At 66.4% G+C, this 451,118-nt stretch carries 414 protein-coding genes, 1 tRNA gene, 6 rRNA genes, 1 pseudogene and 3 riboswitches (2 of these 425 running past the window's edge); of the genes and pseudogenes, 198 read left to right on the top strand and 224 right to left on the bottom strand.

Going from position 1 to position 451,118, the window contains the following annotated elements; all coding sequences use genetic code 11:
• Positions 1 to 800: the 3' portion of an MFS transporter gene (locus AC6JAC_RS03130; protein ID WP_497963408.1), read on the top strand. Its footprint begins 565 nt before the window's first position; the window shows 800 of its 1,365 coding nt (coding positions 566-1,365); its start codon lies beyond the left edge, outside the window; it ends in the stop codon at positions 798 to 800.
• A 261-nt stretch (positions 801 to 1,061) separates the two neighbouring features.
• Here the strand turns inward: AC6JAC_RS03130 and AC6JAC_RS03125 are convergent, their stop codons facing one another.
• Positions 1,062 to 1,436, bottom strand: a complete 375-nt coding sequence (locus tag AC6JAC_RS03125) for a hypothetical protein (RefSeq protein ID WP_497963407.1) — start codon at positions 1,434 to 1,436, stop codon at positions 1,062 to 1,064.
• Here AC6JAC_RS03125 and AC6JAC_RS03120 point away from each other — a divergent pair.
• Complete coding sequence (locus AC6JAC_RS03120) at positions 1,411 to 2,172, top strand: NmrA family NAD(P)-binding protein (RefSeq protein WP_497963406.1); 762 nt, start codon at positions 1,411 to 1,413, stop codon at positions 2,170 to 2,172. The two genes, AC6JAC_RS03125 and AC6JAC_RS03120, sit on opposite strands and share 26 nt — an antisense overlap.
• A gap of 298 nt (positions 2,173 to 2,470) precedes the next feature.
• Here the strand turns inward: AC6JAC_RS03120 and AC6JAC_RS03115 are convergent, their stop codons facing one another.
• A complete protein-coding gene (locus tag AC6JAC_RS03115) occupies positions 2,471 to 3,850 on the bottom strand; it encodes an MFS transporter (protein ID WP_497963405.1) in 1,380 nt (459 codons plus the stop codon).
• 203 nt (positions 3,851 to 4,053) lie between these two features.
• On the opposite strand from AC6JAC_RS03115, the gene AC6JAC_RS03110 reads away from it, so the two are divergent.
• Positions 4,054 to 4,530: a hypothetical protein gene (locus tag AC6JAC_RS03110; RefSeq protein ID WP_497963404.1), complete on the top strand. Its 477-nt coding sequence runs from the start codon at positions 4,054 to 4,056 to the stop codon at positions 4,528 to 4,530.
• On the opposite strand, the gene AC6JAC_RS03105 is transcribed toward AC6JAC_RS03110, so the two are convergent.
• The 4 genes from AC6JAC_RS03105 to AC6JAC_RS03090 all read right to left on the bottom strand — a co-directional run bounded on the left by AC6JAC_RS03105 (position 4,520) and on the right by AC6JAC_RS03090 (position 9,861).
• Positions 4,520 to 4,672, bottom strand: coding sequence for an LPXTG cell wall anchor domain-containing protein (locus AC6JAC_RS03105; RefSeq protein ID WP_028269736.1), 153 nt, complete (start codon positions 4,670 to 4,672; stop codon positions 4,520 to 4,522). The genes AC6JAC_RS03110 and AC6JAC_RS03105 overlap by 11 nt on opposite strands.
• 43 nt (positions 4,673 to 4,715) lie before the next feature.
• Positions 4,716 to 8,366, bottom strand: coding sequence for a methionine synthase (metH, locus tag AC6JAC_RS03100; protein ID WP_497963403.1), 3,651 nt, complete (start codon positions 8,364 to 8,366; stop codon positions 4,716 to 4,718).
• A gap of 194 nt (positions 8,367 to 8,560) precedes the next feature.
• Positions 8,561 to 8,854 (bottom strand): GIY-YIG nuclease family protein, encoded by a 294-nt coding sequence (locus tag AC6JAC_RS03095; protein WP_497963402.1) that lies wholly within the window; start codon positions 8,852 to 8,854, stop codon positions 8,561 to 8,563.
• Positions 8,855 to 8,907: 53 nt separating this feature from the next.
• Positions 8,908 to 9,861 (bottom strand): SNIPE associated domain-containing protein, encoded by a 954-nt coding sequence (locus tag AC6JAC_RS03090; RefSeq protein ID WP_497963401.1) that lies wholly within the window; start codon positions 9,859 to 9,861, stop codon positions 8,908 to 8,910.
• Between the two features lie 886 nt (positions 9,862 to 10,747).
• Between AC6JAC_RS03090 and AC6JAC_RS03085 the strand changes: the two genes are divergently transcribed.
• Together AC6JAC_RS03085 and AC6JAC_RS03080 are read left to right on the top strand one after the other, a co-directional pair.
• Positions 10,748 to 11,911 carry a hypothetical protein gene (locus AC6JAC_RS03085; RefSeq protein ID WP_497963400.1) on the top strand — a complete coding sequence of 388 codons (1,164 nt, stop codon included), beginning with the start codon at positions 10,748 to 10,750 and terminating at the stop codon, positions 11,909 to 11,911.
• A 400-nt stretch (positions 11,912 to 12,311) separates the two neighbouring features.
• Positions 12,312 to 13,874, top strand: coding sequence for an ATP-dependent nuclease (locus AC6JAC_RS03080; RefSeq protein WP_497963399.1), 1,563 nt, complete (start codon positions 12,312 to 12,314; stop codon positions 13,872 to 13,874).
• Positions 13,875 to 14,273: 399 nt separating this feature from the next.
• On the opposite strand, the gene AC6JAC_RS03075 is transcribed toward AC6JAC_RS03080, so the two are convergent.
• The 6 genes from AC6JAC_RS03075 to AC6JAC_RS03050 form a co-directional block, all read right to left on the bottom strand.
• Positions 14,274 to 14,807, bottom strand: a complete 534-nt coding sequence (locus AC6JAC_RS03075; RefSeq protein WP_497963398.1) for a GntR family transcriptional regulator — start codon at positions 14,805 to 14,807, stop codon at positions 14,274 to 14,276.
• A 79-nt stretch (positions 14,808 to 14,886) separates the two neighbouring features.
• Positions 14,887 to 15,894 (bottom strand): ABC transporter permease, encoded by a 1,008-nt coding sequence (locus tag AC6JAC_RS03070; RefSeq protein ID WP_081818812.1) that lies wholly within the window; start codon positions 15,892 to 15,894, stop codon positions 14,887 to 14,889.
• Positions 15,891 to 17,420: a sugar ABC transporter ATP-binding protein gene (locus tag AC6JAC_RS03065; RefSeq protein ID WP_497963397.1), complete on the bottom strand. Its 1,530-nt coding sequence runs from the start codon at positions 17,418 to 17,420 to the stop codon at positions 15,891 to 15,893. Before AC6JAC_RS03065 ends, AC6JAC_RS03070 begins: the two co-directional genes overlap by 4 nt.
• Before the next feature lie 5 nt (positions 17,421 to 17,425).
• On the bottom strand, positions 17,426 to 18,424 hold the full coding sequence (locus tag AC6JAC_RS03060; protein WP_028269731.1) for a sugar ABC transporter substrate-binding protein: 999 nt from the start codon (positions 18,422 to 18,424) through the stop codon (positions 17,426 to 17,428).
• A 369-nt stretch (positions 18,425 to 18,793) separates the two neighbouring features.
• Positions 18,794 to 19,099: a hypothetical protein gene (locus AC6JAC_RS03055; protein WP_497963396.1), complete on the bottom strand. Its 306-nt coding sequence runs from the start codon at positions 19,097 to 19,099 to the stop codon at positions 18,794 to 18,796.
• 103 nt (positions 19,100 to 19,202) lie between these two features.
• Positions 19,203 to 19,616: a MarR family transcriptional regulator gene (locus AC6JAC_RS03050; RefSeq protein ID WP_051628725.1), complete on the bottom strand. Its 414-nt coding sequence runs from the start codon at positions 19,614 to 19,616 to the stop codon at positions 19,203 to 19,205.
• Between the two features lie 345 nt (positions 19,617 to 19,961).
• Here AC6JAC_RS03050 and AC6JAC_RS03045 point away from each other — a divergent pair, with 345 nt between their 5' ends.
• A complete protein-coding gene (locus AC6JAC_RS03045) occupies positions 19,962 to 21,221 on the top strand; it encodes a prolyl oligopeptidase family serine peptidase (RefSeq protein WP_497963395.1) in 1,260 nt (419 codons plus the stop codon).
• A gap of 89 nt (positions 21,222 to 21,310) precedes the next feature.
• On the opposite strand, the gene AC6JAC_RS03040 is transcribed toward AC6JAC_RS03045, so the two are convergent.
• The gene (locus tag AC6JAC_RS03040) at positions 21,311 to 22,090 is read right to left on the bottom strand and encodes an SDR family NAD(P)-dependent oxidoreductase (protein WP_497966754.1); all 780 of its coding nucleotides are present in this window, start codon (positions 22,088 to 22,090) and stop codon (positions 21,311 to 21,313) included.
• 83 nt (positions 22,091 to 22,173) lie between these two features.
• Between AC6JAC_RS03040 and AC6JAC_RS03035 the strand changes: the two genes are divergently transcribed.
• The gene (locus AC6JAC_RS03035; RefSeq protein ID WP_497963394.1) at positions 22,174 to 22,791 is read left to right on the top strand and encodes a TetR/AcrR family transcriptional regulator; all 618 of its coding nucleotides are present in this window, start codon (positions 22,174 to 22,176) and stop codon (positions 22,789 to 22,791) included.
• Between the two features lie 63 nt (positions 22,792 to 22,854).
• Here the strand turns inward: AC6JAC_RS03035 and AC6JAC_RS03030 are convergent, their stop codons facing one another.
• Positions 22,855 to 24,438, bottom strand: coding sequence for an amino acid permease (locus tag AC6JAC_RS03030; RefSeq protein WP_028269725.1), 1,584 nt, complete (start codon positions 24,436 to 24,438; stop codon positions 22,855 to 22,857).
• Between the two features lie 497 nt (positions 24,439 to 24,935).
• Between AC6JAC_RS03030 and AC6JAC_RS03025 the strand changes: the two genes are divergently transcribed.
• Together AC6JAC_RS03025 and AC6JAC_RS03020 are read left to right on the top strand one after the other, a co-directional pair.
• Positions 24,936 to 26,339: a DUF6421 family protein gene (locus AC6JAC_RS03025; RefSeq protein ID WP_028269724.1), complete on the top strand. Its 1,404-nt coding sequence runs from the start codon at positions 24,936 to 24,938 to the stop codon at positions 26,337 to 26,339.
• Positions 26,336 to 27,109, top strand: coding sequence for an SDR family NAD(P)-dependent oxidoreductase (locus AC6JAC_RS03020; protein ID WP_497963393.1), 774 nt, complete (start codon positions 26,336 to 26,338; stop codon positions 27,107 to 27,109). The genes AC6JAC_RS03025 and AC6JAC_RS03020 overlap by 4 nt, the downstream gene beginning before the upstream one ends.
• Positions 27,110 to 27,160: 51 nt before the next feature.
• Here the strand turns inward: AC6JAC_RS03020 and AC6JAC_RS03015 are convergent, their stop codons facing one another.
• The 5 genes from AC6JAC_RS03015 to AC6JAC_RS02995 form a co-directional block, all read right to left on the bottom strand.
• On the bottom strand, positions 27,161 to 28,030 hold the full coding sequence (locus AC6JAC_RS03015) for a serine/threonine-protein kinase (protein WP_497963392.1): 870 nt from the start codon (positions 28,028 to 28,030) through the stop codon (positions 27,161 to 27,163).
• Positions 28,027 to 28,329, bottom strand: coding sequence for a hypothetical protein (locus AC6JAC_RS03010; RefSeq protein WP_051628742.1), 303 nt, complete (start codon positions 28,327 to 28,329; stop codon positions 28,027 to 28,029). Before AC6JAC_RS03010 ends, AC6JAC_RS03015 begins: the two co-directional genes overlap by 4 nt.
• Before the next feature lie 211 nt (positions 28,330 to 28,540).
• Complete coding sequence (locus AC6JAC_RS03005) at positions 28,541 to 29,080, bottom strand: MarR family winged helix-turn-helix transcriptional regulator (RefSeq protein ID WP_051628724.1); 540 nt, start codon at positions 29,078 to 29,080, stop codon at positions 28,541 to 28,543.
• 96 nt (positions 29,081 to 29,176) lie between these two features.
• Positions 29,177 to 31,183 (bottom strand): ABC transporter ATP-binding protein, encoded by a 2,007-nt coding sequence (locus AC6JAC_RS03000; protein WP_497963391.1) that lies wholly within the window; start codon positions 31,181 to 31,183, stop codon positions 29,177 to 29,179.
• Positions 31,180 to 32,928 carry an ABC transporter ATP-binding protein gene (locus AC6JAC_RS02995; RefSeq protein ID WP_497963390.1) on the bottom strand — a complete coding sequence of 583 codons (1,749 nt, stop codon included), beginning with the start codon at positions 32,926 to 32,928 and terminating at the stop codon, positions 31,180 to 31,182. Before AC6JAC_RS02995 ends, AC6JAC_RS03000 begins: the two co-directional genes overlap by 4 nt.
• 187 nt (positions 32,929 to 33,115) lie before the next feature.
• Between AC6JAC_RS02995 and AC6JAC_RS02990 the strand changes: the two genes are divergently transcribed.
• Positions 33,116 to 33,571, top strand: a complete 456-nt coding sequence (locus AC6JAC_RS02990; protein ID WP_497963389.1) for a group II truncated hemoglobin — start codon at positions 33,116 to 33,118, stop codon at positions 33,569 to 33,571.
• A gap of 73 nt (positions 33,572 to 33,644) precedes the next feature.
• Entirely contained in the window at positions 33,645 to 34,493 is an 849-nt protein-coding gene (locus AC6JAC_RS02985) for a PhzF family phenazine biosynthesis protein (RefSeq protein WP_497966752.1), read from the top strand.
• Positions 34,494 to 34,570: 77 nt separating this feature from the next.
• Here the strand turns inward: AC6JAC_RS02985 and AC6JAC_RS02980 are convergent, their stop codons facing one another.
• The 5 genes from AC6JAC_RS02980 to AC6JAC_RS02960 form a co-directional block, all read right to left on the bottom strand.
• Positions 34,571 to 34,894 (bottom strand): YegP family protein, encoded by a 324-nt coding sequence (locus tag AC6JAC_RS02980; RefSeq protein ID WP_497963388.1) that lies wholly within the window; start codon positions 34,892 to 34,894, stop codon positions 34,571 to 34,573.
• A gap of 106 nt (positions 34,895 to 35,000) precedes the next feature.
• Positions 35,001 to 35,408: a hypothetical protein gene (locus AC6JAC_RS02975; RefSeq protein WP_497963387.1), complete on the bottom strand. Its 408-nt coding sequence runs from the start codon at positions 35,406 to 35,408 to the stop codon at positions 35,001 to 35,003.
• 10 nt (positions 35,409 to 35,418) lie between these two features.
• Entirely contained in the window at positions 35,419 to 36,138 is a 720-nt protein-coding gene (locus AC6JAC_RS02970; protein ID WP_497963386.1) for a GAF and ANTAR domain-containing protein, read from the bottom strand.
• Between the two features lie 197 nt (positions 36,139 to 36,335).
• On the bottom strand, positions 36,336 to 36,821 hold the full coding sequence (locus AC6JAC_RS02965; RefSeq protein ID WP_081818809.1) for an Hsp20/alpha crystallin family protein: 486 nt from the start codon (positions 36,819 to 36,821) through the stop codon (positions 36,336 to 36,338).
• A gap of 113 nt (positions 36,822 to 36,934) precedes the next feature.
• Complete coding sequence (locus tag AC6JAC_RS02960; protein WP_497963385.1) at positions 36,935 to 37,765, bottom strand: response regulator transcription factor; 831 nt, start codon at positions 37,763 to 37,765, stop codon at positions 36,935 to 36,937.
• Positions 37,766 to 38,062: 297 nt separating this feature from the next.
• Between AC6JAC_RS02960 and AC6JAC_RS02955 the strand changes: the two genes are divergently transcribed.
• Positions 38,063 to 39,067, top strand: coding sequence for a LamG domain-containing protein (locus AC6JAC_RS02955; RefSeq protein ID WP_497963384.1), 1,005 nt, complete (start codon positions 38,063 to 38,065; stop codon positions 39,065 to 39,067).
• Positions 39,068 to 39,137: 70 nt separating this feature from the next.
• Here the strand turns inward: AC6JAC_RS02955 and AC6JAC_RS02950 are convergent, their stop codons facing one another.
• The 4 genes from AC6JAC_RS02950 to AC6JAC_RS02935 all read right to left on the bottom strand — a co-directional run bounded on the left by AC6JAC_RS02950 (position 39,138) and on the right by AC6JAC_RS02935 (position 42,587).
• Positions 39,138 to 39,296 carry a hypothetical protein gene (locus AC6JAC_RS02950; protein WP_197024897.1) on the bottom strand — a complete coding sequence of 53 codons (159 nt, stop codon included), beginning with the start codon at positions 39,294 to 39,296 and terminating at the stop codon, positions 39,138 to 39,140.
• A 4-nt stretch (positions 39,297 to 39,300) separates the two neighbouring features.
• A complete protein-coding gene (locus tag AC6JAC_RS02945) occupies positions 39,301 to 40,350 on the bottom strand; it encodes a glycosyltransferase family 2 protein (protein WP_497963383.1) in 1,050 nt (349 codons plus the stop codon).
• A gap of 298 nt (positions 40,351 to 40,648) precedes the next feature.
• Positions 40,649 to 41,608: a hypothetical protein gene (locus tag AC6JAC_RS02940; RefSeq protein WP_497963382.1), complete on the bottom strand. Its 960-nt coding sequence runs from the start codon at positions 41,606 to 41,608 to the stop codon at positions 40,649 to 40,651.
• A 91-nt stretch (positions 41,609 to 41,699) separates the two neighbouring features.
• Positions 41,700 to 42,587, bottom strand: a complete 888-nt coding sequence (locus AC6JAC_RS02935; protein WP_497963381.1) for a hypothetical protein — start codon at positions 42,585 to 42,587, stop codon at positions 41,700 to 41,702.
• A 254-nt stretch (positions 42,588 to 42,841) separates the two neighbouring features.
• On the opposite strand from AC6JAC_RS02935, the gene AC6JAC_RS02930 reads away from it, so the two are divergent.
• The 5 genes from AC6JAC_RS02930 to AC6JAC_RS02910 are packed head-to-tail and all read left to right on the top strand — an operon-like array spanning position 42,842 to position 47,710.
• A complete protein-coding gene (locus AC6JAC_RS02930) occupies positions 42,842 to 44,200 on the top strand; it encodes a hemolysin family protein (RefSeq protein ID WP_497963380.1) in 1,359 nt (452 codons plus the stop codon).
• Positions 44,197 to 45,237, top strand: coding sequence for a hemolysin family protein (locus AC6JAC_RS02925; protein WP_497963379.1), 1,041 nt, complete (start codon positions 44,197 to 44,199; stop codon positions 45,235 to 45,237). Before AC6JAC_RS02930 ends, AC6JAC_RS02925 begins: the two co-directional genes overlap by 4 nt.
• 51 nt (positions 45,238 to 45,288) lie before the next feature.
• Positions 45,289 to 46,086, top strand: a complete 798-nt coding sequence (locus AC6JAC_RS02920; protein ID WP_497963378.1) for an SRPBCC family protein — start codon at positions 45,289 to 45,291, stop codon at positions 46,084 to 46,086.
• 2 nt (positions 46,087 to 46,088) lie between these two features.
• Positions 46,089 to 46,769, top strand: coding sequence for a DUF4166 domain-containing protein (locus tag AC6JAC_RS02915; protein ID WP_497963377.1), 681 nt, complete (start codon positions 46,089 to 46,091; stop codon positions 46,767 to 46,769).
• The gene (locus AC6JAC_RS02910) at positions 46,769 to 47,710 is read left to right on the top strand and encodes a tetratricopeptide repeat protein (protein WP_497963376.1); all 942 of its coding nucleotides are present in this window, start codon (positions 46,769 to 46,771) and stop codon (positions 47,708 to 47,710) included. Before AC6JAC_RS02915 ends, AC6JAC_RS02910 begins: the two co-directional genes overlap by 1 nt.
• On the opposite strand, the gene AC6JAC_RS02905 is transcribed toward AC6JAC_RS02910, so the two are convergent.
• The 3 genes from AC6JAC_RS02905 to AC6JAC_RS02895 are packed head-to-tail and all read right to left on the bottom strand — an operon-like array spanning position 47,688 to position 49,451.
• Positions 47,688 to 47,990, bottom strand: a complete 303-nt coding sequence (locus AC6JAC_RS02905; protein ID WP_497963375.1) for a DEAD/DEAH box helicase family protein — start codon at positions 47,988 to 47,990, stop codon at positions 47,688 to 47,690. The two genes, AC6JAC_RS02910 and AC6JAC_RS02905, sit on opposite strands and share 23 nt — an antisense overlap.
• A gap of 20 nt (positions 47,991 to 48,010) precedes the next feature.
• Positions 48,011 to 48,931: a 2-hydroxyacid dehydrogenase gene (locus tag AC6JAC_RS02900; RefSeq protein ID WP_497963374.1), complete on the bottom strand. Its 921-nt coding sequence runs from the start codon at positions 48,929 to 48,931 to the stop codon at positions 48,011 to 48,013.
• Between the two features lie 31 nt (positions 48,932 to 48,962).
• Positions 48,963 to 49,451, bottom strand: coding sequence for an SRPBCC family protein (locus tag AC6JAC_RS02895; RefSeq protein WP_497963373.1), 489 nt, complete (start codon positions 49,449 to 49,451; stop codon positions 48,963 to 48,965).
• Positions 49,452 to 49,647: 196 nt separating this feature from the next.
• Between AC6JAC_RS02895 and AC6JAC_RS02890 the strand changes: the two genes are divergently transcribed.
• Positions 49,648 to 50,019 carry a VOC family protein gene (locus AC6JAC_RS02890; RefSeq protein WP_497963372.1) on the top strand — a complete coding sequence of 124 codons (372 nt, stop codon included), beginning with the start codon at positions 49,648 to 49,650 and terminating at the stop codon, positions 50,017 to 50,019.
• Between the two features lie 23 nt (positions 50,020 to 50,042).
• Here AC6JAC_RS02890 and AC6JAC_RS02885 read toward each other — a convergent pair whose 3' ends face one another.
• Together AC6JAC_RS02885 and AC6JAC_RS02880 are read right to left on the bottom strand one after the other, a co-directional pair.
• Positions 50,043 to 50,363 (bottom strand): hypothetical protein, encoded by a 321-nt coding sequence (locus tag AC6JAC_RS02885; RefSeq protein ID WP_497963371.1) that lies wholly within the window; start codon positions 50,361 to 50,363, stop codon positions 50,043 to 50,045.
• Positions 50,363 to 51,241, bottom strand: a complete 879-nt coding sequence (locus tag AC6JAC_RS02880) for a helix-turn-helix transcriptional regulator (protein ID WP_497963370.1) — start codon at positions 51,239 to 51,241, stop codon at positions 50,363 to 50,365. The genes AC6JAC_RS02885 and AC6JAC_RS02880 overlap by 1 nt, the downstream gene beginning before the upstream one ends.
• A 102-nt stretch (positions 51,242 to 51,343) precedes the next feature.
• Here AC6JAC_RS02880 and AC6JAC_RS02875 point away from each other — a divergent pair, with 102 nt between their 5' ends.
• The 3 genes from AC6JAC_RS02875 to AC6JAC_RS02865 all read left to right on the top strand — a co-directional run bounded on the left by AC6JAC_RS02875 (position 51,344) and on the right by AC6JAC_RS02865 (position 56,707).
• Positions 51,344 to 52,795 carry an MFS transporter gene (locus AC6JAC_RS02875; protein WP_028269705.1) on the top strand — a complete coding sequence of 484 codons (1,452 nt, stop codon included), beginning with the start codon at positions 51,344 to 51,346 and terminating at the stop codon, positions 52,793 to 52,795.
• A gap of 92 nt (positions 52,796 to 52,887) precedes the next feature.
• Positions 52,888 to 53,907, top strand: coding sequence for an aldo/keto reductase (locus tag AC6JAC_RS02870; protein ID WP_028269704.1), 1,020 nt, complete (start codon positions 52,888 to 52,890; stop codon positions 53,905 to 53,907).
• A 148-nt stretch (positions 53,908 to 54,055) separates the two neighbouring features.
• Complete coding sequence (locus tag AC6JAC_RS02865) at positions 54,056 to 56,707, top strand: exo-rhamnogalacturonan lyase family protein (protein ID WP_028269703.1); 2,652 nt, start codon at positions 54,056 to 54,058, stop codon at positions 56,705 to 56,707.
• A 9-nt stretch (positions 56,708 to 56,716) separates the two neighbouring features.
• Here the strand turns inward: AC6JAC_RS02865 and AC6JAC_RS02860 are convergent, their stop codons facing one another.
• Positions 56,717 to 57,931, bottom strand: a complete 1,215-nt coding sequence (locus tag AC6JAC_RS02860) for an MFS transporter (protein WP_051628722.1) — start codon at positions 57,929 to 57,931, stop codon at positions 56,717 to 56,719.
• The gene (locus tag AC6JAC_RS02855) at positions 57,928 to 58,767 is read right to left on the bottom strand and encodes a MurR/RpiR family transcriptional regulator (protein ID WP_197024895.1); all 840 of its coding nucleotides are present in this window, start codon (positions 58,765 to 58,767) and stop codon (positions 57,928 to 57,930) included. The genes AC6JAC_RS02860 and AC6JAC_RS02855 overlap by 4 nt, the downstream gene beginning before the upstream one ends.
• A gap of 152 nt (positions 58,768 to 58,919) precedes the next feature.
• On the opposite strand from AC6JAC_RS02855, the gene AC6JAC_RS02850 reads away from it, so the two are divergent.
• From AC6JAC_RS02850 to AC6JAC_RS02835, 4 genes are read left to right on the top strand one after another with little or no spacing between them, the layout of a single operon-like run.
• Positions 58,920 to 59,516 (top strand): tripartite tricarboxylate transporter TctB family protein, encoded by a 597-nt coding sequence (locus AC6JAC_RS02850; protein ID WP_497963369.1) that lies wholly within the window; start codon positions 58,920 to 58,922, stop codon positions 59,514 to 59,516.
• A 3-nt stretch (positions 59,517 to 59,519) separates the two neighbouring features.
• Positions 59,520 to 61,043 carry a tripartite tricarboxylate transporter permease gene (locus AC6JAC_RS02845; protein ID WP_028269700.1) on the top strand — a complete coding sequence of 508 codons (1,524 nt, stop codon included), beginning with the start codon at positions 59,520 to 59,522 and terminating at the stop codon, positions 61,041 to 61,043.
• A complete protein-coding gene (locus AC6JAC_RS02840; protein ID WP_028269699.1) occupies positions 61,040 to 62,050 on the top strand; it encodes a Bug family tripartite tricarboxylate transporter substrate binding protein in 1,011 nt (336 codons plus the stop codon). Before AC6JAC_RS02845 ends, AC6JAC_RS02840 begins: the two co-directional genes overlap by 4 nt.
• Positions 62,051 to 62,052: 2 nt before the next feature.
• A complete protein-coding gene (locus tag AC6JAC_RS02835; protein WP_331280039.1) occupies positions 62,053 to 62,709 on the top strand; it encodes an RraA family protein in 657 nt (218 codons plus the stop codon).
• Between the two features lie 112 nt (positions 62,710 to 62,821).
• On the opposite strand, the gene AC6JAC_RS02830 is transcribed toward AC6JAC_RS02835, so the two are convergent.
• Positions 62,822 to 63,124, bottom strand: coding sequence for a helix-turn-helix transcriptional regulator (locus AC6JAC_RS02830; protein WP_028269697.1), 303 nt, complete (start codon positions 63,122 to 63,124; stop codon positions 62,822 to 62,824).
• A gap of 66 nt (positions 63,125 to 63,190) precedes the next feature.
• On the opposite strand from AC6JAC_RS02830, the gene map reads away from it, so the two are divergent.
• Entirely contained in the window at positions 63,191 to 63,973 is a 783-nt protein-coding gene (map, locus tag AC6JAC_RS02825) for a type I methionyl aminopeptidase (protein ID WP_028269696.1), read from the top strand.
• Here the strand turns inward: map and AC6JAC_RS02820 are convergent.
• Positions 63,945 to 65,324 carry a cation:dicarboxylate symporter family transporter gene (locus AC6JAC_RS02820; protein WP_051628721.1) on the bottom strand — a complete coding sequence of 460 codons (1,380 nt, stop codon included), beginning with the start codon at positions 65,322 to 65,324 and terminating at the stop codon, positions 63,945 to 63,947. The two genes, map and AC6JAC_RS02820, sit on opposite strands and share 29 nt — an antisense overlap.
• Before the next feature lie 437 nt (positions 65,325 to 65,761).
• On the opposite strand from AC6JAC_RS02820, the gene AC6JAC_RS02815 reads away from it, so the two are divergent.
• The 4 genes from AC6JAC_RS02815 (at position 65,762) to AC6JAC_RS02800 (ending at position 69,196) form a co-directional block, all read left to right on the top strand.
• Positions 65,762 to 66,244: a hypothetical protein gene (locus AC6JAC_RS02815; RefSeq protein ID WP_028269695.1), complete on the top strand. Its 483-nt coding sequence runs from the start codon at positions 65,762 to 65,764 to the stop codon at positions 66,242 to 66,244.
• Between the two features lie 473 nt (positions 66,245 to 66,717).
• Positions 66,718 to 67,389 carry a response regulator transcription factor gene (locus AC6JAC_RS02810; protein ID WP_028269694.1) on the top strand — a complete coding sequence of 224 codons (672 nt, stop codon included), beginning with the start codon at positions 66,718 to 66,720 and terminating at the stop codon, positions 67,387 to 67,389.
• Positions 67,358 to 68,929: a sensor histidine kinase gene (locus AC6JAC_RS02805; protein ID WP_197024894.1), complete on the top strand. Its 1,572-nt coding sequence runs from the start codon at positions 67,358 to 67,360 to the stop codon at positions 68,927 to 68,929. Before AC6JAC_RS02810 ends, AC6JAC_RS02805 begins: the two co-directional genes overlap by 32 nt.
• 90 nt (positions 68,930 to 69,019) lie before the next feature.
• Positions 69,020 to 69,196: a CsbD family protein gene (locus tag AC6JAC_RS02800; RefSeq protein ID WP_043437655.1), complete on the top strand. Its 177-nt coding sequence runs from the start codon at positions 69,020 to 69,022 to the stop codon at positions 69,194 to 69,196.
• Between the two features lie 143 nt (positions 69,197 to 69,339).
• Here AC6JAC_RS02800 and AC6JAC_RS02795 read toward each other — a convergent pair whose 3' ends face one another.
• Complete coding sequence (locus tag AC6JAC_RS02795; RefSeq protein WP_028269693.1) at positions 69,340 to 70,074, bottom strand: NUDIX hydrolase; 735 nt, start codon at positions 70,072 to 70,074, stop codon at positions 69,340 to 69,342.
• 104 nt (positions 70,075 to 70,178) lie between these two features.
• Between AC6JAC_RS02795 and AC6JAC_RS02790 the strand changes: the two genes are divergently transcribed.
• The 9 genes from AC6JAC_RS02790 to bcp all read left to right on the top strand — a co-directional run bounded on the left by AC6JAC_RS02790 (position 70,179) and on the right by bcp (position 79,850).
• The gene (locus AC6JAC_RS02790; RefSeq protein WP_028269692.1) at positions 70,179 to 71,222 is read left to right on the top strand and encodes an SPFH domain-containing protein; all 1,044 of its coding nucleotides are present in this window, start codon (positions 70,179 to 70,181) and stop codon (positions 71,220 to 71,222) included.
• A 9-nt stretch (positions 71,223 to 71,231) separates the two neighbouring features.
• Positions 71,232 to 72,131 (top strand): diacylglycerol kinase catalytic domain-containing protein, encoded by a 900-nt coding sequence (locus AC6JAC_RS02785; RefSeq protein ID WP_497963368.1) that lies wholly within the window; start codon positions 71,232 to 71,234, stop codon positions 72,129 to 72,131.
• 156 nt (positions 72,132 to 72,287) lie between these two features.
• Entirely contained in the window at positions 72,288 to 73,088 is an 801-nt protein-coding gene (locus AC6JAC_RS02780) for a hydroxypyruvate isomerase family protein (protein WP_497963367.1), read from the top strand.
• 125 nt (positions 73,089 to 73,213) lie between these two features.
• Entirely contained in the window at positions 73,214 to 74,092 is an 879-nt protein-coding gene (locus tag AC6JAC_RS02775) for a 2-hydroxy-3-oxopropionate reductase (protein ID WP_497963366.1), read from the top strand.
• A 126-nt stretch (positions 74,093 to 74,218) separates the two neighbouring features.
• The gene (gene gcl, locus AC6JAC_RS02770) at positions 74,219 to 76,009 is read left to right on the top strand and encodes a glyoxylate carboligase (RefSeq protein WP_497963365.1); all 1,791 of its coding nucleotides are present in this window, start codon (positions 74,219 to 74,221) and stop codon (positions 76,007 to 76,009) included.
• Between the two features lie 2 nt (positions 76,010 to 76,011).
• On the top strand, positions 76,012 to 77,217 hold the full coding sequence (locus AC6JAC_RS02765; protein ID WP_497963364.1) for a glycerate kinase: 1,206 nt from the start codon (positions 76,012 to 76,014) through the stop codon (positions 77,215 to 77,217).
• Positions 77,210 to 78,553 (top strand): allantoinase AllB, encoded by a 1,344-nt coding sequence (allB, locus tag AC6JAC_RS02760; RefSeq protein ID WP_028269686.1) that lies wholly within the window; start codon positions 77,210 to 77,212, stop codon positions 78,551 to 78,553. The genes AC6JAC_RS02765 and allB overlap by 8 nt, the downstream gene beginning before the upstream one ends.
• 11 nt (positions 78,554 to 78,564) lie before the next feature.
• Positions 78,565 to 79,284, top strand: a complete 720-nt coding sequence (locus AC6JAC_RS02755; RefSeq protein WP_028269685.1) for a winged helix-turn-helix domain-containing protein — start codon at positions 78,565 to 78,567, stop codon at positions 79,282 to 79,284.
• Positions 79,285 to 79,370: 86 nt separating this feature from the next.
• Entirely contained in the window at positions 79,371 to 79,850 is a 480-nt protein-coding gene (gene bcp, locus AC6JAC_RS02750; RefSeq protein ID WP_028269684.1) for a thioredoxin-dependent thiol peroxidase, read from the top strand.
• Positions 79,851 to 79,988: 138 nt separating this feature from the next.
• On the opposite strand, the gene AC6JAC_RS02745 is transcribed toward bcp, so the two are convergent.
• The gene (locus AC6JAC_RS02745) at positions 79,989 to 80,954 is read right to left on the bottom strand and encodes a polysaccharide deacetylase family protein (RefSeq protein WP_028269683.1); all 966 of its coding nucleotides are present in this window, start codon (positions 80,952 to 80,954) and stop codon (positions 79,989 to 79,991) included.
• Positions 80,955 to 80,968: 14 nt separating this feature from the next.
• Positions 80,969 to 82,501, bottom strand: coding sequence for a purine-cytosine permease family protein (locus tag AC6JAC_RS02740; RefSeq protein WP_043437651.1), 1,533 nt, complete (start codon positions 82,499 to 82,501; stop codon positions 80,969 to 80,971).
• Between the two features lie 107 nt (positions 82,502 to 82,608).
• Between AC6JAC_RS02740 and AC6JAC_RS02735 the strand changes: the two genes are divergently transcribed.
• The gene (locus AC6JAC_RS02735; protein ID WP_028269681.1) at positions 82,609 to 84,204 is read left to right on the top strand and encodes a PucR family transcriptional regulator; all 1,596 of its coding nucleotides are present in this window, start codon (positions 82,609 to 82,611) and stop codon (positions 84,202 to 84,204) included.
• Between the two features lie 152 nt (positions 84,205 to 84,356).
• On the opposite strand, the gene purU is transcribed toward AC6JAC_RS02735, so the two are convergent.
• Genes purU through glyA form a run of 7 tightly spaced genes read right to left on the bottom strand, consistent with a single transcriptional unit; the run spans position 84,357 to position 93,203 of the window.
• The gene (gene purU, locus AC6JAC_RS02730; RefSeq protein ID WP_028269680.1) at positions 84,357 to 85,262 is read right to left on the bottom strand and encodes a formyltetrahydrofolate deformylase; all 906 of its coding nucleotides are present in this window, start codon (positions 85,260 to 85,262) and stop codon (positions 84,357 to 84,359) included.
• A 2-nt stretch (positions 85,263 to 85,264) separates the two neighbouring features.
• Positions 85,265 to 86,638 carry an L-serine ammonia-lyase gene (locus AC6JAC_RS02725; RefSeq protein ID WP_497963363.1) on the bottom strand — a complete coding sequence of 458 codons (1,374 nt, stop codon included), beginning with the start codon at positions 86,636 to 86,638 and terminating at the stop codon, positions 85,265 to 85,267.
• On the bottom strand, positions 86,639 to 87,274 hold the full coding sequence (locus AC6JAC_RS02720) for a sarcosine oxidase subunit gamma (RefSeq protein WP_497963362.1): 636 nt from the start codon (positions 87,272 to 87,274) through the stop codon (positions 86,639 to 86,641).
• Entirely contained in the window at positions 87,267 to 90,212 is a 2,946-nt protein-coding gene (locus AC6JAC_RS02715; protein ID WP_497963361.1) for a sarcosine oxidase subunit alpha family protein, read from the bottom strand. Before AC6JAC_RS02715 ends, AC6JAC_RS02720 begins: the two co-directional genes overlap by 8 nt.
• Positions 90,209 to 90,625, bottom strand: a complete 417-nt coding sequence (locus AC6JAC_RS02710) for a sarcosine oxidase subunit delta (RefSeq protein WP_454698460.1) — start codon at positions 90,623 to 90,625, stop codon at positions 90,209 to 90,211. Before AC6JAC_RS02710 ends, AC6JAC_RS02715 begins: the two co-directional genes overlap by 4 nt.
• A 20-nt stretch (positions 90,626 to 90,645) precedes the next feature.
• Positions 90,646 to 91,866, bottom strand: coding sequence for a sarcosine oxidase subunit beta family protein (locus tag AC6JAC_RS02705; protein ID WP_028272642.1), 1,221 nt, complete (start codon positions 91,864 to 91,866; stop codon positions 90,646 to 90,648).
• Positions 91,863 to 93,203 (bottom strand): serine hydroxymethyltransferase, encoded by a 1,341-nt coding sequence (glyA, locus tag AC6JAC_RS02700; RefSeq protein ID WP_497963360.1) that lies wholly within the window; start codon positions 93,201 to 93,203, stop codon positions 91,863 to 91,865. Before glyA ends, AC6JAC_RS02705 begins: the two co-directional genes overlap by 4 nt.
• Before the next feature lie 185 nt (positions 93,204 to 93,388).
• Between glyA and AC6JAC_RS02695 the strand changes: the two genes are divergently transcribed.
• Entirely contained in the window at positions 93,389 to 94,060 is a 672-nt protein-coding gene (locus AC6JAC_RS02695; protein ID WP_043439575.1) for a GntR family transcriptional regulator, read from the top strand.
• 120 nt (positions 94,061 to 94,180) lie between these two features.
• On the opposite strand, the gene AC6JAC_RS02690 is transcribed toward AC6JAC_RS02695, so the two are convergent.
• The 4 genes from AC6JAC_RS02690 to hxlB form a co-directional block, all read right to left on the bottom strand.
• Entirely contained in the window at positions 94,181 to 94,768 is a 588-nt protein-coding gene (locus AC6JAC_RS02690) for a hypothetical protein (RefSeq protein WP_497963359.1), read from the bottom strand.
• 177 nt (positions 94,769 to 94,945) lie between these two features.
• Entirely contained in the window at positions 94,946 to 95,092 is a 147-nt protein-coding gene (locus AC6JAC_RS02685) for a hypothetical protein (protein ID WP_497963358.1), read from the bottom strand.
• Between the two features lie 157 nt (positions 95,093 to 95,249).
• On the bottom strand, positions 95,250 to 95,873 hold the full coding sequence (gene hxlA, locus AC6JAC_RS02680) for a 3-hexulose-6-phosphate synthase (RefSeq protein ID WP_497963357.1): 624 nt from the start codon (positions 95,871 to 95,873) through the stop codon (positions 95,250 to 95,252).
• Between the two features lie 50 nt (positions 95,874 to 95,923).
• On the bottom strand, positions 95,924 to 96,541 hold the full coding sequence (gene hxlB, locus AC6JAC_RS02675) for a 6-phospho-3-hexuloisomerase (RefSeq protein ID WP_051629076.1): 618 nt from the start codon (positions 96,539 to 96,541) through the stop codon (positions 95,924 to 95,926).
• Positions 96,542 to 96,734: 193 nt separating this feature from the next.
• Between hxlB and AC6JAC_RS02670 the strand changes: the two genes are divergently transcribed.
• From AC6JAC_RS02670 to AC6JAC_RS02640, 7 genes are all read left to right on the top strand, one after another.
• Positions 96,735 to 98,006, top strand: a complete 1,272-nt coding sequence (locus tag AC6JAC_RS02670) for a helix-turn-helix transcriptional regulator (RefSeq protein WP_497966750.1) — start codon at positions 96,735 to 96,737, stop codon at positions 98,004 to 98,006.
• A complete protein-coding gene (locus AC6JAC_RS02665; protein WP_497963356.1) occupies positions 98,007 to 98,579 on the top strand; it encodes a GNAT family N-acetyltransferase in 573 nt (190 codons plus the stop codon).
• A 404-nt stretch (positions 98,580 to 98,983) separates the two neighbouring features.
• Positions 98,984 to 100,507, top strand: coding sequence for an MFS transporter (locus AC6JAC_RS02660; RefSeq protein ID WP_454699604.1), 1,524 nt, complete (start codon positions 98,984 to 98,986; stop codon positions 100,505 to 100,507).
• Between the two features lie 336 nt (positions 100,508 to 100,843).
• Entirely contained in the window at positions 100,844 to 101,836 is a 993-nt protein-coding gene (locus tag AC6JAC_RS02655; protein ID WP_497963355.1) for a bifunctional 5,10-methylenetetrahydrofolate dehydrogenase/5,10-methenyltetrahydrofolate cyclohydrolase, read from the top strand.
• Entirely contained in the window at positions 101,833 to 102,084 is a 252-nt protein-coding gene (locus AC6JAC_RS02650) for a hypothetical protein (protein WP_043439554.1), read from the top strand. The genes AC6JAC_RS02655 and AC6JAC_RS02650 overlap by 4 nt, the downstream gene beginning before the upstream one ends.
• Before the next feature lie 64 nt (positions 102,085 to 102,148).
• Positions 102,149 to 103,255 carry a molybdopterin-binding protein gene (locus AC6JAC_RS02645; RefSeq protein WP_497963354.1) on the top strand — a complete coding sequence of 369 codons (1,107 nt, stop codon included), beginning with the start codon at positions 102,149 to 102,151 and terminating at the stop codon, positions 103,253 to 103,255.
• 198 nt (positions 103,256 to 103,453) lie between these two features.
• A complete protein-coding gene (locus tag AC6JAC_RS02640) occupies positions 103,454 to 104,260 on the top strand; it encodes an IclR family transcriptional regulator (RefSeq protein ID WP_028272632.1) in 807 nt (268 codons plus the stop codon).
• A 182-nt stretch (positions 104,261 to 104,442) separates the two neighbouring features.
• On the opposite strand, the gene AC6JAC_RS02635 is transcribed toward AC6JAC_RS02640, so the two are convergent.
• The gene (locus tag AC6JAC_RS02635) at positions 104,443 to 104,730 is read right to left on the bottom strand and encodes a hypothetical protein (RefSeq protein ID WP_156037209.1); all 288 of its coding nucleotides are present in this window, start codon (positions 104,728 to 104,730) and stop codon (positions 104,443 to 104,445) included.
• 164 nt (positions 104,731 to 104,894) lie between these two features.
• Here AC6JAC_RS02635 and AC6JAC_RS02630 point away from each other — a divergent pair, with 164 nt between their 5' ends.
• Positions 104,895 to 106,274 (top strand): alpha-amylase family glycosyl hydrolase, encoded by a 1,380-nt coding sequence (locus AC6JAC_RS02630; RefSeq protein ID WP_497963353.1) that lies wholly within the window; start codon positions 104,895 to 104,897, stop codon positions 106,272 to 106,274.
• A 4-nt stretch (positions 106,275 to 106,278) separates the two neighbouring features.
• Here the strand turns inward: AC6JAC_RS02630 and AC6JAC_RS02625 are convergent, their stop codons facing one another.
• The 4 genes from AC6JAC_RS02625 to AC6JAC_RS02610 form a co-directional block, all read right to left on the bottom strand.
• The gene (locus tag AC6JAC_RS02625; protein ID WP_497963352.1) at positions 106,279 to 108,660 is read right to left on the bottom strand and encodes an FdhF/YdeP family oxidoreductase; all 2,382 of its coding nucleotides are present in this window, start codon (positions 108,658 to 108,660) and stop codon (positions 106,279 to 106,281) included.
• On the bottom strand, positions 108,657 to 109,277 hold the full coding sequence (locus AC6JAC_RS02620; protein ID WP_454699610.1) for an MBL fold metallo-hydrolase: 621 nt from the start codon (positions 109,275 to 109,277) through the stop codon (positions 108,657 to 108,659). The genes AC6JAC_RS02625 and AC6JAC_RS02620 overlap by 4 nt, the downstream gene beginning before the upstream one ends.
• On the bottom strand, positions 109,274 to 110,416 hold the full coding sequence (locus AC6JAC_RS02615) for an S-(hydroxymethyl)mycothiol dehydrogenase (RefSeq protein ID WP_043439550.1): 1,143 nt from the start codon (positions 110,414 to 110,416) through the stop codon (positions 109,274 to 109,276). Before AC6JAC_RS02615 ends, AC6JAC_RS02620 begins: the two co-directional genes overlap by 4 nt.
• Before the next feature lie 108 nt (positions 110,417 to 110,524).
• Complete coding sequence (locus AC6JAC_RS02610) at positions 110,525 to 110,740, bottom strand: hypothetical protein (RefSeq protein ID WP_028272628.1); 216 nt, start codon at positions 110,738 to 110,740, stop codon at positions 110,525 to 110,527.
• A gap of 412 nt (positions 110,741 to 111,152) precedes the next feature.
• Between AC6JAC_RS02610 and AC6JAC_RS02605 the strand changes: the two genes are divergently transcribed.
• The 3 genes from AC6JAC_RS02605 (at position 111,153) to AC6JAC_RS02595 (ending at position 114,760) form a co-directional block, all read left to right on the top strand.
• The gene (locus AC6JAC_RS02605; RefSeq protein WP_454699612.1) at positions 111,153 to 112,556 is read left to right on the top strand and encodes an MFS transporter; all 1,404 of its coding nucleotides are present in this window, start codon (positions 111,153 to 111,155) and stop codon (positions 112,554 to 112,556) included.
• A gap of 51 nt (positions 112,557 to 112,607) precedes the next feature.
• Complete coding sequence (locus AC6JAC_RS02600; RefSeq protein ID WP_028272626.1) at positions 112,608 to 113,864, top strand: aminopeptidase P family protein; 1,257 nt, start codon at positions 112,608 to 112,610, stop codon at positions 113,862 to 113,864.
• 77 nt (positions 113,865 to 113,941) lie between these two features.
• The gene (locus AC6JAC_RS02595) at positions 113,942 to 114,760 is read left to right on the top strand and encodes an IclR family transcriptional regulator (protein WP_043439548.1); all 819 of its coding nucleotides are present in this window, start codon (positions 113,942 to 113,944) and stop codon (positions 114,758 to 114,760) included.
• A 25-nt stretch (positions 114,761 to 114,785) separates the two neighbouring features.
• On the opposite strand, the gene opgC is transcribed toward AC6JAC_RS02595, so the two are convergent.
• Positions 114,786 to 117,383: an OpgC domain-containing protein gene (gene opgC / locus AC6JAC_RS02590; protein WP_497963351.1), complete on the bottom strand. Its 2,598-nt coding sequence runs from the start codon at positions 117,381 to 117,383 to the stop codon at positions 114,786 to 114,788.
• Complete coding sequence (locus tag AC6JAC_RS02585; RefSeq protein ID WP_497963350.1) at positions 117,370 to 118,647, bottom strand: GAF domain-containing sensor histidine kinase; 1,278 nt, start codon at positions 118,645 to 118,647, stop codon at positions 117,370 to 117,372. Before AC6JAC_RS02585 ends, opgC begins: the two co-directional genes overlap by 14 nt.
• A gap of 282 nt (positions 118,648 to 118,929) precedes the next feature.
• Here AC6JAC_RS02585 and uraD point away from each other — a divergent pair, with 282 nt between their 5' ends.
• Genes uraD through purM form a run of 5 tightly spaced genes read left to right on the top strand, consistent with a single transcriptional unit; the run spans position 118,930 to position 123,019 of the window.
• Complete coding sequence (gene uraD / locus AC6JAC_RS02580; RefSeq protein ID WP_028272622.1) at positions 118,930 to 119,427, top strand: 2-oxo-4-hydroxy-4-carboxy-5-ureidoimidazoline decarboxylase; 498 nt, start codon at positions 118,930 to 118,932, stop codon at positions 119,425 to 119,427.
• Positions 119,424 to 119,765 carry a hydroxyisourate hydrolase gene (uraH, locus tag AC6JAC_RS02575; protein ID WP_497963349.1) on the top strand — a complete coding sequence of 114 codons (342 nt, stop codon included), beginning with the start codon at positions 119,424 to 119,426 and terminating at the stop codon, positions 119,763 to 119,765. The genes uraD and uraH overlap by 4 nt, the downstream gene beginning before the upstream one ends.
• 52 nt (positions 119,766 to 119,817) lie before the next feature.
• Positions 119,818 to 120,168, top strand: a complete 351-nt coding sequence (locus AC6JAC_RS02570; protein ID WP_028272620.1) for a hypothetical protein — start codon at positions 119,818 to 119,820, stop codon at positions 120,166 to 120,168.
• A gap of 47 nt (positions 120,169 to 120,215) precedes the next feature.
• The gene (gene purF / locus AC6JAC_RS02565) at positions 120,216 to 121,868 is read left to right on the top strand and encodes an amidophosphoribosyltransferase (RefSeq protein ID WP_454699617.1); all 1,653 of its coding nucleotides are present in this window, start codon (positions 120,216 to 120,218) and stop codon (positions 121,866 to 121,868) included.
• On the top strand, positions 121,865 to 123,019 hold the full coding sequence (gene purM / locus AC6JAC_RS02560) for a phosphoribosylformylglycinamidine cyclo-ligase (protein WP_497963348.1): 1,155 nt from the start codon (positions 121,865 to 121,867) through the stop codon (positions 123,017 to 123,019). Before purF ends, purM begins: the two co-directional genes overlap by 4 nt.
• 79 nt (positions 123,020 to 123,098) lie before the next feature.
• Here the strand turns inward: purM and AC6JAC_RS02555 are convergent, their stop codons facing one another.
• Positions 123,099 to 123,962 carry a VOC family protein gene (locus AC6JAC_RS02555; RefSeq protein WP_497963347.1) on the bottom strand — a complete coding sequence of 288 codons (864 nt, stop codon included), beginning with the start codon at positions 123,960 to 123,962 and terminating at the stop codon, positions 123,099 to 123,101.
• Positions 123,963 to 124,139: 177 nt separating this feature from the next.
• Between AC6JAC_RS02555 and AC6JAC_RS02550 the strand changes: the two genes are divergently transcribed.
• Positions 124,140 to 124,922: an alpha/beta fold hydrolase gene (locus AC6JAC_RS02550; RefSeq protein WP_497963346.1), complete on the top strand. Its 783-nt coding sequence runs from the start codon at positions 124,140 to 124,142 to the stop codon at positions 124,920 to 124,922.
• A gap of 178 nt (positions 124,923 to 125,100) precedes the next feature.
• Here the strand turns inward: AC6JAC_RS02550 and AC6JAC_RS02545 are convergent, their stop codons facing one another.
• Entirely contained in the window at positions 125,101 to 125,334 is a 234-nt protein-coding gene (locus AC6JAC_RS02545) for a DUF3073 domain-containing protein (protein ID WP_028272615.1), read from the bottom strand.
• Between the two features lie 348 nt (positions 125,335 to 125,682).
• On the opposite strand from AC6JAC_RS02545, the gene AC6JAC_RS02540 reads away from it, so the two are divergent.
• Positions 125,683 to 126,381, top strand: coding sequence for a septum formation family protein (locus AC6JAC_RS02540; protein WP_497963345.1), 699 nt, complete (start codon positions 125,683 to 125,685; stop codon positions 126,379 to 126,381).
• On the opposite strand, the gene clpB is transcribed toward AC6JAC_RS02540, so the two are convergent.
• Entirely contained in the window at positions 126,378 to 129,044 is a 2,667-nt protein-coding gene (gene clpB / locus AC6JAC_RS02535; protein ID WP_497963344.1) for an ATP-dependent chaperone ClpB, read from the bottom strand. The two genes, AC6JAC_RS02540 and clpB, sit on opposite strands and share 4 nt — an antisense overlap.
• Positions 129,045 to 129,231: 187 nt before the next feature.
• Complete coding sequence (locus AC6JAC_RS02530; RefSeq protein WP_497963343.1) at positions 129,232 to 130,017, bottom strand: S1 family peptidase; 786 nt, start codon at positions 130,015 to 130,017, stop codon at positions 129,232 to 129,234.
• 269 nt (positions 130,018 to 130,286) lie between these two features.
• Here AC6JAC_RS02530 and AC6JAC_RS02525 point away from each other — a divergent pair, with 269 nt between their 5' ends.
• Entirely contained in the window at positions 130,287 to 130,799 is a 513-nt protein-coding gene (locus AC6JAC_RS02525; protein WP_347895958.1) for a carboxymuconolactone decarboxylase family protein, read from the top strand.
• 43 nt (positions 130,800 to 130,842) lie between these two features.
• Here AC6JAC_RS02525 and AC6JAC_RS02520 read toward each other — a convergent pair whose 3' ends face one another.
• The 4 genes from AC6JAC_RS02520 to AC6JAC_RS02505 are packed head-to-tail and all read right to left on the bottom strand — an operon-like array spanning position 130,843 to position 133,997.
• On the bottom strand, positions 130,843 to 131,919 hold the full coding sequence (locus AC6JAC_RS02520) for a sulfate/molybdate ABC transporter ATP-binding protein (RefSeq protein ID WP_497963342.1): 1,077 nt from the start codon (positions 131,917 to 131,919) through the stop codon (positions 130,843 to 130,845).
• Positions 131,916 to 132,770, bottom strand: a complete 855-nt coding sequence (locus AC6JAC_RS02515) for an ABC transporter permease (RefSeq protein ID WP_497963341.1) — start codon at positions 132,768 to 132,770, stop codon at positions 131,916 to 131,918. The genes AC6JAC_RS02520 and AC6JAC_RS02515 overlap by 4 nt, the downstream gene beginning before the upstream one ends.
• 7 nt (positions 132,771 to 132,777) lie before the next feature.
• A complete protein-coding gene (gene modA / locus AC6JAC_RS02510; RefSeq protein ID WP_497963340.1) occupies positions 132,778 to 133,590 on the bottom strand; it encodes a molybdate ABC transporter substrate-binding protein in 813 nt (270 codons plus the stop codon).
• A complete protein-coding gene (locus AC6JAC_RS02505; RefSeq protein ID WP_028272609.1) occupies positions 133,587 to 133,997 on the bottom strand; it encodes a TOBE domain-containing protein in 411 nt (136 codons plus the stop codon). Before AC6JAC_RS02505 ends, modA begins: the two co-directional genes overlap by 4 nt.
• 190 nt (positions 133,998 to 134,187) lie before the next feature.
• Between AC6JAC_RS02505 and AC6JAC_RS02500 the strand changes: the two genes are divergently transcribed.
• Positions 134,188 to 135,522, top strand: a complete 1,335-nt coding sequence (locus tag AC6JAC_RS02500; protein WP_497963339.1) for an FAD-binding oxidoreductase — start codon at positions 134,188 to 134,190, stop codon at positions 135,520 to 135,522.
• A gap of 90 nt (positions 135,523 to 135,612) precedes the next feature.
• Here the strand turns inward: AC6JAC_RS02500 and AC6JAC_RS02495 are convergent, their stop codons facing one another.
• The gene (locus AC6JAC_RS02495; protein ID WP_497963338.1) at positions 135,613 to 137,346 is read right to left on the bottom strand and encodes an HNH endonuclease signature motif containing protein; all 1,734 of its coding nucleotides are present in this window, start codon (positions 137,344 to 137,346) and stop codon (positions 135,613 to 135,615) included.
• An 83-nt stretch (positions 137,347 to 137,429) separates the two neighbouring features.
• Positions 137,430 to 138,344 (bottom strand): LysR substrate-binding domain-containing protein, encoded by a 915-nt coding sequence (locus AC6JAC_RS02490; RefSeq protein ID WP_028272807.1) that lies wholly within the window; start codon positions 138,342 to 138,344, stop codon positions 137,430 to 137,432.
• Between the two features lie 72 nt (positions 138,345 to 138,416).
• On the opposite strand from AC6JAC_RS02490, the gene AC6JAC_RS02485 reads away from it, so the two are divergent.
• The 3 genes from AC6JAC_RS02485 to AC6JAC_RS02475 are packed head-to-tail and all read left to right on the top strand — an operon-like array spanning position 138,417 to position 141,040.
• Positions 138,417 to 139,373, top strand: a complete 957-nt coding sequence (locus AC6JAC_RS02485; protein ID WP_497963337.1) for a DMT family transporter — start codon at positions 138,417 to 138,419, stop codon at positions 139,371 to 139,373.
• Positions 139,374 to 139,403: 30 nt separating this feature from the next.
• Complete coding sequence (locus AC6JAC_RS02480; protein WP_497963336.1) at positions 139,404 to 140,291, top strand: DUF4031 domain-containing protein; 888 nt, start codon at positions 139,404 to 139,406, stop codon at positions 140,289 to 140,291.
• Positions 140,288 to 141,040 (top strand): 2-phosphosulfolactate phosphatase, encoded by a 753-nt coding sequence (locus tag AC6JAC_RS02475; protein ID WP_497963335.1) that lies wholly within the window; start codon positions 140,288 to 140,290, stop codon positions 141,038 to 141,040. Before AC6JAC_RS02480 ends, AC6JAC_RS02475 begins: the two co-directional genes overlap by 4 nt.
• Before the next feature lie 27 nt (positions 141,041 to 141,067).
• Here the strand turns inward: AC6JAC_RS02475 and AC6JAC_RS02470 are convergent, their stop codons facing one another.
• Together AC6JAC_RS02470 and AC6JAC_RS02465 are read right to left on the bottom strand one after the other, a co-directional pair.
• Positions 141,068 to 141,469, bottom strand: a complete 402-nt coding sequence (locus tag AC6JAC_RS02470) for a YccF domain-containing protein (protein ID WP_028272804.1) — start codon at positions 141,467 to 141,469, stop codon at positions 141,068 to 141,070.
• 79 nt (positions 141,470 to 141,548) lie between these two features.
• A complete protein-coding gene (locus AC6JAC_RS02465; RefSeq protein WP_497963334.1) occupies positions 141,549 to 142,943 on the bottom strand; it encodes a TrkH family potassium uptake protein in 1,395 nt (464 codons plus the stop codon).
• Positions 142,944 to 143,192: 249 nt separating this feature from the next.
• Between AC6JAC_RS02465 and AC6JAC_RS02460 the strand changes: the two genes are divergently transcribed.
• The gene (locus AC6JAC_RS02460; RefSeq protein WP_028272802.1) at positions 143,193 to 144,209 is read left to right on the top strand and encodes a magnesium and cobalt transport protein CorA; all 1,017 of its coding nucleotides are present in this window, start codon (positions 143,193 to 143,195) and stop codon (positions 144,207 to 144,209) included.
• Positions 144,200 to 145,366 (top strand): serine hydrolase domain-containing protein, encoded by a 1,167-nt coding sequence (locus tag AC6JAC_RS02455; RefSeq protein WP_497963333.1) that lies wholly within the window; start codon positions 144,200 to 144,202, stop codon positions 145,364 to 145,366. The genes AC6JAC_RS02460 and AC6JAC_RS02455 overlap by 10 nt, the downstream gene beginning before the upstream one ends.
• Before the next feature lie 9 nt (positions 145,367 to 145,375).
• Here AC6JAC_RS02455 and AC6JAC_RS02450 read toward each other — a convergent pair whose 3' ends face one another.
• The 3 genes from AC6JAC_RS02450 to AC6JAC_RS02440 all read right to left on the bottom strand — a co-directional run bounded on the left by AC6JAC_RS02450 (position 145,376) and on the right by AC6JAC_RS02440 (position 147,784).
• Positions 145,376 to 145,921, bottom strand: coding sequence for a YceI family protein (locus tag AC6JAC_RS02450; protein WP_028272800.1), 546 nt, complete (start codon positions 145,919 to 145,921; stop codon positions 145,376 to 145,378).
• An 82-nt stretch (positions 145,922 to 146,003) separates the two neighbouring features.
• Positions 146,004 to 147,107: an LLM class flavin-dependent oxidoreductase gene (locus AC6JAC_RS02445; RefSeq protein ID WP_497963332.1), complete on the bottom strand. Its 1,104-nt coding sequence runs from the start codon at positions 147,105 to 147,107 to the stop codon at positions 146,004 to 146,006.
• A 71-nt stretch (positions 147,108 to 147,178) separates the two neighbouring features.
• Complete coding sequence (locus tag AC6JAC_RS02440) at positions 147,179 to 147,784, bottom strand: phosphoribosylanthranilate isomerase (RefSeq protein ID WP_454699635.1); 606 nt, start codon at positions 147,782 to 147,784, stop codon at positions 147,179 to 147,181.
• A 102-nt stretch (positions 147,785 to 147,886) separates the two neighbouring features.
• Between AC6JAC_RS02440 and AC6JAC_RS02435 the strand changes: the two genes are divergently transcribed.
• Positions 147,887 to 148,576, top strand: a complete 690-nt coding sequence (locus AC6JAC_RS02435; RefSeq protein ID WP_497963331.1) for a HutD/Ves family protein — start codon at positions 147,887 to 147,889, stop codon at positions 148,574 to 148,576.
• A 42-nt stretch (positions 148,577 to 148,618) separates the two neighbouring features.
• Here AC6JAC_RS02435 and AC6JAC_RS02430 read toward each other — a convergent pair whose 3' ends face one another.
• On the bottom strand, positions 148,619 to 150,583 hold the full coding sequence (locus AC6JAC_RS02430; RefSeq protein ID WP_497963330.1) for a glycogen debranching N-terminal domain-containing protein: 1,965 nt from the start codon (positions 150,581 to 150,583) through the stop codon (positions 148,619 to 148,621).
• Positions 150,584 to 150,807: 224 nt separating this feature from the next.
• Here AC6JAC_RS02430 and AC6JAC_RS02425 point away from each other — a divergent pair, with 224 nt between their 5' ends.
• The 4 genes from AC6JAC_RS02425 (at position 150,808) to AC6JAC_RS02410 (ending at position 153,485) form a co-directional block, all read left to right on the top strand.
• Positions 150,808 to 151,881: a LacI family DNA-binding transcriptional regulator gene (locus AC6JAC_RS02425; protein WP_043439731.1), complete on the top strand. Its 1,074-nt coding sequence runs from the start codon at positions 150,808 to 150,810 to the stop codon at positions 151,879 to 151,881.
• A 72-nt stretch (positions 151,882 to 151,953) separates the two neighbouring features.
• Positions 151,954 to 152,694, top strand: a complete 741-nt coding sequence (locus tag AC6JAC_RS02420) for a hypothetical protein (RefSeq protein WP_497963329.1) — start codon at positions 151,954 to 151,956, stop codon at positions 152,692 to 152,694.
• A gap of 49 nt (positions 152,695 to 152,743) precedes the next feature.
• Positions 152,744 to 152,808, top strand: a riboswitch (guanidine-III (ykkC-III) riboswitch).
• A 9-nt stretch (positions 152,809 to 152,817) separates the two neighbouring features.
• Positions 152,818 to 153,141, top strand: a complete 324-nt coding sequence (locus tag AC6JAC_RS02415; RefSeq protein WP_497963328.1) for a DMT family transporter — start codon at positions 152,818 to 152,820, stop codon at positions 153,139 to 153,141.
• Positions 153,141 to 153,485 (top strand): DMT family transporter, encoded by a 345-nt coding sequence (locus tag AC6JAC_RS02410; RefSeq protein ID WP_497963327.1) that lies wholly within the window; start codon positions 153,141 to 153,143, stop codon positions 153,483 to 153,485. Before AC6JAC_RS02415 ends, AC6JAC_RS02410 begins: the two co-directional genes overlap by 1 nt.
• Here AC6JAC_RS02410 and AC6JAC_RS02405 read toward each other — a convergent pair.
• Positions 153,421 to 154,512 (bottom strand): LacI family DNA-binding transcriptional regulator, encoded by a 1,092-nt coding sequence (locus AC6JAC_RS02405; protein ID WP_497963326.1) that lies wholly within the window; start codon positions 154,510 to 154,512, stop codon positions 153,421 to 153,423. The two genes, AC6JAC_RS02410 and AC6JAC_RS02405, sit on opposite strands and share 65 nt — an antisense overlap.
• A gap of 195 nt (positions 154,513 to 154,707) precedes the next feature.
• Between AC6JAC_RS02405 and pulA the strand changes: the two genes are divergently transcribed.
• From pulA to AC6JAC_RS02380, 5 genes are all read left to right on the top strand, one after another.
• Positions 154,708 to 157,785, top strand: a complete 3,078-nt coding sequence (pulA, locus tag AC6JAC_RS02400; protein WP_497963325.1) for a pullulanase-type alpha-1,6-glucosidase — start codon at positions 154,708 to 154,710, stop codon at positions 157,783 to 157,785.
• Positions 157,786 to 157,806: 21 nt separating this feature from the next.
• Entirely contained in the window at positions 157,807 to 158,457 is a 651-nt protein-coding gene (locus AC6JAC_RS02395; RefSeq protein WP_497963324.1) for a nucleoside/nucleotide kinase family protein, read from the top strand.
• 177 nt (positions 158,458 to 158,634) lie between these two features.
• On the top strand, positions 158,635 to 160,878 hold the full coding sequence (locus AC6JAC_RS02390) for a putative bifunctional diguanylate cyclase/phosphodiesterase (protein WP_497963323.1): 2,244 nt from the start codon (positions 158,635 to 158,637) through the stop codon (positions 160,876 to 160,878).
• Between the two features lie 80 nt (positions 160,879 to 160,958).
• A complete protein-coding gene (locus AC6JAC_RS02385; RefSeq protein WP_497963322.1) occupies positions 160,959 to 161,978 on the top strand; it encodes an aldo/keto reductase in 1,020 nt (339 codons plus the stop codon).
• Between the two features lie 20 nt (positions 161,979 to 161,998).
• The gene (locus tag AC6JAC_RS02380; protein ID WP_028272791.1) at positions 161,999 to 162,649 is read left to right on the top strand and encodes an MBL fold metallo-hydrolase; all 651 of its coding nucleotides are present in this window, start codon (positions 161,999 to 162,001) and stop codon (positions 162,647 to 162,649) included.
• Positions 162,650 to 162,745: 96 nt separating this feature from the next.
• Here the strand turns inward: AC6JAC_RS02380 and AC6JAC_RS02375 are convergent, their stop codons facing one another.
• Positions 162,746 to 164,656, bottom strand: a complete 1,911-nt coding sequence (locus AC6JAC_RS02375; RefSeq protein ID WP_497963321.1) for a DEAD/DEAH box helicase — start codon at positions 164,654 to 164,656, stop codon at positions 162,746 to 162,748.
• Here AC6JAC_RS02375 and AC6JAC_RS02370 point away from each other — a divergent pair, their 5' ends adjacent.
• From AC6JAC_RS02370 to cycA, 11 genes are all read left to right on the top strand, one after another.
• Positions 164,657 to 164,878: a hypothetical protein gene (locus tag AC6JAC_RS02370; RefSeq protein WP_497963320.1), complete on the top strand. Its 222-nt coding sequence runs from the start codon at positions 164,657 to 164,659 to the stop codon at positions 164,876 to 164,878.
• 243 nt (positions 164,879 to 165,121) lie between these two features.
• Positions 165,122 to 165,619: an Asp23/Gls24 family envelope stress response protein gene (locus tag AC6JAC_RS02365; protein ID WP_497963319.1), complete on the top strand. Its 498-nt coding sequence runs from the start codon at positions 165,122 to 165,124 to the stop codon at positions 165,617 to 165,619.
• On the top strand, positions 165,616 to 165,807 hold the full coding sequence (locus tag AC6JAC_RS02360; protein ID WP_497963318.1) for a hypothetical protein: 192 nt from the start codon (positions 165,616 to 165,618) through the stop codon (positions 165,805 to 165,807). Before AC6JAC_RS02365 ends, AC6JAC_RS02360 begins: the two co-directional genes overlap by 4 nt.
• Positions 165,804 to 166,232, top strand: coding sequence for a hypothetical protein (locus AC6JAC_RS02355; protein WP_497963317.1), 429 nt, complete (start codon positions 165,804 to 165,806; stop codon positions 166,230 to 166,232). Before AC6JAC_RS02360 ends, AC6JAC_RS02355 begins: the two co-directional genes overlap by 4 nt.
• A gap of 11 nt (positions 166,233 to 166,243) precedes the next feature.
• On the top strand, positions 166,244 to 166,825 hold the full coding sequence (locus tag AC6JAC_RS02350; protein ID WP_497963316.1) for a hypothetical protein: 582 nt from the start codon (positions 166,244 to 166,246) through the stop codon (positions 166,823 to 166,825).
• Positions 166,822 to 167,439 carry a hypothetical protein gene (locus AC6JAC_RS02345; RefSeq protein ID WP_497963315.1) on the top strand — a complete coding sequence of 206 codons (618 nt, stop codon included), beginning with the start codon at positions 166,822 to 166,824 and terminating at the stop codon, positions 167,437 to 167,439. Before AC6JAC_RS02350 ends, AC6JAC_RS02345 begins: the two co-directional genes overlap by 4 nt.
• A gap of 62 nt (positions 167,440 to 167,501) precedes the next feature.
• On the top strand, positions 167,502 to 167,678 hold the full coding sequence (locus AC6JAC_RS02340) for a CsbD family protein (RefSeq protein ID WP_497963314.1): 177 nt from the start codon (positions 167,502 to 167,504) through the stop codon (positions 167,676 to 167,678).
• 67 nt (positions 167,679 to 167,745) lie between these two features.
• Positions 167,746 to 168,324: an RNA polymerase sigma factor gene (locus tag AC6JAC_RS02335; protein WP_497963313.1), complete on the top strand. Its 579-nt coding sequence runs from the start codon at positions 167,746 to 167,748 to the stop codon at positions 168,322 to 168,324.
• Positions 168,321 to 168,926: an anti-sigma factor gene (locus AC6JAC_RS02330; protein WP_497963312.1), complete on the top strand. Its 606-nt coding sequence runs from the start codon at positions 168,321 to 168,323 to the stop codon at positions 168,924 to 168,926. Before AC6JAC_RS02335 ends, AC6JAC_RS02330 begins: the two co-directional genes overlap by 4 nt.
• A complete protein-coding gene (locus tag AC6JAC_RS02325) occupies positions 168,923 to 169,255 on the top strand; it encodes a hypothetical protein (protein ID WP_497963311.1) in 333 nt (110 codons plus the stop codon). Before AC6JAC_RS02330 ends, AC6JAC_RS02325 begins: the two co-directional genes overlap by 4 nt.
• Positions 169,256 to 169,683: 428 nt before the next feature.
• Positions 169,684 to 171,174 (top strand): D-serine/D-alanine/glycine transporter, encoded by a 1,491-nt coding sequence (gene cycA / locus AC6JAC_RS02320; RefSeq protein WP_028272827.1) that lies wholly within the window; start codon positions 169,684 to 169,686, stop codon positions 171,172 to 171,174.
• Here the strand turns inward: cycA and AC6JAC_RS02315 are convergent.
• From AC6JAC_RS02315 to AC6JAC_RS02280, 8 genes are all read right to left on the bottom strand, one after another.
• Positions 171,171 to 172,586, bottom strand: coding sequence for an MFS transporter (locus AC6JAC_RS02315; protein WP_497963310.1), 1,416 nt, complete (start codon positions 172,584 to 172,586; stop codon positions 171,171 to 171,173). The genes cycA and AC6JAC_RS02315 overlap by 4 nt on opposite strands.
• A gap of 130 nt (positions 172,587 to 172,716) precedes the next feature.
• Positions 172,717 to 174,099 (bottom strand): MFS transporter, encoded by a 1,383-nt coding sequence (locus AC6JAC_RS02310; RefSeq protein WP_497963309.1) that lies wholly within the window; start codon positions 174,097 to 174,099, stop codon positions 172,717 to 172,719.
• Positions 174,096 to 175,838: a CocE/NonD family hydrolase gene (locus tag AC6JAC_RS02305; protein ID WP_028272825.1), complete on the bottom strand. Its 1,743-nt coding sequence runs from the start codon at positions 175,836 to 175,838 to the stop codon at positions 174,096 to 174,098. The genes AC6JAC_RS02310 and AC6JAC_RS02305 overlap by 4 nt, the downstream gene beginning before the upstream one ends.
• Positions 175,831 to 176,799, bottom strand: coding sequence for an MBL fold metallo-hydrolase (locus tag AC6JAC_RS02300; protein WP_497963308.1), 969 nt, complete (start codon positions 176,797 to 176,799; stop codon positions 175,831 to 175,833). The genes AC6JAC_RS02305 and AC6JAC_RS02300 overlap by 8 nt, the downstream gene beginning before the upstream one ends.
• Positions 176,796 to 177,764 (bottom strand): alpha/beta hydrolase, encoded by a 969-nt coding sequence (locus tag AC6JAC_RS02295; RefSeq protein ID WP_497963307.1) that lies wholly within the window; start codon positions 177,762 to 177,764, stop codon positions 176,796 to 176,798. Before AC6JAC_RS02295 ends, AC6JAC_RS02300 begins: the two co-directional genes overlap by 4 nt.
• Before the next feature lie 5 nt (positions 177,765 to 177,769).
• A complete protein-coding gene (locus AC6JAC_RS02290) occupies positions 177,770 to 178,924 on the bottom strand; it encodes an FAD-dependent monooxygenase (protein WP_497963306.1) in 1,155 nt (384 codons plus the stop codon).
• A gap of 49 nt (positions 178,925 to 178,973) precedes the next feature.
• A complete protein-coding gene (locus AC6JAC_RS02285; RefSeq protein WP_028272823.1) occupies positions 178,974 to 179,927 on the bottom strand; it encodes a phosphotriesterase family protein in 954 nt (317 codons plus the stop codon).
• Between the two features lie 48 nt (positions 179,928 to 179,975).
• Positions 179,976 to 180,986 (bottom strand): phosphotriesterase family protein, encoded by a 1,011-nt coding sequence (locus AC6JAC_RS02280; protein WP_497963305.1) that lies wholly within the window; start codon positions 180,984 to 180,986, stop codon positions 179,976 to 179,978.
• A gap of 254 nt (positions 180,987 to 181,240) precedes the next feature.
• Here AC6JAC_RS02280 and AC6JAC_RS02275 point away from each other — a divergent pair, with 254 nt between their 5' ends.
• Genes AC6JAC_RS02275 through AC6JAC_RS02255 form a run of 5 tightly spaced genes read left to right on the top strand, consistent with a single transcriptional unit; the run spans position 181,241 to position 186,270 of the window.
• Positions 181,241 to 182,989 (top strand): MFS transporter, encoded by a 1,749-nt coding sequence (locus AC6JAC_RS02275; RefSeq protein ID WP_497963304.1) that lies wholly within the window; start codon positions 181,241 to 181,243, stop codon positions 182,987 to 182,989.
• A gap of 46 nt (positions 182,990 to 183,035) precedes the next feature.
• Positions 183,036 to 184,208, top strand: a complete 1,173-nt coding sequence (locus AC6JAC_RS02270) for a cytochrome P450 (RefSeq protein WP_497963303.1) — start codon at positions 183,036 to 183,038, stop codon at positions 184,206 to 184,208.
• The gene (locus AC6JAC_RS02265) at positions 184,205 to 184,399 is read left to right on the top strand and encodes a ferredoxin (protein ID WP_497963302.1); all 195 of its coding nucleotides are present in this window, start codon (positions 184,205 to 184,207) and stop codon (positions 184,397 to 184,399) included. Before AC6JAC_RS02270 ends, AC6JAC_RS02265 begins: the two co-directional genes overlap by 4 nt.
• Positions 184,396 to 185,607 carry an NAD(P)/FAD-dependent oxidoreductase gene (locus AC6JAC_RS02260; RefSeq protein ID WP_497963301.1) on the top strand — a complete coding sequence of 404 codons (1,212 nt, stop codon included), beginning with the start codon at positions 184,396 to 184,398 and terminating at the stop codon, positions 185,605 to 185,607. The genes AC6JAC_RS02265 and AC6JAC_RS02260 overlap by 4 nt, the downstream gene beginning before the upstream one ends.
• 48 nt (positions 185,608 to 185,655) lie before the next feature.
• A complete protein-coding gene (locus tag AC6JAC_RS02255; RefSeq protein ID WP_497963300.1) occupies positions 185,656 to 186,270 on the top strand; it encodes a TetR/AcrR family transcriptional regulator in 615 nt (204 codons plus the stop codon).
• A 38-nt stretch (positions 186,271 to 186,308) separates the two neighbouring features.
• Here the strand turns inward: AC6JAC_RS02255 and AC6JAC_RS02250 are convergent, their stop codons facing one another.
• On the bottom strand, positions 186,309 to 187,340 hold the full coding sequence (locus AC6JAC_RS02250; RefSeq protein ID WP_028272816.1) for an Lrp/AsnC family transcriptional regulator: 1,032 nt from the start codon (positions 187,338 to 187,340) through the stop codon (positions 186,309 to 186,311).
• 145 nt (positions 187,341 to 187,485) lie between these two features.
• Here AC6JAC_RS02250 and AC6JAC_RS02245 point away from each other — a divergent pair, with 145 nt between their 5' ends.
• The 3 genes from AC6JAC_RS02245 (at position 187,486) to AC6JAC_RS02235 (ending at position 190,550) form a co-directional block, all read left to right on the top strand.
• Positions 187,486 to 188,709 carry a M20 metallopeptidase family protein gene (locus AC6JAC_RS02245; RefSeq protein ID WP_497963299.1) on the top strand — a complete coding sequence of 408 codons (1,224 nt, stop codon included), beginning with the start codon at positions 187,486 to 187,488 and terminating at the stop codon, positions 188,707 to 188,709.
• 26 nt (positions 188,710 to 188,735) lie between these two features.
• Complete coding sequence (locus AC6JAC_RS02240; RefSeq protein ID WP_497963298.1) at positions 188,736 to 190,028, top strand: MFS transporter; 1,293 nt, start codon at positions 188,736 to 188,738, stop codon at positions 190,026 to 190,028.
• Between the two features lie 180 nt (positions 190,029 to 190,208).
• A complete protein-coding gene (locus AC6JAC_RS02235) occupies positions 190,209 to 190,550 on the top strand; it encodes a hypothetical protein (RefSeq protein WP_028272813.1) in 342 nt (113 codons plus the stop codon).
• A gap of 26 nt (positions 190,551 to 190,576) precedes the next feature.
• Here the strand turns inward: AC6JAC_RS02235 and AC6JAC_RS02230 are convergent, their stop codons facing one another.
• Positions 190,577 to 192,040, bottom strand: coding sequence for an MFS transporter (locus AC6JAC_RS02230; RefSeq protein WP_497963297.1), 1,464 nt, complete (start codon positions 192,038 to 192,040; stop codon positions 190,577 to 190,579).
• A gap of 84 nt (positions 192,041 to 192,124) precedes the next feature.
• Positions 192,125 to 192,598 carry a MarR family winged helix-turn-helix transcriptional regulator gene (locus AC6JAC_RS02225; protein ID WP_497963296.1) on the bottom strand — a complete coding sequence of 158 codons (474 nt, stop codon included), beginning with the start codon at positions 192,596 to 192,598 and terminating at the stop codon, positions 192,125 to 192,127.
• A 161-nt stretch (positions 192,599 to 192,759) separates the two neighbouring features.
• On the opposite strand from AC6JAC_RS02225, the gene AC6JAC_RS02220 reads away from it, so the two are divergent.
• Complete coding sequence (locus AC6JAC_RS02220) at positions 192,760 to 193,401, top strand: NADPH-dependent F420 reductase (RefSeq protein WP_028272810.1); 642 nt, start codon at positions 192,760 to 192,762, stop codon at positions 193,399 to 193,401.
• Between the two features lie 126 nt (positions 193,402 to 193,527).
• On the opposite strand, the gene AC6JAC_RS02215 is transcribed toward AC6JAC_RS02220, so the two are convergent.
• On the bottom strand, positions 193,528 to 194,562 hold the full coding sequence (locus AC6JAC_RS02215) for an LLM class flavin-dependent oxidoreductase (RefSeq protein WP_497963295.1): 1,035 nt from the start codon (positions 194,560 to 194,562) through the stop codon (positions 193,528 to 193,530).
• Between the two features lie 365 nt (positions 194,563 to 194,927).
• Here AC6JAC_RS02215 and AC6JAC_RS02210 point away from each other — a divergent pair, with 365 nt between their 5' ends.
• On the top strand, positions 194,928 to 196,118 hold the full coding sequence (locus AC6JAC_RS02210; protein ID WP_497963294.1) for an ABC transporter substrate-binding protein: 1,191 nt from the start codon (positions 194,928 to 194,930) through the stop codon (positions 196,116 to 196,118).
• Positions 196,119 to 196,123: 5 nt separating this feature from the next.
• Here the strand turns inward: AC6JAC_RS02210 and AC6JAC_RS02205 are convergent, their stop codons facing one another.
• Entirely contained in the window at positions 196,124 to 197,119 is a 996-nt protein-coding gene (locus AC6JAC_RS02205; protein WP_497963293.1) for a Gfo/Idh/MocA family oxidoreductase, read from the bottom strand.
• Position 197,120: 1 nt separating this feature from the next.
• The gene (locus AC6JAC_RS02200) at positions 197,121 to 198,320 is read right to left on the bottom strand and encodes a Gfo/Idh/MocA family protein (RefSeq protein WP_497963292.1); all 1,200 of its coding nucleotides are present in this window, start codon (positions 198,318 to 198,320) and stop codon (positions 197,121 to 197,123) included.
• Positions 198,321 to 198,426: 106 nt separating this feature from the next.
• Here AC6JAC_RS02200 and AC6JAC_RS02195 point away from each other — a divergent pair, with 106 nt between their 5' ends.
• Positions 198,427 to 199,452, top strand: coding sequence for a LacI family DNA-binding transcriptional regulator (locus AC6JAC_RS02195; protein ID WP_454699658.1), 1,026 nt, complete (start codon positions 198,427 to 198,429; stop codon positions 199,450 to 199,452).
• 42 nt (positions 199,453 to 199,494) lie between these two features.
• On the opposite strand, the gene AC6JAC_RS02190 is transcribed toward AC6JAC_RS02195, so the two are convergent.
• A complete protein-coding gene (locus AC6JAC_RS02190; RefSeq protein WP_497963291.1) occupies positions 199,495 to 200,889 on the bottom strand; it encodes an MFS transporter in 1,395 nt (464 codons plus the stop codon).
• 58 nt (positions 200,890 to 200,947) lie between these two features.
• Positions 200,948 to 201,541: a class I SAM-dependent methyltransferase gene (locus tag AC6JAC_RS02185; RefSeq protein ID WP_497963290.1), complete on the bottom strand. Its 594-nt coding sequence runs from the start codon at positions 201,539 to 201,541 to the stop codon at positions 200,948 to 200,950.
• 141 nt (positions 201,542 to 201,682) lie between these two features.
• Between AC6JAC_RS02185 and trmB the strand changes: the two genes are divergently transcribed.
• Together trmB and AC6JAC_RS02175 are read left to right on the top strand one after the other, a co-directional pair.
• Positions 201,683 to 202,654, top strand: a complete 972-nt coding sequence (gene trmB, locus AC6JAC_RS02180) for a tRNA (guanosine(46)-N7)-methyltransferase TrmB (protein WP_028270865.1) — start codon at positions 201,683 to 201,685, stop codon at positions 202,652 to 202,654.
• A 6-nt stretch (positions 202,655 to 202,660) separates the two neighbouring features.
• Positions 202,661 to 203,068 carry a hypothetical protein gene (locus tag AC6JAC_RS02175; RefSeq protein WP_051628855.1) on the top strand — a complete coding sequence of 136 codons (408 nt, stop codon included), beginning with the start codon at positions 202,661 to 202,663 and terminating at the stop codon, positions 203,066 to 203,068.
• Between the two features lie 77 nt (positions 203,069 to 203,145).
• Here the strand turns inward: AC6JAC_RS02175 and AC6JAC_RS02170 are convergent, their stop codons facing one another.
• Together AC6JAC_RS02170 and AC6JAC_RS02165 are read right to left on the bottom strand one after the other, a co-directional pair.
• Positions 203,146 to 203,592: a hypothetical protein gene (locus AC6JAC_RS02170; RefSeq protein ID WP_497963289.1), complete on the bottom strand. Its 447-nt coding sequence runs from the start codon at positions 203,590 to 203,592 to the stop codon at positions 203,146 to 203,148.
• Between the two features lie 73 nt (positions 203,593 to 203,665).
• Positions 203,666 to 205,303 (bottom strand): hypothetical protein, encoded by a 1,638-nt coding sequence (locus AC6JAC_RS02165; protein ID WP_497963288.1) that lies wholly within the window; start codon positions 205,301 to 205,303, stop codon positions 203,666 to 203,668.
• A gap of 234 nt (positions 205,304 to 205,537) precedes the next feature.
• Between AC6JAC_RS02165 and AC6JAC_RS02160 the strand changes: the two genes are divergently transcribed.
• Positions 205,538 to 206,287, top strand: coding sequence for a DUF1206 domain-containing protein (locus AC6JAC_RS02160; RefSeq protein ID WP_497963287.1), 750 nt, complete (start codon positions 205,538 to 205,540; stop codon positions 206,285 to 206,287).
• A gap of 31 nt (positions 206,288 to 206,318) precedes the next feature.
• On the top strand, positions 206,319 to 206,798 hold the full coding sequence (locus AC6JAC_RS02155) for an SRPBCC family protein (protein WP_497963286.1): 480 nt from the start codon (positions 206,319 to 206,321) through the stop codon (positions 206,796 to 206,798).
• On the opposite strand, the gene AC6JAC_RS02150 is transcribed toward AC6JAC_RS02155, so the two are convergent.
• The 3 genes from AC6JAC_RS02150 to AC6JAC_RS02140 are packed head-to-tail and all read right to left on the bottom strand — an operon-like array spanning position 206,795 to position 209,206.
• Positions 206,795 to 207,967 (bottom strand): pyridoxal phosphate-dependent aminotransferase, encoded by a 1,173-nt coding sequence (locus AC6JAC_RS02150; RefSeq protein WP_454699664.1) that lies wholly within the window; start codon positions 207,965 to 207,967, stop codon positions 206,795 to 206,797. The genes AC6JAC_RS02155 and AC6JAC_RS02150 overlap by 4 nt on opposite strands.
• A 31-nt stretch (positions 207,968 to 207,998) precedes the next feature.
• Positions 207,999 to 208,709 carry an anti-sigma factor family protein gene (locus AC6JAC_RS02145; protein ID WP_028270871.1) on the bottom strand — a complete coding sequence of 237 codons (711 nt, stop codon included), beginning with the start codon at positions 208,707 to 208,709 and terminating at the stop codon, positions 207,999 to 208,001.
• Positions 208,706 to 209,206, bottom strand: coding sequence for a sigma-70 family RNA polymerase sigma factor (locus tag AC6JAC_RS02140; protein WP_028270872.1), 501 nt, complete (start codon positions 209,204 to 209,206; stop codon positions 208,706 to 208,708). The genes AC6JAC_RS02145 and AC6JAC_RS02140 overlap by 4 nt, the downstream gene beginning before the upstream one ends.
• Before the next feature lie 270 nt (positions 209,207 to 209,476).
• Here AC6JAC_RS02140 and AC6JAC_RS02135 point away from each other — a divergent pair, with 270 nt between their 5' ends.
• Complete coding sequence (locus AC6JAC_RS02135) at positions 209,477 to 210,034, top strand: COG4315 family predicted lipoprotein (protein ID WP_454699665.1); 558 nt, start codon at positions 209,477 to 209,479, stop codon at positions 210,032 to 210,034.
• Here AC6JAC_RS02135 and AC6JAC_RS02130 read toward each other — a convergent pair.
• The 3 genes from AC6JAC_RS02130 to AC6JAC_RS02120 all read right to left on the bottom strand — a co-directional run bounded on the left by AC6JAC_RS02130 (position 210,031) and on the right by AC6JAC_RS02120 (position 212,163).
• A complete protein-coding gene (locus AC6JAC_RS02130; protein WP_497963285.1) occupies positions 210,031 to 210,825 on the bottom strand; it encodes a hypothetical protein in 795 nt (264 codons plus the stop codon). The genes AC6JAC_RS02135 and AC6JAC_RS02130 overlap by 4 nt on opposite strands.
• On the bottom strand, positions 210,818 to 211,375 hold the full coding sequence (locus AC6JAC_RS02125) for an RNA polymerase sigma factor (RefSeq protein WP_028270875.1): 558 nt from the start codon (positions 211,373 to 211,375) through the stop codon (positions 210,818 to 210,820). The genes AC6JAC_RS02130 and AC6JAC_RS02125 overlap by 8 nt, the downstream gene beginning before the upstream one ends.
• Before the next feature lie 131 nt (positions 211,376 to 211,506).
• Positions 211,507 to 212,163, bottom strand: a complete 657-nt coding sequence (locus AC6JAC_RS02120; RefSeq protein ID WP_497963284.1) for a protein tyrosine phosphatase — start codon at positions 212,161 to 212,163, stop codon at positions 211,507 to 211,509.
• 187 nt (positions 212,164 to 212,350) lie between these two features.
• On the opposite strand from AC6JAC_RS02120, the gene AC6JAC_RS02115 reads away from it, so the two are divergent.
• A complete protein-coding gene (locus tag AC6JAC_RS02115; protein WP_497963283.1) occupies positions 212,351 to 212,944 on the top strand; it encodes a DUF5655 domain-containing protein in 594 nt (197 codons plus the stop codon).
• Positions 212,945 to 212,951: 7 nt separating this feature from the next.
• Here the strand turns inward: AC6JAC_RS02115 and AC6JAC_RS02110 are convergent, their stop codons facing one another.
• Complete coding sequence (locus tag AC6JAC_RS02110) at positions 212,952 to 214,682, bottom strand: sensor histidine kinase (protein WP_497963282.1); 1,731 nt, start codon at positions 214,680 to 214,682, stop codon at positions 212,952 to 212,954.
• Between the two features lie 155 nt (positions 214,683 to 214,837).
• Here AC6JAC_RS02110 and AC6JAC_RS02105 point away from each other — a divergent pair, with 155 nt between their 5' ends.
• A complete protein-coding gene (locus AC6JAC_RS02105) occupies positions 214,838 to 216,070 on the top strand; it encodes a pyridoxal phosphate-dependent aminotransferase (protein ID WP_028270879.1) in 1,233 nt (410 codons plus the stop codon).
• Positions 216,071 to 216,101: 31 nt separating this feature from the next.
• Here the strand turns inward: AC6JAC_RS02105 and AC6JAC_RS02100 are convergent, their stop codons facing one another.
• The gene (locus AC6JAC_RS02100; RefSeq protein ID WP_497963281.1) at positions 216,102 to 218,069 is read right to left on the bottom strand and encodes a glycoside hydrolase family 32 protein; all 1,968 of its coding nucleotides are present in this window, start codon (positions 218,067 to 218,069) and stop codon (positions 216,102 to 216,104) included.
• A gap of 178 nt (positions 218,070 to 218,247) precedes the next feature.
• The gene (locus AC6JAC_RS02095) at positions 218,248 to 219,114 is read right to left on the bottom strand and encodes a DMP19 family protein (RefSeq protein ID WP_497963280.1); all 867 of its coding nucleotides are present in this window, start codon (positions 219,112 to 219,114) and stop codon (positions 218,248 to 218,250) included.
• A gap of 177 nt (positions 219,115 to 219,291) precedes the next feature.
• Between AC6JAC_RS02095 and AC6JAC_RS02090 the strand changes: the two genes are divergently transcribed.
• Complete coding sequence (locus tag AC6JAC_RS02090) at positions 219,292 to 222,759, top strand: DEAD/DEAH box helicase (RefSeq protein WP_497963279.1); 3,468 nt, start codon at positions 219,292 to 219,294, stop codon at positions 222,757 to 222,759.
• A 51-nt stretch (positions 222,760 to 222,810) separates the two neighbouring features.
• Here AC6JAC_RS02090 and AC6JAC_RS02085 read toward each other — a convergent pair whose 3' ends face one another.
• The 3 genes from AC6JAC_RS02085 to AC6JAC_RS02075 all read right to left on the bottom strand — a co-directional run bounded on the left by AC6JAC_RS02085 (position 222,811) and on the right by AC6JAC_RS02075 (position 224,821).
• On the bottom strand, positions 222,811 to 223,197 hold the full coding sequence (locus AC6JAC_RS02085) for a hypothetical protein (protein WP_497963277.1): 387 nt from the start codon (positions 223,195 to 223,197) through the stop codon (positions 222,811 to 222,813).
• Positions 223,198 to 223,413: 216 nt separating this feature from the next.
• Positions 223,414 to 224,127: a GAF and ANTAR domain-containing protein gene (locus AC6JAC_RS02080; RefSeq protein WP_028270884.1), complete on the bottom strand. Its 714-nt coding sequence runs from the start codon at positions 224,125 to 224,127 to the stop codon at positions 223,414 to 223,416.
• Positions 224,128 to 224,146: 19 nt separating this feature from the next.
• On the bottom strand, positions 224,147 to 224,821 hold the full coding sequence (locus tag AC6JAC_RS02075; protein ID WP_454699680.1) for a GAF and ANTAR domain-containing protein: 675 nt from the start codon (positions 224,819 to 224,821) through the stop codon (positions 224,147 to 224,149).
• Positions 224,822 to 225,129: 308 nt separating this feature from the next.
• On the opposite strand from AC6JAC_RS02075, the gene AC6JAC_RS02070 reads away from it, so the two are divergent.
• Positions 225,130 to 225,660, top strand: coding sequence for a hypothetical protein (locus AC6JAC_RS02070; protein WP_497963275.1), 531 nt, complete (start codon positions 225,130 to 225,132; stop codon positions 225,658 to 225,660).
• Positions 225,657 to 225,920, top strand: coding sequence for a hypothetical protein (locus AC6JAC_RS02065; protein ID WP_051628857.1), 264 nt, complete (start codon positions 225,657 to 225,659; stop codon positions 225,918 to 225,920). Before AC6JAC_RS02070 ends, AC6JAC_RS02065 begins: the two co-directional genes overlap by 4 nt.
• A 64-nt stretch (positions 225,921 to 225,984) precedes the next feature.
• Here AC6JAC_RS02065 and urtE read toward each other — a convergent pair whose 3' ends face one another.
• Genes urtE through urtA form a run of 5 tightly spaced genes read right to left on the bottom strand, consistent with a single transcriptional unit; the run spans position 225,985 to position 230,842 of the window.
• Positions 225,985 to 226,677: an urea ABC transporter ATP-binding subunit UrtE gene (gene urtE, locus AC6JAC_RS02060; RefSeq protein ID WP_347896074.1), complete on the bottom strand. Its 693-nt coding sequence runs from the start codon at positions 226,675 to 226,677 to the stop codon at positions 225,985 to 225,987.
• Positions 226,677 to 227,480, bottom strand: coding sequence for an urea ABC transporter ATP-binding protein UrtD (urtD, locus tag AC6JAC_RS02055; protein WP_028270888.1), 804 nt, complete (start codon positions 227,478 to 227,480; stop codon positions 226,677 to 226,679). Before urtD ends, urtE begins: the two co-directional genes overlap by 1 nt.
• Entirely contained in the window at positions 227,477 to 228,649 is a 1,173-nt protein-coding gene (gene urtC, locus AC6JAC_RS02050; RefSeq protein ID WP_497963272.1) for an urea ABC transporter permease subunit UrtC, read from the bottom strand. Before urtC ends, urtD begins: the two co-directional genes overlap by 4 nt.
• The gene (urtB, locus tag AC6JAC_RS02045; protein ID WP_497963270.1) at positions 228,646 to 229,530 is read right to left on the bottom strand and encodes an urea ABC transporter permease subunit UrtB; all 885 of its coding nucleotides are present in this window, start codon (positions 229,528 to 229,530) and stop codon (positions 228,646 to 228,648) included. The genes urtC and urtB overlap by 4 nt, the downstream gene beginning before the upstream one ends.
• Positions 229,531 to 229,576: 46 nt before the next feature.
• Positions 229,577 to 230,842, bottom strand: a complete 1,266-nt coding sequence (gene urtA, locus AC6JAC_RS02040) for an urea ABC transporter substrate-binding protein (RefSeq protein ID WP_454699685.1) — start codon at positions 230,840 to 230,842, stop codon at positions 229,577 to 229,579.
• Between the two features lie 279 nt (positions 230,843 to 231,121).
• On the opposite strand from urtA, the gene AC6JAC_RS02035 reads away from it, so the two are divergent.
• The gene (locus tag AC6JAC_RS02035) at positions 231,122 to 232,057 is read left to right on the top strand and encodes a ketopantoate reductase family protein (RefSeq protein WP_497963268.1); all 936 of its coding nucleotides are present in this window, start codon (positions 231,122 to 231,124) and stop codon (positions 232,055 to 232,057) included.
• Between the two features lie 19 nt (positions 232,058 to 232,076).
• On the opposite strand, the gene AC6JAC_RS02030 is transcribed toward AC6JAC_RS02035, so the two are convergent.
• The 11 genes from AC6JAC_RS02030 to AC6JAC_RS01980 all read right to left on the bottom strand — a co-directional run bounded on the left by AC6JAC_RS02030 (position 232,077) and on the right by AC6JAC_RS01980 (position 243,911).
• Entirely contained in the window at positions 232,077 to 232,910 is an 834-nt protein-coding gene (locus tag AC6JAC_RS02030) for an alpha/beta fold hydrolase (protein WP_028270892.1), read from the bottom strand.
• A 123-nt stretch (positions 232,911 to 233,033) separates the two neighbouring features.
• On the bottom strand, positions 233,034 to 233,456 hold the full coding sequence (locus AC6JAC_RS02025) for a heat shock protein transcriptional repressor HspR (RefSeq protein ID WP_028270893.1): 423 nt from the start codon (positions 233,454 to 233,456) through the stop codon (positions 233,034 to 233,036).
• A gap of 43 nt (positions 233,457 to 233,499) precedes the next feature.
• Positions 233,500 to 234,483, bottom strand: a complete 984-nt coding sequence (locus AC6JAC_RS02020; protein WP_028270894.1) for a DnaJ C-terminal domain-containing protein — start codon at positions 234,481 to 234,483, stop codon at positions 233,500 to 233,502.
• A gap of 159 nt (positions 234,484 to 234,642) precedes the next feature.
• Positions 234,643 to 235,335, bottom strand: a complete 693-nt coding sequence (locus AC6JAC_RS02015) for a nucleotide exchange factor GrpE (RefSeq protein WP_028270895.1) — start codon at positions 235,333 to 235,335, stop codon at positions 234,643 to 234,645.
• Between the two features lie 2 nt (positions 235,336 to 235,337).
• A complete protein-coding gene (gene dnaK / locus AC6JAC_RS02010; protein WP_454699688.1) occupies positions 235,338 to 237,209 on the bottom strand; it encodes a molecular chaperone DnaK in 1,872 nt (623 codons plus the stop codon).
• A 276-nt stretch (positions 237,210 to 237,485) separates the two neighbouring features.
• Positions 237,486 to 237,890: a hypothetical protein gene (locus AC6JAC_RS02005; protein ID WP_454699689.1), complete on the bottom strand. Its 405-nt coding sequence runs from the start codon at positions 237,888 to 237,890 to the stop codon at positions 237,486 to 237,488.
• A gap of 195 nt (positions 237,891 to 238,085) precedes the next feature.
• Complete coding sequence (gene arfA, locus AC6JAC_RS02000; protein ID WP_497963264.1) at positions 238,086 to 239,621, bottom strand: arabinosylfuranosidase ArfA; 1,536 nt, start codon at positions 239,619 to 239,621, stop codon at positions 238,086 to 238,088.
• 77 nt (positions 239,622 to 239,698) lie between these two features.
• Complete coding sequence (locus tag AC6JAC_RS01995; protein WP_028270899.1) at positions 239,699 to 240,598, bottom strand: carbohydrate ABC transporter permease; 900 nt, start codon at positions 240,596 to 240,598, stop codon at positions 239,699 to 239,701.
• Between the two features lie 2 nt (positions 240,599 to 240,600).
• Positions 240,601 to 241,545: a carbohydrate ABC transporter permease gene (locus AC6JAC_RS01990; RefSeq protein WP_028270900.1), complete on the bottom strand. Its 945-nt coding sequence runs from the start codon at positions 241,543 to 241,545 to the stop codon at positions 240,601 to 240,603.
• A gap of 91 nt (positions 241,546 to 241,636) precedes the next feature.
• Entirely contained in the window at positions 241,637 to 242,968 is a 1,332-nt protein-coding gene (locus tag AC6JAC_RS01985) for an extracellular solute-binding protein (protein ID WP_028270901.1), read from the bottom strand.
• A gap of 190 nt (positions 242,969 to 243,158) precedes the next feature.
• Complete coding sequence (locus AC6JAC_RS01980) at positions 243,159 to 243,911, bottom strand: TetR/AcrR family transcriptional regulator (RefSeq protein WP_497963261.1); 753 nt, start codon at positions 243,909 to 243,911, stop codon at positions 243,159 to 243,161.
• Between the two features lie 146 nt (positions 243,912 to 244,057).
• Here AC6JAC_RS01980 and AC6JAC_RS01975 point away from each other — a divergent pair, with 146 nt between their 5' ends.
• Entirely contained in the window at positions 244,058 to 244,987 is a 930-nt protein-coding gene (locus tag AC6JAC_RS01975; RefSeq protein ID WP_497963259.1) for an NAD-dependent epimerase/dehydratase family protein, read from the top strand.
• Between the two features lie 120 nt (positions 244,988 to 245,107).
• Here the strand turns inward: AC6JAC_RS01975 and AC6JAC_RS01970 are convergent, their stop codons facing one another.
• On the bottom strand, positions 245,108 to 247,324 hold the full coding sequence (locus tag AC6JAC_RS01970; RefSeq protein WP_347899516.1) for an MMPL family transporter: 2,217 nt from the start codon (positions 247,322 to 247,324) through the stop codon (positions 245,108 to 245,110).
• Positions 247,325 to 247,487: 163 nt separating this feature from the next.
• Between AC6JAC_RS01970 and AC6JAC_RS01965 the strand changes: the two genes are divergently transcribed.
• Positions 247,488 to 248,051 carry a MarR family winged helix-turn-helix transcriptional regulator gene (locus AC6JAC_RS01965; protein ID WP_454699695.1) on the top strand — a complete coding sequence of 188 codons (564 nt, stop codon included), beginning with the start codon at positions 247,488 to 247,490 and terminating at the stop codon, positions 248,049 to 248,051.
• Here the strand turns inward: AC6JAC_RS01965 and AC6JAC_RS01960 are convergent.
• Complete coding sequence (locus AC6JAC_RS01960) at positions 247,945 to 249,228, bottom strand: APC family permease (RefSeq protein ID WP_028270904.1); 1,284 nt, start codon at positions 249,226 to 249,228, stop codon at positions 247,945 to 247,947. The genes AC6JAC_RS01965 and AC6JAC_RS01960 overlap by 107 nt on opposite strands.
• A gap of 126 nt (positions 249,229 to 249,354) precedes the next feature.
• On the opposite strand from AC6JAC_RS01960, the gene AC6JAC_RS01955 reads away from it, so the two are divergent.
• The 5 genes from AC6JAC_RS01955 (at position 249,355) to AC6JAC_RS01935 (ending at position 252,329) form a co-directional block, all read left to right on the top strand.
• Positions 249,355 to 250,170, top strand: a complete 816-nt coding sequence (locus AC6JAC_RS01955; protein ID WP_028270905.1) for a methyltransferase domain-containing protein — start codon at positions 249,355 to 249,357, stop codon at positions 250,168 to 250,170.
• A 76-nt stretch (positions 250,171 to 250,246) separates the two neighbouring features.
• Positions 250,247 to 250,714 (top strand): hypothetical protein, encoded by a 468-nt coding sequence (locus AC6JAC_RS01950; RefSeq protein WP_028270906.1) that lies wholly within the window; start codon positions 250,247 to 250,249, stop codon positions 250,712 to 250,714.
• A gap of 85 nt (positions 250,715 to 250,799) precedes the next feature.
• Positions 250,800 to 251,354: a dihydrofolate reductase family protein gene (locus tag AC6JAC_RS01945; RefSeq protein WP_497963256.1), complete on the top strand. Its 555-nt coding sequence runs from the start codon at positions 250,800 to 250,802 to the stop codon at positions 251,352 to 251,354.
• Between the two features lie 162 nt (positions 251,355 to 251,516).
• Complete coding sequence (locus AC6JAC_RS01940; RefSeq protein ID WP_156037114.1) at positions 251,517 to 251,654, top strand: hypothetical protein; 138 nt, start codon at positions 251,517 to 251,519, stop codon at positions 251,652 to 251,654.
• Between the two features lie 51 nt (positions 251,655 to 251,705).
• A complete protein-coding gene (locus AC6JAC_RS01935; RefSeq protein ID WP_028270908.1) occupies positions 251,706 to 252,329 on the top strand; it encodes a LysE family transporter in 624 nt (207 codons plus the stop codon).
• A gap of 74 nt (positions 252,330 to 252,403) precedes the next feature.
• Here AC6JAC_RS01935 and AC6JAC_RS01930 read toward each other — a convergent pair whose 3' ends face one another.
• Complete coding sequence (locus AC6JAC_RS01930) at positions 252,404 to 253,333, bottom strand: PaaX family transcriptional regulator (protein ID WP_497963253.1); 930 nt, start codon at positions 253,331 to 253,333, stop codon at positions 252,404 to 252,406.
• Positions 253,334 to 253,511: 178 nt separating this feature from the next.
• Between AC6JAC_RS01930 and AC6JAC_RS01925 the strand changes: the two genes are divergently transcribed.
• The 3 genes from AC6JAC_RS01925 to AC6JAC_RS01915 all read left to right on the top strand — a co-directional run bounded on the left by AC6JAC_RS01925 (position 253,512) and on the right by AC6JAC_RS01915 (position 257,264).
• Complete coding sequence (locus tag AC6JAC_RS01925; protein ID WP_497963251.1) at positions 253,512 to 254,900, top strand: MFS transporter; 1,389 nt, start codon at positions 253,512 to 253,514, stop codon at positions 254,898 to 254,900.
• A gap of 124 nt (positions 254,901 to 255,024) precedes the next feature.
• A complete protein-coding gene (locus tag AC6JAC_RS01920; RefSeq protein WP_497963249.1) occupies positions 255,025 to 256,782 on the top strand; it encodes a CocE/NonD family hydrolase in 1,758 nt (585 codons plus the stop codon).
• On the top strand, positions 256,779 to 257,264 hold the full coding sequence (locus AC6JAC_RS01915; protein WP_497963248.1) for a DUF3237 domain-containing protein: 486 nt from the start codon (positions 256,779 to 256,781) through the stop codon (positions 257,262 to 257,264). Before AC6JAC_RS01920 ends, AC6JAC_RS01915 begins: the two co-directional genes overlap by 4 nt.
• Before the next feature lie 129 nt (positions 257,265 to 257,393).
• Here AC6JAC_RS01915 and AC6JAC_RS01910 read toward each other — a convergent pair whose 3' ends face one another.
• The 6 genes from AC6JAC_RS01910 to AC6JAC_RS01885 all read right to left on the bottom strand — a co-directional run bounded on the left by AC6JAC_RS01910 (position 257,394) and on the right by AC6JAC_RS01885 (position 263,995).
• Positions 257,394 to 258,959 (bottom strand): acyl-CoA synthetase, encoded by a 1,566-nt coding sequence (locus AC6JAC_RS01910; protein WP_497963246.1) that lies wholly within the window; start codon positions 258,957 to 258,959, stop codon positions 257,394 to 257,396.
• A 10-nt stretch (positions 258,960 to 258,969) separates the two neighbouring features.
• Positions 258,970 to 260,295, bottom strand: coding sequence for an MFS transporter (locus AC6JAC_RS01905; protein ID WP_454699705.1), 1,326 nt, complete (start codon positions 260,293 to 260,295; stop codon positions 258,970 to 258,972).
• A 55-nt stretch (positions 260,296 to 260,350) separates the two neighbouring features.
• On the bottom strand, positions 260,351 to 260,806 hold the full coding sequence (locus tag AC6JAC_RS01900; RefSeq protein WP_028270914.1) for a MaoC family dehydratase: 456 nt from the start codon (positions 260,804 to 260,806) through the stop codon (positions 260,351 to 260,353).
• Between the two features lie 87 nt (positions 260,807 to 260,893).
• Positions 260,894 to 262,144, bottom strand: coding sequence for an acyl-CoA dehydrogenase family protein (locus AC6JAC_RS01895; RefSeq protein WP_497963244.1), 1,251 nt, complete (start codon positions 262,142 to 262,144; stop codon positions 260,894 to 260,896).
• Between the two features lies 1 nt (position 262,145).
• A complete protein-coding gene (locus AC6JAC_RS01890; protein ID WP_497963243.1) occupies positions 262,146 to 263,039 on the bottom strand; it encodes an amidohydrolase family protein in 894 nt (297 codons plus the stop codon).
• A 2-nt stretch (positions 263,040 to 263,041) separates the two neighbouring features.
• Positions 263,042 to 263,995, bottom strand: a complete 954-nt coding sequence (locus tag AC6JAC_RS01885) for an SDR family NAD(P)-dependent oxidoreductase (RefSeq protein ID WP_497963241.1) — start codon at positions 263,993 to 263,995, stop codon at positions 263,042 to 263,044.
• 126 nt (positions 263,996 to 264,121) lie between these two features.
• Between AC6JAC_RS01885 and AC6JAC_RS01880 the strand changes: the two genes are divergently transcribed.
• Positions 264,122 to 264,604: a MarR family winged helix-turn-helix transcriptional regulator gene (locus tag AC6JAC_RS01880; protein ID WP_497963239.1), complete on the top strand. Its 483-nt coding sequence runs from the start codon at positions 264,122 to 264,124 to the stop codon at positions 264,602 to 264,604.
• Here the strand turns inward: AC6JAC_RS01880 and AC6JAC_RS01875 are convergent.
• The 7 genes from AC6JAC_RS01875 to AC6JAC_RS01845 all read right to left on the bottom strand — a co-directional run bounded on the left by AC6JAC_RS01875 (position 264,601) and on the right by AC6JAC_RS01845 (position 269,489).
• A complete protein-coding gene (locus AC6JAC_RS01875) occupies positions 264,601 to 264,843 on the bottom strand; it encodes a hypothetical protein (protein ID WP_347899507.1) in 243 nt (80 codons plus the stop codon). The two genes, AC6JAC_RS01880 and AC6JAC_RS01875, sit on opposite strands and share 4 nt — an antisense overlap.
• Before the next feature lie 219 nt (positions 264,844 to 265,062).
• The gene (locus AC6JAC_RS01870; RefSeq protein WP_028270919.1) at positions 265,063 to 265,440 is read right to left on the bottom strand and encodes an ArsR/SmtB family transcription factor; all 378 of its coding nucleotides are present in this window, start codon (positions 265,438 to 265,440) and stop codon (positions 265,063 to 265,065) included.
• The gene (locus AC6JAC_RS01865) at positions 265,400 to 266,686 is read right to left on the bottom strand and encodes an MFS transporter (protein ID WP_497963237.1); all 1,287 of its coding nucleotides are present in this window, start codon (positions 266,684 to 266,686) and stop codon (positions 265,400 to 265,402) included. Before AC6JAC_RS01865 ends, AC6JAC_RS01870 begins: the two co-directional genes overlap by 41 nt.
• Before the next feature lie 88 nt (positions 266,687 to 266,774).
• The gene (locus AC6JAC_RS01860; RefSeq protein WP_347899505.1) at positions 266,775 to 268,064 is read right to left on the bottom strand and encodes an MFS transporter; all 1,290 of its coding nucleotides are present in this window, start codon (positions 268,062 to 268,064) and stop codon (positions 266,775 to 266,777) included.
• Between the two features lie 249 nt (positions 268,065 to 268,313).
• Positions 268,314 to 268,583: a hypothetical protein gene (locus AC6JAC_RS01855; RefSeq protein ID WP_231511214.1), complete on the bottom strand. Its 270-nt coding sequence runs from the start codon at positions 268,581 to 268,583 to the stop codon at positions 268,314 to 268,316.
• Between the two features lie 167 nt (positions 268,584 to 268,750).
• The gene (locus AC6JAC_RS01850; protein ID WP_497963235.1) at positions 268,751 to 269,170 is read right to left on the bottom strand and encodes a DUF302 domain-containing protein; all 420 of its coding nucleotides are present in this window, start codon (positions 269,168 to 269,170) and stop codon (positions 268,751 to 268,753) included.
• A gap of 61 nt (positions 269,171 to 269,231) precedes the next feature.
• Positions 269,232 to 269,489: a metal-sensitive transcriptional regulator gene (locus AC6JAC_RS01845; protein ID WP_347899503.1), complete on the bottom strand. Its 258-nt coding sequence runs from the start codon at positions 269,487 to 269,489 to the stop codon at positions 269,232 to 269,234.
• Between the two features lie 130 nt (positions 269,490 to 269,619).
• Here AC6JAC_RS01845 and AC6JAC_RS01840 point away from each other — a divergent pair, with 130 nt between their 5' ends.
• The 14 genes from AC6JAC_RS01840 (at position 269,620) to AC6JAC_RS01775 (ending at position 280,035) form a co-directional block, all read left to right on the top strand.
• Positions 269,620 to 270,264: a rhodanese-like domain-containing protein gene (locus AC6JAC_RS01840; protein WP_497963233.1), complete on the top strand. Its 645-nt coding sequence runs from the start codon at positions 269,620 to 269,622 to the stop codon at positions 270,262 to 270,264.
• Positions 270,261 to 271,019 (top strand): sulfite exporter TauE/SafE family protein, encoded by a 759-nt coding sequence (locus tag AC6JAC_RS01835; protein WP_497963231.1) that lies wholly within the window; start codon positions 270,261 to 270,263, stop codon positions 271,017 to 271,019. The genes AC6JAC_RS01840 and AC6JAC_RS01835 overlap by 4 nt, the downstream gene beginning before the upstream one ends.
• A 47-nt stretch (positions 271,020 to 271,066) precedes the next feature.
• Positions 271,067 to 271,408: a rhodanese-like domain-containing protein gene (locus tag AC6JAC_RS01830; protein ID WP_497963229.1), complete on the top strand. Its 342-nt coding sequence runs from the start codon at positions 271,067 to 271,069 to the stop codon at positions 271,406 to 271,408.
• 34 nt (positions 271,409 to 271,442) lie between these two features.
• A complete protein-coding gene (locus AC6JAC_RS01825) occupies positions 271,443 to 271,754 on the top strand; it encodes a rhodanese-like domain-containing protein (protein WP_028270928.1) in 312 nt (103 codons plus the stop codon).
• A gap of 11 nt (positions 271,755 to 271,765) precedes the next feature.
• Entirely contained in the window at positions 271,766 to 272,128 is a 363-nt protein-coding gene (locus AC6JAC_RS01820) for a thioredoxin family protein (protein ID WP_347899500.1), read from the top strand.
• 171 nt (positions 272,129 to 272,299) lie between these two features.
• A complete protein-coding gene (locus tag AC6JAC_RS01815; RefSeq protein WP_497963225.1) occupies positions 272,300 to 273,709 on the top strand; it encodes an MBL fold metallo-hydrolase in 1,410 nt (469 codons plus the stop codon).
• 113 nt (positions 273,710 to 273,822) lie between these two features.
• Positions 273,823 to 274,419, top strand: coding sequence for a dihydrofolate reductase family protein (locus AC6JAC_RS01810; RefSeq protein ID WP_454699715.1), 597 nt, complete (start codon positions 273,823 to 273,825; stop codon positions 274,417 to 274,419).
• A 68-nt stretch (positions 274,420 to 274,487) separates the two neighbouring features.
• Positions 274,488 to 275,006 carry a GNAT family N-acetyltransferase gene (locus AC6JAC_RS01805; RefSeq protein ID WP_497963223.1) on the top strand — a complete coding sequence of 173 codons (519 nt, stop codon included), beginning with the start codon at positions 274,488 to 274,490 and terminating at the stop codon, positions 275,004 to 275,006.
• A 171-nt stretch (positions 275,007 to 275,177) separates the two neighbouring features.
• Entirely contained in the window at positions 275,178 to 275,609 is a 432-nt protein-coding gene (locus tag AC6JAC_RS01800) for a LexA family protein (RefSeq protein WP_028270933.1), read from the top strand.
• Between the two features lie 10 nt (positions 275,610 to 275,619).
• A complete protein-coding gene (locus AC6JAC_RS01795; protein ID WP_497963222.1) occupies positions 275,620 to 276,909 on the top strand; it encodes a Y-family DNA polymerase in 1,290 nt (429 codons plus the stop codon).
• 23 nt (positions 276,910 to 276,932) lie between these two features.
• On the top strand, positions 276,933 to 277,691 hold the full coding sequence (locus AC6JAC_RS01790; protein WP_497963220.1) for a prolipoprotein diacylglyceryl transferase: 759 nt from the start codon (positions 276,933 to 276,935) through the stop codon (positions 277,689 to 277,691).
• 104 nt (positions 277,692 to 277,795) lie between these two features.
• Complete coding sequence (locus tag AC6JAC_RS01785; RefSeq protein ID WP_231511215.1) at positions 277,796 to 278,071, top strand: hypothetical protein; 276 nt, start codon at positions 277,796 to 277,798, stop codon at positions 278,069 to 278,071.
• Positions 278,068 to 279,672, top strand: coding sequence for a radical SAM protein (locus AC6JAC_RS01780; protein WP_051628860.1), 1,605 nt, complete (start codon positions 278,068 to 278,070; stop codon positions 279,670 to 279,672). The genes AC6JAC_RS01785 and AC6JAC_RS01780 overlap by 4 nt, the downstream gene beginning before the upstream one ends.
• A 21-nt stretch (positions 279,673 to 279,693) precedes the next feature.
• The gene (locus tag AC6JAC_RS01775; protein WP_028270938.1) at positions 279,694 to 280,035 is read left to right on the top strand and encodes a hypothetical protein; all 342 of its coding nucleotides are present in this window, start codon (positions 279,694 to 279,696) and stop codon (positions 280,033 to 280,035) included.
• A 13-nt stretch (positions 280,036 to 280,048) separates the two neighbouring features.
• Here AC6JAC_RS01775 and AC6JAC_RS01770 read toward each other — a convergent pair whose 3' ends face one another.
• Positions 280,049 to 280,399, bottom strand: a complete 351-nt coding sequence (locus AC6JAC_RS01770) for a DUF3846 domain-containing protein (RefSeq protein WP_028270939.1) — start codon at positions 280,397 to 280,399, stop codon at positions 280,049 to 280,051.
• A 160-nt stretch (positions 280,400 to 280,559) separates the two neighbouring features.
• On the opposite strand from AC6JAC_RS01770, the gene AC6JAC_RS01765 reads away from it, so the two are divergent.
• A complete protein-coding gene (locus tag AC6JAC_RS01765) occupies positions 280,560 to 281,108 on the top strand; it encodes a low molecular weight protein-tyrosine-phosphatase (protein ID WP_028270940.1) in 549 nt (182 codons plus the stop codon).
• Complete coding sequence (locus AC6JAC_RS01760; protein WP_497963216.1) at positions 281,105 to 283,207, top strand: chorismate-binding protein; 2,103 nt, start codon at positions 281,105 to 281,107, stop codon at positions 283,205 to 283,207. The genes AC6JAC_RS01765 and AC6JAC_RS01760 overlap by 4 nt, the downstream gene beginning before the upstream one ends.
• 17 nt (positions 283,208 to 283,224) lie before the next feature.
• Here the strand turns inward: AC6JAC_RS01760 and cls are convergent, their stop codons facing one another.
• On the bottom strand, positions 283,225 to 284,700 hold the full coding sequence (cls, locus tag AC6JAC_RS01755) for a cardiolipin synthase (protein WP_028270942.1): 1,476 nt from the start codon (positions 284,698 to 284,700) through the stop codon (positions 283,225 to 283,227).
• 103 nt (positions 284,701 to 284,803) lie between these two features.
• On the opposite strand from cls, the gene AC6JAC_RS01750 reads away from it, so the two are divergent.
• Positions 284,804 to 285,748 (top strand): aminodeoxychorismate lyase, encoded by a 945-nt coding sequence (locus AC6JAC_RS01750; protein ID WP_497963214.1) that lies wholly within the window; start codon positions 284,804 to 284,806, stop codon positions 285,746 to 285,748.
• 61 nt (positions 285,749 to 285,809) lie between these two features.
• Here AC6JAC_RS01750 and AC6JAC_RS01745 read toward each other — a convergent pair whose 3' ends face one another.
• The 5 genes from AC6JAC_RS01745 to AC6JAC_RS01725 all read right to left on the bottom strand — a co-directional run bounded on the left by AC6JAC_RS01745 (position 285,810) and on the right by AC6JAC_RS01725 (position 291,788).
• On the bottom strand, positions 285,810 to 286,424 hold the full coding sequence (locus tag AC6JAC_RS01745) for a DinB family protein (RefSeq protein ID WP_497963212.1): 615 nt from the start codon (positions 286,422 to 286,424) through the stop codon (positions 285,810 to 285,812).
• A gap of 117 nt (positions 286,425 to 286,541) precedes the next feature.
• Positions 286,542 to 287,663 carry an EAL domain-containing protein gene (locus AC6JAC_RS01740; protein WP_497963210.1) on the bottom strand — a complete coding sequence of 374 codons (1,122 nt, stop codon included), beginning with the start codon at positions 287,661 to 287,663 and terminating at the stop codon, positions 286,542 to 286,544.
• Between the two features lie 172 nt (positions 287,664 to 287,835).
• Positions 287,836 to 288,795 carry a PLP-dependent cysteine synthase family protein gene (locus AC6JAC_RS01735; protein ID WP_497963208.1) on the bottom strand — a complete coding sequence of 320 codons (960 nt, stop codon included), beginning with the start codon at positions 288,793 to 288,795 and terminating at the stop codon, positions 287,836 to 287,838.
• Positions 288,796 to 288,862: 67 nt separating this feature from the next.
• Entirely contained in the window at positions 288,863 to 290,488 is a 1,626-nt protein-coding gene (locus AC6JAC_RS01730) for an aromatic amino acid ammonia-lyase (protein WP_497963207.1), read from the bottom strand.
• Between the two features lie 4 nt (positions 290,489 to 290,492).
• Entirely contained in the window at positions 290,493 to 291,788 is a 1,296-nt protein-coding gene (locus tag AC6JAC_RS01725; RefSeq protein WP_497963205.1) for an NtaA/DmoA family FMN-dependent monooxygenase, read from the bottom strand.
• Positions 291,789 to 292,020: 232 nt separating this feature from the next.
• A riboswitch (SAM riboswitch) is annotated at positions 292,021 to 292,135 on the top strand.
• 34 nt (positions 292,136 to 292,169) lie between these two features.
• Between AC6JAC_RS01725 and AC6JAC_RS01720 the strand changes: the two genes are divergently transcribed.
• Genes AC6JAC_RS01720 through AC6JAC_RS01710 form a run of 3 tightly spaced genes read left to right on the top strand, consistent with a single transcriptional unit; the run spans position 292,170 to position 294,097 of the window.
• Positions 292,170 to 292,481 carry a DUF1737 domain-containing protein gene (locus tag AC6JAC_RS01720; RefSeq protein WP_051628866.1) on the top strand — a complete coding sequence of 104 codons (312 nt, stop codon included), beginning with the start codon at positions 292,170 to 292,172 and terminating at the stop codon, positions 292,479 to 292,481.
• On the top strand, positions 292,478 to 292,888 hold the full coding sequence (locus AC6JAC_RS01715; RefSeq protein ID WP_028270950.1) for a rhodanese-like domain-containing protein: 411 nt from the start codon (positions 292,478 to 292,480) through the stop codon (positions 292,886 to 292,888). Before AC6JAC_RS01720 ends, AC6JAC_RS01715 begins: the two co-directional genes overlap by 4 nt.
• Positions 292,889 to 294,097, top strand: a complete 1,209-nt coding sequence (locus tag AC6JAC_RS01710; protein ID WP_028270951.1) for an O-succinylhomoserine sulfhydrylase — start codon at positions 292,889 to 292,891, stop codon at positions 294,095 to 294,097. It begins immediately after the preceding gene.
• Positions 294,098 to 294,220: 123 nt separating this feature from the next.
• On the opposite strand, the gene AC6JAC_RS01705 is transcribed toward AC6JAC_RS01710, so the two are convergent.
• Positions 294,221 to 294,937: a hypothetical protein gene (locus AC6JAC_RS01705; RefSeq protein WP_028270952.1), complete on the bottom strand. Its 717-nt coding sequence runs from the start codon at positions 294,935 to 294,937 to the stop codon at positions 294,221 to 294,223.
• A gap of 335 nt (positions 294,938 to 295,272) precedes the next feature.
• On the opposite strand from AC6JAC_RS01705, the gene AC6JAC_RS01700 reads away from it, so the two are divergent.
• Entirely contained in the window at positions 295,273 to 295,788 is a 516-nt protein-coding gene (locus AC6JAC_RS01700; protein ID WP_497963202.1) for a hypothetical protein, read from the top strand.
• 78 nt (positions 295,789 to 295,866) lie between these two features.
• On the opposite strand, the gene AC6JAC_RS01695 is transcribed toward AC6JAC_RS01700, so the two are convergent.
• The 7 genes from AC6JAC_RS01695 to AC6JAC_RS01665 all read right to left on the bottom strand — a co-directional run bounded on the left by AC6JAC_RS01695 (position 295,867) and on the right by AC6JAC_RS01665 (position 302,728).
• Positions 295,867 to 296,259 (bottom strand): nuclear transport factor 2 family protein, encoded by a 393-nt coding sequence (locus AC6JAC_RS01695; RefSeq protein ID WP_028270954.1) that lies wholly within the window; start codon positions 296,257 to 296,259, stop codon positions 295,867 to 295,869.
• A gap of 81 nt (positions 296,260 to 296,340) precedes the next feature.
• Complete coding sequence (locus AC6JAC_RS01690) at positions 296,341 to 296,664, bottom strand: hypothetical protein (RefSeq protein WP_028270955.1); 324 nt, start codon at positions 296,662 to 296,664, stop codon at positions 296,341 to 296,343.
• A gap of 28 nt (positions 296,665 to 296,692) precedes the next feature.
• Positions 296,693 to 297,919: a glutamate--cysteine ligase 2 gene (locus AC6JAC_RS01685; protein WP_497963200.1), complete on the bottom strand. Its 1,227-nt coding sequence runs from the start codon at positions 297,917 to 297,919 to the stop codon at positions 296,693 to 296,695.
• A gap of 72 nt (positions 297,920 to 297,991) precedes the next feature.
• Complete coding sequence (locus AC6JAC_RS01680) at positions 297,992 to 299,515, bottom strand: UDP-N-acetylglucosamine 1-carboxyvinyltransferase (protein WP_028270957.1); 1,524 nt, start codon at positions 299,513 to 299,515, stop codon at positions 297,992 to 297,994.
• Positions 299,516 to 299,620: 105 nt separating this feature from the next.
• Entirely contained in the window at positions 299,621 to 300,424 is an 804-nt protein-coding gene (locus AC6JAC_RS01675; protein WP_028270958.1) for an energy-coupling factor transporter transmembrane component T family protein, read from the bottom strand.
• Positions 300,421 to 302,079 carry an ABC transporter ATP-binding protein gene (locus tag AC6JAC_RS01670; RefSeq protein WP_497963197.1) on the bottom strand — a complete coding sequence of 553 codons (1,659 nt, stop codon included), beginning with the start codon at positions 302,077 to 302,079 and terminating at the stop codon, positions 300,421 to 300,423. The genes AC6JAC_RS01675 and AC6JAC_RS01670 overlap by 4 nt, the downstream gene beginning before the upstream one ends.
• A gap of 16 nt (positions 302,080 to 302,095) precedes the next feature.
• Complete coding sequence (locus tag AC6JAC_RS01665; RefSeq protein ID WP_028270960.1) at positions 302,096 to 302,728, bottom strand: ECF transporter S component; 633 nt, start codon at positions 302,726 to 302,728, stop codon at positions 302,096 to 302,098.
• 73 nt (positions 302,729 to 302,801) lie between these two features.
• A riboswitch (TPP riboswitch) is annotated at positions 302,802 to 302,944 on the bottom strand.
• Between the two features lie 150 nt (positions 302,945 to 303,094).
• Between AC6JAC_RS01665 and AC6JAC_RS01660 the strand changes: the two genes are divergently transcribed.
• Positions 303,095 to 303,358: a DUF4235 domain-containing protein gene (locus tag AC6JAC_RS01660; RefSeq protein ID WP_028270961.1), complete on the top strand. Its 264-nt coding sequence runs from the start codon at positions 303,095 to 303,097 to the stop codon at positions 303,356 to 303,358.
• A 24-nt stretch (positions 303,359 to 303,382) separates the two neighbouring features.
• Here AC6JAC_RS01660 and mnhG read toward each other — a convergent pair whose 3' ends face one another.
• From mnhG to AC6JAC_RS01630, 6 genes are read right to left on the bottom strand one after another with little or no spacing between them, the layout of a single operon-like run.
• Positions 303,383 to 303,841: a monovalent cation/H(+) antiporter subunit G gene (gene mnhG, locus AC6JAC_RS01655; protein ID WP_497963195.1), complete on the bottom strand. Its 459-nt coding sequence runs from the start codon at positions 303,839 to 303,841 to the stop codon at positions 303,383 to 303,385.
• Positions 303,831 to 304,109: an MrpF/PhaF family protein gene (locus AC6JAC_RS01650; protein ID WP_028270962.1), complete on the bottom strand. Its 279-nt coding sequence runs from the start codon at positions 304,107 to 304,109 to the stop codon at positions 303,831 to 303,833. The genes mnhG and AC6JAC_RS01650 overlap by 11 nt, the downstream gene beginning before the upstream one ends.
• Positions 304,106 to 304,651 carry a Na+/H+ antiporter subunit E gene (locus AC6JAC_RS01645; RefSeq protein WP_347898564.1) on the bottom strand — a complete coding sequence of 182 codons (546 nt, stop codon included), beginning with the start codon at positions 304,649 to 304,651 and terminating at the stop codon, positions 304,106 to 304,108. Before AC6JAC_RS01645 ends, AC6JAC_RS01650 begins: the two co-directional genes overlap by 4 nt.
• Positions 304,648 to 306,303 carry a Na+/H+ antiporter subunit D gene (locus AC6JAC_RS01640; RefSeq protein WP_028270964.1) on the bottom strand — a complete coding sequence of 552 codons (1,656 nt, stop codon included), beginning with the start codon at positions 306,301 to 306,303 and terminating at the stop codon, positions 304,648 to 304,650. The genes AC6JAC_RS01645 and AC6JAC_RS01640 overlap by 4 nt, the downstream gene beginning before the upstream one ends.
• Positions 306,300 to 306,887, bottom strand: coding sequence for a Na(+)/H(+) antiporter subunit C (locus AC6JAC_RS01635; protein ID WP_028270965.1), 588 nt, complete (start codon positions 306,885 to 306,887; stop codon positions 306,300 to 306,302). The genes AC6JAC_RS01640 and AC6JAC_RS01635 overlap by 4 nt, the downstream gene beginning before the upstream one ends.
• Positions 306,884 to 309,928 carry a Na+/H+ antiporter subunit A gene (locus AC6JAC_RS01630; RefSeq protein WP_454699737.1) on the bottom strand — a complete coding sequence of 1,015 codons (3,045 nt, stop codon included), beginning with the start codon at positions 309,926 to 309,928 and terminating at the stop codon, positions 306,884 to 306,886. The genes AC6JAC_RS01635 and AC6JAC_RS01630 overlap by 4 nt, the downstream gene beginning before the upstream one ends.
• A gap of 204 nt (positions 309,929 to 310,132) precedes the next feature.
• Between AC6JAC_RS01630 and AC6JAC_RS01625 the strand changes: the two genes are divergently transcribed.
• From AC6JAC_RS01625 to AC6JAC_RS01615, 3 genes are all read left to right on the top strand, one after another.
• The gene (locus AC6JAC_RS01625) at positions 310,133 to 311,536 is read left to right on the top strand and encodes an MFS transporter (RefSeq protein ID WP_497963192.1); all 1,404 of its coding nucleotides are present in this window, start codon (positions 310,133 to 310,135) and stop codon (positions 311,534 to 311,536) included.
• Between the two features lie 64 nt (positions 311,537 to 311,600).
• Positions 311,601 to 312,083 (top strand): cation:proton antiporter regulatory subunit, encoded by a 483-nt coding sequence (locus AC6JAC_RS01620; protein WP_028270968.1) that lies wholly within the window; start codon positions 311,601 to 311,603, stop codon positions 312,081 to 312,083.
• A 5-nt stretch (positions 312,084 to 312,088) separates the two neighbouring features.
• Positions 312,089 to 313,279 (top strand): cation:proton antiporter, encoded by a 1,191-nt coding sequence (locus tag AC6JAC_RS01615; protein WP_055807042.1) that lies wholly within the window; start codon positions 312,089 to 312,091, stop codon positions 313,277 to 313,279.
• A 39-nt stretch (positions 313,280 to 313,318) separates the two neighbouring features.
• Here the strand turns inward: AC6JAC_RS01615 and dcd are convergent, their stop codons facing one another.
• The gene (gene dcd / locus AC6JAC_RS01610; RefSeq protein WP_028270970.1) at positions 313,319 to 313,894 is read right to left on the bottom strand and encodes a dCTP deaminase; all 576 of its coding nucleotides are present in this window, start codon (positions 313,892 to 313,894) and stop codon (positions 313,319 to 313,321) included.
• Between the two features lie 155 nt (positions 313,895 to 314,049).
• On the opposite strand from dcd, the gene AC6JAC_RS01605 reads away from it, so the two are divergent.
• Positions 314,050 to 315,843, top strand: coding sequence for a CAP domain-containing protein (locus tag AC6JAC_RS01605; protein WP_497963189.1), 1,794 nt, complete (start codon positions 314,050 to 314,052; stop codon positions 315,841 to 315,843).
• Positions 315,844 to 315,891: 48 nt separating this feature from the next.
• Here the strand turns inward: AC6JAC_RS01605 and AC6JAC_RS01600 are convergent, their stop codons facing one another.
• Positions 315,892 to 316,338 carry an SRPBCC family protein gene (locus AC6JAC_RS01600; protein ID WP_028270972.1) on the bottom strand — a complete coding sequence of 149 codons (447 nt, stop codon included), beginning with the start codon at positions 316,336 to 316,338 and terminating at the stop codon, positions 315,892 to 315,894.
• 267 nt (positions 316,339 to 316,605) lie between these two features.
• On the opposite strand from AC6JAC_RS01600, the gene AC6JAC_RS01595 reads away from it, so the two are divergent.
• The 3 genes from AC6JAC_RS01595 to AC6JAC_RS01585 all read left to right on the top strand — a co-directional run bounded on the left by AC6JAC_RS01595 (position 316,606) and on the right by AC6JAC_RS01585 (position 318,091).
• A tRNA-Gly gene (locus AC6JAC_RS01595) sits at positions 316,606 to 316,679 on the top strand.
• 105 nt (positions 316,680 to 316,784) lie between these two features.
• The gene (locus tag AC6JAC_RS01590) at positions 316,785 to 316,934 is read left to right on the top strand and encodes a hypothetical protein (RefSeq protein WP_197024936.1); all 150 of its coding nucleotides are present in this window, start codon (positions 316,785 to 316,787) and stop codon (positions 316,932 to 316,934) included.
• Positions 316,935 to 316,942: 8 nt separating this feature from the next.
• Positions 316,943 to 318,091, top strand: a complete 1,149-nt coding sequence (locus AC6JAC_RS01585; RefSeq protein WP_497963186.1) for a N(5)-(carboxyethyl)ornithine synthase — start codon at positions 316,943 to 316,945, stop codon at positions 318,089 to 318,091.
• Here AC6JAC_RS01585 and AC6JAC_RS01580 read toward each other — a convergent pair.
• Positions 318,024 to 319,520 (bottom strand): MFS transporter, encoded by a 1,497-nt coding sequence (locus AC6JAC_RS01580; protein WP_497963184.1) that lies wholly within the window; start codon positions 319,518 to 319,520, stop codon positions 318,024 to 318,026. The two genes, AC6JAC_RS01585 and AC6JAC_RS01580, sit on opposite strands and share 68 nt — an antisense overlap.
• A gap of 135 nt (positions 319,521 to 319,655) precedes the next feature.
• Here AC6JAC_RS01580 and AC6JAC_RS01575 point away from each other — a divergent pair, with 135 nt between their 5' ends.
• Both AC6JAC_RS01575 and AC6JAC_RS01570 read left to right on the top strand, forming a co-directional pair.
• Positions 319,656 to 320,510: a LysR substrate-binding domain-containing protein gene (locus tag AC6JAC_RS01575; protein WP_028270975.1), complete on the top strand. Its 855-nt coding sequence runs from the start codon at positions 319,656 to 319,658 to the stop codon at positions 320,508 to 320,510.
• A gap of 307 nt (positions 320,511 to 320,817) precedes the next feature.
• Positions 320,818 to 321,126 carry a hypothetical protein gene (locus AC6JAC_RS01570; protein WP_231511221.1) on the top strand — a complete coding sequence of 103 codons (309 nt, stop codon included), beginning with the start codon at positions 320,818 to 320,820 and terminating at the stop codon, positions 321,124 to 321,126.
• A gap of 153 nt (positions 321,127 to 321,279) precedes the next feature.
• On the opposite strand, the gene AC6JAC_RS01565 is transcribed toward AC6JAC_RS01570, so the two are convergent.
• Together AC6JAC_RS01565 and AC6JAC_RS01560 are read right to left on the bottom strand one after the other, a co-directional pair.
• On the bottom strand, positions 321,280 to 324,831 hold the full coding sequence (locus AC6JAC_RS01565) for a bifunctional proline dehydrogenase/L-glutamate gamma-semialdehyde dehydrogenase (RefSeq protein WP_497963181.1): 3,552 nt from the start codon (positions 324,829 to 324,831) through the stop codon (positions 321,280 to 321,282).
• Between the two features lie 344 nt (positions 324,832 to 325,175).
• Entirely contained in the window at positions 325,176 to 326,639 is a 1,464-nt protein-coding gene (locus AC6JAC_RS01560) for an amino acid permease (protein ID WP_497963179.1), read from the bottom strand.
• A 141-nt stretch (positions 326,640 to 326,780) separates the two neighbouring features.
• Between AC6JAC_RS01560 and AC6JAC_RS01555 the strand changes: the two genes are divergently transcribed.
• The 3 genes from AC6JAC_RS01555 (at position 326,781) to AC6JAC_RS01545 (ending at position 329,370) form a co-directional block, all read left to right on the top strand.
• A complete protein-coding gene (locus AC6JAC_RS01555) occupies positions 326,781 to 327,716 on the top strand; it encodes a LysR substrate-binding domain-containing protein (protein WP_497963178.1) in 936 nt (311 codons plus the stop codon).
• A gap of 90 nt (positions 327,717 to 327,806) precedes the next feature.
• Complete coding sequence (panD, locus tag AC6JAC_RS01550) at positions 327,807 to 328,235, top strand: aspartate 1-decarboxylase (RefSeq protein ID WP_497963176.1); 429 nt, start codon at positions 327,807 to 327,809, stop codon at positions 328,233 to 328,235.
• Positions 328,236 to 328,446: 211 nt separating this feature from the next.
• Positions 328,447 to 329,370: an AEC family transporter gene (locus tag AC6JAC_RS01545; protein ID WP_497963174.1), complete on the top strand. Its 924-nt coding sequence runs from the start codon at positions 328,447 to 328,449 to the stop codon at positions 329,368 to 329,370.
• Here the strand turns inward: AC6JAC_RS01545 and AC6JAC_RS01540 are convergent.
• The 11 genes from AC6JAC_RS01540 to AC6JAC_RS01490 all read right to left on the bottom strand — a co-directional run bounded on the left by AC6JAC_RS01540 (position 329,367) and on the right by AC6JAC_RS01490 (position 345,890).
• A complete protein-coding gene (locus AC6JAC_RS01540) occupies positions 329,367 to 331,994 on the bottom strand; it encodes a trehalase-like domain-containing protein (RefSeq protein WP_028270982.1) in 2,628 nt (875 codons plus the stop codon). The two genes, AC6JAC_RS01545 and AC6JAC_RS01540, sit on opposite strands and share 4 nt — an antisense overlap.
• A gap of 180 nt (positions 331,995 to 332,174) precedes the next feature.
• Positions 332,175 to 333,278, bottom strand: a complete 1,104-nt coding sequence (locus AC6JAC_RS01535) for a PP2C family protein-serine/threonine phosphatase (protein WP_497963173.1) — start codon at positions 333,276 to 333,278, stop codon at positions 332,175 to 332,177.
• 120 nt (positions 333,279 to 333,398) lie between these two features.
• Positions 333,399 to 335,507, bottom strand: a complete 2,109-nt coding sequence (locus AC6JAC_RS01530; protein WP_497963171.1) for a hypothetical protein — start codon at positions 335,505 to 335,507, stop codon at positions 333,399 to 333,401.
• A 63-nt stretch (positions 335,508 to 335,570) separates the two neighbouring features.
• Positions 335,571 to 336,662 carry a glycoside hydrolase family 130 protein gene (locus tag AC6JAC_RS01525; protein ID WP_028270985.1) on the bottom strand — a complete coding sequence of 364 codons (1,092 nt, stop codon included), beginning with the start codon at positions 336,660 to 336,662 and terminating at the stop codon, positions 335,571 to 335,573.
• 3 nt (positions 336,663 to 336,665) lie between these two features.
• Positions 336,666 to 337,622 carry a carbohydrate ABC transporter permease gene (locus AC6JAC_RS01520; protein WP_497963169.1) on the bottom strand — a complete coding sequence of 319 codons (957 nt, stop codon included), beginning with the start codon at positions 337,620 to 337,622 and terminating at the stop codon, positions 336,666 to 336,668.
• Between the two features lies 1 nt (position 337,623).
• Positions 337,624 to 338,634 (bottom strand): carbohydrate ABC transporter permease, encoded by a 1,011-nt coding sequence (locus AC6JAC_RS01515; protein ID WP_497963167.1) that lies wholly within the window; start codon positions 338,632 to 338,634, stop codon positions 337,624 to 337,626.
• A 13-nt stretch (positions 338,635 to 338,647) separates the two neighbouring features.
• Complete coding sequence (locus AC6JAC_RS01510) at positions 338,648 to 339,949, bottom strand: extracellular solute-binding protein (protein ID WP_028270988.1); 1,302 nt, start codon at positions 339,947 to 339,949, stop codon at positions 338,648 to 338,650.
• 104 nt (positions 339,950 to 340,053) lie between these two features.
• Positions 340,054 to 341,073 (bottom strand): LacI family DNA-binding transcriptional regulator, encoded by a 1,020-nt coding sequence (locus tag AC6JAC_RS01505; protein WP_347898597.1) that lies wholly within the window; start codon positions 341,071 to 341,073, stop codon positions 340,054 to 340,056.
• Between the two features lie 252 nt (positions 341,074 to 341,325).
• Positions 341,326 to 342,315, bottom strand: coding sequence for an LLM class flavin-dependent oxidoreductase (locus AC6JAC_RS01500; RefSeq protein WP_028270989.1), 990 nt, complete (start codon positions 342,313 to 342,315; stop codon positions 341,326 to 341,328).
• Positions 342,316 to 342,555: 240 nt separating this feature from the next.
• On the bottom strand, positions 342,556 to 344,769 hold the full coding sequence (locus AC6JAC_RS01495; protein ID WP_028270990.1) for a PxKF domain-containing protein: 2,214 nt from the start codon (positions 344,767 to 344,769) through the stop codon (positions 342,556 to 342,558).
• 314 nt (positions 344,770 to 345,083) lie between these two features.
• Positions 345,084 to 345,890, bottom strand: a complete 807-nt coding sequence (locus tag AC6JAC_RS01490; protein WP_028270991.1) for a glycoside hydrolase family 25 domain-containing protein — start codon at positions 345,888 to 345,890, stop codon at positions 345,084 to 345,086.
• A gap of 108 nt (positions 345,891 to 345,998) precedes the next feature.
• Between AC6JAC_RS01490 and AC6JAC_RS01485 the strand changes: the two genes are divergently transcribed.
• The 4 genes from AC6JAC_RS01485 to AC6JAC_RS01470 all read left to right on the top strand — a co-directional run bounded on the left by AC6JAC_RS01485 (position 345,999) and on the right by AC6JAC_RS01470 (position 348,853).
• Positions 345,999 to 346,700, top strand: a complete 702-nt coding sequence (locus AC6JAC_RS01485; RefSeq protein WP_028270992.1) for a type 1 glutamine amidotransferase domain-containing protein — start codon at positions 345,999 to 346,001, stop codon at positions 346,698 to 346,700.
• A gap of 181 nt (positions 346,701 to 346,881) precedes the next feature.
• On the top strand, positions 346,882 to 347,862 hold the full coding sequence (locus AC6JAC_RS01480) for an ABC transporter substrate-binding protein (protein WP_028270993.1): 981 nt from the start codon (positions 346,882 to 346,884) through the stop codon (positions 347,860 to 347,862).
• 91 nt (positions 347,863 to 347,953) lie between these two features.
• Positions 347,954 to 348,433 carry a helix-turn-helix transcriptional regulator gene (locus tag AC6JAC_RS01475; RefSeq protein WP_028270994.1) on the top strand — a complete coding sequence of 160 codons (480 nt, stop codon included), beginning with the start codon at positions 347,954 to 347,956 and terminating at the stop codon, positions 348,431 to 348,433.
• Between the two features lie 9 nt (positions 348,434 to 348,442).
• Positions 348,443 to 348,853 carry a VOC family protein gene (locus tag AC6JAC_RS01470; RefSeq protein ID WP_028270995.1) on the top strand — a complete coding sequence of 137 codons (411 nt, stop codon included), beginning with the start codon at positions 348,443 to 348,445 and terminating at the stop codon, positions 348,851 to 348,853.
• Between the two features lie 191 nt (positions 348,854 to 349,044).
• Here the strand turns inward: AC6JAC_RS01470 and AC6JAC_RS01465 are convergent, their stop codons facing one another.
• The 7 genes from AC6JAC_RS01465 to AC6JAC_RS01435 are packed head-to-tail and all read right to left on the bottom strand — an operon-like array spanning position 349,045 to position 356,478.
• Entirely contained in the window at positions 349,045 to 350,424 is a 1,380-nt protein-coding gene (locus AC6JAC_RS01465; RefSeq protein ID WP_028270996.1) for an NtaA/DmoA family FMN-dependent monooxygenase, read from the bottom strand.
• A gap of 9 nt (positions 350,425 to 350,433) precedes the next feature.
• Entirely contained in the window at positions 350,434 to 351,540 is a 1,107-nt protein-coding gene (locus AC6JAC_RS01460) for an LLM class flavin-dependent oxidoreductase (RefSeq protein ID WP_497963162.1), read from the bottom strand.
• Positions 351,540 to 352,373: a DUF1684 domain-containing protein gene (locus AC6JAC_RS01455; protein WP_497963160.1), complete on the bottom strand. Its 834-nt coding sequence runs from the start codon at positions 352,371 to 352,373 to the stop codon at positions 351,540 to 351,542. Before AC6JAC_RS01455 ends, AC6JAC_RS01460 begins: the two co-directional genes overlap by 1 nt.
• Positions 352,351 to 353,517: an LLM class flavin-dependent oxidoreductase gene (locus AC6JAC_RS01450; protein ID WP_497963158.1), complete on the bottom strand. Its 1,167-nt coding sequence runs from the start codon at positions 353,515 to 353,517 to the stop codon at positions 352,351 to 352,353. The genes AC6JAC_RS01455 and AC6JAC_RS01450 overlap by 23 nt, the downstream gene beginning before the upstream one ends.
• The gene (locus AC6JAC_RS01445; RefSeq protein ID WP_497963156.1) at positions 353,514 to 354,563 is read right to left on the bottom strand and encodes a transporter substrate-binding domain-containing protein; all 1,050 of its coding nucleotides are present in this window, start codon (positions 354,561 to 354,563) and stop codon (positions 353,514 to 353,516) included. The genes AC6JAC_RS01450 and AC6JAC_RS01445 overlap by 4 nt, the downstream gene beginning before the upstream one ends.
• A gap of 11 nt (positions 354,564 to 354,574) precedes the next feature.
• Positions 354,575 to 355,417: an amino acid ABC transporter ATP-binding protein gene (locus AC6JAC_RS01440; RefSeq protein WP_347899713.1), complete on the bottom strand. Its 843-nt coding sequence runs from the start codon at positions 355,415 to 355,417 to the stop codon at positions 354,575 to 354,577.
• The gene (locus AC6JAC_RS01435) at positions 355,414 to 356,478 is read right to left on the bottom strand and encodes an amino acid ABC transporter permease (RefSeq protein ID WP_028271002.1); all 1,065 of its coding nucleotides are present in this window, start codon (positions 356,476 to 356,478) and stop codon (positions 355,414 to 355,416) included. Before AC6JAC_RS01435 ends, AC6JAC_RS01440 begins: the two co-directional genes overlap by 4 nt.
• A 268-nt stretch (positions 356,479 to 356,746) precedes the next feature.
• Between AC6JAC_RS01435 and AC6JAC_RS01430 the strand changes: the two genes are divergently transcribed.
• The 4 genes from AC6JAC_RS01430 to AC6JAC_RS01415 all read left to right on the top strand — a co-directional run bounded on the left by AC6JAC_RS01430 (position 356,747) and on the right by AC6JAC_RS01415 (position 362,135).
• Positions 356,747 to 358,699: an FAD/NAD(P)-binding protein gene (locus AC6JAC_RS01430; protein ID WP_497963154.1), complete on the top strand. Its 1,953-nt coding sequence runs from the start codon at positions 356,747 to 356,749 to the stop codon at positions 358,697 to 358,699.
• A 107-nt stretch (positions 358,700 to 358,806) separates the two neighbouring features.
• Positions 358,807 to 359,271, top strand: coding sequence for a GNAT family N-acetyltransferase (locus tag AC6JAC_RS01425; protein ID WP_231511226.1), 465 nt, complete (start codon positions 358,807 to 358,809; stop codon positions 359,269 to 359,271).
• 9 nt (positions 359,272 to 359,280) lie between these two features.
• Positions 359,281 to 360,999 carry a helicase HerA-like domain-containing protein gene (locus AC6JAC_RS01420; protein ID WP_497963152.1) on the top strand — a complete coding sequence of 573 codons (1,719 nt, stop codon included), beginning with the start codon at positions 359,281 to 359,283 and terminating at the stop codon, positions 360,997 to 360,999.
• 143 nt (positions 361,000 to 361,142) lie between these two features.
• Positions 361,143 to 362,135 (top strand): hypothetical protein, encoded by a 993-nt coding sequence (locus AC6JAC_RS01415; protein ID WP_028271006.1) that lies wholly within the window; start codon positions 361,143 to 361,145, stop codon positions 362,133 to 362,135.
• A 159-nt stretch (positions 362,136 to 362,294) separates the two neighbouring features.
• On the opposite strand, the gene AC6JAC_RS01410 is transcribed toward AC6JAC_RS01415, so the two are convergent.
• From AC6JAC_RS01410 to AC6JAC_RS01350, 13 genes are all read right to left on the bottom strand, one after another.
• Positions 362,295 to 362,960 carry an endonuclease domain-containing protein gene (locus tag AC6JAC_RS01410; protein WP_497963150.1) on the bottom strand — a complete coding sequence of 222 codons (666 nt, stop codon included), beginning with the start codon at positions 362,958 to 362,960 and terminating at the stop codon, positions 362,295 to 362,297.
• A gap of 388 nt (positions 362,961 to 363,348) precedes the next feature.
• Positions 363,349 to 365,382 (bottom strand): NHL domain-containing thioredoxin family protein, encoded by a 2,034-nt coding sequence (locus tag AC6JAC_RS01405; protein WP_028271008.1) that lies wholly within the window; start codon positions 365,380 to 365,382, stop codon positions 363,349 to 363,351.
• Positions 365,382 to 367,571: a bifunctional copper resistance protein CopD/cytochrome c oxidase assembly protein gene (locus AC6JAC_RS01400; RefSeq protein ID WP_497963148.1), complete on the bottom strand. Its 2,190-nt coding sequence runs from the start codon at positions 367,569 to 367,571 to the stop codon at positions 365,382 to 365,384. The genes AC6JAC_RS01405 and AC6JAC_RS01400 overlap by 1 nt, the downstream gene beginning before the upstream one ends.
• Before the next feature lie 122 nt (positions 367,572 to 367,693).
• Positions 367,694 to 367,978, bottom strand: a complete 285-nt coding sequence (locus tag AC6JAC_RS01395; RefSeq protein ID WP_028271010.1) for an HU family DNA-binding protein — start codon at positions 367,976 to 367,978, stop codon at positions 367,694 to 367,696.
• Between the two features lie 523 nt (positions 367,979 to 368,501).
• Positions 368,502 to 368,618 (bottom strand): 5S ribosomal RNA (rrf, locus tag AC6JAC_RS01390).
• A 230-nt stretch (positions 368,619 to 368,848) separates the two neighbouring features.
• Positions 368,849 to 371,974 (bottom strand): 23S ribosomal RNA (locus tag AC6JAC_RS01385).
• Positions 371,975 to 372,501: 527 nt separating this feature from the next.
• Positions 372,502 to 374,027, bottom strand: a 16S ribosomal RNA gene (locus AC6JAC_RS01380).
• The 16S, 23S and 5S rRNA genes sit together here, the layout of an rRNA operon.
• A gap of 551 nt (positions 374,028 to 374,578) precedes the next feature.
• Positions 374,579 to 377,719: a glycoside hydrolase family 2 TIM barrel-domain containing protein gene (locus AC6JAC_RS01375; protein ID WP_497963146.1), complete on the bottom strand. Its 3,141-nt coding sequence runs from the start codon at positions 377,717 to 377,719 to the stop codon at positions 374,579 to 374,581.
• Positions 377,720 to 377,919: 200 nt separating this feature from the next.
• Complete coding sequence (locus AC6JAC_RS01370) at positions 377,920 to 378,678, bottom strand: glucose 1-dehydrogenase (RefSeq protein ID WP_454699765.1); 759 nt, start codon at positions 378,676 to 378,678, stop codon at positions 377,920 to 377,922.
• A gap of 177 nt (positions 378,679 to 378,855) precedes the next feature.
• The gene (locus AC6JAC_RS01365; RefSeq protein WP_497963144.1) at positions 378,856 to 379,881 is read right to left on the bottom strand and encodes a LacI family DNA-binding transcriptional regulator; all 1,026 of its coding nucleotides are present in this window, start codon (positions 379,879 to 379,881) and stop codon (positions 378,856 to 378,858) included.
• 168 nt (positions 379,882 to 380,049) lie between these two features.
• Positions 380,050 to 380,166 (bottom strand): 5S ribosomal RNA (rrf, locus tag AC6JAC_RS01360).
• A gap of 229 nt (positions 380,167 to 380,395) precedes the next feature.
• Positions 380,396 to 383,521: ribosomal RNA gene (locus AC6JAC_RS01355) — 23S ribosomal RNA — on the bottom strand.
• A gap of 540 nt (positions 383,522 to 384,061) precedes the next feature.
• A 16S ribosomal RNA gene (locus AC6JAC_RS01350) occupies positions 384,062 to 385,587 on the bottom strand.
• Positions 385,588 to 385,686: 99 nt separating this feature from the next.
• On the opposite strand from AC6JAC_RS01350, the gene AC6JAC_RS01345 reads away from it, so the two are divergent.
• Complete coding sequence (locus tag AC6JAC_RS01345) at positions 385,687 to 385,935, top strand: hypothetical protein (protein WP_497963142.1); 249 nt, start codon at positions 385,687 to 385,689, stop codon at positions 385,933 to 385,935.
• A gap of 341 nt (positions 385,936 to 386,276) precedes the next feature.
• On the opposite strand, the gene rpsN is transcribed toward AC6JAC_RS01345, so the two are convergent.
• From rpsN to rpmB, 3 genes are read right to left on the bottom strand one after another with little or no spacing between them, the layout of a single operon-like run.
• Positions 386,277 to 386,582, bottom strand: coding sequence for a 30S ribosomal protein S14 (gene rpsN, locus AC6JAC_RS01340; protein WP_011693742.1), 306 nt, complete (start codon positions 386,580 to 386,582; stop codon positions 386,277 to 386,279).
• A 5-nt stretch (positions 386,583 to 386,587) separates the two neighbouring features.
• Entirely contained in the window at positions 386,588 to 386,755 is a 168-nt protein-coding gene (rpmG, locus tag AC6JAC_RS01335) for a 50S ribosomal protein L33 (protein WP_011693743.1), read from the bottom strand.
• On the bottom strand, positions 386,755 to 386,991 hold the full coding sequence (gene rpmB / locus AC6JAC_RS01330) for a 50S ribosomal protein L28 (protein ID WP_011693744.1): 237 nt from the start codon (positions 386,989 to 386,991) through the stop codon (positions 386,755 to 386,757). Before rpmB ends, rpmG begins: the two co-directional genes overlap by 1 nt.
• 474 nt (positions 386,992 to 387,465) lie before the next feature.
• Between rpmB and AC6JAC_RS01325 the strand changes: the two genes are divergently transcribed.
• The 3 genes from AC6JAC_RS01325 (at position 387,466) to AC6JAC_RS01315 (ending at position 390,351) form a co-directional block, all read left to right on the top strand.
• Positions 387,466 to 388,908: a ferredoxin reductase family protein gene (locus tag AC6JAC_RS01325; RefSeq protein WP_497963139.1), complete on the top strand. Its 1,443-nt coding sequence runs from the start codon at positions 387,466 to 387,468 to the stop codon at positions 388,906 to 388,908.
• Entirely contained in the window at positions 388,905 to 389,492 is a 588-nt protein-coding gene (locus AC6JAC_RS01320; RefSeq protein WP_497963137.1) for an FMN-binding protein, read from the top strand. Before AC6JAC_RS01325 ends, AC6JAC_RS01320 begins: the two co-directional genes overlap by 4 nt.
• A gap of 64 nt (positions 389,493 to 389,556) precedes the next feature.
• Entirely contained in the window at positions 389,557 to 390,351 is a 795-nt protein-coding gene (locus tag AC6JAC_RS01315; RefSeq protein WP_497966747.1) for an FAD:protein FMN transferase, read from the top strand.
• 40 nt (positions 390,352 to 390,391) lie between these two features.
• On the opposite strand, the gene AC6JAC_RS01310 is transcribed toward AC6JAC_RS01315, so the two are convergent.
• From AC6JAC_RS01310 to AC6JAC_RS01300, 3 genes are read right to left on the bottom strand one after another with little or no spacing between them, the layout of a single operon-like run.
• Positions 390,392 to 391,153 carry an SGNH/GDSL hydrolase family protein gene (locus tag AC6JAC_RS01310; RefSeq protein WP_347900012.1) on the bottom strand — a complete coding sequence of 254 codons (762 nt, stop codon included), beginning with the start codon at positions 391,151 to 391,153 and terminating at the stop codon, positions 390,392 to 390,394.
• A 43-nt stretch (positions 391,154 to 391,196) separates the two neighbouring features.
• A complete protein-coding gene (gene glsA / locus AC6JAC_RS01305; RefSeq protein ID WP_497963135.1) occupies positions 391,197 to 393,023 on the bottom strand; it encodes a glutaminase A in 1,827 nt (608 codons plus the stop codon).
• A gap of 58 nt (positions 393,024 to 393,081) precedes the next feature.
• The gene (locus AC6JAC_RS01300; protein WP_028272376.1) at positions 393,082 to 393,561 is read right to left on the bottom strand and encodes a MarR family winged helix-turn-helix transcriptional regulator; all 480 of its coding nucleotides are present in this window, start codon (positions 393,559 to 393,561) and stop codon (positions 393,082 to 393,084) included.
• Positions 393,562 to 393,639: 78 nt separating this feature from the next.
• On the opposite strand from AC6JAC_RS01300, the gene AC6JAC_RS01295 reads away from it, so the two are divergent.
• Positions 393,640 to 394,272, top strand: a complete 633-nt coding sequence (locus AC6JAC_RS01295; RefSeq protein ID WP_497963133.1) for an NADPH-dependent F420 reductase — start codon at positions 393,640 to 393,642, stop codon at positions 394,270 to 394,272.
• A gap of 63 nt (positions 394,273 to 394,335) precedes the next feature.
• The gene (locus AC6JAC_RS01290) at positions 394,336 to 394,623 is read left to right on the top strand and encodes a YciI family protein (RefSeq protein WP_347899021.1); all 288 of its coding nucleotides are present in this window, start codon (positions 394,336 to 394,338) and stop codon (positions 394,621 to 394,623) included.
• Here the strand turns inward: AC6JAC_RS01290 and AC6JAC_RS01285 are convergent.
• The 6 genes from AC6JAC_RS01285 to AC6JAC_RS01260 all read right to left on the bottom strand — a co-directional run bounded on the left by AC6JAC_RS01285 (position 394,620) and on the right by AC6JAC_RS01260 (position 400,971).
• On the bottom strand, positions 394,620 to 395,471 hold the full coding sequence (locus tag AC6JAC_RS01285) for an SGNH/GDSL hydrolase family protein (protein WP_454699772.1): 852 nt from the start codon (positions 395,469 to 395,471) through the stop codon (positions 394,620 to 394,622). The genes AC6JAC_RS01290 and AC6JAC_RS01285 overlap by 4 nt on opposite strands.
• 211 nt (positions 395,472 to 395,682) lie before the next feature.
• Entirely contained in the window at positions 395,683 to 396,723 is a 1,041-nt protein-coding gene (locus AC6JAC_RS01280) for a siderophore-interacting protein (protein WP_497963131.1), read from the bottom strand.
• Positions 396,720 to 397,535, bottom strand: a complete 816-nt coding sequence (locus AC6JAC_RS01275; protein WP_497963130.1) for an ABC transporter ATP-binding protein — start codon at positions 397,533 to 397,535, stop codon at positions 396,720 to 396,722. Before AC6JAC_RS01275 ends, AC6JAC_RS01280 begins: the two co-directional genes overlap by 4 nt.
• Before the next feature lies 1 nt (position 397,536).
• On the bottom strand, positions 397,537 to 398,577 hold the full coding sequence (locus tag AC6JAC_RS01270; RefSeq protein WP_497966745.1) for a FecCD family ABC transporter permease: 1,041 nt from the start codon (positions 398,575 to 398,577) through the stop codon (positions 397,537 to 397,539).
• 125 nt (positions 398,578 to 398,702) lie between these two features.
• Positions 398,703 to 399,839: a FecCD family ABC transporter permease gene (locus AC6JAC_RS01265; protein WP_497963128.1), complete on the bottom strand. Its 1,137-nt coding sequence runs from the start codon at positions 399,837 to 399,839 to the stop codon at positions 398,703 to 398,705.
• Positions 399,840 to 399,849: 10 nt separating this feature from the next.
• Positions 399,850 to 400,971, bottom strand: coding sequence for an iron-siderophore ABC transporter substrate-binding protein (locus AC6JAC_RS01260; protein WP_497963127.1), 1,122 nt, complete (start codon positions 400,969 to 400,971; stop codon positions 399,850 to 399,852).
• Positions 400,972 to 401,223: 252 nt separating this feature from the next.
• Between AC6JAC_RS01260 and AC6JAC_RS01255 the strand changes: the two genes are divergently transcribed.
• Positions 401,224 to 403,176 carry an MFS transporter gene (locus tag AC6JAC_RS01255; RefSeq protein WP_497963125.1) on the top strand — a complete coding sequence of 651 codons (1,953 nt, stop codon included), beginning with the start codon at positions 401,224 to 401,226 and terminating at the stop codon, positions 403,174 to 403,176.
• Complete coding sequence (locus tag AC6JAC_RS01250; protein WP_347899031.1) at positions 403,173 to 403,730, top strand: TetR/AcrR family transcriptional regulator; 558 nt, start codon at positions 403,173 to 403,175, stop codon at positions 403,728 to 403,730. Before AC6JAC_RS01255 ends, AC6JAC_RS01250 begins: the two co-directional genes overlap by 4 nt.
• A 153-nt stretch (positions 403,731 to 403,883) precedes the next feature.
• Here AC6JAC_RS01250 and AC6JAC_RS01245 read toward each other — a convergent pair whose 3' ends face one another.
• Genes AC6JAC_RS01245 through AC6JAC_RS01235 form a run of 3 tightly spaced genes read right to left on the bottom strand, consistent with a single transcriptional unit; the run spans position 403,884 to position 409,632 of the window.
• Positions 403,884 to 407,339, bottom strand: a complete 3,456-nt coding sequence (locus AC6JAC_RS01245) for an ATP-binding protein (protein WP_497963123.1) — start codon at positions 407,337 to 407,339, stop codon at positions 403,884 to 403,886.
• A complete protein-coding gene (locus AC6JAC_RS01240) occupies positions 407,336 to 408,181 on the bottom strand; it encodes a DUF4194 domain-containing protein (RefSeq protein ID WP_497963121.1) in 846 nt (281 codons plus the stop codon). The genes AC6JAC_RS01245 and AC6JAC_RS01240 overlap by 4 nt, the downstream gene beginning before the upstream one ends.
• A 2-nt stretch (positions 408,182 to 408,183) precedes the next feature.
• The gene (locus AC6JAC_RS01235) at positions 408,184 to 409,632 is read right to left on the bottom strand and encodes a DUF3375 family protein (RefSeq protein WP_436059070.1); all 1,449 of its coding nucleotides are present in this window, start codon (positions 409,630 to 409,632) and stop codon (positions 408,184 to 408,186) included.
• A 360-nt stretch (positions 409,633 to 409,992) separates the two neighbouring features.
• Here AC6JAC_RS01235 and AC6JAC_RS01230 point away from each other — a divergent pair, with 360 nt between their 5' ends.
• The 3 genes from AC6JAC_RS01230 (at position 409,993) to AC6JAC_RS01220 (ending at position 413,339) form a co-directional block, all read left to right on the top strand.
• Entirely contained in the window at positions 409,993 to 410,295 is a 303-nt protein-coding gene (locus AC6JAC_RS01230) for a hypothetical protein (RefSeq protein ID WP_028272389.1), read from the top strand.
• 64 nt (positions 410,296 to 410,359) lie between these two features.
• Positions 410,360 to 412,345, top strand: a complete 1,986-nt coding sequence (locus AC6JAC_RS01225; RefSeq protein ID WP_497963119.1) for an acyl-CoA dehydrogenase family protein — start codon at positions 410,360 to 410,362, stop codon at positions 412,343 to 412,345.
• Between the two features lie 157 nt (positions 412,346 to 412,502).
• Positions 412,503 to 413,339: a TIGR04086 family membrane protein gene (locus tag AC6JAC_RS01220; protein ID WP_497963117.1), complete on the top strand. Its 837-nt coding sequence runs from the start codon at positions 412,503 to 412,505 to the stop codon at positions 413,337 to 413,339.
• Here AC6JAC_RS01220 and AC6JAC_RS01215 read toward each other — a convergent pair.
• Positions 413,336 to 413,752, bottom strand: coding sequence for a YchJ family protein (locus AC6JAC_RS01215; protein WP_497963115.1), 417 nt, complete (start codon positions 413,750 to 413,752; stop codon positions 413,336 to 413,338). The two genes, AC6JAC_RS01220 and AC6JAC_RS01215, sit on opposite strands and share 4 nt — an antisense overlap.
• 228 nt (positions 413,753 to 413,980) lie before the next feature.
• Here AC6JAC_RS01215 and AC6JAC_RS01210 point away from each other — a divergent pair, with 228 nt between their 5' ends.
• The 5 genes from AC6JAC_RS01210 to AC6JAC_RS01190 all read left to right on the top strand — a co-directional run bounded on the left by AC6JAC_RS01210 (position 413,981) and on the right by AC6JAC_RS01190 (position 419,051).
• Complete coding sequence (locus AC6JAC_RS01210; RefSeq protein WP_497963113.1) at positions 413,981 to 414,631, top strand: hypothetical protein; 651 nt, start codon at positions 413,981 to 413,983, stop codon at positions 414,629 to 414,631.
• Positions 414,632 to 414,782: 151 nt separating this feature from the next.
• The gene (locus tag AC6JAC_RS01205) at positions 414,783 to 415,856 is read left to right on the top strand and encodes an aldo/keto reductase (protein WP_494735026.1); all 1,074 of its coding nucleotides are present in this window, start codon (positions 414,783 to 414,785) and stop codon (positions 415,854 to 415,856) included.
• Positions 415,857 to 415,917: 61 nt separating this feature from the next.
• On the top strand, positions 415,918 to 416,922 hold the full coding sequence (locus tag AC6JAC_RS01200) for an aldo/keto reductase family protein (protein ID WP_497963111.1): 1,005 nt from the start codon (positions 415,918 to 415,920) through the stop codon (positions 416,920 to 416,922).
• Between the two features lie 2 nt (positions 416,923 to 416,924).
• Positions 416,925 to 417,827 carry an SDR family oxidoreductase gene (locus AC6JAC_RS01195; protein ID WP_497963109.1) on the top strand — a complete coding sequence of 301 codons (903 nt, stop codon included), beginning with the start codon at positions 416,925 to 416,927 and terminating at the stop codon, positions 417,825 to 417,827.
• Positions 417,828 to 417,941: 114 nt separating this feature from the next.
• Complete coding sequence (locus tag AC6JAC_RS01190) at positions 417,942 to 419,051, top strand: sulfite oxidase (RefSeq protein ID WP_497966743.1); 1,110 nt, start codon at positions 417,942 to 417,944, stop codon at positions 419,049 to 419,051.
• Positions 419,052 to 419,131: 80 nt separating this feature from the next.
• Here AC6JAC_RS01190 and AC6JAC_RS01185 read toward each other — a convergent pair whose 3' ends face one another.
• The 4 genes from AC6JAC_RS01185 to AC6JAC_RS01170 form a co-directional block, all read right to left on the bottom strand.
• Positions 419,132 to 419,602, bottom strand: a complete 471-nt coding sequence (locus tag AC6JAC_RS01185; RefSeq protein ID WP_043439383.1) for a ribose-5-phosphate isomerase — start codon at positions 419,600 to 419,602, stop codon at positions 419,132 to 419,134.
• Positions 419,603 to 419,634: 32 nt separating this feature from the next.
• Positions 419,635 to 421,482: a dihydroxyacetone kinase family protein gene (locus AC6JAC_RS01180; protein ID WP_497963107.1), complete on the bottom strand. Its 1,848-nt coding sequence runs from the start codon at positions 421,480 to 421,482 to the stop codon at positions 419,635 to 419,637.
• A gap of 32 nt (positions 421,483 to 421,514) precedes the next feature.
• Complete coding sequence (locus tag AC6JAC_RS01175; protein WP_347899057.1) at positions 421,515 to 422,291, bottom strand: SDR family NAD(P)-dependent oxidoreductase; 777 nt, start codon at positions 422,289 to 422,291, stop codon at positions 421,515 to 421,517.
• 100 nt (positions 422,292 to 422,391) lie between these two features.
• Complete coding sequence (locus AC6JAC_RS01170) at positions 422,392 to 423,216, bottom strand: sugar phosphate isomerase/epimerase family protein (RefSeq protein ID WP_028272399.1); 825 nt, start codon at positions 423,214 to 423,216, stop codon at positions 422,392 to 422,394.
• A 186-nt stretch (positions 423,217 to 423,402) separates the two neighbouring features.
• Here AC6JAC_RS01170 and AC6JAC_RS01165 point away from each other — a divergent pair, with 186 nt between their 5' ends.
• The 4 genes from AC6JAC_RS01165 (at position 423,403) to AC6JAC_RS01150 (ending at position 427,472) form a co-directional block, all read left to right on the top strand.
• Positions 423,403 to 424,740, top strand: a complete 1,338-nt coding sequence (locus tag AC6JAC_RS01165) for an MFS transporter (protein WP_028272400.1) — start codon at positions 423,403 to 423,405, stop codon at positions 424,738 to 424,740.
• 23 nt (positions 424,741 to 424,763) lie between these two features.
• A complete protein-coding gene (locus tag AC6JAC_RS01160) occupies positions 424,764 to 425,645 on the top strand; it encodes a transketolase (RefSeq protein ID WP_497966741.1) in 882 nt (293 codons plus the stop codon).
• Positions 425,642 to 426,664 (top strand): transketolase family protein, encoded by a 1,023-nt coding sequence (locus AC6JAC_RS01155; protein ID WP_028272402.1) that lies wholly within the window; start codon positions 425,642 to 425,644, stop codon positions 426,662 to 426,664. The genes AC6JAC_RS01160 and AC6JAC_RS01155 overlap by 4 nt, the downstream gene beginning before the upstream one ends.
• Before the next feature lie 148 nt (positions 426,665 to 426,812).
• Entirely contained in the window at positions 426,813 to 427,472 is a 660-nt protein-coding gene (locus tag AC6JAC_RS01150) for a GntR family transcriptional regulator (protein ID WP_028272403.1), read from the top strand.
• Positions 427,473 to 427,518: 46 nt separating this feature from the next.
• On the opposite strand, the gene AC6JAC_RS01145 is transcribed toward AC6JAC_RS01150, so the two are convergent.
• Positions 427,519 to 428,301 carry an SDR family NAD(P)-dependent oxidoreductase gene (locus tag AC6JAC_RS01145; RefSeq protein ID WP_028272404.1) on the bottom strand — a complete coding sequence of 261 codons (783 nt, stop codon included), beginning with the start codon at positions 428,299 to 428,301 and terminating at the stop codon, positions 427,519 to 427,521.
• Positions 428,302 to 428,423: 122 nt separating this feature from the next.
• Here AC6JAC_RS01145 and AC6JAC_RS01140 point away from each other — a divergent pair, with 122 nt between their 5' ends.
• Positions 428,424 to 428,789, top strand: a complete 366-nt coding sequence (locus AC6JAC_RS01140) for a VOC family protein (protein WP_347899066.1) — start codon at positions 428,424 to 428,426, stop codon at positions 428,787 to 428,789.
• A 13-nt stretch (positions 428,790 to 428,802) separates the two neighbouring features.
• On the opposite strand, the gene AC6JAC_RS01135 is transcribed toward AC6JAC_RS01140, so the two are convergent.
• From AC6JAC_RS01135 to AC6JAC_RS01120, 4 genes are read right to left on the bottom strand one after another with little or no spacing between them, the layout of a single operon-like run.
• A complete protein-coding gene (locus AC6JAC_RS01135; protein ID WP_497963103.1) occupies positions 428,803 to 430,566 on the bottom strand; it encodes a DUF4389 domain-containing protein in 1,764 nt (587 codons plus the stop codon).
• 41 nt (positions 430,567 to 430,607) lie between these two features.
• A complete protein-coding gene (locus AC6JAC_RS01130) occupies positions 430,608 to 431,051 on the bottom strand; it encodes a flavodoxin family protein (RefSeq protein WP_028272407.1) in 444 nt (147 codons plus the stop codon).
• Positions 431,048 to 432,103 carry a zinc-dependent alcohol dehydrogenase family protein gene (locus tag AC6JAC_RS01125; RefSeq protein WP_497963101.1) on the bottom strand — a complete coding sequence of 352 codons (1,056 nt, stop codon included), beginning with the start codon at positions 432,101 to 432,103 and terminating at the stop codon, positions 431,048 to 431,050. The genes AC6JAC_RS01130 and AC6JAC_RS01125 overlap by 4 nt, the downstream gene beginning before the upstream one ends.
• Entirely contained in the window at positions 432,100 to 432,501 is a 402-nt protein-coding gene (locus AC6JAC_RS01120) for a hypothetical protein (protein ID WP_156037192.1), read from the bottom strand. Before AC6JAC_RS01120 ends, AC6JAC_RS01125 begins: the two co-directional genes overlap by 4 nt.
• Positions 432,502 to 432,782: 281 nt before the next feature.
• Between AC6JAC_RS01120 and AC6JAC_RS01115 the strand changes: the two genes are divergently transcribed.
• Positions 432,783 to 433,079 (top strand): hypothetical protein, encoded by a 297-nt coding sequence (locus AC6JAC_RS01115; protein WP_028272410.1) that lies wholly within the window; start codon positions 432,783 to 432,785, stop codon positions 433,077 to 433,079.
• Positions 433,080 to 433,157: 78 nt separating this feature from the next.
• Positions 433,158 to 434,750: an amidohydrolase gene (locus tag AC6JAC_RS01110; RefSeq protein ID WP_497963099.1), complete on the top strand. Its 1,593-nt coding sequence runs from the start codon at positions 433,158 to 433,160 to the stop codon at positions 434,748 to 434,750.
• A gap of 97 nt (positions 434,751 to 434,847) precedes the next feature.
• On the opposite strand, the gene AC6JAC_RS01105 is transcribed toward AC6JAC_RS01110, so the two are convergent.
• A complete protein-coding gene (locus tag AC6JAC_RS01105; RefSeq protein ID WP_497963097.1) occupies positions 434,848 to 435,354 on the bottom strand; it encodes a hypothetical protein in 507 nt (168 codons plus the stop codon).
• 143 nt (positions 435,355 to 435,497) lie between these two features.
• On the opposite strand from AC6JAC_RS01105, the pseudogene AC6JAC_RS01100 reads away from it, so the two are divergent.
• Both AC6JAC_RS01100 and AC6JAC_RS01095 read left to right on the top strand, forming a co-directional pair.
• Positions 435,498 to 435,680, top strand: a pseudogene (locus AC6JAC_RS01100) (HNH endonuclease); the annotation flags it as partial.
• Positions 435,681 to 435,981: 301 nt separating this feature from the next.
• Complete coding sequence (locus AC6JAC_RS01095) at positions 435,982 to 436,599, top strand: uracil-DNA glycosylase family protein (RefSeq protein ID WP_028272415.1); 618 nt, start codon at positions 435,982 to 435,984, stop codon at positions 436,597 to 436,599.
• Positions 436,600 to 436,611: 12 nt separating this feature from the next.
• On the opposite strand, the gene AC6JAC_RS01090 is transcribed toward AC6JAC_RS01095, so the two are convergent.
• Positions 436,612 to 437,841 carry a type II toxin-antitoxin system HipA family toxin gene (locus AC6JAC_RS01090; RefSeq protein ID WP_497963095.1) on the bottom strand — a complete coding sequence of 410 codons (1,230 nt, stop codon included), beginning with the start codon at positions 437,839 to 437,841 and terminating at the stop codon, positions 436,612 to 436,614.
• Entirely contained in the window at positions 437,838 to 438,098 is a 261-nt protein-coding gene (locus AC6JAC_RS01085) for a type II toxin-antitoxin system Y4mF family antitoxin (RefSeq protein WP_497963093.1), read from the bottom strand. The genes AC6JAC_RS01090 and AC6JAC_RS01085 overlap by 4 nt, the downstream gene beginning before the upstream one ends.
• A gap of 168 nt (positions 438,099 to 438,266) precedes the next feature.
• Here AC6JAC_RS01085 and AC6JAC_RS01080 point away from each other — a divergent pair, with 168 nt between their 5' ends.
• From AC6JAC_RS01080 to AC6JAC_RS01030, 11 genes are all read left to right on the top strand, one after another.
• The gene (locus tag AC6JAC_RS01080; RefSeq protein ID WP_497963091.1) at positions 438,267 to 438,974 is read left to right on the top strand and encodes a FadR/GntR family transcriptional regulator; all 708 of its coding nucleotides are present in this window, start codon (positions 438,267 to 438,269) and stop codon (positions 438,972 to 438,974) included.
• Between the two features lie 69 nt (positions 438,975 to 439,043).
• Positions 439,044 to 440,087: an asparaginase gene (locus tag AC6JAC_RS01075; RefSeq protein WP_497963089.1), complete on the top strand. Its 1,044-nt coding sequence runs from the start codon at positions 439,044 to 439,046 to the stop codon at positions 440,085 to 440,087.
• A gap of 46 nt (positions 440,088 to 440,133) precedes the next feature.
• Entirely contained in the window at positions 440,134 to 441,549 is a 1,416-nt protein-coding gene (locus AC6JAC_RS01070; protein ID WP_497963088.1) for an aspartate ammonia-lyase, read from the top strand.
• Positions 441,550 to 441,570: 21 nt separating this feature from the next.
• Positions 441,571 to 443,184, top strand: coding sequence for an amino acid permease (locus tag AC6JAC_RS01065; RefSeq protein ID WP_497963086.1), 1,614 nt, complete (start codon positions 441,571 to 441,573; stop codon positions 443,182 to 443,184).
• 191 nt (positions 443,185 to 443,375) lie between these two features.
• Positions 443,376 to 444,323, top strand: a complete 948-nt coding sequence (locus AC6JAC_RS01060; RefSeq protein ID WP_028271506.1) for an L-lactate dehydrogenase — start codon at positions 443,376 to 443,378, stop codon at positions 444,321 to 444,323.
• Positions 444,324 to 444,333: 10 nt separating this feature from the next.
• Positions 444,334 to 444,852, top strand: coding sequence for a hypothetical protein (locus AC6JAC_RS01055; protein ID WP_497963084.1), 519 nt, complete (start codon positions 444,334 to 444,336; stop codon positions 444,850 to 444,852).
• A gap of 138 nt (positions 444,853 to 444,990) precedes the next feature.
• Entirely contained in the window at positions 444,991 to 445,614 is a 624-nt protein-coding gene (locus tag AC6JAC_RS01050; protein WP_497963082.1) for a DUF305 domain-containing protein, read from the top strand.
• 171 nt (positions 445,615 to 445,785) lie between these two features.
• Positions 445,786 to 447,102 (top strand): ATP-binding protein, encoded by a 1,317-nt coding sequence (locus AC6JAC_RS01045; protein ID WP_028271503.1) that lies wholly within the window; start codon positions 445,786 to 445,788, stop codon positions 447,100 to 447,102.
• A gap of 8 nt (positions 447,103 to 447,110) precedes the next feature.
• The gene (locus AC6JAC_RS01040) at positions 447,111 to 447,755 is read left to right on the top strand and encodes a transmembrane-type terpene cyclase (RefSeq protein ID WP_497963080.1); all 645 of its coding nucleotides are present in this window, start codon (positions 447,111 to 447,113) and stop codon (positions 447,753 to 447,755) included.
• Positions 447,756 to 447,758: 3 nt separating this feature from the next.
• Positions 447,759 to 449,024, top strand: coding sequence for a low temperature requirement protein A (locus AC6JAC_RS01035; protein WP_497963079.1), 1,266 nt, complete (start codon positions 447,759 to 447,761; stop codon positions 449,022 to 449,024).
• Between the two features lie 82 nt (positions 449,025 to 449,106).
• Complete coding sequence (locus AC6JAC_RS01030) at positions 449,107 to 450,612, top strand: carboxylesterase/lipase family protein (RefSeq protein ID WP_497963077.1); 1,506 nt, start codon at positions 449,107 to 449,109, stop codon at positions 450,610 to 450,612.
• Here AC6JAC_RS01030 and AC6JAC_RS01025 read toward each other — a convergent pair.
• Positions 450,609 to 451,118: the 3' portion of an HD domain-containing protein gene (locus AC6JAC_RS01025; protein WP_028271499.1), read on the bottom strand. It continues 96 nt past the right edge of the window; the window shows 510 of its 606 coding nt (coding positions 97-606); the start codon falls outside the window, past its right edge; its stop codon occupies positions 450,609 to 450,611. The genes AC6JAC_RS01030 and AC6JAC_RS01025 overlap by 4 nt on opposite strands.

Genomic DNA, 451,118 nt, shown 5'->3' with positions numbered 1-451,118 from the left:
GGGCGCTCTGCTTCGCCGTGGCCGCCCTGCCCGCCGTCTTCATCGTCTTCGCCGGACGCTGGCTCAAAGAAAGCCCCCAGTTTGCCCACCGTCACCAGATCGACAAGATGATCAAGGACGGCCGGACGGAAGAGGCACAGCAGCTCGGGGAGAAATACGGGATTGATGTCTCGGAGAAGGCCAGCCCACTGGTCTCGGTCTTCCGCGGAGAATCGCTGCGGTCCACGCTGACGATCGGCGGTGCCTTCCTCCTGAACTGGCTGGGCGTGCTTGCATTCGCGATCCTCGGCACGTCGCTGCTCACGGCGCCGGACGGCAAGAACCTCGAGTTCGATAACGCGCTGCTGATTCTCATCATCTCCAATGCCACCGCCTTCGCCGGATACCTGTTCCACGGCTGGCTCGGTGACCGGATCGGGCGCCGCAACGCGATCGGGATCGGCTGGATCCTGTGCGCCGTCTCCTTCTTCACCATGCTCCAGGCCCCGAACGGGAACTTCCCGCTCATCATCGGGCTGTACAGCGCCGGGCTGTTCTTCCTCATCGGCCCCTTCTCCGCCCTGCTGTTCTTCACCGGCGAAAGCTTCCCCGTCCACACCCGGGCAACGGGCAGTTCCATCATCAACGCCTCCGGCCAGGTCGGGGCAATCATCGGCGGCCTGCTCATTACCGCCGCCCTCGCATCCGGAGCCGGCTGGATCAACGCCACCCTCTGGTGGGGCGTCCTCCCCATTCTGGCGTCCGGCTTGCTGATCTTCGCCGCCCGGAACGTCGACCCCAGCAAGGTCCGCGCGGACTGACAGGTCCCCGAAACCCCGCACCACAATCACCATCCGCCCGGCGATAACTCCTGTCCCCACAGAGTTCCCGCCGGGCGGATGACGTTAAATCTGTCGTTTCAGAAGTCGACTGCACCAACAGCAGGAACTCCTACTTTGGTGTCTCGGTCGAGCTTGTTGCCGCGACTCGTCAGTGGAGGCGGACAAGGAACCGGAGCGCTAAATGGCGGCTTGTCCGTAGCGCTATCTGTCATCCTCAGGTCAAGGGGCTTGAGGCGAAGCCTAGCGCGGGTAGCCTCGGCTCGCCCACAGCGGGAGCAGTACCTCGTCGACGATGCGCTCGAAGTCGGCGCGTTCCAAAGGGCGGGCGGTGATGCGGGGAAGGCTCGTCAAGAGTCCGATGATCGCAGCCAGGTCGATCGATGCGTGAGGCCACCGCGGGTTGGTCACCATACCGGCGTCGAGGGGGTCGCCTGGATGCGCATCGTGAGCGCTCTGCTCGGTCCGCTCGGACGGGTCGCTCTGCTCGTCTCGTGGGGTCTGGACGGCTGCCGCGATGGCATTGATGAAGCGCACGCGCAGTGCCTCGCCCAGCTCAGATTGGTCATCCCCGGTGTTGAGGAGCGCGCTGATGATGCGTTGGCGGCGGCTGTCCATGCAGGCTGAGGCGGCGATGATGCCCCGCGTGGCCCTCGCGACCGGGAACCTGGAGGCCCTCGCGCCTCTTGAGGCTGCCAGCGTCGGACACGACGTGGTCTTCTCCGTGCAGTTGGCAGGCGTCGACCCAACAGATCCCGGCGCTGAGCAGCGGCAGGCCCGCAACATCGCCACCGCGGCCAAGCGCGCCGGCGTCACGCATATCGTCCACACTTCCGTGTCGGCGACGGGATGGCGTAGCGAGCATCCGGACTACGAGCAATCCGACCTGTGGAAGGCGTACTGGGATGAGAAGGAAGCCGCGGAAGAGGTGGTCCGGCAATCGGGCCTGGACCGCTGGACCATCTTCAAGCCCGCCTTCTACATGAACAACTTCCTTCCAGCCAAGCGTGACCCCATGTTTCCCGACCTTCCTTACGGCAAGATCGTCACCGCTACGAGCCCGCAGACCGTGATGGCGCTCATTAATGCGGACGACTTCGGAGCGGCTGTCGCCGCCGCCGTCACCGTGCCCGACAAGTTCCACGAAGCCGAGATCGAGCTCGCAGGCGACGCTCTGACCCACGCCGAGATTGCAAGACCCTCTCCAGGGCCGCCAACCGCGAGATCACTGCCGTCTCCGTCTCCTGGAAGGAGCAAGAACAGCTCGTTGGCGCCCCCTCAGCGGATAGCCAGATCTGGAACGACCGGGTCGGCTACCCCGCACGCCCACACCACGCCGCGCAATACGGCCTGACCACGACAACAGTGGGCAGCGCGACAGGAATGGACCATCCCGGCCACCTAAATCCACTGCCCGCGGCTGCAGCTTCTCCCACACGCCAGGGTCAAGGACCGGCGAACGCCGAAGCCAGTCAACTGTCCCGAACCGATCGTTCGCGAGAGACCATTGGGGAGTTCGGCGCGCCGCGGAAGTCCGCCGTCAGATAGCCGTGGCGCAACCGGCCCCGATGAGCATTCCAATATCGACTGGCGTGCTGTCCGGACCCACGCGGGTCCGGACAGCGGCCCGGCCATTGTTCTTGCCAGGGACCTCAGGCCCCGGACACCGATTGTGAGGCCAGGGCGCGTGCGGGCACCGTGGGAACGGGATCGTCGTGGTAGCGGCGCAGAGGCTGTCCTGCAGTCTCGGGCATGAGGAGGGTGGCGACGAGGAACGATGCGACGGCGATGGCTGCGACGTAGATTGCGGGGGAGAGCGAATAGCCGGTTCCGGCGACAAGCCACGTTGCCAGGAAGGGTGCAGTGCCGCCGAACACGGCGTACGTGATGTTGTAACAGGTGCCCGACGCTGCGAAGCGCACGTCGGTCGAGAACATTTCCGACATCAGGACCGAAGTCACGACATTAGCGGTCACCGCGCCGAGGCCTATGAGCAGTTGGCTGGCAACGGCGGTTGCGAACGTCCCCTGCTCGGCGATCATGTACGCCGGAATAGTGAGGATGGCCAGGAGGCCGGCGGCGATCTGCATGGTGCGGCGGCGCCCGATGCGATCCGAAACCCGGCCCATGACGGGAGCGAGCGCCGTTGCGAGGGTCAGCGAGATCAAACTCGAGAACAGCGCGAGGTGTTGGGGCAGGCCGACCACCTTGATCAGGAAGGTCGACATGTACGTGGAGTAAATGTAGAAGGAGAGTGCCGTGAGCATGACGAACCCGCCCAGGCGCAGCATCGCGGACCACTGGGTGCGGAAGACGGCTCCCAAGGAAGGTACGGGCCGGGAGGCGGAATCGTCGATCATCGCTTGGAACTCGGGTGACTCGTGGAGCTTGGCGCGAATGTAGAAGGCGATCAGGCCCATCGGCACGGACAGCAGGAAGAGGATGCGCCAGCCCCAATCACCCATGGCCTCGGCCGGCAGGATGAAGCTGAGCAGCGCGCCGAGTCCAGCGGCGAGGGCGAACGAGGAGAACGTCGCCGCTGACATGGCGGACGAGTACCGGGCCCGGTGCCTGTCGGGGCTGTGCTCGACAACATAGATGGTGGCGCCGGCGTATTCGCCGCCGGCGGAAAAGCCCTGCAAACACCGGGCCAACACCAACAGGACGGCGGCCCATATACCGATCGTTTCGTGGCTGGGGATAAGCCCGATTGCGGCCGTGGATCCGGACATAAGCAGGACGGTCAGCACCAGGATCTTTTTGCGTCCGAGGCGGTCGCCCAGGCGTCCGAAAAAGATCCCGCCCAAGGGCCGCAGCGCGAACGCCACAGCGAACACGGCAAACGTCTCGAGCAGACCCGTGACCGGATCCTTGGATGAGAAGAACGTAGCGGCAATGTGGGTTGCCATGTAGCCGTAAATGGCAAAATCGAACCACTCCACCACGGTCCCGGCAAAAGAGGCCCGTACCACTTTACGCAGGCGCTCCGGGCTCACCTTCTCCAGCGAATTGTCCGCAAGGTCGCGTTCCATGTTGTCTCCATTCAGTGGGATGGCGCCCAGACCGCGTGGTGCTTCACTTTCAGCCCAGAACACTGCGGGGCAGCGCTTGGCACATGTGGTCTAGATCGTTGTTGATCAGACAACAACTTATTTACTTTAGTAGCAACAGTCAAGGATTTTGTCTTTATTACTGCTGTGATAAAGAGAGGCCTTCGGGGACTCTGCAACACCAGTTGGCCGGTGATGTCAGGGACGCGCGACGGCAGCCCCTTCTGGTCCGCGACGCTCAGTTCCGCTTCGGTGACGCGCAGATCAACGTAGACGCCGTTCCAGGTTTTCGCCTGCACCGGGGTAGGGGCAAGGCGGAACTGTGGTTGCTGTGCGGCTACGGGGTTGTGGCGTCCTACCTGTTCGGCCTGCTGACCAACGCGTGGTTCTGGCCCTTCGCCGTGGGCGCCGGCACCGGCATCTCCTACATACCGGGCGCCCCGCTAGGCACCAACCTCAGCAGCTTCCTGCTCTACTCGCTGGTGACGTCGACGGCGGGCTGGGACACCCTGCGTGCCGTCACCACCATCATCGGAATCGCCGTGGTGGGGCGGGCCATCCTCGCAGCACTGCGGCGGGTGAAGCCGGTGTACAACAACGGCGGGCAGGCCACCAAGGACCCACCCGCCGTCGTATCTGATCTGGAAGAGATCAGGCGTTAGTTTTCCGCTTGAACCAGCCCCACACGGCCGTGGCCACGAACAGGATCAGGCCGATGAATGCCAGCCACAGCAGGCCCTTCACCACGAAGCCGAGGATCGACAGGACAAGCCAGATGATAAGCAGTGTGATGATAATTCCCATAGGGGAAGCTTAGGCCTTTGTTCCTGCTGAAACCGGCTCCAACTCACACCTTGAAGTACTTCGCCTCCGGGTGGTGGAACACGAACGCGTCGGTGGACTGCTCGGGGTGCAGCATCAGCTCATCGCTGAGGATGACGCCCATCCGTTCGGGTTTCAGGAGCTCGGTGACCTTGCGGCGGTCCTCCATGTCCGGGCACGCGGGGTAGCCGAGCGAGAACCGGGCACCGCGGTAGTCGAGCTTGAACAGGCCGGCTTTGTCCTTCGGCTCCTCGGACGCGAAGCCCAGCTCGGAGCGGATGCGCGCATGCCAGAACTCCGCGAGCGCCTCGGTGAGCTGCATGACCAGGCCGTTGAGCTCGTAGTAGTCGCGGTAGTGGTTTCCCTTGAACAGCTCCCCGGTCACCTCGTCGATCTTCGAGCCGGCGGTGACCAGCTGCACCGGCAACACGTCGATCTGCCCCGATTCGCGCGAGCGCACAAAGTCGGCCAGGCACAGGTGCCGGTCGCGGCGCTGGCGCGGGAAGTCGAAGCGGAGCCGCTCGGTGCCGATCGGGCCGTCAGAACCGCCGTCGGGCGCGAGCAGGCCAGCGGTGCCGAGAACGCCGTCGGAATCCGTACCGTGGTGGAGCACCACCACCTGTTCCCCCTCGGAGACCACCGGGAAGTAGCCGTACGCGACGGACGCGTCGAGCATTCCCTCGCCGAGGATGCGGTCCAGCCAGTACCGCAGGCGCGGCCGGCCCTCGCGTTCCACGAGTTCCTCGTAGGAGGCGCCGTCCTCGCCGCGGCCGGGCTTGAGTCCCCACTGCCCCATGAAGGTGGCGCGTTCGTCGAGGAAGGTGGCGTAGTCGTGGAGGGCGACACCGCGAACGATGCGCGTGCCCCAGAACGGCGGCGACGGCACGTGGTTGTCGGAAACGACGTCGGACCGGCCCGGCATCGCTTCCGGCTCAGTCACCGTGAACTTCGGGCCGCCCTTATGGATCCGCTTCTTCAGCGGCGGGAGGCCGACGGCGTCGGGGTCGGCGCCGCGGGCCACCTGCACTAGCGGTTCCATGAGTGAGAGGCCCTCGAACGCGTCCTTGGCGTACCGGACGGTTCCTTCGAACTGCTCCGCCAGGTCCTGCTCCACGTAGGCGCGGGTCAGGGCTGCGCCGCCGAGGATGATGGGCCACTTCTTCGCGAGGCCCCGGGACTGGAGTTCGGCGAGGTTCTCCTTCATCACCACCGTGGACTTCACCAGCAGGCCGGACATGCCGATCACGTCGGCGTTGTGTTCCTCGGCTGCCGCCATGATCTCGGCGATCCCCTGCTTGATGCCGATGTTGACCACTTTGTAGCCGTTGTTGGTGAGGATGATGTCCACCAGGTTCTTGCCGATGTCGTGCACGTCGCCGCGGACAGTGGCGATCACCATGGTGCCCTTGCCGGACGAATCCGACTTCTCCATGTGCGGCTCGAGCAGGGCCACCGCGTTCTTCATCACCTCGGCGGACTGCAGCACGAACGGCAGCTGCATCTCGCCGGCGCCGAAGCGCTCACCGACGACCTTCATGCCTTCGAGCAGCTGGTCGTTGATGATGCCGAGCGGGGTCATGCCCTCGCTGCGGGCGAGGTCGAGGTCCTCTTCGAGGCCCTTGCCTTCGCCGTCGATGATGCGCCGTTGCAGGCGTTCGCCGGTGGGCAGCGCGGCGAGTTCCGCGGCGCGCTGGTCCTTCAGCGCAGCAGTGTCGACGCCGGCGAACATGTCCAGCATGATGTTGAGGGGGTCGTAGGTGACGTTGCCGTCGGCGTCGTATTCGCGGCGGTCCCAAACGAGGTCCAGGGCCACCTTGCGCTGCTCCTCCGGCAGGGAAGCGAGCGGCACGATCTTGGCGGCATCGATGATGCCGCTGGTCAGGCCGGCCTGCACGGCCTCGTGCAGGAACACCGAGTTCAGTGCCATGCGCGCTGCCGGGTTCAGGCCGAAGGAGACGTTGGAGACGCCGAGGGTGGTGTTGATGCCGGGGTACTTGGCGGTGATCTGGCGGATGGCCTCGATGGTTTCGATGCCGTCCCGGCGGGTTTCTTCCTGGCCGGTGGCGATGGGGAAGGTCAGTGCGTCCACGATGATGTCCTCGACGCGCATCCCCCATTCGCCCACCAGGGCGTCGACGAGGCGGGAGGCGATGGCCACTTTGCCCTCGGTGGTGCGTGCCTGGCCCTGCTCGTCGATGGTCAGGGCGATCACGGCGGTGCCGTGTTCCTTCACAAGCGGCATGATGCGCGCGAAGCGGCTGTCCGGGCCGTCGCCGTCCTCGTAGTTGACGGAGTTGACCACGGGGCGTCCGCCGATGAGTTCGAGCCCGGCCCGGAGGACGGGCGGTTCGGTGGAGTCGATGACGAGAGGGAGCGTGGAGGCTGACGCGAAACGTGAGACGACCTCCTTAATATCGGCCACGCCGTCGCGCCCCACGTAGTCAATGCAGACGTCGAGCAGGTGCGCACCGACGCGGACCTGCTCGCGGGCGATGTCCACGCAGTCGTCCCAGCGCTCCTCCAGCATTGCCTGGCGGAACGCCTTCGAACCGTTCGCGTTGGTGCGCTCGCCGATGGCAAGGTACGCGGACTCCTGGTCGAAGTTCACGTGGTGGTAGAGGGACGCGATGCCGGCTTCACGCTCGGTGGGAAGGCGTTCGCCGTCGGCGCCCCTTCCGCCGCTGGTGACCGCGGCACTCTCGCGCAACGGCGCAAGGCGCTCGACGACGGCGGCCATGTGCTCCGGCGTCGTACCGCAGCAGCCGCCCACCAGGCCCAGGCCGAATTCGCGGACGAACTGCTCGTGTGCGGTGGCGAGTTCGGTGGGCGAAAGCGGGTAGTGCGCGCCGTTGGGGCCAAGGACCGGGAGGCCGGCGTTGGGCATGCAGGCGATGGCGACGGAGGACTGCTTGGAGAGGTGGCGGAGGTGCTCGCTCATCTCATCCGGCCCGGTGGCGCAGTTCAGGCCGATGGCGTCGACGCCGAGCGGCTCGAGCGCGGTAAGTGCCGCGCCGATTTCGGAGCCCATCAGCATGGTTCCGGTGGTCTCGACGGTCACCTCAACGAAGATGGGGAGCCGGACGCCGCGGGTGACGATGGCCTGCTTGCAGCCGTTGACCGCCGCTTTGGTCTGCAGGAGGTCCTGGCTGGTTTCGATGAGGAAGGCATCCGCTCCCCCGTCGATGAGGCCCTCGGCCTGCAGGGCGAAGGTCTGCTTCAGGTAGTCGTAGCTGGTGTGCCCGAGGCTGGGGAGCTTGGTGCCCGGCCCCATCGAGCCCAGGACCCAGCGCACGCGTCCGTCTGTCTTTTCTGCCGCTTCGGCGCGCTCCCGGGCGATCTCCGCACCCTTCCGGGCGAGCTCTTCGATCCGGTCGTCGATGCCGTAGTCGGAGAGGTTGGACCAGTTCGCACCGAAAGTGTTGGTTTCCACCGCATCGATGCCGGTGGCGAAGTAGGCGTCGTGAATGTCCGCTAGGACATCGGGACGCGTGGCGTTGAGGATCTCGTTGCAGCCCTCCAGCCCCAGGAAATCGTCCTCCAGCGACAGCTCCCGCCCCTGCAGCATGGTGCCCATGGCACCATCGGCAATGACGACCCGGTGGTTGACTGCATCCAACAAAGCCTGGGCGCGGGCAGGGCGGGGGACGGACTCAATATCAAGCGCAAAACGAGGCATCTAAACAGACTACGGCGGGGGCCTAGCCAGTGCACTGTGTGTCCATGTACTACGGCGGTGGGTGGTGGGTAGTTCTGGCCATGACCACAGAGCGATAGCTGCCCAAGCGCAACAGCTGAGTGGACGACGGCGGGACCTCCCGCCGTCGTCCACTCCAGTCAGTGCCCACATATGACGCTAAACGGCGGCCGGTACTAACGCTGCCTGGCGCAAGTCCTTGGATGCGGCGAACTCCTCGGCCGGTGCATTTTCCTGGTACTCGACCAGTTCAACGTGATGCTCCACAGAGCATGTTTCACGTCCGAAGGGGACGCGTAGAAGTACTCCCGCCGCAGATTCACTAGATTCACGCGCTGGACGGCAAAGTGCTGGTGCAGCATCGTCTCGATTCCAACCGCATCCTTGGAGAAGCACAGTGCGTGGACGTCGAAAAGAAATGCGTCACCGAGTTCACGCACGCGTTCCATTGGATTCAGGCGACGGGTCATGCCGATCTTTACAACGCCCTCACCGAACGCCCCGAGGTTGGAGATAACGTAACCTAGCCCGCGCGGATGTTTAGAGCGTTGTCTTCGGCATCGGCGAGCATTGCTTCTGCGGCCTCAAGCTGCTCCTGGACCCGCTGGACACCTTCAAGGTCTCCGGCAGCCTGCAGTTGGACGAGCACCGTGGCGTAGTGGTCCACTTCCTTCTGCTGTTTAGCCTTCAGCGCCTCCCACTCGCCCTGCGCTTTGGCCGCCTCGCGGGCTTCGGCCCGGGCCTCGGCCTCCATTTGCTTTTGAATGGCGACGGCCTCCAAGTGCCGGGCAGCCAGTTCGAGTTCTTTCTCCCGTAACGAGTGGAATGCGTTGGTGATTTGGAGCCCAATCATGGTGCCCCGCTTGGCGATCTGATCTCGAGCCTTCTCAAGTCGTGCGGCCGCGGTGTGAAGATTTCCGGCTTTCACCGTTTTCACGCAATTCTCGGCCTCGGCGTTGTAGGCGCGGAGCAGCAGCGCGGAAAGGTCGCGGACGAACTTGGCGCCCTCCTTCGTTGAGCCGTTGAACGTGAAACCGGAGACCGTGGTCACTGCAGTCTTCTCGCGCAGCTTGTCTTTGATGCGTGTACGCACGGCGCCCAGTTCGTCGGCCAGCTTTATCGATGTCTCGGCCGGATGCTCGTAGTCGTAGAATCCAACGTTGTGGCGTTCTGCAACCTGCCGGACGTCCAGCACCTCCCCGCTGACGGCTGAAAGCTCGGCGTTGATCACCGCCAACTCCCGCTGCGCTGTAGCGATGCTGGCCATTAGATCGGCGTCGTGGCAATCCTTGGCCATCGTGTCCAATGCGCCAAGCCTCCGTAGGTCGGCAAGCATTTGAGCGTTCGCCTTGTAGACCTCATCTGCAACTTCTTTGGTTTCTCCGGTTCCGGCGCAGGCCCGGATGACACGTCTGACATGATTCCCCCAATAGTCGAGTAACGATGCTCGAACCGTATCAGCACGAAACGACAGCATTGTCTGTGCGTGCTGGAGGGGACTCGGTAGCTGCGCCGCCGTTGCCCAACAGGCATTTGATGAAGGCCACAAACTGACCCGGCATGGTGGGATTCGGGACGGCGGGTGCATCAGCGGGCCGAGACGTTCGGCCGCTAGCTGGGGTTCCTGTTGACCATGGTGCCAGAAGCCTGGGTCCAGAGGCCACGGCGTCGAACCCCCAGGCGTTTGGGCCCGTACACCAACGCCAAGTTATTAGTCGGACAGACTAGGAAGTACTTGGATGCCCTACCGGCATGCGCGCCTCGGAGGCGGCGTTGACTAGGGAGCCGGTGCGGCCTCGAGCGCGAAAAGCCTGAGGGCGCTACGTTGATCCGGAAGACGTGGTCGCAGAGGTCAACGCCCGCCCCATGGATGGGCGCGAAGTGGTCCATGATGCTCGCGACGTTCGTCAGGGCGTCCATGGTCTCTCCTGTGAAGTTTGTCGCTCGGCCCGGGGCCGGGTCTAGTGGCCATTCTCCGCCGCCAATCCTCCAGGGGATGGAACGATCCTCAGTAACCTCGCAGGGCTATGCATCGGGAATAACACATGTGTAATACACTATATTGTGGTGAAGTTCTTCTTCTTCCACCACATGTAGTATCGATCCGGTGCCTTGGGGGCAAGAATGGAAGCGTCAAGGATAGAGATGCATCGTACGCCTAGGCTTTGGGAGCTTCCCCAGTGAGCGATCGGGGGTCACCTTTGTGGGATCGCGTAGAAGCAGCCTTAGCAACGCCGGTCGCGAACACGGCTAGTGAACAGACTGGTTCTCCTCGCTCTGTTGGTAAGGGTCCCAAGGTCTACTGGAAGACGCTGGACGTCTTCGCCACGCTCCTATGGTCCGTCTTCCTTGTCAAACTCTTCGTGGCCGACGTTGACCGGTGGCTGGTGTCTGCTATCTCTCCCGCATATGTCTGGCTGCTGGACTTTCGCTTTCTTGCAACCCTGGCACTTGTCAGCATCCTGCTCATAGCCACTCGGAAGAAAAGGCGTTGGCTTGCTGTTTACCTGATCTTGTTTCCACTGATCGCCGTGTTCTGGAAAATCCCCAAATTTTTGTACAAAAGGCGAAGCTGGAGCCTAGCTATTGGTGTTGTTCACGTCACGATGGGGACGTTCAAGCGACTCCCGCGCTTCCTAATAGTCGCCACGCTGGTCCTCTCGGCGGCCACAATAATCTTGCTGCGGGCAGGCGAGCCCATGGTGATAGCGGCCATTGTAGTTTTGATTCTCATGTGGGCCATCAACCTCGGCCTAGCTGCTTTTGGGGCTTTTCGCCTCGATAGCTTTGTTGGTGGACAGAATAAGACCATCTCCAAGATTTTGCACAGTAAGGCCTTCTGGAACATGGTGCGCGTTGACGATGTTTACCGGAACGAGGAGGTAGTTGAGTACACCCGGGAACAGGCTACCCAACTGGTTACGAAAGCGGCCATGGGCGTAGTGGCTGCGCGTGCCACAGAGCTCTGGGCAACAAAACTGGACGGCTACCGGCGTAGCCCAGCCTTCGTGCTCTTTGGTTCACTCACAGTAGTCGGCCTCTTTATCCACGTCGTTTTCACTTCTGCCCTTATTAATTACGGACTGCACCAAGTCGATCCCAAGCAATTTTCATCAGAATTCGAGCCTTCGCTATCCACATTTTTTTACTATGCCTTCTCAGCGGCACTGGCGGGCGAGATTAATGGGTTTGTTCCTCGCGGCATGTGGGCTATATCTGTACACATTGGCACCGGGTTTTCCGCCGCTGTTCTTCTGCTTGTCTTGGTTGTGTCACTCATCTTTGGTGTGAAGCAATCGCGAACTGATGAGTCAGCCATGGCAGCCATCGGCGAGCTTCGACGCGTTTCCGAGGAGTTTGAGAGCCGAATTGCGAAGGACTATGGGATGGAACCTGATGGATTAAGGAGCCGTCTCATAGAACTCGAAGGAATATTTGGGAGGTTTCTCGCCTATCTCGCTAGGCAGATGGGGGTCGCCGCCCAGGGTCGCACGGAATATTCCAGCAAAACTCACCCGCACGCCTGACCGCCCGGCCAAGAAGGGGCCGAAGGACAAGGGGCCCCTTCCTACGGCTAGCAACTTTCATAAGATGGGCTGTTGGGCCATAGCAGGCGGATCGGGAAAGATCTTTCGTCCTCACCTCCGCCACAAAGCGAACGCATTTCAACCTCGGAAGTCTTAATGACGACGGTCTGCCGAGTTTGTTCGAGAATAAGGTGCGTAAAGTCACCATCCCCTGCGATGACATAGCCGCGTAGCGGTTTCTCAGGTAGATCATGACGAAATCGGTAACCTCACACCTCGAACCCAGATCGAGTAAGCGCTGCCGACCGGCCCTGCCGATCTGCCTTTGGCCAAAGTCATTCTTTGTGATGCCACAGCCCCGGAAGGAAATGATTGAAGTAGATTGTGGTTAGACTCCGGTATGACATTGGGGCAAACTATCCACAGCGAAATCCGTGACAGTGAAATTACAGCTTTGAGCGAAAGAGTCTCTAAGCGCAAATATCAGAGCTATCTGCTTGGGATGAGGCTTGCAAAACTACGAGCTTACAAAGATGCGTCGATTAGATTTGACTTTCCGGTAACCGCATTGGTCGGCCCAAACGGTGGCGGAAAGACAACTGTGCTCGGAGCGGCAGCACTGATTTTCAAGGAAATTGCACCAAGGCGGTTTTTTGCGAAAAGCGGCAAATACGATGCGAGCATGAAGAACTGGAAAGTCGAGTACGAACTCTGGGAGCGGGATCCAAAAAAGAACGCCAGCGCCCCTACAACCCGCACTGCCAGCTACGTGAGCTCCAAGTGGAGTCGAGATGCACTGTCTCGGAAGATCCTGCTCTTCGGGGTGACGCGAACGATTCCAGCCAGCGAGCGGAAGGACCTCACTTCTTTCATGGGCGGCAGTTTCAAGAGCCCCAATGAAACGCAGTTATCCACCAGCACCGTCGATGCAGTCGAGAAGATCCTGGGCAAGGAGGCTCGGAATTATCTCTTGGTTGCCCTCCGAAAAGGAGGCGTAAAAAACCTCTATGCGGCAGTAAGCCCGAGTGGTGACGCATACTCCGAGTTTCATTTTGGAGCGGGGGAAGCGAGCGTCATCCGCATTGTCGCCGATATCGAACAGAGCCCTGATGAGTCACTGATTCTAATTGAGGAAATCGAGAACGGGCTGCACCCGGTAGCCACTAAGCGACTTGTCGAGTATTTGATCAAGGTGGCCAAGCGTAAGTCGTGTCAGATCATTTTCACCACTCACTCTAACGATGCGCTTGCGCCACTTCCCGATCGGGCCGTGTGGTCCTGCGCTGAGGGCGAACTCACGCAGGGCAAGCTTGACGTTAATTCGCTGCGCGCACTTACAGGCAAGGTAGAGGCGTCCCTGGCCATCTTTGTTGAGGACGCCTTCGGCGAACAGATGGCACTGGCCGGGCTCCGTGAGTACCGTCGGCGCAAAGGGATATCCTTGCTGGGCTTAGCTATTCATGCCGTCGGAGGTCACGGGAACGCTGCCAAGTTTGCAAGAATACAGAACCAAAATCCGGCCGTTAATTTCAAAGCGATGGCTATCCTTGATGGCGACATGAGGGGCCATGAGAATCACGAGGAATTAGTGGTGTCTTTCCCGGGAGATTCGGCCCCTGAAGATCACGTTGCAAGGGCTGTTGAAAGTAAGCTCGACATAGTCGCAGCACGCTTAGCTCTCAATCTCAACATGCCCACATCTGATCAGGTGCGAGTAGCGGAATCCGTCCGAGCACGGCTTCGCACGAACCAAGATCCCCACGTCCTTTTTGAGCAGGTGGGAAACGATCTCGACTTCATCGGCGCTGCAGCTGTACAACGAGCTTTTCTCACCCAATGGGCTGAACAATTCCCGGATGAGGTGGACGCGATCTTCGATCCCGTGGCGGATTACTTGCCGAAGGAAGGATCGTTCGTTCCTCAGGAGGAGGGTTCCAAAGCCCCACTGCCTGTCGCCGATTGACTGGACCGACCTTTGAGGGCCGGTACCAACCTGTATCGGCCCTCAGGGTCCTTGAAGGAGTTCCTTCACAAGTACCTCACGAAGCAAGGCGCCTCACGATGGTCGCGCGCCCGCCGTTGCTGGCCGAAACTTGGAGTGGGACATCAGACGCGAGAAGCGTGGCCACTTTGTGCCGTTCTAATTCCGTCTGACTGCGACGGTCGAAAAGTGAGCCATTGTGACGGCCCACAAAATGGCTCACTTTTCGATCAGCGCTGATATCCGTCGTGATCTGGGAGCCAACTCATGTGTGAGCAGTAATTTCTTGATGCCCGGTCGCCGAACTCCAGTGCACTCTTTGATGGTCCGTTTTTCGGTTGCACAAGTATCAGGGGCCTGCGGCGACAAATATGTGTGAGTCTAGCGGCGACCGACGCCCCTAAACCTCCGCCACACCTCGAGGAGTGCCGGGGTGATGCCCGGGATGGTGCCGGCGATCCAGTTCTCGATCAGGGAAAGCGGCTCCCCGCCAACGGAGCGGAGCCTGATGACGTGGTAGACGGAGGACCGGGGCGGAAGCTGGAGGGTGTCCTGGATCTGTGGTGCGGCCGGCCCGTGCGAGAAGGAGATGACTTCCGTCTCCGGTGTGCGCCCGCTGCCCGTGAGGTCGTCAAAAAGGCCGGTGAGATCGATGGCGCGGCGGATGGGACCGGCAACCACCTGCGTTCCTACGCCGCGTTTGCGGACCAGCAGTCCCTGGCGGACAAGCTCGTCCATGGCCTGGCGCATGGTGGGCCGGGAAAGCCGCAGCGTTGCGGCGAGAGCGAGTTCGCTCTCCAGCCGCTGGCCCCGGGCCAGGCGCCCGTCGTGGATGGCGGCTTCTATACTGGATGCCACCTGCCGATAGAGCGGGACGGGCGAATTGCGGTCGACACGCAGGTCCAGGGACGGCATGGGGTGGCTCCTTGGTCCAGCGTTCCGGTGGGTTGGAGTTGAGGTGCCGGCGACTGTGCGGCCGCCGGCACCAGCGTGTTTAGTTCCGTTTGTTGAAGATGACGTCGACGGCGACCGCGAGGATGATGACTGCGCCCTTGACCATGCCCTGCCAGTAGGCGGCAACGCCCAGGAGCACCAGGCCGCTGGACAGTGACGCGAGGATCAGGACTCCGACGATGGTCCTCGGGACCGATCCGAAGCCTCCGCTGAGGCGGGTGCCGCCGATGATGACCGCGGCGATTGCATCCAGTTCAGCCCCGGGGAGGGCCACCGGGGAGGCAGTCTGGAGCCGGGCGGTCAGGAGGATGCCGGCGATGCCGGCGCACAGGGCGCAGACAATGTAGGCGATGGTCAGGACCTTGTTGACCTTGATGCCCGCCAGTCGGCTGGCCTCGAAGTTTCCGCCCACTGCGTAGATGTGGCGTCCGAAGCGCGTGTGGGCGAGGACGATGTGGGCCGCGATGGCGATGCCGATGAACCAGAACACGATGCTGGAAACGCCCATGATCTTCAGCGACGTCAGGCCGGTGAGCCAGCCCGGAAGCTTGCTGACGGAGCCGCCGTCGTTGATCAGCAGTGCCACGGACGTCAGGATCGTGTACATGCCCAGGGTGACGACAAACGGGTTGACCTTGGCCCTGGAGATCAGGGTGCCGCTGACCAGTCCAACAATGATGGAGGACAGTACGGCGAGGGCGATGGCCGGGAACATCCCGAGGGGACTCACCAGACCAACCACCATTCCGGCGACGACGGCGGTGCGGGCGACGGCGAGGTCGAACCCGCCGGTGAGCATCACCACGGTCTGGCCGATGGCCAGGATGCCGATCACGGATGCGCTGAGGAGGATGTTGCGGATGTTGCCCTCGGACAGGAACTCCGGACGGACCGCCGCAAAGACCAGCAGCAGGACGCCGAAGAAAATGATGAGGCCGTTGCGGCGGAGAACGGGACGAATCTGCTTGGTCCAGTTCGGCCGGGAGGACGACTTCGGCAGTTGCGCCCCGGTTGGTGTGGCAGCGGGTGCCGTGGATTGGATGGTCATTGGTTTGCTCCCTGCTTGAGGTGTTCTTCGGCCGCCATGCGGGCCCGGAGAACGGCTTCTTCCGTGGCGTCCTTGCCACTCATTTCCGCCACGACTCGGCCTTCGTCAAAGACGAGGACCCGGTGGCTCATGCCCTGCAGCTCGGCCTGATCCGCCGAGACGATGATGACGGCCATGCCCGTTGCGGTCAGCTCCACGATCTGGTCGTAGATTTCCCGGCGTGCACCGACGTCGACGCCGAGCGTGGGCTCGTCCAGGATCAGCAGCTTCGGGGAGATGGCGGCCCAGCGTGCCAGGAGGGCCTTTTGCTGGTTGCCGCCGCTGAGGGTGACGATCTCCTGGTTGGGGCTGGCCGACCGTACGTCGAATTTGCGGATCAGGTCCAAGCCGATCCTCTTCTCCGCCCGGGGGTTGATGATCCCCAGACGGCCCAGGCCGTGGGCCTTGACCAGCGTGGCGTTCCGCCAGACAGACAGGGACGGGATCAGTCCGTCCGTTTTGCGGTCTCCGGACACGTACCCGATCCCGGCCGCCGTCGCGAGGTCGGGCCGCCCGTGCGGGAGCGCCTTGCCCTTCAGCGTCATGGTTCCGCGGCCGTTGTCCGCACCGAAGATGATGCGTGCAATGTTCCGCTGGCCCGCGCCGATGGCGCCGGTAATGCCGAGGATTTCACCGGCGTGGACGGTGAAGCTGACATCGCGGGCCCGCTTCCCGGACACACCCCTAACTTCCAGGACCGGCTCGGGACGGACTTCCGGCAGCTCGGGGAACAGGTCAGTGATCTGGCGGCCCACCAGCAGCGGGATGATTTCATCCGGCACGGAGTGTTCCTTGTCCAGTTCACCGGCGTAGGACCCGTCACGCAGCACCACCACGCGGTCACAGATCCGGGGGATTTCATCAAGCCGGTGGCTCACATAAAGCACGGGGATCCCCTGGGCTTTGAGCTTGCGGATGACGTCGAACAGTTCGTCCACTTCGTCCGGGTTCAGGGCCGCCGTGGGCTCATCCAGGATGATCAACGTTCCCGCCTCACTGGAGGCCTTGAGGATCTCGACCCTCTGGCGCTGGGCAACGGTCAGGTCGCCGGCCAAGGTTTTGAGGGGCAGTTCGATACCGGAGCGGTCCACCAGTTCCTGGGCCCGCCGCAGGGTCTCGCGCTTGCGGATCCAGAAGTTCGCGCCCTTGGTGCCGGGTTCCTTGCCCAGCACCAGGTTCTCGGCGACAGTGAGGTTGTCCGCCAGCATGGAGTGCTGGTGAACGGTGGCGATGCCGGCGGCGAGGGCCTCGGAGGGTTCCTTAAAGTGGGTGTCCGTGCCGTTGATGACGATAGCGCCGCCGTCGGGACGGTAGACGCCGGAGAGAACCTTGATGAGCGTCGACTTGCCTGCGCCGTTTTCGCCGAGCAGGCCGACTACTTCACCGGCGTACAGGTCAAGATCGATTCCCTTGAGGGCCGGCACGCCGGCGAAGAGCTTGCGGATGCCCTTCGCCGACACACGGGGTGTTTCTGTTGTGGCAGGCACTGGTGTCACCACTCGCCCGGGTACTGGCCGACGTTTTCCTTCGTCACCTTGACGGCGGAAACCTCAACGGTGGGGCGGTCGCCAAGGGTCGCCGTCGTGACCTGTTCCTTGCGGAGGATCTTCACCAGCGTTTCGACTGCGGCAGTGGCGTCCTGCTTCGCGGAAACCCAGACGGTTCCGTACAGTTCACCGGACTGCACTGCCGCGGTGCCTTCGATGCTTCCGCCGATGCCGATCACCTTGATGCCGTCCTGGCGACCCTGTTCCTTGATGACGCGGGCGGCGGCGACGGCCTCCGGGTCAGTCTGGGCCAGCATGATGTCCACCTTGGGGTGCTTCTGCAGGAGGGTCTGGGTGACCTCGACCGCTTTGGTGGGGTCGAAGTCGTTGGACTGCTTGTCGATGATCTTGACGTTGGCTGCCCCCTTGATGCCTTCCATGAGGCCCGCCGACCGTTCGATCTGCGGGGTGGACCCCAGGGTTCCTTCCTGCAGCACTACCTGGCAGGGGTTGATGTCCTTGCAGGCCTGGACCACCAGTTCGCCCTGCATCTTGCCGATGGCGACGTCGTTGAAGCCGACGTGGACGCGGGGGTTGGCGCCCTCCAGCCCGCCGTACGGAACTTCCAGGGTGCGGTTGCCGGTGATCAGGACGGCGTCTGCGTCGGAGGCCGCCTGGGCCACCGAGGCGTTGGCCTTGGGGTCCACGGAAGCGATGATGATGCCCTTCGCGCCGCCGACGAGCAGGCTGTTGACCTGGTCGTTCTGGGTGTTGGCGTCACCCTTCGCGTCGGAGAAGGAGGCTTCCACCCCGAGCTTCGCGGCGGCGTCGCGGGCTGCGTTCTGCCATCCCGTCCAGAAGGTCTGGTTGCCGGCCGGGAGGGCAATGCCGATCTTTTCCTTGCCCGCGCTGCCCGATTCCGTGCCGGCCCCTGCTGCCGAGCAACCGGCGAGTGCGAGGGCGGCCACGGCGCTGATGGCGGCGGTCTTGGCGAGTTTGTTCATGTGCTTCTCCTGAAAGTTCTTCGTTGGACTGATGCAGGTGGAGTGACCAGAAATCCCTCATGTTCTGACGTACATATGTCAATACAAACTAGGGCTGAGGAAAACTGTAGCGCTCCAATGACGCAGGTCACAAGCGTTTTGGACAAAAAATTGTTGCGCTACAATTTTGGGCGCGCTGATGTCGTCGCGGTCGTTGGAACCGACCCGGGCCACGTGGATGGGCCCGTCAAGGGCCCGGGCGGCGGCGGGCAGCAAGCCCCCCCCCCCCCCCGGGAGGGGTGGCCGCATCTCAGCAGAAAGTCCCCGGCAGCGGCGCTGGAAGCTGAACGGATTTGAGAAGCTGCCCCCGAAGCTGAGGCTACGGTTCGCTCAGTTCTTCGGTCCGGCGTTTCTACCGATTCTGTATCCGGCCCAGAACGCCAGGACGAGCAGTCCGGTGACTGCGACCGCCAAGCCGATCTGCGTCCCTTGACTGACGAACGCGATGCCGTTCCCGGTGAAGACCTCGTTGCTCAGCGGAGCGTAGGCGAACCAGCCGAAAGTGGCATTGGCGTTGTTCCATGCCACGAAGCAACCCACCAGCACCGCAATAAGCCCCACCACGGGCAGGATGGCAGCAGAGATTCGGGCCGGCTTCGGTATTCCATGGTCCCCGGATGCGTTGTTTTCCCCCATGCAGGCGAGTCTAGCGGGGCTTCTTCCTGCCGCCTGGGCCTGGAGGGACGACGGCGGGACCTCCCGCCGTCGTCGGCTTGCGTTTAGTGGTGCATGCTGCGATTCAGAGGTTCGCCTCGTTCTCGAGCGGCTGCAGCTCCCGGGCTTTTTCGAGCATGCGCCGCAGTAAGAGATTGAGTTGCTCGACCTCGCCGCTGGAGAGATCGGCCAGAATGATCTCTTGTCCGCGCATTGAGATGGGAAGCATGGCGTCGTGCATCTCCGCGCCCGCTTGAGTCAGGTACATGGGCCGTGAGCCGCGCGGCCCGTCGATCAGCAGCAACAGCTGACGTTCGAGCAAGGTGTTGACGCTCTTAGAAACGACGGCCTTGTTGAGTCCGAGAAATTCAGTAACCTCTGTTGCTGATGCGCCGGGGCGACTGGCCAGGGCCGAGATGACTCGCCAATCATTTGTACCCAGCTGGAATTGTCGCCGGAGCTCCTGCGACTCTCGCCAAACAAGAGCGTTGGACAGCAACGCCAGAAGTCTTGGCGTGAAGTTCTCCGGGTCTATGGACCCGGTTAGCGGTTCCCTGACAGCCCCAGGTGGAGTGAGCGGACTCGGCCGGTCGTGCTTGTCGATGGTTTTCCCCTCTTGCTGATAGCGGAGTTCAGGTCTCGCTGATTCCTATGCGAAGGAGTTTCCATTGTCACCCGGCTTGCCCCGTTACGGGCACGCAACCGAGAAGTTTATGAGCAAACTTGTTTACAGCTAAACAACCCGGTGTTAGTCTCGTCACCTCGAGGCCGTGGGGCGGCCTTGCCCCACGATTCTCGAATCCACCAGATCTACCCATGCCGCATCCGAACAAAGGAGTTCCCATTGATCACCCCTATGTCCCGCCGCACGTTTCTGGCCGCTGGCACCGCCGTCGCGGTCGCCGGCCTCGCTCCGACCGCTGCCTTCGCCGCCGGTGAAGCCAACAGCCCGTCCGCTGGCACCGCGCCCTTCACCCTTCACGCGGACGTGCTCGACAGCGGGGAGCAGGTCACCTCGGTGACCATCGACGCCTCCCGACAGGGCGGCGTGAAGGAGGGCGATCTGCCCACCACCGCATTCATCGTCCACGCTCGCGGCACCAACCCCCTGACTGGAACCTTGGCGTACGACATGGACCGGACCGTGACCGCGGCGCGGGCTGACAACCGTGGTCGCATTGTCCTCGAACTCAAGCACGGCGAGGGCGTCCTGGGCGGCGCCACCCTGGGTTACATAGGGAGCGCCGGCCGCAACGTCATGCTTGACCTCGAATACACCGTCACGCAGGTCGAGCCACTCCCCCAGCACGGAAAGGCCGCGCCTCAGATCAAGTCCTTCACGCAGGGCGCCCTCATCGACCCCGAAGTGGATGCCTTCTCCCACCACGTGGCGACTTCCGGCCTCAACTATCGCCTGTTCACTCCCCCGGAGCGGGGCCGCTCCCAGAAGCGTCCACTCATTGTGTGGTTGCACGGCGGCGGCGAAGGCGGACTGCTGACCGGCGGATACAACTACTACGACAACCAAACCCCGCTCCGGGCCAATCGCGGCGCGCTCGGATTCACGACCGACGAAGCACAGGATCTCTTCGGCGGCGCCTACGTGGTCGCCCCGCAGTGCCCCGCCTACTGGCTGGCGGATGGACCCCGCTACGCACCTCTTATCTCGGCGGTGATCGAGGAAGTATGCGCGACCCACTCGGTGGACCGCGACCGCATCCACGTGGTGGGTTGCAGCAACGGCGGCTACATGACACTGAAGATGGTGGTCGAGAACCCGAGCGCCTTCGCCTCCGCGGTGCCAATCTGTTCCGTTGTCGGCCCGTTCAACTCCAACGGCCCCCTGGTGCCCGACGCGCAGCTTGCCGCGATCGATACCCCTACTTGGCTGATCACCTCCGCCGACGACACAACCGTCGACCCGCAGGCCAATACCGTGCATGCCCATGAGCTGATCCCCGGGTCGATCATGAGCCTGTACCAGAACGTCACTTGGGACGGGTACAACTTCCCCGGGCACTGGTCGTGGATCTACCCCGCCCGCAACGACCCGTCGCACCAAGGTGTCAGCCTGTGGAAGTGGATGGCCGAACAGCAGCGCTGAGAACCCTCAGCACGAATTCAGGGCCAGAAGATGAGCGGACGACGGCGGGACTTCCCGCCGTCGTCGGCTTGCGCCTTTGGCGAGGTGCTTTACAGCGCCGACCAGCCGCCGTCGGACGCGAGGATGGCGCCGTTCACGTTGGTGCCGTCGTCACTGAGGAGGAAAGTGATGGAGGCGGCGAGCTGCGCCGCGGTGGCGGGCGTGGGGACGGTGGCCTGCATCAGCGGGCCGAGGCGTTCGGCCGCGAGCTGGGATCCCCAGTTCGCCACGATGTTGGTGATGGTGGGGCCGGGGGCCAGGGCGTTGAAGCGCAGGCCCTTGGGCCCGTACATCACGGCCGAGTTCTTGGTCAGGCCAACGACGGCGTGCTTGGACGCGGTGTACGCGGCGCCGGCAGCGGACCCGCGCAAGCCTGCCTCGGAGGCGACGTTGACTACCGAGCCGGTGCCGGCGTCGAGCATCAACGGCACCACGGCGCGGGTCAGGCGCATGAGGGCGGTGACGTTGATCCGGAAGACGCGGTCCCAGAGGTCGTCTTCCACCTCGTGGATCGGGGCGAAGTTGTCCATGATGCCGGCGACGTTCGCCAGGGCGTCGACGCGTCGGCCGGCGGCAGCGACGACGGCGGCCACCGTCTCTTCGGTGGAGATGTCGCCGGCGACGGGGACAAGGTCCAGGCCGGCGTTCTCGGCCACCAGATCGTCCAGGCGTTCCTTGCTGATGTCGGCGGCGATGACGCGGCCGCCTTCCTTGGCGACGCGCAGGGCGGTGGCCTGGCCGATGCCGGAGGCTGCGCCGGTGACAATAACGGTTTTGCCTGCGAACCGGCCGCCGGTGGTGGCTTCCTGCCATGTAGCTTCGTTGCCCATGATGTCCTTCCAGACGTTGCTTGTTGAGGTGGAATCCACCTTATGACACTCCGTGTCATTATGTAAGGGTGAATACTGGTGGAATGCCTTCGGATGATGTGAAGACCGCCGTTCGGCGCTCCACCGGTCGCCCCGTAACGATTGATCCCGACGCCGTCGCCGCGATCGCGCTGCGGTTGTTCGCCGAGCGCGGCTACGAGCAGACCTCCATGGAGGACATCGCCCGCGAGGCAGGGATCGGGCGCAAGAGCCTGTATCGCTACTTCTCCAGCAAGGCCGAGCTCATCTGGGGCGGCATGGAGCCGGTGGTCGAGGTGTCGGGGCGGGTTCTGGATTCAGCCCGCACTGGGGGCGCGTCCGCGGGCGCCACCGGCGGCGACGTCCTGGCCGGGCTGCGCGAGGCGGCTGTCGCCGGGGTTGCCGTACTGCCAGACCTGGCGGTCACCCGCGGCCGGCTGCGGCTGATCGCTGAACATCCCGAACTGGCGAGCCGGAGCTACGAGTCCCTGGCGCCGCAGCGCGAGCGGGCTCGGGCATATCTGGTTTCGGCCGGTCTTGGCGAGGACGTTGCCGGGTATCTGTGCGCCGCGTTCATGGGCACCACGTTCGAGGCCTGGATGCAGTGGGCCGCGGGGACGGATCCGGATCCCGTGCCGTATTTGGTGGCCGCGGTTGGGGTGCTGCGGGTGCCGGGCTCATAATCCTTCCCGGCGAAGACGGGAGCCGGGTGCTGCTCTCACCCGGCTCCCCTCATTCTGGCCTCGTTAGTGGGTGGCGACCCTGGGTTCGTCCTCGACGTCCTTAGGCGCCGTGAGATCCATCTCGAGCAGCGGCACTACTTTGGACTTGGTGATGTAGCGGTGACCCAGCCACAGAACGATGAAGACCGGCAACCCGATGTAGGAAGAAAGCACCTCCACGGACCGTCCGGCAAGCACAGCCTCGTAGTTCTGTCCCGCGATGACCAGTATGAGCAGGGCGAAGGCCAGCAGCGGGCCAATGGGGAACAGGGATGCCTTGTACGGCAGGTCACTGACTTTGTTTCCCTGGGCCAGGAAGCCGCGCCTGAAACGGTAGTGGGAGACCGCGATTCCCGCCCAGACGATGAAGCCGCATAGGCCCGACATGTTCAGCAGCCAGGAGTAGGCTGCACCCTGCCCGACGATCGCGGAGAGGAATCCGAAGAGTCCCACGGCCGCCGTCGCGAGCAACGCCGCGATCGGCACGCCACGCGTATTGGTTCGGCCGAAGATCTTCGGGGCCATGCCGTCATGGGCCATGGCGTAAAGCATCCGGGTGGAGGCATATAGTCCGGAGTTGCCCGCGGACAGGATTGCGGTCAGGATCACGGCGTTCATCAAGGCCGCCGCGAAGGCAATTCCGGCACGAGAGAAGACCAGGGTAAAGGGCGATGATGCAATATCGGACTCACCGGAGGCCAGCAGGCTCGGATCGGTGAACGGGATGAGGCAGCCGATGATAAAGATGGCGCCAATGTAGAAAAGCATGATGCGCCAGAAGACAGTGCGGATAGCTTTCGGCACCTCGCGGCGCGGGTCCTTCGCTTCGCCTGCGGCGACTCCTACGAGCTCGGTGCCCTGGAAGGAGAACCCGGCAACCATGAAGACCGAGATGATCGAGACCCAGCCCCCGTGGAACACGTCGTCGCGGTTTTCCCAGTTGCTCAGTCCCGGAGAGTTATCCCCGAGGATGCCGAAAATCATCAGCACGCCGGCGATCAGGAAGAGCACCACTGCGCTGACCTTGATCAGTGAGAGCCAGAACTCCGACTCACCAAAGGCCTTGGCCGAGAGGGCATTGAGCCCGGTCAGCACCAGCAGGAAGAACCCTGCCCACACCCACCCTGGAACCCCCGGGAACCAGAAGTCCATGATGATTCCGGCCGCGACCAGCTCTGCGGCCACCGTGATGGCCCAGTTGAACCAATAGTTCCAGCCGATCGCGAACCCAAAGGACGGGGAGACGAAACGGGTGGCAAAGGACTGGAACGAACCGGCAACCGGAATTTTGGCGGACATCTCGCCCAGTGACTGCATCAACAGGAATACCATCAGCCCGACCAGCGCGTAGCCGGCCAACGCCCCGCCGGGACCCGCTTGGGAAATGGTGCTGCCCGAGGCCACAAACAGCCCGGTACCGATCGCACCGCCGATGGCGATCATCTGCAGGTGGCGGTGGTTTAGCCCGCGCTTGAGTTCGTTGGTGGATTCGCCGGAACCGTGATCTGCCGCTATCGCAAGGGAAGACCCCTCTGTTCCATCGGGCTTGATTTCTTCTTCGAAATCAATAGCCCGATCACTTAATTGCGTTTGGGAGCCAAGTCCCATGGTGCCTCCGAAAAGGGTAGCTGCGGTGAATTTTGGGCCTTCCGAAGCCCTCGGGCCGGAAGGATGGTGATCAAGCTAACACAGGCAAAGGAGGCGCCATTTGGCGTCGCGAATGTTGCACGTCCGACGGGTCAAGTCCTTACGCATGGGCGGTGGCAACCCAATCTGAGCACAAGAGTTGCTGATTTGGCATCGCTCAGTGACTAAGCAGCCCTGATGATCTGGTATGGCGCGTCGATAAGCCGAGGACAGCCAATGCCACTGCTGGAACAAGTGGCCGGAGCGAACCTCCGCTCGCCCCTATATCGCTACCTCGCCATCGTGATGCGCGGTTTCTGGGATGCCGTAAAACAGCCCGAGCCAAAGGTTGGGCGGAGGCATAGCACTGAAGAACAATCGACAAGCAAAAGTATTTCTTATTCATACGGGAAGAATCCTTCACGGATGCTTACGCACTGCTAGCTTCTTCAGGAATCCCCTCAACGGAAGGAACGAGCATGTCTGTATTAGCAAACCCTGAAGTGACAACCATCCAGGCAGAAGACCTCAAGGCGCTCCCCGCATGGCAGGCCCTGAAGGCAGCCGTCGTCGGGCTGCAGCAAATTCAAGTGCAGGACGGTTCCGTTCCGGAATCCGCTGACCATGACCACGCCCGCCGGAATGTCTGCATCATCACGGACTCAATCAACGATCTGCGCCGCCACCTCCCCCACGATGCGGACTACCTTGAACTGCTCGTGCAGGACTTCCAGCGGTGGGCCTCCGAGGGCTTCGCCGTACCGGATTTCCTCGACTCATTGGTAGCCTTCCACCCCGAGCAGTGGCGAATCGACGGGCTGCCGCACCTGGTTCTGTTTCCCATGTACACGCAGAACGGCAGCACCAACCGCTACTTCGAGGCCGTCCTCATCGAGGTCATTTGGCCTTCATTCGTGGCTGACCTGGAGGCAACAAACTACTCCAACAAGCTGTTCGTCCCCATCAGCTTCATTGATTTCACGCCCGGCTACGACACGAACTCCGCAGTACTCTTCCCCGAGAGCGTAGCGGTCCGGAGCACCCCTTCCTTCACGTGGGGAGGTATCTTCGCGGACCGCGAAGCTGCCCGGTTCCGTCGCGTCCTCAAAGCGGCTGCCCACATCACTTCCCTGGACCTGCCGGCTGACGCCGCTGAACTGCTGGAGGACCAGCACCTCACGGAGAAGGCCTTCGTGATGTGGGATCTGATCCATGACCGGACCCACATGCGCGGAGACCTGCCCTTTGACCCGTTCATGATCAAACAGCGAATGCCCTATTTCCTGTACTCCCTGGAGGAGCTCCGCTGCGACCTGACCGCCTTCCGCGAATCAGTCCTCATCGAGCGGGACGAAACGGCATCCGAGGACGCCCGCAAGCACGCCAAGCTGGTCCAGTACGCCGTGATCTTCGACCGGGTTTTCCGCTTCGCGATTACCGGGAACCGGGTCCGTAACTACGACGCCGTGGGCGGCCAATTGCTGTTCGCATGGATGCACCAGCACCGGGTCCTGCACTGGACTGATGGAAAGTTGAGCATCGACTGGAAGGACGTCGCCGGCGTGGTCGTCGAGCTGGGTCTCCGCATCGAGGAACTCTACTGGCGTTCAATCGACCGGCCGAAGACCGCACACTGGCTGGCTGCCTACGAGCTCGTCGCCGAAACACTCACCCCCCACCCCGCCTCCGTGTGGGCCAAGGGACCGGAGGCCCTTAGGCTCGACGGCCCGCCCCGGGATCTGACGAACCAGATCCTTGATGACGAATTCCCCCTGTCGATGTTCTACGAAGCACTGGAGAAGAAGATGCGCCCTGTTATTGACTCAACTGCAGGAATCACGGGTAAGAGCCCTGTCAAGACTGAGGGCGAGGCGGGCGCATGAGCCAGGACCTCTCGGGGCGTACGGTCGTCGTCGCCGGTTCGACAAGCGCAGCCGGTGTCGCAGTAGTCCGCACCCTCTCGCAAGCCGGGGCACGCGTGGCCGCCGTAGACATTCTTGAGGACCGGGTGCAGGAGCTCGCGGGAGCGTACGACAACGTCACGGGCTATGTCTGCAACCTCGCGGACCTGCAAGCTGTTGAGGACCTGGCGGCGTCCGTCCGGACCGATCTGGGTCCCGTGGACGGCCTTATCCATCTTGTCGGAGGGTGGCGAGGCGGTACCGAAATTACAGACCAGACGGATGACGACTGGGAGTTCCTGCACACCAGCGTCCTTACCACGCTGAGGAACACCAGCCGCGCCTTTTACGACGATTTGGCTGCCTCCCCTGTAGGTCGCCTGGCCGTCGTTTCCTCACAGTCCGCCTCCTCGCCGACAGCGGGCGGCGCCGCCTATGCCGCCGTCAAGTCCGCCGCCGAGGCATGGACCCTGGCCGTGGCCGACGGATTCCGTCGGGTGCAGGGAGGAAACGAAAGCCCCCACTCCGCCCAGCACTCAGCCGCCTTGGTTTTCGTCGTCAAGGCTCTGGTCGATGACCGGGTGCGCGCAGCCCAGCCGGAACGGAAATTTCCGGGCTACACCGATGTCAGTGTCCTTGCCGACGCTGTCCAGCGGATCTTCGGCCTGGAGGCAGAACAGATCAACGGGCAGCGCTTGCCCCTCACAGCCGGCCACCTCACGGCCGGCCACCTCGCGGGTGCACCGGCATAACGCCAACCGGCTTAGGACTACGGCTACCGGCTACCGGCTACCGGCTACCGGCTACCGGCTGATCTTGTGGAGCGTCCGGTGCACCTCAGCGGCGCTGGGTCGCCGGGCAGGGTCCGCGTCTGTCATGGCGAGCAGGAGCCGGGACCAGCGCCGCTGGACGGTGGCGGGAAGCCGCGGTGAGCGCAGGGTTCGGGCGACCATCGATTCCAGGGCGGGCCCGGGAAAAGCCTTGATGCCGGTGAGGCTTTCGAAGATCACCAGGCCAAGGGCATAGATGTCGCTGGCGCTGGTGGTGTGCCGTCCGTGGACTGCCTCGGGGCTCAGGTAGTGCGGGGTGCCCGATACGTCCGTGTTCGGGCGGTGCCAGGAACTGGTGGCAATTCCGAAGTCGATGAGTTTGGCTTCGGAATTGGAGGAGACGCCATCAGTCCGGCTCACCATGATGTTGGCGGGTTTGACGTCGTTGTGCACGATGCCTTTGCGGTGGATGTAGGACAGGGCCGAAGCGACTCCGCCCATCCACGCCGTCACGTCGGCGGGGTCCAACGGCCCGTCGTGGATCGCCTTTCGGAGATCGGTCCCTGGGGCGAGTTCAGCCGCGACGTAGTTCCGGCCCGAGCCTGTGCCGCCGTCGGCCGGCATGCGGCCATACCTTTTGATCCGCACGATGTTGTTGTGGTGCAGGCGTGCGTGGAGCTCAATCTCGCGGTTGAACGGCGAGTCGGGATGGGCGGTCCCGGCCCGGAAGATCTTGAGAGCCGCAGATCCGCCGCTCAGCCGGTCCGTCGCCTCATAGACGTCAGCTTCCGCGCCGCGCCCCAGCAGTGCTCCAACCCGGTATCTCCGCTCCAGCGCGCGGCGCCCGCCTCCGGCAGCGCCCATCCGGGCAGCTGCCGCCGGCCGGATCAGGGTTGCCGTCACTGGAGCAGTTCGAGAAGCTCGGCATGCGTGAGTCCGGCTTCGGCGGCGATGGCAGTGGACTCGGCCCCGGCAGCCATGGCGCTTTTCACTGCGGAGGCAAATGCGGCCTCCGCAGCATCCATTTCCCATTGGAGGGTCTCAAGGCGTGCCCCCGCTGCGTGAACCGCGGCCAAGGGGTCGACTGCCAACTCGAGTCCAAAGCTGTCCTGCCGGAAGCCGCAGGCGCAGACCCATTCCCCCATGTCCGTGTGGGTCTGCGCCCAGGGCACCGAGGGAGACGGAGCCAGCGATGGCGTCATTCTGGTGCCACAGTGCAACGGCGCCCCGTGTGCTGTCTCGTGGCTTGCTGACGCTTCCGGGCCGGCTGGGAGCTGATCGCCGAACTCCCCCGTGAAGCTGACGGCCCGCCCGGGAAGGGCGCGGGGTTGAAGGGGAAAGCTGGAGGTTGTCCGTTCTGCCACAGCGGTCATGTGATCCATCCCTAAATAGCTAGCCAAGTACCTAGCTAGACTACCTAGTTTTATTTGGATGTCCAGCAGGGGGTTGGCCCGACTCGCTGTCGAGCGTGTCCACCGCGTCCCGCATCGCCAGAAGGAAGTGCGTGACAGCGGCAGCCTGCTCGGGCGTGAGGGATTCGGCAACCTCGATCATGCGCTGGTGCATCTTGCCAAGGGTCTGGCGGACTTCCGCGTCCGCGCCCGGGGTGGGGCGGAGAAGGATGGCCCGACGGTCCGACGGGTGCGTTTCGCGGGTGACATATCCCCCGGTCACCATTCGATCAATCAGGGATGTCATGGATGCCGAGGTCATGCCCAGGCGGGCCGCAAGTTCTTTGGGTTGAATGCCGACGCCAGCCTTGTCGGCCTCCAGCAGGTAGCGCAGGGCGAGAAGGTCCGACTCCCCCATTTCCATGGAGGAACGCGTCCGGCGCCTCATGGCGGTTTCAGAGGCCCTGTACTCACGAAGGGCGTTCAGGACTGCAACCGCAGCGGCTCTATGCTCCTGCTCCGAGGGATACCAATAGCCGTCGCCTGCACCATATGCATTCATCAGGATTTCCTTCGACCGCCTAGTTACACGCTGAACTAACCAATAGATGGTAGCCCAACCGACTCATCCCGGCGGCATGCGAGGGCGGGGGTATCCCTAAACCTCCGCTACCGGAGCCGCGAACTGCGCCTCGTAGAGCCGTGCGTAGGCCCCACCCGCCGCCAACAGTGAAGCGTGCGTCCCCTGCTCCACGATCTGCCCGGCCTCCATCACCAGGATGAGGTCGGCGTCGCGGATGGTGGACAACCGGTGCGCAATCACAAAAGAAGTCCGGTCGCTCCTCAAAGCACTCATCGCCTTCTGCACCAGCACCTCGGTCCGGGTGTCCACGGAAGAAGTCGCTTCGTCCAAAATCAAAACAGACGGCCGCGCCAGGAACGCCCGGGCAATGGTCAGCAGCTGTTTCTCACCCGCAGAGACATTCCCGCCTTCGTCCTCCAGCACCGTGTCGTAACCCTCCGGCAGGGAGTGCACGAACCGGTCCACGTACGTCGCCTTCGCCGCCTCCAGGATTTCGGCTTCGGTCGCATCAGGCCGCCCGTACGCGATGTTGTCCCGGATGGTCCCGCCGAACAGCCACGTATCCTGCAGCACCATGCCCATCCGCGAGCGCAGCTCGCGCCGGGAAACCGAGGTGACATCCACGCCGTCGAGCGTTATCCGCCCCGCATCAATCTCGTAGAACCGCATCATCAGGTTCACCAACGTCGTCTTCCCGGCCCCGGTGGGGCCGACAATCGCCACCGTCTGCCCCGGCTCCGCGACCAACGAAAGGTCTGAGATGAGCGGCTTGTCCGGCGAGTAGGAGAACGAGACGTTCTCGAACACCAGCCGCCCCCGCCCGCCGGCAGGAACGGAGCCTGCGGCTTCCGGCGACTCCTCCGGCTCATCCAGCAACGCGAACACCCGCTCGGCGGACGCCACCCCGGACTGCAGCAGGTTGGCCATGGACCCCAGCTGGGCCAGCGGCTGGGTGAACTGCCGCGAGTACTGGATGAACGCCTGCACATCGCCCAGCTGCATCGCCCCGGACGCCACCTGCAGGCCGCCCACCACGGCGATCCCCACGTACACCAGGTTCCCGATGAACGTCATGGCAGGCATGATCAGGCCGGAGATGAACTGCGCGCCGAAGCTCGCCTCATACAGCTCCGTGTTCTTCTGCCGGAACCGCTCCCCCACCTCCTGCTGCCGGCCGAACACCTTCACCAGCGCATGCCCGGTGTAGGTCTCCTCGATCTGGCCGTTCAGCTCGCCGGTGTGCTTCCACTGCGCCACGAACAGCTTCTGCGAGCGCTTGGCGATCATCGCCGTCGTCACCAGCGTCAGCGGAACGGTCACCAGCGCGATCAGCGCCAGCGTGGGCGAGAGCAGGAACATCATCAGCAGCACACCCAGTACGGTCAGCAGCGACATCACCGCCTGGCTGATGGACTGCTGCAGGCTCTGCGAAATGTTGTCCACGTCGTTCGTCACCCGGCTGAGCAGCTCGCCGCGCTGGATCGAATCGAAATACCGCAGCGGCAGCCGGTTGATCTTCGCTTCAATCCGCTCGCGCAGCCGGAACACCGTCCGCTGCACCACGCCGTTCAGAATGTACGCCTGCACCCACATGAACGCGGACGCCAGCACATACAGCACCAGCGCCCACAGCAGCACACTGGCCAGCGCCGTGAAGTCGATCCCCGTCCCCGGCGTCAGCGCCATGGCACTGAGCATGTCCGCCTTCTGGTTCTCCCCCGCCGCCCGCAGCTGCGCGATCAGCTGCGCTTTGGTCATCCCCGCCGGAAGCTGCTTGGACACGACGCCGGCGAAGATGATGTTGGTGCCCTCGCCCAGCAGCCGCGGCCCGATCACGGACAACGTCACCCCGGCGACGCTCAGCGCGATCACCAGCACCAGCCAGAGACGCTCCGGCTGCAGCGTGCCCAGCAGCCGCCTGGCCGACGGCCAGAAGTTCATCGCCTTCTCCGCCGGGATGTTCATCCCCGCGAACGGTCCTCCGCGGCCTGGCCCCATCGGCGGACGCGGCGGACGTCCGACGGCGGTGGTCCCGGTTTCGGGGGCCGGTTCCGTCCGGCTCGGGGTGCTTCGCCCGCTCATACCGCCTCCTCCGCTGCCAGCTGCGAGGACACGATCTCGCGGTACGTTTCCGAAGTCCCCAGCAGCTCATCGTGCGTTCCGTGCCCCACGATCCTGCCGTCGTCGAGCACCAGGATCTGGTCCGCGTCGGCGATGCTGGACACCCGCTGGGCGATGATCACCAGGGTGGCGCCGGAGGTGTCGTGCTTGAGCGCCTGCCGCAGCCGGGCGTCCGTGGCGGTGTCCAGCGAGGAGAACGAATCGTCAAAGATGTAGAGCTCGGGCCGTTTCACCAGCGCCCGGGCGATCGCGATCCGCTGCCGCTGCCCGCCGGACACGTTGGTGCCGCCCTGCGAAATGGGCGCATCCAGGCCGCCCTCCATCTCGCGGACAAAGTCCTGCGCCTGCGCGGTGGTGAGCGCCCGCCACAGCTCATCCTCGGTGGCGTCCGGCTTGCCGTAGAGCAGGTTGCTCCGCACCGTGCCGGAGAACAGGTACGGCTTCTGCGGCACCAGGCCGATGTGCCCCCACAGCTGGTCCGGGTGCAGCTCGCGGACGTCCACGCCGTCGAACTGCACCGAACCGCTGGTGGCGTCGAAAAGCCGCGGCAGCAGGTTCACCAGGGTGGTCTTCCCGGACCCGGTGCTGCCGATGATCGCCGTCGTCTGCCCCGACCGGGCAGTGAAACTGATGCCGGACAGAACCGGCTGCTCGGCACCCGGGTAGGCAAACCCGACGTCGCGCATTTCCATCTCGCCGCTGCCCGCACCGCCCCGGCCGGCGGCGGCGGTGACCGTATGCTCCGGCGGCCGCACGCTCGACTCCGTGGTCAGCACCTCGCCGATCCGGTCCGCCGAGACCGCGGCGCGAGGGATCATCACGGCCATGAACGTGGCCATCATGACGGACATCAGGATCTGCAGCAGGTAGCTGAGGAAGGCGATCAGCGTGCCCACCTGCATGGAGCCGTCCTCGATCCGGAACGAGCCGAACCAGATCACCGCCACGCTGGAGACGTTCAGCACCAGCATCACCACGGGGAAGGCGAGCGCCATCAGCCGGCCGGCCCGGAGGGCGGTGTCCGTGACGTCCTCGTTCGCGCGGCCGAAGCGGGCGGTCTCAATGTCCTCGCGCACGAACGCCCGCACCACCCGGATACCGGTGAGCTGCTCGCGGAGCACCCGGTTCACGGTGTCGATCCGCACCTGCATCTTCCGGAACAGCGGCACCATCCGGGTGATGATCAGCGCGACGGCCACCAGCAGCACCGGGACGCTGACGGCGATCAGCCAGGACAGCTGCGCATCCTGCCGGACCGCCATGATCACCCCGCCGGTGCTGAGCATGGGCGCTGCCACCATCATCGTGGCGGACATCAGGACCAGCTGCTGCACCTGCTGGACGTCGTTGGTGGAGCGGGTGATGAGGCTCGGCGCCCCGAAGCGGGTGACCTCCTGCTCGGAGAACTCCCCCACCCGGCTGAAGATGGCCCCGCGCAGGTCCCGGCCCAGGGCCATGGCCGCCTTCGCGCCGAAATACACGGCCACCACCGCGCAGGCGATCTGCAGCAGGGTGATGAACAGCATGAGGCTGCCCACCCGGAGGATATACCCGGTATCCCCCTTGGCCACGCCCTCATCGATGATGTCCGCGTTCAGCGTCGGCAGGTACAGGGACGCGATGGACTGCGCCAGCTGGAAAATCACGACGGCGATCAGCAGCCGCCGTTGCGGCCGCAGGTATTCAACGAGCAGTTTCCAGAGCATCCGGACTCCACTTCACGCCGCGAGGGCTCCTCCGGAGCCCGCGCAATCAGATTCGAAGGCCAGTTTACGACCGGAAGCTGCGAGCGAACCGGGTTCCTCTCAGGGCGAAGCGTGTCATGCCTGCGGTTCATGGCCGGTGGCCGGGAAGCCCCTTCCGTGCACTGCCGGGCCGTGCCATCGTTGCAGCATGCAAACGGTCTATGAGGCTGCGGGCGGCGCCGGCTTTTTCCTGACGCTGGCCAACGCCTGGCATGCCCGGGTCATGGCCGACGACGTGGTCAGCCATGCGTTCAGCCACGGGTTCCATCCCGAGCACAGCCAGCGGCTCGCCGCGTATTGGGCGGAGGCTTTGGGCGGGCCGCCGAGCTATTCGGTCTCGTACGGCGACGAGACATCGGTGGTGCGGATCCACAGCGGCAACGGTCCTCACGAGGAGATGGACCGCAGGGCCATCGCCTGCTTCGACCAGGCACTGACCGACGTCGGGCTCACCGGCGGCAACACCCTCCGCAAGGTGCTGCACGACTACTTCGCGTGGGCGACGACCACCACGATGTCCCGGTACGAGCGGTCCGCGGACGACGTGCCCGACGGGCTCCGCATCCCGCAATGGTCCTGGGACGGGCTGGTGGGCCAGGACTGAACAAGGCCACTTTCCGGAATTGGCTATGGTGCCGCTGCACGGCGGCCACCTACGGTTGGTTGCTATGACCAGCATGACCACCGCAGTGAACGAATATCCCTTCTCCCAGGTTGACGTCTTTGCCCCGGGGCCCAAGGCAGGCAACCCGGTCGCCGTCGTCCATGACGCCCACGGCCTGTCCACCGAACAGATGCAGAGCTTCGCGAACTGGACCAATCTCTCGGAGACCACATTCCTTCTGGAGCCCTCGCACCCGGAGGCCGACTACCGGTTGCGTATTTTCACGCCCGCGGCCGAACTGCCGTTTGCCGGGCACCCCACCCTGGGCTCGGCGCACGCGTGGCTCGAGAATGGCGGGCAGCCCCGCCGTGACGGGGAGCTGGTGCAGGAATGCGAGGCAGGGCTGGTGAAAATCCGCCGCACGGGCACCGATCTCGCCTTCGCGGCGCCGCCGCTTGCCCGCTCCGGCCCGGTTGAACCGGCGGTGCTGGAACAGGCCCTCGCCAGCCTGGGCATCGATGCGAGCCAGGTCCTGGGCAGCAACTGGGTGGACAACGGCCCGGGCTGGCTGGGAATCCGGCTGGAATCAGCCGAGGCCGTGCTCCGGCTGCAGCCCGACTTCGCCCTGATGGACCAGCTCTGCGTAGGCGTCATCGGCAGCTACCCGGAGGGAGGACCTGCGGACTTTGAGGTCAGGGCGTTCGTTCCCGGTCTGAGCGTTCCCGAGGACCCCGTAACCGGCAGCCTCAACGCCGGCCTGGCGCAATGGCTCCTGGGCGAGGGAGTGGTGGACGGCAACTACACCGTCCAGCAAGGCACAGCGCTGGGACGCGGCGGCCTGCTGACCGTCACGGCGGACGACGACGGCATTTGGGTCGGCGGGGTCAGCCGCTCAGTGGTGAGCGGCCGGGTCTCGCTGTAGGCGCCGACGTGGCTCGCGGCGCGGCCGCGGCGCGGCCTGCGAGACCGTCGAGGCCCGCGAGACCGGCGTGGCTCGCGTCAGCGGCTGGCGCTGCTCAGCTGTGCCCGCTCCCGCTGAGAGTGCAGGCTGTGGGCTCCCCGGGCCTGGAAGGCATGGGTTCCGCTGTGGACCTGTGCCGGCTGGGAGGGCCTGATCCGGTGGGATGGTTCGCTCCGGCGTGTGGTGCTCAGGTCATGGATCAGGCCGGTCCCGGCGATCTCGCGAACGCGGTAGATCCCCGCCGCGGCGGCCTTCTTCGTCGGAAACTTTACTGAGATCGCCACAAGTTCCCCGGCCTTGTCCAGCAGCTTAAACCTGTACCCGCCGTCGGGCGCGCTGATCAATTCGAAGTGTCCGGACATCGTCGTCAGCCTCCACTCGTCTGGTTCATCGCTTAGGCTTCCAGCTTACTTTCGGCCCCGCGCGAATGTCAGCCCGCAGCTGGGCAACGGCCGTCCGGCGGGACTGCTATTCGTCTCCGGGCGGGTCGGCCTGTTCATCCGGCCCCGGCCTGCCGTGGGTGTCGTGATCACCGGCGGCGTCGGCGTCGGCGGCGGCGTCGGCATCCTGGCCCGATCCAGGCGCCAATTCCCTGCCGGGCTCCGGACGGCGTTCTGCGAGGTCGGGGTCATCGGAGTACGGCGCATAGAGGCGGGGGATGGCCTCGATGAGTTCGTTGGCGGCCATTGCCAGCAGGTCCCGCTGGATCGGCGGCAGGGAGAGCAGCCCCTGCAGGTACGCTTCGACTTCGTATTCGCCCACGCCGCCGCCAATGCTGAAATAGTTCAGCCAGAGTTCCCCCGGCGTGAGGTCAGAGGCCTTCAGGGCAGCCCGGAGCTTCCGCCGTTGTTCGGGTTCGTTCAGATCGAAGCCCATAGTGGCGCCTCTAGTTCCTGCCGGCCTGTAGCGCGGCGATGATTTCGGCACCGGCCCCGGCGAGGGTCGTCCTGCGTTGCCGGGCGTGGTGCATGAGGTCCTGCAAAGCACGCTCGTACGTGACCCCGTGCCGCTGCATCAGGATCCCGCAGGCCCGGTTCACCACGTCCCTGCTCTCCAGGGCTGCATGAAGCTCCTCACTGATCTGCTGCGGCAATTCGTTGGCTTGCACGTGTGAAAGCAGCGTCGCGGCCGGGGCGGCGAACAGCTCCAGGAGCCGCGCAGTCGCCGGGGTGTAGGCGCATGGAAGCGCGGCGTAAACCTTGATAGCACCGATGCATTCCTTGTTCGCTCCAAGGGCTGCGCTCACCACCGAGCGGACGGGTAGCCCCCTGACAGCTTCACTCCAGCGCGGCCAGCGGCTGTCCGTGCGGATATCGTCCACGAGTATGGTTTCCTCGGCGGCCCACGCCGTCAGGCACGGCCCTTCCCCGAGCTCATACTGCAGCGCATCCGCCTCCGTAACCACCCTGTCCGTGGATCCGTGACTGGTCCTGCGGCCCTGCAAGTCCAGGACGGACACCCCCGCCCCGATGGTGCCCGGCACGGAGTCCCTGATGGCCCTCGCCAAAAGTTCGACGGCGGTGCTTACCTTCTCCTCGGTCAGAAGCAGCCGGCGGATCCTGCCGATGGCACCGGAGAGCTCATCCAGTGGAAGTTTCTTAGCCATGGATCGTCCTCCGGCCAGTCACCGGACAATCGAAGAGGAGGGACCGTCCGGAGAAATCGTGCGCGCGCAACGCCTCCTACCCCAGACATTACGCCTGCCCGAAGCCGCGGAACATGCCCCGCTGCGCGAGGCACAGTAACGGCTAGCCGGGCCGCTCGGCAGTTCGGCGGCGAGTTCGGCGGCGAGTTCGGCGGCGGCTATTCGCGCGTGATGGGAAGTTTCTTCCCCGTGGACTCGGACAACTCTTTTTCCGGAACCGGTGTGCGTACTTCGAGGACGCCGTCCTTGTAGGAGGCCTTGATGTCCTCCTCTTTTACGTCCGGCGGCAGCGGGAGGGATCGGAAGAAGGAGCCGTAGCGGAACTCCGACCGGTAGCTGTCCTTTTCCTTCTCTTCCTTCTCCTCCCGGCGTTCGGCGCGGATCTGGAGGGAACCGTTAACAACGGAGACGTCGATGTCTTTGTCCGGATCCAGCCCCGGCGCTTCGGCCCGGACCACGAGGGTGTTGCCGTCGAGGTACTCCTCGACGCGGATCGGCATTGGCTGGCTGCCCTGCTGGAAGACCCTGTCCATGGCGTCCATCATTTCGGACGGGGATCGGCGCAGCAGATCGAACGGGCCACTTCGGAACGTATCCAGCCAGCGGTTGGTGTGGAACGGTGACCACCTGAACAGATCAGACATGACGGTACCTCCCGTGCGTTGCGGTGTAGTGCCCAAAGCGGGCTGACACTTCAAGTACACGCCTGCACACATGGCCCGGGCAGGGGCAAAAGACCCGCCTCGCGGGGACGGAGCTACTGCGGGGTCAGCCGGTATCCCACTCCCCGGACGGTCTGCACCCACCGCGGCGACCGCGGGCTGTCACCCAGCCGCTTACGCAGGTTGCCCATGTGCACTTCCAGCACGCGTTCGTCCCGGGCTGTCACGGGGCTCCCGGGAACAGGGGCTTCGTGCCGCAGATGACGGGCAAGGTCCCCCTTGGTCAGCACCGCCCCCTTGCTTTGGAGCAGTGCGCGCAGCAGTTCGAACTGGGTGCGGGTGAGATCAATGGCTCGTCCGTCTGCCGATACTGCGCGGGTGCTGTCCATCAGGGCGAGGCCGCGGTGTTCAAAATCCCATCCGGACCCGGCCGCGCGTTCCTCGGCTGCGGCAACGTCGCGGGGAGCGGCGGCAGCCGGATCGGGCAGTTCGGAACCTGCGGGCCTGGCGACGAAATGTCCTGCCTCGCACTGCGCAGCGTCCACCAGCGCGTGGCGCCTCGGCCGGCGCAGCAAGGCAGCAACCCTTGCCCGGAGCTCGCGCGGACGGAACGGCTTGGCCAGATAGTCGTCAGCGCCGGCTTCGAGTCCCAGCAGCGCATCGGCTTCGCTCGCCAGGGCGCCCACCAGGATCACGTAGGCATGGCTGAAGGTCCGGATCCGGCGGGAGGCTTCGATGCCGTCAAAGTCGGGAAGCCCCAGCTCCACGGTGACCAGGACCGGATCATGCCGCCGCACGGCAGCCACCCCCTCGCCACCGGACGCTGCGGCCACCACTTCAAATCCCGACTGGACCAGCAACTCCGCCAGGGATTCCCTACTACGACCGTCGCCGTTAACCACCACAGCCAAGCCGCGCGTAACCATCAATCCCCCAAGAAATTCTCGTTCGTTTCCAGATGTAGAAATATCACTAATTCCTCAACTCGGAATTGCGTAAAAATTGTGTATTTATTGAGCGTCATCGAAAATAAATATCGGCATTCATCTATTGCCAACCAAACCGGCCTGAATGATGATCATCTTGTGCTCACTGGGGGCGCGGCGCTGCATTGGTCAGCGCAAATGTAGGGGGCGTTAATGGTTTCCTCGAGGTCTCGCATCGCAAAAGCAGTTTGGCTCAACCGGCCGCTTGCAATGCTGGCAGCTGCCAGCCTGGTCATGTTGTCCGCAACAACTCCGGCCCACGCCGCCGACACCACCCCCATGGACCCGAACCCGGGGCCCGTGGGCAGCTTTGCCTGGAAGGGGTTCAACTGGGAAAAGCGGTTCTGGGGCGGCGCGCCACAGTTCAACAAGGCTTTCGCCGCGGCCAACGTCAGCAATCCCGACGGCGACGGATACGTCACGCTCTCCCTCACCAATCCAACCGGCAGCGCACCCGTCGGGGCTGAATTCCAGTCCACCCGGCAGGGATTCGGCTACGGCACCTACAGCACCACAGTGGCGAAAAACGTCAACAGCCTCCAGAAGGAAGTGGTGTGGGGATGCCTATTCACGTATGACCCGTTGGCCTCCCCGGGCTACAACGAAATAGACCTGTGCGAGGCATCCGCCTGGGGCGGCGGCGCAAGCTACGGCGAATCCTGGCCCGTCACGCAGGCGCACGGCTATTGGTTTGATGCGTCCAAGCCGCCGGGCCAGGGCAACAACACCGTGGTGTTCGATACGACGAATGACCCGGTCCTCACCCACAGAATGGTCTGGGAGCCGGGCAAGATCACGTTCGAGACCTTCGCCGGAGAGGGGTACGGCGGCACGCTGCTCAAGCGAACGGTCCTTCAGGGAAGCACCGTTCCCCTGCCGGCCAAAGAAGCCATCCACTTCAACCTGTGGGTCACAGGCGGGGGTGGCGGAGATCCCGAGCATGTAAAACCCGAGTCCGTGGTGATCCGCGACTTCTCGTTCACGCCGGCCGTTGGCACGCCGCCTGTCGTGGCGTCGCCCATCAAGCTGTCTGCAGCCACCACCAAGGCCAAGGGCGTCAATTCCACCACCCTGACCTGGACCGGGGCCACGGGGACCAGCGTCACACTCTGGATCAACGGCACCCAGAAAACCGTCCCCAACACGGGAAGCTACGTGAACAAATTCAAGGGCGGAGCCACCACAAGCTACAAGGTCTGCGATGCGGCAGCCTGTTCCAATGCGGTCAGCGTGGTCACCTGAGGCGAACGCGGACGGGTGGCCGGGGATCTTGGTGAATCCCGGCCACCCGCCCGGTCAGCTCATGCCGGAGTTACTTCGCCCTGACCGGCACGATGCGCTTGATGGCGAGCCCGAGCGCCACGAGGGCAAAGGCTGCCAGGGCAAACCAGAAGAGGTCACCGGCTCCGGTTGCCGCGAGCGTTCCGGCTCCGACACCAGCGGCTGCAGGAGCAGCAGGATTGTTGTACATAGGGTTACCAAGCTTTCTTTTTGTTGAAGACTGCATCCACGTAGGCCTTCGCGTGGACTACCTGAAGGAACAGGTCGATCAGAAGTTCGTACATCGTTGCGGCGGCCAGCATGTACTTCCAGCCACGCAGCCGCACAGTCACTACCCGTTCGATCACGAAGACACCGGTCACGGCCAGCCAGAACGGCTGAATGTGCAGCCCTTCTCCCGTGCCCAGTGCAAAAGCCACCGTTCCGACGTAGGCCAAAGACACCAGAATTCCCGTCACGGAGAGGGCCTGCCGCCCCCAATACGGCCAGGTGACCCTGGTCCAGCCGTACTGGACGCAGTTCTCCACCGCGCCGCGTTTCCACCTCAGCCGCTGCGCCCAGAGTTCACGCCAGGAGGGCATGATCTCCGTGACAAGCGTGCAGTCGGCCGGTGATTTAATGCGGTACTTGAGGGTCAGCAGCGCGAAGGACAGCTCGTTGTCCTCGGTCAGCACGGAAGTGTCGTAGACGCCTCCCCTGCCGTTGCCGGGAGGCAATGTGCCGTCGAGTCGCGCAGCAATCACGTCCCTCAAAGTCCGGACACGGAAGAGCGCCGCCGTTCCCGTCACCACCAGGCATTTGCCGTGGAGCCGCTTCACATCCCGCGCGTAACGCGCATACTCGTTCCGCTGCAGGTGACCCACGAAGCCGCCGCCCTTCGCACCGCGGAAGACTCCTCCCACGGCGCCAAGCCGCCGGTCGGCCGCCAGATGGCCGGTTGCCCGCTCGATGAAGTCGTGGCTTAACTGCGAATCTGCGTCCTGGACCAGGACCATGTCTTCCGGCTCTGCTCCGGCCAGGAGCCCCTCCAGAGCGAAATTCAGGGCACCCGCCTTCTTGTCCGTGTTTCCCACGGTGCGGATCACCTCGGCCCCGAGTGCCAGGGCAATCGCCTCGGTGGCATCGGTGCAGTTGTCAGCGACAACCACCACCCTGTCCGGCGGGAGAGTCTGGGATTTGAGGGATTCAAGCGTGTCAGAAATACCTGCGGCTTCGTTATGCGCAGGGATGAGGACCGTAATCACAGAAGACCGGCACCCGCAGTTCCGGGCACGGAATTCGAACTGTCACACACTGGCTTGTTGCTCCAACCCGAATTAGTCAATTTGTTTGTTGACTCGAGTTTTTCAACCGGAACGCAAGCAGCCGGAAAATATTCGAAAAGGAATACGCAATCTTCCGTCAGGAAAATTGGTTCTCAACGGAACCTCAATTTCTCACCGTACTGAGGCCGCTTAAAAGCGAAAGTCGGGGTGCTGTCCTGGGACAGCACCCCGACTCCGTTAGTCAGCCAAGTTCATGGCCGGAGACTGACTTGCATGGTTATAGGAGGCTGCTGTGACCCTCGTTCACAACAGAACCCTCAGTCACCGCGGAAGCCGCAGCATCCAAGCTCGCATCAGCGTCCAGGTTCAGGCCCGCGTTCAGGTCCGACACAACACTGCCCTCGGCGGAACCTTCGCTCCAAGAGGAGGACCCGCCGTCGTTCACAACAGAACCTTCAGACACCGCGGTGGCCGCAGCATCCACGTTCACATCAGCATCCAGGTTCAGGCCCGCGTTCAGGTCCGACACAACACCGCCCTCGGCGGAACCTTCGCTCCAAGAGGAGGACCCGCCGTCGTTCACAACAGACCCGTCGTTCGCAACAGAACCCTCAGACACCGCCGAAGCCGCAGCATCCAGGCTCGCATCAGCGTCCAGGTTCAGGCCCGCGTTCAGATCCGACACAACACTGCCCTCGGCGGAACCTTCGCTCCAAGAGGAGGACCCGCCGTCGTTCACAACAGAACTCTCAGACACCGCGGTGGCCGCAGCATCCAGGCTCGCATCGGCGTCCAGGTTCAGGCCCGCGTTCAGATCCGACACAACACTGCCCTCGGCGGAACCTTCGCTCCAGGAGGAGGACCCGCCGTCGTTCACTACAGACCCGTCGTTAACAACAGACCCGTCCGTCACCGTGTAGGTGGCCGTGTGCAGGTTCGCGTCGGCGTCCAGGTTCAGGCCCAGGCCTGCGCTCAGATCCGACACGACGCTGCCGTCGGTGGTGCCGTGCCCCGAGGTGGAGGAACCGCTGTCGTTCACTACCGAGCCCTCAGACGCTGCGGAAGCCGCGGCATCCAGGCTGGCGCCTAGGTTCAGGCCAATGTGGGTTCCCGAGCCGAGGCCAAGGTCCGACGTCGTGGTGGTGGAATCGGAGGCGGAGGCTGCGCCTGCGCCGAGGATGAGCACTCCGCCGGCGAACACGGCGCTGCACAGGGTGGTGCGTACGAAAGATTTCATGAGAATTGATTTCCTTACTAGTGAGATGAGCCAGGCACAGTGAGTGCGCAGCTGATTGCCGTCCGCGCGAAAGGGCGCGGTGCCGGCCCCACTAGTCGGGGGAAAAGCCGTGTTCCAGGCTGACCGAGCCGGGCAGCTCGTCGGAGGAGTTGCGGACATCCTTGAGCGAGATCTGCGTCAAGGAAAACTGGAGGGCCGGAACATCGGCTGCGACGCCGGATCCGCCGTCGCCGCCCGTCCTGAGCAACGAGCCGGAACCCGTCGGGACTGTCGCCGGCGGGGCGGGAGCCGGCGTTGCGGGACGCTCGGGAGCGGGAGTCGGCGCTGCCACGACAACGGTGCTGCCGCCGTCGGACATTGCCAGCCGGAAGGGTGCACGGTCCTGCATAACAGTCAGCAGGACGCCGAACGCTGTACCCGCTGACAGTGCGGGGTTCTGCGGTTCGGACCCCGGAGCGGGCGGCGGCGCGGAAACTCCGACAACGGCGGGGTCCGCGGCAACGTCACCGGCAGCCGACCCGACCGGAACCAGCACTGGCGCCGTGATATCAGCCGCCAGGCCTGTGACCGGGGCCGTGATTTCGGCGACCGTTTGCGTTACGGGGGCCACGGCGACGGAAGCGAGCGCCGTGACCGGAGCCACCGCGCTGGTGACCTGCTCGACGACGGCGGTCACCGGTGCCGCGGCCGGAGCCAGCGCGGCATCCACGGGAGCCAGAACCGGTTCGGTGACGGCCTGGACCTGGGGCGCCAGCGGCGCTGCCACGACGGCAACGGGCTCTGCGAGCGCAGCCAGCGGACCTTGCTCAACCGCGGCGGTGTCAGAGACGGCATCAGACCTGACGGTGTCCGTGACAGGCGGCAACAGGCTGGAAGCCTGCGCCGAGACGGCTCCGAAGATGACCCAGGCCACCGCGAGCAGCACACCCAGGAGAAGTGACCGCAGGGCGGAGGAAAGCCGGGATGCACCATCGCGCATTGCTCCACCTCCCCATCATGGCCGGACGTCATCGATTACCGCAGGACTTACCAGCCATTCGCTGCCGCCGGGGTGGCGGATGGGTGCGCGGACCGAAAATGGAGCGCTTAGTTTTCGCCTACGGCGCACACGCCCAGTCCGTGAACCGGCGCCCCGTAGACTGAACGGCATTATGGATGACCCTCCTTCACATATGCCCAAGCCCCTCCACCTTCTGACCGGTTCGCCGGCCACCACGGGAGAGGGGCGCCCGAATGTATGAATGGATCATGCTCGGTATCGGCCTTGTCCTAACGGTCGGCACCGGATTTTTCGTTGCCTCCGAGTTCGCGCTGGTCAACCTGGACCGCAACGACCTTGAGAACCGCCAGGCCCGCGGCGAGAAGCGCCTTGCGCCCACCATCAAGGCCCTCAAGATCACCTCGACACATCTCTCCGGGGCACAGCTCGGCATTACGCTGACCACGCTCCTCACCGGCTACACCTTTGAACCGGCCATCAGCAGCATGCTCAGCGGACCTTTGCTGGCAGCCGGCCTGCCTGCGGCAGTGATGCCGGGGATCGGCGCCGTCGCGGGCATCTTCCTGGCCACGATCTTCTCCATGGTGATCGGCGAACTGGTCCCGAAGAACTTCGCCTTGGCCCTCCCCCTGGCCACCGCCAAAGTGGTGGTTCCGTTCCAGGCCCTGTTCACCGCCGTCTTCAAGCCCGTGATCCTGCTGTTCAACAACACGGCCAACGGCATCATCCGGTCCTTCGGCATCGAGCCGAAGGAAGAGCTGTCCGGCGCCCGCAGCGCCGAGGAACTCAGCTCGCTGGTCCGGCGCTCGGCGCTGGAAGGCGTGCTCGACGTCGACCATGCAGTGCTGCTGCACCGCACCCTGCGTTTCTCCGAGCACTCCGCGGCGGACGTCATGACGCCCCGCGTCCGCATGACGGCGGTCAGCGCCGATGACACGGCGGAGCAGATCGTCACGCTGGCCAGCTCCACGGGGTACTCGCGTTTTCCGGTGATCGGCAGGGACCGCGACGACGTCCTGGGCGTTCTGCACGTCAAGCAGGCCTTCGCCGTGGCCCTGGCCGAGCGGGCCAGCGTCAGCGCCGCGGAGCTCATGATCGAAGCGCTGCGCGTCCCCGAGTCCATGGGCGTGGACACCCTGCTGGTCCTGCTGCGGAAGCAGGGCCTCCAGGTGGCGATCGTGTCCGACGAGCACGGCGGAACGGCCGGCATCGTGACCCTCGAAGACCTTGTGGAGGAGATCGTCGGCGAGCTCGAGGACGAACACGACCGCGCCAAGGTCGGTGTGGTGCGCACGGGCCTGTCCACCACCTTTGATGCCTCGCTGCGCCCGGACGAACTGCTGGACCGGACCGGCATCACGGTTCCCGACGGGGAAGAGTACGACACCATCGCCGGCTTCGTTACCGACGAACTGGACCGCATCCCGGAACTCGGCGACGAAGTCACTATCGACGGGGGCACACTGCGCGTGGAACGCGTGGCGGGCACCCAGGTGCAGCGTCTCCGCTTCACCCCGGACGATCCGCAGGAAGCCCCCAAAAGTCCGCATGACCGCCTCGTCGACAACCTCACCCCCGGAGCTGAGCAATGAGTGAATACCTTCCCGGCATTATCTGGCTGGTGGTGCTCCTGGTGGTCAACGCCTTCTTCGTGGGCGCCGAGTTCGCGGTCATTTCCGCCCGCCGCTCGCAGATCGAGCCCAAGGCCCAGGCCGGCAGCAAGGCCGCCAAAACCACGCTGTGGGCCATGGAACATGCCACGCTCATGCTGGCCACCAGCCAGCTGGGCATCACCGTCTGCTCGCTGGTGATCCTCAACGTCTCTGAGCCGGCCATCCACCACCTGCTTGAGATACCGCTGGGCCTGACCTCCCTGTCCGGCGAAGCCATCGGCATCATCGCCTTCGTGGCGGCCCTTCTCCTGGTGACGTTCCTGCACGTGGTCCTGGGCGAAATGGTGCCCAAGAACATCTCGTTCTCGGTTCCTACCCGGGCGGCGCTCATCCTCGCCCCGCCGCTGGTGATGGTGGCTCGCGTGTTCAAGCCGGTGATCTGGACGCTCAACGGGATCGCCAACGCCATCCTGCGGCTCTTCAAGGTCCAGCCCAAGGACGAGGCCACCAGCGCCTACACCTTGGACGAGGTGGCCAACATCGTGGAGCAGTCCACCCGCGACGGCATGCTCACGGACACCACCGGAACGCTCACGGCGGCATTCGAGTTCACCGCCAAAACTGTTGCGGACGTGGAGGTGCCGATCAACGAGATGGTGCTCCTGCCGGCGTCGTCCTCTCCGGCGGACATCCAGCGCGCGGTGGCGGAACACGGCTACTCCCGTTATATCCTCACCGACGACGACGGCGTGCCCTCCGGCTACCTCCACCTCAAGGACGTCATGGACCTGACGTCCCCGGAGAAATTCGCCCGGCCCGTGCCGGCCAAGCGGATCCGCAAGCTCGCGTCCGCGTTCGGCGGCGGCGAACTCGAGGATGCCCTGGCCACCATGCGTCGGACGGGCGCCCACGTGGCCCGGGTCTTCGACGCTTACGGGAACACTACGGGCGTGCTGTTCCTGGAGGACATCATCGAGGAACTGGTGGGCGAAGTGCAGGACGCCACCAGCGCCTGACGCGGAGGCCAATTAACTCATTTGTGATTCGCCGCGTCTTAGGATGCTGGAATGGGGGAGCATCAAGGCGGGAAATTGTCGCGCACGCGCGGGCAGATCTATGTTGAAATCGGCATTCGTGCGTCCATGGAGCGGCTGTGGACGCTCAGCCAGGATCCGGACCTGCATCCGCGGTGGGACCTGCGGTTTTCCCGGATCGTCCCGAGGGACGGCGACGACGGCGGACCTGTCAGCTTTCGTTATGAGTTCCGGCTGCCGTTCCACACCATCAGCGGCACCGGGACGTCCCTGGGCCACCGGCGGCGCGCCGACGGGCAGGCGACTTCGGTACTGAAGTTCACCACCCGCGACGCGCTCTCCCCCATTGGTCCGGGCTCGGGCTACTGGCGGTACATCCCCACGGCTGAAGGCGTCCGCTTCATCACCGGCTACAACTATCAGCCGGGGATGGGCACCCTTGGAAAGCTGCTGGACGGCCGGGTGATCCGGCCCGCGCTGGGCTGGGCAACAGCCATCAGTTTTGACCGCCTGCGGTTGTGGGCGGAGCGGGACCTTGACCCCGGAGACTCCCGGAACCGGTGGATCATCGACGCCGCGGCCAGGTCTGGCGGTTTCCTGGCGTCCGCCCTGCTGCTCCGGCGGGCGTTGACCGGACCATTCGCCGGGGCGGCTGCCGCCGTAGGCGTCGCGGCGGCAATGGCCTCATGCTTCCTTCCGGCGCACCGGACGGTGCCCCGGGCCGGGCGGTGCCTGAGGCTCGCGCCGGATGAGCGGGCCGGACGTGCCCCGTCCGCGCTTGCGACGCTTCCGTCGCCGGGTGGCGGCGGCCTGCCGGCGGGTGAGGAGTAGCCGTGGCCTCCATCTTTGAGCAGGCGCTCGGGCGGGACTTCGGCCGCCTCCACCCGATGCTGCAGAAACGCTTCGGCGTCGATACCGCGGCCGGTTACGCCTGCGTTGGCCGGGGAGTCTTTTCGGAAGTGCGCCGCGGGGCGTGGTGGACGGTTCCGTTTCTGCGGCTCGGGGCGTACCGCAACATCCTCTTTCCGGACCAGTGCGAGAACGTCCCGTTCACCATCGAAAACTACCCTTACGTTGATGGTCTCGGCCGGCCTACGGTCACCTTCGTGCGCACCCTGGAGCTGCCGGGATCCCGACGCCGCTTCGATGCCACCATGGTTTACAGTCCGGAGACCGGGGGCATCATCGACTACCTCGGCACCCACCAGCACCTGGCCACCGGCCTCATCCTGGAAGTGCTGCCGGACGGGTCACTGCATCTCCGGTCGACAGGCCAGCGGTTCTACGAAGGCTTCATCGGATTCGCCTTCCCCGCAGCCTTCACGGGCACGGCGGACCTTTACGAGAGCTTCGACGACGCCCGCGGGGTTTTCACCATTCAGATGCAGGTGCGGAATCCGTTCTTGGGGTTCCTGTTTGGCTACCGGGGCGAGTTCACCTGCACCTTCCCCGCCACGCCTCCCGAGGGTGCGCCGCACCGGCTCAGACCAGTCCGCGAAGAAAGGCGGCAGTAATGGGACGCACGTGGGGATTCAGGAAGCGGCGGGGGCCGCATGACGTCTGGTCAGAGTGGAAGGCCGCGGACGAGGCGGGCGACGCTGCCCGGGCGGCTGTGCTTGCTTCCGAGCTGCTGGAGCTGACTCCGACGTCCTATTACAGCTGGTTCCAGGCAGGTCTCCTGTCCAAGGCCCGCGGTAATTGGCCGGAAAGCCGGGAGCGCAACGAACGGGCGCTGAAGCTCTTCACCCCACAGGATGCCAAGGAGTTCGACGGCGCCAATCCGGCAGCCTGGAATTTGGGCATCGCAGCAACGGCTTTGGGTGACTGGGCCACAGCCAGGCGCGCTTGGGCAGCCTACGGTTTGGAGAGGTTTGGAGACGAGTCCGGGCCCATCGATATGAACTGCGGCATGGCTCCGGTCCGGCTGAATCCCGACCAGCCGAGCCTGCCCCACCAGGTACAGCACACGGCCGGGAGTACCGAAGTGGTCTGGTGCTGGCGCCGCAGCCCGGCGCATGCGGTCGTCGCGAGCGTCCCGCTTCCCGAGTCCGGCCACAGGTTCAGGGACGTTGTGCTGCATGACGGGGAACCCAAAGGAACCCGACGGCTCGACGGCCAGGACGTGTCGGTCTTTGACCAGTTGGAACGCCTGGAAGACTCCGGCTTATCAACGTGGCAGGCGCACATTGCCGGCGCCAGTTCCGATGACATGCAGGCGTTGTCTGACCTTGGCGAGCAGCGGCCGCTCGGCCTCGATGACTGGTCCGGGATCCGGGTAATGTGCCCGGAATGCTCGCACGGCTCGTCCGCGGACGGCCACAGCCACGCACCCGCAGCGTCGGAGGTGAGGCGGCTTGGACTTGCCGGCCACGAATCGGACGTCGGCCAACTAATCGAGGCCTGGCTGGACGGCAGGCCCGGAATCGACGTCCTCAACCTCGAACTGCTCTGGTGACCATGTTCTGATCGCTGGCCCCGACGTCGATGAGGGCAGTCAGGAGCACCACAGCATCGAACCTGTCGTAACACTGTCCTTGATTTGCGACAGTTCCCGACAGGTAAAGGACATCGTCCCGGGCCCCGGCGAGGAGCGACGACATCTTCATTTCGTCCCACACATTGTCGCCGTCCACCTCGTGGCACCAGGAGCCGTAGTCAGTGTCAACGGTTTGAAAGCCTTGGCGTTCCAGCTCGCGCAGGGCGGTCGACTTGCCCGCTCCGGACATTCCCGTCACGAAGACGACTCCCGTGGAGCTCAGCCGCCCAGCACCACGTTCACCGGCGGCTCCCCCGCCAGCATCAGGTCGATCTGGCGCTGCAGCAGCCGGCCCATCCTCGGCCGCATCGCGGAACTGGCTCCGCCCACGTGCGGGGTGATGATGACGCCGGGCGTGCCCCACAGCGGGTGGTCCTGCGGCAGCGGTTCGGGATCCGTAACGTCCAGCGCGGCGCGGATCCGGCCGGATGCCGTGTGGCGGACCAATGCCTCCGTGTCCGCAACGGGGCCCCGGGCCACGTTGACCAGCAGCGCGCCGTCGGGCATTGCCGCCAGGAAATCGTCGTCGATGAGGTGACGGGTGGCGTCGCCAAGCGGAACGCCGACCACCACAATGTCGTGCTCCGGAAGCAGCTCCGGCAGCTCGTCGATTCCGTGGATAACGCCGCTCTCATCGGTGCGCTGGCGGCTGGCAACCCTCGTGACGCTCGTTTCGAACGGAAGGAGACGCTGCTCGATCGCCTTGCCCACACCGCCGTAGCCCACGATGAGGACGCGGCGGTCCGCCAGGCTGGCGGTGGGCCGGGCGTCCCAGACACCGTCCCGCTGGCTTTTCATGAGCCGTGGGAACTCGCGCTGGCTGGCCAGGATCATGGCCAGCGTCAGTTCTGCAGTGGAGGTCTCGTGCACGCCTGCTGCGTTGGCGAACACCCGGTCCGCCGGGAGCGAGTCCGCCACGCCGTCGTACCCGATCGACTGGCTCTGCACCAGGGCGGTCTCTACCGCCTCAAGATTCTTCAGGACCTTCGTGCCGCCCATGTACGGCGGGACCACAATATCGATCTGCGGCTGCGGCGGCTCGCCCGTGAAGTCCCACTCAAGCACGGTGACGTCCGGATGCGGCGTCAGGTACTCACGAAGTACGGCATCGGGCAGGCTGACAGTGATCTTCCGCGTCATGGTTGCCAGCCTAGTGGAGGGAGGCTGGGAGTCAGTTATCGGCGCGGGTCGGGGCACCGGGGTGGAGGTAGTCCCGCAGCAACGGGAACTCCGTGCGGACGTGGGCATCCAGTTCCGTGATGAACCTGGACGTAAAATACATCCGGAGCAACGGATCCAGCACCCGGCCGATCCCGGGCCATCCGGCTCTGACTGTGTGACGCACCGACACCCCGCCCGGTACCGGGGTGAGCTCCAGGGAGAGGCTGGCCGGAAGCGGCACGATCTTCCGGAAGCGCCACACGAGCCTGCATCCCGGTTCGACCGCTTCCACGACTCCGTGCAGGCGCAGCCGGCGCCGGCCGACGAACTCGTCCATGAGCATCACATCTCCTACTCCGGCGCTGGCCCGCCCCAGCACGTGGAGCTGCAGGTGGGTTCCCGGCCACCAGTTCCGGTACTGCTCATCGGTGCAGGCCATCATGAAGTCGGTGACGTCACGGCCCGTCAATCCCGCAACATCCACTCTCGATTCGGTCACCAGCACCGGTGCAACCTGTGCTGCCGCGCAGCCGGGAGTTCCGCCGGGAAAGCCGCCAGGTCCTGGCTGTCAGAATTGATTCCCATTGGGCCAACGCTACGCACGCTGCGGGCACGGTCAAGAGCCTCCTCCGGCGGCAGCGGATAGATTCCCCAGTGCGTTGCCGGGGCTCTTTGAGTCGGTGTACCTTGGCCGGATGCTGAGCATTGGCTCGATCGTGATCCGCGTTGACGACCTCCAGGCCCAGATGGCCTTCTGGCAGGCTGCCCTCGGCTTCGAACCGCGGCATGAACCCGAGGACGACTTTGTGATCCTGCAGCCACCGGGCGGCGCGGGCACCTGCATCTCGCTGGACCGTGTCCCGTCGTCGGTCCACCTGCCTCCCCGCATCCACCTGGACCTCTACACGGAGGACCAGGCCGGCGAAGTGCAGCGGCTCCTCAGCCTCGGTGCCACCCGCATCGAATGGAGCAAACAGCCCGCCGGCGCGGACTACGTGATTATGGCAGATCCCGAAGGCAACCGCTTCTGCGTCATCGACACGGCCGGCCGCAGCCAGGCGGACTAGTCACGCGGAGTAGGAGCCGCGATTCAGTGTCCGGCGTTGACGCTTCCTGCCGCGATTGTGGCGACGTCCTGGCGGAACCTTTCGGGCTCACTCTCCAAGGGGAGGTTCACCAGGTCTTCGGCTGCATCGATTGATCCAGCCAAGTCCGGGGCCAGGGAGCTGAAGACCGTGGTGAAGCTGCGCAGCTTCCACGGGGTGTAGGCGACGTCGGCATAGTCGTTGTCCCGCACGTCTCGTTCGCTGGTGGTGGATCCGTGGGTGAACACGACGGCATCGGCCACGGCGTAGCGGCCGATGCCGTCGGTGGCACCGACCATCAGGACAGTCGAGGGACGGTGGGTCATTAATTCTCCTTGACCGGGGCCTTTGTTGTTTCACGCTGGGTGGCTGCCCAACTGGCGAGGACTTTCAAAGCGTCCTCTGAGGGTGTTTCGGGATCTGCTGTGTACACGTTGATGCGCAGTCCCGGGTCTGCAGGAAGTTCCAGCGCCTCAAAGCTCAAGTCGAGGTCGCCAACGATCGGGTGGTGGAGCCGCTTCCGGCCGGCGCGGTGGTACTTCACGTCGTGCCGGGCCCACCGGGTGCGGAACTCCTCGCTGCGGGTGGAGAGTTCACCGATCAGGTCCGTGAGGTCCTTGTCATACGGGTTTTTCCCGGCCGTAGACCGCAGGACCGCGACGATGTCATCGGCCGCCCGTTCCCAATCGGCGAAGAACTCCCGCGCTTTCGGGTTCAGGAAGGTGAACCGCGCACTGTTCGGCGGGGTGGTCTGTTCGGCCATCAGGTCCTGATACAGCGCACGGCCCAGCTCATTGGCGGCGAGGACATCCCCGCGGTCGTTGCGGACCCAGGCCGGCGCCGTCGTGATCGCATCGATGACGCGCTGCACGCTCGGCCGCACCGTCTGCGGGCTGCGCTTGCGGCGCACCCGGGGAGCGGCGGTGGCGGCGCGAGCCAGGTCGAAAAGGTGGGCCGTTTCGGCGTCGTCCAGCTTCAGGGCGCGGGCGAGTGCTTCAAGGACGCTGTCCGAGGCGCCGGAGAGATTTCCGCGCTCAAGGCGGATGTAGTAATCGATGCTCATCCCGGCCAGCATGGCGACTTCCTCGCGACGCAGCCCGGCAACGCGGCGGTTGCCGCCATAGACCGGCAGGCCGGCCTCTTCGGGCGTAATCCTTGCACGGCGGGAGGTCAGGAACTTCCGCACGTCGTCGCTGTGTGTCATGGCATCCACGCTACGCGGGGTCGGTGGAACGAGGGAGGGACTGGCATTACCCGGAAGGACAGTGACTCCCGGCCTGCAGGGAATCACTGTTGCATTGAAAGCATGAAACCTGAACCCACAGCCGCTCCCCGCCGGGCAGCGATCCTGGCGATCATCCTCGTCAGCTACTTCATGATCCTGCTGGACAACTCGGTGATCTTCACTGCCCTGCCGAGCCTGCAGGAGGACCTTCAGCTGGGCACCGGTGAGCTCTCCTGGGTTCAGGATGCGTACACGCTGGTCTTCGGCGGCCTGCTGCTCCTCGGCGCCCGGGCAGGAGATCTGCTTGGACGCCGGCGGGTTTTCGTGTTCGGGCTGGTGGTGTTCTCGGTGGCGTCGCTGCTGATCGGGCTGGCGCCGGCGGGCTGGTGGGCGATCGCCGGCCGCGCCGTTCAGGGCATCGGGGCTGCGATCGTCGCGCCTGCCTCGCTGTCCCTGCTCACGGCGAGCTTCCCGGAGGGCCGTGAGCGCACCCGGGCCGTCGCCCTGTACGGTGCCACCGCAGGAATCGGCGCCAGCCTGGGGCTGGTCATCGGCGGGGCGCTGGCCCACTGGATCTCCTGGCGGGCCGGGTTCTTCGTCAACGTTCCCATCGGCGCCGCGATGATCCTTCTCGCTCCGCGGTTCATCCCGGAAACGGGCCGGTCCCGCGGCCGCTTCGACGTGTTCGGCGCGCTCAGCGCCACACTGGGTGTCGGCGCTCTCGTGTTCGGCATCATCAACACCGTCGATGCGGGATGGACGTCCCCGGCTACGTTCACAGCCGTCGGCGCCGGCGCCGTGCTCCTGGTGACGTTCGTTCTGATCGAGCGCAGGGCGGCCCAGCCGATCATGCCGCTGCGGCTGTTCGCGAGCCGCCGCCGCACCGGCGCCTACGTCGCCCGTTTCATGTACCTGGGGGCGATGATCGGGTTCTTCTTCTTTACCACCCAGTTCATGCAGGAAGTGCTGGGCTTCGACCCGCTGCAGGCCGGCCTCGGCTTCCTCCCCATGACGGCGGTCAACTTCGCCGTCGCGATGGCCATCCCGCGGCTGCTGGGGCGGATGCCGGCTTCCATTCCACTCGCGGCAGGAATCCTGGTCACTCTCGCCGGAATGTTCTGGCTCAGCAGGGTGGGAGTCGACTCCGCATACCTGACGGCGGTGGCACTGCCCATGATCCTCATCGGCGCCGGTCAAGGCCTGGCGTTCGCACCGCTGACCTCGTTCGGCATCATCGGCGCCCCAGCAGCCGACGCCGGCGCGGCATCGGGCCTGGTGAACACATTCCACCAGGTGGGCACCTGCCTCGGGCTTGGCATCGCGGTCGCGGCCGCAGCGACCGTCCCTGCCACGGGTTCTGCTGTAGCGCACCTGGCCGCAGAGGTCAGCACCGCCCTCACCACAGGCAGTGTCCTCCTGTTCCTTGCCCTGGCCGTGACGGCCGTCCTCATCCTGCCCGCCGATCTTGCCGCCCGCCGGACCACGAAACAGCCGACGGCGGGGCGTGCCCCGCAGTTCGAGGCCGCCCGGTAAGGGCGCTCGAAGGGAGGTAACGGCGTGCCCTCCCACAATCCCGAACGCCTGAATACCGTGAAAGCAACTTAAGACAGAGAGAAGGAACCACCATGGAATACCGTCCCCTCGGCCGCACAGGCGTGCAGGTCAGCCCCTTATGCCTGGGTGCGATGATGTTCGGGCCCTGGGGCAACAAGGACACCGCCGACTCCATCCGCATCATCCACCACGCCCTCGACGCGGGCATCAACTTCATCGACACCGCCGACGTCTACTCCGGCGGGGCATCAGAAGAAATCGTCGGCCAGGCACTTGAAGGCCGGCGCGACGACGTCTTCCTGGCCACCAAGTTCTTCATGCCCATGAATGAAGGCGACCCCAACCAGCGCGGTGGATCCCGCCGCTGGATCATCCGCGAAGTCGAAAACTCCCTCCGCCGCCTGAACACCGACTACATCGACCTCTACCAGGTCCACCGGCCCAGCCCCGATACGGACGTTGAGGAAACCCTCGGCGCCCTCACCGACCTGGTCCGCCAAGGTAAGGTCCGTTACATCGGCTCCTCGTCCTACTCCGGATCCCAGATCGTCGAAGCCCAGTGGGCATCCCGCGAACGCAACCTGGAGCGGTTCGTCACCGAGCAGCCGCCCTACTCGATCCTGGTCCGCGGCATCGAGGAAGACATCCTCCCCGCGGTGCAGCGCCACGGCATGGGCACCCTCACTTACAGCCCGCTCAGCGGCGGCTGGCTGTCCGGTCGCTGGCGCAAAGACTCAGCGTCCGCCCCCGCCTCTTCCGCGCGTCCGAGCGCCCGGTTCGACATGACAAGCCCGGCCAACCAGCGAAAACTCGACATCGTCGAAGAACTCGCCGGGCTCGCGGAACACGCCGGACTGACGCTCATCGAGCTGGCCATCGCGTTCGTGATCAACCACCCGGGGGTCACGTCCGCCATCGTCGGACCACGCACCATGGAGCAGTTGGAGTCCTACCTGACGGCCGCCGATGTCACACTGTCCACCGAGGTACTGGACCGCATCGACGAGCTTGTGGCGCCCGGAGTCACCCTCAACCCCGACGACAACAGCTATGGCGCCAACGAACTCACGCCGGCGGCACGACGACGGTGACAGAGCGTTGACTTGTACCGTCGATGACTGTTAGACATGATGGGAAAGCGTTTTCTGCGCACCACCCAACCCGCCCCGCCTCTTCGAGGGGTGGGCTGGGTGGCTTGATTGAAACGATACAAAAGCATGTCTAAGGAGACGGACAACGATGACCTACGCCACACTCAACTGGCTCGAGGGCGAGGCCCCCGCAGAGCTTTCCGGCGGCACCACCTGGGGCATGCCGTTCACCCGGGGTGCCCTTGCCGGCGCCGACGGGATCACGGTCTCGGACGCGGACGGGCGGCCTGTCCCCGCGCAGGCCTGGCCCCTCGCCACCTGGCCGGACGGCTCGCTGAAATGGGCCGGCGTCGCGCTGCCGGCAACCGATGCGCCCTCCGCGCAGTACCGGGTGACGTCCGACGGCGGCACCCCGCCGGTGCCCGAACCGTCACCGCTGGTTGCGGTGACGGAGTCCGACGACCTCGTCACTGTGTCCACCGGCACGTTGGAAATGGTGATCAGCCGAAGCGGTCCGTCCCTGTTCACATCCCTCTCCCGCGGCGGCACAGTCGTTGCTGAAGACGCCGGGCTGGTCAGCCTGCTTCAGGACGGCATCCCGGACGGCCCCGGCAGCGTCAGCCGGCAGGCCTTCACCGGCGAGGTGACCGCCGTCGTGCTTGAACAATACGGACCGGTCCGTGCAGTGGTCCGGCTGGAGGGCACCCATCGGCAGGACCACGCGGACGCAGACGGGCAGCGGCGCAGCTGGCTGCCGTTCGTGGTCCGGTTCTACTTCCACGCCGGCGCCCGCAGCGTGCGGATGGTCCACTCGTTCATCTGGGACGGCGACGCGGACCGCGACTTCCTTGCCGGGCTGGGCGTCCGCTTCACGGTGCCGCTGGAATCCGAGCTGCACGACCGGCACATGCGCATCGCAGGGGCCGACGGCGGCTTCCTCACCGAGGCGGTGCGCGGCCTGACCGGCCTGCGCCGCGATCCCGGCGAGGACGTCCGGCACGCCCAGCTCGCAGGACGGCCGACGCCACCCCTGGAGGAGTGGAGCGAGCTGGTGTCCGAGCGGCTGCACCTCATCCCGGCGTGGAACGACTTCACGCTCACCCAGCTCAGCGCCGACGGCTTCGAGCTCCGCAAGCGGACCGGAGAGGGCCACGGCTGGGTGGGGATCTCCGGCGGTACGCGGGCCTCCGGGTTCTGTTCCCTCAGCGATCCGCGCGGCGGTTTCGGCATCGGCATCCGTGATTTCTGGCAGTCCCACCCGGGCCAGCTGGACATCCGCGGCGCCGCCACGGCCCGGGCATCGGTGACCGCGTGGCTCTACTCCCCCGAGGCGCAGCCCATGGACCTGCGTTTCTACCACGACGGCCTGGGACAGGACACCTTCGAGGACCAGCTCGAGGGCCTGGAAATCACCTACGAGGACTACGAACCTGGCTTCGGGAACCCGCACGGCATCGCCCGCACCCACGAACTGACGCTCTTTGCCTACGACGCCACGCCGGACACCGCGTCCCTCGCCGCCGATGCCGCCGCCGCATCGACGCCTGCGATGCTGCAGGCCACGCCCGGGTACCTGCACTCGGCCGGCGTGTTCGGCGACTGGGCGCCCGCGGACCGCAGCACCCCGGAGCGGGCCGCGCTCGAGGACAAGCTGGACTTCCTCGTCGACTTCTACCAGGGCCAGGTGGAACAGCGCCGCTGGTACGGTTTCTGGAACTACGGCGACGTGATGCACACCTACGACTTCGACCGGCACGCCTGGCGGTACGACGTGGGCGGCTACGCCTGGGACAACTCGGAGCTCTCCCCCGACCTGTGGCTCTGGTACACATACCTCCGCACCGGCCGCGCCGACGTCTTCCGCCTCGCGGAGGCCATGACCCGGCACACCGGCGAAGTGGACGTCTACCACCTGGGCGAGTGGCGCGGCCTGGGCTCCCGGCACAACGTGCAGCACTGGGGCTGCAGCGCCAAGCAGCTGCGGATCAGCACCCCGGCCTACCGGCGCTTCTACTACTACCTGACGGCGGATGAACGCACCGGTGACCTTCTCACCGAGCTCGTGGACAGCGACCGGAACTTCCTGGGCCTGGATCCCACCCGGAAAGTCCGCACGGACAGCGCCACGTACCGCCCGGACCGGCGCGCCCTGGCCGTGGGGCTGGGGACGGACTGGGGATCGCTGGCCGCCACCTGGCTCACCGACTGGGAACGCACCGGAAACCCGCGGTCACGGGACAGGCTGCTGGGCACCATGGCGGACATCGGCGCGCTGAAGTACGGCTTCCTCACGGGCGAGGCGCTGTACAACCTGGACACCGGACGGTTCGACGCCGGCCGGGACATGATCCTGGTTTCGCACCTTTCCGCGGTGTTCGGGCTGGTGGAAATCTGCAGCGAGCTCATCGATCTGGTGCCGGACGCCGGCTTTGAACGCGCCTGGCTGCAGTACTGCCGGCTCTTCCTGGCCACGCCGGAAGAACAAGTTGCCGAGGTGGGCCGGCCGCTGGACGGAATCCACCTGACGCAGGCCCACAGCCGGCTCAGCGCCTATGCAGCGTCGCGGCTGGGGGACGCTGAACTGGCGCGGCGGGCCTGGACCAGCTTCGCGGAAGGCGGGGAGCACCTCAACCACGCGGAAGCATTCACGTTGCGGCGGATCGAACCTCCCTATGTCCTCACGGCCGTGGACGAGGCCCCCACAGTGTCCACCAACGACACAGCCCAGTTCGGCCTGGCGGTGATCCAGAATCTGGCGCTGATCGGGGACCAGTTGCCGGCCCTTCAGCGGGTCCGCTGAGCGGCGGTTTCAGCCGCCGTCGGCCGGGTCAACCGCCGGCGTACCGGTGCCGGTTCCGGCGTCGGACCCGGCCACCACCACGATGGCCCCGACAAGCAGCGCAGCGTTGGCCCAAAAGATCCCCAGCACGCCCAGCGGTGCGGCGGCGGCGCCCATGGCGATGGGCAGCGAGATCTGCGCAAACCGGTTCACCGTCAGCCGGAGGCCCAGGACGGCGCCGTGGTGTGACGCGTGGGTCAGCGAGGTCACCCAGGCCATGGTCAGGGGCTGGGGTATGCCCAGTCCCAGGCCTAGGCCCACCATCACGGCAATGGCACCGTAGACCCCGGTCAGCGGCAGGGCCAGCAGTGCAACTGCCGCCGCGGCGATCGAGGCGATCAGCAGCACCTTCCGCCCGAACCTGTCAATGAGGCGCATGAGCCCCAGCCTGCTCAGCACGGAGACGGCGGCCCGGAGTGCCAGCAGGAGCCCGACGGCGGTGGCGCTGATGTTTTGTTCGGTGGCCCAGACCGGGACGAACGCATACATCAGGTCTACGGTCACCAGCACCGCGCCGCTGACGGCAAGGGACCGCCACATTCCGGGGGTCTTCAGGACGCCGCCGATCTTTGCGGGTGCGGCGCTCACGTTCAGGCGTTTCCTCCGGAGCGAGCTGTCAGTGCGCCGCAGGAAGAAGAATGCCGGGGTGGCAAGCACACTGAAGCCCATGCACACGAGAAGGCCCAGGTTGGTGTCCGGCGCCGACCCGCCGGCAACCCCTAGCGACGCAACGAACGTCACGGCGGGCGGACCGATCAGCTGGCCGATCGAGGCAGCCGCGGTCAGGGTCCCGAACGCGCTGTCCGTGGAGCCCTTGACGCTGACATGGGCAACGAAGGTCTGCTGGCCCACCATCACCAACAGATGCCCCAGCCCGACGAAGGCACTGGCCACAAGAAGAAACGGCAGCCCGGGTACGGCGAACAGCATTCCCGTTCCCGCTGCCGCCGAGATCAGGCCGATAAACGCCATGCCGGTTCCGCCCCGGCGGTCCGCGATCCGGCCAGCCGTCAGCGCTGCGAGCAGGGCTGGCAGCGCAAACGTGGAGGCAAGCAACCCCAGGAACACCGGATCGGCGCCGAAGGCGAGTGCGCGGTAACCGATCATCAGGCGGATACCCACCCATGCGGCCTGCGCCAGGACGGCCTGGGTGCTCAGCGCCCGCCGCCAGGCCAGTGCGCTCACGCGCGGAGGGGGATTTCGTCCGTCCCGCCGAACAGCCGGGTCAGGTCATCGATGCTGTCCCGGGCCGCCTGGTAGCGGACCGGGTCGAGGTGGAAAATCGCCAACTGCAGGGCGTAGGCCAAGGCCACGGGAATCAGCTGGGTGCGGTACTCGGTGTCGTCACCGCGCCGGGCGGCGATGAGGTGGTCCGGGCTGGGGCGGAACCGGTAACCCGGGACGTCGGAGATCACTATGGACTTCCCTCCCCTGCGCGCGGCCTCGGCGGTCAACGTGGCAAGCTGCCGGGGCGCCTCCCGGAGCGCCAGGGAAATCAGGGTGCTGTTTTCGTCAAAACTGACGAACCGTTCCGCAAGGTCTTTGGGGGTGGGGGCGAGCATGACTGTGGTCAGCCCGAGGCGCCTGAGGCGCCGTGACAGCAGATCCAGGGTTGACCGTTCGTCATTATTGGAAAACAGGTAGACGGTCCGCGACTCGTGAAGAATGCGCGCGGCCGCCTCCAGGTCCTCCTGCGGGACAAAGTGCGGCAGGCGTTTCAGGGCACGGATTTCATCGGAAATAAACGCCGAGAGGTCGTAGCCGGATTCCCCGCGCATGATGGTCCCGCTGGTCTCTGTCGCTTCCTCGTCCCGGCGCAGGTCGCTCCGCAGCTCCGGATAGCCGCGGTAGCCGAGCTTTTTGGCCAGCCGCACCACCGTTGACTCATGCGTCTTGGCCCGGTCCGCGACCTCCGCAGCAGTGATGCCGGACATCTGGTCCCCCATCAGCACGTTCATGACGCGTTCCTCGGAAGCGCTGAGCTGGACCGCGCTGCTGGCCACTACTGCTTTGAAACTCAAGATGACTCTCCTTTGAGAACCCTGCGGGCAAACCTGTGATGCTTGACACTCTCTCACGAACATGCAATCCTGTGCAAGATTGCAAGTGAGGCTCCTGCCGAAACTTGCGACCCACATATTCTCCCTTTGCCGCAGAGAGGCGGACAACAAAGATGCAAACCCTCAACGCACCCGTTGCGCTTGAATGGACAGTCGCCTCGGCGGCCCTGGCCGGGGGCCTCGCCGTCGCCGGCGTGGGCGCCGGGTACAGACTGACCAACACCTCCGGTGTGGGTGCCGGTTTCTTTCCCACCGTGGCCGGAACGCTGATGGCGCTGGCCGGCGTCCTCTGGATCCTCCAGCTCCTCGCCGCCCGCCGAAACGAGGATCGGACCCCGGCCGCCGGCGACGTCCTGGAGTCGGTGCCGCCGCACCACGAATCGGAGTCGGCCCTCGTGTCCCTCCTCGACGACGACAACAGCGACGAACCCGACGTGGCGGACTTCCCGGACCGCCAGGGCTGGGCCAGGGTGGGCATCATCGTCGGATCCATCCTGCTCGCTGCCCTGCTCCTCCCGTTCCTCGGCTACACCGTGGTCATGACGCTGCAGCTGGGCACCATCCTCTACTTCGTCAGCAAACGGAAGCTGTGGATCTCGGTGGCGGTGGCCATCGGAGCCGCCCTCGCGTCCCGCCTGGTCTTCGAGGTATGGCTCGGCACGGCCCTTCCCACCGCCAGCATTGAATTCCTCGCCGGATTGGGGCTGTAAGCCATGGGTTTCGATCAGCTCCTGGGCGGCCTCGCCACGGTCTTCACCCCGGAACACCTGCTCTTCGCGTTGCTCGGCTGCGTGCTGGGCATGCTGGTGGGCGTCCTGCCGGGCTTCGGCCCCGCAGCGGCGGTGTCGCTGCTCATCCCGGTCACCTTCGGACTGGACGCCACCTCCGCGATCATCATGCTCGCAGCCATCCTGTACGGTGCGGCGTACGGCGGAACCACGACGGCGGTGCTGCTGCGGATTCCCGGCGAAGCCTCGTCGATTGCCACCACCCTCGACGGGTACCAGATGGCCAAGAAAGGGCGCGGCGGCCCGGCCCTGGTCATCGCCGCCCTGGCCTCCTTCGTGGGCGGACTCATCGGCGTCATCGGGTTCGTGGTGGTGGCACCCTTCAGCCGGCTGGCCCTGGAGTTCGGCGCGCCGGAACTGTTCCTGGTCTCGCTACTGGGATTCGCCCTCATCACCAGCTTCGCCGGCTCCAACCCGGCCAAAGCCCTGCTGAGCGCCGCCGCAGGGCTGGCCATCGCCACCGTGGGCGTCGATTCCGGCGTCGGCATTGCCCGCTTTACCTTCGACATGCCGGAACTGTTCGACGGCGTGGGGCTGGTGGCCGTCGTCATGGGCGTCTTCGGCCTGAGCGAAGTCCTGGGACAGGCGCAGAAGGGCCCGCTCGGCGTGCCGAGCCCGCTCAAGGTGGCCCGGCTCCTGCCCACCCGGACCGACCTGCAGCGCTCCGCGCTCCCGTCCCTGCGCGGCTCGGTGATCGGCTTCTTCATGGGCCTGCTCCCCGGCTCTCCCGGGGCCGCGACTTCCCTGGCGTCCTACGCGGCGGAGAAGAAGCTGTCCAGGCGCCGGTCCGAGTTCGGCAGGGGTGCCGTGGAAGGCATCGCCGGCCCGGAGGCAGCCAATAATGCCCTGGCCGTGTCCTCCATGATCCCGCTGTTCACGCTCGGCATCCCCACCTCGGCCACCGTGGCCATCATGGCGGGCGCGTTCACCATGAACGGCCTGATCCCCGGGCCGCTGCTGTTCCGCGACAACCCGGACGTGGCCTGGGCCATCATCGCCAGCCTGATTGTGGGCAACCTGATCCTGCTCATCCTCAACGTCCCGCTCGCCCGGGTGTGGATTGCCGTGCTGAAGGTGCCGTTCCACTACCTGATGGCCGCCATCCTGGCCTTTATGTTCCTGGGCACGTACTCCATCAACGGCAGCCCGTTCGACATCCTGATCATGCTGGGAGCAGGCGTCCTGGGCTACATCTTCCAGCTCGTCAAAGTCCCGCTGACGCCGCTGGTCCTGGGACTGATCCTCGGACCCATGCTCGAAGAGAACTTCCAGCGCTCACTGGCTCTGTCCCTCGGTGACTACGGCGTGTTCCTGGAGGGCCCCATCAGCCTCACCCTCATCGGCGTCATTGTGGTCGCCATCCTGTTCGGCGCCGTCCGCCCCCTCATTGCTTCCATGCTGAAGAAGAAGTCACACACCCCCGTCGCACCAAAGGAGCTTGCGAAATGAAGAAACTCACTGCCCTGACCACCACGGCCCTCACCGCCGCCGTCGCCCTCGCCCTCACAGGCTGCGGAGGCCAGGCCAACAGCAGCACCTCCAGCAAAGCCGCTGAGTTCCCCAAGGCGGGATCCACGATTGAGTGGATCGTGCCCTCGGCCGCCGGCGCCGGCAACGACATCCTGGCCCGCATCGTGGCACCCGTCATGCAGGAGGACCTGGGTGCCAACGTCAAGGTGGTCAACAAGGAAGGCGGCAGCCAGGTGGTGGGACTGAACTACGTGGCCAACGCCAAGGCGGACGGACTCACCTTCGGCAACACCAACATCCCGTCCATTCTGGGCCGCTACCTGGACCCGAGCAAGAAGGCGGCCTTCGACCGCAGCAGCTTCACCCCCATCGGCGCCTTTGCCACCAACTCCGTGGTAATCGGCGTCAACAAGGACAGCAAGTACAAGAGCATCAAGGAGCTCTTCGATGCAGTCAAGGCAGAACCCGGAAAGATCACCGTGGGCACCGACTCCCGCGCCGGCGACGATCACATCAACCTTCGCCTCCTGGAAAACCAGCTGGGGCTGGACTTCAACATCGTGCATTACAACAGCGGCGCGGACAAGGTAGCCGCCATTGTCTCCGGCGAGACTGACTTCGCCCTGGGCGGCGTCTCCAGCTTTTTCGGCCAGTACAAGTCCGGCGACATCAAGCTCTTGACCGTCATTGAGGACAACCCCAGTCCGTTCGCCCCTGAAGTTCCCACCATGAAGAGCGCCGGCTACGACGTCGAGCCCATGGCCAGCAACTTCGCCCTGTCCGTCCCGTCCAAGACGCCCAAGGAAGTTGTGGCACGGCTCGAAGCTGCGCTGAAGAAGGCCACCGAAACCCCGGCCGTGCAGGAAAAGCTCAAGGGTGCCGCCACGGCGCCGGCATGGAAGTCCAGCAGCGACGTCGCCAAGCTCTGGGAAGAACGCGAAAAGACCATCAAGCCCGTCATCGACGAACTCCTCCAGCAGAAGTGACCGTGAACACCAACAGAAAGGCCGGCGACGGCATGAATGCAACACCAGATTCCACGGCCCCCGGCCAGCTCCCGACCGACGAACTGGTGCGCAGGCTCGGTTTCATTCCGGCAGCCAACATCGGCGATGCCCAGGAACGGATCGGCGTGGCCTCCGGGCTCTCCCCCGTCTGGACTGGCGCCAAACTTTCCGGCCCTGCGTATACGGTGTGGACGCGTCCCGGCGACAACCTGTTCATCCACAAAGCCCTCGACGGCGCCCAGCCCGGGGACGTCATTGTGATCAACGGCGGCGGCGACGTCTCCCGCGCCCTCATCGGGGACCTCATCGGCATCCGCGCGAAAAGCATGGGAATCGCCGGCTTCGTGATTGACGGCGCCGTCCGCGACGCCGATGCCCTCGCTGACTGCGGCCTGCCGGTGTTCGCCCGGTCCATAACCCCCGCCGGGCCCTACAAGTTCGGCCCCGGCCGGCTGCAGATCCCGGTGGCGATCGCCGGCGTCGTGGTTTCCCCCGGCGACATCGTGGTGGCGGACGCGGACGGCGTGGTGGTGGTCAGGCGGGAGGACGCCGAACACGTCCTCCTCGAGGCCCAGCGGATCGAAGCCAGGGAAACCGAGAAGCGGATTTCCTACGAGGCAGCCATGGCGGGCAGCTAGGTCCGGGAACGTTAGGCAGGCACGACGGCGGACGGCCCCTCAGGCGGGCCGTCCGCCGTCGTGCTTTCAGCGCCTTGGGGACCAACTGCCGGTGCAGTTGCGGGATTGAGTCTTACGAGGCCAGCCGCTCCCGTTCACCGTGACGGGGGCGGGCGGGTTCAACGCCGCGTTCGGGCCGGTTGATCTCGGCCCAGACCGCGTCAAGGGAGAGGCCCAGGACATCGGCGATCGCCGCGATGGTCGGGAAGGCCGGAGTGGCTATGCGGCCCGTTTCGATCTTCCGGAGTGTCTCCGGCGAGACGCCTGCATGGAGCGCGGTATCGAGCATCGGGCGCTCTCCCCTGGCGAGGCGCAGCAGGGCGCCAAGACGCTGTCCGCGCTCGACTTCTCCGGGTGTGAGGGGCAACCTGACCATGGCTCCAATTCTAATACCGGGATAATATGGCCGGTATAGTTATTGGTTTCCAGAGAAAGGCGCCGCATGATCGAGATCCTGAACCCCGCCGAACTGCACCGCGCAAAGGAGTCAGGCGCCCTGGTGGCCCACATCCTGCAGACGCTCAAAAGCCGCAGCACGGTGGGCACAAACCTCCTGGACATCGACCGGTGGGCCAAGGACATGATCGCCGAAGCCGGCGCGCAGTCCTGCTACGTCGACTACGAGCCGTCCTTCGGCCGCGGGCCGTTCGGCCACTACATCTGCACGGCCGTCAACGACGCCGTGCTGCACGGACTGCCGCACCGGTACACGCTTGCCGATGGCGACCTTCTGACACTCGACCTCGCCGTCTCCAAAGACGGAGTCGCCGCAGATTCAGCCATCAGCTTCCTCGTGGGTGACTCACAACCCGCGGAGAGCGTCGCGATGATCAGCGCCACCGAACGGGCACTGAGCGCAGGGATAGCCGCCGCCCGCCCCGGCGCCCGGATCGGCGACATCTCCCATGCCATCGGCACCGTCCTCAGCGAGGCCGGCTACCCGATCAACACCGAATTCGGGGGCCATGGCATCGGATCAACGATGCACCAGGACCCGCACGTTCCGAACACCGGACGGCCCGGCCGCGGATTCCAACTGCGCCCCGGGTTGCTGCTCGCCTTGGAGCCGTGGGTCATGGCAGACACCGCCAAGCTCGTGACAGATGCCGACGGGTGGACGCTCCGGAGTGCGACGGGCTGCCGGACAGCCCACAGCGAGCACACCATCGCCATCACCGAGGACGGCGCCGAAATCCTTACCTTGCCGAAGCAGCCGCAGCCGTAAGGTCCGCCGTCGTTCTTTCAGTGCTTTCTGCTCTTTCCGTTGCTTCCGGAAGCTCACCGCGGAAGGCGCGGAGCATGGCGTCGCGGTCGAACTGGCCCTCCCACTTGGCCACCACGAACGTAGCCACGCAGTTTCCCAGCAGGTTGACGGAGACGCGCATGGAGTCCATCAGGCGGTCGGCGCCCAGGAGCAGGGCCACTCCGGCCACCGGGAAGATGCCCAGTGCGGCCGCGGTTGCCGAAAGCGCCAGGAAGGCCGAACCGGGAACGCCCGCCATGCCCTTCGACGTCAGCATCAGGATGCCCAGGGCGGCGAGCTGCTGGCCCAGGTCGAGGTTGTGCCCGAAGGCCTGGGCCAGGAACAGCAGGGAGATGGACAAATACAGTGCGGCGCCGTCCAAATTGAACGAGTAGCCGGTGGGAACCACCAGCCCCGTGGTGGCCCGCGAGCAGCCCGCGTTGGTCAGCTTGGTCATGATGCGCGGAAGCACCGACTCGGTGGACGCCGTGCCCAGCGCCAGCAGGAACTCTTCGCGGCTGTACTTGATGAACTGCCACAGCGGCACGCGCGGATACACCCAGGCCACCACAAAAAGCAGCCCGATGAAGATGATTGCCGCCCCGTAGCAGGCCGCAATCAGCAACGCGTACGTGCTCAGCGAGCCGAGGCCGTACTGGCCGATGATGAAGGCCATGGCGCCGAACGCGCCCACGGGGGCAACACGCATCACCCAGCCCATGATCTTGAAGAACAGCTCCAGCACCGTCTCCAGAAGCGTCACAACAGGCAGGCAGCGTTCCCGCCCCACCACCACGATGGCCGCTCCGAAGAACACCGAGAAGCAGAGCACCTGCAGCAGGCTGTTGGAGGCGAAGGCGCCCACCACACTGGTGGGAATGATACCCAGCAGGAACGCGCCGGCGTCCTTCGGCGGGGCCGTGCCGGTCTTGGCGTTGAGGGCATCCTGGGACAGCGTATTCGGATCGATGTTCAGGCCGGCACCGGGCTGCACGATGTTGCCCACCACCAGCCCGAACACCAGGGCGAACAGCGTGGCTCCGGTAAAGTACAGCAGCGCCTTCACGCCCACCCTCCCCACGGCCTTCACGTCACCCACGGCGGAGATGCCCGTGACAATCACCAGGAAGATCAGCGGGGCGATGATCATCTTGATCAGCTGGATAAAGCCGTCGCCCAGCGGCCGCAGGGCGGAGCCGAGATCAGGCCAGAAGTGGCCGATCCCGATGCCCAGGCACACGGCCACGAGGATCTGGAAGAACAGCGACGTGTAGAGCGGCTTCTTCACGGGCGTGCCGGTTTTGTCCGGCACCAGGGGCGAGGGGAGTTTCATCAGGGCTGCCAATCAACAGGGAAAAGGCGCTGGACGCCTTCAGGTCACGGGCAACGCTAGGGACCTCGTGTTTCCGGAATGCTAAATCCGTACTGCGGAATTGTTTAACCGCAGCATGGAAAATCCATAGCGTATAGTTCCGTGTTCATTCGTGCGGCATATCCGGACACTGGACATCTGGAATAAGCCCGACTTTTCCCCGTCAATTCGCGGAAAAAAGGTGCGCAAGGGCACTGGCGCCGCGGCAAAAGCAGGCGGACGATTGTACTACCGGGTCACGAATTCACGTGGGAAGAGCCCGGAGTCAAGCCCCCGCGGAGGCCGGGTGTGCTGTTTGAAAATGGGATGGGCAGGCTGAGGCCGCAACCAATTTTTTCTTGATCGTGGCCGGACGGCGCTGTCCGAAAATGATTCGCATCCTTCTAGGAGCAAAAGAAATGTCCATCACTCCAACAACGAAAGCCCGCACCCGGGCAATCGCCTTGGTCCCGATCGTCTCACTCGGACTACTCGGGGGTTCCGTGGCAGTGGCTGCCCCGGCACAGGCGGAAACCAGCCGGAACGGCTGTACCGTCAACCCGCTGGATCCACGCGACCTTCGCGGCAACCGGGTCGATTTCAGGATCAAAGTGGAATGCAGGGCCGACAGGACCGTCCAGATCCGCCAGCTTCGCTACGAAGACGAGCGTGGCCCGCGGCGCAGCGACGATTTCCTCGGTGGCTCGCACTTCACCGAAAAGTTCAATTGGCGCGACACCAGGACGATTCACAGCGTGGACCGCGTCCCCAACCTTGACAGGAGGGGCACCGAAGAGGTCTACCACATCGTTTCCTTCCGCGTGAAGAACAACAACGGTCACTGGTCCGACTGGACCCGTTGGGAGAAGAGTGGCGTAGTGGAGGTTCAACGCGGCCGGTGAACTGATCCGTTTCGCTATTCGAACTAAAGAGCCAGGGGCGAAGTAGCCCCTGGCTCTTCCGTCCCTGGCTCTTCCGTCCCGCGGCTGTTCCGTCAGCGGCCGCAACCGTCAGGGGATTGACGTTTGCCGGGAGCGCTGGAAGGGTGGGTCGAACTTAGCCGACTGCCGCCGTCGGCCGCTTCGCCCACGGACGGCTGTAAACCTAAGTACATCTGAGTACTCCGGCCCTGGCCACCCTCCCTAAACGAGTAATCACCACTCGTGTATTTTTTGCCGACACGTGGTGAAATACGGGGGTCCGTAACATGCTCGCAGTCTCGGTGGATCGGCCACCCCGCTCCCCGGACCCTCCAAGAATCACGCGGAGACCCCGTATTCTCGAACGTCGAATTCCCCGGAATATCGTCAGGAGCGTACACATGCGATTCCACGAGCCGGCACAGGCCCGGATGCCACGCCTCTAAAGGTAAGCCGTGATCCGCATATTGGTTGCCGAAGACGAAGAGCGCATCGCCAGGTTCATTGAAAAGGGCCTGCGCGCAGCCGGCTACGCCCCCACCGTGGTGTCGGACGGGCTCACCGCCATCGACTACGCCTCCAGCGGCCAGTACGACCTGCTGCTTCTCGACGTCGGGCTTCCCCGCCTGGACGGATTCACGGTTCTCAGCGTGCTCCGGCGTGACCACCTGAGCATTCCGGTTATCTTCCTGACCGCGCGCGACTCGGCCGCGGACACGGTTGCAGGCCTGGAGGGAGGCGCGGATGACTACATGGCCAAACCGTTCGGGTTTGATGAGCTTCTCGCCCGCATCCGGCTCCGCCTTCGCCCGTCCGATATCACCGACGCGTTGGCGGGAAACACGATGCGCTACGGATCCCTGGAGTTGAACCTCCACACCCACACACTCAGGGTGGGCGACAAGACAGTGGAACTTTCCGCCCGCGAGTTCGCCCTGGTGGAGATGTTCCTGCACCATCCCGGCCAGATCCTGAGCCGTCAACAGCTCCTCAGCCAGGTGTGGGGTTATGACTTCGACGGTACGTCCAACGTGGTGGATGTGTACGTGCGCCAGCTGCGCCAGAAGATCGGGGCCGAGAGAATTGTCACCGCCCGTGGGGCCGGGTACCGGCTGGCAACGTCATGAACGCACCAACGCCATGAAGGATCCCGGGGCCCGGGGGCCGGGAGACGGCACCCGGGAAGGCAATCCGGCGAAGCAGTGGAGCATCTCAGGCTGGAAGGCCAAGATCTCCTCCGTGAGGTTCCGAGTTGTGGCTGCCATGCTGGCCATGATGGCCGCCGGGCTGTGCGTTGCCGGCGTCATTACCTTTGCCGTCCAGTTCCAGGAGGCGGACGCCCGGGTGGACCAGGCGCTCCTGGACAAAGCCCAGGCCGTCATCAAGCTCGCAGAAACCGCCAACGCGGCGGACCCCGAATCGTTCTTGAAGGAACTGCAGGACGCCGCAGAGGACATTGAGCCCCGGGGCAACGAAGTCATGGCCACCATCACGGGCGGGAAGGTGTCATGGACACTCGATGGCGCGTCCGACGAGAAGCTGCTGCCCAAGGACATGTACCAGGGGGCCGCCGCGCTTGCTAACGCCTCCGGTGCCGCCTACGGCGACCTGAGCTTCGAGGGCCGCCGCCTCCGGACTGTCGTGCTCCCCGTGCCCGCCGCCACCGACGCCAAACAGGCCTATTTCCTGATCGGCAGGGAAACTGCCGACCAGCGCGAGCACACCATCTCTTCCGTGCACACCTATACCCTGGTGGGCGCCGGGACCCTCCTGGGCGCTGCCGCACTAGGGAGCCTGGTTGCCGGCCGGCTCCTGAACCCGCTGCGCCGCCTTCGTGAAGCCAGCCAGGTGGTCAGCCACGAGGACCTCACCCAGCGTGTTGAAGTGAAGGACGGATCCGACGACGTGACCCTGCTCGCCAAAACATTCAACACCATGCTCGAAAGGCTGGATGAAGGCGCAAAGCAGCAGGAGCAGTTCCTGGACGACGCCGGGCATGAGTTGCGCACCCCGCTGACGATTCTGCGCGGGCACCTTGAGCTCATATCCGTCCATGACCCCGAAGACGTGGCAACCACGAGGGACGTGCTGCTCGAAGAGGTGGACCGGATGCAGCGGCTGGTGGACGACCTGCTCCTGCTTGCGAACGCCAGCCATCCGGATTTCATCAGGAAAGAGTCCATCAGGATTCCGGAATTCATCCAGCAGGTGCTGGAGAAAGTCCACGTGTTGGCCGACCGCACATGGACCATCGACGAAACCGCCGACTGCACCGTGGAGGCAGACCCCCAGCGACTGACGCAGGCGTTGGCGCAACTCGCCGCAAACGCCGTCAGGTACACCGGCAGTTCGTCAACGATCGCACTCGGCAGCAGAGTTGACCTCGCCCAGGAATCCGATGAGGTAGCCGCCCCGGAATCCAACACGCTCGTGCTGTGGGTGCGGGATACCGGCAGCGGCATAGCGGTCGAGGACCAGCAGCGGATCTTTGAGCGGTTCGGCCGCGCGGCCCACGGCCGGGGCGACAAGGGGTCGGGACTGGGGCTGGCCATCGTGTCGGCCATCGCCCAGGCCCACGGCGGCGCAGCAACGGTGCACTCCACGGTCGGACAGGGGTCCTCCTTCATCATCAAGATTCCGCTGCAGACTGCCGACGCCCGGCTTTGAACATCGCGAAGATGCACCGCAGTTCCTACAATTTAAGTGGCGGGAATTGCGGCAACCAGCCGCATCGGCCGCACCACAAGGAGGACCGCAATGGGTTTGGGTGACAGGATCCACAACGCCGCGGAGCGACTTCACGGCAAGGGAAAGAAAGCCGCCGGCGAAGTCAGCGGCGACCGCCGGATGAGGGCCGAAGGCAAAGGCCGCGCCATCAGGGCCGACCTCAAGCAGGCCGGCGAAAAGTTCAGGCACGCCTTCAAACGGCACTAATCCGCTAGCTAGTCCACATGGGCGGCCCCGGCAGGGACCGCCCATTCTTTATGCCCCGCTTTAATGTCCGCCGCCGGGGCCGGGCCCGGGCACGGGCGGGCCGCCGCAGGGTGACTGCCGTCGCCCCCTGACCGGCGGGCCGATCAGTCCCGCGGCCGCATGAGCGGAGGGTTGAGGACTGCCCGGCTTGGCTGGCCGGCCACCGGGCGGGCAGCCTCCACCAGCCGGAAAAGCGCCGCCGGCCGGCCTGCATCACCGGCCGTCATCCGCCCGGTGTCCTCCAGGAATCCGGGAGTGCCGGTCGCCTTCCGGTGGAAGTTCCTGGGGTCAAGGCGGGTACCCCACACTGCCTCATACACGGCGCGGAGCTGGGCGATGGTGAACTCCTCGCCACAGAAGGCGGCCCCTAAGGGCGAATACTCCAGCTTCGATTTCGCGCGTTCGAGAGCGTCCCCGAGGATGCGGCGATGGTCGAACGCGAGCTGCAATCCGCCGTCGAGCACCTGGGTGACCGGATACCAGGCTGCCTGTTCCGCGTCGCTGCCGGCCGATAGCACCGGAAAGTCCGGCGCCAGGAGCAGGTGGGCGACCGTCAGGACATCCCCGCGAGGGTCGCGGCCCTTTGGGCCGTAGCTCGCCAACTGCTCTAGGTGCCCGGGGACACGGTCGACGCCGGTTTCCTCCGCGAGCTCACGGCTCGCCGCCGTCGCAAGGTCCTCGCCGGAGAGCACGAAGCCACCGGGCAGCGCGAGCATGCCCCGGAAGGGGTCGATCAGCCGGGTAATAAGCAGGACGTTTAGGACGTCGTTGCGCACGGTAAGGGCGACGACGTCGACAGTCACCGGAAAGAGCGCCGGGGCTGTGGGCAATTCAGGCATGACCTCATACTAGGTATTTATCGTCAGATTGACAATAAATCAGACCGGGCGCTATCTTTTGGTTATCGTCAAATTGACGATAACCATTTGTTGAAGGAGCTCCCATGGCCAGCATCAAGCGCTACCCCTGGATCAACCACTTCCTGGGCACCCCTACCGGTTACGTCGTCCACCTGCAGAAGGGGACCGTGAAGCACCAGGGTGTGGGCCAGGCGTTCTGGTACCGCCCTGCGAACTCGGTCCTGAGTGAGGTTCCAGTGGATGACCAGGAATTGCCCACGCTCTTCCACGCCATCACCCGCGACCACCAGGACGTCAGCGTGCAAGCCAACGTGACCTACCGGTTCATCGATCCGGTGGCCGTGTCCAGTCGCCTGGACTTCGGCCTCGAACCCGACCGGAAGGTGCCGGCAACGGGCCGGGAGCAGGTAGCCACCATCATCGGCCAGCTGTGCCAGAGCCACGCCATCGACCAGATCGCAACCACCACACTGTCCCAAGCCCTGGAACGGGGCGTAAGCCAGCTGCGCACCATCCTCACCGATGCACTGCGGGCGGACACCCGGCTTCTGTCCACCGGCATCGAAATCCTCGGAGTGCAGGTGCTCGCCGTCCGGCCCGAGTCCGACGTCGAACGCGCCCTGCAGACGCCGGTCCGCGAACAGCTCCAGGCCGAGGCCGACCGCGCAATGTACGAACGCCGGGCACTCGCCGTCGAGCGCGAGCGGACCATTTCCGAGAACGAGATGGCGAGCCAGATCGAGCTGGCCACCCGCCGCGAACACCTGGTGACCCAGGAAGGCACCAACGCGCGGCGCGCTGCGGAGGAGAAGGCAGCCGCGGGACTCATCCAAACGCAGGGTTCGGCCGTACAGCTCGACATCACCTCAACGGCGGAAGCCAACCGGCTCCGCCAACTTGGTGAAGCACAAGCGGCCCAGGAAGCCGCGACCATGGCTGTTTACCGGGACATGGAACAATCCACGTTGTTGGCGCTTGCGCTCCGCGAAGCGGCAGGAAAGCTGCCGAGCATCGGCAGCCTGACCATCACGCCCGACCTCCTCAGCGGAGCGTTGGCCGGCCTGCTCCGGGCGCCCGGCGACACCCTGCCCGCCAGCGCGACCGGCGCCGCCGGTGCTGGCAAGTAGGGCCCGGTCATGACCAACCCCCGCCTCGTGATTGTCCGCCGACGCACCGAGCTTCAGGAACTCCTGGATCGGCATGCGACGCGCGGCCAGGCTGAGTTCTTCCTCCGCACACGCGGCCGGACCATCGCAGAAGTACAGGAGCGGCACGACCGGCTGGAGGCAGCCCTGGCCACGGTCCGCGCCTCCGTTCCTTCCGAGTGGCGGCAGGCCGAGGTGGAGCGGGCGGACCTCAGCCGCTTCCTGCTGACCCCGGACGACGTCATTGCGGTGGTGGGACAGGACGGCCTCGTCGCCAACATGGCCAAGTACCTCAGCGGCCAGCCCGTCATCGGGATCGATCCGGAGCCCGGGGTAAACCCGGGCGTTCTGGTCCGGCACTCCCCGGAAGCCGCGGCCGCGCTCTTGCAGCGGCTTGGCGCCGCCGGGCGCCTGGAGCGACTGGCCTGCCAGGAGCTCGCCACCGTGACGGCAAGGCTCGACGACGGGCAGGAACTTTCAGGGCTCAACGAAGTGTTCATCGGTCACACATCCCACCAATCGGCCCGGTACCGGCTGGCCCTGCCCGACGGCCGGTCGGAGCGGCAGTCCTCCTCCGGCATGATCGTGTCCACCGGGACCGGAGCCACCGGCTGGTGCGCATCGATCGCCCTGGAACGCGGCGGACGGGCCCTGCCCGGGCCCACGGACCCCCGGCTGGCCTGGTTCGTCCGCGAGGCCTGGCCCTCCCCGATTACCGGCACTTCCCTGACCGAAGGGCTGCTGGAACCTGGCGAAGAGTTGCGAATCACCGTGGCATCCGACCAGCTGGTGGTGTTCGGCGACGGGATGGAGGATGACCGGCTGATTGCCTCGTGGGGCCAGGAACTCACCGTGCGGCTCGGGGACCGGCCACTGCGGCTGGTGGCTTAGCCTCTCACCTCGCCCCTTGACTCCACAGGCCTCCCTTCCCTACACTTTTCATAAAGCAGAATCTAATTTCCACAAAGCGGAATCTTGAAGCGAAATCGCGAAGAGACAAGAAGCATAGGAAGCTAGATCAAAGCCCCCTCCTCGGAAGGACCTACGATGACGTACACAGTGAACTGCTCCATCCTGCTGACAGAGCTGCCCCTGCTCGAGCGGCCCGCTGCCGCGAAGGCCGCCGGCTTTGACGCCGTCGAGTTCTGGTGGCCTTTTGACACTTCCGTCCCCACCGACGCCGAGACCACGGCTTTCGAGCGCGCCATCACCGACGCCGGCGTGCAGCTCACCGGCCTGAACTTCAACGCCGGCAACATGCCCGGCGGCGACCGCGGCCTGGTCTCCTGGAAGGGACGCTGCTCCGAGTTCAAGGACAACATCGACGTCGTCGCCGGCATCGGCGAGCGCCTCGGCTGCAAAGCGTTCAACGCCCTCTACGGCAACCGCCAGGACGAATTCACCCCGGAGGAACAGGACGAACTGGGCGCCAGCAACCTGGCCGCCGCAGCCGCAGGAGTGGCCCGCATCGGCGGCACCGTCCTCCTCGAACCGGTCAGCGGCGCCCCCAGGTACCCGCTCCTCAAAGCCCAGGACGCACTCAACGTCATTGCCCGGGTCAAGGAGGAATCCGGCGCGGAGAACATCAAGCTCCTCGCCGACTTCTACCACCTGGCCGTCAACGGAGACGACGTCGCCGCCGTCATCGAAAAGCACGCGAAGGACTTCGGCCACATCCAGATCGCCGACAACCCCGGCCGCGGGGCTCCCGGAACCGGCGGGCTTCCCCTCGGCGAATGGATCGCCCGCAGCCGCGAACTCGGCTATGAGGGCTACATCGGCCTCGAATACAAGGAACCGCAGGAAACCGCCTTCAGCTGGGCCATCCGCCAGCGCGTCTCCCAGTAGGTTCCGTTCCCACCCGCCCAACTGAGTAGCAGCAGATGTCGTTTTGAGCCCCCAAAACGACATCAACTGCGACCTAGTTGGGACCGCCGCCCTCCACCACCACAGACTTCAGAAAGAGAACCACAATGAGCAACGTTTCAGTCATCGGACTCGGAATCATGGGCCTGCCCATGGCCATCAACCTCGTCAAGGCCGGCCACACCGTCACCGGCTTCAACCGCAGCCAGGACAAGATCGACAAGCTGGTCTCCGAAGGCGGCAAGGGCGCCACGAGCATCGCGGACGCCGTCAAGGACGCCGACGTCGTCATCACCATGGTGCCGGACTCCCCCGACGTTGAGGGTGTTGTCAGCGGCCCCGACGGCGTCTTCGCCAACGCCAAGCAGGGCACCCTCTGGATCGACGCCTCCAGCATCCGCCCGGACGTCGCCAAGCGCCTCTCCGAGGACGCCACGGCAGCCGGCATCCGCCCGCTCGACGCCCCGGTCTCCGGCGGCGAACAGGGCGCCATCGACGCCGCACTCTCCATCATGGTGGGCGGCGAAGCGGCAGACTTCGAGGCAGCACAGGACGTCCTCAACGCCGTCGGCAAGACCATCGTCCACGTCGGCCCCGCAGGCTCCGGCCAGACCGTCAAGGCAGCCAACCAGCTGATCGTCGCCGTCAACATCGAGGTCCTGGCAGAAGCCATCGCCTTCCTCGAGGCCTACGGCGTGGACACCGACGCCGCCCTCAAGGTCCTCGGCGGCGGCCTCGCCGGCTCCAAGGTCCTCGACCAGAAGGGCCAGAAGATGCTCGACCGCAACTTCGACCCCGGCTTCCGCCTGGCCCTCCACCACAAGGACCTCGGCATCGTCACCTCCGCCGCCCGCGAAGCCAACGTCGCCGTCCCCCTCGGCGCCGTCGTCGCACAGCTCGTCGCCGCCACCGTCAACCAGGGCGACGGCGGCCTCGACCACTCAGGCCTCTTCAAGCAGGTCCTCCAGCTCAGCGGCCGGAAGTAACGCACCTCCGGCAGTAGCCGGCCACAAAAGCAACAACCAGGGCAACCGCCGTCGTACATCAACGACGGCGGCTCCCTCAGCACACCCAAAAACAGGCTTTTCCCACAGACTTTCAAGGAGTACACCATGACCAAGATGCGCACCGTAGACGCTGCCGTCGCGATCCTGGAAAAGGAGGGCGCCACCGAGGCGTTCGGCCTGCCAGGCGCGGCAATCAACCCCTTCTATTCGGCCATGCGGGCCCACGGCGGCATCCGCCACACGCTGGCCCGCCACGTTGAAGGCGCCAGCCACATGGCGGACGGCTACTCCCGTGCCGCGGACGGCAACATCGGCATCTGCATCGGCACCTCCGGCCCCGCCGGCACCGACATGATCACCGGGCTGTACGCGGCCTGGGCCGATTCCATCCCCATGCTCTGCATCACCGGCCAGGCCCCCGTGGCCAAGCTGCACAAGGAAGACTTCCAGGCCGTGGACATCGAATCCATCGCCAAGCCCGTGACCAAGATGGCCATGACCATCCTGGAGCCCGGCCAGGTTCCGGGCGCCTTCCAGAAGGCGTTCCAGCTGATGCGCTCCGGCCGCCCCGGCCCCGTGCTGCTGGACCTGCCGATCGACGTGCAGATGGCCGAGATCGAGTTCGACATCGACACCTACGAGCCCCTGCCCGTGGAAAAGCCGAGGGCCTCCCGGAAGCAGCTGGAAAAGGCCCTGGACATGCTGACCGCAGGCGAGCGCCCGCTGATCGTGGCCGGCGGCGGCATCATCAACGCCGGCGCCTCCGCCGAACTGGTGGAACTGGCCGAGCTGCTGGGTGTTCCCGTGATCCCCACCCTGATGGGCTGGGGCGCCATCTCGGACGACCATCCGCTGATGGCCGGCATGGTGGGCCTGCAGACCAGCCACCGCTACGGCAACGAGAACTACCTGCGCAGCGACTTCGTGATCGGCATCGGCAACCGCTGGGCCAACCGCCACACCGGCGGACTGGACACCTACACGGCCGGCCGCACGTTCGTGCACATCGACATCGAGCCCACGCAGATCGGCCGCGTGTTCTCCCCGGACTTCGGCATCGCGTCCGACGCCGGTGCGGCATTGGCCGGGCTGATTGAACTGGCCCGTGAGCGCCGGACCGCCGGATCCCTGCCGGACTATTCCGCCTGGGCCGCCGAATGCGCCGAACGCAAGGCCACCCTGCACCGCAAGACGCACTTCGAGAACATCCCGATCAAGCCGCAGCGCGTGTACGAGGAGATGAACAAGTCCTTCGGCAAGGACACCACGTACGTTTCCACCATCGGTCTGTCCCAGATCGCCGGCGCCCAGATGCTGCACGTGTTCGGCCCGCGCAAGTGGATCAACGCCGGCCAGGCCGGTCCCCTGGGCTGGACCGCTCCGGCCGCCTTGGGCGTTGTCCGCGGCAAGCCGGACGAGACGGTTGTGGCCCTGTCCGGCGACTATGACTTCCAGTTCATGATCGAGGAACTGGCCGTGGGCGCGCAGTTCAACCTGCCGTACATCCACGTGGTGGTCAACAACTCGTACCTGGGCCTGATCCGCCAGTCCCAGCGCGGCTTCAACATGGAGCAGAACGTGTCCCTGGCGTTCGAGAACATCAACAGCACCGATCTCTCGGCAACGGCGGCGGGCTACGGCGTGGACCACATCAAGGTGGCTGAGGGCCTGGGCTGCAAGGCCATCCGTGTGGAGGACCCCAGCGACCTGGGTTCCGCATTCGACAAGGCCAAGGCGCTGGCCGGCGAGTTCAAGGTTCCCGTGGTGGTGGAAGTGATCCTGGAGAAGATCACCAACATCTCCATGGGCGTGGAAATCAACGCGGTCAACGAGTTCGAGGAACTGGCAGCGACCAGCGCCGACGCCCCCACCGCCATCCTGGCGATGCAGGCCTAACCATGCGGATCGTGATCGCCCCGGACAAGTTCAAGGGCTCGCTGTCCGCCCCGGACGTGGCCCGGCACCTGGCTGCCGGGCTGCAGTCCGCCACGGGCCACAACCTTGAGGTACTCCGGATTCCGGTGGCCGACGGCGGCGAGGGCACCCTCGATGCCGCCGTCGGCTCCGGCTTCTCCCGCCGGAGCGCCACGGTCAGCGGCCCTACCGGGCAGCCGCTACGGGCGGACTTTGCCGTCCGCGGCCGCGAAGCGGTCATCGAAATGGCAGCTGCTTCCGGCCTCGCCGTCCTCCCCGGCGGCACCCTGGACGCCAAGGGAGCCACCAGCCTGGGAACCGGTGAACTGATCCGGGCGGCGCTCGACGCCGGATGCCGGCAGATCATCCTCGGCGTCGGCGGGAGCGCCAACACCGACGGCGGCGCCGGCGTACTGCAGGGACTCGGCGCGCAGCTCCTCGACGCCGGCGGCAACGAACTGCCGCCGGGCGGCGCGGCCCTCGCCAGGCTGGACCGGATCGACTTCTCGGGCTTCGATTCCCGGCTGGACGAGACGCGCTTTGTCCTGGCCAGCGACGTGGACAACCCCCTGCTCGGGGCGGAGGGCGCTCCCGCGATCTTCGGCCCGCAGAAGGGTGCCAGCCCGCAGGACGTGGAAGAGCTGGATGCCGCCCTGGCGCACTTTGTGGACGTGCTCGCCGCCGAGATCGGGCCGCGCGCGCTGAAGGGCGCGGACGCACCGGGCGCCGGAGCAGCCGGCGGCGTGGGCTACGCCGCCATCGCCGTCCTGGCGGCGACGCGCAGGCCGGGCATCGACGTCGTTCTTGAATTCACCGGGCTGGCCGACCGCCTGGCCGGCGCCGACCTGGTGATCACCGGCGAAGGCAGCCTGGACGAGCAGAGCCTGCTGGGCAAGACGCCCATGGGCGTGGCGCGGGCGGCTGAACGGGCCGGCGTTCCGGCGGTGGCCGTCTGCGGCCGGACCACCCTGACACCGGAACAGCAAAAGGATTCCGGATTCCGGCAGGTCTACCCGCTGACCGCGCTGGAGGCCAAGGTAGAAATATGTATAGCCGAAGCAGGACCCCTGCTTGAACAATTGGGAAAGCATATCGGCGCGGAACTGGCGGACCTGACCCAGGCCCCCGCCCCGGCCGGTTCCACCACGCCGGTGAACAGCACCCGCACTAAGGAGCCCCTCAATGTCTGAAGAACGCTTTGACCTCGTTATCCGGGGGCAGCGCATCCTCACCACGGCCGGCATCGCGCCCCGTGAGGTGGGCGTGCGCGGCGGCAAAATCGTGGCCATCGAGCCCCTCGGCAACGGCCTGGCCGGCGACGCCGTGATCGACCTCGCCGACGACGAAACCCTGATCCCCGGCCTGGTGGACACCCACGTCCACGTCAACGAGCCCGGCCGCACCGAGTGGGAGGGCTTCGCGTCCGCCACCCGTGCCGCCGCGGCCGGCGGTGTCACCACCATCATCGACATGCCGCTGAACTCCATCCCGCCCACCACCACCGTGGAAGGCCTCAAGCTCAAGCGCGAGGTGGCCGAGGACCAGGCGTTCGTGGACGTCGGGTTCTGGGGCGGCGCGGTTCCCGGCAACAAGGCGGACCTGCGCCCGCTGCACGACGAGGGCGTGTTCGGTTTCAAGTGCTTCCTGCTGCACTCCGGCGTGGACGAGTTCCCGCACCTGGAGGCGGACGAGATGGAAGAGGACATGGCCGAACTCAAGTCCTTCGACTCGCTCATGATCGTCCACGCGGAGGACTCGCACGCCATTGACCGCGCACCCCACCCGGGCGGCGACCACTACTCCACCTTCCTGGCCTCCCGCCCCCGCGGCGCCGAGAACAAGGCCATCGCCGAGGTGATCGAACGTGCCCGGTGGACCGGCGCCCGCGCCCACATCCTGCACCTCTCCTCCTCGGATGCGCTCCCGATGATCGCCTCCGCCAAGCGCGACGGCGTGCACCTCACCGTGGAGACCTGCCCGCACTACCTCACGCTCATGGCCGAGGAAATCCCGGACGGCGCCACCGCCTACAAGTGCTGCCCGCCGATCCGCGAGGCCTCCAACCGAGAGCTGCTCTGGAAGGGCCTGCAGGACGGCACCATCGACTGCATCGTCTCCGACCACTCCCCGTCGACGCTGGATCTGAAGGACCTGGAAAACGGCGACTTCGCCGTGGCCTGGGGCGGGGTTTCCTCGCTGCAGCTGGGCCTCTCGCTCATCTGGACCGAAGCCCGGCACCGCGGCATCCCGCTGGAGCAGGTGGTGTCCTGGATGGCCGAGAAGCCGGCCGCCCTGGCACGCCTGTCCAACAAGGGCCAGCTGGCGCTCGGTTTCGACGCGGACTTCTCGGTCTTCGCCCCGGATGAGGCCTTCGTAGTGGATGTTTCCAAGCTCAAGCACAAGAACCCCATCACTCCGTACGACGGCAAGGCGCTCTCCGGCGTGGTCCGGAAGACATTCCTGCGCGGACATGAGATCGACGGCCAGACCCCCAGCGGCAAGCTCATCCGCCGCGGCGGCGTCTGAGGAACCACGCCGTGGCAGTCCAGGTACATTCTCCGCGCGGCATATGTGCGTCCGCTCCGGCGCCCGCTGGCCCGGCGAAAGCCGGGCCGGCGACGCGGGGTCCGCAGCTCAAAGCCCATGGCCTGGCCGTCTGGGTGACCCCGGACGGCGAACAGGACATTGACGATGCCGTCATGGCGCGCGCCGCGGAACTGTTGCTGGCCCGTGCCCTGAAGATTGCTCCGGAGGCGGAAGTCCACGTCTGGCCCGCCGCCGGAGCTGCAACTTCCGCTGCCGAAGCTGCCCTGCCGGGGGGACCGCACGGGGCAGCCGGCAGCGGAACCCGGGTGCCGTCGTCGGCCCTTCCGGAGGACTCCCCGGAAGTGGACGACGACGGCGCCACTCCCCTGCCGCCGTCGGCCGGTCCCGCGAGCCTGGTGTCCGTGGACCTTGCCGCAGGCGAGGTCCTGCTGGACGGGAAGCTCGTGGCGCTGACCGGCGTCGAATTCAAGCTGCTGCGCTACCTCGTGGAAAACTGTTCGCGGGCCATCAGCCGGGAAGAGCTGCGGCTGTTCCTGGAATCGTTCGATTCCCCCGCGGCGGCCTCCCGTTCCATCGATGTGTATGTGGGCCGGGTGCGGCGGAAGCTGCGCCGCGGCCGGCATGCGATCGCCACCGTGCGCGGCGGCGGGTACCAGTTCGTCCCGGGACCGCACACCAAAGTTCGCGGCCCCGCGGAATACTGCATCTGAAACCGTGGTTGTGCCTGTAGAAGCCAGCGCAGCCAGCCCGTTCAGTACGCACGCTTTGTCAGTAATCAGACTCCCGAAGGATCATCATGAGCCCCACTCTGACCACCAAGCTCCAGCCCGGAACCCAGGCACCGGACTTCACCCTGCCGGACGCTGAGGGCAAGCCGACGTCACTGGCCGATTACCGCGGCAAGAACGTCATTGTGTACTTCTACCCGGAGGCCGCCACCCCGGGCTGCACCACCGAGGCCTGCGACTTCCGCGACAGCCTCGAGTCCCTCCAGGGCTCCGGCTACGAGGTCCTCGGCGTCTCCCCCGACGCCCCCGAGAAGCTGGCGCACTTCACCGGCGACTTCGCACTGACCTTCCCGCTCCTGGCAGACGAGGACCACGCCGTGGCACTGGCCTACGGCGCCTGGGGTGAAAAGCTCCGCGACGGGGAAGTCACTGAAGGAATCGTCCGCTCCACCGTGGTGCTCGACCCCGAAGGAAAAGTGAAGCTGGCCCAGTACCAGGTCAAGGCCCAGGGCCACGTCGCAGCGCTGAAGGAAGCCCTGGGCGTCTAGCCTCCCCGGGACCCTCTCTCACTTCCTGCGCCTTTTCGGCGGACCCTCTCTCACTTGTTGCGCCAAAAGCCGGAACCCTCTCTCACCGGTGAGAGAGGGTTCCGGCTTTTCCGGCAAATAGTGGGAGAGCGTCCGGGGTTAGGGGCGGAGCCGGTCGGAGGCCAGTGCTGACTGGCGGACCTGCGCCGGAGTGAAGCGGGCACCGGCGTCGGGGAAGCCTGGAACCTCGATCCGCGCGTGGCTGTGGACTTCGGTCACCGTGTCCCGGGTGTGCTCGGCGATCTTTGCCATCGTGGTGACCCACATGCCGTCCATATCCTTGACCCGGCTGATCAGCTGCTCGAGCGCCACCGCCTTTGAGGGCCGGCCCGAGATGAACGGGTGGTTGGTCAGTACGAAACAGCTCCCGGCCGCGTGGTGCGCCTCGGCTTCCAGCGTCCACATTTCGAGGACCTTGGCGGGGCTTTCGATGACTCCGCTGCCGGTCACGCCGGGATAGAACGCGTACTGCTCCCAGTCGTCCAAGGCCCAGTCGACCGGGATCTCAACGAGGTCCCTGGAGTCACCCTCGGCGACGCTGAAGCGGTACGGTGCGTCGCCGTCGAGCAGGCTTGAATCGTAGAGGAAGCCGCGGTCCGCAAGGAGTGCCGGCGAGTGCCAGTTGAGCTCCCACCAGGGAGCGCGGTAGCCCACGGGCCGGACGCCCGCCACTTTGGCCAGCGCTTCCAGCCCACGGTCGATGTACCGCGCCTCGGTGGCGGCGTCGATGCCCTGCATGGGTTCGTGCAGGTAGCCGTGGTGGGCGATCTCATGGCCCGCATCCACGATCCGGCGCACCACGTCGGGGTAGCTCTCAGCGGTGAAGCCCGGGATGAAGAACGTTGCCTGGATGTCCTGGCGCTGCAGGATCTGCAGCAGCCGCGGCACAGCAACCTTGGGTCCGTATGACTGGTGGGTCATGAGCGACATCCGGCGCGTGCTGCTGGGATCGTGGGCGATGGTGCAGGACTCCGCGTCCACATCGAAGGTGAACGACGCGGCCGCCCGGTAGCCTTCGGGCCAGGTGATGGGATGGGCGGAGTCCGGGAAAGCGGGGAATTCCATGGTCCGGTTCCTTTCTACAGTGAGACTGCGGTTGTTGCCGGGCGGACTGACGTTTCGGGTGCAGCTTCCTCGGGCACGGTTACCTGCTGAGCTGCGGCACTGGCCAGAAACCTGCGGTGAACCCGGGGGCCAAGAACGGCGTAGCTCGCAGCGCTGCTGAGTCCGCCGGCCAGCCAGGACAGGTCCCAGCCGCCCAGGGCCACGGCGATGGGGCCCTGCATTGCGGGGACAAGCCCGTACATGAACAGCCAGGTGGCAAAGATACCGACCAGGAGGGATACGACGCCGGCCCAGTTGACTCCGGGGAGCCGCTTGGTGCCCACGCGGTCGAACAGCCGCGAAGCGTCACTGGGCCAGCGCTTCTCGACCCAGAAGTAGTGAACCAGCATGACGCCGCCCCAGGCGGCAACCCATGCCACGAGGCCGATCAGCCAGGCGTCCAGCACGGCGGCGAAGTCTTCCTGGAAGATGAAGAACACGACGGCGGCCAGCGAGAACACGCCGACGAACAGGTTGAGCTTGCGGCGGCTGATGGTGATGTCGAGCGCCTGCGTGGCGACCGAGAAGGTGTAGATGTTCAGGATATTGGTGGCGATGGGTCCGTGCAGGACCATCAGTAGTACGGGAAGTGCGAGGACGCCGAAGTTCTGGACGATCAGTTTTCCGGGATCAATTTCGCCGCTGTTGGTGGCGAGGCTGGCGCCCAGGATTCCGAGCCAGACGACGGGGATGAACTGGCCCAGCACTGAGGCGAGGTAAACCTTGCGCTTGGGCACCTCGGTGCTGACGAAGCGGGAGTAGTCGGCGGCGTAGGTGAACCAGGTGATTCCCCAGCCGATGCCGATCGCCGTCATGACAGCGCTCATCGCGGCGATCCGCTCCGAGCCTTCAAGGATGTTGCCGGCAGGTCCGGCGTAGGTCCAGTTGATCTTCATGCCGAACCAGGCGACGGCGGACATGACCGCAAGGATGATGATAGTGGGCGGCACTGTCCACTTTTCAAACGCGGCGATGGCCTTGTAGCCGAACCAGGCGATGGCTACCTGTGCAGCCATGATGGTGGTGGCGACGCCGATCTTCCAGGCGTAGTTGTGGGCGGTGGGGTCAACCCAGCCGAGGGTCCCGAACAGCGCCATGACCAGGTCCAGGATGATCCACGTGTTCACGGCACACCAGCCGATGACCAGCAGCGCCTGGATGGCGGCGGGCAGGTAATTTCCGCGCCTGCCGAAAGCTGCCCGGGCCAGCACCATGCCGGTTGCCCCGGTCTTCTGGCCAAGCAGGACGAAGCAGCCGAAGAGGAGCATCCCGATCAGGTTCCCCAGGACCAGAACGGTGACGGTGTCCGCAAAACCAAGCCCGAGGTGGATGCCCAGGGCGCCGAGCACCCAGTTGATGGGTGCGAGGTTTGCGCCGGCCCAGATCCAGAACTGGCCGGATACCTTCCGGGTCCGCTGGGATTCGGGAATGGGCTGAAGCCAGGCTTCGACGTCTTCGCCGGCTACGGGCGCTTGGCCGGCCGGGACTGCAGTGGAGTTGTGTTGCATGGGGGCCTCCGTAGGGGGAAAAGGGTATATCCAGATTATGTGTTGCAGGCCACACCCAACAAGATACGATATGTACATCAAAACGATCTTTTGCGTTACGGAGCGTCATGCCAATCAGGCTCAGCGATATCATGAACCACGCCAGTTTCACCGCCGCGGATCCGGTGCTCCGCGCCGGCGCGGCCGCGGTGGCCGATACGCAGCTGCGGTGGGTCCACTCCAGTGAGGTTCTGGACATTGCGCCGTTACTTAGCGGCGGCGAATTGCTCCTCACCGGCGGCGACGCGCTGGTCACGGCCTCGGACGCGCGCCGCGTGGAGTACATCCGCCAGCTGGCTGAGCGCGGTGTCGGCGCGCTGGTGGTGGAAACGGGCCAGCGGCTCGCATCGCTTCCCTCCTCCATGGTCCGCGCGGCGGAGCAAGCGGGACTGCCACTGATCGAATTCCGCAAAGTGGTGCCCTTCGTGGGCATCATGCAGGCCATCAATTCAATGCTGGTCAGCGAATCGGTGGCCCACCTGCGCCGCGCGGACGAAGCCAGCCATGAGATGGCTGTTGAGCTGGCCCATGGGAGCAGTCTGGACCAGATCCTTGGCGTCCTGGCCGGAATCCTTGACGCGACGCTGGAGCTTTCGTCGGTGTCCGGCGTGACACTCGGCAGCGCCGGCCCCAACGGCACCGGCCCCCGGACGGAGGGCCCCGGCAACGCGGGCCCCGGCGACGCGGCGGACGGCCCCGGCAGTGACGAGGAGCCCGGACACCCGGGCGCTGACGGCACCGTCATCAACATCGATGTGCCGGTCCGCGGCGTGCCGTCAGCGAGGCTGATCATCACCGTCCCGGCCGACGGCGACATCAACCTCGCACGAGTCGCCGGCGGCCGCTGCGTGGACATCCTCTCGCTGGCCCTGCTGCAGCGGATGCCGCCCGGGTTGAAGGAGGTCGCAGGGACTGCGCTGCTGCGCGCCGTCAGTTCCGGCAGCCAGCCGTGGCGGCTGCAGCAGCTCTCGCCGGCCGCCGGCATTCCGCCCTCCGCAACGATGGTCGCCGTCGTCGTCCGGACATCCACCTCGCAGCAATTGCGGGTGGCCATGGACAAGATCCTGAAGAAGTCGGCCCAGCAGAGTGCCAGCTATGTGGACAATGCGGAGGTCCTGGCGCTTGCCGCCCTTCCGTTTGACGGGGCCGCGGCGGCGCGGGCCGAACTCGTTGCCGCGCTGGAGGAGCTCCCGGTGGAGGCCGGAACCATGACGGCGGTGGGCCCGCTGGCTGTCGGGATCGAGAACGCGCCGTGGTCGCTGTCGGAGGCGAAAGTCGCCCTGGATCTCGCGGTAAACGGTTCGCTGCGCGCTGCGGCTCGCCCGGCGTCGGACACCGGCGGTGTGGTGCTCGACGTCGAGAATCTCGCCGTCGAGCGGCTGGCGGCACAGCACCTGGACCAGGGAGCCCGGCAGGATTTTGTCCGCCAGCAGCTGGGTCCCGTGCTGGACCACGACGCCCGGCGGAACTCGCAGCTGCTGGAAACACTGGCGACGTGGCTCGACTCCGGCTGCAACACGGCGCAGGCTGCACGGGAACTGCACGTGGAGCGGCAGTCGATGCACCACCGGCTGCAGCGGATTTTCGAGCTGTGCGGCGGCGATCCGCGCGGAACCGGCCGGCTCGCCGCGCTGCACCTGGCCACCCGGCTGGCCGCCCCGTAGCCCGGGACACAACGCTCTCTCACTTAACGCAAGAAAAGCCGGGACGCTCTCTCACTTCCCCCAAGGAGGTGATAGAGCGTCCCGGCTAAACCGCCCGGAAGTGAGAGAGCGTCCCGACTCGCGGATTTGAGGCAGGCAGCGGCAGGGACGACCTACCGCAGCACCACGGTCCTGTTGCCCTGCAGGATCACCCGGCCCTCGCAGTGCCAGCGCACCGCGTTGGACAGCGCCTTGCATTCGGTGTCGCGGCCGGCGGCAACGAGATCTTCCGGACCGTAGGTGTGGTCCACCTCAACCACCTGCTGGGCGATGATGGGTCCCTCGTCCAGTTCGCCGTTGACGTAGTGCGCGGTGGCGCCCACGGTCTTCACCCCGCGGGCGTAGGCCTGGTGGTACGGCTTGGCGCCCTTGAAGCTGGGCAGGAACGAGTGGTGGATGTTGATCGCCTTGCCGTCCAGCTTGCGGGTGAGGCCGTCACTGAGCACCTGCATGTAGCGGGCCAGGACCACCAGTTCCACGTCGTACTCGTCCACGAGTTCCAGCAGCCGCGCCTCGGCTTCGGGCTTGGTGGCGGCGGTGACTGGCACGTGGAAGAAGGGGATGCCGTGCCATTCCACCAGCGCCTGGTGGTCGGTGTGGTTCGAGACCACGGCCACCACGTCCACCGGCAGTTCGCCGATGCGGGCGCGGAACAGCAGGTCGTTGAGGCAGTGCCCGAACTTGGACACCATGATCAGCACCTTGCGCTTGGAGCCGTGCGGCTCCAGCCGCCAGCTCATCCCGAAGCGTTCAGCCACCGGACCAAAAGCGGTCCGCAGCGTGTCCGCGGTGGAGTCATCGCCGTCGGACGCGAAGTGCACCCGCATGAAGAAGTGCCCCTCGGAACGTTCGCCGAACTGCTGGTTGTCGATGATGTCGCAGCCGTGCTCCAGCAGGAAGCCGGACACGGCGTGGACGATGCCCGGCGACTCGTTGCAGTCCAGGGTCAGGACGTGCTCCACGGTGGTGGCCGGTGAGCCGGCTGACGGCTGGGAAGTTTCAGTCTCAATGGCAGTCATGGTCAGCACTCGATGACGTTGACGGCGAGGCCTCCGCGGGAGGTTTCTTTGTATTTGGTTTTCATGTCCGCTCCTGTCTCACGCATGGTTTTGATGGCTTTGTCGAGGGATACTTTGTGGCTTCCGTCGCCGTGGAGGGAGAGTCGTGCGGCGTTGATGGCTTTCACGCTGGCGATGGCGTTCCGTTCGATGCAGGGGATTTGTACCAGTCCGCCGACGGGGTCGCAGGTCAGGCCGAGGTTGTGTTCGATGCCGACTTCGGCGGCGTTTTCGACTTGTTCGGGGGTGCCGCCGAGGACTTCGCAGAGTCCGGCGGCGGCCATGGAGCAGGCGGAGCCTACTTCGCCTTGGCAGCCCACTTCGGCGCCGGAGATGGAGGCGTTGATTTTGAAGAGGATTCCGACGGCGGCCGCGGCGAGGAGGAAGCGGATTACCCCGTCGTCGTTGGCGCCGGGTACGAACTTGGTGTAGTAGTGCAGGACGGCGGGGACGATTCCGGCGGCGCCGTTGGTGGGGGCGGTGACGATGCGCCCGCCCGCGGCGTTTTCCTCGTTCACGGCCAGGGCGTAGAGGTTCACCCATTCCATCGCCCGGAGCGGATCGGTCACGCCGGTGTCCGCTGTCAGGGTTTTGAATAGCGACGGCGCCCGCCGTTTGACGTTCAGCCCGCCGGGAAGGATTCCTTCCGCGGCGCAGCCGTTGTCCACGCATTCGCGCATGACCGCCCAAAGCTTCAGCAGCTCCTCGCGCAGTTCCGCTTCAGTCCGCCACGTCAGTTCGTTGGCGAGCATCACGTCGGAGATGGACATGCCCTCGCGCTGGCAGATTGCCAGGAGTTCGTCGGCGGTGCTGAAGGGGTAGGGCAGGACGGTGGCGTCGGCAACGACACGGTCCCCGGCGTCGGCGTCGCCATCAACGACGAAGCCGCCGCCGATGGAGTAGAAGCTCCGTTCGCTGAGGACGGCCCCGGTGTGGTCCAGGGCGCGGAACGTCATGCCGTTGGGGTGGGCGGGGAGGGACTTGCGCCGGTGCAGGACCACGTCCTCGTCCCAGTTGAAGTCCACCCGGTGGGTTCCGGCGATCATGAGTTCGGCGTCGAGGGCTGCGGCGGCGACCTGGTCGTCCGCGGTGGTGGTGTCCACGGTTTCCGGGTCCAGGCCCTTGAAGCCCAGGACCACGGCTTTGTCCGAGCCGTGGCCCCGCCCGGTGGCACCCAGCGAACCGAACAACTCTGCCTGGACGCGGGTGGTGGAGCTCAGGTGGCCGTCGCCTTTGAGTCCGTCGGCGAACAGTTTCGCCGCCCGCATCGGGCCGACCGTGTGTGAGGAGGACGGCCCGATGCCAACGGAGAACAGGTCCAGGACGCTGAGGGCCATTTAGGGGACCTCGGGGGAGGCGTACTCGCGCATTGCATCGAGGAGCCAGCGGCCCAGGAAATCCGCGAACGAGGCCCGCGGGAAGAGCCTGAAGCTTTCCTCCCCGGTCTTCTGCAGGACCACCGGGATGTTGCCCACCTCGGTGTTCAGCGCGGTTCCCGGGGTGAAGCTGCGCGGGTGCAGGTCCAGGGCGCAGCCCTTTTCCAGGACGGCCCGGGCACGCGGGCCGGAGAGTTCGAACGTGGTGCGGTTCGCGGAGAGGTCCACGACCTGGCCCGGGGCGCCGCCCAGCGCTTCGGTGAGTGCCCGGATCAGGTCACCGCCGAGGGAGTCGTGGGCCTGTTCCGGTGCGACCACGAGGAACTCGGCCGGTCCGAGCCAGAGGACGCTGACCTGCCCGGTGCCGCCGACCTCGCCGCAGCGTGCCGGCAGTCCGCCGGTCACGGCAGCGATCCGTGCCCCTTCCTCGGAGCGGGGATCCACCCGGACCCCGGCCATGGTCTGGAAGGGGCCTTCGGCGAGGATAACCTTGCCGGGGACGGAGCCGGTCTCCAGTGCCGGGGCCAGGTGCGAGGCGGGGCTGCGGCGGATGTCCCGGAGTCCATTGATGCCTGTCAGTGCTGGGGTGTTAGCCATCTTTGCGGGTCCCTTCGGGGTCAAAAAGTACGGTTTCGGCGACAACAACATCGACCAGCTGGCCACCGGCGACAGCCACCAGGGACTCGCCGATGCGGTTACGGCCGTTCTTGATCAGCGCCAGTCCGAAAGACCGGCCCAGGGCGGCGCTGTGGTAGCTGGAGGTGACAAAGCCCTGCATGGGGACGGGGCCGTAGGCGGGGCTGGTGCTGATCCCCTTTTCCACGAGCTGGGTGCCTTCCGGCAGGCGGATGGAGCCATCCACCGGCAGAACGCTGACCAGGTGCTTACGGTCCTCGCGGCTCGCGTCGGCCCGGGCGTAGGAGCGTTTGCCGATGAAGTCCTTGGCCTTGGAAACAATCCATTCCATGCCCGCGTCCTGCGGGGTGACGGTCCCGTCGGTGTCCTGCCCGACGATCGGGTAGCCCTTCTCGGCGCGGAGCACGTGCATGGTTTCGGTGCCGTACGGGGTGATGTTGAACTCGGCCCCGGCCGCGGCCACCGCTTCCCAGGTGTTCAGCCCGTACCAGGAGGGCACGTTGATTTCGTAGGCCAGTTCACCGGAGAAGGAGATCCGGCAGACCCGGGCCTGCACGCCGGAGGCGAGGGTGGTTTCGCGGAACGTCATGAACGGGAACGCATCCGCTTCCAGCCCGCCGTCGGCGGCGAGTTCCGGGGCCACCTTGGCCAGGACCGCCCGGGACTTGGGCCCGACGACGGCGATCGTGGACCACTGTTCGGTCACCGAGGTGCAGTGCACATCCAGTTCGGGCCATTCGGTCTGCAGCCATTCCTCCAGCCAGTCCAGGACCTTCGCGGCACCACCGGTGGTGGTGGTCATGAAGAACCGGTCCTCGTCCAGGCGCAGGGTCACACCGTCATCGAAAATCATGCCGTCCGGACCGCACATCACACCGTAGCGGGCCGAACCCGGGGCGAGCTTCTTGAACGCGTTGGTGTAGACCCGGTTGAGGAACTCACCGGCGTCCTTGCCCCGGATTTCGATCTTGCCCAGGGTGGTGGCGTCCATAAAGCCCACGGACTCCCGGACCGCGGCGCACTCACGCAGCACCGCAGCATCCATGTCCTCGCCGGCCTGCGGGTAGTACCAGGGCCGCTTCCACTGCCCCACGTCCTCGAACAGGGCGCCCTTGGCAACATGCCACGGGTTGATGGACGTGACGCGGGCGGGGTCGAACAGCTCGCCGCGCTGGCGACCGGCCAGGGCCGCGAACGCCACCGGGGTAAACGGTGCCCGGTACGTGGTGGTGCCGATATCCCCGATCCCGCGGGAGGCTTCGCCCGCGGTGCGGAGCGCGGCGGCGATCACACCGATCGCGTTCACCCCGGAAGTTTTGCCCTGATCGTTCGCGGTGCTGATCGAGGTGTAGCGCTTGATGTGTTCCACCGAGCGCATGCCGGCCCCGGTGGAGCGGAGGACATCGGCCACGGACTGGTCGCGCTGGAAGTCCACGAAGTGGTGGTGCCAGTCATCCGGGGTGCCGGCCTGGCCCGGGACCAGCCACAGCTGCCGGGTCGGCGCGGACGCCTTCGGCTCCCCCAGCGGGGACGGCTGCGTGGCGGATTCGAAGCCCGCGGCGATGGCGGCCGACGCGCCGGCCGAGATGCCCTCGGCCAGGACGTCCGCGAGTTCGAAGCTGCCCCGGCCCGAACCGATGGTCTGCTGGTTCGGGACCACGGTGCCCGGCACGAACGCGGCGAGCTCCTCGTCCCAGCGCAGCTTGCCCTGGCGCTGGGAGTGCAGGTGCACCAGCGGGCTCCAGCCGCCCGAAACGGCCAGCAGGTCGCAGGCGATCTCTTCAACGCCGGAGGTCAGTTCGCCGTCGTCGTTGATGCTCCGGACGGTGACGCTCTCCACGCGGCCGTCCGCCGCAGAGGAGGAGGTGTCAGCGACGGCGCTGCCGATCAGCACCCGGGTGCCGGCCTCGACGGCGGCAGCCGCCACCGGGGTCAGGGCGGGGCGGGCGTCGACGACGGCGGCGACCTTGACGCCCGCGGCGCGGAGGTCAGCGGCCAGGGCGTAGGCGCTGTCATTGGTGGTGCTGATGACCACGCGCTGCCCCGCGGCGACGGCGTAGCGGTTAAGGTAGCTGCGGGCAGCGGAGGCCAGGATGATGCCGGGCCGGTCGTTGTTCTCGAACACCAGCGGGCGTTCATGCGCGCCCGGAGCCAGCACCACCTGCTGGGCACGCACGTGCCAGATCCGCTGGCGGGAGACGCCGGGCGCGGCCGGGCTGGACAGGTGGTCGGTGCGGTTCTGCACCGCGATGACGTAGTTCGCGTCATACGCGCCGAAAGCGCTGGTGCGGTTCAGCACGGTGCATTCGGCGCCGGAAACGAGCTCGGCCTCAACATCCGCGACCCATTCCAGGGCCGGCTTTCCCTCGATGGTCTCAGCCAGCCCGGGGGCGGTGGAGCCGGACAGGAGTGAGCCGCCCAGTTCGGGCTGGTCGTCCATCAGGATCACGCGGGCGCCGGTGCGGACGGCCTCGCGGGCTGCGGCCAGGCCGGCGGGGCCGCCGCCGATCACCAGGACATCGGTGTGGACGTACTTCTTGTCGTACTCCGCACGGTCCTCGTCCGGGTCCAGCTTGCCCAGGCCGTTAAGGAGTTCAGCCTTCAACCCGTCCACCAGGGTCACGGTGGTCGCAGGCAGCATGGACTCGGCAACATCGCCCGGGAAACGCGGGGAGATCTTCACCATCGCATTGGATTCCTCCACGCCGGCGGACATGATGCCCCGGGCGCGGTCCTCGTACAACGAGTTACCGGCCAAGATCCGGCCGTTGGCAATCAGGGCCGAGGCCAGCGTGTCCCCGGGATGGCCGGTGAACTCCTCGCCGTCCACGGTGAAACGCCAGGAAATGGTGCGGTCAATGCGTCCGCCGGCGGCGAGGCGGGCGTTCTGGGAAGTCACTTGGTTGCTCCTTCCGGGGCGATAGTGCCGGTGCTGGTGGGGGCGATGCTGGTGCCCGAAATGCTGGGCGCCGCGGTGCCGGTGGTGGTGCTGTCCGCGGCCAGGCTGGCCGTGCCCGTCTCGGCGGTCGGCTTCCCGGCGCTGTCCGGCCGGGGGGCGCCCATCGGGTAGACGGCCTGGATGTCGTAGGTGACGGTGTCGCGGAGCATGTTGAACCACTGGCGGCAGCCGGTGCTGTGCAGCCAGCGCTCGGCGAACGTGCCCTTGGTGTTATCGCGGTAGAACAGGTACTCGGCCCACTCGCGGTCAGTCAGGTCATTCGGGTTTTCCGGGTAGGCCACGTGGGCCTGGCCGCCGTAGTGGAATTCGGTCTCGTCGCGCGAGCCGCAGTTGGGGCAGGAGATGAGCAGCATGTGCGTCTTCTTTCTGGGTGCTAGTGGGCGACGGCGGCTGCGCCGTGTTCATCGATCAGGGCACCGGTTTCAAAACGTTCCAGCGCAAACGGCTTATTCAGCTTGTGCGGGGCACCCGTGGCGATGTTATGCGCGAACGTCAGCCCGGCAGCCGGGGTCGCCTTGAAACCGCCCGTGCCCCAGCCGCAGTTCACAAACATGTTCTCCACCGGGGTGTTGCCCACGATCGGGGAAGCATCCAGGGTCGTGTCCACAATCCCGCCCCAGGTCCGCAGCACATGCGCCCGGGCAAAAATGGGGAACAGCTCGACCGCGGCGGCCATCTGGTGCTCAATCACATGGAAGGACCCGCGCTGGCCGTAACCGTTATAGGAATCCACGCCCGCGCCCATCACCAGTTCACCCTTATGGGCCTGCGAAACGTACACGTGCACGTGGTTGGACATCACCACGGTCGGGTGGACCGGTTCGTGCAGTTCGGAAACCAGTGCCTGCAGCGGGTGGGACTGGATGGGGAGCCGGAATCCGGCCATTTCGGCCAGGACCGAGCTGTGCCCGGCGGCTGCGAGGCCCACCTTTTCGGTGTTGATCGTGCCCTTGTTGGTCTTGACACCCACCACGCGGTTGCCGTCCTTGATGAAGCCGGTGACTTCACAGTTCTGGATGATGTCCACGCCGAGTTCGTCGCATTTGCGGGCGAAGGCCCAGGCCACGTGGTCGTGCTTGGCGATGCCGGCGCGCGGCTGGTAGGTGGCGCCCATGACGGGGTAACGGATGTTGTCGCTGATGTTCAGGATCGGGCAGAGTTCCTTGACCTGCTTCGGGTCCAGCCACTCCGCGTCCACACCGTTGAGCTGGTTCGCACCCACCCGGCGCATGCTCTCGCGGACATCGCCCAGGGTGTGGGCGAGGTTCATCACCCCGCGCTGGCTGAACAGGAAGTCGTATTCCAGTTCCTCGGGCAGGATTTCCCAGAGCTTCAGGGCGTGCTCGTAGATGGCCGCGCTCTCGTCCCAAAGGTAATTGGAACGGATGATCGTGGTGTTCCGGGCCATGTTACCGCCGGCCAGCCAACCCTTTTCCAGGACCGCAATGTTGGTCATGCCATGGTTCTTCGCCAGGAAATACGCCGTGGCCAGGCCATGCCCGCCACCGCCCACAATCACCGCGTCATAAGAGGACTTAGGCTCCGGGTTACGCCAAAGGAAATCCGGGTGCTCGGGGAGCTGGTGGGTGCTCACTGGGCTGCTCCAATCAGGTCTGCTTCGAAGGCGGCAGTGTCGGTGCCGCTGTTGAGGTGGGGGTAGAGGGGGAACTGTTCGGCGAGGGCGGTCACCCGGGCGCGGAGTTCGACGACGGTGCTGTCACCCAAGGTGCCGGTGCTCGCGGACGCAATCAGCGCCGTCGCGATGATGTCCGCTACTTCGGTGAATTCCTCGGCGCCGAAGCCGCGGGTGGCCAGGGCCGGCGTGCCGATCCGGAGGCCGGAGGACACCATCGGCGGGCGCGGGTCGAACGGCACGGCGTTGCGGTTCACGGTGATACCGATCCGGTGCAGGGCGTCTTCGGCCTGCTGGCCGTCCAGTTCAGAGTTCCGCAGGTCCACCAGGACAAGGTGGACGTCGGTGCCGCCGTTGACCACGGAGATGCCTGCCGCGGCAACGTCCGCCTGGAGGAGCCGTTCGGCCAGAAGCTTCGAACCCTGCAGGACGCGCTCCTGGCGTTCCTTGAATTCCGGGGAGCCGGCGAGCTTGAAGGCCACGGCTTTGGCGGCGATGACGTGCTCCAGGGGGCCGCCCTGCTGGCCGGGGAAGACTGCGCTGTTGATCTTCTTGGCGTACTGCTCCTTGGCGAGGATGACACCGCCGCGGGGGCCGCCGAGGGTTTTGTGGGTGGTGGTGGTGACGACGTCGGCGTACGGCACCGGGTTGGGGTGCAGCCCTGCGGCTACCAGGCCGGCGAAGTGGGCCATGTCCACCATCAGGTAGGCGCCCACGAGGTCCGCGATCCGGCGGAACTCGGCGAAATCGAGCTGGCGGGAGTAGGCAGACCAGCCGGCAACGATGAGCTTCGGGCGGTGCTCCAGTGCCAGCGCTTCGACTTCAGCCATGTCGATCCGGAGGTCGGACTCCCGCACGTTGTATGGGACCACGTTGTAGAGCTTGCCGGAGAAGTTGATCTTCATGCCGTGGGTGAGGTGGCCGCCGTGGGCCAGGCTCAGGCCCATGATGGTGTCGCCCGGGTTCAGCAGGGCGAACATGGCGGCGGCGTTGGCCTGCGCGCCGGAGTGCGGCTGTACATTGGCGAATTCAGCACCGAAGAGCGCCTTGACGCGATCGATGGCCAGCTGCTCGATGACGTCCACGTGCTCGCAGCCGCCGTAGTAGCGCTTGCCGGGGTAGCCCTCGGCGTATTTGTTTGTCAGCACTGAGCCCTGCGCCTCCATGACGGCGGACGGGGCGAAATTCTCCGACGCGATCATTTCCAAGGTGGACTGCTGGCGGCCCAGCTCATTGGCAATGGCCTGCTGGACCTCGGGATCGACTACGGAAAGTCGCTCGTTCAACTGCTCAACCACGGATGCTCCTTTGAGATACCACTCTTGCTGTAACTAATATATTAGTGTGAGGTCAATGGTATGATTGGTATCACAAAAGAGTCAATAGCGGGAAGCAAGTGGCACTGAGCTTCCGGTTAGGACCCGATCGCCCGGTAGTGAAGCTGAGCGATGAAGAACTGAGTAGCCATGAACGGAGCGGCACCTTGAATGCACTTCCTGTTTTGCCACCCGCCGAGGACGAAGTACTGTCCCAGGCGGAGGCCGCCTATCGGCAGCTGCGCGACAAGCTGATCATGCTCGAGATCCGGCCGGGCGAACCCATCAACGACGGTCAGCTGGCGGCCGAGCTCGGGTACGGCCGCACTCCGGTGCGCGAGGCAATCAAGCGGCTGGAAGTGGACCACCTGGTGGTGTCCTATCCGCGCCGGGGAACCTTTGCCACGACCGTGGACTTCACGGAACTGGCCGATGTCTCGGAGGTCCGGGAGCTGCTGGAGCCCCTGGCGGCACGCAGCGCGGCCACGAGAGCAAACGCCGCCATGCGCCGCGAGCTGCTGCACGTTGCCGACACTATTGCCGGGCTGGATCCGAATCCCAGCCAGTCCCGCGACCTCATGCGCTACGACCTGACCGTGCACCGGCTGATCTACAAGGCCGCAGCCAACCCGCACCTGGAAGACACCTTGATCCGCTACGACAACCTGGCCACCCGCATCTGGTGCCTGGTCCTGGACAAGGTGCCCTCGGTGAGCGGCCACGTCACCGAACACGTCGAGCTGCTCAAGGCAGTGGCGGCGGGCGACGCCGACAAAGCGGGCGAGCTGGCCCTGCACCACGTGACGAGCTTCGAAGAGACCATCCGCAAGGTGCTCTAAACGCTCTCTCACTTTCCGCCGTTAACAACGGAACGTTCTCTCACTTTCCTCAAGAAAGTGAGAGAACGTTCCCCCTGAAGCGGCAGGAAATGAGAGAGCGTCCGGTGGGGGCTGGCAGCCTTACCGGCCGCCTCCGCCGATCACCCCGGCTTCCACGGCCTTCGTGACGGCGTCCGCCTCGGCCTGGGTCAACTTGCCGTCGGTAACGGCGGTGTCCAGCCTGGTCTTGAGGGCGGCGGCACGTTCGGCCTGGCCTGCAGCCCGGATTTCCTCCAGGGCTGCGGTGACCTTGGATTCCTCGACGCCGAGCGACTCCGCCAGGGACTTGGCCATCGCCGCGTCCATGGCGGAGCGGTCCGGTTTGGTGCCTTCGGCAGGCGCCGTACCCTCGGCCGGCGCGGTGCCGTCTGCCGCCTCGGTGGGCCTGTTAGCGTCCCGGAAGGCCTGGATCGCTTCGGTCACCTTGGCTTCCTCAACGCCAAGCTTCGTGGCAAGGTCAGCGGCCAGCTGGCCGCGATCCCCTCCCTTGTGGCCGCCCCGCTTTCCGCTGTCAGTAGCCGCGGTGCCGTCGGTGCTTGCCGACGCCGACGCCGTGGCACTCGGCGTCGGGGTTTCGGCGGCCGACGCCATCCCGGTGACTCCCAGGCCGGCGCCGAGCGCCAAGGCCCCGGCCGTCAGGCCAAGGGTTATTCTCTTTGTGCGTGACATCTGATGTCTCCTCGATCCGCCGTGTGAACGGCTCTTTGGGAAGAACGGCCGGTGTGCACCGTCCTTCACTCAAAGATGCAGCGCCAACATAGGGCACTGCTGTTCGGATCCTGTCGGCATGCTGTGAATGCGGGCCGGGAGGTCATTCATCTGTCATGGCTGACTGAATGTGGCGGTTCAGCCGTTTCTTTTCCAGCTCTTCGGCCACCGGACGTTCAGCAGCAGCAGCCCGAGCAGGAGCGAATCAACAGTCATGATGAAGGCCATGAGGTAGGCCCAGCCGATCATCATGGCTTGGTCACCGCCAACCTGCGGCGTGGACACTTGGCGGGCATCGATGATCGCATATCAATCTCCTGACGTGGATCCCCCCAGTCAATCGATAGTCCACCAAGTGTGGCACGGCCGCGGCCCGGACGGAACGGCCCGCACTACTCGAATCCGGCCCTTGTAATACACCGAAAAGCGCGCGGAATACTCGTTAGATAATCGCCGCGCGGAGCTGCTTGGCGGCGAGCGCGGGATCGTCGGCGCTGTAGATGGAACCGCCGACGACGGCGACGTCCGCGCCTGCGCGCTGCACAGCTTCGATGGTGGAAAGGTTCACTCCGCCGGCCACGGAGAACGGCACGCGGGCTTCCTCGCCGGCGTTCAGCAGCACATCCAGGTTGTAGCCCGGCTTGGCCTGCTCATCCAGGCCCGCGTGGAACTCGATGAACTTGGCACCGAGGGCACGGGCTTCCTTGGCGCGGGTGACTTTGTCCGCGACGCCGATCAGGTCGACGACGATGCCCTTGTTGTGGGCCTTGGCTGCTTTGACCGCGCCGGAGATGGTGGAATCGTCCGCGCCGCCGAGGACGGACACCAGGTCCGCGCCCGCACTGAAGGCGATCTCTGCCTCCAGTTCGCCCGCGTCCATCGTTTTGAGGTCAGCGAAAACGATCTTGTCCGGGTGGGCGGTCTTGATGGCGGTCACGGCGGACAGGCCTGCGTTCTTCACCAGCGGAGTGCCGAGCTCGATGATGTCGACGTATTCGGCAACCTTGCCGGCGAGTTCGAGGGCTGCTTCGACGGTCAGGACGTCCATGGCGACTTGCAGTTTCATGTGTCTGTTCCTTGCTTGTTGAGGGGTTTGGTTGGCTTGGTTTGGTGCGGCTATTCGAGATTTGCGTGGCGGAGCCACAGGTCTTCCGGCGCGATGGCTTCTTCATCCCAGAGGCTTTGGAACACCGCTTCCGTGGTGGTGAACAGCACCTGTTCGAAGAGGCTGCCCGAATACTGCCGGGAGACAGCCGAACCGTGGTCCGTCTTTTGTGCGGCGGGAATTACGACGACGGCGGACGCCGCCTCCGCGAGCGGTGAACCCGGGTTGGTGGTGTACACGGCCACCCGCGCGCCCTGGGCAGCTGCGGTCTGTGCCGCTTTGACAACACTGGACGTGGTGCCGGAGCCGGAGGCGGCGAGCAGCACGTCTCCGGCCGTGATGGCAGGGGCGGTGGTCTCGCCCACCACATGAACCGCCAGCCCCAGGTGCATGAGCCTCATGGCGGCCATTTTCAGGACGAGGCCGCTGCGGCCGGCGCCGGTGACGAAGATCCGCTTCCCGTAGCGGATTTCCGCGGCAAGGGCGGCAACCTGGTTCGGATCCACCCGGGCGGCTGTCCGCTGGATCTCGTCCAGCACCAGGAGCTGGTTCCTGGTGACCGATGTTGCTTCGGCTGTGTCCGGCGTTCCAGCCAGGGCTGCAGGTTCGGCGTCCGTGATGACACTCAAGGGATTACCTCCTTCAGGGCGGTTGCTGTCCTTCAATCCTCTGACGCCGAACGGGTGGGCGCCACGGCATGATCGGACGGTTTTCCCCACCCAAAGGGATAGGCATAATCGAGGATTTCCATACAATGGATGGGTGCCAGTCACCGCAGAAGCCACCCTTTCCACCCTCACGCCTGAGCCGCCCGCGGGCCTGATGCCGCTGCTGGAGGCGATCACACGCCTGTCCGCGGCTCCGCTGACCGAGATTGCCCAGAGGCTGCACCAGGCCACTGCGCCGTACCTGCGCAGCAGCGCCCTGGTGATCTTTACCGAAGACTGCACGGGGCGTCCGCAGAAGAAGTCCGGCGACGAGTCCGTCATCAGCAGGGTCTCCATCGCCGAGCTGGACCACATCAGGACGTCGCTGAATTCGAGTGGAACCTGGCGCGGCACGGCCGCGATCGGGGGCACGGACCGCACGGCCCTGGCCCTGGGTTCACCCACAAACGCGTTGCTGGTCCTCACCGACCCGCAACCCGTGGGGCAAGCCAGCCTAGACACCGGTGCCGGCGGGGAAGCGCAGCTGCCGTGGCAGGTCGGCTACCTCTGGAACCTCGCCGCCGAGCGGATCCGGGAAAAGGTGGCGGATGCACCGCCGTCGTACCTCATTGAGTCCCGGGCGGCGTCAGCCGAACGCGTCAGGGTGACGGCGGAGCTGGTGGACCGGCACTCGACAACCCTGGAGACCCTGCTCGCCGCCCTCCGCTCCCCCGCCCTTCCGGACGAAACTGCACGAAAGTCCGCCACCGACTTCGCCGCCAAAGCGCTTGTGGAGCTGCGGACACTCAACGACCGCACCACCGAACTCGTCGAAGAACCCGTGGCCACGGCGTTCCAGCGCCTCCGCGAGGATCTCCGCCCCCTCATGCACTTCAGCGGTATCGACGTCCAGTTCATCGAGCCGCCCGTCAACGGCCGCGCCCTCCCCGGGGAAGTTGCGCATGCCGCCCGGGCGATCGTCCGCGGACTGGTGCTCGCCATGGTTGAACAGCCGGATGTTCGGCGCATCCGGACCCAGTGGGATTGCGACGGCGCGAACCTCCTCATCAATGTGCGCGACGACGGCCTGGGCAGCCTCTCCGCAGAGGCCCCCAGCATCGCCCGCCTGGCGCAGCGGGTGGAAGTCTTGAACGGCCGGATGGCGATCGACCTCATGCAAGGCTGGGGTGCCGACGTCGCCGTCACCATTCCGCTGGACCCGCCCGGGCGCACGTTGCCCGACGTCGCCGCCTGGAACCTGGGCGACCGCGAATTGGAAGTGCTGCAACTGCTTGCCGCCGGGCAGCGGAACCGCGCGATCGCCGGAAAACTGCATGTCAGCGAGAACACCGTCAAGTTCCACCTGCGCAACATCTACCGCAAACTCGGAGCCACATCCCGCACCGAGGCCATCGCCTTGGCGCACAGCAACGGGCTGCGCAACTAAATGGGAATCGAAGTTCGTCCGGCAACGGAGTTTGAGGACGTCAAGACGATGGTGGGGCCCAAGCGTCCGGACGCGACGGTGTGCTGGTGCCTGAGCTACCGCATTCCCGCCAAACAGAACGCGGCGCTGAAGAGCACTGCCCGCGGGGAACTGGTGCAGGAGCTGGTGGCGCAGGATCCGCCGCCCGGAGTTCTGGCGTATGACGGCGGGGAGGTAGTGGGCTGGGCAGGCGTCCATCCGCGCACCGATACCGGCTTCGCCCGAAACCGCCGGATCCCCCACGTGGACAATCTGCCGGTGTGGTCGGTCTGGTGCATCAGGGTGCGGCCGGGATATCGCGGCAGGGGGATCTCCCATCAGCTGCTGCAGGGCGCGGTCGAGTTTGCGCGCTCATACGGCGCCCCCGCCATTGAGGGTTACCCGGTGGATAACCAGGGCAGGAAAGTGGATCTGACGATGGCCTATGTCGGCACACGCGGGCTTTTCGAGAAGGCAGGCTTCACCAAGGCCGCGGACACCGACTCCGTCCTCAACGGTTTCCCGCGCGTGCTGATGCGCCGCGACCTGCGCTGACCGCCGGCCCCGCAGCGGTTCCGAGCCCATTCGAATGCTTCCTGCCATCCTCCCCCCAGGCCCGGACTGATGCCACTGCATGATCGGACGGTTTCGCCTACCCGAACGGGTGGGGGTATGGCGGGAGCGTTCGAACGTCCGCTGCAGGGGTCAGGTCATATTCTTGACAACGCCTGTGAGCTACCGCACTCTGTTGCATAAGCTGAACCTTGTTGATCACTGCGGAACACGAAGGCAACTACCGATCCGGTCCTCACCCGGCGTGCCAGTTCCCTTCGTAGAAAGTCATGGTCCTGGACTGCGCCTTTATGGCCCTGACCTCCGAGGACCCACCGAACCTGTCCGCGGGGCCTGCGCAGGCACCCTGCATCGAAGCCCCGCCAATACTCAGTAAGGAAACCTTTATGACAAACAAAGGTGACATAACAACCGCTCAAAGAAGCAAAGACAGACAGAACTCCCGCAGGCTCACGATGTCCGACATCAACATCGTGGACCAGCGGATGCTCAAGAAGGCCCTCGGCGGCACCATCGTGGGCAACACCATGGAGTGGTACGACGTCGGCGTGTTCGGCTATCTCATCACCACCATGGGACCCGTATTCCTGCCGGAGGCAGACAAGGGCGTCCAGACCCTGTTCCTGCTTGGCACCTTTGCCGCAACGTTTATCGCCCGCCCACTCGGCGGCATGGTCTTCGGCTGGTTGGGCGATAAGGTGGGCCGCCAAAAGGTGCTGGCAGCGACCCTCATGCTGATGGCGGCAAGCACCTTCGCCGTCGGCCTCCTGCCGGGGTACGCACAAGTTGGCATCTGGGCGGCCGCGCTGCTGGTGCTCCTGAAGCTCGTGCAAGGATTCTCCACGGGCGGCGAGTACGCCGGCGCCACAACCTTCGTGTGCGAATACGCGCCGGACAAGCGGCGCGGGTTCTTCGCCAGCTTCCTGGACATGGGCTCCTACATCGGATTTGCCCTGGGCGCTGCCACGGTGTCCATCCTGCAGGTCACCCTGGGGCAGGCGGCCATGGAGGACTGGGGCTGGCGGATCCCGTTCCTGGTGGCCGGGCCGCTGGGCCTGGTTGCAATCTACTTCCGGAACAAGATCGAGGAATCGCCCCAGTTCCAGGCAACCCTGGACGCGCAGGAGGGGGCCGCCGTCGAAGCTGCCGCGGGCGACAAGGATGTTGCCGGCGGTCCGCTGGGCGTCATGAGGACCTACTGGCGCCCGATCGTGCTGGCCATGATTCTCGCGGGCGCGGCCAATACCGTGGGCTACGCCCTGACGTCCTACATGCCGACATACCTGACCGAATCCAAGGGCTATGACCCGGTGCACGGCACGCTGCTGACCATTCCCGTGCTGGTGGTGATGTCGCTGTGCATTCCGCTCACAGGGAAGCTCTCGGACCGCATCGGGCGCCGCCCGGTGCTGTGGATCGGAGCCGGAAGCACCATCCTGTTTGCCGTCCCCGCGTTCCTCCTGATCGGGATGGGCGAGATCTGGTCGACCCTGGCCGGACTGTCCCTGGTCGCCTTCCCCGTGACGTTCTACGTAGCCAACCTGGCCTCGGCGCTGCCGGCGCTGTTCCCCACTTCGTGCCGGTATAGCAGCATGGGGATCGCCTACAACTTCTCCGTTGCCATTTTTGGCGGGACAACGCCCTTCCTGGTGCAGGGCCTGATTGAGGCCACGGGCGACGACATGGCCCCCGCGTACTATCTAATGGCGACATCGGTGATCGGCGCGATCGCCATCTATTTCCTGAAGGAATCTGCACGCCGCCCGCTGCCCGGCTCCATGCCGAGTGTGGACACCGCAGCCGAAGCGCACGCGCTCATCGCAGCCCAGGACAACGATCCCTTCATCGAATGGGACGAGACGCCGTTCGAGCAGCGCGCCGAAGCCTCGGCGGGAGCTGCCCGGGCCTAACCGGCACGCATTCTCCACCGGCTCGTGCGCGTCGCGCACCCGCACGTGTCCCCGTCGCAGTCAGCGACGGGGACACAGCCTTTTGTCTGGTCAGTGCTGGCGGCCAAAACCGGCTATTGACCGCGCCGGCTCGCCAGTATACGCTTGCCAGAATCACTGATATATCAATAAGGTTATTAGCCATATATCTATCGCTTCCATCGGGTTCCGGTAGACAGCAGGTACGCCACTGCGGCCAAGCCTCGTGACCGTGCTGGGCGGCCAACCAGCACGCAAAGCCCCTCGGGAACACACGGCACCCTTTCCGCCCAGCCCCTAGCAGCCAGGAATGGACAAATGATCGGTTCAGAAAAAACTATCGACTCCCACGGCAGGCTTGCATCGCAGCAGCCCACGCCCGGCGGTGGTGCGGCCCCGGCCGACGAGCTCATCGGCGAAGCGCTGGGGCTGGCCGACGCATCCGTGCTCTCCGGCAAGCCTCTTGCCAAGCTGATCCAGCAGAAGGCCCGGGCCGAAGCCAAGGCCCTGGCCGACGAGGGATCGGCTCCAACCCTCGCCGTCGTGGTTGCCACGGAGGACAGCTCCACACACTGGTATGTGCGCTCCATCGAGCGCGCCGCGGAAAACGCCGGCATCGGCTGCAGGATCATCGACGCGGGCCATGACGCCACCGAACAGGTGCTCATCGCCGTGCTGAAGGACCTCAGCGCGGAGCCGTCCGTCAACGGAATCATTCTGCAGACTCCCCTGCCTCCCGGCGTGAAGACCGAGGAACTGGCCAAGCACATTTCCCCGGCCAAGGACATCGACGGCGCAAGCCCGCTGAGCCTGGGGCTCCTGGCCGTGGGTGAACGCGCCTTCGCGCCAGCAACGGCACGCGCCGTCGTCGAAATGCTGGACTACTTTGAAATTCCGGTGGCCGGGCGGCACGTGGTGGTTGTGGGCCGTTCCACGGTGGTCGGCAAGCCGCTGGCCCTGCTGCTGTTGCAGAAGGACGCCACCACCACCGTCTGCCACTCCAGGTCCGGTCCGCTGCGGAGGTACACAAAAACTTCCGACGTCGTGGTTGTTGCCGCCGGCCGCACCGGCCTGATCACAGGGGACGACGTTTCCGAACATTCCGTGGTCATCGACGTGGGGACCAATGTGCTTTCCGACGGCTCACTCGCCGGCGATGTGGACGGCACCAGCGTGCGCCCGGTAGCTGCCGCGCTAACGCCGGTCCCCGGCGGTGTGGGCTCCGTTACAACAGCGCTGCTGCTGCTCCACGCCGCCGAAGCGGCGCGGGAACAGTCCCGCACCGCCCGGACGACGGTGTTTGCATCATGACCGGCGTCGCGACATCACCCCGCGCCGCGGATCCCGCCGTGGGCGGCACCAAGGTGGTGACAGACTGGACCGCGCTCATCCCGGGTGATTTCGTCACAGTGCTGGAGGGTCTCACAGTCCCATGTTCAGGCTGGATTGACGAAGTCACCGAGGATGGCGCCATCGTATGGCTCGTCTTATCGCTGGGGCGCGGCCGCCGCATGTTCTTTCGCGCGGACGGGGACATCATCACGGTCAACATGGCGTGACCAGAGCCCCGTCTTCGGGAACCAACAGGCCCGCCCAACCATCTAACCAACGAGGGAGCACCCAGTGGCAGCTCAAACCCTTGCGATCGTCGGCGGGCCGGGATCAGACGGCGGGCGGCCCGCCGTCGGCGATCACACCTGGGCGGCAGCACGCCGCCTGGCTTTCGACTGCGCCCGCCCCCTCGGACTGGAGCGCGTCCCGCTTGGCGAGGCGAACGGACGAACCCTGGCCGCCGACCTCATCACCTTGCAAGAGATGCCACACTACGCTTCGTCCGCAATGGACGGCTGGGCAGCCTGCGATGATGGTCCCCGGGTGCTTAGGGAACCGGGGATGCCGCTCGGGAGCAGCCAGGCCGGCCTGATGGTGGACGGCAGCGCACCGGCCGGCGAGGTGCTGATTGCCGCAGGGACAACCCTGAATCCCGCCCATGTCGCTTTGGCGGCCGTTGCCGGCTTCGATCGGCTGGAAGTACGAGGCAAGCCACTGGTCAAAATACTGGTCAGCGGTTCGGAGGTGGTGACTTCCCGGGTCCCTGCAGCCGAGCAGCTCAGGGATGCGTTCGGGCCCCCGCTCGGTATCGTCATCGGCATGCTCGGGGGCACTCCTGGACCGCTGGTCCGCATCGGCGATTCCTACGAGGAATGGCTTACAGGGCTGGGCGCCGCAGAAGCGCCGATGGCCCAGTGGCCCGACGTCGTTGTGACCACCGGCGGGACCGGACGCTTCGGTGCGGACCATTTCCGGAATGCCATCGCCGCCCTTGGCGGACGGCTCCTCATCGACGGCGTGGCCGTGCGGCCGGGCCACCCCGCAGCCCTGGCCAAACTTCCCAACGGGCGGTTCATCATCGGACTTCCCGGCGACCCGCTGGCAGCCCTGATGGCACTCTTCACTGTTGGAGGTCCCCTTCTGGCCGCACTCGGCCATCAGCCGCTGGCCGAGACCACCCAGGTACCCTGCGGTGCGACGATCTCCGCCCACCCTGCCTCCACCCGGCTCATGCCGTTCCGCTGGATCAGCGGCCTCGCGGTTCCGGCACCCTACGCCGGGCTCGGAATGCTGCGCGGGCTGGCTGCCGCAGACGGCTTCTTGGTAATCCCTCCGCGCGGGGCTCAACGGGGCGAGCAGGTGGCAGCATTGGGTCTCCCCTGGCGCCCGGAACTGTAGCCGCAGGCCGCCCCTCCCCGGCATTCCCGTCCTCGCAACGGCTGGCATCTCCCCTGCGAATCCGACGCCCGGGCAGCTAACACAAAGCCGCGTGATGACGTCCGCGCGCCCGCCTCAGTCTAGGATCAGAATTGGGAATCAGGTGGGACAAGGGCGAGCCTGACCTCCGGTCACGGCAACAACACGGGAGCATCTCTGATGGCTGCAAGAGACGAACTAGGGACTGACAAGGATCCGGATATCCAAGGCGGAGGTGTCCAGTCAGTGGACCGCGCCCTCCAGATCCTGCAGATCCTTGCCCGTGACGGCCATGCCGGAGTCAGCGAGATTGCCGAAGAAATGGGCGTTCACAAGTCCACCGTCTCGCGGTTGCTCGGCTCGCTGGTGACCCGGGAGATGGTGCACCAAAACAGTGATCGGGGAAAGTACCAGCTGGGGTTTGGCGTCCTCCGCCTGGCCAGTTCCATTCCGGGCAGGCTGAGCCTGGTGCGGGAGGCACGCCCGGTGCTCGAAAGCCTGGCCGAGGAATTCAAGGAAACCGTCAATCTCGCGGTGCTTCGTTCCAACTATGCGGTGAACGTGGACCAGGCCATGGGGCCGTCCACGCTGGCCACCTATGACTGGGTGGGCAGCCTTACACCCCTGCACGCCACCTCCAGCGGCAAGGTGCTCCTGGCAGCCCTGCCGGCCGATGAACGGGAGCGGATCCTGAAGAAAACGGGCCTGGCAGCCCGGACACAGCGGACCATCACCAGCCGCAAGGAACTTGAAAAGCAACTCCTCGACGTGTCCCGCGACGGCTACGCGGTGGTCCACGAGGAGTTCGAGATCGGTCTCACCGCCATAGCCGTCCCGGTCTGCAACCATGCTGGAACGGTCATCGGGGCCGTGAGCATCTCCGGCCCTTCGTTCCGCTTCGACCCGGAAAACACTCCCGGCCTGATCCAGGGCCTCCGGGACGCCGGCCTGGTCATCAGCGGAAAAATGGGTTACACCGGGCACTAGACACCAAACCGGTGATCGGGCGAGTTCCCTGTCTCGACAGGATCGGCCCACCGGCCGTCCTGACCCTGTACTACGCCAGAACGACGGCGACACACCGGCAAGTCCGGAGTGTCGCCGTCGTTCGCGGTTTAAACAGGGTCACGACGGCGGGTGGCTCGGGTGGCGGGCGGCCTGTGCGGGGGTCAGCCTGCGGCGTAGACGTCGGTTTCACGTTTCAGCCGGCGGGTGATCAGCTCCACCCTTCTGGACATGTGCGTGCCCACTTGGAGCCTGTCACCGGGCCAGCTGGAGGCCTCCCGGGAGTCTTCGAGCGCCTTGGCCAGGGCGCGGGACAGGGCATAGACCTTCCAAACGTGCTTCAGGTGGTGGACGGCCCGTTTCTTGTAGCCGGGCGCTTGCTGCATCAGGCGGACGGCGGCTCGCGCCATGGCGTCGCCCAGCAGTTTCTCCCCGCTGTGAATTCTTTCCATGTGGACCTTCACCATCCCCAGTGCGCCGACCCATGTCGTTGAGTGCTTCCTTCGAGTGTGGCGAAGGCAGCTCAGCGTCCGCTCAAGGCTCTGCAAGGATTTGCTCAAGACCCGGCCGGCGGGCTGACGGAGTATGTTGGGAAACCGACGAAAGGTGGATCTCGATGACGGAACCGGACTGGGTCCAACACGCTATCTGGTGGCACGTGTACCCGATCGGCTTCGTAGGCGCGGAGCCTTCGGCCGGCGCTGCGGACCGGCCCGCGGACCGGCCCTCGGTCCACCGGCTCGGCCAGCTGGTTCCCTGGCTCGATTACGTCGTGGAACTCGGAGCTTCCGGGCTGGCCCTGGGGCCGGTCTTTGCCTCGGAGACCCACGGCTACGACACCACGGACTACTTCCGCATCGACCCCCGGCTGGGCGACGACGCGGACTTCGACGAGCTCATTGTCCAGTGCCACGCCCGCGGGCTGAAGGTCCTGCTCGACGGCGTCTTCAACCATGTGGGCCGCAGTTTCGGGCCCTTCCAACGCGTGCTCACCGAAGGGCCCGGCGCTCCCGGCGCCTCATGGTTCCGCCTGCAGTGGCCGGAGTCCGGGTGGACGCCGGGGACCGAGCCCGGCTACGACGACTTCGAGGGCCACCACCACCTGGTGGCGCTCAACCACGACGAACCCGCGGTTGGCGCCCTGGTCACGGACGTGATGAAGCACTGGCTGGGCCGCGGTGCGGACGGATGGCGGCTGGACGCAGCGTACGCCGTGCCGGCGTCGTTCTGGGCGCCGGTGCTGGCGGAGGTGCGCCGCGACTTTCCGGAGGCCTACTTCGTGGGCGAGTACATCCACGGCGACTTCGCCGAAGAGGTGGAGCGGAGCACCCTGGATTCGGTGACCCAATACGAATTGTGGAAGGCGGTCTGGAGTTCCCTCAACGATGCCAACTTCTACGAACTCGCGTCCGCCCTGGAGCGCCACAACGGGTTCCTGGACAGCTTTGTGCCGCTCACGTTTGTGGGCAACCACGACGTCACCCGCCTGGCCAGCAAGCTGGACAACCCGGACCAGCTGGCGCTTGCACTCACTGTCCTGCTGACGGTGGGTGGGACGCCCAGTATCTACTACGGCGATGAGCAGGCCTTCCGCGGCGTCAAGGAGGACCGCGCCGGCGGCGATGACGCCGTCCGTCCGGCGTTCCCCGCCGGCCCCGCGGAACTGGCAGCGGCCGGCTGGCCCGTTTACCACCTGCACCAGGAGCTGATCAGCCTCCGGCGGCGGCACGCCTGGCTGCACCGGGCGCGCACCACCGTGCTGACGCTCAGCAACGAGCACCTCGTCTACCAAGCCAGGGACGACGGCGGTGCGGACAACGGCGAAACAGGCGACGGCGGTGCGCTGACAGTCGCGCTGAACCTTTCGGCCACGCCGGCGGACCTGCCCGTGCCGTCCGGGGCAGGCACACTGCTGGCCGGGCAGGGCCGCCAGCGTCCTGAACGGAACGTTGTCAGCCTGCCCGGCTTCGGGTGGGCGGTGCTCGGGATCGGCTAGCGGCCTAGCCGGCCGCCGGACCGGCCAGCGCCGCAGCAGGCTGCGCAGCCGCGCCCTCATGGTGCGTTACGGTCTCCGCCAGGTGCGGCACGAAGCGGACGAACATGGCCTTGAAGCCGGGGGTGTTCGACTCCCGTGCCACGTTCTCCTTGTGGACCAGGGCGTTGGCTTCGGGGAAGTACGCGGCCGCGCAGCCCTTCGCGGTCGGGTACGCGACCAGGCGGAACATGTCCGCCTGCCGGTCGTGCCCGCGGAAGGTGCTGACCACGTCCACCAGGTCCCGGTCCTGGAAGCCGAGCTCGGCCAGGTCCTCCGGGTGGACCAGGATCACGCGCCGGCCGCCCGAGATCCCGCGGTACCGGTCGTCCAGCCCGTAGAACGTCGTGTTGTACTGGTCGTGGCTGCGCATGGTCTGCAGCACCAGGTGGCCCTCCGGCGGGGTCAGGTATTCCAGCGGACTGACCGTGAAGCGGCCCCGGCCGATGTCCGTCTTGAAGGACCGGGTGTCGCGCGGCGGGTTGGGCAGCACAAAACCGTTTTTGGTCCGGACCCGGGTGTTGAAGTCCTCGAACCCCGGCAGGACGCGGGAGATGTGGTCACGGACCACGTCATAGTCCTCGGCCATGGCCTTCCAGTCCACGGAATGGCCTTCGCCGAAGGTCGCCTCGGCCATCCGGGCCACGATGACCGGCTCGGCCAGCATGTGGTCGGAGACCGGCGCCAGCCGGCCCTGGGTGGAGTGGACCACTGACATGGAGTCCTCCACGGACAGGAACTGCGCACCCCCCGGGTGCTTGTCGTCCTTGTCAGTCCGTCCCAGCGTGGGCAGGATCAGCGAGGTGCGTCCGTGCACCACGTGGGACCGGTTCGGTTTAGTGGAGATGTGCACCGTCAGGCCGATCCGCTGCATGCCCGCTTCCAGCGTCTCCGTGTCCGAGCAGGCGAGGGAGAAGTTGCCGCCCATGGAGACAAAGACGTCCACCTCGTCGCGCTCAAAAGCTTCCATCGACTCGACAGCGTCGTAGCCGTGATGGCGCGGGGACTGGATGCCGAACTCCTTGTCCAGCGCCTCGAGCAGCCACTCCTTCGGCTTTTCCCAGATGCCCATGGTCCTGTCACCCTGGACATTCGAGTGTCCGCGGACCGGGCAGGCGCCCGCGCCGGGCTTGCCGAAGTTCCCCTGCAGGAGCAGGACGTTCACCATTTCCTTGATGGTGTCCACCGAGTGCGGCTGCTGCGTTACACCGAGGGCCCAGCAGAAAATGGTGGCCTTGGAGCGGATCAGCATCCCGGCAACGGTTTCGATCTGCTCGCGGGACAGGCCGGTGGCCTTCTCAGTTTCCGCCCAGTCCAGCTCACCGCGGGCCTCGCGGTAGGCATCGAACCCGTCGGTCTGCGCGTCGATGAAGGAACGGTCGACGACGGTGCCCGGGTTGCGTTCCTCCTCCACCAGGAGCAGGTGGCCCAGCGCCTGGAACAGTGCCAGGTCACCGCCCACCTTGATCTGCAGGTACTCGTCCGCCAGCGGCGTCCCGCCGCCCACCACACCCGAGACGGTCTGCGGATCCTTGAAGTTGAACAGCCCTGCCTCCGGCAGCGGGTTGACCGCCACCACCTTGCCGCCCTTGTCCTTGCACTCCTTCAGGGCCGAGAGCATCCGGGGGTGGTTGGTGCCGGGGTTCTGCCCCACCACGAAGATGAGCTCGGAATCGTGGATGTCCTCCAGGGACACGGTCCCCTTGCCGATGCCGATGGTCGGGTTCAGCGCCGAACCCGAGGATTCGTGACACATGTTGGAACAGTCCGGGAGGTTGTTGGTGCCCAGGGCGCGGGCGAACAACTGGTACATAAACGCAGTCTCGTTCGCCGTGCGCCCGGAGGTGTAGAACACGCAGCGGTCCGGGGTGGAGGCCCGGATGTGTTCACCGATCAGGTCAAAGGCCTCCGCCCAGGAGATCGGCGAATAGTGGGACTCGCCTTCGCGGATCACCACCGGCTCGCTGAGCCTGCCCTGGTTGCCCAGCCAGTACTCCGTCTTTCCGGAAAGCTCGGCGATGGAATGCCTGGCCCAGAACTCGGCGCCGACCGTGCGGAGGGTGTTCTCCTCGGCCACCGCTTTGGCGCCGTTCTCGCAGAACTCGGCCGCTTTGCGCTTCGTGGCCGACTCCGGCCAGGCGCAGCCGGGGCAGTCGAATCCGCCCTGCTGGTTCAGCCGCAGCAGGGACTGCGCCGTGCGGGTCACGCCTGCCTGCGCGACGGCACGCTCAAGTGCCACCATGACGGCCTTGACCCCCGCGGCCTCAGTCTTCGGCTTGTGGACTTCGAGTTTGTCCTCGTTGATGTCCTCGACCGGCGCCGGCTGCGGGCCGAGCTTGAGGGGATTCACTGGTTTACCCGGGCCAGCGTCTCGCGCTCCGCACCGATGGTGGTGTTGTCGCCGTGGCCCGTGCGGACCACCGTGGCGGCAGGCAGCGTCAGCAGCCGTTGCCGGATGGAGTCGAGGATGGTGGGGTAGTCGCTGTAGGACCTGCCCGTGGCACCTGGTCCGCCGTTGAACAGCGTGTCTCCGGTGAAGACCGTCCCTTCATCCTCGAGGTGGAAGCAGGTGGATCCCGGCGAGTGTCCCGGGGTGTGCAGTGCGCGCAGGGTGGCCCCGCCCACCTGGAAGACGTCGCCGTCCGCGAGGTAGCGGTCCGGCTTGACGTCGGGATAGACCTGTTCCCACAGCACCAGGTCGTCCGGGTGGAGGTAGATCGGCGCGTCCACGGCCTCGGCCACGGCCCGGGCGGCCCCGATGTGGTCGTTGTGGGCGTGCGTGAGCAGGATGGCCAGGACCTTACGGCCGCGGACCTGGTTGATGATCGCAGCGGCATCGTGCGGGGAGTCGATGATCACGCATTCGTTCTCATTCCCCACGATCCAGACGTTGTTGTCCACGTCCCAGGTGCCGCCGTCGAGCGAAAACGTTCCCGAGGTGACCAGGTTTTCGATGGTGACGCTCATACCGACGCCGCTTCCGGGGCGGTCTCAGCGGCGGTGACGGTTTCAGCGCCCGGGTGGATTTCCACCACGGACCGCAGCACCTTGCCCTCGTGCATCCTGGCGAACGCCTCCTCCACCTGGTCGATGGTGATCCGTTCGGTGACGAAAGCGTCCAGGTCCAGGTTGCCCAGCTTGTACTGCGCCACGAGCATCGGGAAATCACGGGACGGCAGGCAGTCGCCGTACCAGGAGGACTTCAGGGAACCGCCGCGGCCGAATACATCCAGCAGGGGGAGCTCGAGCTTCATGTCCGGCGTCGGAACGCCCACCAGCACCACGCGGCCGGCGAGGTCGCGCGCGTAGAAGGCCTGCTTGTACGTTTCGGGGCGGCCCACCGCTTCAATCACGACGTCGGCGCCGTTGCCTCCGGTGAGTGCACGGATGGCCTCGATGGGATCTTCCTTGCTGGAGTCGACACCGTGCGTGGCGCCCAGGGACTTGGCCATTTCCACCTTGTTGGCGTCGATGTCCACCGCGATGATCGTGGTAGCGCCGGCCAGCTTGGCGCCTGCAATCGCGGCGATGCCCACGCCGCCGCAGCCAATGACGGCGACGGATTCGCCGCGCTTGACCTCACCGGTATTGATGGCAGCGCCGATACCTGCCATCACACCGCAGCCGAGGAGCCCGACGGCGGCGGGATCGGCGTCGTCGTCGACCTTGGTGCACTGCCCGGCGGCGACGAGTGTCTTCTCCGCAAAGGCGCCGATGCCCAGCGCGGGCGAGAGCTCCGTGCCGTCCTCAAGCGTCATCTTCTGCGTCGCGTTATGTGTGTTGAAGCAGTACTGCGGCTGGCCCTTCGCGCAGGCGCGGCATTCGCCGCACACGGCACGCCAGTTCAGGATCACGCGGTCGCCGGGGGCCACTTCGGTGACGTCCGGTCCGACGGCGCTGACCACACCGGTGGCCTCGTGGCCCAGCAGGATGGGGAAATCGTCGGTGATTCCACCCTGCTTGTAGTGCAGGTCCGTGTGGCAAACGCCGCAGGTCAGGATATCCACCAGCGCCTCGCCCGGGCCGGGATCCGGCACCAGGATGGTCTCCACGGAGACCGGAGCGTTCTTTTCCTTGGCGATGACGGCTTTTACTTTGTGAACCATGATTTGTGTGTTCCTCTCCTGAGCCCGGGGGGACTCGTTGGCAACGGCACCCGTTGCCAATCTAGCTGACTCGTTGCGGTTCCAAATCTTCGTGCAGTCGGGCCTGCACTACGGTGTGCGCTGCTTCCCGCGCGCGGACGGCTTCCTCCGTGCGGACGGCGCCGCCGCACGCCCTGCCAGGATGCCCGTCCGGTGTCTGAACTTCAGACGGTAGAGCAGTGCCCCGACAATCGCGACTGGACCGACGAAGATTACGCCGCCCCGGTGGACGGCGAGGCGGTACGTGCTGAACAGCCGGAACACGACGCCGGTGCTCTCTGTCATTCTGCAACGTCTCCTTGTGCGTCGTGAGGACCCGGCGGGGAACGCCGCCCCTTGGATCGGGAAGCCGGCCTGCACACCCTGGAGTCAGGTCCGCTGAATTGCGTATTACACAACACGATGCACAAAGCGCGTACTGGCAATATGACAGCCGCCACACGGCGTGTCAACAGATCGCCGAAGGGCGATAGGCGGCAGCGCTCCAGATTCTTATCGGCAGGCAAGGTTTCTGCAACAGCGTCGCTTTCAATGCAACATATTTCCATCAACCGGGCGCTGATTCATCCCCTTGGGCGCAATTTGGATCCCAATGTTCAAGAATCTGAAACCCGCAGGTATTGACTGTGTTACATGTCACGTCTAATCTGGTGCAACAGCGTTGCGCTGAATGCAACCCCAACAACTTGGTGGATACATGAGTAACGAAACTTCCTCTCCCGCTCTTGCGGGAGGCCTGGAGGCAGAGCCGGATGGCATGCATGAGGGCCGTCCCGCCGGCCGCAGTACGTTGAGCGGCCAGAATTTCCAACCTGCTGACGACGGTGTCAGCAGGGACACGCGCCGCAGGGTCATCGCGGCCAGCTTCATCGGCAACTTCGTTGAATGGTTCGACTACGCCGTTTACGGCTACCTGGCCGTCACGATCGCCACCGTCTTTTTCCCTGAATCAGATCCCCAGACCGGGCTGCTGCTGACGTTCGCCCTGTTCGCAATTTCATTCCTGGTGCGCCCGCTCGGCGGGTTCGTCTGGGGCCATATCGGTGACAGGGTGGGACGGCGCACGGCCCTCTCCCTGTCCATCCTGATCATGTCCGGTGCGACGTTCTGCATAGCCCTCATTCCGGGCTACGCCACAATCGGCCTCTGGGCTCCGGTCCTGCTTTTGATCATCAGGGTGGTCCAGGGCTTCTCAGCCTCAGGCGAGTACGCCGGAGCGTCGGCCTTCCTCGTCGAGTACGCCCCGGCCAACAAGCGCGGCCTCTACGCCGCGGTGGTTCCCGCGAGCACCGCAGCAGGCTTGCTGCTTGGCTCCCTGCTGGCGGGCCTGCTGACTATGCTGCTCAGTTCCGATGCGATGCAAAGCTGGGGCTGGCGGCTGCCGTTCCTGCTGGCCGCCCCGATGGGTCTGATCGGACGGTACATCCGGACCAAGCTGGAGGACACCCCCGTATTCCGCGAGATGGCTGCGGAGGACGATGCCGTCAAGGCACCTGTTTCAAGCTTGTTCCGGAACCACTGGCGGCAGCTGCTGCAGGCCGTCGGAGCCGTGCTGCTGAACGCCGTCGGCTTCTACGTGATCCTCAGCTACATGCCCACCTACCTGTCCTCGGAGCTGGGCCTCGGTGAGACCGAATCATTCCTTGCCACCACCGTCGCACTGGTGACGTACATCGGTTTCATCTTCCTGACGGGGATGCTGTCGGACCGTTACGGACGCAAGAAGGTACTCATTGCCGCGTCCGTCAGCTTCATCCTGCTGACGGTGCCCGCGTTCGCGCTTCTGGGAACCGGCAACTTCCTGGTGATTGTCCTGGTCCAGATCCTGCTGGGCGCCATGCTCACGCTCAACGACGGGACGCTTCCGAGCTTCCTGGCCGAGATGTTCCCCACCCGCGTCCGCTACAGCGGCTTCGCGGTCAGCTTCAACCTCTCCAACGCGCTCTTCGGCGGCACCGCCCCGTTCATGGCAACGCTCCTGATCGCCGCCACCGCCAGCGACCTGGCGCCGGCCTGGTACCTCGTCGCTGCGGCAGTCATCTCCCTGATCGCCGTCGCGCTCTCCAGGGAAACCTGCAAAGAGCCGCTGCGCCACGAATAAAGACTTTCCTCCCACCTCAAAGTAACTGCACCACAGAAAGGCACCACCACAATGACCACCACAGCATCCGAGAACGCAACCTCCGTCGCCGAACTGGAGCGACTCAAAGTCCTCAAGAACGGCGATAAGGTCAAACTGACATTCTCCGATACCGAGTTCGAGCGCCGCATCGCGGGCCTGCGCCGCATCATGGCGGAAAAGGATCTGGACGCCGTTGTCCTGACCAGCTACCACTCGATCAAGTACTACTCCGACTTCCTTTTCACCACCTTCGGCCGCTCCTACGCCATGGTTGTCACCAAGGACGACACCGTCACCGTCACCGCCAACATCGACGCCGGCATGCCCTGGCGCCGCAGCTTCGGCGACAACATCGTCTACACGGACTGGCGCCGGGACAACTACATCTTCGCCATCCAGGAAGTGCTGCGCACTCGCGGCATCAACCCCCGCCGCCTTGGCGTCGAGGACGATTCGCTGCCGCTGGATAACCGCAACAAGATCCAGGCCGCCTTCGCCGGCGCCACCCTGGTGGATGTGGCCCAGGCTGCGATGCGCCAGCGGATGATCAAGTCCGCAGAAGAGATCGAGGTCATCAAGCACGGTGCACGCATCGGCGACCTCGGCGGCGAGGCCATCCGCAACGCCATCACGGCCGGCATCACCGAGTACGAGGTCGCCCTGATCGGCACCGAAGCCATGGTCCACGAGATTGCCCGGACCTTCCCGGATTCCGAAATCCGCGACACCTGGGTCTGGTTCCAGTCCGGCATCAACACGGACGGCGCCCACAACTGGGCCACCACCCGCAAGATCCAGGAACACGACATCCTGTCGCTGAACTGCTTCCCGATGACCTCGGGCTACTACACGGCGCTGGAGCGCACCCTGTTCTACGGCGAACCGGATGCCCGCTCGCTGGAACTGTGGAACATCAACGTCGAGGTCCACAAGCGCGGACTCGAACTCATCAAGCCCGGCGCCGTCTGCAAGGACATCGCTGCTGAACTGAACGAGATCTACGTGGGCCACGGCCTCCTGGCCAACCGCACCTTCGGCTACGGACACTCCTTCGGCGTCCTCAGCCACTACTACGGCCGCGAGGCGGGACTGGAACTCCGCGAGGACATCGACACCGTGCTGGAACCGGGCATGGTGGTTTCCATGGAACCGATGATCACCGTCCTCGACGGCGAGCCGGGCGCCGGCGGCTACCGCGAGCACGACATCCTGGTGGTCGGGGAAGACGGCGCGGAGAACATCACCAAGTTCCCGTTCGGCCCGGAATACAACATCATCGGGGCCTAACCAGCACCGAAAATGCCAACACCCCAAAGCGGCGCCACGTCATCCGTGGCGCCGCTTTCGGGCTCTCATACGGAATGATGGTGGACACCATGACCTCTGAAGAAACTCCTGAAACCACTACGAACGGCGACACCAAAGGCACGTCGGTCATCGTCAACGCCATCGCCGTTCTGCGGAGTTTTACCGCTGACGAGCCGCTGCTCGGCGTCACCGAGATAGCCAACCGCGTAGGGCTGCACAAAAGCACCGTCTCCCGCATTCTGGCCACGTTCGAACAGGAACACCTGGTGGAACGCGATCCGGAGACCCGCAGGTTCCGTCTGGGCCTGGGCCTGATCGCCGTCGCCGGACCGCTGCTGGCCGAACTCGAAGAGCGCCGTGTGGCCTACCCCGTGCTGCGCGAACTTACGGAGCAGACCGGCGAAACGAGCGCGCTCATGGTGTGGAACGGGTCGGAGTCGATGTGCGTGGAGCAGATCGCCAGCCACCACCAGATCAAGCACACCACTCCGCTGGGCGCGCGGTACAAGGATGCCCTCAGCGCCTCGGTGCAGGTGTTCCTTGCGGCCGAGCCGGCCGAGCGCGTGCGGGTATTGCTCCGGAGCGGCGAAATTGCCCATCCCGGCCTGGACGAAACCAGCCTCGAGGCGTACCTGATCCGGCTGGGCGACGTTGCCAAGCGCGGCTGGGCCACCAATTACGGCGAGTCATCCCTGGACGAGGTGGGCCTGGCCGCCCCCGTCTTCGACCACCGCGGCGACATCGTGGCGGCGGTCCTCATCCCGGCGCCCCGCTTCCGGGTTTCCCCGGACACACTGCAGCGCCTCGGGGAGTCCTGCAAGGCGGCCGCGGACCGGGTCACAGCCCGCCTCGGCGGCGCCGCCCCCGCCCGCTGACCCCGACGCTGACCCAGAAACGCTCTCAGGTGGGGATGATGCGGAACAGGAACTTGGTCCGGACCATCACCCAGAGCAGCCCCACGATCAGGGCGTAGGCGGCGGTGTTGAGCCAGATGTTCCCCTGCTGCAGGGCCGGGATGTTCGCAACCACCGCGATGAGCACCACGTGCATGATGAAGACGTACAGCGTTGCCTGCCCCAGCGGGATCAGCAGCCAGCCCACGGCGCGTTCAATCGGCTTCCAGTAGGCCGTGAGCAGCGCGTAGGCCGTGACCAGCAGGGTGAGCACGTTCAGGAGCCGGCCGGGCTCCAGATAGGTCCGGCCGAAGAACCGGTCATAGACGGCGCGGTAATTCGCGTCCGAAGTCAGGGCGAGCCGGACGTCGAACTCGTTGGCCAGGTACGGATTGGCCCAGGATATCAGCGCAAAGGCCACCGTGACGGCCGCGCAGGCACCCACCACCCAGCGGTGGGCGGACAGCCAGGCCACGATGGTCCGGCGGTAGTAGCCGCCCACCAGTCCCAGCACAAACAGGACCTGCCACACCAGCAGCGGGAAGGAGTCCTCGAACTGCGACGGCAGGAGCCGGAAACGGAACACTGTGCCGGCGGCGTACAGGGCGGTGGTGCCCAGCAGGACCCACAGCACCTTGCCGCGGGCCAGGGTCAGCAGGATCAGCGGGCTGACCAGGAGCATGATCACATAGAGCCCCATCACGTTGAACTGCCACGGACCAAACTGCAGGAGAAGCACCGCGGGGATGACGGCACCGGACACGGGAAACTGGAGCAGGCCCTGCATGCCGGTGTAGAGGTCATAGGTCCGGCCCGCTCCCGACCTGCCGGCGCCGCCGGTCCCTTGGTCCGTGAACGTGGTCAGCACCTCGGAGTTGAAGGCCGGGATGAGGCTGAGCAGGAACACCAGGACAACTACCGCCAGCGCCGTGACGTACAGCTTGCCCGCCCGCCTGCCGGTCTTTTGCGCCACGAGGCCGATATTGTCCTGGGCCTTTGGTCCGTAGACCATGCCCAGGACAAGCCCGGAGAGCAGCACGAACAGCTCGGCACCGGACACGAAGCCGATGGTTTCCTGGGTCAGCAGCTGGAAGAACGAGGTCATCCCCACGTGGTTCACCACCACGAACAGGATGGCCACGCCGCGCATCAGGTCCACCCGGGCATCCCGCGAGGACTTGTCCGAGTAGGTCCAGTTCGTGGCCGTACGCAGGCGGACCGGCACCAGCCACAGCAGGACCGCGGCCGCAAGCAGTGTGGCCGCCATGACCGCCGCAGGAACACCCGCCAGGGCATTGCCGGATGACCCGCCCAGCCCCTGAACGGTGGCGGTGACCGGACCGGTGGTGAGCGTGGACTCCTTGACGGCTGCGCCGGCGGCCGCCGCCACGTCCGCGTTCCGGGTCAGGCGCCAGTCAATGATGGTGTTGCCGGCGTCCCCCACGTCCGTTTTCTCGTCCCAGACGACGGCGGCAATCCGGTCCAGTTTCCCCTGCCCCGCGTCGCCCAGCACCTGTTTCCACCAGCCGGACTTGATGTCGTTTTCCGAGGGCCCGCCCGCGGACGGGCTGTAGTAGGCGGCAGTCTGGAGCAGCAGCGGCTTGTCCCGCTTCACGGCGTAGGACTCGTAGAAGTTGGCATCGCCGTCGTCGGAAGCCACACCGCCGTCCGCAGCAGACGCGGCCCCCTGGGCCGTTCCATTCAACAGGGCGGCAAACTCCCCGTCCTTTGGCAACGTATTGACGGCGGCTCCCCCGCCGGTGTCGTCATGGAGTGCCGTCAGGCCGGCCCAGTCAACCACGTCGTCGCCCGGGTAGTACGGCGCGTAGGGTGCATCCGAACCGTTCCAGGCGCCGTCGGAATTCGTGTCCAGCGCGGCGAACCCGGCGGTGCCGGGTGCCGGGGCGCTGCGGTTCCGGGTGAACGGATAGTCCCGTGCCTGGAAGGGCTGCCACACCATGACCGCGTTGGATTCTGCGTCGAACGCCCGGGCCACGGCCCGGTATGCCGGCACGTAGGCCCCCGGCTGCTGGCCCCAGGAAACCCAGCTGGCGTTCATGTCCGGGGCGAAACGGATCAGCAGCTTTCCGGGGAAGCCCTGCGCCAGTTCCTCGAGCTGCCCGGCGAAGTCGTCGGCGGCGTCCGCGGTGACCTCCGTCAGGGGCACCGCGGGGTTCACGGTCAGCAGGGCGTGGGCGCCGGAGGACGCACTTTGGGCCAGGAACTCCCGCAGATACGCCTTTTCCGTGGCTTTGACGGGAAAGGAAACATCGTGCCCGAGGACCGCGGGAGTGGCCTGCAGCCGGGCGGCGAAACCGGCGGCGTCGTCCTCGCCCCATTCGAGCACTGCACCGAGGAGGGGCTTTCCGGGTGCGGCCCCGAGGTCCTCACCGGCGGCAGTGTTCGACGCCGGGACGCCGGCCGGCGCTGTTAGGCCGGCCGGCGCTGTTAGGCCGGCCGGCGCTGTTAGGCCGGCTGGCGTTGTACTGGCGGGCTGCGCCGGAAAAGCGGCTGCCCCGGCCGCCTGCGCGGCTCCGGCAGGCAGGAAGAGCAACAGGGCGAGCAACAGGAGGGAAGCACGGAGGAAGGCTCTACGCGGACTCATCCCGGCCGCCTTTCGGGAAAAGCGCCGAAACAGTTGTCCCGCCGCCAGGCGTTTCCGTGAGCGAGAGTTCGCCGCCGTGCGACTGCACGATCCGCACGCACGTCGCAAGCCCCAGGCCCGAACCCGGGGCGTCACCGGGCCGATGCAGCCGGACCAGCGGTTCAAGGACCCGTTCACGGTCGGCTGCCCCGATGCCCTTGCCGTTGTCCGCCACCCGGACGATGACACCGCGGTCATCGTCCACGGCGTCAATCCGGACCTTGAGTTTCTGCTCGGGGCGGCGGTAGTTGGATGAATTGCCCAGCAGGTTCTGCAGCAGCGTCCGTAGTTGGGCCGGATCAGCCACCACTTCTGCGTCCTCACATTCCAGCGAGGCTCCGGCGCCGAATCCGTCGCCCAGGTCGCTCACGGCCTCGGCCACTGCCCTTTGCAGGGAAACCGGCCGGGGACGCAGCATGCCGCCCACCTGGGAGTAGCTGAGGACGTCGTCCAGCATGGCGAGCATCCGCCGCCCGCTGCCGCCGATGCGCTGCAGGTATCCGGCCGCCGGGCTGTCCGGGCGGATGTCGTCGTCGTCCTCGCTCAGTTCCACGTAGCCAAGGATGGTGGTGAGCGGGATGCGGAGGTCGTGGCTGACGCGTCCGGCTAACTCCGCGAGCTTGCGGTTGCTGCGCCCGAGTTCCTCCAGGGCATGTTGGAGCTGCAGCGTGCGGTGCTGCAGTTCCAGCACTTCGACCACCTGCGCCGCGAGGACGTCCAGCATGGCGGTCTGTTCGGTGGAGATGGTGGCCGGCGCGTCGGAGAAGACGCACAGGGAGCCCAGGGCGAAGCCGGAACTGGTCCGCAGCGGTGAGGAGGCATAGAACCGGACATTCGCAATTTCGCCGGTCACAAACGGGTTGTCCGCAAATCTCGGATCATCGCTGGCATCCGGCACAACGGTGGTGTGGCCCTGCTGGAATACCTTGGCACACATCGAGTCCTCCCGGGCGCACAGCCCGGGTTCCAGGCCCGCGGCCGCAAGCTGGAGCTGCTGCTCGGGAGTGATGATGTTGACTACGCTGAACGGCACTCCGCAAAGCTTCGCGGCCAGGTCCACCAGGAAGTTCAGGGCCCGCGCGGCGCTGGCACTGGCACTGGCACTGACGCTGGCACCTTCGTCCGCGGCGGACGCCGGGTCTCTCGGCAATAGTCCGTATTCGCCCAGCACTGAGCGCCGTTCAAAGTCAGCGCTAACAAGGCTGTGCCCATCTGCTTGAGCCACTGGAGTCCCTCTCACCAATCAGGACAGCCGGCCAGGCGCCGCAGTCCCCCCAGCAGGATTCTAGCGGAGCCGGATGCCGCCAGCCGGGGTCCTGTAGTCTCTTGACACCAAGCGCAAATTTCGGGTTGACTATTACGCATGCTGAAATAACAGTTCCATGATGCGGAATGTAGTGGTGCGCTGCGGCCGGGAATGGCCCGTGCGTCCCTCTGCATCGGGGCAGCCCCTTATCCGCATAGCCGACGCCATGGATGCCAGCATTTGCACGAGGGATGTTCAAGCATGCAGCTTGCCGTATTCAACGGGGCGGACCGCGCGGAAGTCACCGCGGCACTTCGCCCCTGCATCGACGTCCGGCGCTGGGTGGACCAGATCGCCGACGCACGCCCGTTTGCCAGCAGCGAGGCCCTGCTGGACTTCGCCCGCAACGCCGCCAGCCCGTTCACTCCCGACGAGGTGGAAGCCGCCATGGCCCACCACCCGCGGATCGGGGAACGGCCCACGGCTTCCACCACCGAGGCCTCCATGTCCCGCTCGGAGCAGGCAGGCGTGGATCCTGCGGACCAGGCGATCACCACGGCACTCGCCGAAGGCAACCGTGCCTATGAGCAAAAGTTCGGCCGGGTGTTCCTGATCCGTGCGGCCGGGCGGACCGCTCCCGAAATCCTGGCAGCCCTGCACGAGCGCCTCAACCACACTGCCGAAGAAGAAGACGCCATAGTGGCCCAGCAGCTGCGCGAAATCGCCCTGCTCCGGCTCGAAGGAGTGATCAGCGAATGACCGTTTCACAGGTGACCACCCACATCCTGGACACCGGGGCCGGGCGCCCGGCTGCCGGCGTCGCCGTCGTACTTTACGCGCGCGACGGCGGCAGCTGGAACCTCGTTGCTTCGGGCACCACGGATGCGGACGGCAGGGCGAAGGACCTTGGTCCGGAACTCCTGCCGGCCGGGACCTACCGGCTGAACTTTGCCACGGGCGCCTACTACGAGGGCCTGGGCACCGCCACGTTCTTCCCGGAAGTGGACCTGGTATTCACCGTGTCCGACGCCGGCGAGCACTACCACGTGCCGCTGCTCCTCAGCCCGTTCGCCTACTCGACGTACCGCGGCAGCTAGGGGACGCCCGGGGCGGCCAACCCACTCAACCCCGGGCAGTAGGCTAGATGGCATGGCTTCTGAAGACACCCCCGCCGAACGGCGCGAAATCACCGTGCGCCGGGCACCCAAATACGTGCCGTTCCTCATACTCGGCGGAATCGTGGGCATCATCGTTGCGGCAGTCATCGCGTTTGCCCTGCCCGGGGACCCGAGCTACGAACCCAGCTCCGTCTTCGGCTTCTTTATGGTCCTTTTCGGCGCCGGCGGCGTGATTCTGGGCGCCATTGTTGCCCTCCTGCTGGACCGGCTCAGCGTCCGCCGCGCCGAGCACGCCGTCGTCGAGGCCGTCCCGGAGACCGACTCCGGCAACGACCCGGACGACGGCGGGGACAGCGGCCCCCAGGCCGGCCGTCAGTCATAATCGGGCGGCCGGGAAAGTCCTACCCCATCACGTGAGATAATCGACCAGTGGCACGCGGCGATGGAAAACTTTCTCATGATCTTCTCCCTGGCGAAAAAGGCCCTCAGGACGCTTGCGGCGTCTTCGGGGTCTGGGCACCAGGTGAAGAAGTAGCAAAACTCACCTATTACGGGCTGTATGCATTGCAGCACCGCGGTCAGGAGTCGGCTGGTATAGCAACCAGCGACGGCAAGCGGATCAACGTCTATAAGGACATGGGCCTCGTATCCCAGGTCTTCGACGAGACCACGCTGAACACCCTGACCGGGCACCTGGCCGTCGGCCACTGCCGCTATTCCACTACCGGCGCCAGCCACTGGGCCAATGCCCAGCCCACGCTTGGCGCTACCGCCACGGGAACCGTGGCACTGGCCCACAACGGCAACCTCACCAACACTGCCGAGCTCAACGCCATGATCAACGACCGCAACGGCGGCCAGCTCAGCGGCGAAATGAAGCAGGGCAACACCTCGGACACCGCCCTGGTCACGGCGCTGCTGGAGGGCGAGGAGGGCAAGTCCCTCGAACAGACAGCCATCGAGCTGCTGCCCAAGATCAAGGGCGGCTTCTGCTTCGTCTTTATGGACGAAGGCACCCTCTATGCGGCGCGCGACACCTACGGCATCCGCCCGCTGGTCCTCGGCCGGCTGGAGCGCGGCTGGGTTGTCGCCTCCGAGCAGTCGGCCCTGGCCACTGTGGGCGCAAGCTTCATCCGCGAAATCGAACCCGGCGAATTCATCGCCATCGACGAGGACGGCGTACGGTCCCAGCGCTTTGCGGAGCCGACGCCGGCGGGTTGCGTTTTCGAGTACGTGTACCTCGCCCGTCCGGACGCAGCCATCGCGGGACGCTCGGTGTACGAATCCCGCGTGGAGATGGGCCGCCAGCTGGCCCGCGAAAACACCCAGGAAGCGGACATCGTCATCCCGGTCCCGGAGTCCGGCACCCCGGCCGCCGTGGGCTACGCCGAGGAATCCGGCATTCCCTTCGCCCACGGCTTCGTGAAGAACTCCTACGTGGGCCGCACGTTCATCCAGCCCTCCCAGACGCTGCGCCAGCTGGGCATCCGGCTCAAGCTCAACGCCCTCGAGTCCGTGATCCGCGGCAAGCGTGTTGTGGTGGTGGATGACTCGATCGTCCGCGGCAACACCCAGCGCGCCATCGTCCGGATGCTCCGCGAAGCCGGTGCCGCCTCGGTGCATGTGAAGATCTCCTCCCCGCCCGTGCAGTGGCCCTGCTTCTACGGCATCGACTTCGCTTCCCGCGCAGAGCTGATCGCCAACGGCGCCACCATCGAGGAAATCTCCCAGGCCATCGGCGCCGACTCGCTGGCCTACATTTCCGAAGACGGCATGATCGACGCCACGCGTCAGCCGCGCGAGCGGCTCTGCACCGCCTGCTTCACAGGCAAGTACCCCATCGAACTGCCCGGCGCGGACAAGCTCGGCAAGAACCTGCTGGAGCGCACGGACCTCGGCGGCCTCCCTGCTGCCGGATCCGCCGCCGGCGCCCCGGCATCCGCCGCCGTAGCCGTGGACTCCGACGAGGATCCGGCCGGCAAGCCCGGCGCCACGGGCTGCGACCCGGGACCGGACGCCGAGTTCGAGAACCTGCTGACCGACGCCGACCGTCTGACCGCTGACAAGAAAGAGTCCGTATGACTTCCGCATCTTCCTCCGCCCAGAACGCCGGCATCACGTACGCCTCCGCCGGTGTTGACGTCGAAGCGGGAGACCGCGCCGTTGAACTGATGAAGGACGCCGTCAAGGCCACCCATAATTCTTCGGTGATCGGCGGAGTGGGCGGCTTTGCCGGCCTCTACGACGTTTCGAAGCTCCTCACTTACAAGCGGCCGCTGCTGGCCACGTCCACGGACGGTGTGGGCACCAAGGTGGCCATCGCCCAGGCTATGGACATCCATGACACCATCGGCTTCGACCTCGTGGGCATGGTGGTGGACGACATCGTGGTGGTGGGTGCCGAGCCGCTGTACATGACGGACTACATCGCCTGCGGCAAGGTTGTTCCCGAGCGCATCGCGGACATCGTCCGCGGCATCGCCGCAGCCTGCTCCGTGGCCGGCACCGCCCTGGTGGGCGGCGAAACCGCCGAACACCCCGGCCTGCTGGGCGAGCACGAGTACGACGTCGCCGGCGCAGCCACCGGTGTTGTTGAGGCCTCCGACCTGCTGGGCCCGGACCGCGTCCGCGCCGGCGACGTGGTGATCGGCATGGCCTCCTCCGGCCTGCACTCGAACGGCTACTCCCTGGTGCGCCGCGTCATCAACCACGCCGGCTGGGCACTGGACCGCCAGGTGTCCGAACTCGGACGCACGCTGGGCGAGGAACTGCTCGAACCCACCCGCGTCTACGCAGCTGACTGCCTGGACCTGGCCCGCACCTTCCCGGTGAACGGATCCGCGGCCGGCAAGGCAGTCCACGGTTTCAGCCACGTCACCGGCGGCGGACTCGCGGCCAACCTGGCCCGTGTCCTTCCCCAGGGCCTCATCGCCACGGTGGACCGCGCCACGTGGGAACTTCCCGCCATCTTCAAGCTGGTCTCGGAGCTGGGCAACGTCCCGCTGGCCGACCTCGAGCGCACCCTGAACCTGGGCGTGGGCATGGTGGCCATCGTCTCCCCCGAGGCGGCGGACGCCGCCGTGAACCGCCTTAACGACCGCGGCCTGCCGTCCTGGATCATGGGCACCGTAGAGGAGAACTCGGACTCCATCGTGAAGTCCGGCCCGGACTACGTCCAGGGCGCCAAGGGTGTTGACGGCGGCGCAGTCCGACTGGTGAACTCCTACGCCTAAGGCCTTTAAACCCTCATCGAGTGCTCCGCAACCGCCGTTTAGCAGGTCCATAACGGCAGTTGCGGAGCACTCGATGCGTTTAAACCTCCAGCAGGCTGAATATGCCGCCCTGCGGGTCGCTCAGCGTAGCCACCCTGCCGGCGTCCTCGTCGTCGCCGTCCCGCTCCGGTTCGACCAGGACGACGGCGCCAGCGGCCACCGCGGCGGCCACCGCCTCCGCGATGCTGCCGACGCCGAAGTAGACCTGCCAGCCAGCCTTTAGGGCCTGGTCTTCAGTGTCGGCACCCGCGCCTGCTCCCGCATCCGCGTCCGCGCCCGCGTCCGCCGCCTCGTCATCTTCCTCGTCCTCCAGCGGCAGTGGCGCGATCCCGGCCACCTCCGCGCCGTCCACCATCAGGGTGGTGTACGTTCCGCCGTCGTCCTGCGGGTATTCGGTCACCTCGTGCCCGAACAGCTGCTGGAAGAAGGCGACGGCGGCCTGCGGTTCGGGAGTCAGCAGTTCCGCCCAGGCAAGGGCGCCGGATTCGTTGTACCTTGCCGTACCGGTGTGCGTTCCCGGCTGCCACACCCCGGTGGTGCCGCCGCCGGGCGGCGCCAGGAACACCATGACGCCGGTGTCCTCCACCTCCTCGGGGCCGAACTCCACCGTGCCGCCCGCATGCGGCGTTTCGTCCACGACGGCTCCGGCATCGGCGACAGCAAAGTAGATGTTCCACTGCGCCGCCGTGCCGGAGGACTCCTGCTGAGGGTTCTGGGGCGCAATGACCGTGATGAGGTCGTCGTCCAGATAGGCCTTGGAATAGCTGCGCCCGTCCGGTGTTGGCAAGTCCTCGAAGCGCCAGCCGAACACGGCGGCGTAGAAGGCCTTTGCCGCCTGCACATCCTTGGTCTGCAGATCCGTCCAGCAGATCTCGCCTGCGTTGAAGGTGGTGCGTCCGGTCATAAAATCATTTCCCTTCGACCCTAAATTCGAACCGCCGCCGGACCGGCAGCGGGACAGCCCACGATCAACCTAGTACGGGGCTACGGCACTGACAACATCCCGCCGCAGGAGGACAATGGCGGCTAAGACGGTCCGCCGCAGCCGAGTCGCCGAAGGACCGCCGGAACGGAGTGAGCCATGGCCGGCCGGGTGGACATTAACGGGCACCCCACCTGGGTGGAGGACCGCGGAGGCAACGCGGAGCCGCTCCTGCTGCTGCACGGCGGCCTGGGCAACAGCGACGATCTGCTCAACAGCATTGGTCCGGGGCTGTCGGACGGTTTCCGCGTCCTGGCCTTCGACCGGCGCGGTCACGGCTATACCGCGGACACGGACGCGGACTTCCATTACTCGGACATGGCGGACGAGACGATCGGCGTGCTGGAGAAAGTGGTGGGCGGGCCGGCCCACCTGGTCGGGTGGAGCGACGGCGGCATCATTGCACTGATCGTGGCGCTTCGCCGCCCGGACCTGGTGCGGAAGCTTGTGGTGGTGGGCGCAAACTACCACTTCGAGGGCATTGCCCCCGTGGAGCTGGACCCGGGCTCCGCCGTGCCGCAGGAACTTGGCAAAGCCTATATCGCGCGGTCCCCGGACGGTCCCGGGCATCTGGACGTCGTGATGAACAAGAGTTTCCGGATGGTCGCTTCGGAGCCCACCCTGTCCACGGCGGACATCGCCCGGATCAGCATGCCGGTGCTCGTTGTGGCGGGCGACGACGACCTGGTGACGCTGCCGCACACAGTGTCCCTGTACGAGGCCCTGCCGAATGGCGAATTGGCGGTGATTCCGGCAGCTTCGCACGGGCTTCCCCTGGAGCAGCCGGAAGTGCTCAACCGAGTCATCCTTGCTTTCCTGGCCGCCACTGGTCCGCCACGGACGCTGATGCCGATTCGGCGGGCCAAAACGCCCCAGGAGTGACGACAGAAAGGCCCGTCAGGGCACACCGGAAGCCGGCGCGGCCTGACGGGCCCAATATCTGAGGTCAGCACCCGGGGTGCTGGAAAAGAAGAGCCGAAGAGCCGTACGGATCACTGTGGTGAATGGTACGACGGCGGCACGCCACTGAGTGCCTTACGGCACGTTCAGTGGGCGACAACTAACCGATTCGACGGGTGTCAACCTCGTCGTCGTCGTCTTCCAAATCGTCCGCGTACTTATCCACATAAGCCGAATAATCCGGTTCGACCGGCTCACTCGAGAAACGGCTCGGTGCACGACCCTCAGTGCTCTTGAGCTCACGCTGAAGCGCAGAGTAGTCGGTGTTCGGGGAATAGTACTTAATATCCCGAGCCTGCTTGGTAGCTTTTGCCTTTTGACGGCCGCGCCCCATGGCGTGACCCCCTTTTGTACTCGGACCGGAGGTGGTCACCATTGGCGTTAGTGAGGCCCCGGAATGTTTGGTCAATTTGTCGTACACCTAGATTACATGCTTTCAGCGGTAACTGCGCCCCGGATCGGGCCCCCGGGAAACACTCGCCACGTTTATGCAGGTCCGGACCGTCTCCGGTCCGCAGATTTTCTTCGGTAGAGTCGTTTGGGCGACTCCAGGCGGGCGGCCCACCGGCGGCCCTCATCCAAGGAAAAAGCCAGGATTACGACGCCGGGAAGGGTGAATCTTCACGTGAATGACCAGAACGGAACGGACACAGGGAACCAAGAGACATCCCCGCGCGCCGGAATGCCACCGGTCGTCCCCCCGCCGCCTTCCCGGCCGCCAACCAGCAGCCTCCCCGTCCTGCCGCCCGCCGTCACTGATGTCACAGACGAAACAGACGTCACAAACAAAACAGTCGAGCCGGACGTCACAGTCGACGCAGACAACAAGCCGGCCCCGAAAGCCGGCGAGCCGCCGCAGACCCTGTTCAAGATCGGCTTCGTGGTGGCCGGGCTCGTGTTCCTGAGCCTGCTCACGTGGTGGCTGGCCACCCTGATCGCGAGCGGGAATGAGCAGGCCGCCAACCAGCCCCCGGCCGCTGCCGTGTCGGAGTCAACATCGCCGTCCGCGCAGCCGACCCGCGGCGACCTTCCGCAGGACGGCGTGAGCGCGCTGGACTACCAGCGGGGCGACTGCTTCGAGAACTTCGATCCGGAAGCCACGGAGTCACGGGTGGTGGCGTGCACCACCGGCCACTCGGCCCAGCTGGTTGCCGTGTACCGGTTCCCGGAATCGGACTCCTACCCGGGCATTGCCGCACTGCGCGAGAAGGGCCGCGAGATCTGCCAGGACGCCGGACTCACCGACGCCGTGGCCAACTACGTCCTCATGCAGCGCAACGCCTACCCGAGCGACACCAGCTGGGAGCAGGGCGACCGGCGGGTTGACTGCTATGTCACCGCGGACAAGGGCAATATCATCATGGAATCCCTCATCCCCTAGTCCTTCCGCCGCACGGACAGCCCGCTGCCGGCGAGGGCACCGCCGTCGCGCTGCTGGCGCTCCAGGCTCGCGATGGTGAGTTCGTCGACGTCGGCCGCGGTATCCACCAGCACAGTGTCCCCGTCGGCGATGTCGCCGGCCAGGATGGCCTTGGCCAGCCGGTCGCCGATTTCGCGCTGCACCAGCCGGCGCAGCGGCCGGGCGCCGTAGGCGGGATCGAAGCCCGTCATGGCCAGCCAGGCGCGGGCACCTTCGGTGACTTCCAGCTCGAGGCGGCGGTCATGCAGCCGCTTGCCGAGTTCTGCCACCTGGAGTTCCACGATCCGGGCCAGCTCCTCGACGTCCAGAGCATCAAACAGCACCACTTCGTCCAGCCGGTTCAGGAATTCCGGCTTGAATGACGCGTGCACCGTGGCCATCACGGCACTGCGCTTGGCGTTGGCATCCAGCGTCTGGTCCACCAGGAACTGGCTGCCCAGGTTGGAGGTCAGCACCAGGATCACGTTGCGGAAGTCCACGGTGCGGCCCTGGCCGTCGGTGAGGCGGCCGTCGTCGAGCACCTGCAGGAGGATGTCGAACACCTCCGGGTGGGCCTTCTCCACTTCGTCCAGGAGCACCACGGAGTACGGACGACGGCGGACGGCTTCCGTCAGCTGACCGCCTTCCTCGTAGCCCACGTAGCCGGGAGGGGCACCCACCAGCCGCGCCACGGAGTGCTTCTCGCCGTACTCGGACATGTCGATCCGCACCATGGCGCGTTCGTCGTCGAACAGGAAGTCCGCAAGGGCCTTCGCCAGCTCGGTCTTGCCCACGCCGGTGGGACCCAGGAACAGGAAGGACCCGGTGGGCCGGTTGGGGTCGCTGATGCCGGCGCGCGCACGGCGAACGGCGTCCGAGACCGCGGTGACGGCCTTCTTCTGGCCGATCAGCCGCCGGCCGAGCTCCTCCTCCATGTGCAGCAGCTTCTGGCTCTCGCCCTGCAGCATGCGTCCGGCCGGGATGCCGGTCCAGGCGGAAATCACCTCGGCGATGTCACCCGCCGTGACTTCATCGGCCACCATGAGTTCCTGCTTCGCGCCGCCGCCTGCCACCCGGGCGGACTCAGCCTCGGCAGCGGCGGACAACTCGCGCTCCAGTGCGGGCAGTTCGCCGTAAAGGATGCGGGAGGCAGCAGCGAGGTCCCCTTCGCGCTGGTACTTCTCCGCAGCCGAACGCAGCTCGTCGATCCGGGCCTTGAGGTCACCCACGTGGTTGAGGCCGGCCTTCTCCGCTTCCCAGCGCGCGTTCAGCGCCGAGAGCGCTTCCTTCTTGTCCGCCATGTCCGCCCGCAGCGCGGCGAGGCGCTCCACGGACGCGGCGTCCTTCTCATTGGCCAGGGCCAGTTCCTCCATGGTCAGCCGGTCCACCTGGCGCCGCAGCTGGTCGATCTCCTCCGGCGCGGAATCAATCTCCATGCGCAGCCGGGACGCCGCCTCGTCCACGAGGTCGATCGCCTTGTCCGGCAGCTGACGGCCCGAGATGTAGCGGTTGGAGAGCGTCGCGGCAGCCACCAGGGCGGAGTCCGCGATGGACACCTTGTGGTGTGCCTCGTAGCGTTCCTTCAGGCCGCGGAGGATGCCGATGGTGTCGTCCACGCTGGGCTCGCCCACGAACACCTGCTGGAAGCGGCGCTCCAGGGCGGGGTCCTTTTCGATGTTCTCGCGGTATTCGTCCAGTGTGGTGGCGCCGATCAGGCGCAGCTCACCGCGGGCCAGCATGGGCTTGAGCATGTTGCCGGCGTCCATGGAGCTGTCCCCGGAGGCGCCTGCGCCCACCACAGTGTGGAGTTCGTCGATGAAGGTGACGATCTGCCCCTCGGAGCTCTTGATCTCCTCCAGGACGGCCTTCAGCCGTTCCTCGAACTCCCCGCGGTACTTGGCGCCGGCCACCATCGAGGCGAGATCCAGGGCGATCAGGGTCTTGCCGCGCAGGCTTTCCGGCACGTCGTTGGCGACGATCCGCTGGGCCAGGCCCTCGACGACGGCGGTCTTGCCGACGCCGGGCTCGCCGATGATCACCGGGTTGTTCTTGGTGCGGCGGCTCAGCACCTGGATGATGCGGCGGATCTCGGCGTCGCGGCCGATCACCGGGTCCAGCTTGCCGGAGCGGGCGATCGCGGTGAGGTCCGTGCCGAACTTCTCCAGGGCCTGGAAGGTGTTCTCGGGGTCGGCGTTGGTGACCTTGCGGTCCCCCCGGACACCCGGCAGGGCGGCGAGCAGGGCCTCGTGGGAGGCGCCGGCGTCGCGCATCAACTTCCCGACGGCGTCACTGCCGGCTGAGAGCCCCAGCAGCAGGTGCTCGGTGGAAACGAAGGTGTCGCCCAGTTTGTCGGCTTCGTTCTGGGCGTTCTTGATGGCCTGCAGGGCGGTGCGGGAAAGCTGGGCCTGCTGCACCGAGGTGCCGGACGACGCCGGCAGTGCTTTGATGGCGGTGCTGGCCTGGACGCTGACGGCGTCAGGATCGGCGCCGGTGGCGCGGAGGAGCGCGACGGCGACGCCCTCGCGCTGGTCCATCAGAGCCTTGAGCAGGTGGGCAGGCTCAACCTGGGGATTTCCTGCCGTGGAGGCATTCATGGCTGCTGCCGAAAGAGCCTCCTGGCTCTTGGTGGTGAACTTGGCGTCCAAAGAGAGCTCCTTTCGGGGATAGATCAACTCTTAAAGTTGAGTGTACATGACTCAACTTTGCCGGACGTGGCCTCTAGGTCCATGTTTGCCGACGGCGAAATGGCTGTCTAGGGGCGATCGACCCCCGCCCCCGGGCGGGGCATCCCTGGCGGGGCATCCCTGGCGCGGCAGGCCGGGCGGCAGGTTGCTAGTCGGCGCCGACGCCAGTGACCAATGTGATCCAGCCCAGGTGGCGGGAGACGGCAGCGTGGTCGTTGTAGAAGCCGGTGAAACTGGAGGGAGCCCCCCTCGGCAGGACGCTCGACGTCGACAACACACCCGCCAGCTTTCCTCCGACGATGAGGGGGCCGCCGGAGTCCCCCGCCAGCGGGTGCCCTGTCTGCGATTGCGTCCGCACGGACAAACCGCCAAAAGCGTCCGAGCCCCGTCCTGACACCTTTACGCCGGCAGCCTTGACCTGGGGGGACATGGCCCCGGCCCCCTCCGTCTCGTCACCCCAGCCGAACACGCGCGCGTCCGATCCTGCCGCCGGGAACGTTCGGGACAGGCCGGCATAGGTTCCGGGGTGCGGGGTGGAGAGCTTGAGCAGCAGCACGTCACCCACGGGCGACGGGTAGCGGGCAGCAATGGTCCGGACCACGCCCCCGGCACCGAGGGAGGGAGTGTCCAGGCGGACGGAGTGAAGGCTGGCAGAGTCGCAGTGCCTGGCAGTGATCACCCAGCTGGCTGAAATCTGGCTGCCCGTGCAGGCCACCCTGGTGCCGGCGGTGTCGTAGGCGATCTGCACCGCGAAGGGGGCCTCGGCGATGGAAACCGTCTCGCCGCCAGCAATGTCCGTCCCGCCGCGCGACGGTCCGGCGGCGCCCGGGTCGGGCGTACCCGAAGCCGGGAGCGCCGTCAGCGATAGGAGAAGCAGAGCGGCAGCCATGACCCGCAAAGCGCGGAGAATCCGGGCCTTCAGGCGGCAACGCATTTTCATATGGTAGGACGCCGGCCGCGGAAACGTTAGCCCTCACGCAACAAGCCCGGCCCGGACACGCAGGAGGGCGGCTCCCCCAAGGAACCGCCCTCCGGCTGGTGTGGCCGGCGCATCGCAGTGCACCTTCCCCACAGAGACTTCTCTGGTGGACCGCCGCCCGCCGCGAGGCGGGCAGACGGTCCGGTGACGACACTACAATGCATTTGCCGGCATGTCACGAAGATGACAAAAGCAGTCATACGGCCGTGGGTATTGTGGGAGCCATGGAGCACACCCAGGACGCCGGCACCCCCACCACCCAGCACATCTTCATCGACAAGGAGAGCCCGGCCGTCTGGCGGGCGCTGAACGGGCTCGGCCTGAAAGCACGCGAAGCCGCCGATGAAGCCGGCATCAGCAGGGCCCTGACCGAACTGCTCAACGTCCGCATTTCGCAGATCAACGGCTGCGCCTACTGCCTGAACATGCACGTTGCCGATGCCCTCAAAAAGGGTGAAACCACCCAGCGGCTCGCGGTGCTGGCCGCCTGGCGGGACACCGCACTGTTTACGGAGCAGGAGCGCGCGGCCCTGGCGCTGGCGGAGTCCATCACCACCCTTCCGGACGCCCACACCCGCGAACGGGAGGACGCCTACGCCCGGCAGCACCTTAACGCGGCCGAGTACTCGGCCGTGAGTTGGCTGGTGATTACGATGAACGCCTTCAACCGCGTATCCATCACCAGCCAGCACCCCGTGCGGCGCGAAGCCAAGGAACAGCCGGCCGCGCAGGGCTAACCACGCAGGGCTGACCAAGCAGGCTGACCAAGCAAGGCTGACGTTAGGCCGGGTAGACGGCCACTGCGGCCGCCTTGATCACGAAGTAGACAGTCATGCCCGGCGCAAGCCCCAGGTCCGCAGAGGCGGCCGGTGTGATGTCGGCGGACATCCCGCCGGCCCGGACCCGGATCTGGTCGCCGTGCTGTTCCAGGTCCGTGACTGTGACGGGGAATGAGTTCCGGGGGCTGCCGTGCGCTTCGCTCAGGAACACGGAGACGGCCGACGGCGGGAACGCGGCAACGCCGGGCTGCCCGCCCGTGTTTGGCGTGCCAGATCCCGCCGGAAAGAGCTCCTCGTCCTGGTGGCCGGCCACCTCGAGACCCCCTGTTGTCCGGATGCCGGCGGCGGTGATGGTTCCGGGAATGAGGTTCAGCCCCGCCAGCCCGGCGGCAAACCGGCTCCGGGGCCGCTGCAGGACCTGCCGGGTGGGCCCTTCCTCGGCAATTCTGCCCCCTTCGAGGATGACCACCCGGTCGGCAAGCATCATGGCGTCCAGGACGTCGTGGGTGATGATGATGGCGCGACGCCCGGCCAGGACCTTCTTCAGGAGCCTCCGGAGCAGCGGCGCCGCGTGGATGTCCAGTGCCGCCATGGGCTCGTCCAGCAGCAGCACTTCAGGGTTGGCCGCAAGGGCCCTGGCCACCGCCACACGCTGGGCCTGGCCGCCGGAGAGTTCCGCTGGCCGCCGGGCCGCGAGGTCCCCGGCATCCACCGCAGCCAGCCACTCACGGGCCGACTCCCGGGCCGCCCTCCTGGCCGTTCCGGCGCTGCGGGGCCCGAAGGCCACGTTTTCCAAGGCGGTGAGGTGCGGGAACAGCAGTGGCTCCTGCGCGAGGAGTGCCGTGCGGCGGTGGTGCGGCGCGGTCCAAACGCTGGCTCCGCCGTCGAGGTCGAACAGCACTTTTCCATCGATGACGGCACGGCCGGAATCGGGCCGCAGCAGTCCGGCAATGACGCTGAGGAGGGTGGATTTGCCGGCCCCGTTGGGGCCAAGGACCGCAACCGTTTCGCCCGGCGCGAGGCTCAGGCCGACGTCGAAACCGCGGGCGCCCACGGTTGCCTGCATGCGAAAGCTCACCGGGCACCGTCCAGTCGTCCGCCGGCTGCGCCGCCCGCCGGGGCACTGCGCTGGTCCGGCCGTCCCGGGCGCCGGTACGTCAGTCCCACCACCGTCACGGCCACGGCCACCAAGACCAGGGAAAGCGCGACGGCGGCGTCGGCGTCCGTTTCACGCTGCAGGTAGATTTCCAGCGGCAGGGTCCGGGTCACCCCTTGCAGGCTCCCGGCGAAAGTGAGCGTCGCGCCGAATTCGCCCAGGCTCCGCGCGAAGGACAGCACGGCCCCGGAGGCCAGGCCGGGCAGCACCAGCGGCACGGTGACGCGTCGCAGAACGGTGGTGGGCCGGGCACCGAGGGTGGCGGCCACCGCCTCGTACCGGCCGCCGGCGGTGCGCAGCGCACCCTCCAGGCTGACCACGAGGAACGGCAGTGCCACGAAGGTCTGCGCGAGCACCACCGCCGTCGTCGAAAACGCAATCTGGATCCCGGCGGCCTCAAGGCTCCGGCCCAGCAATCCTTGTCGACCGAAGGTGTACAGGAGGGCGATGCCGCCCACCACCGGCGGCAGCACCAGCGGCAGCAGCACAAAGGCACGCAACAGGCGCTGGCCCGGGAAGCTCGAACGCGCCAGGACGAGGGCCAGCGGCACGCCAAAAACAATGCACAGCGCGGTGCTCGCCGCCGAGGTCCGCAGGCTGAGACCGAGCGCCGTCAGAGACGATTCGGACGTGACCAGCGGGATGAACTGCGGCCAGTTGACGCGGGCGGCCATGGCCGCCAGCGGAAGGAGCACGAACACTGCGCCCGCCGCGGCGATGGCGTAGACCCAGCGCGGGACTCCGTGGTATCCGCTTCCCCGTCCCCGATTCATGGTCTCCTTACGGTGCTCCGAAACCGGCGTCGGCGAGGGTCTTCCTGCCTTCGGCACCGGTCACCTGGGCGATGAAGGCGGCGGCGAGTTCCTTGTTCCTGCTCGAGCCTACTGTGGCGATGGGATACGTGTTGACGGCCTTGCCGGCTTCCGCGAACGGGATTCCCTTCACCTTGTCCCCGGTGCCCTTGACGTCCGTGATGTACACCAGGCCGGCGTCGGCTTCACCGGAGGTCACTTTGCCCAGCACGTCCGTGACTGACGATTCCTCACTGACCGGCGACAGGGTGACGCCGGCGGCCTTTTCCACGGCGTCCGATGCTGCCCCGCACGGGACCTGGCTGGCGCAGACAACCACCTTGACTCCCGGCTTGGCGAGGTCGGCGAAGGACGCGATCGACGCCGGGTTGGAGGGCGGGACGGCGATCTGCAGGGTGTTCGTGGCGAAGTTCGCCGCCGCCCCTTCGAGGAGTCCGGCGTCGGCAAGCTTGCCCATGTTTTTGGTGTCCGCCGAGGCAAAGACGTCAGCGGGCGCACCTTGGGAGATCTGCGTGGCCAAGTCCGAGGAGCCGGCGAAGCTGAGCGTCACCTTGGTTCCGGGGTTCTTGGCTTCAAAGTCGCTGGCGAGCTTGGTGAACGTGGCCTTGAGCGAGGCCGCGGCGAAAACGGTAAGGGTCCCGGAGAGTTGCCCGGCCGTCTCCGAGGATCCGGCACCCGCAGTGCCGGTCGACGTTGACGCTGACGGAGCGCAGGCACCCAGCCCGAGAGTAAGCGCGGAGGCCGCCAGCAGCGCGGTGGTACGCGGAATCCAGGACTTCACACGATGCTCTTTCCCTGTGGCGTTTCAATGATCACCGTGGTGGCCTTGACGACAGCCGTGGCAATGGACCCGAGCTCCAGACCCAGCTCCCGCACGGCTTCGCTGCTCATCAGCGACACCACCCGGAACGGCCCGCACTGCAGTTCGACCTGGGCCATAACCTTGTCCGCAGTGATTCCGGTGACCAGGCCGACGAACCGGTTGCGGGCCGAACTGCCCACCCTGGTGGGATCCTCCGGAAGCTGGGCCTGGTCGCGGGCCAGGGTGGCAAGCTCGAACCCGTCAACAGCAAGGCGGCCGGTTTCGTCCTTCACGGGCGTGAGGCTTCCGTTCTCGGTCCAGCGGCGGACGGTGTCGTCACTGACACCCAGGAACCTGGCTGCTTCGGCAATTCGAATGGTTGGCATTTCTTCAGAATAACCTCATTTGCGGATCAACAGGGTCAATTTGTCCGCAAGTACTGAACCAATGCGGACTCGTTCCGGAACCGACGATCCGCACCGCGGGCATCGGCTGGCGTGAACCATAGCCCCGCCGCCAGCTGCGGCAGTACGATTTCCGGTGGGGGCGGAGCCGCCAGCGCCGAGGAGCGTTGCCATGAAATGGATCAGGCCTGACAGTCCGGACTATGACGAATCCCGGAAACTTTTCAACGCGATGATCGACCGTCGCCCGGCCGTCATTGCGCAATGCAGCACCCCCGGCGAGGTGGCCGAGGCATTGAAGCATGCCCGCGACAACGAACTGGCCGTGGCTGTCCGTGCCGGCGGGCACTCCGTGGCCGGAATGTCCATGAACGACGGCGGCCTGGTGGTGGACGTGCGTCCCATGAAATCGGTCAGTGTGGATCCGGACAACCGCACCATCACGGCAGGCGCCGGCCTCACCTGCGGGGAGTTTGACCGTGCTACCCAGGAATACGGCCTCGCCCTGACCGGAGGCCGCGTCTCCACCACAGGACTGGCCGGCTTCACGCTGGGCGGCGGCTCCGGCTGGCTGGAACGGGCCTTCGGATTCGCCTGCGACCATCTGATCTCGGTGGACCTGGTCACCGCCGCCGGCGAACTGGTGACCGCCAGCGCCAGCGAGAACCCCGAACTGTTCTGGGCCCTGCACGGCGGAGGCGGAAACTTCGGCGTGGCCACATCCTTCACCTTCGGACTGCATGAGCTGGGGCCGAAAGTTCACGCCGGCCTGATGATCTGGCCCGGGGAGGCCGCCACCGAAGTCAGCCGCGGATATCGGGAGCTTGCCCTCGCCGCCCCCAACGAGGAATGCGCTACCCTGCTCTATTTCACCGCCCCGCCCGAGCCGTTCATGCCGCAGGAGATGGTGGGAAAGATGGCCCTTGGCGTGGTGTACATCTATGCCGGCGACGCCGGTGAAGGCGCCGAGCGGGCCAAGCCGTACCGCGCGCTGAACCCTGCGGTGGATCTGGTGGAGGATACCAACTACGCCGACTTCCAGTGCTCGCTCGATGACCCTCCCGGCCTGTACAACTACTGGAGCGCCGACTACCACAACGAACTTTCCGACGACGCCCTGGACATCATCATTGATTCGGCGCGCAAGCTGCCCGGCCAGCACTCCCAGCAGCTGATCGCACACTGGGGAGGCGCAGTGGGCGGACCTGCCGCGGCAGCCACGCCCCTGCTAAACCGCAATGCGAGCTGGGTCAGCCACCCCTTCGGCCTTGGCGAGACACCGCAGGAGGGTGACGAGGCCAGGTCGTGGGTGAAGGATTTCCGCCACGATATCGCGCCCCATGCCACCGGCGGGGTGTGGTTGAACTTCATCGGCGACGAAGGCCAGGCCCGGGTCCGCGCAGCATTCGGGGATGAGAACTTCACCAGGATGTCCCGGGTCAAACGGGAATTCGATCCGGACAATGTGTTCCGCGGCAACCAGAACATCCCGCCCGCCCCGGAGTAGGTCGGATAGCCCGGAGTGCGGCATGGACAGGCACGTTCTCCGCCACGGGCGTCGACCACCTTCGACGCCCCTAGTCAGGGCATCCACCTCTCAGCATCTGAAGTATTTGTTTCGTCGTGGGACCTGTCTCGGGTCGATGTGGGGTGGCGGGATGAACCAGGGTATTCCGGTTTTGACGTGGATCTGCCACTGTTTTTTGTGGATCAGATGGTGGTGATGGCTGCACAAGAGCGTGCCGTTGTCTGCGCTGGTGGTTCCGCCGCGTGACCAGTAGGTGATGTGGTGGGCTTCGCACCAGGGTGCCGGGATGGTGCAGCCCGGGAACGCGCAGCCTTGGTCGCGGGCGGTGAGGGCTTTGCGGATGTGCGGCGGAAAGACCCGGGTGGTGCGGCCGAGGTCGAGGATGCGCCCCTGGCTGCCGAGGAGGACGGGGATGATGTCGGCGTCGCAGGCGATTTTGCGGACGGTGGCGGGCGTGACGGGGCCGGTGAACGTGAAGGAGCCCGTGCCGGGGATGCCTGTGACGGGGATGCCGGTGGTGGCGGTGCCTTGGCCGGTGCCTGAAGTCTCGGCGGGGTGTTCGGAGTTGTCCAGCCGGGCCAGGAGGTCGCGGTAGTCGATGGTGACCATGACCTGGGGCCGGAGCCCGCCCGCGGCCGGGAGTGTGCCGGTGGTCAGTCCTGCTTTAACCGCGCCGACGAGACCGTCCAGGAGCTGCTGCGGGCGGGTCCGCTGGTCCAGATCCTCCACGTCATCCCCGGCGCTGCCCTCACCAGCGCGGGTGCGGGGGTTGGTGGCGGTGTTCATCGCCGTCAGCAGGTGCTCGGATTGCTCGGTGGTGGCGAAGATTTCCATCCGCTGCAATCCCCGGCGGGGCTGGCGGATGAACACACCCTGGCGGTGCCGGAGCTCGGTTTCGGTGGGTTCGGACCCGTCCTGGTCGATCGCCTCCGTCCACTGCCGGGCGACCCGGGCGACGAAGTCGGTGTCGTGCTCCACCGCAGCGCGGGTCAGGGCATGTTCCATCCGGCCGGTAACTTCCGCATCCGCGTGGTGGCCAACCCTGTCCAGGGCGAGAGTGATGATGGTCGCGGACCGCGACGCGACGGTCCCTGCAGCGACGGCGCCGGCGAGTTCGGGCCGTTCCGGTGGTTGGGTGTGCCCGGTGATCCCGGTCCGCGGCAGCACCGCCCCGGCCAGCGCGAGCCGGCGGCGGGCTTCGCCGGCACCAATCCGGAGCCTCAAACGGAGGAACTCGGTAGTGTTCCGGCAGCCGTCATCCGCCGGGTCCGGCTCGCCGGGGACCAGAGCCTCGGTACTCACTGCCGTTTTGGCACCCTGGCTGGTGCCGGTTTGGCTGGTGTCCGCTTCGCTGGTGGCCCAGCCGATGGGACCGTGCACGGCGGTCGCTTCGCCCCACCCGGTGGTCCAACCAACCCCGGACCCCGAGCCAGCCCGCGCGGCAGCACTGGCGTCGCTCCGGGCCCGGTCCACGGCCCCGGCCGCAACGACCTGCATGTATTCCATATTCCGGGAGAACTCCTCGAGCCCGGCGGCAAAGTCAGCCGCTTCCCGGAAGCCCATCACCCCGGTGTCCTCGACCGCCGTCGAACCGGCACGCTTGAACAGCTCAAGGCTCCGGGCCAAGTCACCGATGCTGCCGACGTCGGACGCTAACGCCTCCGGGCGCCGTGGTGCGCCCGGCGCACTCCGCAGACCGCGGCCCGAAATGGGGTGAACGACGGCAGCAGAAACGGCGGCAGCAGGCAATTTGACCCACCGCAGCGCCCCTCCTGCTACTGCGAGTTCCCCCAAGACCTCCATGGGATAACTCTGCCGCGGGGGTCCGACATTATTGATCGAACCGGTTCTCGATCGTGAACTTTGTATGGGGACAGTTCAGCCCCTTACGCAGGATGGCGCCGGGACAGGCCATTGATGACCGTTTTCAGCTGCGCCAGTACAGCCTTGACGTTCGCCCTTTCGAGGGTTTCGGGACGGGCCAGGCAATCGATATGCCGGACGGGCGCGGCATGGGACAGCGGCCGGAGAACTAGTTCCGGGTATCGGCTGATGTCGGTGGTGTACCGGGGCATCAGTGCGATGCAGTCACTGGCGGCCACCACGGCTGCGGCGACGGAGAAATCGTTGATGCGGTGGCGAATATCCGCTTCTGCTCCTCCGATTGCCGCGATCTGGTGGATGGCGCTCTCGAGCGGGAAGCCCTGGTGGACGGCCACCCATGACGCTGCACGGAGGTCATCCGGGCCGATCACTTCGTGGTCCGCCAGCCTGTGGTCCTTGCGAAGAACGAGGTCCAAAGGTTCGAACAACAGGTGTTCAAAACGTACTGATGCGGGCCACGCAGGGCTTCCTGCGAGCCTGTGGGCTATCACCAGGTCGTGTTCCTGCGTGAGGCCGGCAAATTCTTCCTGGGCCACATCGAAGTCGCCCAAGATGATTCGGGGCTGGCCCGGCGAACTAAGGGTGTCCAGGAGCGGGCCAAAGAAGGCCAGCGCCGCACTGTGAAAAGCGACGACGGACACGGCTCCCTGCGGTTCACTTTGAAACGTCGCGACTGCGTGCTCTGCACGTTCAAATGCGATCTCCACGTCTACCGCCGCGGCAGCCAACGCCTGCCCTGCGTCTGTCAGGGCCGTCCGCCTCCCGTCCTTGTACGTCAACGGTGCCGGGAAGCGGCGTTGTAGGGCGCTGAGCTGCTGTGACACTGACGAAGGGGTGACGTGAAGGGCTGCTGCCGCAGCGGCGATACTGCCACGGTCCCCTAACTCCCTCAGAGCGCGAAGCTGACCCAGTTCCATTAGCCAAAACTAATGCATTACAGACAAAATCAACATCTAGTACTAACTGGTCTGGCGGGGCACGATGAACAGATGCCTCCTCTACTAATGCGCTTCCGCGTCGACTTACTGCTGCTCCTGGTAGCCATGTCCTGGGGATCGACGTATCTCGTTGCCAAGGAACTCGTGGCTGTTGAGACCGTGATCGCCCTGCTGGCCGTGCGGATGTTGCTCGCCGCCGCGCTGATGGCAGCAATTATTGGAGTGCGACGCAAGCGCATCACGTCTGCCGAGCTAGCCGTCGGCATTCCCATCGGGATCCTGCTCGGGGCAGTCTTCGCGCTCGAAACGTTCGGGATCGCCCACACTTCTGCGACCAACGCGGGGCTCATCATCAGCCTGACGATAGTTCTCACCCCGCTCGTGGAGTCCATCGTGTGCCGCCGCCGGCTGCCAGCACAGTTCTTCGTCGCAGCCGTGCTTGCCATCGCCGGCGTGATCCTGCTGGCCGGAAACGGCTCATTTGACCCGCCAGGGCCCGGGGACCTGCTCGTGCTGGGCGCTGCCGCCGTCCGCGCCATCCACGTCGTCACCATGCACAAGCTCACGAGCGGACAGGCTCTGGACTCCTTGCACCTGACAACCGTCCAGCTTGGAACGTGCGCCCTACTCTTCACTGCCGGAACCGCGGCCTACGGAGAATCCATTCCCCAGTACCTCACCCGGTTGGATCCCGGCCAAGGAACTTTATTCCTCTACCTGGTCTTGGTCTGCACTGTGTTTGCTTTCTTCGTCCAGCTTTGGGCAGTCAGGCGCACGTCCCCATCCCGGGTCAGCCTTCTCCTCGGCACCGAACCCGTCTGGGCCGCCATCATCGGCATTACCTTCGCGCACGACGCCATCGGCATCACGGGACTCGCCGGCATCGGCCTCATCCTGATCGGAACAGCCTGGGGACGCTCCATAGAACAAAGGCCCAGCCGGAACCGCCGTGTACCCGACTCGAAGGACCTAATCCTGGAAAAGGACAATCTCACCGCACTGAAGTAGGCGTCGGCCCGCGGCACTAGAATTTCCCCCATGGCCGTTTACCTGGATCCGCCGCTCTGGCCAGCCCACGGAACCCACTTTTCGCACCTGATCTCGGACACGTCCCTGGACGAGCTGCACCGTTTCGCCGAGGCCGCCGGCATTCCGGAACGCGCGTTCGACGGCGACCATTACGACGTCTCCGAGGCCCGGTACGGGGCACTCGTGGAGGCCGGCGCCATCCCCGTGGAGGCGCGGGTCCTGGTCCGCAAGCTGATCGCGTGCGGTCTCCGCATTCCCGCCCGCGAGCGCGGCAAAGCCCTCAAGCTGCCCCTCTTGAACCGCTGGAACGCCGTGCTGCCGGGCCACGACGCCCTCTTCCTCGACCTCCTGGACCGCTGGGGCGAGGAGCACCGGAAGTACCACGGCCGCACCCACCTCCTGGCGGTCCTCGAAGCCCTGGACCTGCTCACCGAGCCGGCAGACCCTCCGCGCACCGTGGTCCTCGCCGCCTGGTTCCACGACGCCGTCTACCGCGGGATCGCGGGCCAGGACGAGGAGGAATCGGCGAGGCTGGCAGAGGACAGGCTCCTGCACGCCGGGCTGTCCGAGGACGAATCCTATGAAGTAGGCCGGCTGGTCCGGCTCACTGCCGACCACCGTCCCGAGACAGGGGACGACGACGGCGCCCTCCTCTGCGACGCGGACCTGTCGGTTCTCGGCGGCGAACCAAAGGCCTACGGCCGCTACCTCAGCGCCGTCCGGGAAGACTTCGCGCACATCGGCGACGCCGACTTCGCCGCCGGACGCGCCGCCGTCGTGCGTCATTTGCTGGAGCTGGATCCGCTGTTCAACACGGACCGCGGCCGTGAGCTCTGGCTGGACTCCGCGCGGCGCAACCTTAACGGCGAGCTCAACCCCGAATCCGGTCCCGCGTGAGCGAGGTCCAGGCCGCACACCGGCAGCTGCCGTTTACGGTCCGCTTCGAGTGGGGACTCGACGGCGCCATGGCCGTGGCGCCCGGAGCCGAACTGGCCGTGGTGGTGGATGTCCTGTGTTTCACCACGTGCGTGAGCGTCGCCGTGGAGCGCGGCGCTGAAGTGTTTCCCTACCGCTGGAAGGACGGCACGGCGGCAGGCTTCGCGGCCGGACGGCAAGCGGTGCTCGCCGGCCGGCGCGGCGGCAACGGGGTAAGCCTCTCCCCTGCCAGCCTGCGCACCGCGTCAACGCTGGACCGGGTGGTGCTTCCCTCGCCCAACGGATCGGCGCTTGCCCACTCCCTGGCCGGCGCGGTGCCGCGCGTCGCCGCAGTGTGCCTCCGGAATGCCCGCGCCACCGCCGACTGGGCCGCCCGGAACCTGCCGCCGGCCGCGGTGATCGCCGTTATCGCCGCGGGTGAAAAATGGCCCGACGGCGGACTCCGCCCCGCGCTCGAGGACCAGTTGGGTGCGGGTGCTTTCCTGGCGGCACTCCCCGGGCACCGCCGCGCCGGATTCTCGCCCGAAGCCCGGTGGGCCATGGACGCGTTCACCGCTGCGGAACCCGTGCTGGGCGACGCGCTGCTGGAATGCTCCAGCGGGCGGGAGCTCGTTTTCGGCGGTTACCAGGAGGACGTGGAGATCGCTGCGGAACTCAACGGGAGCACCGCCGTCGCACTTCTCGACGACGGCGCGTTCCGCCGTGCCTGACCGCGCGCCCGTAGGCGGCCGCCGGCCTTAGCGGTAGCTGGTGACGAACGGCCGGTCGGTGGGCACAATCTGCTTGCCGAGGGGCATCAGCGAAACGGGAATGAGCTTCAGGTTCGCGATGGCCAGCGGAATCCCGATGATGGTGATGGCCATGGCAAACGCCGTCACCACATGCCCGATCGCGATCCAGATGCCGGCGACCACCAGCCAGATCACATTGCCCAGGAGCGAGAACACGCCGTTGCCGCCCGGCTTGTCCACCACCATCCGGCCGAAGGGCCACAGCGTGTAGGAGGCAATCCGGAAGGACGCGATGCCCCACGGAATGGTCACGATGAGCAGGCAGCAGATGATGCCCGCGAAGAAGTACCCCAGCGCCAGCCAGAGTCCGCCGCATACCAGCCAAATGATGTTGAGCAATGTCTTCATAGGGCCATTCTCCCCCGCGCGCGCCCGATCGGGTGTCCGGGATTGCCCTGACCCGGCCCTGAATTCCCGGCCCGCCGCATCAGCCGATGATCGGCCGCTCCTCCGGCAAATGGTAGAGCCGCGGATGCGCGGACAGGGCCAGGGCAGAAGCCACCGTGATGGTGCCGATGCGGCCCACGAACATGAGTGCCATCAGCACCCACTGCGCGCTGGCCGGCATGTGATAGGTGATGCCGGTGCTCACCCCGACCGTGGCGAAGGCGGAGATGGATTCGAAGAGCACCTTCTCGAGGCTGTAATCGGTGAACATCAGCAGCAGCAGCGTTCCCGCAATGACGGCGGCGACGCCAAGCAAGGCAACGGAGAGCGCCTGGCGCTGCGCCGAGGAGCTGATGGAGCGGTGGGCGATGGTGACCTGCTCGCGTCCGCGGACCTCGTTCCAGATGGCGAATCCCAGGATGAGGAAGGTGGTGATCTTGATGCCGCCCGCCGTCCCCGCACTGCCGCCGCCGATGAACATCAGGATGTTGGTGACCATCAGGGTCTCCGGTGTGGCCGCCCCGTAGTCGATGCTGTTGAAACCGGCGGTCCGGGGAAACACACTGCCGGCCAGCGCGCCGAGGAACTTCCCGCCGGTGGAGAGCGGCCCCAGGGTTTCGGGCCTGTTCCATTCGAAGGCCGCGAAAAACACGAAGCCTGCCGCCAGAAGCAGCAGCGTGCCGTAGACCGTCAACCGGACGTGAACTGTCCATTCCCTGATCCGGAACCCGTCCCGCATCAGGGCGATGATCACCGGAAACCCCAGCCCGCCGGCCACCACGGCTGCGCAGAGGGGAACGATGATCCAGGGATCTTCGGCCAGCCCGATGAGGTTGTCGCTGTAGAGGGAGAACCCGGCATTGTTGAAGGCCGATACAGCATGGAAGATGCCGTGCCAGAGTGCCGTGGCCGGGTTGGCGTCGTACCCGATCCAGAACCGGAGCGTCAGGACCGCTGCCGTGCAGCCCTCCAGGGTGGCCATGATCTTAGCCACCCGCACCAGTACGGAGCGCACATCACCAAAATTCAGGGTGTGGGTTTCGGACTGCGCCACAAGCTGCCCGCGGAGGCCGAGGTTCTTGCGGACCAGCAGCGCGAGCAGCGTTGCCAGCGTCATGATGCCGAAGCCGCCCACCTGGATCAGCGCGAGGATCACGGCCTGGCCGAAGGGTGTCCAGAACGTCGCGGTGTCCACGGTGATCAGGCCGGTCACGCAGACGGCCGAGACCGAAGTGAACAGGGCCGGCATCCCGACGTCGGAGTCGGTGGGGTAATGCGAGGCGGGAAGCAGGAGCAGCCCGGCCCCGACCATTATGACGGCGAGGAACGCCACCGGCACCGACCTGACCGGATGCAGGAGCAGGCGCCTGATGCGGCCGTCCCGGGGCCGGAGGTCCGCGGGCACCTTTGCCGGCCCCTTCAGCGGTACCGCCATTGGACGTCCTCTCATCGGCGGGCAGGCGAAGGGCTTACGAAGGGCGTCAGGCACCGCGACCACAACCGTGGCCGTAGTCCGACGCATCACGGAGCGTAGCACCGCGTGATTCCGGCAGAACCCGGTCTTTACGAAATCCTTACGCCGCCCTTTCCCGGCTACGCAGCGGCGCGGGCGCATACTGTTGGCAGCGTCCCGGCGAAGGGCTAACGTCACAGCCAAGGGGCGGTCCGCAGAAGGAGGCGCAGCGTGACCATTATTGATAACGCCGTCTACGTAAATGGCCGCCGGACCACCGACCCGGAGGGGCTTGAGGAGACGTATTTCCTGCTGCGGCAGCGTGAGGGGATGGCCTGGATCGGCCTCTACCGGCCGGACGCACCGGAACTGCGTTCCGTTGCCGACGAGTTCGACCTCAGCCACCTGGCGGTGGAGGACGCCCTGACCGGGCACCAGCGGGCGAAACTTGAGCACTACGGCGAGACCCTGTTCCTGGTGTTGCGCCCGGCGCGCTATCTCGACGACGTCGAAAAGGTCGAGTTCGGCGAGATCCACGTTTTTGTGGGCACGGATTTTGTGGTCACCGTCCGCCACGCGGAGTCACCGGACCTGGCCCGCGTCCGCCGGCGCATGGAAGGAGAGCCCGAATTCCTGGCGCTGGGCCCGGACGCCGTGCTGTACGCCATCCTGGACCAGGTGGTGGATGAATACGAACCGGTGGCTGCCGGCCTGGAAAACGACATCGACGAAATCGAGGACGACCTCTTCAGCGGCGACCCGGACGTCTCGCGCCGGATTTATGAGCTTTCCCGCCAGGTCATCATGTTCCAGCGCGGAACCAGCCCCCTCGCGGGAATCCTGCAGGCCCTGCTCACCGGAACGGCCGAGCATCGGCCCGGCCCCGAGTTGCAGGACCACCTCCGTGACGTCCTGGACCACGTCCTCCGCCTGGGCGAACGGACCGCCTCCTTCCGGGCCCTGCTGCAGAACGCGCTCACCGTCAACGCCGCGCTGGTGGCCCAGCGGCAGAACGACGAAATGCGTCGCCTGACCGAATCCAGCTTCGCGCAGAGCGAGCAGGTCAAACGGATCTCCTCCTGGGCCGCCATTCTGTTCGCCCCCACCCTGGTGGGCACCATCTACGGGATGAACTTCCGCACCATGCCCGAGCTCGACTGGATCTTCGGCTACCCGATGGCGCTGGGCCTGATGGCGGCCATGGGCGTGGCACTCTACGCCGCGTTCAAGCACAACAAATGGATCTGACCGCGGTCCGCGCCGCGCTGGCGGACACAGCCCGGAGGGCCCGCGTTCCGGGAATGTCACTCGCTGTGGTGTCGCGGGACGGGGCGCTCCACACAGTCGGCACAGGTTTCGCGGACCTTGACGGCCATGCCCCCGCGACTGCGGATACGGTTTATCCCTGGTTTTCCATGACGAAGCCGGTGACAGCCACCGCCGCCCTGCGGCTCTCCGACCGGGGGCTCCTGGACCTGCACGCGCCCGTCCACGAATACCTGCCCTGGCTGCGCGCCCCCGGCCCGGCCCAGCCAACCGTGTGGCAGCTGCTCAGCCATTCCGCGGGGCTGGGCAATCCGCTGCCCGTGACCTGGATCCACCCGGCGGATGCACCGGCGCCGGACCAGGAGCAGATGCTGCGGAAACTGATGGCCCGGCGCCGCGCGTTCCGCCACCCCGTTGGAGGCACCGGTCATTACTCGAACGTCGGCTACCTCCTGGCGGCCCAGATCATCAGCCAGGTTTCCGGGGAGCCGTTTCCCACCTACATCCAGCGCGAGATCCTCGCTCCGCTGGGAATGGCTTCAACCGGCTTCGCCTACCTGCCGGGGCGATCCGCGGCCACCGGCTATGTCCGCCTCCCCCGCCCGCTCACTCCGGCACTCGCGGCAATCCTTCCACCAGGGACCCTGGAGGCAAGGCACGGCGGATATTCCTCACTCAACCCGTTCCTGGTTGACGGCGCGGGATACGGCGGCCTGGTAGGAAGCGTGCTGGACGCGGCAGCCTTCGCCCGCTTGCATCTCAACGATGGGCTGGCTGGTCCGCCGGAAACAGCGCGACCCGAAGGAGCCGCCGGCGCTGCCGCCGGAACTCCCGCGAGCGGCGCTGAACCACAGGGGCACCGCATCCTCCAGGAGTCCACGGCGCGAACCATGCGCGACATCCACGTCAAAGGAAGGCAGTTCGACCACTCCGCGGGCTGGTTCCGGAAGCACTCCAAGGAGTACTCCACGGAGCCATCCGGGTCCTACGTGGAGCATTTCGGCACCGGGCTGGGGTTTTGGAACATCATGCGCCTCTACCCGGAGCAGGGCAGGGCAATCGTGCTCATGTCCAACAGCTCCACGAGCTACGACTACACCAGCCTGTTTTCCCTGGTCCTCCGCCTGCCGTGGACCTGAGGCCCGCGGCTAGGCCTGCTTGACCAGCGCTGCGTCGACGTTGATCTTGACCTTGTCGCTGACCAGCACGCCGCCGGCTTCGAGGACCGCATTCCACGTCAGCCCAAACTCCTTGCGGCTGATTTCGGCCTCTGCGCTGAAACCTGCCCGGGTGGCGCCGAACGGATCAACCGCCACCCCGGTGAACTCCACTTCGAGCTCCACGGGCTTGGTGACGCCGCGGATGGTGAGGTCGCCGGTGACGGTGTAGTCCTCGCCGTCACCTTCGATGCCCGTCGCCCGGAAAGTCATCTCCGGGAACTGCTCCACGTCGAAAAAGTCCGCCCCGCGGACGTGGGCGTCGCGGTTGGCGTCGCCCGAGTCGAAGCTCGCAGTCTTCACGGTGGCGTGCAGGCTGGACGCCGACAGGGACGCGCCCACGTGCGCCTCCGCGGAAGCGTCGGTGAAGCGGCCGCGGACTTTGCTGATGCCGGCATGGCGGACGGTGAACCCGATTTCGCTGTGGGACATATCAAGGGTCCAGATGCCGGGAGTAATACCTTGGGGCAGAGTCACGACGGGTCTCCTTCGACTCGGGTGGCGGGCCTGGCCCGCCGGTTCTTCGGGGTGGTCCCCAGCTGAATGCTAGCGAAGACCATTAGCCACGGCTAGCCTCCGCACCGGGCGCTGCAGGCACAGCCGCAGCCGCAGTCCCAGCCCCGGCCCCGGCCACGGGCAACTTCGGCTGCCACCCAATGGCAGGGGCCACGTGCCGGGCAATGGTGCCGAGCAGCTTGGCGTTGAAGTCCACGCCCAGCTGGTTCGGGACGGTGAGGAGGACGGTGTCGGCAGCCTGCACGGCGGCGTCCGCCGCAAGCTCTTCCGCGATGGCCTCGGGCTCGCCCACGTAGCTTTTGCCGAATCGCGCCACCAGCCCGTCGATGACCCCCACCTGGTCCCGCTTTTCCCGAAGGGCGCTGAGCCCGAAGTACCGGCGGTCCTCCTCGTCAACGATCGGCAGCACGCTCCTGCTGACCGATACCCGTGGCGTGTCCTCGTGGCCGGCACCGGCCCAGGCGCTGCGGAACATGCTGATCTGCTCCGCCTGAAGCTCGTCGAACGGCACGCCGGTGTCTTCGGTTAGCAGCGTGGAACTCATCAGGTTCATGCCCTGTTCCGCGGTCCAGACGGCAGTGGCGCGGGATCCGGCGCCCCACCAGATCCTGCGCGCCAGGTCCGGCGAGTTCGGCTGGACCGGCAATTTGCCGGGCCCGCCGCCGAAGCGGGGATCCCCGTCGGCCACTCCGGCGCCGGTGATGGCGTGGCGGAACACCGCGGTGTGCCGGCGTGCCATGTCCGCGGCGCTCTCGCCCTCGGCAGGAACGTGGCCGAACACTGCGGCGCCGTCCCGTGCCGGCTCGGGTGAACCGCGACTGACGCCCAGCTGCAGCCTGCCGCCGCTGATCAGGTCCGTGGCGGACGCCTCCTCCGCCATGTACAGCGGGTTTTCGTACCGCATGTCGATCACGCCGGTACCCATTTCAATACGGCTGGTGCGGGCGGCGATGGCTGCCAGCAGCGGGAACGGGGAGGCCTGCTGCCGGGCAAAGTGATGCACCCGGAAATATGCGCCGTCGATGCCCAGCTCCTCGGCGGCCACGGCCAGCTCAATGCCCTGCAGCAGGGCGTCCCGGGCGGTGCGGGTCCGGGACCCCTCGACGTTGCCCCAGTGGCCGAAGGAAAGAAATCCGATGCGCTTCATGACAGCGGCAACAAGAAGCCGGCACTCTTCATTCCGGGACTAGATCATTCCGGGACTGGATTATTCCGGGACTAGGCGGCCGGGGCCTTTGCTGCCAGCACGAACGCCCGGACCTTCGCCAGGTCTTTGACTCCCCGCGAACTTTCGACGCCGGAGGAGACGTCCACTCCCCACGCGCCGGCTTCCTTCGCGGCCCGGGCGACGTTCACGGGGTCAAGTCCCCCGGCCAGCAGCCAGTTCCGCCCGGCAAGACCCTTGGCCTGCACCGACGAGTAGTCCCAGGCCTCACCCGAGCCGGGCACGGCCGCATCGATCAGCAGCAGTTCCTCGCCCCAGCTGCCGAATGCTTCCGGGGAAGCACCCATGGTGACGGCCCTGATCACCTTCATGCCGGCGTCGTGTGCTGCTTTTACGTCCTCCGGGGTGCGGTCCCCGTGGAGCTGGATCCACCCGAGGCCCGCCTCGCGGGCGACGGCGACGGCGTCCGCCACCGGCTCGTGGCGGAACACGCCCACCGCTGGGGTGCCCGCCGGCACGTGGGCGAGGAGCTCCCGGGCCCTGGCCGGTGAGACCTCGCGCGGGCTCTTGGTCAGGACGAATCCGACGGCGTCCGCACCGGCACCCGCCGCTGCCTGGACCGACTCCGGCGTACTCAGGCCACACACCTTGACGAACATCCTGATCCTCCTGCGATTCTCTTCCTCCCCTGACGTTAGCAAGCCTGCCAAGTCTGCACCGACGTTACGCCGGGCCCACGTTCCGGCCGCTAGGCTGGGCGGATGGAGATCATCCGCTATGCAGAACTCAGGGCCGAACCGTGGCGCAACAAGGGCGGGGTCACCCGCGAACTGGCCAGCCATCCGAAGGCCGCCTCCTCACAGGACGGCGCATGGGACTGGCGGGTGAGCATCGCCGAGGTGTCCAAGGCCGGCCAGTTCTCAGCGTTTCCCGGCATGGACCGCGTACTCACCGTGGTGGACGGCGAACTCCTGCTGCTGACCGTGGACGGCAGCGAACACCCGCTGGAGAAGTACCGGCCGTTCCGCTTCCCCGGTGACGCGGACGTCACCGGGGCGCTCCCCACGGGGGACATCCGCGGCCTCAACGTGATCACCCGGAACGGGGCGTTCAAGGGTTACACGTCCATCATCGAACTCTCCAAGAAGCGCGCGCACCCCGTGTTTGAAGGGCAACTCGGGATCCTGCTGCAGGGACAGGCCACTGTCAGCCCGGGGGCTGCCGGGGCTGACGCTTCGGATGCCGGACCCGGCGGCGAGGCACCCGGCAGCGGGGCACCCGGCAGCGGGGACACGCCCGACGGCGGCGAGACACCTGAGGCAGCCCCCTCGCCGGGCGAGCCGGAGACGCTGGGACGCTATGACGCCGTCGTCGGTTCCGACTCCGGTACGCCCGAAATCCTGGGCCGGGGCTTCCTGGCCGTCGTATCGATCGACCGGGTGACGGGCTAGCGACCGGTCTCACACAGCGCGTGGCCACAAGACGGAGACCGGTCACAAGGTAGCGGCGGACGCCTGCAGTTCTTCCCGCGGCACCGGCCGGTCCGCCGGGGTGAGCGCTGCGGCGATCACCACGGAGCTCGCCGAGGCCCAGGCCTGCGGCCGGCAGCTCGCGGGGAACGGCACGGGCGTGCGCATGGTGTCCGAGCCGTGGCCGCCAAAGAGCTCCGGCAGCCGCCAGTCGTTGGCCTCGGCCACCTGCAGCAGCCCGGCAGCGAGCTGCGCCGCTTCATCCGGGAAACCGTCGGCCAGCATGCCGCTGATGATCAGGGCTGTGTCATGGCTCCAGACCGCGCCGGCATGGTAGCGGGTGGGCCAGTAGCCGCCGTTGGTGGTGGACAGCGTCCGGACGCCGTAGCCGGAGAACATGGTGGGGTCCATGACGCGACGCACCACAATCCGCTGCTCGTCCTCGTTCAGGATTCCGGTGCCGAGCAGGTGACCCATGTTGGAGGTCACGCCGTCCACCGGGCGTTTGTCCGCATCCAGGGCAAGGGCGGGGTACGGCCCCAGCTCGTCCTCGCACCAGAACTGCGCGCGGAACCGTTCGGCCATGCCGGCCGCGTAGTCGCGCCATTCCTGCGCGCCCGGACGTCCGAAGGCGTCGAGGATCTCCGCGCCCACCACTGCGGCCTCGTAGGCGTAGGCCTGGACCTCGGCCAGTGCGATGGGCCCCCGCGCCAGTGAACCGTCGTGCCAGCGGATGGCGTCGCCGGAGTCCTTCCATCCCTGGTTCACCAGGCCCTGCCCGGAGGCGTCGAGGTATTCCAGGAAGCCGTCCCCGTCCAGGTCGCCGTGGTCCCTGAGCCACTCGAGCGCGTCCTCGAGGTTGGGCAGGAGTTCCTTGACCTCGGCGTCGGGCATGCCGGCTTTCCAGGCATCGTGCAGGAGGCAGATCCACAGCGGAGTGGCGTCAATGGTGCCGTAGTACACCGGCGGCAGGCGCAGGGCGTGGCCGCTCTCCGCCATGGTCAGGACGGTCCGGCGGACTTCATGCAGGATCTTGCCCGGCTGGACTGCCGTGGTGTGGTCTGTTTCGGTGCCCTGCCGGCCGGCGAGCGCACGCAGCGTTCCGCCGGCAATTGCCGTGTTGATAGGCAGCAGCATGCGCGCCGCGATGATGGAATCGCGGCCGAACATAGTGAAGAACCAGGGCGCACCCGCCGCCAGGAACGTGTCATGCGGATGCGAGTAGTGCGCCAGCCGCAGGCTGTTGAGGTCGCTGACGGACCGTTCCAGGAGGCGGCTGAGCCGGGGATCGTTCGATGCCGGAGCGGCGATGGGTTCACCGTCAGGCGCCAGCATCGGAGAATCCGCATCCGTCAGGTCAACAGACCACTCCAGCTCCACGGGTAAACCGGGAGCCACCTCCACGGCCCAGTCGATGGTTACGGTGCTGCCGTCCACGCTGACCGTTCCGTTGGCCGCCGTCAGCGCCAGGGTGGTGTCCTGGTCGCGCCAGGACCAGGTGGTCCCCTGCGGTTCCACGGGGGCGCCGCCACGGCCGCCCTGCTTGATGTTTTCCATGGTGGTGTTGTCCGCGCCCAGGGTCAGCCTGACCGTCAGCGATACGGGTTCCCGCATGGCGGACTCCAGGCGCAGCGTCTCACCCACGCGGCCGGAGCAGCCGGTGAGGGTCTCCGTGTCCTCACCGTGGCGGATGCGGCTGGACCGGGCCGAGCGTGTGCGCACCAGCGAGAGCAGAGGGTCCGCCACTTCGGCGTCCGCACGCACGAAGTAGATGTAGTCGGTTTCCTTGGAGGACCGCAACTGCGTGGACACCCACTCGGGCTCGCGCCCGTCCACGGTGAGGACGGCAGTGTTGAGGACGCGGTCGTCGCCGCAGTAGATCCCCTGGGCGCCGGTGTGGCGGACCTGTCCATGAGCGTCGGACCACGCCTGGATGGGGGCACTGAAAACGCCGGAAAGATTGTGCAGGTATGGCTGTTCAGAGGCCACGGTAAGACAACTCCTGTGCTGCTGGGTGTGGGGGCGGAGGCTGGCGTCCGCTTTACCGGGCGAGAACCTGGGCGCACAGATTTGATCGATCAAATTTGTGCGGTTAAATCGTCTCACACGTTAGTGTGAGACGGAAAAGACGGCGATTCGGCAGCCCTGCCGGGACGCCCGCCGGCCACTGCCTGCATTCCCAACCGTCCAGTACGCGCCCTAAGGAGCCCCATTTGGCCCGGCCCACCCTCGCCAGCCTGGCCAGAGAACTCGCAGTATCCCGGCAGACCATCTCCAACGTGCTGAACGCTCCGCACAAGGTCAAGCCCGCCACCCGGGAGCGCATCCAGGCGGCCATTGAGGCAGCCGGCTACCGGCCCAGCGCCGCCGCCCGGCAGCTGCGCACCCAGCGTTCCATGAACTTCGGCATGCGGCTCCTTCCCGCGACGGACGGAATCAACGGCGCCGTGCTGGACCGCTTCCTGCACGCGCTCACGGAAGCGGCACAGGCGGCCGGCTACCGGCTGACGCTGTTCTGCGCGGACTCGGACAGCGACGAAATCCGCCAGTATGAAGAACTGCTCGACGTCGCCGGGCTGGACGGATTCATCCTCACCTCCAGCACACCGGACGACGTGCGGACCCGCTGGCTGCAGGAACGCGGCACACCGTTCGCCGTCTTTGGCCGGCCCTGGGACGCCGCCGGCGGCCTGACCGCGGCAAGCCACTCCTGGGTGGACATTGACGGTGCCGCAGGAACGGAACAGGCCGTCCGGATGCTGCTGGCGCAGGGCCACTCCAGGATCGGTTTCCTGGGCTCGTACACGGGTAATCCTGTGGGCGCAGACCGCCGCCGCGGCTGGCTGCGCGCCATGGACGCGGCGGGCTACGGCCGGGATGTGCCCGCCCTCAGCGTGGAAGCGGAAGAAACCGTTCCCGGCGGAGCATCCGGTGCGGCCCTGCTGGCCTCGAGGGGCGCCACGGCCATTGTTTGTTCCAGCGACTCACTGGCCCTCGGGGCCGCGGAGAAGCTCCGGGAGTTACGGCCCGGCACTGCGCGGCCAGCCGTCGTGGGCTTTGACAACACTCCCGTGGCGGCCGCACTCGGCCTCTCCAGCGTGGCCCAGCCTGTGGAAGAGGCCGCGCGCCACATGATCCGCGTGCTGACCCACGAGCTGGCCGGCGACGGGACCGGCGCGGCTTCGAACCCGCCCGCCGCCCCGCCGGAAAGGCAGCTCCTCCTTGCCCCGCACGTAGTGGAACGGGTCCCGCTGCCGCTCGCGGCAACCGGCAGCAGTCCGGCCTAAAACGGGGGCCTTGCCGTTTCCCCGTCAGTGCCCTAATGTCGCCAGCTACCAGCTGAATCTCTGGAGCCGATCATGAGCGACAAGGAATCCGCACCAGCCTCGCGCGGCGCCCGCCCCGCCGTCCATCCGGCCGCGCCCGGCCCCCACACCGCCGCAGGCCAGCGCACCACTGCAGACCAGCGCACCACTGCAGTCCAGCGCACAGCCGCAGTCCATCCAGCTGCTCCGCTCGTCGCGATCGGCATCATCTGCGGCATTGCCTGGGCCGCAGGATTCCGCAGCTACATGGTGGAGCTTGTGGGCCCGGCCTCCACCTTCAGCTGGTGGGGAACCTTCGGCGCCATCCTCCTGCCCGGGGCCATTGCTGGCGGTCTCCTGGGCTGGGCGGAAGCACTCCGGCGGGCAGGCGGCCGGCGCGGATGGCGCTGGCTTGCCCTCGCGCCGCTCGCGTTAGCCATCGCCCCGCTGATCATGCCCGGCGCGGTTGCCGCACTCCTCACCGAAGGCCTCGGCGGCGGCGCAATCGCAGTCTCCCTGATGGGGATCGGCGGCGGCTATGCTTTGTCCCGCCGCGGCCCCCTCTGGGCAAGGCTCGTCTGCGGCCTCGTCAGCGCCGCCCTCGCCGCGGCACTCGTCCTGGCCGGCCCCGGGATCGCCGGCGCCCGGCTCGCCTTCACTGAACCGCGCGGGGCGTGGTTTGCCGTCCTGACCGCATCGTTCATCGTTGTGCTGGCCCTCGCCTCGTCGATCCCGCACCGGACCGCCCGCTCCCGTGACCACACCACCCCTGACCGGACCGCCCAGCCCCGGTGAGCTTGGCCACCAACGGTGGCCCCCGCCGTCGGGCGTTGCTACGCTGAGACCAAGGTTCCCCTCGGGACCTCCGGACGACGGTTCAGTACCCGGCACGCGACAAGACTGGCCAAAGGATCTGTCATGTCGTGGTTAATCCTCATCCTCTCCGGTGCGCTCGAGGCCGTGTGGGCCGCAGCGCTGCACAAGACGTCCCAGGCCAAGGGCCTCCGGCGCATCCTGCCCGCAACAGTCTTCCTCGTCTCAGTCATCGCCAGCACCGGCGGGCTGGCCCTCGCGATGCAGCCCATCCCCACCGGCACCGCCTACGCGGTGTGGGTGGGCGTCGGCGTGGTGCTCACCTCCGCCTACGCGATCGTCAGCAAGGTGGAACGCGCGACGGCGGCACGGCTGCTGCTGCTCGCCGGGATCGCCGCGTCCGTGGTGGGCCTGAAGGTGGTGGCGTGATGACCAAGAACGCGACTGCCTGGCTGGTCCTGCTCGCTTCCGCCGTGCTGGAAGCGGTGTGGGCCACCGCCCTGGGGCTGTCCGACGGCTTCTCCCAGGCGCTGCCGACCGCCGTCTTTGCCGTCACCGCAACCCTGAGCATGGCGGGACTGGGGATCGCAGTGAAGTCGATCCCGCTCGGGACCGCCTACGCCGTGTGGGTGGGCATCGGCGCCGCCCTGACCGTGGGCTGGGCGATGGCCACCGGCGTCGAGCCCGCCAACCCGCTCAGGCTGCTGTTCATCGCCGGGATCGTGGGCTGCGCGGCGGGGCTGAAGCTGCTGCCACAGGAGCAGGCCCGGTAGAGCCGCGCACCACCAGGTCGGACGCCAGAACCACCGGCGAGCGCGTGGAATGTTCGCCGGCAATTTCGGCTGACAGGGCATGGACGGCGGCGTGCGCGATCGCAGCGACGGGCTGCCGGAGCGTGGTCAGCGGCGGATTCGTGAGCGCCATCAGCGGTGAATCATCGAAACCGACGATGGACACGTCTTCCGGCACGCGCAGCCCCCTGGCCTGGGCCGCCCGGATGGCGCCCAGCGCCATCACGTCGGACGCGCACACGATGGCCGTGTGGCCGGAGTCCAGCAGCTCATTCGCTGCACTCTGGCCGCCTTCCACCGTGAACATGCTGGTGGCCGTGTGCGGTTCCGGGTCCTCAATGCCCAGGTACTCGGCGAGCGCGGCGCGGAATCCGGCCAGCTTCTGCCTGCTGGGGATGAAGCGGTGCGGGCCGATGGCGAGGCCGACTTTACGGTGCCCCAGGCTGGCAAGGTGCTGCACCGCGGTGCTGATGGCCGCGGCGTCGTCATTGGACACGGAGGCGGCCGGCAGTTCCTGGCGGACGCCGTTGACCAGGACGAACGGAATGCCGCGGCCGCGCAGCCGGTGGTAGCGCTCCAGGCTGGCCTGGCCGTCGGCATGTGAGCTGCAGATAAAAATGATGCCGGAGGCCTCCTGCGCCACGAGCATCTCGATGTACTCGTCCTCGGAGCGTCCCCCGCCGGGCAAAGCACAGAGCACCGGGATGAAGTCCTCCTGGGACAGGAGCGACACGACCGTCTGCGCGATTGCCGGAAAGATCGGGTTGGTCAGGTCCGGGACGATGATCCCCACCTGGCCGCGGGTGGTGCTGCGTGCGCGGTCCGGGCGCTCGTAGCCGAGGTCGTCCATTGCTGCGAGTACGGCCTGCCGCACCTCGCGCGACACGCCCTTGCGGCCATTGACCACCCGGGACACCGTGGCGATGCTGACCCCGACCTTCCGGGCCAGGTCCTCCAGCTTCGGTCGCTCCGGGGCGGCCGGGTCTGTGCGGCCCGCTGTCGTGCTCATAAGGCTCCTTCACCGGAACGGCTGTCCGGAAGTCATGGTGTTTCCAGTGTACGTAAACGGCACGTCGCGTTGCATGAAAACAGAACGCTCTATTTTCAGTAAATGGTTGACGTGCGTCACAGGAGGTCCTTAGGCTCGTCGGTATCCCCGCTCACCGCCGATGCCGTTCTGGGGCATTGCCAAGGAAGGTCTCCCATGATTCGCCACTCCCGCCCGCCCGGGTCCCCGCCCGCCCTCAACAGGAAACTCCTGGCAGCGCTGGCCGCGGCCTGCGCTGCGCCCCTCACCCTGGGCGGCCTTGCCCTCCCCGCATTTGCGGACCACACCGCCACTCCGGTGGCTGTGGCGCTGGTGGGTTCGCTGCAGTCCGAAATCGGCTGCCCCGGAGACTGGCAGCCGGAGTGCGCCGCCAGCAGGCTGCTGCCGGTGGAGGGATCCGCAACCCTCTACCGGGCCACCTTCGATGTCCCCGCCGGCACCTACGCCATGAAGGTCGCCCTCAACAATTCATGGGACGAGAACTACGGGGCCGGTGAAGCTGCGGGTGGCGGCGACATCGTCCTGAACGCGCCGGGAGGACCCGTGACGTTCACGTACGACCACGCCAGCCACACCCTCACTGACGACGTTCCGGATGCGCTCGGAGCCGACGCCGGCGCGCACTGGCTGACGGCGGACACCATCGCCTGGAAGGCTCCGGCGGCCGAAGGTACGCAGTACCGGCTTTACAGCGCGCCCGACGGCGGCCTGGCGGTTGCGGACGGACAGGTCACCGGCGGCTCCTCCCTCCCGCTCGAGCGGGATGCCGACGGCCTGGACGCCGGCCTGGCGGCCAAATACCCGCATCTGGCGGGCCTTGCCTCCCTGCGGCTGACGGAAGCCGACGCGCTCCGGGCCAAGGAACTGCTCAAGGGCCAGCTGCTCGTGGCCGCCGTCGGGGCGGACGGCAAGGTCACGGCCGCCACCGGAGTCCAGGTCCCCGGCGTCCTGGACACCATCTACCCCGAAGCGGCGGAGCAGGAACTTGGGCTGACCTGGCAGGGCAAGCGTCCGGAGCTTTCGCTGTGGGCACCCACTGCCCGGAGTGTCACCGTCCACGCCTACGCCTCCGGATCCGGCGGCGAGCCCGTGGCCAGCAGGGCCATGAAGCCCGCCGGGGACGGCGTCTGGTCCGTCACCGGGGACAAGGACTGGAACGGCGCCTACTACCTGTACGAGGTGGAGGTCTTCGTCCCGGAAACCGGAAAGGTTGAACGCAACCTCGTCACGGACCCGTACAGCGTGGGCCTTTCCGCCAACTCGGAACGCAGCCTCTTCGTGGACCTCGAGGACAAGTCGCTGGCGCCGGCCGGCTGGGCCAAGCTGCAGAAGCCCGCGCTCAGCAAGCCGGAGGACCTCTCCCTGTACGAACTGCATGTGCGCGACTTTTCCATCACCGACGACTCCGTTCCGGCCGAGCACCGCGGCACCTACAAGGCGTTCACCGACACTGGCAGCAACGGCATGAAGCGCATGCAGGAACTGGCGGACGCCGGGATGAACGCCGTCCACCTTCTGCCCGTCAACGACATCGGCACCATTGAGGAGCGCCGCAGCGAACAGCGCGAACCGGTCTGTGACCTGGCAGCCCTTCCCGCCGATTCCGAGGAACAGCAGGCCTGTGTCGCCGAAACGGCGGCCAGGGACGGCTTCAACTGGGGCTACGATCCCCTGCACTACACAACGCCGGAAGGCTCCTACTCCACCAACCCGGAGGGGGCCACCAGGATCACGGAATTCCGTGAAATGGTGGCCGCCCTCAACACCACCGGCGCGAGGGTCATCCAGGACGTCGTCTACAACCACACGTCGAGTGCCGGCCAGTCCGGGAGCAACAACCTCGACCGGATCGTGCCGGGCTATTACCACCGCCTGAACGCCGTCACGGGATCCCTGGAGACGTCCACGTGCTGCGCCAACACGGCCACCGAGAACACCATGATGGGCAAGCTCATGGTCGATTCCCTGGTGACCCTGGCCAGGACTTACAAGCTGGACGGTTTCCGCTTCGACCTCATGGGCCACCACTCAAAGCAGAACATGCTGGACGTCAGGGCGGCCCTCGATCAGCTGACCCTGTCCAAGGACGGCGTAGACGGCAAGAACATCACCCTGTACGGCGAGGGCTGGAACTTCGGCGAGGTGGCCAACAACGCCAGGTTCGTCCAGGCCACCCAGGCAAACATGGCCGGGACCGGCATCGCCACGTTCAACGACCGGCTGCGCGACGCCGTCCGCGGCGGAGGCCCGTTCGACCCCGATCCGCGGGTCCAGGGCTTCGCTTCCGGACTGTTCACGGATCCCAACGATTCGCCGGCCAACGGCACCCCGGAACAGCAGAAAGCCGCCCTCCTCCTCGCCCAGGACCTGGTGAAGGTGGGCCTGACCGGCAACCTGAAGGACTACTCCTTCATCGACCGCACCGGCGCCACGGTCAAGGGCGCGGACGTACCGTACAACGGCGCCCCTGCCGGGTACACAAGCGACCCGCAGGAAGCCATCACCTACGTTGAGGCCCACGACAACGAGACGCTGTTCGACGCCCTCGCCCTGAAACTCCCGCAGGACACGGCCATGGCGGACCGCACACGGATGCAGACCCTCGCGCTCAGCACCACCGCCTTCGGCCAGGGCATCTCCTTCTGGCACGCCGGCGGCGAATCCCTGCGCAGCAAGTCCCTGGACCGCAACAGCTACGATTCCGGCGACTGGTTCAACGTCCTGGACCACACGGATGCCACCAACGGCTTCGGCCGCGGCCTGCCGCCCAAGGCTGACAACGAGGACAAGTACGGCTACATGCGCCCGCTGCTGGCGGATCCGGCCCAGAAGCCGGTGTCCGCGGAGATCGCGGAAGCCCGCGGACGTGCCGCGGAACTGCTGCAGATCCGCAAGAGCACACCGCTGTTCCACCTCGGCGAGGCGGCGCTGGTGCAGCAGAAGGTGTCCTTCCCGGCCGGCGGCCCGGACCAGGCCCCCGGCGTGGTGGTGATGCGCATTGACGACTCGGTCGGGACGGACGTGGACCGGAACCTGCGCGGACTCGTGGTGGTGTTCAACGCCTCGGACGAGGCCACCAGCCAGACGGTGGCCGGTACCGCAGGGGCAACCTTTACCCTGCACCCGGTGCAGGCCGGCGGCATCGATTCCGTGGTCAAGACGGCCACGCATGACACGGCGTCCGGGACGTTCACCGTCCCGGCCCGCACCGTGGCGGTGTTCCAGGCAAAATAGCCGCGGATTAGGCTGGTGCCCATGGCATCTTCCCCGCCGGACGCACTCCGGCACCCCGACGTGACGGCGGCCGTAGCGGACCTGCGCGGCCGCCTGGCGACGGGAAGCCGGATACTGCTCGGCATCACGGGCTCGCCGGGGTCCGGGAAATCGACCTTTGCGGCCGCCCTGCACACCCTCTTTGGCCCGGACGTTGCCGTGGTGGTGCCGATGGACGGCTTCCATCTGGGCAACGCGATTATTGAGGGCACGCCGCTGCGGCAGCGCAAGGGGGCCATCGACACGTTCGACGTCGGCGGTTACCTCTCGCTGCTGCGGCGGCTGGCGCGCCGGGATGAGGCAGTGGTTTACGCGCCGGATTTCCGGCGCGCGATCGACGAACCGGTGGCGGCCTCCATTGCCGTGCCGGCCTCCGTCCCGCTGGTGATCACCGAAGGGAACTACCTCCTGGCGGACCGCCCGGTCTGGCAACAGGTCCGGGCGCAGCTGGACGAGGTCTGGTTCATGGATACTTCCGCGGCTCTTCGCCTCGAGCGGCTGGTGGACCGGCACGTGCACTTCGGCATGGCCCGGCCCGCCGCGGAGGAATGGGCCGCCGGTTCCGACGAGGCGAACGCCCGGCTGATCGAAGCCACCCGCGGCGCGGCGGACCGGGTCATTCCGTGGTCCTAGGGTTTCCCGTTCGTTGAACCGCTGGCCGGCCGGAGTTTCCCCACGTCTTATTTCCGCGGCAAACCGCCCAAGGCCGCGGAGCCCTGTTAGCCTGCTCCCTAGGATCACCGGACCATCATCGGGTCTCAGCCGGTGGCTGGATCCCCCGTGGTTCCTGGACGCAGAGGACAACAGCACATGGATGCGCACGCGCCGGGCAATGCTTCAGGAACAGCCGCCACACCACCGGAGGACCCCGTAACCGGGGCTGCCGTTACCGGGGCTGCCGTTACCGGGGCTGCCGTTACCGGGGCTGCGTCGGGGCGGACCTGGAGCCTCCGGCGCGAATGGTCCAGGGCGTTCCTGCTCATGCTCGCCGCACTGCTGATCGGCGCCGTCGTCACGATCGTGGGCGTGCGCGGCCTGATGGACCAGGTGCAGGAAACATCCGGCCGGCTCCAGCTCGAGCTCGAAAAAGTCGAGGCCCTCCGGTCAGCACTCGACGGCCACGAGCAGCTGGGGCACCAGCTGCTCTCCAACGCACCCGTTGACCGCTCCGCGTTCCTGCGGCAGCAGGAGGAGGTTTCCCGCCTCTTCGAGGACGTTGGCGCGGTACTGCCGGCTGAAACGGAAGTGCGGGAAACAATCGCCGCCGCCCGGCAGTCCTGGCAGGAAGCCTTGACGGACCATGGCCTGTGGGGCAGCCAGGTGCTTTCGCTCCGGGGCAGCCATGTGGAGGAGACCCCGGCACTGGCCGCCGCCAGCGCCGGAATCCGCACCCGGCTGGCGGATATCCGGCGCTACTCCCTGGGCGAAATGGACAACGGACTCGCGCACAGCGCCGAACTCGAACGGTTCCTGGTCATCGCCCGCAGCATCCTGTTCGTGGTGGCAGTGGGCGCCACGGTGTACTTCCGCCGCAGGATGGTCAAGGACCTCATGCGCCCGGTAGGAAGCCTGCACCAGGGTGTCCGCAAGCTGCAGGCCGGCAACTATAAACACCGCATCGAGGTCTTCCGCCGCGACGAACTTGGCGAGCTGGCGGACGCGTTCAACGGCATGGCCGCCGCTGTCCACAGCAGCCATGAGGCCCTCACCCACCGGGCGACGCACGACCCCCTCACCGGCCTGGCAAACCGGGCGGCCCTGATGGAACGCCTCACCGCGTCCTTTGGGGCCGGAAGCACCCGCAGGAACCGGAACGAAGGACTGCTGTTCATCGACATCGATGACTTCAAGGAGGTCAACGATTCGCTGGGACACGAGCGGGGTGATGCGCTGCTCATCCAGCTGGCCGGCCGCCTGAAGGGCTGCGTACGCTCCGACGACGTGGTTGCCCGGCTCGGCGGGGACGAGTTCGCGATTGTGGTGATGGACGACGACGCCGGCTCCGTCACCGCCGCGATCGCCGAACGGATCCACGGGGCATTGCGCGCACCGTTCTTCGTCGGCGACGACCGCCTGACCGTCACAGCCAGCATGGGTGCGGCACAGCGCCGTCCGGAAACCACAGACGCTGCCGAGCTGCTGCGGCAGGCGGACTTCGCGATGTATATGGCCAAGCACGGCGGAAAGGCCCGCTTCCAGCTTTTTGACGCCGAGGGCTACGACCATATGACCTACCGCGCCGCCCTCAAACGGGATCTGGCCTCCGCCGTGCCCGCCGGCCAGCTCCGCCTCGAATACCAGCCCATTGCCGACCTGACCAGCGGAGCCATCCTCGGGTTGGAAGCGCTGGTGCGCTGGGAGCACCCTACGCTGGGACTGCTGGCGCCGTCGGAGTTCATTCCGCTCGCCGAGGAGACCGGCGACATCGACGCCGTCGGCTGCTGGGTGCTGGACAACGCGAGCCGTCAGGCGGCCGGCTGGCGGACCTCCCTGCCGCACTGCGAAGGGCTCTGGATTGCCATCAACCTCTCCACCATCCAGCTACCCAATCCGCGGAACCTGGCCGCCATCAAACGCATCCTTGCCGACCCCGCGGCGCAGGCGGACAAGGTGGTGCTCGAAGTCACCGAAACAGCCCTTGCCGGCAGCACGGACGGCGGGATCGCCGCGCTCAAGACCCTGAAGGAAACCGGTGTGCGGGTGGCCATCGACGACTTCGGGACCGGGTATTCCTCGCTGAGCTCCCTGGCAGTGCTGCCGGCGGACATCCTCAAGATTGACCGTTCCTTCCTTGGGCGGCAATCGTCCGAGGTGCAGTCGGCGGCGATGCTCGAAGGCATCCTCGGGCTTGCCCGCATGCTCTCCCTGGAAGTTATTGCCGAAGGGGTGGAGGAGCCCGGACAGCTGGACCTCCTCCGTGCCCTGGATTGCCGGATGGGCCAAGGCTACTTCCTGGCCCGGCCGGGTTCCGCCGAGGCGATCGAAACGCTCCTGGCTTCGGGTGCCCGCCTGCAGCCCGGCCCGGCGGCGCTCGAGCGCGCCGTCGATTCATAAGGAATACTGGCCTTCCCGCGGGAGTTCTTGGCTAGGACGGCACTTCCCTGAATACGCAAAGCAGCGAATTGGAGACCCCCATGGCACCGGTACCCGCACCATTGGTCCACCTCGGCGACGGCTTGAACGTCAGCCCGTTAGGGTTCGGCGGCATGGCCCTCACCCCGGTCTACGGCGAAGTGGACCAGGGTGAGGCGCTGCGCACCCTCCACCATGCCGTCGACGCGGGCGTCAGTTTCATCGACACCGCGGACATCTACGGTGGCGGCAGCAACGAGGAACTCATCGCGCAGCTACTGAAGGAACGCCGGGGCGAAGTGCAGCTGGCCACGAAGTTCGGGCTGGTGGGCACTCCCGCCAGCGGCTACACCGACGTCCGGGGAGATGCGGGCTACATCCGGCAGGCAGTGGAAGCCAGCCTCCGGCGCCTGGGCACCGACACCATCGACCTGTACTACATGCACCGCCGCGACCTCCGCGTTCCGATTGTGGAAACCGTGGAGGCCATGGCGGCGCTGGTGCAGCAGGGCAAGGTGCGGCACCTCGGCCTGTCAGAAGTGACGGCAGAGGAGCTGCGGGAGGCCAGCACCGTCCACCCGATCGCCGCGGTCCAGAGCGAATGGTCCATCTGGAGCCGCGATGTGGAACGCAACGTTGTTCCCGCGGCGGCCGCGCTTGGGGTGGGGTTTGTGCCCTATTCGCCGCTGGGCCGGGGATTCCTCACCGGCACAGTGGACGCTTCGAAACTCGGGAGCGGCGACTTCCGCCGCAACATCCCCCGCTTCGCCGCTGATGCGGCGGATGCCAACCAGGGCGTGGTGGCCGCAGTGCAGGCCGTCGCCGGCGAGCTCACCGTCGCCGGCAAGCCGGCGACACCGGCCCAGGTGGCTCTCGCCTGGCTGTTTGCCCAGGGCAAACGGCTCGGCCTGCCCGTGGTTCCCATCCCGGGCACGCGCAAGGCGGAACGGATCGACGAGAACCTGGGTTCGCTGGCGCTGGACTTCACCGGCGCGCAACTGGAGATGCTCGACGCCGCTGCGGACGCCGTCGTCGGCTCCCGCTCAGCGGACCCCAACTGGGTGTCCCAGGGCCGTGAGTAGGCGTCCGTAGACTGAAGCCCATGGATTCCCTCATTCACGACCTGCGTGACATCACCATCCGCCGGATTTCTGTCAGCGAGATGGACAACAACGTGTACCTGCTCACCAGCAAGGCGTCGGGCGCGCAGCTCCTGATCGATGCGGCCGATGATCTGGCCGCCATCCAGGGGCTGCTTGCCGACTCCGCCGCGGACACCTCCGCGACGCCGAAGCTGGCGTTGATTGCCACCACCCACCAGCACTGGGACCACGTCCGTGCGCTGCCGGCCCTGGTGGAGGCCACCGGGGTGAAGACCGCGGCCGGGACGGATGACGCCCCGGAGCTGCCCGTGCCGGTGGATGTGCTGCTGGATCACGGGGACGTCGGCAACTTCGACGGCTTCGACGTGACGGCTGTGCACCTGCGCGGCCACACACCAGGGTCCGTGGCGCTGGTGTACCAGGACCCGGCAGGCCCTGCGCACATCTTCTCCGGCGATTCGCTGTTTCCCGGCGGAGTGGGCAACACGCAGAAGGATCCGGAACGCTTCCATCAGCTGATCACCGATGTCAGCGAGCGGCTGTTCGATGTGTACCCGGATGACACCGTGGTGCACCCGGGCCACGGCAAGCCCACCACCCTCGGCGCGGAACGCCCGCACCTTGAGGAGTGGCGCGTCCGCGGCTGGTAAGGCCTGGGTTAACAACCGATCGAGTGCTCCGTAACGGCCGTCATGAACCTTCTAAACGGCGGTTACGGAGCACTCGATGGTCGTTAAGCGGGCTTTTTAGCGGCTGCGGCGTTCGTTCGACGCCGGAGCTGACGCACGGCGGGGGCCGCCGCTGCGTGCCGGACGGCCTTCGCCGGAACGGCCGTTGCCGCCGCCGGAGTAGGAGCCGCCCGAGGTGCCGCCGGTGTTGGAGGACCAGACTGCGGCGTTGCCGCCGGCCGAGCCGGACTTGCTGCCGGCAGCGGCGCGCTGGCCGGTTGCCGGACGTCCGCTGCGCTGGCCGCCCGTTGCTCCGCCGGTGCGGGGAGCGCCACTGCGCGGTGCGCCACCGGTGCGGGGAGCACTGGTGCGGGTTGCGCCGCCGCGGGCGTCGCCACGGGCGTCGGTTGCACGTGCGTCAGACCCGCGGCCGGCCGATGCACGGCCACCTGCTGCGGGAACGTCGTTGTGGTGCGAGTACGCAGTGGCACGGCCGCGGCCGCGGGCATTGCGGCGCTCGGCGCGCTCGGCGTCGGCGCGGTCCTGGTTCTTTTCCGCCACGCGCTCAGCGGCGTTGCGGGCAGCGGCCTGGCCTTCATAAGCCACGGCGCGTCGCTCGGAACGCGGAAGATCCGTGCGGGGAGCCTCAGCCGAAACCCGGCCGCGGCCGCCACGTCCGCCGCGACCACCGGCGGTGGGTGCTGCCTGTGTGGTGCGGCGTGCGCGCTTGCGCTCCGCGTTTGCACCGGTGGAGGTGCCGCCGCCCTGCTGCGCAGCCTTCTTGGCCAGCAGCGCAGCGCGGGTCCGCGGATCGATCTTGTCAGCCATTTCGCCCACCAGTTCGGCGACCAGCGGGGAGTTTGCGGTGACGCGCTCGAAGCTGACCTCAACGCCGGCGGCCTTCATCAGCTTCTTCACGTCGGACTGCTGCTCCGGCAGGGTCAGCGTGACCACGGTGCCGTCGGAACCGGCGCGGGCGGTACGGCCCGAGCGGTGCAGGTACGCCTTGTGCTCGGTGGGCGGGTCGACGTGGATAACCAGTTCAACGTCGTCCACGTGTACACCGCGGGCGGCGACGTCGGTGGCCACCAGGACGCGGACGTCACCGTTGGAGAATTCGGCCAGGTTGCGGTCGCGGGCGTTCTGCGAGAGGTTGCCGTGCAGGTCGACGGCGGGGATCCCGGCATCGGTGAGGGTCTTGGCCAGCTTGCGGGCGTGGTGCTTGGTCCGCATGAAGAGGACGCGGCGGCCGGCGCCGGAGGCAAGCTCAACGATCAGCTGCTTCTTGACGGTCTGGTCGTTGACCACCAGCACGTGGTGTTCCATGGTGGTCACCGCGGCCTGCGGGTCATCCACGGAGTGGGTCAGCGGGTTGGACAGGTAACGCTGGACGATCTTGTCCACGCCGTTGTCCAGGGTGGCGGAGAACAGCAGCCGCTGGCCCTGGCTCGGGGTCATGTCCATGAGCTTCTTGACCACCGGCAGGAAGCCGAGGTCCGCCATGTGGTCGGCCTCATCCAGCACGGTGACCTCAACGGCTTCGAGGGTCAGGATGCGCTGGCGGATCAGGTCCTCCAGGCGGCCCGGGCAGGCGATGACAATGTCAACGCCGGCGCGCAGCGCCTTTTCCTGGCGTGCCTGGGAGATGCCGCCGTAGATCACGGTGGTGTTCAGGCCCATGGCCTTGGCCATCGGCTCGATGGTGGCGTTGATCTGGGTGGCCAGCTCGCGGGTCGGCGCAAGGACGAGGCCCATCGGGCGGCCGGGCTTGCGGAAGTGCTTGGCTTCCCGCTCAGCGAGTCGTGCTACAAGCGGGATGGCGAAGGCAATGGTCTTGCCGGAGCCGGTGCGGCCGCGGCCCAGGACGTCGCGTCCGGCCAGGGTGTCCGGGAGGGTCTTGACCTGAATGGGGAACGGCTCAACGATTCCCTGCGCGGTCAGTGTTTCGGCGAGTGCTTTGGGCGTGCCGAGGGCAGCAAAAGTAGTCATGTGTTTCAAGGTCTTTCAGGCGGTATCCGTGCGGATATCGGCCCCGGTGCCGGTTGGCCCAGGGGTTCGCCGAAGAAAAGTCAGGTGATCAACCGGATTGCCGCCAACCTTGCGGTAGCGGCGGACGGGACCAAATGGAACGCGTTCATCGACGCAGGATGTGCCTCTCACATGAAAAAAACCCACTCCCTGCCGGACAAAGCCTTGGGGGGATCCGGTTGATGAACCGAAGCTGTTCAACCGAATGCAAAGTGGGCATCACTGCACATCAAGTTCCACCAGTCTAGCATCCGGCGGGCTTCCCGCCCGAACGGGCGCCGCTTCGGGGCGGGCCGTCACTGTAAGGGGCGGACCGGATGTGACGGGGTTCACACGGAATTGACCGTGAGGTTTGCCGTGCCGGCTGCGTCTTACTGATGTCGGCACCACCGCGGTGCCGGCACCAGACCACCAGGAGTGATTGTTGTGACGACCCAGACCCAGGCTAAGACCCCCGCAGATGTGACCACGCCCCGGACCGCCGCCGCACCGGCAGTTCCCGCTGACCAGGTTGTGCACGCCGGCAAGGACGGCCGGGGCGCCACCACTGTTGCGGACGGCGTGGTGGCGAAGATCGCCGGCATCGCCATCCAGGAGATCGAGGGCGTCTACGCCCTTGGCGGCGGCGCAGCCCGCGCCATCGGTTCCCTGCGCGAACGCGTGGGCCAGAAAGACCTGACTCAGGGCGTCAACGTGGAAGTCGGCCAGACGCAGGTGGCCGTGGACGTAACCCTTGTGGTGGAGTACCCGCACGCGTTGCAGAAGGTGGCGGATGATGCCCGGGACGCCGTCTACACCGCCATTGAGGACCTTGTGGGCATGGAGGTCACCGAGGTCAACGTGACCATCACGGACATCCACGTGCCGTCCGATGACGACGACGAGGCTGACCAGGCAGTCCGCCGGGAATCGCGGGTAGCTTGAGTCCCACGCTGGCCGGAACCGCGATCGGCGCCGTCCTTGCCTTAGCCGCCCTTGCCTTCGGGTTTTGGGGCTTCCTCCTGGCCGGCCTCCTGATGGCGGCCGGCGGGGCCGCGGGGCGGGCGGCGGAAGGCCGGCTGGACCTGCGCGGAGCCATGGATGCCCTGCGCGGAAAGCGTTCGTCCCCGTGAGCGGCGGGCCGGCGCCGCAGCGTGCGGAGAGTCGCTTCGACGGTTCGGAGCGGCGGGCGGGCCACACCCGGATCACGTCACGGGCGCTGACTCAGGCCGTGGAGGCGGTCACCGCGCAGGCCTTCGGGCTGCCGGCCGGCACTGCGACGGCGGGTTTGCGGGACGACGCCGGGCTGCTCGCCATCACGGTGGCGGTACCGCTGGCCGTGCCGCCCCTCCTGGGGCCGCCGGCGGCGGACCCGGCAGCGGACCACGTACCCGATGTCCACGTACCCGATGTCTTCGAACAGTCGGAGGTTGCCAGGGCAGCCATCATCAAGCACACGGCGGCCGTGACCGGAACGATAGTCAGCCGCGTGGACATCCGGCTGACTGGTTCCCACCGGGCTGATTTCAACGGCGCTGGCCGGGGCAGGCAGCGATGAGAGGAAAAGCAATGGCCGGGAAACTCCACATCAACCGCATAGTCCGCCGGGAATTGCATTCCTCCCGTGCTGTCGCTTCCGCAGCCACGGCCACCGCCGCAGCGGGGTTCCTGCTGTGGCTGGCACTGGAAACAGTCCTGGACGCGGCTGGGCAGCAGGCCTTCATTGCCCGGCCGCTGGACGCGGCGCGCTGGATCACCGGCGCTGCGGGTGCCGCTTCCCCGTCCCTCCTGACGGCGGCCGGTGCCTTGCTCGGAGCGGCCGGGATGATGTTCCTGGTCCTTGCAGCCGCGCCGGGACGGCGTTCCCGGCACGCACTCGGCAGCCCTCGTGCGGCCGTCGTTGCGGACAACGAAGTCATCGCGGCGGCCATTTCCCGGACCGCCCGGCGGGTGGCGGGCATTGCCCCGGCGCAGGTCTCCACCACCGTCGGCAGCCGGGCCGCGAGCGTAACGGTCCGTCCGACGTCGGGCATTCCCGTCGATGCCGACGCCGTCAAAACGGCCGTTGAGGTCGAACTCGCTACGTATGCGCTGCGCCGCAGGATGCGTTCGGGAGTCCATGTCACCACCAAGGGAGCGCTCGGCCAATGACCGGAACACACCGCGGCCTGAACCGTTTCCTCCTGGCGCTGACCGGACTGCTGCTGATCGCTGCTGGCACGCTCACCGCGAGCGCCCGGACCGTTCCCGGACTCGCAGGGCACCTGGCTGCCACCGGACGTGCCGGGTGGGACCGGATCCGGGCCGCCCTGGCCTCCGCACCGCTGCCGGACGGCAACACCAGCTGGTGGACCATTGCTGCCATTGGTGTCCTGCTGCTGGGCGCGGCCCTCCTGATCAGCTGGGCCGCCTCCCAGGGCGGAGGCCGCACCCGAGTTGTGGCGGAGAAGCCGGGCACCGGACACGGAACCACCACCGTGGAAACGGGCCTGGTATCCCGGCTGGTCACTGAAGCCCTGGCAGGCAACCGCCTGGTGCTGGCAGCCTCCGTTACCGCGTGGCAGGTCCGCGGCCGCGCAGGAGTGGTCCCCGCCCTAAAAATCAGCATCCAGGCCCGCCACTGCGCCTGTCCACGGGAGCTCGCGGACACCGCCGAACAGCTCGTCGCCGGACTCGATCGGATCCTGGGCCATCCGGTTCCCGTGCTGGTCCGAATCACTGCCGGGACCAGGACGCGCCTGGCTCGACCCGACCGCGCCCGCTAACCGTTCCACCGGCAACCACCCTTAGTCCAGCACCAGCCAGAACCACCCCGAGAGGACATCCCATGGGACTCGAAGACAAAGGCCGCAACGTAGTCATCAACCACCTTGGAGCCGCCAAGGAGCACACCGGCCGGCTGATCCGCAATGAGGAGCTCCAGCGGGAAGGCCAGATGGACCAGGCCCAGGCCAAGCTCGGCGCGGCCGCCGAAGCCGCGAAGGACGGGCTCGGCAAAAGCTGAGTGAAAGCGCCGCCGCCCAGTGCTGGCGGCCCGCCCTGATACGAGCCGGGAAGGAAAACAGAATCCAGTGGACGGCCAAACACCGCTGCCGCACGGCCTGGAACTCGTTCCGGACGCCATCCTTGCCGGGCGCGCCTCTGACGGCGACACCGCAGCTTTTGAAGCCCTGGCCCGGCGCTACGGGCCGCAGATGCGGGCATGCGCCCGGCGGATCACCGGGTCCTTCGCCGACGCCGACGACGTCGTCCAGGAGTCATTGATGCAGGCGTGGAACCAGCTGGACACGCTGCGGGACAACGGCGCGGTGAAGGGCTGGCTGCTGCGCATCACGGGCAGCCGCAGCATCGACCATCTCAGGCGCCGGAAGGTCCACCCGGAGCTGGCCACGGCCGAAAATGAAGCCGCCGCCGCGGGCGCAGCCAGCATTCCCGAATCTGCGGCCGTAAACGGCTCCCGGGTGGCCGCCCTGAGGTCTGCCCTGGCCAGGCTCCCGGAAGAGCAGCGCCGCTGCTGGGTCCTGAAGGAATTCGGCGACCAGAGTTATGAGGAGATCGCCTCGACGTTGAAGATCAGCGCCGACAGTGTCCGCGGCCGGCTGGCACGGGCGCGGATCACGCTGGCCCGCGAAATGGAGGAGTGGCGATGAGCATCCCCAACGACAACCTCGAGTGCGGGCACAGCCTCGAAGGGCTCTCCACGTACCTGGACACCGGCGGGATTCCCGATCCGCAGCATCTGGAGGAATGCCCGGAATGCCAGGCCGCCCTCGCATCCCTCCGCAACCTCAAAGCCCTGGGCAGCGAATTCCTCGGCGAGGAAATCGCGGCGGCAGGCAAGGGAACGGACGCCTGGATGCAGTCCATCCTGGACAACCTGCGGCTCGAGGTGCGTCCCGGCCGCACCATCCCGTTGCGGTCCGACCACCCCGGGGACACCCTGTCCGAAACCGAGGGCGCCATCACGGCCCTTGTCCGCGCCGTTGGTGATGCACTCGACGGTGTCGCCGTGGGCAAGTGCAGGCTCCGCGGGGATATAACGGTGCCCGGCGCTCCCGTGACCCTGGAAGTCCAACTGGCTGTTCTCTACGGCCACCGGATGATCGGCCGGGCCTCAGCCTTGCGCGAGCGTCTTGCCGGTGCGCTCGCCCGGCACACGGAACTGAACGTCGCGGCGATCGACCTTGCTGTCTCCGACGTCCTTCAGCCGCTGCAGGCCACGCCGCCCACCAGTGAGGAGAACCAGCCATGAACCTGCCCCAGGCTGATGAAGTTTACGACGTGATCATGGCCGTGGACGGCGTCACGGCCGTCTATCCGGCCCGTGCGGGGTGGCAGAACCTTGCCGGTGCAGCGCTGGGCGCGGTCACCGGCGTCCAGCCCCCGGCGGTTCTTGTCCTGCCTGCGGCCGGGGCCGACAGCACGGCGGCGGAAGTCAGGACCCGGATCGGCGTCAGTTCCGCGCACCGGGCACCGGACGTCTGCCGGGATGTGGCGTCAGCCATCCGTCACCACTGCCACCCCCTGTCCGTCACCGTGGATGTGCAGGTGGCTGCCATCTCCGACCCCCGGCCATCCTGAAGCGGAGGCTGCGGAACAGGCCGAGCGGACATTGTGACGTCCAACAACGGACTACACTTGATGCCTTGGGGCTCGACGTTTGTCGAGGACCAAGCAACCCGGACTGCGGCTGAACCGGGTTCCCGGACGACGAAAACAGGGAGGCCCCGCCATCGCGCCTGGCCCGCCACCGAGCCGGAGAATGCCCTTTCCCACTCCGGCGGCCAGTCCGGGCGCAGCGGCTCACACCGTCGTCATACGAAAGTCCCGGCCGCCGGAACCGGCTGCAGCTCCCCCGCCGGAGGGCTCAGAACCGGACCTAATCTTGATTCACCCCAACTGTTACCTACGTCACATTGTGGCGGCTCCGTGCAGACGGCGGCGCGGCACCCTGCCTGGCGGGCAGGCCGCAGCGACGCAGTCAGCCTGAGACAAGGAAAGAAGCACAGATGTCTGAACGCACCACCACGGTTGCCCGGAACACTGCAACGGAACCCACCAGCGGAGGCCACAGCCAGGAACCGCACCTTGCCCGCGCGCTGAGCAACCGGCACATCCAGCTGCTGGCCATCGGCGGCGCCATCGGCACCGGCCTGTTCATGGGATCCGGCAAGACCATCTCCCTCGCCGGCCCGTCCGTCATCTTCGTCTACATGATCATCGGCTTCATGCTGTTCTTCGTGATGCGCGCCATGGGCGAAATCCTGCTGTCCAACCTGAACTACAAATCCTTCAGCGACTTCGCGGGAGACCTCCTGGGACCCTGGGCCGGATTCTTCACCGGCTGGTCCTACTGGTTCTTCTGGGTGGTCACCGGCGTGGCGGACATCGTGGCAATTGCCGGCTACGTGGACAAGCTGGCCCCCGGAACCCCGCTGTGGATCCCCGCGCTGATCACCCCCGTAGTGCTGATCCTGCTGAACCTCCCCACGGTCAAGGCCTTCGGTGAAGCCGAATTCTGGTTCGCCATCATCAAGGTGGTGGCCATCCTGGCGCTGATCGGCACCGGCATCGTTATGATCGCCACGAACTTCACCTCCCCCAACGGCGCGGTGGCCAGCCTCGCCAACATCTGGAACGACGGCGGCATGTTCCCGCACGGCATGTTCGGCTTCATCCTCGGCTTCCAGATCGCCATCTTCGCCTTCGCCGGCATCGAACTCGTGGGCACGGCGGCAGCTGAAACCAAGGACCCGGAGAAGAACCTCCCGCGGGCCATCAACTCCATCCCCATCCGCGTGCTGCTGTTCTACGTGGGCGCCCTGGTGGTCATCATGGCGGTCAACCCGTGGCGGACCATCGACGCCGCCAGCAGCCCGTTCATCGGCATGTTCACCCTGGCCGGCCTGGGCATCGCCGCCGTGGTGATCAACCTGGTGGTCCTCACCTCAGCGGCCTCCAGCGCCAACTCCGGCATCTACTCCACCTCGCGCATGGTCTACGGCCTGGCCCAGGACGGCAACGCCCCGAAGGCCTTCGGCAAGCTGAGCATCCGCAAGGTTCCGCAGAACGCCCTGCTGTTCTCCTGCATCTTCCTGCTCGCCGGCCTGGTGCTGCTTTACTCGGGCGACTCCGTCATCGGCGCGTTCACCGTGGTCACCTCGGTGGCGTCCGTGCTCACCATGTTTGTCTGGTCCATGATCCTGATCAGCTACATCGTGTTCCGCCGCCGCCGTCCCGAGCTCCATGAAGCGTCCGCCTTCAAGATGCCCGGCGGCGCCTTCATGCCGTACGTGGTGCTGGCATTCTTCGTGTTCATGCTCGTGGCGCTCGCCCAGGCCGAGGACACCCGCCTCGCCCTGGTGGTTGCTCCCGTGTGGTTCCTGATCCTGGGCGCGGCCTGGTACGTCAACCGCAAGACGCCGCTCCAGCAGGCACGGATCGTTGAGTGGAAGGCCGAGTCTGATTCGGACAAGGCGAAAGTCAACGCCCTGAACTAGGACGATTTCCGCGCCGCAACCCGCGGCGCAACAACAACAGCGACGACGGCGATGGCGACCGTGAGGGCGAAGACTCCCGCGAAGGAGGCGCCCGAAACTCCGCCCGCCGTCGTCGTTGTTGTTCCCGCTGTTGTTCCCGCCAAAGCACTGAACACGATCCCGGTGGTGGCAAGGGCAAGCGCGCCACCGAGGGAATCGGAGATGGACATGGCCGAGCTGTTGAAGCCCTCGGTGTCCGGCGTGGACATGGCCAGCGTCATGACGCTGAGCCGCGGATACATCAGGCCCATCCCGAAGCCGGCGGACATCCAGCCGGCAATGGCGACGGCGGCCGGCCAGCCCAGCACCGTGGTCACCAGGGCAAGCACGACGGCTGCAAGCACCATCACCGACCCGGCCTTCATCGCCCGGAGGTTGCTGAGCTTCCCGCCCATCCGGCCCTGGACGGCCGAGGCGCCGGCCCACGCCAGGGCGCCGCCGGTGAGGGTCAGCCCGGCAAAAGTGGGCGAATAGGCGTACCGCTCCACCAGCAGGTACGGAAGGTAGACCTCGGCGCCGAAGAACGCCGCGGAGACGAGCCCCCGGGCCAGGATGACGCTCGGCAGGCCGCGCCGGGCAAGAAGCGTGCCGCGCGGCACCAGCGGACGCACCGCCACAAAAGCGATCACGACGGCGGCCGCCGCCAGGAAGGCTCCGGCGCCGGGAACCTGCGCGGAAAGGTTCAGGCCGAGCACGGCCAGCGCCGCGAGGGCGGCCCAGGCGAGTCGGCCGTAAGACCAGCGCCCCGGGTCCGAGCTGCCCGCCGGGGCGCCGCGGAGTCCGCGCAGCGCGGGCACGATCATCAGGAGCGCCGGAACCACCAGCCCCACCACGCCCAGGAACACCCAGTGCCAGCTGGCCGCCTGCGCCACGATTCCGGCCGCGAAGGGTCCCACCAGGGAAGGAATGACCCACGCCGCGGAAAACGCGGCGAAAATCTTCGGGTGCAGCACGGGCGGATAAACGCGCGCCACCACAACGTACAGCGCAACGGTCATGGCGCCGCCGCCCAGTCCCTGCACCAGGCGCCCTGCCACCAGGACGGCCATGCTTCCTGCCGTCCCGGCGATCAGCAGCCCCAGAACGAACAGGGCCACGGAGGCGTACAGCGGTCCCACAGGGCCGCGCCGGTCGGACCAGTTGCCGGCCGCCACCATGCCGATCACGCCGGTGGCCAACGGTCCGGCGAAGGCCAGCGCGTACAGGCCGGCGCCGTCCAGTTCGCGGCTGACCAGGGGCATGATGGTGGTTACGGCCAGTGACTCAAAGGCGGCCAGGAACACCAGGGCACACGCGCCGGACGTGACGAGCAGGTAGTGGCGGTGCAGGATACCTGCAGCCTCAGGGGCGGCGGCGGGGGCGCTACGTTGCACGATGGTGGCCTGATCAGTCGTTTCGGATGCGTGCCTGCCATTAAACACCTCAGGCCGTGATGTCCGGGGTCGTCCCGAACATCACGGCCTGTGCTGCGCGCCGGGAACCCGGCCGACGCCGCCGTTGCCTTTAGGGGGCGACCGTCACCTTATCCCCGCCGGCCGGTTCCACCTGGCTTGGGTCCTGATCCTTGTGCCCTTCCGACTGGCCACCCGACTTTGCGGTGAGCGGAACGAACAGGAAGGCAAGGGCGGCGATGACCCCCGGGACGGCAAAAAACAGGAAGTTCATCTCAACCGGAAGTTTGAGCGTCAGCAGAATTCCGCCGAACGTCGGACCGACGATGGCACCCATCCGTCCGACCCCCGATGCCAGTCCGATCGCCGTCGAGCGCATGAACGACGGATAGTACTGGGACACGAAGGAGTAGGAAATATTCTGTGCTCCCATCGTGCAAGCCCCGCTGACGGCCACAAGCAGCAGGAGGACGGCCATGTTATTGCCGAATCCCAGCAAGGTCAGCGAAACCGCGGCGATCACGAACATGGGGACGAGCACCCTCTTGACGCCCCAGGCATCCGCAAGCCGGCCCAGGACTAGGGTTCCGACGATGCCGCCAACGTTCAGGGCGATCGTGAAGGTCAGGCCCGAGTTCAGGGCATACCCCGCGTCAACCATCAGTTTGGGTAGCCAGGTGGTCAGTCCGTTGACCATGAGCAGGCACATGAAGAAGGCAACCCAGATCATCAGCGTCCCCAGTGCACGGCGGTTCTTGAACAGCGCACCGACCGGGCTGCCGGGTTCCTTCTCCTGGAGTCCGGTGAAACCTGCCGTGGCCGGGAGGGCCGCCTTGTCGTTGATCTTCGCCAAGGTGGAACGCAGCTCCTCGAGCTTTCCCTTCTGCAGGAGCATGGCCGGAGAGTCCAGGAAGTACTTCATCATGAACGGCAGGAAGAGCAGGGGAAGCACGGCAACCCAGTACACGCTTTGCCAGCCGAACGCAGGAAGCAAGAGCATGGCGACGAAGGCTGCCAGGATGCCGCCCACCGAGAAGAAGCACATCACCACAGCCACCATGGTGTTGGCACGCTTCCTCGGCGCGTAGTCAGTCAACATGGCGATGACGCTGGGAAGGATGCCGCCGATCCCCAGGCCGGCCACGGCGCGGAGGACAGAGAACTGAACCGGCCCCGGGGCAAATCCGCTGAGTGCCGTTGCGGCGCTGAAGAGGATGATGCTGGCCGTGAGGACCTTCTTCCGCCCGAACCGGTCCGCCAGGATCCCGAACAGGATGGCACCGACCATCATCCCTACCGGCCCGTAACTGCCGATGGCGCCGGCCTCGACGGGTCCCAAAGACCACTGTTTCATCAGGACGGGCAGAACCGACCCGTAGACCACCAGATCGTACATGTCGAAGGTGATGATGAAGCAGGCCCAGAACAGCATGCCGGCTTGGAAGCGATTGAAGCCCGCTTCTTCGATGAAGGCCTTCACGTTGATGGTTGTCATGTCAGTTGGCTTTCTGCCGTCTTGGCATTTGTGGTGAAAGGCAGGAGCAGGCGGGACTGGTGGGCGGCGTCGCGGTAGATCTTGTGGGTGACGGGCCGGCCCACCGGGAGGTGGAAGGCGTCCGGCGGGAGCAGCGAGTTGTGCTCGTCGGCCAGCGGCTCGGCGTTGGACAGTTCCACCGTCAGCTTGTGGCCCGGCCTGAACGTGTTCGCGAACGGGAAGAGCCGCAGTACGTATTCCTCGATCTGCCCCGGTTCCACGGGCACGGAACGGGTGTGCGGGTGGTACGGGTTGCCCTCGGTGGTGCGGTCATCGAGCTCCCGGTGCGAGGCCTTGAGGTATCCGCTCGTGATGAGCTGGCGCTTGCCGTTGGGGGCGTAGTCCCACAGGCGCAGGATGAAGTTGGTGTCCGGCTGGTCGATCTCGGCGAAGATGTGCGCAGCGCCGGTGCCGATCATTTCCGTGTCTTCTTCGAAGGGATCGGTGGACCAGCTGATGATCTGCACCTGGTCGGTCACGGTCAACGGGGCCTGGTAGAAGCCGTCCGGGGCGGCGTATTCGGCGCCCATCAGCTCGGGCTCCGGGGAGAGCTTGTGGCGCGGGCGCAGGTACAGCGATTTGTACCCGATGTCCTTCGGCGGCCACTGGTCAGCGGTGACCACCTCACGGGAGCCCTCCACGAAAACGCTCACGGCAGGCTCGTCCATCACGCCGTTGTCGATGCCCTTGATCCAGTAGTCGTACCACCGGAACATCTTGTCGTGCTCCTCGATGAAGGGACGCGACTGCATCGGCGGGTAGGGCCCGATGTCCAGCTTCTTCGGGCCCTTCAGCTCGTTGAACAGCTCGATGGTGCCGTCCAGCGTCCAGCCGCGGCCCTGGTCCAGCTGCAGCCACACCGGGATGTCGATGTTCGGGGCCAGCGTGATGGGGTTGCGTTCCTCGTACCACTCCCCGTCGAGTTCGTTCATCACGATGTCGAACCAGGCTTCGTGGTTCTTCGGGTAGTTCAGGACGTGGACCAGGTTGGGCCAGGCGGCGACGTCCGGGTCCTGTAGCCGCTTGGCGACGAGCTCCTTCAGTTCCCCGGCGGAGTACTTCTCGATCATCCGGGACTTCACGCCGTCGGTGAACGCCCAGCCGGAGTCGCCTCCGCGGCCCTCGCGGGCAGCGCGCGGCATGAACCACATGATGCCGCCGTGGTACGTGGTCTCGTAGAAGTCGTAGTGGCCGCCGGAGACGAAGATCGCCTTCAGGTGCGGCGGGCGCTCGGCGGCGGCCAGCACCTGCATGGAGCCGAAGTAGGAGATGCCCACCATGCCTACGTTGCCGTCGCACCACGGCTGCTCCGCCACCCACTCGATGAAGTCGTAGGCGTCCTGGCCCAGCGACACACCGCCGGCGTTGTAGTTGCCGATGTGCTCGCCGCCGGAATGCCCGGAGCCGCGCAGGTCGCCGATGACGTGGACGTAGTCTTCCTTGACGATGCGGGCAATGTCGCCGGCTTCGATGCAGCCGTCCCACATCGGGCTGGGGCGGCGCTGCGGCGGGGTGGTCAGGGCCAGCGCCTGCAGTTCCTTGCCGTAAGGGCTCAGCGCCACCAGCGCCGGGCGCGGCTTGTCCTCGGCGCCCTGGTAAGCGTCCGCGGCCAGCTCGACGCCGTCGCGCATCGGGACCCGCAGGTCCTTGCGCACGGCGATCTTTTCCGCGCCGGCGTTCAGTAACTGGAAGTCATCCATGAGTGCTTATCTCCTCATCCTGGGTCAAGTGGTCCATCGTGGTGCGGTAGCCGTGGAGCGTCGTGAAGAACGGGGACGGTTCCAGGCCGGGGTCGCCCTGGTAGCCGAGTTCTCCGGCCACGCTGGCGAAGGGCGAGTACGGCGAGTCCGTGTCCTGCAGTCCGGCAGCCACGCAGCCGCACGCTGCATCCCTGACGCGGGCCTCCAGCTCCAGGCTCGCCTGGAGCGCTTCCCGGGCCTGCCCGGCGTCGAGCTCCACGCCGTAAGGTGTGCCGTCCGCGCGGCGGTAGGGGTGCCCCAGGTAGAGGTGCTGCGGACGGATCTCGTTGTTGAGGTACTGCAGGCTCTTGCGGTAGCCGGCCGGGTCAACAAATCCGGGGAATCCGTTGGCCGCGCCGTGGACCTGTACGGCGTCGCCCACGAACACGTCGTTTTGTCCGTCAAGGACGTACGCGACAGATCCGGCGGTGTGTCCGGGAATCGAGTGGACTGAAACGGTGACGTCGCCGCCGAGGGAAAGAGTCTCGCCGCCGCGCACCAGGAGCGCCGGTTCCATCTCGCCTGAAATGACGGCATTGGTGGCGGCGGTCAGCTTTGCCTCGCCGTCGGGGTCCTGCAGATACTGTCCGCGTCCGGCAAGGTATTCGTCCACGTGCGCCCGGCGGGAGCGGAGCATCGGTGCGTCCGCCTCGTGGATGACCACCTGCGCCCGCCGCCCGGCGAGCTCCCACAGGGCGTACGCACCTCCGATGTGGTCGATATGGCCGTGGGTCAGGAAGATCCAGCGGACGTCTTCGATCCGGCGGCCGATCGCCTCGAGTGCCGGGACCATGCCTTCGGCGGGCGAGGAGGCGATCCCGGTGTCCACGATGGCGGGCTCCGGTGCGTCGATGAAGAAGCTGTAGAGGCCGAACCGGCCCCACGGCGAGACGATCGGATGAACGGCGACCGGCGTCGTCATGGCGCTGTTCCCTCTGTAGACGCTGTCCCCTTGTTGGACACTGTCCCCGCGTTCAGGAATTCGCCCGTCTCCTCGAATGCCCGGTAGAACTCCGGGATCCAGGCGAAGTTCTGGACGAAACCGTGGTTGGCTCCCTCGTAGCGGCTGACTGTCGCATCAACACCGGCCGCCGACAGGTGCCGGCCGTACAGTTCCCCCTCATCCCGCAGGGGGTCGTGCTCTGCAGTGATGACCAGGGCTGCCGGCAGCCCTGAGAGGTCCCCGCGCTTGATCGGTGAGACAAACGGGTCCGCCGGGTCAGCCCCGTTCTCGAGGTAGAACGAGTTGAACGGTGCGAGTCCCGCTGTCTCCAGCCCGTACCCTTCGGCGTTCTCCCGCATCGAAGGGTAACGGTCAGCGTCGAAATTCAGGTCCAGCGACGGGTAGAACAGGACCTGGTGGGTGATCCGGTTGAACCCGTCGTCGTGTGCTTTCGCGGCGACGGCGGCGACGAAGTTGCCGCCCGAGCTGTCGCCGGCGATGGCGAGGTTCTTCCCGTTCCAGCCCAGGCTGCTCCCCTGTTCGGCGGCCCAGCGGACCACGCCGTAGCAGTCCTCAAGCCCTGCCGGGAACGCAGCCTCGGGGGCCAGCCGGTAGCCCACCGAGATGACCTTGTGGCCGGTTTCCTTCGCCAGTGCCCGCGCCACGTGGTCATGGGTGTCCAGGCTGCCCAGGAAGAACGCGCCGCCGTGGAAGTAGACCAGGATCCCGTAGGCGTCCGCCTCCACGGGCGTGTAGATCCGCACCGGCACTTCACCGGCCGGCGTCACGGCCGTGGCGTCCTCCACGGAGTGGAGCGGCAGCCGGTCTTCCAGCGGCGGGACCTGGGCGGCCTCGCCGGCGCGCATGTCCTCGGGGTTCAGGGGAGACCCATCGGGCGCCGGCAGGGTTGCCAGGATTTTGGCAATTTCGGGATGGATGGTCATGGCGTTCAGGCCTTCGCCGCAGCTGGCACGGGTGCCGGCGCGCTCGCCGAGGCAGACTTCTGGGACTCTGGCTTCTGCCCCGGGAAGACGTCATTGACCTCTTCCTCGCTCCAGCCCTGGCGGGAGATGCGCTGCAGCTCGTCCGTGACCGGCTTGCGGGTTGCCTGGAACATAGCCAGGGCCTCCTTGACCGAACCGGCCCGGCCCAGCGCGTCGGCCAGTGCTCCGGCGTCCTCAATGGCGGAGTTCGCACCCTGGCCCTGGTGGTGCAGCATGGAGTGCGCCGCGTCGCCCATAAGCACCACGGAGTCGGTGTGCCACACATCAACCGGGTCGATGTCGTAGACGGCGCGGATGTTGACCGCGTCCATGTCGAGGTCCCGGGCGATGCTCACGATCCGGTCGTCGAAGCCCTCCACGGTCGCCAGGAGGTCCTCCTTCGTGATGGCGGGCGCCCACGTGCCGTCCGGGTTGAGGGCGGTGATATCGAAGGACATCTGGTTGCGGTGGCGCAGCGGCAGCAGGTAGACCTTCGTGCCCCTGCCCATGTACATGCGGAGGTTGTCGTCCGCCACCATGCCGTGGGCGTCGTCAGCGGAGATCACCACGCGGTAGGCGTGCTCGCCGGAGAACACCGGGCCCTTGTCACTGAAGAGCTGCTCACGTACCGAGGACTTGATGCCGTCGGCACCAACCACCAGGTCGGCCTCGGCGGTCTCCCCGTTGGCGAAGGTCAGGACGGAGCGGTCACCCTTGTCCTCGATGCTCTCCAACCGGTGGCCGAGCTGCACCATGCCCTCGGGAAGCACGCCCAGAAGTGCCTCGATAAAGTCGCGTCGGTGGATGAGGTAGGTCTGCTTCTCGTCGCCGAACTCCGGCCACGTGTCCTTCATGATGGGCTCACCGGTGGCGGTGAGGATTTCGAAGTAGTCGCTGGCCGAGCTCACCTTGGCGATCTCGTCGAAGATCCCCCACTGGCGGAACCGGGCCATGGTGGCGGGACGCAGGCCGATGCCGGCGCCCACCTCGCCCATCTGGGGAGCCTGCTCGTAGACCTTGACGTCCGCACCGAGCAGGCTCAGGGCCTTCGCCGCAGCGGCGCCGCCGTAGCCTGCGCCGACGATGGCGATCTTGAGGTTCTTGATGTCTTCAGCCTTCATGGTTTTATCTCTTTCGTGGCTCTTTAAGTTGTGGTGGTCTGTCCGGGGCTCAGGCGCTCAGCGACAGGAAGTCGGCAGGGTTGTCCTCGAGCAGGAGTTTGAGCGTGGCGTCGTCGATGCCGGCCGCGCGCATGTCGGGGATCATGTCCTCGAAGATGTAGTTGATGGTGTGGCCCTTCACGCCCGGCCAGCCCAGCGGGCTGCAGTTTGCGTCGGCCGAGACGAGGAGCTTGTCCGCATAGCCCTTGTTCACGAGCTTGACGAAGTGCTCCATGCGTTCGGCGCGCTTGCGGCCCCAGAACGGCGGATCCGGCAGTTCGAGGTCGTAGCCGAAGGTGTCGAAGCCGATGCGGCCGCCCTGCTCGTAGATCCAGTCGTGCGGGGTGATCGGGGCGTTCAGGCCGTCGTCGGCATGGCCGAAGAGCACGCGGTCCAGCGAAAGGCCCTCCTCGGTGAAGATGGTCACCGCCGGTTCGGGGTCGATGGCCAGGTGCGTCAGGATCGGAGCACCGGTGACGACGGCGGCGCGCGCCGCAGCGCGGTAGATGCGCTTGTCCAGGTCCGTCATCCGTCCGCCGCGGCTCACGCCGACCTTGATGACGCCGGCCTTGGCGCCCGTGTTGCCGATGCCGACCGTGATCTCGTGGATGAACACCTTCGTGAGGTAGTCCACGGTGGCACGGGAGAAGTGCGGCAGGGCGGTGTCGCCGCCCACGAAGCCGGTGCAGGCCACGATGTGCACGCCCGTCTTCTGCGACAGGGACTTGTAGTAGTCCACGTCGCGGCCGTTGCAGATGCCGGTGGCGTCCACGAAGGTCCCGCCGCCGTATTCGCGGAACTTCCGCAGCTTCGGCACGGTTTCCTCGTAGGCCTGTTCCGGCGATTTCCACCATTTGGTGTCCAGTTCGGAGCCGGGCATGCCGTAGCCGATGTGTTCGTGGACCGCCACGATTTCCAGTTCTTCGGCCGGGATGGTCCCCAGCACGGTGTTGACCTTGGTCATTCGTTCACCTCAGGGTTCGAAAGCTTGTTGTAGGTGGGCCGGGCGTGCTTAGCGCACGGTCAGCAGGTTGCGGGGGTTGTCCACGAGGATGCGCCGGGCGTCTTCTTCGCCCAGGCCGCGGGCCTTGAGGAACGGCACAAAGGTGGTCAGGACGTGGCTGTAGGGCAGGTTGTACTCCGGCAGGCCCTTCGCCACGCCGATCGAGTTGCCCGACAGGATGATCTTGTCGGCATGGCCGGCCTTGACGAGCTCGAGCACCAGCTCGGCGCGCTCGTGGTCGGTCAGGTAGTCCGCGTGGTCGTTCAGGCCTACGTGGTCGATCCCGACGAACGCTCCACGGCCGGCCACCTCGATGGCGGAGCCGGTGGCGTCCTTGCGGTCCAGGCCGCCCACGAGTACCCGGTCGGCTCCGATCTGTTCGTCCAGGACGACGTCCAGGTCATGCAGGGCATCGGCGCCGAAGCGGATGGAGACGGGGACGCCGGTGGTCCTGGCGGCGCGGGCTGAGCCGCGGAAGAGGCTTTCCTCGGTGGGCGTCATACCGGCGCGGTCGGCGACAGTGGCGACGATACCGGCAGCGGCGCGGCGCTCGACCCGGGGCACCACCATCCCCTCGGTGACCTCCTTGCCGAAGAGATCGCCGAACTTTTCGGCCGGCCACGGGGTGGGTGGGTTGGTCTGCGGTGTCAGGAAGTATCCGCCGAGTTCTTCCTCCGGGCCCAGGCCCGTGGAGGCAACGATGTGGACGCCGGTGGAACGGGAAAGCGCCTCGTAGAGCTTGAGGTCCCGGCCGTGGAACATGCCGGTGCTGTCGACGATGGTCTGACCGCCGTGTTCGCGGAAGTCCGTGAGTTTGGCGGCCAGGGCCTCGAAGATCGCCGCCCGGTCCATCGAGATGTCGGGGGCGTACTGGGCACCGGGGAGCACCGACAACAGCGCCTCATGGACCGCGACAACGCCCAGTTCAGAAGCAGGTACGGGACCCAGGACCGTGTTGACGGTATGCCCGGCGGGGGCATCAATCGCGTCGGCGGTGCCGGTGGGGGTGGGGTAACTCACGGGGCTTCTCCCTTGAAGATCGGGTGCTGAATGCTGGGGGCGCCGCGGAGTTGGACCGTGCCGTCGCCCCGTTGCGGTGTAGCCAGCATCACATAATTCTTTACATAGTGTCAAGGAAATAATCGCAGCGTACGGTAATCAGTCGATGCGACTCCATTAAGGTTCGTCACGTAAAAGCTCTTGACATGATGTAAAGCTTCCAGACAAACTGTGGGGAGCGCCACACGTAGTTCGGAAACAAAGGAGTTTCATCGATGAGTCAGACCAACACTGCCCAGGCGGGCACTGCACAGACGGGCCCCGTACCGGGCCGCGGCTCCGTACGAGCCACCTTCATCGCCGCCTATAGCGCGGTCACCCTGGCCCAGATCACCAATGCACTGCCGGGCGCCCTCAACGGCACCTTCGCCGTGGAATTCCACACCTCGGGCGCCGGCCTGACCTGGATTGCGGGCATGTTCATGATGGGCATCGTGGTGTTTGAGCTCAGCTGGGGAGTCCTGGGCGACCTCTTCGGCCGGAAGAAGCTGCTGTACGCAGGTGCCGTGGTCAGCGTCGCCGGTTCCGTCCTGGCGGCACTGGCGACCACCACGGAGATGATGATCGCGGCGCAGGCTGTCGGCGGCATCGGTGCGGGCATCCTCTTCCCCATTTCGCTGTCCATGATCGCGGCGATCACCCCGGACCACCGGGCCCGGGCGAAGGTCATCGCCACCTGGGCCGGGTTCCTGTCCCTGGGTGCGGTGATCTCCCCCATGCTGGCCGGCCTCACGGCGCAGGCCTTCACCGTTGCGGGATTCAGCGGCTGGCGGGTGGCGTACTACATTGCCGCCGCGATCGCCGTCGCCGTCCTGATCGTTGCGGTCGGGGCGAAAGACTCCGCTGCCGCCGAGGGGCGCAAACTCGACCTGCCCGGTCAGTTCACCCTGGCGCTCGGCCTGATTGCCGTTCTCTTCGCCACGGTGACGGCTGTCGACGCCGGCTTCGGCAGCGCCGAGGTGGTCGCAAGCTACGTTGCAGGCGCCGTCCTCCTGGTCGCCTTCGTCGTGATCGAAACACGCACCAAGCAGCCGCTGATCCACCTCTCGCTGTTCAAGAACAGCGCCTACTCGATCACGGGCATCGTTGCCGTGACAGGCATGTTCGCCTTCCTCGCAGTTTGCTACAGCACCAGCGTCGCCGTCGGCGGGCTCGCCCTCGCCGAAGCCTGGAAGGTCGGCGTGCTGTTCGTCTTCATCCAGGGCCCCGCATTCGCCTTCATCCCGGTGGTGGGCTGGCTCATCCACCACGTGGCACCGCGCTGGGTGCTCACCGCCGGCTTCGCCTTCATGGCAGCCTCCGCCTTCTGGCTCTCTACGGTCCCGCTGGGCACGCCGGAGGCCTTCGGCGGAACTCCGTGGACGGCGTTCATTCCGCCGCTCCTGCTCCTGGGCATCGGGTTCGCGCTCACGGTCGGCTCCATCACCGCCGTCGCCATCAACACCGTCCCGCCGCAGCACATCGGGATGGCGTCCGCCACCACCAACCTCCTGCGTGACCTCGGCTTCGCCCTGGGCCCCGTCATCGGCTCAGCCATCGCCTTCGGCGTCGGAGCCACCGCCTTCGCCGCACCCCTCGCCGGGATCCTCGGCGGTGCAGGACTCCCCGCGGACGCCGTCGCCGGGCTGTCGAACGTGCCGCCGCTGGGCTACCTCTCCGGCTGGGACGGCGTCATCGCGCAGTTCACCGGCCAGGCAACGGCCGGCGGCGCACCCGCCCAGGCGGTCGACGGCATGGTCAAGGCCCTCACCTCCGCACAGCCGCAGATCCAGGGCGTGGCGGGTACCTCCCTCGGCCAGGGCTTCCAGGCCGTCTACCTCGCTGCGGGCATCGCGGCCATCCTGTCCGCCGTCCTTACCCTCTTCATCTCCGCACGTTCCTCGGCCCCCGCGCCGGATGCGGTTGCGGAACCCACGAAGACCGCGGCAGCCAACGCCGAGGCAAGCGCCGAAGCCGCCGTCTGAGCCTGACGGCCCTACCCAACCACCGACCATCCGCAAGGAGAACACCATGACTGCACCCCTCGAATCAGACATCGACATCTGGGATGACGACATCCTTGTCGACCCCTACCCCACCTATGCCGCGCTCCGCGAGCAGGCCGCAGTGGTCCACCTCCCCAAGAACGACCTGTACGTCCTGACGCGCTACGACGTCATCCGCGACGCCCTCGGCGATCCGGAAACCTTCTCCTCCACCAGCATCGGCTTCAATCCCAGGGTGAACGAGGCGCTTCAAGGCACCTCGCTTGCCTCCGACCCGCCCACGCACACGCAGCTCCGCGCCACGCTGTCGCAGAACCTCACGCCCCGCGCACTCCGCGGACTGAAGGTCGTCATCGACGAAAAGGCGGACAAACTCGTGGCAGAGCTCGCCGCCAGCGGCAGCTTCGAGGCCGTCGATGCCCTGGCCCGGGCCTTCCCGATCGAAATCGTTGCCGACCTCATCGGCTTCAGCGGGCACGTCAAGGACAACATGCTGCGCTGGGGCCAGGCGGCGATGCAGGTCATCGGCCCGCTGAACCAGCGCACGCAGGAGAGCTTCCCGATCGCGGGCGAGCTCTACGGCTGGTGCTCGTCGGTCACCGCCGAAGACCTCACGCCCGGCTCGATCGGGCGCGGAATTTTCGACGCCGAATCGCGCGGCGACATCCCCGAAGGCTCTGCGGGGCACATCATCCACCAGTACCTGGGAGCGGGCGTCGATACGACGATCGCCTCGATCGGAAACATCATCGCGCTGTTCGGCCACCACCCGGAGCAGTTCGAGCTGGTCCGGGAGAACCCGGAACTGGTCCCCGCGGCGTTCGCGGAAGTTCTGCGCTACTGGGCACCGGTCCACATCTGGGGCCGCAAGGCAACCCGCGACGTCGACATCGACGGCGTCACTATTCCGGCAGGCGCCCAGGTGGGCATCCTCTTCGGTGCCGGCAACCGGGACCCGCGGCACTACGGGAATCCCGACACCTTTGATGTCCGGCGCAACCCGGTGGACCACCTCTCCTTCGGCTACGGACCGCACGGCTGTGCCGGCCAGGGCCTGGCGAAACTCGAAGCGCACGCGATCATCGAAGCACTCGCCCGCCGGGTGAAATCGTTGACAGTCTCCGATGAGGTCCGGGAACCGAGCAACATCACGCGGAGTTTCGAATTGCTCCAGGTCGAAAAGGTGGTGGCAGCATGAGGATCGAACTGGACCGGCCGCGCTGCGAGGGACACGGCCTGTGCGAGGAAGCCGCGCCCACGCTGATGCATCTCGACGACGACGGCGATCTGGTCATCGATGTTCCGGACGCAGAAGGGGCCGACCTGGACGCCGCAAAGGCGGCGGTCCGGGTCTGCCCGGTGGCCGCGCTGCGATTGGCCGCGGCATGACACTGCGACGGATAGTGGTGGTGGGCAACGGCATCGCCGGCCTCACGGCCTGCGACTCGCTGCGTTCGGCCGGCTTCGACGGTGAGCTCACGGTGGTGGGCGCCGAGCGTCACCACCCGTACAGCCGCCCCGCCCTGTCCAAGGCGCTGCTGCATGGCGATGACGGGAATAGTGACGGCGCCCTCCGGGCGCACGAACTCCCCCCGCCCACCCATGAAGCAACGGAGCTGCTCGGCGTCAGTGCCACAGGCCTGGACGTGGACGCCCGGCTGGTTAGCCTGGACGGGGGCGGTGAGCTGCCGTATGACGGCCTGGTCATCGCCTCCGGTTCCCGGGCGAAGCGTCTCGCCTCCTGGCAATCCGGCGGACCGCAACCGGAGGGCACCTCCCGCGAGCTCACCCTGCGCACCATCGAGGATGCGGTCGCACTTAAGGAACGGGTCTCCGATCGCCCCTCCGTCATCGTGGTCGGCGGCGGACCGCTCGGCATGGAGGTGGCGTCCGGTTGCCTGCACATGGGCTGCGACGTCACGCTCGTCTCCGACGCCACGCCCCTGTCGCGCCAACTGGGCGACCACCTGGCCGGCATCTTCACCTCCGCCGCCATCGGGCGCGGACTGCGGGTGATTGGCGGCGGGAAGGCACGCCTTGTGGATCGCGGCGACAGCGCAACGGTTGTCCTGGCCGACGGCACCGAACTTGAGGCGGACCTCGTGGTCACAGCAATCGGCGATGAGCCGAACATTGACTGGCTGGCCGGCTCGCCACTCCTCACCGACGGGTCGCTGCGAGTCGATTCGCGCGGACGGCTGCGGCCGGACATCGTGGCCGCCGGCGACGTGGCGTTCTTCCCCACCCTGCGCGGCGTACAGCGGGTTCCGCTGTGGACGAGCGCCATCGACCAGGCCAGGGTCGCCGCCGTCGGCCTGCTTCAGGGCGACGCCGCACCCGAGTTCAACTTCCAGCCCTATTTCTGGACGGAGGGCTTCGGACTGTCGCTCAAAGCTGTCGGATTCACCCCGGTGGCGGGTGCCCCCGACTACTGCGAACCTGGCGGGGAGAGCGGGTCCGCGCTCCTGCGCTGGGACAACCCGGACGGTTCCGGGACCGCCGCCGCGCTCAACTACCGGATCCCGATCCCCAGGCTGCGCCGGCTGGCCGACGCCGGTCCGGCCGCGCTGCGTCCAAACGCGCCCGCCCGGGTTTGAGCCAGCCCGCCCGGGTTTGAGCCCGCCCGCCACCGTTAGGATTGATCCATGTCGTCGTTGCGAGAAGCCCAGAAGAAGCTCACCCGCGACATGATCGTGGAGCGGGCACTTGAGCTCTTCACCGAAAAGGGTTACGCCGCGACCACCATCGACGAGATCGCCGCAGCGGCCGGCACCACCAGGGTGACCTTCTACGCGTACTACCCCTCACGTGTTGACCTGATGAAGGACTTTATGGCGCGGGTCAACGCGGTGCTGGACCGCGCCGACGGCCCGGAGAGCGGCTCCACCGCACCCGACCTTGTTGATGTGGTGCGGGCGGGCGAGCTGCCGGGCATTCTGGCCTGGCTGGAGTCCCGGGCGGCGCTCTGGCCGGTATTCCGGCCGTACCTTGACGTGCTCGACGAGGCCGCCGCCGTCGACCGTGAGGTGCGCGCCATGGTGGAGGGCTGGCATGAGGAAGTCATCTCCGACCTGGTCCGCGGAATGCAGCTGGCCGGACGCTTCTCCGAGGAGACGCACCACATCCGCGGAACCCTTGCCTTCACCTCACTCGACTACGTGGCCACGCTCTGGACCCGACGCAAGTTTGAACCAAACCGCGAACACGCGCTGGAGGTCCTGGCGGACAACTGGTACCACCTGCTCTGCGACGAGGGCTGAACGCGCAGCCACTGACGCGCAGCCCCTCCCCCGGGGAACTAGGCATCCAGCCCCAGGCCGGCTGACGGAACCACCGCTCCGGTGGCCGTCGAGTCCGGGTTGAGCATCCAGCCCACCCTCTTGGCCGCGCTCAGCACCACAACGCTTTCGGCCAGCTCGATCCCCGGGATCCGTTGCTGGAGCGCAAGCTCGGCGTTCATCACGTCCGCCAGGGAGTGCAGCCACATGACGATCACGAAGTTGGTCCTGCCGGTGGTGGAGGCGGCAAGCCGGACGTTGCGGAACCCCCGCAGCTCGGCCCCCGCGGAGTCGTGCTGGCCCGGCGGCACGTTGGCGAACCACTGGCACGTGACCGGGTAGCCGGAGTACTTCTGTGCCATTTCGCAGCGGAAGGACAGCAGCTGGCTGGCCAGCACCCGGTTCAACTGCCGCTGGACTGTGGCCGGACTGCGCCCGAGGCCGCGGGCGATCTCCGCCGCGGTGGCCCTCCCGTCCTGTGCGAGGAACGGGATCAGGTCAAGATGGCTCTGCGGCAGCGGGGCACCCGCCACGGCGGGCGGGGCCGAGCCGGATGCCTCTGGCCCGGCGAGCAGCCTGAGGGCGTTCTGCTGCGCCTTGTCCAGGACATTGAGCCGCCAGGCGTAGCCGCCCACGTGCAGCCGCGTGCAGAGCGCGGTCCGGTACTTGAGGAGGCCGGGGATGTCCTTGAACTGCGGCACCACCGTGTCGCTGAAATAGGCAAGAGTGGGCGTGATGACCGTCAGCATCAGGTCGCGGTTGCTGGCCGCTTCCTCCACCGTGACCACTTCGGGCATGGCGGCGAGCGCGGCGGTGACGCCGGCGCGCTGCCGCATCTCGCAGTCCACGTCCACCAGCGCCAGGCACATCTGTTTCGGATCGCCGATCAGGTGGGCCGTGGTCCAGGCGGCGCCGGCCTCCCTCAGCCGGTCCCAACGGGCCGCGAGCGTCGTGGCGTGCACGCCCAAAATTCCGGCGGCGTCGGACCAGCTGATCCGCGGCGCTATCTGCAGCGCGTTAATGATGCGGAGATCGTCCTCACTGACTTCCATCCGGACACATCCCCTTCCCACCGCACGAATCCTGCACAAACCATCATAGTTTTGATTTTTTCCAGCTATTTTCCTCCTTGTGAACCAGCTCACTCCAGAATGGATAGCAGATCACTTACCAATCGTTCGGGAAGTAGGAAAACATATGTCGATCACCGCCGATGCCAGGGAGCTACAGGGCGAAATCGCCCGGTTCCGCCACGAGCTGCATCGGGAGCCGGAGATCGGCCTGGATCTGCCCCGGACCCAGGAAAAAGTACTCAAGGCGCTGGAAGGCCTGCCGTACGAGATCACCCTCGGTGAGAGCACGACGTCGGTCACTGCTGTTTTGCGCGGCGGAGCGCCGCACGCTTCAGCCGTGAAGCCGGCGGTCCTGCTCCGTGCCGACATGGACGGCCTGCCCGTCCAGGAACGCACCGGCGTCGACTTCACTTCACGCATTGACGGCGCCATGCACGCCTGCGGCCACGACCTCCACACGTCCATGCTTGCCGGCGCCGCCCGCCTCCTGGCCGACCGCCGCGAGCAGCTGGCCGGCGATGTTGTCCTGATGTTCCAGCCTGGCGAGGAAGGCTTCGACGGCGCCTCCCACATGATCAGCGAAGGCGTGCTGGACGCGGCGGGCCGGCGCGTGGATGCCGCTTACGCCATGCACGTGTTCTCCGCCCTGGAACCGTACGCCCAGTTTTGCACCAAGCCCGGCGTCATCCTGAGTGCGTCCGACGGTCTCTTCGTCACCGTCCTGGGTGCCGGCGGCCACGGCTCCGCGCCGCACTCCGCGAAGGACCCCGTCACGGCGGTTGCCGAAATGGTGACAGCCCTGCAGGTGATGATCACCCGCCAGTTCAACATGTTCGATCCCGTAGTCCTCACGGTCGGCCTCCTGCAGGCCGGCACCAAACGCAACGTCATCCCTGAATCCGCGCGCTTCGAAGCCACCATCCGCACGTTCTCCGACGCCTCCCGGGAACGGATGATGACGGCCATTCCGGTCCTCCTCAAAGGAATCGCCGCAGCCCACGGCCTCGAGGTGGACGTCGACTACCGCTCCGAGTACCCGCTCAGCGTCACGGATGAAGACGAGACGCACACCGCCGAAAAGACCATCCAGAAGCTCTTTGGCGACTCCCGCCTCACCCGCTGGGCCACCCCGCTCAGCGGGTCGGAGGACTTCTCCCGGGTAATGGCGGAGGTGCCCGGCACGTTTATCGGGCTCAGCGCTGTTGCCCCCGGCGCGGACCACACCGCCACCCCGTTCAACCACTCCCCTTACGCCACATTCGACGACGGCGTTCTCTCCGACGGCGCGGCGCTCTACGCAGAGCTGGCCGTTTCCCGCATCGCAGCCCTCGCGGCTGCAGGCAACTGACCTTCCCTTCACTTTTGGAGCCCCACATGACTTCCACCGTAGGCATGCCAGCCGAGGTCCAGGTTCACAAGTCCCACCTCCGGACCCTCATCGGCACCGGCATCGGCAACGCCGTTGAATGGTACGACTGGGCCATCTACGCCACATTCTCACCGTTCATCGCCAGCGCACTGTTCAGCAAGGCGGATCCTACGTCGGCCTTCCTGGCCACCCTGGCGATCTTCGCCGTCGGCTTCGTGGCCCGTCCCTTCGGCGGCTTTGTCTTCGGCTGGATCGGTGACCGGATCGGCCGCAAGACGTCCATGACGTTCGCCGTCGGCCTGGCAGCCCTCGGCAGCCTGCTGATCGGCGTCGCCCCGACGTTCGAGGCTGTCGGTGCGTTCGCGTCCGTAATGCTGCTGGTGGCCCGCCTGATCCAGGGCCTGGCGCACGGCGGGGAGCTGCCGTCGTCGCAGACCTACCTTTCCGAAATGGCCCCCAAGGAAAAGCGCGGCTTCTGGGCAACCCTCATCTACACGTCCGGCACCGCCGGGATCCTGGCCGGAACGCTGCTCGGCGCCATCCTGTCCAATGTCCTGAGCACGGCCGACATGAACGCCTGGGGCTGGCGCATCCCCTTCCTGATCGGAGGCGCCCTGGGCGTCTACGCCCTGGTGATGCGGGCCCGGATGAAGGAAACCGAAGCCTTCGAGGCCGAGTCGCCCAAGGAAAAGCACGAGCCGATGTGGCCGCAGATCTGGCGGCACCGCAAGCAGGCCCTGCAGGTCATCGGCCTGACGGTCGGCCTCACCGTGAGCTACTACATCTGGGGCGTGGTGGCACCGAGCTACGCCGCCACCACCCTGAAGATGGACCGCGGCGAAGCCCTTTGGGCCGGCGTCATCGCCAACATCGTGTTCATCGCCGCGCTGCCGTTCTGGGGCAAGCTGTCCGACCGCATCGGCCGCAAGCCGGTCCTGATCATGGGCTCCGCCGGCGCCGCCCTGCTGCACTTCCCCATGACCTGGCTACTGAAGGACTCCCCCTGGCAGCTCGCCGTCACCATGTCCGTCATGCTGTTCTTCATCGCCGCCAGCGCCGCGATTGTCCCGGCCGTCTACGCCGAGCTCTTCCCCACCAAGATCCGCACGGTCGGAGTCGGCGTCCCCTACTCCATCTGCGTCGCGGCCTTCGGCGGCACGGCCCCGTACCTGCAGACCTGGCTGGGGACCATCGGGCAGGCCAACCTGTTCAATGTCTACGCAGTGCTCCTGCTGCTGATTGGCATCGCGTTCGTCTTCACCATCCCCGAGACCAAGGGCAAGGACCTGACGCACTAACTCCCGACGGCGGCCCGGCCGCCTGACGTGAACACCGGCGGGGGCCGGGCGGCACTGCCGCCCGGCCCCCGCCATTGGCGCGTCTGGGAGAATGGGGATGCCCGACGCATCGCGGCACCGTAGCGGGATGCACAGCCCGATCTGCTTACAATCAACCGACAGTCATCTAACAAGGGAACCATGAAGAAACTCACCACGGCCCTGCTCGCCGCCGGGCTCATCATCTCCGCTTCGGCCTGTTCGGCACCGGAAAAACTGACCACCGCGGAGACCTGCGACCGGCTCAAGATCGTTGTGACGGATTCCAGCGCCAACGCCGGCAAGACCGGGATGGTCATCCTGGGCAACCGGCTTCGCCCGATCGTGGCGGGTGCCTCGGACGAGCTGAAGCCCGCGGTGCAGGCAATCCTGGATTACGCGGACGAGTCCGCAAAGGAGAACCCGGATGCCGACAAGGTTGCCGAGCTGCAGGCCGGCTACCAGAAGGCCGGCGCCACGTTCGGGCAGCTCTGCACGTCGTAGCCGTTCTGCACGACTGACGCCGCTCCCTAGCCCAGGTGGACCGGCGGGCCGTTTACGTCGGCGCCGCTGAACCTTTTCCGGTCGATGGTGATCAGCAGGAGCGCAATCGGCATAATCAGGATCGACACGGCCGCCGCCCACAGGAACACCTCCGCATAGCCGGCGGTCAACGCCGCCATGGAGGCAGTTCCTGCGGCGGCCGTGGCCGCAGCGGCGATGGTGCTGAAGAGGGCGATGCCCAGCGAGCCGCCGATCTGCTGTGAGGCGTTCACCAGGGCACTGGCAACACCGGCATCGTCCTTGTCCACGCCGAAAAGGGCAAGGTTCTGCATGGGAACGAACACCATTCCCAGGCCCAGGCCCATCAGGACCAGCGCGGGCAGCATGTTCACTGCGTAGCTGCCCGCCGCGCTCACCCGGGTGAGCCACAGCATGGCCGCCGCCATAAAGAGCGGCCCGACGGCGGTGGGGATCTTCGCCCCCAGCGTCGGCAGGTTCTTCGCCACGACTGCGGCGGTGACGATCAGCACCACCGTCATCGGTAGGGACGCAATGCCTGCCGGGAACGGGGCGAAGCCGAGCACCATCTGGATGTAGAAGTTGATGAACAGGATGCCGCCGATCAGGACGGCGCCTGAGAGGAATGAGGCGAGGAATGCCGCCGCGCGGTTGCGCTCCGTTGCGACCCGCAGCGGCAGCAGCGGGTGTTTCACCTTCTTCTCCACTGCCACGAACAGCACCAGCAGCACCGCGCCGGCAAGAATGAACCCCCACGCCTCGGGGGCACCCCAGCCGTGTTCGGTGTTGGTGAAGCCGTACACCAGCGAACCCAGTCCGAGCGCGGCAAGCACGACGCCGGGCCAGTCGTATTTGGTGGATCCTTCGGCTTTGCTCTCGCGAACCTGGCGCCAGACGCCGACGAAGGCGATGAATGCGATGGGGATATTGACGAAAAAGCACCACCGCCAGGACGCGTAGTCCGTCAGGTAGCCGCCCAGGAGGACGCCGACGGCTGCGCCGACGCCGCTGATGGAACCGAAGATCGCGAACGCCGTTCCGCGGTCCTTGCCTCCGGGGAACGCAACGGTCAGCAGCGCCAGTGCGGCAGGCGCCAGCAGCGCTGCGAAAACACCCTGCAGGGCGCGCGCACCGATCAGCTCCCACGACTCCTGCGCGATGCCGCCGATGAACGACGCAACGGCGAAACCTGCCGCGGCAACGATGAAGGTCCGCTTACGGCCCCAGAAGTCCGCGATGCGCCCGCCCAGCAGCAGGAACGCGCCAAAGGCCAGCGCGTAGGCCGCCACCACCCACGAGCGGGTCGAGTCACTGATCCCCATTTCGGCCTGAAGCCGCGGGAGGGCGAGGTTCACGATAGTGCCGTCCAGGACCACCATGAGCTGCGCCAGGGCGAGGAAGATCAGTGCCCGCCACGCTTTCTGCGGCTTCTGCTCCTGCCGCACGTGCGCGGTTGCCGTATCCAATGCCATTCCTTCACACCTTCCAATTAGTAATACTTATAAAAGTATAACTATTTTCCGGGAGTCGACCCGGCCAGAGGAGTGCAATGGTGGCTACGCGGGCGCGTCGAGGATGGCGGCCAGGCGCTGGAGAGCCGGGAGGCTCGCCTCGATCTGCGCACGCTCGGCCGGAAGAAGCCTGGAGCTTGCCGCCGCGAGCGAATCAGCCCAAGAGCCTTCCAGCAGGGCCTTGATCCGCTGGGACTCAGCAGTGGGGTGGAGCGTGACATACCGCTTGTCGGCGGCGTCGCGCGTACGGGTTACCAGATTCCCGGTGACAAGTTCGCGCACCTGCACGCTCACGTTACTGAACTGACGGCCCAGCCTGTTGGCCACTTCGGCCACAGTGATCCCGGGGTGGTTTTCGATCACGCGAAGGATCTCGAGGAGTCCGTTGGGCAGCGGCCGCACGCCGGTGTCTTCGTGGGACCTCCGCCGGACGTCGGCAGAGATGTCGAGGATGGCCACGGCGAGGGCGCGGTGGTCAACGGCGGGCGCCAGCCCCTCGCCCGACCCAACATTTTCCATCCCACCAGCATAGGGGCGGCCGGGCCGGGCACGATCCTAAAATTACTTGACGCTTCAAGTTTCTAGGTCTATATTTAGTTGTAGCTTCAACGAGTAATCCTCCAGCAGAACAGAACCTGATGAAAACCCTCCTGGCCCGCATCTTTGGAAAGAAGACTCCCATGACTGACATCACCATCATCGGTAACGGCAACATGGCCCGTGGCATTGCCACCCGCGCCCTCGCAGCCGGCAAGGCCGTGGAGATCCTCGGACAGGACGCGGCCAAAGCCCAAACCCTGGCTGTCGAACTCGGCGCAGGTGTCACCTCAGGCACCACCGCCGACGCCCCGCAGGGCAGCATCGTGGTGCTGGCCGTCCCGTTCGACGCCGCCAAGGCAGTAGTCACCGGCTATGGTGACGCCCTCGCCGGCAAGACCATCGTGGACATCACCAACCCCGTCAACTTCGCAACCTTCGATTCCCTGGTGGTCGAACCGGGCTCGTCCGCTGCCGAGGAAATCTCCGCCCTGGTTCCGGCCAGTGCCAGCGTGGTCAAGGCCTTCAACACCACCTTCGCGGGGACCCTGGTGGCCGGCGAATCCGGCGGCCAGCCGCTGGACGTCTTCATCGCCGGTGACGCCCCGCATGGCACCGACGCCGTGAGCAGTTTTGTGGCCGCGGCCGGAATGCGCCCGCTTGTTGTCGGTCCACTCAAGCGCTCCCGTGAACTTGAGGGGTTCCAGTTCGTCCTCATGACCATGCAGGCCAACCCGGCGTTCGCCGACTTCAACTGGGACACGGGGCTCGCCATCACCAAGTAGTACCCCGGCGAAAAGCCGGAAGCGGACGACGCCGGGACCTCCCGGCGTCGTCCGCTTCTGTTTTGGTGGTCAACACGGCATTGAGTGCGGCAGCCAGGCCACAGCACCGCACCGCGTTACGGCAAGCTAGCCCGCGGTGCCGATTTCGCGGTTCACGGCCGGCATGATTTCGGTGGCCAGCAGTTCGATGGAACGTGCGGTCTCGGCGAACGGCAGGCCGCCGAGGCCGATCTGCGCCATGTACCGGCTGTTGCCGAGGGTTTCGTGTATTTCCAGGAGCTTCTCAGTGACCTGCTGTGGACTTCCGACGAGCAGCCCGCCGCCCGGTTCACTCCAGTCATCAAAGGTGGCGCGCGGGAAATGGTCCACGGCGCGTGGCATGTTCTGCTCGAAATAGGCCCGGTAGTGCGGGTAGAAAGTGTCCCGTGCCTGCTGCGAGGTGGGGGCCGCGTAGAAGTGGCCGCCCACGCCCACCGGCAGGGCGCCGGCGTCGTGGCCGGCGTCGGTGGCGCTCTGGCGGTACAGCTCCGCCAGGCGGCGGAACCGCTGCGGACCGGACAGGAGCGCAATGAACAGGGGAAGGCCCAGCCGGCCGGCCCGGACGAAACTCGCCGGCGTCCCGCCCACGCCCACCCAGACGGGGAGCTTGTCCTGGATCGGGCGGGGCGCAATGTCCATCCCGGGCACGCTTTGGGTCAGTGTTCCCCGCCAATCCAGGACGGCGTTGTCCCGCAACTCGAGGAGCATGCGCAGCTTCTCGTCGAAGAGCCCGTCGTAGTCCTCAGTGCTGTGGCCGAACAACGGATAGGACTCGATGAAGGCGCCGCGTCCGGCGATGATTTCGGCCCGCCCGTCGGAAATCAGGTCCAGCGTGGCGAACTGCTCAAAGAGCCGCACGGGGTCCTGGGTGGACAGGACCGTGACGGCGGTGCTGAGCCGGAGGTTGGTGGTTTCGCGGGCGATGGCTGCCAGCACCATCTCGGGCGCGGAAAGGGCGAAATCCCGCCGGTGGTGTTCACCCAGGCCCAGGAAGCTGAGGCCCGCCTGGTCCGCCAGCTTGGCCAGCTCAATGATCTCGTGCACCCGCTGCCGGGGTGAGAGTGCGCTGCCGGTGTCGATGTTTCGGGAAAGCTCACCGAAAGTGAAAATGCCAAAGTCCATGCTTGGTTGAACATTCAAGTTCCTGATTTCATTCCAGTTACTTTGTGTGACGCCTCGTGACCTTCTCAGCGTCCGGGGCCGCCGATGCGGGCTCCCGGATGACGCTTTGAGTCACTGCATTAACGCCGGTGAACAAGCGCGACACCGGCCATTGATACAGCCGCGGGCCGGACCGTAACCTCAATCCAAGCGCTGGAACCGGGGCACCGGACACGCTCCACAAGAGCAGCAGGCCCAGCAATTGACCACGACGGAGGGCGGCAGAAATGCCGCCGCGAGCCTCCGTCCCCTCCGCTCTCCGCACCCCCGACTCTTGTCCGGCGGCGAGGCCCTGTGCGGCCCGCCGCAATCGTGAAGGAATCCCCATGTCATCGCATCAGAACCCCGAAGGATCCACCCGCATCGTTGCGGGACAAACGCCCAAGCCCCAAAACTCCGCAGGAAAGCGCAAGCGCGCCCTCGGCATCGGCATCGCCGCAGGCCTCGTCGCGCTGATCGCCGGCGGCGCCGCAGTGGCATCGAACCTCAACCGCAGCCCCCAGGCGCAGCCGGCGGCCGCAGCTGCCGCCGGCACGCCCGCTGCTGAACTGAAGCTGGGCTATTTCGGCAACGTCACCCACGCCCCGGCGCTGGTGGGAGTCAAGCAGGGTTTCCTTGCCAGGAGCCTGGGCGAGACCAAGCTCAGCACGCAGGTGTTCAACGCCGGCCCGGCCGCGATCGAAGCCCTCAACGCCGGTGCGATCGATGCCACCTACATCGGCCCGAACCCGGCGATCAACTCGTTCGTGAAGAGCAAGGGCGAGTCCGTGAGCATCATCGCCGGTGCCGCGGCGGGCGGCGCGCAGCTGGTGGTGAAACCGGAGATTGCCGCCGCGGCGGATTTGAAGGGCAAGACCCTGTCCACGCCGCAGCTGGGCGGGACCCAGGACGTGGCGCTGCGGGCCTGGCTGGCTGCGCAGAGCTACAAGACCAACACCGACGGCAGCGGCGACGTGGCCATCAACCCCACCGAGAACGCCCAGACCCTGAAGCTGTTCCAGGACGGCAAGCTCGACGGCGCGTGGCTGCCCGAGCCCTGGGCGTCCCGGCTGGTGCTGCAGGCCGGCGCCAAGGTGCTGGTGGACGAAAAAGACCTGTGGGACGGGTCCCTGACCGGGAAGCCGGGCGAGTTCCCCACCACCATCCTGATCGTGAGCAAGAAGTTCGCCACCGACCACCCCGAGACCGTCAAAGCCCTGCTCAAGGGCCACGCCGAATCCGTGGCCTGGCTCAACTCCGCGGCCGCGGACGAGAAGTCCTCCGTCATCAACGCCGCGCTGAAGGAAGCCTCCGGCGCTGAACTGAAGGCCGACGTTATTGAGCGGTCGCTGAAGAACATCGTGTTCACCGTGGATCCGCTGGCCGGAGCCTACAAGAAGCTGCTCGAGGACGGTGTGAAGGCCGGCACCACCAAGGAAGCCGACATCAGCGGCATCTTCGATCTCACGGCACTGAACAGCGTCACCGCCGAAACCGGCGGCAGCAAGGTCAGCGCCGCCGGACTCGGCAAGGAGTAGCCGCCTTAGTACTCGATTCTTTCGGTCCGTCCGCTGTGCAGGGATCGGGTGGCCGCCTCGGCGATGGCCTGCGCCTTGAGCCCGTCCTCCAGCGAGGGCGTGGGTGCCGTGCCGTCCTCCAGCGCGGAAACGAAGTGTGCGAGTGCCGCGGCGTAGGTGGGCTTCACGAGCTCGAACCAGCCCGGATGCAGGCCGTCGTCGATGACCTGCCCCGCCCGGTACCGGGACACCGCACCCGTGCGCCGGCGCTGAGTCTCGGCCATCCCTTCGGAGCCGAACACCTCGATGCGTTCGTCGTAGCCGTAGCTGGTGCGCCGGATGCTGTCGATCTGCACCAGCGCCCCGGTGGGGAGGCGGAGCGTCACGGCGGAGGTGTCGACGTCGTCGTAGTCGGCAAGGCGCGGTTCCGCCAAAGCGGACCCGACGGCGGACACCTCCACGGGATCCAGCCCCGTCAGCCAGCGGACCAGGTCAAAGAAGTGCACGGTCTGGTCCCGCATCTGGCCCCCGGATGCGGCGATGTAGGACAACGGCGGAACGGCCGGCCCGCGGCTGGAGAGCTGGAGAAGTTCGACGGCGCCCACCTCCCCGGCGTCGATGATCCGCTTGAGTTCCACGTAGTCGCGGTCAAAGCGGCGGTTGAAGTCCACCATCACCGGGACGCCGCGGCCGGCCGCGTGGGCAGCGGTTTCGCGGGCCCGGCGCAGGTCCAGGTCGATCGGTTTCTCGCACAGGACGGCCAGGCCGGCGTCGGCCGCGCGGGCCAGGTGCTCCGCGTGGGTGTCCGTGGAGGAAGCGATGAACACGGCGTCCACCTCCCGGGGGTCGAACACCTCGTCCAGGTCGCTGACGGCCTGGGTGCCGTGGACTTCGGCCAGGGCTTTGGCCCGGTCGTGGTCGATGTCGTAGATCCGGGAAAAGTCGATGCCCCGGTGCGCGGCAAGGTTGGCGGCATGGACGGAGCCGATGAAACCGGCTCCGAGAAGGGCGAAGCGTTGCATGTCAGATTCCTGCTTCCTGGAACGACGCCGCAGGACGGCCGGCGCCGGGCGAGACCCAGGCGGAGTCCCGGTGGTGCGATGCCGCCACGGCTTCGACGAATTGGACGCCCAGGAGCCCGTCGATGCCGGTGGGGATGGTCAGTTCCCGTGACGGCGGCGGCGTGCCGTCGCGGCGGGCGCGCAGGATGTCCGCCAGGTCGCGGTAGAAGTTGGCGAACGCCTCGAGGAACCCCTCGGGGTGGCCCAGGCCAACGCGGGTGAGCCGGGTGGCGTCTTCGGACAGCGCGCCGAGGCCGTGGGTGAGGACCGTGGTGGCGCCGTCCAGGTCCTGGACGGTGAGGTGGTGCGGGTCCTCGTGCTGCCATTCGAGGCTGCCTTTGTCGCCAAACACCCTGATGCGCAGGCCGTGGTTGTGGCCGGTGGCGGCCATGCTGGCCCAAAGCCTGGCCGGCACTCCCCCGGCCAGTTCAAGTTCCACGGTGGCGTGGTCGAAGACGCGGCGGCCGGGAACCAGGGTGCTCAGCCGGCCGGACACGCGGTCCGCGTCCAGTCCGGTGATATAGCGCAGCAGGTGGTACGCGTGGGTTCCGAGGTCACCCACCACGCTGGGGAATCCGGCAATATCCGGATTGGTGCGCCAGCGCGCCTGTTTGTGGCCCTGTTCCTCGAGCGGCGTGGCCGCCCAGCCGGAGGCGTGTTCGACGTCGACGAAGGTCACCCGGCCCAGGTCGCCGTCGCGGACCATCCGCGCCGCGTGACGCACCATCGCGTACGCGGAATAGCAGTGCGGGACCGCCAGGACGGCATTGTTTTCGGCGGCGAGCCGCACCAGCTCGGCTGCGGTGCCCGAGTCCCGGGTCAGCGGCTTCTCGCACACCACGGAGATCCCGGCTTCGAGGAAGGCGCGGGCGATGTCGAAGTGGCTGTCGTTGGGCGTCGCCACGACCACGACGTCGGCGCCGTCCGGCCGCGCTGCCTCGGCGGCTGCCATTTCCGTATAGTCCCGGTACGAGCGGTCCCCGGCAATGCCCAGCTCCGCGGCCAGGGCGAGGGACACTTCGCGGTCCCTGCCGAAAACGCCCGATGTCAGCTCGAACTGGTCATCCAGCCGCATCGCATACCGATGGGTCTTGCCGATGTCCGCCCCGGCTCCGCCTCCCACCATTCCTGCGACCAGCCGGCGTGTACGCGGTTCACTCATGACGTTTCCTTCGATTTTGGACAAGTATTGGACCGGTCCATAATGGAGGGGGAACAAGCCGTTAGTCAACCCCTTATGCTGAGGTGGGACCGAGAGGAGACGCAGCATGGACAGTTCGCCCGCAGTCGGCGACCAGCCGCGCAGGCCCACCATTCGGGACGTCGCCGAGCGGGCCGGGGTCTCCAAGTCCCTGGTGTCTTTGGTGCTGGGCGGATCCGCCAGCGTGAGCCCCGGCCGCCGCCAGGCCGTGCAGGATGCCATGGCCGAACTCGACTACCGGCCCAACCAGCTTGCCCGCGGCCTCTCGAGCCCGCGCAGCGGCACCATCGGCGTGCTCCTCAATGACCTGCGCAATCCGTGGTTCGTGGAACTGCTGGAAGGGCTGAGCGCGTCGCTTCATGCGGCGGGAGTCTCGCCCGTCCTTGTCGATTCCTACACGGACCACCGGGTGGGCCGGCACTCGGTGGAAACCCTGCTCGAGCAGCGCATCGACGGCATCGTCGTTGTCGGCACCACCACGGAATCCGCCGCGCTGGAGGCGGCTGCCAGGACCGTTCCGGTAGTCCTCGCCGGCACGCGGGAACCCGAGCTGGACCGGACCGACGTCGTGGTCAACGACGACGAAGCCGGCGCGCGCCAGGCGACCGGACACCTCATCTCCCTGGGCCACCGCCGCATCGCGCACCTGCAGGGGCCGGGCCGGATCGCTGAGCTGCGGCGGGAAGGCTACGAATCCTCCATGCGCGCCGCGGGGCTTGAGCCGCTGGTGGTGGCCGGCGGCATGAGCGAGGAAAGCGGCTACGACGCCACTCAGCGGCTGCTGGCCCGCAAGGAACGGCCCACGGCGATCTTCGCATTCAATGACATCGCCTGCATCGGAGCACTGTCCGCCGCCGATGACCGGGGGCTCAGCGTCCCGGACGACCTCTCGCTGGTGGGATACGACAACACCTACCTGGCCAAGATCCGGCACCTCTCGCTGACGTCGGTGGACAACGGCAACATCGCCGTGGGCCTGCAGGCCGGCAAGTTCATCCTGGAGCGCAGGGACCACCCGGAGCTGCCACAGCGGCTGCATCTGGTACCCACCCAGCTCGTGGTGCGCGGGTCCACCGGGCACGCGCCGGCCTGACTGCGGAGCGGACTGCCCAACGGGACCACCCGCCGTCGAACCTCAACCGCCGATGTAGCGGTCCCGTCCCGCCCGGAAGCCGAACACCGCGGCGAGCGCCCCGACGACGAGGAACAGCACGCCGGCGGCCGCGAAGGAGCCGGTGGCCTGGTGCAGCTGCCCCACCATCAGCGTGCCCGTGGAGCCGAGGCCGTAGCCCACTCCCTGCATCATGCCGGACAGGTGGGCCGCCGTGTGACCGTCCCGGGTCCGCAGCATGATCATGGTCAGGGCCACGGCGGTCAGGCTGCCCTGGCCGAGTCCCAGCAGGCCGGTCCACACCCAGATGAAGTCCAGCGGCCCGAAGATGCTCAGCGCGAACCCGCCGCCGGTCATGAGCGCCACCACCGTGTTGATGGCCCGCTGGTCGCCGAACCTTGCGGCCAGCGCCGGCGCGAAGAGTGAACCGAGCATCTGCAGGACGATGGAGGCGGAGACGATCAACCCGGCCGTGCCGCCGTCCACTCCGCGTTCCCGCAGGATGGGGGCCAGCCAGGCGAACACGCTGAAGGACATCATGGCCTGCAGCACCATAAAAATGGTGACCTGCCAGGCCACCGCCGAGCGCCACACGTTCACGCCGTCGGCCACGGCCTGGTGCCGCGGGTGCCGCTGCCGGACGGCCAGCGGAAGGAACAGCACAAGGACGACGGCGGCAGGCAGCGCCCAGAACCACAGCGCCGCCGTCCACTCCCCCGACGCGGCGAATACCGGGTACGTGAACCCGGCGCCCAGGGCGGCCGAGGCGCAGATGGCAGTGGTGTAGAGGCCGCCCATGAGTCCCAGCCGCTGCGGGAAGTCGCGCTTCACAAGCCCGGGCAGCAGCACGTTGCACAGGGCGATCGCCGCCCCGCAGGCAGCTGTCCCGGCAAGGAGGGCGGGCAGGTGGCCGGCGCCCGGCAGCTCGAACGGACGCAGCAGCAGCCCGGCAGTGAGCACAGCCATGGCTCCCAGCAGTACCCGCTCGGCACCGAAACGCCGGGCGAGGACGGGCGCCAGCGGGGCGAATACCCCCAGCAGGGTCACCGGCACGGTGGTAAGGACCACCACCGACCAGCCAGGCAGGCCGGCGTCGGACCGTATTTCCGGGAGTACCGCGGCGAAACTGGAGAACACCGTCCGCAGGTTCAGCCCGATCAGCACCAGGCATACTCCGAGGTACACCAGCCCGCGGCGGCTGCTGACGCGGGTGGGCTCGGCTGCGGGAAGCTCATCAATCTCGGCGTCCACCAGCGTGCCGGAGGTGTCGCTCCTGGAGCGGCCCGGGGCTTTGGCCTGCGCGGGATCGCCCGCGGAATTGCGCGATGGTTTGCTCGATGGTTTGCGCGATGGTTTGCTCGATGGCTTGCTCGCGGCAGCGTTCTTGGCTCGGTTCGTGGCTTCGGTCACGCGCCCCATTCTCGCAGGAGTTATCCACATAGGGGCGAATCCCCGCGGCGGCATGCAGCCGCCGCTGCTAGGGCGTGCTGACGATCAAGTACCGCTCGTCGGTGATCTCCTTGCCCCACAATGCCGGGTCCCCCAGCATGGTCACGGCGGCGTTCCTCCGGTGACGGCGGACCAGCTCCAGGCAGCGTTCGGCGGATATTCCGGCACCGGTCCCCCACAGCCCTTCCACGAGGATCATGGTGCCCGCACCGCGGAGCAGCCCGGCCCAGCGGGCCAGTGCCGCGTCCGGATCCGGCAGCGCCCACAGCACATGGCGGGCAAGCACCGCATCGAAGGAGCCCGGCGCCAGGGCCGGCGCAGACGCGTCGCCCACCACGAACTCTGCGGGCACTCCCGCGCCCGCAGCCTTCGCCCGGGCGAGGTCCACCATGTTCCCTGACAGGTCCACGCCCCGCACGCGGTGCCCGGCACCGGCCAGCAGCAGCGAAAGACTGCCGGTCCCGCAACCAAGGTCCGCCACCTCACTGCCGGGTTCCGGAATCAGCGGCAAAAGCAGCGCCTCCCATGCTCCGCGGACGGCGGGGTCGGCCAGACCATGGTCCGCCTCGTCGTCGAACGTCTCCGCCTGGTTGTCCCAATAGCTGCGCACGGCATCAGTCATGCGGGACAGTCTGGCATGTCCGGCGCGGGCTCGAAAGGCAAGGCGGCACCCCAGTGCCAAGGGAGTTTTTGCCCGCCTGTCGAGGCTTGGAGCGCTCCCGCCCCGCGTTTGCCGGGCCAAAACTCAACTATTCTGGAAGGGATGAGTGAATCCCCAGAAACCCCTGAGCCTTCCGCTGCCCAGTCGCCGGACACAGCCGCTGAATCAGCCCCAGGGCAGCCGCAGGCCCCCCGCCCGGTAACGCCCGGCACGCAGGCTTCGTTCGGCACCTACGGCGGCCGGCCCGTCAGCTTTGTGCGCCGCGGAACCCGTTTGCAGGGCCGCCGGCAGGTGGCCTGGGAGGAGCACTCGGACCGCTGGGCGGTCGACGTCCCGCGGCACATCGCCAACACCTCCGTGCACCCGGACTACGTGTTCGACGCCGAGGCGGAGTTCGGCCGCAAGGCGCCCCTGATCGTGGAGATCGGCTCGGGCCTTGGCGACGCTGTCTGCCACGCCGCCGAAGAGAACCCGGACTGGGATTTCCTGGCCGTGGAGGTGTACACCCCCGGGCTCGCCAACACCATGATCAAGATCAACAGCCGCGGGCTCAAGAACGTCCGCGTGGTGGAAGCCAACGCGCCGGAGGTCCTGGCCACAATGCTGCCGGCAGGATCGGTCAGCGAGGTCTGGGTCTTCTTCCCGGACCCCTGGCACAAGTCGCGCCATCACAAGCGCCGCCTGATCCAGCCCGAGTTCGCCGAGCTCGTTGCCACCGCCCTCCAGCCGGGCGGCCTGTTCCGGGTGGCCACGGACTGGTCCAACTACGCCGTCCATGTCCGCGACGTGATGACCGGCTCCGACCGTTTCGTCAATCTGCACGACGGCGAACGCAGGGGTCCCGAAAGCCCCCTTACCCAGGTGTGGCAGTCCGGGGTCGAGTCCCTGGTGGGCGGCGCTCCGGTCAAGGAGGGGCGCGCCCCGGTAAGCACCGAACACACCGGCCCCAACGAGGGCGTGGACGAGACCGGCGGCTGGGCACCCCGGTTCGAGGGCCGGATCCGGACGAGCTTCGAAAACAAGGCCCATGAAGCCGGCCGCCTCATCTTCGATCTGTGCTACCGGCGGTTATGATGCACCATGGCCTCCGTCCAGCCCTCCGCGGCTCAACCTGCCCCGCCGCTCCGGTCCGCTGATTCACGCGGGCTGGCGGCCGGCATCACCAGCCTGGTCTGCGCCGTGCTGGCACCGGTCGCGGCAATGGTCGGCCTGTCAACGTTCATCATGGCGGCGGCCGAGCCACTCATGGCAAACGTCCCGCTGCCGGACACCAGCGGCTACTGGATCCTGCTGATGGTCCTGGTGGGCCTGATGGCGGGGCTGGTCCTGACCTCGGTGATTACCGGAATCGTAGCCATCAAAAGGTCGCGCCGGATGAACGCCGCCAGGATCACCGGCTTGCTTGGCCTCGCTTTTACGGCCTTCAACCTGGCGGGCGGCATGTGGACCTGGACCGGCCTGGCCGGGCCCTGGCCCCTCCTCGGCTAGGCCCGGGCTTCGGGCGAGGCGGCTTGGCGTTCAACGCGGCACCCGCGCCCGGCGCGGTACCGGTGCCCGGCGCGGCGTCAGCTGACCCTGATGGCGCCGACCACGTCTTTGAGCAGGCCGATCCGCGGCTCGAGCTGCGGGTCCACATACGGCCAGATCACCACAACGCCGATGAACCTGCCTTTTTCCCAGACGCCCACCGTGGCGGCCGCTTTCGCGTCTCCCCGGGCGTCGTCATAACCGACGACGACGGCGTAGGCGGCTTTGCCGGGAAGGTTCAGTTCGCCCTCGGTCAGCAGGCTGCCGCCGCGCTCGTCAAGATAGTGGGCCGACATCAGGTGGGCCCAGCCGTTGGCCTCGGCCGGACCTTCAACGGAGGTGTCGTCCTTGATAACGGTGACCAGGACGTCCCCCAGCAGCCCGTACTGCTCCGTGTTGGGGCCGGCAGTGGAATCGTCCAGGACCAGGGTGTGCTCGGGGAAGTCCGCCGTGAAACCGAGCGGGGATTCGATGTGAACTGTCATGGCTGGTGGTTGCTCCTTCAGCGAAAAGTCAGTGTGTGTGTGCAGGGCTGTGTGTGCAGGGCACGCGGCGGCATTACAGCCGGGACAGCCGGGTGTCGTTGGGGACCTTCTGGTAGGTGCTGACGTTCGTGCTGACCTGGTTTTCCGTGCTGACCTTGACCTCGCCGGCCTTGACGTCGAACCCTGCCTCGTTGGACGCCGTGACCACGCTGTTCACCTGGATGGTGGCGGATCCCGCCTCGTAGAGCCTGGCCGCATCCCGGGCGGCTGCCGCGTCGTTCCCGAGTGCCACGTTCTTCATGTAGCTGTCGATCACGGCGCTGTTTTCCGGTGTGTAGTCGATGTCGATCTTGACGGTGCCCTGCGTGCCGGCTGTCACGCTGGATTCGACGTTCCCCGCCTTTACATCCATGCCCTCCTTGACGCCCTGCGCCACGGTACCTTCCAGGGACAGGGACACCGAACTGAGGTTGTTGTCCCTGTCCATGTTCAGCTCCAGGCCGCCCTTGCCGGAGGCTTCAAACGTCCGCCCGTCCAGGTCCAGGTTGCCCTCGGCGGACACTTCCACGCTGCCCTTGGACGTCCCGTCGCTGAGGTTCTTTTCATAGGCCAGTTCCAGCTTCGCGGAGCCGGCGGCATCGGCGGATTCAGCCCCGGCCTCAAAGCTCAGCGACCCCTTGGCCTTGTCCTCGTGCCCGTTGGAACCGTTGTCCGAGGCGGCCTCGTTCAAGGTGTCCAGGATGTAGTCCGGCGGGTTGCCGGCCACGTCCTTAATGTCGCCCACGCTGTCCGGCGGGAGATCCGCATACATCTGGTTCCGGGCCGCCAAGGCCTCTTCGATGCTGTCGAAGGTGTACTCGCGGGCCACTTCGCCGGTGAGTGTGGCACCGGCCGACCCGGAGGCGTCGTTCACGCCAAGGCCCATGTTGCCGTAGACCTTCACGGTGGCAGAGCCGTCCGCGTTTTCCACCACCTCCGTGCCCACCTCTGCGCCGCCGTGGACCCACAGCACGCGCGCCTCAATGGAGGCCTTCCCTGTCTCCGTGTAGACCGGGATGTCTTCCTTGGCCAGCTCCAGCAGGTGCTCCCGGGCCAGGTCCTGGGCCGACTCCGGAATCCCGCCGTCCATGGCCATGAGCTCTTCGGCCAACGGACCGTCCGGGCCCTCGCCCTCGATCAGGTACTTCTTGTCCGCGGCCGAGAGCCCGTCCCACCACCTGGCCTGTTCCTCCGGGGTGGCCCCTGTCATCGTGCCCAGCTGGCCCTGGAGCTCCGCCCGATGTTCGGCGGCCGCACGCGCAGCCTCGAGCTTTTCCTGCACCCAGTTTTTCATCTGCTCGAACAGGCCGGACGGCCCGCCCGGCCCGGCACTGGTGCTGCCGGAGCCGGCCGCCGAGGACCGTTCCTGCTCGGCGGCGTTCTGGAGCAGGATCTTCGAGTTCTGCCGGAGGCTTGCCACCACCCGCTCGATGCTGGGGCGGTGGCTTCCGGTCCACTCCTGCCGGAAACGCTCGCCGTCGCTGCCTTTCCAGGGTGCCGCGAGGATCTGGCTCTGCAGCGAGGATGCCCGGCTGCTGAGCAATGAAGCGGCCTTATCTGCTGCCTTGGCCAAGGCGCGAAGCTGACTGACGTCAGCACCGTAAAAGGTCATGGTGTCCCCCCAGAAGAGTGATGCAGCTGCGACGGTGGCGGCTGGTCCATATCGTGCCATGTCGCACTGTGCGGTGCCATGGGCATCACTCCCCATGCCTCCCGCCCGCAGCAGTCCGTGCCGGGGCAGGGATCTGTTCGGAAGCCGGTTCCCGTGGCACGATGGGGCTCTAACACGCACGGCGGGACATCCCCGCGGCGACAAGAACTGCACGAGGATCCGGACATCAAAAAAGAACTGAGAGAGGCCGCTGACACGGCCGAGGAAGTCACCAATTCGCGGCCGCTGGAGCTTATGGCCCGTGCCGGATTCGCTGTCAGCGGCATCCTGCACTTCCTGGTGGGCTCCATTGCGATCCGCCTGGCCATGGGCGGGCAGGGCAAGGCGGACGTCAGCGGCGCCGTGCAGGAACTGGCCAGCCAGCCGGCCGGCCCCATCCTGCTGTGGAGCAGCTTCGCCGCCTGCGTGGCCCTGGCCATCTGGCAGACCAGCGACGCGATTTTCGACTACAGCCACCTGCCGAAGCGGGACAAGGTTCTGCGGAAGCTCAAAGCAGCAGGCCAGGCCGTGGTGTTTGCCGCGTTCGCCGTCACGCTTGCCTCGTTCGCGATCGGCACCGGGAAGGACAACAGCCAGTCCACGAGCGACTTCACCATCGCACTGATGAAGGCCCCCGGCGGCGTTGCACTGCTGATCGCCATTGGCGCCGGGGTTGCCATCACGGGAGTTGTGTACGGTATCCGCGGCATCCGTAAGTCGTTCGAAAAGCACCTCCGGATGCCTCCGCCCGGCACCATGCGCACCGCCGTCACCGTCCTCGGCGTGGTGGGCTACATCGCAAAGGGTTTCGCGCTGCTGCTGGTGGGACTACTGATCGTCATCGCCACCGTCCAGTCGCATCCGGAGGAATCCACCGGGCTCGACGGCGGGCTGAAGGCCCTGCGGGACCAGCCGTTCGGACTGTACCTGCTGGCCGCCGTCGGAATCGGCCTGATCTGCTACGGCGTCTTCCAGGTGGTGCGGGCCAAACTGGCCAAGATGTAGCCGCCTGCGTTCGCCCGGCTAGGGTGGACGCATGCCCCAGGTACGCGCCGAACGCTTCATCCGCCTCGATCCGGAGACCGCGTTTGCGTTCTCCCAGACCACCGGCGACTTCCGGCTGAAGTGGGATCCCTTCATTTCGGCGCAGGCGTGGCTGGACGGCGCCCGGGCCGCGGGCAAGGGCGTCCGCACCCGCACAGTCTCGAAGATGGGACTGGTGATGGTGAGCGAATACGTCTCCTACGCACCTCCCCGGAACGTGGGAATGACCATGGTGTCCGGCCCGTGGTTCTTCGGCAACTTTGGCGGCGGGTGGCGTTTCACCGCGGCCGACGGCGGCACCCGGGCGGTGTGGAAGTACACCTTTTCGTGCCGGCCGGCGTGGCTGCGGCCCGTGGCGGAGAGGATCGGCAGCTGGCTGCTGGGCCGCGAAATCGAAAAACGCATCGAAGCCTTCGCGCGGGCGTGCGAGGATCCGCAGCTCGTGCAGGAGTTCCGCGCGCTGCAGCCCTAAGGCCGCCCGCCCTCGAGGGCCGCCCGGACGCGCTCTCCGATGCCCCGCAGCCGGCCCAGGGGTTCGGTGGCATAAACCAGCCGCACGTACCGCGGCGCCACATCCTGGCCCCACGCCGTCATGGGAGTGGCCGCTATCCGGCCCGTGGCCAGGAGCCGCCGGGACAGTTCCGGCGCCCGCATGCCCAGCGCCTCCGCGTCCAGCAGCAGCGACCAGCCGCCTTCAGGCACCACAACCGGCAGCCCGGCCAGCTCCTCGAGCACCAGGTCCCGGCGCGACTGCCATTCGCGCACCGCACCGGCGATCCCGTCATCGCTGTTGGTCAGTGCCGCGAGGACGCCGGCCTGGTTGAAGCCGCTGGCCACGGCGGTGTTGTAGATCGCGGCGAGTGCCACGTCTCCCATCACCTCCAGGGGGCCGGCCACCCAGCCCACGCGCCAGCCGATCATGCGGTAGTTCTTGGAGACGCCGCCCAGCGTGATGGTGTGCGGGGCCAGTTCCGGGAATGAGGCCGGATGCCGGTAAGGCAGGCCGTCGAACAGGATCCTGTCCATGGCTGCGTCATAGATCAGCCAGCAGTCCGCGTGCAGGCAGGCGTCCCGCACGGCGCCCCATTCGGCGTCGTTGAGCACGTGCCCGGTGGGCATCGCCGGGCTCATCAGCAGGATGGCGCGGGTTCGGGCGGACACCGCAGCTGCCAGCCGTGCCGGGTCGAGGCGCCAGCGCCCGCCGGAAACCATCAGCGGGACGAACACCGGCACCGCCCCTGCCAGCCGGACCCTGTTGACCATGCCCGCATAGGTGGGATCCGTGACGATCACTTCGTCGCCGTGGTCCACCGTTGCCAGGAGCACGCTCAGCATCCCCGCGAGCGCGCCGCCGGTAATCACCACCTCGGAGCGCGGATCGTAGGCGAGCCCGGTCTGCTGCCGGAGCCGGTGGGCCACGGCCTGGCGGAGGGCCAGCGTGCCGGTGAAGGGGAGCCAGCTGTTGGCGGCTTTGTTTCCCACTGCTTCCCGGGTGGCCATGACGGCCGACGGCGGCGGCGCGATGTCCGTGTCCAGGTTCTCCATGCGGAGCACGTCAGGATCACCACCGACGGCGGCTGCCACCTTATCGATGCCGAAGGGCTGAATCCGGGCAAACCGCCCGGTCCTGCCGCGGACCATGTGCCCAGCCTCCCACCGGGCGCAGGGTGCGTCAATGGGCCCCGGACGAGCCGTCCACCATGGAAATGACGGCCACGGTCTGCTGCCCCTCGGTGCGCAGTTCCACGCTGCTGATCCGGCTGATCTGGGTGGGTGTGGCCCCGGTGATCCTGGAGCGGCCCCCGGGCGTCGCGGACCAGCTGCAGGCCCGGTCCTCGGTGCCGTCCTGGCCCTTGACCCACAGGGACAGGGTGCCCTGGGTGGGCAGGCTGGTGCCGGAAAACGACACCTCGGTCCCCCAGGCCTTCTTCATGAGGGCAAGCTGGACCTGGAGTCCGCCGGGGGCCTCCACGGAGTAGCTGGCGTCCGGCCGGGGCGGCTGGTTGAACAGCGGCGCGGCCAGCACTCCCAGTGCCAGGCACGCGGCGGCCACCGCGCCGACGAACGCCGCCCACCGCCGTCGTGATTTCCTCCGACGGGCCGCCAGTTCGTCCAGCAAGGCAGCGGGCTCCGCCGCGGAAGCCACTGCCCCCAACGCAGTGGCCTCCGGTGTTGCCGGCGCCGCGGAGGCGGGCCCGGTCAGGGCGACGGCGTCGGCAACGGGAAGGGCGTCCAACAGTGCCGGCAGGCTGGCGAGTTCGTCGAGCTCGCGGCGGCAGTCCGCGCACCCGGCCAGGTGCTGCTCGAACCGCGACACGTCGGCCGGCTCCAGGCCGCCCAGCAGGTAGGCCCCCAGCAGGTGGTGCATTTCCGCACTGCTCACCGCTGCACCCCCATTTCGTCAAGGATGGTCCGCAGCGCCCGCACCGCGTAGAAGGCGCGGGACTTCACCGTCCCGGCCGGGATGTTCAGCTCCGCGGCTGTTTCCGCGACAGTGCAGCGGCGGTAGTGCAGTGCCACCAGGACGTCCCGGTGTTCGGTGCTCAGCCGCAGCAGGGCTTCCTCCATCAGCACGCGGTTGAGCAGCTCATCAACCCGTTCGGTGGCTTCCGCCGGGTCCGCCACGTCCCGCTCCGTCGCTTCGATGGGACGGCGCTGGGCCTTGCGGTAGTTGTCGATCATGATGTTCCGGGCGGTCCGGAAAAGGTAGCTCCGCAGGCTCCCGGTGATCTCCGGAGCCTGCTGCCAGACACGGAGCACGGTCTCCTGGACCACGTCGTCGGCGAGCTGCGGATCCCGGGAGGCGCTCAGCACGAAGCGCCGCAGCGCCGGGCCGTGCTCCCGGTAGATCGCCGCTACCACGTCCTCATCGAGCGGCATCCCCGCCCCTCCTGCCGTGCTGATGGTCCCCTGCATTGTGTGTGTGCTGCCTCGTGCTGCTTCGTGTGCTGCCGCCGGGCAGGACGCCCGCCGTTCCCCCGTTACGACGCCGCCCGGACCCAAACGGTTCACCGGCCCCAATGGCACCGTCCCAAAGGGTTTGCAGCCGCCGGCGGTTCACCGGGCAGCCGTTTGAACCATTCTGCGTCGTTGGACGTCGTACCGGATAGCGCCTGGCCGCTTGGCCGGCACGAATCCAAGGAGCAGGACATGAAAAAGCAATGGGGCATCGGCCTGTCCGTGGTTGCGCTGGCCGCGGCTCTCACCGGCTGTGGCGGCGGCACCGGAACAACGCCCACCACTGCAGCGCCCACCACTGCGGCGGGGACGACGTCGGCCTCTGTCCCCGCTGAAAGCTCCGCCCCTGCGGGAACCTCGTCGTCTCCGGTCCCGGCGGGCGCGGCTGAACTGAAGACGGCGTCATCGGCCGCTGGCCAGATCGTGGTGGACGCGAAAGGCATGAGCGTCTACTTCTTCACCAAGGATGTGAAGGACTCCGGCACCAGCGCGTGCACGGGCGCGTGCATTGCCGCGTGGCCACCGGTCCTCACGGAATCGGCCGCACCCGCTGTTGAGGGCGTGACGGGCACCGTCGGAACCATCTCCACACCGGAGGGGAAGAAGCAGGTGACCATTAACGGCCTGCCGGTGTACTACTACGTCAAGGACAAAGCCGCCGGTGACATCACCGGCCAGGGCGTCGGCAACGTCTGGTATCTCGTGGACCCGGCGGGCGGGATGGTGCAGGCGGCCGCCGGAGGGTACTAACCGCCGCTGTGGCCGGGAATCGGCAGGTCCACCGGGGGCGTGGGCACCAGCCCGGACGGGTCGGGACTCACCGGGGACGTCGGCAGCGGCTTCCCCGAAGGCAGCTGGCCTGACCCCGGGAGTGAGCCCAGGTCCCGGGGATCGGGCTTGGGCAGGTTGAGTTCCGGCGCGTGCGTCTGGCTTGGCGACGGGGAGGCCGGCTCGGCCGGCGTCCCCTTACCGGGCTGTACGCCGGGCACGGAACTGCCTTCGGCAGGAGAAGGGGCCGGCGAGGCGGGTGTGGACGCGGGCGAACCCGGCACCGTTCCGGCGGGATCCGTGGCAGGCTGGCCGCCCGTTTTTCCCCCGCTTCCAGAGGTCATGGTTCCCACCACCAGCGTCACCGCGTGGCCGACGTTTCCCAGGGCGTGGCGGAAGTTCTCATCGGAAGCTGCAGCGGCGGCACCGCCGGCAGCCAGGGCCGCGGCAACCGTGAGGGCCGTGAGCGGCAGGCGGTGTTTGCGCCGCCGCCGGGCAGCGAGTTCGTCGATGACCGGTTCGTCAACCGCGGGATCCGGGGTTGCGGTTTCGTGGACAGCCGGCGCCAGGGCGGGCGTGGCGACGGGGACAGTAGCCGGTACGGCGGCCGGCGCCATGAGTGCGGCCACTGCGGCGGACGGCCGGGGGCTCTCCGCCGCCAGGGCACGAAGTTCCAGCAGTACCGGGCGGAGGTCTGCGGCATCGTCCATGCCGGCGTCGGCCAGCAGGTCGTCAATGATCTGCTGGTTCCGGGATGAGGAGGTGTCACTCATGATCTGCCTGGCTTCCTGTTGAGGCGCGTTCCCTGAGGGCGCTGAGCGCCCTGCGATGCAACTGTTTGACTGCTCCCGGGGTCCTGCCCATGATCTCGGCGGCTTGTTCCACGGACAGGTCCGCGACCACCCGGAGGGCGAGGACTTCCTGGTGGTCCGGGCTGAGCCCTTCAAGCAGGGCTCCTGCCCCGCCGCCATTCGCCTTTGCCAGCGCCAGTTCTTCGGCCGACGCCGTGCTGCGCGCGTCAAGCTCGGATTCGTAGGGGCTGAGCGTCGGGGTGCGCTCATTGCGGCGGTAGTGGTCCACCATCCGTGCGTGGGCGATGGAGAAGATGAGTGACTTGGCGCCCTGGAGCCCGCCGCGCAGGCCGTCAAGCTTCGGATAGAAGGCAAGGAACACGTCCTGGGTGACCGCTTCCGGGTCATCCACGCCGCGCGCCCTCAGGTACCCCAGGACGGCGCCGGAGAACTTTCGGTAGACAAGGGTGAACAGCACGGCGGGGTCGGCCCCGTCCGTGTGCACGTATTCATCTGCCAAAGTGTCGAGCACCCTGAGGCTCCTCCATCCTGCGGGGCACGGTCACATATTTTCCGGGTTCGGAAGGCTGCGGACCGGCCCGTGTTGCACCGCGGGACTCCTGCCAACGGAAGGAGTCCCGCGATCCACCATAGGTAACTGCGTTACGGACGGCCAGCCGAGGTGGGCAGTTCCGGGAGCTGGGTGGGGACTTCGGCGGGGATCTCCGGGGCGGCCGGAACAGCTGCCTGGGTGGGCAGTTCCGGTGCTTCCGGCACCTTCGGAGCTTCAACGTCCACAGCAGCGCCGCCGTTGCCGGAAACTTCGGCCTTGTTGCTGTCAGCCTTGGCCGTTGCGTTGGCCGCGGCCGTGACTCCAGCGCAGTAGCCGTCGATGTTGGCTTCGCCTTCAGCGGCGATGGCCAGCGACTTGAAGCCGGTGGAGGAGGCGTCCAGGCCGCCCTTGGCGAAGGCGGTGCACAGGCCGAATGCGGCCGGGCCGGTGGCGTCAGGGCCGACGGCGCTTGCGGATGCTTCGCCGCTGGCGTTCTCGCCCTCAACGGAGCCGGCGGCATCGGCGGAAGCGGACGGCGTAGCCGAAGCGGAAGCTGCAGCGTCGGCGCTGGCGTCGGACGTGGCAGTCTCGGAAACGCCGCCTACGTGCGGAGCGGGGGCGCCGAGCAGTTCGTGGGCGCTCTGCTGGACGTCAGCAGGAAGGGCTCCGGCAAATGCGGCTGCGCCGGTGCCACCGACCGCCAGCGTGCCGGCCGCCAATGCGCTCGCGGCAATCTTGCTAGAGGCAAAAACAGTGAACAAGGACATGAAACCCTCCGAAAACATATACAACAGTGTCAGTAACGGCCAGGTTGATCCGGCCACTCAAGCGGTGCGGACTCGGTCCGTACTCCCCTTACATCGCCCCGGGCTCCGGAAAAGTTACGCGGTCCCGAAAATTCTTTTGAAACCGCCCGCCCGCCGGCCGAATCGGGTCCGGCATTAGGATCAGGACATGGGCGAGCCGACCGATCTGAAGAATGCTGCGAAGACCTGGCAGACCATGGTGGACAGCAACCGTGCGCTGCTCCTGCGCAAGTCCGGCCGCGATGCCGGCTGGTGGGCTGCCCGGGGCCATGAGGCCGGGCTGCGGAATGATGCGGAACTCCGCGACTGGATGCGGGACAAGCACGGCATCACCGGTTACGCGCAGTATGCCGTGTCCTGGGAGATGTTCGGCTACCCCGAATTCATGCTGCGCGACGCCGACGAACTGATCGACGCCCAGTACGCCGGCCACCCCGGGCTGCGGCCGATCGCGGACGCTCTCCTGGCCTGGGCAGCTGAAACGGAGGGCGTGGAAATCCAGCTGAGGAAGGGCTTCGTGTCACTCCACTCGCCGCGGCGGAAGTTCGCCCAGGTCACACGGGCCAACAACACGAGCGTGGACATCACGCTCCGGCTGGACGCTCCGGCGGAGGGCCGGCTCAGCGCCGTCAAAGTGCGCGATGGTGATTCCTTCGGCCGCAAGGTGAGGCTGGCGTCCGTTGAGGACGTGGACGACGCCGTCCTGGGCTTCCTCGCGGAAGCGCTCCACCAGAACAGCTGAGCAGGTATCAGGCGTCGGCGGCGGCGGGAAGGACGAAGGACACTGTGGTGCCCTCCCCCGGGGCGCTGGTGAGGCTGATGGAGCCGCCGTGTCCTTCGATAATGGTCTTGCTGATCGGAAGGCCAAGGCCTGCGCCCGGAATGGCGGTATCGCGGGACCTGGCGGATCGGAAAAACTTGGCAAAGGCCTGTTCCTGATCCTCCTTCGTCATGCCTGTGCCCGTGTCAGTGATGGAGCAGACCAGTTCCTTGCCGTTCCTGCGGGCCCGCACGGTAATGCGTCCGCCGTCCGGCGAGTACTTCACCGCGTTCGATATCAGGTTGCCCACCACCTGCCGGATCCTGACCGGGTCCACCCGGGCAGTCAGCGGTTCTTCCGTGTCCAGCACCAGGGCCGCTCCGCAGAGGGCAGCCTTCGCGTGGTGGGCGGCCACGGCGGCGCCCAGGAGCCCTGCCATGTCCGTCTCCTGCAGGACGAGCTCCACGTTTTCAGACGCGACGGCGATCAGGTCATTCACGAGGCCCAGGAGGTGGACGGCGTTCCGCTCCACGATCCGCAGCTCAGCCTGGATGTCTTCGTGGCCCGGTTCGTCAATGACGAGTTCCATGTACCCGAGTATTGACGTCAGCGGCGTGCGGAGCTCATGCGATACCGTGGCGACGAAGTTGTCCTTGGCAGCGAGGGCATTGATCAGCGCGGTCACCTCGGCGAAGGTGACAACAGCTCCCGTGTTGGTCCCGTCCAGGGACCGGATGGCGCGGCCGCTGACGGAATAGGCCCGCTGCCCGGTAGCTTCGCCGGCCCAGTACAGCTCATTGGTGAACGCCTCACCGCGGGATGCCCGCACTGCAGGGAAACCGTCCGGCGGCACCGGAGTGGTCCTGTCGCCGTAAAAAAGCTCGGGAGATCCTGTGGCTGGCGTCAGGCGGGCCAGCGAAGGATCGGTCCGCATCGCCCTGTTGGTCAGCACATCCTGACCGCTTGCGTCCACCACCCAAACGCCCACGTCAACAGTTGAAAGCACGGCATCAAGCAGCCGCTGGCGCCGGACGCTCTCGGCGAGGGTTGCTGCCAGGTCACGGTCCTTCCGGACCAGCGTCCCGCGTTGCCGGTACAGCGCACCCGCCACCACGTGGGCCGTCACCGCGATCGCGGCCATTACCAGCGGCAGGAAGATTGTCCGGATCATTGACCCCTGCAACGGGTCCGCTCCCAAGGCGACGGCAGGGACGACCGTGCTAAGCACAGTGGCGAGAATCGCCAGGACAAGCCGGTGCCGGTGCCGGCTGACGGACAGCCATACCACCGGGAAAACCAGCAGCAGGCTCAGGACATTGAAGCTGGGGCCGCCTGCTTGCCGCGTGAATCCGATGGCCACGCAGTCAAGGACCGGTATCAGCGTGAACGCTTCAGGGTGCAGCTTCCCCCAGGGAACGGCAAGGCAGAGTCCGAGCAACGCGGCATGTGCCAGCACGGCGATCCTGAAGGTGTCGTCCGCCAGCGCTTCCGGGCTGAAGATCGCAGCAGCAACCACAACCAGGAACAAGGTAACGGACAGCGGCAACTGGCCCATCACCACGCGGCCCCGGACCCCGAGCCGGCCGAAGAACCGGTCGATCCAGTCGGCCAGCAGCGCGTCCCAGGCCGGCCGTGCGGCCTCCGCCGGCGGCCTGTCATTGCCTGGCCCTGCCGCACGCTCGTTCATGTCGATCGGGCCGCTTGCTTGGATACGTACCATCCGTCTGTCCCCCCGGCACAGAAAAGAATCCCCCCGGGCTGCTTCAAGGGCGCTGACCACAGTGTAGACCGCCCGGACGGGGGATCGGGGTTGCGGCGTTGCCCCGCACGGTTCGGAGCCTGTGCCCTAAGCCGCGGGCTGTGAAAAGATCAAGCATGCGTCCCATGCAGCACTCCAGCAAACTCCAGAACGTCCGCTACGAACTCCGCGGGCCCATCCTCCAGGCGGCCAAGGAGATGGAAGCCGAAGGGCACCGGATCCTCAAGATGAATCTTGGCGACACGGCACCGTTCGGACTGGAAACCCCCGAGTCCGTAGTGGTGGACATGATCCACCACCTGCGCGGGGCGCAGGGCTACAGCGATTCCAAAGGGATCTTCTCCGCGCGCACGGCGATCTCGCAGTACTACCAGACCCGCGGCCTGATGCAGATCGGCGTCGAGGACATCTTCATCGGCAACGGCGTGAGCGAACTTATTTCCATGTGCCTCCAGGCGTTCATGGAAGACGGCGACGAGGTCCTCATCCCGGCCCCGGACTACCCGCTGTGGACAGCCGCCGTCACCCTGACCGGCGGCAAGCCCGTCCACTACCTGTGCGACGAGGACGAGCACTGGTGGCCGGACATGGCCGACGTCGAATCGAAGATCACCAAGCGCACCAGGGCAATCGTGATCATCAACCCGAACAACCCCACGGGCGCCGTCTATCCGCGGCACATCCTGGAGCAGTTTGCGGCGCTGGCACGCAAGCACCACCTGGTGCTGTTCTCGGACGAAATCTACGAGAAGATCCTGTACGAAAAGGCCCAGCACATCCACACCGCCTCCGTGGCGGAGGACATCTGCGTCCTGACGTTCAGCGGCCTCTCCAAGGCCTACCGGATGCCCGGCTACCGCGCAGGATGGGTGGCCGTCACGGGCCCGCTCGCGGCAACCCAGGCGTACCGCGAAGGCCTGGAGCTGCTGGCTTCCCTGCGCCTGTGCCCCAACGTCCCCGCCCAGCATGCCATCCAGACCTGCCTTGGCGGCTACCAGAGCATCGAGGCCCTGGTCCGGCCCGGCGGCCGGCTGCGCGAGCAGCGGGACCGCGCCCACCAGCTGCTCACCGCGATTCCCGGCGTCACGTGTGTCCCGGCGGCCGCCGCCATGTACCTGTTTCCCCGCCTGGACCCGGAGCTCTACCCGTTCAAGAGCGACGAACAGTTCGTCCTGGACCTCCTGCGTGAACAGAAAATCCTGGTTTCGCACGGCACAGCGTTCAACTGGCCCAGGCCGGACCACTTCCGCTTCGTCATCCTTCCCTCAGTCGAGGACATCGAGGAAGCAGTACGCCGCATCGCGGCCTTCCTCGCCTCCTACCGGATCGGCGTGGAGGACGAGGCCTAAGCCAGGACCGGACCGCTCATCACCGGGAGGATCAGGACGCGGCGGCCATCGGCGTGTAGCTGAAGGACTTCAGCGTCAGTGTGCCGTCCTTGGTCAGCGCCTTCAGGCCCGTGGGCGCGCCGGACGGATAGACGAGGGACGTGAGGGTACGCTCCCCGCCGTTGACGAACACTTCCACGGTGCTGTGGTCCACGTAGACCGTCAGCTCGACCTTGCCGTCACGGGGTGCGGAGGCCGCCCGGCGGACCACGCCGTAGTCGGGCGCGAGTCCGGCGGTTTCCTTGGCGGCGCCGTCCCGGGAGACGAAGGCCGCTTCCGAGGCGAAGTCATAGCCCACGGTGGCGAAGACGCCGTTTTCGGCCAGCAGCTCCACCTTGGCTTCGCTGCCGTCGTCCCCGGCAGCCTTCTCAAGGGTCAGATCGAGCCGGTAGCCCCCGCCGTCGGGGTCAGGCAGTCCGCCGGCGCCGCCGGGGGTGAGCTTGCGGTCCGTCACGGTGGCGGTGTCGCCTTGCAGGGATTTCAGGGCGTTGGTGGGGGTGGAGACGAGCGTGGGCTTTCCGGAGACGGTCTTGAGACGGATGTCCCGCACCACGGTATCGGCGCCGCCGTGCCAGTCTTCGGTGGGCAGTTTCCGCGCATAGGCCCAGTTGTTCAGCCAGGCGACGGTGTGACGGGAAGCCATGCGCTGGGCTTCCGTGAGCCGGGGATCGTCCCAGGTCACGGCGGCGTAGAAGTCGGCGCCGTCATCCATCCACTGGTGCTTGTCGTCCGCAGGCTCGAACCGGGTCCCGTCCCAGTTCCCCGTCCAGTAGGCCACGCCGGTGGACCGTCCTTCCCCGGCGCCGTTGGCGCTGGCAGCGAGGACCCAGGTCCGTTTGGCGGGATCGCCGTCGACGTCGAGCTGGAAGAGTTCGGGGCACTCAAGGATCCCCAGGCCTTGGCGTTCAAAGCCTGACAGATAGCGCCATTCCTTCAGGTTGGCCGAGGCGTACAGCCCGATCTTCTCGCCCTCGGCCAGCGCCATCACCCACTGGTTGTTCGCCTCATCGCGGATGATCTTCGGGTCGCGCCAGTGCTGTTCCCCCGGGTTGTCCATGACGGGGTTCCCGTCGAAGGCCTTGAACGAATAGCCCTTGTCGGTGGAATAGAAGAGCGACTGCCGCTGGATGCCCTCGTCCTGCTGCGTCATGACGGCGACGACGGCGCCCTTGCCGAACCCTGCAGAGTTCTCGTAGTCCACCACGGCGCTGCCCGTTTCAATGTCGCCCAGCCCGTTCTTGTATTTTTCAATGGCCACCCCCTCGTCCTTCCAATGCACCAGGTCGGTGCTGGTGAGGTGGTACCACTCGGTGCCGTTTTCCTCCGGGTAGCCGGCGTTGTAGAGGTAGTAGTAGTGCCAGAGACCGTCCAGCAGGAACGGCCGCTGGGGATCGTTCATCCAGTTTTCGCGGGGTGTGATGTGGTAGCCGGGCCGGTACGCGGAGGCACCGTCCGGACGCGCGAATGCGGACTCCGCCGGTGCCGGCAGCTCCGGACCGGCTCCCAGGTCGGCCAGCATCGCATCCACCGCTTCCGGAGTAACGCAGTCCGGCCGGGAAATGTCCGCGGAGCCCGCGCGCCCTGCCTGCACGGCGGAGTCCTGTTCGCTGGACCGCACCATCACGTCCTGCGCGTCGCGGGCGGCGGCCACCCAGCCGTCGGCGCATTCGATGGCGCGGAGGTCGGAGACGCCGTCAGTCCGCAGCGGGCGGGCGAGGTTCTCCAGGCTGCGGTCTCCCCCGGCCAGCCAGAATGAGCCGTAATGTCCCGAGTCCTTCCTGGCTTCAGCCTGGGCGTCAGCAACGTCGGCAAGGGCCTCCGCGGCGGGACCGGCAGGGTCCGGCTGCTGCCCGGAGCCCACCACAATAGCCACGGCTACCAGCACGAGAGCCAGGGCGGCGGCCGCTGCGGCCCATAGGGCCCGTGGCGTGATTTTGCTGGGAAGGAACCTGAGCGACATGTCCACCGATCATCGGGATGCACAAACGCCGGCGCCGGTTTTTGGCCGGCGCCGGCGTTCATGTTGGTCTGATTCCGCTCAATTTTACAGGGTTTGCGCCGCCGAGGTCCCGCCGGAGTCCCGGCAGGACGCTGGCGGCGCCCCGGCACGGCCCTGGCGTCGGCTTGAGGCGGCGGCTTTAGGCGTCAGCTTCTTCGAACTCCACCGCGGCCACGATCTCCTTGGTGGAGGGGCTGATCATGTAAGCCTCGTCGTCCTCCTCCACCATGATGAAATCGCCCTGGTCCGTGGTGAAGTGCCAGGCGAGGACGGTTTCGCCGTTGTGTTCGTAGTTGGGGTCGCCCATGGTGATTTTCCGGAGTTCCTGGCCCGCCACGTCACACAGTTCGCGGATGATCAGCTCGAACTCCGGCGCGTTCTCAAGGGCTTCCTCCGCCGCCTCGGCCTGGCGCTCCGCAAGGTTGGGGATCTGGGCCACACGCTCGGCGATGTGCAGTTCCAGCTGCTCGTCGTCCAGCAGCAGCAGGCCTTCCTGGCCGCGGAGCCAGGCGGCGTTGAGCTCGAGGATGTCCTCGGTCTCAAGCAGCGACTCGAAGGCTTCGTCGAGCTCTTCGAGCTCCCTGACGGCTTCCGGGGAGCTTGTCCCGCCGTCGGACTCGCCGAAGCCTTCGGTATCCCCGTCCAGGTACGCCTCGGCGTCGTCCTCGCTGAGCGCGTCAAAGGCCGCGGCGGTGCGGTTGAACAGCGCCAGGTGGGCGGTGGCGCCCATGCCTTCCAGGCCTTCGCGCACGTAGGCGTCAATCTCGTCGCGCTCCGGCACCGTGAAGACGTACTGGGCGAAGCCGCCGGCCAGCGCCTGCGTGAGGTAGAAGTCGACGTAGTAGCTGCGGAGTGCGTTGGGCGCGATTTCCGGGGCGTCGAGGAGCTCCGCGTACATGGCGTTGACCACGGTCACGTTGGAGTCGACAACGTCTTCGTTGGCCGCTTCGGCGCTTTCGAGTGCCAGGACGACGGGGTGCTTGCTGGCGGGCTGACCGGTGCTCATGGGAAATCCTCACTGCTGAAAGCGGGTGGTGCTTGGGACCCTTTCACGCTACGCGGCGCACCGGTCCGCGGGTTGAGGCGGAGTTGAACGTTGGGCGAAGTTTCAGGGCCTCTTCCGGCTCGCTAAGATGGATCAGATAACCTGCAGATTTTTGACCTGCTGAAAGTAGCGCGCACCATGCCATCCCAACCGGACGAGAGTGCGGCACTGGCAATACAGACCCCCGCGATCAACGACCGCTCCCTCGCGGCCGGACTCGCCTACGCCATGGGCAGCCGGGTTTCGGGGATCTCCTTTGATGCCGCCACCGGCCTGATGCTCGGCAAGGTCCGCGGCGGGCAGGACGTGCCGTATTCCACCACCGCGAAGCTGGTCCGTAAGGCCGGCGGCTGGAGCTGCACCGTCGGGGTCTGCAGCTGCCCCGTGCGCAAGGACTGCAAGCACGTGGCCGCGCTGCTCTTCGCGGCGGAGGACAATCCGGCCACCCGCGTCCAGCTCCTGGCCCCGGCTGAAAGCACCCGCCTGTCGCGTGAGCCCCTGGTGCAGGAGATGCCGGACTGGGAACAGGCCCTGGGGCCGCTCATTGCCCGGCCGGGAATCACCCCGTCCACCAACGGCATCCCGCTGGCCCTGCAGTTCGATATTGAGGAACCGGCCCCGCACTTCTCCTACACCGGCCGGCGCGATCCGCTCCGCAGTGTCCGGCAGCTCAAGGCCCGCCCGGTGATCATGGGCGCCAAGGGCAAGTGGATCCGCGGCGACGTCTCCTGGAACACGCTCAGTTACCTGAACTACCGGCGCGAATGCAACGAAGCGCATGTGGAGTGGATGCAGGAATTCCTCGCGTCCCACACCGCCCTCGCCAACCGCCAGCACAATTCCACCGCGCCCTGGCTGGGGCTGAACACCTATGCCGGCAAGAACCTCTGGAGCCTGCTCGCCCAGGCCCGGAAGATCGGCGTCGCGCTGGTCCACACCGGCAGCCAGGAGCCCGTCCGGTTCGTGGAGGAGCCGGCCGCCGTCGGCCTTAACCTGACCCGCTTTGGTACTTCCGGCGGGGGAGGCGCCGCCGCCGTCGAACCCGCCGCCGTCGAACCTGCCGCCGTCGACAGCGGAAAAACGTCCGACGACGGCGGGCTGACGCTGGCCCCCACCATCACCGTTGAGGGGGAGGTGGTTGATCCGGCCTCCGTGGGGACGATCGGCCGGCCCGCCCACGGGATCTTCCTGACGTCCGGTGCGGACGCCCTTCCGGGCGTGGGCAGCGGGTCGATCATCACCCTGGCTCCCCTGGAAACCGGCCTCAGCGAAGAACTCCTGACGTTCGTCACGGCCGGCAGCACCCTGCATATTCCGGCCCGGGACGAGACCCGCTTCCTCACCGGCTTCTACCCCAAGCTCAAGCAGGCTGCCCGGGTCACGGCGTCGGATGAATCCGTGGAGCTGCCCTCTCTGGCCGTTCCCACGTTGTCCCTCCTGGCCAATTACGGCAGCGACCACAAAGTGCGGCTGCACTGGGAATGGCACTACACCTCCGGGAACCTGGTCACGGCACAGCCGCTGTGGCGGCACCCGGGCGACCACGGCTACCGGGACGATCCCGCGGAGGCCCGCATCCTCGAGGCTCTGGGCCAGCCCTGGGAAGTGGTCCCCAAACTGGGCGAATCCGCTACTGGCGGCTGGGGCACCCCGCGGCTGGCGGCCTCGGCCGAACTGAGCGGGCTGGACACCCTGGCCTTCACGGAGGAAGTCCTTCCCCGGCTCCGCAACACCCCGGACGTTGTGGTGGACACCGCGGGCGACATCGCCGACTACCGTGAGGCCGAAGAAGCGCCCGTGGTGGCCATCTCCACCAAGGCCACCGACCAGCGCGACTGGTTCGACCTCGGCATTGTGATCACGCTCGAAGGCCAGCCGGTTTCCTTCGCTGCCCTGTTCTCCGCGCTGGCGGCCGGCGAAACCCGGATGCTCCTGCCCAGCGGCGCGTACTTCTCCCTGGACCTGCCCGAGCTGCATCAGCTGCGCGCACTCATTGACGAAGCACGCTCCCTGCAGGACAACAAGGACGCGCCGCTGCAGATCAGCCGGTTCCAGGCCGGGCTCTGGGACGAGCTCGCGCACCTCGGCATCGTGGACCAGCAGGCCTCCGCCTGGCGCGAAGCCGTGGGCGGGCTGCTGGAAGGCGGCATCAAGGGACTGCCCCTTCCGGACACCCTCAACGCCGAGCTGCGCCCGTACCAGCTGGAAGGCTTCAACTGGCTCAGTTTCCTCTACAAGCACGGGCTGGGCGGGGTGCTGGCGGACGACATGGGCCTGGGCAAGACCGTTCAGGCGCTGGCCCTGGTCTGCGCTGCCAAGGAGGCCGCCGGGGCATCGGCCCCCGCAGCGGGCTCCGCGCCGGGCTCCGCACCGTTCCTGGTGGTGGCCCCCACCAGTGTGGTGGGGAACTGGGAAGCCGAAACCGCGCGCTTTGCCCCCGGGCTTACGGTCCGGGCAATCGGCGAAACGTTCGCAAAAAACGGAGCGGACCCGGCCGAGGCGATGGCCGGAGCGGACATCGTGATTACGTCCTACGCCCTCTTCCGGATCGACTACGAGGCGTACGCGTCCCGCGAGTGGGCCGCCCTGGTGCTGGACGAGGCCCAGTTCGTCAAGAACCACCAGTCCAAGGCCTACCAGTGCGCGCGCAAGCTGCCGGCCGCCTTCAAGCTGGCCATCACCGGAACGCCGCTGGAAAACAACCTGATGGAGTTCTGGGCGCTGACCTCGATTGTGGCCCCGGGCCTCTTCGCCAGCCCCAGCAGGTTTGCCGAGTACTACCAGAAGCCGGTGGAAAAGAACGGTGACAAGGGGCAGCTGGACAAGCTCCGCCGTCGGGTCCGTCCGCTCATGATGCGCCGCACCAAGGAGCAGGTCATCCACGACCTCCCGCCCAAGCAGGAGCAGATCCTGGAGGTGGTGCTGAATCCGCGGCACCAGAAGGTGTACCAGACCCACCTGCAGCGCGAGCGCCAGAAGATCCTGGGCCTCATCGAAGACGTCAACAAGAACCGCTTCACCATCTTCCAGTCGCTCACCCTGCTGCGCCAGCTCAGCCTGGATGCTTCCCTGGTGGACCCGTCCCTGTCCGGTGTCCGCTCAAGCAAGCTGGACGTGCTGTTCGAGCAGTTGGAGGACCTGGTTGCCGAGGGGCACCGGGCGTTGATCTTCAGCCAGTTCACCGGCTTCCTGGGCAAGGTCCGGGAACGGCTCGTCGAGGAGAAAATCGAATTCTGCTACCTCGACGGCGGCACCCGCAACCGTTCGGATGTGGTGAACGAGTTCAAGAACGGCTCCGCCCCCGTGTTCCTGATCAGCCTGAAGGCGGGCGGTTTCGGCCTGAACCTGACCGAGGCGGATTACGTGTTCCTGCTGGATCCGTGGTGGAACCCGGCTTCCGAGGCGCAGGCCGTGGACCGCACCCACCGGATCGGCCAGGCGCGCAACGTGATGGTCTACCGGCTGGTTGCCAAGGACACCATCGAGGAAAAGGTCATGGCCTTGAAGGCGAAGAAGTCGCAGCTGTTCGCTGACGTGATGGAAGGCGATGCGCTCTCCGGCGGTTCCCTGACGGCGGAAGACCTGGCCGGCCTGTTCAACGACTGACGGCCGGGCCGGCTGTTCACGGACCGCGGCGAACGTTCAGCTGGCGAACCGTCAGCCCATGGCCGGCGCCAGGGACCTTCCCGTGGACAGCTGTTTCCGGGCCCAGCGGGCGAGCTTCTTGCCCTTGCCCTTCCACCAGTTGTCCTCGTCCTTGTCGTGGTGCAGCCGGAAGATGATCATCACCATCACGAAGACACCCATGGCCACATCCAGCCAGGACCAGAAGACGGCATCAACCAGGACGCTGACGCCCATCACGAGGACCGACGGCAGCGCCAGCGTCCGGAAGACGGTGCTGGCCACGTAGCGTCGGTGGGACCTGGGCACGGACAGGGCACGGACCATGTCGAAGCAGAGGCACGCCACCACCATCGCCTGGCCCAGGGATAAGATCACCAGCCCTGCCAGCGAGCCGGCGAACATGGCGACGGATTCCATTCCCGCGCTCATCGGACGCCGCCCGGCGTGGCAGGGCGGGGCAGGGACACTTGGGCATTGCAGAACAGACACATAGGAAACCCCCAGAGAACAGAGACCACAGCTGTGAGACCCAGCTGGGCTCCATTCAAGCCGCTGCCGCTCCGGTACGTCACGAGTAGTGAGTACTCTATTCTGCTCGCCGGTCCCGGGGCCCGCGCCTAGGTACCCGGTCCGTCAGAGGGTGATCCTGCGGCCGATGACTTTTGCGGCGGTTTCGTAAATGGTCTGGTTGTGGGCACGGGCATAGTCGCGAAGCATCGAGAAGGCCCGGTTCATGTCCACGTTTGCCGTGTGCGAGATGACACCCTTCGCCTGTTCAATCTGGATGCGGCTGTTCAACGCGTGCTGCAGCTGTTCGTTGATGAGGGCGTTTTCCCTGGCCGCGCGCTCCTGCAGCAGGGTGATGGTGGCGACGTCGGCAAATGCCTGTGCAATCGCAGCATCATCCGCGCTGAGCGGACCCGGCTCCCGGCCGAAGAGGTTCATGGCACCGATGGTCCGGCTGCGCAGGCGCATCGGAACAGCGTGCAGGGACTTGAAGCCCTGGGCAAGGGCGGAAGCCTGGAACAGCGGCCACCGGGACCCGTCCGTGGCAATGTCGTCAATGGCCACAACAGCGCCGGTGCGGTAGCAGTCAACGCACGGACCCTCGCCGGCCTCCAGCTGGAGAACCTCCACCAACTGGCTTTCCTCGCTCGTGGAAGCCATCACCTGGAGGTCACCGCCCGGGTCAACGAGCACCAGCCCGGCCGCGGCGGCGTCGAGTATTCCCACAGATTCGTCCACCAGGGTGTGCAGGAGGTCGAAAACGTCGTAATCCCCCACCAGGGTGTCCGCTATCCTGACGAAAGCGGCACTTACGCGTCCGGCGCGGCTCATCATCGCCATATTGGGATTCTACTGCACGTCATGGGCGGCGGGTCACCCCGTCGGGAGGCGTGAAATCCAGGGTCCTGGCGACGACGTCACGGGCCACTTCGCGGACCGTGCGGCCCTGGGAGAACGCGTGCGCACGCAGTAACAGCAGCGCATCGGTGGCGGAAGCCCCTGTCTGGGCAAGGACCATTCCCGTGGCCTGATGCACCTCGCGCCGGGAAAGCGGCGAGCCGTCCTGCGGTGCATCCGTGCCGTCCGCCGGGGCCAGGGTGAGGAGCTCCCGGAGCAGCTGCCAGGTCGCGGCATCGGCGAGCTGCAGCGCCGTCGAATGGTCGGCCGCACTGAGCGGGCCGGGGTCTGAACAGTAGAGTTCCGCAACCCCGATGTCCATGGCGCCGAGCACCAGGGGGAAGACGAAAAGGGCGGACACGTCAAGGTCCCGGATGGCCTTCGCAAAGACGGGCCAGGCGGCATGCGAACCCGCGCGCACGTCGGGCAGGAGCACCGGCCTCCGTCGCTCCAGGGCAGTCCAGCGGGGCCCCTCACCCAGGTCGAACTGGAGTTCGTCAATCCGCGCCGAAACCCGGTTGCTGGCGCACACCGTGGTCTCCGGAGCCAGGCCCGAGAATACGGAGATCGAAGCGCCGGTAATGGGCAGCGACTCCAGGAACACCGTACAAAGGCCGGTGTCCAGCCCCTCAGCCATCGAACAGGAACCGTCAACCATGACGGCCCCGCGCGGCGACAGCCGGATCCGGGAAACGGAAGGACGTCGCTTGAACCATCGGAAAGGCACCTTCCATGCATCAACTGCTGTTCGTACAGTTTATGCCCGCTCCCGGATCAACCGGTTGGCAGCGCCCCGTGGGAGTTTGATCCCGGGCGGTCGGGGCCCGGACCAGCCGCTTCAGCGGTCCCTGTTCACGTCCCGAGGCGCCGGATACACTTAATTTAGTTGCCCCAGACCCTGGTAGCGCCATTTTGTCGGCGAAAAATCCAGGAGGAGTCCACCCGATGCGCGGCAACCCATCCCTCGAAGTCTCGCTCACGCATGTGGCATCCCAGGACCATAGCGAGCTGCTCAGGGCCGCCATGGCAACGAGCCAGTGGAGGCAGCCCGATTTGCGCCTGAACCGAACCCCGTCCGACGCAGGGGACCCCGGTGTGGCGCAGGAGTTTGACTCGCAGGATTCCGACCGGTGGAACGACCCGCTGTTGGCGGAGATCGAGGACCTCGTCGCCGAGCTGAAGGCGAAAGTGGCACGCTACTCGCTCCTCCGGTCCGACCCGTCGCTCACGGGTCCGGCCCTCACGGGTCCGGTCCTCACGGGCGCCTCCCATCCGGGCGCGTCCCATCCGGACAACAAGACCGCCACAGACTGGATGTACGAAGCCCTCGAAGACATCGCCGCGACCGCCCTGGGCATCGAGCTGGCATCGCAGGAGCGCATTTTCCGGGCGATCTCAGACGCCGGACGGAGTCCCAGGGTCGAAACCAACCCGATCAAAACCACCAAGGAACCAAAGTCAGGAAACGCAGCATGATCAGCACCATCGAGGCCGGACGTACCTTTTTCGTCGAAGCCACGGATCCACGCCTTATCGACGCGGAGCTAAGCACCGCAGTTGAACAAGCACGGCAGCACGCCATGCAAGAGGGCCGCTGCGGCATCCTTGTAACGCGGCTGGGGAACACCACCTTCACCGTTGCCGTCAGCGAAGACGTCCCGTTCGGGGAGACGCTCGAACGGCAGGCACCGCCCACAGCGGGCAACCCCCAGGGCGAAGCCGCTCGTTCACACTAACGGTCCGCCTCCCCTGCGCCAGCCCGGTCAGACGCCGGGCCGGGTTTCCCCTGCGCCAGCCCGGTCAGATCAGCATTGCTTCGCGCACCTTTCCTGCGGATTCGGCCCCGCCCGTGCCGCGGGAACTGACCCGTCCGGCGGCCAGCACGTAGTAGCTGTCGGCCGCGTTCAACGCAAAGCCGATGTGCTGTTCCACCAAAAGGACGCGCATGCCGCTGCGCCGGGACAGCTTGATGATGGTCTCCTGGATTTCGGCCACGACATTGGGCTGGATCCCTTCCGTGGGCTCATCCAGGATGAGCAGCGTCGGTTCGGTGATGAGTGCCCGGGCGATGGCCAGCTGTTGCCGCTGCCCGCCGGACAGGAGGCCGGCCCGGCGGCCCAGCAGCGGGTTAAGCGCCGGAAACATGTCCAGCGCTTCCGCCACGCGTTCCTTCGCGTTCCGGCGGCCGTCTGCCACGAGCTGCAGATTCTCCAGGGCGGTCAGCTGCCCGAACGACTGCTGCCCCTGCGGAACATAGGCCATGCCACGCGCCACCCGCTGGTGCGGCCGGAGGGCGGAGATGTCCTCCCCGTCCAGCGTGATGGTGCCGCGGGTGGGCTTGAGAAGCCCGACGACGGCGCGCAGCAGTGTGGTCTTTCCCGCACCGTTGTGGCCCAGGAGGGAAACCAGCGACCCGTCGGGGACGGTGATATCCACTCCGGAAATAACCTGGGTGCGCCCGTAGCCGGTCTGCAGGTCCGTGATTTCCAGCATCAGTGCCCTTCCATTCCGGCCGTGCCGAGGTAGACTTCCTGCACTTTTTTGTCGGCCTGGACCTGCGCCACGCTGCCCTCGCTCAGGACCTTCCCGGCCGCGAGGACTGTCACCGAAGTGGCGAACTCCCGGACGAAGTCCATGTCATGTTCAATCACCAGGGTGATGCGGCTGGCCGCGATCCGGCGGAGCAGCTGCCCGGTTTCGTCGCGCTCGTCCTGGCTCATTCCGGCGATGGGTTCGTCCAGGAGCAGCACGTCCGAGTTCTGGACCAGCAGCATGCCGATTTCCAGCCATTGCTTCTGACCGTGCGCCAGGGTGCCGGCCTGCTTGTCCGCGGCCCGGGTCAGCCCGATGATTTCCAGGGCTTCCTGGACGGCGGGGTCCACGCCCTTCCGTCTCCTCAGCAGCTCCCGGGCCTTCCTGCCCGGCCCGGCGGCGATATCCAGGTTCTGAAGCACCGTGAGGTTCTCGAAAACGCTCGCCGTCTGGAACGTCCGGCCCACGCCCAGCCGGGCGATCTTGTGCACTTTCCGGCCCAGGATCTCAGTGCCGGTGTGGTTCACGGATCCGGTGGCGGGAACCAGCCCGGTGATCGCATCGATGATGGTGGTCTTGCCGGCACCGTTGGGGCCGATGAGGAACCGCAGGTCGCCCTGGATGACGTCGAGGTTGACGCTGTCCACGGCGACGAAGCCGTCGAAGGCCACCGTGAGGCCGCGGACCTCGAGGTACTTCGGCCGGCCGTGGCGGAGCCCGCCGGCCCGTGGCTCGCCGTCGGGAAGCAGCGTGGGGGTGGTCATCGGCTTGCCTCTTCCGGGACGGTGGTTGGGGTGGTTGCTGCAGTTGCCGGGGCCGGCACGGCGGAAGCGGGAACCTGCGGCGCGGACGCCGGTGCAGCGCCGCCGGGCTGCTCTGTACGGCGCTGCTTCAGCCGGGAGACGAGCCGCGGCAGCGACGCGAGGCCGCCGGGCATGAACCCGATGACCAGGACGAAGAGCAGGCCTTGGAAGTAGACCCAGAACGACGGGAAGGTGGAGGCCAGGCTGGTCTGGGCGATGGCCACGCTGAGTGCTCCGAGGACGGGGCCCAGCAGGGTTGCCCTGCCCCCGATTGCCACTCCGATCAGGAAGGCGATGGACGGAATGACGCCTACGTCGGCCGGCGAGATGATCCCCACGATGGGCACGAACAAGGCGCCGGCGATCCCTGCCATGACGGCCGCGATCACATAGGTCACTGTTTTGATGGTGGCCGGGTCGTAGCCCAGGAACCGGACCCGTTCCTCCTGGTCCCGGACGGCGACGAGGAGTTCGCCGAACCGGCTGCGCATGAGCTGCCGGGCCGCCGCCAGGGCCAGGAGCAGCACCACGGCGGCGATCGAATAGAGCATCATTTTGTTGGAGGGGTCCTTCAAATCGAACCCGAAGAAGGACCGGAAGCCGCTGAGGCCGTTGGAGCCTCCGGTGGTGGCCTGCTGGCCGATCAGGAACACGGCGAAGGCGGCGGCCAGGGCCTGGCTGAGGATGGCGAAGTAGGCACCCTTGACGCGCCGTTTGAACACGGCCAGCCCCAGGACGAGGGCCACCAGTCCCGGAACGAGGACGACGGCGAGGAGGGTCACCACCGGGCTCCGGAACGGCTCCCACCAGCCGGGGACCTCGCCGCTGCCGTACAGCGACATAAAGTCCGGCACGCCGGACCCGCCGAAGAGGGAGGCGTCCGCCAGCTTGAGGTGCATGGCCATGATGTACGCGCCGAGCCCGAAGAACACCCCCTGCCCCAGGGTGAGCATGCCGCCGCGGCCCCAGGCCAGTCCGATCCCCACCGCAACGATCGCGAAGCAAATGAACTTTCCCAGCAGGGCAAGGTTGAACGCCGAGAGTGCCGCGGGAGCCGCCACGAGCAGAAGCACCGCTCCCGCGGCGAAACCGGCCAGCACCCCCCACCGGGACCGCAGGAAAGTGCTCATGCCAGGCTCCTTGTCTTGAGGCTGAAGATGCCCTGCGGCCGCAGCTGCAGGAAGACCACGATCAGCACCAGGATCAGCACCTTGCCGATGCTCGCCGTCGTCGAAAATTCAAATACGGACTGCAGCACGCCCAGTGCGAACGCCGCGATGACGGCCCCCTTGATCTGGCCGACTCCCCCGGCCACCACCACCAGGAACGCGTCCACGATGTAGTTCGTCCCCAGGTACGGGCCGGTGGACCCGATCAGCGTGACGGCGACGCCCGCCACCCCGGCCAGGCCCGATCCGATGAAGAACGTCAGCTGGTCCGTGCGCCGGGTGGAGATGCCGCTGGTTTCGGCCAGGTCCCGGTTCAGCACCACCGCCCTGATGCGGCGGCCCAGCGGCGTCCCCTTGAGGACCACTACGAGTCCTGCCAGGCAAACCAGGGACAGCAGCAGGATGAACAGCCGGGTGAGCGGGATGGGCGCTCCCAGCAGCTCGACGTTGCCTTGCAGCCAGGCCGGGGCCCGGACGTCCACGCTGGGGGCGCCGAAAATGTCCCGGGCGGCCTGCTGCAGGATCAGCGCCACCCCGAACGTGACCAGCAGGGTGTCCAGCGGACGGTGGTACATCCGCCGGAGCAGCACCGCCTCGAGCACCAGCCCCAGCAGGCCGCCCACCAGGAAGCCCACCGGAATGGAAACCAGCAGCGAGATGCCGGCGTCGGAAATGCTCCGCTGCACCACGAAGGCCGTATACGAACCAGCCATCATGAACTCGCCGTGGGCCATGTTGATGACCCCCATCTGGCCGAAAGTCAGCGACAACCCCAGCGCGGCCAGCAGCAGCACCGAGCCGAGACTGAGTCCGGCAAACATCTGTCCAATCAACAGTTCCATTCCAGCGGGCCTTTCCTCCGGGTTTCTGCAGGGGCGGTGGAAGCGGCTACTTGGCCAGGTCCTTGGCCCAGTCGTAGCTGGCCAGGAACGGATCGGGCTCCACGGCCTTCGGCGAGGACCAGACGGTCTCGATCAGGCCCTCGGAGTTGATCTTTCCGATCCGGGGCGTCTTAGTGATGTGGTTGTTCTCGCCGTCCACCGTGACAGTGCCCTCGGGCGCCTCGAACGTCACCCCGCCCGCGGCTGCCTGGACTTTGTCCACTTCGAAGGAACCGGCCTTCTCCACCATGGCCTTCCACAGGTACAGCGAGGTGTACGCCGCTTCCATGGGGTCGCTGGTGACGCGGTCGGCGCCGAACTTCGCCTTGAACGCCGCGACGAACTTCTTGTTCGCCGGCGTGTCAAGGGTCTGGTAGTAGTCCCAGGCCGTGAGCTGGCCTTCCACGTTTTCGAGCCCGACGCCGGGCACTTCCTCCTCGGCGATGGACACCGAGACCACCGGCATGGATGCGGCGGTCAGGCCAACGCTCTTGTACTGCCGGAAGAAGGCCACGTTGCTGTCGCCGTTGAGGGTGTTGAAGACGGCGTCGGCCTTCGAGTCCCGCACCTTGTTCACGATGGTGGAGAACTCCGTGGACCCCAGCGGGGCATATTCCTCGCCAAGGACCTCCATGCCGTGGGCTTTGGCGTAGGCCTGGATGATCTTGTTGGCCGTTCGCGGGAAGACGTAGTCGCTGCCCACCAGGAAGATGGATTTGGTGCCCTGCTCAGCCAGGTAGTCCAGGGCGGGGATGATCTGCTGGTTGGTGGTGGCTCCTGTGTAGAAGATGTTCTTGGACGCTTCGAGGCCTTCGTACTGCACCGGGTAGAACAGCAGGGCGTCGTTGGCTTCGAAGACCGGGAGCATGGCCTTGCGGCTGGAGGAGGTCCAGCCGCCGAACACCGCGGCCGTGCAGTCCTGCTGGATCAGCTTCCCGGCGCGTTCGGCGAACTTGGTGGGTTCACTGGCGCCGTCCTCGCTGATCACTTGCAGCTGTTTGCCCATGACTCCGCCGGCGGCGTTGATTTCCTCCGCTGCCAGGCTCAGGGAATCAAAGACGGTGTTCTCGCTGATGGCCATGGTGCCGGAGAGTGAGTTGATGAATCCGACCTTCACGCTGCTGCCAGACGTGTCCACGCAGGAACTGCCGCTGCTGGCGGTGGAATTGGCGGAGGCCGGATCCGAAATCTGGCTTCCGCAGCCGGCCAGGGCCGTTGCCATTGCCGCCGCGGCCAGGGGGATCAAAGCGCGCCTCGTTACTGAAACCCTCATGTTTACCTGCTTCTCGCTCCGCGCTGCCTCGCGGCAGCTGCTGGTCTCCAGGGTCCTGTCGGGTCCCCCTGGGGCTCAATCTAGGAGCGAATTGTTTCAACACGCATGATGGTTCGTTTCCGCACGATTTCGGACCGGGCGTCCGCATTGGATCAGAAGCCCGGAAACGGTAAGTTGGCTGACAAAATGGCGGAAAGTTCGGATGGCAAAGTTAACCTGAAGGAAACTTTCCCGCCGTCATTTTGGGTTTGGCGGCGACACAAATCCCCGAGGAGCAGCATGAGCGGCCAGCAGAACGCACAAAGAATCCTGGTTGTCGGAGCGGGGGCCACCGGCGGCTACTTCGGCGGCCGCCTGGCGCAGGGCGGCCGCGACGTGACGTTCCTGGTGCGGGAAGGACGGGCAGCCACCCTACGCCGGCGCGGCCTTCGCATCACGGGCCTGGGCCGCGACGACGTCATTGAACCGGCGCTGGTCACGGCGCCTGACCTGCACGGACCGTACGATCTGGTGCTGGTGACGGTCAAGGCCGCCGCCCTGCCGCAGGCACTGGCAGACCTCGCACCGGCGGTGGGGCCGGAAACGGTGGTCATTCCGTTCCTCAACGGCATGGCCCACATGGACGCGCTCGAGGCGGCCTTCGGCGCGGCCCGCGTGCTGGGCGGGATCGTCAAGGTGGTCACCACCCTCACCGACGACGGCGACATCCTGCAGATGAATCCGCTGGCCACACTCACGGTGGGGGAACAGTCAGGCCCGCCGGGCGACCGCGTCCTGCGGGCGGTTGAAACCCTGACCGTGCCGGGTTTCAAGGCTTCGGCCACGGCGGACGCCCTGGCATCCATGTGGCACAAGTGGGCATTCATCGTGTCCGCGGGGACCGTGACCTGCCTGATGCGCGGACCGGTGGGCGCCATCGTCGCGGTACCCGGCGGCACGGACTTCGTGCATTCGGTGCTGGCCGAAGCCGGCGCCGTCGCGGCTGCGGCCGGCTATCCGGTGCCGGACCACGAACATCAGCTGTCCGTGGACATGCTGACGCAGCCCGGGTCAACCTTCACGTCGTCGCTCTACCGCGATGTTGTTGCCGGCCGCCCCGGCGAGACCGAACACCTGCTGGGCGACTTCACCCGGCGGGCACGGCTCCTCGGGGCGGCCACGCCGCTGATCGACCTGGCCCTGATGCAGCTGAGGGTCAGCGCCGCATCCGGCTAGCCTGCGGGCAGCTCCCTGCTTACTTCTTCAGGAAGGCAAGGAGGGCCTGGTTGATTTCCTTCGCGTGGGTCCACAGCATGCCGTGCGGCGCGCCCTCGATCTCCACGTAGTCCGCGGCGGGCAGCGCGTCCTTGAAGCGCCGGCCGGTCACGTCGATGGGCAGGATGTTGTCCGCCGTTCCGTGCACGATGAGGGCAGGAACGTCGATCTTGGGGATGTCCGCGCGGAAGTCCGTCAGCCAGGTGGGCTGCGCCGCCACTGAGGCGTGGGCGGAGGACTTGCTGGCGGTGGCCCAGTTGGCGCGCAGGGCTTCTTCGCTGAGGCGGCTGCCCAGGGTGTCGTCGGTGTTGAAGAAGTTCTTGAAGAACTCCGTGAAAAACGCGTAACGGTCTTCCTTCACTGCGCTGAGCAGGCCGTCGAACACGTCCTGCGGGACGCCGTCGGGGTTGTCGTCCGTCTTCAGCAGGAACGGCTCGAGGGAACCGAGGAACACTGCCTTGGAAACCCGGTCCGAGCCGTAGGTGCCGAGGTAGCGGGCCACCTCGCCGGTGCCCATCGAGAAGCCCACCAGCACGGCGTCCGTGAGATCGAGCTCGGTGAGCAGGGTGTTGAGGTCGGCAGCAAAGGTGTCGTAGTCGTAGCCCTCCGTGGGCTGGCTGGACTTGCCGAAGCCGCGGCGGTCGTAGGTGATGACCCGGTAGCCTGCCGCCAGCAGCGCGCTGGTCTGCCGTTCCCACGATGCGCCGTCCAGCGGGTAACCGTGGATAAGGACCACCGGCTGTCCCTGTCCGTGGTCCTCATAGTAAAGCTCAACGGTGGTGCTGTTTTCTTTTCCGACAGACACAAAGGCCATGAGGGCGTTCCTTCCGGGGCAGTGAAGACGGGCAACTGGCTTGACCATTCACTCTGTTCCGGCAGGCTTCGCCTGTCAAGGAACGGCGTGTCAGGTCAGTCCGGAAGGCTCAGCCTGCAGCGCTCACTCCGTGGAACGGGGGCGCCACACCACCACGGCCTGGGACCGGGCGCGGGGCCGCTGGCCGCGGGCCAGGCTCACCACGTCGCCCGCTGCTCCGGCCGCGAAAATGCGCGAATCCAGCGGGCTCCGGCGGCTGCTGAGCTGCTCGGTCAGTTCGGACACCCGGCGCTGCAGCGCGGCCACCTGGTTCTCCAGCTGGAGGATGCGTTTGATGCCCTCCAGCGAGACCCCCTCATGCGAAAGCCGCTGCACTTCCCGGAGCACGTTGACGTCCCGCTGGGAGTACCGCCGGGATTTTCCGGGCGCGCGGCTGGGCGAGACGATGCCCAGCCGGTCGTACTGCCGCAACGTCTGCGGGTGCATGTCCGCCAGCTCAGCCGCCACCGAGATCACGAAGATCGGCTGATCGAAATCAATGTCCAAGGCCGGCTCCTCCCGCTAGTCCCAGTCCCAGTCCGCGCGTTTCCTAGAGACGTGCCTTGGCAGCCAGTCCGGCCCGCACATCGTGTCCGTCCGTGGCTGCAGCGAACGCCTTCACGGCTTCCTCCGCTTCCTTGGTCAGCTTCTGCGGAACCACGACGTCGATGGTCACCAGCAGGTCGCCGGTGGCCTTCGCATGCTTGACCCCGCGGCCCTTGACCCGCAGTGTCCGCCCGGAGGGCGTCCCCGCGGGAACACGGACCTTGACCTTTTCGCCGTCGATCGTCGGCACTTCGATGTCAGCACCCAGGGCAGCCTCCGGGAAGGTGACCGGAACATGGATGCGGAGGTTGTCGCCGTCGCGCGTGTAGAAGTCATGGCCCTTGACGTTGACGGTGACCATCAGGTCGCCGTTGCCGGCCGGTCCGTACTGGCCCTTGCCGCGGACACGGACCTTCTGGCCGTCCTTGATCCCGGCGGGAACACGGACGTCGATGACGTCCCCGTCCGGTTCGCGCAGGCCGATGGTGGTGCCGCGGATGGACCCGGCGAAGGAAATGGTGGTGGTGGCCGTACGGTCGGCGCCCTTTTGCGGGGCACGCTGGAATCCCGCTCCGGAGCCGGGGCCGCCGAACTGTCCGCCGAAGAGATCGGCGAATTCCGGCGGAATGCCGCCCGAGGTGCTGTAGCCGCCGGAGTGGCGCCCGCCGCCACCGGTGAAGAGGCCGCCGAAGAGGTCTTCGAAGCCGGCGCCGCCGCCTGCCCCGGCACCGCCGGGAGCGAACCGCGCGCCGCCGCCCATGGCACGGATGGCGTCATACTGCTGGCGTTCGTCCGGATCCGAGAGCACGGAGTATGCCTCGGAAATGTCCTTGAACTTCTTCTCCGACGCGACGTTCCCCGCGTTGGTGTCCGGGTGGTGCTGCCGCGCAAGCTTCCGGTAAGCCTTCTTGATATCGGCGTCGGAAGCGTCCTTGGCGACTCCAAGGATCTTGTAGAAGTCCTTGTCGACCCAGTCCTGGCTAGCCAATGGCGTTTCCTTTCAAGTTCTTACAAAATGCGCTGCGCAGGTGATGGGCCCCCGCCCCTTCGCGTGGTGGCCTGGTCCTTGCGGACCAGGCCACCACGCTCCGGCGGGCCCCATGCCACTCCCGGGGCCCACCAACTGCTACGCGTTTGTTTGGGCTACTTATGCAGGGACTGCAACAATAACCTGTGCTGCCCGGAGGACCCGTTCGCCTGACCTGTAGCCGGAGCGCAGGACCTGGCTGACGGTGTCGATTTCGACGTCCGGGCCGGGCTGCTGGATGAGGGCTTCGTGGATCGTGGGATCGAACTCCACGCCGGTCTCATCGATGCGCACCAGGCCGTAGGTCTTCAGCGCGTTCTCCAGCTTGGCGGCGATCGCGGCGAACGGGCCGTCGGCCAGGTCGCCGTGCTGCCGGGCGGCGTCGACGTCGTCCAGGACCGGAAGCAGGGAGTTCAGGACGCCGATGACGGCCATCTCCCCTGCCACGGCACGGTCGCGTTCCACGCGCTTGCGGTAGTTGACGTACTCGGCCTGCAGGCGGCGGAGGTCGTTGCGGAGTTCTTCCGCTTCCTCCGCGCCCACGCCCTGGGCCACTGACTCCTCGGCCGGAACCTCAACGCTGTTGAGGATGTCCTCGGCCTGGGACAGTGCGTCCCCGGAACCGTGGCCCCTTGCGGCGGCGTGCTCCTGGTCAGGGTGGCGGGCCTGGCCGGTCTTCGGATCAACCTTGCGGTTGTCGTGGATCACCGGTTTCTGCGGCTCGTTCTCCTGGTTGTCGTTGTCGCCGCTGGCGTGCGCGTGTTGCTGGCCTGCGGAAGAGTGGTGCTCTTCTTCATTACCGTGGTGCGGCATGATTACTTCTTCTCGTCTTCGTCAACGATCTCGGCGTCGACGATGTCCTCATCGGCCTTGGCGCCTTCGGACCCGGAGTGGGCACCCTCTGCGCCTGCGGCACCCGTGGCACCGTCCGGCGAACCGGCCTGTGCGTAGATGGCTTCGCCGAGCTTGCTCTGGGAAGCCTGCAGCTTCTCAAAGGCGGTCTTTACCGCGGCGTCATCCGTGCCTTCGAGCGCCTTCTTCAGGGCGTCGACGTCGGCCTTGACCTCGGTCTTGACCTCTTCAGGCAGCTTGTCGGCGTTGTCCGCGATCAGCTTGTCCACGGAGTAGGCGAGCTGCTCGGCGGTGTTGCGGGTGTCGGTTGCCTCGCGGCGGGCCTTGTCCTCGGCTGCGTGCTCCTCGGCGTCCTTGACCATGCGGTCAATGTCTTCCTTGGAGAGCGCGGTCCCGCCGGTGATGGTCATGGACTGTTCCTTGCCGGTGCCCTTGTCCTTCGCCGAGACGTGCACGATGCCGTTGGCGTCGATGTCGAAGGTGACCTCGACCTGCGGGACGCCACGGGGTGCCGGCGCGATACCGGTCAGCTCGAACGTGCCCAGCGGCTTGTTGTCCCGGGTGAACTCGCGCTCGCCCTGGAAGACCTGGATGGCCACGGACGGCTGGTTGTCGTCAGCCGTGGTGAAGGTTTCGGAGCGCTTGGTGGGGATGGCCGTGTTGCGCTCGATCAGGTGCGTCATGATGCCGCCCTTGGTTTCGATGCCCAGGGACAGCGGCGTGACGTCGATCAGGAGGACGTCCTTGCGTTCGCCCTTCAGCACACCTGCCTGCAGCGCGGCGCCGACGGCGACGACCTCGTCCGGGTTGACGCCCTTGTTGGGCTCCTTGCCGCCGGCGAGTTCCTTGACGAGTTCGTACACGGCGGGCATGCGGGTGGAGCCGCCGACGAGCACGATGTGGTCGATCTCGGAGAGCTTGATGCCGGCTTCCTTGATGACGTCCTGGAACGGCTTCTTGGTGCGGTCCAGCAGGTCCTTGGTCAGGTCCTGGAACTTGGCGCGGGTCAGCTGCTCGTCCAGGTGGACCGGGCCGTCGGGGGTGACGGACAGGTACTGGAGGGAGACGTTGGTGCTGGTGGAGGAAGAGAGTTCCTTCTTGGCCTGCTCGGAAGCCTCGCGCAGGCGCTGCAGGGCGATCTTGTCCTTGGACAGGTCGATGCCCTTGACCTTGAGCTGGTTCAGCAGGTAGTCAACGACGCGCTGGTCCCAGTCGTCGCCGCCGAGGTGGTTGTCACCGGCGGTGGCGCGCACCTGGATGGTGGAGAAGTTGTCTTCGTCCTTGCCCACTTCGAGGAGGGAGACGTCGAAGGTTCCGCCGCCGAGGTCGAAGACGAGGATGAGTTCGTCTTCCTTGCCCTTGTCCAGGCCGTAGGCCAAAGCGGCAGCGGTGGGCTCGTTGACGATGCGGAGGACGTTGAGGCCTGCGATTTCGCCGGCCTCCTTGGTGGCCTGGCGCTGGGCGTCGTTGAAGTACGCGGGAACGGTGACGACGGCGTCGGTGACCTTTTCGCCCAGGTACGACTCGGCGTCGTTCTTCAGCTTCATCAGGATGCGCGCGGAGATCTCCTGCGCGGTGTACTTCTTGTCGTCGATCGCGACGTTCCAGTCAGTGCCCATGTGGCGCTTGACGGACGCGATGGTGCGGTCGATGTTGTTGACGGCCTGGCGCTTGGCGATCTCGCCGACCAGGACTTCGCCGGACTTTGAGAACGCAACGACGGACGGCGTGGTGCGGCCACCCTCGGCGTTGGCAATAACGGTGGGCTCGCCACCTTCGAGAACGGAGACGACGGAGTTGGTGGTTCCGAGGTCGATACCTACTGCACGTGACATGTGTTGCTTCCTTCTTTCCGTGGAAACGCTGGTCTAGATTCAGGCACGCCCACTGATTGAGCGATCTACACTCAACTTTACCCACGGCCGGATTTAAGTCAATCCAAAGTTGAGTCTGATCCGCTCAACTTTGGATTTGCTGGCCAAGCAACTGTTTGCCGGGCAGCTGAAAAGGACCGTCATTCAGGGGTTTTGGGCCAGACGCAGCGGCACCAGGACAGGGTTTCGCTGTGCGTGAAACCCTGTCCTGGAGCAGGCTGGTGGCGTAATTGACTGTCAGGCGGTGTCGCCCGGCTCCTCGCCAGATTCTGCACGGCGGGCCGTCTCGCCGGTCTTCGCCGGGCCCGCGGTACCGGCCGTTCCGTAGTCGCCGTCGGGGTATTCGGCTTCCTCCAGGGTCACCAGGTTCTCCCCCGCAGTGCCGGCCTTGCCGTAATCACCGGCCTCGTACTCGCCTTCGACGGCCCCGGCAGGTTCCTCGACCTCCCCGGCGGTTCCGTAATCGCCTTCGGGATACTCGCCGTCGCCGGCGGCCACCTGGTCTTCGTGCGCAATTCCCGCCTTGCCGTAGTCGCCGTCGACATACTGGCCGCTGTCACCTTCGACTGCCGGCGCGGGTTCGGTACTGGGCTGTTCCGCTTCGTTTGCGCTGTTCTTGGAAATTTCGCTGTTCTCTGACACTGACGGTTCCCTCCTGGAAGCATCGGACGCCCGGACGGGCGCAGGGGCAGTCTATCCATCCGCCCGGCACTTCAACAGGGGGCGGAGGGCAGAGCGGCCCGACCCGCACACCGCCCGCAAACGCACGGCGGGCGGCCACGAAAACGTGCCGCCCGCCATCGTCCGTCACGGTGTCCGCCGCGCCGGCGCACCGCCTCAGTTGCGTACGACCTCCAGTTCGATGGCCGTCCAGGACAGGGCCGGCAGGGTGGCCCGGACTTCGCCGCCGGCGGCCTTGACGCCATCCAGGGGGATGAGGCCCACGGCACCGGGGTTTGCCTGCGTGTTGGTGATGAACCGGTCCGCACCGTCCGGGATGCGCAGCACGTCGGCCCGGACCACCCGGCGGGCGTCGAAGCCGCGAAGGACCACTTCGACGTCGGCGGCTTCTTCCAGTCCGCGGTTGGCCAGGAACAGCGCGATGCGGCCGGTTTCCTCGTTCCAGGTGGCACTGACGTCCACGAGGTCGGCATCGCCGAACTTGGCGTTGCCGTACTTGTCCGAGTCCACGGCGAGCCGGAGGATCTGGCCGTGCGCCAGCTCGGCCATGCGGGCGAAGGGGTGGAAGATGGTCTGCTTCCATGCCGGGCCGTTTTCCTCGCTGAGGATGGGGGCGATCACGTTGACCAGCTGCGCCTGGTTGGCGATCTTGACCCGGTCACCGTGCCGGAGCAGGGAGTTCAGGAAGGTCCCGACGACGACGGCGTCCGTCACGTTGTACTGGTCCTCGATGACGCGGGGGTGCTCGCGCCAGCCGTGCTTGCCCACTTGCTCGGGGCTGTCGGCGTCGCCGGGGCGGGTGTACCAGACGTTCCATTCGTCGAAGGACAGGTTGATGTGCTTCTTGTGCTTGCCCTTGGCCCGCACAGCGTCCGCGGTGGCGATCACGGATTCGATGAAGTAGTCCATGTCCACGGCACTGGCCAGGAAACTGCCGGCGTCGCCGTCGTGCTCCTGGTAGTAGGCGTGCAGCGAGACGTAGTCCACCTGCTCGTAGGCGTGGGTCAGGACCGTCTGCTCCCAGGCGCCGAAGGTGGGCATCCCCGAGTTGGAGCTGCCGCACGCCACGAGTTCGATGTCCGGATCAACGAAGCGCATGGCCTTGGCGGCTTCCTGCGCCAGCCGGCCGTATTCCTCGGCGGTCTTGTGCCCGATCTGCCACGGGCCGTCCATCTCGTTGCCCAGGCACCACAGCTTGATGTTGAACGGATCCTCGTGGCCGTTCTTGCGGCGAAGGTCGGACAGCCGGGTGCCGGACGGAATGTTGGCGTATTCCACCAGCTCGCGGGCTGCATCGACGCCGCGGGTGCCGAGGTTGACGGCTTCCATGACCTCCACGCCGGCTTCCCGCGACCAGTCCACGAATTCGTGCAGGCCGAAGGCGTTCGTTTCCAGGGTGTGCCAGGCGCCGTCGAGCCGGCGCGGCCGCTCCGCCACGGGACCGATGCCGTCCTCCCAGTTGTAACCGGAGACGAAGTTGCCGCCGGGATAGCGGACCACGGTGGCGCCCAGCTCTTTGACGAGGTCCATCACGTCGCGGCGGAAGCCGCGCGCGTCGGCCCGGGGATGGCCCGGTTCGTAGATGCCGGTGTAGACACAGCGGCCCATGTGCTCAACGAAGGATCCGAAGATCCGGCGGGGAACCTCGGCTACGGTGAAGTCGCGGTCAATGGTGATGCGTGCGCGGGACATTTTGCTCCTGTCCTAGGGGTGGATTGGTCGTGGGCGCCGGGTTCGTGGGCGTTGGGTTCGTGTGCGTTGGGTGCCGGCTACGTGCCGGCAAGGCCGGTGGTGGCTACGCCCCTGATGATCTGCCGCTGGAAGAAAAGGAACACCACGATCAGCGGCAGTGCGGCCAGCAGCGCGGACGCCATGTTCTGGGCGTACTGGATGCCGTAGGCGCTCTTGATGGTCTGCAGGCCCACCGGCAGGGTGAGCAGCGAGCTTTCGTTGGTGGCAATGAACGGCCAGAGGAAGTTGTTCCAGGCCCCGATGAACACGAAGATGGCGACGGCGGCCAGGATGGGCCGGGACAGGGGCAGCACGATCGTGGTGAAGATCCGCAGCCGTCCGGCGCCGTCCATCAGCGCGGCTTCCTCGAGTTCCCGCGGAATCTGGTCGAAGAATTTCTTGAGCACGAACACCATGGGCGAGTGGATCACCTGCGGCAGGATCAGCGCCCAGTAGGTGTCGATCAGGTTCAGGGACTGCATCTGCTGGAACAGCGGGATGATGAGGACCGGCGGCGGGATGATGATGGAGGCCACGATCACGCCCATCAGCATCCTCTTGCCGCGGAAGTCGATCCGCGAAATGGCGTAGGCGACGGACGCGGAAATCACCAGGGTGATGGCAGTAATGGCCGCTGACGTGAACAGCGAGTTGAGCGTCCAGGTGGGGATATTGCCGCTCTGCAGCACTTTGGCAAAGGCATCGAAGGTGAAGCCCGACGCCGGTATCCAGCTGATGGGGGTGGACGCGGCGTCGGTTTCGCTCTTCAGCGCGGTGACTGTGGCCCAGGCAAAGGGCACCAGCCACGCAACGGCGAGGACAGACACGACGACGGTGGCCAGGATGCGGGACAGCGGCGTCTTCGCACGCCGGTTGGCAACGGTTTCGGCGTACCCCTTGGGCTGGAGCGCGGGTTTGGAAAGTGTGGTGGTGGCCATGGCTAGGCGCTCCTTTTCCGTGTGATGAAGACCTGCGCCAGCGCGATGAGCAGGATCAGGCCGAAGAAGATGTAGGAAATGGCTGCGGAGTAGCCCAGCCGGTAGCCCGTGAATCCGGCCTCGAAGATGTACTGCACGATGGAACGGGTTGCTCCGCCCGGTCCGCCTTCGGTCATCTGGTAAATCTGGTCAAAGACCTTCAGGGAAGCGAGGATCTGCAGGATCACGATCATCACGGTGGTGGGGCCCAGCTGGGGAAGGCTGATGGAGAAGAACTGGCGCCAGCCCCCGGCACCGTCGAGCGAGGCCGCTTCATAGTGCTGCTGCGGAATGTTCTGCAGTGCAGCCAGGTAGAGGAGGAAGTTGAAGCCGATGGTCCACCACACCGTGGCGATCACCACGGCCCACATCGCCACCGCGGGATCGTTCAGCCACGCCACCGGCGGAATGCCGAGATTTGCGAGCATGTCATTGAACAGCCCGAGCTCGGGGTTGTACATCCAGGCGAAGAACAGTGAGACCACGGTGGAGGCGAGCAGGAACGGGGAGAAGAAGGAGAGCCGCCACAGCCACTGCGCGGGAAGGCCCATGTTGACCAGTGCTGCCAGCGCCAGGGCGATGACCACCAGCGGGACGGTGCTGATCAGCGTGAAGTACAGCGTGTTCCCCAGCGAGCGCCACATGTCCGAGTCGGCGAACGCCTCGCTGTAGTTGGCCAGGCCGATGAACCCGCTGTTGGCGCCCGTGAGGGACTTTCCGGTGAGGCTCATAACGGCCCCGGAAATCATGGGCCAGACCAGGAACATCAGGAAGAAGGCCAGGAAGGGGGCGGAGAAGGCCCAGCCGTGGAGGTTGTCGCGCCGGGAACGCAGCGATTTCGCCGCGGGCGCTGGTTTTACCGCGGGCGCTGGTTTTGCCGGGGGCGCTGTGGTGCGGGCAGTGCTCATGAGGACTCCTTTGTCACGGACTTTGTCACGGGCGGGTCAATGTTCAGGCGGGATTCTGCAGAGGATTCGGCGGCCATGCCGGATGCCGTCCTCACACCGGGTTCGGCATTGCGAGGACGGTGTTGATGCGCTTCATAAACGCGTCCCAGCCGTCGGCGGCCTTGTCCCGTCCGAGGAACACGTTCTGGACGTTCTCGGCGAAGTAGCCTTGGAAATCGGATCCCGAGCCGGTGAACCAGGCCACGGGGTCGTAGTTGATGATGTCCGCCGCCTGGGCATAGTCCGCCTGCGGCTTCAGTGCCGCGTATTCCTTGGACTTCACCACCGGCTGGTAGGCCGGGATGTGTCCGGCCTCGGCCCAGCTCAGGGAACCCTTGAGCATGGACGCCACGAACTGGTAGACGCCGCGGCGCTTGGTTTCGTCCAGCCGGGCCTGGTGCGGCAGCACGAACGAGTGCGAGTCGGCGAAGGCGGCCGGTGTTCCAAAGAGGGTGGGGATGGTGCTGGCACCGAACGGAACTCCTGCCGTTTTCATGGTGGGCAACTCCCACACACCGGTGAAGAGCAGCCCCGACCCCGAGCCGGCGAACTCCGCGATGGCTGTCCCGCCGTCGCCGCTTTTCGTGGAGATGGTGTTATCCAGCAGGGACGTGATGAACTCCAGGCAGTCGATGGCCACGTCCCGCTCCACCTGGGCGGGCCTGCCCGGCTCCAGCACGAAGTCCGCGCCGTGTTGGCGGTAGAGCGTGTAGAACAGCCGCCACATCTGCGCGCCGTCGCCCAGATACCCGTAGGAGAGCCCGTGCTTGCCGGTGACGCGCTGCAGTTCGCGGCTTACTTCCAGGAACTGCGACGGCGAGGAGATCTCCGCCAGCCGGCCGTCCTTCCCCAGGACGCCGGCCTTGTCCGCAACTTCGGTGTTGTAGAGCATCACGAACGGGTGCGAGTCCAGTGCCAGCGAAAATACCTGGCCGTTGAACTGGCTCTTCTCCCAGATTCTGGGTCCGAAGTCCTCCGGGCGCACGCCGAACTCCGCCAGCAGGTCCAGGTCCCACGCATCCAGCAGTCCGCCGGGAGCGTAGCCCGGCACCCTGGCCGCATGCATCACGGCAACCTCCGGAGGCCGCCCGCCGGCGGAGGCCATGGCCAGCTTGGTGTAATACGGCGCACCCCACGCCAGCACGGTCGGCTTGACCCTGTAGTCGGGGTGGTCCGCGTTGACCTTGTCGATCATGGCCATCATCTTGATGCCGTCTCCGCCGGAGAGCAGGTGCCAGAAGCGGATGTCGTTGCCCGCCGCCTGGGCCGCGCCGCCGCAGCCCGTAAGGCTCGCTCCGAGGGTAAGGCTGCCTGCGAGCACACCGCCTCCGAGCAGCAATTGCCTGCGGGTCATCTGCATCGGGCGTGAATCAACTTGCTTCACCGTCACTCCTTTGGACGTAGCCGTTGGTAAAAAATTCGCCGACTGTCCGGCTGCTTCGGGCCCGTGGGGGCGGGCCGGACAACTGTGGGCTGCAACACACTTTATATCGTTGTAAATGGAGTTACAAGGAAAATTTGTTAGCGCTCACAAATTGAGAGTTGCCATGCTGTTTTTTCGGGTGCGACAGCCGTTACTCGAGTCCGGCTACACCCGCCAGAACCTGCAGGTGGTGCTCGAACAGAGCGTCCTTTGCCGCAAAGGTACCCTCCCCGTATTGGCCGAAAACCTCGAAGCTGATGGCACCGAAGAGCGAAGTCCAGACCAGCGCACCGCGCGCCAGCAGCCCGTCGGGAAGCGCCAGCCCGAGCTCTTTCCGGATGGCTGCCAGGTCGACCGCCAGCTGCGCCGGCACCGCAGCCGCAGACGGCCCCGCCAGAGGCTCAGGCTCGGCGCGCAGGGCGCCGGCCCGCCAGGCGGCGTCGACAATGGCCGTCAGGCTGCGGATCACCCTGGTCCCGGGACCGGTTGTCCGTTCCGCCGGCGCCCGGTACCCGGGCACCGGACTGCCGAACAGCAGGGCGTAACGGGCGGGTTCACGGACGGCCCAGCCGCGGACGGCGCGCCCCAGGGCCCGGAACCGCCCGGCGAAATCCGCTTCGGGCACGCGGGCGACGGCGGCCTCCACCTCATCGCCCAGCTCGCCGTACGCGTCGATCAGCAGCAGGGTTAGGAGCTCGTCCCGGTTTTGCACGTACCGGTACACGGCCGAGGACACCACTCCGAGGTCCCGGGCCACTGCCCGCAGCGACAGGGCAGCCGCGCCGTGGACGGCCAGGTGTTCGCGGCCCAGCCGGACAATGTCGGCGGTGGTCTGCGCACGGGCACGCTCCCGCGGCGTGCGCGGTGCGCGGGGTGCAGGGGCGGAGTCATTGTTGGCCGGCATGCCTCCAGCATTCCACGCTTCAGAGCACTGTCAACAATTGAGAGCAGTGCTCTTGACTTTGGAGCTCCCGCCGAGCATCCTTATTTCGAGAGCGGCGCTCTCTCAGATTCCAGAGCAGACTGAAGATCCCGAGGAAAGGGAATCCAATGCCCGAACTTTTTGTGGTCACCGGCGCCGGCCCGGTGGGCTGGACCGTTGCGGAGCAGCTTGCGGCCCAGGGTAAGCGCGTGCGGGTGCTGACGCGCTCCGGCAGCGGCCCGGAGCACCCCCTCATCGAGAGGATGTCTGTGGACGTCGCCCATCCGGCACTGCTGGACGGGGCGTTCGCCGGGGCGGCCGCCGTCTTCCACTGCATCCATGGCTCCGCCTACGCTGCGGACGCATGGCAGCGGGAGCTCCCCCGGGCCGAGGAGGCCGTGCTGGCGGCGGCCGGCGAGGCGGGCGCCGTCGTCGTATTTCCTGAAAGCCTGTACTCCTACAGCCGGCCCGGCACCGTCATGGCGGAGGACAGCCCCCGCGAGGCGCAGGGCGGAAAGCGCGGAGTCCGGACGGCGCTGCTGAAGGCGCGCGCAGCCTCCCCCGCGAATACTGTCAGCGTGGTGGCGGGCGATTTCTTCGGCCCGCGCGTGCGGAACTCCCACGCCGGCGAACGCATCGTGCCGGCGGTGCTGGCCGGAAAGCGGCTGCTGGTGATCGGCAGCGCGGACCAGCCGCATTCCTTCACGTACGTGCCGGACCTTGCCGCGGCCATGATCCGTGCCGCGCAGACGCCGGCTTTGTGGAACCGGGTGTGGCACGCGCCCACGGGCCCGGCAGTCACCCAGCGCAGGCTTGCGGCGGCCTTCGCGGAAGCCGGCTGGGTGCCCGCTCCCAAAATGGGCGCAGTGCCGGGCTGGGCCCTCCGGGCCATCGGATTGTTCTCGGGCGGCACCCGCGAGCTGGCCGAGATGCTGTACCAGTTCGAGCGGCCGTTCGTCATGGATTCGCACGTCAGCGAGGCCGCCCTGGGCCTGCATCCGACCCCGCTGCCGGAAGCCGCAGCCGCCACCGTGGCCTGGTGGCGGCCGCAGGGCTGACGGCCCGGACGTCACGCACAGCAGGCTTTTGGCCAGCCACGAAGGGTGCGGCCACGTAGATTCGCGGCCGCACCCTTCGCGGAGTCCCGATAATGTGCATGGCGTGACGCGCACGCCCCGCTAACTGCGCGCGGCACCCTCCAGGTCCGTATCCAGGCTGCCCTCGGCATCACGCGGGCCAGCGGATGCCCGACCGCCGTCGTCCAGCCGCCCCAGTTTGCTGGGCCACCAGATCCGTCCGCCCAGGTCGTAGGCAAGCGCCGGGACCAGCAGCGAGCGGACCAGAACGGTGTCCAGCAGGACCCCGAAGGCCACGATGAAGGCGAGCTGGACCAGGAACATGATGGGGATGACGCCCAGCGCGGCGAAGGTGGCGGCGAGGACCACGCCTGCGGACGTAATGACGCCGCCGGTCACGCCGAGTCCCCGCAGGATCCCGGGCCTGGTGCCGTGCTTGAGGGACTCCTCCCGCACCCTGCTCATCAGGAAGATGTTGTAGTCCACGCCCAGGGCCACCAGGAACACGAAGCCGAACAGCGGCACCGTCGCATCGGCCCCCGGGAACCCGAAGAGGTTGTTGAACACCAGGGCCGAAACACCCATGGCGGCGGCGTAGGAAAGCACCACCGAGGCCACCAGCAGGACCGGGGCCAGGACGGAGCGCAGCAGCAGCATGAGGATCAGCAGGATGACGGCGAGGACCACGGGGATGATGACAATCAGGTCGCGCTGGGCCGTGGTGTTGGTGTCCAGCGCGGTGGCCGTGACGCCGCCCACCAGGGCAGAGTCGTCGATCTTCTTCAAATCCTCGCGGAGCTTCACCACGACGTTCTCAGCGTCGCTGGAATCCGCGGCATAGTTCAGGGTGGCGTTGATCAGGACTTTGCCCTCGCGGACATCAGGGTCGCGGGGAGCCCCCGGGGCCCCTGTGACCGGCACACTCCCCTCCGCCAGGAGGTAGGCATCCCCGACGCCGTCGGCCGCCTTGGTCTTCTCCAGCACCTCCTGCGCTTTCGCTTCGTCGGCGACGATCACCGCGGGGCTGCCGGAACCGGCGTCGAAATGGCGGGCCAGCGCGTCCTGGCCGTCCACCGCGTTGGAGGCGGTGAGGATAACGTCCGTCTGCGGCACGCCGTTGGCCTTCAGCTGCAGGATGCCAGCGGAGGCCACCAGGAGCAGGAGCACCGAGGCCACCCAGACGGCCCGGGGGCGGCGGGAAACGAGGGAGCCGGTGGCGCGCCACAGGCCCTTCTGGCCTTCGAGGCCGGTGACGAGTTCAGGCTCGCGCTCGGTCTCCGGGATCAGCTTGGGACGGAACGGCCAGAAGGCGGCGCGGCCCAGCAGGGCCATCAGTGCCGGGAGCAGCGTGAGGGCGGCAAAGAGCGAGCACAGGATGCCGGCGGCCGCCACCGGGCCCAGCGCCTTGTTGGAGTTGAGGTCGGAAAAGAGCAGGCACAGCAGGGCGATGATCACCGTGGCGCCGGAGGCCAGGATGGGTTCAAAGGAGGCTTTCCAGGCCGTGAGGACGGCGGACGTGCGGTTGGTGGTGTGGGTTAGCGCTTCGCGGAACCTGGCAACATACAGCAGCGCGTAGTCCGTCGCGGCACCGATCACCAGGATGGAAAGGATGCCCTGGCTTTGGCCGCTCAGCTGGATCCAGCCCAGCTTGGCCATGCCGAACACCAGCAGGATGGCTGCGCACAGGGCGAACACCGAGGTGAAAAGCACCGCGATGGGCAGGAGCAACGAGCGGTAGACAATCAGCAGGATGATGAACACGGCGGCGAGGGCCACCAGCAGCAGGATCCCGTCGATGCCCGCGAAGGCGCTCACCAGGTCAGCCGTCAGTCCCGCCGGACCGGTGACGAAAGTCTGCATTCCTTCCGGGGCTGACGCCTGAACTTCCTGGCGGAGCTCCTGGACGATTTCCTTGACCTCGCCCGACGAGGATATGGGCACCACGAACTGGACCGCTTCGCCGTCCTCCGACGGGATGGGACCGATGACCGCACTGCCTGCCTGCAGCTCCTCAAGCTTGTCCTTTAGGGCGGCAGCCTCGCCCAGTTGCGCAGGCGTGAAGGCGGAGTCGCTTTCGACGACGATGACGGCCGGGATCTCGTCGGAATCCCGGAACTTTGCCTGCCAGTCCTGGGCTTCGGTGGCCTCGGCACCGGCAGGCAGGAAGGACGCCTGGTCATTGGAGGAGACTTCGTCGAGACGGCCGAAAGTGGGTCCGCCGACGCCGGCGATGGCCAGCCATGTGATCACGAGCAGTACGGGGACCAGCCAGCGTAGCCAGAACGGGACGCGCGCGGTGCCGGGATGCCTCTTTTTCATGGGTCCTTCTTGGGGTGGCTCGGAGGAGTAGAATTTACTCCATAGTAGACTATCTCCACCATGGAGATAAGCACTTCGGCACAAATAGTTGCTTGCACCCGTCGGTGAGAGAATTTTGGCTAGGCTGGCGCAGTTGCCAAGCCATCGCAGAAGGAGGGTCGCCGTGTCAGAAGAGTCATCCGAGCGCCCCGAACCGGCCGCGCCCCAGGGCCTTGTCCGGCTGCTGCAGGAGTTCACGCTTGAAGCCAACCGGTATGTGGATTCGGCCGGCGGACGCAATGACATGCACCGGACGGACCTCAATGCCCTGGCGGTGATCATGCGGCATGCCGCCAAGGACCAGATTGTCACCCCCGGCGTACTCCGCAAGGAGCTCAACCTCAGCTCCCCCGCCACCACGGCGCTGATCGACCGGCTGCACGGTTCGGGACACGTGGTGCGCGAACGCCAGGGAGCGGACCGCCGGCAGGTCCAGCTTCGGATGACGCCCAAGGCCTACCGCGACGGCGGCGCCATGTTCCTTCCGCTGGCCCGCCACATGGGCGCCGCGATGGCGGAGTTCACCGCGGCGGAGCTGGAGGTGGCTGCCCGCTTCATGGAATCCATGATCGGGGCAACCATCAGCGCAGCACAGGAAGCGGCCGCGCAGGAACCGGCAGGAAACGCGCCCCCGACCACACCGCAGCAGCAGCCAGCAACGCCGGAACCGCCAGCGCCCAGCCGCTGAAAAGCAGGATCAGCAGCATCACCCCGGCAGCGACAATGACGCCGAACCACGCCGGCGTTCCGGACGGCAGCAGCCGGGTGCCCGCCGCGAGCCCGAAGGCCGTCACCGCGGTGAAGCAGGCCGAGGCCGCGCCGATCTGGAACTGCATGCTGGCCAGCCCGGCCACCGCCGCTCCGAAGGACAGGAAGGTCATCCCGGCCAGGACGGCCAGGCTCACGGAGGGCACCTCGCCCGGGCCGCCGCCGCGCGCCATCGCCGGCGGCAGCACGCCGTCGGCCGCCAGCCTGGAACCGAGCCGGCTGGCGCCCGCGATGAACGTGTTGAGCGGGCCGAAGGTCAGCACAGCCGCAGCAACCGCGGTCAGCGGGGCGGCCAGCGGTCCCAAGCCCATTTCGAGCAGGTCGGCCACCGGCACCGCGCTTTTAGGCAGGGCCGGGCCCAGCACGGCCACCGAGGCTGCCACCACCCCGATGTACACCACTCCGACGACGACGAGCGTCAGCCAGGTGGCTCGCCTGAGGTCCCGGCCGGGGTTGCGGAACTCGGCCGCCAGGTGCGTCACTGCCTCCCAGCCGGCGAAGCAGAAGAACAGCAGGCTGGCCACTCCGCCCACGGCCCAGTAGCCGTGCGGCGCGAAGGGTTCAAAATTCTCCGCTTTGGCAAAGGGTGCGGCCACGGCAACGGCGAGCGCCAGCGCCACGAGCAGCACCATCAGCACCAGCTGGAGGCGGCTGGACAGCCTGATTCCGACGGCGTTGCTCGCGAACCCGGCCGCCAGCAGCAGCGCCGCGGCCACGAGCGCAGTTCCGTGGCCGCCGCCCAGTGCATTGGCGATGTAGTTGCCGCCGATCACCGCCGTGGCGGGAGCGCCGAACGGGATGGCGAAGTAGAACAGGTAGCCGGCAACCACCGAGGCGCGGCGACCGAAAGCCCTGGTCACAAAGTGGGCGATCCCGCCGGCGTCGGGCTCCTGCCGGCTCATCTCAGCGAAGCTGAGGGCGACGGGTGTGCAGAACACCAGCAATGCCGCCCATGCCAGCAGCGAGGCCGGACCCGCCTCCCGGGCGGCGATGGCCGGGAGCACCAGGATGCCCGATCCGAGGATTGCGCCCACGTAGATCCCTGTTGCCCGGAACAGCCCGAGCCCCGCTGAACTGCCGGATTTCTTGTTTCCCACTCCTCCAATGTTCCGCAGAACGGCGGGCTGCAGAAGCGGGAAAACTGACGTCGAAGCACAATAAACTGCCTGTTTTGCTCCGCCCGATTGCCGCGCATTTTCCCGTCGGAGCGGTAGCGTTTCCTTATGAGTGCGCAGCAGCCTGAAGATGTGTACACGCACGGACACCACGAGTCCGTGGTCCGTGCCCATGCCTCACGGACGGCCGAGAACTCCGCCGCGTTCGTGATCCCGTACCTTGCCCCGGGCAGCTCGGTCCTTGATGTGGGCTGCGGGCCGGGCAGCATCACCTGCGACTTCGCCGGCCTCGTGTCGCCGGGGCACGTCACCGGGCTGGACCGCTCGCCGGATGTGATCACCCACGCCAGCGAGCTTGCCGCTGAACGCGGTGTGGCCAACGTCGAGTTCGTGGCCGGGAACATCTACGATCTGGATTTCGACGACGAAACGTTCGACGTCGTCCACGCCCACCAGGTGCTCCAGCACCTGACGGACCCGGTGGAGGCCCTCCGTGAAATGCGCCGGGTGGCCAAGCCCGGCGGCATCGTGGCAGTGCGCGACGCCGATTTCCACGGCATGAGCTGGTATCCCGCCATCCCGGAACTAGACGAATGGATGGAGCTGTACCAGCGCATTGCCCGCCGCAACGGCGCCGAACCGGATGCCGGACGCCGCCTGGTCTCCTGGGCCCAGGCCGCGGGATTCACGGACGTGGCGCCCACCAGCAGCAACTGGCTGTACGCCACGGGCCAGCAGCGCCGGTGGCAGGCCCGGGTGTGGGGCGAGCGGGTGCTGCATTCGGCGTTCGCGGACCAGGCGCTTGAGTACGGCTTCGCCAACGCCGCTGACCTTGCCCGGATCTCCGCAGGGTGGCACCGCTGGGGTTCCACCGACGACGGCTGGTTCCTGATTCCAAACGGCGAGGTCATCGCCCGGGCCTGAATGCGCGGTGGTGCCGATTTCCACATAGGGCACCAACCCTGTGGGCCGCGCCCACTGCCGGGAATAGCCTCAAGAAATGATCATTCAAGCAGGCTTTGACCTTCAGATCCTGGCCCGGCCGCTCATAGTTCAAGCAGGAAAGATCCTCCCCAGGCTTGTGGTGATCCGGCTTGACTCTGAGATGCAGCTGGACGGCGTAGAGGTTGTTAGTGAGGGATTTAGCGGATCGCTGGAACCCCATTTCGATGCAATTCTGGCTGCACTGGACCCTGAGTGGACCAAGTACTTTGCGATCGCCCATGCCGGAACATGGACGGAGAATTGCTTTCCATGGGACATCCCGATCCTTGAGGAGGCAGGGGAACTGGAAACGGTGGCGGCCCGTCGCGGATTCCAGACGATCGGACATTTTGGCCAGGACGAAACCGGATACATGTCTGCCCGAGCGCATTCCTACTTTGACCAATACCCGAGCTATGACGAGCTCCCCTGCACCATGACGCACTGGGTGAATTCGAAGGCCAGCACCTGTTGGTACTGCTGAGTCTGACGAATCTTTAGGCAGGCAGTTCCCTGGCCACCGGTCTGCCTTTAGGATGCGAAGGAAAACCATCGGCGAGGAGAACCCCATGCGCAAAGTGACGGCCGGCCTGTTTTACTCCGTGGACGGCGTGGTTGAGTCGCCCAACCTTTGGCAGTTCGACAGTTTCGACGAGGAACTCGGTGCTGGTATGCAGCAGATGATGGCCCGGGTGGAAACGGGGCTCCTGGGCCGGGTGGGCTACGAGCAATGGGCCAGCTACTGGCCCGGCGCGGCCGCTGACGCCGACTTCGGCGCGTTCATCAATCCGCTGCAGAAGTTCGTAGCCTCCCGGACGCTTTCGGGCGAGCTCGAGTGGCAGAATTCCCGGCTGATGGACGCCCCGCTGGAGGAGTTCGTCGCTGGCCTCAGGGAAGGCGACGGCGGCGAGATTGCCGTGTTCGCCAGCATCTCGCTGACCCGGCAGCTCCTGTTCGCCGGCTTCCTCGAATCGTTGATGCTCATGGTGCACCCGGTCATTGCCGGAAGCGGACGGAAGCTGTTCGAGGAGGGCGATCCGGTGACACGGCTGGAACTGCAGGATTCCGAACGCACCAGCAAGGGCAACATGATCCTCAGCTACGGTGTCCGGCCGGGCGCCTAGCTCGGATCCCGAGGCCCGCTGTTCTGCCGTCGGGCCGAGATTCGAACCAGCTGGTATACGCAGATGGCGGCGATGGATCCACCACCAATGACCCCCGGCACCGAGTCCGCGGCGGCGATCAGCGGGTAGGACGTGCACTCACCCGGGCGATCAACGTAGTCAATGCAGACCCCCACAGTGGTTGTCAGCAAAGGGAAGCTGAGGAACACCACCACAGCCAGGATGACAGCCCACGGCCAGCGCTTCGACCGCGGCCGTGAGTACCCGGAGTGGCTCACCGTCTCCCCTGCCATGACCTGACCATACTCCGGGACAAAACTTCGTCACAGCCACAGCCACTAAACTGTATGGGTGCAACCCTCCCTTTGGCTGGCCCTGGCCGGCGCCGGCGTCCTGATCAGCTTCACGCCCGGAGCGGGTGCCATCAACACCATGAGCAACTCGCTGAACTCGGGTTTCCGGCGATCCATCTGGGGAATCCTGGGCCAGCAGGCCGCGCTGGTGGTGCACGTACTGATCGTGGCCCTGGGCGTGGGCGTCCTGGTTGCCAGTTCACCCGTGGCGTTCAACGTGATCCGTTACGCCGGCGCCGCGTATCTGGTCTACCTCGGCATCCGCCAGTTCCTGCACAAGCCGGACCTGGATCAGGAGAAAGCGGCCGAACTGCGCAATGAGCCGGCCGCTTCCATGTTCCGCCGCGGCCTGTGGGTCAACTTGCTGAACCCCAAGGCCGTGGTCTTCTTCCTGGCGTTTATGCCCCAGTTCATCAGGCCGGAGCAGCCGTTGCTGCCCCAGTACCTGGTGCTGACTGCCACGGTGGTGGTCATCGACATCCTGGTCATGTGGTTCTTCTTTGCCGCCGCGGCCAAGTCCTTCCAGCGGTTCACGCACAACGCCCACGGGCAGAAGATCCTGAACCGGACGTTCGGGGTGCTCTTCGTGGCCGTGGGCGTCATGCTGGCGCTGATCCACTAGCGGGCGGCCGGCGAAAACCGGGGCCGCAACTGCCCGTTCGCGCTCAACTTAGGGCCGCAACTGTCCGTTCGCGCTCAGTAGCTGCCCGACCGCACCGAAAAGGCCTTGGCGGAGCCCGCAAGCTCCGGCGCTTCCCTGGCGACAGTCTCCTCCACGAAGCCCAGGGCGGCCTGCGCCAGCCCGTCATACAGGCGGACCATCAGGTCACGCGCTTCGGTCCGCGGCCAGGCCTCAGGCAAGAGTTCGGCGGGAAGGTCGGGATCGCTCCACGGGAACGCCCGCCAGGCATCCATGACCTCGGTTCTGACCCGCAAGGCGTCAGCAGGCGTCACGGTTCCGGCGTCGAGTCGTTCCAGCCATGGCCCGAACCTGTCTATGAACGGCTGGTACTGCTCCCTGAACTCCTGCTGCGACCAGGCGTCGATGAGCCGCTTGCCGCGGAGGCTGGAATCGGCTGTTCGAAAAACGACGTAGTCATCAACTCCGAAGGCGCTGCAGGTGCTTTCAAGCTCGGCGGCATGGTCCCGGGGCGAGACCCAGACGGCACCGAAAAGCGGCGCAAAACCCCGCCACCGCAGCCGCGACCGAAACAGCTCGCGCACGTCGCGGGATGTTTCCGGGATTGAAAAGGCGATGACGGTCCAGTTGCCGTCCCAGTGTCGGGACTGTTCCCCGAACGCCGAGACCTGCTCGAGGCCTCCGCGCAGGCGCTTACGCGCACCCTCCGTGATCCGGTAGCGGGAAGTCCGCCCCGCACTCGACTGCTCCAGCACTCCCCGGGTAGCCAGGCGGCTGAGTGCCGTGGCCGACGCCGACGCCGTAATGCCGAGGCCGGCGGCCAGTGCGGCAATGAACCGTGAAGGCAGCCAGACGTCGCAGTCGAACCAGTAGTCAACCAGCAAGGTCACTAGCTGGTGCTGGCTGGAGGGGCCTTTCAGCGGCCGGGGAAAATCGATGGCCATCACCGGATCCATGCCAGGTCCAGAGGCCAAGGGCTTGCTCATCACGCCTCCATCATGCCAGCACGACCCGTCAATTAAGATTTGCACTTTTCTTGACGGGCGCTGAACTAAGTGCATACTATTTACCCGGGGCGTGACGGAGGCCACAGCCGACCCCGCCGCCCAGCTCAGCATGCGAGCCCCCAGAACTTTCCTCCCCTGTCCTCTTAGGAGATCCGTAATGACCGCTGGTCCCATTGTTCCGCCGACGCCGTTGACGCCGTCCGCGGAACAGGCCCGCCCCGATTCCCACCAGGGAACAAAGCACGCCCGCCGCGCCGCCACCGCAAGCTTCATTGGCAGCACCCTGGAGTACTACGACTTCTTCATCTATGGGTCGGCCTCCGCGCTGATCTTCAACAAGATCTTCTTTCCCGGGATCGACCCCGCCCTCGGAACCATCCTGTCCATGGCCACGATCGGTATCGGCTACGTTGTCCGCCCGCTGGCCGCAAGCGTGATCGGACATTACGGCGACCGCATCGGACGCCGCCAGATGCTAGTGCTGACGCTAGTGGTGATGGGCATAGCCACCTTCCTCATCGGCTGCCTGCCGCCGACGGCCGCCATCGGTGCGGCCGCCCCCATCCTCCTGGTTGTCCTCCGGGCGCTCCAAGGAGCCTCCGCCGCGGGCGAATCGGTCGGTGCAGTGACCATGACCATGGAACACGCCCCCAGCAACAAGCGCGCCTTCTACAGCAGCTGGGTCAACACCGGCGCGGCTGCCGGCATCATGCTGGCGTCCCTGGCCTTCCTCGCCGTTTCCATGCTCCCCCAGGAGGACCTGCTCAGCTGGGGCTGGCGCCTGCCGTTCCTGGCCAGCATCCTGGTGGTCGGCGTCGGCCTTTACATCCGGGTCCGACTGCCCGAATCCGAGGTGTTCGAAGCCGCGAAGGAAGCGGAAACCGAGAAGGAACTGCCCATCAAGGTGGTCCTACGCGATCATTGGCGGACCATCATCAAGGCCATCTTCTTCGGGCTCTGGAGTGTGGTTTCGTCCGTCTTCGCCGCCTTCGGCCTCGCCTACGCGACCAGCAAGTTCGGCGTCCCGGCACCGGCAATGCTGGGGGTCACCATCCTCACGGCGGGGCTAGCACTCGTCGCCCAGCCCTCCGCCGGCATCCTCGCCGACAGGATCGGCCGCAAGCCGGTCTTCATCGCGGGCAACCTCATCTGCGCCATAGCCGCCTTCGTCTTCTTCTGGTCCATCAGCACCACGTCGGTGCCACTGATCTACGCGAGCGGCATCCTGTTCATGACTGTGGGCTACGGGATGGTCAACCCGCTCGGCCCGGCCATGACCGCGGAAATGTTCCCGACGAAGATCCGCTACTCCGGCGCAGCCACGGCGTCGCAGCTGGGCCTCGTTGTCACCGGCTTCGCGCCAGCCATCGCCGCCGCCATCGTCCAGCCCGGCCCCACCGGATGGATTCCCGTGGCCGCCTTCACCGCCGCATGCTGCGTTGCTTCTGCAGCCGTGACCGCCATCTGGGTCAAGGAAACCTACAACGTCCCCACCGAGGCGCTGGGTACCAAGACTTCCGGTACCGAGGAATCCATCAACGCATAAATCCTGATCCCGGACCGGGAGGGGAGTAGCCGGGCACCTGCCCGGCCGCTCCCCTCCGCGCTGTCCTGAACAACCCAGTCTTGAACAAACTACCGCCGCTGAACAACCCAATGAGGAAACTCCCATGACACCGCGCACCGCGCTAAAACCCCTGCTCATTGAACAAGACGTTGAAACCCGAATGCCGGACGGCATCATCCTGAGGTCCACGGTGTACCGGCCTGCGGACGGGGAACCGTGCCCGGTCCTGCTGACCAGGACGCCCTATGGACGCGACCTCTCCGTCAACTCCGCCTACTTCAACCCCGTAACGGTCGCAGCCGCGGGCTATGTGGTGATCATGCAGGACTGCCGGGGTCGCTTCGGCTCGGACGGGGCCTTCGATCCGTCCGCCAATGAAGCGTCCGACGGCGCCGCAACCGTCGAGTGGGCGGCGCGGCTGCCGTACTCCAACGGTGCCGTAGGGATGTGGGGCCGGTCCTACTTCGCGGAGACGCAGTGGCGGGCAGCGTCCCTGGCCCCTGACGGGCTCGCTGCCCTTTCGCCCGGCATCTCGGCCGGGGGCAATGCGAACAACGGCTCGCTCTACCGCGGCGGAGCCTACGAGCTCGGCAGCCGGTTCAGCTGGGGCCATGCCTCCATCTCTGCCAACGAGCTCTTGCGCGAATTTGCGGACGATCCCGAACTGCAAGGCAAGGAATTCCAGACGTGGCTGGACCTGGATCGCTCGTTTTCCGACGGCAGCGCGTTCGGCACGCTGCCCCTGCGGGAGCTGTCCGCACGCCTTGGCACGTTTATGAACCGGCACGTTCTTCCCTCGGCCGGGGAGTCGCCGGGGAACAGCTTCACCCGGCTGTGGGACGAGGCGTCCATCAAGCCGGTGTCGTTGCCCACGCTGCACATCGGCGGGTGGTTCGACATCTTCTGCCCCAGCACCCTCTCCCAGTACGCCATGCAGCTGGAGCACAGCCGCACCGGCGCTGCACCTGCGCCGCGGCTTATCGTAGGCCCCTGGGCCCACACGAACTTCTCCGGCAGCTACCCGGATGTGAGCTTCGGACTGAACGCGGCCGGAGGGATGATGAACGGCCTCGGTGACCTCTCCGGGCTCCACACCGCCTGGTTCGACGCTGTGCTCAAGGATGAACCCGGGCGGCTCCGCGACGTCCCGGCCGTGCTGCTCTATTTCATGGGGGAGAACCAGTGGCGCGGTTTTGATGAGCTCCCGTTGCCGCGCAGCCACCGCTCCTGGTTCCTCGGCGCGGGCGGATCGCTGCGGGACACTCCGGGGTCCGGCGGCTCCGTGGAATACGAATACGACCCCCTTGATCCCGTCCCCACCGCGGGCGGCGCAACCATGATCCACGGGGTGTTTCCCGCGGGGCCAGCCATGCAGCACGCTGTAGAGGCCCGCGCCGACGTCCTCACCTTTACGACTGAGGCCTTCGAGGAGCCAGTGACACTGTTCGGCGAGCTCAGCGCTACGTTCCATGCCGTCTCCACCGCCGTCGATACAGACTTCGTGGTACGGCTGTGCCGGGTCGCTCCGGACGGAACGTCCCTAGGCATTGCCGACGGCATTGTCCGTGCGTCGTGGCGGGAAAGCCACACGGGGAACGGACTGTTCCAGCCGGGCCACGCTCCCTCGCTGATCGAGCCCGGCAAGCCGTACGAATACACGGTGAGCCTTTGGCAGACCGCCTACACTTTCGCCGCCGGCGACAGGCTCCGCGTCCAGGTCACGTCAAGCTGCCACCCGCGCTGGGACCGGAACCTCAACACGGGCAAGCTGGCCTATGACTCGGCCGAAACCCTCGTGGCCCGGCAGACCATCCTTTTCGGCCCGGACTACCCCAGCCGGCTGAGGGCCGGAATTCTGTGACCGCGCCACCAGCCCCCGGAGCCCCCGAAGTTCCGGGGCTGACCTTCCTCACGGAACTCTCGGTCGCGGTCGGCGAGCCGATCGACGTCGGGCCAACACCCGAGGGCCACCGGCGCGTCATCCCCATCACCGGCGGAACGGTCACCGGTCCGGTCCTGAACGGGCGCATCATCCCCGGAGGCGCCGATTACCAGCTCCTCCGGACCGCCACGCTAACTGAACTAGATGCCCGCTACGTCCTGGAGACCCTGGACGGCCACCGCATCTACGTCCACAACTCTGCACTGCGCCACGGGAAAGTTCAGGACATCGCCCGGCTCAACCGCGGCGAACGGGTCGATGCCAACAGCATCTATTTCCGCTGCTGGCCCCGGCTCACCACGGCATCGCCGCAATGGGACTGGCTTAACAGACGCCTTGCCGTGGGAACAGGTGAAAGACTTCCGGACCGGGTGCTGATCCGGATCTTCCTCATCGACTGAGCTGGCGGCGAAGCGGAGCGGCGGGGCCGCAACTGCCCGTTCGCGCTCAGCATCGACTGACCGGGCCCGGATCCACCCTGGGATCCGGGCCCGGGCAGCTTTTGGCGGGGCCTCAGCTGTCCGTTCGCGCTACTGCAGCTGTCCGTTCGCCGGGGTGAGGTTCCGCAGGTCCGTCTTCCGGATCTTCCCGCTGGCAGTCCGGGGCATCTCGTCCACGAACACCACTGATTTGGGGATCTTGTAGCGGGCAAGCCTGCCGTCCAGATGCGCGCGAAGCTGCTCTTCACTCAGCTGGGCACCCTCTCGAAGGGTTACCACCGCCCGGGGAACCTCTCCCCATTTCTCGTCCGGGACTCCGATCACCGCAGCGCTGGCCACAGCGTCCAGTTCGGAGATGGCTGCCTCCACTTCCGCCGGATAGATGTTTTCGCCGCCGGAAATGATCATGTCCTTGATGCGGTCCGAGACAAACAGGAAGCCTTCCCCGTCCTGGAAACCCAGGTCGCCGGAGCGGAACCAGCTGGAATCCGCATAGCTTTCCGCGGTGGCATCGGGGCGGTTCCAATACTCCCTGATGACGTTGGGCCCGGAGATCTGGATCTCCCCCACTTCCCCCACCCCTGCCAATCCGCCCAGGGGATCGGCGATGCGGACGTCCGTAAAGAAGTGCGGCAGGCCCGCGGAGCCCGCCTTTTCCCTGGACCGCGCCACAGGCAGCATGGTGGCCCCGGGCGCGGTTTCGGTCATGCCGTAGCAGCTGGTGAAGCCGATGCCGCGGTCCTCGTAGGCGTCCAGCACCCGGCGTGGAATGGCCGACCCGCCGCAGGTGAGCTTGTCCAGTGAGCCGAGGTCCGCCGTCGGCCAGTCCGGATGGTCGCAGAGCATCTGGAACGTGGTGGGAACGCCGTTCAGGGTGGTGATCCTGTGCTGACTGATCAGCCCAAGCACCCGGCCGGCATCGAACCGGGTTTCGAGCACCACCGTGGCACCCTTGAGAAGCATCGGCAACAGGCCCATATCCAGTGACGCCACGTGGAACAGCGGCGAGATCATCAGCGCCACATCATTCCGGTTCAGGTCCATGTCAACCACGGTGTTGAAGCAGTTCCAGGTGATGTTGCCGTGCGTCAGCAGCGCACCTTTCGGCCTGCCGGTGGTACCCGAGGTGTAGAGGATCATGGCGGCGTCGTCCAAGGTCACGGCCTCATCCCGCGGCGTCGCGGCTGCCGCGTGAAGCACCGCTTCATAGCGTTCGACGCCGGACGGCAGCTCCGCAACGGAACCTTCAGTGCCGCCGTCGGGCACCACAACAAAGCGATGCGTCACCGCGGTGCCGGCGGCGGACGCTGCCGCCAGGGGTTCGAGCGCGCCGGCGTTGACCAGCAGCCGCGCTCCGGAGTCCTGCAGCTGGAACTGCAGCTCGGGAGCTGCCAGCCGGGTGTTCAGCGGGACGAAGACGGCGCCGAGCAGCCCGCACGCGAAGAAGGTTTCCACGAAGGACGGATCGTTCTCGCCGAGATAGGCCACCCGGTCGCCCTTGGTCACTCCCCTGCTGCCCAGGGCGTTGGCCAGCCGGTCCGTGCGCCCGGCGAGCTCCTCGTAGCTGACGGCACGGCCCGCCGAGACGAGGGCTGTCTTGGGTCCGGACTTCCGGCGGCGGCGGTGCAGCCAGGATCCAACTCCGTTGTTGTCCATGTTTGTGCTCCTAATCGACCGCAGTGAGGTCGTTGTTCTTAGACTCCCGCGTCAGCAGGATGAAGACAATGGAAACCGTTGCCATGACGGACAGGAAGATCACCACCGGGACGATGCTCTGCCCGGAATCCTTGTACAGGCCGGCAACGATGCCCGGTGTGAAGCCCGCGCCGATCAGGGTGGCCAGCTGGTAGCCCACCGCCGCGCCGGTGTAGCGGGAGGTGGTGCCGAACTGCTCCGACACAAACGCCGCCAGCGGTCCGTACAGGCTCGAATGCAGCACCAGGGCCACGGTAAAGGCCAGGAAGACCAGGCCGACGTTCCCGGAGCCCAGCATGCCGAACATCGGGAACAGGTAGACGGTGAACAGTGCCAGTCCGGCCACCATCACGGGCCGGCGTCCAAAGCGGTCGGACAGCCGTCCGCCGAGCAGGACGAAGAGGATGGAGATGGCCGAGGCTCCGGCGAACGCGTACAGCACGCCCTGCTGCGGGGCCCCCTTGGACACCGCGTAGGTGATGGAGAACGTGGGCAGCACCACCTGCAGGCCGAAGCCCGCAGCACCGGCAAACATGATCATGATCAGCGCTTTGGGACGGCGGAGCACTTCGATCAGCGGGATCTTGCGTTTGGTGCCCTGCATGCTTTCCTTGGCCACTGCCTCGGCGAAGATGGGGCTCTCGGAGACCCGCAGCCGGACGAACATGCCCACGATCAGGAGCACGAAGGACAGCAGGAACGGCACGCGCCAGCCCCAGGCCAGGAAGGCCTCCTGCGGCAAGGCGGAGAAGAGCCCCATCACCACCGTGCCGAGCACGGCTCCGGTGGGGGCGCCGGCGTTGACGAAGGACGCTGCAAAGCCGCGCCGTTTGGGATCAGAGTGTTCCAGGGCCATCAGCGCGGCACCGCCCCACTCGCCGCCAACGGCGATTCCCTGGCAGACCCGCAGGAACACGAGGATGACGGCGCCCCAGGGCCCGATCAAGCTGGCGCCGGGGATCAGGCCGATGAGCGTGGACGCAATGCCCATCACTGCCATGGAGACGATGAGCATGCCCTTGCGGCCCACGCGGTCTCCGAAGTGGCCGAAGATGATGCCGCCGAGGGGGCGGGCGACGTAGCCGGCGGCGAACGTGGCGTAGGCGGCGACGACGCCCACCCAGTCGTCCATGCCGGAGAAAAAGACCTTGGGGAAGGCCACGGCAGCGGCCGTGGCATACAGCAGGAAGTCGTAGAACTCGATGGTGCTGCCCAGATAGCTGGACATGATGACCGTGCGCGCTTCCTTGCGCTTCGCGGCCGTACCCGCTGGCGCGAGCGTGGTGTGTCCTGACATGGCTGTTCCTTGGGAAGGAGGGACGGGGGGTGGTGGTGTTGCTGGTAGTAGCGGCTTACTTGTAGAAGCGGGCCAGGAATTCGGCCACGACGGCGGGGCGTTCCTGGCCTTCGATCTCGATGGTGTTGGACACCTTGATCTGGGCGCCGCCCTTGACTTCGGTGACCTCGGCGATGGTGGCCTGCATGCGGATCCGCGAGCCCACCTTCACCGGTGAGGTGAAGCGGACCTTGTCCAGGCCGTAGTTCACCTTGGTGGTGACGCCGTCGACGTCGAACAGCTCGCCCCAGAACGGGATGATGAGCGAGAGCGTGAGGAAGCCGTGGGCGATCGGGGCGCCGAACGGGCCGTCCTTGGCGCGTTCCGGGTCCACGTGGATCCACTGGTCATCGCCGGTGGCGTCGGCGAATTTGTTGATCTGTTCCTGGGTGATTTCGCGGTATTCGGTCACGCCGAGGTCGGTTCCGGCGAGGGTGAGCAGTTTGTCGAAGTCGACGACGAGATTGGGCATGTGTGCCTCCTGGTGTGGTTTTTGGAGTTGCGGAAGTACGACGGCGGTGCGGTGCTTCCGCCGTCGGGTTTCAGTTGCTGTTGTGGTTTAGCGGGTGAAGGCGCTTTCGCCGGTAAGGGCCCGGCCCACGATGAGCGCGTTGATTTCGTGCGTTCCTTCGTAGGAGTAGACCGCTTCGGCGTCGGCATGGAACCGGGCGACGTCGGTTTCGAGCGTGATGCCGTTGCCGCCCACCACTTCGCGGGCCAGGGCCACGGTTTCGCGCATCAGCAGGGACGTCTGCATCTTGGCCAGCGCGGAGTCCTGGTCACGGTAGATGCCCCGGGACTGCTGTTCGGTCAGCCGGACCACCAGGGACAGGGACGATGTGACGTTGCCGAGCATCCTGGCCAGCTTTTCCTGGACCAGCTGGAAGGATCCCAGCTGGCGGCCGAACTGCCGGCGCTCGGTCACGTAGCGCAGGGCGGCTTCGAACGCACCGGCCTGGATGCCGGTGGCAATCCAGGCAACATCCGAACGCATGGCCCGGAGCATCGCGGCCACATCCTTGAAGGAGTCCACGTTGTGCAGCCGCATGGACTCCGGCACGCGGACACCGTGGAGGCTGATGTGGGCGTTCTGCATCATCCGCAGCGCCGTCTTGCCGTGGATCTTCTCCAGCGTCACGCCGGGCGCCTCGCGCTCCACCAGGAAGGCCTTGACCTGGCCGTCGGCCGTGTCGCGGGCGAACACTGCCAGCACGTCAGCGCTGACCGCACCCCCGATCCAGCGTTTGGCACCGTCCAGGATCCAGGAGTCCCCTTCCCGGCGGGCTGTCGTGGACAGGCCGCCGGCGATGTCCGAACCGGAGTCGGGCTCGGTGAGCGAGAAGACCCCCTTGAGCGAAAAGTCGACCACCTTCGGCATCCACTCGGCCTGCTGTTCCGGCGAGGCACCCACCCGGATCGCCGTGCGGAAGAGTCCGGCCTGGGAGGTGTACCAGGTGGCCAGCGAGGCGTCGGTGCGGGCCAGTTCGAAGATCCGGAAACCCTGGTAGATGCCGCGGGCGGGACTGCCTGTTGCGCCCGGGGCGCCCGTGAGTTCCGCGGGTTCCATCAGGTCCAGGTCGATCAGGGGCTGCGCGAGCTGGGCGGGGAACTCGCCCCGTTCCCAGTAATCGGCCAGCAGGGGCTGCGCTTCGCGGTCGAGGAAGCTGCGAAGCCTGCCCAGGACACGCCGCTCGGCCTCCGTGAGGAGGGACTCGGCGTCGTAGTAATCGCAGACGCCGTAAAGCCGGGCCTGGTCGGCAGGAGGGGCCTTTTCGGCTGCGGTGGCCTGCTCAGCGGTGGAGGCGCTCATCTCAGCCGTCCAGTCCGAGCAGGCGCACCGCGTTGTGCTTGAGGATCTTGGGTCGGACCTCGTCCTTGAGCGGGAGGTCCGCGAACGCGCCCAGCCACTTCTGCGGCGTGATGAGCGGGAAGTCGGTGCCGAACAGGACCTTGTCCTGCAGCACCGAGTTGGACATCCGCACCAGGGACTCCGGGAAGTACTTGGGCGACCAGCCGGAGAGGTCGATGAACACGTTGGCCTTGTGGGTGGCGATGGAGTTGGCCTCGTCCTGCCAGGGCACGGAGGGGTGGGCCATGATGATCTGCAGTTCCGGGAAGTCCGCGGCCACGGCGTCCAGCAGCAGCGGGTTGGAATAGACCAGCTTGATGCCGTAGCCGCCGGGAAGTCCTGCGCCCATGCCGTTCTGGCCGGTGTGGAAGATGGCCGGCAGGCCCAGTTCCTGGAGGGTGCCCCAGAGGGGATAGAACTGCTCGTTGGAGGGGTCGAAGCCCTGCAGGCTGGGATGGAACTTGAAGCCGCGGGCGCCCAGGTCGATGGCTTGGCGCTTGGCGCCCTGGATGGCCTCGGCCCCGGTGCGCGGATCCACGCTGCCGAAGGGGATCAGCACGTCGTTGTTCCTGGCCGCTCCGGCGATCAGGTCCTCGATGCTGTTCGGTTCGTGCTTGAGCTGGGTGCGGGCGTCCACGGTGAACACGACGGCGGCCATGTTCAGTTCCCGGTAGACCTCGGCTATGCGGTCCAGCGACGGCGTGCGGTCCTCGGACTTGAAGTACTTGGCCGAAGCCTCCGTCAGCTCGTGCGGGAGTGATTCGTGGCCGTGGCCGTCCACTTCGAGGTGGACGTGCATGTCGATCGCGTCGAGCTTCGTGGCGTCGATGCCGAGCTCGTAGCGGGTGGCAGCCATCGCTAGCCCACCTTCACGGGAGCTGCGGCGGGCTGTGCTTCCGGTTTCAGGTCCTCGGGCAGCGGCAGGAATTCCTCGCCCACGCTCTGCAGCTTGCCGCCGAAGAGCGGGCCGAAGTTCGCCACGAGGTCCTCGTAGCGCCAGCCGCCCTCGCGGTATTCGGTGGCCGCGGCCTCGGGGTGGGTCCAGAGCTGCAGCCGGTCGCCGCCGGCGCCGATGGCCTGGCCGGTAATGCCGGCCGCCTCATCGGAGGCGAGGAACGCGACCAGTCCGGAGACGTCGTCGGCCGTTCCAAAACCGAGTTCGTGGCGGAAGAAGGCCGGCATGGCCTCGCCGCGCTCGTCCGCCTCGACCGCCTTCTGGAAGTAGGGGACGGTCTTGGTCATGGCCGTCGCCGCCACGGGGATGACGGCGTTGGCGGTGACGCCTGCCTTCTTCATTTCCAGGGCCCAGGTGCGGACCATGCCCACGATGCCGGCCTTGGCCGCGGCGTAGTTGGTCTGGCCGAAGTTGCCGCGCTGCCCGGTGGGCGAGCCGATGGTGATGATCCGGCCGGCGATGCCGTTCTCCTTGAAGTAGGCGAACGCTTCCCGGGCGCAGGTGAAGGTACCGCGGAGGTGGACGTTGATGACGGCGTCGAAATCGTCGTCGGTCATCTTCAGCAGTGACTTGTCCCGCAGGATCCCGGCGTTGGTGACCAGGATGTCGAGCCGGCCGAAGTTTTCCACGGCTGCCTGCACCAGTTGCCGGGCCACGTCCGTGCTGCCGACGGCAGCGACGACGGCGGCGGCCTTCCCGCCGTCGGCCTCGATGAGCGCCACTGCCTCCCCGGCAACCGTTGCGTCGACGTCATTGATGACGACCGCGGCACCCTGCCGTGCGAGTTCCCGGGCGTAGGACAGACCCAGGCCGCGGCCGCTTCCGGTGACGATTGCTACTTTGCCTGACAGGCTCATGGCTGCTCCTTTGCTAGCTGACCTTGTGCATCCCGGCTCTCGACGTGGGATGCTGTTCTGGTATCCATGAAATTATGGATAGTTGAAAATGTCAACGATTTATTTTGAGGATTATTGGAGTCGGCCATGACGATCGAGACACAGGGCGGTCAGCGGACCGAACAGGCCCACAAACTTGTGGCCGCTTCCATCAGCCAGGACCTGGGATTTCTCCTGGCCAAGCTGCACGCCGTGGGGTCCGTCCTGAACAACAGGGCACTGGCCGAATTCGACCTCAAGGAGCGTTCGTACTCGGTCCTGATCCTGGCAAACAGCGGGCTGGAACCGACGCAGCGCGAAATGGCGGACTTCCTCAGCCTCGATCCCAGCCAGATTGTGGCCCTGGTGGATGAGCTGGAGAAGCGGGGCCTCGTGGCGAGGGCTCCGGGAAAGCTGGACCGCCGGGCAAAGACCGTGACGGCCACCGCCAAGGGTGGAAAGCTGCTGCAGCAGGCCGGCGACGCTGCGCGGCGGGCTGAGGCGGAAGTACTGGAAGGACTACCCGCGGAAGAGTCGGCGCAGCTCAAGGCGCTGCTGCGCAAAGCGCTGTGGGGTGCCGGATTGCCTTAGTGGCCCGGATCGTCAGGGCGGGAGTGCCTCCGGTGTTCGGCACCGTTCCGGCGCGCCAGCTCGGCCAGGACCACCGGCCACACCAGCCCGGCATGGTTCGGGCCCGGCGTGTTGTCGCCGTTCCTCAGCAGGCAGGCCAGTGCCTCGAGCTCTCCGGTGGGAACTGACGACAAGGAGGCGTAGGACTTGAAGATGCGCCGCTCGGCAATGCCGGCGAGGCGGCCGCTGTTCGCGCTCATGCGGCGCCCGCAGGGGGATCCGTGGCAGCGGGTGCGAAGACGGCGCGGAGTTTTGGGCCCATGGGAAATCCTCAGCAAAGATTCCGGAGGCTGCCTGCATAACCCGAGGCCAGAATACCGCAGTCCGGCCCCCGGGAACACGGTCCATTAGCCCCAAAATTGCCCGCTGTCGCCGCGGCCGATCGCGGGTCAGCCGTGGAGGGTTTAGTCCTGGATGGGTTAGTCGTGGAGGGGTTCGCCCGTGGTCCGGTGGTCCGCGTGGTTAATGGTCTCCCGGATCAGCCGGACGAGGTGTCCGTCGTGCAGCGAGTAGATGACATGCCGGCCGTCCTTCCGCGCGTTCACCATCCCGCTGAGCCTCAGCTTGGCCAGGTGCTGGCTGACCACCGTCCGCGGAACAGCGGCCGCATCCGTGAGTTCGGTGACGCTCCGGGGGCCTTGCGCAAGCTGCCACAGCAGATGCAGGCGCGTGGGTTCGGCCAGCATCCGCAGCGTGGCGGCGGCATTTTCCAGCAGCTCCGTGCCGGGTGTCACGGGGTGGACGAGCGAGGGCCCATCAGTGCCGGCGCTGAACGGACTGCTCGGCTGGCTGCTCAATGGCCTGCTCCTCGGTGACGGCGTCGCCCGGCCCGGAAGCGGTCTTCCGGGGCCAGGACAGGAAGGCTCCTGCACTGCCAAGTATCGCAAGGATTGTCAGCGCCGCGGCAGCCCAGCCCAACCCGGCGGCAGCGCCGATCCAGCCCGCCACCGGATAGCTGAGGAGGTAGCAGGCGTGGGAGAGCGAGAACTGGGCCGTGAAAACGTACGGGAGCGTGTTCTCCGTGGCAGCTTCCCGTAGCAAGCGGGAGGACGGGGTGGTGACGGCGGACGTGGCGGCTCCGAGCACAACCCATAGCCCCAGCAGCGGCCACCAGGCCGCGCCCTCCGATGCCAGGAACATCACCGCGGTGGCGCCGGCCAGCGCCGGCGGAATCAGGGCGGCGCCGGTCAGCATGACGGCACGATCGCCGAAGCGGTCCAGGATCCTCGGGACGGTCAGGGCGACAGCCATGGACCCGGCACCGAAGCAGGCAAGGGCGACGGCGAGATCGGATCCGGGACGGTGCAGGACGTCCCGGACGTAGACCACGGTATTGACCAGCACGAGGGCTGTCGGCGCGGCCACCGCCAGGTTCAGTGCCAGCAGGGACCTCAGCCTCCGGTGGCGCCAAAAGATCCGCGTTCCCAGGGTGGTCCGGTGCCACAAGGACGGCCGGGGTTCACCGGGCGCCCCGGGCCGGGGTACGGCCGTAACGGCAACCAGGGTCGCGGAGATCAGGAACCCGGCCACAGTGCCGATGAACAGCTCGTGGTAACTCATCACGGTCAGCAGCATCGCGGCCGCGGCCGGGCTGACCAGGGCTTCCATGTCGTAGGCGAGCCGGGACAGCGAAAGGGCGTAGGTGTAGTCCCGGGGATCCTTCAGGATGAGCGGGATCAACGACTGGAACGCCGGGGTGAATGTTGCGGACGCGGACTGAAGCAGGAAGATCACCGCATAGATCTGCCACGTTTCCGTGATGAACGGCAGGCACAGGGCCATGGCCGCCCGGACCAGGTCAGCCCCGATCAGCACCGGCTTCTTCGGCAGGCGGGCCACGATGGCGGTGATCACCGGGGCGAGGCCAACATAGGCCAGCATTTTGATGGTGAGGGCAGTTCCCAGGACGGCCCCGGCGTGGCTTCCGGCAAGATCATAGGCGAGTAGCCCCAGGGCGATGGTCAGCAGGCCCGTCCCCGCCAGGGCTACGATCTGGGCGCCGAACATCCGCGCAAAGACTCTGTTCCGAAGGACCGTCAGCATTTCACATTCCTCAAGTGCACACGTGCACCAGTGTGCACACTTGAAGTCTAGCCCTGCGGCCGCGGGAACACCCGCCTCAAGAACCGGCCTAGCGGGACACGGGCTTGTGATCGCCGCCGCGCATCCGGACAGCGACCACAATCCCGGACACCCCGGTCAGGACGGCGACGACGGCGACCGCCGCGGGAATGCCAAAGGCATCGGCGATGATGCCGGACAACAGGGCACCGACGGCGAAGCCGCCGTCGCGCCACAGCCGGTAGATCCCCACCGACCTGGCCCGCCATTCGGGGTGGGCAACGTCGCCGATTGCGGCCAGCAATGTCGGGTAGACCATGGCAGTGCCTGCGCCAAGCAACACTGCCGCGGCCAGCCAGGTTTCGAAGCCTGCACCGAAGGCCACCATGCCGAGGGCGATTGCCTGCACCAGCATGCCGCCGACGATCAGGGGCTTGCGTCCGATCCGGTCCGACAGCGCGCCAGTCACCAGCTGGCCGGCACCCCATACGGCCGGGTACACGGCCGCGAGGATGCCGATGCGTTCAATCGTCAATCCGGCGGCCGCAAAGAGGACGGGGAACAGGCCCCAGGCCAGGCCGTCATTGAGGTTGTTGACCATGCCCGCCTGGCTCACGGACGATAGCGACCTGTCGCGGAAGCTTGTCAGCGTGAACACTTCACGGTTGCCCAGCTGCGCGTGCGCCCCCTCATGGACTGCCACGTGGCCGACGGCCTCGGCCCTGGCGTGGTGATGGGTCTCCCGCACGGAGAACACGGAAAGGCCCAGGCCGACGGCGATGAACGCAGCGCCCAGCAGGAAGGGGCCCGGACGCAGCCCGTAGGTGGAGGCGATGTAGCCGGTGGCCAGTGCGGTCCCGGCGACGCCGAGGTAGCCGGCCGCCTCGTTGAGGCCCATCGCCAGGCCGCGGCGAGAGGGGCCCACGAGGTCCATCTTCATCATCACCGTGGTGGACCAGGTCAGTCCTTGGCTGATGCCGAGGACGACATTGGCCGCCACGATCCACCCCCACGACGGCCCGAAGATCAGCATCAGCGGCACGGGCAGCGCGATCAGCCAGCCTGCCACGAGGACCGGCTTGCGGCCGTAACGGTCTGACAAGGTGCCGGCGAAGTAGTTGGTGGCGGCTTTGGCCACGCCGAACGCCAGGATGTAAGTCAAGGCACTGGTGTACAGGTCCTGCTTGAAGACTTCTCCTGCAAGCAGGGGCAGCACGGTCCTCTCCTGCCCCAGCGTTCCGCCAACCAGGGCATTGACTGCCACCAGCATCATGAACTGGGCAAGGTTCTGCCGCAGGCCCAGGGTTATCGCATCACTGGTGCGGGGGCGCCGCTGCGGGAAGGGACTTCCGGATGTCATGGTTTGGTTCCTGGGGATGGGGCAGCCCACTGACTGTGCGCGCAGCGGAGGTGGGCAGCGAAGGAGAATTGGCGCCGCGCGACCGCCGGGCATCCCGCCCCACAGCGTAATCACGCCGTTCGAAAGGGCCGACGGCGACTGGGGACAGCCCGGGTCTCAGCGGGCTTTTCGCCGCCGGCCCCATAACAATTTTAGGAGATTACGCCCCGCCGCGTGCGAGTGGACGCTACCCGTTTTCCCTCGGTTCCGTCAGGCAGACTTGGTCCCGGCCACGCGGCCGGCTGCACGGGCGGAGCGGTTCCGCCACCAGCGGCGGACGAGGTCAACCATGGCCAGGAGTCCCGCGAGCGGCGACAGGACGGCGGCGGCGTAGACGAAGAGCAGCCACGTGAGTGTTGCAATGGGCGGCTGGTTCGTGCTGAGAAGTGACAGGCCGCCGAAGAAGGCGACCGTCCAGAAAAGCACTACACCAAAGAGCACCGCCGCAGCAGGGAAATACTCGTTTGTCACTACGGTCATCACAGTGTTCAATGCTCTTCCTCCTGACTCGTTTGGCGCCGGACATCACCGCGTCAATCTCAGTATGAAGGCAGCGAATGCAGGATCCCGGCAGGACGCAGAAAGCGTGACCAAAATAACCTCGGCCCACGCCCTGGCCCGCCGTTCCCGAGCCTTTTCGCCGCCGCCTACACTGCCCTTTGCGCTTCCAGGGCGGCCAGCGCGGCGCGCAGCCGGGCGTCGGCGTCGTTTGCCACGTCCCGCACCTCCGGACTGCCGCTGAGCTGCACCATGGTCTGCGGATCTATGGCCTGGATGGTGGTCACCTCAGCATCCTTGCCGCGGCGCACCACCACATTGCACGGCAGCAGCGCGCCAAGGTCCGGCTCGGCGGCAAGCGCACGGCTGGCCAGGGCAGGGTTGCAGGCACCCAGGATGACGTAGTCGCCAAGCGCGTCGGCGGCTTCGGCGCCGAGCTTGGCCTCGAAGGTCGCACGGACATTGATCTCGGACAGAATGCCGAAACCTTGTCCGGCGAGCGCTTCTCGCGTCCGTTCAACGGCGTCGCTCCAGGACAGCGGGACGGTGACAGTGTGGGTGTAGGTCATGGGGTCTCCTATTTTTTTTGACGAATGGCTTTGCATGGGCGGTTGGCGGCTTGAATGCGGGTCAGGCCAGGGACAGGAAGAGCTTTTCCAGGTCCTTGGTGTTCATGCTTGCGTCCTTGCGGACGATGCATTGCTCAAGGCCGCTGGCAATGATGGCAAATCCCGCACGGTCCAGCGCCTTCGAGACGGCAGCGAGTTGAGTGACGATGTCCTTGCAGTCGCGCCCTTCTTCCAGCATTCGGGTCACCGCGGACAGCTGCCCCTGGGCTCGCTTGAGCCGGTTGATGACCGGGATGAGGTCGGTTGAATCGAGTTCCATGATGCCTCCGATAAGGGGTTGCTTGAGTCCAAGACTATACCCCCGGGGGTGTTTTTGACTACCCCTGGGGGTATCTGTAATACTCGGTGGGGTATCCAGCTTTCGGCTGATTCGCTTTGAAAGGACATCCATGACACGCCCCTCCGCCTCCGCTTCACCAGCCGCCCCCTCAGTCACCGCCCTGGACCCGCAAACGCTGCAGAGCTGGTTTCAGGAACACAAGGACCTCGTGGTGATCGACGTACGCTCGGCCGCAGAATTCGAGTCCCTGCACATCCGCGGTTCGTACAACGTTCCGCTTCCGTTGCTTTCCGAGCACACCGACGAACTTGCCGCCCGTCTCGGAAGCCGCGTTGTTCTCGTCTGCCAGTCCGGCGCACGGGCAGAGCAGGCACGGCAGCGACTCGGCGGAGCAGGCATCGGCACCGCCTATGTCCTGACCGGCGGCGTGCCGGGCTTCGCGGCCGCCGGCGGCGATGTTGTCCGCGGCAAGGCCCGCTGGGACCTGGAGCGCCAGGTCCGCCTCGCTGCCGGGTCCCTGGTGGTGCTGGGACTGGCCGGCGGGAAATTCGTCTCGCCCAAGATCCGACTGCTCGCGGGCGCCATCGGCACGGGCCTGACCTTCTCGGCCGCGACCAATACCTGCGCCATGGGCCAGGCGATCTCGGCTATGCCCTGGAACAGGGCGGCGAAGGAGCCCACCCGCGAATCCGCCATCCTGCAGCTGCCCGCCGCGGTGGAGCAGACCGCTCAGGGCCGGACACAGGCGGCATGATTCCAGCCTTGGCACTGGGGCTGCTCGTCGGGATTGTGCTCGGGGTGGTCGGGGGCGGCGGGTCCATCATCGCCGTCCCTGCCCTGGTCTACGGAGTGGGCCTGAGCCCCGCGGAGGCCATCCCTACCTCCCTGCTGGTAGTCGGCCTCTCTTCGCTGGCGGCACTCCTGCCCCGGTTCCGCGAAGGCATCAACTGGCCCGTTGTCCTACTGGTCGGCGCCGCCGGCATTCCGGCGGCGTGGGGAGGCGCGGTCGTGGGTCGCCTCCTGGATCCGAACGTATTGATGCTCGCATTCGCGGGCATCATGGTGGTTGCCGGCATCCGCATGCTGATGCGCACCAGCGAAGTAGAGGGAACTTGCAGCACCGGACCCGCCCGGGCCTTCCGCTCCTGCGCCCCCAAGGCGGTCGGAGTCGGACTGCTGGTCGGCTTCCTCACCGGATTGTTGGGAGTCGGCGGCGGATTTCTCATCACGCCGGCCCTCACCCTCTTCCTGGGGCTGCGCATGAAGCAGGCCGTCGCATCGTCCCTGGCCATCATTGTCATCAACTCCGCGGCAGGCTTCGGGGCCCACGCCGCCGGCTTCACCATCGAGTGGTCAACGGTCCTGGCCTTCACGGTCCCCGCAATCCTGGGCTCACTCGCCGCAGCGCGTCTGGCCCGTTTCCTCAAGGACAGGCACGTCCGCGTCTCGTTTGCTGTTCTGATTTTCGCCGTCGCCGCCTGGGTTACGGCTAGCACCGTCACAGCCTGACCGGTATCCGCCGATCCGGCCCCCGTCCCGCAAAAAGGAGTACCCGAATGGGCTTCATCAACTCGCTGAAGAAGGCTTTCAGCAAACCCTATAAAACCGTCTCAGTGGCCGAAGCCAAGGAGCTCCTCGCATCCCGGGCGGTACTGATTGACGTCCGTTCCGCGCAGGAATGGCGGAGCGGACACGCACCTCAGGCCAAGCACCTGCCCCTGGACAGGCTGCAGACCGGCGCAGCCGGCTTGCAGAAGGGCCGGCCAGTCGTCGCGATGTGCCAGTCGGGAGTCCGTTCGGCGTCAGCCGCGCGGCTGCTCGCCAGCCAGGGCTACGAAGCGTATTCGCTCCGCGGCGGCATCGGGGCCTGGCGCCAGGCCGGCGAACCGGTCCGCTAAACACTCAACCCACACTCCGGAAAGGAACCCCGCCGTGGCAGAAATTACCGTCACCGAAACCGAGCTGCAGCGCGCCAGCGCCCAAATCCTCGACGTCCGCGAAGACTTCGAAGTCATCGAAGGCATGATCCCTGGAGCCCTGCACATCCCCATGGGGCAGCTGCAGGCCCGCCTGTCCGAGCTGGACCCCAATGTTCAGGTCATTGTGGTCTGCCGCAGCGGCAACCGCAGCGCCCGGGTGGCAGATGCCCTCAATGCCGCCGGATTCAGCGCGGACACGATGACCGGCGGCATGATCGCATGGAGCCGCGCAGGACTCCCCACCCGCTCCACCAGCCACAAGTAAGGAATTCAGCCATGGCAACCATCGACATCACGGAAGAATCGCTTGCCCGGACGCTTGAGGACAACGACATTGTCTTCATTGATTTCTGGGCCGCCTGGTGCGGCCCCTGCCGCATGTTCGCCCCCACCTACGATGCCGCCTCCCGGAAGCACCCGGACGTCACCTTTGCCAAGGTGGACACGGAAGCGCAGCAAGGCCTCGCGGCCGCTGCCGGCATCACGTCCATCCCCACGCTGATGGCTTTCCGGGACAGGACGCTGGTTTTCTCCCAGCCGGGCGCCCTCAACGCGGCAGGGCTGGAACAGGTGATCCAAGGCATCAAGAACCTGGACATGGCCGCAGTCCGTGCGCAGGCGGCGCAGCAGCAGTCCTGACGAATAGCCGTCAGCCGATGCGCAGTATTTCACCTACCCGCGCAACCCGCTGAGGGTCAAGGAACCACGGCGGCAGACCGTTTTGCATATACCCCCAGGGGTATTATGATTTTGAGTAGACCAACGGGGAACCAGCCAGGAACCCCTCAAACTTTCACGAAGGAGAACCCCATGCTTCTCGAGCGCATCTACGATGAAGACCTCGCCCAGGCCAGCTACCTCATCGGTTGCCAGCGGAAGGGTGAGGCAGTTGTTGTCGACGCCCGCCGCGACATCGACACCTACCGCTCCCTCGCCGCGGCCAACGGCATGACGATCGTGGCTGTCACGGAGACCCACATCCACGCCGACTACCTCTCAGGCACCCGCGAACTGGCTGCCGCAACGGGCGCCAAAATTTACGTCTCCGGCGAAGGCGGCCCGGACTGGCAGTACGGATTCGACGGCGAGCGCCTGTTCGACGGCAGCAAGATCACCATCGGCAACATCACCGTCCAGGCGCTCCACACCCCGGGGCACACGCCGGAACACCTGTCTTTCCTGATCACGGACGGCGCGTTCAGCTCCGAACCCGGCTACCTGCTTTCCGGGGACTTCGTATTCTCCGGTGACCTTGGCCGTCCCGATCTCCTGGACGAGGCCGCAGGTGGCGTGGACACCCGCTTCGAAGGCGCCAGGCAGCTGTTTACCAGCCTGCGTGACAAGTTCCTTACGCTGCCGGACTTCGTCCAGGTCTACCCGGGGCACGGCGCCGGCAGCGCCTGCGGCAAGGCCCTCGGCGCCATCCCGTCGTCGACGGTCGGCTACGAGCGGCTGTACGCGTGGTGGGGCCCTTACCTGGCCGCCAACGACGAGCAGGGCTTCATCGACGAACTGCTCGACGGACAGCCCGACGCGCACGCCTACTTCGGCCGCATGAAGCGCCAAAACCGCCAGGGCCCTGCCGTCATGGGCGAACGCGCCCCGCTCACGGAACTGGACACGGCCGCCGTCGTCCGCGACCTGGCGGCGAACAAGGCGACCTTCGTGGACACCCGCCCCAACACCGCGGTGCACCAGGGCACCGTAGCGGGCGCCCTGAACATCCCCGCCGGCAAGTCCGTTGCGAGCTTCGGAGCATGGGCCGTTGACCCTGAACGGGACAGCCGCCCGCTGGTGCTGCTGGCGTCGGGACAAGAGCAGGCGCAGGAGATGTGGGACCATCTGGTCCGCGTCGGTATCGACAACGTGGGGGGCTACGTGACCAGCATCGACGGCCTGCCCGCAGCCACACCGCGCCTGATCCAGCCCGAGGAACTCGAAGGCTTCGACGCCGCGGTTGTCCTCGACGTCCGCAACCGCACCGAACACACGGCCGGGCACATCCCCGGATCCAAACAGCTCAGCGGGGGCCGGGTCCTGTGGAACCTGGACCAGCTCCCCACCGGCGGCACCGTCGTGACCTACTGCCAGAGCGGCGTCCGCAGCTCGGTGGCGGCCAGCACGCTGCGCCACGCCGGGTACGACGTCGTGGAGCTCGACGGCAGCTACGCCGCCTGGGCTGCCCGGGAAGCGTCGCTGCAGTCGGCTTCGGCCCGCTAAACCCGCCGCCCGGCCGGAACCGCCGAAGGCCCCCGCACGGATATTTTCCGGGCGGGGGCCTTTTCCGCGGGGACACCATCGCGTCTACTGGAACCCGCCAGTAGCATGGGCGAATGAGCCAAGTCACATGCGATCTGACCATCTCCCTTGACGGCTTCCTCGCCGGACCGAACCAAAGCCTGGCGGAACCGCTCGGCGAAGGCGGAGAGGTCCTGCACAGGTGGCAGTTCGAAGAGGCCGAGTCCAACGCAGCGGCGCGCGAAGGCATCCTCGCCGCGGGCGCCTTCATCATGGGACGGAACATGTTCGCAGGCCCCGGGCCCGGGGCCTGGAGTGAGGACTGGCGCGGATGGTGGGGCGAGGAGCCGCCCTATCACGCACCGGTATTCGTACTCACGCATCATCCACGCGAGCCCCTGGAAATGCAGGGCGGCACCACGTTCAACTTCGTGACCGACGGGATCGAATCGGCCCTGGACCAGGCGCGGAAGGCCGCCGGCGGCAAGGACATCGCCATTGCCGGCGGAGCACAGACCGCCCGCCAGTACCTTTCAGCGGGACTGATCGACGAGCTGCGGCTCCACATCGCGCCGATCATCCTGGGAGCAGGCGAGCGGCTGCTGGACGGCGTCGGGAACCTCAAGCTGGAGCCGACCGAAGTGGGCGGGACCAGCCTCGTCACCCACGTGCGTTACCGGGTAAGCCACTGAAGCGCTGGCCCGCAATCGCCGGACGCCAGTTAGCGGACGTTGCGGTGCCCTTCGAATACGATCTTGTGATGCCTCTCCTTATCGCTCCGGAAGTCAGTTACCAATCGTCCTGGCTGGAAGGATCCGCAGAATTCGGCGGCGCCCGCCGGGACGGCGGCGGCGCGGAAGGCTGGCCCCTGGAAGAACTCAGGGAGGCCGGGGTGTTCCGCCGCTTTGTCGACGCGCTCGTCAAGGATGCATTGCCGGAGACTCCGCGGAGGACCGGGCACGTGCCCTGCACATACTTGTGGATCGTAGAAGGCGGCACGTTCCTCGGCTCGCTCGCCATCAGGCACGAACTGAACGATTTCCTCCTCAACGAGGGCGGGCACATCGGCTACAGCGTACGGCCCTCCGCCAGGCGTCGCGGCCACGCAGCCAGTGCGCTGGCCGACGCCCTGCCGATCGCCCGGGAATTGGGAATCCCCCGGGTTCTCCTCACCTGCGATGTCAGTAACGCAGGTTCCCGGGCGACCATCGAAAAGAACGGCGGCGCCTACGAAGACACGCGTAACGGTAAGCGCCGCTACTGGATCGACACCGCCTAACCGGACGCACCTGGAGTGAACTGGAGGGGCCTGTGATCCAAGCAGGCTTCAGCTTCAACGCGTGGAACCACGTCGGAGGAACGGCACCTGGCGCAGAGAGCGGAAATATCCAATGTCAGGGCCAGGGTCTACACTGAATCTATCGAACATATATTCGAATAAAGGTGTGTTGTGGGCATAGTTATCGGTCCCCGTGTGATAGATGCGGGCACGTCCCTGCTGTCAGTGCTGATCTCTCCAGTGCCGGTCGCAGCGGGCTATCCCTCGCCGGCGCAGGACTACTTTGACGGCAGGATCGACCTCAATGAACACCTCATCAAGGACATCACCAGCACCTATATCGTTCGGGTGTCCGGGGATTCGATGGAAGGGGCCGGGATCAGCGACGGCGACGAACTGATCGTCAACCGCGCCCTCCGCCCCAAGGACGGTTCAGTGGTCATCGCCGTCCTGGACGGCGAGCTGACCATCAAACGGCTCAGGATCACAGCCTCCGGAGTGCTGCTTCAGGCGGACAACCCCCGCTATCCGGACCTCCGCGTTCCAGCGCTGTCTGACCTGGTCATCTGGGGCGTGGCCACGCGGTGCCTGCACCATGTCTAGTGCGCGGGACATGCAGGCAACGGACGCGATCAGGCAGATCGCCTTGGTGGACGTCAACTGCTTCTACGCATCGGCGGAACGGGCATTCGACCCGTCGCTGGAAGGCCGCCCGCTGGTTGTCCTGTCCAACAACGACGGCTGCGCGGTCACCCGGTCCCCGGAAGCCAAGGCACTTGGAATCAGCGTGGGGGAACCATGGTTCAAGATCGCTCCGCGCGCCAAGGAATGGGGGCTGGTGGCAAAATCCAGCAATTATGAGCTCTACGGGGACATCAGCGCCCGGGTCATGGAGCTTCTGGGCCGCTATTCGGCCTGGCTTGAGGTCTACAGCATCGATGAAGCCTTCCTGGGCGTCAAAGGCACTCCAGACGAACTCCTGCGGCTCGGCCAGACCATCAAGGCCGTTGTCCGGCGCAACGTGGGGGTCCCGGTCTGCGTGGGGATTGCCGGCACCAAAACCCTCGCGAAGCTGGCCAACAAATGGGCCAAGAACAACCCCGGCCTCAGCGGCGTGTGCCATTGGGACGCCATGCCGGCACCTGCCCGCGAAGCGCTGATGGCCCGCCTGTCCGTCATTGAGCTCTGGGGCGTGGCCGGCCGGCTCACCAAACGCCTGAACGGCATGGGCATCCATTCCATCCTGGACCTCGCCCGCGCCGATCCCGTAAGGATCCGGGACCGCTTCTCAGTGGTGCTGATGCGCACTGTCCTGGAACTGCAGGGCACCGCGTGCATCCCCCTGGAGGAAGAGCGGATCGGACGTGACCAGCTCATCTTCAGCCGGTCGTTCTCCACGCCCCTCACCACCGCGGCGGACCTTCGGCAGGTCATGAGCGTCTATGCCCAGCAGGCCAGTGCCCGCCTGGCCAAGCACGGCCTGCAGGCCAAGGTCCTCACGGCCTTCGCCGGCACGTCGCACTACAACCCCCAGGACACGTCCTACCCCACCGTCTGCGTTACGCTGCCCATGCCCACCGCGGATCCCGTGCTGCTGACCCGTGCCTCGCACACCCTGCTGCCCCGGATCCAGGAAGGCACCAAGTACGTCCGTGCGGGCATCATGGTCACCGACCTGAGGCCCACGGGTCAGCAGTCGCCGCTGCCGGCATTTGCGAACCCCCACGAGGAACGCGGCATCGGAACGCTGCTGGAAGAGGTCAGCCGCCGGTACGGCAGGGGTTCCGTGGGGCTGGGCCACGCCGGCATCCGCGGAGGCCCGGACTGGTCCATGCAGCGCACCATGCTCTCACCCAGATATACGACTCACTGGGATGAACTTCCCGTCGTCAAAGCAGCCTGAGTACCCGCTGTTACACTCTGCTCATGATCGGGCTTCCCTTCGCGGGAGATGGGCTTGTGCACGGCGTTCTGACAGGGCTGGGAATCTTCGCAGCCCTGTTGTTTTACGCCTATGAGAAGCGCCGCCGCGGACTTACTGATCCGCGCCTCTGGCCCATCGCGGGCTTCGCCGTCGCCTTCGGAGCCATCGGCTCACGCGTCCTCACGTGGGATGTTTCCACGCAGGTTTCCCTGGCGGACTGGTGGGGCAACGGCGACCGCAGCATCCTGGCAGGCTTGGTGGGTGCATGGTTTGGCGTCCATCTGGGCAAACGGCTCACAGGCTACCGCGAGTCCACGGGTGACCTGCTCGCACCCGCCGTCGCACTGGCGATGGTCCTCGGACGGGTCGGCTGCCTCCTCACGGAGCTGCCGGGTACTCCGACCGGGGGCGCCTGGGGAATCGCACTCACCCCGGCGCAGGCTGCGCTGCTCGGCGGCCCCTCCGGGGCCGGGCTCCATCCGTCCTTTGCCTACGAAATCGTCTTCCATGCTGCCGCGTTCGCCGTCATGTGGCGCTTTCGCGATCGCCTCGCACACCCCGGTGACCTCTTCATCTGTTACGTGACCGCTTACGCGCTCGTCAGGTTCGGCGTGGAGTTTGTCCGCGGCAACGAGGTGCTCTGGCTGGGAATGAGCCGCCCGCAATGGTTCCTGCTGGCGGTCCTGCCCCTGTTGATCTGGCGCATGCGGCGGGTGTTCGGGAAACCGGTCCGTCCTGAGTTGAAAGGAAGAGTGGCATGAGCGAGGACAACCCTGACGTTCCCCCGAACCTGCCCCCGCACCAATCTCCGCCTCCGCCTCGGCCGCCTAAGCACGGGACGCCCCAGGAGCCGGCGGGAGGATCCATGGCGCTCGGCGTCGTCCTTGGCGCCTTGGTGCTCTATGTGGTCTATGTCGGATCCCTCATGGCCGTCGGACCCTACGCTTTGGGCTCTTTCGGCCTCGGAGGCCTGGGCGCGTTCATTCCGATCGTCCTCTATTTGCTGGTCGCTATCCTGCTGGCCATCCGGCGCCGCACGTCGCGTTTCGGCGCGGGGCTTCTGATTGGCCTCGGAATTTTTGTCCTGTTGGGCGGCGGGCTCTGCGTCGGCGCCCTAACCCAGATGGGAGGCCTGAGATGAATCCGTCACCTTTTGCTTCGGGACGGGCGCTGCCCGGCCCTGGCCAGCCGCTGCGCGGTGACCGCATCCACCGGTATGTCACGGCGTTCTGCCCCCGCTGCCACGAGACCAACCCGCCGCTCGCCCAGGTGCGGCGCCTGTCCGGGGTGCTGCTTGTCCGTGACGACCGCGTGTGGCTCGAACGCGGCTGCCCCGACCACGGCCTGGTGCGCACCCTGTACGACGAATCCCCCGAAATCCTCAGGTATCTGGAGAAGTGGCAGGCACCCACCAAACAGCACATCCCCGACCAGGCGGACAACTACCGGCCGGTACCGGAGGCGTACGCCTATGGCCTTCCGGCCATGCAGACACAGCACACCTGCATCCTGCTGCAGGACATCATCGAGCACTGCAATCTGCGCTGCCCCACCTGCTTCACCTCCTCCGGCCCGCAGTTGCAGGGGGTGGCTCCCCTCACCGAGGTACTCGCGAACGTCGACGCACGCCTTGCCCGGGAGAACGGCCGCCTTGACGTGCTGATGCTCTCGGGCGGCGAGCCCACGCTCTACCCCCATCTCGCCGAGCTGTTGGAGGAACTTGTCGCGCGGCCGATCGTCCGGATCATGGTGAACAGCAACGGCATGTTGATCGCGACCGACGACGAGCTGCTCGCCTTGCTGACCAAGCATCGCGACCGGGTGGAGGTGTACCTCCAGTACGACGGCCCCTCCAAGGAGGCGTCGATCCACCACCGCGGCGGTGATCTGACCCGCTACAAGGATGCGGCAATCTCGCGCCTGTCCGAGGCGGGCATCTTCACCACCCTGACCATGACGGCAACCCTCGGCGTCAACGACGGCGAGGTGGGTGACGTCGTCATGCGCGCCCTGGAAACCCCGTTCGTGGGTGGAGTCGCCCTGCAGCCCGTGTTCGGTTCCGGACGCGGCCACGGCATCGACCCCCTGGACCGGCTCACCCACACGGGCGTCCTTGCCCGGCTGGCCGGGCAAACCAACGGCGTGGTCTCGTGGCATGACCTGACGGCCCTTCCGTGCTCGCATCCGCACTGCGCGTCCGTGGGCTACATGCTGAAGGACGACTCCGGGGTCTGGCGCTCCCTGACCGCCCTCATCGGGCACGACCAGCTGCTCGCCTGGCTGGAGCTCAACCCGGACAGCATCGCCAACCGCATTGCCGACAGCGCGATCCCGCTTGAACTGCGCAACCTCATGAAATCATCTCTGCTCGACCTGCTGAGCGAACAGTCGTCGCTGTCCCACCCGCGGACAGCGGACCTCTGGAAGAATATCTGCACGCAGTGCGACCTCGGCATCGGCACGCTCACCACCTTGGCGGCCGGCAAGCTCCCGGGCCAGCAGCAGCGGCTGCGCCGGCTCCTCGCTGAACGCGTCACCCGCATCATGGTGAAGCCGTTCATGGATATTTCCACAATGATCGAGGAACGGCTCACGCAGTGCTGTGTCCACGTGGGAACCAAGAGCGACGCCGGTGGTCACCAGTGCGCCCCCTTCTGCGCAGTGCAGGCGTGGCCGGCCCTGTCCAGACAGCGGATGAGCACTGCCACGGGTCAGCAGCTGCTCCCGGTGCGCCAGCTCTAGGACGAATTAGGGAGGATGACGATGAGTTCCGATTCGGACGCCCGGCGCATCGCAGCCGGGCCGCTGCCATCGCAACTGGTGCCGCACCGGGACGGCGCCCCGCCGGATGCCGCCCCGTTCGATCCGCTCCGCCTCTGCATCTTCGCCACGATCGCGTTGCTGGGCTGGCTGACCGGCCCCGTGGCCCTGGCCGTGTTCGCGGCCATCGGGTTCGCGGGCTACTGGAAAGCACGCCGGAGGGGCCTGAAGAAGTCGAACTGCTACCTCCGCGACACCAGGCTTGTGCTCGGCTATCTGGGCCTTCTCCTGGCCGCCGGCCTGTGGGGGATCTATGCGCTGGCGGCACAGCTGTTTGGCATCTGAACAGGCGTCCGGCCTAGGCAGCCAGCGGTGACCCGAACATTTCCGCAGCGCGCCGCAGGAGGTGCTCCGGAACGTCCGCTTCGCCGCCGCGCTCCGTCCGCCCCAGGAACACGGCCGTGCCACGGGCGGCATCGGACAGGTCGAGCCCCGCCTCGCGGATGAGTTCGGCCGCCCGGATGTTCGGCGGCAGGTTCATCAGGTGGCCTTCAGCGTTGAGGTAGACGTGCCAGTCGCCGCGGCTGACGGATTCAAGGTGTCCCCCCACCAGCTGCTGAAGGGTGTCGGTCGTCGCATCAATGGTCACGGTTCTCAGTGCGTCACCCAACCGGACCGGAATGACCAGTGCAGTACATGTAGTGCTCATTTTTCTTTCCTCATACTGATAACTGAGATGCCGCTCAATCTGTTCCCACCCGCGGCTGGATCCCGACAAATATGACAGGATCCGAAACGATAATGACTTGCCCGTAATGCGGACAGCCTGTGACTAGCCAAGAGGGGGCACCATCCCCCATGCTTGCTCCATGTCCTCAATGTCGAGCCCATACCGGATCATCGCGGTCTGCACCGGAAATATCTGCAGGTCCCCGATGGCCGAGCTGATGCTGGCCGAGGCCTTCGCAGCAGCGGGGCTCGCCGGCGCCGTCGTCGTGGATTCCGCCGGAACCACAGCCTATGAGGCCGGCCGCCCCATCGATCCCCGGGCCGCCCGCAAACTGGCAGCCCATCAACTCGCCTCGGACCGCCACATTGCGCGGGAGTGGCGCCCCGAGTGGTTCCGCGACCGCCAGCTGATCCTCGCCCTTGACGTGGACCACTACGGCTGGCTGCGCGCGACGGCACCCGACGGGGAGGCGCTGGCCCGGATCCGGATGCTGCGCAGCTTCGATCCGGCAGTGGCCGGCCGCGACCTCCTGGACCAGGGCATCGAAGACCCCTGGTACGGCGGCCATGCCGACTTTGACGTCACGTGGGACCTCATCAAGGCCGCCGTCCCCGGAATCGTGGGCCATGCCCGGCAGGAACTCCAGCAACAGAACTGGTCCGGGCAGCAGGTACGCTCTATTTCATGACCCCCGCACCCGTGATCATTGCCGTCGATGGCCGGTCCGGCGCAGGAAAGACCACCCTCGCGATCGAACTTGCCGCGCGGCTGCGGGAGCACCACAAAGTCTCGCTGTTCCATCTGGAGGACGTCTATCCCGGCTGGAACGGGCTGGCGGCGGGCATCGAGCGCTATGTCACCACTGTCCTGGCGCCCCTGAGCCGCGGCGATGCTGCCGACTGGGTCAGCTGGGACTGGGAGAAGCACTACGACGGCCCGGCGCGAACCACACTGCCGGCAGAGATCGTAATAGTGGAGGGCGTAGGTGCCGCCGCGGCCTCCGCCCGTCCGATGCTGGACGCCGTGATCTGGTCGGAGTCTTCCGACGACGACCGCCGTACCCGGGCGCTGGCGCGCGACGGCAGCACATACGAACCCTTCTGGGACTTGTGGGCAGCGCAGGAGGATGAGTGGCTGGCAACGGATCCGGTGCCGGACCATGCCCAGATCCGGGTGCTCAACCGGGCCGACGGCACCGCCCCGGACGACGTCCTCCAGGCGCTGCTGCACCTGCCGGCCCTCGCTGCCGTGTTGTTGCCGGAGCTCTCGGCACGCCTCGGCCTTCAACTGCATGCCGAGCGGCTGGACTGCGTGCCTGATGCCGCGCGGCTCTTCCACACCCTCTACGGCCGCTCGCCGCACGCCGTGTGGCTGGACTCCTCGCTTCGGACGGAGGGACTGCCCGCCGAACGCAGCCGCTTCAGCATTCTGGCCGACGACGGCGGGAGGTTCGGCCAGGACGTCCGGCACCGTTCCGGCGTGACCCGGCTGACCATCGGCACCGCCACGGTGGCCACCGCCGGGCCGTTCTTCCGCTGGCTCGACGGCGTCTGGGGCCGCCGCGCGCTCCGGCCGCCGGAGGGCTACGCCTGCGAATTCACCCTCGGCTGGCTGGGCTATCTGGGCTACGAACTCAAGCGCGAAACCGGCGGCAGCGACGTTTCGTCGGAAACCCCCGACGCCGCCATGATCTTCGCCGGCCGCGCCGTGGTCCTGGACCACCGCGAAGGCAGCGTGTGGCTCCTCGCCCTGGAGGCCCCCGACGCCGCGGAGTGGCTGGCACTCGCCCGCTCGGCGGTGGCGGCGGCAGCGGCTGCCGGGCCCACCGGAGACACCGTCGGCACTGCAGGCACGGGCCCCGTCGTCGCGGGCGGCGCCATGGGCACCGGAAGCAAGCCTGCTCCCGCGTTCACGGGCCGCGACACCGAAAGCGCCTACAAGGTCAAGATCGCCGACGCGCAGCATGAAATTGCCGAGGGGAACACCTACGAGGTCTGCCTCACCACCGCCGTCAGCGCCGTCGTTCCGGCCAATCCGGCCGACCCCGCCGGACCGGACGCGCTGGACGCCTGGGCGACGTACCTGGCCCTGCGCCGGAAAAACCCGGCGCCGTTCGCCAGCTACCTGCGCTTCGGCGAGCTGACGGTCGCCAGCACCTCACCGGAGCGTTTCCTGCGGATAGCGGCCGACGGCGGCATGCGCGCCGAGCCGATCAAGGGCACCCGTCCCAGGGGCTCGGAACCGGCCCGGGACGAGGAGCTGCGGCGCCAGCTGGAGTCCTCGCCCAAGGACCGGGCCGAGAACATCATGATCGTGGACCTCCTCCGCAACGACCTGAGCCACTTCGCCATAGCCGGATCAGTCACCGTGAGCAGGCTCTGCGCCATCGAAAGCTACGCCACGGTCCACCAGATGGTCAGCACCATCGATGCGAAGCTGAAGCCGGGGCTGCCGCGTGCCGAAGCGGTGGCCGCATGCTTCCCCGCAGGGTCCATGACGGGGGCGCCGAAGATCAGCACCATGGCCATCCTGGACCGTCTGGAAGAGGTGCCGCGCGGGGTTTATTCGGGCGCCATCGGCTATTTTTCGCTGAGCGGGGCGATGGATACGGCAGTGGCCATCCGGACCCTGGTGATTAGCGCCGACGGCGCGGGCGGCGCAGAGCTGAGTCTCGGCGTCGGCGGTGCCATCACCGCGGATTCATCCCCGCAGGAGGAATATGACGAAATCCGCACCAAGGCGTACGGAGTCCTCTCTGCGCTGGGCTCGGAGTTTCCGCCAGACTGACCTGCGCCAGGCTGGCCCTATTGCAGCGTGGCCGTGAGCCGGGCGACGTTGTCCACGTATTTGACGGCCATGGGCCGCTGCATCCAGTCCTCGAGCGTCAGCTCACGGGAGATGCCCCGGTACGTGTCCTCCACGGCGCGCATCTTGGCCACGATGTCGGCGCCCAGGAGCATCACCGAAACCTCAAGGTTCAGCGAGAACGACCTCATGTCCATGTTGCTGGACCCCAGGACGGCCACTTCGTCATCGATGGTGAAGTGCTTGGCATGCAGCACAAACGGCGCCTTGTACAGGTAGATCCGCACGCCGGCTTCCAGCAGCGCCTCGTAGTACGACTGCTGGGCGTGGTGGACCAGGAACTGGTCCCCCTTTTCCGAGACGAAAAGTTCGACGTCGACGCCCCGCTGCGCCGCCGTCGTCACCGCATAAAGCAGCGAATCATCCGGGACGAAGTACGGGCTGCAGATGGAGATCTTGTGCTGGGCGGAGTAGATGAGGGTGTTGAAAAGCCGCAGGTTGTTCTCGGTGATGAAGCCGGGTCCGCTGGGCACGGCCTGCGCGGTCACGGCACCCGGCGCCAGCTCCGGCTGGTGGGCCAACTGGTCCTCCAGGGACTCGTCCGTTTCGCTGAGCCAGTCGGTCGCGAACACCACGTTGAGCGTGGTGACAATCGGTCCGCGCAGGCAGGCCATGAGCTCCACCCACTCGCGCCCCACTTTGCGGTGCCGGGGGTTGTTGTAGGAGGGCTCGATCAGGTTCTGCGAGCCCGTGAAGGCGATTTCGCCGTCGATCACCATGATCTTGCGGTGGTTGCGCAGGTCCGGACGGCGCCACTGGCCGTGCACCGGACGCAGCGGCAGCATGGGCCGCCACTGGATCTTGCTTGCCTCGAGGCGCCTGATGAGCTTCCGGTAGCCCTTGATCCGCAGGGTCCCGAGGTGGTCGAACAGCACCCGGACCTGGACGCCGCGCTCCGCAGCCTCTTCCAAGGCGGTGAAGAGGTCGTCCGTAATGTGGTCCGTGCTCATGATGTAGAACTCGGCGTTGACGAACTCCTTGGCCCCGCGGACGGCGGCGGCCATGGCCTTGATGGAGTCGGGGTACCCGGGCAGCAGCTCCACGCTGTTGCCGTCCACCATGGGCAGTGAACCGAGGGTCTTGTTCAGTTCGGCTGCCGAGGCCACCCATTCCGGGCCGTCGTAATCGCTTTCGACGGCGGCCAGCTGGGACGTCCCGGCGCGGACCCGCTTGTTCACGGCATCCTGCTGGGCCCGGCGCTTGCGGGAGAGTTTGAAGTTTCCGAACAGCAGGAACAGGATCAGGCCGAGAGCGGGCACAAAGAAGATTCCCAGCAGCCAGGCCATGGCCGTGGTGGGGCGGCGGTTGCCGGGGATGATGCCCAGCGCCAGCACCCGGATGATCAGGTCAACAATGCTCAACGCCAGCACGAGCCAGTAAGGCGCGGTGCCCACCAGCGGAAACGGCCACAACACAGACAGACTCCCACGGTTACTTCCCCCGCCGGACCGGTTCCGGAAGGCATCCAGCACAGCCTATCCCGCGGCTGGCGTCCGGGGCCGAGGATAAGCTGGAGACATGACTCCTGCTGCCCCGGCCACCGTGCTCGTATTCCTTGATCCCAGCTTCGACGACGGCCGGATTGCCGATGCTTCGCAGCCGCAGCTGATGGCCACGGACCAGGGCGCCACCCGGGGCGACGGCGTCTTTGAGTCCATGCTGGCCGTGGGCGGAAACCCGCGGAAGCTCGACGCCCACCTGCGGCGGCTGCAGGGTTCGGCCACCGCCCTGGAGATTGACATCCCGGCTGAGGACGCCTGGCGCCGGGCCATTGCGACGGCGGTCGGCGAGTACCGCTCCCAGCACCCCGCCGCCACTCCGTCAGAGGACGAGACGGTGGTGAAGCTGATCTGCACCCGCGGCGCCGAGGGCGGAACAGCCCCCACCTGCTGGGTCCAGGCTTCGCCTGTCCCTGCGGCGGGCCGGAGGCAGCGCGAAACCGGGATCGACGTCATCCTGCTGGACCGCGGCTACGACAGCGAAGTGGGCGAGCGCGCGCCATGGCTGCTGCTCGGCGCCAAGACGCTCTCCTACGCGGTGAACATGGCGGCCCTGCGGTACGCCCACCACCAGGGGGCGGACGACGTCATCTTTACGTCGGCCGACGGCCGTGTCCTCGAAGGCCCCACGTCCACGGTCCTGCTCGCTCACCTTGACACGTCCGACGACGGCGCCGGCGGCACCCGCACGGTGCGCCGCCTCATCACGCCGCAACTGGACAGCGGCATCCTGCCGGGCACGTCACAGGGCGCGCTTTTTGCCGCCGCCAAGGCCGCGGGCTGGGAGCTCGGCTACGGCCCGCTGGAACCTCGGGACCTCTTCGACGCCGACGCCGTCTGGCTGATTTCCAGCATCCGGCTGCTGGCCCCCGTGAACCACATCGACGGCAAGGAAATCGGCACGCCCGCCCTGCGGAAACAGCTGACCGACGAACTCAACGAGCTGTTCGCCACCATCGAGTAGGGCGCCACCCCCGTCCTCCCAACGCTCTCTCACTTCTCGGCGCCTTCCCCCGAACGCTCTCTCACTTCTCGGGGTCTTCCGCCGAACGCTCGCTCACGTGGTCTGCGGCTGCGCGGGCCGCCGCGTCGATGCGGGCGCAGTGCGCTGCCCATTCCTCCGGGGTACGCGTCGTCAGGTTGGGGTCCCCGGGCCGCTGGCCTGCTGAACCATCGATGAGCTCACGGAGGATGTCCGCGTGGCCCAGGTGGTGCGCCGTTTCCACGCACATGTGCACCAGGATCTGGTGGAGGGACACGCGCCTCCGCTCCTCCGGCCACCACGGCACTTCCCCTGGCGCGTCCAGCGGCAGCGCGTCGATAGTGGCGTCACTGTGCGCCGCGGAGAACTGGTGGAGCTCAATGATTTGTTCCCGGGTCTCATCCGCGGCTGCCCACAGGTCGGCGTCGGGCTCGGCATTCTCGTCAAGCCACGGGAGGTCCATAGGGGCAGGCCGCCCGAAAACCTCGCCGAAATAGCCGAGTTCCACGCTGGCCACGTGCTTGACCAGGCCGAGCAGGTTGGTACCTGTGGGCGTCAGCGGCCTCCGCGCGTCGTACTCGTCCAGGCCGTCGAGTTTGGCCAGGAGGTTCGCCCGCCGGGTGCGCAGGTAGCTGTGCAGAATTGCCTTGTCATCCATAGCGGGCACTATACCGACGCTCGCTCATTTCCTGCGGTCATCACGCACGCTCGAGCGTCCCGGCCAGCAGGAACTGCGAGAGCGTCGCGTCCCGGCCAGCAGGAAGTGCGAGAGGGTTTAGTTTGCCGGGCCGCCGGATCCCGAGGTGAAGGCTTCCTCGTCGGCGGAGGTCCGCCAGGCTGCCCAGTCCAGGGGCTGCACCGAGGGCCGGCCCAGGAGGTACCCCTGCCCGAAGGCCATCCCAAGGTCCATGACCGCGGTCAGCTCGGCCTGGGTTTCGATCCCTTCCGCAACAAGGTCCGCGCCGATCTGCCGGGAAAACTCCACCATGGCCGCACCCAGGGTTCTTTGGCCGGCGGCATGGTCGATTCCCGCGATGAGGTTGCGGTCGAGCTTGATGATGTCGGGGCTGAGGTGCTTGACCTGGCTCATCGAGCCGAAACCCGCCCCTGCGCCGTCAACAGCCACCCGGAGTCCGCGCAGCCGGAGCGGCGCAAGTGCTTTCACCACAGGCTCGTATTCGTCCTCGGCAAGCCGCTCTGTCAGCTCGACAACGATCCGGTCCACTGCCAGCTGCGAGTGCTCCACGAACGCCCGGAGCCGCGGGTCAAGGCAGGTGGCCGGTGACAGGTTGAGCGCCACGTAGACGTTCCCCGGCAGTTGCTCTGCGGCCACCAGGGCCGCCTGCAGCGCCGCAAATTCCAAGTCGGGCCCAAGGCCAACGGCCGCGGCTTCGTTGAACCAGTGGTCGGCGCTGGCGCCGTCGTCGCTCACGAAACGGGTCAGCGCTTCAACACCGATGACGTCACGCGTGGACAGTTCGTGGATGGGCTGGAACGCGGTGAGGAGCATCCTGTCACCGAGAATGGCCTCTATGCGGCGCCTGCTCCGGCGGGTGAACAGCGTTGTAGCGCCGTAGTCCTCATCGGGCACGGGCAGGTCGGGGCTGGGCAGGTTCTCCTCGGAGTCGTCCGACTCCTGGTCCGTGATGCTGCGCGTAGCCATCAGGTGTTCCAGGAGGGCGCGTTCGGGATTACCCGGGTGCGATTCCATCCGGCTGCGCAGCTGCTCGCGCGCCCACTCGCTCTGCGGAGTGGCGTCATCCAGTACAGACTCGATGATGTTCCACGCCTGGCCACGGATCGTCGGATCACTCGCGTCCGAAGGCGGGATCGACTGGGGTCCCCGGTACGCAGTCGATTCACCATCGGTCAATGCTGGAAAAGAAGTCTCATCCATTGACATGGTCTATTCCTTTATAAGTGCTGGTCCCGGCTGAGCCCGGGACCCATCCGTGAATACACCGCATGCTGATTCGAGGATGCGGGAACCGCGAACGTTTCAAAAGCGTACAACGAGACCGGTCTGTCTGTCTGTAGTTGTAGCCGAGTCGTAATGCTAAGCACGCGGCCTATTCCTCCACGAATTCCGAGGCCAGACGGATGTGGTTATCGGCCAGCCACACGGGGTTGAAAGCCTTGCTCAGGTAGTTGCTGCCGGCGTCGGGCGCAATGGCCACCACCACCGAGCCATGCGGTGCGGCACGCGCCACCCTCAGGGCCGCCGCCACGGCCAGCCCGGAGGAGGGCCCGAGGGACAAGCCCTCCTCGTTCAACAGCCGGTGCTCCGTGGTGTACACCTCGTTGTTCGGAACGCGGAGGAAGCGGTCCACGACGCCGCGATCAAAGATTTTGGGCCATTCTGCTTCCGGCCAGGAGTTCCCCACGCCGTCCACCAGGATTTCCCCGGGATGGCCTCCGCTGTACACCGAACCAACCGGATCCGCGGCGATCACCTCCACATGGCCGCCGGATTTCTCCTTCAGGTACCGGCCGTTGCCGCTGATGGTTCCGCCGGTGCCGATTCCGGCCACGAAATGCGTCACTTTCCCGGCCGTCTGCTGCCAGATCTCCGGCGCCGTTCCTTCGTAGTGGGCCAGCGGGTTGGCCGGGTTGTCGAACTGCTGCGGCCGCCAGGCGTCCGGGTTCTCGGCCGTGATCCGCGCTGCAACGGCCCGCGCGTTCTCCGGCGACTCCGACGGCGCGGTCCAGTCCGTCACCACCACCCTGGCGCCGTAACGGTGCAGCGCGGCGAGTTTCTCGGATGAGATGGTGTCCCCGGTAACCACCACCACAGGGTGCCCGGTCAGGGCACCGATCAGGGCAAGCCCGATCCCGGTGTTCCCCGAGGTGCTCTCCACGATGGTTGCACCCGGCCGGAGCTCACCGCTGCGCTCAGCCGCCCGGACCATGCTCAGCGCTGTCCGGTCCTTGATGGAGCCACCCGGATTATCCGATTCGAGCTTGACGTACACCGTGCTGCCGAGCCCTTTGGAGAGGACATCCAGCGGCACCAGCGGCGTGTTGCCCACCTGCGCCAGGACAGCCGCGGCGTCCGCCGCAACATCTGCAGCCTGAACCGCGTGCCTGTCATGGTGCTCATCGTTGCCTTTCCGTGCTGCCGGCGGGGCCGCCGTCGAATGCGGGGCCGCCGAATGCGGGGCCGTCGAATGCGGGGCCGAAGAAGCCGGCACCCAGGAAGCCGTCCAGTTCAGCGGAAGCCTGTTCCACCAGCGCCGCCGCCGGCAGGTGCCGGGCCAGGAGGCCGGACAGACGGTGAACGACGGCGGCAGTCCCCTTTCCGAGCGGCCGCACCGCACGCGCTTCCGCCCCGCCCAGCAGGTAGGCGGCGGTCAGCGCTTCGATGGCGAGCAACTTCCCGGCAGCGTCCACGGATCGCTCCAGCAACTGGAGGGCAAGCGGCGCCAGGGTGGAGTGGTCCTCGATGTCGGCGGACAGCGTGGGAGCCCCCAGCGTGGCCGGCGCTGCGAGGACTTTGAGTTCGGACAGCAGGCCGGCGGCCGAGTACCAGAGGAGCCCGGGCAGCTCTTCCGGCTCCAGCGGGGCTCCGTTCCTGGCAGCCTCGAGGTGCCGCTGGCGGATCCGGCGCTGCGGCGGGTAGAGCTTGGCGATCCGGCGTTCGCTGCTGATCCCCAGATGGGCAAGCCCCAGGCGCAGCGCCTCGAATGCCAGGGCCAGCTGCATCGGCTGGAAGTTCCCGCCGGACACCATCCGCCCGGATCCGACGTCGGCGAGCGGGTTGTCGCCCCGGCCGTTGAGCTCCACCTCCAGGGCATCTTCCAAAGCGGTGACCTGCCACCGGACAGCGCCGTGGGTCTGGGGCGCCGCCCGGAAGGACAGCGCTTCCTGCACGGAAACCTCCCGGGTGTGGTCCTCCAGCCAGCCGCCCTCAAGGAGCCGCAGCACATGGGCCGCCGTGACCGCTTGCCCGTGCACGGCTTTGGCGGCCTGGACCGCCGGCGAAAACGGGCTGAGGTTGCCGCCGCCGTCGTGCCTTGCCGTCGCCTCAAGCGACAGTGCGAGCGCCGTGTCCGCAAGGTCGGCGAGCCGCAGGATGCGGTGCAGCACCAGCGCGCCGACACCGATGGAATAGGAGTTTGAGCTGACCAGGGCCAGGGCTTCGCCTGGCGCCAGTTCCAGCGGGGCCAGCCCGGCGTCGGCCAGGGCCTGCCCGCCGGGCACCAGCTGCCCGTCCGCCCCCACGGCCTGTCCCTCCCCGATGGCGACGGCGGCCACCGCGGCCAGGTGCGTGAGGTCCGCGGAACCTACGGATCCTTCGCGCGGGATGGCGGGGACCACGCCCCGGTTGAGCATGTCAGCGTAGAAACGGGCTGTTTCCGGCCGGACTCCGGAGCCGCCCCGGCTGAAGCCCACCAGCCGCGCCAGGATGACGGCCCGGACCTCGTCAGCGGCCAGCAGGTCCCCCACTCCGCTGTTGTGGTACCGCACCACCTGCACCTGGTAGGCGAGGATCGACTGCTCCTCCACGGCGGTGTCACGCCCGGAACCCAGCAGCGTATTGAGGCCGTAGACGCGGTGGCCGGAGTCGATGGCCTGCTGCACCACCTCCCGCGAGCGCCCGACCAGCTCCAGCGCGTCCGTGCTCAGGACGAACTTCACGGCCGGGTCAGCCGCGGCCTCGGCGATGTCCCTGGCACGCAGGTGCGCCGTGCCGATCAGGAAGTTTCCGCTGCCGTTGCCCATGGGACTAGAAGTCCAGCAGGTTCCGGCGGAAGCCGCCGTCGCCATAGCTTGTCCGGAGCAGCCCGCGGCGCCGCAGCACGGGCGCCAGGCGGTCCAGCACCCCGTGGACGGTGGCCGGGTCCACGAAGCCGGAGAACAGGAACCCGTCCCCGCCCACCTGGGCCCCGGTCTCCTCGAGGTAGTCGGCAATGTCCTCGGCTGTGCCGATGATGCTGTCCCCGGCGCCGCCGCTGCGGGCCTGCAGGAGCTGGCGCAGTGTGGAGCCCGGCGGACCGGCTTTGGCGAAGTGGTCCAGGGTGCCCTGGTTGCTGTTGGTGGTCAGTTCAGGGAGCGGGGCGTCAAGGTCGAACTTTTTGAAGTCGATGACGGAGAGATACGAGATGGAGTTCAACTGGCTGTCGATGTCGCGCTGCGTGAGTTGGCGCCGCTCCTCCCGGAGCTCGTCCGCTTCTGCCCGGGAGCCGACCACGGTGGGCTTGAGGACGAACAGCACCTTGACGTCGTCGGGGTTCCGCCCTGCCGCGGCTGCCTCGGCCCGGATCGAGTCCCGGTAGGCCTTCATGCCGTCCGCACCCCTGGCCAGGGCGATGGCGACGTCCGTGTTGGCACCCGCGAACGCCTTGCCCCGCGGGGATGCCCCGGCCTGCACCAGGACCGGCTCCTCGGGCAGCGGCGCCGTGTTCAGCGGCCCCCGGACTTTGAAGAACTCGCCGTCGTGGTTGATCGGGTGGACCTTCGTGTGGTCCGCGAAGATGCCGGCCTCCGCGTCCTCCACGATCGCGTCCGGCTCCCAGCTGCGCCAGAGCTTGCGCACCACGTCCACGAATTCCTCCGCCTTCTCGTAGCGGAGATCGTGCTCAATCTGCTGGTCCAGGCCGTAGTTCTGCGCGGCAAGGTCGCTGCCGGAGGTCACCACATTCCAGCCCACCTGGCCGTTGGAGAAGTGCTGCAGGGTAGCCAGCAGCCGTGCCGCGGTGAACGGCGGGTAGAAGGACGCACTCACCGTGGGAACAATGCCCAGGTGCTCGGTGGCGGAGAGCAGGTACGGAACCAGGGCCAGCGGATCGTGTTTGGGAGCGAAGGACGCCTGGGCCAAGGACACTTCGGCGCTGCCGCCGTAGGTGTCCGGCACGGTGAGGGAGTCCTCGATGATGAACAGGTCCAGCCCGGCCCGCTCAAATTCGCGCACGGCTTGCTGGTACAGGGCGGGTTTTTTCCAGTCGTACCCGATGCCGTAGCCGGGCGTGCCCCAGCCCTGGACGCCGAAGCCGTGACCCACAAACCAACCGAAGTGCAGCATGGGACTGACTGTATTCCCGTTCGATCCATTCACGGCTGCCTGATTTCATCCGGCGTTACAGCGGTTCATCTCCCGTCATTATCCTCCCGGCAGGTTCTTTTGTAACGGCAATATGGGGTCACGTACGGGTCACCGGAAACGCGGGGGCAGTGCCGCGTTCTGCCATGTCCCGTTACGGAAGATGACGACGACGGCGGTGCGGGCCGCCGTCGTAAGTGTTACGTTTTTGGGGAGTAATGAGAACCGGTGCCAAGCCCTGACTGGCCGGTCGGCAACCCTCCTTCCACGGCGGGGTGCCTCAGGTGAATACTCGGCATATCGACCCATTCGAGCTGCAAGCGTGAGAGAAGGAGATCCGTCGTGTCTGACGCACCCGCCCCACTGGCCACCGAACCGGCCGCCGCCGGCCAGGACCAACCGGCCCAGGACCTGCCCCAGGAAAAGCTGGCCTACCGGCTGATCACCGGCCCCGACGACCGCTCGTTCTGCGAGCGCATCTCCGCGGCCCTGGCCGATGGCTATGTTTTGCACGGGAGCCCGGCAGCCACGTTCAACGGCACCAGCGTGATCGTGGCGCAGGCCGTGGTGCTGCCCGCAGCCATCGCCAGCTCGGACGCCGCTGTGGCAACGGCGGTGGACGAACTTGAGTTCGACCTCGACTTCCCCGGCGAAGGTTTCGAGGGCCACGCATGAGCTACGCCGGAGACCTGACCCCGCAGGACGCCTGGGCCAAACTGGAACAGGGCGCGGTACTGGTGGATGTCCGCACCGAAGGCGAATGGGCCCACATCGGCATCCCGGACACAAAAGCCACCGAAAACGATCCCCTCTTCATCCAGTGGACGTTCCCCGGCGGCATCCCCAACCCGGAATTCATTCAGCAGCTGAAGCAGCAGGCACCGGAGGACACCGGCGTCGAACTGGTGTTCCTCTGCCGATCAGGCGTCCGCTCGATCGCCGCCGCAATCGCCGCCACGCAGGCCGGCTTCACCGCCTACAACGTCCTCGAAGGCTTTGAAGGCGAACCGGACCGTTACGGCGAGCGCACCGTCAACGGCTGGAAAAACCGCGGACTGCCCACCAACCTCGGAAAGAACTAAGTGACTTTCAATCCCGACGCCGCCGGCTGGAGCCCCGACACCCAGGCTGTCCGCGGCGGCCTTGACCGCACCAACTTCCAGGAGACGGCCGAGCCGATCTTCCTCAACTCCGGCTTCGTGTATGAATCCGCAGCAGCCGCCGAACGCGCCTTCACCGGCGAAGACGAACGGTTCGTGTACTCGCGCTACGGCAACCCGTCCGTGGCCACGTTCCAGGAGCGGCTCCGGCTGCTCGAGGGCACCGAGGCGTGCTTTGCGACGGCGTCCGGCATGTCCGCCGTCTTCACGGCCCTCGGTGCGCTGCTGGCCGCGGGCGACCGCGTGGTGGCTGCCCGGTCGCTGTTCGGCTCCTGCTTTGTGATCCTGAACGAAATCCTGCCGCGCTGGGGCGTGGAAACGGTGTTCGTGGACGGTCCGGACCTGGAGCAGTGGCGGGCCGCCTTGGCCGAACCGACGACGGCGGTCTTCTTCGAGTCGCCGTCCAACCCCATGCAGGAGATCGTGGACATCGCCGCGGTCAGCGAACTGGCCCACGCGGCCGGGGCAACGGTCGTCGTCGACAACGTCTTTGCCACTCCCCTGCTGCAGCGCTGCGGCGAGCTCGGCGCAGACGTGATTGTGTACTCCGGCACCAAGCACATTGACGGCCAGGGACGGGTGCTGGGCGGCGCCATCCTGGGCACCAAGGAGTTCATCGACGGCCCGGTCAAACAGCTCATGCGCCACACCGGGCCTGCGCTGTCCGCCTTCAACGCCTGGGTACTGACCAAGGGCCTGGAGACCATGGCGCTGCGCGTCAACCATTCCTCCGCCTCGGCGCTCCGCCTGGCCGAATGGCTCGAGGAGCAGCCGGCTGTCAGCTGGGTCAAGTACCCGCTGCTGAAGTCGCACCCGCAGTACGAGCTCGCCGCCAAGCAGATGAAGGCCGGCGGCACCGTACTCACGCTGGAGCTCTCGCCGTCGGCGGGCCGCACGGCGAAAGAGGCAGCTTTTGCACTGCTGGACGCGCTGCGGATCATCGACATCTCCAACAACCTTGGCGATGCCAAATCGCTCATCACCCACCCGGCCACCACGACGCACCGCGCCATGGGTCCGGAAGGGCGCGCAGCCATCGGGCTGAGCGACGGCGTGGTCCGGCTGTCGGTTGGGCTCGAGGATGTCGACGACCTCATCCGCGACCTGGAGCAGGCGCTCAAGCAGATCTGACCGGCAGAGGTACAACCAGCGCGAACGGACAGATACGGCCCTGCATTGTGGGGCGTTATCTGTCCGTTCGCGCTCTGTCCGTTTGCCCTACACGGCCGTGTCCGTTGGCCCGCCGCGCCGCCGTCAGCCGTGGGCGAGGATGGTGTCGATCAGCTGGGCGAGCTCCGCCGCGGCATTCGGGGTTACATCGGGTCCCGCCTTCACCGCGGTGGCGGCCAGGTTTCCCTTGATGCCGGTCATCGTCAGGGCCGCCTGCTTTTCCCCGGTGGAGAGGCTCTGCTTGGCCAGGGCAGCGAACGACTGGTCACCCTTGGTCTCGGCGTTAACCTCCTGGACCTCGGTGGTGATCTTCTGCCCTGCCAGCTCCACGGTGAAGTTGCGGCACGCGGCCGAGGCTTTCTTGGATGCGTCCAGATGATCCCGCAGTTCCTGGGCATCCTTGAGGGCAATGACGGTGACCACGATGGCGGTCTTGTCCGCCGCCGACACACTGGTTCCGGCCGCATACGTGCTGTCTTCGGGGACCTGGGAGTTGCTGTCGGCGAAGACATTGCACTCCGGCGGCGTGAAGGTCGCACTCTTCAGCACCTCTTTGGCCTTGATGATGCCCTGGTCGATCTGCGCCGCGGGGACCACCGTGAGCGGCCGCCCCTCAGCATCCTTCAGGGTGGACACCAGGCTGCTGAGGTCCGCATCCGTGTATGTCTTGGCCGGGCTTGGCGTGGCGCTGGAGGGAGGCGGCGAGGACGTTTGCGTTCCGGTGCCGGTGTTTGTTCCGCACCCGGCGAGAGCCAGGAACGCTGTCAGGAGGAGGGCTGCTGGAGTGGTGCGCCTTTGCATGGACTGATCCCCGTTCGATGGTCCGGTCCGCCCCGGGGGTTTCGGGGCGCATTCCGGAGCCGGATCCGCCGGGCGGTCGGTCGATCGCTGCCAGGCTGATGCGGCGTGCTGCTGCGCGGCAAGTGGCGCGGGGATCGTGCCTGGCGGACGGCCGGTTCCGGCCGGTCCCGCCGGTGCTTTCGATCCCCCTCGAGCACCGCTGGCTGACGCGATAGCGCCAAGCTACGGCAGAACGCCCGCGGCTAACAGAGTGTCCACTACCTGTTTCGCCCGCTGGCTGCGTCTGCCCTTTTTGTCCACCTTGACGGCCTTGACCGCAGTGCCATGATGAAGGCATGTCGTTCCGTGGTGACAGTGCCCGTGGTGACAGTGCCGAGCCGTCCGGGGACCGAGCCCGGGTCCGGGCCCGTGCTACCACAGTGCGCCTGGTGCTGGCAGCTGCGGCCATCGCAATGCCGGGCTGCGGTTCGGCCGCAACCTCAGCTCCGGGCAGTACAAGTGCGCCCGCATCCCAAAGCACCCCCGGGACGTCGTCGGCCTCGCATCGCTCTTCGCCGATTGCCACGTACGTATCCCACGGGAGCGGAAGCGATACTGCTGCGCTGCAAGGGAAACTCGTCCTCGACGCGGGGTGCCTGTACATACAGGCCCCGGACGGGACTGACTGGATCGCCGCGTTTCCCGTCGACGAAGTCGAGTGGGAGGACGGCAGACTCCACTACCAGGGGTCCAGTTACGGTCACGGAGATGAGATCCTCCTGGGCGGCGGCACCGGCAATTCACTGCAGGGTGTGACCAAACCGGACTCATGCCGGCATGCCGAGGTCTGGCAGGTAGGCCAGACCGACTGAACCGCGCCGGTCGGTTTCAGCGCCGGTCGTCGATCAGCGCGAACGGGTCACCCTTCGTGCGTTTCGCAGCAGGTTCGGCTAAGCCCAGAATGCGTCGCCTTTCGCGGTGTCCTGGAAAAACTCCCGCGCCTCGGTAATCTTGCCGCCAGCGACCCGGAAGGCGATGACGCCGTCCTGGTCCAGGGCCCTGCCGCCGCTCTCTGCCCGGTTGTGCTGCACCGCAACGGTGTTGGTTTCCCCGCCGATGATCTCCTCGACGGTCACTGTCAGGTTGCCCCCGGACCGCGTCCCGAGTTCCCCGAAATAGGCCAGGATAGCGTCGCGTCCCTCCTTCTTTCCGGACAGCACGCCATCTCCGGCGACGTGCCAGACTGCGTCCTCCGCGAACAGTCCGCCAAGGGTTGCCATGTCGCCTGCGCTGAAGGCCTCGTATCCGCGCCGGACCAGCTCAACATTCTCCCGGGTTCCCATTTCTGGCACCTTCCCGTCTTCGTCGTCGGGTAATTCTCGGACGTTTCAAGGCTATTCCCGCGGAATTTGATTGTCGATGAGTCAGGTGTCGAGCTCCCAGTGCAGGCGGATCGCTTCGGCGATGGGACCGGCCGCCACGTCCACGGTGAAGGCCACCGGCGCGGTTCCGGTCTCTTCAATGACGGTGTCGTGGTAGACCCGGCCGCAGGCAGGGCACAGCGTGTAAAGGTCCTCGTCCCCGGGCCACGCCGCGAGTCCCTCCGGCACGGGAGTGCCCTCGCCAAGGTGGACGGGCATGCCTTCGGAATTGGCCTGGATCAGCCCCTCGTCGCTGACGGTGTTTCCGCAGACACAGGTGATGGTGGTGACATCATGGCCGGCGACTGTGGCGAATTCGGTTTCCATGGCGCGCTCCGGGGTAGTAGGAACCTGATCAGGACTGGCGGACGCGCAACAGCACCGGCGCCTGCTCGCGCACGGTGATGGCTTCAGCCTGGCGCATGCTGACGTCAACGGCATGGGCCACCACCGCGGCCAGACCGGCGGCGACGTCCGAGCTGGCCGCCAGGCCCTCCTGCATGGCACGGCGCTGCTGTTCCGAGCCGGTGCCCCGGTCCATGATCCTGCGGGCACCTTCCCGGGCCAATTCCAGCTCGCCCTGTTCGGCCAGGACCGGCGCCACGTAGTCCACCAGCGCCTCCACCACTTCCTCGGCGGGAGCGGGACGGAAGGTGCCAAAATCGAGCAAGTCTCCCCGGAGCCCGCAATTGCTGGCCTGCCACGCCGCCATCTTCAGGAGCACTGTGGGCACGGGGGCCGGGTCCACACCGGCCCGCCATTCCCTGCTGGCCGATTCCACCAGGCCGCGCACCAGGACGGCGATCAGGGCTGCGTCCTCGGCATGCAGGCAGACGTCCGCCACCCGGACTTCCACGGTGGGGTGGTTCCGGGAGAGCCTCGCGTCGAAATAGATCATGCCTTCATCCAGCAGCACGCCGCTGTCCAGCAGCCGGGTGACCACGCGGCGGTACATGGAGTGGGTCCCGAAGATCTGGGACGGGCCCGACGTCGGCCAGCGGTTCCAGGCCTGGGTGCGGTAGCTTTCGAAACCGGTCTCCACACCGTTCCAATACGGCGAATTCGCGCTGAGTGCCGTGAGAACCGCCAGCTTGTCCCGGATCCGGTCGATAACGGCGACGCCTTCCTCCGGCGATTCGACGAACGTGTGGACGTGGAAACCGCAGGTCAGCTGCTCATGGACGGTGAGTCCGAAGCGCTCCTGCATGGTGGCGTAGCGGGGATTCGGCGTGGTGTGCGTCGTGGAGGCAATCGGCGATGTTGCCAGAGCGGCCACGCGCGCATTGTGTTTCTTCGCGGCGCTGTCCGCCAGGGCACGCCCCTGGCGGATCTGCAGCAGCAGCTCCTCATAGTCCAGGCACGGGCGCGTCTGTGTCTCGATCTGCTCAAGTTTCAGCTCGGCAGTCAGCCCGGTGTCGCCGTCGTTACGGGCTGGATCGTGCGGATCCGGGATCCGCGGCTTGTCCGGAGCGTCGTCGGCAGCGAGCTTCCGCCCTGTCAGGAGGGCGTCCGCCAGCGCCAGCGGCTCCCCTGTCACGGGGTCCACAATCAGCAGCTCTTCCTCAACCCCGAAGGTTCGCATGCATACATTGTGCCCCCGTGACGCGCGGTTAGACAGGCACCGTCAGAGAGCCCTCATTGGGCATGGAACCGCTCAGTCCTGGAAGTACTCGATCTTGGCGCCGATGGTGTTGAGCCGCTCGGCCAGGTCCTCGTACCCGCGCTCAATCACGTAGATGTTTCGCAGCTCCGAAACCCCGCGGGCGGCCAGCATGGCCAGCAGGATGCACGCGGCCGGGCGCAGGGCCGGCGGGCAGCCCACTTCGGCTGCGCGCCACCGTGTGGGTCCGTTGACGTAGATCCGGTGCGGATCCAGCAGCTGGACGCGGGCTCCGAGCTTGTTCAGCTCGGTCAGGTAGATGGCGCGGTTCTCGTAGACCCAGTCGTGGATCATGGTCTGGCCTTCCGCGTTGCCGGCAATGACGGCGAAGAAGGGAAGGTTGTCGATGTTCAGGCCGGGGAACGGCATGGGGTGGATCTTGTCCGTGGGTGCATGCAGCGCGGAAGGTTTCGTGGTGACGTCCACCAGGCGGGTGCGGCCGTTGCGGGCAAAGTATTCCCCGGAGATCTCGAGTTCCTGGCCCATCTGCTCCAGGGTGGCGAGTTCGATCTCCATGAATTCGATGGGAACCCGGCGGATGGTGACCTCGGAGTTGGTCACGATGCCGGCGGTAATCAGGCTCATCGCCTCGATGGGGTCCTCGGAGGGGAAGTATTCGATGTCGACGTCGATGGACGGCTGCCCCGTGATTTTGAGGGTGGTGGTCCCAACGCCGTCGATCTCCACTCCCAGGCCCTGCAGGTAGAAGCAGAGGTCCTGGACCATGTAGTTGGGGCTGGCATTGCGGATCACCGTGGTGCCGCGGCGGTGGGCGGCCGCCATGATGGCGTTTTCGGTAACCGTGTCACCGCGTTCGCTCAGCACAAAGGTGCGGTTGTCGCCGTCGGCCGGGGGTGCCTGCACGGAATAGAAGCCGGACGTGGCTTCCACCGACAGGCCGAACTGGCGCAGGGCCTGCATGTGGGGCTCCACGGTGCGGGTGCCCAGGTCGCAGCCGCCCGCATACGGGAGCCGGTACTCGGCGGATTCGTCCAGGAGCGGCCCCAGCAGCATGATCACGCTGCGGGTGCGGCGGGCCGCCTCCACGTCCATGGAGTCGAGGTCCAAAACGGCGGGGCGGCGGATCTGCAGATCGTTGGCATTGAGCCAGGTGCATTCGACGCCGATGCTGGTGAGGACCTCCACGATCCGGTTCACTTCCTCGATCCGGGCCAGCCGGCGCAGCGTGGTGGTGCCGCGGTTGATGAGGCTCGCGCAGAGGAGGGCCACGCCGGCGTTCTTGCTGCTGTTGACGTCCACCGAACCGGACAACGTGCGGCCGCCTTCCACCCGGAGGTGCGTCATCTGCGGCCGGCCCACCTTGACGATGCTGCGTCCCACAATCGCCTCGAGCCGCTGGATCATCTTGAGGCTGAGGTTCTGCTTGCCCTGCTCCATCCGGGCGATGGCGCTCTGGCTGGTGCCCAGCTCGCCGGCAAGCTGCCCCTGGGTCCAGCCCTTCTCGGTGCGGGCATCGCGGAGCAGCAGGCCTACGTGTTCAGCAGTCTCTTGAGTCATAGGACGAAAATATCACCTATGAGCTATTAGTCGACGCGAAACGCCGGAAACTGCAGTTGAAGTCACAGATTATCCACTTCGTGCGATATATCGGTGACGTGCGGCCTATTTCTGCTCCAGGAACACCATGTTCCAGGTCCCGGCGCTGACCGCCGCCCATACAGCCGCGACCGCAATCAACAGCCCGCCGAGGACCACCCAGACGTCCAGGATGCTGTACGTGGACTCCCGCGCCCACGTCCGCTGCGCACCGCCAAAGCCCCGCGCCTCCATGGTGACTGCCAGCCGTGAAGCCCTGCGGATGGCCTGCACCAGGAGCCCGAAGCTCTGTCCGAGCGTTGCCCGGAGTCGCTGTGCAGGCGTTCCGTGCGAACCGACGCCGCGGGCACGCCGGGCCATGCCGATGGTCTGCCACTCCTCCGCCATCAGCCCCACGAGCCGCATGGCGGCCAGCGTGCCGAGGACAAAGCGGTGCGGCAGCTTCGCCTTCTGGGCCAGTGCGTCGGCCAGGTCCGTGGGATCCGTGCAGCTCATCAGCAGCACCGCAGGGAGGGCGATCGCCAGTCCCCGCAGCAGGAATCCCAGCCCCAGCTCCAGCGAGCCTTCGCTGATGGACCAGATGCCGACGTCGAGCAGGACCGTTCCGGTGTCCGGCGCCAGGATCGAGGTGCTCCAGCCGCCCAGTGCCGCCGCCAGGATCAGCGGCCAGCCACGCTGCCAGAGCAACGCGACGGTCAGTCCGGCCAGCGGAAAGAGCAGCAGTTCGAAGGCCAGGGCCACCGAGGCGGACACCCAGTCGATGGACAGCGCCAGCACGACGGTCATCAGCATCACGACCGCAAACTTGGCCAGCGGATTGGCCCGGGTGAGCAGGGCGTGGTTCGCGTTCAGGGTCAAGGCTTCCCTCATGGTGCTGCCACCTCCGGGTTGCGCAGGCCGGGTTCCTGCCCGGCGAGTTTGAGTTCGGGCGCACCAAGTTTCAGCTCGGTGCCGCCCAGGACGTCGCTGAACTCCTGGTCGTGGGTCACGGACACCACGGCGGTGCCGGCGTCGAGCAGTTCCGACAGGAAGGAGGCCAACTCCGCCCAGGTGTTTGCGTCCTGGCCGAAGGTGGGCTCGTCCAGGATCAGCACCCGGGGGTGGGCGGCCAGCACGGTGGCGACGGACAGCCGGCGCTTCTCCCCGCCCGAGAGAGTGTAGGGGTTGGCGTCCACGAGTTTAGTCAGCCGGAGGCGCTCCAGGAGCTCGTCCACGCGTTCCTCACCATGGCCAAGATGCCGCGGACCGAACATCAGCTCATCCAGCACCCGGCCGGTGACGAACTGGTGCTCCGGCTCCTGGAACACGGTGCCGATCCTCGCGATCAGCTGCTCCGCTTTCCACTTGTACGGGTCAATGCCGGCGCCTTCGCTGAGGTCCACCGTGGCGGAAACCGTGCCGGCCACCGGGCGCAGCAGCCCAGCGAGGGTCAGGGCAAACGTGGACTTGCCGGAACCGTTGGGGCCTGTGATGGTCAGCGCCTGCCCGGCCCGGACCTGCGCCGTAATGTCCGACTGCACCGGGACCGGCGGAATGGATTTGAAACGGCGCCGGCGGGGACGGTCGCGGGAAACGGCGAGGTGCTCCGCGGCCAGCAGGAGGTTCCCGTTACCGGGCCCGCCCGCACCGGGCAGCCCCGCACCGGGCAGCCCCGCGGCACCCGGCAGCGCGGCACCCGGCAGCGCGGCACCGGAGCGTGCGCGGGTGGCGGGCACATACCCGGGCACCCAGACGCCGGCGGCCACGAGCATGTCCCGGGCCTGGTCCAGGACCTGGTCCGGCGGCCCGTCCAGGAGCACGGCGGAATCCGTCGCCGATCCAGGCTGCAGCACCACGATCCGGTCCACCAGGTCTTTCCACACGCCCACGCGGTGTTCCACCACCACCAGCGTTGCCCCGGTTTTGTCCAGGCACCGGCCCACGGCGTCCCTGACCTCCAGGACGCCCAGGGGGTCAAGGTTGGCCGTGGGCTCGTCGAGGAGCAGCAGTCCCGGGCGCATGGCAAGGATGCCGGCAAGCGCAAGGCGCTGCTTCTGCCCGCCGGAGAGGGCCGACGTCGGGTGGTCCAGCGGCAGGTGGGCCAGCCCGACGTCGTCGAGCGCTTCTCCCACGCGCGTCCAGATGTCCGCGCGGGGCACGGCCAGATTCTCGGCGCCGAAGGCGACGTCGTCCCCCACGCGGGACAGGACCACCTGCGTCTCGGGGTCCTGCTGCATCAGGCCGGCGCGGCCGCGCTGTGCCCGCGGCGGGGCGCCGTCGATCAGGAGGGTGCCCGTCTCGTCCGAGTCGTCGGCGTCCGGCGTGCTTTCATGGTGGGCGCCGGCGTCGCTGTCGCCGAGTACCCCGGCCAGGGCGTGCAGCAGTGTTGATTTGCCCGCGCCGGAGGGGCCCAGCAGCAGCACGCGTTCGCCAGGCTGGATGTCCAGGTCCAGGCCGTGGACGGCGGGCTGGGACCGGCCGGCGTGCCGCCAGCCCCAGCCGCGTGCCGTGACCGCAGCCGGGCGGACGTTATCCGAAGATGTCATGAGCGGGGTGCGTTCGTCAGGAAAAGACGGGCTCCGTAGCTGCCTTGCGGGAGGCAAAGGAGCTGAGCACACCGGTCCGGGCCAGGCCGCGGGTGGCGATCCAGGACAGCGCACCGGCAATAATGGCGCCGGAAATGGCGGTGAAAATGATGTAGGCCAGCTTGTCACCGGCCGCGTAGGCGACGTTCCAGCCCCACGGAGCGAACGAGTCGTTCAGGCCGCAGAAGAGGCCTGCGCCGGCACCGGCCAGCAGCGAAACGGGCAGGTTGAACTTCTTGTACACGAACACCGCGAAGATGATTTCGGCGCCGAGCCCCTGCACGAAGCCGGAGAACAGCACGGAGGCACCGTACTGCGAGCCCATGATCAGCTCACCGGTGGCAGCCACTGTTTCGCAGAACAGTGCGGCTCCGGGCTTGCGGATGATTAGCATGCCCAGGACGGCGGGAATCATCCAGCCGCCGGCGATGAGGCCGGTCAGGGGCGGGTAAACGGCGTTCATGGCCGGGGTAACGGCGGCGGCGCCCTGGGACCAGGCCCAGAAAATGACGCCGCCGGCCACTGCGATCAACGCGGCAACCACAATGTCCACCACGCGCCAGCTGTACTTGCTGTGCGGCAACGCCTGCTTTGCAGAAATATCAGTCATGTCTTCCTCCTGAGGTACAGGAGGGGAGAGTGTTTCCCGGCAAGGGCCGCGGCTTCCGCCGCCTGCTGCCGGACACTCTGAGAACTCGACTCCCTTGCGCCGGTACTAACCGGATCAGGTTCGAGGGTCTGCGGCTGTCCGCACTCTCAGCGCCCGCCTCCGGTTCCCTGGACTGTTCCAGTGATGCCCGACGGCGACGCTCCCCTGTCGTATCAATTCGCCCTTGTGGGCGTGGACCAGTTTACACCCGCGGGCCCGCGAAATCCCGGGGCGGCTGTCACAATGCGCGGTGATGGGGGCGGCCTGATGCGGCTAGGCTAGGGGAAGCCCTGTTTCCGCCGTCTCCCACCTGTTAGGGGTACTGGAATGAGTTTTTTCATCAAGCTGCTTGGAACCGGAGTGAGCCTGCTGGCCGGATTTGCCGGCACGAAGGCCGTTGACGTCGTCTGGGAAAAGGTCACCGGACGCAAGCCCCCCAAGGGCGACAAGAACGACGTCCCCACCACCCTGCGCAGCGCCCTGACCTTTGCGCTGGTCTCGGCCGCTGTCAGCGCCATCATCCAGGTCCTGGCCAACCGCGGCACGCAGCGTGCCATCACCCGCTTCGCCAAGACCCAGGACATCGTCTAGGCCCAACCGTCCTGCGGCCCCCCGCTAGGATGACGCGCCGTCGTCGGCGGGACCGTCGTGCGCTGCGCGCTCGTCTGCTTCCTGGCCGCCGGCGGCCCGCCCGTCGGCGGTCTTCTTGTCCGCCGCCTTCTGCACCACGGCCTCCAGTTCGTCCGTCGTCAGCAGCTCCCTGTGCAGGTGCTTGGTGCGGTAGCCGGCCCGGCCCACCATGTGCGCGGATACGGGAACGGTGAGGACCTGGAAGATCCACGCCACGAACAGTGCGGGCCACACCCACCAGGTCCGCAGCTGCAGGCCCACCGAGGCCAGCAGCAGGAAAAGGCCCAGCACCTGCGGCTTGGTGGCAGCGTGCATCCTGCTCATCAGGTCGGGGAAGCGCAACAGGCCGATGGCCGCGCCAAGGGACATCACGGCGCCCACCACCATAAAAACGGCAGACACGGCGTCGATGACGGTGTCCACGGCGGATGGTTCAGGATTCATTGGGGTGCTCCCGCCGGTCGGCCACGAAGCGCGCCACAGTCACGGACCCGATGAACCCGATGATGGACAGCGCCACCAGCAGCATCAGGTTGTTCAGGTGCCGGTTCACGGCCATGTCGATGCAGAGCGTGGCCCCGATGATGGCCAGGAGCACGTCCGAGGCCAGCACCCGGTCCAGCAGCGACGGGCCGATGGCGATCCGGACAATGGCCCCGGCTGCCGCGAGCGACAGGATCACGGCCGTTACGGTCAGGACGACTTCCATCATGCGCCCACCTCCTGTTTCAGTGCGGCCAGTTCTTCACGCGTGCCCATGATCCGGATCAGTGCCGCCTCGGCATCCCGGACTTCCTTGCGCAGGTTCACGATGTCCTCCCCGCTCCGCACGTTCAGCCCGTGGATGTAGAGCGTGGACGTGGAGCGGTCCACCTCTACCACCAGTGAGCCTGGAATCAGCGAGATGACGTGGCCGGTGGCAGTGACCATCAGGTCCGAATGGCTGCGGAGCTGGACGGCGACGACGGCGTTGGTCACCTTGGGCCCGCGGGCCACCGCCAGGTACAGCACCTGGAAGCTGGCGGCCACCACTTTGCCCAGGAAAACGATGGCGAACGGGACGGCCCGCACGATGCTGAACCGGCCGCCCAGTTCCACCGGCGGCAGGTAGAACAAGCGCGCCACCACCACGGCGATGAGGGCTCCGAACAGGAGGTTCCCGGGGCTGAAGTCCTGCCAGAGCGCACCCCAGACAAACACCAGCCAGACGAGGAGGGGCAGTTCCTGCCGGATTGAGATCCGTCGGCGGTTCACTTCTGGACCTCCGGCTGCTGGCCCTCAGGCTGCGGGCTTTCCGGCTGCGGTTCCGCAGGTTCAGGCTGCGCGACCGGGGGCACCGGAGCGTTTTCGCCCAGCACCGCCTGGATGTAGGAACTCCTGTCCAGCATCTCCACGGCCGACTGGTCCGCCACCCGGAAGAGCGGCCCGGCGAAGACGGTGAGCGCCACGCCGAAGGCGACAAGCCCCAGGGTGGATCCCACCATGGTCCGCGGCAGCAGCGTGACGTTGCGCTTGCCCGCGCGGTCGCCGGTGTCGGAGTCCTCGGGGGCGGCCAGCAGCACGGGGTCGGGGTTCTCTGCGTCCTCGGGCTTGCGCCAGAACGCGCGGTTCCACACCCGGGCGATGGCCAGGAGCGTCAGCAGGCTGGTCAGGACACCGCCGATCACCAGGGCGTAGGCCAGCGGGGTGCCGAGCTGCACACCGGCCTGCAGCAGCCCGAGCTTGCCCAGGAAGCCGGAGAACGGCGGGATTCCGGCCAGGTTCATGGCGGGAATGAAGAACAGCAGGGCCAGGATCGGGGACAGCTTGGCCAGGCCGGCCACACGGTCGATCGAGGAGCTTCCGCCGCGGCGTTCGATCAGGCCCGTGACCAGGAACAGGCTGGTCTGGATGGTGATGTGGTGGGCCACGTAGAACACCGCCGCGCCAAGCCCTGCCACGGAGGACATGGCCAGCCCGAACACCATGTAGCCGATGTGGCTCACCAGGGTGAATGAGAGCAGACGTTTGATGTCGCTCTGGGCCAGGGCACCCAGGATTCCCACCACCATGGTCAGCAGGGCGGCCACCATCAGCGGGGTGTTCAGCGAGTCCCCGGGGAAGAGGAGCGTCTCGGTGCGCACCATCGCGTAGACGCCCACCTTGGTCAGCAGGCCGGCGAACACGGCGGTGACGGGGGCCGGCGCGGTGGGATACGAGTCAGGCAGCCAGAAGGACAGCGGGAAGACAGCCGCCTTGATGCCGAAGGCCACCAGCAGCATCACGTGCAGCAGCATCCGCGTCCCGGAGTCCAGGTCTGCGAGCTTGATCGCGAGGTCCGCCATGTTGATGGTTCCGGTGGCCCCGTAGATCATGGCTATGGCGATCAGGAACAGGACGGACGACACCACGGAGACCACCACATAGGTCACGCCGGCGCGGATGCGCGGGCCCGTTCCGCCGAGCGTCATCAGCACGTAGCTTGCCGTCAGCAGGATCTCGAAACCCACATAGAGGTTGAAGAGGTCCCCTGACAGGAAGGCGTTGGACACCCCGGCCACCAGGATCAGGTAGGTGGGGTGGAAGATCGACAGCGGGGCGTCCTGGTCGCCGTCGGCCATGCCCTGGCCGGTGGCGTACACCAGCACGGCGAGGCTGACGGTGGAGGAGACCACCAGCATCAGCGACGAGAACTGGTCCACCACCATCACGATGCCCCACGGCGGCAGCCAGCCGCCGATGTTGACGGCAGCCGTTCCGCCGTCCCAGACTGAGGCCAGCAGCACACACTCCAGCAGGAGGGTCAGCGAGAGCAGCGTGATGCTGACGGCCCGCTGGGCCCGCGAGTGCCGGATCAGCACGAAGGTCAGGGCGGCGCCGAGGATGGGAAGTACGACGGCGAGCGGGGCAAAGCTTGCGATGTTCACTTCACGCCTCCTTCCGGGCCGGGGGTCACGTTTTGGGAGCCGGGCTGTTCTTCCGCGGCGGCGTCCTTGGCCCGGATCCGGTGGTCGCCCGCCTTCACGGTCGCGCCACCGTCCTCGGAGCCGGAAACGCCCGAGTCGGAAATCCCCCGGCCGTCGGAGCCGATCATGGTCAGCGGAAACTCGGAAGTCTCGACCGGAATCTCGGAGTCGTCCTCGGCATCGAAGCTGGGGGTTTCGGCGACGCGGATGTCTTCGACGTCGTCCTGGATCTCATCGCGGCGGGCCAGCACCCAGGTCCGGTAGATGATGCCCAGCATGAACGCGGTCACGGCGAAGGAGATCACGATCGAGGTCAGGATCAGTGCCTGCGGGAGGGGGTCGTTGTAGTCGCGGGGGTCCGTGTCCTTGCTGAACATGGGCGCCAGGCCGGCGTAGCCGCCGGTGGCGAGGATCAGCAGGTTGGTGGCGTTGGCCAAAAGCATCAGGCCCAGCAGCACCCTGGTGAGGCTTCGTTCCATGATCAGGTAGATGCCGCAGGCATAGAGCGCGCCCATGACCGTCAGCAGTGTCAGGTTGACGCTCATGCCTTCCCCCTCCCGGTGGTTTCGGCGGGAACGCCTTCGGGTTCCTGCCCTTCGGTCTCGCCGGCCGGGTTTTCTTCAAAATGTTCATCGATTTCGGCGCCCAGGCTGCGCAGCACGTCCAGCACCAGTCCCACCACCACGATGTAGACGCCGATGTCGAAAATAGTGGAGGTGACGAACTTGATGTCGCCGAACACCGGCAGCCACAGTTCGATGATGGCGCTCTGAAACACCTGCCCGCCCAGCAGCAGCGGCACCACCCCGGAGGCCGCGGCCGTGGCCAGACCGATGCCCAGGAGCGTTCCCGCGCCCACCGGGGTGGCCTCGCGCAGTTCGAAGCGGCCGCCGGCAAGGTACCGGATGGTCAGGGCTAGTCCGGCCGTCAGCCCGCCGGCGAAGCCGCCGCCGGGCAGGTTGTGGCCGGCCAGCAGCAGGTAGATGGAGAAGACGATCATCGAGTGGAACACCAGGCGCGTCACCACTTCGAAGATGATGGAGCGGCGCTCGGGAGCCATGGTGCGCCCGGCCACCAGCCAGGCGTCCCGGGTGGATGCGGCGAATTTGCGGCTCAGCGCCAGTGCCGCACTGTCCCGGGAACTTTGCCCTGCGTGGGACCGGCGGCCCACTGTCCCCTCGGCCACCGAGGACGAGGCGCGGAGTCCGTCGCCGCGTCCCTTGACGAAGATGAGGCTGGCCACGCCGGTGGCGGCAAGCGCCAGCACGGAGATCTCCCCGAAGGTGTCCCACGCCCGGATGTCCACCAGGGTGACGTTGACGATGTTCAGTCCGCCGCCGCCCTCATAGGCCAGCCGCGGGAACTCCAGCGCGACGGGCGTCGCAACCCGGGCACCCATGGCGTAGATGGCCACGAAGATCATGGTGATTCCGAACGCCACCCCGATGATCACGCGGATCACCCGGTACTTGCCGCCGGTGCGGTCGCGGAGCTCGGCCGGCAGGCTGCGCATGGCCAGGACGAACGCCACCAGGATGATGGTTTCCACCAGCATCTGGGTCAGGGCGAGGTCCGGTGCCCCCTGCAGTGCGAACATCAGGGCGATGCCGTAGCCGGTCACGGAGACCATCAGCACCGCGAGGAACCGCTTGTTGGCGCGGACAGCAGCCAGCGCCCCGATCACGATGCCGGCGCCGGCCACCAGCTGCAGCGGCGAATTGGGATCGATAAAGTACAGTCCCTCCGGCAGCGGCTTGCCGGCAATGAGCAGCGCGGTCAGCGGAAGTGCGAAGGCCACGGTGAGGATGACGGAGAGGTAGAAGAACAGCGAACCACGCTGCGTGCGTCCCGTGACCCAGACGGCAACGTCGTCCAGGGCGCCGATCGTCATCTGGTAGGCCCGGTCGCCGTCCACCCACGCCGGCACCCGGCCCTGGGCGCGGGCAACGATGCCGCGGCCGTAGAACATGGCGATGCCGAACGCGAACGTGAGGGCCGTCAGGCCCAGCGCTGGAGTAAGTCCGTGCCACAGTGCAAGGTGACCGGCGGCGCTTGCCGGGTCGCCGCCGTCGTGCACGAACTCCGCAGCGTACGGCTGGATCCACCCGTCCACCGGTGCCGGCCACAGGCCGTAAACGATGGTGAGCAGGCTCAGCAGGGCCGGGGCGGCGAGGAAGGACGGCTTGATGGCCTTGAACGGTGTGGGCTCGATGCCCGGCTTCGAGGCGAAGGCACCCCACATGAACCGCGCGCTGTAGGCGAAGGTGAGGATGGAGCCCAGGACCAGCCCTGCCAGGACCACCGGCCCCCAGGCGCCGGGCCCGGCGGGATCCGTTGAGGTGCCGTAGTGCACGAAGGCCTCGAACACCGATTCCTTCGCCACGAACCCTGCCAGCGGCGGGATGCCTGCCATTGAGGCGGCACCGATGGCTGCGACAACCGCCAGTGCACGGGAGGACTTGTAGACGCCGGACAGCTTGCGGAGGTCACGGGTGCCGGACTGGTGGTCGATGATACCCACCACCAGGAACAGGGTGGCTTTGAAAAGTCCGTGGGCCAGGAGCAGGGCCAGCCCGGCCAGCGCGGCGTCCGGCTTGCCGAGGCCCACCACCATGGTGAGGAAGCCCAGCTGGCTGACCGTGCCGTAGGCAAGGATGAGCTTGATGTCGGTCTGCCGGAGCGCGCGGTATCCGCCCACCAGCATGGTGGCCAGGCCCAGCCCCAGCACCATGGGCAGCCAGTAGGCCGTTTCCGCAAACCCCGGCGCCAGGCGCGCCACGAGGTAGACGCCGGCCTTCACCATGGCCGCGGCGTGGAGGTAGGCACTCACCGGAGTGGGCGCCGCCATGGCTCCGGGGAGCCAGAAATGGAACGGGATCAGTGCGGATTTCGTCACGGCACCGATGAGGATAAGCACGACGGCGGCGGCCACGGCTCCCGCTGCCGGCCCGGTGGCCAGCCCGGGAGCCTGTTCCAGGATGGACGAGATCCGGTAGGTTCCGGCGCTGAAGCCCAGGATGATGAGGCCAACAAGCATGGCCAGGCCGCCCGCCGTGGTGACCATCAGGGCCTGCAGGGCCGAGCGCCTGGCGGAGAGCCTGGTGCGGGCGTAGCCGATCAGCAGGTAGGACAGGACGGTGGTGAGTTCCCAGAAGATGAACATCAGGAGCAGGTCATCGGCCGTGACCAGGCCGAACATCGCCCCGGCAAACGCCAGGAGCTGGGCGCCGAAGCCGCCGAGGTCGCTGTCCTTGTTCTTGAAGTAGCGGGCGCAGTACACCAGCACCAGGGCACCCACGCCGAGCACCAGCAGGGACATGATCCAGGCCAGCGGGTCCATCCGGAACGCGAGCTCGATCTTGAGCTCAGGAATCCAGGGAAGGAGCTCGGTGACGGCGCTGCCCGTGGAGGAGGGTGCCTGCTGGCCGGCCGCGCCCTGGTATACGGCGCCGTGCTGGAAGAGGAGCCAGACGAACGAGCCCGCGGGAACCGCAGCCAGCGCATAGAACGAGTTCCTGCGGAATTTCCTGAAGAGAAACGGCGCCACAGCGGCCACCGCGAAATGCACGGCAAGGACTGTGATCACAGGTATCTCCGCAACGTCAGGATTTCGATTGTCAAAAGTTGGAGCAGGCGGTCATACGTCAGGTTCGGTGCAGACAGTTTATCAAGCGGATGCAAACACTTTTGCCAGCGACCCGACCGCCGGGCAGCGGATTCCCCGTGACGCCGGGGAATTTCCACCGCCCCTTCACTCGCCGTTTAGCTAGGGGCGGATAGCATTCAGCCTATGAACCCCGTCACCGCCTCAGCGGCTACGCACCCCCCGTCCGAGCTGGAGTCCGGAACACTGGCCACCAGCAAGGGCAAGGTCCTCGCCTGGGCCGCCTGGGACTGGGGTTCTGCCGCCTTCAACGCCGTGATGACCACCTTCGTGTTCACGGTGTACCTGACGTCCAAAGCGTTCGGCGGCGAGGACCAGGCCTCGGCCGTGCTGGGCGGTGCCCTGGCGATCGCGGGCGCAGCAATCGCCGTCCTGGCGCCCGTAACCGGCCAGCGTTCGGACACCGGCGGCCGCCGGAAGATGTGGCTGGGACTCAACACGGCCGCCGTCACGGTCCTGACCGGATTGTGCTTCTTTGTCTTTCCGCGGCCGGAATTCCTCCTGCTGGGCGTCACGCTCATCGCCCTCGGCAACGTCTTCTTCGAATTTGCCGGGGTGAACTACAACGCCATGCTGGCGCAGATTTCCACCCCCAGGAACATCGGCAGGGTCAGCGGCTTCGGCTGGGGCATGGGCTACCTGGGCGGCATCGTCGCGCTGCTGATCGTGCTGCAGCTGTTCGTCCAGCCCAGCTTCGCGTGGTTCGGGGCCTCCACCGAGGACAGCCTCAACATCCGCCTCGTGGCGGTGTTCTCAGCCCTCTGGTTCTTCATTTTTGCGCTGCCCGTGCTGTTCGCGGTGCCGGAGCTGCCCCGGCAGCAGCAGGCCGCGAAGCTGGGGTTCCTGGCCTCCTACGGGCTGCTGGTTCGCCGCATCAAGGCGATCTACCGCACCAGTCCGCACACCATCTTCTTCCTCCTCGCCAGCGCCATCTTCCGGGACGGGCTGGCCGCCGTCTTCACGTTCGGCGGGATCATCGCGGCGGGAACCTTCGGCTTCGAACTGAAGGAAGTCATTTTCTTCGCGATCTTCGGCAACATCGTGGCCGCGGTGGGAGCCATGATCGGCGGCTTCCTGGACGACCGCATCGGGCCGAAAGCCGTCATCATCGGTTCGCTCGTCGGACTGCTGATTGCAGGCACCGTCATCCTGGTCCTGGGCAACGGCAGCTATGTCTTCTTCGGGCAGGCCTGGGCAGGCACCACCACCTTCTGGGTGTTCGGGCTCTTCCTCTGCCTCTTCGTGGGTCCGGCCCAGTCCTCCTCGCGCGCCTACCTTGCCCGGCTGGCGCCGCATGGCGAATCCGGGGAGCTCTTCGGCCTCTACGCCACCACCGGCCGGGCAGTCAGCTTCCTGGCGCCGACGCTCTTCACCCTGTGCATCGCCGTGGCCTCGCCGCTCGTGGCGCCGGGGGAAGCCCAGCGCTGGGGCATCCTCGGCATCATGGTGGTGCTGCTGGCGGGGCTGCTGGTGCTGCTGCCGGTCAAGCCGCCGGGGAAGGTGGAAATCGCGGTGGTTCCCGCGGCCTGAGCAGGCAGCGGGGAATTCGCCGTTTCGGCCCTCCAACGCCCTCTGCGCGGACTAGGCTGGTGCCATGAACGTGGATGAGACAGACCTCCCTGGCCTTGGCAGGCGCAAGGATTTCATGACCGCTTCGGGACGCCGGATCGGCGTGGTGGAGTACCGCGAAGGGCAAACCGAACTGATCGTTTCCACCTGGGACGATCCGGACACATGCCAGGCGTCCATTCCCCTGACCGCCGACGAAGCCGCGGCCCTCGGCAACCTGCTGGGCGGGCAGCGGCTGGCGATGCAGCTCTCCGAAGAGCACCGCGAAATCCCCGGGATCGTCACACGCCAGTTCTCCATTGCCGGAGACTCGCCGTTCCATAACCAGCCCATGGGCAAGGCCTGCATCCGCACCCGCAGCGGCGTCTCCATAGTCGCCATCATGCGGGAAGGCGAGGTGGTCCCCTCCCCCGGACCCGACGTCGTCCTTCACCCGGGTGACCTGCTCGTGGCGGTGGGAACGCAAGAAGGCCTAGATACGGCGGCCGATATCCTGCGCAACGGCTGAGCGGCATGGACCCGCTCGCGCTAACCCTCATCGAACTGGGGGCCGTCGTGTTCTGCCTTGGCCTGCTGGCCAGGCTGGCCGGGCGGATCGGGATGTCCCCCATTCCCCTGTACCTGGTGGGCGGGCTGTTTTTCGGGGCCGGCGGCCTGGTCAAACTCGAAGGCATGCACGAATTCGCACATCTTTCGAGCGAGATCGGCGTCATCCTACTGCTGCTTATGCTCGGATTGGAATATACGGCGGCGGAGCTGGTTACGGGGCTGCGCCGGTCGTGGCAGGCCGGCGTCCTGGACCTCGTGCTGAACTTCATTCCCGGGGCAGCCCTGGCCGTCCTGCTCGGGTGGGGTTTGGTGGGAGCCATGGTGATGGGCGGCGTCACGTACATCTCCTCCTCCGGCATCGCAGCGAAGGTGATCACGGACCTCGGCCGGATCGGTAACCGCGAAACCCCGGTGGTGCTCTCCATCCTGGTCTTCGAGGACCTGGCGATGGCCGTGTACCTGCCCATCCTCACGGCCACCCTCGCCGGAGTCAGCTTCCTGGTGGGACTCCAGACCGTGGGGATTTCACTGGCCGTGGTCACGGTGGTGCTGGTGGTGGCCCTCCGGCACGGACACCATGTGTCCAAGGCAGTGCACAGCGAGAATTCCGAGGTGTTCCTGCTGAACCTCCTCGGCGCCGCGCTCCTGGTTGCCGGCCTCGCCGCTGCCATGCAGGTCTCGGCCGCAGTGGGGGCGTTCATGCTGGGCATCGCCATCTCCGGGGCCACGGCGCACAGCGCAACCCGGATCCTGGAGCCGCTGCGGGACTTGTTCGCCGCCATCTTCTTCGTGGTCTTCGGCCTCAATACCGACCCCACGTCCATCCCGCCGGTTCTGGGCTGGGCTCTGATCCTGGCGGTCCTCACGGCCGGCACCAAGATGATCACGGGAGTCTGGGCCGCCAAGCGGGCTGGAATTGCCCTGCCGGGCCGTTTCCGCGCAGGGGCCGCACTGATTGCCCGCGGCGAGTTCTCCATCGTCATCGCCGGCCTGGCGGTAGCGTCCGGCGTAGTGCCGCACGACCTCGCCGCACTGGCCACGGCCTACGTGCTCATCATGGCCATCATGGGACCGCTGGCGGCACGCTACGTGGAGCCCGTGGTCAAGATGCTGCGCCGCCCGGCAAAACCGCGGCCGGCCGCCCGCCCCATCTGACGCTCTCTCAGATCCTGCCGCCTTCCCGGCGACGCTCTCTCAGATCTCGGTGCGGTGGAAGTTCAGGTAGCTGCGGCTGGCGGTGGGGCCGCGCTGGCCCTGGTAGCGGTTGCCATACTCACCGGAGCCGTAGGGGAATTCCGCGGCCGAGCTCAGCCTGAAGAAGCACAACTGGCCGATTTTCATGCCTGGCCACAGCTTGATGGGCAGCGTTGCCATGTTGGAAAGCTCCAGCGTGACGTGCCCGGAGAACCCGGGATCGATGAACCCTGCCGTGGAGTGCGTCAGCAGCCCCAGCCGGCCCAGCGAAGACTTTCCCTCAAGGCGTGCCGCAATATCGTCCGGCAGCGTGACGGTCTCATAGGTGGAGCCGAGCACGAACTCACCCGGATGGAGGATAAACGGCTCTCCCGCGTCCACTTCCACCAGCCGCGTCAGCTCAGGCTGGTCCTCGGCGGGGTCGATGTGCGCGTACTTGTGGTTGTCGAACAACCGGAAGAACCGGTCAATCCGGACGTCCACGGAGGACGGCTGGACCATCACCGGGTCATACGGGTCCAGGACAATCCGTTGGGAATCAATTTCGGCACGAATATCGCGGTCAGAGATCAGCACACTCAAAAATACCGCATCCATTGCCGCCCCCGTTTTGCAGCGTTACTGTTGCTGCTGTTACGAAATGTCATCGTCGATACAGAATGAGGTTGATGTTGCGGCTGTGACGGTGCACCTCCCCCTGAACGGGCGGCACCAAAGGATCTGGGGTTGGCTTGAGGAAAATTTCGGCACGGACACTGGCGGCCATGATCTGCGCTCTGGCTCTCATCCCGCCTGCCGCCGGCCAGCTGGGGGGATCTTCCTCAGGCCCGGAACCCCTCTCCTCCTCCGTGGCCGGCCGTCAAACGGCGGGTCAACAGACACCGAGCGTCGCCCTCGGCCCGCCGTCGTTCGCGTACGACGGCGGCACCGACGCCGCAGGTAGCGCACCGGCCCGGCGGCTCGCCCCCGCCGTGGACCCCAACATCACTCAAGGGAACCAAAAAGCAGGGGACCAAAACGGAGCCGCTGCCGCGTTGGCCGGCACCGGAGGAACTGCGGACGCCGCCGGGACGCTGTCCACCGAAGCCCAGCCGGCCTACCCGGCAGCCGAGGATTCCCCGCCCGAGCCGGCGTCCATTCCGCCGCTGTCCGCCACGGAGTCGGACCTGGCTGCCCTCGCCCAGGCTCCGCCGGCCCCCACGTCCGCACCCGCGGCAGGCACCGGGGTCCTCCGCACCGAATCCCTCACCACCGAGGCACTCGTCAGGGACGACGCCTCGGCGCAGATTAACGCTGTGTTCAACGCCATCAACAGCTATCGGGCATCGTTCGGCCTGCCCGCCGTGAAGTACCACGCCACCGTGGCCGCGATGGCGCAGGAGTGGTCCGACAGCATCGCCTCACGCGAAGTGATCGAGCACCGTTCAAGCTTCTGGACCGATCCGCGGGCGCTCAGCCCCACCAACGGCGCCGGGGAGGTCATCGCGGTCCGCTGGGACCGCGATGCCGCGCAACTGGTGGAATGGTGGAAGGGCTCACCCGCACACAACGCGATCCTGAAGGACCCGCGGTTCACTGTGATGGGCATCGGCATCACGTTCACGGACGGCAACTGGCAGACCACGCCGAACCGTTACACCATGTGGGGAGTGGTGGACTTTTTCGGATACGGCACACTCCCCGCGGGAACCACCAGCAGCCCCGGCGGCAGCAGTGAAATGCCCGCACAGCCCGCCAGCGTGTGCGATCCGCTGGTGCGGCACATGCCGCCGACGGCGGACCTGACCGCAGCCGCCATCAAGGGTCCCGGTGATTTGGTGTCCGTGAACTCGTCCGGCGACCTCCTGAACCGCCCGTCACTCGGGAACCGGCAATTCGGCGCACAGCAGGTCATCGGCACCGGATATGGCGGCGCCAAGGAGCTCTTTGTCACGGACTGGGAGCGGGACGGCGTCTTCGACCTCCTGGTGCAATGGACCGACGGACGGGTCACCCTGCAGTCCGGGGCCGCTGCGGGCGGATTCCTCCCCGCCGTGACCCTGGGCCAGTCGGGATGGGCCGGAATGACCCTGGCCGTGGGAGGCTGGTGCGCCAACAACCGGCTCCCGCAACTGGTGGCATTGGACGGCTCCGGGAACCTCTGGCTGTACCCCAACCGCGGGAAGGCGGATCTGGTGGAGCGGACGCTGATGGCGTCCGGTGTGTCAGCCACCCGGCTCGCCATGGCGGATTACGACGCCGACGGTTTCCAGGACCTGCTGGCCCGCCAGACGGACGGAAACGTCCGCCTCTACCGCGGCTCCGGCGCGCCGGCACCGCGCGCCGAAACCCGGGCGATCGTGGCTAGCGGATGGTCGGACGTCACAGCCATCCGGCCGCTGCGGGATGTCACGGGGCTGAACTCGACGGGATTGGCCCTTCGACGGGCCGGCGACGTGGTGCAGTACTGGGACCTCAGCACCGGAACCCTTGCATCGCCGTCGTCCGTCCCGGGCGCCTGGGCGGGTCAGCGACTCGCGCAGTAGGCACCGCGCAGTTGGCACCCCGCAGGAGCCCCTCGGCGTGGGTGTCAGTTAGGGCTCCGCCGGCCGGGCTTCCAGGACTTCCTTGAGCCGCTCCAGCTGGGCGACCTCTGCCTTCATGGTCCGTTGAATCATGAAGTCCATCAGTCCGGCCAGGCCCTTGGGCCGGACTTCCAGTGCAAACCGGACCCGGGTGCGTGTTCCCTCGGTGCTCAAGTAATAGCCGCCGTGCGGGCGGGCCGGACCGGCAACCACCTGGAACTGGATCTCGGCGCCCGGACGGAGCTGGGTGATCTGGAAATCGGCGGCAATGGGGCGGCCCGCAGGTCCTGTCAGGGTCTGCTGGTACACGGCGCCCTTGGCACCCACAGCACCCGACCGCAGTTCAACCTTCCGGACCCCTTCACGCCAGGAGGGAAGGTTGAGCCCGTCCTGCAGGAACCGGTACACGGTCATGGCATCGCGTTCCACGACGACCTCGTACTCTGCAAATGCCACGGGGATCCCTTGATTGTCGGACAGCTTTCTTGCGTAGCCCGTTCCCCTGATACTGCAGCTAACACCAACAGGATATTCAGCCTGGAGTGCGCCCGGAGCAGCTGCGGCCGTGCCTTAACCGAAGAGTTATCGAAAGGACCGAAGCGTTATCGAAAGGGTGCCGCCCGCGCCGGACGTGTCCCTGTTCGGGGACGGCCCACGGCTGGGGTAAAGTAAATCCGGTTGACGCAACCGGGACCTGGCCGAGACATCTGGCTGGTCCCCCATGCGGCTGTAGCTCAATGGTAGAGCGCTAGCTTCCCAAGCTTGATACGCGGGTTCGATTCCCGTCAGCCGCTCCACTCCTTCCACAGCCCACTCCGCCGGCCCTCCTCCGCCGGGGCATTAGGCGGCTACCTGTATGGTCAGAAGTCAGGAACCCCTTCGGTTCCGCTACAGGAGCAATCATGGCTGACAAGTCCCCGCGTCAAGCAGCATCCGCTAAATCCGGCAAATCCATCAAGGAAAAGCGAGCTGACAAGAGGGCCGCGTCAGCGCCGCCCAGCTCCCTCGACAAGCCAGCCAACGCCAAGGCAGCGAGCCCCAAAAAGAAGTGACCGGTTCCATGAACCACCTCACCCTCGGAGTCCTGGCCAGCACACGGAAGCCCGACGAACGCCGGCTCCCGCTCCACCCCCTTCACCTGGACCGCATCGCACCGGAACTGCGGCAGCAGATCATCCTCGAACAGGGCTACGGAGAACGGTTCGGCGTCTCGGACCTCCACCTCGCCTCGCTCGTGGGGCGGATTGCCACCCGCGGCGAGATCATTGCCGACGCTGACGTGATCCTGCTGCCTAAGCCGCAGCCTGAGGACCTCGCCGAACTCCGCGACGGCCAGATCCTCTGGGGCTGGCCGCACTGTGTCCAGGACCGCGCCGTCACCCAGCTGGCCATCGACAAGAAGCTCACCCTGATCGCCTTCGAGGCCATGAACCACTGGGCCAGTGATGGCGGCTTCGGCCTTCACGTCTTCCACAAGAACAACGAACTGGCCGGCTACTGCTCGGTCATTCATGCCCTTGCCCTCACCGGCTCAACGGGCGACTACGGCCGGCGGCTCACCGCCGTCGTCATCGGTTTCGGTGCCACGGCCCGCGGCGCCGTCACGGCGCTGAACGCCCACGGCATCCATGACGTCCAGGTGCTGACCAACCGTGGTGTGGCCGCCGTCGGCTCTCCCATCCATTCGGTGCGGATTGCGCAGTTCGACCATGACGACAAGGCGCCGTTCCTCAGCCAGGTCATCACCGAACGCGGCAGGGTGCCGCTGGCACCGTTCCTGGCCGAGAGCGACATTGTGGTCAACTGCACCCTGCAGGATCCCAATGCTCCGCTGACGTACCTGCGCGAAGAGGACCTCGGTGCGTTCCGTCCCGGCAGCCTGATCGTGGACGTGTCCTGCGACGAGGGAATGGGCTTCAGCTGGGCGAAGACCACCACCTTCGCCGAGCCCATGCTCACCGTGGGCGACCACATTGACTACTACGCGGTGGACCACAGCCCGTCGTATCTGTGGAACTCCTCCAGCTGGGAGATCAGCGAAGCGCTGCTCCCCTTCCTGGAGACCGTCATTTCCGGCCCCGAGGCCTGGGCCGGAAATGAGACGATCGCCCGTGCGATTGAAATCCGCGGCGGAGAGGTCCTCAACAAGGACGTGCTGCAGTTCCAGCAGCGCCAGACGGAGTACCCGCACGCCCCTCTGGGCGGATGACGCCTTTCCGGCCGGCGGGCGTACGGCTGACCACCCGGAGCAGGCGCCGCCGGTCCTTGAGGTCAACTTTGAGGGTCAGCTCGCCGCGCCGGGCAAGCACGACGGCGACAGTCACCGCCGCCAGGGCCGGCACCCCGCCGGAGACCAGGATGGCGGTGTGCGGATCCACGTGCTCGGCAATCCAGCCGATCATGGGACCGCCGATGGCCTGGCCGCCGATCAGCACCATGATGTACAGGCTCATGACGCGTCCGCGGATCCCCATGTTCGAGCTGATCTGCACCAGCTGGTTCGAGGCGGTCAGGAACATCAGGCACCAGAAGCCGGACAGCACCATGGCGGCGCCGAACCACACCATGGACGGCGCCAGGGCAGCCAGGCAGAGCATCAGCCCGTACATCCCGGCGCCCAGCACCACCGACCGCAGCCGCAGCTGCCGGCGGCGGGTGGAGGCGATTGCCCCGGCGAGGGCACCGAGCGCCACCAGCGCGTTCAGCAGGCCGTAGCCTCCGGCGCCGACGTCGTACACGTGGTCCGCGAAAGCGGCCAGCAGCACCGGCAGGCTCATGGCGAAAACAGCGATGAACCCGGCCATCAGCCAGGGCCAGTAGATGGTGGGCTTGCTCAGCGCGTACCGCAGCCCCTCCCGGAGCATTCCCTTGCGTTTGGGAGCGGGTGCATTGATGAAGAGCTGGTCCTTGCGCAGAAGCAGCAGCATGGCCACCGTGGAACAGCAGGCCACGGCGTTGGCGGCGAAGGCCCACCCTGCGCCGACCGCCGTCAGGAGGAGGCCTGCCAGCGCCGGCCCGATCAGCCCGCCCAGCTGGAACGTTGTGGAGTTCACGCTGATGGCGTTGCGCAGGTACGTGGGACCCACGAGCTCGTTAACAAACACCTGCCGGGCTGGCTGGTCCAGGACCGTAACCAGCCCCAGCAGCAGCGCGATTGCGTAGACATGCCACACTTCGATGCGCTGGCTCAGGGCCAGGGCGGCCAGGGCAGCAGCAAGCACCGCGGCGACGGACTGGCAGAGGATGAGGATCTTCCGTTTCGCGAACCTGTCCGCCATCATCCCGCCCCACGGGCCCAGGACCAGCGACGGCATGAACTGCAGCGCCACGGTGATGCCGACGGCGGTGACGGACCCGGACAGCTGCAGGACCAGCCAGTCCTGCGCGATCCGCTGCATCCACAGGGCGATCACCGCAACGAAGTGTCCGATCGCGAAGATGCGGAAGTTGGGGACGCGGAGGGAAATGAAAGTGTGGCGCCAGGGCAGCCGTTCACTCACGACGGCGACCGGCTGGGTGGCGGTATGCGGCTGCGGTGGCTGCAGCTGCTGTGGCTGCATGGGCGGGGAATCGGCGGAGGCGGCGGAATCGATGACGGGCTGGCTGACGGTTGCCGTGGACGGCGGAGGGGGTGCCACAGGGAATCCTCAAAAGGTGCGGGTGAGCGGGATATGTCCACGCTATGGTGGCAACAAGTGATTATGGAAGCGTATTGTTCCTATAACTAACATTGCGAACCGCAATAATGTCGACGCCAGCCAACCGGGAGTGCCGTGTTCGAACCCGCCCAGCTCCGTTCCTTTTTGGCGGTGGCCGAAACCCTCAGCTTCACCAAGGCGGCCGAACGCCTGGGGTTGGCCCAGCCCACGGTCAGCCAGCATGTGCGGAAACTGGAAGCTGCGGCGAAGCGGGTCCTGATTGCCCGGGACACCCGGGACGTGCGGCTGACGGACAACGGCGATGCCATGGCCGGCTTCGCGCGGACCATCCTTTCGGCCCACGATGCAGCTTCACGCTACTTTTCCGGGTCCGCCATGCGCGGCCGGCTGCGCTTCGGGACCGCGGACGATCTGGCGATCACCGGACTGCCGCGCATCCTCCGGGAGTTCCGCCAGATCTACCCCCAGATCAACCTTGAACTGACAGTGGGCCAGAGCGACCAGCTGTACAAGAAGCTGAATGCCGGTCAACTGGACCTGGTGTTCGTGAAGTGGGTTGCCGGAGCCAAGGACGGCACGGTGGTCCAGCACGATGCGTTCGCGTGGGTGGGCCTGGAGCAGACCGCCCTGGAACCCGGCGATCCGGTTCCTTTGATCGCATACCCTTCGCCCAGCCTCAGCAGGAAGCTTGCCATTGACGCCCTCGAATCCCGGGGGCGCACGTGGCGCATCACCTGCACCACCCGGCAGATCAGTGGAGTCCTGGCCGCCGTCCGGGCGGGGATCGGCGTCGCCGTGATGCCGTCCTCGCTGGTTCCGGAAGACCTCAAGATCATCACCCGCCGCTTCGACCTGCCGCCCGTGGGGGATGTGGATTTCACCCTTATCCGCAACCCGCTGGCCAACTCCGAAGTGATCGAGGCCCTCACCCAGGCGATTGTGGGGCGCACCATTAAGCGATCCGCCTAATGGTCCCCGCCCCGGGTTTAACCAGTAAGTGCCCGGGAATTGGTTAAACGAGTAGGTATTCGTCCCCGCACGGGTAGTTATTACACGTAAGTGATTGAAGATATTACGTGCGTAAATTATGCTTGAATTCTGTTAAAGGTTAAGCAGAAGCCGATGACAACGATTCGATGACGAACCGTGTCCGCCGCCGCTGCCTTGGGGGCGCCTGACGGACAACGTTCGGGATAGGCACGCGATGACGCCAACCACGAACCACCCGCATCTTAAAGTCTCAAATCCAGTCCACTCCCTCAACACGCTACGCCCGATGACCGTCGGTACGCACCGCAACACGCCGGTGCATCATGAAGCAAGCGCACACGCTGAGCTGGTCACTCCGCGCGAACCGCACCCCGCTGCCACCCTGGTGGACACTGAGTTTGTAGGCAGTCCCTACTGCGAGCGGTGCGGAACGGATGAGTTCATCTACCTGGAGACGTTTGTCCCGGCAAAGTTCCGGCATGACGGCACCCTCCGGAAGCCGGGAGAGGTCACCTACTTCTGCACCGGATGCGAAGATTTTTCGGCGCACTCGGTCCCGGCCTCGTGGGTGCCGCCCGGCTGGTATTTGGGCTAGCCGGATTCCCGGGCGTCAAGCCGGGCACGCCAGAAAGTCGCGCCAAATAGGAATCGCCGCCGTCAGGCACCGGAGGGTGCCTGACGGCGGCGATTTCTATGCCTGAACCTCGTCCGGATGGCCCCCGCCGAGGCGGGGCCCATCCGGAGCCCGTTAGATCAGGTTGTCCGAGAGGTGGTTGGGTGTCCCGAAACGGTGCGCGGTGATGCTGACGGCCTGCTCGTGCAGGAACGGCAGCAGCTCCACGCGGCCTGCCTCGGTGACCGGGTGGGAGTAGACGGCCAGGTCCGGGCGTCCGCCGGTGGCTTCGGCCAGAGCAGCGGCGCCGCCGCCGAGGAGCCGGATCCGACCGCCGGAAAGCTTCCCGGCGTCGGCGAGCCTCGCAGCGGAGGCCAGCCAGGCGGCGTCGTCCTCCACCGTGGCCGTGATGCGCAGCGCGGCGAGCGCGGCCTGCAGCGGGGCGGGAAGTTCGACGGCGGTGGACACCGTCAGTGCCGAACCGGCCAGGACGCCGGCGGCTACTGCCCTGACCAGGTCTGCGACCGGTTCGCCCTCGGAAAGGCGCACCGTCACCGGCAGGGAACGGTAACGGAAGATGTTCCGTTCCGCGCTCAGCCCGGAAACATCCTTGGCCGTGCCGAACTCGTCGGCCCAGGCGAGGGCATCGGAGGCCAGTGCCCGCTCCAGGGATTCAAAGGCGGGAGCGTCCAGTGCGGCCTTTGCGGCACCAACCAGGCGGCGAACGCCGGGGTTGGTCACGGCCGCCTTGGGGTTCCTATCGGCGCCGCCGGCCGTGCTGGCCTTGCTGACCCAGTCTCCGAGTCCGGCGAGGTAGTTCGGTCCGCCTGCTTTGGTGCCGGCGCCGACGGCGGACTTCTTCCAGCCGCCGAACGGCTGGCGCTGCACGATCGCGCCGGTGATGCCGCGGTTCACGTAGAGGTTGCCCGCCTGGATGGTGTCCAGCCACAGCCCCACTTCCTCGGTGTTCAGCGAGTGCAGCCCGGCGGTCAGGCCGTACTCCACCTGGTTCTGGATGGCGATGGCGTCTTCCAGGGTGTCGGCCGTCATGACGCCGAGCACCGGGCCGAAGAACTCGGTGAGGTGGAAGTAGGATCCGCGGCGCACGCCGTAACGGACGCCCGGGCTCCAGAGCCGGCCGGTCTCGTCGAGCTTGCGCGGTTCGACGGCCCAGTTTTCGCCTTCACCCAGGGTGGTGAGCGCGTTCAGGAGCTTGCCGTTGGCGGGCTCGATGATCGGGCCCATCTGGCTGGTGGGGTCCTCGGGGTAGCCCACCTTGAGGGAGGTGACGGCGTCGATCAGCTGGTTGTGGAAACGCCCTGATTTGGCAACGGAGCCCACCAGGATCACCAGCGAGGCGGCGGAGCACTTCTGCCCGGCGTGGCCGAAGGCGGAGTACGCAACGTCCTTGGCGGCGAGGTCAAGGTCCGCACTGGGCGTGACGATGATGGCGTTCTTGCCGCTGGTTTCGGCCAGGAGCGGCAGGTCCTTGCGGAATGAACGGAACAGTTCGGCGGTTTCGTAGCCGCCGGTCAGGATCACCCGGTCCACGGCCGGGTGCGAGATCAGCTGCTGGCCGAGCTCACGCTCGCCCAGCTGCACCATGGTGAGGACGTCGCGGGGAACGCCGGCCTCCCAGAGCGCTTCGATCATCACGGCACCGCTGCGGCGGGCCTGCTTGGCAGGCTTGATCACGACGGCGGAGCCGGCGGCGAGTGCCGCGAGGGTGGAGCCGGCCGGGATGGCCACCGGGAAGTTCCACGGCGGGGTCACCACGGTGAGCTTCGCGGGCACGAACGTGGCGCCGTCGACGTCGTCGAGCTTGCGGGCGGACTCGGCGTAGTAGTGGGCGAAGTCAACGGCTTCGCTGACCTCGGGATCACCCTGGTCAATGGTCTTGCCCGTTTCGCTGGCCATGACCTCAAGCAGGTCAGCGCGGCGGGCCTCCAGGATGTCGCCGGCACGGTGCAGTACTTCGGCGCGCTCGGCGCCGCTGAGGGCGCCCCAGGCCTTGCCCTTTTCGACGGCGGTGGCGATCACGGTGTTGAGCGTTTCAGCATCCGTGATGGTCGCGGCTTCCACGGAGGCGTTGCCCAGGGTGGAGTAGGGCACGCGTTCCAGGATGGCGCGGCCCCAGTCGCGGTTGGCGGGCAGCGAGGGGTCCGTGTCCGGGGTGTTCTCGAAGGAGTCGCGCGGCATCGGATCGGCCGGGAGGCTGCGGTTCTGCCGGCGGTTGGGGCCGGGGACTTCGTCGTCGAGCTCTGCCAGAGAGGCGAGGAAGCGCTGCTTCTCACGCTCAAAGAGGGCTTCGTTTTCGCTGAGTTCGAAGACGGCGGACATGAAGTTGTCCTGGCTGGCACCTTCTTCGAGGCGGCGGATCAGGTACGCGATGGCGACGTCGAACTCGGCCGGGTGCACCACGGGGGTGTAGAGCAGGAGGGAACCGACGTCCTTCTTGACGGCTTCCGCCTGGCCCTGCGCCATGCCCAGCAGCATCTCGAACTCGATGCCCTGCTCTGCGGTATCCGCGATGCCGCGCTGCTTGGCCAGCAGCCAGGCGAAGGCAATGTCGAAGAGGTTGTGGCCGGCGACGCCGATCCGGATGTTCCTGATCCGGTCCGGGTGCAGCGAGTAGTTGATGACGCGCTTGTAGTTGGTGTCCGAATCCTGCTTGGTGTTCCAGGTGGCGAGCGGCCAGTCGTGCAGCGAGGATTCGACCTGTTCCATGGGCAGGTTGGCGCCCTTGACCACGCGGACCTTGATGGCGGCGCCGCCGTTGGCACGGCGTTCAGCAGCCCAGTCCTGCAGGCGGATCATGGCGGCGAGGGCGTCCGGCAGGTAGGCCTGGAGCACGATGCCGGCCTCGAGGTTCTTGAACTCGGGCTTGTCCAGGATCCTGGTGAAGACCGCGATGGTCATGTCCAGGTCCTTGTATTCCTCCATGTCCAGGTTGATGAACTTGGCCTTCTGCCCTCCGGCGGCGAACGAGGCGGCGCGGGTGAACAGCGGAGTGAGCTTTTCGACGACGTGCTCGACCGCTTCGTCGAAGGCCCAGGCTGAGTGCGGGGCAACGGTGGAGGAGACCTTGATCGAAACGTAGTCGACGTCCGGGCGTGCCAGCAGGGTGTGGGTTCCCTCGAGCCGGCGTGAGGCCTCGTGCTCACCGAGGACTGCTTCGCCGAGGAGGTTGACGTTGAGCTTGACGCCGTCCTTGCGGATCTTGGCGATGGCCGGACCCAGCTTCGCGTCCGTGGCATCCACGATCAGGTGGCCCACCATTTCGCGGAGCACGCGGCGGGCGATCGGGATGACCACCTGCGGCAGGACCGGGGCCATGGTGCCGCCGAGCTGGACGGCGCGGCGCATGTACCAGGGCAGGAAGGAGGGAACCTTCGGGGCCAGGGCTGCCAGGTTGCGGGCGGCCACGTGGAGGTCTTCGGGGCGGACCACGCCGTCCACGAAGCCCACGGTGAAGTCGAGCCCGTTGGGGTCCTTCAGGACGCCGGCGAGCTGTTCAGCGGAGGCGTCCACGGGGACCTTGGCGGCCTCCGTCAACCAGTGGCGTACCAGTGCGATCGCTTCCCCGGCCAGGGCCTGCGCTTCGGGGACGTGGGAACCGCCTGCAACGGCTGGTTCGCCAGCCGTCTTTCCGGTGAGGACACCGGGCTCCGTTGAAATATTGGTCATGGCTAACACTCGTTCTTTCCGTGGGTGAGGACCGTCTTTCCACCAGTATGAGCCTCGGTTCACTTAAGATAAAGCGACGTTTTCTGAGCAATACAGGTTAGAAAAGCCAATGGTTTTAAAACCCGCCCGAACGTTCGGAAACCAGCCCAAACCCTCTCCCACTTCCCGGGCCCTTCCGGCCAACCCTCCCTCACTTCCCGGGCCCTTCCGGCCTACCCTCCCTCACTTCCGCCCGGACACGACGAACCCCCTCCCACCGGGGTGAGAGAGGGTTCGTCGATATGGCCCCGGATCTGAGAGAGCGTCCGGATATTTGCGGCAGGAAGTGAGAGAGCGTCGGGTGGCTACGCCAGGGGGCGGTGCATCTCGACGGCCTCTTCGTGCCTGGGGCTGTCCGGATTCATGAGCGAATGCTTGCGGCCGTAGCCGAAGTAGATCGCGAGTCCGATGACGAGCCAGATGCCGAAGCGGGCCCAGGTTTCCCAGTGGAGCTGGAACATCAGGAAGGCCGAGGCCAGCACGCCGAACGCGGGAACCAGCGGCATCAAGGGCAGCCGGAAGGCGCGCGGAGCGTCCGGCTTCTTGTAGCGGAAAACAATGACCGAGCAACAGACCACCACGAACGCGGCGAGGATGCCGATGTTCGTCAGGTCGGCGACGGCCTTGATCGGGAAGACGCCGGCCAGCAGGGCGGAAGCGACGCCGGCAATCCAGGTGACGCGCTGCGGGGTGCCGTGATGGTCCGTCTTGGCGAACCAGCCCGGGAGCAGGCCGTCGCGGCTCATGGAGAACCAGACGCGGGTGACGCCCAGCAGGAACGTCAGCATCACGGTGAGGATAGACAGCACCGCGAAGACGGAAATGATGGTGGCAATGACGGGCAGGCCGACGCCGGTGAATGCCGAGGCGAACCCGGCCTTCGGGTCGATGTCCTTGAAGTTCTGCATCCCCGTAAGAACCAGGGTGGCGGCCACGTAGAGCAGCATGGCGATGATGAGCGAGAGGATGATCGCCTTCGGCATGTGCTTCTTGCCGTCGGTCGCTTCTTCCGCCGCGGTACTCATGGCGTCATAGCCGAACACGGCGAAGAACACGGTGGCCGAACCGGCCAGGACCGGGCCGAAGCCGCTGGGCATGAACGGGTTGTAGTTGTTGGTGTCGATGTAGAAGATACCCATGCCGATGATGAACAGGATCAGCACAACCTTGATGGCCACCGCCACCAGTTCGAACCGGCCGAACGCCCGGGTGCCGCGGGACAGGATCCAGGTCACGATGAGGCAGACGACGATGGCCGGGATATTGACGATGCCGCCCTTGCCCTCATCCGGGGTGGATGTCATCCAGATGGGCATATGAATGCCGATACCGGAGAGGAAAGCGTCAAAGTAACCCGAAATACCAATGGCCACAACGGCGACAATCGCAATGTATTCAAGGAGCAGGTCCCAGCCAATGAACCAGCCGATCACTTCACCGAGGGCCACGTAGCCGTAAGTGTAGGCCGAGCCGGCGCGGGGAATCATGCCGGCAAATTCCGCGTAGGACAGTGCGGCGGCCGCAGACGCAAGGCCAGCAATCAGGAAGGAGAACAGCACCGCCGGGCCCACGCCGGGTTCGGTTTCGCTGCCGTGGGCCACGAGGCCCGCGAGGGAAAAGATGCCGACGCCGATAATGCCGCCTACGCCGATGGCCGTCAGTTGCCACAGGCCCAGGCTTTTCATCAACCCGCTGTGTTTGTTTTCTTCCTCAATGTCGTCAATCGGCTTGCGCCGCATGATCGACTGGGCTAAATCTTTTGTGCTCATCAGGGACTCCTGCATAGATATGGACCCATCAATCCGCCCTGTGATGGGAATAACTCAGTCTGATTAGTATGCAAGCCTCATTGCATTAGATAAAGTGAATTCTCCTAATTAATATTCATTAGATTTAGCGAAGGAACAGTCATGCTCGACGTCCGGCGGTTGAGGCTGCTCCGTGAACTCAAAATCCGGGGAACGCTCGCCGAAGTGGCGGAGGCACTCCAGTACAGTCCGTCTTCGGTCTCCCAGCAACTGGCGCTGCTGGAGAAGGAGGCAGGCGTGCAGCTGCTGCGCAAAACCGGCCGCCGGGTCCAGCTGACCCCGCAAGCCGAAGTCCTGGTGGAGCACACGGCCCACCTGCTCGAAACGCTGGAGCAGGCCGAGGCCGATCTGGCGGCAAGCCTCACCACCGTTTCGGGCACGGTGCGGATCGCCGTTTTCCAGTCCGCCGCCCTCGCGCTGATGCCGGGCACCCTCACCCGGATGGCAGCCAGCTATCCCGAAGTGAGGATTGAGATGGTCCAGCGGGAGCCGGAAACCGCCCTGCACGAAACCTGGGCCCGCGACTTCGACCTGGTCATCGCCGAGCAATACCCCGGCCACGCCGCCCCCCGCTATGCGGAGCTGGACCGTGTCCGCCTGACCGGCGACGCCATCCGGCTGGCCGTCCCCGGACCGGAGAAAGACCTGCCGCCGATACGCTCACTCGAAGACACGGCCGATCTGGCCTGGGTGATGGAGCCGCGGGGCGCGGCCTCCCGGCACTGGGCCGAGCAGGCCTGCCGCAGCGCCGGCTTCGAGCCCGACGTCCGGTATGAAACGGCCGACCTGCAGGCGCAGATCCGGCTGATCGAATCCGGCAACGCCGTCGGACTGATGCCCGACCTTGTCTGGACCGGACGGGAGACGTCGGCCCAGTTACTGCTGCTGCCGGGGAACCCGCACCGGACCGTCTTCACGTCCGTGCGGCGGTCCAGCGCCAAGCGGCCCGCCATTCTGGCCGCCCGCGAGGTACTTGCCGTCACGGCCGACTCGATTGCGCCCGCCGGACCGCTCCCGCCGGAGGCCAAATCCGCGTGATCCCCGGAAAGCGCGTCGCCGCGCAGCCCCCGGCGGGAAGTTCCCTACGTCACAGCGCGGAAGTGCGCCGGGCGTTAGACTGGGCACGTTATGAATCGCACAATGTTTAAGTCCAAAATCCACCGGGCCACTGTCACGCATGCCGACCTTCACTACGTGGGGTCGGTCACCGTTGACCTGGACCTGCTGGAGGCCGCGGACATCCTCCCGGGCGAGCTCGTGGCGATCGTTGACGTCACCAACGGTGCCCGGCTGGAGACCTACACCATCGCCGGCGAGCGCGGTTCCGGCGTTATCGGCATCAACGGCGCGGCTGCGCACCTGATGCACGAAAATGACATCGTCATCCTCATCACCTACGCCGAGATGACCACCGAGGAAGCCAAGGCGTACACGCCGAAGGTGGTCCACGTGGACAAGGACAACAAGATTGTCCAGATCGGCAACGACCCCGCCGAAGGGCACACGCGCGGCCTGATGCGGCCGCCGTACGCAATGAACAACTCCGCCTTGAACTAAACAACTCGGCCCTGAACTGAATTTCGGCCCGGACCACCCCCGTCCGGATACCGAGATCCTGCCCACACCGCGGCTCCAGCCTGAATAAATCTGATTAGGCTGGGGAGGTGAACTCCAACCCCCGCCCGTCCGTCCTGCCACGGACGCGGCCACGGTCACGGACACGGCCACGGCCACGGCCACGGCCACGGCCACCGTTTGGGGCCTCCGGGTGCTAGGGGTTCTCGCGGGGTTCTTCGTGGTCTGGGCCATCATCCTGGTGGGCATGTTCGTGGGCCGCCGGAAGATACTCGGGGAGAACGCCCGTTCCGTCCTCAGCGCGCTGACGTTTTTTGTGGCCAGCCCGGCGCTCCTGTTCGAGACCCTCAGCAAGGCCAAGCTCCACGATGTCTTTGCCGCTCCCCTGCTGGTCACGGCCGTCGGCGCGATGGTTACGGCGGCAATCTTCTTTGTGATCGTCCGGTTCCTGCTGAAACGGACGGTCCCGGAATCGCTGATGTCGTCCATGAGCGCGTCACTGGCGAACTCGGCCAACCTGGGTATTCCCATCGCGGTATACGTCCTCGGTGACGCCAGCTACGTGGCGCCGCTGCTGATCTTCCAGCTGGCCTTCTTCACGCCGCTCTTCCTGATGGCCCTGGATGCCGCCACGAGCTCGCACCGGACCACGCCCGCCGGCTTCGCACTCATGATCCTCAAGAACCCCATGATCGTGGGTTCCGCGCTGGGCCTGGTGGTGGCGGGAACGGGCTGGCAGGTGCCGGAGCTGGTGATGCAGCCCATCCACCTGATCGGCGGGGCAGCCATCCCGGCCATGCTGATCGCCTTCGGCATGAGCCTGAACGGATCCCGGCCCCTGCAGGCAGCAGCCGGCCGCCGCGCCGACACGCTCCTCGCCAGCGTATTCAAACTCGTGGTCCACCCGGCCATCGCCTATGCCTTCGCCCGCATGCTCGGGATGGAAGGGCAGGCCCTGTTCGCCGTGGTGGTGACGTCTGCACTCCCCACCGCCCAGAACGTGTTCGTCGCGGCCAGCCGGTACCGGACGGGCATCACCGTGGCCAAGGACACCGTGCTGATCACCACGGTGGTCGCCGTCCCGGCGATGATCGGCGTGGCCCTGCTCCTGACCTAGCTCTTCTGGTGCTGGTCCAGGATCCGGGCGCAGCGGATGAAGCCCAGGTGCGAGTACGCCTGCGGATGGTTGCCCAGGTGCGTCTCCGTGCCGGGATCGTACTCTTCGGGCAGCAGGCCGGTGGGACCGAACAGGTTCACCAGCTGGTCGAACAGGTCCCAGGCCTCCTCGATCCGGCCCACCGCCACGTACGCCTCGATCAGCCACGTGGTGCAGATGTGGAACCCGCCCTCCAAACCCGGCAGGCCGTCGTCGTACCTGTACCGGAAAACGGTGGGCCCCACGCGAAGCTCGCGTTCAACTGCAGTGACGGTGTCCAGGAACCGCTGGTCGTTCACATCCAGCAGGCCGGAGAGGCCGATGTGCAGCACGGCCGCATCCAGGTCCGGGCTGTCGTAGGCCACGGTGTAGGACGCCGCCCCCTCATCCCAGCCTTCACGGAGGACTTCCTCGCGGATGGTGGCGGCGGTTGGCGCCCACCCGGGTTCCGGCGTCCTGCCGTGCCGGGCAGCGGTGCGGAGTGCCCGGTCCAGGGTCACCCAGCACATCACCTTGGTGTACACGTGGTGCCGGGGTGCACGGCGTGCCTCCCAGATCCCGTGGTCTGCTTCATGCCAGCGTGCCATGACGGCGGAGGCCATCTGGACCATGAGCTCCCAGTGCGAATCCTCCAGGGCCCCCTCGCGGTCGCTCACCGCGCTGATGAGTTCCGCGATGGGCCCGAAGACGTCCAGCTGCACCTGATGGTCCGCTGCGTTGCCGATCCTGACAGGGCGTGATCCGGCATAGCCTGGCAGGCTTTCGATGATGGCCTCTGTGGACAGCGGCGCACCCGTGACGGAGTACAGCGGGTGCAGCCATTCCGGCCCGGGCGCGTTCTCCAGGATCCGGCCCAGCCAGCGCAGGAAGCCGTACGCTTCGGTGGTGGAGCCGAGGTCCACCAGCGCGTTCACGGTCATGGAGCCGTCCCGCAGCCAGCAGTAGCGGTAATCCCAGTTCCGGGTGCCGCCGATGCCTTCCGGCAGCGAGGTGGTGGGGGCGGCCAGCACGGCGCCGGTGGGTTCATGCACCAGCGCCCGGAGCACCAGCGCCGAACGGCGCACCAGCGACGGCTTGACGCCCGGCAGCTCCAGGTCCTGGACCCACCGCCGGGAGTGATGGGCGACGGCGGCACGGCGTTCCGTTTCGCCGCCCACCCCCGCGTGGCTGGGCTCGGTGTCACCGCAGCGCAGGTTGAGCACCACGGGCCCGTTCCGCAGGTTCACATCAGCGGTGGCCGTTGCATGGCGGCCGTCCGAAGTGATGGAAAAGCTGACGCCGGGAGCCAGCAGGATGATGGGATCGGACGTGCCCACGACGTGCAGCTGATCGCCCCGGGCCTCCATGCTGAACGGCGCGTTGGCGTAGTCCGGCCTGGGCGCGAAGACGATCCGTGCGGCGCCGCTCCCGGAGAGCACCCGGACCAGGCTGGTGATCCCGTCCGGGGCCGGTTCAAGGTAGTCGGTGACGGTGACGTCTGCCCAGCGGGTTTCCACGATCATGGTGCTGTCAACGTAGCGCTGGCCGAGCACCTGGGACGTCTTGACCGGTTCCACGGAAAAATGGCCGGCGGCGTCTCCGCCCAGGATGTGCGCGAACAGGGACCCGGAGTCCGGCAGCGGGTGGCTCATCCAGCAGACCTTGGCTTCCGGCGTGATCAGGGCCGTGGAGGAGCCGTTCCCGATCATGGAGTGGCGTTCCAGGCCGACGGCGTCCTCGCCGAAGAGCCACGCGCGCCGCAGTTCGAAGAGGATGGCCAGGACCCGGGCGAAGGATTCGGGATCCCGGAGGCGGTGGGCGGCTGCAGTGGGGCCCTCCCCCACCTTGATGCCCATGTCGGGGCCGCGGAGGGTGGCCATGGCCAGCTCGTCGCTGGAGGCGTCGCCGGCGTAGAGCGCGGCGCTCACGCCCAGGCGGGCGCGGAGGTGTTCCAGCGCGTCGGCCTTGGACGGTTCCACCACGGAGAGGTCCAGCACGGAGCCATCCACGATGTAGAACAGGCCGTGGGCACGGGCAACTGCCTCGGCCTTCTCCAGCACCTTCGCCACGATCGCGGCCGAGGCCGGCCGGGTGTGCACGGACACCGCCACGGGCTTCCGTTCGATGCTGATCCCCTTGTAGGCGCCGATCGTTTCCACCAGGGCCTGGCTTGCCTGCTGCAGGACGGATTCGGTGGCCAGCGACAGGCCGTGCGCGAAGCCCATGTCGAATTCCGCGCCGTGGGAGCCCACCAGGTGCACCTCGGCCGGGAGCCTGGAAACGGCTGCCAGGTCCCGCAGCGACCGGCCGGAAATGACGGCCGCGTGGGTGTTGGGCAAGGCAGCGAGCGCACGCAGCGCAATCGCAGCACTGCCCAGCGGCAGGGTTTCGGTGGAGATCCCCTCCGCGTCGCAGAGCGTTCCGCCGTAGTTGCAGGCGACCAGCAGCCCGGGAGTGCGGGCCAGGATTTTCAGTTCGGCGAGCAGGTGCGGCGTGAGGCCGTCGTCTGCGGCGTCCGACTGCACAAAAGCCCGGAGCAGGCCCAGCGGCAGGGAACGGGTCAGGAGGGCAGAATCGGCCACGGACTGGTTGAGCGGAGTAGGCACAGGCGACGTCCTTCGGATAATCCCCAATAATGCGTGAGAAAAGTCCGGCGAGGGACATACCCCCAGTTTCCGATGCCGTCGTTACACCAGAATATCCCTGTCATTGCGGGAATGTAACGTGTGCGCGTGCCCCGGTTTGCGGCGGCCGGGCGGGCTCGGATCCGCGGGAAGCGGCGGAGCCTACGCCCGCGCCCGCTTCAGCACAACCACTGTGGCGTCGTCGGACACCTCGCGGCCCGAGGCCACGTCAAGGACGGCGTCGCAGGCGGCCTGGGCACTGGCACTGCCGGAGACGGTGCCGGACACCACGGCAGTCAGCACGTCGACGTCGGGATAGACATCCAGCAGGCCGTCGCTGACTACGGCCAGGCAATCGCCGGGCTCCAGCGAAACCTGGTGCGCGTCCCATTCCTGGTCCGGCCAGGCTCCCACGGGAGGTCCGCCGGTGAGCAGCCGGGAGCTGCTGCCGTCCGCCTTGATGTGCAGGGCCAGGCCGTGGCCGGCGTCCAGGTATTGAAGGATTCCGGTGGCGGCGTCGAGCCGGGCGTGGAAGAGGGTGACGAAGGAGGCGGACTGTTCGAGGTCTGCTTCCAGGATCCGGCCGGCCGAGCTGAAGGCTTCACTCAGCGGCCTCCGGTGGGCCACCGAACGCATGACGGCGCGGACGGTGGCGGCGATCAGCGCCGCACCCATGCCCTTGCCCATGGCGTCGGCGAGGGTCAGCTGCAGCCCGCCGTCGTTCGGGTACCAGTCGAAGAAGTCGCCGCCGACGTTGCGGGAAGGCCGGAACGAACCGGCGATGTCGAATCCGTCGAGGGACAGGCCCTCTGCCGGGAGCAGGCTGCGCTGGACTTCGACGGCGCGGCGCAGTTCGTCCTGCACGGCCGCTTCGTGGACGGCACTGGCGCGCGGCCTGCGGAACAGGGCGGTGATCCGCGAGCCGAGTTCGCGGGGGCTGAAGGGTTTGGTGAGGTAGTCGTCCGCGCCGGTGTCGAGCCCGGTGAGGCGGTCCAGTTCCTCGCCGCGGGCGGTGATCATCAGGATGTAGGCGTCGGAGAACCGGCGCAGCTGGCGGCAGACCTCAACGCCGTCGATATCCGGCAGGTTCAGGTCCAGCGTCACCAGTTCGGCGCCGTCGCGCTGCATCAGCTCGACGCCGGCACGTCCGGATGAAACGGCGGACACCAGGAAACCCTGCTTGGTCAGGATGTGGACCAGCAGGCCGCGGATATCGTCATCGTCCTCAATGACCAGGGCACGGCGTACGTCCGGCTCATCAGTCATGCACCAATTAGACGACGTGCGGGCCGCTGTTGTCACATCGGTACCAGCCGGGCCTTTCTGTAACACCGGTGGGTGCAGGGTCCGGCGCCCGCAGGTGCCGGACCCTGCAGCTTCTGGCACTCAGCGGGCGCGGAACGTCACCATGGTGAAGCCGCCGGGCGCCACGGTCACGCGGCCGGACGAGGTGCCGGCATTGCCCTTTGCCCCTGCGACCGGCTGCCCGGCGGAATCGTACTGTCGCTGGACCATGGAGAAGCCCTCGGGCACCTCAACGTCCTTCACTGTGGTGGACCGTGCTGCGCTGATGTAGAGCGTCGAGTTGCCGCCGGTTCCGGACACTGACACCGTGGAGATTTCCGGCTGGACCAGCAGGGCGTCCAGGGCAACGTTTCCGTCCGTGGTGCCGACGACGGCGGTCAGCCCGGCGGTCAGTGCACGCTTGAGGGAGTAGGGGAAGAGGATACCGGGGGCATCGGTGATGCCCTGCGCCCCCGCCCCGCCGTTTTCCGTGGTTCCCAGCGGTCCCTTGGCGGACGTCCACGCGGTGGTGCCGGACGGGGCCGTCCCGCGGTTCACGATGGGGTAGATGTTGTGGGCCTGGTCCGCGGCCGGGAGCGGTATGTCCAGGGAGGCGCCGGCTTTCAGGTCCACGTATGCTCCGCCGGAGAGGTTCGCTTCGCCGGTCCAGGCCGAGGCGGGCCGGACCACCGCTCCGCTGCCGGAGATGGTTCCGGATTCGGCTTCCACCACGCTGAGCCCGTGCGTGGACACCGTCCGGTTGATGCCGAGTGCCGCGGTTTTCAGGGCAGGATCGGCGTCGAGGGCCAGCATGGTGAGCAGTGCGTGGATGGTGGATTCCGCGCCGGAGTTCGGGTTGACCCGGCCGTCGGGTTCGATGCCGTCGATCGCTGTTCCCGTAGCGGGGTTGTACGCCGGGGATCCGCTGGGATTGGCTCCGAAGAACCATCCGGCGGTGACCGCAGCAAGTTCCAGTAGGCCCGGCGCATCGGCCGCCTTGGCGGTGGCCACAAGGCTTTGGACCCGGGAGTCCACACCATACGCGATCTGCGCTTCGCCGGGGGTGGGGCTCCAGGCATTGTCCGGTCCGCCTGCGGCGAGGAGCTGCGGCGTGAACTGGGCGGTGTCCTTGACTGCCGCTTCGAGCAGTCCGGGACGGTCCAGCACCTCGGAGGCGGTGGCGACGGCGGCCGGGGCCATGCCGCCCCAGGCGTGCCAAAGTGTCCGGGATTTGTTCCACGGCATAATGGCGCCGAAGGGCCACTGCCCGGCGGACCCCGCGGACATGGCGGCAACGCCCTCGCTGAGCCGGTCCAGTGCAGTCGCAGCCAGCTCATCGCCGGGGACGGAGGTCACGTAGGAAGAGAGTCCCAGCACGGCCTCGGCCGAGGCATCGGCGCCGCCGGCGATCAGCCAGGCTGGCACCTTCACGCCGTCGGCGGTGTCATAGGTGCCGTACTTGGCAAGGGACTGCCGGTTGAGCGAGCCCAGGGCCAGGTGCAGGCGGTCCCGGAGGAATCCCGCGAATTCAGGGTCCTCGTCCTGGAACGCCGAATATCCTTCGCCGAGCGCCCAGACAGTGCGCGCAAGCCAGTACGACTCTGCCGAGTCGGACGGGTCCGGCAGTTCCACCGGTTTGGCGCTGGGCGTGAGGCTTCCGTCTTGCTGCTGCCACAGCACCACGTTGCCGGCATTCGGGCCGTCCGTGGTCTGCAGGAACGTCAGCGAGCGCAGCGTCTGGAAGGCCCGTTCCTTGCTGGCGGCATCGCCGGTCTGCTGCCAGTGCCGCAAGTAGACCACGGCCGTGCGTGCGATGTCATCGGCGTTGTAGGCGCCCTGGGTCCAGTGCCCGGTGGCGGGGTCGAGGTCTCCCCCGCCGACGCGGCCGTAGCTCCCGTCCGCTTTCTTGTCTGCGTAGGTCCACGGTGCCTGGGCCGAGGGCATCTCGTCGAGTTTGTAGGTGGTGTGCCCTGCGACCGGCGCGAGCGGGACGGTCTCCATCAGGAAGTCCAGGTGCGCAGTGTTGGTCAGCGGTCCTGATTCAACGGGGGCGGCGGGGACGGGCGCGGTCAGCGACGGCGCCGCTCCGGCGCCAGTGCGGCCTGCCGGTGCCGCCGAAGCGGCACCGGCCCCCACCAGGAGCATCGACGCGGCCACAGCGATGGCCAGCGGTTTGGTTCGTGCGTTCGAGCGGACATCGTTGTTCGTCATCGGTACTCCTGGTGGGGGTGGTCAGGCGGGCACTGCGGGGACTGGGCGCGGGCTGGCCTGGTCCTAGGTGGCCGGAACGCGGTCCAGCCTGGCCACGCCGATCTTCGAGTCAGCCATGCCGTAGAACACGAACAGCTGGCCGTCCACTTCCTCGATGGCGGTGGGGAACACCACGTTAGGCACGATGCCGGAGATCTCGTCTTCGGTTTCCGGTGCCAGCAGCGGCTTGTCGCTCCGGGCAATGACCTTGGAGGGGTCATTGGCGTCCAGGATCATGGCGGCCGCGGTGTAGTTGACCTTCTGCTGGTGGTCGAAGGCGGACTTCTCCAGCGCGCCGGCCACACCGTGGTGGATCAGCAGCCATCCTTCGTCGACGCGGATCGGCGCCGGTCCGCCGCCGATCTTGAGTTCCTCGAACGGGAACTCGCTGAGGGCCACGAGGGTGTGCTTGCCCATGTGGACCAGGTTGCGGATGTCCTTTTCCACATCCTCCACGGCAACGTAGGAGATCCAGATGCCGGGGCGGTTGTCCGTGACGCCGGCGGGCAGGTGCTCGCCTTCGCCTTCGCGGATCCAGCCAAGGTCCCACATGGGGCGGTGCAGCATGGCGTAGGAGGGAACGCCGTCGGGGTCGTTCACCGGCTCCGGGAAGAACACGGCGTCCTTGTTCGGGAAGAGGTTCAGGTCCATGGAGAGCTCGGCCTTGTATTCGAAGAAGCACGGGCCCAGGCGTTCCCAGCTGCGAAGGTCTTCCGAGTGCGCGAACGCCAGGCGCGGACCCAGCGGTCCGTAGGCGACGTAGGTCATCAGGTGCTTGCCGAGGCTCGGGACCCAGGTGGTGCGGGGGTCCTCGGTGCCGGCGTTGTTCATGCCGCGTTCCCAGCCCTCGTCGGGGGCGAGTACCACGCCCTGGCGTTCCACTCCGGTGGGAACGCCGTCTTCGATGACAACCTTGGCCAGGCCCACGCGGGACACATTGCCCTTGGCCACCAGGCGCGGAAGCAGGTAGAGCTCGCCGTCCGGACCGCGGCCGCTGGCGGGGTTGAGGACGCCTTCCGCCTCGAAGTCGTTGCCCTCTTCGGGGGACATGATGACCCCGGCGCGGGTGAGGGTGAAGGGAACGGTGGGGAGTGCAGAAGTGTGGGGGGAAGTCATTGATTAGCCCTTTACGCTTGATCCGATATTGGTGGAGATGAATTGGCGCTGGAAGAAAATGAACAGCGCGATGGCTGGTGCCGCGAGGACGCAGGCGCCGGCGAGGATTGCCCCGAACGGGTTGGAGGCCGTGGCGGCAACGTTGGAAATGTAGTTGGCGAGGGACACCGCGAGCGGCTGGATGGCCGCGTCCTTGGTGACCAGGAACGGCCACAGGAACTCGTTCCACGGCCCGATGAACGTCAGCAGGACCGCTGTGACAATCGCCGGCCGGACCAGCGGGATGGCAATCTGCCACAGGATCCGCAGTTCGGAGGCGCCGTCGATCCTGGCGGCCTCAAACAGCGTGGACGGAAGCTGCATGAAGTACTGGCGGAATACGAACACCGCGGTGGAGTTGATGGCGAACGGCAGGATCATGCCGATGTAGCTGTCCGCCAGGCCGTAGTCCCGGACGATCATCACGTACAGCGGGATGAGCAGCAGCTGGAACGGAATCATCTGCACCAGCAGCATCATGCCGAACACGAAGCCCTTGCCGCGGAAGTGCATCTGCGCCAGGGCGTAGCCCACCAGGAGGCCGAAGACCACGGTGAACAGGATGACGCCCCCGGTGAAGATCCCGGAGTTGACCAGGCCCTTCAGCAGATTGATGGAACCGTTGATGTTCGCATAGTTCTCACCGGTGAGGTTGGCCGGATTGGGGAACGCACCCGCCACCGAAGTGTCCGGGGACGTCTGCAGCGAGCCGATGAACATGTAGTAGAAGGGGAAGAGGAACACGAAGGCGCCCACGGCGAGCAGTATGAAACTGCCGACGCCAAGGTTCCTGCGCTTTTCCACAGTGGAACCTCCGCGGGTGGAACCTCCACGGCCGGAAGGAAAGGCACCCGGCTGCCCGGCGTCGTCGTTCTTTTCGTTGTCGTTGTTGGCGGCGGTTGCCGCGTCGATGACCGACATGTCAGTCCTCCTTTCCGCCTACGAGGCGTTTCTGGATCAGGGCGATCAGCAGGACGCCGATCACCAGGACGACGCCCAGCGCGGCGGCCACATCGGGGTTTCCCTGCAGGATGCCCTTCTGGTACATCAGGAACACCGGCGAGGTCGATGCGCCGTCGGGTCCGCCGCCGCCGGTGAGCAGGTAGGGCTCGGTGAAGAGGTTGGCGCCGGTGATGGTGGCGAGCAGCGTGACCAGAACGCTGGCCGACCGCACGCCGGGAACCGTGATGTTCCAGAACTGGACCCACTTGTTCCCGCCGTCCACCGAGGCGGATTCGTAGAGCTCGTCCGGGATGTTCTGCAGTGCGGCCAGGTACAGCAGGATGAAGAACCCCAGCTGTTTCCAGGTCACGTACAGCGCCACCGTGGGCATGGCCAGCCAGGAGTTGGTCAGCCATGACGGGTTCGGGGCCAGCGGCCCCAGCAGCGCATTCACCAGTCCGTTCTGCTGGAACAGGAACAGCCAGACGCCGACGACGGCGACGCTCGCCGTGACGTACGGGACGTAGTAGCTCACCCGGAAGAAAGTCCGCAGCCTGGTCACGCGGTTGAGGGCGTTGGCCAGGACCAGGGACAGTCCCACGGTCAGCGGGACGTTGATGACCAGGAATACGCCGATGTTGGCGAAGGAACGCTGGACGGCGGGATCGGACAGGACGGTGATGTAGTTGTCCAGGCCGACGAACGGCCGGTCCACCTTGACCCGGGGGGCCGTGAAGAAGAAGTCGTGGAAGGAAATGTAGACGGCGTAGCCCAGCGGGTAGGCGAGGACGGCCAGGACGTAGATGACGTACGGGGCGCTGAACAGCAGCCCCAGCGGCTGGCGCCCCAGGAAGTTCTTGCGTTTCCTGGGGGCCAGCCGCTGGTCGGCCGTTCGCCCAACCGGCATTCCCGTAGCGACGGTGCCCGGTGCGGGGCTGCCCGCTGCAGGACTGCCCGCTTCGGGGCCGCCGTCAGAAGAGCGGAGTGACATTGGGGATCACCCGTTACTTCTGGGCTGCCAGTTGGTTGATCTTGTCCGCTGCGCCCTTGAAAGCCGAGTCAATGCTTTCGTTGCCGAAGATCACTGACTTGGCGTAGGCGGTGCGGAAGGTCTGCCAGACCTCGACCGAGTTGGGCACGTTGGGCACCTCGACGGTGCGGCCGGCCTGCTCGGCGAACTGGGTGTAGAGCGGGTTCTTGGTGAAGTAGTCGGCGTAGGCCGTGGTCAGGTCCTTGCGCATGGGCATCTGGCCCGTCTCGGACAGGAGCTTGCCGTCCTGCTCCTGGCTGGTGGCGAACTTCATGACCTCCCACGCCGTTCCCTGGTTCTCGCAGGCGGAGTACATGGCCACGTTCTTGGCGTCCGAGAAGGTGGACGTATCGGCCTTGGCCTGGGCGGCGGGCACCGGCACGGCACCCCAGTTGATCTTGTCCTTGTAAGCGGCAATGGCCCAGGGACCGGCCATGGCCATGGCGGCCTTGCCTTCGCCGAACGCGTCACCCTGGAAGGCCTCCTTGGACGCCAGGTTCTCCTTGTAGAGCGTTTCGAACATGGTGGCGACCTGCTTGCCCTCCTCGCTGTCGAAGGTGGCTTTGCTGTCCTTCAGGAGCGGGGTGCCGTCGGTGTTGGCAGCGTAGAACGGGTAGAAGTCGAACCATGACTGGAAGAAGTCGCTTGCCGGGGACGGCCACACCGCGTTGGCCGTAGCGCCGGACTTCACCAGCGTCCGGGCGGTTTCAAGGAGCTCTTCGTGGGAGCCCAGCTTGGGGTTTTCGGCGTCCAGTCCGGCCTTGGCGAACATGTCCTTGTTGTAGAACAGGACCACGGGGTTGGACTTCCACGGCAGCTGGTACATCTTGCCGTCCGTGGACTTGTACTGGTCCGCCAGGTCTCCGGTGCGGTCCTTGATGTACTGCGCGCCGTCGGGGAAGGTGTCCAGCGCAACAAGCCCGCCCTGCTTCTGGAACTGCGGAACTGCGACTGGGGCGGTGTTGAAGACCAGGCACGGGGCGTTGCCTGCCGTGATGGCTGCGCCGATGACTTCCTCGGAGCTCTTGCCGGCCGGGATTTCCTGGGCATCGATCTTCTGGTCCGGGTGCGCGGCGTTCCAGGATTCCACCATGGACTTGCCCCACTTCACCTCGAACTCGTTGTTGGAGTACCAGATCTTGATGGGGCCCTTGGCGGCCGTGGCCGAATCGGCGGAGCTGGCTCCCCCTCCCCCGCCGCAGGCTGCGAGGCCTGCGCCCATGATGGTCAGGGCGGCCACGGACAATACGCGCGTGGCTGTTGAAAAGCGCTTCATTGCGACTCCTATTTAGGGGAAACAGAGGGTTGGGGGCGTGTCTGGGTGCTGTGGGGCTTGCTGGGTACAGGTGTAGTGCGGTGGGACCGGGCGTTTGGGGCGGCTTAGCCTGCGGGTGCCGGGCCGGTGGACGCCCTGACCAGGAGGGTCGGAGCCTGGAGGACGGTGTCTTCGCCGTCGTGGCTGTTGCTGAGCTGGTTGAGGAGCACCTGGGCGGCAACGCGGCCCCAGAGCATGGGCTCTGTGGCCACCGTGGTGAGGGGCGGATTCAGGTATTGCGTGAAGTCGGCGTTGTCATAGCCGGTGACGGACAGGTCACCGGGCACACTGAGCCCCTGCGTTTGCGCGTAGTACTGGCCGGCGGTCGCCATCAGGTCGTTGGCGTAGACGATTGCCGTGGGCTTGTCGGTGCGCCGGAGCAGCTCGGCGGTGGCGGCCATGCCGCCCGCTGCAGTGAAATCGGCGGCTTCGAAGAGGTCTGCGGGCAGGCCGGCAGTGGCGAGTGCGCTTTCCCAGGCCTGGCGGCGGCTGCGGCCGTGGATGTATTCCTGCCCGCCGCCAACGTGCGCAATCCGGGTATGGCCCAGGGCCACAAGGTGTTCAACGGCCGCGGTGATCCCGGCGCAGTCATCCATCGAGACGGCAGGGAACGGTGAATCGGAGTCGGGGCGGTTCAGGGTGACGGCGGGGAGCTTGAGTTCCTGCAGCAGCGGGATGCGGGAATCGTCGTGGCGGACATCGGTGAGGAGGAAGCCGTCCACGCGGCCGTTCTCGGCCAGCTTGCGGTAGCACCGTTCCTCCGCCCCGGCACCTGTGGCGACGCTGAGCACCAGCGTGTAGTCGTGTTCTGACAGGGCGGTTTCGATGCCCGCGATGAACGCCGGAAAGAAGGGGTCCGTTCCGAGCAGGGACGGGTCCCGGGCAACGACCAGGCCCAATGCGAACGCTTTGGCGGAGGAGAGGCCCTTGGCCCGGAGGCTGGGCTTCCAGCCGAGCTCCTTGGCCGCCTGCAGGATCCGTTCCCGGGTTCCCGCGCTGACTCCCGGCTGCCCGTTGAGGGCATACGAGACAGCACCCTTGCTGACGCCTGCCGCGTGGGCGACGTCGCTGATGGTGACTGCCATGGTCCTGCCTTCTGTGGATCGGCGGCCCAGTGATACAACTCACTGAACCGGTTCAGTGATCTCTACTAAACCGGTTCAGTTGGGAGTTGTCAAGGGGAGCGCTCAGAGGAGGCAGTGCCCGACGGCGTTGCCCGCGTCCCGTCCCCGCGTCACGCAGGGCTCACTTTAGGAGCACGACGGCGGTGCCCGCCGCGGGATTCCAGGGGAACCCGCCGTCGGACATTCCGAAAGGGTGCGTGGCGTGACGCGCGGTCAGGCGCGGACGAGTCCCGCGGCCTTCGCGAGGAGTTCCACGGACCGCAGGCGGGCCTCGGTTCCGTTGCTCTGGTGGGCCACGATCAGCTCATCCGCGTCCGCGTGGGCGGTGAACTGGTCCAGGTAATCCATCACGACGTCCGGCGTGCCGACCGCCGAGTACTTCATCATCTGGGCCACGTGCTGGCCCTGCGGCGAGTCGAGGATCATGTCCGCTTCGTCGTCCGTGAACACCCTGCCGTTGCCGAAGAACAGGGACACGCGGGCGTGCTTGGTGGCCTGGAACATCTCCTGCGCCTCGGAGGCGGAATCGGCCGCGATCACATTGACGCCCGCAATCACGTGCGGGGCGTCCAGCTGGGCGGAGGGCTTGAATTCCCGGCGGTAGATGGCCACGGCGTCCTGCAGGGCGGCGGGCGCAAAGTGCGATGCGAAGGCGTAGGGCAATCCGAGCTGCGCCGCCAGCCGGGCCCCGAAAAGTGAGGACCCCAGGATGTACAGCGGCACGTTGGTGCCCTTGCCCGGCGTCGCCTCGACGCCCTGGATGCGTGTGGGGCCGGTGAGGTAGCCCTGCAGTTCCAGGACGTCCTGCGGGAAGCTGTCCGCGGACATCGTATCGCGGCGGAGCGCGCGCATGGTGTTCTGGTCGCTGCCGGGCGCACGGCCCAGGCCGAGGTCGATGCGCCCCGGGTGCAGGGTCTCCAGCGTGCCGAACTGCTCGGCGATGGTCAGCGGGGAGTGGTTGGGCAGCATCACACCGCCGGCGCCAAGCCTGATACTGCTCGTGTGGGCGGCGATGTGGGCGATCAGCACACTCGTGGCCGAGGACGCAATGGAAGACATGTTGTGGTGCTCCGCGTACCAGACCCGGCGGTAGCCCAGTTCTTCCGCCCGCTGCGCCATGGCCACGCTGCCGGCGAAGCTCTCGGCCGCCGTCTGGCCCTTCGCAATGGTGGCCAGGTCAAGGATGGAAAGCGGAACAGTCACGGAGGAGCCGGCCTTTCGTAGCGGAGCGTTGCGGTCACTGCTCCGGTGGCGGAACAGGCACACTGGCGACAACGACGGCGGCACCCGGGTTATTTCTGCAGGTCACCGTGGCGCCGGACACGCGGGAGCGGTATTGCCGGGCGCGCGGAAGCGGCGGTGCCGGACAAACGGGAGCGGGGCCACCGTTTCCGGCAGCCCCGCCCCGTTTTAGCTCACTTGTGCTATGTGATTCTGCGGCGCCTACTTCAGCTTGAAGTTGGCGTCGATGCGGGAGCCGTCTGCCGCGACCATCGACAGCTGGAAGCAGGCGCCGGGGAGGTTCGGCGTCTTCCAGTTGTAGATGTACTGGCCGCCCGTCGAGTCATACCGCAGGGAGGTGTTCCCGGTGGAGGTGATCTCGACTCCGTCCTGGGCCGCCAGCAGGTTGCAGGTCATCTGCCTGATTCCCATCGTCACGACGCCGGTGTCCGTCAGTTCCCTTGAGCCGGCGAACAGTTCGAACTTGGCGGGTACGGTGCTGCCGGCCTTCACGGTGTTGGTGACGCCACCCATGTCGATGGGCTGGTAGAAGCCCTTGGTCTCCCAGGCCATGACCGTGTATTTGTGCGTCGTTGTGGAGGTACGGCCCGCATTGTCGGTGGCCGTGGCCGTCAACGTGTGGGGACCAACCAGCGTGCTGTAGCCGGTCACCTTGCAGCCGGCCGCGCCGGAGCCTCCGTCCGTGGCGGTGCAGGTGGGCTCGGCACCGACGGAACCGAAGTACGCATCCCCCGGAACGGAGTCAAACGTGGCCACCGGATCGGTCAGGTCCACCTTGAAGGAGTCGCTGGTCGCGGCGCCCGCGGGGGTGGTGTTGTCCGCGTCATCCGTGAAGGCCGGGCTGGTCAGGACCAGGCCAGTACCTTCCCCGGTGGAGACAGCCTCCTTGACCGCGGATGCCGGACCTGACAGCTCATCCGTGCCGGTGAAAGTGGCCGTGACCGGGCCGGTGTACCAGTCGTTCAGGCCCTTAGTGCCGTTGAGACCGGTGAATGCAACTGAGGGCGCCGTGAGGTCGATCTTGTAGCTCACGGATGGCGTTCCGGCCTCGGAGGCGTTGCCGGCAACGTCCTCGAAGGCCGGGCTGCCAACGACGACGGCCGAGCCCTCGCCGACGGACGTTGCGGTCTGGGTGGCTGCTGCCGGACCGGAGACTGAGTCGGTCCCGGTGAACGTTGCAGTGACCGGGGCGTTGTACCAGCCCTTGGCATTGGGCGCACGGTCGGCTTGAGTGTAGGCAACTGACGGGGCCGTCCAGTCGATATTGAACCGCTGGATGACCGCACCGAGCGCCGAGGGGTTGCCTGCCGTGTCGCTGAACACCGGGCTCCTCACCTCCAGGTCTTCTCCCTCCGCACCGTCGGCTGTGGTTGCGGTCGCAGTTTGCGACGCGGGACCTGACGTTACGTCAGTGGCCGTAAACGTTGCCGTGACGGGGCCCCTGAACCAGCCGTTGTTGCCGGCCAGGCCTTCGGCTCCCGTGTAGCTGACGTCGGGCGCTTTAGCGTCCAGGCCGAGTGGAACGGTTGCCATGGAGGCGGTGCCGCCGGCGCTGGTTGCGGAGCAGGTATAGGCGATCTTCACCTGGTCCGCTGAAATGTTCCGCTGCCCGCAGCCTTCAGTGGTCAGAGAACTCGGGGAATCCGCATCGGTGACGGTCCAGGTGAGGATTAGCGGCGAGGTAAACCACTCGCTGAGGCCGTTGGGGGTTCCCGGGTCCAAGGTGTAGCTGATCTGCGGGCCGCTGGGGTCCACGATGTTGTAGGTCACGGATCCGCTGGCCTTGAGTCCGCCGCCGTCCGTGTAGCTGCAGCTCGCTGTCTGCGCGCCGATGCCGTCCGTTGCGTAGGCGCCAGTGATGCCGCTGAGGGTTGCAGGGAACGTGCTGTTGCCGTCTTCGGCGTCCACGATATCGCAGGTGGCCGCCGGGACGGCTCCCTTGTCGTAGGACGCACCGGTGCTGACTCCGCCTACCGTGAGGGTCGGTGCAGTGTTGGCCGGGGCCGGAGCTGCCACGTTGACGGTGAACGTCGCGGGAGCAAGGTTGAAGGTTCCGCCGGTCGTGTTGGTGGTCTGGCGCGCGGTGACCGTGGCGGTGCCGCCGGCCACCGGGGTGATGGTCAGCGTCTTGGTTTCGCCACAGCTTCCGAACGTCACGGAGGCGGGGCTGACGGTTGCTACCGACGTGTCGCTCGATGCGAGACTCAGGGTGAGTACGGTGCTGCCGGTCAGGTTGCAGCCGTTCTTGCCCGGATCGTTCGTCGGATCAACGGCCAACGTGGTGGTTCCCGCAGCCCCGCCTACGTTCAACGGCATGGTTTCGGCCACGGCGTCAATGCTCGCATCGAGGGTGTTAAAGACATCGTCCGCCTGCGCCACACCGGCCCCGGCAAGGAGCAGTCCGCCCGCAGTCACCGCGGCCAGGAATTTCCGGCCGGCACGCCCCGCAGACCAGGCGAACCCCGGGCCCGTTCCCCGTCTCTGCCTGGTTCCCCGCTCGGGACCCCTTCGATCTGATGTGTTCACTGCAGCGCCTCCCATCGCAACAATGCGGCCGTCATTGGCCGCAAATGTAGTCCCGATGTTAGGGGCGGGCGCTCAGAAAAACACCAGTACATTCCACTCGACTTTGGGTGTTTCTATACCTGTTTTTTATACGCAGTACTCACTTTTTTACTCAGGCCGACTTGCGTTGACTTAGTGCGCTTTTGTAACACAGCAAGCAGTAGTTACTTGCAGGCGTAGTTGTAGTCGAGGCCGCCGGAGACGTACTGGGTCACTGCCACCGTGCTGCCCGGAGTAAGCCCTGCCAGGGAGCAGTTCGACTTGGCCCCATTGAGGGTTCTGGCGCCGGCGAGCCAGCTCGGAAGTCCCGCCAGATTGCTGGTGGACGGAACCGCCCCGGCAATTTTGCTCCACTGCGAGCCGGTGGAATAGAGCCCGACGTCGGCACCGATGCTTTCGAAGTAGGCGGTCATCCCTTCCAGGTCAGCCCGGTTCGCGGTCGTGTCGCTCTGCCAACTGTTCCCTGTCTCCACATCCAGCCACCAGAAATAGTTCTGCGGGCCATCCACGCCGCGCAGCTTGGCGTCGTCGTACGCTTTCGCATAGCCGTACACATAGGCGCAGGCGGCGTCGTTCTTGCCCGTGCACTGCCCGTACGAGCTGGTCACGGTGGTTCCCATGTACTCATTGGACGTCGGCCACCAGGAACCGGCCAGCCCGGGGTTGGCTGTATTCACGTACAGGGCCACGCGCGGCTGCGCCGTCAGCTGCTTCTGGGACACCGCGCCCTCGGCCCAGTCCAGCTGTTCCTGGAAGCAGGGATTGGTGGTGTTGGCCAGCCCGTTGTTGACGCCCACGATCGCGAAGGCGAGTCCGGAGGGAAGGGTCTTGCCGCACTGCGGCCACGAGACATCAATGCCCACAGGATCAGACGGACGCGGCGGGCCCGCCATGGCCGGACCACCGCCCATCAGCGCCAAGCCAAACGCAGTGGCAACGGACAGAACCATCTTCATCATTGATGCGGCCATACCCAAGGTTATATACCAAGCGGCCCCGGGCAGGAATACTCAGCATGCTTATCGGGTTGCCGCCCTTGTGAGCCGTCCCGGACGGGCCGGCCGGACAGGAGCAATATCATGGCAAACATTCTGATGGTGGTATCCGCAGCTGACTCCCTCACCATGCGGGACGGCACCAAACACCCCACCGGCTACTGGGCGGAGGAGCTGGTGGTCTCACACCAGACCCTGCTCGACGCCGGCCACACCGTGCACATCGCAACACCCGCCGGCGCCAGGCCCACCGTTGACGAGGTGAGCCTCGCCCCGGAGTCGGCCGGCGGCCAGGACCGTGCAGACGGCTTCCGCGCCTACCTCGCCGCCATCGACGGTGAGCTGTCCGCACCGCTGGTGCTCGCCGACGTCGACCCCTCCGCATATGACGCCGTGGTGATGCCGGGCGGCCACGGGCCCATGGCGGACCTTTACAAGGACGCCGACCTCGGCCGCATCCTGGCTGAGGCGGACCGGGCCGGCAAGGTGATCGCGCCGTTCTGCCACGGCCCTGCGGGCCTCCTCAGCGCCGTTGACGACGACGGGACGTTCGTTTTTGCGGGGCGCCGCCTCACCGTATTCACGGATGAGGAGGAACTCAACGGCGGCACCGGCCCCAACACGCCGTGGTTCGTGGAGGACGTGCTGAAGGACAAGGGCGCCATCGTGGAAAACGGAGCCGCCTGGAGTTCCAACGTGGTCCGCGACCGCAACCTGATCACCGGGCAGAACCCGCAGTCCAGCGAGGACGTGGCCAAGGAGGTCATCAAGGCCCTCGCCGCCTAGTCGACGGTCGCCCAGACCCGGCCGCGGCGTCACGGCAGCGGGTTCCGTGACGCCAGCGAACGCCGGATTAACCACGATTACCCCTTGTATCGAAGGGTTTCAAGGCGCTTTGACCGGGTTTTCGCGCTGACGGATAGTTGCTGGCACAAGCACCGAATCCGCACACTTCCAAGGGGAACCCATGGCCCGTTTTTCACTCAAACCCGCCGCCACCGCAGCGCTGGCCGCCACCACGTTGCTGGGGCTCGCGGCCTGCTCTGACCCCGGGGCTTCTGCGGCGTCGGGCTCCGCCCCGGCGACGTCGTCCACGGGCATCAAACAGTTCAACCTCTCACCGGAGCAGGACCGTGTGAAGGCTGAAGTGGATCCGGCGGCCGCGGCTTTGGTCCCGGAAGCAATCAAGAAGGACGGCAAGCTGACGGTGGCCGTCAGCCCGTTCGCGGCACCGTTGGCCGTCTACGCCACGGACAACAAGACGCCGGTGGGCAATGAGGTGGATATCGCCGTCGCACTGGCCCAGACGCTGGGACTGGAGGCTGACATCGTTCCCACCGCCTGGGCCGACTGGCCCCTCGGCGTCGAGTCCGGCAAGTACGAGGCCGTGCTGTCCAACGTCACGGTGACCGAGGAGCGGAAGCTCAAGTTCGATTTCGCCAGCTACCGCGACGACAAGCTCGGCTTCTACGCGAAAAGCGACAGCTCCGTCACCAAGGTGGAGTCCGCGCCGGACGTTGCCGGCAAACGCGTGATTGTGGGTTCCGGAACCAACCAGGAGTCCATCCTGCTGCGCTGGGACGAGGAGAACAAGAAGAACGGCCTGCCCGCGGTGGAGTTCCAGTATTACGACGACGACTCCGCCTCCTCGCTCGCCCTCCAGTCCGGACGGGCGGACCTGACGTTCGGGCCGAACGCGACGGCGGCATTCAAGGCGGCTTCCGATGCAAAGACCAAGCTGGTTGGCCTGGTGGACGGCGGCTGGCCGCTGAAGGCAAGCATCGCGGCCACCACCAAGAAGGGCAACGGTTTCGCCGCCGCAGCACAGGCGGGCCTGAACCACCTGATCGAAGACGGCAGCTACGCCAAGATTCTGGACCGCTGGGGCCTCAGTTCGGAGGCCGTGCAGAAGTCCGAGCTGAACCCGGCGGGGCTGCCCAAAAAGTAGTCCGGCTTTCGACGCAAATGTGCAGGGCGGCCGGCGGCTGCCCTGCACATTTGCGTGGCGAAACCCCCGCAGTGCGGCGTACGCTCATGACATGACCCCGCAAGAGCTGGCCAACCTGGCGCACCTGCGCCGGGCGCGGGACCTGATCGACAGGGACTTCGCCCGCGCCTTGGACGTGCCCACCATGGCGAGCAAGGCCCTGATGTCACCGGCGCACTTCTCTCGGCAGTTCCGGGCCGCCTACGGCGAGACCCCCTACAGCTACCTGATGACCCGCCGGATCGAGCGGGCCATGGCGTTGCTCCGCGGCGGCATGAGCGTGACCGATGCCTGCATGGCGGTGGGCTGTACGTCGCTGGGATCCTTCAGCTCACGCTTCACGGAACTAGTGGGGGAACCGCCCAGCGCCTACCGGCTCCGGGAACACAGCGCGGTGGAGGCGATGCCGGGCTGCGTTGCACGGATCAGGACACGGCCAGCGAGGCAGCCTGCCAAGCCTGCAGGTCCCGGGAATGCAGCCGGTGCCCAAGTGAGCAGGATTCGAGAAGCGGCCCTGACGCCCGCGGAATAGCTTTGTGGCATGAACATTTCACTCCAGTACTGCAACATCACCGTCAATGACACCGAGAAGGCCCTCGCTTTCTACCGGGATGCCCTGGGCCTCGAACTGCGCAACGACGTGGCCTCCGGGGGATTCCACTGGATCACCCTCGGCAGCGCCGCCCAGCCGGGCCTTGAGATCGTGCTCTCCGAGCCGCATGCGGGCCGCTCCCAGGAGGACGGGGACATGATGCAGGAGCTCCTCACCAAGGGAGTCCTCCCCATGCTCGTGTTCCGTACCGACGACCTGGACGCCACGTTCGAGAAGGTCCGGGCGTCCGGTGCCGAGGTCATGCAGGAGCCGATCGACCAGCCGTGGGGGCCGCGCGACTGCGCCTTCCGGGACCCCTCCGGGAACATGGTCCGCATCGCGCAGGCTCCGAAGGACTGATTCCTCCGGCGCAGGCCATCACAACAAAGAATCCCCGCCGGACGTCGTCCGGCGGGGATTCCTTTGATGGGCGAGCCCGGGTCCTCTAGAGGTACTGCTGCCAGATAGTCAGCTGCAGCTTCACCGTATCCGCGGCGGACTCCCGGTCAGCATCTCCCACTTCCGTGCCGGACACGTCGCCGCCCATCGGCTCAGACCCTCGCTTCCAAAGGCGCAGATTCCGTGGGGGCGGATGCCGAAGCACGCTCCGGCGTGGCCAGCCCCAGGTTCTCCCGCAGCGTGCTGCCGGCATACTCCGTGGGGTAGACGCCGCGTTCCTGCAGTGCGGGCACCAGGTGGTTTACGATGTCGTCCAGGCCCGTGGGAATCAGCCACGGCGAGATGTTGAAGCCGTCCACGGCGCCGGTGCGGGCGTGCTCCACCAGCCGGTCGGCCACCTCGGCGTAGGAGCCGTTGAAGGTGGCGTCCACGCGGCTGGTCTTGGCAGAGACGAACTGGCGGATGGACAGCCCCTTCTCCTTGGCTTCGGCCCGCCACTGGTCGGCCAGCTGCCGCGCCTTGGCCCCGTGGAAGCCGCTGCCGCGGGTCTCGGAGGTTTCCTCCACCACCGGGTCAATCTCCGGCAGCGGCCCGTCCGGATCATATTCGCCCAGTTCGCGTCCCCAGAACTGTTCCAGGTAAGCGATGGCCTGCTGCGGGCCGATCTGGAGGCTGCGGACCCAGGCTTTCTTGTCCCGGGCCTCCTCCGGCGTTGCGGCAAGGATGAACTCGCTGGCCGGCATGATCTTGACGTCGTTTGCTCCGCGTCCTGCGTCCAGCGTCCGCTCCACGATGTCGCGCCGGAAGTCCAGGGCGTCGTCGAGCTTGGGGTGGGCGGAGAAAATGACGTCGGCCTGGCGGGCGGCGAAGTTTCTGCCCTCCGGAGAGTCGCCGGCCTGGAACAGCACGGGCCGGTACTGCGCGCTGCGCGGCAGGCGAGGGGTCACGTCCACGGTGTAGTGCTGCCCTTCGTGAAGCACGCGCTGCCACTGCCCGGTGGCCGGATCATGCGAATCCCAGATCCGTTTGGCCGTCTCCACGAATGCCTCGGCGTGCGTGTACCGGTCAGCGTGGTCCAGGTACCCGCCGCGGCGGAAGTTGGCACCGGTCCAGGCGTTGTCCGTGGTGACGATGTTCCATGCGGCGCGTCCGCCGGAGAGAAGGTCCAGCGAGGACAGCCTGTGCGCCAGGTCCGCCGGATCGTTGTAAGTGGTGTTCTGCGTGGCAACGAGTCCGATGTTGGAGGTCACCGCGGCCAGGGCGGCGAGCATGGCCTGGGCGTCCGGGCGTCCGGCGACGTCCAGTTCATGCGGACGGCCCAGGTGCTCACGGAGGCGGAGCCCCTCACCCAGGAAGAAGGCGGCAAACAGTCCCCGCTCCGCCGTCTGGGCGATGCGGCGGAACGATTCGAAGTCCGTCTGCGAGCCGGACTCGGCGGCCTTCCAGATGGTCCCTGAGTTCACGCCCTGGAAGAAGATGCCGAACTGGAGCTTCCCGCTCGGCTGGTATTTAGCACGGCTGTGCTGTGTCATGGTTTTCCCCTAGTTTCCGACGGCGGTTGCGGCGTAGCGGCTGGCTGGTCGTTCGAGGCCCAGCAGGTCCCTGAAGGTCCCGTCCTGCGGCACCGGGGCGAGCACTCCCCTGCGCCGGAGTTCAGGCAGCACCAGCCGGGACAGTTCCTCGAAGTCGACGTCGAACCTGGCCGGATGCAACCGGACTCCGTCCGCCACTTCCAGTACTTCGGTCAGCAGGTCTGCCAGTTCGGCCGCGGACCCGGCGAAGCGTGCCCGCCTGGCACCGTCAGTCCCTCCGCTGCCAGGCTTGCCGATGGCCGATTCGTCCCCGAGCCGCTGGGCGGCGCCCTGCCCCCGGGCCTCCAGGACGACGTCGAGCTCCACCACGACGGCGGGCGATCCGCCGCCCAGCCGTTCCCGCACGTCGCGGATCTCCTCCGCGAGGAGCTCCGCCGTCGGGGCCGAGACCAGGACTGCATCCACCGCGGAGGGCTCAACCAGGCCGGCGCCCACGAGGGACGCCGGCACGAGCACCGGCAGCTGTCCCTGCAGGGGACGGGGGATGATGGACGGACCCTTGACCGAGTAGCCGGGACCGTCGAAGTCCACGTAGTGCAGCTTTCCGGCGTCGAGGTAGCGGCCGCTGGCGACGTCGCGGATCACGGCGCCGTCTTCCCAGGAGTCCCAGAGCCTGCGGCTGACCTCGATGGATGCCGCGGCCTCCTGCGCCAGGCCGTCACCGGCAACGTAGGAGCGCCCGACGGCGGCGGCCGCCGCGGGATCGTCTTCAGCGGTGGCGATCCAGCCGGCACGGCCGCCGCTGACGTAGTCCAGGCTGGCCAGCTGGGTGGAGGCATGGAAGGGCTCGGTGTAGGCCGTATCCACTTCCGGGATCAGGACGAGGGAGCGGGTCAGCGGCCCGGCGAAGGCGGCGCGCTGCAGCGCGTTCAGCCGTCCTTCCGCCGGGGAATCCTTGAAGGTCACGGCGTGGAAACCGGCGGATTCGGCGGCCAGCACGGCGGCGGCGAGCGCCGTAGCACCCCCGGCTGTGTCGCCGTCGGCCGCGCGCGCCACGCCGTCGAGTTCCAGCGCCAGGAAGCCCCAGCCACCGGCAGTCTTGTTGGTGTTTCCCATCATGCGTCCTGACGTTCGGTGGGGGTCTGCTCTCCGGCTTCGACCGCTACCGGCAGCCGGTTCTCGGCGGGCGGCAGCGGGCACGTGGCAAGGTCGGTGTAGGCGCACGGCAGGTTCACGGCCCGGTTGAAGTCCAGGCGGACCGTGCCGTCCGGTCCGGGTGCCGCGACCGTTAGCGACCGGTTGGCCGCGTAGGTGGTCTTGCCGGACGTTTCATCCGTGAACAGCACGGACAGGCTGCCCGGAGCGTGGCCGTTGAAAGCCGTCAGGGCAAGATCGCGCCCGCCCAGCCGGAACCTGACCTGGCCGGGGGCTTCGTAGACGTGCTGGATGCCCTCGACGGCGGCGCCCACGGTGGTGGCACGCGGCTCGTCGAACGGGACGAACGTTCCTTCCACCGCGAAGGCCGGGTCCGGTTCGTACGCAGGCGTGCCCTGGTACTCGCGGAGCAGCGGGTTCTCCGGGTGGCGCGGCCTGACAATGTATTCGCCGCCGCGTTTGGCGAGTTCGACGACGGTGTCCCCCGCAGCGAGGTTGACGCCGCCGCGTTCCGCGCTGGGTCCGAACAGCACGGTGGCGCCGCCGCCGTCGGCGTTTAGTTCCCTGCCGTCCTGCTGCAGGGTCTCGCCTTCCGCCAAAACCAGGCGGACGGCGTCGTTCTCCACATTCCAGGTGCCGGGAACGCCGTCGAGCCGCGCGGGCTCGGAACCCAGCCAGTGCAGGTGCGTGACGGCCAGGAAGCCGTGGGGGTCGGCGCGGTGCCGCTCATGGGCGGCGTGCCACTCGGCCCAGGCCGTGGCGAACGGAGTTTCAGTGTGCGTAGACGTGGGCATGATCGCTCCTGTAGTTGTCGTGGTCGGCGGCGACGGTGGCGGCGGCGTCCGGTTCGGTGGCCCCGGCAGACTCCGGACGGCCGCCGAAGGGATCCGGTGATTCCCACAGGTTCGTGGGCGCCGCCGCCCGGACTTTGGGGATGACCTCCAGGGCGAACCGCTCCAGGATCTCCAACTGCTGCTCAAACGGCAGCGTGGTGGGCAGCGAGATGGACTGGAGGTCGTGGTCGTACAGCTGGTGGTAGCTGAGGATCTTGTCCACCACCTGCTCCGGGCTGCCCACCAGGGCGGGCCCTTCAGCCACCGCGTGGTCGATGTCGCGGAACGGCGAGTTGTTCCCCGGCACATTCCGGCCGGCGGTCAGTGCCTCGTACACGGGGCCGAACTGCTTCTTGGCCTCCTGCGTGGTGTCCGAGATGAACACCCCGCCGGCGCCGCTGCCCGATCCGAGGAACTGGTGCCGCGGATCGTGCCCGTGGCGTTCGTACTCTTCGCGGTAGTGATCGATCAGCACCTGGTAGTTTTCCCGCGGTTGGATGGCGTTGGCGGTGAACAGCGGATCGCCCCACTTTGCCGCGAGCGCCGCGGAGGTCAGGGTGGTGGCTGAGCCGTGCCACACCCGGGGTGCGCCGGCGAACGGCCGCGGTGTGGTGGTGGTCGGCTCAGTCAGTGCCGGGCGGAATCTGCCGGACCAGATGACGTTCTCCTCGCTCCAGAGGCGCCGGAGCAGCCCGTATTTTTCGGCCAGGAGGTCCCACTGGTCATCGAGGTCCAAGCCGAAGAGCGGGTACTGCAGTACCTCGTTGCCCTTGCCGATCACGAGTTCCAGCCGGCCGCGGCTGAGCTGGTCGATCGTGGCGTAGTCCTCCGCAACGCGCACCGGGTCCAGGACGGAGAGGACGGTCACCCCGCTTTGCAGCCGGATCCGGCTGGTCACAGCGGCGATGGCGGCCAGCACGGTGGTGGGCGACGACGAGATGAACTCCCCGGCGTGCCGTTCCCCCACGGAGAAGCTGTCGTAGCCGAGCTCCTCGGCGCGCTGCGCGGTCCGGACCACCTGGTTGAGCCGGTCAGCCGTGGAGACGATCGCCCCGGTGAGCGGGTTCTTCAGGTGCGGAATGATGTCGAGGACCTGGAACTTCACTGTGTTTTCCCTGCAGGCGCAGCCCCGAAGTTGGCTTCAGTGACGGTCTTGGATTCAGGCAGTGCTTCCTCGGAGAGGCCCCAGCGTTCCAGGACCTTGCCGTAGGAGCCGTCCTTGATGGCGGAGTTCAGCGCCTCGGTGATGACCGGTGCCAGCCCGTTGCCCTTGAGCGAGGTGGCAGCCACCAGGGTTTCGGACGGCCAGCCGGCGTTGACCTTGCCCACGATCTTCAGGTCGTCCCGGGTGTTCTCGCGGTACGCAGTGGACGGGTAGGGCGCGATGTTCAGGTCGGTGCGGCCCGAGGACAGCGCCAGGATGGTGTCGGCGTCGGAAGAGTAGTACTGCAGCACTGCCGGCGCTTTGCCCTTGCCCTCGAGTTCCTTGTTCCAGGCCAGCAGGATCTTCTCCTGGTTGGTGCCGGAGCCCACGGAAACCTTCAGGCCGGAGATGTCGTCTGCGCCCTTGATGTCGTACGAGGAGCTCTTTTTCGCCTCGAAGCCCATGTAGGCGGCCCGGTAGCTGGCGAAGTCGAACAGCTTCACGCGGGCGGCGTTGATGCCCACATTGGAGAACACGGCCTCGAAGTCGCCGGACTGGGTCTTCAGCGGCCAGTTCTCCCACGACGTGACCTGGATGTCGAGCTCCAGGCCCAGCTTGTCCGCCACCAGCTGGGCGATGTCCAGTTCGGAGCCGATGGGCGTCTTGTCATCCGTGGCGTGGAAGGACAGCGGGATGGAACCGGCCGTGGTGGCCACGGTGAGCTTGCCGTCCTTGCCGATCAGCTCGGGGACCTTGGCGGCGAGCGCCGTGTCCTTATCGGCCCGGATCCGCTGCTGGTCCGGTGAGGTGTTGTAGACGACGCCGTTGCGTGCCGCCGTCGTCCCCGGATTGCCGGAAACTGCGCCTCCGGAAGCGGCCGCGCCCGGATCGGCGCAGCCGCTCAGCGCCAGGGTGCCGGCAAGGGTCCCGAGAAGGACGACGGCGGGAAGCGCCGCCAGCGTGCGCGTCCGGCCGCTGCTGTTGTGCCGGGAGGTGGAGAGTGCCATGGGGAGGTCCTTTAGATGTTGAAAGCGGGTTCGATCACCTTGGAGAAGAAACTCCGGGTGCGTTCTTCCTGCGGGTTGGTGAAGATGTCATGGGGTGCGCCCTGTTCCACGATCTGCCCCTGGTCCATAAAGACCACGGTGTCCGCCACGTCGCGGGCGAACCCCATTTCGTGGGTGACGATGATCAGCGTTGTGCCGGAGGTGGCGAGCTCCCTGATAACGTCCAGGACCTCGTTCACGAGTTCGGGGTCCAGGGCAGAGGTGGGCTCATCGAAGAGGAGGATCTTGGGGTCCAGTGCCAGGGCCCGGGCGATGGCCACACGCTGCTGCTGGCCGCCGGACAGTTGGCGGGGGTAGGCGCCGGCGCGGTCTTTGAGGCCCACCCGGTCCAGCAGTTCCAGCCCTCGGTCCCTGGCCTCGGCCTTGGTCAGGCGCGGTTTGCCGGAACGCGGCGCCACCACGGGGGCTTCGGTCACGTTCTCCAGCGCCGTGAGGTGCGGGAAGAGGTTGAAGTTCTGGAACACCATGCCGATTTCGGTGCGCTGCTTGAGGATGTCTTTCTCGCGCAGTTCGTGGAGGCGTTTGCCGCGGACCTCGTAGCCCACCAGTTCGCCGTCGATGGCGATGAAGCCGCCGTCCACCTTTTCCAGGTGGTTGATGGTGCGCAGCAGGGTGGACTTTCCGGACCCGGACGGGCCCACGATGACGGCCACTCCGCCCGGTTCAACGGTCAGCGTGATGCCTTTGAGGACTTCGGTGGCGCCGAAGGATTTCCGGACCTTGGTGATTTCCACGAGCCCGCGGGTGGTGTCGGAGGCGGCCGGGTGCTCTGTTGCGGCGGCAGTGGCGGTCATCGGGTGCTCCTTGCTCGGTTGTCGGTGGCAGCGTGGGTGGCGAAGAACCGGCGGGCCTTCTGCAGCGGCGTCAGCGGGAGGGTCCGCACGGCGCCCTTCGAATAGTGCCGTTCGATGTAGTACTGGAAAACGCTGAGCACCGAGGTGATCACCACGTACCAGAGCGTGGCCACGAGGAGCAGCGGCAACACCTGCTGGGTGCGGTTGTAGATGACCTGGACGGTGTAGAACAGCTCCGAGTACGCCAGGACGTACACGATGGAGGTGCCCTTGACCAGGCCGATGATCTCGTTGAAGGCGGTGGGCAGGATGGCCCGCATGGCCTGCGGCAGGACGATCCTGGTGGAGCGCCGCCAGGCCGGAATGCCCAGGGCGGCGGCTGCTTCCAGCTGGCCCTGGTCCACCGAGAGGATGCCGCCGCGGATGATCTCCGCCGAGTAGGCCGCCTGGTTCAGGGTGAGGCCCAGGACTGCAGCCGCGAACTGGCTGATCAGGGTGGTGGTCTGGACTTCGAAGAAGCGGACGTCCGTGAAGGGGATGCCCAGGCTGATTTTCTCGTAGAGGTAGCCCAGGTTGTACCAGAGGAGCATCTGCACCAGGAGCGGGGTGGAGCGGAAGATCCAGGAGAAGGTCCAGGACACCGAGACCAGCAGCGGCGAGGCGGAAAGGCGCATCAGGGCGAGGATGAACCCCAGGATGAACCCCAGGGCTCCGGAGATGGCGGTGAGCTTGAGCGTCTCCACCAGCCCGTTCACCACGGACTGCGCGGTGAACCACTGGGCCACCACGCCCCATTCCCAGCGCGGGTTCGTGGCCAGGGACCACGCCACCGCGGCCACGCCGAGCGCCACGACTGCGGTGCCCACCCAGCGCCACGGGTGGCGGGACGGGACCAGCCGGTAGTCGGCGTAGTCGGTGGCAGGTCCGCGGGACTGCGGGTTCTCGGGTCCCCGGGGTCCGCCCTGCTCCGCGGACGGGCCGGGGTTGGAAACACCTGCGTCAGTTCCGGCGGACGCCGGCCCTGCCGCGGACTGCGCTGCCCGGGTTGCTGTGGAACTCATGCGCCACCTCGCTTCTTGTGTTGCTGGATTGGTTTATCGCGTTCGGATTGCTGCAAATCTAGGGACGCCGGAAAGCGGCAGCAAGGCGGCATGTTGCATTGCTTCACGGAGGTTCTCACGGCGTCATGAGTCGTTTTCTTGCGCGGATTTACGCGCTGTTACGCGGCGTGAACGGCCGTGACCAGAGCCTCGACCGCGGTCTGCCGGGCTGCCTAGCATGAGGCGAAAACCCGGTCCCGGACCACCCCGCCTGAACAGGAGCGCAGCCGTGCCAGCGAACATCCCTACCGTTGCCTTTGTGGGCGGCGGTCCCCGGACGGCCGGCGTCCTGGAACGCCTGGCGGCCAACCGGCCGGAGCTGTTTGCCGGGCCGCTTGCCGTCCATGTCATTGAGCCGCACGTTCCCGGCTCGGGCAGGATCTGGCGCTATGACCAGCACCCCGGCCTGCTGCTCAACTCCGCCGCAGCGGACATCACCATGTTCACCGACGCCTCCGTAACGTGCGAGGGCCCCGCCGCCGACGGCCCCGGGCTCGACGGGTGGGCTGCCGGGGTGCTGGACGGCAGCATCACCGACGTTCCCCCGCTCCCGCCGGAACTGCAACGCCAGCTGCGCGCCCTGACCGGCGCCACGTTTCCCACCCGCCAGCTGCAGAGCCTTTATCTTGAGTGGTTCTTCCGCCGGGCGGTTTCCGCGCTTGGCCCCGATATCGACGTCACTGTCCACCGGGACACCGCGGTCCGGATCGATTCCGACGGCGACAACGGCGCCGGCGGGTACCGTGTCAGGCTCGCCGGCGGCGGGACTGTTGACGCCGACGTCGTGGTTTCCGCCCTTGGCCACACCGATGCGCTGCCGGACGGGGCGTCCGCCGGTTTCGCCCGCTTTGCGGAGCGGCACGGCGGGTTCCACGCGGCACCCAGCTACACCACCGACGTCGACTATTCGGCACTTGCTCCCGGCCAAGACGTGATCGTCTCGGGCATGGGGCTGGCGTTCGTGGACCTGGTGGTCCTGCTGACTGAAGGCCGGGGCGGCCGGTTCGAGGAAACGCCCGACGGCGGCCTGGCGTACGTTGCGTCCGGCGCGGAACCGCGGCTCTGGGCAGGTTCGCGGCGGGGGGTTCCGTACCATTCCAAGATTTCGTCCACCCTCCGGGGCGAGCCGGCAGGTGCGCCGCAGTTCTTTACCGCCGCCGTGGTGCAGGAATTGCTGGCAAAGCACGGGGAGCTGGACTTCCGCGCCCACCTCTGGCCGCTGATCGCCAAGGACGCGGGCTACGGCTACTACCGCGAGCTCTTCACGGGCTACCCGGAACGGGTGGCCCCCGGCTGGGACGAATTTTCGGTCCGTTTCGCCGCGCTGGACTGGTACAGCCCCGAACGCGAACGGCTGGTGCTCGAGTCGGTGCCGGACACGGAGTTCCACCTGGACTTCGAGAAGCTGGACCAGCCGCTGGCCGGACGTAACTTCGCCAGCCACTATGAGGTCCAGGAAGCCGTGGCCGCCTACATCGAGCATGACCTCCGGCTGCGCACCGGCCCCGACCACTCGGAGACGCTGGCCCTGTTCATCGCCCTGCTCAAGGTGTACATGGACCTGGGCCGGCTGGTGCCGCCGGCGCGGTTGAATGCGCGGTCGCAGCGTGAGGTGCACGGCTGGTGGCACGGGTTCTTCAGTTTCGTGGACTCCGGCCCTCCGCCGCAGCGGCTGCGGCAGCTGCTGGCTCTCCACCGGGCTGGGCTGCTGCAGTTCGTTGGGCCAGGGCTGGAAGTCGGCGCCGATGAGGCCTCGGGGCAGTTTGTGGCCGTGTCCGTCCGGGGAGGGGTGCGGGTGTCCGCCAAGGCCTTGATCGAAGCGCGGCTTCCCGCCCCGGCGGTGGCAGGCTCCGCGAATCCGCTGCTGCGGTATCTGCACAGCTCAGGATTCGGCAGCGAGCAGGCGGTTCTTACCGCCGACGGCCTCCATGCAACCGGCCGGCTGCTGGTGTCCGCGGCCAGCGAGCTCGTCAGCCCGGTGGGCGAACCGCAACGCAGGTTGTTCGCCGTCGGGCCCAACACCTCCGGCTGGGGCGCCGGCGCCTTTGCCCGCCCCGGAACCAACGCTGCGCCGTTCCGCGAAAATGATGCGCTGGCACGCCGGATCCTTGGCGTTCTGGCGGAAGATGAAGCATCGGCCGTACCGGCCGTATCGGGAAAGGCTCAGCCATGGAACAACTAACCGTGCCGCCGGCGTCTTTGCAGGCGGCGGCAACATCGTCGGCTCCGGCGCGCGTGGAGGCTCCGGCGCGCGTGCGGGCGTCCGAACTGACGGTGCTCAGCCTGCCCATGCACGACGCTCGGGTGCGGCCGCTGCTTGACGAGCTCGCCCAGGAATACGACTCACGCTACGGGAACCTGTTCGGCCGGGGAGCTGCGGCAGAAGAACTCAACCGCTACCCTGCCGAGGAATTCGTCGCTCCGGGGGGTGCCCTGCTGATCGTCCAGGAAAACGGCGAATCCGTGGCCGGCGGAGCGTTCCGGCGGCACGGGCCAGACACGGCGGAGTTCAAACGGATCTGGACCCACTCCGCCCACCGGCGCCGCGGCCTGGCCCGGTTCGTGCTGGCCGAGCTTGAAGCCCTCGCCGCCCGCCGCGGCTACAACCGGGTGTACCTGACCACCGGCCCGCGGCAGCCCGAGGCGAAGCACCTCTACCTCAACTCCGGCTACGAGCCGCTGTTCGACCTGGCAGCCGATCCCGAAACCATCAAGTTCCTGGCATTCAGCAAAGATCTGGAGCCGCGCGGCTAAGCTATCGGCATGGCCATCAAATCCACCGCAGATAAAGTCGCCACCATCCAGAAGGGCTACACCCTGGAGGGCGCCACCATCGAACTGGGAGCCGCGATTGTGGACGGCGAAGTCCACAAGGATGCCCCTGTCCGGCTGCCGCTCTCCATGATGAACCGGCACGGACTGGTGGCGGGCGCAACGGGCACCGGCAAGACCGTCACGCTCCACATGATGGCGGAGCAGCTCTCCAACGCCGGCGTACCCGTATTCCTCGCCGACATCAAGGGTGATCTCTCCGGCCTCGCAACCGCAGCGGCGGGCAGCGAGAAACTGAAGGCCCGCACGGACGGCATCGGCCAGGCCTGGGCGGGCAAGACTTTTCCGGTGGAGTTCCTGGCGCTCGGCGGCGACGGCAACGGCATCCCGGTCCGGGCCACCATCACGTCCTTCGGCCCCATCCTGCTTTCCCGCATTTTGGAACTCAACGACACGCAGGAATCCAGCCTGCAGCTCGTCTTCCACTTTGCGGACAAAAACAACCTGGAACTGATCGACCTGAAGGACCTCCGGGCGGTCATCCAGTTCCTCACCTCTGACGAAGGCAAGGACGAACTGGAGGCGCTGGGCGGCCTGTCCAAGGCGACCGCCGGCGTCATCCTCCGCGAACTGGTGACCCTGGAGGCCCAGGGCATGGAGGCGTTCTTTGGTGAACCCGAGTTCGACACGGCCGAGCTGCTGCGCACGGCGCCGGACGGCCGCGGCGTTGTCACCTGCCTGGAACTGCCCACGCTGCAGACCAAGCCGATGGTGTTTTCCACCTTCCTCATGTGGTTGCTCGCGGACCTTTTCGAGGACCTGCCCGAAGCCGGGGACCTGGACAAACCCAAGCTGGTCTTCTTCCTCGACGAAGCCCACCTGCTGTTCAACGACGCTTCCAAGGCGTTCCTGGAAGCCATCACCACCACCGTCCGGCTCATCCGCTCCAAGGGCGTGGGCATCTTCTTCGTCACCCAGACGCCGAAGGATGTTCCGGCTGATGTCCTGGGACAGCTGGCCAACCGCATCCAGCACGCGTTGAGGGCATTCACGCCGGAGGACGCCAAGGCCCTGAAAGCCACCGTGTCCACGTTCCCGGTGAGCGACTACGACCTCGAAGAAACGCTGACGTCGGCCGGCATTGGTGAAGCCGTCATCACGGTGATGAATGAGAAGGGCGCTCCTACCCCGGTGGCTTTGACCCGGCTGCGGGCCCCGGAATCGGTCATGGGCCCCAGCACCGAGGAGCTGGTCAAGAGCACCGTGGCCGGCTCCGCACTGCTCGCCAAATACGGCACCGCGGTTGACAACGTATCCGCCTACGAGAAGATCTCCGGAAAGAGCGCGGCGCCCACGGGCGCGGCAGCCCCCGGCCAGCCGCCCGCACCGGCCAGGGACGTCTTTGTTCCCGGCCCTGTTCCGGGAATGGACCAGGCAGCGGTCGACGCCGATGCCCGCCGCATCGAGGAGGAGATCCTCGGCCGCCCCAGCAGCAGGCCTGCCCCGGCACCGGAGCGGCCGCGCAGCAGCGAGCGCCAGGCACCACGGGCGCCGCAGGAACAAGGCGGCGGAATGATGGGCGACCTCGCCGGAGCCCTGGGCGGCGCACTCGGCGGCGGCCTCAAAAGCATGGCCCGTTCGCTCGGCACCCAGCTGGGCCGGGAGTTGCTGCGGGGCGTCTTCGGCACCTCCTCGAGGCGCCGGCGCTAGAACCTCCGCCGGGCGCCTGAAGGGCCGACCGCGGGAGCCAGCCAGCCGCCGTCGGACTGTCTGACAGCCGCTCTGTAGCGTCATGGAGGGCGGCCCCTGCACCTGCTTTCACGTGCCTTACCGGTAACGTAAGGTGCGTGCAGATGAGTCAAGCGTTGGTGAGGATCGCAGCCGGGTGGCTGCTGGGCCTGATGCTTGCCATCGCCGGAGCCGTTGTGGCGGTGAACCTGGTCAACGCCTCGGTGGCGAGTCCCGAGCAGCCGGTACGTGAATATTTGGATGCATTGCAGAAGGGCGAAGGCGAAAAAGCGCTGGGCCTCCTGCGTGCCTCCGTGCCGCAAAGCGACGCCGCCATGCTGGACGGAACCGCGCTGCAAACGGCCGCGTCCCGGGTGACGAACGTGAAGTTCGGCGAGACGCAGGACCGCACCGGGAACCAGGTCATGGTTCCGATGGAATACACCATTGACGGCAGCCGGCTCAGTACCGAGTTCCTGCTGGAGCGGACCGGCACCGAATGGCTTTTCTTCAACAAATGGGCGTTTGTGCCTGCCACATTGCCCGTCCTGGAAGTCACCGTGGTCAACTCCAACCAGGCCACCCTCAACGGCATTCCCGTGAACATGCCCAACGGCCGCAATACCTTCGCCGTGTTTTATCCCGGCGAGTACGAGGCCAGCCTCAACGGCGAATTCTTCTCGGCCCCGGCCAGCCGCGCCACAGTGTCCGGCCGCGATGTCCCGACGGCGCCGCTGAGCCTCCTGACGGAGGCCACCCCGGCGCTGAGGGATGCTGTGGCGGCCAAGGTCAAGGAATTCCTGGACACCTGCGCCGCGGGAGCCGTGAAGGAGCAGAAGCTGCAGCCGGACTGCCCGTTCTACCACGCCACTTTCAACCGGGTGACGCCGGGAACCATTGACTGGAGCATCAGCGAGTACCCCAAGGTGTCCATTGAGCCCTTCGGCGGACGCTGGGTGGTGGCCCCGCTGGACGGGAAGGCACGGTTGCGGGCGCAGCAGACCGACCTGTTCAGCGGCGCCGTGACCAACCTGGATGTGGAACACGACTTCAGCTTCACCACGCGACTGGACGTCGACGGCGACACCATCAGGGTCACCCCGCTCCTCAGCTACTAGGGCGCCGTCACCAGGTCGCCCGGCCGTCACGCAGTCCGGCCGTCACGCACCGTCACGCAGGGCAGACTTTTACCCCGCTGTGCCTCGTCCGGATGCGGATTCCTGCCGAACCTTGTTCCGTGGAGGCGTAAAAGCCTGCACTCAGTGACGCGCTGCCACTCAGGGCTGCAGACCCCGGCGCCCGGCCAGCACCGCGAGAACCTCGGCCAGCATCTGCTCCGGGCCGTGCACCACGTCCGCATAGTAGTAGCGGAGAACTGTGTAGCCTTCCACCACGGAGCGGTTGTTCCGGCGCTGGTCCTTCTTCACCTGTCTCCAGTCGCCGTGATGGCGCCCGTCAAGTTCGACTACCAGCCAGCCTTCCAGCAGCAGGTCCACGTACCCTACTCCGTCGATGTAGACCTGCGACTCCACCGTGATCCCTGCTTGGCGGAAGCACGTCCTGGCCAGGGTCTCCAACATCGACTCCGCACCGCGGTCCACCCACTGGAGGACGGCACGGGCCCGCCCGTTGCGGCGCCCCGGCAACTGCTGCCGCAGGAACTCCACAGCCATGTCGCCCCTGCCCACGGCGCATTCGACCATGATCAGCGACTCCCGGAACGGCAAGCACCGCAGGGCATGGATCAGCACGTCGGCGAGTGCTGCCACCGGCCTCGTGGAATTCGGGGGCTGGAGGAGTCCGCCGTGCTGCACCTCACGATCGAAGACTTCGCCACGACGGTGGTACACATGGGCGGGCCCGGAAGGTTCCAGCACCCATAGCCCGTAGGAGGGCGCGGCACTGATGCAGGTATGGAGCTGACGCCGCAGGATCAGAGCCACGTGGGCAGGATCTGCCGAAGGGAGCGCATACACGCCCCGAGCAGGCTGGTCGATATTCGCCCTGGAGGCTCGTCGCAACGCAGCGTCGTCCACCCCGAGCCTGGCGAGAGCAGGCCGCCTTGCCGCTCCCCCGCACGCAGCCAACGCCTCCATCACATCCATGCCGACATCCTGCACAGGGCGGGAACCGCTCGGCACCCTTCACTGCTTGTATGTGGAAAGTCGCAACGCACGCTGGCTAGTTGGGGCCGTGCGTCACGCCGTGCATCCTTTTGCAGCCTGGCCGCCTTGCGGGTCCTGGATTCGCGGCATCCAGAGGCCTCTTTAACGCCAAAAGGCTGCCGTCCGTGACGCCTCGTCACGAACGGCAGCCCTCAAGCAACCGGCCTCAGTCCATCCCGCGGAGGTCCAGGACCAGCTCAGTGTCGCCGTCCGCCTGCAGCACCACCGGGATGCCCCAGTCCTGCTGGTACAGGTGGCAGGCCGCGTGGTCGGGGATCTCGCCGTCGGCCGTTTCGGGGCCATCGCAAGCGGCAGCGCGGGCGGTGATGTGCAGGACGCCCTCCGGCACGTCGGAGGAGAGCTCCAGGGTCCGCTGCAGGCCCACTGATGTTCCGCCGCCGGACACCAGCAACTCGTGCGGGGTGGAGGAGATCTTCAGCTGCGTGGGATCGCCCCAGCGGTCGTCGAGCTTCTGTCCCGTGGGCGCCGTGAAGCGGACCGTCAGTCCCAGCGTCCCGGGCGCTACGGGGCTCTTGGGCCGGTGTGTCTGCACCGCGCCCTCGTCCACCTGCTGCGCTTCCTTGGGGATGGGCACGTAGATCAGCTGGTGCTTGTTGGCTTCCACCACCACCAGCAGCGGCTCGGAGCCGGCCGTGTGCGTGTGGTCCACAATCACGTCGGACGGCTCGGAAAGTCCCCGCGCCAGCGTGGACACGGTTCCGGTGGCGGGGTCGTAGCGGCGGACGGCGCCGTTGTAGGTGTCGGCGATGGCCACGGAACCGTCCGGCAGCACCGTGACGCCAAGGGGGTGCTGCAGCCTGGCGTCGGCGGCCGGCCCGTCACGGAAGCCAAAGTCAAACAGGCCCTTGCCCACGGCGGTCTCCACGGTGACCGTACCGGCGTCGTCAATCACCAGTTTGCGCAGGGCGGACGTCTCGGAGTCAGCCACCCAGATGTTGCCGTCGGCATCCTCGGCCAGGCCGGACGACTGGGCGAACCATGCTTCGTGGGCGGGGCCATCCTGAAGGCCTTCCAGCCCGTTTCCGGCCAGGATGGACACGGCACCTGAGAGGGGGTCGAAGCTGAAGATCTGGTGGACGCCGGCCATGGCGACCACCACGGCGTCGAGCTTGGCGGACCACACCACGTCCCACGGAGAGCTCAGCGCCACGTCCAGGGGATGATCGCTGAGGCGGCCGGTGAAGCCTGCGGCGTCCTCGTCCACCCGTGCCGGCCCAGTCTCCAGCAGGCGCTGGACGCCGCTGCCGGCGAGCGTGGTGACGGTTCCGTCCGCGAGGGACAGCCCGCGCAGGCGGTGGTTGACGGAGTCGGCAATTACGACGTCGTAACCGGTCTTCGCTGCCACGTCTTCCGGCAGCAGGACAAGGCCCTGCGGTTCGTTGAACTGTGCGGCGGGTTTGACGGAGTCGACGTCGGCGCCAGGGCCGTCCGCGTAGCCCTTCGTCCCGGAACCGTAGGTGCGCAGCACCGTGTGGAAGTCCGTGTCCAGTTCCACCAACCGGTGGTGGCCGGTGTCCGTAACGAGCCAGGAGCCGGAGTCGGGCGCGACGCCGCCGGACGTCCCGCCGTCGGACGTCCCGGCATCTGCAGTCCCGTTGGAGCGGGTGCCCCGGCCCGCCGGGAGGAAGAGGGCCTTGCCCGGGAACCGCAAGGTGCCCGACGTCGGCTCCGGAGCAACGTACGGGCCGTTGCCCCGGTGCAGGGTGCCCTTGGCCTCGTGCTGGGCGATGAGTTCCGGGATCAGTACGGACAGGCCGTCCGCGTGGCCTTCGCCGGACAGGTGCGCCACGATGTAGCCCTCGGGGTCGATGACCACCAGGGTGGGCCAGGCGCGTGCCGTGTAGGCCTTCCAGGTTTCCAGTTCGGGGTCGTCCAGGACGGGGTGGTGGATCTCGTAGCGCTCCACGGCGGCCGCGAGGGCGACGGGGTCGGCCTCGTGCTCGAACTTCGGGGAGTGCACGCCCACGGTCACCAGGACGTCGGAGTACTTCTCCTCGAGCGGGCGCAGCTCATCGAGCACGTGCAGGCAGTTGATGCAGCAGAAGGTCCAGAAGTCCAGGAGCACGATCTTGCCGCGCAGGGCTTCCAGGTCCAGGGATTTCCCGCCGGTGTTCAGCCAGTTACGGCCCACCAGTTCGGAGGCGCGGACCCGGAGGTGGGTGCGTACGGTTTCGCTCATCAGCGTCCTTCCAGCTTTGAGTTGCGTTCAGCCAGCTTGGTGTCGCGTTCAGCCAACTTGGCAAACATATTGTTGTAAGCAGTGAGATCGGCGTCGTTATTCCTGTCGGCCGCGCGGTCGGTCCGTTTGGACTCCCGTGCATCGGAACGGGACCACATGATGGCGACGCCGATGGCCACCAGGAGCGTGGGTACTTCGCCGATGCCCCAGGCCACTGCGCCGCCCATCTGCTGGTCCAGCAGCGCGGAGGGCCCCCATGCCCGGCCCAGGTTGCCGAAGTAGTCCGCGGCCAGCAGGTTGGTGCCGCCCATGATCGCGACGCCGAAGAAGGCGTGGAAGCCCATGGTGGCCAGCAGCAGCAACAGCCGCATCGGGTAGGGCGCGCGGCGGGGCAGCGGGTCCGTGCCGATCATGGTCAGCACGAAGATATAGCCGGTGAGGGCGAAGTGCAGGTTCATGAGTTCGTGGCCCACGTGGTCGCGCATGGCGTAGCCGAACGCATCCGAGTAGTAGAACAGCACGATGGAACCGGCAAAGTTGGCCGCGGCGAAGAGCGGGTGCGTCACCAGCTGGGAGAACTTGGAGTGCACAAACAGCAGCAGCCATTCGCGCAGGCCCCGCGAGCCGTCTCCGCGCGCGGGGAGGGCGCGCAGTGCGAGGGTCACGGGGGCGCCAAGCACCAGGAAGATCGGCGCCACCATGGTCAGCGCCATGTGGTCCACCATGTGGGCGGAGAACAACACCCGGCCGTAGACGGACGGCGGCCCGGAGGTGATGTAGGTGAGCACCACCAGCCCGATCACCCAGTTGATGCTCCGGAACCAGGACCATTTGTCGCCGCGGCGCAGGACCTTGGCGACGCCGAGGAAATACGAGACGAGGCCGAAGGCGGCGACGGCGATCCAGAGCCAGTCCAGCCGCCATTCGGTCAACCAGCGTTCCGGAGTCAGCTCTGGCGGCAGTTCGTAGCCGGAGAGGATGAACGCCGGCGAGGCGTCGGGAGCGAAGGTGGTGGGCTGAGGCGGGGCTGAACGGCCAAGGGCGACGGCGATGCCTGAGGTGGCACCCATGATCAGCAGTTCCGCGATCACCAGCTGCCACAGCACCCGGCGGGAGGAAAGGGCGCCGCCCTTGCGGTTCAGCTGCGGGATCACCCATTGGCGGTGCATGAGGCCGATGACGCCGAGCATCAGCGTGGCGACGGCCTTGGCGAGCACCATCTGCCCGTAGGCGGATCCGAAAAGGTCGTGCCAGGTGGTGATCCGGATGCTCGCATTGATGACGCCGGAGGCGAATACCAGGACAAAGGCGAATCCGGCCAGGGAGGAGAAACGGCGGAGCGTGGGCTCGGTGATGTCGGCTTTGCCGGCTGCTTTGGCACCGGCGTTGGCGGTGGCGCCCGCCTTGGCGCCCCCCTTGGCGCCAGCCAGGATGCCGGACAGGACAGCCAGCATGATGATGCCGCCAACCCACGCGGACACGCCCACAAGGTGCAGGGCCAGGGAGTTGATTGCGCCTTCATGGTCGCTGGAGCTTGAGGAGTGGCCGATGAGGGCGATGGGCACCATGCCCACCAGCGACAGCACTAGCGTGAGGGCCAGGCCCGTCAGGGACCTCACCCCGAACAGTGCCGTGGTCACCACTGCGGCAACGATGGTGACGGCGAGCCAGGCCCGCCCGGTTTCGATGTCCGTCATGAAGTAGACCAGCGCGCGGGTGAACTCCGCATCCCCGGAGAGGGACTGGCCGGCAACATCCGAATAGGTCAGCACCAGCACTGCAATCGCTGACAGCGTCCATGCGGCACCGGCAGCAGCGGCCACGGCCAAGGCACGGGAGAACGCCGGATGCTCGGGTGTCGCTGTGTCCTTGGACCGGGATCCGTTGGCGTTGCGGGGCAGGATGCCGACGGCGAAAATCAGGCCGCCGATCACCGTGGCCAGCGAGACGTTGTGGATGGCCTTGCTGATGGGCAGTCCCCAGCGGATCAGCGCTCCGGGATCGGACACCTCGCGTGCAGCTGCGGCTCCGGAGAACAGGAGTGCGGCCGCAAGTCCCAGGAAGAGTGCTGCAAGGCCGGCGAACTGCCATGCCCGCGAAATGCCCGCCACGCTGCCGGATGCCCCCGTCCTGCCCGGAGTGGGGGAAGGCTGCGGAACGGTGGGGCGGGATTTTGCTGCTGAGGGCACCTATCCATTGTCCGCTACGGGTGCCTGCGCCGCGAATCGGCCGGTTGCGCTAAACGGCAGTTAACGCAAAGGGAGCGGCAACCCTCAGGTTGCCGCTCCCTTTCAAGCGTTGGACGCCGGTGCTACTTCTTGGAGACAGCAGCCTTCAGCTTGGAGCCGGCGGTCAGCTTGACGCTGTGGCCAGCGGCGATCTGGATGGTCTCGCCGGTCTGCGGGTTGCGGCCGGTGCGAGCTGCACGGTCGGTGCGCTCAACTGCGAGCCAGCCCGGGATGGTGATCTTCTCGCCCGCGGCGACAGAGGTCTCGAATACCTCGAACAGTGCATCGAGCACGGAGTTGACGGCTGCCTGGCTGGTGCCGGCCTTGCCTGCTACCTCTGAAACAAGTTCACTACGGTTCTTAGCCATTGATGTCCTCCTGGACGGTCATGATTTCTGGAGCCTGAACGCGGCGTGCGCACAAGCCACTGTTCGAAAACTTACCAGCTTGCCGCGGTCAGGTCCGCAAATTCCGCGTGTTTCCGCCATTTTTTGAGGTAAATCACCGGTTTTGAGGCCTTTTGGCCCCGTATTTCGCCATCAGCGGACGGTCGCCGCAGCTCCCGCAGGGACGGGCCAGAACGCTCTCTCACCTTTCGTGCCCGCCCCGGCAACGCTCTCTCAGTTCCTGAGGGTTCCAACCTAACGCTCTCTCACCGGGGGGTTCGACGGCGGTGGCTGGGGTTGGGTGCCTGGCCGGCGTGGCCGGGCGGTGCGGGTGGTGGGAGAGGGTTCGTCAGAACGACGCGGGAAGTGGGAGAGGGTTCGTCTGAGGGGCCCGGGGAGTGGGAGTGGGTTGCTCTGGGGGTGCACGTTCCGGGAGTGGGTTGGTTGTGGTGGTTAAAGTGGGAGAGCCCCAACCGTGTGGTTGGGGCTCTCGACCTGAATGGTGTTCCGGCGGTGACCTACTCTCCCACACCCTCCCGGGTGCAGTACCATCGGCGCTGTGGGTCTTAGCTTCCGGGTTCGGAATGGGACCGGGCGTTTCCCCCACGCTATGACCGCCGTAACCCTTGCTCCGCACCGGCCGGCCCCGTGGGGGTGGTGGTGGGAAATCTGGTGGTTACAACTTTTCTGCGGTGTTAAGGCAGTTGTGGTGTTGTTATTTTGTTGTGTTTTGTTCCTGCAACGCAACGGGTTTGTTGGTTGGGAACCACATAGTGGACGCAAGCAGTCTTGTTTCTTTGTACCACCCCCTGGGTGCAAACCCCTTTTGAAGTTGGGTTTGCGGGGTGGTGTGTGGTGTAAGTTATCGGCCTATTAGTACCGGTCAGCTTCACGAGTCGTTAGTCCTCGCTTCCACATCCGGCCTATCAACCCAGTGGTCTGGCTGGGGGCCTCTCACACACAAGGTGTATGGAAATCTCATCTCGAAGCGAGCTTCCCGCTTAGATGCTTTCAGCGGTTATCCCATCCGAACGTAGCTAATCAGCGGTGCACTTGGCAGTACAACTGACACACCAGAGGTTCGTCCGTCCCGGTCCTCTCGTACTAAGGACAGCCCTTCTCAAATTTCCTGCGCGCGCAGCGGATAGGGACCGAACTGTCTCACGACGTTCTAAACCCAGCTCGCGTACCGCTTTAATGGGCGAACAGCCCAACCCTTGGGACCTACTCCAGCCCCAGGATGCGACGAGCCGACATCGAGGTGCCAAACCATGCCGTCGATATGGACTCTTGGGCAAGATCAGCCTGTTATCCCCGAGGTACCTTTTATCCGTTGAGCGACGGCCATTCCACAATGTACCGCCGGATCACTAGTCCCGACTTTCGTCCCTGCTCGAGATGTCTCTCTCACAGTCAAGCTCCCTTGTGCACTTACACTCGACACCTGATTGCCAACCAGGCTGAGGGAACCTTTGGGCGCCTCCGTTACTTTTTAGGAGGCAACCGCCCCAGTTAAACTACCCATCAGGCACTGTCCCTGACCCGGATTACGGGCCGAAGTTAGATGTCCAAAGTGACCAGAGTGGTATTTCAACGATGACTCCACCCGAACTGGCGTCCGGGCTTCAACGTCTCCCACCTATCCTACACAAGCCACTCCGAACACCAATACCAAACTATAGTAAAGGTCTCGGGGTCTTTCCGTCCTGCTGCGCGTAACGAGCATCTTTACTCGTACTGCAATTTCGCCGAGTTTATGGTTGAGACAGCGGGGAAGTCGTTACTCCATTCGTGCAGGTCGGAACTTACCCGACAAGGAATTTCGCTACCTTAGGATGGTTATAGTTACCACCGCCGTTTACTGGGGCTTAAATTCTCAGCTTCGCCTTGCGGCTAACCGGTCCTCTTAACCTTCCAGCACCGGGCAGGAGTCAGTCCGTATACATCGTCTTGCGACTTCGCACGGACCTGTGTTTTTAGTAAACAGTCGCTTCCCCCTGGTCTCTGCGGCCCCGATCCCCTCCCACCAGCGTGTGGTGTTCAAGGTTGGGGCCCCCCTTCTCCCGAAGTTACGGGGGCATTTTGCCGAGTTCCTTAACCATAATTCTCTCGATCGCCTTAGTATTCTCTACCTGATCACCTGTGTCGGTTTGGGGTACGGGCGGCTAAAACCTCGCGTCGATGCTTTTCTAGGCAGCATAGGATCACCGAATCCCCCCATACGGGGGTCCCGTCAGGTCTCAGGCATCATGAACGGCGGATTTGCCTACCGTTCGCCCTACATCCTTGGACCGGGACAACCATCGCCCGGCTCGGCTACCTTCCTGCGTCACACCTGTTAATACGCTTACCTCCCAGGATCAGGTCCCGCGCTCCACCAAAAACCGCACACCACAAGGGTGATTGGTCAGGCTTCGGGCAGTTAGTATCCCCTGTTCAGCATGGGCGGTTTTTCGCCGGTACGGGAATATCAACCCGTTGTCCATCGACTACGCCTGTCGGCCTCGCCTTAGGTCCCGACTTACCCAGGGCAGATTAGCTTGACCCTGGAACCCTTGATCATTCGGCGGACGGGTTTCTCACCCGTCTTTCGCTACTCATGCCTGCATTCTCACTCGTGTAGGCTCCACCGCTGGTTTACACCGCGACTTCACTGCCCACACGACGCTCCCCTACCCATCCACACTCCTGAACCACAAAGGCTTGGATAAAATGTGAATGCCACAACTTCGGCGGTGTACTTGAGCCCCGCTACATTGTCGGCGCGGAATCACTTGACCAGTGAGCTATTACGCACTCTTTTAAGGATGGCTGCTTCTAAGCCAACCTCCTGGTTGTCTTCGCAACTCCACATCCTTTCCCACTTAGCACACGCTTAGGGGCCTTAGTTGGTGGTCTGGGCTGTTTCCCTCTCGACTATGAAGCTTATCCCCCACAGTCTCACTGCTGCGCTCTCACTTACCGGCATTCGGAGTTTGGCTGACGTCAGTAACCTTGTAGGGCCCATTAGCCATCCAGTAGCTCTACCTCCGGTAAGAAACACGCAACGCTGCACCTAAATGCATTTCGGGGAGAACCAGCTATCACGAAGTTTGATTGGCCTTTCACCCCTACCCACAGCTCATCCCCTCCATTTTCAACTGAAGTGGGTTCGGTCCTCCACGACGTCTTACCGTCGCTTCAACCTGGCCATGGGTAGATCACTTCGCTTCGGGTCTAGATCACGCCACTGCAACGCCCTATTCAGACTCGCTTTCGCTACGGCTGCCCCACACGGGTTAACCTCGCGACGTAACACTAACTCGCAGGCTCATTCTTCAAAAGGCACGCCGTCACCAGAATCAGACTGGCTCCGACGGATTGTAAGCACACGGTTTCAGGTACTGTTTCACTCCCCTCCCGGGGTACTTTTCACCTTTCCCTCACGGTACTGGTCCGCTATCGGTCATTAGGGAGTATTTAGGCTTATCAGGTGGTCCTGACAGATTCGCACGGGATTTCTCGGGCCCCGTGCTACTTGGGATACTTCCCAGGCGGTACACAACATTACGGTTACGGGGCTCACACCCTCTCTGGCCGGCCTTTCAAGACCGTTCACCTATGCCTGCACATCACACCTCGCTGTCCCGGCAGAGACAGCACGGAAAGTCCCGCAACCCCGACCATGCAACGCCCGCCGGCTATCACACATGGAACGGTTTAGCCTGATCCGCGTTCGCTCGCCACTACTAACGGAATCACTATTGTTTTCTCTTCCTGCGGGTACTGAGATGTTTCACTTCCCCGCGTTCCCTCCACGCACCCTATGTGTTCAGATGCGGGTCACCAGGCAGCTCGCGCCCCTGGCGGGGTTTCCCCATTCGGACACCCTGGGATCACAGTCCGGTTATCGACTCCCCCAGGCTTATCGCAGATTCCTACGTCCTTCTTCGGCTCCTAATGCCAAGGCATCCACCGTGTGCTCTTAAAAACTTGACCACAAAAGATCAAAAAAACTAATTTTCGAGAGAACCACGAAAACCAACCACACCCAACAACCACACCCCCAAAGGAATGCCATCATCACGCGCAGCCAGATCCAGGTTCATATTCTTGGAAATTGCTTCTTATAAAAGATGCTCGCGTCCACTATGTAGTTCTCAAACAACAACCCCGTACCACACACCCCACACACACCCGCCCCAAAGGGACCAGGCAACCATGTGATCGATGCAGCCAGGAAACCAGAAACAAACAAGTACCGGAAGTTCCCTCCCGGTCCTGTTGTCTCAGGACCCAACAGTGTGCCAAACACTAAACCGCCGTCCCCTCACCCGCACCGTTCCAGGACACGCTCCGAAGAACAGGTCCGTACTGGGTGCCGGCAAAAAACCAGCGGCCGCTATTTGTTGATATTCCACCCGTGAGCACCCGCCGCAGAACAATCGTCTGCGCAACGGGCGTTACTCCTGACAAACCCGCCACACTCACATACATGAGGCACGGTGCTTGTAGGTGCTCCTTAGAAAGGAGGTGATCCAGCCGCACCTTCCGGTACGGCTACCTTGTTACGACTTAGTCCCAATCGCCAGTCCCACCTTCGACAGCTCCCTCCCACAAGGGGTTAGGCCACCGGCTTCGGGTGTTACCAACTTTCGTGACTTGACGGGCGGTGTGTACAAGGCCCGGGAACGTATTCACCGCAGCGTTGCTGATCTGCGATTACTAGCGACTCCGACTTCATGGGGTCGAGTTGCAGACCCCAATCCGAACTGAGACCGGCTTTTTGGGATTAGCTCCACCTCACAGTATCGCAACCCTTTGTACCGGCCATTGTAGCATGCGTGAAGCCCAAGACATAAGGGGCATGATGATTTGACGTCGTCCCCACCTTCCTCCGAGTTGACCCCGGCAGTCTCCCATGAGTCCCCGCCATTACGCGCTGGCAACATGGAACGAGGGTTGCGCTCGTTGCGGGACTTAACCCAACATCTCACGACACGAGCTGACGACAACCATGCACCACCTGTGAACCGGCCCCAAAGGGGAAGGACTGTTTCCAGCCCGGTCCGGCCCATGTCAAGCCTTGGTAAGGTTCTTCGCGTTGCATCGAATTAATCCGCATGCTCCGCCGCTTGTGCGGGCCCCCGTCAATTCCTTTGAGTTTTAGCCTTGCGGCCGTACTCCCCAGGCGGGGCACTTAATGCGTTAGCTACGGCGCGGAAAACGTGGAATGTCCCCCACACCTAGTGCCCAACGTTTACGGCATGGACTACCAGGGTATCTAATCCTGTTCGCTCCCCATGCTTTCGCTCCTCAGCGTCAGTTAATGCCCAGAGACCTGCCTTCGCCATCGGTGTTCCTCCTGATATCTGCGCATTTCACCGCTACACCAGGAATTCCAGTCTCCCCTACATCACTCTAGTCTGCCCGTACCCACCGCAGATCCGGAGTTGAGCCCCGGACTTTCACGGCAGACGCGACAAACCGCCTACGAGCTCTTTACGCCCAATAATTCCGGATAACGCTTGCGCCCTACGTATTACCGCGGCTGCTGGCACGTAGTTAGCCGGCGCTTCTTCTGCAGGTACCGTCACTTTCGCTTCTTCCCTACTGAAAGAGGTTTACAACCCGAAGGCCGTCATCCCTCACGCGGCGTCGCTGCATCAGGCTTTCGCCCATTGTGCAATATTCCCCACTGCTGCCTCCCGTAGGAGTCTGGGCCGTGTCTCAGTCCCAGTGTGGCCGGTCACCCTCTCAGGCCGGCTACCCGTCGTCGCCTTGGTGAGCCATTACCTCACCAACAAGCTGATAGGCCGCGAGTCCATCCAAAACCACAAAAAGCTTTCCACCCCCCACCATGCGATGAGGAGTCATATCCGGTATTAGACCCAGTTTCCCAGGCTTATCCCAGAGTTAAGGGCAGGTTACTCACGTGTTACTCACCCGTTCGCCACTAATCACCCCAGCAAGCTGGAGGTCATCGTTCGACTTGCATGTGTTAAGCACGCCGCCAGCGTTCATCCTGAGCCAGGATCAAACTCTCCGTTGAAGTAAAACAAAAACAGACACACCATGCGCCCCCGGGAAAACGGGATACACACAATGCACAAAATTTGAAACCAGCTGTAAAAACCAGACCATCCACGGGATGGACAATCCAGTCAATTCAACCAATTCAATACAAAAAATTGGTATCAACAAACTTGGCACACTATTGAGTTCTCAAACAACAGACACACCCGGCACCACCACAACCAGACCAACAGGCCATTCAGTCGCGGATCGCTCCGGAGCAACTTTCCAAACTTACCCGATCCCGGACCGCTATGCAAACCGGCGTTTCCGCCACCCACAAGCACCACAGGAAGGATCCCCGCCCGGTTTCCGCACGCCAGTAAAGACGCCGTTTTTCAGGCCATTCAGAAGGGGGTCGGTCGCTATCTTTCCGCATCAGCGGCGGCGACTCGAATTACTTTACACGCCCAGAGGACCCCGCACAAATCCACCCGCGAACGGTGGGACTGGGCCGGAAACCTGCGGAATTCCGCGGATTTCCGGCCGACCTTGCCCTCTTGGGATGCCCCACGGCACCGAAACGGCTTATGTGGACTGAGTCACAGCAAATACGAACGTAAAGTCAGCCTCCCGCGGCGTCAGCCGGTAGCCCTCCAATACGCCCGGGCCGCAGGCGGCGGTTCCGATCCCGTGCACGGCGTGGTCGAGGTACACGTAGCTGCGGCCGTCCGGAACAAGGTCCGGCCGGTGGTTTGCGGTATCCAGTACATCCAGGCTGTACGGGCGCACGGTGAGTGCGAAGGGCTCACCCGCTATGGTGAGCCGGCCGCCGTCGAGCTCCAACCCTGCCGCGTGCACACCGGAACGGGCGCCGGACTCCTGGGGCCGGACGTATTCGACGTCCATGTCGGCCGCCGGCATGCGATGCCAGCCAAGCCTGGTGCCCTGGCCCGTATCCGGGTAGCTCTGATGCGGCCCCTGGCCGAACCATTCCACGGACTCCGCCGCTGAGCCCAGCACGAGTTCCACGCCTATCCGGGCCCACGGCACTGGCCGGCCGGCGTTGACCCATGAACCGTCGGGCCGGACCGATGTCCGAAGGCTGATGGTGGACCCGTCACTGGTCCAGACGTATTCGGCGAGGACACCGAACTGCTTGCCCGCGGCAGCAACCCGTGTCCGCACCACCAGTTCTTCGCCGCCGTCTGCCGAGGGGCGGGAGGAGATGCCCACCAGCCGTGAATGCATCCGGTTGAGCCCCGCGTCCAGCCACTGTGTGGCCACAGGACGCGGATCCGGGCTGCCCCACTCCGCGCCGAGATCGTTGTCCGTGGGTGCACGCCACAGCAGCAGCCGGAACCCCTCGACCGCAGTCTCGCCCAGCCGGATGAGCGAACCCGACGTCCGTTCGAAGACAGCCGGTCCCAGGCGGAGGAAATCACCGTCCACGTCCACGCCGGCCGCGGCCGCCGGCGCAGGGGCCACCCGCACGTTGGCTGACGCCTGGCCCCAGGCAACTTCGTGGCCTGCCTCCGCCCACACTGCGTCGTTCGCGAGCACCGCGCTGACCGTCAGCACCGCCGGTGCCTGCGCCGCCAGCCCCGGCGCCTGTTCACCCGCCGCCGGCGCGTGCGCGGCACGTTCCAGCAGTCCGGCCGGCAGCTGGATATCGGCAGATTCGTGCGGCGCCACGGGCGCGACGTCAACACGACCGCCGTCGACCGTCACGCCGTCGGCCTCCACGGTGTAGCGGAACTCAAGCCCCGACGTGTCGGCGAAATCGAAGCGGTTGGTGATCGAGAACGCGGACCAGTCCCCGGCCACCTCAAGGGCCAGCGGCTCGATGACTTTCTTGAAATCCAGGAGGCCCGGGCGGGGGACGCGGTTGGCGTCCACGAGGCCGTCCGTGACGAAGTTGCCGTCGTGGACTTCCTCGCCGAAGTCGCCGCCGTACACGAAGTACTCCGTGCCGTCCGGGTCCGTGCGGGTGATGCCGTGCTCCAGCCATTCCCACACGAAGCCGCCCATGAGCCTGGGGTGGCGATGAAAGAGCTCCTGGTACTCGGACATGCCGCCCGGCCCGTTGCCCATGGCGTGGACGTACTCGCACAGGACAAAGGGCATTGCACGGCGCCGTGCGTCCAGCTCCGCATCGTCCAGGGGAGGTTCCACGCCCTGGCCGATCAGCGCCGTCTCAGCCTGGCTGGCGTACATCCGCGAGTAGACGTCCACGTACGCCGAGCTCCAGTCGCCCTCATAGTGGATGGGCCTGGACGGGTCGCGGAGTTTGGTCCAGCGGGACATCGCCGCCAGGTTCTCGCCCGTGCCTGCCTCATTGCCCAGGGACCACATGATCACCGAGGCGTGGTTCTTGTCCCGTTCCACAGTCCGGGACATCCGGTCGAGAAGGGCCGGCTGCCACTGCGGATCCGCGCTGGGGTTCTGCTTCCAGCCGCCCTCTTCGAAACCGTGCGTTTCAAGATCGCACTCAAGCACAACGTAGAAGCCGAGCCGGTCCGCCAGCGCCAGGAAATCCGGATGCGGCGGGTAATGCGACGTCCGGATGGCGTTGATATTGTGCTGCTTCATCAGCCGCAGCTCGCTCTCCATGACGTCCCTCGGGACCACGCGGCCCAGCTTGGGATGGTGCTCGTGGCGGTTGACGCCGCGGAGCAGGATCCGCTGGCCGTTCACTTTGAACTGCGCGTCCTCGATAACGATGCTCCGGAAGCCGATCTGCACCGCAACGGTCTCCCCCGGCCCGCCCGTGGTGGCTGTGCTGACGGTGGCGTCGTACAGCCGCGGCATTTCCGCCGACCACGGCGAAATCCCCGGGATCCGGTGTTCGTCCCCGGCGGGCAGTTCCAGCCCCAGTTCCGGAACGCGCACGACGGCGGCAATCGCCTTACCAGCCCGGCTCGCCTCAACGCGCAGGATGCCTTCGCCGGTGTGATGATCGAAGTCCGCGTGGACGAAGACGTCGTCGATTCCGTCCGCCGGCCGCGCCTGCAGCGTCACGTCGCGGAAGATGCCCGGCAGCCACCACATGTCCTGGTCCTCGACGTAGCTGGCCGCCGAGAACTGCGCCACTTGTACTGCCAGCACGTTCCTGCCCGGCACCAGGACGCCCGAGGCATCGAATTCGTGGGCAAGCCGGCTGCCGCGCGTGGTGCCCAGCAACGTGCCGTTCAGCCATACGGTCCCAGCGGACTCAATCCCGTCGAAACGGATCACCGCGGAGGGGAAGAACTCCGGACCTGCCTCAAACTCGCGGAAGAGGTCACCGACGGGGTTGGCGTCCGGAACGTCCGGCGGTTCCACGGCGAAGGGGAACTGAACGTTGGTGTACCAGGGCGTTCCGTGGCCGTGCATGGGCCAGCTCGAGGGCACGGGAAGGTCGCCGAAATCCGCACGGGCTTCGCCTGTCTGCCAGCTGTCCTGTGGCGCCTGCCGGATGCCGGCGTGAAGCCTGAACTTCCACACGCCGTTCAGCGTCAGGCGTGGCGCATCGCTCTCGAGGTAGGCCCGTGCCGGCTTTGTGCCCTGCGCGGGAGCCACCGACGCCAGATCAGCGGCCTGCTGGGCGGCAACGTCCAGGCGCCGTTCGGGGGCAGCAGCCGCCGGCTGTACCAGGGCGAGTCCGGCGCCGTTGTCGGCGCGGTCGGCAGCGTCGACGACGGAGCTTGCTGCGGAGGTTGGGCTGGCGGTTGTGGGCTCAACGGGCATAGCGGTCCTCGGTTTTGGGGTCGGTTCCAGTGCAGCGCGCGCGGCGCACGTGTGCGTCGTCGCAGTTTCGTGAACGTTCACGGTCCAATCGATCCTACGCCAACGGAGCGTGCTTGAAAAGGGGCCCGGAGCCCTCAGGCTCCGCCAAATTCCGGCCCCCCGCCCGCAGTGGCCCGCGGGTCTTTCCCTCTCGGATTCGGCTAGTCCGGCGAGCCGCCAGCAACCTCAGGCGACACAGTCCCGGCGGTATCACCGCCGTCGACCACGAACTCCGCGCCTGTAACAAAAGAGGATTCGTCCGAGGCCAGGTACACCACCAGATCGGCCACGTCCCGCGGCTGGCCGATCCGGTGCAGCGGCACGTGGTCCGTGTCGAACGTCATGCCGGCGGTCATGGGCGTCTCGATGACGCCGGGGTGCACCGAGTTCACGCGCGTTCCGGATCCTCCGAGGTCCAGGGCCGCGCTCTTCGTCAGTCCGCGGACACCCCATTTGGACGCGGTATACCCGGAGAGGCTTTCGTAGCCGCGGATGCCGGCGATCGACGAAATATTGATAATCGAGGCGGTTCCGCTCAACGCCAGGGACCGGGCCGCCGCCTTGATGCCGTTGAAGACGCCGGTCAGGTTGACGTCGATGATCCTGGCCCATTCTTCATGGGAATACTCATCAATCCGGCCAAAGTTCACAATGCCGGCGTTATTGACCAGCACGCTGAGACTGCCGAACTCGGTGACGGCGGCATCTACCGCCCGCTGCCAGTCCGTTGGGCTCGTCACGTCGAGGTGCACGAATCGGCAATCACCTCCCAGCCTCGCTGCCAGTTCGGCTCCCTCCTGGTCCAGGACATCACCGACGATCACCCTGGCGCCCTCTTCAAGCATCCGTTCAGCTATGGCTGCACCGATCCCGCGTGATCCGCCGCTGATGAGGCCCACTTTGCCATCCAGCCGTCCCATCCCTGCTCCTGTCCACGAGTTGGCCTCGAGCCGCCGAAATGCGGCGCGTCCGGCGGGGCTTCGGCAGACCGGGACGGCTGCGTTAGTCCCGTTTCAGCTTGACGGTTAGCCGCTCCGGCCGAAAGGGCACTTTGACTCATCTTGGCCAAGCGATCCGTGTGTAGCAGCAGAATGGCGTCAGGCAGATTCCCTGAGCACCAGCCGATGCTTCAAGGTCAGCCGCGATTCCTCGGATCCGGGCGTGATTGATCCGGACAGCAATCCATCAAGGAGTTCGACGGCGGCCCGGCCGACCTCTCGGAGGTCCAGTGCCAGGGTGCTGAGCTGGGGTGTGAGGAGTTCTCCGAGGGGGATTCCGTCCATGCCTATCACCGCACAGTCTTCCGGTACCCGAAGTCCGGCGTCGGCCGCCGCTTTCAGGACGCCGGCGGCCATCAGATCGTTGAAGACCAGGATCCCGTCGGTTTCCGGGCGGGCCCTGAGGAACGCTGCCGCGGCCACCTTTGCCGCCTCTGCTGTCTCTTCGGCGAAGATCGGGGACCAGGACATCCCGGCCTCGTCCAGTCGCCCCGCCACGGCCTTTCCGCGGGCGGTGCCGGGAATTTCCTGGCCGCCGGTGGGAGCGGAACCCGCCTCCAGATAGGCGATGTGCTGCCGTTTCGTGTGGATCAGTCGGTCCGCGGCCAGTTGTGCGGCGTGGTCGTACTCGAAGTTGATGCTGCCGGCTGCGCCGCCAGGAGCCTCATCCAGGACAATGAGGGGACGCCGGCCCAGGAAGGACTGCGCTTGGTCGGCGTAGCCGTCAAGGTAGCCAATGACGGCGTCCACCTGGGGTGCCAGGTGCTCGACGGCGTCCAGGCCGCTGCGGCCGCCGTGACCATAGTCGTCGACCACCACGTGCCAACCGCGGAGTGTGGCCAATTCCACGACGCTGGAGGCAAAAGCAGGGTAATACGGGTTGGTGAGATCTGGAATCGCCAGGCCAACTGATGTCCTGGCCCCCTGGACGAGGCCCTTGGCGAAGCGGCTCGGGGTGTAGCCCAGCTCCTGGGCCAACTCCTGTACCCGTAGACGGGTGGATTCCTTGATCCCCGGCATGCCGTTCATTGCCCGCGTGACGGTCTGGCGGGAAACACCGGCAGCCGCGGCGACGTCTAGGATTGTGGCCCGCTTGGCAGGGTACCCGGACGGTGTGTGGCTCATGAAGTGTAAGTCTAGAGGCGCAGCGGGCGAGGGTTCGTCCGAGGGGCCCGGGAAGTGGGAGTGGGTTGCCCCTGGGGGTGCACGTTCCGGGAGTGGGTTTGGGTGGGTTTTGGTGGTTAAAGTGGGAGAGCCCCAACCGTGTGGTTGGGGCTCTCGACCTGAATGGTGTTCCGGCGGTGACCTACTCTCCCACACCCTCCCGGGTGCAGTACCATCGGCGCTGTGGGTCTTAGCTTCCGGGTTCGGAATGGGACCGGGCGTTTCCCCCACGCTATGACCGCCGTAACCCTTGCTCCGCACCGGCCGGCCCCGCGGGGGTGGTGGTGGGAAATCTGGTGGTTACAACTTTTCTGCGGTGTTAAGGCAGTTGTGGTGTTGTTATTTTGTTGTGTTTTGTTCCTGCAACGCAACGGGTTTGTTGGTTGGGAACCACATAGTGGACGCAAGCAGTCTTGTTTCTTTGTACCACCCCTGGGTGCAAACCCCTTTTGAAGTCGGGTTTGCGGGGTGGTGTGTGGTGTAAGTTATCGGCCTATTAGTACCGGTCAGCTTCACGAGTCGTTAGTCCTCGCTTCCACATCCGGCCTATCAACCCAGTGGTCTGGCTGGGGGCCTCTCACACACAAGGTGTATGGAAATCTCATCTCGAAGCGAGCTTCCCGCTTAGATGCTTTCAGCGGTTATCCCATCCGAACGTAGCTAATCAGCGGTGCACTTGGCAGTACAACTGACACACCAGAGGTTCGTCCGTCCCGGTCCTCTCGTACTAAGGACAGCCCTTCTCAAATTTCCTGCGCGCGCAGCGGATAGGGACCGAACTGTCTCACGACGTTCTAAACCCAGCTCGCGTACCGCTTTAATGGGCGAACAGCCCAACCCTTGGGACCTACTCCAGCCCCAGGATGCGACGAGCCGACATCGAGGTGCCAAACCATGCCGTCGATATGGACTCTTGGGCAAGATCAGCCTGTTATCCCCGAGGTACCTTTTATCCGTTGAGCGACGGCCATTCCACAATGTACCGCCGGATCACTAGTCCCGACTTTCGTCCCTGCTCGAGATGTCTCTCTCACAGTCAAGCTCCCTTGTGCACTTACACTCGACACCTGATTGCCAACCAGGCTGAGGGAACCTTTGGGCGCCTCCGTTACTTTTTAGGAGGCAACCGCCCCAGTTAAACTACCCATCAGGCACTGTCCCTGACCCGGATTACGGGCCGAAGTTAGATGTCCAAAGTGACCAGAGTGGTATTTCAACGATGACTCCACCCGAACTGGCGTCCGGGCTTCAACGTCTCCCACCTATCCTACACAAGCCACTCCGAACACCAATACCAAACTATAGTAAAGGTCTCGGGGTCTTTCCGTCCTGCTGCGCGTAACGAGCATCTTTACTCGTACTGCAATTTCGCCGAGTTTATGGTTGAGACAGCGGGGAAGTCGTTACTCCATTCGTGCAGGTCGGAACTTACCCGACAAGGAATTTCGCTACCTTAGGATGGTTATAGTTACCACCGCCGTTTACTGGGGCTTAAATTCTCAGCTTCGCCTTGCGGCTAACCGGTCCTCTTAACCTTCCAGCACCGGGCAGGAGTCAGTCCGTATACATCGTCTTGCGACTTCGCACGGACCTGTGTTTTTAGTAAACAGTCGCTTCCCCCTGGTCTCTGCGGCCCCGATCCCCTCCCACCAGCGTGTGGTGTTCAAGGTTGGGGCCCCCCTTCTCCCGAAGTTACGGGGGCATTTTGCCGAGTTCCTTAACCATAATTCTCTCGATCGCCTTAGTATTCTCTACCTGATCACCTGTGTCGGTTTGGGGTACGGGCGGCTAAAACCTCGCGTCGATGCTTTTCTAGGCAGCATAGGATCACCGAATCCCCCCATACGGGGGTCCCGTCAGGTCTCAGGCATCATGAACGGCGGATTTGCCTACCGTTCGCCCTACATCCTTGGACCGGGACAACCATCGCCCGGCTCGGCTACCTTCCTGCGTCACACCTGTTAATACGCTTACCTCCCAGGATCAGGTCCCGCGCTCCACCAAAAACCGCACACCACAAGGGTGATTGGTCAGGCTTCGGGCAGTTAGTATCCCCTGTTCAGCATGGGCGGTTTTTCGCCGGTACGGGAATATCAACCCGTTGTCCATCGACTACGCCTGTCGGCCTCGCCTTAGGTCCCGACTTACCCAGGGCAGATTAGCTTGACCCTGGAACCCTTGATCATTCGGCGGACGGGTTTCTCACCCGTCTTTCGCTACTCATGCCTGCATTCTCACTCGTGTAGGCTCCACCGCTGGTTTACACCGCGACTTCACTGCCCACACGACGCTCCCCTACCCATCCACACTCCTGAACCACAAAGGCTTGGATAAAATGTGAATGCCACAACTTCGGCGGTGTACTTGAGCCCCGCTACATTGTCGGCGCGGAATCACTTGACCAGTGAGCTATTACGCACTCTTTTAAGGATGGCTGCTTCTAAGCCAACCTCCTGGTTGTCTTCGCAACTCCACATCCTTTCCCACTTAGCACACGCTTAGGGGCCTTAGTTGGTGGTCTGGGCTGTTTCCCTCTCGACTATGAAGCTTATCCCCCACAGTCTCACTGCTGCGCTCTCACTTACCGGCATTCGGAGTTTGGCTGACGTCAGTAACCTTGTAGGGCCCATTAGCCATCCAGTAGCTCTACCTCCGGTAAGAAACACGCAACGCTGCACCTAAATGCATTTCGGGGAGAACCAGCTATCACGAAGTTTGATTGGCCTTTCACCCCTACCCACAGCTCATCCCCTCCATTTTCAACTGAAGTGGGTTCGGTCCTCCACGACGTCTTACCGTCGCTTCAACCTGGCCATGGGTAGATCACTTCGCTTCGGGTCTAGATCACGCCACTGCAACGCCCTATTCAGACTCGCTTTCGCTACGGCTGCCCCACACGGGTTAACCTCGCGACGTAACACTAACTCGCAGGCTCATTCTTCAAAAGGCACGCCGTCACCAGAATCAGACTGGCTCCGACGGATTGTAAGCACACGGTTTCAGGTACTGTTTCACTCCCCTCCCGGGGTACTTTTCACCTTTCCCTCACGGTACTGGTCCGCTATCGGTCATTAGGGAGTATTTAGGCTTATCAGGTGGTCCTGACAGATTCGCACGGGATTTCTCGGGCCCCGTGCTACTTGGGATACTTCCCAGGCGGTACACAACATTACGGTTACGGGGCTCACACCCTCTCTGGCCGGCCTTTCAAGACCGTTCACCTATGCCTGCACATCACACCTCGCTGTCCCGGCAGAGACAGCACGGAAAGTCCCGCAACCCCGACCATGCAACGCCCGCCGGCTATCACACATGGAACGGTTTAGCCTGATCCGCGTTCGCTCGCCACTACTAACGGAATCACTATTGTTTTCTCTTCCTGCGGGTACTGAGATGTTTCACTTCCCCGCGTTCCCTCCACGCACCCTATGTGTTCAGATGCGGGTCACCAGGCAGCTCGCGCCCCTGGCGGGGTTTCCCCATTCGGACACCCTGGGATCACAGTCCGGTTATCGACTCCCCCAGGCTTATCGCAGATTCCTACGTCCTTCTTCGGCTCCTAATGCCAAGGCATCCACCGTGTGCTCTTAAAAACTTGACCACAAAAGATCAAAAAACTAATTTTCGAGAGAACCACGAAAACCAACCACACCCAACAACCACACCCCCAAAGGAATGCCATCATCACGCGCAGCCAGATCCAGGTTCATATTCTTGGAAATTGCTTCTTATAAAAGATGCTCGCGTCCACTATGTAGTTCTCAAACAACAACCCCGTACCACACACCCCACACACACCCGCCCCAAAGGGACCAGGCAACCATGTGATCGATGCAGCCAGGAAACCAGAAACAAACAAGTACCGGAACCACAGCACAAAGCCGCGGAAACCGGTCCTGTTGTCTCAGGACCCAACAGTGTGCCAAACACTAAACCGCCGCCCCCTCACCCGCACCGTTCCAGGACACGCTCCGAAGAACAGGTCCGTACTGGGTGCCGGCAAAAAACCAGCGGCCGCTATTTGTTGATATTCCACCCGTGAGCACCCGCCGCAGAACAATCGTCTGCGCAACGGGCGTTACTCCTGACAAACCCGCCACACTCACATACATGAGGCACGGTGCTTGTAGGTGCTCCTTAGAAAGGAGGTGATCCAGCCGCACCTTCCGGTACGGCTACCTTGTTACGACTTAGTCCCAATCGCCAGTCCCACCTTCGACAGCTCCCTCCCACAAGGGGTTAGGCCACCGGCTTCGGGTGTTACCAACTTTCGTGACTTGACGGGCGGTGTGTACAAGGCCCGGGAACGTATTCACCGCAGCGTTGCTGATCTGCGATTACTAGCGACTCCGACTTCATGGGGTCGAGTTGCAGACCCCAATCCGAACTGAGACCGGCTTTTTGGGATTAGCTCCACCTCACAGTATCGCAACCCTTTGTACCGGCCATTGTAGCATGCGTGAAGCCCAAGACATAAGGGGCATGATGATTTGACGTCGTCCCCACCTTCCTCCGAGTTGACCCCGGCAGTCTCCCATGAGTCCCCGCCATTACGCGCTGGCAACATGGAACGAGGGTTGCGCTCGTTGCGGGACTTAACCCAACATCTCACGACACGAGCTGACGACAACCATGCACCACCTGTGAACCGGCCCCAAAGGGGAAGGACTGTTTCCAGCCCGGTCCGGCCCATGTCAAGCCTTGGTAAGGTTCTTCGCGTTGCATCGAATTAATCCGCATGCTCCGCCGCTTGTGCGGGCCCCCGTCAATTCCTTTGAGTTTTAGCCTTGCGGCCGTACTCCCCAGGCGGGGCACTTAATGCGTTAGCTACGGCGCGGAAAACGTGGAATGTCCCCCACACCTAGTGCCCAACGTTTACGGCATGGACTACCAGGGTATCTAATCCTGTTCGCTCCCCATGCTTTCGCTCCTCAGCGTCAGTTAATGCCCAGAGACCTGCCTTCGCCATCGGTGTTCCTCCTGATATCTGCGCATTTCACCGCTACACCAGGAATTCCAGTCTCCCCTACATCACTCTAGTCTGCCCGTACCCACCGCAGATCCGGAGTTGAGCCCCGGACTTTCACGGCAGACGCGACAAACCGCCTACGAGCTCTTTACGCCCAATAATTCCGGATAACGCTTGCGCCCTACGTATTACCGCGGCTGCTGGCACGTAGTTAGCCGGCGCTTCTTCTGCAGGTACCGTCACTTTCGCTTCTTCCCTACTGAAAGAGGTTTACAACCCGAAGGCCGTCATCCCTCACGCGGCGTCGCTGCATCAGGCTTTCGCCCATTGTGCAATATTCCCCACTGCTGCCTCCCGTAGGAGTCTGGGCCGTGTCTCAGTCCCAGTGTGGCCGGTCACCCTCTCAGGCCGGCTACCCGTCGTCGCCTTGGTGAGCCATTACCTCACCAACAAGCTGATAGGCCGCGAGTCCATCCAAAACCACAAAAAGCTTTCCACCCCCCACCATGCGATGAGGAGTCATATCCGGTATTAGACCCAGTTTCCCAGGCTTATCCCAGAGTTAAGGGCAGGTTACTCACGTGTTACTCACCCGTTCGCCACTAATCACCCCAGCAAGCTGGAGGTCATCGTTCGACTTGCATGTGTTAAGCACGCCGCCAGCGTTCATCCTGAGCCAGGATCAAACTCTCCGTTGAAGTAAAACAAAAACAGACACACCATGCGCCCCCGGGAAAACGGGATGCACACAATGCACAAAATTTGAAACCAGCTGTAAAAACCAGACCATCCACGGGGTGGACAATCCAGTCAATTCAACCAATTCAATACAAAAAATTGGTATCAACAAACTTGGCACACTATTGAGTTCTCAAACAACAGACACACCCGGCACCACCACAACCAGACCAACAGGCCATTCAGTCGCGGATCGCTCCGGAGCAACTTTCCAAACTTACCCGATCTCAAGAATCAAAGCAAATCAGCATTTCTGCGATCTGCCGGTCATCGAGACCAACCCCGCCGTCTTGCAGCACGCCAAGTGACGAACCGTTTTTCAGGCTGTTTAGAAGGGGTTTGGCCGCCTTCGGTAACCAGCTCCTCGCCGGCCCCCTCTCGGCGACTTAGAAAACAATACACCTACTTTGCCCCCACCGCAAACCCTCCCCCGTATGGCTCCAGAACCGCGCCAATCCGGGGCAAAACGGGTGCTGCAGGCACATTCCAGGGCGCCGCCGTCGTACTTGGGCTCTGTGCGCTGCGTCACCACGCCTTGCGCCGGCGGAACGCGGAACTGTTTAAGCGCAGAAAGGGCCGGCAACCCTGAGGTTGCCGGCCCTTTCCAGACCACTGGAATCAGCAGTGCTGAGCTAACAGCTGTACTGAATTACCAGGAAGACTTGGTGATGCCCGGGAGCTCACCGCGGTGAGCCATGTCGCGGAAGCGAACACGGGAGATACCGAACTTCTGGAAGGTACCGCGGGGACGGCCATCGATGATGTCGCGGTTACGCAGACGTACCGGTGAGGCGTTGCGGGGCAGCTTCTGCAGGCCGAGGCGTGCAGCTTCGCGTGCTTCGTCGGTTGACGCGGGGTCAACCAGGGCCTTCTTCAGTTCGAGGCGCTTTGCAGCATAGCGCTCGACGATGACTTTACGCTGTTCGTTCTTAGCGATCATTGACTTCTTAGCCATAGTGCTTAGCGCTCCTCTCGGAATTCGACGTGCTTACGGATGCGGGGGTCGTACTTCTTCAGAACCATGCGGTCCGGGTCGTTACGACGGTTCTTGCGCGTGACGTAGGTGTAACCCGTGCCAGCGGTCGACTTGAGCTTGATGATCGGACGTACGTCCTTGTCCTTTGCCACTAGAGCTTCACTCCTCGTGCCAGGATGGCGGCTACGACAACGTCGATGCCACGTACGTCGATGGTCTTGATGCCACGTGCAGAGACCTGCAGGGTGACATTACGGCGCAGGGACGGAACCCAGTAGCGCTTCTTCTGGATATTCGGGTCGAACCGACGCTTGTTGCGACGGTGCGAGTGCGAAATGCTGTGTCCAAAGCCCGGCTCGGCTCCGGTCACCTGGCAGTGTGCTGCCATGACGACTCTCCTCATGAAAATAAATGAAACGGTCCGCAGAGTTCCGCGTACCGTGCGACAGGCGGCGTCCGCATCCAGCTCATATCACGCGGTCCGCAGGCGTCGGCAGCCGGTATAACCGGCTGTTTTCCGCACTGCGGGGAACATGATGGGCCACGAGTACCGGGCAGAAGAACCCTCTGCGAAGTACCGGGATGCTGGGCGAATACAGGAGTGCACGCAACTTGAGCCCCTAACTACCGGCCTTGAGGACTGTCGATATTGAGGACAGATCCCGCCAACCGGAGCAATTGCACACGCTCCGCGCCACCTAGCGCCTACCAAGTCTACGAGCTTGACTAATTAAAGGCGAATCGGGTAGCCGCCGTTGCCCTTCGCGGGTGTATAAGCCCGGCTGCCTCACCGTTCCCAAGTCACATCGGCGCCGCAGTCTTTTCACAGCAGAATGAAAGGTACCGCCCGCACCGTTGAAGCATGAACACACAACTCCTGCCGGCTCTGCCCGCCGGTTCCCGGGACCGTAAGGGGCCGGGCAGTTTCAGGGCCCGGCACCGCCGTCGCCTGTTCCGTACGGACCTGCTGACAACGGCCGCCTGGGCTTCCATTGCCGCTGCCGTGGCGTTGTGGCTGGCTGACGGCGGCGCCTCGGAATTCTCGACACTCGCCGGCGCCGTCACTGCCTTGGGCATCGTGACCGGGCTCGCCGGCATGGACCTGGTCCTGTTGATGCTGCTGCTGGCAGCAAGGATTCCGCTCATCGACCAGACCGTAGGCCACGACCGTGCCCTGGAGTTCCACCGGAAGCTCGGCAAACCATCGCTCTACCTCCTGCTGGCCCACGGACTCCTGATCGCCATCGGCTACGGGATGGCCGAGGGCCTCGATCCCGTCAGCGAAGCGGTGTCCCTCTGGGTGCTGGTGCCGGACATGTGGCTGGCCTTCATTTCCATGGCGCTCTTCATCGCCGTGGTGGTGACGTCCCTCGTGGCGGTCCGCCGGCGTTTTCCCTACGAGTTCTGGTACGCGGTGCACCTGCTGACCTATGCCGCGGTGGCAACCTCTTTGCCCCATCAGTTCAGCGTGGGCGGACTGTTCGCCGAAGGTACGTGGCAGCGCTGGTACTGGCTGGCGGTGTGTATCGCCACCGGCGCGGCCCTCCTGCATTACCGCGTCCTCGAACCGGTCATTGCGACGTTCCGCCATCAGCTCACCGTCAGCCGGGTAGTGCAGGTGGCGCCGGGCGTGGTCAGCATCGAAATGCACGGGCTACGGCTCAACGAGCTGGCCGGGGCAGGCGGACGGTTCTTCATCTGGCGCTTCCTGGCACCGGGCTTGTGGTGGCATCCGCATCCGTTCAGCCTCTCGGCCGAGCCCTTGCAGTTCGACGCCTCCGGCCGCGGCTTGTTGAGGATCACTGTCCGGAACCTTGGCCGGGGATCGGCCCAGTTGGCAGGCGTGAAGCCCGGGACGAAAGTTGCCGTGGAGGGGCCCTACGGAATCTTCAGCACCGCGGCGCGGAGCCGGGACCGTGTGGTGATGATCGGGGCGGGCATCGGCATCACGCCGCTGCGTGCCCTCCTGGAATCAACGCCCTTCGCTCCGGGGCAGGCCACCGTGATCCTTCGGGGCCGCACCGAGCAGGAACTCTACCTCGGCGACGAGATTCTGGAATTGGCACGGAACCGTGGCGCCACAGTGTTCCACCTGACCGGCCCCCGTTCGGCCCGGCACACAGGAAGCTGGCTCCCGGACAGCGCCACCGACGCCGGGCATCGGCTGGCGGACTACGCGCACGGAATCGCAGACGCGGATGTCTATGTCTGCGGGCCGGGGGCGTGGGCAAGGAACGTCCTCGAGGATGCCCGCGCCGCCGGCGTCAGGGAAGACCAACTCCACTACGAAAGGTTTGACTGGTGAGAATACGCGCAGCAGTATCGGCAGCACTTGCGTCCGCAGGCATCCTGCTTGCGGGATGGCAATCAGGCATCCACGTGGAGGACACCCGGAGCGCCGCGGCCAGCACCTCGGCAGGCACCAACGGCGCCACCGGCACTACCGGAGCCACCGGGACAACCGGGGCCACCGGGTCAACCGGTTCCACGGGTTCCTCCAGCTCCAGCTCGGGGTCCACGGATACGGGTGCCAGCGATACGGGATCGTCCGGGGCCGCCGGAACGGATTCGGGCGCGGCCGCAGAGCCCACCACCGGAGCCGCTGCAAAGGCCGGGGGAACCTATGCCGGCAGTGTGGTGCAGACGCGCTTCGGCGCAGTCCAGGTCCAGATCACGGTCAAGGCCGGCGCCATCACTGATGTGGAGGCCCTGCAACTGACCGATGACGACCGCAAATCCATCCAGATCAGCAACCGGGCAGCGCCCCTCCTCAGGTCCGAAGTCCTCGCCGCCCAGTCGGCCGACGTCCAGACCATCGGAGGCGCCACCGTGACCAGCGTGGCCTATCTGAACTCCCTCCAGGCGGCCCTCGATGCAGCGAATCTCTGATCCGCGAACCGGCGCTGAAGCCCCGCCGCAGCCGCCGTCGTTGCGGGCCAGGACCTTCAGCTGCATGGGAACGGTGGTCAGCCTGACCCTGCCCTCGGCGTCAGGTGCGGACGAGCTGGTAGCGGCCACCGCCGTCGTCGAACGGCTTTTTGCCGGGCTGGACGAGACGTTCAGCCTGTACCGCGCCGATTCGGAAGCCAGCAGGCTGGCGCGTGCCGAGATCAAGCTTCCGGACGTGTCCGGGGAAATGCGGCGGCTCTACGCCGACGCCGTCGGCTGGCGGCTGCTGACCGAGGGGGCCTTCACACCGGAACGGCCCGACGGCGTCCTCGACCTGTCAGGGATCGTCAAGGGATACGCGATCCAGGAGGCGGGCACATCCTTGCTCGCGCTGGGCCTTCGCGACTGGTGCCTTAACGCCGGCGGCGACGTTTTGATCAGCGGATCGCCCGGAGCCGGGAGCCCGGGTTCCGGCTCCGACGAGCCGTGGCGGGCCGGAATTGTTGATCCGCAGGACCGCCGGACCCTGATTGCCGGCTATCCGCTGGGCGGCGCGAACAGCGCGAACGGCGCGAACGGCGCGAACCTGGCGCTGGCCACCTCCGGCTCCGCGGAACGCGGAGACCACATTTGGGCGGCCGGAGCAGGGGCCGGCGCAGCCAGCGGCGTCCGTGGAGCCCCGGCATTCCGCCAGGTTTCCGTTGCGGCGGCAGACATCGTGACGGCCGACGTGCTGGCGACGGCAATCGTGGCCGGCGGAATGCCCATGCTGGACCGCGCCACGGACGGGTGGAACATCGAAGTACTGGCCGTGCAGGCAGGCGGCGAACTCCTCGCGACGCCCGGCTTCAGGCGGTAATTTTCGGCGTCGGCTCGCGGCGTACGTCAGGGCGCGAAAGTCACAGGCGCGTGAGCTGGCTGTACCGCGGCTGGAGTCCGTCGCCCGAGGACTTGCCCGTGACCCGGCGGACCACCCAGGGTCCCGCAAACTCCCGCACCCAGCGCGCATTCGCCCGGATGGCGTCGGTCCGGCTCAGCTCCGGCACGGGCGTCATGGGCGGGACATCGATGGAGTGATCGTGCTCGAGGACCGTCAGCACCCTCTTGGCCATATTGGCGTGGCCGGCGGCGGACATGTGCATCCGGTCCTTGGCCCACATGCCCCAGTCGTAGTACTCGCTGAAGCGCCAGTAATCGACCAGCAGGGCGCCGTGGTCACCCGCGATGCCGCGCACCAGCTCGTTGTAAATGGCGGTGCGGCCGCGCATCGTGCCGAATACCTTGGAACCGCGGGCGTCGAAGCCCGTGAACATCACCACGGTGGCACCTGTCGCGCTCAACTTGCGGATGCCGGCGTCGTACTCGGCCAAAAGGTCGTCGATGTCGATCCTGGGACGGAGGATATCGTTGGCCCCCGCGTAAATGGTCACCAGCGTGGGTTTGAGTTCGACGGCGGCATCCACCTGCTCTGCCATGATCTGCCGGAGCTTCCGGCCCCGGATGGCGAGGTTGGCGTAGCCGAAGGAGGGGTCCGCGGCGCCGAGCTGCTCAGCTACGCGGTCCGCCCAGCCACGCACTCCGTTCGGGCGGGCCGGATCGTCATCGCCGACACCCTCCGTGAACGAATCTCCCAGGGCAACATATCGGGCGGAAAAATCCATATCGATAGTCTGCCACCCGTTGCCGCGAGCAACAAAGCGGCGGCTATCCGCGGATCCGGACGGCTGATTCACGCAGGTATTGTTCCACCCGCGTGTAGGCATCCCGGGTCAGGGCTTTCCAAAGGACGATGGCAAGCCTCGGATCGCTGGACTCAAGTTCGGAGATCGCCTCGGCACTGAGCACCATCACCTCCACGGGACCGTCCGCCCGGACCGTCGTTTCCTGCCGGTTGCCGCTGCCCAGTGCCAGCTCGCCGAATGTCATGCCGGCGCTGAGGGTGTTGAGCTTGACGGGATCGGAGTTGGCTCCGGACGACGTACTGCTGACCTTGCCGGAGGTAATGAAGTAGACCCCGCCGAACCGCAGCCCGATGCGGCGGATGACGTCGCCGTCGTCGTACTTCTTCGCTGTCATAAGGCTTTGCAGGGCCAGCGCGTCTGCCTCGTCCAGCGGCGCCAGCGCGGGCGAATCCGTGACCGGAACGTGGTCCCGGAGCAGCAGCCTGTCCCCGTACTTTGCCAGCAGCCGGTTTTCGCAAAATTCGACGGCGGCGCTGCGGGAGGAAAACGACGGGACGGCCTGCTCGGGGTGCCCGTTCCGTTCGCCTAGGGACTCCGACACCGCGCCGTCCGCTTCGATCAGCACCAGCTCGCGGCCCGCGCTGGACAGCCCCGCTCGCGCTTCATCGAGCATGCGCACCGCGACGCCGCTGACCTGATCGGTCCGGCGAAGGTCCAGAACAACCAGCTCGACGTCGTCGTCCAGGCTGCTGAGCTCGCGCACCATTGATTCGGTCCCGGCGAAGAGAAGGTCACCGTTGAGTTCAACGACGCGTGCCCGGTGTCCGTGGGCACGGAGGACGTCGGCCGCTTCAGCATTGCGCCGGATGCCCGAGGGCGTTTCGGTGACGTCGTACGAGGCAAGGATGGCCGAACGCCCCGCGCGCGCAGCCCTGACGAAGTGCAGCTCCATGTCCCGGGAGAGCCTCTGGGCAGTGGCCAGGCCCCGGACGCTGCCGCCGTGTTCATCGAGCGGCGGAGAGTAGACCGCCAGCCCCACCTGGCCCGGCAGGACGGCGATGATGCCGCCGGCAACACCGCTCTTGCCGGGCATGCCCACGCTGCTGATCCAGGCACCGGCGTCGTCGTACATGCCGGATGTCATCATCACCGACAACACCCGTTCCACCGGACCGATCCCCAGCACCTGCCTGTGGGTCAGCGGATTCTTCCCGCCGTTGGCGAGGGTGGAGGCCATAATGGCGAGGTCGAAGCTGTTCACCAGGACCGAGCACTGGCGGAAATAGTCCTCCAGGACAGGCGCGGGGTCGTCCTCGATGATGTTGAAGGAGCGCAGCAGGTGGGCCAGCGCCGTGTTGCGGTGCCCGTGTTTCAGCTCAGACTCGAAGACCTTCCGGTCCACGGAAAGCTGACGGCCCGCGAATGCCGAATAGGTGCTGAGAATCCGTTTGAAGCTGGACTGGCCGCCGGATCCCCGGATCAGCGATGTAGCGGTGAGTGCTCCCGCGTTGATCATGGCGTTCGCCGGGCGGCCCGTCCCCTCCGCCAACGAGATCTCGTTGAAGGAATCGCCGGAGGGTTCGACATCCACCTTCGCATCCACGGCGTCGTTGCCGAGGTCCTCAAGGGCCAGCCCGTAGGTGAACGGCTTCGAGATGGACTGGATGGTGAATTCCGCGCGGGTGTCCCCCACCTCATAGACCTGGCCGTCGACGGTGGCCAGCGCAATGCCGAAGCGCTCCGGATCCACGTTGGCCATGGCCGGGATGGTGCTGTAAGGCTTGCCACCCTTGAGCCGGGCGATCTCGGTGTGGATCTGCTGCAGGTAGCTCTGGATGGGCGATTCCATGGACCCAACACTACGGCCGCGGACGCGCCGGTCCGCGGCGCTCGTCAGGACTCGCGGGTCAGGACTCGCGCAGGATCCAGTGGTCGGCGTCCAGGCGGCCCACGATCTTCTCGCCAATGCGGGCCAGGTCGGCGACGTCCCGCTCGGAGAGTGCATCGAGGAACAGCGAGCGGACAGCTTCCACATGGCCGGGCGCCAACTCCACGATCGTCGCCATGCCGTCGTCGGTCAGATGGGCGGTGGTGACGCGCGCATCGCGCGGATGCGGACGGCGTTCCACCCACCCGCGGTTCTGCAGCTTGGTGACCACATGGGACAGCCGCGACAGCGAGGCGCTGGTCCGGGCGGCGAGTTCGCTCATCGGGAGGAAGCGGCCTTCCGCTTCGGAGAGCATGGCGAGTACGTTGTAGTCGAAGAGCGAAAGCTTGCCCGCGGCGTGCATTTTGGTGTCCAGCGCTGCCGGCAGCAAGGTGTTGATGCTCAGCTGGGCCAGCCAGGCGCGGCGTTCGTCAGCGTTGAGCCAGCGGGGTTCGGTCATGGATACATCCTAGGAGAAAAAATCATTGACAGTTCAAGCCCCGCTGTCCGAGCAGCGGTTCCGATCTAAGGAAGCGTCATGACTGACATCACGATCATCGGCACCGGCAACATGGCGGCAGCGATCGCCGCCCGCGCAGCCAGCGCCGGCCGCAGCATCCAGATCCTTAGCCGGGATGCAGTGGCCGCGTCCGCCCTGGCGTCCGGGACGAACGCCTCCGCCGGAACAACCGGTCAGGAAATTGAGGGCAGCATTGTTGTCCTTGCAACCCACTTCGAGGTGTCCAGGGACATCGTCGGCCACTACGGCGAGGCGCTCAACGGCAAGACGATCGTGGATGTCTGCAACCCTGTGGACGCGGAAACCTTGGACTCCCTGACCGTGCCCGCGGGGAGCTCCGCGGCCGAGGAACTCCAGGCGCTGGTTCCCGGCGCGACCGTGGTTAAGGGCTTCAACACGGTCTTCGCCTCCACGCTGGCTGCCGGTGAAGTGGCCGGACAGACGCTGGACGTCCTGCTGGCCGGCGATTCCGCCGAGGCCAAGGCTGCAGTGGCCAGCTTCATCAATGACTCCGGCTTGCGTGCCGTCGATGTGGGGCCGTTGCGCCGCGCCCGGGAGCTGGAAGCCTTTCAGCTGCTGATCATAGGGCTGCAGGGTGGCAACGCCCACCCTGGGTACAACTGGAACAGCGCACTGAAACTGCTTCCCTAGGCCTTCCCGGCCGTTGCCGGGGACTCCTCGCCGGGCCGGCGGGGATACCGGTAGGCTGGCCGCATGTACGTAGTCTCCCTGACTTACAAGGTTCCCGAAGAGATCGTCGATTTCCACCTCAAGGCGCACGTCGCGTGGCTGCAGGACGCTTTCGACCAGGGGATCTTTATTGTCGCCGGCCGGAAGATCCCCCGGACCGGCGCATTGCTGCTGTCCAACGCGGACCGGGCCAGCCTGGACGCGACCCTGGTCCAGGACCCCTTCTACACGAACGGGGTGGCGGAGTTCGACGTCGAGGAATTCCACGCCGGCAGGGTTGCTCCGGGCTACGAAAACCTCCTGGACAGCTAGTTCCCCTCAGACGCAGCCGACGGTTCCTTCTCGAGGAGTTTCTTGAGCCCGCCCTTCCGCGGGACCTTCACCGGTTGCGGCCAGCGCGGGCTGAGCCTGTCCCCGAGGGTGACGCCGCGCAGCTTGCGGCCAAAAAGAGGCAACACCCAGTCGTGCACCCAGCGCCGTTGCGCCTGTTCCCACTCCCGCAGGCTCAGTTTCGAAGGCGGTTCCCACTCCAGCGGGCTGATCTTGTGCGGCACGCCCAGCTGGTCCAGGACTTGGCCGGCCAGGTATTTGTGGCCCGCTTTGGACATGTGCAGCCGGTCTGAGTCCCACATCCGCCGATCGTGGAACGCATCGAAGCACCAGTAATCCACCAGAACCGCGTTGTACCTGGCGGCGATTTCCCGGACGCGGCGGTTGTAGGCGGTGTTGCGCTTCTTGAGGGGCTCCAGGACAGCGGACACCTTGACGTCGAAACCGGTGAACAGCACCACGGTGGCACCCGTGGCCGCCAGCCGGGCCACGAGCGATTCGTACTCGGCCATGAGCACATCCACATCGGTACCGAAATCCAGGATGTCATTGCCCCCGGCGTACAGGGTCACCAGGGTGGGCTCCATGGCGAGCGCCGGCTCCAGCTGCTCGTCGATGACGTGCCGGAGCCTCTTGCTGCGGATAGCGAGGTTGGCGTACTCCCACCCGGGTTCGGCCTTGGCCAGCTTCTCCGCCACCCGGTCGGCCCAGCCGCGCACGCCGTTGGGCAGCCGCTTGCTCCGGTCCCCCACGCCCTCGGTGAACGAATCCCCCAAGGCAACGAACCGCCGTCGCCCGTTCCTGTCCGGAAGCAATGGAAATGAACCCATCCCGGCACGATACCCAACCCAAAAAGCCGTCAGGGAAAGACGGGGTGAATCTGAGGTGACCGACCCTCGAGCCGCAACTGTTGGCTTGCTAAGGAGCGCATCGCCGACCAGAGCGGAGCAAGGCCGTCCGCGGCCGAGCGCAGCGGCGGGAGGTGTCTAAGCGACGGCAAGGTCAGCAGTGGAGGCGGACTCAGCGCGGCCGCACCAACGCTTAGAGCTCCGCTTTCCCCTGCCGCCAGTACCCCATGAACGCGACCTGTTTGCGGTCGATGCCGACGTCGCGGACCAGGTAGCGGCGCATGTCCTTGATGACTCCCGCCTCGCCGGCAATCCAGGCGTAGAACGGCATGGCGCCCGCGGGCATCCCGGGGTTCTTCGTTGCAGCGATGGCCGCGGTTTCCATCCTCGCGGGCGTTTCCCAGAGGATGTCCTGGTCCACGTCCACGTCTTCCGGTTCCGGACCGGCCCCGCCGGACGCGGCCTTGATGCCCACCCAGCCCGGCTCGGGAACGGCGGCGCGGACGGCTTCCTGCAGGAGTTCGCCGTGCGGACGTGAGCGTCCGATCGAGGCGCCGCGTGCCAGCCAGGTGATTTCGACGTCGGCGTCCGACTTCAAGTCCAGGAAATCGCCGGCCTCGGGGACCTCAAGGAACGCGTGCCCGCTCATATAGGCCGGAAGGGTTTCGAGGATGGCGCTGATGGCGGGAACAGCGGTCTCGTCTCCTGCCAGCAGGACGCGCTGGGCCAGGCCCGGCCGCCACTCGATGCCGGAGTAGATCTCCGCCGTGACGCAGTGCGCGGCACGGTTGTTGGGGCCGATGATGGTGAGCGTGTCCCCGGGGTTGGCGTTCAGGGCCCAGTTGGCTGCGGGGCCGCCGTTGCCCGCGGCGTCGAAGTGCATCACGAAGTCCACATCGATTTCGGGGTAGACGGCGTCGAGCCGTTCCTGCCTGACGGTGTAGGTCCGCATGGAGCCGCGGGTGGCCGGATCCATGGCCAGCCATTCCCGGTACCAGCCGGTCTGCTCCATCTGGAAAACAGGCAGCGGCAGCTGGGTGCCGTCGGCGGCAAGCGACGGGATCATCAGCTTCACGCGCAGGTCCAGGGTGCCGCCGTGGACACCGAAGTCGCGCAGGGAATACCCGCCGAAGGTGATGCGGCGGAAGTTGGGGCTCAGTTCCTGGACGGCGGTGACCGTCACCTCGAACGCCAGGGTCATGGGTTCGGTGGTGGCAATGTCGCGGGTTTTCATGAAACGAGCTCCAGTTCAGTTGCAGTGGTGTGGTGCCGGCCGAGCGGAATGATCAGAGGAGTGCCGGAAACGGGATCGGGAAGCACCCGCGATTCCAGGCCGAAGACGTCCCGGACCAGGTCCTCGGTGACCACGTCAGTGGATGCACCCTCGGCCACGATCCGGCCGCCCTTCATGGCGATCACGTGGTCCGCGTACCGCGCCGCGAGGTTCAGGTCGTGCAGGATGATGGCCACGGTGGTGCCGCGCGTGCGGTTGAGGTCGGTGACAAGGTCCAGCACTTCCACCTGGTGCGCCAGGTCCAGGTACGTGGTGGGCTCGTCCAGCAGCAGCACGTCGGTTTCCTGGGCGAGCGCCATCGCGATCCAGACCCGCTGGCGCTGGCCGCCGGACAGCTCGTCCACGTTGCGCCCGGCGAGTTCCAGCGTTTCGGTGGCCTCCAGCGCGCGCTGCACCGCGGCGTCGTCATGATCTGACCAGCTGCGGAAGAAGCCCTGGTGCGGGTACCGTCCGCGTCCCACCAGGTCGCGGACGGTGATGCCGTCCGGTGCTGTGGGGTGCTGGGGCAGGAGGCCAAGGGTCCGGGCGACGTCGCGGGCGGAGCGGCTGTGGATGTCCTTGCCGTCCAGGGTCACTGCGCCGGCCGCGGGCTTCAGCAACCGGGAGAGTCCGCGGAGCAGGGTGGACTTGCCGCAGGCGTTGGCGCCCACGATCATGGTCACTTTGCCTTCGGGAATCTCCGCCTGCAGCCCGTCAACCACCGTGCGTTGGGCGTACTTGAGGGTGAGGTCCGTGGCGCGCAGAACAGCCATCTCAGGCATCCTTTCGATTGGAAGTGACCAGCAGCCACAGCAGGAACGGGGCGCCCAGGGCACCGGTGACCACGCCTACCGGCAGGACGGTGCCGTCCAGCAGCAGGGGTGCGATATTCGCCGCGAAGTAGTCCGCGGCCAGCACAATCAGTGCCCCGACGAAGGCCGACGCCGGGAGGCTGGCTTTGGCAGTGAAGCGTCGGGCGATGGGACCGGCCAGGAACGCGACGAAGGCAACCGGCCCGGCCGCCGCCGTCGCCACCGCAGCGAGTGCCACGGCGACAACCACCACGGCCAGCCGGGTGAAGCCGACCCTGATGCCGAGTCCGGCGGCGGCGTCGTCGCCGAGTTCCAGGATGCGCAGGGGCCCGGACAGCGCTGCCGCGGCGGGGATGAGGACCAGCAGGGCAAGGGCCAGGACTCCGGCGCGGTCCCAGCTAGCGGAATTGAGGGAGCCGTTCAGCCACACGAGGGCGTCGGCGGCGGTGCGGATGTCTGCACGCGTCATGAGGAAGCTCACCACGGCGTGAAGGGCGGCCGCGATGCCCACGCCCGCCAGGATCAGCCGGCTGCCGGCCGCATTGCCGCGGTTTCCGCCGCCGGACCCCAGTGAGCCGCCGCGGGAGATGGCATAGATGAGCGCGGCCACACCCAGCGCGCCGGCGAGGGCGGCGCCGGAGACAACGGCCCCGGACGCGCCGAAAACAACGATGGCCGTGACGGCTGCGGCGCTGGCCCCGTAGCTGATGCCGATGACGTCCGGACTGGCCAGCGGATTGCGGAGCATGGTCTGGAAGAGGGCGCCGGCCAGGCCGAACCCGGCCCCGATCATGGTGCCGATTACCGCGCGGGGAAGCTTGTTTTCCATCACGATGAAGCTTGCGCCGGGGATCTTCTGGCCGCCCGTGAGGTGGGCGAGCAGGATTTTGACGAAGTCGGGCATGGTCACGGTGTAGCTTCCCAGCAGCACACTGACGGCGAACAGGACCACGACGGCGAACGCCAGCACGGCGGTCCGGTTCAGGATTGTCCGGCTCAGCATGCCGGCGCGAACGGGCAGATAATGCCCTGTTTTCGCGGTTTTGAGGGCGTTATCTGCCCGTTCGCGCTCAGTGCCGGGGGCGTTGTCTCCCAGCTCGCGCCCCACATGGGCGAGGTCCGACCTACTCACAGTCCCGCCCCCTTCCCGCGGCGGACAAGCCACACGAAGATGGGGGCGCCCACGAGGGCCGTCATGATGCCCGCCGGGACTTCGCCGGGCAGCAGCACCACGCGGCCCAGGATGTCGGCGGAGAGCAGGAGCACCGGAGCAAGGACGAGGGAAAAGGGCAGGATCCAGCGGTAGTCGGGCCCGGTGAGGAAGCGGACGGCGTGCGGAATGACGAGTCCCACGAAGCCGATGGGCCCTGCGAGGGCGGTGGCGCCTCCGCAGAGCAGCACAATGCCCAGGGCGGTGACGCCGCGGACAAGGCCTACCCGCTGGCCGAGTCCGCGCGCGATGTCATCGCCCAGGGCCAGGCTGTTGAGGATGCGCCCCGTCGCCAGCACAATGCCGGCGCCGAGGATGAGGAACGGCACCCCGGGCAGCACCACGGACCAGTCGCGTCCGGCAATCCCGCCCACCTGCCAGAACCGGAACCGGTCCAGGGTGTCCTGGCTCGAGACCAGGATGACGTTCATGAGCGAGTACAGGCCGGCGCTCAGGGCGGCGCCCGCCAGGGCGAGCTTCACCGGCGTCGCACCGTCCCTGCCCAGTGAGGCGACCAGGTAGACGACGGCGGCAGCTGCCGCGGCGCCGATGAACGCGAACCAGATGTAGCCGGTCAGGGAGGAGATCCCGAAAACATAAATGCCGGTGACCACGGCCAGTGCGGCGCCGGCGTTGACCCCCATGATCCCGGGGTCGGCCAGCGGGTTGCGGGCCACGCCCTGCATGGCCGCGCCGGCCAGGCCGAGGGCACCGCCGGCGAGCAGGCCCAGGACGGTGCGCGGGATCCGTGCATGGACTACGGCGTGGTCGCCGTTGCCGGGATTGAATTGCGTGAGCGCCTGCCACACGGTTTCCAGGGGAAGCCCGCGGGCGCCGACGGCCAGCGAGACGGCAGCGACAAGAACAAGGACGACGACGGCGGCCAGCAGCCACGCGGCCTGCTTGCCTGCAGCCCGAACGGGCACCTGCGGCCCTTTGCCGGCCGCAGCTTCGGCGGCTAGCGGGGCCCCAAGTGTCCGTTCGCGCGTGGTGCCGGGAGCCGAAGGTGAGGTGGCCTCACTGCCGTCGGGCGCCGTCGTCGTACCTGGTGTCATGGCGGAGTGCTTACTTCACTTTGTCCGCTGCGCCGGCCAGCTGCGGCAGGAACGTGTCCAGCGACCACGGCAGGCTCAGGGGCGAAGAAGCGGAGATGGACAGCGTGAGCGTGTTGTCCGAGTCGGCAACCAGGGCGCCGTTCTTGATGGCCGGGATCTGGCCCAGCAGCGGGTCGGCCTTGATGGAATCAGTGGTGGCGGAGTCGGGAACCCAGGTCACGAAGATGTCCGATTCCAGCTCGTTGGCCTTCTCGGCGGACCACGGGATGAAGAACTCTTGGGAGCCCTTCGAGTTCGCCTCCACAACGGGGGCCAGCTTCATGCCGATCTCGCTGAGGAAGCGGGGCCGGTTGTCGTTGGCCGTGTAGACATTGACGCCTTCGCTCTTGGCCGGCTCCAGGTTGCCGTAGATGAAGCTCTTGTCGGCAAGCTGCGGGTACTTGGAGACCTTGTCCTTGATGGTGGCTTCGGTGTCCGAGACGAGCTTGGTGGCCTCCGCTTCCTTACCCAGGGCCTTGCCGATGATGCTGGTGGAATCCTGCCAGGAGGTGCCGTAGGCGATCTCGGGGTGGGCGACGACCGGAGCGATTTCGCTCAGCTTTTTGTAGTCCTCTTCCGTCAGGCCGGAGTAGGCGCCCAGGATGACGTCCGGGTTGAGCTTGGCGATCTCGGTGAAGTTGATGCCGTCGGCCTCGGAGAACTGGACCGGAGCCTTCTCGGTGCCGAAGCCCGCCCCCAGCTCTTCGAGCTTGGCGTCCTTCCACGGCGTGGAGCCCTTGTCGTTGCCGCCCCATTCATTCTTGGGGACGCCCACGGGCACAACGCCGAGGGCGAGTGCGACGTCGTCATTGACCCAGGAAACCGTGACGACGCGCTGCGGCTGCGACTCGATGGTCGTTTCACCGAAGACGTGCTTGATGGTGACGGGGAACTGCGAGCTCGCGGACTGGCTGGCCGCTGCAGTACCGGTGCCGGATGCCGCCGGACCGGTGGAGCAGGCGGTGAGCGAGAGCGCGGCCGCGGCCAGAACAGCGGTTGCCTTGCCAGCGGTCTTGAGCAGCACCCGGCGGGACGGGCCGGCGGCCATGCCGCTGCGGCCGGCGCCGAGGCCGGAGAAGAGGGGGGAAGTCACGGAACTCCTTAGGTCAATGATGCGAACCTAAGTAAGGCTAGCCTACCCTTCTGTGAATTAAGCAAGCTTTGCGTAACGTAATTGTCTCAATGATTCCCAGGTTGAGGAGATTACGCGAGGGCGGGGTGGCGCAATGTGAGGCGTTGCACCCTGAATCTTCTTGAACCGAGGGGTGAACAGTGGTTCACTCGTTAGAGAGTAAACGCGCGTTCACCCCTTGTGGCCGCCTGACGCCCCGAAGGTTCCGCCCCCATGCCCCAAACACGCAGCAAATCCCTGTCCCCCGGCGCCATCACGGCCGTCCTCGCGCTGAGCGGAACCGTGGTGGCGCTGATGCAGACCCTCGTGGTGCCGCTCCTTCCGGACTTCCCCGGCATCCTCGGCGTGACCGCCGACGACGCCTCCTGGCTGGTCACCGCCACACTCCTGTCCAGCGCTGTGGCCACCCCGATCGTTTCCCGAAGCGCGGACATGTACGGGAAACGGAAGATGATGGTGATCTGCCTTGCCATCATGGTTGCCGGCTCCATCGTGGCTGCGCTCGGGGGAAGTTTCCTCTGGCTCATCGTCGGCCGGGCACTGCAGGGGTTCTCCTCGGCCCTGATCCCCGTTGGCATCAGCATCATGCGCGATGAGCTGCCCAAGGAAAAGATGGGGTCCGCCGTCGCCCTGATGAGCGCCACACTGGGCATCGGCAGCGCCCTGGGCCTCCCGCTCGCCGGGCTGCTCTACGAAAGCCTGGGCTGGGAATCCATTTTCTGGGTCTCCGCCGCAGCCGGCAGCCTGCTGCTCACCGCCGTCGTCCTGGTGGTCCCCGAATCCAAAGTGCGCACGCCGGGCCGGTTCGATTACCTCGGCGCCGTGATTCTTTCGGCGGCGCTGGCGGCACTGCTGCTGGCCATTTCCAAGGGCGGTTCGTGGGGCTGGGGTTCCGAGCCGGTACTGCTGCTGTTCCTTGCCGCGGCCGTTCTCCTGGCCGCCTGGCTCCCGTACGAACTGAAGGTCAGCCAGCCGATGGTGGACCTCCGCACCTCCGCCAGGCGCCCCGTCCTCCTGACCAACCTGGCGTCCCTGCTGGTGGGTTTCGCGATGTTCGCCAACATGCTACTGACCACCCAGCAGCTCCAGCTGCCCGCCTCCACCGGCTACGGTTTCCAGCTGAGCGTAATCACCGCGGGCCTCTGCATGGTTCCGTCCGGCCTGGCCATGGTGGTTTTCGCTCCCGTTTCCGGCGGCATCATTCGCCGGTTCGGCGGGAAGTCCGCGCTGATCGCGGGCGCGGCGGTCATGGTGGTGGGCTACGTGGGCCGCGTCTTCTTCTGGGACTCCATCGCCTCGGTGATCATCGGCTCCACGGTGGTCAGCATCGGTACGGCGATCGCCTACGCGGCGATGCCCACCCTGATCATGGGCGCCGTGCCCATCACCGAGACAGCCTCGGCCAACGGACTCAACAGCCTGGTGCGGTCCATCGGAACCTCGACGTCGAGTGCGGCCGTCGCCGCTGTCCTCACCTCCGTGACCCTCACCGTGGGGTCCGCCCGGCTGCCGTCCTTCGAGGCCTTCAAGGACGTCTTCTGGATGGCCGCCCTCGCATCCGCCGCCTCCATGGTGGCCGCGGTGTTCATTCCCCGGGCCGCGGCCGCCCCCACGGCAGCGCTCCCCGCACGGGCCGCCAACGAGCTTGTGGTGCAGGGACGCGTCCTGACGGCCGACCGCCGCCCCGTCACTCCCGCCGTCGTCACCGTCCTCCAGACCAGCGGCGAACCGGTGGACTGGAGCCGCGTGGATAGCGACGGCAACTACTCCGTGGCGCTGCCCGGAGCGGGCACGTACCTGATGGTGGCCAACGCCGCGGGCTGGGCGCCCATGGCGGAAGTGTTCGATTTCGACGGCCGCACGCTTCAGCAGAATTTCCACCTGGAGGACCGCCTGGAGCTGGCCGGAACCGCCACCGTGGGAGGTGCCGTCCTGCCCGATGCGGTGGTGACCCTCCTGCAGGCCTCCGGCGAACATGTGGCGACAACCCGGACCGATTCCGGGGGCAGGTACTCCCTGCCGCTGCCCCTGGCCGGCCGCTACATCGTGACCCTGCTGCACCCGGCGACCCACCAGGCCATGGCCCGGAAACTGGCCGTGGACAACCGCTCGGTGACGGCGGACCTGACGATCGATGCTCCGGCCGGACAGCTGGTGGACGCGTGAGCACCGCCGGGATTTCCAGCCGCGACGCCATCCTGGACGCCGCGGGGAGGCTGTTCGGCGAACGCGGCTACCGGGGCGTGACCGTCCGGGACATCGCCTCCGACGCCGGTGTTTCGGCAGCACTGGTGATGAAGCTGTACGGCTCCAAGGAAAAACTGTTTGCCGCCGCCAAGCCCGACGAGTCGCTGCTGTCCGACCTCGACGTCCCGGCGGCCGAGCTGGGCGCCACACTGGTGTTCCGGGTCCTGATGCGCCGGGAGCGCGGGCTGAAGGAACCGTGGGCCATGCTTCCGTTCACCATCCAGGACTCCCCCACGCCCGACGCCGCCCGGCTGGAAACACGCGAACGGTACCTCGCCAGCATGGCCGCCCTGCTGAAGGACACAACGCCGGACCGGCGCCACGCTTCCACGGTGGTAGCGCTGATGACCGGCTTTGGCGAGGCAGTGCGCACTCTCGGCATGTTCGAGGGCTGGGACTTCGATGAGCTGGTGGCCCACTACGGGGCGATCGTCCAGGCCCAGGTCGACGCCTGCCGCGCAGCCGCCACCTGAAACGCTCTCTCACTTACCGTGGGAAATTCCCGAACGCTCCATCACTTAACGCAGAGTAAACACCATCGCTCTCTCCCTTTCCTGAAGAAAGTGAGAGAGCGATGGTGAAAACCCCGCAGGAAGTGAGAGATCGTCCTGGGTGGGAGGGCGGGGTCAGCGCAGGACGATGTCCACCGGGTTCGCCTCGGACCTCCACTGGCCCTCGGCACCGGCCCGCGGCCCGATCACCGGAGACGTGAGCACGCCGGAACGGTTGGTGCGCTTGTCCCGCAGGATTTCCGTGACGGAGCCGAGGTGCCTCGACAGGTCGATGACGTTCTCCGGGGCCGCGAGCAGGAGCTGGAAGCCGAACTCGTGCAGCGCCTTGATACCCGCACCCGCAAATTCCTCCGAGGCCAGGACGAAGGCCTCGTCCATCATCACGGTGCCGTAGGTGGTGAAGCCCTGTTCCGCGATGCCCAGCTGGTAGCTGAGGGCCGCTGCCATGATGAACGCCGTGAACCGCTGCCGCTCGCCGCCGGACATGGAGCCCGTGTCCGCGTGCATAAACACATCGGTCCGCTTGCCGCCGCGAGGTCCAGATACTTCCCGGTGCTCCTTGCACTGGATGAACAGGTGCCCGCGCACGTCCAGCACTTCGGCCCGCCAGCGCCTGTCCTCCGGCGCCTGCGAACCCAAACGCTTCACGAGCGTTTCCAGCGACTTGTAGCGGTTGGTGAGCTCGGCGTCGTCGTCCGTTTCAGCTCCGGTAGCCGCCGCCCCCGCAGCGCGCGAGGGCCGGGTGTGCCGAATTTTCAGGGCGTTCTGGATGGCGTCCTTGAACTGCTTCGCGGTGGGCGGCAGGGTCTGCTTGATGTCCAGTTCCAGGAAGCTGCCCTCATGGAAATTGACCTCCGACAGGATTCCGTTCAGCGGAAGAATGCGGCTGGTGATGGACCGCCGCTCCTCATCCAGGAGGTGCAGCAGCGTGCTGAACGACTCATGGGTGCGCTGGTTAAAGAACTGCCGGAACTCGGCCTCCTGCGCGGGAAGACCGTCGCTGACGATCGCGTGATAGCGGGCCTCGAACTCCCCGGCAGCGCCGATGGACGTGCCGTGGTCCGCGGAAATTGCGGTCCCCCAGTCACGCACGAACCCCTCGAAGATGCGCGTAAGGCGCTCCGAAGTGGCCTGGCCGCGGGACTCGGCGGCGTGCAGTTCGGCAAGCAGCCGGGTCCGCACCTGGTTGGCCAGGTTGTCCAGCTCGTGCATCTCCGTGACGTCGTCAACGCCGCCGAAGTACGGTTCCAGTGCGGCGACGGCGGAATCCGACGGCGGCGCCTGGCGCAGCCGGGTCCGCGCGGCTTCCAGCAGCGAATCCGCGGCCGTGAGCTGCTGGTCCAGCGCCTTGTATTCGCTCTGCAGAACCGCAGCGGCTTCGGTGCTGGACTGGTGCTTGTGCCGGGCGGCTTCGATGTTGGCCCGCAGCGGTTCCAGGTCGGCCTGGGCAGCAAGGGCATCCTTGAGGCGCTGCTCGATCCTGCCGAGCTCGTCCTCCGCCACGGCCGCTGACACCTGTTCCCAGGGCCGGTGGTCCTCGGCGATCCGCCGCAGCGCCTCCAGCTGGCGGGTCATTCCCTGGTGCGACTCTTCGCGGCTTTGGGCGAGTTCGGCGGCCTTGGCCAGTTCCTGCTGGAGGTCCTCCACCTGCACGGCCACGAGCTCCAGCTTGGAAGCATTGTCGAAGCCGAGGACGTAATCCTGCCTGCTGGTGAAGCGGTCGTCCTTCTCCACGGTGTGGCGGTTGCGCTTGACCACGCCGCCCAGGCTCAGGCCCTTGTCCAGCGCAGCCAGGTCGTCCGGGTTCTCGACGCACGGGTAGGCGAAGTCGACGGCGATCCGCTCACGGATCCACTGGCCGGCGTCCGCCGCGGGACCGGTGGTGAGGATGTCCAGCTTGGTCAGGAGATCGCCGTCGGCCGCGTCCTCAACGGCCAGCGCGCCGCCGGCGAGGGGCTTGGACACGTCCACGGCGCGGAGTGCGCCGCGGACGGCGTGGTCGTTCAGGTAGCGGGTCACGGCCGCGAAGTGCTCGCCGGGAACCAGCAGCGTGGTGGCCAGGTTCCGCAGCGCGCGTTCGGCGGCAGGCCGCCACCGTTCCTCCCCTTCGGCGAGGTCGATCAGCTCGCCGCCGAACGGCATCCGTTCCTCCGGCACCCCGGTTGCCGCCGCGATGGCCGTGCGGTTTTCAATGCTCGACGGCGGGAGCAGGGACTTGCGCGTCTTCAGCGAGACGAGTTCCTGCTGGGCCGCGGCCAGTTCGCGTTTCTTGGTGGCGTGGCCGTCGAACGCCTCGAACCGCAGCTCCTTGAGCGCCTCGGAGTCGTCCCGGAGTTCGGCCGAACGATCGGCGGCATGCGTGTGGGCCTGCTCCCAGCCGTCGGACGTCCATTCGAGGTCCAGCCCGGCATCGGCCAGCGCCTGCCGCGCGGCTTCCTCCACCTGCTGGCGGAGCTTGAGTCCCACCCGGGCATTCTCCAGCGACTGCTCGATCGCCGAGATCGCGTTGCCGCCCTGGTTGTTGTAGTCGGCTTCGAGCTGCCGCAGATCCTTGGCCAGGCCGTCCCGGACCGCACGCTCCGCGCCGAGCTCCTTGGCTTTTGCGTGGGCGAGGTCCTTGAATCGGACCAGGGTCTTCTCGTGGACAGTCACCGCGAGCTGTTGCTTGTAGGCGTCAAACTCTTCGCCGGCCAGCTCCCGCAGGCGGTTCGCGTCCAGCAGGGACTGCGCGTATTCCTTGTTGAGTCCGGGTACCGGAGCCAGCTGGTCGCGCTGTTGCCGCACGTCCTCCAGCCGCTGCCGGATGGACATCAGGTTGCTGAATTCCTCGACGACGTCGTCCGCCGCGGCCAGAGTTGCGGGAGCGTCGAGCACCTGGTCCCGGAAGAAGGTGTTGACGCTGCCGCCGAGTCCCTTGCCGGCCTGGATCACCCGGAGCAGCGGAAGGGCCTGGTCCGAACTGATGCCCAGCAGCCGCCGGAACCGCTCCGCAAACGCCTTGTGCACGTCGAAAACCTGCGCGTCCGGGAAGAGGGTGTCCAGTGCAGCCTTGGTGAACCGCTTCTCCGCGATGCCCTCGATGGCGGCAAGGTCCAGCGGCTTGTTGTCGATCAGGTAGTACCGCCCGACGCTCGATTCCGTGCCGTTTTTCGGCAGGTCAAAGAGCGCTGACACCGTCACTTTCGTGCCGGCCGCGTTATCGAACGTCAGGGCGACGGCGGACCACGTGGCACCGGGGCGCTGGAAGGCACTGGCTGAGCCCTCGCCCACGGCCTTGTCGCCCACCTTGCCGCGCATGTAGGTGAACGTGGTCCGCTTGTCCTCCACGGCACCGGAGCGCTGCGCCGCGGCCTCGTTGGAACGCGGCCGGGCGTCGAACACGCGCAGCATGGCGTCAAACAGCGTGGACTTGCCGACGCCCGAGTTGCCTGTCAGCAGGGTGCCGTTGCGGTCCACGTGCATCGTGTGGGCGCCATGGAACGTGCCCCAGTTGACCACCTGCACCAGCGCGAGCCGCATCTGGCCCGGGTTGGTGAGTTCGCCCATGGGCAGCATGGTGGGGATGCTCATGCTTCTGCCCCCTTGGTGGTTGTGTTCGCGGCGCTGGCGGCATCGCCGTCGTCGTCGTTCGGTTCCTCACCGGCGTCGCTGTCGAACTCCAGGAGCGGTTCCGTGCCGGCTGGGTCTGCTGTGGCAGCTACCAGGGCTTCGATGTGGGCGGGGATGTCGCCGATGTTTTCGAAGGGGAGGGCCAGCGGGAGGGCGTTGGAGATGGTGTAGACGTCCTCGAGGCCGGTGGCGATGAGGAGCTGGCGGGCCAGGAGCTTGGTGATGGCGCGGTTGACCACGTCGGAGTCGCGCAGGGCGTCCTGCTGGCCGGACGGCTGGTAGTGGGCAACCAGCTCGGCGATTTCCTCTTTCGTGATCGTGGGATCCGTCTGCGCCGTGACGTGGCGGTCCAGCAGGAGGCGCAGGCGCAGCAGCACGATGGTCTCCACCCGGCTGAGCGCACGCTGCTGGCGCAGGATGCTGGAGCGGGTGCTGCCGCCGATCGCTTCCGGGTCCACCGGGCGCAGCACGGCCACTTTCCGTTCGTGGTCGAGCTGCAGCGTCAGGAACAGCTCCGACAGGCGGCTCCGCAGGATCAGCTGGTGGTCCAGCAGTGTGGTCCAGAGTTTTTCGTCCCGGCCGCCGTCGACGTACGGCCCCTTCAGCAGCTTCACCAGTGCCTGGCGGACCTTCATGGGCAGCACACCGGTGTCCCCCGGGAACAGCGCGGCGCCGTCGACGAACGTATCCCGAGGGGTCACCCCACCGGTGGTTGAGCTTGTCGAAATCCCGGTCTCGACGGGCTCAACCACCGGGGCAGGTTCGACCGCCGGGGTTTCCGTCGTCGTCATCTCTTCAGTCATCGTCAATCCTTTGTGAGGGTGACCACCGGCAGGAATGCCTTGCGGGTGGTGCCGTCTATCTGTTCGAAGTCGATGGCGTCCCAGCCGGCGCGGTCGAAGCCGGCGCCGTCGTGCAGCGCGTGGGACAGCAGGGCGCGGATGGAGTTGATGTGGCGTTCCTCCGGCGGAAGCTGCTCCCACGCCTCCGGCAGGGTGGCGGCCCCGGCGAGCGCGGCGCGGATGGCCGCCGGCTTGGCCTTCCCGGTGCGCGGCGAGCGCACGCGGTCCGAGTCGCTGAAGGCGATGGGGTCGGCCAGCTTGGGCGGGGCCGCGAACTCGTCGGGGTCAAAGAGCTTGACCATGGACAGGGACTCGAAGCCGGCGTTGAAGAGTACCGGTCCGGGCACCAGCCCGGGGCGTTCCCGTTCGTACGGCAGCGAGCGAATGGCCTGCTCGGCTTCGCGCAGCACCTTCCGCAACCGGACGGACTGGCGGAAATCGTCGCTCTGGACGTAGGTGTTGAGGCTTTCGCTGAGCTTGCCGTAGATCCGCTGGATCTGGCTGTGCTGGGTGCGGAGTTCGGCCACCAGGTTCTTCAGCGTTTCGCGGTCCTCGTGGCTGAGGTCGTCCGCGAACTGGCGGCTGAGCACTTCTCCGATCGCGGAACGGAACCGCAGCTGCTGCTGGGGGTCCTCCAGGAACGCCGTGAAGGACCGGAACGTCCTTCCTTCAGGACTCTGCCGGAGCCGTTTGTCCGCCTCCAGCACCTGCGCCATGGTGGCACCCTTGCTGAGGGATTCCTCGATGATCTGGTTGCGGAGCTCGCCCACCAGTTCCTCGATCCGGTCACGCATCTTCTTATAGTCGGCCGGCAGGCTGGCCGCGAGGTCCAGGATGTTTCCGGCCGCCTCCACGGCCTCGTCATCGTCCAGCAGTCCGTCGAAGTCGCCGGAGCTGATGTCCTCGATGAGCTGCTGCCGCTCCTCGATCTCGTCCTCGAGGGACTCCAGCCGGGCGGTCTGGTCCGGGTTTGTCTCATTGGCCAGCTTTTCGACGTCGCCCAGCAGCGTTCCCAGCCGGGAACCGTTCAGGGTGGAGCGTTCGCTGGAGAGGCTGTCCAGGAAGGCGAGGACGCGGGCCGCGGGCTCCGTGACTTCGTAGACGATCTGCCCGGACTGGTTGCGGCGGGTCAGGAAATTCTTGCGGGTCCATTCATCGCCGAAGGACTTCCCGTTGGCTACGCCGCCCAACCCCGGGTCCTGGCGGCGGAGCTGCTCAAGGAAGGCATCGACGTCGGCATGGAATTCTTCCAGCGGAAGCTGCGGACGGGTGCGGGTAAAGGAAGCCTGCAGGACTGCGATGACCCACGGGGCGGACCGGGTGAGCGCCCAGGCCGGTCCTTTGGTCAGGAGTTCAAGGTCCCGAAGCCGGGCATTGATCGCGTCCGCGGAGGACGGGGCGGATCGGGACACACACTCTCCTTCAGCTGCCACAGGACTTGTCGGGCAGCGGAAAACCCGAAAACTGCCAACTACAAGGTTAACGCAGTGTGCCCGGAAGCCGGCCCGGCGCCGTTTCACCCCGCAACCGGCACCCCGGCCGAACCCAAAGGGACCCCGGCGCGCCGCCGGTGCACCTCCCGGTACGTCCGCAACGGGCTGTTACGCGTGTTACGGGTGGGGTTACAGTGACCGCGCCGTGACCTACGGGCCGGTAGCATTTCGATCCCGTATCAACACCCGCGCCACGGCCGTACGGCTCTGGTTGGCGGAGCCGTCCGCACCCTACGCTCGTGCTACTTGATCCAGCCAGGCAATGATGCAGGGGGAAACATGCAGTTCGATCTCAGCGCAGTAGAGACAGGCACTTTCGTGTTCATCGGAACGCTCGTGTTTGGCCTGCTGATTGTGGCTTTTATGATGACGGCCGGCTTCCTGGCCATGGTGCTCGTGGGGGTGGGCCGGTTCGCCTGGTTCATCATTGCCGGCACCCTGCTGGGCCTGGTGCACGGCATCAACCACCTCTGGGACCGGCTGGTGCACCACGCCTCCACGGTGGAGCTCCCCGGCGACTTCCAAGGGCAGCCTGCCCCTAGCACGGGAACCTACCCGCGGGTAGCATTGAGGGACAGCTGAAGGGTTCCCCACCCGAGGCGGACCCAGGGCTCGAGCCGGCCACCCCGGTTAGAGGAGATGCCCCGTGAGCTCTGCCACTGACAGTCCAGCCGCCGACGTTCCCGTCGCCCCCGACAAGATCGGGCCCGAGGCCACCGAAGCCGATGCCCGGGCCATCACCGAGGCCGCCCGGGAAACCACCTGGGACCGGCCCAGCTTCGCCAAAGGCCTGTACCTGGGCAGCTTCGATCTCTCGCTGATCCACCCCTGGCCCGAGGCCAGGACCGAGGACGTGGAACGCGGCGAAGAGTTCATGGACCGCCTCACCGCCTACTGCAGGACCATGTCCGGCCGCCTGATCGAGCGGGACGCCAGGATTCCGGACCAGTACCTCGCCGGCCTGGCCGAGCTGGGCGTGTTCGGCATGAAGATCCCGCGCGAGTACGGCGGCCTGGGCCTGTCGCTGGTGTATTACGGCCGGGCTCTTGCCCTGCTGGGTTCGGTGCACCCCAGCCTCGGGGCGCTGCTCTCCGCGCACCAGTCCATCGGCGTCCCCGAGCCCGTGAAAGTGTTCGGCACCGCAGAACAGAAACAGGAATACCTTCCCCGCTGCGCCGCTGGCGCCATCACGGCTTTCCTGCTCACCGAACCCGACGTCGGGAGCGACCCCGCCCGGATGGGCAGCACCGCCGTTCCCACGGACGACGGCGACGCGTACGTTTTGGACGGCGTCAAACTGTGGACCACCAATGGCGTGATCGCCGAACTGGTGGTGGTCATGGCGCTGGTGCCGCAACACACGGATTCCGATGGCACCGTCCACAAGGGCGGCATCAGCGCCTTCGTGGTGGAAATGGACTCCCCCGGCATCACGGTGGAAAACCGCAACGCCTTCATGGGGCTGCGCGGCATCGAGAACGGTGTGACGCGCTTCCACCAGGTGAGGGTGCCTGCGGCAAACCGGCTCGGCCGCGAAGGCCAGGGCCTGAAGATCGCCCTCACCACCCTCAACACGGGCAGGCTCTCCATCCCGGCCCTTTGTGTGGCCTCCGGCAGGTGGAGCCTGAAGATCGCCCGCGAATGGTCCAACGCACGCACCCAGTGGGGCCGGCCGGTGGGCAAGCACGAAGCTGTGGGCAAGAAAATCGCCTTCATCGCCGCGAGCGCCTTCGCCCTGGACGCAGTCTTCGAACTGTCCGCCGAAATGGCCGACGCCGGCCAGAAGGACGTCCGGATCGAGGCCGCCCTCGCCAAGCTCTGGTCCACGGAGATCAGCTGCCGGATAGCCGACGAGCTGGTGCAGATCCGAGGCGGACGCGGCTTCGAGACGGCGGATTCGCTGGAGGCCCGCGGCGAGCGCGCCGTGCCGGCCGAACAGCAGCTCCGCGACCTCCGGATCAACCGCATCTTCGAGGGCTCCTCGGAAATCATGAAGCTCCTCATTGCCCGGGAGGCCGTGGATGCGCACCTCGCCGCCGCCGGGGACCTTGCGTCCGCGGATGCCAGCCTGTCCGACAAGGCGAGGGCCGCCGTCGGCGCTTCCGGGTTCTACGCGAAGTGGCTGCCCAAACTGGTGGCGGGCGCCGGCATGGATCCGCGGTCCTACACCGAGTTCGGCAGGCTCGCCAAGCAGCTGCGGTTTGTGGAGCGGTCCTCGCGGCGCCTCGCCCGGCAGACCTTCTACGGGATGGGCCGGTGGCAAGCCAAGCTCGAGCACAAACAGGCGTTCCTGGGCCGGATCGTGGACATCGGCGCCGAGCTGTTTGCCATGGCGGCGTGCTGCTCACGCGCCGAAGGGATGCTCCATACCAACCCGGAGCGGGCAGCCACCGCCTACGAACTCGCCGAGGCATACTGCGAGCAGGCGCGGGTCCGCGTGGACGAGTACTTCGACCAGCTGTGGCGGAACACGGACGACGCCGACCGCGACCTGACGGAAAAGGTGCTCGCCGGTGACTACAGCTGGCTGGAGGCCGGGGTCCTGGACCAGTCCGAAGGCACCGGACCGTGGATCGCCGACGCGTCTCCGCGGGCATCGGTGAAGGAGGACCTGCACCGAAAGTACCGCTGATTTTCGCCGATTTTCGACCCGCCGGAGATGCTAAGCACCCTTGCTACCGCCGGCATGCCGTGGTTAGGTGGACATAGGACCACCATGCACGTCTCCGCATAGCGGTGGCCGGCCCAAACGATGGGTGCGGTCCAATCGATGAAAGCGAGAACGCCTGATGAGCAGCACAGTAGGGCCCGAAGACAGACAGTCCCGCCGCGCCGCCCGCGGCGAGGGTGCCGACGGCATCGACGCCGGCAACCGTACGGACGGCAGCCGCGTCGAAGACAGGCTGGAGGGCCGGCGCAGCTACGCTGACGCTCCAGGCGCCAGCCGTAATTTCGACACCGGGACGGACTACGACGGCGACACCCGGGCCTACGCGGTGCCGCCCACGAGCGAGCACACTGTCGCTGCCGACCCGAACGCCGCGACCCGCGAGACCGTGATTGCCCGCGAGAAGGAGCAGTTCGGCGGGATCAAGATCGGCTCGGCGTTCTTTGGCTGGCTGGCCGCGACGGGAACGGCGGTCCTGCTCACCGCCCTGGTGGCTGCGGCAGGAACAGCAGTGGGGCTCGCTACCAGCACGGACGTCAACGAGGCCGTGAACCAGGCCGCCGCTGACCAGACTGTGGGACTGGCAGGAATCATCGTGCTGCTGGTGATCCTGTTCGTGGCGTACTACTGCGGCGGTTACGTGGCCGGCCGGATGGCGCGCTTCAACGGGGCCAAGCAGGGATTCATGGTGTGGGTCTGGGCCGTGATCTTCGCGGTGCTGATTGCGTTGCTGGCCATGATCGCCGGCGAGCGCTTCAACATCCTGGCCAGCCTGAACAGCTTCCCGCGGATCCCCGTCAACGAAGGCCAACTGACCACCACCGGAATTATTGCCGCCGTCGTGGTGGCTGTGGTGGCGCTGATTGGCGCCGTAGTAGGCGGCCTGGCAGGCATGCGGTTCCACCGCAAGGTGGACCGGGCCGGGTTCACTCCGGTTGAGGCTGACGCGGACCGTTAGGGCCTGGCCTCGTCAAGCCCAACATCGTCAAGCCCTACCTCGTTGAGGTAGTACCAGCGCCGGTCAACGCGCAGGAACCGGCCGGTTTCGTGGTGGACCCCCCGCTCGCCGTCGTGCCTGAAATAGGCCTTGAACTCGACGATCCCTTCCGAATCCAGGGGTCCGCCCCGGCGGGTGGAGACAATGTCCAGCCGGCGCCACTGCATGTCCGGATCCAGGTCGAGTTCCGCCGGCCTGGTATCCGGGTGCCAGGTGCGGAGCAAGTAGGCAGCATCCTGCACTACAAAGGCGCTGTACCGCGAGCGCATCAATTGTTCCGCCGTCGGGGCCTCGGAGTCGCCGCGGTGGAAGCGGCCGCAGCAGTCCGCGTACTGCTCACCGGACAGGCAAGGGCAGTTTCCTGAGGGGGTCACAGGGGGTCCTTTTCGGGGGTGGCTGGAGGGCGCCAGGTGGCTGCCTCCGACTATATGCCGGGACCGGCCGGAAACTGCTTTGTCATATCCGATAACAGCTTCGACACAACCCCCGGGCGGACCTCACTGCGGGCGTGTTGCCCCGCAAAAGTCCGTATTGTTAAGGGGTGCTTATCGCCGGGTGGCTACAGCCGGCACACAGGCGCTGCAGGCCGTAAGGAGAGGTAAATGGAAGATCCCACCACCATTGCCCTGAACCTGACCTTTTTTGGCACGCTCGGTGTGGCGTTCGTCATGTTCATCGGCCTCTTCCTGGTTTTTGTGGCCACGCTGCTGCTGGCAGGGCTGGGCCGGCTGGTGGCCGTCACCGCTATGGCCCTGTTCGGCCGCCGTCCCGCTGCGTCGTCCGGTCCGGCTAAGTCAGCCCGTCCCGCCGGCTCATCTCGTCCTGTCAGGGCGCCTGCGAAAACCCCGGTCCCGCAGCCGAAGCTGCGCAGCTCATCCGAAAAGCACCCGCGCACAGGCAGCACCGCCCGCCGCGAGACTCCGGCCCTGGCCGAAGACTGGGCGGCCGCAGTGGCCCGCGCAGACGCCCGCGCGGCAGCCCGGGCCAAGGCCGCAGCGGCGCCCGAGGTGAAGGTGACCGTGCGCGACCTCCCCAGCCCGGACGCCCCGGTGGAAGAGGTCAGTGCGGTAGCGCCCCTGGTGGAGTCCGCCACGGACCAGCACGCCACCGTCCGGCCAATACCCCGCTCCTTCGAGAAACCCCCGGGACCGGGACCGATGGCCATGCTGGACACCGGTTCCCTGGTTTCCCTGGCCGGCCATCCTGGCGCCTTGAAGGGCACCCTGCCGGCTGAGCACCGCCGCGCCGGCTGATTCACAATTCGTCATTGACGCCCGCTGCGTTACTCCGGACTACGCAACACTAAGAAGTGCTTCGCCGGAGGCCTCCGCCGGGCCGATTTTGTGTAGCCTCGTGACGATCCACAGCAATCAGCCGTGGGAGTCAGACGTGAGGAAACCGGGAATGAGCCTCAACCAGTTAAGGGTTTTCGGGCGCAGCGGGACCCTGATCAGCCCGCTCACCTTGGGCACCATGAACTTCGGCGAGGGCGCACCGGCGGACCCTGTTGGCGCCGGCGGCACCGCCCAGGGCTATGCGCCCACCGGCGCCGAGGAAAGCATCCGCATCATCAACGCCGCGCTGGATGCCGGCATCACCGCGGTGGACACAGCGGACGTGTATTCGCAGGGCCAGAGCGAACAAGTCGTGGGCCGCGCCCTCAAGGGCCGCCGGGACGACGTCTTCATCGCCACCAAATTCCACGGCCAGATGAGCGCCAACCCCGCCCACTCGGGCAACTCGAGGCGCTGGATCATGCAGGCCGTGGAGGGCAGCCTCCGCCGCCTCCAGACGGACCGGATCGACCTTTACCAGGCGCACCGTCCGGACTACAACACGGATGTCCTGGAAACCATCACGGCACTGAACGACCTCATCCGGCAGGGCAAGATCCTCTACTACGGGACGTCCGTGTTCACCCCTGCGCAGCTCGTGGAGGCCCAGTGGCTGGCAACCACCAACCACCTCATCCCGCCGGTGGCCAACCAGGTGCCCTATTCGATGCTGGTCCGCGGCACCGAACGCGATGTCCTTCCGATCGCCCAGCAGTACGGCCTGGGTGTGCTGGCCTATGGTCCGCTGGCCGGCGGCTGGCTGTCCGGAAGTTTTGTCCTGGACGCCGGGAAGCCGCCCACACGGGTCCACTCCCTTCCCGGCCGGTACGACATCTCCGGCCCGGCGAGCGAGCGCAAGCTGCTCGCCGCAGATTCCCTGGCGCGACTGGCGGACAAGCTGGAACTGCCGCTGGTGGACCTCGCGGTCGGTTTCGCGCTGAACCATCCTGCCGTCAGCAGCGTGATCGTTGGCCCGCGGAGCGAGGAACACCTGCGCGCATACCTGAAAGCCGCCGACACCGTACTCGACGAAGCCGTGCTGGATGCGATTGACGATCTGGTGCCGCCCGGCACCAACTTCGTGGAGCGCGACGCAGGCGCTGTGGTCCCCTCATTGGAGTACGCGGAACTGCGCCGGCGGTAATCCGCAGGTCGGTGGCGGAAAGCCCTTACCCTGAGCAACCAAGTGGACTACGGTAAAAACCATGGAATTCAGATACCTCGGTAACAGCGGCTTCAAGATCTCCGAAATCACCTTCGGCAACTGGCTCACGCACGGCTCCCAGGTGGAGAACGAAGTGGCCACCCAGTGCGTGCGGGCGGCGCTGGACGCAGGAATCAGCAGCTTCGACACCGCCGACGTCTACGCCAACACGGCGGCGGAAAAAGTGCTGGGCGAGGCGTTGAAGGACGAGCGCCGCGAGTCCCTGGAGATTTTCACCAAGGTGTTCGGACCCACGGGGCCCAAGGGCCACAACGATGTGGGGCTGTCCCGCAAGCACATCATGGAATCCATCAACGGTTCCCTGACGCGCCTCCAGACCGATTACGTGGACCTGTACCAGGCGCACCGCTACGACTATGAGACGCCGCTGGAAGAGACCATGCAGGCGTTCGCGGACATTGTCCGGCAGGGCAAGGCACTGTACATCGGCGTCAGTGAGTGGACGGCGGACCAGATCCGGGACGCGCACGCGCTGTCCAAGGACCTGGGATTCCAGCTCATCTCCAACCAGCCGCAGTACTCCATGCTGTGGCGGGTCATCGAAGCGGAGGTGGTCCCGGCGTCCGAAGAGCTTGGCCTGTCCCAGATTGTCTGGTCCCCCATCGCCCAGGGTGTGCTCAGCGGCAAGTACCGGCCCGGGAAGCCCGCCCCAGAGGGAAGCCGCGCCACGGATGCCAAGGGCGGCGCCAGGATGATCGAACGCTGGATGTCCGACGAAGTCCTCACCGGCGTCCAGCACCTCAAGCCGATCGCTGCAGAAGCCGGGCTAACCATGGCGCAGCTGAGCATCGCGTGGGTGCTGCAGAACAAGAACGTTGCTTCCGCAATCATGGGCGCGTCCCGTCCGGAGCAGATTGCCGGCAACGTGGCGGCCGCCGGCGTGAAGCTGGACCAGGCCATCATGGACAAGATCGATGACGCCATCGGATCCCTGGCCGAACGCGACCCGGCCCAGACCAAATCGCCTGCATCCCGGGAGGCCTAGCCATGGCTGACGGGGAACGCACCGCAGACCCGGGGACTGCCCGGCAGACGACCGACGCCCTGCCTGCCCTGGCCGTCACCGGTTCCACCGGCCAGCTCGGCGGACTCGTCGCCAGGATCCTCGCCGACGCCGGGCGGCCGCAGCGGCAGCTGGTGCGCGACGCCGCCCGGGCACCTGACCTTCCCGGCGCAGTTCCCGTGGTGTCCACCTATGCCGACCCCGTACTGGCCTCGTCCTCGCTGGCGGGGGTGAAGACCCTCTTTATGGTGTCCGCGTCCGAGGCCGAGGACAGGCTCCAGACGCATTTCGCGTTCGTGGACGCTGCCGCCGCGGCAGGCGTGGAGCACATCGTCTACACGTCCTTTTTCGGGGCCTCTGCCGACTGCACGTTCACACTGGGCATGGACCACTACGCCACTGAAGAGCGGATCAAGGCGTCGGGGATGAACTACACGTTCCTGCGGGACAACTTCTACCTGGATTTCCTGCCCCTTCTCGCCGGCGAAGACGGCGTCATCCGCGGCCCGGCGAACGGCGGCGTGATGGCGGCCGTCACGCGCGGGGACGTCGCCCGGTGCGCCGCGGCCGTGCTGGCTGATCCGGCGGTCCACGCGGGCCGGACCTACGACCTGACCGGCCCCGAGGACATTTCCCTGGAGCGGGCCGCGGAACTCCTCACTGCAGGCACCGGACGGACCATCACTTTCCACCATGAAACCGTGGAGGAAGCCTACGCCTCCCGGGCGTCCTACGGCGCTCCCGCCTGGCAGCTCGATGCCTGGGTGAGCACCTACACGGCCATCGCCAACGGCGAACTGGCCGGCCCGACGTCGGACGTTCATGGCCTCACGGGCCGGGAACCCCAGGGGCTCGCGGACTTCCTCAAAGAGGCGCATCACCTGTAGGAGTCCTGCTTGACGGACCGGCGGCGGCGGCGTAGACCTGTGAACACGGGCACCGCCAGCCACGCGGAATCCGCCCGCCCCGAAGAAGCGGCCCACCCGAAGAAGAACAGTGCCATGACGAAGCAGATTTCCCGGCGCCGTCAGTCCGTGAAGCCCACGGCGCATGCAGGAGAACCTACGCACGGCCCGCTCACCGCAGAGGAACTGCAGCTGGCGGTCCGGAACCATTCGATGCCGCTGGAGGCCTTGCGGGAGGACACCACCCCGCCGGGCCTGCACTACGTGCTGACCCATTTCGACATCCCGTTCACCGACGCGGACTCCTGGCACCTGCGGATCGGCGGTGCCGTGCAGCGTGCCGTCGAGATCAGCCTGCGGGCGCTCCGCCGTGACCCGACCATCAGCATCCCGGTCACGCTGGAGTGCGCCGGCAACGGCCGTTCGCTCCTGCATCCGCGGCCGATGAGCCAGCCGTGGCGGCTCGAGGGCGTGGGCACCGCCGAGTGGACAGGGGTTCCGCTCGCGTACCTGCTGGCCCAGGCCGGAGTTGACGACGACGCCGTCGAAGTGGTGTTCACCGGCGCCGACACCGGAATCCAGGGCGGAGTCCGGCAGCAGTATGCACGGAGCCTGCCGATCAAGGAAGCGATGCGACCCGACGTCGTCCTGGCCTACGAGATGAACGGCCGGGAGCTGCCGCCACAGCACGGCTACCCGCTGCGTCTTGTGGTGCCGGGCTGGTACGGCATGGCCAGCGTGAAGTGGCTGCAGTCCATCCAGGTGGTGACCCACCCCTTCGAGGGATTCCAGCAGGCGGTGTCCTACCGCTACCAGCAGGACGCGGACGACGCCGGCACTCCGGTTTCGCGGATCCGGGTCCGTTCGCTGATGATCCCGCCGGGGATCCCGGACTTCTACACCCGCAGCAGGGTCCTGTCCCCGGGACCGGTGATGCTCCAGGGCAGGGCATGGTCCGGCGAAGGGTCCGTGGTCCGCGTGGAGGTAGGGATCGACGGGAAGTGGGTGCCTGCGCATCTCGGGCATCCGGCCGGCCCGTTTGCGTGGTGCGAATGGACGCTGCCGTGGGTGGCGGACCGGGGCGAGCATGAGCTCGCCTGCCGGGCCACCGACGCCACCGGGTCCATGCAGCCGCTGGAACAGGCCTGGAACTATCAGGGCATGGGGAACAACGTGGTGCAGCGCGTCAAGGTCAGCGTCGAATAGCTGCTGACCTTGACGTTCCCGGACTGCCTGGTCAGGCGGACTGCCCGGTCAAGCGGACAGCCGGGTAGCGGACTGCCGAGTCAGCAGCCTTCGAAATCCGTCAGGACCTTCACCTTGGACGCCGAGGCGGACGAGGGGTCGAAGGTGTAGCCCAGCCATTCCCGGGCCAGCCTGCGGGCAAGTTCCACGCCCACCACACGCTGGCCCATGGTGAGCACCTGGCAGTCGTTGGAGAGCACCGAGCGTTCCACTGAGAACGAGTCGTGGGCCGTGGCTGCCCTGATGCCGTCCACCTTGTTCGCAGCGATGGCCACGCCGATTCCGGTGCCGCAGAACAGGATGGCCCGGTCCGCGCGGCCCTCCTTGATCATCTCCCCTGCCGCGATCCCCACATACGGGTACGGCCTGGTGAACTGCTCGAGGGCATCGCTGCGGTTGACGCCGATATCGATGATTTCGCTGACCCGGGGATCGTTGCGAAGGTCCTCCGCGATCCGGTCCTTGTAGTCCACGCCGGCTTCATCGGCGCCCAGGATGAGTCGAATGCCCATGGCCTGTCCTTCCCCTGCAGTTGCGGTATGTGTCATGACGGTGTTCCTGCGGGCTGGCGGGTTGCCGTGCCGTGGGCTGCCGGACCGGCCGCTTCGGCAGCAGCCGGTGCAGCAGCCGGCGCAGCATCCCGTGCAGTGGCCGGAGCAGCAGCCGGCGCGGCAAGGTGCGGGCCCATGACCGTGAAGATCATGGCCAGGGACGTTGCCCCGGGGTCCGCGGTGCCTACGCTCTTTTCGGCGAGCGGCCGGGCGCGGCCCTTGAGCGGACGCAGCGAAGCGGTGGCTTCCGCCGCGGCGGTGGAGACGGCGGCCGCTTCGGCCCATGCCGCTGCAGGGTGGTCGCTGTGGCGGGCGCCGTCAGCCAGCAGCCGGCTGAAGGTTTCCGCGAAGGGCAGCAGGGAGTCCACCATGGTCTTGTCCCCGATTTCCGCCTTGCCGAGACCGGTGATCCTGGCAGCGAACGCGCTGACGGCAGCGGCCAGTTCCGAAGGTCCTGGAGACAGCTGGTTGCCGAGTGCTTCGCCGAAGGACCTCAGCCCGGCACCCCACAGCACGCCCGAGGTCCCGCCGGCTTTATCCGCCCACGCATCCCCTGCGGCGGCCAGGACAGCTCCCGCGCCGGCGCCGCGGGCAGCGGCGTCCTCCGCCGCAGCGGTGGCCGCGTCGATACCGCGGACCATGCCGCGGCCGTGGTCTCCGTCGCCCGCCACGGCATCCATGTCCCCCAGACGCGCTTCGGCGCCGTGCAGGGAATCCCGGGCGGCAGCGAGGGCCGCGAGGCAGTTTGCCGCATAGCCGCGCGACTCTTCGGTTGCGTCGAAAGCATCAGGTGCGGCGGCGCCGTCGGGCTCTTCCTCTGCCGAGGCAGCACCGGCCTGCAGGGCGGCATTGCCCCTGCGGTAGGCGGGCGTTTCCGCCGGGGCGGTCCAGAGCGGCTCCAGTTCGTCGTCCAGCCAGGTGATGGTCAGGGAGACGCCGGACATGTCCAGGCTGGTGACCAGTTCGCCCACTTCCGGCATCACCAGCGTGTAGCCGGCGGCGCGGAGCAGCGGGGCAATGGTGAGCCAGAGGACAAAGAGTTCCTCGTGCTTGGTGGATCCGAGGCCGTTAAGGATGACGGCGATGCGGTCGCCAGCTCCGTGCGGGGTCTCGGCCAGCAGCCGGGCAACGAATTCCTGGCCCAGCTCTTTGGCGGGAGGAAGTTCGGTGTCGAACAGGCCGGGCTCGCCGTGGATGCCCAGGCCCAGGCCCATCTGCCGGTCTTTGAGGGTGAACAGCGGGGTTTCGGCGCCCGGGAAGGTGCAGCCGTGGAAGGCGCTGCCGATGGTGCGGGTCAGGCTGTTGGCTTTGCGGCCAAGACGCACGACGTCGGCCAGGTCCGCACCCGCTTCGGCCGCCGCACCCATGATCTTGAAGACGGTGAAGTCACCCGCGATGCCGCGGCGTTTCTCCGATTCCGACGGCGGGGCGCTGGCGACGTCGTCCGTCACCAGGACGTTTTCCACCTGGATCCCCTCCGAAGCGAGCCGCTCGCTGGCCATGCCGAAATTCAGCACATCCCCGGCGTAGTTGCCGTAGGTGAACACCACTCCGGCGCCCGACTCCGCGGCCTTGGCCACGGCATAGGCCTGCTGCGCGGATGGCGAGGTGAAGATGTTGCCCACCACGGCGCCGTCGGCCAGTCCGGTGCCGATCAGGCCGGCGAAAGCCGGGTAGTGGCCTGAACCGCCGCCCGCGAGGACCGCCACTTTGGGCTTGGCGGGGCGGCGCCGGCGCACGGCCCCGCCGGTCACCTGGCGGACCAGGTCGGCGTGGACGTCGCAGAACCCGGCAAGGGCTTCCTCTGCGAAGTCGGAGGGATCGTTGAAAATTCTGGTCATGGTGGGCTCTCTAGCTTCGGCGGGGACGGCTACTAGTGGATGTGGCTTCCGCCGTTGATGTCGATGGTGGTACCGGTCAGGTAGGCCGATTCCTCGGAGGACAGGAAGGTGATGACGGCGGCGATTTCCTCGGTGGTGGCGTTCCGGCCCAGGGGGATGCCGGCGTTGATGGCGGCTTCCTGTTCCTCGGTGCTGCCCACGCGGATGTTGGTGTCCACGGCGCCCGGGGTGATGGCGTTGACGGTGACGCCGGTGGCGCCGATTTCACGGGCCAGGGCCTTGGTGAAGCCCAGGATGGCTGCCTTGGCGGCGGAGTAGGGGACCTTGCCGAACACGCCGCCGCCGCGCTGCGCGGAAACGGAGGACATGTTGACGATCCGGCCCCAGCCGGCCTCGATCATGTCCGGCAGGAACGCCTTGGTGACGAGGTAGGTGCCGGTGGCGTTCACGTCCATGACTTTGTGCCAGAGCTCCAGGGTGGTTTCCAGGAACGGCACCGGGGAGGTGATGCCGGCGATGTTGGCCAGTGCGCCCACCGGGGGAAGATTGCCGGCGCCCACTTCTGCCTTGACGGCTGCGTAGGCGGCGTTGACGGAGCCTTCATTGGCGACGTCGACCTCGTGGCCGTAGGCCGGGACATTGAATTCGTTGCCGATTTCGGCGGCGACCTTGGCGGACTTCTCGCCGTCGAGGTCCAGGATCACCACTCCCCAGCCCTGGCTGGCGTAGCGGCGTGCGGTGGTGATGCCGATGCCGCGGTCCGAGGTGGCCCCGGTGAGGACGGCGGTGCGCTGGATGGTGGTAGTCATGATGCTCCTTGGTTGGTGTGTTGTGCCTGGTGATGGGATCGGTTGCTCCATAAGCGCCGTTTTGAGGGGTCAAAAGGGCCGTTACGGAGCAATCGACGGGTCAGATGAGGTCGGTGATGAAGCTGGCCGCTTTGGCGGCGGCGGCGGGTCTTTCGTCGTGCGTGACGTCCCGGGTTTCCAGTTCGAGCGAGAAGTGGCCGGTGTAGCCACGGCCTGCCAGTGCGCGGAGCCCGGCGGCGAAATCCGCCTGGCCGTTGCCGATGCTGAGGTTGATGTTTCCCGGCACGGCATCCCTGAGGTGGACGTGGGCAATCCGGCCGTCGTGCCGGTCAAGGTATTCGAGCGGGTCCTCGCCGGCGGCGACGATGTGGCTGAAGTCCATGACAATTCCGACGCCGGAACCTGCCAGCCGCTGTGCCAGCAGTTCCGCGCGCTCCAGGTTCCAGCAGAACCGCAGGAAGTGCAGGGATTCGGTCCAGAGTTCGACGCCGAACTCCGCGGCGCGCTGCCCGGCGTGGATGAGCTGGGCGGCGATGGTGTCCAGGTCTTCGTCCACGCTCCGGACGGGGTCGTGGCCCAGGGCGCCGCACGGAAGGACCAGCGCCTTGGCGCCGGTGGTGGCCGTGAGGGTGAGCAGGGCTTCCAGGTGCCGTTCGCGCGAGGCCTGCCGGCCGGCGTCGAGCACTGCGTTGAGGTCCCCGATATCGCCGTTGACCGAGCGGACCCGCAGCCCTGAGGCCAGAACGTCAGCGGTAACTGCCTCGACGGCGTCCCCGTCAAGTTCATAGGGGACGTGGTCGCAGACGCCGGGGAGGGCACCCAGGTCGATTTCGTCGAAGCCCAGGGAGCTGATGGTCCGCAGGGCAGTGCTGAGGTCCTGATGGCGGAAGCTGATGGACGAGCAGCCGAGGCGGGAATTGAACATCGTCGTTGATCCTCTGGAAGAGCGGGGGTGATGTGTATCACTGTAAGGCGTTTCATTGTCAACAGTCAACCTCCAACATTGACTGTTGACAATGGAGCATGACCGGGGTCACACTGGCATATCATTTGTTAACAGTCGACAGCGGCGGTGCGGAAGCGTTGCCCGCTCTTCGAAAGGGATTCAGCAATGAGCAACGAAGCTCTGAAAATGCGCGGCCATGTGCATGGCACCAAGGACGCGAAGCGCGTCGCCATCGGGTCCGGCGTCGGCGCCGTCATCGAGACGTATGACTTCATCGGCTTCGGCACCGCCGCTGCCCTGTACTTCGGAACGGCCTTCTTCCCCACCGGCGACCCCGTCACCGGAACGCTGGCAGCCTTCGCCACTCTCGGCGTCGGCTTCGCAGCCCGCCCGATCGGCGGCATCATCGGCGGCCATCTCGGCGACAAGGTGGGCCGCAAGCCCGTCCTGGTGGCGTCCCTGATCCTCATGGGCGTGGCCACGTTCCTCATCGGCCTGCTGCCCACGTACGAGCAGGTTGGCCTCCTGGCACCCGCGCTGCTGGTCTTCGTCCGCGTTGTCCAGGGCCTCGCCTTCGGTGCTGAATGGGGCGGTGCCATCCTGATGAGCTACGAACACGCACCCTGGAAGTCCAAGGGCAAGTACACCGGCATCGTCCAGGCCGGCTTCCCCGTGGGCCTGCTGCTGGCCAACCTCGTCTTCCTGGTCAGCGTGAACCTGGGCGGCGAACTCGCCTGGCGCGTTCCGTTCCTTGCCAGCATCGTGCTGGTCGCCGTCGGCCTGATCATTCGCTCCAAGGTTCCGGAATCCCCCGTTTTCGACGAGGTCAAGGAGAGCGGCTCCATCGTCAAGTCCCCGATCATCGAGGTCATCAAGACGGACTGGCGCAGCATCGTCCGGGGCATCGGCCTCCGCATCGCCGAGACCGCGGGCTACGCCGTATCGATCACCTACATGATCTCCTACCTGCACACCCAGCACCTGGCGGACAAGACCCAGACGCTCGTTGCCCTCTGCATCGCCTCCGCCATCGGCATCTTTGCCACCATGGCCTGGGCGCGGCTCACCGACAGGATCGGCCGCCGGCCCCTCTACGTCTGGTCCACAGCCTTCGCACTCCTGTTCGGCATCCCCATGTTCCTGCTGGTCAACACCGGAATGTTCATCTTCATCATCGCCACCATCGTCATCTCCTACGCGGTCTGCCAGAACTCGCTGGCCGGTGCGCAGGGTCCGTGGTTCCCCGAACTGTTCCAGGCCAAGACGCGCTCCTCCGGAGCCTCACTGGCCTACCAGATCTCCGCCATGGTCTCCGGATTCACGCCCTTCGTCACCACCCTGCTGTTCGTGGCCCTCGGCTGGATGGGCCCCGCCCTCCTCTTCAGCTTCTACGCCGCCATCGGCCTCTGGGCCGCCCTCGTCACCCGGGAAACCTGGGGCAAGCGCGAACGTCAGCTGGCAGATGAGGCCACCAAAAGCACCCCCCAGGCAGTGAACGCCTGATGACCGCCACGGAAGAAGCCCGCATGACCGCCACCCAGGAAACCGTGGCCACCGCCACGGAACGCATCCACAACGTTTCAGCCGCGGCCTACCGGATCCGCCACCACGCCCTGAACATGGGCGAGGTCCAGGGCCAGGGCTACGTGGGCCAGGCCCTCGGCGCAGCGGACATGCTGGCCGCCGTCTACGCGGACCAGCTCCGCTTCCAGGCCGCCGACCCCGAATGGGAAGGCCGGGACAGGTTCCTGCTCTCCACCGGGCACTACGCGATCGGACACTACGCCGCCCTGGCCGAAGCCGGGATCGTCCCGGTGGAGGAACTCGAGACGTACGGCTCGGACGACTCCCGGCTGCCGATGTCCGGAATGTCCACTTACACCCCCGGCATGGAAATCTCCGGCGGTTCCCTGGGCCACGGCCTCACCATCGCGGTGGGCATGGCCCTCGGACTCCGCTACCAGGGCTCCACGGCGAGGGTTTACAACTTCCTCTCCGACGGCGAACTGGACGAAGGCTCCACCTGGGAGGCCGCCATGGGCGCGCACCACCACCAGCTGGGCAACCTGACCGCCATGGTGGACATCAACGCCCTGCAGGCTGACGGGAAAACGGACACCGTGCTCCGCACCGAGCCCGTGACGGAAAAATGGGAATCCTTCGGCTGGTACACCCAGCGGGTGGACGGCAACAACATGGCAGAACTCCTGCAGGCGTTCGACAACGCCGCCACCCAGGCCGCCGCCGTCGGACGTCCTTCGGTGATCCTGTGCGACACGAAGGTGGGCCGCGGAGTGCCGCTGCTGGAAGAGCGCGAAAAGGCGCACTTCATGCGCATCGAGGAACACGAATGGCAGCAATGCCGCGAACAACTGACCGCAGGATATGAAGGAAGGGCAAGCCGATGAGCACCGCCACCGCTTCGAAGGGCACGGCTTCAACGGGTACCGCCCCCAAGCTGAAGACCTCGGCCATGATCGCGTCCTTCGCCGATCCCGGCCAGAAAACCGCCTCCGCACCGTTCGGGCACGCCCTGGTGAAGGCCGCGCAGGAGAACGACAGGATCGTTGGCCTCACCGCGGACCTGGGCAAATACACGGACATGCATATCTTCGCGCAGGCCTTCCCGGAACGGTTCTTCCAGATGGGCATGGCCGAACAGCTGCTCTTCGGTGCGGCCGCGGGCCTGGCCGAGACCGGCCTGGTGCCGTTTGCGTCCACGTACTCGGTGTTCGCGGCACGGCGGGCCTACGACTTCCTCTGCCTGGACAGCGCCGAACCGAACCTGAACGTGAACATCGTGGGCGGCCTGCCCGGCCTGACCACCGGCTACGGCCCCAGCCACCAGGCCACCGAGGACATGGCGATCTTCCGCGGCATGCCCAACCTGACCATCGTTGACCCCTGCGACTCGATCGACATCGAACAGGCCGTCCCCCAGCTCGCGGCCAGCGAGGGCCCCACGTACCTGCGGCTGCTGCGCGGCAACGTACCCACGGTCCTGGACGAATACGGCTACACCTTCGAGCTCGGCAAGGCGAAGGTCCTGCGCGGCGGGAACGACGTCGTCTTCATCTCCAGCGGACTCATGACCATGCGTGCCCTGCAGGCCGCCAAGGCACTGGCGGAGCACAACGTGGACGTCGCCGTCGTGCACACCCCCACCATCAAGCCCTTCGACGCAGCCACCGTCCTCGCCGAAATCAACACGGACCGCCTGGCAGTGACGCTGGAAAACCACAGCGTGATCGGGGGCCTGTTCGAAACCGTGGCCTCCGCCGTCGTCACCGCCGGGCTGGGCAAGAAAGTGGTTCCCGTCGCGTTGCCGGACGAGTTCCTCGACGCAGGCGCCCTGCCCACCCTCCACGAACGCTACGGCCTGTCCGTCCAGCGGATCGTGGCGAAAGTCCTCGCGGAACTGGGCTAGCGCAGGACGGTCACCAGACCGACGGCGGAAGCGCGGACCGGACACGAGACGGTTCCGCGCTTCTGCCGTAACATCAACAGTTAACACATCGACTGTAAACAGTCGACTACTGACATTCAGTCGACACTGACATTGAGGACGTACCACGATGGCCGGAGCAACAGCACCCCTGCTGGGACTGCAAAAGCGGAGCCTCCGCGAGCAGGCCCTTTCCGCGCTGCGCACCGCCATCACCAGCGGCGAGCTGGAACCCGGGCGGCACCTGGTGGAAACCGAACTCTCGGACATGCTCCAGATCAGCCGGGGGACTCTTCGGGAAGCGCTGCGGCAGCTGGAGCAGGAAGGGCTGCTGTCAGCGGGCCCGCGCGGCCGGCTGTCCGTCCGGCACCTCGATGCCAAGGAGATCCGGGACATCTACTCCGTGCGCGCCGCGCTGGAGTCACTGGCTGCCCGCACCCTGTGTGAACTTCCGGACCGCCAGCACGTCATCGGTTCGCTGCGCGCGGCCATCGGCGCCATGGATGCCGCCACCAAGGGAACCCTCGAGGAGCGGATCGAATCCGACCTCGAATTCCACCGCACCCTGTGCCGCCTCACCGGCAACGAGACACTGCTCCACTCCTGGGAATCACTCGAAGGCTCCATCAGGATGTCCATCATGTTCGCCGGGCTGGAAAAAGGCGTGTCGAACATGAGCGTGGACCGGCACCACGACATTGTGGCCGCCATCGAAACCGGGGATGCCTCCCTGGCACGCAAGACGATCCGCGAACACATGGACACCGCCGCGGACAACCTGGTGGCCTAGGAGCCGTTGGCCTGGCGGACCGCGACCGGGACGGCGGGGCAACGCCTCAGTAGTCCACGATCGCGCCGCAGGAAATGTTCACGGTGGCGTCGGTGATGGCGCCTGCCCGGTCCGAGGCGATAAAGACCGCCACGTTACCCACGTCCTCCAGCGTCGCCGTCCGGTTCAGGTGCGCTGTCCGGGTGATTTCCTCCACAATCTCTTCCCGGCCCTCTGCTTGCCAGGGAATGGTTTCCACGATCCCGCCCGTCACCATCGTGACCACCCGGATGCCGTCCTTGCCGAGTTCCAGCGCCCACTGCCGGCGCTGCCCCTCCATGGCGTCCAGCGCGATCTTGAACCCGCCCAGCCCGTGCAGGGTCTGCGGGCCGGAGCCGCCGAACATCAACACGACGCCGGAACGCTGCTTGACCATGTGACGCGCCGCCGCCCGGGTGGTGAGGAAGTGCGTCCGGGTAGCCGCGGTGATGGGCTGGCTGAAGTCGTCCGCGGAGATGTCCATCAGCGGCTGCTGGACGTCCCCGTACGAGATGAGGTTGAAGGAGATGTCGATCCGCCGGGTCTTTTTTGCGGCCTGGTCCACGAAGGCGTTCACTTGGCTTTCGTCCAGGGCGTCGACGACGGCGGTGTCCGCGCTGCCGCCTGCCTCACGGATGTCCCGGGCTACTTTGAGGAGGCGGGATTCCGTCCGGCCGGCCAGGAAGACGTCCGCGCCTTCCGCTGCGAAGGCCCGGGCGACAGCGCCTCCGATGGGGCCGCCGGCGCCGTAGACGAGGGCTGTTCGGCCCTGCAGGAGACCGGTTGGCCCGGTAGCGTTTTCCAGCGGCATTGCGGGCCTCCTGCCCGGAAGTGGACGATTCCTCCCACTATCTGCCTGTGGGCGGCAGGTGGCAAGGGCATCGCGTTTCCGTGTGCCTTGACAGCAGGGCTGGCCGGGAGCAGATTCGGACCATGGTGCAGTCAGGATTCCCCATTCTTGTCACGCCCGATCTGGACCGGTTGCTCGCCTTCTACCGGGACCTGCTGGGCGGGAAAATATCGTACTCATTCCCTGCGGAGGGCCCGCCCGTGTACGTCGGCCTGCAGCTTGGCTCGATGGCCCTGGGCATCGGCGTGGACAGCGCCACGAAGACCGGGCCGGACGGGCAGCGGATCTCGTTGTGGTTCTACGTTGACGACTGCGACGCCACCGTGGAGTCGCTGCGCAGCGGCGGAGCCACCATCACCAAGGATCCGCAGGACCAGCCGTGGGGCGAACGCGTGGCATACCTGCAGGACCCGGACGGAAACCTGGTGGTGGTCGCAACCGGCTCCTAGGGCTGGCGGGGTTCTAGGGCTGGCGGGGTTCGCCCGGCGGCTCGGTGCCCGGCGGCTCGGTACCCGGCGGTTCGGTGCGCGGCGGCTCGGTGCGCGGGGACTCCGGAGTGGCCGGAGGCATTCCCGTTTGGGAGGCGGGGACCGGCGGCGGCAGGTAGCCGGCCGGCGGGGCGTCGGCCGGATCCATCGGGCCCATGTCGAGGCGGAACGGCGGGTATTCGTCACGCATCAGGGCCACGTAGGCAATGACGCGGTGCGTCCAGCGGTTCAGGCCGATCAGCAGGTCAAAGAGCCTCCGGCCGAAGCGCCCTGTGAAGAGCAGACTGAAGCCGGCCACGATCACCAGCAGTCCGATCAGCGAGATCCCGCCGCCGCCCTGGTATCCCACCCAGGTTCCATCAACCCAGGTGCCGTCCACCCACCTGCCATCCACCCACGTGCGCCGGCTGCCCCAGGTGCTCGCCGCGCCGGAGAATGCCGAGACAATGAGGAGTTGCGGAAGGGCCAACAGCCACCATTTGATCAGCACCAGTCCCCGGGACAGTTGCTCGGGGTACTCGACGTCGAAATCCGCCGGGTAGTCGGTCCGCGCCAGCGTGAAGGGCGGGTAGCGGTCCGTCCCGATGGCTGCGTAGGCGTAGAAGGCCACGCGCCAGTTCCACCGCAGGACGCCCACGTTGAAGTTGAACAGCGAGCGCGGGTACCGGCCGGTGAACAGGATGGCGAAGCCGGCCACGATGGTGGTCACGAAGAATGCGAACCAGAGGAAGAACAGCACGATGTAGTGCGGGATCGCCAGGAACCACTTGATCAGCCACATTCCACGGGAAAGCCCTGGATCGAGGTAGCCGTTGAGCCGGACCGGGTATCTGGAAGTATCCGAGGGCTGCGGGTCCGTGGGGAGCGGCGTGCGGCCTCCTGCCGGCGGGACCGCCGCGGCCGCTGTGGGATACGGCGCTGCGGGGTACGGTGCGGCGGCGGACGGACCTGGTGGGTACGGCGTTGCGGCGTACGGTGCGGCGGCCCCCGGCGCCGGGGCTTCCGGGCCTCCGGGCATGCCCGCCGGTTCCATGTGTCCGGCGGCCGGGTAATGCGGCGGCGGACCGTGCCTGCCCAGTCCGGCGGCGCCGGCAACGATGAGCGGCACGCCCACGGCCAGCAGCGCGATGCCGCCGATCAGCAGCCCGATAAAGACCGGCCACAACAGATCCGACCGAACGCCGGCCTGCAGGTCAACGGAAACAGGAGCGGCGCCGTCGGCGTTCATGACCACCACAGCCCAGCGGCCGCTGCGGAGGTCCCACTCAATCTGCTGGGTCCCGGTTCCCTGGGCAGACGTGGACCAGAATGGCTGCGCCCCGGGCGCAGCGGGCTCGGCGCTGCCGGGGACCTCACGGTACTCCACGCGGAACGGGTAGGAATCCAACTTGGTGATCTCGGAATGCCGGACGTTGTCGAGGTACCGGGCCACGTCGTCCTGGGGTCCGATGCCGATAAAGATCTGCTTTCCGGACGCCGCAGTGCCGCGCAACAGCAGGCGGCCGGCGCTGTCCGCCGGCAGGACGTCCGGCAGTTCCTCGTCCACCAGGATGTCCAGGCCGGGCGAGGTGATGGCCCGGGTGGCCACGTCGTAGCGTTCGGTGGGCGTGGTCAAATACCCGTTGTCGCGCTGCTGGAAGTTGACCCATCCGACAAAGCCGGCACCAGTCAGCAGCCCAAGCCCCATCAGGGCGGCGAGGGTGCCGAGCACCAGCATGACTATCCGGCCTGGTTTCATGGCCGCAGTCCTTTCTTGCCTCTTGCCTGGCCCCCCGGCGGCTATCCACCCACTCTTTTGAGCAGGTCCGCGGCCCATGCGGCCGCTTTGTCGAGTTCCCCGCTGCGGAGCGGGCCCTCGCTGCCTTTGACGTAAAAGGGCATGGGCTTGGAGATGATCTCCGCGCCGCCGGCCTTCAGCGATTCGGTCATCTTCCGGGCCGCGTCGCCATGGATGAACAGCCGCACTCGGGTGTCGAAGGCTGCCGCTTTGACGCCCGCAAGCCGGCCGTCGCCGAGGCTGGACAGCAGCTCGGTGATCTTCGGCGTCGGCCGCCAGCCGTTGATGGGGCTTCCGACCACGAGCAGGTCTCCCTCTGTGAGCGCGGTGGCCTGGAAGTCCGTCACGGAAACAGCCTGGGCCTGAGGCCCGAGGCCTGCCACGATGGCCTCGGCCACCTGCCTGGTGTTTCCGTAGGCGGAGTCGTAGACCACCAGGGCTTTCACGCCTTGATCACCACTTTGAGCGCCTTGGTTTCCGCGGCGCGGGCGAAGGTGTCGTAGGCCTCCATGAACTGGTCAAACGTGAAGTGGTGGGTGCCGAATTTCTCCGCTGGCACCTTCTTCTGGGCCACGAGCTTCAGGAGCATCGGTGTGGTGTTGGCATTGACCAGGCCCATGCTGATGTTGATGTTCTGGATCCAGAGGTTCTCCACATGCAGTTCCACGGACTTGCCGTGCACACCCACGTTGGCCACGTTGCCGCCGGGACGGACGATGTCCGCGCACATGGTGAAGGTCGCCGGAATGCCCACCGCTTCGATGGCCACATCCACCCCCTGCCCGTCCGTGAGCGCCAGCACCTGTTCCTTCCAGTCGGAGTCGCCGGAGAGGACAACGTTGGTGGCGCCGAACTCGCGGGACTTTTCCAGCCGGTTGGCGTCCAGGTCGATGGCGATGATGGTCGCCGCGCCGTACAGCCCGGCGGTGGCGATGGCTGCCAACCCGACCGGGCCCGCGCCCACAACTGCCACGGTGTCCCCCGGCTTGACGCGTCCGTACTGCACACCGATTTCAAAGCCGGTGGGCAGGATGTCGGAGAGCATCACGGCCTGGTCGTCGCTGACCCCTTCAGGGAGGAGGTGCAGCGAGTTCTCCGCGTACGGCACGCGCACGTATTCGGCCTGCGTGCCGTCGATCAGGTGTCCGAAGACCCAGCCGATGCCCGCCGCCCCTTCCTCGCCCATGCAGTGCGAGTACAGGCCGGTCTTGCAGTTGGCACAGTGGCCGCAGGACTTGATGCAGGAGATGATGACCCGGTCCCCCACCTTCAGGCTCGTAACAGAAGAACCCACCTCGGTGATGGTTCCCACGCCTTCGTGGCCCAGGATCCGGCCCTTCTGCACCGCCGGCACGTCTCCCTTGAGAATGTGCAGGTCCGTTCCACAGATAGTGGTGGTGTCCACTTTGACGATCACGTCACTGGGATTCTGGATCGTGGGATCCGGGACGTCGGTCCACGACTTTTCGCCGGGGCCTCCGTACACGAGCGCTTTCATGCGTACTCCTTCACTCTGTGGATGAAGCCGGGATCCACGATTTTCACGCGGCACGGCACAACCGAGCTGTCCACGCCTGTGGCCAGCCGGGACAGGCGCGCACATTCATGGAGCTGCTCAAGGACCGTGTCGGTAACCCGTGCACGGGAAAGATCGATGGTGAGCTCCTTGCCGTGCAGCAGCGACGTTGTTCGCCGCGCCACTACATACAGCGCACGGAGGCTGGCCCCTGTCACCACGCCGCGGACTTCCAGGCTGGCGGCCTCCAGGTCCGCTTCAATGCGAACCACGATCTTCAGCCGGTGCTCTGAATGTTCGTAATGCGTGGTGGATGGGGCTCCATGACGGGAATGGACGGCGGGTCGGGTACCCAGGACAGTTCGTGCGTGCTGATTCATGAAGCCGGGTCTCCTGCTATGTCCGGGAGGCGCACTGCGCCAGCCCTTCCCCAATTTTTTAGCGAGACCGGTTGCTGATCGGCGAAGCATTTCCCCTCCCCAAGGTGCGTGCGTGAGTAGCGCAGACGTGAGATGCCCCACATCAAGGATGGCGGCTCTGCGCAGCAAGGGTAAGGGACGAAAGTCCCTGATGCGGAGCCCTTGACAGGAGACTTTGCCAGGTCAAATATGGGCCCTGCCCGGCAAATCCCGCCGTCCGAAGTTTCACCTGAGGAGCAGAAATGGCTACCAATGCCTACGGAGTTGTGCATTTTTTCGCTGGGGGCACGCAGGACCAGTACGACGCATCAATTGCCGCGGTTCATCCGGGCGAGGGGCTCCTGCCGGACGGCCAGCTTTTCCATGCAGCAGGCCCGTCGGAGGGTGGGTGGACCATCATGGCCGTCCACGAATCAAAGGAGAGTTGGGAGGCATTCCGGGACGGCATCCTCATGCCGCGCATGCAGGCGGGCATCGAGGGCGGCTTCGCAGCACCGCCCGAAGAGACAACGGTCGATCTCTACAAAATCCTGCCGTAGCAGTCGTGATTGGCCTCCCGGCGGATGCTGCACGGGATCAGGAGCCGTGCGGAGGCAAACTCCTAGTAGCCTGTCCGCATGCCTGTCTCCGCCGCACCTGAACTCGTCCTGGCCTCCGTCCGGCAGCCCGGTGAGACCGACTGTTCGGACATTCACATCGCCAATGGGGTTGTTACCCGGATTACGGCTGCGGAGCAGCAGCCGGCCGGCGCCAGGCCAGCCGCTGCCGGGAGCGGTGGTGCCAGCATGGCTGGTGCCCGCATCGTCGACTGCGGCGGCCGGAACATCATCCCGGGACTGTGGGACGAACATGTGCACATGACCCAGTGGGCCATGGCTGCCAACCGGATCGACCTGTCGCACGCCACATCGGCGCGGGACGCGGTCGATGTCGTTCGTTCAAGGATCGAAGAAGGCCCGGGCGGCAATCGCCGCAAGGATGAGAACGACGGCGGGGCGGGGCCCACGCTGGTGGGTGTCGGCTTCCGCGACGCCGTCTGGGCGGACGTGCCCAGCCTGGCGATGGTCGATGCCGCGACTCACGGAGTGCCTGCAGCGCTGATCAGCCACGACCTCCACTGCGTCTGGCTGAACAGTGCCGCCGCCCGGCGCTACGGGGTGGAGGTTGACGCCGGCGGCCTGCTGCGGGAGGACGCTGCGTTTGCGCTGACCCGTGAGCTGGGCCGGCTGCCGGACTCCGTGGTTGACGCCTGGGTGGGCGACGCCGCCCGTAAGGCCGCCGCCCGCGGCGTGGTGGGGATCGTGGACTTCGAGATGACCTGGAACCGCGACGTGTGGCTCCGGCGTATCACTGGCGGCTTCGGTTCCCTCCGGGTGGAGGCGGGCGTCTATCCGGAGCATCTGGAGCGCGCGCGGCTGGAGGCCATGCGGACAGGGCAGGACATTCCGGGCGGGAACGGCCTGCTCCGGGTGGGCCCGCTCAAGGTGCTGATCGACGGCTCGCTGAACACGCGGACCGCCTACTGCGTGGATCCATACCCGCACGGCGGACGGGGCCTGCTTACGGTCAGCGAACCGGAACTGCTGGCGCTGCTGGCCCGGGCCGGGGAGGCCGGCTTCGTTCCTGCGGTCCACGCGATCGGCGACGCCGCGAACCAGGTGGCGCTGAACGCCTTCGAGGCTGCCGGCATCACCGGACGGATCGAACATGCCCAGTTTGTGCGGCAGGAGGACTTCGCGCGTTTCGGCCGGCTGTGCCTGACCGCGAGCGTCCAGCCGGCGCATGCCCTCGATGACCGCGACGCCGCCGACGCCAACTGGGGTGACCGCACCGACAGGGCATTTCCGTTGCGGTCCCTGCTGGCCGCCGGGGCCACGCTGGCGCTGGGTTCGGACGCCCCGGTGGCACCGCTGGATCCGTGGACCGCGATGTCGGCCGCGACCACCAGGTCAGGCCTCGACGGACGCGCACCGTGGCACCCGGAACAGGCCATCACGCGGAAGGAAGCCCTGGCGGCGTCTGCCCGCGGACGCAGCCGGATCAGGGTGGGCGACCCGGCTGACATCGCGGTGGTCGACGGCGATCCGCTCGGCGTCCCGGACGAAGTGTTCACCTCGATGCCGGTGGCGGCAACGCTCATTGCCGGCCGGTTCACGTTCGCGAACGGCTTGACGTTCGATGGCGGAGGGACGGTTGCGTCCGGATCCTGACCAAGCGCGAACGGACACCTACGGCCCTTGCGCACCGCCCGCCATCGTGCGACAACAGCGCGAACGGACACCTAAGGCCCTTGCGTAAGCCCGGCGCTTATCCCTTGACCCGGGCCTGAACCAGGTTGGCGAACGGCAGGCGGCCGAATTCCTCACGGAAGGCTGCGTGATATGCGGCCTCCGCCTGGTTCAGCCCGCCGGCGGGCAACTCTTTCCAGGCTATGAGCAGGGACTTGGTGTTTGCGAGTTGCCAGATGAGCCGCCCGTCCCAGTGTCCGGGAGGCTTGCCCTTGCCAAAGTCCAGAAATTCCTGGATCTGCCGGCGGAGGCCGCGGTTGCCTTTGCTTCCCGGCCCGGCCTTTCCGACGTAGAGGACCTCCGCGCCGTCGACCCATTCGGCCGCGAGCTTTTCGGCGGTGAGCGAGGGGTCCTTTTTCTTGAACACCCCGGCGGTGCTCTTGGCAAGGAACTGGACCTGGAATCCTTCAGGCTGGATAACGGCGAAGACCCCGGGCGCCTGCGGGATCCGGTTGATGTCGACTTCCGCGAAGGTCCTGAAGCCGGCGAAACCGTCCTCCCGGAGCGCCCTTTTGTTGACCAGCATGATGGGGTCCTTGGCTCGTGTAAACGTGGGAACGGCGTCGGCCGCCAAGGAAACTCTAGCCGGATGAGGGCGGCGGCCGTTCGTTGTGCCCGCATCATCTCCGTGCCGGCTTGAATGTCGGTGGTCGCGGAGACACTTGATGTATGGACGGCGGTCAGGAGCCGGAACGGGCTTCGAAAGCAGCGGATGGGGTGTCGATCACCGAAATGATCGCCGCCTGGCTAGGCCAGCGCCATGAACAGGCCCGCGCGGGAGTCCCCGCCAAAGAACTCGGCATGGGCGTCGCTGCGCAGATCGCCCTCGCCCGGCGGGAATCGCCAGCGCGCCAAACACAAAGAACCGCTTAAACAACAAAGACCTGCAGGTACCTTCGCGATCTCGCTATGGAGACGGCCCGGACATTCACATGTCCCGAACGGCCCGCGTTATCTGAACGGTTACCTGCAGGCGCTTTAAGCGTACGCCCGCTCGGTCCGCCAGAAAATAGGCCGGGAGCCTCTTGCCGTGGAGCCCGGACGGGGCGCCGTAACTTGTGCTTTTGGAAATCCGCAGAACATCAACCCCGGCCAAAAGCGTAGAGTGGAACCAGACGCCTGATTCTGGACGCCGTGTGCTGAGGGAGAAATCGTGACGATTGACTGGGACGAAAAAAAGGCCCTGCTGCAGGAACCGAACATCGCTGCTGTAACCCAGCTTTGCGACGAACTGATGGAAAAGAAGCCGGGCTCCATAGTCCCGTACATCGACCCCGTCCATGACGAGGACGAATGCAGAATCGTCAGTCTCCACGTCAGCCCCGGCAAGGGCACCGAATCTGGCTTCGTGTCGCACTTCAACGACGACGAGGCAGCCCGGAGGGCCACCTCGATCTACGAAATCGTGGAACTGGACCCCCGCTACGTCATGCCGTGGAACGCCTACCCCTGGGTGCGCGACCCCGATCTGCCCTCCGCCCTCAACGTCCAGGAAAAGACGGACGGCCTGCGTCCCTTCCGCCAGTTCCTGAAGATCAACAAGCGTGTCTCGGCCATCATCGCGCATGGCACGGATGCCCAGACCTTCCTGACCCTCTTCGAAAAGACCTATCACCAGTCCCTGAAGAACTCCGGCATCAAGATCTACAAGGCCAGCGCCCTCGGTGGCCGGGCGTTCGCGGTCTCGGCGAACAAGCAGGAAGAGCTGCTGAGCAAGAGCGTGGAAATCTACAAGGACGCGATGCAGCGCGCAGGCATCCAGCACCTCTAGCCGCCGCTTCCCCTACCCTTCGAGCAACCTGCGCCGGTGCTTGAGCTCCTTGAGCCATGACCTGGTGACCATCGCCGAAAATGGTGAGGCGCCGTCGTCGTTCGTTCCGGCAAAAGCAGTGCCCCGCTCCAGGTCCGCCACCAGCGGACCTGACGCCTTCAAACCCAGCTCCAGCACCTGAACAGCGGCGCGCTCGGCCAGCCCCAGGCCGGTTGCCCAGCCGAGAAAATGCTTCCGCGAGATCCCTGTCCGCTTGCCGTCCAGCGTGAGGGCGAGCGTTTTGTCCCCGTAAACCACGGTGGAGGGGATGTCGTAGACCGGGGCGATGGACCACTCCCCCGACGGCTGCTGCACCATGGACACGTTCTTCGCGTGCAGATCGCCGTTCCCGCTCAACCATGCGAAGGCAGCCTGGATGGCCAGGTTCCGCAACGCCGGCAAGGGCGCCGCGCAGTACTCTGCAAGGGCGTGGCACACCCGCCCGTACGCCACGTTGTACTTGTCCGCCGGATACAGCGCCAGCACCTGCGCACCGTCCTCGACGGCGAGCCGCTGCACCGCACCGTGCGCACCGCCGGCCAACGGGATCCGGTCAAACCGCTCCACCAGGAGCCCCGGCCGGCGCTCGACGTCCCGGATCAGCCGCACCCTGCTCAGTGGAATCCGCAGCTTGGCCGCGTAACGGAACATCACCAGCTCGTTTTCCACCACATGCGGGAACTCGGGCGCATTGAGCTTGAGGATGTAGCGCCGGCCCGCGCTGGCAACGGGCATGGAGATCATCCCGGCGGACAGTTTGTCCTGCACGCCGGCCAGCGCCACGGGATCGATGAGGCCGGAATCGCCCAGCAGCGCGTCGAAATCGACCGGCGCCTTCGGGTTCAGCTCGACGGCGTGCTCATCCGGGTCCAGCGGCTCGCCGTGGCCGACAATCTGCACATCACCCACCGGGTTGGCGCCGGCCGCGATCAGGAGCGACAGCTCATCGTCAACGCTCGTTTTCACCGAGCGCCGCAGCGCATTTAGCCGCCGGCCCTCCGGCAGGAGCCCCGTGAAGTACGGCGGTGCCGCCCCCGCCGCGGACAGCACCGGCTCGGTACTCAACGGCAGGGAACTGGCGACGGCGGGACCTCCCGCCGCGAGGTAGGCCGGCAGGTAGCTGAACTTGGTGCCGCCGTCGTGCCGTTCCAGCCGGGCGGCCAGCACCCCGGCCTTGTAGACATCCGCGACGCGGTGCCTCACGGCCGGGCCTCCGGCAGCTGCCCGTCGATGGCGCGCGCCGCTGCCCGCGTCCGGGTGCTCAGCTGAAGCTCCAGGCCGAGCGTTTCAAGCAGCGCCAGGAGTGAATCCAGTTGCACGCTGCGCTTTCCCTGTTCCACAAAGCGGACAAACCGCTCCGAGACTCCCGCAAGCTGGGCAAGGTCGTGCTGCGTCAGCCGTAGGGAGGTCCTGCGGGCCCGGACCTCCGCTGCGAGCCTGTCGGTGAACGCTTCGGCCATCCCGGACCCCTCTCGACAGGCACGAGCGTACCGTTTCTTGCTGGATTACCAGTCTAGGAGCGCACGCCCGCCGGCGTAAAGGGAAAATCGGAACGAACGTGCCGAAGGCTTTAATTCCGCCTGGAGTCACAGGTTGACACCCCATGTGACCCGTGCCATATTTGAAGCGTGAACCTGTCAGACAGCCGGACAGCCGGACGACGTGACCCGCAGCCCCTGGCCCGCCTCAGCGCGGCAGAGGCCGTCTTCAACGTCCTCCGCGCGGACATCGAGTCCGGCAAACTCGAGCTCGGCGCCAAACTCAGCTCCGAAGCCACCCTCGCCCAGCAGTACGGGGTGAGCCGCTCCGTGGTCCGCGAGGCGCTGCGCTCCTGCAACGCCCTCGGCCTCACCACCACCAAGACCGGCCGCGGCACATTTGTCGTGGCCAGCCGGGTTGCCAAAGATCTGGTACTCGGCCAGTACTCCGCGCTGGACCTCACCGAGGCCCGCCCGCACATCGAGGTTCCGGCAGCCGGCCTGGCCGCCCAACGCCGGACCGCCGAGGAACTGGAAGGGCTGCGGGAGATCGTGGCCGCCATGGCCGCGGAGGACGACCCCGAAGCCTGGGTGGCCCTCGACTCCAGCTTCCACGCAGCCATTGCCCGCGCCAGCCACAACCAGGTGTTCGAAAACGTGGTGGCGGACATCCGCGACGCCCTGGCGCACCAGTCCGAAACCCTCAATATGGTGGCGGACCGACAGCACGCCTCGGACCAGGAACACCAGCGGATCCTGGCCGCCATCGAATCCGGAAACGCCGCCGAGGCCAGCGCCGCAATGCAGGAGCACCTGCAGGCCGTTGGCGCCGCCCTTGACTCCATCCTCGGCCAATAGCCGCAACCCACGCGCACCTCACAACCAACGCCCCGCACGTAACCCGAACCACGTAACCCCAAGGACTCCATGCTTTCCCCTGCCTTGCCCGTCCATGCCCACGCTCCGGCCTCGGACCTGACAGCCCTGCCGCTGCACGCCCCGCTTGCCGTGCAGACCCGCGACGGGCTCGTGGAAAGCGTCCACTACGGCTCAGTGATCGCCACCGCCCCGGACGAATCCGCCGACGGCGGCGTCCGCGCGCTGGTGTCCGCCGGCGATCCGCTGGCTCCCTTCTACCCGCGGTCATCGCTCAAGCCGCTGCAGGCCGTGGCCATGGTCCGCGCCGGTTTAGACCTCCCCGCCGATCTCCTTGCCCTCACCGCAGCCAGCCATTCCGGGGCGGCAATCCACCGCGACGGCACCCTCCGCATCCTTGAAATGCACGGGCTGACTGCAGCCTCCCTGGAAAACAGCACCGACCTCCCGTACGGCCCGGACGAACGCGAAGAATGGCTCCGTCACGGCGGGACAGCCACGCAAGTTACCCAGAACTGCTCCGGCAAACACGCCGCGATGGCCGCAACATGCGTCATCAACGGCTGGCCGGTCCGCGGTTACCTCAGCCCGGAGCACCCCCTGCAGCAGCTCGTGGCGGCCACCGTCCGCGACCTCACCGGCGAAGAGCCCGAGCGCACCAGCACCGACGGCTGCGGCACGCCCCTGTTCGCCCTCACCCTCCGCGGCATGGCCCGCGCGTTCGGCCGCCTCGCCGCCGCTGCGGTGACTGACCCCGGAAGCCCGGAAGCCGCCGTCGGCCGCGCCATGATGCAGCACCCCGACATGGTGGCGGGCGAGGGCCGCGACGTCACCGAACTGATGCGCCTGCTCCCCGGAGCGGTGGCCAAGGACGGCTTCGAAGGCGTGCAGCTCGTGGGACTCCCGGACGGCCGCGCCGTGGCCGTCAAAATTTCCGACGGCGGGGACCGCGCCCGCATGCCGGTCACCGTCCGCGCACTGGAAGCGCTCGACGTCGACACCGCACCGCTGGCGGGCATCGCCGTCGGTGCCGTCCTGGGCGGCGGCCGTCCCGTCGGCACGCTCACCGCAACCGACTTCGTCCCGGCAACCTAGCCGCCCCATACCAGCCCGTCTCCCCAGCTACGTCCCGAGGATATCCATGACCGCAACCGCATCCCCCGCCGACTTCCGCTCCGAACATGACCTGCTGGGTGACCGCGACGTCCCCGCCGCCGCGTACTGGGGTGTCCACACGCTCCGCGCCGTGGAGAACTTCCCCATCACCGGCCAGCCGCTGTCCTCCAACATGTACCTGGTCCGCGGCCTCGCCGCCGTGAAGCTCGCGGCCGCCCGGACCAACCGCGAACTCGGCCTGCTCGATGCAGAGCGCGCCGACGCCATCGAGGCGGCCTGCTCGGACGTCATGAACGGCAAACTCAGCGAACAGTTCGTCGTGGACGTCATCCAGGGCGGCGCCGGGACGTCCTCGAACATGAACGCCAACGAGGTCATCGCCAACCGCGCCCTGGAAATCCTGGGCCACCCGAAGGGCGACTACGCCCGCCTGCACCCGAACGACCACGTCAACCTCAGCCAGTCCACCAACGACGTCTACCCCACGGCCGTGAAACTGGGCACCATCTTTGCCGCCCGCGAACTGCTCGCCGCCCTGGCCGAGCTCGAAGAGGCGTTCGCGGGCAAAGCCGCCGAGTTCCGCACGGTGGTGAAGATGGGACGCACCCAGCTCCAGGACGCCGTACCCATGACCCTCGGCCAGGAGTTCGGGACCTACGCCGTGACCATCGGCGAAGACCGGCTGCGCCTGGCCGAAGCCGACCTGCTGATCCACGAAATCAACCTCGGCGCCACGGCCATCGGCACCGGCCTGAACGCCCCGGCCGGCTACGCCGAGGCAGCCTGCCGGCACCTGGCCGACATCACCGGCCTGCCGCTGGTCACCGCCGTGGACCTCATTGAGGCCACCCAGGACGTCGGCGCGTTCGTGCACCTGTCCGGCGTCCTCAAGCGCGTGGCCGTGAAGCTCTCCAAGATCTGCAACGACCTGCGGCTGCTTTCCTCCGGCCCGCGCGCCGGCTTCGGCGAAATCAACCTCCCGGCCGTGCAGTCCGGTTCCTCCATCATGCCCGGCAAGATCAACCCGGTAATCCCGGAAGTGGTCTCCCAGGTGGCCTACGAAGTCATCGGCAACGACGTCACCATCACCATGGCCGCCGAAGCCGGGCAACTCCAGCTCAACGCCTTCGAACCCATCATCGTCCACAGCCTCCACAAGAGCATCTCCCACCTGGAAGCCGCCTGCCGCACCCTCACGGCACGCTGCGTCCGGGGCATCACCGCCAACACCGAACACCTCCGCCTCACGGTGGAGCAGTCAATCGGCCTGGTCACAGCGCTGAATCCCCACCTTGGCTACGCCACCGCAACCGCCATCGCCCAGGAAGCCCTCGCCACCGGCAAGGGTGTTGCCGAACTGGTCCTCGAACACCGGCTGCTCACCGCCGAGCAACTGGAAGAGCTCCTCAGCCCGCAACGCCTGGCCAACCTGAGCAAGTAGTCCCTCAACTAAGGACCCCCCATGACACAGCCCCAACAGGACACTGCCCCACATCAGCAGGCCGTCACCGACCACACCATCCCGGCGCACGCGCACGCCTCCGAAGCCACCCTCCACCGCGAGGACGAGGGCTACCACAAGGGGCTCAAGCCCCGGCAGGTCCAGATGATCGCCATCGGCGGCGCGATCGGGACCGGCCTCTTCATGGGCGCCGGCGGCCGGCTTGCCACCGCCGGTCCGGCCCTCATCATCAGCTACGCGGTGTGCGGTTTCTTCGCCTTCATGATCCTGCGCGCCCTCGGCGAGCTCGTGATGCACCGCCCCTCGTCGGGATCGTTTGTCTCCTATGCCCGTGAGTTCTTCGGCGAAAAGGCCGCGTTCGTCACCGGCTGGCTGTACTGGCTGAACTGGGCGATGACCGCCATCGTGGACATCACCGCCGTCGCGCTTTACATGAACTTCTTCAAGAAATACTGGGCACCCATTGCGGACGTTCCCCAATGGGTGTGGGCGCTGACGGCCCTGGTCCTGGTGCTCGGCCTGAACCTGATCTCCGTCAAGGTCTTCGGCGAGCTGGAGTTCTGGTTCGCGCTTATCAAGGTGGTGGCGCTGGTGACCTTCCTGGTGGTGGGCATCTACTTCGTCATCTTCGGCACGCCGGTGGACGGCCAGCAGGTGGGCTTCAGCCTGATCGCGGACAACGGCGGCATGTTCCCCAACGGGCTGCTGCCTGCCATTGTGGTGATGCAGGGAGTGGTGTTCGCCTACGCTTCGATCGAGCTGATCGGCACCGCGGCCGGCGAAACCGAGAACCCGGAAAAGATCATGCCCAAGGCCATCAACACGGTGATCTTCCGGATCGCGGTGTTCTACGTCGGCTCCCTGGTGCTGCTTTCCCTGCTCCTCCCGTACACCGCGTACAAAGCCGGCGAAAGCCCGTTCGTCACCTTCTTCGGCTCCATCGGCGTCGAAGGCGTGGACGCCATCATGAACCTGGTGGTCCTCACGGCGGCGCTGTCCTCGCTCAACGCCGGCCTGTACTCCACCGGCCGCATCATGCGTTCCATGTCCGTCACCGGCTCCGCACCGAAGTTCGCGTCCCGCATGAACAAGGCCGGCGTCCCCTACGGCGGCATTGCACTGACCGCGGCTGTGGCCGTCCTCGGTGTGGTGCTGAACGCCATCGTTCCTGCCGAAGCCTTCGAAATCGTCCTGAACGTGGCATCCCTGGGCATCATCAGCACCTGGGCCGTGATTGTACTGTGCCAGATGCAGCTGGCCCGGCTGGCCAAGCGCGGCGAACTCCTCCGCCCGGCATTCCGGATGCCCGGCGCGCCCGTGACCGGCTGGATCACGCTGGCCTTCCTGCTGGCAGTGCTGGTCCTGATGGCCTTCGACTCCCCCGTGGGAACCTGGACCATCGCTTCGCTGGTGATCGTGGTTCCGGCGCTCATGCTGGGCTGGCGTCTCTGCCGGGACCGGGTCCTGGAGCTGGCCGCAGTCCGCGACGGCTTCACCGGCCCCTACCCGCTGGTCGCCAACCGCCCAGGCCCGGGCGCGGGCCAGGGCTCGGGCTCAGGCTCGGGCTCGGGCTCGGGCTCGGGCTCGGGCTCGGGCTCGGCGGACAGGAGCTAACCACCCCTCCACCCACGCATCCCGGTAGCGCGAACGGACACTTGCGGCCCCAAAATCTTCGGATTCAAGGGCCGCAAGTGTCCGTTCGCGCTGGTGTGTGGCTGCTCGTGAATCGGTAGCATGAAGCCATTGCGGGCAGTTCCACCACCAGCGCGGGTCTTGGCACTCCGGGACCGGGGAAGAGGTAGCTCATGTCAGGATCCAAACTTGCGGTGGTGGGAGCCGGAAGCGTCGGCACCTCACTCGCATACGCCGCCCTGATCCGGGGTTCGGCCAGCAATATCGCCCTGTTCGACGTCAATGCCCTCAAAGCGGAGGCTGAGGTCCTGGACCTCGCCCACGGCACCCAGTTCGCCGCGGCTGCCGCCACCGTCACCGGCGGCGGAGACATCGCCGTGACGGAAGGCGCCGACGTCGTGGTGATCACGGCCGGCGCGAAGCAGGCGCCGGGCCAAACCCGCCTGGACCTGGCCGGGACCAACGTCCGCATCCTCGAACAGCTCATGCCGCAGCTGCTCCAGCACGCCCCGGACGCCGTCTATGTCCTGGTCACCAACCCCTGCGACGTTCTCACCGTGGCGGCGCAACAGATCTCGGGGCTGCCGGCGGAACGTGTTTTCTCCTCCGGCACCGTGCTGGACACGTCGCGGCTGCGCTGGCTGCTGGCCCGCCGTGCCGGCGTCTCCGTGGCCAGCGTCCATGCCAGCATGGTGGGCGAGCACGGCGACACGGAGTTCCCGGTGTGGTCCGGCGCCACGATCGGCCCCGTCCCCATCCGGGACTGGGAAGTGGACGGCGAACGGGTGTTCACTGCGGATTACCTCACCGAGACGGCCCGCGAAGTGACGCAGGCGGCCTACAAGGTCATCGCCGGCAAGGGTGCAACCAACTACGCGATCGGCCTCTCCGGCGCTCGGATCGTGGAAGCCTTGCTCCGGGACGAGAACGCCGTGCTGCCCGTGTCCACCGTGCTGGACGGCCCGTACGGCATCTCCGGCGTGGCGCTGTCCCTTCCGAGCATCGTGGGGCGCGGCGGCGTGCACCGCGTGCTTCACACGCCCATGGACGACGGCGAACTGGCAGCCCTGCAGCATTCCGCCGACACGCTGCGGAACACGATGGGCACGTTGGGAATCTAGACTGTCAGCAATGAAGAAGTACCTGGCAGTACCCGCTGCCCTCCTTCGCCGGGCGTCGCTGCTCGCCACCCTCCTGGCCATCGTGGCCGGGCTCCTCGGCATGCACGTCCTGGCCGGATCCCACGGCGTTCACGATATGGCTGTTGCCGCCGCCTCAGCAGACGGTTCCGTTGCGGACCAGCGGACGACGGCGACTGCCGGCCATGCCAGCGACGCCGGCCACGGCGGCCATGGCAGTCATCAGGCAGCCGCCATGGTTGGCCCGGCCAAGGCCGTCCCCGCCCCGGCGGCCGAAAACACTGCCGGGCAGCCGCCGTCGTGCTCCTGCCAGGGAAACTGCAGCGAAATGGCAGCCGCCCACGGATCCTGCGTCCCGGCCCCCGGGGGCGCATCCCTGGCCGCACCCCTGCCGGGAACCGTTGCGTTTGCGGTACCGGACCCCAGCGCCGGCCGGCTGCAGGCCGTCGCCGCATACGCCTATGTTCCCGGCAGTCCTTCGCCGGGCGACCTGTCCATCAGCCGGACGTAAAACCGGGCCCGCGCCGTGACGTTTCCGGCGCCTGCCCTGCCCCTGGATGCCGGTTCCCCGCGTTGAATCCCCGCGCGGGAAGCCTGGCAGCCGCCCCTCCCGGCGCGCCATGCCGGATTCCCGAAGGACACCATTCACATGAAGAAGCCAATCACCTTTTCAGCCGCTGCCCTGGCCGCCGTCATCACACTCGCCGGTTGCGGCTCGAACGCCACCACCGGGTCCGCAACGATGCCCGCGGACCACGGGACAATGAGCTCCAGCGCGCCGGCGGGCAGCCCTGAGGCCATGGGCCACAACTCCGCGGACACGCTGTTTACCCAGTCCATGATTCCGCACCACGCACAAGCTGTTGAAATGAGCGGCATGATGCTCGGCAAGCGGGGCGTCAATCCGGCCGTCACGGAACTGGCCACCAAAATAAAGGCCGCACAGGGCCCTGAGATCGAACAGATGAACGGCTGGCTCAAGGGCTGGAATGAACCCACGGCCATGGCCGGGCACGGCGAAGCGGGCCACAGCATGGCCGGCATGATGAGCGACGACGACCTCAAGGCGCTCGACGCCGCCCAAGGCAAGGAAGCTGACAGGCTGTTCCTCACCCAGATGATTGCGCACCACGAGGGTGCCGTGCAGATGGCCAAGGCCGAAATAGCCGACGGGCAGAACAGCGACGCCGTAAAGCTCGCCCGGGAAATCGTCACCGCCCAGGAATCCGAAATCAAGGAAATGAAGGAGCTGCTGGCCACCGCGGCTCCCTAGCGGCAAAGTCGTCGACGGGCCGCAAGTGTCCGGTAGCGCACCAGTAGCCGCGGCCCGGGGTTGCGGCGGCGTAATGCAACGCCGCCGCAACCCTTCGGAGCCCCGGTTCGCATATGCTCAGCTGAGAAGTTCACGCTGGCTCAACGACGAACCACCACAGGAGAAACGCTCATGACCACCTGGCGGATCAGGGATTTCCACTCGGCCGACCTTGACGGCATCCTGCACCTCTGGGAATCCCTCAAGGCCACCAACGTCGAGCCCGTCTACGCGCTCTCCGAAGTCCTGGCCTCATGCGAAAAGGACCACGCCGTGGTGGCTGTGCAGGGCGACATGGTGGTGGGCGCCGCCGTCGGACGCGCCGCGCACGACCAGGGTTGGATCGTCTTCCTGGCCACCCTCCCCGAATACCGCGGGCGCGGGATCGGCACGTCGCTGCTGGCCGCCGTCGAGAACCGGATGGCCCCGCACGGGCTGAACAAGCTGTCCGCGCTGATGCCGGAGTCCGAAACGCGGGTGGAGGCCTTCCTCAGCCGCGGATTCGTGCTCAAGAAAAACCTGCGGTACTTCGAACGGACCATTCCCGTCCAGCGCCAGGAGCTTGAACCCCTGGGCCTCCTCGGCGGCCGCATCCTGGCCCGCGACCTCTGGGAAAACGTGGCCGGCATGCGCAACGAGAAGGAACTGCTGGAACGCCGGCTGGTGCTCCCCCTTGCCGAGGCGGACCTGGCGGACGAATTCGGTGTGGTGCCGCCCCGCGCGGTCGTCCTCTTTGGCCCTCCCGGTACCGGCAAAACAACGTTTGCGAAGGCCATCGCGTCCCGGCTCGAATGGCCGTTCGTGGAAGTATTCCCCTCCCGGCTCGCGGCCGACCCCAAGGGCCTGGCCGGTGCGCTCCGCGAGACCTTCCTGGAGATCGCCGAGCTGGAACATGCCGTGGTGTTCATAGACGAGGTGGAGGAGATTGCATCCCAGCGCTCGGGTGAGCCGCCGTCGCCGCTGCAGGGCGTCACCAACGAACTCCTCAAGATCATCCCGGCCTTCCGCGAGCAGCCCGGCCGCCTGCTGGTCTGCGCCACCAACTTCATCCGCGCCCTGGACACCGCCTTCCTGCGCCACGGCCGGTTCGACTACGTCATCCCCATCGGCCTGCCCGACCGGCAGGCCCGGGAGGCCATGTGGCAGCGGTTCATTCCGGCCACCGTGGTGGACGACGTGGACGTGGAGCTGCTGGTGGACCGTACCGAGGGATTCTCCCCCGCGGACATTGAGTACGCGGCCCGGAGCGCCTCCCAGCGTGCGCTGGAAAAGGCAGTGTACGACGACGGCGGGCTGGCTTCCGGGGGCACCGCATCGGTCCGCGAAGCCGTCCGGAAGGGTCCCGCCACGCAGGACTACCTCGACGCGATTGCTGACACCCGGACGACGGTAAGCAAGGAGGTCCACCAGGACTTCCTTGAGGACATCGACTCGCTGGGCCGGGTGTAAGGGCCGGGTTGATTCTGTTCCTCACTGTTGTCAGCGGCATCGCCTGGACGGCGGTGTACGTTGAGGCAATCCGGGTCGGATTCCGGGACCGGAGCTATGCGATCCCGGCGGCCGCACTGGCGCTGAACTTCGCATGGGAAGCCATCTATGCCTCGCGTTCGGCGGCAACAGCACTCTCCGTCCAGGGCGTGTTCAACATCGTGTGGGCTCTGGCGGACGTCGTTATCCTGTACACATTCTTCAGGTTCGGCCGGGCCGAGCTCCCCGCGTGGGTGACGCGGAAACTCTTCCTGGGCTGGGCGCTGCTCCTGGGGGTCACCGCCTTTGCCGTGCAGCTGCTGTTTGTCGCGGAGTTCGGCTGGGACGCGGCGGCGCGCTACTCGGCCTTCCTGCAGAACCTGCTGATGTCCGGGTTGTTCATCGCCATGTTCGCCGCCCGCGGGGGCGCACGGGGCCAGTCCCTGCTCATCGCCGTGGCCAAATGGATCGGAACTCTGGCACCCACCATCGTATTCGGCTGGTTCGGCCACTCGCCCCTGATTCTGGGGGTCGGCGCCCTCTGCAGCGTCTTCGATCTCGTGTACATCGGCTTGATGTTGCGGGCGCGGAGCAGGCGGTGTGGAGCCGCTGCTGCTCCCGCCGGTACTCTTTGAGCCATGTCCAACAATCCCCTCCGGCATGCCATGGCCCGCATGGGCGGCCGCGACCCGCACGAACGGCATCGGGCAGCAACGCCGCTGGAACTGTTCTTTGACCTGACGTTCGTGATTGCGTTCGGGGTGGCCGGGAGCCAGTTCGCCCACGAAATCGCCGAGGCCCACTACGGTGCCGGCCTGCTTGGCTTCTCCTTCTCGATGTTCGCCGTGATCTGGGCCTGGATCAACTTCACCTGGTTCGCGAGCGCCTATGACACCGACGACTGGGTCTTCCGCGTGGTCACCATGGTCCAGATGCTGGGCGTGCTGGTTCTGGCCATGGGCATCGAGCCCCTGTTCCACTCCCTCGTGGAGGGCCGCCATGTGGACAACGCCGTGATCGTGGGCGGCTACGTGATCATGCGCCTTGCCCTGGTGTTCCAATGGCTGCGTGCCGCGCGGCAGGACCCGGCCCGCCGCCAGACATGCCTCCGCTACGCGACGTACCTAGGTGTGGTGCAGCTCGGCTGGATCGCAGTGCTGATCATCCAGGCGGACGTACTCCCGACCATCCTGATGACCGTTCCGCTCTACGCCCTGGAGATGGCGACCCCCTACGTGGCGGAACGTTCACTGCGGACCCCCTGGCATGCGCACCACATCGCCGAACGCTACGGCCTGCTGGCCATCATCGCCCTCGGCGAATGCCTGATCGGTGCCATCGAAACGCTGCGCGCCATCGTGGCCCACCATGGCTGGAGCGTGGACGCGGCGATGGTGGGCTTCAGCGGAACGGCACTGGCCTTCGCGATGTGGTGGATCTACTTCATCCTGCCCGCCGGCCGCGCCCTGCACCTCCAGCGGCACCGTTCCTTCTTCTTCGGGTACGGGCACATCCCCATCTTCGCTGCCATCGCCGCCACCGGCGCCGGCCTGCACGTGGCGGCCTACTTCATCGACCATGAGGCGCACATCAGCGCCGCGGTGGCAGTGGCCAGCATCGCCGTCCCCGTGGCATTGTTCAAAGTCTCCCTGACCTGGCTTTACAGCGTCATGATCTGCGCGGACCGCACGGTCATTGCCGTGGCAGCGGGAGTCCTCGCGTCGCTGGCGGCCAGCGTTGGCCTGGCCGCCGCCGGCGTCTCGGTGCCTGTCTGCATGCTCGTGATCGTGCTGGCACTCGGCGCGTCGATTGTGATCGATGAGAGGCGCGGCGCCGGCAAGATGAACGCAGCACTGGAGCGCCTGGAACGGGCGTCTGCGACAGGCCCGGCCCGCAACGGGTGACCTTCGGCCCTTCAGCCGCATCGCTGCGGCCTGCCAGAGTGGGAGCCAACCCCAAGAAACCCGGGGCATTAAGGCGGCAGGCATGGACAGCGTTGTCAGCACCACGAACGGCCAGCTGCGCGGCAGCGCGGACGGCGGCGTGCACCGTTTCCTGGGCGTCCCGTACGCGGCGCCGGCGTCCGGCGCGAACCGGCTCCGCCCGCCACAGCCGGTCCTGCCCTGGACCGACGTCCGCGACGCCACCCGGTACGGCGCAGCCCCGTTCCAGCTGGCTCCACCGGAAAGCGCCGGCACGGAGTGGGACACCGGGCTGGCGGGTGAGGACTGCCTGAACCTCAACATCTGGACACCGGACCCGGGCGGCTCGGGCCTGCCGGTCATGGTCTGGATCCAGGGCGGCGCGTTCGAAATCGGTTCGACGGCGGCGTACGACGGCCGGAACTTCGCCCGTGACGGGGTCGTATGTGTGGTGATCAACTGGCGGGTGGGCGCGGACGGATTCCTGGACCTTGGCGACGGGCAGGCCAACGTCGGCCTCCTCGACCAGGTCGCTGCCCTGGAGTGGGTCCGCGGGAACATTGCAGCCTTCGGCGGCGATCCCGGCAACGTCACAGTCTTCGGCCAGTCGGCGGGTGCCATGAGCATCGGCGTCCTTCTCTCGATGCCGCGTGCGGGAGGATTGTTCCGGCGGGCCATCCTGCAAAGCGGGGCAGCCCACCATGCGATCCCCACCGGGACCGCCCAGAGAATCGGCGGGTTCCTTGCCGGGAAGCTGGGGGTTCCGCCAACCCGGGAGGCCCTGGCAGCGGTGCCGGCCCAGCAATTCCTCGCGGCGCAGGCGGAGTTGAAGGCGGATCTCTTTGCCGACCCCGACCCGGCACGCTGGGGACAGGAAGTGCTGTCCAGCTCAATGCTCTGGCAACCGACAGTCGACGGCGACGTCATTCCACGGCGCCCCATCGAACGGATCGCGGCCGGCGCCGGGTCCACGGTGGACGTTATGGTCGGCACCAATACCGAGGACTGGAAGCTGTTCCTTGCCATCACCGGTGTCATTTCGAAGGTCTCGGAGCAGGACCTGGTGGAATCGAGGAGCGTGGACGGCTTCCCGCCCATTGGGGCTTACGGTCTTCCCGCCGGGACGGCATACCGCGAGTACCGCGCCCATTATCCGGACAGTTCTCCCGGCGACGTGCTCGCGGCCGTGGAAACCGACTGGTGGGTGCGGCTACCGGCCATCCGCCTGGCCGATGCCCGCGCAACGTCGGCCACCTCAGCGCGTACGTTCATGTACGAGTTCGCCTGGCCCGCCCCCGGCCTCGGCGCGGTCCATGCCGTGGAAGTGCCGTTCGTCTTCGGCACCCTGGACAGGCACTCCAGGCTGTTCGGACCGCTGCTCGGGGCGGATCCGCCGCAGGAACTGGCCGATGCCATGCATGCCGCCTGGGTTTCGTTCGCCGCCACCGGCGATCCCGGCTGGCCGGACTACGACCTCGAACGCAGGGCCACGATGCTTTTCAACATCGATTCCAGCCTGGTGTACGACCCCCGGGCGTGGGAGCGCGAACTGTGGGCGGACGTCCGCTAGGACTCGTAGGAGAGGTTCTCGTAGTCGGTGTCGTCCGCCTCGTCCAGGCGGTCGTCCAGTTCCTCGAGCAGCCACGGGTTTACCCGGGCCAGGATCTTGCGGACTTCCTCGACCGGGACGGCATCGTAAAGCACCGGCCTGGCCTCGTCGTAGCGGGTAATCGGCGGCTTGTCCGGCCATTTCTCGGCCAGGGCCTTGACGCGTTCAGGCAGTGAGTTGTGCGCGTTGTCCGCGATCTTGACCAGCGTGGCATCGTGGTCCTCGGCAATGAACCGGATGCCGGCCTGGTAATCGTCCGGGTTGTCGTGCAGCCGTTTGGTGACGCGCTCGATGATGCCCACGGCGCGTTCGGAGACGCCCATGTCCAGCAGTGCCTGCCGGGTGATCGGGGTGTCCTCGGCAATATCGTGCAGGTAGCCGGCAATCCGGATGTCGTCGTCGAAATCCGCCAGGGCGTCGCCGACGGCGAGGACATGTTCGCGGTACGGCCGCTTGAGCTTGTCCTT

This window comes from Arthrobacter sp. KUASC02 (assembly GCF_059739395.1).
This window is presented reverse-complemented; position numbering and strand designations above follow the sequence as displayed.

Excerpts from the sequence above, each read along its gene's own strand:
- AC6JAC_RS03120 (WP_497963406.1), top strand. The coding sequence starts at position 1,411 with ATGATGCGTTGGCGGCGGCTGTCCATGCAGGCTGAGGCGGCGATGATG.
- AC6JAC_RS03125 (WP_497963407.1), bottom strand. The coding sequence starts at position 1,436 with ATGGACAGCCGCCGCCAACGCATCATCAGCGCGCTCCTCAACACCGGG.
- AC6JAC_RS03115 (WP_497963405.1), bottom strand. The coding sequence starts at position 3,850 with ATGGAACGCGACCTTGCGGACAATTCGCTGGAGAAGGTGAGCCCGGAG.
- AC6JAC_RS03105 (WP_028269736.1), bottom strand. The coding sequence starts at position 4,672 with ATGGGAATTATCATCACACTGCTTATCATCTGGCTTGTCCTGTCGATC.
- metH (WP_497963403.1), bottom strand. The coding sequence starts at position 8,366 with ATGCCTCGTTTTGCGCTTGATATTGAGTCCGTCCCCCGCCCTGCCCGC.
- AC6JAC_RS03095 (WP_497963402.1), bottom strand. The coding sequence starts at position 8,854 with ATGACCCGTCGCCTGAATCCAATGGAACGCGTGCGTGAACTCGGTGAC.
- AC6JAC_RS03090 (WP_497963401.1), bottom strand. The coding sequence starts at position 9,861 with ATGCTGTCGTTTCGTGCTGATACGGTTCGAGCATCGTTACTCGACTAT.
- AC6JAC_RS03080 (WP_497963399.1), top strand. The coding sequence starts at position 12,312 with ATGACATTGGGGCAAACTATCCACAGCGAAATCCGTGACAGTGAAATT.
- AC6JAC_RS03075 (WP_497963398.1), bottom strand. The coding sequence starts at position 14,807 with ATGCCGTCCCTGGACCTGCGTGTCGACCGCAATTCGCCCGTCCCGCTC.
- AC6JAC_RS03070 (WP_081818812.1), bottom strand. The coding sequence starts at position 15,894 with ATGACCATCCAATCCACGGCACCCGCTGCCACACCAACCGGGGCGCAA.
- AC6JAC_RS03060 (WP_028269731.1), bottom strand. The coding sequence starts at position 18,424 with ATGAACAAACTCGCCAAGACCGCCGCCATCAGCGCCGTGGCCGCCCTC.
- AC6JAC_RS03055 (WP_497963396.1), bottom strand. The coding sequence starts at position 19,099 with ATGGGGGAAAACAACGCATCCGGGGACCATGGAATACCGAAGCCGGCC.
- AC6JAC_RS03040 (WP_497966754.1), bottom strand. The coding sequence starts at position 22,090 with ATGGGCAACGAAGCTACATGGCAGGAAGCCACCACCGGCGGCCGGTTC.
- AC6JAC_RS03035 (WP_497963394.1), top strand. The coding sequence starts at position 22,174 with ATGCCTTCGGATGATGTGAAGACCGCCGTTCGGCGCTCCACCGGTCGC.
- AC6JAC_RS03030 (WP_028269725.1), bottom strand. The coding sequence starts at position 24,438 with ATGGGACTTGGCTCCCAAACGCAATTAAGTGATCGGGCTATTGATTTC.
- AC6JAC_RS03025 (WP_028269724.1), top strand. The coding sequence starts at position 24,936 with ATGTCTGTATTAGCAAACCCTGAAGTGACAACCATCCAGGCAGAAGAC.
- AC6JAC_RS03020 (WP_497963393.1), top strand. The coding sequence starts at position 26,336 with ATGAGCCAGGACCTCTCGGGGCGTACGGTCGTCGTCGCCGGTTCGACA.
- AC6JAC_RS03010 (WP_051628742.1), bottom strand. The coding sequence starts at position 28,329 with ATGACGCCATCGCTGGCTCCGTCTCCCTCGGTGCCCTGGGCGCAGACC.
- AC6JAC_RS03005 (WP_051628724.1), bottom strand. The coding sequence starts at position 29,080 with ATGAATGCATATGGTGCAGGCGACGGCTATTGGTATCCCTCGGAGCAG.
- AC6JAC_RS03000 (WP_497963391.1), bottom strand. The coding sequence starts at position 31,183 with ATGAGCGGGCGAAGCACCCCGAGCCGGACGGAACCGGCCCCCGAAACC.
- AC6JAC_RS02995 (WP_497963390.1), bottom strand. The coding sequence starts at position 32,928 with ATGCTCTGGAAACTGCTCGTTGAATACCTGCGGCCGCAACGGCGGCTG.
- AC6JAC_RS02990 (WP_497963389.1), top strand. The coding sequence starts at position 33,116 with ATGCAAACGGTCTATGAGGCTGCGGGCGGCGCCGGCTTTTTCCTGACG.
- AC6JAC_RS02985 (WP_497966752.1), top strand. The coding sequence starts at position 33,645 with ATGACCACCGCAGTGAACGAATATCCCTTCTCCCAGGTTGACGTCTTT.
- AC6JAC_RS02980 (WP_497963388.1), bottom strand. The coding sequence starts at position 34,894 with ATGTCCGGACACTTCGAATTGATCAGCGCGCCCGACGGCGGGTACAGG.
- AC6JAC_RS02975 (WP_497963387.1), bottom strand. The coding sequence starts at position 35,408 with ATGGGCTTCGATCTGAACGAACCCGAACAACGGCGGAAGCTCCGGGCT.
- AC6JAC_RS02970 (WP_497963386.1), bottom strand. The coding sequence starts at position 36,138 with ATGGCTAAGAAACTTCCACTGGATGAGCTCTCCGGTGCCATCGGCAGG.
- AC6JAC_RS02965 (WP_081818809.1), bottom strand. The coding sequence starts at position 36,821 with ATGTCTGATCTGTTCAGGTGGTCACCGTTCCACACCAACCGCTGGCTG.
- AC6JAC_RS02960 (WP_497963385.1), bottom strand. The coding sequence starts at position 37,765 with ATGGTTACGCGCGGCTTGGCTGTGGTGGTTAACGGCGACGGTCGTAGT.
- AC6JAC_RS02950 (WP_197024897.1), bottom strand. The coding sequence starts at position 39,296 with ATGTACAACAATCCTGCTGCTCCTGCAGCCGCTGGTGTCGGAGCCGGA.
- AC6JAC_RS02940 (WP_497963382.1), bottom strand. The coding sequence starts at position 41,608 with ATGAAATCTTTCGTACGCACCACCCTGTGCAGCGCCGTGTTCGCCGGC.
- AC6JAC_RS02935 (WP_497963381.1), bottom strand. The coding sequence starts at position 42,587 with ATGCGCGATGGTGCATCCCGGCTTTCCTCCGCCCTGCGGTCACTTCTC.
- AC6JAC_RS02930 (WP_497963380.1), top strand. The coding sequence starts at position 42,842 with ATGTATGAATGGATCATGCTCGGTATCGGCCTTGTCCTAACGGTCGGC.
- AC6JAC_RS02925 (WP_497963379.1), top strand. The coding sequence starts at position 44,197 with ATGAGTGAATACCTTCCCGGCATTATCTGGCTGGTGGTGCTCCTGGTG.
- AC6JAC_RS02920 (WP_497963378.1), top strand. The coding sequence starts at position 45,289 with ATGGGGGAGCATCAAGGCGGGAAATTGTCGCGCACGCGCGGGCAGATC.
- AC6JAC_RS02910 (WP_497963376.1), top strand. The coding sequence starts at position 46,769 with ATGGGACGCACGTGGGGATTCAGGAAGCGGCGGGGGCCGCATGACGTC.
- AC6JAC_RS02900 (WP_497963374.1), bottom strand. The coding sequence starts at position 48,931 with ATGACGCGGAAGATCACTGTCAGCCTGCCCGATGCCGTACTTCGTGAG.
- AC6JAC_RS02890 (WP_497963372.1), top strand. The coding sequence starts at position 49,648 with ATGCTGAGCATTGGCTCGATCGTGATCCGCGTTGACGACCTCCAGGCC.
- AC6JAC_RS02885 (WP_497963371.1), bottom strand. The coding sequence starts at position 50,363 with ATGACCCACCGTCCCTCGACTGTCCTGATGGTCGGTGCCACCGACGGC.
- AC6JAC_RS02880 (WP_497963370.1), bottom strand. The coding sequence starts at position 51,241 with ATGACACACAGCGACGACGTGCGGAAGTTCCTGACCTCCCGCCGTGCA.
- AC6JAC_RS02875 (WP_028269705.1), top strand. The coding sequence starts at position 51,344 with ATGAAACCTGAACCCACAGCCGCTCCCCGCCGGGCAGCGATCCTGGCG.
- AC6JAC_RS02870 (WP_028269704.1), top strand. The coding sequence starts at position 52,888 with ATGGAATACCGTCCCCTCGGCCGCACAGGCGTGCAGGTCAGCCCCTTA.
- AC6JAC_RS02865 (WP_028269703.1), top strand. The coding sequence starts at position 54,056 with ATGACCTACGCCACACTCAACTGGCTCGAGGGCGAGGCCCCCGCAGAG.
- AC6JAC_RS02850 (WP_497963369.1), top strand. The coding sequence starts at position 58,920 with ATGCAAACCCTCAACGCACCCGTTGCGCTTGAATGGACAGTCGCCTCG.
- AC6JAC_RS02845 (WP_028269700.1), top strand. The coding sequence starts at position 59,520 with ATGGGTTTCGATCAGCTCCTGGGCGGCCTCGCCACGGTCTTCACCCCG.
- AC6JAC_RS02840 (WP_028269699.1), top strand. The coding sequence starts at position 61,040 with ATGAAGAAACTCACTGCCCTGACCACCACGGCCCTCACCGCCGCCGTC.
- AC6JAC_RS02830 (WP_028269697.1), bottom strand. The coding sequence starts at position 63,124 with ATGGTCAGGTTGCCCCTCACACCCGGAGAAGTCGAGCGCGGACAGCGT.
- map (WP_028269696.1), top strand. The coding sequence starts at position 63,191 with ATGATCGAGATCCTGAACCCCGCCGAACTGCACCGCGCAAAGGAGTCA.
- AC6JAC_RS02820 (WP_051628721.1), bottom strand. The coding sequence starts at position 65,324 with ATGAAACTCCCCTCGCCCCTGGTGCCGGACAAAACCGGCACGCCCGTG.
- AC6JAC_RS02815 (WP_028269695.1), top strand. The coding sequence starts at position 65,762 with ATGTCCATCACTCCAACAACGAAAGCCCGCACCCGGGCAATCGCCTTG.
- AC6JAC_RS02800 (WP_043437655.1), top strand. The coding sequence starts at position 69,020 with ATGGGTTTGGGTGACAGGATCCACAACGCCGCGGAGCGACTTCACGGC.
- AC6JAC_RS02795 (WP_028269693.1), bottom strand. The coding sequence starts at position 70,074 with ATGCCTGAATTGCCCACAGCCCCGGCGCTCTTTCCGGTGACTGTCGAC.
- AC6JAC_RS02790 (WP_028269692.1), top strand. The coding sequence starts at position 70,179 with ATGGCCAGCATCAAGCGCTACCCCTGGATCAACCACTTCCTGGGCACC.
- AC6JAC_RS02785 (WP_497963368.1), top strand. The coding sequence starts at position 71,232 with ATGACCAACCCCCGCCTCGTGATTGTCCGCCGACGCACCGAGCTTCAG.
- AC6JAC_RS02780 (WP_497963367.1), top strand. The coding sequence starts at position 72,288 with ATGACGTACACAGTGAACTGCTCCATCCTGCTGACAGAGCTGCCCCTG.
- AC6JAC_RS02775 (WP_497963366.1), top strand. The coding sequence starts at position 73,214 with ATGAGCAACGTTTCAGTCATCGGACTCGGAATCATGGGCCTGCCCATG.
- gcl (WP_497963365.1), top strand. The coding sequence starts at position 74,219 with ATGACCAAGATGCGCACCGTAGACGCTGCCGTCGCGATCCTGGAAAAG.
- AC6JAC_RS02765 (WP_497963364.1), top strand. The coding sequence starts at position 76,012 with ATGCGGATCGTGATCGCCCCGGACAAGTTCAAGGGCTCGCTGTCCGCC.
- allB (WP_028269686.1), top strand. The coding sequence starts at position 77,210 with ATGTCTGAAGAACGCTTTGACCTCGTTATCCGGGGGCAGCGCATCCTC.
- bcp (WP_028269684.1), top strand. The coding sequence starts at position 79,371 with ATGAGCCCCACTCTGACCACCAAGCTCCAGCCCGGAACCCAGGCACCG.
- AC6JAC_RS02745 (WP_028269683.1), bottom strand. The coding sequence starts at position 80,954 with ATGGAATTCCCCGCTTTCCCGGACTCCGCCCATCCCATCACCTGGCCC.
- AC6JAC_RS02740 (WP_043437651.1), bottom strand. The coding sequence starts at position 82,501 with ATGCAACACAACTCCACTGCAGTCCCGGCCGGCCAAGCGCCCGTAGCC.
- AC6JAC_RS02735 (WP_028269681.1), top strand. The coding sequence starts at position 82,609 with ATGCCAATCAGGCTCAGCGATATCATGAACCACGCCAGTTTCACCGCC.
- purU (WP_028269680.1), bottom strand. The coding sequence starts at position 85,262 with ATGACTGCCATTGAGACTGAAACTTCCCAGCCGTCAGCCGGCTCACCG.
- AC6JAC_RS02725 (WP_497963363.1), bottom strand. The coding sequence starts at position 86,638 with ATGGCCCTCAGCGTCCTGGACCTGTTCTCCGTTGGCATCGGGCCGTCC.
- AC6JAC_RS02720 (WP_497963362.1), bottom strand. The coding sequence starts at position 87,274 with ATGGCTAACACCCCAGCACTGACAGGCATCAATGGACTCCGGGACATC.
- AC6JAC_RS02710 (WP_454698460.1), bottom strand. The coding sequence starts at position 90,625 with ATGCTGCTCATCTCCTGCCCCAACTGCGGCTCGCGCGACGAGACCGAA.
- AC6JAC_RS02690 (WP_497963359.1), bottom strand. The coding sequence starts at position 94,768 with ATGTCACGCACAAAGAGAATAACCCTTGGCCTGACGGCCGGGGCCTTG.
- hxlA (WP_497963357.1), bottom strand. The coding sequence starts at position 95,873 with ATGAAACTGCAAGTCGCCATGGACGTCCTGACCGTCGAAGCAGCCCTC.
- AC6JAC_RS02670 (WP_497966750.1), top strand. The coding sequence starts at position 96,735 with ATGCCGCTGCTGGAGGCGATCACACGCCTGTCCGCGGCTCCGCTGACC.
- AC6JAC_RS02665 (WP_497963356.1), top strand. The coding sequence starts at position 98,007 with ATGGGAATCGAAGTTCGTCCGGCAACGGAGTTTGAGGACGTCAAGACG.
- AC6JAC_RS02660 (WP_454699604.1), top strand. The coding sequence starts at position 98,984 with ATGACAAACAAAGGTGACATAACAACCGCTCAAAGAAGCAAAGACAGA.
- AC6JAC_RS02655 (WP_497963355.1), top strand. The coding sequence starts at position 100,844 with ATGATCGGTTCAGAAAAAACTATCGACTCCCACGGCAGGCTTGCATCG.
- AC6JAC_RS02650 (WP_043439554.1), top strand. The coding sequence starts at position 101,833 with ATGACCGGCGTCGCGACATCACCCCGCGCCGCGGATCCCGCCGTGGGC.
- AC6JAC_RS02640 (WP_028272632.1), top strand. The coding sequence starts at position 103,454 with ATGGCTGCAAGAGACGAACTAGGGACTGACAAGGATCCGGATATCCAA.
- AC6JAC_RS02635 (WP_156037209.1), bottom strand. The coding sequence starts at position 104,730 with ATGGAAAGAATTCACAGCGGGGAGAAACTGCTGGGCGACGCCATGGCG.
- AC6JAC_RS02630 (WP_497963353.1), top strand. The coding sequence starts at position 104,895 with ATGACGGAACCGGACTGGGTCCAACACGCTATCTGGTGGCACGTGTAC.
- AC6JAC_RS02620 (WP_454699610.1), bottom strand. The coding sequence starts at position 109,277 with ATGAGCGTCACCATCGAAAACCTGGTCACCTCGGGAACGTTTTCGCTC.
- AC6JAC_RS02615 (WP_043439550.1), bottom strand. The coding sequence starts at position 110,416 with ATGGTTCACAAAGTAAAAGCCGTCATCGCCAAGGAAAAGAACGCTCCG.
- AC6JAC_RS02610 (WP_028272628.1), bottom strand. The coding sequence starts at position 110,740 with ATGACAGAGAGCACCGGCGTCGTGTTCCGGCTGTTCAGCACGTACCGC.
- AC6JAC_RS02605 (WP_454699612.1), top strand. The coding sequence starts at position 111,153 with ATGAGTAACGAAACTTCCTCTCCCGCTCTTGCGGGAGGCCTGGAGGCA.
- AC6JAC_RS02600 (WP_028272626.1), top strand. The coding sequence starts at position 112,608 with ATGACCACCACAGCATCCGAGAACGCAACCTCCGTCGCCGAACTGGAG.
- AC6JAC_RS02595 (WP_043439548.1), top strand. The coding sequence starts at position 113,942 with ATGGTGGACACCATGACCTCTGAAGAAACTCCTGAAACCACTACGAAC.
- opgC (WP_497963351.1), bottom strand. The coding sequence starts at position 117,383 with ATGAGTCCGCGTAGAGCCTTCCTCCGTGCTTCCCTCCTGTTGCTCGCC.
- uraD (WP_028272622.1), top strand. The coding sequence starts at position 118,930 with ATGCAGCTTGCCGTATTCAACGGGGCGGACCGCGCGGAAGTCACCGCG.
- uraH (WP_497963349.1), top strand. The coding sequence starts at position 119,424 with ATGACCGTTTCACAGGTGACCACCCACATCCTGGACACCGGGGCCGGG.
- AC6JAC_RS02570 (WP_028272620.1), top strand. The coding sequence starts at position 119,818 with ATGGCTTCTGAAGACACCCCCGCCGAACGGCGCGAAATCACCGTGCGC.
- purM (WP_497963348.1), top strand. The coding sequence starts at position 121,865 with ATGACTTCCGCATCTTCCTCCGCCCAGAACGCCGGCATCACGTACGCC.
- AC6JAC_RS02555 (WP_497963347.1), bottom strand. The coding sequence starts at position 123,962 with ATGACCGGACGCACCACCTTCAACGCAGGCGAGATCTGCTGGACGGAT.
- AC6JAC_RS02550 (WP_497963346.1), top strand. The coding sequence starts at position 124,140 with ATGGCCGGCCGGGTGGACATTAACGGGCACCCCACCTGGGTGGAGGAC.
- AC6JAC_RS02545 (WP_028272615.1), bottom strand. The coding sequence starts at position 125,334 with ATGGGGCGCGGCCGTCAAAAGGCAAAAGCTACCAAGCAGGCTCGGGAT.
- AC6JAC_RS02540 (WP_497963345.1), top strand. The coding sequence starts at position 125,683 with ATGCCACCGGTCGTCCCCCCGCCGCCTTCCCGGCCGCCAACCAGCAGC.
- AC6JAC_RS02530 (WP_497963343.1), bottom strand. The coding sequence starts at position 130,017 with ATGCGTTGCCGCCTGAAGGCCCGGATTCTCCGCGCTTTGCGGGTCATG.
- AC6JAC_RS02525 (WP_347895958.1), top strand. The coding sequence starts at position 130,287 with ATGGAGCACACCCAGGACGCCGGCACCCCCACCACCCAGCACATCTTC.
- AC6JAC_RS02515 (WP_497963341.1), bottom strand. The coding sequence starts at position 132,770 with ATGAATCGGGGACGGGGAAGCGGATACCACGGAGTCCCGCGCTGGGTC.
- AC6JAC_RS02505 (WP_028272609.1), bottom strand. The coding sequence starts at position 133,997 with ATGCCAACCATTCGAATTGCCGAAGCAGCCAGGTTCCTGGGTGTCAGT.
- AC6JAC_RS02500 (WP_497963339.1), top strand. The coding sequence starts at position 134,188 with ATGAAATGGATCAGGCCTGACAGTCCGGACTATGACGAATCCCGGAAA.
- AC6JAC_RS02495 (WP_497963338.1), bottom strand. The coding sequence starts at position 137,346 with ATGGAGGTCTTGGGGGAACTCGCAGTAGCAGGAGGGGCGCTGCGGTGG.
- AC6JAC_RS02490 (WP_028272807.1), bottom strand. The coding sequence starts at position 138,344 with ATGGAACTGGGTCAGCTTCGCGCTCTGAGGGAGTTAGGGGACCGTGGC.
- AC6JAC_RS02485 (WP_497963337.1), top strand. The coding sequence starts at position 138,417 with ATGCCTCCTCTACTAATGCGCTTCCGCGTCGACTTACTGCTGCTCCTG.
- AC6JAC_RS02480 (WP_497963336.1), top strand. The coding sequence starts at position 139,404 with ATGGCCGTTTACCTGGATCCGCCGCTCTGGCCAGCCCACGGAACCCAC.
- AC6JAC_RS02470 (WP_028272804.1), bottom strand. The coding sequence starts at position 141,469 with ATGAAGACATTGCTCAACATCATTTGGCTGGTATGCGGCGGACTCTGG.
- AC6JAC_RS02465 (WP_497963334.1), bottom strand. The coding sequence starts at position 142,943 with ATGGCGGTACCGCTGAAGGGGCCGGCAAAGGTGCCCGCGGACCTCCGG.
- AC6JAC_RS02455 (WP_497963333.1), top strand. The coding sequence starts at position 144,200 with ATGGATCTGACCGCGGTCCGCGCCGCGCTGGCGGACACAGCCCGGAGG.
- AC6JAC_RS02445 (WP_497963332.1), bottom strand. The coding sequence starts at position 147,107 with ATGAAGCGCATCGGATTTCTTTCCTTCGGCCACTGGGGCAACGTCGAG.
- AC6JAC_RS02440 (WP_454699635.1), bottom strand. The coding sequence starts at position 147,784 with ATGTTCGTCAAGGTGTGTGGCCTGAGTACGCCGGAGTCGGTCCAGGCA.
- AC6JAC_RS02435 (WP_497963331.1), top strand. The coding sequence starts at position 147,887 with ATGGAGATCATCCGCTATGCAGAACTCAGGGCCGAACCGTGGCGCAAC.
- AC6JAC_RS02420 (WP_497963329.1), top strand. The coding sequence starts at position 151,954 with ATGAGCGACAAGGAATCCGCACCAGCCTCGCGCGGCGCCCGCCCCGCC.
- AC6JAC_RS02415 (WP_497963328.1), top strand. The coding sequence starts at position 152,818 with ATGTCGTGGTTAATCCTCATCCTCTCCGGTGCGCTCGAGGCCGTGTGG.
- AC6JAC_RS02410 (WP_497963327.1), top strand. The coding sequence starts at position 153,141 with ATGACCAAGAACGCGACTGCCTGGCTGGTCCTGCTCGCTTCCGCCGTG.
- AC6JAC_RS02405 (WP_497963326.1), bottom strand. The coding sequence starts at position 154,512 with ATGAGCACGACAGCGGGCCGCACAGACCCGGCCGCCCCGGAGCGACCG.
- pulA (WP_497963325.1), top strand. The coding sequence starts at position 154,708 with ATGATTCGCCACTCCCGCCCGCCCGGGTCCCCGCCCGCCCTCAACAGG.
- AC6JAC_RS02395 (WP_497963324.1), top strand. The coding sequence starts at position 157,807 with ATGGCATCTTCCCCGCCGGACGCACTCCGGCACCCCGACGTGACGGCG.
- AC6JAC_RS02390 (WP_497963323.1), top strand. The coding sequence starts at position 158,635 with ATGGATGCGCACGCGCCGGGCAATGCTTCAGGAACAGCCGCCACACCA.
- AC6JAC_RS02385 (WP_497963322.1), top strand. The coding sequence starts at position 160,959 with ATGGCACCGGTACCCGCACCATTGGTCCACCTCGGCGACGGCTTGAAC.
- AC6JAC_RS02380 (WP_028272791.1), top strand. The coding sequence starts at position 161,999 with ATGGATTCCCTCATTCACGACCTGCGTGACATCACCATCCGCCGGATT.
- AC6JAC_RS02375 (WP_497963321.1), bottom strand. The coding sequence starts at position 164,656 with ATGACTACTTTTGCTGCCCTCGGCACGCCCAAAGCACTCGCCGAAACA.
- AC6JAC_RS02350 (WP_497963316.1), top strand. The coding sequence starts at position 166,244 with ATGGCCGGGAAACTCCACATCAACCGCATAGTCCGCCGGGAATTGCAT.
- AC6JAC_RS02345 (WP_497963315.1), top strand. The coding sequence starts at position 166,822 with ATGACCGGAACACACCGCGGCCTGAACCGTTTCCTCCTGGCGCTGACC.
- AC6JAC_RS02340 (WP_497963314.1), top strand. The coding sequence starts at position 167,502 with ATGGGACTCGAAGACAAAGGCCGCAACGTAGTCATCAACCACCTTGGA.
- AC6JAC_RS02330 (WP_497963312.1), top strand. The coding sequence starts at position 168,321 with ATGAGCATCCCCAACGACAACCTCGAGTGCGGGCACAGCCTCGAAGGG.
- AC6JAC_RS02325 (WP_497963311.1), top strand. The coding sequence starts at position 168,923 with ATGAACCTGCCCCAGGCTGATGAAGTTTACGACGTGATCATGGCCGTG.
- cycA (WP_028272827.1), top strand. The coding sequence starts at position 169,684 with ATGTCTGAACGCACCACCACGGTTGCCCGGAACACTGCAACGGAACCC.
- AC6JAC_RS02310 (WP_497963309.1), bottom strand. The coding sequence starts at position 174,099 with ATGACAACCATCAACGTGAAGGCCTTCATCGAAGAAGCGGGCTTCAAT.
- AC6JAC_RS02305 (WP_028272825.1), bottom strand. The coding sequence starts at position 175,838 with ATGGATGACTTCCAGTTACTGAACGCCGGCGCGGAAAAGATCGCCGTG.
- AC6JAC_RS02300 (WP_497963308.1), bottom strand. The coding sequence starts at position 176,799 with ATGACGACGCCGGTCGCCGTTCATCCGATCGTCTCGCCGTGGGGCCGG.
- AC6JAC_RS02295 (WP_497963307.1), bottom strand. The coding sequence starts at position 177,764 with ATGACCATCCATCCCGAAATTGCCAAAATCCTGGCAACCCTGCCGGCG.
- AC6JAC_RS02290 (WP_497963306.1), bottom strand. The coding sequence starts at position 178,924 with ATGAAGGCTGAAGACATCAAGAACCTCAAGATCGCCATCGTCGGCGCA.
- AC6JAC_RS02285 (WP_028272823.1), bottom strand. The coding sequence starts at position 179,927 with ATGACCAAGGTCAACACCGTGCTGGGGACCATCCCGGCCGAAGAACTG.
- AC6JAC_RS02275 (WP_497963304.1), top strand. The coding sequence starts at position 181,241 with ATGAGTCAGACCAACACTGCCCAGGCGGGCACTGCACAGACGGGCCCC.
- AC6JAC_RS02270 (WP_497963303.1), top strand. The coding sequence starts at position 183,036 with ATGACTGCACCCCTCGAATCAGACATCGACATCTGGGATGACGACATC.
- AC6JAC_RS02265 (WP_497963302.1), top strand. The coding sequence starts at position 184,205 with ATGAGGATCGAACTGGACCGGCCGCGCTGCGAGGGACACGGCCTGTGC.
- AC6JAC_RS02260 (WP_497963301.1), top strand. The coding sequence starts at position 184,396 with ATGACACTGCGACGGATAGTGGTGGTGGGCAACGGCATCGCCGGCCTC.
- AC6JAC_RS02255 (WP_497963300.1), top strand. The coding sequence starts at position 185,656 with ATGTCGTCGTTGCGAGAAGCCCAGAAGAAGCTCACCCGCGACATGATC.
- AC6JAC_RS02250 (WP_028272816.1), bottom strand. The coding sequence starts at position 187,340 with ATGGAAGTCAGTGAGGACGATCTCCGCATCATTAACGCGCTGCAGATA.
- AC6JAC_RS02245 (WP_497963299.1), top strand. The coding sequence starts at position 187,486 with ATGTCGATCACCGCCGATGCCAGGGAGCTACAGGGCGAAATCGCCCGG.
- AC6JAC_RS02240 (WP_497963298.1), top strand. The coding sequence starts at position 188,736 with ATGACTTCCACCGTAGGCATGCCAGCCGAGGTCCAGGTTCACAAGTCC.
- AC6JAC_RS02235 (WP_028272813.1), top strand. The coding sequence starts at position 190,209 with ATGAAGAAACTCACCACGGCCCTGCTCGCCGCCGGGCTCATCATCTCC.
- AC6JAC_RS02230 (WP_497963297.1), bottom strand. The coding sequence starts at position 192,040 with ATGGCATTGGATACGGCAACCGCGCACGTGCGGCAGGAGCAGAAGCCG.
- AC6JAC_RS02225 (WP_497963296.1), bottom strand. The coding sequence starts at position 192,598 with ATGGAAAATGTTGGGTCGGGCGAGGGGCTGGCGCCCGCCGTTGACCAC.
- AC6JAC_RS02220 (WP_028272810.1), top strand. The coding sequence starts at position 192,760 with ATGACTGACATCACCATCATCGGTAACGGCAACATGGCCCGTGGCATT.
- AC6JAC_RS02215 (WP_497963295.1), bottom strand. The coding sequence starts at position 194,562 with ATGGACTTTGGCATTTTCACTTTCGGTGAGCTTTCCCGAAACATCGAC.
- AC6JAC_RS02210 (WP_497963294.1), top strand. The coding sequence starts at position 194,928 with ATGTCATCGCATCAGAACCCCGAAGGATCCACCCGCATCGTTGCGGGA.
- AC6JAC_RS02205 (WP_497963293.1), bottom strand. The coding sequence starts at position 197,119 with ATGCAACGCTTCGCCCTTCTCGGAGCCGGTTTCATCGGCTCCGTCCAT.
- AC6JAC_RS02200 (WP_497963292.1), bottom strand. The coding sequence starts at position 198,320 with ATGAGTGAACCGCGTACACGCCGGCTGGTCGCAGGAATGGTGGGAGGC.
- AC6JAC_RS02195 (WP_454699658.1), top strand. The coding sequence starts at position 198,427 with ATGGACAGTTCGCCCGCAGTCGGCGACCAGCCGCGCAGGCCCACCATT.
- AC6JAC_RS02190 (WP_497963291.1), bottom strand. The coding sequence starts at position 200,889 with ATGGGGCGCGTGACCGAAGCCACGAACCGAGCCAAGAACGCTGCCGCG.
- AC6JAC_RS02185 (WP_497963290.1), bottom strand. The coding sequence starts at position 201,541 with ATGACTGATGCCGTGCGCAGCTATTGGGACAACCAGGCGGAGACGTTC.
- trmB (WP_028270865.1), top strand. The coding sequence starts at position 201,683 with ATGAGTGAATCCCCAGAAACCCCTGAGCCTTCCGCTGCCCAGTCGCCG.
- AC6JAC_RS02175 (WP_051628855.1), top strand. The coding sequence starts at position 202,661 with ATGGCCTCCGTCCAGCCCTCCGCGGCTCAACCTGCCCCGCCGCTCCGG.
- AC6JAC_RS02170 (WP_497963289.1), bottom strand. The coding sequence starts at position 203,592 with ATGACAGTTCACATCGAATCCCCGCTCGGTTTCACGGCGGACTTCCCC.
- AC6JAC_RS02165 (WP_497963288.1), bottom strand. The coding sequence starts at position 205,303 with ATGGCACGATATGGACCAGCCGCCACCGTCGCAGCTGCATCACTCTTC.
- AC6JAC_RS02160 (WP_497963287.1), top strand. The coding sequence starts at position 205,538 with ATGGCCCGTGCCGGATTCGCTGTCAGCGGCATCCTGCACTTCCTGGTG.
- AC6JAC_RS02155 (WP_497963286.1), top strand. The coding sequence starts at position 206,319 with ATGCCCCAGGTACGCGCCGAACGCTTCATCCGCCTCGATCCGGAGACC.
- AC6JAC_RS02150 (WP_454699664.1), bottom strand. The coding sequence starts at position 207,967 with ATGGTCCGCGGCAGGACCGGGCGGTTTGCCCGGATTCAGCCCTTCGGC.
- AC6JAC_RS02140 (WP_028270872.1), bottom strand. The coding sequence starts at position 209,206 with ATGCCGCTCGATGAGGACGTGGTAGCGGCGATCTACCGGGAGCACGGC.
- AC6JAC_RS02135 (WP_454699665.1), top strand. The coding sequence starts at position 209,477 with ATGAAAAAGCAATGGGGCATCGGCCTGTCCGTGGTTGCGCTGGCCGCG.
- AC6JAC_RS02130 (WP_497963285.1), bottom strand. The coding sequence starts at position 210,825 with ATGAGTGACACCTCCTCATCCCGGAACCAGCAGATCATTGACGACCTG.
- AC6JAC_RS02120 (WP_497963284.1), bottom strand. The coding sequence starts at position 212,163 with ATGTCCTTGTTCACTGTTTTTGCCTCTAGCAAGATTGCCGCGAGCGCA.
- AC6JAC_RS02115 (WP_497963283.1), top strand. The coding sequence starts at position 212,351 with ATGGGCGAGCCGACCGATCTGAAGAATGCTGCGAAGACCTGGCAGACC.
- AC6JAC_RS02110 (WP_497963282.1), bottom strand. The coding sequence starts at position 214,682 with ATGGTACGTATCCAAGCAAGCGGCCCGATCGACATGAACGAGCGTGCG.
- AC6JAC_RS02105 (WP_028270879.1), top strand. The coding sequence starts at position 214,838 with ATGCGTCCCATGCAGCACTCCAGCAAACTCCAGAACGTCCGCTACGAA.
- AC6JAC_RS02100 (WP_497963281.1), bottom strand. The coding sequence starts at position 218,069 with ATGTCGCTCAGGTTCCTTCCCAGCAAAATCACGCCACGGGCCCTATGG.
- AC6JAC_RS02095 (WP_497963280.1), bottom strand. The coding sequence starts at position 219,114 with ATGAGCACCGGTCAGCCCGCCAGCAAGCACCCCGTCGTCCTGGCACTC.
- AC6JAC_RS02090 (WP_497963279.1), top strand. The coding sequence starts at position 219,292 with ATGCCATCCCAACCGGACGAGAGTGCGGCACTGGCAATACAGACCCCC.
- AC6JAC_RS02085 (WP_497963277.1), bottom strand. The coding sequence starts at position 223,197 with ATGGAATCCGTCGCCATGTTCGCCGGCTCGCTGGCAGGGCTGGTGATC.
- AC6JAC_RS02080 (WP_028270884.1), bottom strand. The coding sequence starts at position 224,127 with ATGGCGATGATGAGCCGCGCCGGACGCGTAAGTGCCGCTTTCGTCAGG.
- AC6JAC_RS02075 (WP_454699680.1), bottom strand. The coding sequence starts at position 224,821 with ATGGCTGAGGGGCTGGACACCGGCCTTTGTACGGTGTTCCTGGAGTCG.
- AC6JAC_RS02070 (WP_497963275.1), top strand. The coding sequence starts at position 225,130 with ATGCGCGGCAACCCATCCCTCGAAGTCTCGCTCACGCATGTGGCATCC.
- AC6JAC_RS02065 (WP_051628857.1), top strand. The coding sequence starts at position 225,657 with ATGATCAGCACCATCGAGGCCGGACGTACCTTTTTCGTCGAAGCCACG.
- urtE (WP_347896074.1), bottom strand. The coding sequence starts at position 226,677 with ATGCTGGAAATCACGGACCTGCAGACCGGCTACGGGCGCACCCAGGTT.
- urtD (WP_028270888.1), bottom strand. The coding sequence starts at position 227,480 with ATGACCACCCCCACGCTGCTTCCCGACGGCGAGCCACGGGCCGGCGGG.
- urtC (WP_497963272.1), bottom strand. The coding sequence starts at position 228,649 with ATGAGCACTTTCCTGCGGTCCCGGTGGGGGGTGCTGGCCGGTTTCGCC.
- urtB (WP_497963270.1), bottom strand. The coding sequence starts at position 229,530 with ATGGAACTGTTGATTGGACAGATGTTTGCCGGACTCAGTCTCGGCTCG.
- urtA (WP_454699685.1), bottom strand. The coding sequence starts at position 230,842 with ATGAGGGTTTCAGTAACGAGGCGCGCTTTGATCCCCCTGGCCGCGGCG.
- AC6JAC_RS02035 (WP_497963268.1), top strand. The coding sequence starts at position 231,122 with ATGAGCGGCCAGCAGAACGCACAAAGAATCCTGGTTGTCGGAGCGGGG.
- AC6JAC_RS02030 (WP_028270892.1), bottom strand. The coding sequence starts at position 232,910 with ATGGCCTTTGTGTCTGTCGGAAAAGAAAACAGCACCACCGTTGAGCTT.
- AC6JAC_RS02015 (WP_028270895.1), bottom strand. The coding sequence starts at position 235,335 with ATGCCGCACCACGGTAATGAAGAAGAGCACCACTCTTCCGCAGGCCAG.
- dnaK (WP_454699688.1), bottom strand. The coding sequence starts at position 237,209 with ATGTCACGTGCAGTAGGTATCGACCTCGGAACCACCAACTCCGTCGTC.
- arfA (WP_497963264.1), bottom strand. The coding sequence starts at position 239,621 with ATGTCCCGCGCACGCATCACCATTGACCGCGACTTCACCGTAGCCGAG.
- AC6JAC_RS01995 (WP_028270899.1), bottom strand. The coding sequence starts at position 240,598 with ATGGCCACCACCACACTTTCCAAACCCGCGCTCCAGCCCAAGGGGTAC.
- AC6JAC_RS01990 (WP_028270900.1), bottom strand. The coding sequence starts at position 241,545 with ATGAGCACTGCCCGCACCACAGCGCCCCCGGCAAAACCAGCGCCCGCG.
- AC6JAC_RS01980 (WP_497963261.1), bottom strand. The coding sequence starts at position 243,911 with ATGCCGGCCAACAATGACTCCGCCCCTGCACCCCGCGCACCGCGCACG.
- AC6JAC_RS01975 (WP_497963259.1), top strand. The coding sequence starts at position 244,058 with ATGCCCGAACTTTTTGTGGTCACCGGCGCCGGCCCGGTGGGCTGGACC.
- AC6JAC_RS01970 (WP_347899516.1), bottom strand. The coding sequence starts at position 247,324 with ATGAAAAAGAGGCATCCCGGCACCGCGCGCGTCCCGTTCTGGCTACGC.
- AC6JAC_RS01955 (WP_028270905.1), top strand. The coding sequence starts at position 249,355 with ATGAGTGCGCAGCAGCCTGAAGATGTGTACACGCACGGACACCACGAG.
- AC6JAC_RS01950 (WP_028270906.1), top strand. The coding sequence starts at position 250,247 with ATGATCATTCAAGCAGGCTTTGACCTTCAGATCCTGGCCCGGCCGCTC.
- AC6JAC_RS01945 (WP_497963256.1), top strand. The coding sequence starts at position 250,800 with ATGCGCAAAGTGACGGCCGGCCTGTTTTACTCCGTGGACGGCGTGGTT.
- AC6JAC_RS01940 (WP_156037114.1), top strand. The coding sequence starts at position 251,517 with ATGCAGACCCCCACAGTGGTTGTCAGCAAAGGGAAGCTGAGGAACACC.
- AC6JAC_RS01930 (WP_497963253.1), bottom strand. The coding sequence starts at position 253,333 with ATGAGCAAGCCCTTGGCCTCTGGACCTGGCATGGATCCGGTGATGGCC.
- AC6JAC_RS01925 (WP_497963251.1), top strand. The coding sequence starts at position 253,512 with ATGACCGCTGGTCCCATTGTTCCGCCGACGCCGTTGACGCCGTCCGCG.
- AC6JAC_RS01920 (WP_497963249.1), top strand. The coding sequence starts at position 255,025 with ATGACACCGCGCACCGCGCTAAAACCCCTGCTCATTGAACAAGACGTT.
- AC6JAC_RS01910 (WP_497963246.1), bottom strand. The coding sequence starts at position 258,959 with ATGGACAACAACGGAGTTGGATCCTGGCTGCACCGCCGCCGCCGGAAG.
- AC6JAC_RS01905 (WP_454699705.1), bottom strand. The coding sequence starts at position 260,295 with ATGTCAGGACACACCACGCTCGCGCCAGCGGGTACGGCCGCGAAGCGC.
- AC6JAC_RS01900 (WP_028270914.1), bottom strand. The coding sequence starts at position 260,806 with ATGCCCAATCTCGTCGTCGACTTCGACAAACTGCTCACCCTCGCCGGA.
- AC6JAC_RS01895 (WP_497963244.1), bottom strand. The coding sequence starts at position 262,144 with ATGAGCGCCTCCACCGCTGAGCAGGCCACCGCAGCCGAAAAGGCCCCT.
- AC6JAC_RS01890 (WP_497963243.1), bottom strand. The coding sequence starts at position 263,039 with ATGGCTGCCACCCGCTACGAGCTCGGCATCGACGCCACGAAGCTCGAC.
- AC6JAC_RS01885 (WP_497963241.1), bottom strand. The coding sequence starts at position 263,995 with ATGAGCCTGTCAGGCAAAGTAGCAATCGTCACCGGAAGCGGCCGCGGC.
- AC6JAC_RS01880 (WP_497963239.1), top strand. The coding sequence starts at position 264,122 with ATGACGATCGAGACACAGGGCGGTCAGCGGACCGAACAGGCCCACAAA.
- AC6JAC_RS01875 (WP_347899507.1), bottom strand. The coding sequence starts at position 264,843 with ATGAGCGCGAACAGCGGCCGCCTCGCCGGCATTGCCGAGCGGCGCATC.
- AC6JAC_RS01865 (WP_497963237.1), bottom strand. The coding sequence starts at position 266,686 with ATGCTGACGGTCCTTCGGAACAGAGTCTTTGCGCGGATGTTCGGCGCC.
- AC6JAC_RS01860 (WP_347899505.1), bottom strand. The coding sequence starts at position 268,064 with ATGACATCCGGAAGTCCCTTCCCGCAGCGGCGCCCCCGCACCAGTGAT.
- AC6JAC_RS01855 (WP_231511214.1), bottom strand. The coding sequence starts at position 268,583 with ATGACCGTAGTGACAAACGAGTATTTCCCTGCTGCGGCGGTGCTCTTT.
- AC6JAC_RS01850 (WP_497963235.1), bottom strand. The coding sequence starts at position 269,170 with ATGACCTACACCCACACTGTCACCGTCCCGCTGTCCTGGAGCGACGCC.
- AC6JAC_RS01845 (WP_347899503.1), bottom strand. The coding sequence starts at position 269,489 with ATGGAACTCGATTCAACCGACCTCATCCCGGTCATCAACCGGCTCAAG.
- AC6JAC_RS01840 (WP_497963233.1), top strand. The coding sequence starts at position 269,620 with ATGACACGCCCCTCCGCCTCCGCTTCACCAGCCGCCCCCTCAGTCACC.
- AC6JAC_RS01835 (WP_497963231.1), top strand. The coding sequence starts at position 270,261 with ATGATTCCAGCCTTGGCACTGGGGCTGCTCGTCGGGATTGTGCTCGGG.
- AC6JAC_RS01830 (WP_497963229.1), top strand. The coding sequence starts at position 271,067 with ATGGGCTTCATCAACTCGCTGAAGAAGGCTTTCAGCAAACCCTATAAA.
- AC6JAC_RS01820 (WP_347899500.1), top strand. The coding sequence starts at position 271,766 with ATGGCAACCATCGACATCACGGAAGAATCGCTTGCCCGGACGCTTGAG.
- AC6JAC_RS01815 (WP_497963225.1), top strand. The coding sequence starts at position 272,300 with ATGCTTCTCGAGCGCATCTACGATGAAGACCTCGCCCAGGCCAGCTAC.
- AC6JAC_RS01810 (WP_454699715.1), top strand. The coding sequence starts at position 273,823 with ATGAGCCAAGTCACATGCGATCTGACCATCTCCCTTGACGGCTTCCTC.
- AC6JAC_RS01805 (WP_497963223.1), top strand. The coding sequence starts at position 274,488 with ATGCCTCTCCTTATCGCTCCGGAAGTCAGTTACCAATCGTCCTGGCTG.
- AC6JAC_RS01795 (WP_497963222.1), top strand. The coding sequence starts at position 275,620 with ATGCAGGCAACGGACGCGATCAGGCAGATCGCCTTGGTGGACGTCAAC.
- AC6JAC_RS01790 (WP_497963220.1), top strand. The coding sequence starts at position 276,933 with ATGATCGGGCTTCCCTTCGCGGGAGATGGGCTTGTGCACGGCGTTCTG.
- AC6JAC_RS01785 (WP_231511215.1), top strand. The coding sequence starts at position 277,796 with ATGGCGCTCGGCGTCGTCCTTGGCGCCTTGGTGCTCTATGTGGTCTAT.
- AC6JAC_RS01780 (WP_051628860.1), top strand. The coding sequence starts at position 278,068 with ATGAATCCGTCACCTTTTGCTTCGGGACGGGCGCTGCCCGGCCCTGGC.
- AC6JAC_RS01775 (WP_028270938.1), top strand. The coding sequence starts at position 279,694 with ATGAGTTCCGATTCGGACGCCCGGCGCATCGCAGCCGGGCCGCTGCCA.
- AC6JAC_RS01770 (WP_028270939.1), bottom strand. The coding sequence starts at position 280,399 with ATGAGCACTACATGTACTGCACTGGTCATTCCGGTCCGGTTGGGTGAC.
- AC6JAC_RS01765 (WP_028270940.1), top strand. The coding sequence starts at position 280,560 with ATGTCCTCAATGTCGAGCCCATACCGGATCATCGCGGTCTGCACCGGA.
- AC6JAC_RS01760 (WP_497963216.1), top strand. The coding sequence starts at position 281,105 with ATGACCCCCGCACCCGTGATCATTGCCGTCGATGGCCGGTCCGGCGCA.
- AC6JAC_RS01750 (WP_497963214.1), top strand. The coding sequence starts at position 284,804 with ATGACTCCTGCTGCCCCGGCCACCGTGCTCGTATTCCTTGATCCCAGC.
- AC6JAC_RS01745 (WP_497963212.1), bottom strand. The coding sequence starts at position 286,424 with ATGGATGACAAGGCAATTCTGCACAGCTACCTGCGCACCCGGCGGGCG.
- AC6JAC_RS01740 (WP_497963210.1), bottom strand. The coding sequence starts at position 287,663 with ATGGATGAGACTTCTTTTCCAGCATTGACCGATGGTGAATCGACTGCG.
- AC6JAC_RS01730 (WP_497963207.1), bottom strand. The coding sequence starts at position 290,488 with ATGGGCAACGGCAGCGGAAACTTCCTGATCGGCACGGCGCACCTGCGT.
- AC6JAC_RS01725 (WP_497963205.1), bottom strand. The coding sequence starts at position 291,788 with ATGCTGCACTTCGGTTGGTTTGTGGGTCACGGCTTCGGCGTCCAGGGC.
- AC6JAC_RS01715 (WP_028270950.1), top strand. The coding sequence starts at position 292,478 with ATGAGCTACGCCGGAGACCTGACCCCGCAGGACGCCTGGGCCAAACTG.
- AC6JAC_RS01705 (WP_028270952.1), bottom strand. The coding sequence starts at position 294,937 with ATGCAAAGGCGCACCACTCCAGCAGCCCTCCTCCTGACAGCGTTCCTG.
- AC6JAC_RS01700 (WP_497963202.1), top strand. The coding sequence starts at position 295,273 with ATGTCGTTCCGTGGTGACAGTGCCCGTGGTGACAGTGCCGAGCCGTCC.
- AC6JAC_RS01695 (WP_028270954.1), bottom strand. The coding sequence starts at position 296,259 with ATGGGAACCCGGGAGAATGTTGAGCTGGTCCGGCGCGGATACGAGGCC.
- AC6JAC_RS01690 (WP_028270955.1), bottom strand. The coding sequence starts at position 296,664 with ATGGAAACCGAATTCGCCACAGTCGCCGGCCATGATGTCACCACCATC.
- AC6JAC_RS01685 (WP_497963200.1), bottom strand. The coding sequence starts at position 297,919 with ATGCGAACCTTCGGGGTTGAGGAAGAGCTGCTGATTGTGGACCCCGTG.
- AC6JAC_RS01680 (WP_028270957.1), bottom strand. The coding sequence starts at position 299,515 with ATGACTCAAGAGACTGCTGAACACGTAGGCCTGCTGCTCCGCGATGCC.
- AC6JAC_RS01675 (WP_028270958.1), bottom strand. The coding sequence starts at position 300,424 with ATGAGGGAAGCCTTGACCCTGAACGCGAACCACGCCCTGCTCACCCGG.
- AC6JAC_RS01670 (WP_497963197.1), bottom strand. The coding sequence starts at position 302,079 with ATGACATCTTCGGATAACGTCCGCCCGGCTGCGGTCACGGCACGCGGC.
- AC6JAC_RS01665 (WP_028270960.1), bottom strand. The coding sequence starts at position 302,728 with ATGACTGATATTTCTGCAAAGCAGGCGTTGCCGCACAGCAAGTACAGC.
- AC6JAC_RS01660 (WP_028270961.1), top strand. The coding sequence starts at position 303,095 with ATGAGTTTTTTCATCAAGCTGCTTGGAACCGGAGTGAGCCTGCTGGCC.
- mnhG (WP_497963195.1), bottom strand. The coding sequence starts at position 303,841 with ATGAATCCTGAACCATCCGCCGTGGACACCGTCATCGACGCCGTGTCT.
- AC6JAC_RS01650 (WP_028270962.1), bottom strand. The coding sequence starts at position 304,109 with ATGATGGAAGTCGTCCTGACCGTAACGGCCGTGATCCTGTCGCTCGCG.
- AC6JAC_RS01635 (WP_028270965.1), bottom strand. The coding sequence starts at position 306,887 with ATGAGCGTCAACCTGACACTGCTGACGGTCATGGGCGCGCTCTATGCC.
- AC6JAC_RS01625 (WP_497963192.1), top strand. The coding sequence starts at position 310,133 with ATGAACCCCGTCACCGCCTCAGCGGCTACGCACCCCCCGTCCGAGCTG.
- AC6JAC_RS01620 (WP_028270968.1), top strand. The coding sequence starts at position 311,601 with ATGAACGTGGATGAGACAGACCTCCCTGGCCTTGGCAGGCGCAAGGAT.
- AC6JAC_RS01615 (WP_055807042.1), top strand. The coding sequence starts at position 312,089 with ATGGACCCGCTCGCGCTAACCCTCATCGAACTGGGGGCCGTCGTGTTC.
- AC6JAC_RS01590 (WP_197024936.1), top strand. The coding sequence starts at position 316,785 with ATGGCTGACAAGTCCCCGCGTCAAGCAGCATCCGCTAAATCCGGCAAA.
- AC6JAC_RS01585 (WP_497963186.1), top strand. The coding sequence starts at position 316,943 with ATGAACCACCTCACCCTCGGAGTCCTGGCCAGCACACGGAAGCCCGAC.
- AC6JAC_RS01570 (WP_231511221.1), top strand. The coding sequence starts at position 320,818 with ATGACCGTCGGTACGCACCGCAACACGCCGGTGCATCATGAAGCAAGC.
- AC6JAC_RS01565 (WP_497963181.1), bottom strand. The coding sequence starts at position 324,831 with ATGACCAATATTTCAACGGAGCCCGGTGTCCTCACCGGAAAGACGGCT.
- AC6JAC_RS01560 (WP_497963179.1), bottom strand. The coding sequence starts at position 326,639 with ATGAGCACAAAAGATTTAGCCCAGTCGATCATGCGGCGCAAGCCGATT.
- AC6JAC_RS01555 (WP_497963178.1), top strand. The coding sequence starts at position 326,781 with ATGCTCGACGTCCGGCGGTTGAGGCTGCTCCGTGAACTCAAAATCCGG.
- panD (WP_497963176.1), top strand. The coding sequence starts at position 327,807 with ATGAATCGCACAATGTTTAAGTCCAAAATCCACCGGGCCACTGTCACG.
- AC6JAC_RS01535 (WP_497963173.1), bottom strand. The coding sequence starts at position 333,278 with ATGACTGATGAGCCGGACGTACGCCGTGCCCTGGTCATTGAGGACGAT.
- AC6JAC_RS01530 (WP_497963171.1), bottom strand. The coding sequence starts at position 335,507 with ATGACGAACAACGATGTCCGCTCGAACGCACGAACCAAACCGCTGGCC.
- AC6JAC_RS01525 (WP_028270985.1), bottom strand. The coding sequence starts at position 336,662 with ATGACTTCCCCCCACACTTCTGCACTCCCCACCGTTCCCTTCACCCTC.
- AC6JAC_RS01520 (WP_497963169.1), bottom strand. The coding sequence starts at position 337,622 with ATGTCGGTCATCGACGCGGCAACCGCCGCCAACAACGACAACGAAAAG.
- AC6JAC_RS01515 (WP_497963167.1), bottom strand. The coding sequence starts at position 338,634 with ATGTCACTCCGCTCTTCTGACGGCGGCCCCGAAGCGGGCAGTCCTGCA.
- AC6JAC_RS01510 (WP_028270988.1), bottom strand. The coding sequence starts at position 339,949 with ATGAAGCGCTTTTCAACAGCCACGCGCGTATTGTCCGTGGCCGCCCTG.
- AC6JAC_RS01505 (WP_347898597.1), bottom strand. The coding sequence starts at position 341,073 with ATGGCAGTCACCATCAGCGACGTCGCCCACGCGGCAGGCGTCAGCAAG.
- AC6JAC_RS01490 (WP_028270991.1), bottom strand. The coding sequence starts at position 345,890 with ATGGCCGCATCAATGATGAAGATGGTTCTGTCCGTTGCCACTGCGTTT.
- AC6JAC_RS01485 (WP_028270992.1), top strand. The coding sequence starts at position 345,999 with ATGGCAAACATTCTGATGGTGGTATCCGCAGCTGACTCCCTCACCATG.
- AC6JAC_RS01480 (WP_028270993.1), top strand. The coding sequence starts at position 346,882 with ATGGCCCGTTTTTCACTCAAACCCGCCGCCACCGCAGCGCTGGCCGCC.
- AC6JAC_RS01475 (WP_028270994.1), top strand. The coding sequence starts at position 347,954 with ATGACCCCGCAAGAGCTGGCCAACCTGGCGCACCTGCGCCGGGCGCGG.
- AC6JAC_RS01470 (WP_028270995.1), top strand. The coding sequence starts at position 348,443 with ATGAACATTTCACTCCAGTACTGCAACATCACCGTCAATGACACCGAG.
- AC6JAC_RS01465 (WP_028270996.1), bottom strand. The coding sequence starts at position 350,424 with ATGACACAGCACAGCCGTGCTAAATACCAGCCGAGCGGGAAGCTCCAG.
- AC6JAC_RS01460 (WP_497963162.1), bottom strand. The coding sequence starts at position 351,540 with ATGGGAAACACCAACAAGACTGCCGGTGGCTGGGGCTTCCTGGCGCTG.
- AC6JAC_RS01455 (WP_497963160.1), bottom strand. The coding sequence starts at position 352,373 with ATGCCCACGTCTACGCACACTGAAACTCCGTTCGCCACGGCCTGGGCC.
- AC6JAC_RS01445 (WP_497963156.1), bottom strand. The coding sequence starts at position 354,563 with ATGGCACTCTCCACCTCCCGGCACAACAGCAGCGGCCGGACGCGCACG.
- AC6JAC_RS01440 (WP_347899713.1), bottom strand. The coding sequence starts at position 355,417 with ATGACCGCCACTGCCGCCGCAACAGAGCACCCGGCCGCCTCCGACACC.
- AC6JAC_RS01435 (WP_028271002.1), bottom strand. The coding sequence starts at position 356,478 with ATGAGTTCCACAGCAACCCGGGCAGCGCAGTCCGCGGCAGGGCCGGCG.
- AC6JAC_RS01425 (WP_231511226.1), top strand. The coding sequence starts at position 358,807 with ATGCACGACGCTCGGGTGCGGCCGCTGCTTGACGAGCTCGCCCAGGAA.
- AC6JAC_RS01420 (WP_497963152.1), top strand. The coding sequence starts at position 359,281 with ATGGCCATCAAATCCACCGCAGATAAAGTCGCCACCATCCAGAAGGGC.
- AC6JAC_RS01415 (WP_028271006.1), top strand. The coding sequence starts at position 361,143 with ATGAGTCAAGCGTTGGTGAGGATCGCAGCCGGGTGGCTGCTGGGCCTG.
- AC6JAC_RS01405 (WP_028271008.1), bottom strand. The coding sequence starts at position 365,382 with ATGAGCGAAACCGTACGCACCCACCTCCGGGTCCGCGCCTCCGAACTG.
- AC6JAC_RS01395 (WP_028271010.1), bottom strand. The coding sequence starts at position 367,978 with ATGGCTAAGAACCGTAGTGAACTTGTTTCAGAGGTAGCAGGCAAGGCC.
- AC6JAC_RS01375 (WP_497963146.1), bottom strand. The coding sequence starts at position 377,719 with ATGCCCGTTGAGCCCACAACCGCCAGCCCAACCTCCGCAGCAAGCTCC.
- AC6JAC_RS01370 (WP_454699765.1), bottom strand. The coding sequence starts at position 378,678 with ATGGGACGGCTGGATGGCAAAGTGGGCCTCATCAGCGGCGGATCACGC.
- AC6JAC_RS01365 (WP_497963144.1), bottom strand. The coding sequence starts at position 379,881 with ATGAGCCACACACCGTCCGGGTACCCTGCCAAGCGGGCCACAATCCTA.
- rpsN (WP_011693742.1), bottom strand. The coding sequence starts at position 386,582 with ATGGCTAAGAAGTCAATGATCGCTAAGAACGAACAGCGTAAAGTCATC.
- rpmB (WP_011693744.1), bottom strand. The coding sequence starts at position 386,991 with ATGGCAGCACACTGCCAGGTGACCGGAGCCGAGCCGGGCTTTGGACAC.
- AC6JAC_RS01325 (WP_497963139.1), top strand. The coding sequence starts at position 387,466 with ATGAACACACAACTCCTGCCGGCTCTGCCCGCCGGTTCCCGGGACCGT.
- AC6JAC_RS01315 (WP_497966747.1), top strand. The coding sequence starts at position 389,557 with ATGGGAACGGTGGTCAGCCTGACCCTGCCCTCGGCGTCAGGTGCGGAC.
- AC6JAC_RS01310 (WP_347900012.1), bottom strand. The coding sequence starts at position 391,153 with ATGGATTTTTCCGCCCGATATGTTGCCCTGGGAGATTCGTTCACGGAG.
- glsA (WP_497963135.1), bottom strand. The coding sequence starts at position 393,023 with ATGGAATCGCCCATCCAGAGCTACCTGCAGCAGATCCACACCGAGATC.
- AC6JAC_RS01300 (WP_028272376.1), bottom strand. The coding sequence starts at position 393,561 with ATGACCGAACCCCGCTGGCTCAACGCTGACGAACGCCGCGCCTGGCTG.
- AC6JAC_RS01295 (WP_497963133.1), top strand. The coding sequence starts at position 393,640 with ATGACTGACATCACGATCATCGGCACCGGCAACATGGCGGCAGCGATC.
- AC6JAC_RS01290 (WP_347899021.1), top strand. The coding sequence starts at position 394,336 with ATGTACGTAGTCTCCCTGACTTACAAGGTTCCCGAAGAGATCGTCGAT.
- AC6JAC_RS01285 (WP_454699772.1), bottom strand. The coding sequence starts at position 395,471 with ATGGGTTCATTTCCATTGCTTCCGGACAGGAACGGGCGACGGCGGTTC.
- AC6JAC_RS01280 (WP_497963131.1), bottom strand. The coding sequence starts at position 396,723 with ATGAAAACCCGCGACATTGCCACCACCGAACCCATGACCCTGGCGTTC.
- AC6JAC_RS01275 (WP_497963130.1), bottom strand. The coding sequence starts at position 397,535 with ATGGCTGTTCTGCGCGCCACGGACCTCACCCTCAAGTACGCCCAACGC.
- AC6JAC_RS01270 (WP_497966745.1), bottom strand. The coding sequence starts at position 398,577 with ATGCTGAGCCGGACAATCCTGAACCGGACCGCCGTGCTGGCGTTCGCC.
- AC6JAC_RS01265 (WP_497963128.1), bottom strand. The coding sequence starts at position 399,839 with ATGACACCAGGTACGACGACGGCGCCCGACGGCAGTGAGGCCACCTCA.
- AC6JAC_RS01255 (WP_497963125.1), top strand. The coding sequence starts at position 401,224 with ATGCCCCAAACACGCAGCAAATCCCTGTCCCCCGGCGCCATCACGGCC.
- AC6JAC_RS01245 (WP_497963123.1), bottom strand. The coding sequence starts at position 407,339 with ATGAGCATCCCCACCATGCTGCCCATGGGCGAACTCACCAACCCGGGC.
- AC6JAC_RS01240 (WP_497963121.1), bottom strand. The coding sequence starts at position 408,181 with ATGACTGAAGAGATGACGACGACGGAAACCCCGGCGGTCGAACCTGCC.
- AC6JAC_RS01230 (WP_028272389.1), top strand. The coding sequence starts at position 409,993 with ATGCAGTTCGATCTCAGCGCAGTAGAGACAGGCACTTTCGTGTTCATC.
- AC6JAC_RS01220 (WP_497963117.1), top strand. The coding sequence starts at position 412,503 with ATGAGCAGCACAGTAGGGCCCGAAGACAGACAGTCCCGCCGCGCCGCC.
- AC6JAC_RS01210 (WP_497963113.1), top strand. The coding sequence starts at position 413,981 with ATGGAAGATCCCACCACCATTGCCCTGAACCTGACCTTTTTTGGCACG.
- AC6JAC_RS01205 (WP_494735026.1), top strand. The coding sequence starts at position 414,783 with ATGAGCCTCAACCAGTTAAGGGTTTTCGGGCGCAGCGGGACCCTGATC.
- AC6JAC_RS01200 (WP_497963111.1), top strand. The coding sequence starts at position 415,918 with ATGGAATTCAGATACCTCGGTAACAGCGGCTTCAAGATCTCCGAAATC.
- AC6JAC_RS01195 (WP_497963109.1), top strand. The coding sequence starts at position 416,925 with ATGGCTGACGGGGAACGCACCGCAGACCCGGGGACTGCCCGGCAGACG.
- AC6JAC_RS01190 (WP_497966743.1), top strand. The coding sequence starts at position 417,942 with ATGACGAAGCAGATTTCCCGGCGCCGTCAGTCCGTGAAGCCCACGGCG.
- AC6JAC_RS01185 (WP_043439383.1), bottom strand. The coding sequence starts at position 419,602 with ATGGGCATTCGACTCATCCTGGGCGCCGATGAAGCCGGCGTGGACTAC.
- AC6JAC_RS01180 (WP_497963107.1), bottom strand. The coding sequence starts at position 421,482 with ATGACCAGAATTTTCAACGATCCCTCCGACTTCGCAGAGGAAGCCCTT.
- AC6JAC_RS01175 (WP_347899057.1), bottom strand. The coding sequence starts at position 422,291 with ATGACTACCACCATCCAGCGCACCGCCGTCCTCACCGGGGCCACCTCG.
- AC6JAC_RS01170 (WP_028272399.1), bottom strand. The coding sequence starts at position 423,216 with ATGTTCAATTCCCGCCTCGGCTGCTCGTCCATCAGCTTCCGCCATCAG.
- AC6JAC_RS01165 (WP_028272400.1), top strand. The coding sequence starts at position 423,403 with ATGAGCAACGAAGCTCTGAAAATGCGCGGCCATGTGCATGGCACCAAG.
- AC6JAC_RS01160 (WP_497966741.1), top strand. The coding sequence starts at position 424,764 with ATGACCGCCACCCAGGAAACCGTGGCCACCGCCACGGAACGCATCCAC.
- AC6JAC_RS01155 (WP_028272402.1), top strand. The coding sequence starts at position 425,642 with ATGAGCACCGCCACCGCTTCGAAGGGCACGGCTTCAACGGGTACCGCC.
- AC6JAC_RS01150 (WP_028272403.1), top strand. The coding sequence starts at position 426,813 with ATGGCCGGAGCAACAGCACCCCTGCTGGGACTGCAAAAGCGGAGCCTC.
- AC6JAC_RS01145 (WP_028272404.1), bottom strand. The coding sequence starts at position 428,301 with ATGCCGCTGGAAAACGCTACCGGGCCAACCGGTCTCCTGCAGGGCCGA.
- AC6JAC_RS01140 (WP_347899066.1), top strand. The coding sequence starts at position 428,424 with ATGGTGCAGTCAGGATTCCCCATTCTTGTCACGCCCGATCTGGACCGG.
- AC6JAC_RS01135 (WP_497963103.1), bottom strand. The coding sequence starts at position 430,566 with ATGAAACCAGGCCGGATAGTCATGCTGGTGCTCGGCACCCTCGCCGCC.
- AC6JAC_RS01125 (WP_497963101.1), bottom strand. The coding sequence starts at position 432,103 with ATGAAAGCGCTCGTGTACGGAGGCCCCGGCGAAAAGTCGTGGACCGAC.
- AC6JAC_RS01120 (WP_156037192.1), bottom strand. The coding sequence starts at position 432,501 with ATGAATCAGCACGCACGAACTGTCCTGGGTACCCGACCCGCCGTCCAT.
- AC6JAC_RS01115 (WP_028272410.1), top strand. The coding sequence starts at position 432,783 with ATGGCTACCAATGCCTACGGAGTTGTGCATTTTTTCGCTGGGGGCACG.
- AC6JAC_RS01110 (WP_497963099.1), top strand. The coding sequence starts at position 433,158 with ATGCCTGTCTCCGCCGCACCTGAACTCGTCCTGGCCTCCGTCCGGCAG.
- AC6JAC_RS01105 (WP_497963097.1), bottom strand. The coding sequence starts at position 435,354 with ATGCTGGTCAACAAAAGGGCGCTCCGGGAGGACGGTTTCGCCGGCTTC.
- AC6JAC_RS01085 (WP_497963093.1), bottom strand. The coding sequence starts at position 438,098 with ATGGCCGAAGCGTTCACCGACAGGCTCGCAGCGGAGGTCCGGGCCCGC.
- AC6JAC_RS01075 (WP_497963089.1), top strand. The coding sequence starts at position 439,044 with ATGCTTTCCCCTGCCTTGCCCGTCCATGCCCACGCTCCGGCCTCGGAC.
- AC6JAC_RS01070 (WP_497963088.1), top strand. The coding sequence starts at position 440,134 with ATGACCGCAACCGCATCCCCCGCCGACTTCCGCTCCGAACATGACCTG.
- AC6JAC_RS01065 (WP_497963086.1), top strand. The coding sequence starts at position 441,571 with ATGACACAGCCCCAACAGGACACTGCCCCACATCAGCAGGCCGTCACC.
- AC6JAC_RS01060 (WP_028271506.1), top strand. The coding sequence starts at position 443,376 with ATGTCAGGATCCAAACTTGCGGTGGTGGGAGCCGGAAGCGTCGGCACC.
- AC6JAC_RS01055 (WP_497963084.1), top strand. The coding sequence starts at position 444,334 with ATGAAGAAGTACCTGGCAGTACCCGCTGCCCTCCTTCGCCGGGCGTCG.
- AC6JAC_RS01050 (WP_497963082.1), top strand. The coding sequence starts at position 444,991 with ATGAAGAAGCCAATCACCTTTTCAGCCGCTGCCCTGGCCGCCGTCATC.
- AC6JAC_RS01045 (WP_028271503.1), top strand. The coding sequence starts at position 445,786 with ATGACCACCTGGCGGATCAGGGATTTCCACTCGGCCGACCTTGACGGC.
- AC6JAC_RS01035 (WP_497963079.1), top strand. The coding sequence starts at position 447,759 with ATGTCCAACAATCCCCTCCGGCATGCCATGGCCCGCATGGGCGGCCGC.
- AC6JAC_RS01030 (WP_497963077.1), top strand. The coding sequence starts at position 449,107 with ATGGACAGCGTTGTCAGCACCACGAACGGCCAGCTGCGCGGCAGCGCG.